Source organism: Nitrosospira sp. TNL200, from assembly GCF_055386305.1.
The window spans coordinates 55,867-517,239 of sequence record NZ_AP041003.1 but is presented as its reverse complement, the minus strand read 5'-3'; the positions used below and the strand labels follow the sequence as shown (position 1 = coordinate 517,239).

402 protein-coding genes, 9 tRNA genes, 1 other RNA gene, 6 pseudogenes, 2 CRISPR repeat arrays and 1 riboswitch (2 of these 421 cut by a window edge) are annotated in these 461,373 nt (G+C 55.0%); of the genes and pseudogenes, 163 read left to right on the top strand and 255 right to left on the bottom strand.

What is annotated here, in order from left to right; translation table 11 throughout:
- On the top strand, nt 1–545 hold the 3' portion of the coding sequence (locus ACZ5CE_RS02380; protein WP_464576159.1) for an autoinducer binding domain-containing protein. Its footprint begins 205 nt before the window's first position; only the last 545 of its 750 coding nucleotides appear in the window; its start codon lies off the left edge, out of view; its stop codon occupies nt 543–545.
- Between the two features lie 64 nt (nt 546–609).
- On the opposite strand, the gene xth is transcribed toward ACZ5CE_RS02380, so the two are convergent.
- Nucleotides 610–1,431 carry an exodeoxyribonuclease III gene (xth, locus tag ACZ5CE_RS02375; protein ID WP_464576158.1) on the bottom strand — a complete coding sequence of 274 codons (822 nt, stop codon included), beginning with the start codon at nt 1,429–1,431 and terminating at the stop codon, nt 610–612.
- 260 nt (nt 1,432–1,691) lie between these two features.
- Here xth and folE point away from each other — a divergent pair, with 260 nt between their 5' ends.
- Nucleotides 1,692–2,261, top strand: coding sequence for a GTP cyclohydrolase I FolE (gene folE, locus ACZ5CE_RS02370; RefSeq protein ID WP_464576157.1), 570 nt, complete (start codon nt 1,692–1,694; stop codon nt 2,259–2,261).
- 59 nt (nt 2,262–2,320) lie between these two features.
- Here the strand turns inward: folE and recN are convergent, their stop codons facing one another.
- Together recN and ACZ5CE_RS02360 are read right to left on the bottom strand one after the other, a co-directional pair.
- Entirely contained in the window at nt 2,321–3,997 is a 1,677-nt protein-coding gene (gene recN / locus ACZ5CE_RS02365; RefSeq protein WP_464576156.1) for a DNA repair protein RecN, read from the bottom strand.
- Nucleotides 3,991–4,878, bottom strand: a complete 888-nt coding sequence (locus ACZ5CE_RS02360) for an NAD kinase (protein ID WP_464576155.1) — start codon at nt 4,876–4,878, stop codon at nt 3,991–3,993. Before ACZ5CE_RS02360 ends, recN begins: the two co-directional genes overlap by 7 nt.
- Before the next feature lie 303 nt (nt 4,879–5,181).
- On the opposite strand from ACZ5CE_RS02360, the gene hrcA reads away from it, so the two are divergent.
- Together hrcA and hemH are read left to right on the top strand one after the other, a co-directional pair.
- A complete protein-coding gene (hrcA, locus tag ACZ5CE_RS02355) occupies nt 5,182–6,201 on the top strand; it encodes a heat-inducible transcriptional repressor HrcA (RefSeq protein WP_464576154.1) in 1,020 nt (339 codons plus the stop codon).
- 195 nt (nt 6,202–6,396) lie between these two features.
- On the top strand, nt 6,397–7,503 hold the full coding sequence (gene hemH, locus ACZ5CE_RS02350) for a ferrochelatase (RefSeq protein ID WP_464576153.1): 1,107 nt from the start codon (nt 6,397–6,399) through the stop codon (nt 7,501–7,503).
- 160 nt (nt 7,504–7,663) lie between these two features.
- Here hemH and ACZ5CE_RS02345 read toward each other — a convergent pair whose 3' ends face one another.
- The 6 genes from ACZ5CE_RS02345 to queA all read right to left on the bottom strand — a co-directional run bounded on the left by ACZ5CE_RS02345 (nt 7,664) and on the right by queA (nt 13,936).
- Nucleotides 7,664–8,344: a DedA family protein gene (locus tag ACZ5CE_RS02345; protein ID WP_464576152.1), complete on the bottom strand. Its 681-nt coding sequence runs from the start codon at nt 8,342–8,344 to the stop codon at nt 7,664–7,666.
- 104 nt (nt 8,345–8,448) lie between these two features.
- Nucleotides 8,449–9,381, bottom strand: a complete 933-nt coding sequence (gene secF / locus ACZ5CE_RS02340; RefSeq protein WP_464576151.1) for a protein translocase subunit SecF — start codon at nt 9,379–9,381, stop codon at nt 8,449–8,451.
- Between the two features lie 107 nt (nt 9,382–9,488).
- A complete protein-coding gene (gene secD, locus ACZ5CE_RS02335; protein WP_464576150.1) occupies nt 9,489–11,333 on the bottom strand; it encodes a protein translocase subunit SecD in 1,845 nt (614 codons plus the stop codon).
- 75 nt (nt 11,334–11,408) lie between these two features.
- Nucleotides 11,409–11,744: a preprotein translocase subunit YajC gene (gene yajC, locus ACZ5CE_RS02330; protein ID WP_464576149.1), complete on the bottom strand. Its 336-nt coding sequence runs from the start codon at nt 11,742–11,744 to the stop codon at nt 11,409–11,411.
- Nucleotides 11,745–11,777: 33 nt separating this feature from the next.
- Entirely contained in the window at nt 11,778–12,884 is a 1,107-nt protein-coding gene (gene tgt / locus ACZ5CE_RS02325) for a tRNA guanosine(34) transglycosylase Tgt (protein WP_464576148.1), read from the bottom strand.
- 8 nt (nt 12,885–12,892) lie between these two features.
- On the bottom strand, nt 12,893–13,936 hold the full coding sequence (gene queA / locus ACZ5CE_RS02320) for a tRNA preQ1(34) S-adenosylmethionine ribosyltransferase-isomerase QueA (protein WP_464576147.1): 1,044 nt from the start codon (nt 13,934–13,936) through the stop codon (nt 12,893–12,895).
- Nucleotides 13,937–14,026: 90 nt separating this feature from the next.
- Here queA and ACZ5CE_RS02315 point away from each other — a divergent pair.
- Nucleotides 14,027–14,113: transfer RNA gene (locus tag ACZ5CE_RS02315), tRNA-Leu, on the top strand.
- A gap of 336 nt (nt 14,114–14,449) precedes the next feature.
- On the opposite strand, the pseudogene ACZ5CE_RS02310 reads toward ACZ5CE_RS02315, so the two are convergent.
- Nucleotides 14,450–15,181, bottom strand: a pseudogene (locus ACZ5CE_RS02310) (IS110 family RNA-guided transposase); the annotation flags it as partial.
- A gap of 87 nt (nt 15,182–15,268) precedes the next feature.
- Here ACZ5CE_RS02310 and ACZ5CE_RS02305 point away from each other — a divergent pair.
- Complete coding sequence (locus tag ACZ5CE_RS02305; RefSeq protein ID WP_464574943.1) at nt 15,269–16,252, top strand: IS5 family transposase; 984 nt, start codon at nt 15,269–15,271, stop codon at nt 16,250–16,252.
- 146 nt (nt 16,253–16,398) lie between these two features.
- Here the strand turns inward: ACZ5CE_RS02305 and ACZ5CE_RS02300 are convergent.
- Nucleotides 16,399–16,719, bottom strand: a pseudogene (locus ACZ5CE_RS02300) (IS110 family transposase); the annotation flags it as partial.
- Nucleotides 16,720–17,431: 712 nt separating this feature from the next.
- Between ACZ5CE_RS02300 and ACZ5CE_RS02295 the strand changes: the two are divergent.
- The 11 genes and pseudogenes from ACZ5CE_RS02295 to ACZ5CE_RS02245 all read left to right on the top strand — a co-directional run bounded on the left by ACZ5CE_RS02295 (nt 17,432) and on the right by ACZ5CE_RS02245 (nt 29,441).
- Entirely contained in the window at nt 17,432–17,797 is a 366-nt protein-coding gene (locus ACZ5CE_RS02295) for an ArsR/SmtB family transcription factor (RefSeq protein ID WP_464577389.1), read from the top strand.
- A 10-nt stretch (nt 17,798–17,807) separates the two neighbouring features.
- Entirely contained in the window at nt 17,808–18,251 is a 444-nt protein-coding gene (locus ACZ5CE_RS02290) for an ArsI/CadI family heavy metal resistance metalloenzyme (RefSeq protein WP_464576146.1), read from the top strand.
- Nucleotides 18,242–18,754, top strand: coding sequence for an arsenate reductase ArsC (locus tag ACZ5CE_RS02285; RefSeq protein ID WP_464576145.1), 513 nt, complete (start codon nt 18,242–18,244; stop codon nt 18,752–18,754). The genes ACZ5CE_RS02290 and ACZ5CE_RS02285 overlap by 10 nt, the downstream gene beginning before the upstream one ends.
- Before the next feature lie 119 nt (nt 18,755–18,873).
- Complete coding sequence (locus ACZ5CE_RS02280) at nt 18,874–20,160, top strand: arsenic transporter (RefSeq protein ID WP_464576144.1); 1,287 nt, start codon at nt 18,874–18,876, stop codon at nt 20,158–20,160.
- A 951-nt stretch (nt 20,161–21,111) separates the two neighbouring features.
- Complete coding sequence (locus ACZ5CE_RS02275; protein WP_464576143.1) at nt 21,112–22,248, top strand: ABC transporter permease; 1,137 nt, start codon at nt 21,112–21,114, stop codon at nt 22,246–22,248.
- Nucleotides 22,245–23,027 carry an ABC transporter ATP-binding protein gene (locus tag ACZ5CE_RS02270; RefSeq protein WP_464576142.1) on the top strand — a complete coding sequence of 261 codons (783 nt, stop codon included), beginning with the start codon at nt 22,245–22,247 and terminating at the stop codon, nt 23,025–23,027. The genes ACZ5CE_RS02275 and ACZ5CE_RS02270 overlap by 4 nt, the downstream gene beginning before the upstream one ends.
- Nucleotides 23,020–23,946 (top strand): MlaD family protein, encoded by a 927-nt coding sequence (locus tag ACZ5CE_RS02265; RefSeq protein WP_464576141.1) that lies wholly within the window; start codon nt 23,020–23,022, stop codon nt 23,944–23,946. Before ACZ5CE_RS02270 ends, ACZ5CE_RS02265 begins: the two co-directional genes overlap by 8 nt.
- Complete coding sequence (locus ACZ5CE_RS02260; RefSeq protein WP_464576140.1) at nt 23,943–24,509, top strand: hypothetical protein; 567 nt, start codon at nt 23,943–23,945, stop codon at nt 24,507–24,509. The genes ACZ5CE_RS02265 and ACZ5CE_RS02260 overlap by 4 nt, the downstream gene beginning before the upstream one ends.
- Before the next feature lie 174 nt (nt 24,510–24,683).
- Complete coding sequence (gene nhaA, locus ACZ5CE_RS02255; protein WP_464576139.1) at nt 24,684–26,525, top strand: Na+/H+ antiporter NhaA; 1,842 nt, start codon at nt 24,684–24,686, stop codon at nt 26,523–26,525.
- 342 nt (nt 26,526–26,867) lie between these two features.
- Nucleotides 26,868–28,180: pseudogene (locus ACZ5CE_RS02250) on the top strand (IS1380 family transposase).
- A gap of 286 nt (nt 28,181–28,466) precedes the next feature.
- Entirely contained in the window at nt 28,467–29,441 is a 975-nt protein-coding gene (locus ACZ5CE_RS02245) for a DVUA0089 family protein (protein WP_464576138.1), read from the top strand.
- A 41-nt stretch (nt 29,442–29,482) separates the two neighbouring features.
- Here the strand turns inward: ACZ5CE_RS02245 and ACZ5CE_RS02240 are convergent, their stop codons facing one another.
- Complete coding sequence (locus ACZ5CE_RS02240; RefSeq protein ID WP_464576137.1) at nt 29,483–32,065, bottom strand: TonB-dependent receptor; 2,583 nt, start codon at nt 32,063–32,065, stop codon at nt 29,483–29,485.
- Nucleotides 32,066–32,480: 415 nt separating this feature from the next.
- Here ACZ5CE_RS02240 and ACZ5CE_RS02235 point away from each other — a divergent pair, with 415 nt between their 5' ends.
- Entirely contained in the window at nt 32,481–33,794 is a 1,314-nt protein-coding gene (locus tag ACZ5CE_RS02235) for an IS1380 family transposase (RefSeq protein WP_464574401.1), read from the top strand.
- Between the two features lie 294 nt (nt 33,795–34,088).
- Here the strand turns inward: ACZ5CE_RS02235 and ACZ5CE_RS02230 are convergent, their stop codons facing one another.
- The 3 genes from ACZ5CE_RS02230 to ACZ5CE_RS02220 all read right to left on the bottom strand — a co-directional run bounded on the left by ACZ5CE_RS02230 (nt 34,089) and on the right by ACZ5CE_RS02220 (nt 39,534).
- Nucleotides 34,089–34,895 carry a Crp/Fnr family transcriptional regulator gene (locus tag ACZ5CE_RS02230; protein WP_464576136.1) on the bottom strand — a complete coding sequence of 269 codons (807 nt, stop codon included), beginning with the start codon at nt 34,893–34,895 and terminating at the stop codon, nt 34,089–34,091.
- A 351-nt stretch (nt 34,896–35,246) separates the two neighbouring features.
- Nucleotides 35,247–36,134, bottom strand: coding sequence for a GGDEF domain-containing response regulator (locus ACZ5CE_RS02225; RefSeq protein ID WP_464576135.1), 888 nt, complete (start codon nt 36,132–36,134; stop codon nt 35,247–35,249).
- Nucleotides 36,112–39,534, bottom strand: coding sequence for a response regulator (locus ACZ5CE_RS02220; protein WP_464576134.1), 3,423 nt, complete (start codon nt 39,532–39,534; stop codon nt 36,112–36,114). The genes ACZ5CE_RS02225 and ACZ5CE_RS02220 overlap by 23 nt, the downstream gene beginning before the upstream one ends.
- Before the next feature lie 239 nt (nt 39,535–39,773).
- Between ACZ5CE_RS02220 and ACZ5CE_RS02215 the strand changes: the two genes are divergently transcribed.
- The gene (locus ACZ5CE_RS02215) at nt 39,774–40,211 is read left to right on the top strand and encodes a hypothetical protein (protein WP_464576133.1); all 438 of its coding nucleotides are present in this window, start codon (nt 39,774–39,776) and stop codon (nt 40,209–40,211) included.
- Between the two features lie 274 nt (nt 40,212–40,485).
- Complete coding sequence (locus tag ACZ5CE_RS02210) at nt 40,486–41,190, top strand: hypothetical protein (protein ID WP_464576132.1); 705 nt, start codon at nt 40,486–40,488, stop codon at nt 41,188–41,190.
- A 191-nt stretch (nt 41,191–41,381) separates the two neighbouring features.
- Here the strand turns inward: ACZ5CE_RS02210 and ACZ5CE_RS02205 are convergent, their stop codons facing one another.
- The 16 genes from ACZ5CE_RS02205 to ACZ5CE_RS02130 all read right to left on the bottom strand — a co-directional run bounded on the left by ACZ5CE_RS02205 (nt 41,382) and on the right by ACZ5CE_RS02130 (nt 53,738).
- On the bottom strand, nt 41,382–42,365 hold the full coding sequence (locus tag ACZ5CE_RS02205) for an IS5 family transposase (protein WP_464574943.1): 984 nt from the start codon (nt 42,363–42,365) through the stop codon (nt 41,382–41,384).
- A 538-nt stretch (nt 42,366–42,903) separates the two neighbouring features.
- Nucleotides 42,904–43,344: a retropepsin-like aspartic protease gene (locus ACZ5CE_RS02200; protein ID WP_464576131.1), complete on the bottom strand. Its 441-nt coding sequence runs from the start codon at nt 43,342–43,344 to the stop codon at nt 42,904–42,906.
- Nucleotides 43,344–44,402, bottom strand: a complete 1,059-nt coding sequence (locus ACZ5CE_RS02195) for a hypothetical protein (protein ID WP_464576130.1) — start codon at nt 44,400–44,402, stop codon at nt 43,344–43,346. The genes ACZ5CE_RS02200 and ACZ5CE_RS02195 overlap by 1 nt, the downstream gene beginning before the upstream one ends.
- A complete protein-coding gene (locus ACZ5CE_RS02190; protein ID WP_464576129.1) occupies nt 44,378–44,755 on the bottom strand; it encodes a DUF6950 family protein in 378 nt (125 codons plus the stop codon). Before ACZ5CE_RS02190 ends, ACZ5CE_RS02195 begins: the two co-directional genes overlap by 25 nt.
- Nucleotides 44,756–45,139: 384 nt before the next feature.
- Nucleotides 45,140–46,300, bottom strand: a complete 1,161-nt coding sequence (locus ACZ5CE_RS02185) for a phage portal protein (RefSeq protein WP_464576128.1) — start codon at nt 46,298–46,300, stop codon at nt 45,140–45,142.
- Complete coding sequence (locus ACZ5CE_RS02180; protein WP_464576127.1) at nt 46,282–46,863, bottom strand: HK97 family phage prohead protease; 582 nt, start codon at nt 46,861–46,863, stop codon at nt 46,282–46,284. Before ACZ5CE_RS02180 ends, ACZ5CE_RS02185 begins: the two co-directional genes overlap by 19 nt.
- Nucleotides 46,863–48,089 carry a phage major capsid protein gene (locus ACZ5CE_RS02175; protein WP_464576126.1) on the bottom strand — a complete coding sequence of 409 codons (1,227 nt, stop codon included), beginning with the start codon at nt 48,087–48,089 and terminating at the stop codon, nt 46,863–46,865. Before ACZ5CE_RS02175 ends, ACZ5CE_RS02180 begins: the two co-directional genes overlap by 1 nt.
- A 132-nt stretch (nt 48,090–48,221) precedes the next feature.
- The gene (locus tag ACZ5CE_RS02170; protein ID WP_464576125.1) at nt 48,222–48,623 is read right to left on the bottom strand and encodes a hypothetical protein; all 402 of its coding nucleotides are present in this window, start codon (nt 48,621–48,623) and stop codon (nt 48,222–48,224) included.
- A complete protein-coding gene (locus ACZ5CE_RS02165) occupies nt 48,620–50,161 on the bottom strand; it encodes a YfjI family protein (RefSeq protein ID WP_464576124.1) in 1,542 nt (513 codons plus the stop codon). The genes ACZ5CE_RS02170 and ACZ5CE_RS02165 overlap by 4 nt, the downstream gene beginning before the upstream one ends.
- A gap of 16 nt (nt 50,162–50,177) precedes the next feature.
- On the bottom strand, nt 50,178–50,600 hold the full coding sequence (locus tag ACZ5CE_RS02160; protein ID WP_464576123.1) for a DNA primase: 423 nt from the start codon (nt 50,598–50,600) through the stop codon (nt 50,178–50,180).
- Nucleotides 50,597–50,959 carry a hypothetical protein gene (locus ACZ5CE_RS02155; RefSeq protein WP_464576122.1) on the bottom strand — a complete coding sequence of 121 codons (363 nt, stop codon included), beginning with the start codon at nt 50,957–50,959 and terminating at the stop codon, nt 50,597–50,599. The genes ACZ5CE_RS02160 and ACZ5CE_RS02155 overlap by 4 nt, the downstream gene beginning before the upstream one ends.
- Nucleotides 50,956–51,258 carry a hypothetical protein gene (locus ACZ5CE_RS02150; protein WP_464576121.1) on the bottom strand — a complete coding sequence of 101 codons (303 nt, stop codon included), beginning with the start codon at nt 51,256–51,258 and terminating at the stop codon, nt 50,956–50,958. The genes ACZ5CE_RS02155 and ACZ5CE_RS02150 overlap by 4 nt, the downstream gene beginning before the upstream one ends.
- A gap of 272 nt (nt 51,259–51,530) precedes the next feature.
- Entirely contained in the window at nt 51,531–51,734 is a 204-nt protein-coding gene (locus ACZ5CE_RS02145; RefSeq protein ID WP_464576120.1) for a helix-turn-helix transcriptional regulator, read from the bottom strand.
- Nucleotides 51,735–51,827: 93 nt separating this feature from the next.
- Nucleotides 51,828–52,277: a hypothetical protein gene (locus ACZ5CE_RS02140; RefSeq protein ID WP_464576119.1), complete on the bottom strand. Its 450-nt coding sequence runs from the start codon at nt 52,275–52,277 to the stop codon at nt 51,828–51,830.
- 9 nt (nt 52,278–52,286) lie between these two features.
- On the bottom strand, nt 52,287–53,483 hold the full coding sequence (locus tag ACZ5CE_RS02135; RefSeq protein WP_464576118.1) for a tyrosine-type recombinase/integrase: 1,197 nt from the start codon (nt 53,481–53,483) through the stop codon (nt 52,287–52,289).
- A gap of 179 nt (nt 53,484–53,662) precedes the next feature.
- A tRNA-Met gene (locus tag ACZ5CE_RS02130) sits at nt 53,663–53,738 on the bottom strand.
- 234 nt (nt 53,739–53,972) lie between these two features.
- Between ACZ5CE_RS02130 and ACZ5CE_RS02125 the strand changes: the two genes are divergently transcribed.
- Both ACZ5CE_RS02125 and ACZ5CE_RS02120 read left to right on the top strand, forming a co-directional pair.
- A complete protein-coding gene (locus tag ACZ5CE_RS02125; RefSeq protein ID WP_464576117.1) occupies nt 53,973–55,142 on the top strand; it encodes a UbiH/UbiF family hydroxylase in 1,170 nt (389 codons plus the stop codon).
- A 56-nt stretch (nt 55,143–55,198) separates the two neighbouring features.
- Nucleotides 55,199–55,912: a DsbC family protein gene (locus ACZ5CE_RS02120; RefSeq protein ID WP_464577387.1), complete on the top strand. Its 714-nt coding sequence runs from the start codon at nt 55,199–55,201 to the stop codon at nt 55,910–55,912.
- A 126-nt stretch (nt 55,913–56,038) separates the two neighbouring features.
- Here the strand turns inward: ACZ5CE_RS02120 and mltA are convergent, their stop codons facing one another.
- On the bottom strand, nt 56,039–57,247 hold the full coding sequence (gene mltA, locus ACZ5CE_RS02115) for a murein transglycosylase A (RefSeq protein WP_464576116.1): 1,209 nt from the start codon (nt 57,245–57,247) through the stop codon (nt 56,039–56,041).
- Between the two features lie 41 nt (nt 57,248–57,288).
- On the opposite strand from mltA, the gene ACZ5CE_RS02110 reads away from it, so the two are divergent.
- A complete protein-coding gene (locus ACZ5CE_RS02110) occupies nt 57,289–57,420 on the top strand; it encodes a hypothetical protein (RefSeq protein ID WP_464576115.1) in 132 nt (43 codons plus the stop codon).
- Nucleotides 57,421–57,585: 165 nt separating this feature from the next.
- On the top strand, nt 57,586–58,929 hold the full coding sequence (gdhA, locus tag ACZ5CE_RS02105; protein WP_464576114.1) for an NADP-specific glutamate dehydrogenase: 1,344 nt from the start codon (nt 57,586–57,588) through the stop codon (nt 58,927–58,929).
- Between the two features lie 12 nt (nt 58,930–58,941).
- Here the strand turns inward: gdhA and ACZ5CE_RS02100 are convergent, their stop codons facing one another.
- A complete protein-coding gene (locus ACZ5CE_RS02100; RefSeq protein ID WP_464576113.1) occupies nt 58,942–60,306 on the bottom strand; it encodes an NAD-dependent succinate-semialdehyde dehydrogenase in 1,365 nt (454 codons plus the stop codon).
- Between the two features lie 149 nt (nt 60,307–60,455).
- Between ACZ5CE_RS02100 and ACZ5CE_RS02095 the strand changes: the two genes are divergently transcribed.
- Genes ACZ5CE_RS02095 through ACZ5CE_RS02085 form a run of 3 tightly spaced genes read left to right on the top strand, consistent with a single transcriptional unit; the run spans nt 60,456 to nt 64,612 of the window.
- Nucleotides 60,456–62,393 carry a lytic transglycosylase domain-containing protein gene (locus ACZ5CE_RS02095; protein WP_464576112.1) on the top strand — a complete coding sequence of 646 codons (1,938 nt, stop codon included), beginning with the start codon at nt 60,456–60,458 and terminating at the stop codon, nt 62,391–62,393.
- Nucleotides 62,390–63,331, top strand: coding sequence for a complex I NDUFA9 subunit family protein (locus ACZ5CE_RS02090; RefSeq protein ID WP_464576111.1), 942 nt, complete (start codon nt 62,390–62,392; stop codon nt 63,329–63,331). The genes ACZ5CE_RS02095 and ACZ5CE_RS02090 overlap by 4 nt, the downstream gene beginning before the upstream one ends.
- A gap of 21 nt (nt 63,332–63,352) precedes the next feature.
- Nucleotides 63,353–64,612: a multifunctional CCA addition/repair protein gene (locus ACZ5CE_RS02085; RefSeq protein ID WP_464576110.1), complete on the top strand. Its 1,260-nt coding sequence runs from the start codon at nt 63,353–63,355 to the stop codon at nt 64,610–64,612.
- A 22-nt stretch (nt 64,613–64,634) separates the two neighbouring features.
- On the opposite strand, the gene ACZ5CE_RS02080 is transcribed toward ACZ5CE_RS02085, so the two are convergent.
- From ACZ5CE_RS02080 to ACZ5CE_RS02065, 4 genes are all read right to left on the bottom strand, one after another.
- Nucleotides 64,635–65,282 (bottom strand): thiol:disulfide interchange protein DsbA/DsbL, encoded by a 648-nt coding sequence (locus tag ACZ5CE_RS02080; protein ID WP_464576109.1) that lies wholly within the window; start codon nt 65,280–65,282, stop codon nt 64,635–64,637.
- Between the two features lie 65 nt (nt 65,283–65,347).
- A complete protein-coding gene (locus ACZ5CE_RS02075; protein ID WP_464576108.1) occupies nt 65,348–65,953 on the bottom strand; it encodes an SPOR domain-containing protein in 606 nt (201 codons plus the stop codon).
- Between the two features lie 17 nt (nt 65,954–65,970).
- Complete coding sequence (argS, locus tag ACZ5CE_RS02070) at nt 65,971–67,743, bottom strand: arginine--tRNA ligase (protein ID WP_464576107.1); 1,773 nt, start codon at nt 67,741–67,743, stop codon at nt 65,971–65,973.
- Nucleotides 67,744–67,897: 154 nt separating this feature from the next.
- The gene (locus tag ACZ5CE_RS02065) at nt 67,898–69,130 is read right to left on the bottom strand and encodes a TIGR03790 family protein (RefSeq protein WP_464576106.1); all 1,233 of its coding nucleotides are present in this window, start codon (nt 69,128–69,130) and stop codon (nt 67,898–67,900) included.
- Nucleotides 69,131–69,355: 225 nt separating this feature from the next.
- On the opposite strand from ACZ5CE_RS02065, the gene ACZ5CE_RS02060 reads away from it, so the two are divergent.
- The 11 genes from ACZ5CE_RS02060 (at nt 69,356) to ACZ5CE_RS02010 (ending at nt 82,429) form a co-directional block, all read left to right on the top strand.
- Nucleotides 69,356–70,486, top strand: coding sequence for a rhomboid family intramembrane serine protease (locus tag ACZ5CE_RS02060; protein ID WP_464576105.1), 1,131 nt, complete (start codon nt 69,356–69,358; stop codon nt 70,484–70,486).
- Nucleotides 70,487–70,756: 270 nt separating this feature from the next.
- Nucleotides 70,757–73,606, top strand: coding sequence for a ribonucleoside-diphosphate reductase subunit alpha (locus ACZ5CE_RS02055; RefSeq protein ID WP_464576104.1), 2,850 nt, complete (start codon nt 70,757–70,759; stop codon nt 73,604–73,606).
- A 134-nt stretch (nt 73,607–73,740) separates the two neighbouring features.
- A complete protein-coding gene (locus ACZ5CE_RS02050; RefSeq protein ID WP_464577386.1) occupies nt 73,741–74,817 on the top strand; it encodes a ribonucleotide-diphosphate reductase subunit beta in 1,077 nt (358 codons plus the stop codon).
- Between the two features lie 191 nt (nt 74,818–75,008).
- Complete coding sequence (locus ACZ5CE_RS02045) at nt 75,009–75,641, top strand: hypothetical protein (protein ID WP_464576103.1); 633 nt, start codon at nt 75,009–75,011, stop codon at nt 75,639–75,641.
- 294 nt (nt 75,642–75,935) lie between these two features.
- Nucleotides 75,936–76,211: a hypothetical protein gene (locus tag ACZ5CE_RS02040; RefSeq protein WP_464576102.1), complete on the top strand. Its 276-nt coding sequence runs from the start codon at nt 75,936–75,938 to the stop codon at nt 76,209–76,211.
- 258 nt (nt 76,212–76,469) lie between these two features.
- Nucleotides 76,470–77,879 (top strand): class II fumarate hydratase, encoded by a 1,410-nt coding sequence (gene fumC / locus ACZ5CE_RS02035; protein ID WP_464576101.1) that lies wholly within the window; start codon nt 76,470–76,472, stop codon nt 77,877–77,879.
- Between the two features lie 660 nt (nt 77,880–78,539).
- Nucleotides 78,540–79,748 carry a patatin-like phospholipase family protein gene (locus tag ACZ5CE_RS02030; protein ID WP_464576100.1) on the top strand — a complete coding sequence of 403 codons (1,209 nt, stop codon included), beginning with the start codon at nt 78,540–78,542 and terminating at the stop codon, nt 79,746–79,748.
- Between the two features lie 184 nt (nt 79,749–79,932).
- Nucleotides 79,933–80,658 (top strand): TerC family protein, encoded by a 726-nt coding sequence (locus ACZ5CE_RS02025; RefSeq protein WP_464576099.1) that lies wholly within the window; start codon nt 79,933–79,935, stop codon nt 80,656–80,658.
- 48 nt (nt 80,659–80,706) lie between these two features.
- Nucleotides 80,707–81,132: a universal stress protein gene (locus ACZ5CE_RS02020; RefSeq protein WP_464576098.1), complete on the top strand. Its 426-nt coding sequence runs from the start codon at nt 80,707–80,709 to the stop codon at nt 81,130–81,132.
- Nucleotides 81,133–81,182: 50 nt separating this feature from the next.
- Nucleotides 81,183–81,671 (top strand): pilin, encoded by a 489-nt coding sequence (locus ACZ5CE_RS02015; protein ID WP_464576097.1) that lies wholly within the window; start codon nt 81,183–81,185, stop codon nt 81,669–81,671.
- A 257-nt stretch (nt 81,672–81,928) separates the two neighbouring features.
- Nucleotides 81,929–82,429 (top strand): hypothetical protein, encoded by a 501-nt coding sequence (locus ACZ5CE_RS02010; RefSeq protein WP_464576096.1) that lies wholly within the window; start codon nt 81,929–81,931, stop codon nt 82,427–82,429.
- A gap of 71 nt (nt 82,430–82,500) precedes the next feature.
- Here the strand turns inward: ACZ5CE_RS02010 and ACZ5CE_RS02005 are convergent, their stop codons facing one another.
- On the bottom strand, nt 82,501–83,028 hold the full coding sequence (locus ACZ5CE_RS02005; RefSeq protein WP_464576095.1) for a sodium:proline symporter: 528 nt from the start codon (nt 83,026–83,028) through the stop codon (nt 82,501–82,503).
- 519 nt (nt 83,029–83,547) lie between these two features.
- Here ACZ5CE_RS02005 and ACZ5CE_RS02000 point away from each other — a divergent pair.
- From ACZ5CE_RS02000 to ACZ5CE_RS01970, 7 genes are all read left to right on the top strand, one after another.
- On the top strand, nt 83,548–84,108 hold the full coding sequence (locus ACZ5CE_RS02000; protein ID WP_464576094.1) for a YqgE/AlgH family protein: 561 nt from the start codon (nt 83,548–83,550) through the stop codon (nt 84,106–84,108).
- Between the two features lie 57 nt (nt 84,109–84,165).
- Nucleotides 84,166–84,624 (top strand): Holliday junction resolvase RuvX, encoded by a 459-nt coding sequence (gene ruvX / locus ACZ5CE_RS01995; protein WP_464577384.1) that lies wholly within the window; start codon nt 84,166–84,168, stop codon nt 84,622–84,624.
- Nucleotides 84,611–85,126 (top strand): bifunctional pyr operon transcriptional regulator/uracil phosphoribosyltransferase PyrR, encoded by a 516-nt coding sequence (gene pyrR / locus ACZ5CE_RS01990; RefSeq protein WP_464577382.1) that lies wholly within the window; start codon nt 84,611–84,613, stop codon nt 85,124–85,126. The genes ruvX and pyrR overlap by 14 nt, the downstream gene beginning before the upstream one ends.
- Nucleotides 85,116–86,066 carry an aspartate carbamoyltransferase catalytic subunit gene (locus ACZ5CE_RS01985; protein ID WP_464577380.1) on the top strand — a complete coding sequence of 317 codons (951 nt, stop codon included), beginning with the start codon at nt 85,116–85,118 and terminating at the stop codon, nt 86,064–86,066. The genes pyrR and ACZ5CE_RS01985 overlap by 11 nt, the downstream gene beginning before the upstream one ends.
- A gap of 7 nt (nt 86,067–86,073) precedes the next feature.
- Nucleotides 86,074–87,348, top strand: coding sequence for a dihydroorotase (locus ACZ5CE_RS01980; protein WP_464576093.1), 1,275 nt, complete (start codon nt 86,074–86,076; stop codon nt 87,346–87,348).
- Nucleotides 87,349–87,445: 97 nt separating this feature from the next.
- A complete protein-coding gene (locus ACZ5CE_RS01975; protein WP_464576092.1) occupies nt 87,446–89,551 on the top strand; it encodes a M3 family metallopeptidase in 2,106 nt (701 codons plus the stop codon).
- A 289-nt stretch (nt 89,552–89,840) separates the two neighbouring features.
- Nucleotides 89,841–90,392: a cytochrome P460 family protein gene (locus ACZ5CE_RS01970; RefSeq protein WP_464576091.1), complete on the top strand. Its 552-nt coding sequence runs from the start codon at nt 89,841–89,843 to the stop codon at nt 90,390–90,392.
- Between the two features lie 161 nt (nt 90,393–90,553).
- Here the strand turns inward: ACZ5CE_RS01970 and secA are convergent, their stop codons facing one another.
- Both secA and ACZ5CE_RS01960 read right to left on the bottom strand, forming a co-directional pair.
- Nucleotides 90,554–93,289, bottom strand: coding sequence for a preprotein translocase subunit SecA (gene secA / locus ACZ5CE_RS01965; protein WP_464576090.1), 2,736 nt, complete (start codon nt 93,287–93,289; stop codon nt 90,554–90,556).
- Between the two features lie 95 nt (nt 93,290–93,384).
- The gene (locus tag ACZ5CE_RS01960; protein WP_464576089.1) at nt 93,385–94,302 is read right to left on the bottom strand and encodes a peptidoglycan DD-metalloendopeptidase family protein; all 918 of its coding nucleotides are present in this window, start codon (nt 94,300–94,302) and stop codon (nt 93,385–93,387) included.
- A 26-nt stretch (nt 94,303–94,328) separates the two neighbouring features.
- On the opposite strand from ACZ5CE_RS01960, the gene ACZ5CE_RS01955 reads away from it, so the two are divergent.
- A complete protein-coding gene (locus ACZ5CE_RS01955; protein ID WP_464576088.1) occupies nt 94,329–94,835 on the top strand; it encodes a DciA family protein in 507 nt (168 codons plus the stop codon).
- 169 nt (nt 94,836–95,004) lie between these two features.
- Here the strand turns inward: ACZ5CE_RS01955 and ftsZ are convergent, their stop codons facing one another.
- From ftsZ to ACZ5CE_RS01865, 18 genes are all read right to left on the bottom strand, one after another.
- On the bottom strand, nt 95,005–96,168 hold the full coding sequence (gene ftsZ, locus ACZ5CE_RS01950) for a cell division protein FtsZ (RefSeq protein WP_464576087.1): 1,164 nt from the start codon (nt 96,166–96,168) through the stop codon (nt 95,005–95,007).
- 137 nt (nt 96,169–96,305) lie between these two features.
- Nucleotides 96,306–97,541, bottom strand: coding sequence for a cell division protein FtsA (gene ftsA, locus ACZ5CE_RS01945; protein WP_464576086.1), 1,236 nt, complete (start codon nt 97,539–97,541; stop codon nt 96,306–96,308).
- A 64-nt stretch (nt 97,542–97,605) separates the two neighbouring features.
- Nucleotides 97,606–98,319 (bottom strand): cell division protein FtsQ/DivIB, encoded by a 714-nt coding sequence (locus tag ACZ5CE_RS01940; protein ID WP_464576085.1) that lies wholly within the window; start codon nt 98,317–98,319, stop codon nt 97,606–97,608.
- Nucleotides 98,309–99,226 carry a D-alanine--D-alanine ligase gene (locus ACZ5CE_RS01935; protein WP_464576084.1) on the bottom strand — a complete coding sequence of 306 codons (918 nt, stop codon included), beginning with the start codon at nt 99,224–99,226 and terminating at the stop codon, nt 98,309–98,311. Before ACZ5CE_RS01935 ends, ACZ5CE_RS01940 begins: the two co-directional genes overlap by 11 nt.
- Nucleotides 99,223–100,248 carry a UDP-N-acetylmuramate dehydrogenase gene (gene murB, locus ACZ5CE_RS01930; protein ID WP_464576083.1) on the bottom strand — a complete coding sequence of 342 codons (1,026 nt, stop codon included), beginning with the start codon at nt 100,246–100,248 and terminating at the stop codon, nt 99,223–99,225. The genes ACZ5CE_RS01935 and murB overlap by 4 nt, the downstream gene beginning before the upstream one ends.
- A 34-nt stretch (nt 100,249–100,282) precedes the next feature.
- On the bottom strand, nt 100,283–101,698 hold the full coding sequence (murC, locus tag ACZ5CE_RS01925) for a UDP-N-acetylmuramate--L-alanine ligase (protein ID WP_464576082.1): 1,416 nt from the start codon (nt 101,696–101,698) through the stop codon (nt 100,283–100,285).
- Between the two features lie 101 nt (nt 101,699–101,799).
- On the bottom strand, nt 101,800–102,870 hold the full coding sequence (murG, locus tag ACZ5CE_RS01920; protein WP_464576081.1) for an undecaprenyldiphospho-muramoylpentapeptide beta-N-acetylglucosaminyltransferase: 1,071 nt from the start codon (nt 102,868–102,870) through the stop codon (nt 101,800–101,802).
- A gap of 37 nt (nt 102,871–102,907) precedes the next feature.
- Nucleotides 102,908–104,071, bottom strand: coding sequence for a putative lipid II flippase FtsW (gene ftsW / locus ACZ5CE_RS01915; RefSeq protein ID WP_464577378.1), 1,164 nt, complete (start codon nt 104,069–104,071; stop codon nt 102,908–102,910).
- A 20-nt stretch (nt 104,072–104,091) separates the two neighbouring features.
- Nucleotides 104,092–105,504, bottom strand: a complete 1,413-nt coding sequence (gene murD, locus ACZ5CE_RS01910) for a UDP-N-acetylmuramoyl-L-alanine--D-glutamate ligase (RefSeq protein WP_464576080.1) — start codon at nt 105,502–105,504, stop codon at nt 104,092–104,094.
- A gap of 9 nt (nt 105,505–105,513) precedes the next feature.
- Nucleotides 105,514–106,599 carry a phospho-N-acetylmuramoyl-pentapeptide-transferase gene (mraY, locus tag ACZ5CE_RS01905; RefSeq protein WP_464576079.1) on the bottom strand — a complete coding sequence of 362 codons (1,086 nt, stop codon included), beginning with the start codon at nt 106,597–106,599 and terminating at the stop codon, nt 105,514–105,516.
- Nucleotides 106,600–106,726: 127 nt separating this feature from the next.
- Nucleotides 106,727–108,187, bottom strand: a complete 1,461-nt coding sequence (locus ACZ5CE_RS01900) for a UDP-N-acetylmuramoyl-tripeptide--D-alanyl-D-alanine ligase (protein ID WP_464576078.1) — start codon at nt 108,185–108,187, stop codon at nt 106,727–106,729.
- Entirely contained in the window at nt 108,184–109,785 is a 1,602-nt protein-coding gene (locus ACZ5CE_RS01895) for a UDP-N-acetylmuramoyl-L-alanyl-D-glutamate--2,6-diaminopimelate ligase (protein WP_464576077.1), read from the bottom strand. Before ACZ5CE_RS01895 ends, ACZ5CE_RS01900 begins: the two co-directional genes overlap by 4 nt.
- Nucleotides 109,782–111,518, bottom strand: a complete 1,737-nt coding sequence (locus ACZ5CE_RS01890; protein WP_464576076.1) for a peptidoglycan D,D-transpeptidase FtsI family protein — start codon at nt 111,516–111,518, stop codon at nt 109,782–109,784. Before ACZ5CE_RS01890 ends, ACZ5CE_RS01895 begins: the two co-directional genes overlap by 4 nt.
- Nucleotides 111,515–111,826 (bottom strand): cell division protein FtsL, encoded by a 312-nt coding sequence (gene ftsL / locus ACZ5CE_RS01885; protein ID WP_464576075.1) that lies wholly within the window; start codon nt 111,824–111,826, stop codon nt 111,515–111,517. The genes ACZ5CE_RS01890 and ftsL overlap by 4 nt, the downstream gene beginning before the upstream one ends.
- Before the next feature lie 39 nt (nt 111,827–111,865).
- Nucleotides 111,866–112,816: a 16S rRNA (cytosine(1402)-N(4))-methyltransferase RsmH gene (gene rsmH, locus ACZ5CE_RS01880; protein ID WP_464576074.1), complete on the bottom strand. Its 951-nt coding sequence runs from the start codon at nt 112,814–112,816 to the stop codon at nt 111,866–111,868.
- Nucleotides 112,817–112,820: 4 nt separating this feature from the next.
- The gene (mraZ, locus tag ACZ5CE_RS01875; RefSeq protein ID WP_464576073.1) at nt 112,821–113,264 is read right to left on the bottom strand and encodes a division/cell wall cluster transcriptional repressor MraZ; all 444 of its coding nucleotides are present in this window, start codon (nt 113,262–113,264) and stop codon (nt 112,821–112,823) included.
- Between the two features lie 348 nt (nt 113,265–113,612).
- Nucleotides 113,613–115,739, bottom strand: coding sequence for a RelA/SpoT family protein (locus ACZ5CE_RS01870; protein WP_464576072.1), 2,127 nt, complete (start codon nt 115,737–115,739; stop codon nt 113,613–113,615).
- A 346-nt stretch (nt 115,740–116,085) separates the two neighbouring features.
- Complete coding sequence (locus ACZ5CE_RS01865; RefSeq protein WP_464576071.1) at nt 116,086–118,482, bottom strand: DNA internalization-related competence protein ComEC/Rec2; 2,397 nt, start codon at nt 118,480–118,482, stop codon at nt 116,086–116,088.
- Nucleotides 118,483–118,680: 198 nt separating this feature from the next.
- Here ACZ5CE_RS01865 and ACZ5CE_RS01860 point away from each other — a divergent pair, with 198 nt between their 5' ends.
- Entirely contained in the window at nt 118,681–119,241 is a 561-nt protein-coding gene (locus tag ACZ5CE_RS01860; protein ID WP_464576070.1) for a DUF2062 domain-containing protein, read from the top strand.
- A 165-nt stretch (nt 119,242–119,406) separates the two neighbouring features.
- Here the strand turns inward: ACZ5CE_RS01860 and lolD are convergent, their stop codons facing one another.
- The 5 genes from lolD to ACZ5CE_RS01835 form a co-directional block, all read right to left on the bottom strand.
- Entirely contained in the window at nt 119,407–120,084 is a 678-nt protein-coding gene (gene lolD, locus ACZ5CE_RS01855) for a lipoprotein-releasing ABC transporter ATP-binding protein LolD (protein ID WP_464576069.1), read from the bottom strand.
- Nucleotides 120,077–121,324 carry a lipoprotein-releasing ABC transporter permease subunit gene (locus tag ACZ5CE_RS01850; RefSeq protein WP_464576067.1) on the bottom strand — a complete coding sequence of 416 codons (1,248 nt, stop codon included), beginning with the start codon at nt 121,322–121,324 and terminating at the stop codon, nt 120,077–120,079. Before ACZ5CE_RS01850 ends, lolD begins: the two co-directional genes overlap by 8 nt.
- 83 nt (nt 121,325–121,407) lie before the next feature.
- A complete protein-coding gene (locus ACZ5CE_RS01845; RefSeq protein ID WP_464576066.1) occupies nt 121,408–123,393 on the bottom strand; it encodes a TonB-dependent receptor in 1,986 nt (661 codons plus the stop codon).
- A gap of 240 nt (nt 123,394–123,633) precedes the next feature.
- The gene (locus ACZ5CE_RS01840; RefSeq protein ID WP_464576065.1) at nt 123,634–124,047 is read right to left on the bottom strand and encodes a hypothetical protein; all 414 of its coding nucleotides are present in this window, start codon (nt 124,045–124,047) and stop codon (nt 123,634–123,636) included.
- The gene (locus ACZ5CE_RS01835; protein ID WP_464576064.1) at nt 124,044–124,466 is read right to left on the bottom strand and encodes a Fur family transcriptional regulator; all 423 of its coding nucleotides are present in this window, start codon (nt 124,464–124,466) and stop codon (nt 124,044–124,046) included. Before ACZ5CE_RS01835 ends, ACZ5CE_RS01840 begins: the two co-directional genes overlap by 4 nt.
- A 104-nt stretch (nt 124,467–124,570) precedes the next feature.
- Here ACZ5CE_RS01835 and ACZ5CE_RS01830 point away from each other — a divergent pair, with 104 nt between their 5' ends.
- Both ACZ5CE_RS01830 and ACZ5CE_RS01825 read left to right on the top strand, forming a co-directional pair.
- Nucleotides 124,571–125,983, top strand: a complete 1,413-nt coding sequence (locus ACZ5CE_RS01830; RefSeq protein ID WP_464576063.1) for a hypothetical protein — start codon at nt 124,571–124,573, stop codon at nt 125,981–125,983.
- A 5-nt stretch (nt 125,984–125,988) separates the two neighbouring features.
- Nucleotides 125,989–129,387: a VanZ family protein gene (locus ACZ5CE_RS01825; RefSeq protein ID WP_464576062.1), complete on the top strand. Its 3,399-nt coding sequence runs from the start codon at nt 125,989–125,991 to the stop codon at nt 129,385–129,387.
- Nucleotides 129,388–129,471: 84 nt separating this feature from the next.
- Here ACZ5CE_RS01825 and ACZ5CE_RS01820 read toward each other — a convergent pair whose 3' ends face one another.
- The 15 genes from ACZ5CE_RS01820 to ACZ5CE_RS01750 form a co-directional block, all read right to left on the bottom strand.
- A complete protein-coding gene (locus tag ACZ5CE_RS01820) occupies nt 129,472–130,053 on the bottom strand; it encodes a GNAT family N-acetyltransferase (RefSeq protein WP_464576061.1) in 582 nt (193 codons plus the stop codon).
- A 68-nt stretch (nt 130,054–130,121) separates the two neighbouring features.
- Complete coding sequence (locus tag ACZ5CE_RS01815) at nt 130,122–131,222, bottom strand: GNAT family N-acetyltransferase (RefSeq protein ID WP_464576059.1); 1,101 nt, start codon at nt 131,220–131,222, stop codon at nt 130,122–130,124.
- A gap of 195 nt (nt 131,223–131,417) precedes the next feature.
- Nucleotides 131,418–132,359: a GNAT family N-acetyltransferase gene (locus ACZ5CE_RS01810; RefSeq protein WP_464576058.1), complete on the bottom strand. Its 942-nt coding sequence runs from the start codon at nt 132,357–132,359 to the stop codon at nt 131,418–131,420.
- Complete coding sequence (locus ACZ5CE_RS01805; protein WP_464576057.1) at nt 132,356–133,318, bottom strand: polysaccharide deacetylase family protein; 963 nt, start codon at nt 133,316–133,318, stop codon at nt 132,356–132,358. Before ACZ5CE_RS01805 ends, ACZ5CE_RS01810 begins: the two co-directional genes overlap by 4 nt.
- 127 nt (nt 133,319–133,445) lie before the next feature.
- Nucleotides 133,446–135,389, bottom strand: a complete 1,944-nt coding sequence (locus ACZ5CE_RS01800; RefSeq protein WP_464576056.1) for an XrtA/PEP-CTERM system amidotransferase — start codon at nt 135,387–135,389, stop codon at nt 133,446–133,448.
- Nucleotides 135,390–135,422: 33 nt separating this feature from the next.
- On the bottom strand, nt 135,423–136,613 hold the full coding sequence (locus tag ACZ5CE_RS01795) for a TIGR03088 family PEP-CTERM/XrtA system glycosyltransferase (RefSeq protein WP_464576055.1): 1,191 nt from the start codon (nt 136,611–136,613) through the stop codon (nt 135,423–135,425).
- Nucleotides 136,597–138,180, bottom strand: a complete 1,584-nt coding sequence (gene xrtA / locus ACZ5CE_RS01790) for an exosortase A (RefSeq protein ID WP_464576054.1) — start codon at nt 138,178–138,180, stop codon at nt 136,597–136,599. The genes ACZ5CE_RS01795 and xrtA overlap by 17 nt, the downstream gene beginning before the upstream one ends.
- Before the next feature lie 3 nt (nt 138,181–138,183).
- On the bottom strand, nt 138,184–139,446 hold the full coding sequence (locus ACZ5CE_RS01785; RefSeq protein ID WP_464576053.1) for a TIGR03087 family PEP-CTERM/XrtA system glycosyltransferase: 1,263 nt from the start codon (nt 139,444–139,446) through the stop codon (nt 138,184–138,186).
- Nucleotides 139,447–139,450: 4 nt separating this feature from the next.
- Nucleotides 139,451–140,476, bottom strand: a complete 1,026-nt coding sequence (locus ACZ5CE_RS01780) for a FemAB family XrtA/PEP-CTERM system-associated protein (RefSeq protein ID WP_464577376.1) — start codon at nt 140,474–140,476, stop codon at nt 139,451–139,453.
- 62 nt (nt 140,477–140,538) lie between these two features.
- Complete coding sequence (locus ACZ5CE_RS01775; RefSeq protein ID WP_464576052.1) at nt 140,539–141,381, bottom strand: XrtA system polysaccharide deacetylase; 843 nt, start codon at nt 141,379–141,381, stop codon at nt 140,539–140,541.
- Nucleotides 141,382–141,432: 51 nt separating this feature from the next.
- On the bottom strand, nt 141,433–142,446 hold the full coding sequence (locus ACZ5CE_RS01770; protein WP_464576051.1) for an XrtA/PEP-CTERM system-associated ATPase: 1,014 nt from the start codon (nt 142,444–142,446) through the stop codon (nt 141,433–141,435).
- A gap of 11 nt (nt 142,447–142,457) precedes the next feature.
- Nucleotides 142,458–144,116: a TIGR03016 family PEP-CTERM system-associated outer membrane protein gene (locus ACZ5CE_RS01765; protein WP_464576050.1), complete on the bottom strand. Its 1,659-nt coding sequence runs from the start codon at nt 144,114–144,116 to the stop codon at nt 142,458–142,460.
- Nucleotides 144,103–145,035 carry an XrtA-associated tyrosine autokinase gene (locus tag ACZ5CE_RS01760; protein ID WP_464576049.1) on the bottom strand — a complete coding sequence of 311 codons (933 nt, stop codon included), beginning with the start codon at nt 145,033–145,035 and terminating at the stop codon, nt 144,103–144,105. The genes ACZ5CE_RS01765 and ACZ5CE_RS01760 overlap by 14 nt, the downstream gene beginning before the upstream one ends.
- A gap of 333 nt (nt 145,036–145,368) precedes the next feature.
- Nucleotides 145,369–146,895, bottom strand: coding sequence for an XrtA system polysaccharide chain length determinant (locus ACZ5CE_RS01755; RefSeq protein ID WP_464576047.1), 1,527 nt, complete (start codon nt 146,893–146,895; stop codon nt 145,369–145,371).
- Nucleotides 146,896–147,262: 367 nt separating this feature from the next.
- The gene (locus tag ACZ5CE_RS01750; protein ID WP_464577375.1) at nt 147,263–147,874 is read right to left on the bottom strand and encodes an XrtA/PEP-CTERM system exopolysaccharide export protein; all 612 of its coding nucleotides are present in this window, start codon (nt 147,872–147,874) and stop codon (nt 147,263–147,265) included.
- Between the two features lie 556 nt (nt 147,875–148,430).
- Here ACZ5CE_RS01750 and tsaE point away from each other — a divergent pair.
- From tsaE to ACZ5CE_RS01720, 6 genes are all read left to right on the top strand, one after another.
- On the top strand, nt 148,431–148,937 hold the full coding sequence (gene tsaE / locus ACZ5CE_RS01745; protein ID WP_464576046.1) for a tRNA (adenosine(37)-N6)-threonylcarbamoyltransferase complex ATPase subunit type 1 TsaE: 507 nt from the start codon (nt 148,431–148,433) through the stop codon (nt 148,935–148,937).
- Between the two features lie 92 nt (nt 148,938–149,029).
- Nucleotides 149,030–150,286, top strand: a complete 1,257-nt coding sequence (locus ACZ5CE_RS01740; protein ID WP_464577373.1) for an N-acetylmuramoyl-L-alanine amidase — start codon at nt 149,030–149,032, stop codon at nt 150,284–150,286.
- 506 nt (nt 150,287–150,792) lie between these two features.
- Nucleotides 150,793–151,956, top strand: coding sequence for an efflux RND transporter periplasmic adaptor subunit (locus ACZ5CE_RS01735; RefSeq protein WP_464576045.1), 1,164 nt, complete (start codon nt 150,793–150,795; stop codon nt 151,954–151,956).
- 84 nt (nt 151,957–152,040) lie between these two features.
- Nucleotides 152,041–152,766: an ABC transporter ATP-binding protein gene (locus ACZ5CE_RS01730; RefSeq protein ID WP_464576044.1), complete on the top strand. Its 726-nt coding sequence runs from the start codon at nt 152,041–152,043 to the stop codon at nt 152,764–152,766.
- 33 nt (nt 152,767–152,799) lie between these two features.
- Nucleotides 152,800–153,957 (top strand): ABC transporter permease, encoded by a 1,158-nt coding sequence (locus ACZ5CE_RS01725; RefSeq protein WP_464576043.1) that lies wholly within the window; start codon nt 152,800–152,802, stop codon nt 153,955–153,957.
- Between the two features lie 2 nt (nt 153,958–153,959).
- Entirely contained in the window at nt 153,960–155,126 is a 1,167-nt protein-coding gene (locus ACZ5CE_RS01720; RefSeq protein ID WP_464576042.1) for an ABC transporter permease, read from the top strand.
- A gap of 35 nt (nt 155,127–155,161) precedes the next feature.
- Here ACZ5CE_RS01720 and ACZ5CE_RS01715 read toward each other — a convergent pair whose 3' ends face one another.
- Nucleotides 155,162–155,701, bottom strand: a complete 540-nt coding sequence (locus ACZ5CE_RS01715; protein ID WP_464576041.1) for an NUDIX hydrolase — start codon at nt 155,699–155,701, stop codon at nt 155,162–155,164.
- 115 nt (nt 155,702–155,816) lie between these two features.
- Nucleotides 155,817–156,986: a GNAT family N-acetyltransferase gene (locus tag ACZ5CE_RS01710; protein WP_464576040.1), complete on the bottom strand. Its 1,170-nt coding sequence runs from the start codon at nt 156,984–156,986 to the stop codon at nt 155,817–155,819.
- Nucleotides 156,987–157,218: 232 nt separating this feature from the next.
- On the opposite strand from ACZ5CE_RS01710, the gene ACZ5CE_RS01705 reads away from it, so the two are divergent.
- The 6 genes from ACZ5CE_RS01705 to ACZ5CE_RS01680 all read left to right on the top strand — a co-directional run bounded on the left by ACZ5CE_RS01705 (nt 157,219) and on the right by ACZ5CE_RS01680 (nt 164,494).
- Complete coding sequence (locus tag ACZ5CE_RS01705) at nt 157,219–158,826, top strand: NAD+ synthase (protein ID WP_464577372.1); 1,608 nt, start codon at nt 157,219–157,221, stop codon at nt 158,824–158,826.
- A gap of 208 nt (nt 158,827–159,034) precedes the next feature.
- Nucleotides 159,035–159,373 carry a P-II family nitrogen regulator gene (locus tag ACZ5CE_RS01700; protein WP_464576039.1) on the top strand — a complete coding sequence of 113 codons (339 nt, stop codon included), beginning with the start codon at nt 159,035–159,037 and terminating at the stop codon, nt 159,371–159,373.
- A gap of 306 nt (nt 159,374–159,679) precedes the next feature.
- Nucleotides 159,680–161,158 (top strand): M48 family metalloprotease, encoded by a 1,479-nt coding sequence (locus tag ACZ5CE_RS01695; protein WP_464576038.1) that lies wholly within the window; start codon nt 159,680–159,682, stop codon nt 161,156–161,158.
- A 208-nt stretch (nt 161,159–161,366) separates the two neighbouring features.
- Nucleotides 161,367–162,515 (top strand): efflux RND transporter periplasmic adaptor subunit, encoded by a 1,149-nt coding sequence (locus ACZ5CE_RS01690; RefSeq protein WP_464576037.1) that lies wholly within the window; start codon nt 161,367–161,369, stop codon nt 162,513–162,515.
- A gap of 21 nt (nt 162,516–162,536) precedes the next feature.
- The gene (locus tag ACZ5CE_RS01685; RefSeq protein ID WP_464577370.1) at nt 162,537–163,274 is read left to right on the top strand and encodes an ABC transporter ATP-binding protein; all 738 of its coding nucleotides are present in this window, start codon (nt 162,537–162,539) and stop codon (nt 163,272–163,274) included.
- A complete protein-coding gene (locus tag ACZ5CE_RS01680) occupies nt 163,271–164,494 on the top strand; it encodes an ABC transporter permease (protein WP_464576036.1) in 1,224 nt (407 codons plus the stop codon). Before ACZ5CE_RS01685 ends, ACZ5CE_RS01680 begins: the two co-directional genes overlap by 4 nt.
- Before the next feature lie 138 nt (nt 164,495–164,632).
- Here the strand turns inward: ACZ5CE_RS01680 and ACZ5CE_RS01675 are convergent, their stop codons facing one another.
- From ACZ5CE_RS01675 to ACZ5CE_RS01620, 12 genes are all read right to left on the bottom strand, one after another.
- Nucleotides 164,633–164,791 (bottom strand): hypothetical protein, encoded by a 159-nt coding sequence (locus ACZ5CE_RS01675; RefSeq protein ID WP_464576035.1) that lies wholly within the window; start codon nt 164,789–164,791, stop codon nt 164,633–164,635.
- A gap of 215 nt (nt 164,792–165,006) precedes the next feature.
- Nucleotides 165,007–166,851: a glutamine--fructose-6-phosphate transaminase (isomerizing) gene (gene glmS / locus ACZ5CE_RS01670; protein ID WP_464576034.1), complete on the bottom strand. Its 1,845-nt coding sequence runs from the start codon at nt 166,849–166,851 to the stop codon at nt 165,007–165,009.
- A gap of 59 nt (nt 166,852–166,910) precedes the next feature.
- The gene (glmU, locus tag ACZ5CE_RS01665; RefSeq protein ID WP_464576033.1) at nt 166,911–168,314 is read right to left on the bottom strand and encodes a bifunctional UDP-N-acetylglucosamine diphosphorylase/glucosamine-1-phosphate N-acetyltransferase GlmU; all 1,404 of its coding nucleotides are present in this window, start codon (nt 168,312–168,314) and stop codon (nt 166,911–166,913) included.
- Nucleotides 168,315–168,683: 369 nt separating this feature from the next.
- Entirely contained in the window at nt 168,684–169,103 is a 420-nt protein-coding gene (locus ACZ5CE_RS01660; RefSeq protein ID WP_464576032.1) for a F0F1 ATP synthase subunit epsilon, read from the bottom strand.
- 64 nt (nt 169,104–169,167) lie between these two features.
- The gene (atpD, locus tag ACZ5CE_RS01655; protein ID WP_464576031.1) at nt 169,168–170,547 is read right to left on the bottom strand and encodes a F0F1 ATP synthase subunit beta; all 1,380 of its coding nucleotides are present in this window, start codon (nt 170,545–170,547) and stop codon (nt 169,168–169,170) included.
- A gap of 27 nt (nt 170,548–170,574) precedes the next feature.
- Nucleotides 170,575–171,456, bottom strand: a complete 882-nt coding sequence (gene atpG / locus ACZ5CE_RS01650; RefSeq protein ID WP_464576030.1) for a F0F1 ATP synthase subunit gamma — start codon at nt 171,454–171,456, stop codon at nt 170,575–170,577.
- 3 nt (nt 171,457–171,459) lie between these two features.
- Nucleotides 171,460–173,001 (bottom strand): F0F1 ATP synthase subunit alpha, encoded by a 1,542-nt coding sequence (gene atpA / locus ACZ5CE_RS01645; protein ID WP_464576029.1) that lies wholly within the window; start codon nt 172,999–173,001, stop codon nt 171,460–171,462.
- A 14-nt stretch (nt 173,002–173,015) separates the two neighbouring features.
- Complete coding sequence (locus ACZ5CE_RS01640) at nt 173,016–173,552, bottom strand: F0F1 ATP synthase subunit delta (RefSeq protein WP_464576028.1); 537 nt, start codon at nt 173,550–173,552, stop codon at nt 173,016–173,018.
- Between the two features lie 3 nt (nt 173,553–173,555).
- Nucleotides 173,556–174,026: a F0F1 ATP synthase subunit B gene (locus ACZ5CE_RS01635; protein WP_464576027.1), complete on the bottom strand. Its 471-nt coding sequence runs from the start codon at nt 174,024–174,026 to the stop codon at nt 173,556–173,558.
- Between the two features lie 35 nt (nt 174,027–174,061).
- On the bottom strand, nt 174,062–174,334 hold the full coding sequence (atpE, locus tag ACZ5CE_RS01630) for a F0F1 ATP synthase subunit C (RefSeq protein WP_464576025.1): 273 nt from the start codon (nt 174,332–174,334) through the stop codon (nt 174,062–174,064).
- A gap of 58 nt (nt 174,335–174,392) precedes the next feature.
- A complete protein-coding gene (gene atpB, locus ACZ5CE_RS01625) occupies nt 174,393–175,199 on the bottom strand; it encodes a F0F1 ATP synthase subunit A (protein WP_464576024.1) in 807 nt (268 codons plus the stop codon).
- Between the two features lie 37 nt (nt 175,200–175,236).
- The gene (locus ACZ5CE_RS01620; protein ID WP_464576023.1) at nt 175,237–175,602 is read right to left on the bottom strand and encodes an ATP synthase subunit I; all 366 of its coding nucleotides are present in this window, start codon (nt 175,600–175,602) and stop codon (nt 175,237–175,239) included.
- 156 nt (nt 175,603–175,758) lie between these two features.
- Here ACZ5CE_RS01620 and ACZ5CE_RS01615 point away from each other — a divergent pair, with 156 nt between their 5' ends.
- On the top strand, nt 175,759–175,956 hold the full coding sequence (locus ACZ5CE_RS01615) for a hypothetical protein (protein ID WP_464576022.1): 198 nt from the start codon (nt 175,759–175,761) through the stop codon (nt 175,954–175,956).
- Nucleotides 175,957–176,120: 164 nt separating this feature from the next.
- On the opposite strand, the gene ACZ5CE_RS01610 is transcribed toward ACZ5CE_RS01615, so the two are convergent.
- The 4 genes from ACZ5CE_RS01610 to cysC form a co-directional block, all read right to left on the bottom strand.
- Nucleotides 176,121–176,582: a DUF3565 domain-containing protein gene (locus ACZ5CE_RS01610; protein ID WP_464576021.1), complete on the bottom strand. Its 462-nt coding sequence runs from the start codon at nt 176,580–176,582 to the stop codon at nt 176,121–176,123.
- Nucleotides 176,583–176,713: 131 nt separating this feature from the next.
- Nucleotides 176,714–177,730 (bottom strand): polysaccharide deacetylase family protein, encoded by a 1,017-nt coding sequence (locus tag ACZ5CE_RS01605; RefSeq protein ID WP_464576020.1) that lies wholly within the window; start codon nt 177,728–177,730, stop codon nt 176,714–176,716.
- Nucleotides 177,731–177,876: 146 nt separating this feature from the next.
- On the bottom strand, nt 177,877–179,208 hold the full coding sequence (locus ACZ5CE_RS01600; RefSeq protein ID WP_464576018.1) for a putative O-glycosylation ligase, exosortase A system-associated: 1,332 nt from the start codon (nt 179,206–179,208) through the stop codon (nt 177,877–177,879).
- Between the two features lie 119 nt (nt 179,209–179,327).
- Nucleotides 179,328–180,011 carry an adenylyl-sulfate kinase gene (cysC, locus tag ACZ5CE_RS01595; protein ID WP_464576017.1) on the bottom strand — a complete coding sequence of 228 codons (684 nt, stop codon included), beginning with the start codon at nt 180,009–180,011 and terminating at the stop codon, nt 179,328–179,330.
- Nucleotides 180,012–180,053: 42 nt separating this feature from the next.
- On the opposite strand from cysC, the gene ACZ5CE_RS01590 reads away from it, so the two are divergent.
- Both ACZ5CE_RS01590 and ACZ5CE_RS01585 read left to right on the top strand, forming a co-directional pair.
- On the top strand, nt 180,054–180,281 hold the full coding sequence (locus ACZ5CE_RS01590; protein ID WP_464576016.1) for a hypothetical protein: 228 nt from the start codon (nt 180,054–180,056) through the stop codon (nt 180,279–180,281).
- On the top strand, nt 180,281–181,255 hold the full coding sequence (locus tag ACZ5CE_RS01585; RefSeq protein ID WP_464576015.1) for a sulfotransferase family protein: 975 nt from the start codon (nt 180,281–180,283) through the stop codon (nt 181,253–181,255). The genes ACZ5CE_RS01590 and ACZ5CE_RS01585 overlap by 1 nt, the downstream gene beginning before the upstream one ends.
- Before the next feature lie 184 nt (nt 181,256–181,439).
- On the opposite strand, the gene ACZ5CE_RS01580 is transcribed toward ACZ5CE_RS01585, so the two are convergent.
- The 3 genes from ACZ5CE_RS01580 to ACZ5CE_RS01570 are packed head-to-tail and all read right to left on the bottom strand — an operon-like array spanning nt 181,440 to nt 183,503.
- Nucleotides 181,440–182,342 carry an acetyltransferase gene (locus tag ACZ5CE_RS01580; RefSeq protein WP_464576014.1) on the bottom strand — a complete coding sequence of 301 codons (903 nt, stop codon included), beginning with the start codon at nt 182,340–182,342 and terminating at the stop codon, nt 181,440–181,442.
- Between the two features lie 49 nt (nt 182,343–182,391).
- Nucleotides 182,392–182,568, bottom strand: coding sequence for a hypothetical protein (locus ACZ5CE_RS01575; RefSeq protein WP_464576013.1), 177 nt, complete (start codon nt 182,566–182,568; stop codon nt 182,392–182,394).
- The gene (locus ACZ5CE_RS01570) at nt 182,562–183,503 is read right to left on the bottom strand and encodes a glycosyltransferase family 2 protein (RefSeq protein WP_464576011.1); all 942 of its coding nucleotides are present in this window, start codon (nt 183,501–183,503) and stop codon (nt 182,562–182,564) included. Before ACZ5CE_RS01570 ends, ACZ5CE_RS01575 begins: the two co-directional genes overlap by 7 nt.
- Before the next feature lie 373 nt (nt 183,504–183,876).
- On the opposite strand from ACZ5CE_RS01570, the gene ACZ5CE_RS01565 reads away from it, so the two are divergent.
- From ACZ5CE_RS01565 to ACZ5CE_RS01550, 4 genes are all read left to right on the top strand, one after another.
- Nucleotides 183,877–184,887: a glycosyltransferase family 2 protein gene (locus ACZ5CE_RS01565; RefSeq protein WP_464576010.1), complete on the top strand. Its 1,011-nt coding sequence runs from the start codon at nt 183,877–183,879 to the stop codon at nt 184,885–184,887.
- A complete protein-coding gene (locus tag ACZ5CE_RS01560; protein WP_464576009.1) occupies nt 184,884–185,573 on the top strand; it encodes a class I SAM-dependent methyltransferase in 690 nt (229 codons plus the stop codon). The genes ACZ5CE_RS01565 and ACZ5CE_RS01560 overlap by 4 nt, the downstream gene beginning before the upstream one ends.
- 17 nt (nt 185,574–185,590) lie before the next feature.
- The gene (locus ACZ5CE_RS01555) at nt 185,591–185,944 is read left to right on the top strand and encodes an EamA family transporter (protein WP_464576008.1); all 354 of its coding nucleotides are present in this window, start codon (nt 185,591–185,593) and stop codon (nt 185,942–185,944) included.
- A 217-nt stretch (nt 185,945–186,161) separates the two neighbouring features.
- Entirely contained in the window at nt 186,162–188,120 is a 1,959-nt protein-coding gene (locus tag ACZ5CE_RS01550; protein ID WP_464576006.1) for a DUF6077 domain-containing protein, read from the top strand.
- Between the two features lie 22 nt (nt 188,121–188,142).
- Here the strand turns inward: ACZ5CE_RS01550 and ACZ5CE_RS01545 are convergent, their stop codons facing one another.
- The 12 genes from ACZ5CE_RS01545 to ACZ5CE_RS01490 form a co-directional block, all read right to left on the bottom strand.
- Nucleotides 188,143–188,802 (bottom strand): IS630 family transposase, encoded by a 660-nt coding sequence (locus tag ACZ5CE_RS01545; RefSeq protein WP_464576005.1) that lies wholly within the window; start codon nt 188,800–188,802, stop codon nt 188,143–188,145.
- On the bottom strand, nt 188,802–189,245 hold the full coding sequence (locus ACZ5CE_RS01540) for a helix-turn-helix domain-containing protein (RefSeq protein WP_464576004.1): 444 nt from the start codon (nt 189,243–189,245) through the stop codon (nt 188,802–188,804). The genes ACZ5CE_RS01545 and ACZ5CE_RS01540 overlap by 1 nt, the downstream gene beginning before the upstream one ends.
- A gap of 70 nt (nt 189,246–189,315) precedes the next feature.
- A complete protein-coding gene (locus tag ACZ5CE_RS01535) occupies nt 189,316–190,779 on the bottom strand; it encodes a lipopolysaccharide biosynthesis protein (RefSeq protein WP_464576003.1) in 1,464 nt (487 codons plus the stop codon).
- A gap of 172 nt (nt 190,780–190,951) precedes the next feature.
- Nucleotides 190,952–192,328, bottom strand: coding sequence for a phenylacetate--CoA ligase family protein (locus ACZ5CE_RS01530; RefSeq protein WP_464576002.1), 1,377 nt, complete (start codon nt 192,326–192,328; stop codon nt 190,952–190,954).
- Nucleotides 192,325–193,443 (bottom strand): glycosyltransferase family 4 protein, encoded by a 1,119-nt coding sequence (locus ACZ5CE_RS01525; RefSeq protein ID WP_464576001.1) that lies wholly within the window; start codon nt 193,441–193,443, stop codon nt 192,325–192,327. The genes ACZ5CE_RS01530 and ACZ5CE_RS01525 overlap by 4 nt, the downstream gene beginning before the upstream one ends.
- The gene (locus ACZ5CE_RS01520; protein WP_464576000.1) at nt 193,440–194,660 is read right to left on the bottom strand and encodes a TIGR04063 family PEP-CTERM/XrtA system glycosyltransferase; all 1,221 of its coding nucleotides are present in this window, start codon (nt 194,658–194,660) and stop codon (nt 193,440–193,442) included. The genes ACZ5CE_RS01525 and ACZ5CE_RS01520 overlap by 4 nt, the downstream gene beginning before the upstream one ends.
- A 6-nt stretch (nt 194,661–194,666) precedes the next feature.
- On the bottom strand, nt 194,667–194,981 hold the full coding sequence (locus ACZ5CE_RS01515; RefSeq protein ID WP_464575999.1) for a hypothetical protein: 315 nt from the start codon (nt 194,979–194,981) through the stop codon (nt 194,667–194,669).
- A 363-nt stretch (nt 194,982–195,344) separates the two neighbouring features.
- Complete coding sequence (locus ACZ5CE_RS01510) at nt 195,345–196,478, bottom strand: SGNH/GDSL hydrolase family protein (RefSeq protein WP_464575998.1); 1,134 nt, start codon at nt 196,476–196,478, stop codon at nt 195,345–195,347.
- Between the two features lie 99 nt (nt 196,479–196,577).
- Nucleotides 196,578–198,416, bottom strand: a complete 1,839-nt coding sequence (locus tag ACZ5CE_RS01505; protein ID WP_464575997.1) for a carbamoyltransferase family protein — start codon at nt 198,414–198,416, stop codon at nt 196,578–196,580.
- 17 nt (nt 198,417–198,433) lie between these two features.
- A complete protein-coding gene (locus ACZ5CE_RS01500) occupies nt 198,434–198,583 on the bottom strand; it encodes a DUF5989 family protein (protein ID WP_464575995.1) in 150 nt (49 codons plus the stop codon).
- A gap of 11 nt (nt 198,584–198,594) precedes the next feature.
- Entirely contained in the window at nt 198,595–199,014 is a 420-nt protein-coding gene (locus ACZ5CE_RS01495) for an SxtJ family membrane protein (RefSeq protein WP_464575993.1), read from the bottom strand.
- Nucleotides 199,015–199,188: 174 nt separating this feature from the next.
- Nucleotides 199,189–200,601 carry a PEP-CTERM sorting domain-containing protein gene (locus ACZ5CE_RS01490; protein WP_464575991.1) on the bottom strand — a complete coding sequence of 471 codons (1,413 nt, stop codon included), beginning with the start codon at nt 200,599–200,601 and terminating at the stop codon, nt 199,189–199,191.
- A gap of 939 nt (nt 200,602–201,540) precedes the next feature.
- Between ACZ5CE_RS01490 and ACZ5CE_RS01485 the strand changes: the two genes are divergently transcribed.
- The 5 genes from ACZ5CE_RS01485 to ACZ5CE_RS01465 all read left to right on the top strand — a co-directional run bounded on the left by ACZ5CE_RS01485 (nt 201,541) and on the right by ACZ5CE_RS01465 (nt 205,030).
- A complete protein-coding gene (locus ACZ5CE_RS01485) occupies nt 201,541–202,260 on the top strand; it encodes an N-acetyltransferase family protein (RefSeq protein WP_464575990.1) in 720 nt (239 codons plus the stop codon).
- 35 nt (nt 202,261–202,295) lie between these two features.
- Nucleotides 202,296–202,547, top strand: a complete 252-nt coding sequence (locus tag ACZ5CE_RS01480) for an acyl carrier protein (protein WP_464575989.1) — start codon at nt 202,296–202,298, stop codon at nt 202,545–202,547.
- Complete coding sequence (locus ACZ5CE_RS01475) at nt 202,544–203,389, top strand: hydrolase 2, exosortase A system-associated (RefSeq protein ID WP_464575988.1); 846 nt, start codon at nt 202,544–202,546, stop codon at nt 203,387–203,389. The genes ACZ5CE_RS01480 and ACZ5CE_RS01475 overlap by 4 nt, the downstream gene beginning before the upstream one ends.
- Nucleotides 203,386–204,264 carry a hydrolase 1, exosortase A system-associated gene (locus tag ACZ5CE_RS01470; RefSeq protein WP_464575987.1) on the top strand — a complete coding sequence of 293 codons (879 nt, stop codon included), beginning with the start codon at nt 203,386–203,388 and terminating at the stop codon, nt 204,262–204,264. The genes ACZ5CE_RS01475 and ACZ5CE_RS01470 overlap by 4 nt, the downstream gene beginning before the upstream one ends.
- A gap of 148 nt (nt 204,265–204,412) precedes the next feature.
- On the top strand, nt 204,413–205,030 hold the full coding sequence (locus ACZ5CE_RS01465; RefSeq protein WP_464575986.1) for a tetratricopeptide repeat protein: 618 nt from the start codon (nt 204,413–204,415) through the stop codon (nt 205,028–205,030).
- A 62-nt stretch (nt 205,031–205,092) separates the two neighbouring features.
- Here the strand turns inward: ACZ5CE_RS01465 and ACZ5CE_RS01460 are convergent, their stop codons facing one another.
- Both ACZ5CE_RS01460 and ACZ5CE_RS01455 read right to left on the bottom strand, forming a co-directional pair.
- Nucleotides 205,093–206,127 carry an SDR family oxidoreductase gene (locus ACZ5CE_RS01460; protein WP_464575985.1) on the bottom strand — a complete coding sequence of 345 codons (1,035 nt, stop codon included), beginning with the start codon at nt 206,125–206,127 and terminating at the stop codon, nt 205,093–205,095.
- 16 nt (nt 206,128–206,143) lie between these two features.
- Nucleotides 206,144–207,424 (bottom strand): nucleotide sugar dehydrogenase, encoded by a 1,281-nt coding sequence (locus tag ACZ5CE_RS01455; protein ID WP_464575984.1) that lies wholly within the window; start codon nt 207,422–207,424, stop codon nt 206,144–206,146.
- Between the two features lie 323 nt (nt 207,425–207,747).
- On the opposite strand from ACZ5CE_RS01455, the gene prsT reads away from it, so the two are divergent.
- A complete protein-coding gene (gene prsT, locus ACZ5CE_RS01450; protein WP_464575983.1) occupies nt 207,748–210,507 on the top strand; it encodes an XrtA/PEP-CTERM system TPR-repeat protein PrsT in 2,760 nt (919 codons plus the stop codon).
- Between the two features lie 180 nt (nt 210,508–210,687).
- On the opposite strand, the gene ACZ5CE_RS01445 is transcribed toward prsT, so the two are convergent.
- From ACZ5CE_RS01445 to ACZ5CE_RS01415, 7 genes are all read right to left on the bottom strand, one after another.
- On the bottom strand, nt 210,688–211,785 hold the full coding sequence (locus tag ACZ5CE_RS01445) for a fatty acid desaturase family protein (RefSeq protein ID WP_464575982.1): 1,098 nt from the start codon (nt 211,783–211,785) through the stop codon (nt 210,688–210,690).
- Nucleotides 211,786–212,142: 357 nt separating this feature from the next.
- Nucleotides 212,143–212,691, bottom strand: coding sequence for a dTDP-4-dehydrorhamnose 3,5-epimerase (rfbC, locus tag ACZ5CE_RS01440; protein WP_464575981.1), 549 nt, complete (start codon nt 212,689–212,691; stop codon nt 212,143–212,145).
- On the bottom strand, nt 212,688–213,578 hold the full coding sequence (rfbA, locus tag ACZ5CE_RS01435; protein ID WP_464575980.1) for a glucose-1-phosphate thymidylyltransferase RfbA: 891 nt from the start codon (nt 213,576–213,578) through the stop codon (nt 212,688–212,690). Before rfbA ends, rfbC begins: the two co-directional genes overlap by 4 nt.
- A complete protein-coding gene (gene rfbD, locus ACZ5CE_RS01430; protein ID WP_464575979.1) occupies nt 213,575–214,477 on the bottom strand; it encodes a dTDP-4-dehydrorhamnose reductase in 903 nt (300 codons plus the stop codon). Before rfbD ends, rfbA begins: the two co-directional genes overlap by 4 nt.
- Nucleotides 214,474–215,538, bottom strand: a complete 1,065-nt coding sequence (gene rfbB / locus ACZ5CE_RS01425; protein ID WP_464575978.1) for a dTDP-glucose 4,6-dehydratase — start codon at nt 215,536–215,538, stop codon at nt 214,474–214,476. The genes rfbD and rfbB overlap by 4 nt, the downstream gene beginning before the upstream one ends.
- A gap of 89 nt (nt 215,539–215,627) precedes the next feature.
- Nucleotides 215,628–215,807 (bottom strand): hypothetical protein, encoded by a 180-nt coding sequence (locus tag ACZ5CE_RS01420; RefSeq protein ID WP_464575977.1) that lies wholly within the window; start codon nt 215,805–215,807, stop codon nt 215,628–215,630.
- The gene (locus tag ACZ5CE_RS01415) at nt 215,804–216,535 is read right to left on the bottom strand and encodes a pseudouridine synthase (RefSeq protein ID WP_464577368.1); all 732 of its coding nucleotides are present in this window, start codon (nt 216,533–216,535) and stop codon (nt 215,804–215,806) included. The genes ACZ5CE_RS01420 and ACZ5CE_RS01415 overlap by 4 nt, the downstream gene beginning before the upstream one ends.
- 122 nt (nt 216,536–216,657) lie before the next feature.
- On the opposite strand from ACZ5CE_RS01415, the gene ACZ5CE_RS01410 reads away from it, so the two are divergent.
- Nucleotides 216,658–216,734, top strand: a tRNA-Val gene (locus tag ACZ5CE_RS01410).
- 1,149 nt (nt 216,735–217,883) lie between these two features.
- A complete protein-coding gene (locus ACZ5CE_RS01405; RefSeq protein ID WP_464575976.1) occupies nt 217,884–218,423 on the top strand; it encodes an FxDxF family PEP-CTERM protein in 540 nt (179 codons plus the stop codon).
- A 55-nt stretch (nt 218,424–218,478) separates the two neighbouring features.
- Here the strand turns inward: ACZ5CE_RS01405 and ACZ5CE_RS01400 are convergent, their stop codons facing one another.
- The 27 genes from ACZ5CE_RS01400 to epsA (ACZ5CE_RS01270) form a co-directional block, all read right to left on the bottom strand.
- Complete coding sequence (locus ACZ5CE_RS01400; RefSeq protein ID WP_464575975.1) at nt 218,479–219,048, bottom strand: FxDxF family PEP-CTERM protein; 570 nt, start codon at nt 219,046–219,048, stop codon at nt 218,479–218,481.
- A 671-nt stretch (nt 219,049–219,719) separates the two neighbouring features.
- Nucleotides 219,720–221,192, bottom strand: a complete 1,473-nt coding sequence (locus ACZ5CE_RS01395; protein ID WP_464575974.1) for a mannose-1-phosphate guanylyltransferase/mannose-6-phosphate isomerase — start codon at nt 221,190–221,192, stop codon at nt 219,720–219,722.
- Nucleotides 221,193–221,259: 67 nt separating this feature from the next.
- Nucleotides 221,260–222,336 (bottom strand): UDP-glucose 4-epimerase GalE, encoded by a 1,077-nt coding sequence (galE, locus tag ACZ5CE_RS01390; protein WP_464575973.1) that lies wholly within the window; start codon nt 222,334–222,336, stop codon nt 221,260–221,262.
- 450 nt (nt 222,337–222,786) lie between these two features.
- Complete coding sequence (gene wecB, locus ACZ5CE_RS01385; RefSeq protein WP_464575972.1) at nt 222,787–223,899, bottom strand: non-hydrolyzing UDP-N-acetylglucosamine 2-epimerase; 1,113 nt, start codon at nt 223,897–223,899, stop codon at nt 222,787–222,789.
- Nucleotides 223,896–224,765, bottom strand: a complete 870-nt coding sequence (locus ACZ5CE_RS01380; RefSeq protein WP_464577367.1) for a polysaccharide lyase — start codon at nt 224,763–224,765, stop codon at nt 223,896–223,898. The genes wecB and ACZ5CE_RS01380 overlap by 4 nt, the downstream gene beginning before the upstream one ends.
- A gap of 752 nt (nt 224,766–225,517) precedes the next feature.
- Entirely contained in the window at nt 225,518–226,408 is an 891-nt protein-coding gene (locus tag ACZ5CE_RS01375) for a hypothetical protein (protein ID WP_464575971.1), read from the bottom strand.
- A gap of 31 nt (nt 226,409–226,439) precedes the next feature.
- Nucleotides 226,440–227,231, bottom strand: coding sequence for a Gfo/Idh/MocA family protein (locus ACZ5CE_RS01370; protein ID WP_464575970.1), 792 nt, complete (start codon nt 227,229–227,231; stop codon nt 226,440–226,442).
- A 39-nt stretch (nt 227,232–227,270) separates the two neighbouring features.
- Nucleotides 227,271–227,543: a Gfo/Idh/MocA family protein gene (locus ACZ5CE_RS01365; protein ID WP_464575969.1), complete on the bottom strand. Its 273-nt coding sequence runs from the start codon at nt 227,541–227,543 to the stop codon at nt 227,271–227,273.
- A 21-nt stretch (nt 227,544–227,564) separates the two neighbouring features.
- Nucleotides 227,565–228,587 (bottom strand): DUF354 domain-containing protein, encoded by a 1,023-nt coding sequence (locus tag ACZ5CE_RS01360; protein ID WP_464575968.1) that lies wholly within the window; start codon nt 228,585–228,587, stop codon nt 227,565–227,567.
- Between the two features lie 27 nt (nt 228,588–228,614).
- Entirely contained in the window at nt 228,615–229,991 is a 1,377-nt protein-coding gene (locus tag ACZ5CE_RS01355) for an endo-1,4-beta-xylanase (protein WP_464575967.1), read from the bottom strand.
- Entirely contained in the window at nt 229,988–230,854 is an 867-nt protein-coding gene (locus tag ACZ5CE_RS01350) for a glycosyltransferase family 2 protein (protein WP_464575966.1), read from the bottom strand. The genes ACZ5CE_RS01355 and ACZ5CE_RS01350 overlap by 4 nt, the downstream gene beginning before the upstream one ends.
- Complete coding sequence (locus tag ACZ5CE_RS01345; protein WP_464575965.1) at nt 230,842–232,182, bottom strand: O-antigen ligase family protein; 1,341 nt, start codon at nt 232,180–232,182, stop codon at nt 230,842–230,844. Before ACZ5CE_RS01345 ends, ACZ5CE_RS01350 begins: the two co-directional genes overlap by 13 nt.
- Before the next feature lie 207 nt (nt 232,183–232,389).
- Entirely contained in the window at nt 232,390–233,616 is a 1,227-nt protein-coding gene (locus tag ACZ5CE_RS01340) for a glycosyltransferase family 4 protein (protein WP_464575964.1), read from the bottom strand.
- The gene (locus ACZ5CE_RS01335; RefSeq protein WP_464577365.1) at nt 233,613–235,208 is read right to left on the bottom strand and encodes an oligosaccharide flippase family protein; all 1,596 of its coding nucleotides are present in this window, start codon (nt 235,206–235,208) and stop codon (nt 233,613–233,615) included. Before ACZ5CE_RS01335 ends, ACZ5CE_RS01340 begins: the two co-directional genes overlap by 4 nt.
- Nucleotides 235,171–236,175 carry a GDP-L-fucose synthase family protein gene (locus ACZ5CE_RS01330; protein WP_464575963.1) on the bottom strand — a complete coding sequence of 335 codons (1,005 nt, stop codon included), beginning with the start codon at nt 236,173–236,175 and terminating at the stop codon, nt 235,171–235,173. The genes ACZ5CE_RS01335 and ACZ5CE_RS01330 overlap by 38 nt, the downstream gene beginning before the upstream one ends.
- A gap of 225 nt (nt 236,176–236,400) precedes the next feature.
- Nucleotides 236,401–237,126 (bottom strand): FkbM family methyltransferase, encoded by a 726-nt coding sequence (locus ACZ5CE_RS01325; protein WP_464575962.1) that lies wholly within the window; start codon nt 237,124–237,126, stop codon nt 236,401–236,403.
- Nucleotides 237,127–237,231: 105 nt separating this feature from the next.
- Complete coding sequence (gene gmd / locus ACZ5CE_RS01320) at nt 237,232–238,317, bottom strand: GDP-mannose 4,6-dehydratase (protein WP_464575961.1); 1,086 nt, start codon at nt 238,315–238,317, stop codon at nt 237,232–237,234.
- A gap of 4 nt (nt 238,318–238,321) precedes the next feature.
- Complete coding sequence (epsI, locus tag ACZ5CE_RS01315) at nt 238,322–239,008, bottom strand: exosortase-associated protein EpsI, B-type (protein ID WP_464575960.1); 687 nt, start codon at nt 239,006–239,008, stop codon at nt 238,322–238,324.
- Nucleotides 239,009–239,022: 14 nt separating this feature from the next.
- Complete coding sequence (gene xrtB, locus ACZ5CE_RS01310; RefSeq protein WP_464575959.1) at nt 239,023–239,928, bottom strand: exosortase B; 906 nt, start codon at nt 239,926–239,928, stop codon at nt 239,023–239,025.
- Nucleotides 239,929–240,471: 543 nt separating this feature from the next.
- Entirely contained in the window at nt 240,472–241,416 is a 945-nt protein-coding gene (gene epsG, locus ACZ5CE_RS01305; protein WP_464575958.1) for a chain length determinant protein tyrosine kinase EpsG, read from the bottom strand.
- Between the two features lie 16 nt (nt 241,417–241,432).
- A complete protein-coding gene (gene epsF / locus ACZ5CE_RS01300) occupies nt 241,433–242,854 on the bottom strand; it encodes a chain length determinant protein EpsF (protein WP_464575957.1) in 1,422 nt (473 codons plus the stop codon).
- Between the two features lie 13 nt (nt 242,855–242,867).
- Nucleotides 242,868–243,677, bottom strand: coding sequence for a polysaccharide export protein EpsE (gene epsE, locus ACZ5CE_RS01295; RefSeq protein ID WP_464575956.1), 810 nt, complete (start codon nt 243,675–243,677; stop codon nt 242,868–242,870).
- A gap of 42 nt (nt 243,678–243,719) precedes the next feature.
- Nucleotides 243,720–244,712 carry an EpsD family peptidyl-prolyl cis-trans isomerase gene (locus ACZ5CE_RS01290; RefSeq protein ID WP_464575955.1) on the bottom strand — a complete coding sequence of 331 codons (993 nt, stop codon included), beginning with the start codon at nt 244,710–244,712 and terminating at the stop codon, nt 243,720–243,722.
- Nucleotides 244,713–245,089: 377 nt separating this feature from the next.
- Nucleotides 245,090–246,583: a hypothetical protein gene (locus tag ACZ5CE_RS01285; RefSeq protein ID WP_464575954.1), complete on the bottom strand. Its 1,494-nt coding sequence runs from the start codon at nt 246,581–246,583 to the stop codon at nt 245,090–245,092.
- A 94-nt stretch (nt 246,584–246,677) separates the two neighbouring features.
- On the bottom strand, nt 246,678–247,961 hold the full coding sequence (gene epsL, locus ACZ5CE_RS01280; RefSeq protein ID WP_464575953.1) for an XrtB/PEP-CTERM-associated polysaccharide biosynthesis outer membrane protein EpsL: 1,284 nt from the start codon (nt 247,959–247,961) through the stop codon (nt 246,678–246,680).
- A 306-nt stretch (nt 247,962–248,267) separates the two neighbouring features.
- Nucleotides 248,268–249,683 (bottom strand): undecaprenyl-phosphate glucose phosphotransferase, encoded by a 1,416-nt coding sequence (locus ACZ5CE_RS01275; protein ID WP_464575952.1) that lies wholly within the window; start codon nt 249,681–249,683, stop codon nt 248,268–248,270.
- Complete coding sequence (gene epsA, locus ACZ5CE_RS01270; RefSeq protein WP_464575950.1) at nt 249,676–250,485, bottom strand: XrtB/PEP-CTERM-associated transcriptional regulator EpsA; 810 nt, start codon at nt 250,483–250,485, stop codon at nt 249,676–249,678. Before epsA (ACZ5CE_RS01270) ends, ACZ5CE_RS01275 begins: the two co-directional genes overlap by 8 nt.
- Nucleotides 250,486–251,432: 947 nt before the next feature.
- Between epsA (ACZ5CE_RS01270) and ACZ5CE_RS01265 the strand changes: the two genes are divergently transcribed.
- From ACZ5CE_RS01265 to ACZ5CE_RS01210, 12 genes are all read left to right on the top strand, one after another.
- A complete protein-coding gene (locus ACZ5CE_RS01265; RefSeq protein WP_464575949.1) occupies nt 251,433–252,761 on the top strand; it encodes a tyrosine-type recombinase/integrase in 1,329 nt (442 codons plus the stop codon).
- Between the two features lie 98 nt (nt 252,762–252,859).
- Nucleotides 252,860–253,624 (top strand): hypothetical protein, encoded by a 765-nt coding sequence (locus ACZ5CE_RS01260; RefSeq protein ID WP_464575948.1) that lies wholly within the window; start codon nt 252,860–252,862, stop codon nt 253,622–253,624.
- A gap of 168 nt (nt 253,625–253,792) precedes the next feature.
- Nucleotides 253,793–254,011 carry a DNA-binding protein gene (locus ACZ5CE_RS01255; RefSeq protein WP_464575947.1) on the top strand — a complete coding sequence of 73 codons (219 nt, stop codon included), beginning with the start codon at nt 253,793–253,795 and terminating at the stop codon, nt 254,009–254,011.
- Nucleotides 254,008–254,424 carry a hypothetical protein gene (locus ACZ5CE_RS01250; RefSeq protein WP_464575946.1) on the top strand — a complete coding sequence of 139 codons (417 nt, stop codon included), beginning with the start codon at nt 254,008–254,010 and terminating at the stop codon, nt 254,422–254,424. The genes ACZ5CE_RS01255 and ACZ5CE_RS01250 overlap by 4 nt, the downstream gene beginning before the upstream one ends.
- Before the next feature lie 276 nt (nt 254,425–254,700).
- The gene (locus ACZ5CE_RS01245; RefSeq protein ID WP_464575944.1) at nt 254,701–254,949 is read left to right on the top strand and encodes a hypothetical protein; all 249 of its coding nucleotides are present in this window, start codon (nt 254,701–254,703) and stop codon (nt 254,947–254,949) included.
- Nucleotides 254,942–255,391: a hypothetical protein gene (locus ACZ5CE_RS01240; protein WP_464575943.1), complete on the top strand. Its 450-nt coding sequence runs from the start codon at nt 254,942–254,944 to the stop codon at nt 255,389–255,391. Before ACZ5CE_RS01245 ends, ACZ5CE_RS01240 begins: the two co-directional genes overlap by 8 nt.
- Nucleotides 255,388–255,807 carry a DNA primase gene (locus ACZ5CE_RS01235; RefSeq protein WP_464575942.1) on the top strand — a complete coding sequence of 140 codons (420 nt, stop codon included), beginning with the start codon at nt 255,388–255,390 and terminating at the stop codon, nt 255,805–255,807. The genes ACZ5CE_RS01240 and ACZ5CE_RS01235 overlap by 4 nt, the downstream gene beginning before the upstream one ends.
- Nucleotides 255,800–256,999, top strand: coding sequence for an AAA family ATPase (locus ACZ5CE_RS01230; protein ID WP_464575941.1), 1,200 nt, complete (start codon nt 255,800–255,802; stop codon nt 256,997–256,999). Before ACZ5CE_RS01235 ends, ACZ5CE_RS01230 begins: the two co-directional genes overlap by 8 nt.
- A 389-nt stretch (nt 257,000–257,388) precedes the next feature.
- On the top strand, nt 257,389–257,619 hold the full coding sequence (locus ACZ5CE_RS01225) for a hypothetical protein (RefSeq protein ID WP_464575940.1): 231 nt from the start codon (nt 257,389–257,391) through the stop codon (nt 257,617–257,619).
- Nucleotides 257,619–257,849 carry a helix-turn-helix transcriptional regulator gene (locus ACZ5CE_RS01220; RefSeq protein WP_464575939.1) on the top strand — a complete coding sequence of 77 codons (231 nt, stop codon included), beginning with the start codon at nt 257,619–257,621 and terminating at the stop codon, nt 257,847–257,849. Before ACZ5CE_RS01225 ends, ACZ5CE_RS01220 begins: the two co-directional genes overlap by 1 nt.
- Entirely contained in the window at nt 257,846–259,201 is a 1,356-nt protein-coding gene (locus tag ACZ5CE_RS01215; RefSeq protein WP_464575938.1) for a phage major capsid protein, read from the top strand. Before ACZ5CE_RS01220 ends, ACZ5CE_RS01215 begins: the two co-directional genes overlap by 4 nt.
- 273 nt (nt 259,202–259,474) lie before the next feature.
- Nucleotides 259,475–259,849 carry a hypothetical protein gene (locus tag ACZ5CE_RS01210; protein WP_464575937.1) on the top strand — a complete coding sequence of 125 codons (375 nt, stop codon included), beginning with the start codon at nt 259,475–259,477 and terminating at the stop codon, nt 259,847–259,849.
- A gap of 533 nt (nt 259,850–260,382) precedes the next feature.
- Here ACZ5CE_RS01210 and ACZ5CE_RS01205 read toward each other — a convergent pair.
- The 7 genes from ACZ5CE_RS01205 to ACZ5CE_RS01175 form a co-directional block, all read right to left on the bottom strand.
- Nucleotides 260,383–260,457 (bottom strand) — tRNA-His (locus tag ACZ5CE_RS01205).
- Between the two features lie 58 nt (nt 260,458–260,515).
- Nucleotides 260,516–260,592, bottom strand: a tRNA-Arg gene (locus ACZ5CE_RS01200).
- 34 nt (nt 260,593–260,626) lie between these two features.
- Nucleotides 260,627–260,703, bottom strand: a tRNA-Pro gene (locus tag ACZ5CE_RS01195).
- 110 nt (nt 260,704–260,813) lie between these two features.
- Complete coding sequence (gene folE2 / locus ACZ5CE_RS01190; protein WP_464575936.1) at nt 260,814–261,629, bottom strand: GTP cyclohydrolase FolE2; 816 nt, start codon at nt 261,627–261,629, stop codon at nt 260,814–260,816.
- A gap of 61 nt (nt 261,630–261,690) precedes the next feature.
- The gene (gene dxs / locus ACZ5CE_RS01185; protein ID WP_464575935.1) at nt 261,691–263,535 is read right to left on the bottom strand and encodes a 1-deoxy-D-xylulose-5-phosphate synthase; all 1,845 of its coding nucleotides are present in this window, start codon (nt 263,533–263,535) and stop codon (nt 261,691–261,693) included.
- Nucleotides 263,536–263,578: 43 nt separating this feature from the next.
- Nucleotides 263,579–264,472 (bottom strand): polyprenyl synthetase family protein, encoded by an 894-nt coding sequence (locus ACZ5CE_RS01180; protein ID WP_464575934.1) that lies wholly within the window; start codon nt 264,470–264,472, stop codon nt 263,579–263,581.
- Nucleotides 264,462–264,716: an exodeoxyribonuclease VII small subunit gene (locus ACZ5CE_RS01175; protein WP_464575933.1), complete on the bottom strand. Its 255-nt coding sequence runs from the start codon at nt 264,714–264,716 to the stop codon at nt 264,462–264,464. Before ACZ5CE_RS01175 ends, ACZ5CE_RS01180 begins: the two co-directional genes overlap by 11 nt.
- 225 nt (nt 264,717–264,941) lie before the next feature.
- Between ACZ5CE_RS01175 and ACZ5CE_RS01170 the strand changes: the two genes are divergently transcribed.
- The 6 genes from ACZ5CE_RS01170 to spt all read left to right on the top strand — a co-directional run bounded on the left by ACZ5CE_RS01170 (nt 264,942) and on the right by spt (nt 271,199).
- The gene (locus ACZ5CE_RS01170) at nt 264,942–266,066 is read left to right on the top strand and encodes an aromatic ring-hydroxylating oxygenase subunit alpha (RefSeq protein WP_464575932.1); all 1,125 of its coding nucleotides are present in this window, start codon (nt 264,942–264,944) and stop codon (nt 266,064–266,066) included.
- A 106-nt stretch (nt 266,067–266,172) separates the two neighbouring features.
- Nucleotides 266,173–266,517 (top strand): SpoIIAA family protein, encoded by a 345-nt coding sequence (locus tag ACZ5CE_RS01165; protein WP_464575931.1) that lies wholly within the window; start codon nt 266,173–266,175, stop codon nt 266,515–266,517.
- A gap of 538 nt (nt 266,518–267,055) precedes the next feature.
- Nucleotides 267,056–268,810 (top strand): fatty acyl-AMP ligase, encoded by a 1,755-nt coding sequence (locus ACZ5CE_RS01160; protein ID WP_464575930.1) that lies wholly within the window; start codon nt 267,056–267,058, stop codon nt 268,808–268,810.
- A 7-nt stretch (nt 268,811–268,817) separates the two neighbouring features.
- The gene (locus tag ACZ5CE_RS01155) at nt 268,818–269,729 is read left to right on the top strand and encodes an NAD-dependent epimerase/dehydratase family protein (RefSeq protein WP_464575929.1); all 912 of its coding nucleotides are present in this window, start codon (nt 268,818–268,820) and stop codon (nt 269,727–269,729) included.
- A gap of 31 nt (nt 269,730–269,760) precedes the next feature.
- A complete protein-coding gene (locus ACZ5CE_RS01150; protein ID WP_464575928.1) occupies nt 269,761–270,015 on the top strand; it encodes an acyl carrier protein in 255 nt (84 codons plus the stop codon).
- Complete coding sequence (spt, locus tag ACZ5CE_RS01145) at nt 270,012–271,199, top strand: serine palmitoyltransferase (RefSeq protein ID WP_464575927.1); 1,188 nt, start codon at nt 270,012–270,014, stop codon at nt 271,197–271,199. Before ACZ5CE_RS01150 ends, spt begins: the two co-directional genes overlap by 4 nt.
- 220 nt (nt 271,200–271,419) lie before the next feature.
- On the opposite strand, the gene ACZ5CE_RS01140 is transcribed toward spt, so the two are convergent.
- Entirely contained in the window at nt 271,420–272,016 is a 597-nt protein-coding gene (locus ACZ5CE_RS01140) for a hypothetical protein (protein WP_464575926.1), read from the bottom strand.
- 728 nt (nt 272,017–272,744) lie between these two features.
- On the opposite strand from ACZ5CE_RS01140, the gene nirK reads away from it, so the two are divergent.
- Entirely contained in the window at nt 272,745–273,845 is a 1,101-nt protein-coding gene (nirK, locus tag ACZ5CE_RS01135) for a copper-containing nitrite reductase (protein WP_464575576.1), read from the top strand.
- A gap of 81 nt (nt 273,846–273,926) precedes the next feature.
- Here the strand turns inward: nirK and rnpB are convergent.
- An RNA gene (gene rnpB, locus ACZ5CE_RS01130) (RNase P RNA component class A) lies at nt 273,927–274,220 on the bottom strand.
- A gap of 270 nt (nt 274,221–274,490) precedes the next feature.
- Between rnpB and ACZ5CE_RS01125 the strand changes: the two genes are divergently transcribed.
- Nucleotides 274,491–274,841, top strand: a complete 351-nt coding sequence (locus tag ACZ5CE_RS01125) for an LEA/WHy family protein (RefSeq protein ID WP_464575925.1) — start codon at nt 274,491–274,493, stop codon at nt 274,839–274,841.
- Between the two features lie 204 nt (nt 274,842–275,045).
- Here ACZ5CE_RS01125 and pyrE read toward each other — a convergent pair whose 3' ends face one another.
- Nucleotides 275,046–275,687 carry an orotate phosphoribosyltransferase gene (gene pyrE, locus ACZ5CE_RS01120; RefSeq protein WP_464575924.1) on the bottom strand — a complete coding sequence of 214 codons (642 nt, stop codon included), beginning with the start codon at nt 275,685–275,687 and terminating at the stop codon, nt 275,046–275,048.
- Nucleotides 275,688–275,713: 26 nt separating this feature from the next.
- On the opposite strand from pyrE, the gene ACZ5CE_RS01115 reads away from it, so the two are divergent.
- Both ACZ5CE_RS01115 and ACZ5CE_RS01110 read left to right on the top strand, forming a co-directional pair.
- Nucleotides 275,714–276,559 carry an exodeoxyribonuclease III gene (locus ACZ5CE_RS01115; RefSeq protein WP_464575923.1) on the top strand — a complete coding sequence of 282 codons (846 nt, stop codon included), beginning with the start codon at nt 275,714–275,716 and terminating at the stop codon, nt 276,557–276,559.
- Nucleotides 276,560–276,562: 3 nt separating this feature from the next.
- Entirely contained in the window at nt 276,563–277,951 is a 1,389-nt protein-coding gene (locus tag ACZ5CE_RS01110; RefSeq protein WP_464575922.1) for an AmpG family muropeptide MFS transporter, read from the top strand.
- Between the two features lie 2 nt (nt 277,952–277,953).
- Here ACZ5CE_RS01110 and metW read toward each other — a convergent pair whose 3' ends face one another.
- Nucleotides 277,954–278,565 (bottom strand): methionine biosynthesis protein MetW, encoded by a 612-nt coding sequence (gene metW / locus ACZ5CE_RS01105; protein WP_464575921.1) that lies wholly within the window; start codon nt 278,563–278,565, stop codon nt 277,954–277,956.
- Between the two features lie 174 nt (nt 278,566–278,739).
- On the opposite strand from metW, the gene cas3 reads away from it, so the two are divergent.
- From cas3 to istB, 10 genes are all read left to right on the top strand, one after another.
- Nucleotides 278,740–281,508: a CRISPR-associated helicase Cas3' gene (gene cas3 / locus ACZ5CE_RS01100; protein ID WP_464575920.1), complete on the top strand. Its 2,769-nt coding sequence runs from the start codon at nt 278,740–278,742 to the stop codon at nt 281,506–281,508.
- A gap of 254 nt (nt 281,509–281,762) precedes the next feature.
- The gene (gene casA, locus ACZ5CE_RS01095; protein WP_464575919.1) at nt 281,763–283,445 is read left to right on the top strand and encodes a type I-E CRISPR-associated protein Cse1/CasA; all 1,683 of its coding nucleotides are present in this window, start codon (nt 281,763–281,765) and stop codon (nt 283,443–283,445) included.
- Nucleotides 283,446–283,455: 10 nt separating this feature from the next.
- A complete protein-coding gene (gene casB, locus ACZ5CE_RS01090) occupies nt 283,456–283,968 on the top strand; it encodes a type I-E CRISPR-associated protein Cse2/CasB (RefSeq protein WP_464575917.1) in 513 nt (170 codons plus the stop codon).
- Between the two features lie 43 nt (nt 283,969–284,011).
- Nucleotides 284,012–285,082 carry a type I-E CRISPR-associated protein Cas7/Cse4/CasC gene (gene cas7e / locus ACZ5CE_RS01085; protein ID WP_464575916.1) on the top strand — a complete coding sequence of 357 codons (1,071 nt, stop codon included), beginning with the start codon at nt 284,012–284,014 and terminating at the stop codon, nt 285,080–285,082.
- Between the two features lie 5 nt (nt 285,083–285,087).
- Nucleotides 285,088–285,852: a type I-E CRISPR-associated protein Cas5/CasD gene (gene cas5e, locus ACZ5CE_RS01080; RefSeq protein ID WP_464575915.1), complete on the top strand. Its 765-nt coding sequence runs from the start codon at nt 285,088–285,090 to the stop codon at nt 285,850–285,852.
- 5 nt (nt 285,853–285,857) lie between these two features.
- Nucleotides 285,858–286,580 (top strand): type I-E CRISPR-associated protein Cas6/Cse3/CasE, encoded by a 723-nt coding sequence (gene cas6e / locus ACZ5CE_RS01075; protein ID WP_464575914.1) that lies wholly within the window; start codon nt 285,858–285,860, stop codon nt 286,578–286,580.
- Between the two features lie 122 nt (nt 286,581–286,702).
- The gene (cas1e, locus tag ACZ5CE_RS01070; RefSeq protein WP_464575913.1) at nt 286,703–287,623 is read left to right on the top strand and encodes a type I-E CRISPR-associated endonuclease Cas1e; all 921 of its coding nucleotides are present in this window, start codon (nt 286,703–286,705) and stop codon (nt 287,621–287,623) included.
- Nucleotides 287,604–287,897: a type I-E CRISPR-associated endoribonuclease Cas2e gene (gene cas2e, locus ACZ5CE_RS01065; protein ID WP_464575912.1), complete on the top strand. Its 294-nt coding sequence runs from the start codon at nt 287,604–287,606 to the stop codon at nt 287,895–287,897. Before cas1e ends, cas2e begins: the two co-directional genes overlap by 20 nt.
- A 61-nt stretch (nt 287,898–287,958) precedes the next feature.
- Nucleotides 287,959–288,536: a CRISPR direct-repeat array (repeat unit 29 nt; unit sequence GTGTTCCCCACGTGCGTGGGGATGAACCG).
- A 104-nt stretch (nt 288,537–288,640) separates the two neighbouring features.
- Nucleotides 288,641–289,948, top strand: a complete 1,308-nt coding sequence (gene istA, locus ACZ5CE_RS01060) for an IS21 family transposase (RefSeq protein ID WP_464575911.1) — start codon at nt 288,641–288,643, stop codon at nt 289,946–289,948.
- Nucleotides 289,945–290,727 (top strand): IS21-like element helper ATPase IstB, encoded by a 783-nt coding sequence (istB, locus tag ACZ5CE_RS01055; protein ID WP_464575910.1) that lies wholly within the window; start codon nt 289,945–289,947, stop codon nt 290,725–290,727. Before istA ends, istB begins: the two co-directional genes overlap by 4 nt.
- An 89-nt stretch (nt 290,728–290,816) precedes the next feature.
- A CRISPR array of direct repeats spans nt 290,817–292,065; the repeat unit is 29 nt; unit sequence GTGTTCCCCACGTGCGTGGGGATGAACCG.
- 43 nt (nt 292,066–292,108) lie between these two features.
- Here the strand turns inward: istB and metX are convergent.
- The 5 genes from metX to ACZ5CE_RS01030 form a co-directional block, all read right to left on the bottom strand.
- The gene (gene metX / locus ACZ5CE_RS01050) at nt 292,109–293,236 is read right to left on the bottom strand and encodes a homoserine O-succinyltransferase MetX (RefSeq protein WP_464575909.1); all 1,128 of its coding nucleotides are present in this window, start codon (nt 293,234–293,236) and stop codon (nt 292,109–292,111) included.
- A gap of 262 nt (nt 293,237–293,498) precedes the next feature.
- On the bottom strand, nt 293,499–295,235 hold the full coding sequence (gene ptsP / locus ACZ5CE_RS01045; protein WP_464575908.1) for a phosphoenolpyruvate--protein phosphotransferase: 1,737 nt from the start codon (nt 295,233–295,235) through the stop codon (nt 293,499–293,501).
- Complete coding sequence (locus ACZ5CE_RS01040; RefSeq protein ID WP_464575907.1) at nt 295,232–295,501, bottom strand: HPr family phosphocarrier protein; 270 nt, start codon at nt 295,499–295,501, stop codon at nt 295,232–295,234. The genes ptsP and ACZ5CE_RS01040 overlap by 4 nt, the downstream gene beginning before the upstream one ends.
- On the bottom strand, nt 295,482–295,895 hold the full coding sequence (locus tag ACZ5CE_RS01035) for a PTS sugar transporter subunit IIA (RefSeq protein WP_464575906.1): 414 nt from the start codon (nt 295,893–295,895) through the stop codon (nt 295,482–295,484). The genes ACZ5CE_RS01040 and ACZ5CE_RS01035 overlap by 20 nt, the downstream gene beginning before the upstream one ends.
- Nucleotides 295,896–296,114: 219 nt before the next feature.
- Nucleotides 296,115–297,731, bottom strand: coding sequence for an ExeA family protein (locus ACZ5CE_RS01030; protein ID WP_464575905.1), 1,617 nt, complete (start codon nt 297,729–297,731; stop codon nt 296,115–296,117).
- Nucleotides 297,732–298,188: 457 nt separating this feature from the next.
- Nucleotides 298,189–298,287: riboswitch (glycine riboswitch) on the top strand.
- Between the two features lie 40 nt (nt 298,288–298,327).
- Between ACZ5CE_RS01030 and gcvT the strand changes: the two genes are divergently transcribed.
- The 7 genes from gcvT to ACZ5CE_RS00995 all read left to right on the top strand — a co-directional run bounded on the left by gcvT (nt 298,328) and on the right by ACZ5CE_RS00995 (nt 305,407).
- Nucleotides 298,328–299,416: a glycine cleavage system aminomethyltransferase GcvT gene (gene gcvT / locus ACZ5CE_RS01025; RefSeq protein WP_464575904.1), complete on the top strand. Its 1,089-nt coding sequence runs from the start codon at nt 298,328–298,330 to the stop codon at nt 299,414–299,416.
- Nucleotides 299,417–299,457: 41 nt separating this feature from the next.
- A complete protein-coding gene (gcvH, locus tag ACZ5CE_RS01020; RefSeq protein WP_464575903.1) occupies nt 299,458–299,844 on the top strand; it encodes a glycine cleavage system protein GcvH in 387 nt (128 codons plus the stop codon).
- A gap of 79 nt (nt 299,845–299,923) precedes the next feature.
- Complete coding sequence (gcvPA, locus tag ACZ5CE_RS01015) at nt 299,924–301,285, top strand: aminomethyl-transferring glycine dehydrogenase subunit GcvPA (RefSeq protein ID WP_464575902.1); 1,362 nt, start codon at nt 299,924–299,926, stop codon at nt 301,283–301,285.
- 62 nt (nt 301,286–301,347) lie between these two features.
- Nucleotides 301,348–301,848: a thiol peroxidase gene (gene tpx / locus ACZ5CE_RS01010; RefSeq protein ID WP_464575900.1), complete on the top strand. Its 501-nt coding sequence runs from the start codon at nt 301,348–301,350 to the stop codon at nt 301,846–301,848.
- A gap of 180 nt (nt 301,849–302,028) precedes the next feature.
- Nucleotides 302,029–303,477, top strand: a complete 1,449-nt coding sequence (gene gcvPB, locus ACZ5CE_RS01005; RefSeq protein WP_464575898.1) for an aminomethyl-transferring glycine dehydrogenase subunit GcvPB — start codon at nt 302,029–302,031, stop codon at nt 303,475–303,477.
- Between the two features lie 63 nt (nt 303,478–303,540).
- Nucleotides 303,541–304,479, top strand: coding sequence for a carbohydrate kinase family protein (locus ACZ5CE_RS01000; RefSeq protein ID WP_464575896.1), 939 nt, complete (start codon nt 303,541–303,543; stop codon nt 304,477–304,479).
- Nucleotides 304,480–304,597: 118 nt separating this feature from the next.
- Nucleotides 304,598–305,407: a lysophospholipid acyltransferase family protein gene (locus ACZ5CE_RS00995; protein ID WP_464575894.1), complete on the top strand. Its 810-nt coding sequence runs from the start codon at nt 304,598–304,600 to the stop codon at nt 305,405–305,407.
- Here the strand turns inward: ACZ5CE_RS00995 and ACZ5CE_RS00990 are convergent.
- Entirely contained in the window at nt 305,334–306,161 is an 828-nt protein-coding gene (locus ACZ5CE_RS00990) for a symmetrical bis(5'-nucleosyl)-tetraphosphatase (RefSeq protein WP_464575892.1), read from the bottom strand. The two genes, ACZ5CE_RS00995 and ACZ5CE_RS00990, sit on opposite strands and share 74 nt — an antisense overlap.
- 196 nt (nt 306,162–306,357) lie before the next feature.
- Nucleotides 306,358–306,903, bottom strand: a complete 546-nt coding sequence (locus ACZ5CE_RS00985; protein ID WP_464575891.1) for a c-type cytochrome — start codon at nt 306,901–306,903, stop codon at nt 306,358–306,360.
- A gap of 143 nt (nt 306,904–307,046) precedes the next feature.
- Between ACZ5CE_RS00985 and ACZ5CE_RS00980 the strand changes: the two genes are divergently transcribed.
- A tRNA-Arg gene (locus tag ACZ5CE_RS00980) sits at nt 307,047–307,123 on the top strand.
- Between the two features lie 130 nt (nt 307,124–307,253).
- Nucleotides 307,254–307,733, top strand: a complete 480-nt coding sequence (locus ACZ5CE_RS00975) for a VOC family protein (RefSeq protein WP_464575890.1) — start codon at nt 307,254–307,256, stop codon at nt 307,731–307,733.
- A 302-nt stretch (nt 307,734–308,035) separates the two neighbouring features.
- Here ACZ5CE_RS00975 and ACZ5CE_RS00970 read toward each other — a convergent pair whose 3' ends face one another.
- Nucleotides 308,036–309,097: an ISNCY family transposase gene (locus ACZ5CE_RS00970; protein ID WP_464575888.1), complete on the bottom strand. Its 1,062-nt coding sequence runs from the start codon at nt 309,095–309,097 to the stop codon at nt 308,036–308,038.
- Nucleotides 309,098–309,462: 365 nt separating this feature from the next.
- On the opposite strand from ACZ5CE_RS00970, the gene ACZ5CE_RS00965 reads away from it, so the two are divergent.
- Nucleotides 309,463–311,886 carry an EAL domain-containing protein gene (locus ACZ5CE_RS00965; protein ID WP_464575887.1) on the top strand — a complete coding sequence of 808 codons (2,424 nt, stop codon included), beginning with the start codon at nt 309,463–309,465 and terminating at the stop codon, nt 311,884–311,886.
- A 62-nt stretch (nt 311,887–311,948) separates the two neighbouring features.
- Here the strand turns inward: ACZ5CE_RS00965 and ACZ5CE_RS00960 are convergent, their stop codons facing one another.
- The 4 genes from ACZ5CE_RS00960 to rsmI form a co-directional block, all read right to left on the bottom strand.
- Entirely contained in the window at nt 311,949–313,847 is a 1,899-nt protein-coding gene (locus tag ACZ5CE_RS00960; protein WP_464575886.1) for a potassium transporter Kup, read from the bottom strand.
- A 167-nt stretch (nt 313,848–314,014) separates the two neighbouring features.
- Nucleotides 314,015–314,473, bottom strand: coding sequence for a phosphohistidine phosphatase SixA (gene sixA, locus ACZ5CE_RS00955; protein ID WP_464575885.1), 459 nt, complete (start codon nt 314,471–314,473; stop codon nt 314,015–314,017).
- Nucleotides 314,474–314,705: 232 nt separating this feature from the next.
- Nucleotides 314,706–314,945, bottom strand: coding sequence for a thioredoxin family protein (locus ACZ5CE_RS00950; RefSeq protein WP_464575884.1), 240 nt, complete (start codon nt 314,943–314,945; stop codon nt 314,706–314,708).
- Between the two features lie 184 nt (nt 314,946–315,129).
- A complete protein-coding gene (gene rsmI, locus ACZ5CE_RS00945) occupies nt 315,130–315,984 on the bottom strand; it encodes a 16S rRNA (cytidine(1402)-2'-O)-methyltransferase (protein ID WP_464575883.1) in 855 nt (284 codons plus the stop codon).
- A 363-nt stretch (nt 315,985–316,347) separates the two neighbouring features.
- Between rsmI and ACZ5CE_RS00940 the strand changes: the two genes are divergently transcribed.
- From ACZ5CE_RS00940 to ACZ5CE_RS00930, 3 genes are read left to right on the top strand one after another with little or no spacing between them, the layout of a single operon-like run.
- The gene (locus ACZ5CE_RS00940) at nt 316,348–316,713 is read left to right on the top strand and encodes a YraN family protein (protein ID WP_464575882.1); all 366 of its coding nucleotides are present in this window, start codon (nt 316,348–316,350) and stop codon (nt 316,711–316,713) included.
- A gap of 52 nt (nt 316,714–316,765) precedes the next feature.
- Entirely contained in the window at nt 316,766–317,353 is a 588-nt protein-coding gene (locus ACZ5CE_RS00935) for a BON domain-containing protein (RefSeq protein ID WP_464575881.1), read from the top strand.
- Nucleotides 317,354–317,365: 12 nt separating this feature from the next.
- Nucleotides 317,366–318,733, top strand: a complete 1,368-nt coding sequence (locus ACZ5CE_RS00930) for an FAD-binding oxidoreductase (RefSeq protein WP_464575880.1) — start codon at nt 317,366–317,368, stop codon at nt 318,731–318,733.
- Nucleotides 318,734–318,806: 73 nt separating this feature from the next.
- On the opposite strand, the gene ACZ5CE_RS00925 is transcribed toward ACZ5CE_RS00930, so the two are convergent.
- Nucleotides 318,807–319,733, bottom strand: coding sequence for a thermonuclease family protein (locus ACZ5CE_RS00925; RefSeq protein WP_464575879.1), 927 nt, complete (start codon nt 319,731–319,733; stop codon nt 318,807–318,809).
- Nucleotides 319,734–320,110: 377 nt separating this feature from the next.
- On the opposite strand from ACZ5CE_RS00925, the gene ACZ5CE_RS00920 reads away from it, so the two are divergent.
- Entirely contained in the window at nt 320,111–321,748 is a 1,638-nt protein-coding gene (locus tag ACZ5CE_RS00920; protein ID WP_464575878.1) for an alkaline phosphatase PhoX, read from the top strand.
- A 181-nt stretch (nt 321,749–321,929) separates the two neighbouring features.
- Here ACZ5CE_RS00920 and ACZ5CE_RS00915 read toward each other — a convergent pair whose 3' ends face one another.
- The 15 genes from ACZ5CE_RS00915 to ACZ5CE_RS00845 all read right to left on the bottom strand — a co-directional run bounded on the left by ACZ5CE_RS00915 (nt 321,930) and on the right by ACZ5CE_RS00845 (nt 340,339).
- Nucleotides 321,930–322,628 (bottom strand): phosphorylase family protein, encoded by a 699-nt coding sequence (locus tag ACZ5CE_RS00915; protein ID WP_464575877.1) that lies wholly within the window; start codon nt 322,626–322,628, stop codon nt 321,930–321,932.
- Entirely contained in the window at nt 322,625–324,559 is a 1,935-nt protein-coding gene (shc, locus tag ACZ5CE_RS00910; RefSeq protein ID WP_464575875.1) for a squalene--hopene cyclase, read from the bottom strand. Before shc ends, ACZ5CE_RS00915 begins: the two co-directional genes overlap by 4 nt.
- A 114-nt stretch (nt 324,560–324,673) precedes the next feature.
- Entirely contained in the window at nt 324,674–325,468 is a 795-nt protein-coding gene (locus tag ACZ5CE_RS00905) for an MlaA family lipoprotein (RefSeq protein WP_464577565.1), read from the bottom strand.
- 281 nt (nt 325,469–325,749) lie between these two features.
- Complete coding sequence (locus ACZ5CE_RS00900) at nt 325,750–328,416, bottom strand: MMPL family transporter (RefSeq protein WP_464575874.1); 2,667 nt, start codon at nt 328,414–328,416, stop codon at nt 325,750–325,752.
- A gap of 50 nt (nt 328,417–328,466) precedes the next feature.
- On the bottom strand, nt 328,467–329,105 hold the full coding sequence (locus ACZ5CE_RS00895; RefSeq protein ID WP_464575872.1) for an HpnM family protein: 639 nt from the start codon (nt 329,103–329,105) through the stop codon (nt 328,467–328,469).
- 214 nt (nt 329,106–329,319) lie between these two features.
- Nucleotides 329,320–330,429 carry an adenosyl-hopene transferase HpnH gene (hpnH, locus tag ACZ5CE_RS00890; RefSeq protein ID WP_464575871.1) on the bottom strand — a complete coding sequence of 370 codons (1,110 nt, stop codon included), beginning with the start codon at nt 330,427–330,429 and terminating at the stop codon, nt 329,320–329,322.
- Between the two features lie 344 nt (nt 330,430–330,773).
- Nucleotides 330,774–332,018 carry a porin gene (locus ACZ5CE_RS00885; RefSeq protein ID WP_464575870.1) on the bottom strand — a complete coding sequence of 415 codons (1,245 nt, stop codon included), beginning with the start codon at nt 332,016–332,018 and terminating at the stop codon, nt 330,774–330,776.
- Nucleotides 332,019–332,239: 221 nt separating this feature from the next.
- Nucleotides 332,240–333,073, bottom strand: a complete 834-nt coding sequence (gene trpC, locus ACZ5CE_RS00880; protein ID WP_464575869.1) for an indole-3-glycerol phosphate synthase TrpC — start codon at nt 333,071–333,073, stop codon at nt 332,240–332,242.
- On the bottom strand, nt 333,073–334,146 hold the full coding sequence (trpD, locus tag ACZ5CE_RS00875; RefSeq protein ID WP_464575868.1) for an anthranilate phosphoribosyltransferase: 1,074 nt from the start codon (nt 334,144–334,146) through the stop codon (nt 333,073–333,075). The genes trpC and trpD overlap by 1 nt, the downstream gene beginning before the upstream one ends.
- Before the next feature lie 78 nt (nt 334,147–334,224).
- Nucleotides 334,225–334,788, bottom strand: a complete 564-nt coding sequence (locus tag ACZ5CE_RS00870) for an anthranilate synthase component II (protein ID WP_464577564.1) — start codon at nt 334,786–334,788, stop codon at nt 334,225–334,227.
- Between the two features lie 282 nt (nt 334,789–335,070).
- On the bottom strand, nt 335,071–335,721 hold the full coding sequence (locus ACZ5CE_RS00865) for a DNA repair protein (RefSeq protein ID WP_464575867.1): 651 nt from the start codon (nt 335,719–335,721) through the stop codon (nt 335,071–335,073).
- 34 nt (nt 335,722–335,755) lie between these two features.
- A complete protein-coding gene (locus ACZ5CE_RS00860) occupies nt 335,756–337,501 on the bottom strand; it encodes a putative porin (protein WP_464575866.1) in 1,746 nt (581 codons plus the stop codon).
- A 23-nt stretch (nt 337,502–337,524) separates the two neighbouring features.
- Nucleotides 337,525–338,193, bottom strand: a complete 669-nt coding sequence (locus tag ACZ5CE_RS00855) for a TonB C-terminal domain-containing protein (RefSeq protein ID WP_464575865.1) — start codon at nt 338,191–338,193, stop codon at nt 337,525–337,527.
- Between the two features lie 4 nt (nt 338,194–338,197).
- On the bottom strand, nt 338,198–338,602 hold the full coding sequence (locus ACZ5CE_RS00850; RefSeq protein WP_464575864.1) for an ExbD/TolR family protein: 405 nt from the start codon (nt 338,600–338,602) through the stop codon (nt 338,198–338,200).
- 9 nt (nt 338,603–338,611) lie between these two features.
- A complete protein-coding gene (locus tag ACZ5CE_RS00845; RefSeq protein WP_464575863.1) occupies nt 338,612–340,339 on the bottom strand; it encodes a DUF2341 domain-containing protein in 1,728 nt (575 codons plus the stop codon).
- Between the two features lie 341 nt (nt 340,340–340,680).
- Between ACZ5CE_RS00845 and ACZ5CE_RS00840 the strand changes: the two genes are divergently transcribed.
- Nucleotides 340,681–341,997: a glycerophosphodiester phosphodiesterase family protein gene (locus tag ACZ5CE_RS00840; protein ID WP_464575862.1), complete on the top strand. Its 1,317-nt coding sequence runs from the start codon at nt 340,681–340,683 to the stop codon at nt 341,995–341,997.
- Between the two features lie 361 nt (nt 341,998–342,358).
- Here ACZ5CE_RS00840 and ACZ5CE_RS00835 read toward each other — a convergent pair whose 3' ends face one another.
- The 4 genes from ACZ5CE_RS00835 to ACZ5CE_RS00820 form a co-directional block, all read right to left on the bottom strand.
- Nucleotides 342,359–352,624, bottom strand: coding sequence for a filamentous haemagglutinin family protein (locus ACZ5CE_RS00835; RefSeq protein ID WP_464575861.1), 10,266 nt, complete (start codon nt 352,622–352,624; stop codon nt 342,359–342,361).
- A gap of 98 nt (nt 352,625–352,722) precedes the next feature.
- Nucleotides 352,723–354,318: a ShlB/FhaC/HecB family hemolysin secretion/activation protein gene (locus tag ACZ5CE_RS00830; protein WP_464575860.1), complete on the bottom strand. Its 1,596-nt coding sequence runs from the start codon at nt 354,316–354,318 to the stop codon at nt 352,723–352,725.
- 152 nt (nt 354,319–354,470) lie between these two features.
- Nucleotides 354,471–355,958, bottom strand: a complete 1,488-nt coding sequence (locus ACZ5CE_RS00825) for a hypothetical protein (protein ID WP_464575859.1) — start codon at nt 355,956–355,958, stop codon at nt 354,471–354,473.
- A gap of 105 nt (nt 355,959–356,063) precedes the next feature.
- Nucleotides 356,064–356,939 carry a PEP-CTERM sorting domain-containing protein gene (locus tag ACZ5CE_RS00820; protein ID WP_464575858.1) on the bottom strand — a complete coding sequence of 292 codons (876 nt, stop codon included), beginning with the start codon at nt 356,937–356,939 and terminating at the stop codon, nt 356,064–356,066.
- Between ACZ5CE_RS00820 and ACZ5CE_RS00815 the strand changes: the two genes are divergently transcribed.
- Nucleotides 356,929–357,210, top strand: a complete 282-nt coding sequence (locus ACZ5CE_RS00815; RefSeq protein ID WP_464575857.1) for a hypothetical protein — start codon at nt 356,929–356,931, stop codon at nt 357,208–357,210. The two genes, ACZ5CE_RS00820 and ACZ5CE_RS00815, sit on opposite strands and share 11 nt — an antisense overlap.
- Before the next feature lie 437 nt (nt 357,211–357,647).
- Here the strand turns inward: ACZ5CE_RS00815 and ACZ5CE_RS00810 are convergent.
- The 13 genes and pseudogenes from ACZ5CE_RS00810 to gspG all read right to left on the bottom strand — a co-directional run.
- Nucleotides 357,648–357,878 (bottom strand): annotated as a pseudogene (locus tag ACZ5CE_RS00810) (transposase); the annotation flags it as partial.
- Between the two features lie 102 nt (nt 357,879–357,980).
- Nucleotides 357,981–358,751, bottom strand: a complete 771-nt coding sequence (gene epsA, locus ACZ5CE_RS00805; RefSeq protein ID WP_464575856.1) for an XrtB/PEP-CTERM-associated transcriptional regulator EpsA — start codon at nt 358,749–358,751, stop codon at nt 357,981–357,983.
- A gap of 317 nt (nt 358,752–359,068) precedes the next feature.
- Nucleotides 359,069–359,794, bottom strand: coding sequence for a type II secretion system protein (locus ACZ5CE_RS00800; protein WP_464575855.1), 726 nt, complete (start codon nt 359,792–359,794; stop codon nt 359,069–359,071).
- Complete coding sequence (locus tag ACZ5CE_RS00795; protein ID WP_464575853.1) at nt 359,769–360,215, bottom strand: type II secretion system protein; 447 nt, start codon at nt 360,213–360,215, stop codon at nt 359,769–359,771. The genes ACZ5CE_RS00800 and ACZ5CE_RS00795 overlap by 26 nt, the downstream gene beginning before the upstream one ends.
- Before the next feature lie 25 nt (nt 360,216–360,240).
- Nucleotides 360,241–360,732: a type II secretion system protein gene (locus tag ACZ5CE_RS00790; RefSeq protein WP_464575852.1), complete on the bottom strand. Its 492-nt coding sequence runs from the start codon at nt 360,730–360,732 to the stop codon at nt 360,241–360,243.
- Between the two features lie 12 nt (nt 360,733–360,744).
- Nucleotides 360,745–363,006 (bottom strand): secretin N-terminal domain-containing protein, encoded by a 2,262-nt coding sequence (locus tag ACZ5CE_RS00785; RefSeq protein WP_464575851.1) that lies wholly within the window; start codon nt 363,004–363,006, stop codon nt 360,745–360,747.
- Nucleotides 363,003–363,557 carry a secretion system X translation initiation factor gene (locus tag ACZ5CE_RS00780; RefSeq protein ID WP_464575850.1) on the bottom strand — a complete coding sequence of 185 codons (555 nt, stop codon included), beginning with the start codon at nt 363,555–363,557 and terminating at the stop codon, nt 363,003–363,005. Before ACZ5CE_RS00780 ends, ACZ5CE_RS00785 begins: the two co-directional genes overlap by 4 nt.
- Nucleotides 363,554–364,123 (bottom strand): hypothetical protein, encoded by a 570-nt coding sequence (locus tag ACZ5CE_RS00775; RefSeq protein ID WP_464575849.1) that lies wholly within the window; start codon nt 364,121–364,123, stop codon nt 363,554–363,556. The genes ACZ5CE_RS00780 and ACZ5CE_RS00775 overlap by 4 nt, the downstream gene beginning before the upstream one ends.
- Nucleotides 364,105–364,641, bottom strand: coding sequence for a fimbrial assembly protein (locus ACZ5CE_RS00770; RefSeq protein ID WP_464575847.1), 537 nt, complete (start codon nt 364,639–364,641; stop codon nt 364,105–364,107). Before ACZ5CE_RS00770 ends, ACZ5CE_RS00775 begins: the two co-directional genes overlap by 19 nt.
- 6 nt (nt 364,642–364,647) lie before the next feature.
- Complete coding sequence (locus tag ACZ5CE_RS00765) at nt 364,648–365,457, bottom strand: hypothetical protein (RefSeq protein ID WP_464575846.1); 810 nt, start codon at nt 365,455–365,457, stop codon at nt 364,648–364,650.
- A complete protein-coding gene (locus ACZ5CE_RS00760; RefSeq protein ID WP_464577563.1) occupies nt 365,438–367,111 on the bottom strand; it encodes a GspE/PulE family protein in 1,674 nt (557 codons plus the stop codon). Before ACZ5CE_RS00760 ends, ACZ5CE_RS00765 begins: the two co-directional genes overlap by 20 nt.
- A 169-nt stretch (nt 367,112–367,280) precedes the next feature.
- On the bottom strand, nt 367,281–368,465 hold the full coding sequence (locus tag ACZ5CE_RS00755; protein WP_464575845.1) for a type II secretion system F family protein: 1,185 nt from the start codon (nt 368,463–368,465) through the stop codon (nt 367,281–367,283).
- Between the two features lie 6 nt (nt 368,466–368,471).
- Nucleotides 368,472–368,930 (bottom strand): type II secretion system major pseudopilin GspG, encoded by a 459-nt coding sequence (gene gspG, locus ACZ5CE_RS00750; RefSeq protein ID WP_464575844.1) that lies wholly within the window; start codon nt 368,928–368,930, stop codon nt 368,472–368,474.
- Between the two features lie 402 nt (nt 368,931–369,332).
- Here gspG and ACZ5CE_RS00745 point away from each other — a divergent pair, with 402 nt between their 5' ends.
- The 9 genes from ACZ5CE_RS00745 (at nt 369,333) to ACZ5CE_RS00705 (ending at nt 382,611) form a co-directional block, all read left to right on the top strand.
- Nucleotides 369,333–370,037 carry a response regulator gene (locus tag ACZ5CE_RS00745; RefSeq protein WP_464575843.1) on the top strand — a complete coding sequence of 235 codons (705 nt, stop codon included), beginning with the start codon at nt 369,333–369,335 and terminating at the stop codon, nt 370,035–370,037.
- 529 nt (nt 370,038–370,566) lie between these two features.
- A complete protein-coding gene (locus tag ACZ5CE_RS00740; protein WP_464575842.1) occupies nt 370,567–371,514 on the top strand; it encodes a multicopper oxidase domain-containing protein in 948 nt (315 codons plus the stop codon).
- Between the two features lie 34 nt (nt 371,515–371,548).
- Complete coding sequence (locus ACZ5CE_RS00735; RefSeq protein WP_464575841.1) at nt 371,549–374,341, top strand: multicopper oxidase domain-containing protein; 2,793 nt, start codon at nt 371,549–371,551, stop codon at nt 374,339–374,341.
- Nucleotides 374,342–374,575: 234 nt separating this feature from the next.
- The gene (locus ACZ5CE_RS00730; RefSeq protein WP_464575840.1) at nt 374,576–375,199 is read left to right on the top strand and encodes a LexA family protein; all 624 of its coding nucleotides are present in this window, start codon (nt 374,576–374,578) and stop codon (nt 375,197–375,199) included.
- An 18-nt stretch (nt 375,200–375,217) separates the two neighbouring features.
- Nucleotides 375,218–375,967: a translesion DNA synthesis-associated protein ImuA gene (imuA, locus tag ACZ5CE_RS00725; protein WP_464575839.1), complete on the top strand. Its 750-nt coding sequence runs from the start codon at nt 375,218–375,220 to the stop codon at nt 375,965–375,967.
- Between the two features lie 4 nt (nt 375,968–375,971).
- Nucleotides 375,972–377,513, top strand: coding sequence for a Y-family DNA polymerase (locus ACZ5CE_RS00720; protein WP_464575838.1), 1,542 nt, complete (start codon nt 375,972–375,974; stop codon nt 377,511–377,513).
- 2 nt (nt 377,514–377,515) lie between these two features.
- Nucleotides 377,516–380,665, top strand: a complete 3,150-nt coding sequence (locus ACZ5CE_RS00715) for an error-prone DNA polymerase (RefSeq protein ID WP_464575837.1) — start codon at nt 377,516–377,518, stop codon at nt 380,663–380,665.
- A gap of 111 nt (nt 380,666–380,776) precedes the next feature.
- Nucleotides 380,777–380,941 (top strand): hypothetical protein, encoded by a 165-nt coding sequence (locus ACZ5CE_RS00710; RefSeq protein WP_464575836.1) that lies wholly within the window; start codon nt 380,777–380,779, stop codon nt 380,939–380,941.
- A complete protein-coding gene (locus ACZ5CE_RS00705) occupies nt 380,938–382,611 on the top strand; it encodes an HAD-IA family hydrolase (RefSeq protein WP_464575835.1) in 1,674 nt (557 codons plus the stop codon). Before ACZ5CE_RS00710 ends, ACZ5CE_RS00705 begins: the two co-directional genes overlap by 4 nt.
- A gap of 108 nt (nt 382,612–382,719) precedes the next feature.
- Here the strand turns inward: ACZ5CE_RS00705 and ACZ5CE_RS00700 are convergent, their stop codons facing one another.
- The 9 genes from ACZ5CE_RS00700 to ACZ5CE_RS00660 all read right to left on the bottom strand — a co-directional run bounded on the left by ACZ5CE_RS00700 (nt 382,720) and on the right by ACZ5CE_RS00660 (nt 389,845).
- Nucleotides 382,720–383,250, bottom strand: a complete 531-nt coding sequence (locus ACZ5CE_RS00700) for an REP-associated tyrosine transposase (protein WP_464575834.1) — start codon at nt 383,248–383,250, stop codon at nt 382,720–382,722.
- Between the two features lie 325 nt (nt 383,251–383,575).
- A complete protein-coding gene (locus ACZ5CE_RS00695; RefSeq protein WP_464575833.1) occupies nt 383,576–384,217 on the bottom strand; it encodes a hypothetical protein in 642 nt (213 codons plus the stop codon).
- A gap of 113 nt (nt 384,218–384,330) precedes the next feature.
- Nucleotides 384,331–385,794 carry a 4-hydroxy-3-polyprenylbenzoate decarboxylase gene (gene ubiD, locus ACZ5CE_RS00690; protein WP_464575832.1) on the bottom strand — a complete coding sequence of 488 codons (1,464 nt, stop codon included), beginning with the start codon at nt 385,792–385,794 and terminating at the stop codon, nt 384,331–384,333.
- A gap of 16 nt (nt 385,795–385,810) precedes the next feature.
- Nucleotides 385,811–386,644: a 4-hydroxybenzoate octaprenyltransferase gene (gene ubiA / locus ACZ5CE_RS00685; RefSeq protein WP_464577561.1), complete on the bottom strand. Its 834-nt coding sequence runs from the start codon at nt 386,642–386,644 to the stop codon at nt 385,811–385,813.
- A gap of 44 nt (nt 386,645–386,688) precedes the next feature.
- Entirely contained in the window at nt 386,689–387,234 is a 546-nt protein-coding gene (locus ACZ5CE_RS00680) for a chorismate--pyruvate lyase family protein (protein WP_464575831.1), read from the bottom strand.
- Between the two features lie 107 nt (nt 387,235–387,341).
- The gene (locus tag ACZ5CE_RS00675) at nt 387,342–388,124 is read right to left on the bottom strand and encodes an HvfC family RiPP maturation protein (protein ID WP_464575830.1); all 783 of its coding nucleotides are present in this window, start codon (nt 388,122–388,124) and stop codon (nt 387,342–387,344) included.
- Nucleotides 388,081–388,941 carry an HvfB family MNIO-type RiPP peptide maturase gene (locus tag ACZ5CE_RS00670; RefSeq protein WP_464575829.1) on the bottom strand — a complete coding sequence of 287 codons (861 nt, stop codon included), beginning with the start codon at nt 388,939–388,941 and terminating at the stop codon, nt 388,081–388,083. The genes ACZ5CE_RS00675 and ACZ5CE_RS00670 overlap by 44 nt, the downstream gene beginning before the upstream one ends.
- A gap of 8 nt (nt 388,942–388,949) precedes the next feature.
- Nucleotides 388,950–389,357 (bottom strand): hypothetical protein, encoded by a 408-nt coding sequence (locus ACZ5CE_RS00665; RefSeq protein ID WP_464575828.1) that lies wholly within the window; start codon nt 389,355–389,357, stop codon nt 388,950–388,952.
- A 116-nt stretch (nt 389,358–389,473) separates the two neighbouring features.
- Nucleotides 389,474–389,845 carry an HvfA family oxazolone/thioamide-modified RiPP metallophore gene (locus ACZ5CE_RS00660; RefSeq protein WP_464575827.1) on the bottom strand — a complete coding sequence of 124 codons (372 nt, stop codon included), beginning with the start codon at nt 389,843–389,845 and terminating at the stop codon, nt 389,474–389,476.
- 496 nt (nt 389,846–390,341) lie between these two features.
- On the opposite strand from ACZ5CE_RS00660, the gene dksA reads away from it, so the two are divergent.
- The gene (dksA, locus tag ACZ5CE_RS00655) at nt 390,342–390,764 is read left to right on the top strand and encodes an RNA polymerase-binding protein DksA (RefSeq protein WP_464575826.1); all 423 of its coding nucleotides are present in this window, start codon (nt 390,342–390,344) and stop codon (nt 390,762–390,764) included.
- A gap of 251 nt (nt 390,765–391,015) precedes the next feature.
- On the opposite strand, the gene pnp is transcribed toward dksA, so the two are convergent.
- The 6 genes from pnp to ACZ5CE_RS00625 all read right to left on the bottom strand — a co-directional run bounded on the left by pnp (nt 391,016) and on the right by ACZ5CE_RS00625 (nt 396,603).
- Nucleotides 391,016–393,124: a polyribonucleotide nucleotidyltransferase gene (gene pnp, locus ACZ5CE_RS00650; RefSeq protein WP_464575825.1), complete on the bottom strand. Its 2,109-nt coding sequence runs from the start codon at nt 393,122–393,124 to the stop codon at nt 391,016–391,018.
- 126 nt (nt 393,125–393,250) lie between these two features.
- A complete protein-coding gene (rpsO, locus tag ACZ5CE_RS00645) occupies nt 393,251–393,520 on the bottom strand; it encodes a 30S ribosomal protein S15 (protein WP_464575824.1) in 270 nt (89 codons plus the stop codon).
- 150 nt (nt 393,521–393,670) lie between these two features.
- Nucleotides 393,671–394,228, bottom strand: coding sequence for an SCO family protein (locus ACZ5CE_RS00640; protein ID WP_464575823.1), 558 nt, complete (start codon nt 394,226–394,228; stop codon nt 393,671–393,673).
- A 48-nt stretch (nt 394,229–394,276) separates the two neighbouring features.
- Complete coding sequence (gene cyoE / locus ACZ5CE_RS00635; protein WP_464575822.1) at nt 394,277–395,170, bottom strand: heme o synthase; 894 nt, start codon at nt 395,168–395,170, stop codon at nt 394,277–394,279.
- A gap of 130 nt (nt 395,171–395,300) precedes the next feature.
- Nucleotides 395,301–395,843: an SCO family protein gene (locus ACZ5CE_RS00630; RefSeq protein ID WP_464575821.1), complete on the bottom strand. Its 543-nt coding sequence runs from the start codon at nt 395,841–395,843 to the stop codon at nt 395,301–395,303.
- Nucleotides 395,844–395,880: 37 nt separating this feature from the next.
- On the bottom strand, nt 395,881–396,603 hold the full coding sequence (locus tag ACZ5CE_RS00625; RefSeq protein WP_464575820.1) for an SURF1 family protein: 723 nt from the start codon (nt 396,601–396,603) through the stop codon (nt 395,881–395,883).
- A gap of 60 nt (nt 396,604–396,663) precedes the next feature.
- On the opposite strand from ACZ5CE_RS00625, the gene ACZ5CE_RS00620 reads away from it, so the two are divergent.
- Nucleotides 396,664–396,855, top strand: a complete 192-nt coding sequence (locus tag ACZ5CE_RS00620; protein ID WP_464575819.1) for a twin transmembrane helix small protein — start codon at nt 396,664–396,666, stop codon at nt 396,853–396,855.
- A 26-nt stretch (nt 396,856–396,881) separates the two neighbouring features.
- On the opposite strand, the gene ACZ5CE_RS00615 is transcribed toward ACZ5CE_RS00620, so the two are convergent.
- The 5 genes from ACZ5CE_RS00615 to coxB form a co-directional block, all read right to left on the bottom strand.
- Entirely contained in the window at nt 396,882–397,748 is an 867-nt protein-coding gene (locus ACZ5CE_RS00615) for a cytochrome c oxidase subunit 3 (protein WP_464575818.1), read from the bottom strand.
- Between the two features lie 30 nt (nt 397,749–397,778).
- A complete protein-coding gene (locus ACZ5CE_RS00610) occupies nt 397,779–397,988 on the bottom strand; it encodes a DUF2970 domain-containing protein (RefSeq protein ID WP_464575817.1) in 210 nt (69 codons plus the stop codon).
- A 50-nt stretch (nt 397,989–398,038) separates the two neighbouring features.
- Nucleotides 398,039–398,560, bottom strand: coding sequence for a cytochrome c oxidase assembly protein (locus tag ACZ5CE_RS00605; RefSeq protein ID WP_464575816.1), 522 nt, complete (start codon nt 398,558–398,560; stop codon nt 398,039–398,041).
- 124 nt (nt 398,561–398,684) lie between these two features.
- Nucleotides 398,685–400,265, bottom strand: coding sequence for a cytochrome c oxidase subunit I (ctaD, locus tag ACZ5CE_RS00600; RefSeq protein WP_464575815.1), 1,581 nt, complete (start codon nt 400,263–400,265; stop codon nt 398,685–398,687).
- Nucleotides 400,266–400,281: 16 nt separating this feature from the next.
- Nucleotides 400,282–401,391 carry a cytochrome c oxidase subunit II gene (gene coxB / locus ACZ5CE_RS00595; protein ID WP_464575814.1) on the bottom strand — a complete coding sequence of 370 codons (1,110 nt, stop codon included), beginning with the start codon at nt 401,389–401,391 and terminating at the stop codon, nt 400,282–400,284.
- Nucleotides 401,392–402,936: 1,545 nt separating this feature from the next.
- Between coxB and ACZ5CE_RS00590 the strand changes: the two genes are divergently transcribed.
- The gene (locus tag ACZ5CE_RS00590) at nt 402,937–403,506 is read left to right on the top strand and encodes a redoxin domain-containing protein (RefSeq protein ID WP_464575813.1); all 570 of its coding nucleotides are present in this window, start codon (nt 402,937–402,939) and stop codon (nt 403,504–403,506) included.
- 95 nt (nt 403,507–403,601) lie between these two features.
- On the opposite strand, the gene ACZ5CE_RS00585 is transcribed toward ACZ5CE_RS00590, so the two are convergent.
- From ACZ5CE_RS00585 to lolA, 4 genes and pseudogenes are all read right to left on the bottom strand, one after another.
- Complete coding sequence (locus tag ACZ5CE_RS00585) at nt 403,602–404,306, bottom strand: DUF6781 family protein (protein WP_464577560.1); 705 nt, start codon at nt 404,304–404,306, stop codon at nt 403,602–403,604.
- A gap of 60 nt (nt 404,307–404,366) precedes the next feature.
- Nucleotides 404,367–405,719, bottom strand: a pseudogene (gene serS / locus ACZ5CE_RS00580) (serine--tRNA ligase); the annotation flags it as partial.
- Nucleotides 405,720–405,791: 72 nt separating this feature from the next.
- A complete protein-coding gene (locus ACZ5CE_RS00575; RefSeq protein WP_464575812.1) occupies nt 405,792–407,105 on the bottom strand; it encodes a replication-associated recombination protein A in 1,314 nt (437 codons plus the stop codon).
- Nucleotides 407,098–407,721, bottom strand: coding sequence for an outer membrane lipoprotein periplasmic chaperone LolA (gene lolA / locus ACZ5CE_RS00570; protein WP_464575811.1), 624 nt, complete (start codon nt 407,719–407,721; stop codon nt 407,098–407,100). Before lolA ends, ACZ5CE_RS00575 begins: the two co-directional genes overlap by 8 nt.
- A 341-nt stretch (nt 407,722–408,062) precedes the next feature.
- On the opposite strand from lolA, the gene ACZ5CE_RS00565 reads away from it, so the two are divergent.
- Nucleotides 408,063–408,878: a methane monooxygenase/ammonia monooxygenase subunit C gene (locus ACZ5CE_RS00565; protein WP_464575058.1), complete on the top strand. Its 816-nt coding sequence runs from the start codon at nt 408,063–408,065 to the stop codon at nt 408,876–408,878.
- Nucleotides 408,879–409,059: 181 nt separating this feature from the next.
- Here the strand turns inward: ACZ5CE_RS00565 and ACZ5CE_RS00560 are convergent, their stop codons facing one another.
- The 5 genes from ACZ5CE_RS00560 to ACZ5CE_RS00540 all read right to left on the bottom strand — a co-directional run bounded on the left by ACZ5CE_RS00560 (nt 409,060) and on the right by ACZ5CE_RS00540 (nt 416,626).
- Nucleotides 409,060–411,366, bottom strand: a complete 2,307-nt coding sequence (locus ACZ5CE_RS00560) for a DNA translocase FtsK (RefSeq protein ID WP_464575810.1) — start codon at nt 411,364–411,366, stop codon at nt 409,060–409,062.
- 388 nt (nt 411,367–411,754) lie between these two features.
- Nucleotides 411,755–413,143: a glycolate oxidase subunit GlcF gene (gene glcF / locus ACZ5CE_RS00555; RefSeq protein WP_464575809.1), complete on the bottom strand. Its 1,389-nt coding sequence runs from the start codon at nt 413,141–413,143 to the stop codon at nt 411,755–411,757.
- 9 nt (nt 413,144–413,152) lie between these two features.
- The gene (gene glcE, locus ACZ5CE_RS00550; protein ID WP_464575807.1) at nt 413,153–414,235 is read right to left on the bottom strand and encodes a glycolate oxidase subunit GlcE; all 1,083 of its coding nucleotides are present in this window, start codon (nt 414,233–414,235) and stop codon (nt 413,153–413,155) included.
- 37 nt (nt 414,236–414,272) lie between these two features.
- Nucleotides 414,273–415,727, bottom strand: a complete 1,455-nt coding sequence (locus ACZ5CE_RS00545; protein WP_464575806.1) for an FAD-linked oxidase C-terminal domain-containing protein — start codon at nt 415,725–415,727, stop codon at nt 414,273–414,275.
- Entirely contained in the window at nt 415,724–416,626 is a 903-nt protein-coding gene (locus ACZ5CE_RS00540) for a 2-hydroxy-3-oxopropionate reductase (RefSeq protein ID WP_464575805.1), read from the bottom strand. The genes ACZ5CE_RS00545 and ACZ5CE_RS00540 overlap by 4 nt, the downstream gene beginning before the upstream one ends.
- Before the next feature lie 92 nt (nt 416,627–416,718).
- Here ACZ5CE_RS00540 and ACZ5CE_RS00535 point away from each other — a divergent pair, with 92 nt between their 5' ends.
- Together ACZ5CE_RS00535 and ACZ5CE_RS00530 are read left to right on the top strand one after the other, a co-directional pair.
- A complete protein-coding gene (locus ACZ5CE_RS00535; RefSeq protein WP_464575804.1) occupies nt 416,719–417,000 on the top strand; it encodes a hypothetical protein in 282 nt (93 codons plus the stop codon).
- On the top strand, nt 416,997–418,151 hold the full coding sequence (locus tag ACZ5CE_RS00530) for an NAD(P)/FAD-dependent oxidoreductase (protein WP_464575803.1): 1,155 nt from the start codon (nt 416,997–416,999) through the stop codon (nt 418,149–418,151). Before ACZ5CE_RS00535 ends, ACZ5CE_RS00530 begins: the two co-directional genes overlap by 4 nt.
- Nucleotides 418,152–418,224: 73 nt before the next feature.
- Here the strand turns inward: ACZ5CE_RS00530 and ACZ5CE_RS00525 are convergent, their stop codons facing one another.
- The 3 genes from ACZ5CE_RS00525 to ACZ5CE_RS00515 all read right to left on the bottom strand — a co-directional run bounded on the left by ACZ5CE_RS00525 (nt 418,225) and on the right by ACZ5CE_RS00515 (nt 419,420).
- The gene (locus tag ACZ5CE_RS00525; RefSeq protein WP_464575802.1) at nt 418,225–418,359 is read right to left on the bottom strand and encodes a hypothetical protein; all 135 of its coding nucleotides are present in this window, start codon (nt 418,357–418,359) and stop codon (nt 418,225–418,227) included.
- Between the two features lie 15 nt (nt 418,360–418,374).
- Entirely contained in the window at nt 418,375–419,025 is a 651-nt protein-coding gene (locus tag ACZ5CE_RS00520) for a hypothetical protein (RefSeq protein ID WP_464575801.1), read from the bottom strand.
- Between the two features lie 80 nt (nt 419,026–419,105).
- Nucleotides 419,106–419,420: a hypothetical protein gene (locus ACZ5CE_RS00515; RefSeq protein WP_464575800.1), complete on the bottom strand. Its 315-nt coding sequence runs from the start codon at nt 419,418–419,420 to the stop codon at nt 419,106–419,108.
- A gap of 458 nt (nt 419,421–419,878) precedes the next feature.
- Here ACZ5CE_RS00515 and ACZ5CE_RS00510 point away from each other — a divergent pair, with 458 nt between their 5' ends.
- From ACZ5CE_RS00510 to ACZ5CE_RS00500, 3 genes are all read left to right on the top strand, one after another.
- A complete protein-coding gene (locus ACZ5CE_RS00510; RefSeq protein ID WP_464575799.1) occupies nt 419,879–420,202 on the top strand; it encodes a hypothetical protein in 324 nt (107 codons plus the stop codon).
- Between the two features lie 98 nt (nt 420,203–420,300).
- Nucleotides 420,301–420,840 carry a hypothetical protein gene (locus ACZ5CE_RS00505; RefSeq protein ID WP_464575798.1) on the top strand — a complete coding sequence of 180 codons (540 nt, stop codon included), beginning with the start codon at nt 420,301–420,303 and terminating at the stop codon, nt 420,838–420,840.
- 9 nt (nt 420,841–420,849) lie between these two features.
- Nucleotides 420,850–421,455 carry a hypothetical protein gene (locus ACZ5CE_RS00500; RefSeq protein ID WP_464575797.1) on the top strand — a complete coding sequence of 202 codons (606 nt, stop codon included), beginning with the start codon at nt 420,850–420,852 and terminating at the stop codon, nt 421,453–421,455.
- A 49-nt stretch (nt 421,456–421,504) separates the two neighbouring features.
- Here ACZ5CE_RS00500 and ACZ5CE_RS00495 read toward each other — a convergent pair whose 3' ends face one another.
- The 5 genes from ACZ5CE_RS00495 to ACZ5CE_RS00475 all read right to left on the bottom strand — a co-directional run bounded on the left by ACZ5CE_RS00495 (nt 421,505) and on the right by ACZ5CE_RS00475 (nt 426,110).
- Nucleotides 421,505–423,271 carry an FAD-dependent oxidoreductase gene (locus tag ACZ5CE_RS00495; RefSeq protein WP_464575796.1) on the bottom strand — a complete coding sequence of 589 codons (1,767 nt, stop codon included), beginning with the start codon at nt 423,269–423,271 and terminating at the stop codon, nt 421,505–421,507.
- A gap of 159 nt (nt 423,272–423,430) precedes the next feature.
- A complete protein-coding gene (locus tag ACZ5CE_RS00490; RefSeq protein ID WP_464575795.1) occupies nt 423,431–424,525 on the bottom strand; it encodes a hypothetical protein in 1,095 nt (364 codons plus the stop codon).
- Nucleotides 424,526–424,835: 310 nt separating this feature from the next.
- Nucleotides 424,836–425,207, bottom strand: coding sequence for a hypothetical protein (locus ACZ5CE_RS00485; RefSeq protein WP_464575794.1), 372 nt, complete (start codon nt 425,205–425,207; stop codon nt 424,836–424,838).
- A 281-nt stretch (nt 425,208–425,488) separates the two neighbouring features.
- Nucleotides 425,489–425,695, bottom strand: coding sequence for a carboxymuconolactone decarboxylase family protein (locus tag ACZ5CE_RS00480; RefSeq protein WP_464575793.1), 207 nt, complete (start codon nt 425,693–425,695; stop codon nt 425,489–425,491).
- 178 nt (nt 425,696–425,873) lie between these two features.
- On the bottom strand, nt 425,874–426,110 hold the full coding sequence (locus ACZ5CE_RS00475; RefSeq protein ID WP_464575792.1) for a hypothetical protein: 237 nt from the start codon (nt 426,108–426,110) through the stop codon (nt 425,874–425,876).
- Nucleotides 426,111–427,026: 916 nt separating this feature from the next.
- On the opposite strand from ACZ5CE_RS00475, the gene ACZ5CE_RS00470 reads away from it, so the two are divergent.
- A complete protein-coding gene (locus ACZ5CE_RS00470) occupies nt 427,027–427,992 on the top strand; it encodes a Clp protease/crotonase-like domain-containing protein (protein WP_464575790.1) in 966 nt (321 codons plus the stop codon).
- A gap of 162 nt (nt 427,993–428,154) precedes the next feature.
- Here ACZ5CE_RS00470 and ACZ5CE_RS00465 read toward each other — a convergent pair whose 3' ends face one another.
- Nucleotides 428,155–429,159, bottom strand: coding sequence for a PEP-CTERM sorting domain-containing protein (locus ACZ5CE_RS00465; RefSeq protein WP_464575789.1), 1,005 nt, complete (start codon nt 429,157–429,159; stop codon nt 428,155–428,157).
- Nucleotides 429,160–429,781: 622 nt separating this feature from the next.
- Between ACZ5CE_RS00465 and ACZ5CE_RS00460 the strand changes: the two genes are divergently transcribed.
- From ACZ5CE_RS00460 to ACZ5CE_RS00450, 3 genes are all read left to right on the top strand, one after another.
- Nucleotides 429,782–430,303 (top strand): Lcl domain-containing protein, encoded by a 522-nt coding sequence (locus tag ACZ5CE_RS00460; protein ID WP_464575788.1) that lies wholly within the window; start codon nt 429,782–429,784, stop codon nt 430,301–430,303.
- Nucleotides 430,304–430,757: 454 nt separating this feature from the next.
- A protein-coding gene (locus tag ACZ5CE_RS00455) for an IS3 family transposase (RefSeq protein WP_464574421.1) occupies nt 430,758–431,986 on the top strand; the annotation gives its coding sequence in 2 pieces (ribosomal slippage) (nt 430,758–431,034 and nt 431,034–431,986; 1,230 coding nt in all).
- Nucleotides 431,987–432,059: 73 nt separating this feature from the next.
- The gene (locus ACZ5CE_RS00450) at nt 432,060–432,161 is read left to right on the top strand and encodes a PEP-CTERM sorting domain-containing protein (protein ID WP_464575787.1); all 102 of its coding nucleotides are present in this window, start codon (nt 432,060–432,062) and stop codon (nt 432,159–432,161) included.
- A 73-nt stretch (nt 432,162–432,234) separates the two neighbouring features.
- Here the strand turns inward: ACZ5CE_RS00450 and ACZ5CE_RS00445 are convergent, their stop codons facing one another.
- The 3 genes from ACZ5CE_RS00445 to ACZ5CE_RS00435 form a co-directional block, all read right to left on the bottom strand.
- Nucleotides 432,235–432,483 (bottom strand): hypothetical protein, encoded by a 249-nt coding sequence (locus ACZ5CE_RS00445; protein WP_464575786.1) that lies wholly within the window; start codon nt 432,481–432,483, stop codon nt 432,235–432,237.
- Between the two features lie 245 nt (nt 432,484–432,728).
- A tRNA-Lys gene (locus ACZ5CE_RS00440) sits at nt 432,729–432,804 on the bottom strand.
- A gap of 180 nt (nt 432,805–432,984) precedes the next feature.
- A complete protein-coding gene (locus tag ACZ5CE_RS00435) occupies nt 432,985–433,728 on the bottom strand; it encodes a Mut7-C RNAse domain-containing protein (RefSeq protein WP_464575785.1) in 744 nt (247 codons plus the stop codon).
- 470 nt (nt 433,729–434,198) lie between these two features.
- Between ACZ5CE_RS00435 and ACZ5CE_RS00430 the strand changes: the two genes are divergently transcribed.
- From ACZ5CE_RS00430 to metH, 9 genes and pseudogenes are all read left to right on the top strand, one after another.
- A complete protein-coding gene (locus ACZ5CE_RS00430) occupies nt 434,199–435,254 on the top strand; it encodes a YheT family hydrolase (RefSeq protein ID WP_464575784.1) in 1,056 nt (351 codons plus the stop codon).
- A gap of 305 nt (nt 435,255–435,559) precedes the next feature.
- On the top strand, nt 435,560–436,246 hold the full coding sequence (locus ACZ5CE_RS00425; RefSeq protein WP_464575783.1) for a hypothetical protein: 687 nt from the start codon (nt 435,560–435,562) through the stop codon (nt 436,244–436,246).
- A 12-nt stretch (nt 436,247–436,258) separates the two neighbouring features.
- Entirely contained in the window at nt 436,259–437,404 is a 1,146-nt protein-coding gene (locus ACZ5CE_RS00420; RefSeq protein WP_464575782.1) for a hypothetical protein, read from the top strand.
- Nucleotides 437,401–438,984 carry a radical SAM protein gene (locus ACZ5CE_RS00415; RefSeq protein ID WP_464575781.1) on the top strand — a complete coding sequence of 528 codons (1,584 nt, stop codon included), beginning with the start codon at nt 437,401–437,403 and terminating at the stop codon, nt 438,982–438,984. Before ACZ5CE_RS00420 ends, ACZ5CE_RS00415 begins: the two co-directional genes overlap by 4 nt.
- Nucleotides 438,981–440,234 (top strand): aKG-HExxH-type peptide beta-hydroxylase, encoded by a 1,254-nt coding sequence (locus ACZ5CE_RS00410; protein ID WP_464575780.1) that lies wholly within the window; start codon nt 438,981–438,983, stop codon nt 440,232–440,234. The genes ACZ5CE_RS00415 and ACZ5CE_RS00410 overlap by 4 nt, the downstream gene beginning before the upstream one ends.
- Entirely contained in the window at nt 440,231–440,920 is a 690-nt protein-coding gene (locus tag ACZ5CE_RS00405; RefSeq protein WP_464575779.1) for a hypothetical protein, read from the top strand. Before ACZ5CE_RS00410 ends, ACZ5CE_RS00405 begins: the two co-directional genes overlap by 4 nt.
- Nucleotides 440,921–440,933: 13 nt before the next feature.
- Nucleotides 440,934–441,527, top strand: coding sequence for a tetratricopeptide repeat protein (locus tag ACZ5CE_RS00400; protein ID WP_464575778.1), 594 nt, complete (start codon nt 440,934–440,936; stop codon nt 441,525–441,527).
- 69 nt (nt 441,528–441,596) lie between these two features.
- Nucleotides 441,597–442,943 (top strand): annotated as a pseudogene (locus ACZ5CE_RS00395) (FAD-dependent oxidoreductase); the annotation flags it as partial.
- A 728-nt stretch (nt 442,944–443,671) separates the two neighbouring features.
- Nucleotides 443,672–447,397, top strand: a complete 3,726-nt coding sequence (gene metH / locus ACZ5CE_RS00390) for a methionine synthase (protein ID WP_464577558.1) — start codon at nt 443,672–443,674, stop codon at nt 447,395–447,397.
- A gap of 63 nt (nt 447,398–447,460) precedes the next feature.
- On the opposite strand, the gene ACZ5CE_RS00385 is transcribed toward metH, so the two are convergent.
- The 7 genes from ACZ5CE_RS00385 to ACZ5CE_RS00355 form a co-directional block, all read right to left on the bottom strand.
- Nucleotides 447,461–449,623, bottom strand: coding sequence for a RelA/SpoT family protein (locus ACZ5CE_RS00385; RefSeq protein WP_464575777.1), 2,163 nt, complete (start codon nt 449,621–449,623; stop codon nt 447,461–447,463).
- A gap of 136 nt (nt 449,624–449,759) precedes the next feature.
- Nucleotides 449,760–449,966, bottom strand: coding sequence for a DNA-directed RNA polymerase subunit omega (gene rpoZ / locus ACZ5CE_RS00380; protein WP_464575776.1), 207 nt, complete (start codon nt 449,964–449,966; stop codon nt 449,760–449,762).
- A 130-nt stretch (nt 449,967–450,096) separates the two neighbouring features.
- Nucleotides 450,097–450,735, bottom strand: coding sequence for a guanylate kinase (gene gmk / locus ACZ5CE_RS00375; RefSeq protein WP_464575775.1), 639 nt, complete (start codon nt 450,733–450,735; stop codon nt 450,097–450,099).
- A gap of 243 nt (nt 450,736–450,978) precedes the next feature.
- Nucleotides 450,979–451,410 (bottom strand): thioredoxin TrxC, encoded by a 432-nt coding sequence (gene trxC / locus ACZ5CE_RS00370; protein ID WP_464575774.1) that lies wholly within the window; start codon nt 451,408–451,410, stop codon nt 450,979–450,981.
- Nucleotides 451,411–451,529: 119 nt separating this feature from the next.
- Nucleotides 451,530–451,976, bottom strand: coding sequence for a thermonuclease family protein (locus tag ACZ5CE_RS00365; protein ID WP_464575772.1), 447 nt, complete (start codon nt 451,974–451,976; stop codon nt 451,530–451,532).
- A 334-nt stretch (nt 451,977–452,310) separates the two neighbouring features.
- Nucleotides 452,311–452,433 (bottom strand): hypothetical protein, encoded by a 123-nt coding sequence (locus ACZ5CE_RS00360; protein ID WP_464577569.1) that lies wholly within the window; start codon nt 452,431–452,433, stop codon nt 452,311–452,313.
- 523 nt (nt 452,434–452,956) lie between these two features.
- Complete coding sequence (locus ACZ5CE_RS00355; protein WP_464575771.1) at nt 452,957–453,832, bottom strand: YicC/YloC family endoribonuclease; 876 nt, start codon at nt 453,830–453,832, stop codon at nt 452,957–452,959.
- A gap of 177 nt (nt 453,833–454,009) precedes the next feature.
- Between ACZ5CE_RS00355 and rph the strand changes: the two genes are divergently transcribed.
- The 3 genes from rph (at nt 454,010) to hemW (ending at nt 456,758) form a co-directional block, all read left to right on the top strand.
- Entirely contained in the window at nt 454,010–454,729 is a 720-nt protein-coding gene (gene rph / locus ACZ5CE_RS00350; RefSeq protein WP_464577557.1) for a ribonuclease PH, read from the top strand.
- Nucleotides 454,730–454,776: 47 nt separating this feature from the next.
- The gene (gene rdgB / locus ACZ5CE_RS00345) at nt 454,777–455,370 is read left to right on the top strand and encodes an RdgB/HAM1 family non-canonical purine NTP pyrophosphatase (protein ID WP_464575770.1); all 594 of its coding nucleotides are present in this window, start codon (nt 454,777–454,779) and stop codon (nt 455,368–455,370) included.
- A 149-nt stretch (nt 455,371–455,519) separates the two neighbouring features.
- A complete protein-coding gene (gene hemW / locus ACZ5CE_RS00340; RefSeq protein WP_464575769.1) occupies nt 455,520–456,758 on the top strand; it encodes a radical SAM family heme chaperone HemW in 1,239 nt (412 codons plus the stop codon).
- A gap of 4 nt (nt 456,759–456,762) precedes the next feature.
- On the opposite strand, the gene trmB is transcribed toward hemW, so the two are convergent.
- Complete coding sequence (gene trmB, locus ACZ5CE_RS00335) at nt 456,763–457,434, bottom strand: tRNA (guanosine(46)-N7)-methyltransferase TrmB (RefSeq protein WP_464575768.1); 672 nt, start codon at nt 457,432–457,434, stop codon at nt 456,763–456,765.
- Between trmB and ACZ5CE_RS00330 the strand changes: the two genes are divergently transcribed.
- Nucleotides 457,360–457,518, top strand: a complete 159-nt coding sequence (locus ACZ5CE_RS00330) for a hypothetical protein (RefSeq protein ID WP_464577568.1) — start codon at nt 457,360–457,362, stop codon at nt 457,516–457,518. The genes trmB and ACZ5CE_RS00330 overlap by 75 nt on opposite strands.
- Here the strand turns inward: ACZ5CE_RS00330 and ACZ5CE_RS00325 are convergent.
- Both ACZ5CE_RS00325 and thiS read right to left on the bottom strand, forming a co-directional pair.
- The gene (locus ACZ5CE_RS00325; RefSeq protein ID WP_464575767.1) at nt 457,515–458,315 is read right to left on the bottom strand and encodes a thiazole synthase; all 801 of its coding nucleotides are present in this window, start codon (nt 458,313–458,315) and stop codon (nt 457,515–457,517) included. The genes ACZ5CE_RS00330 and ACZ5CE_RS00325 overlap by 4 nt on opposite strands.
- A 49-nt stretch (nt 458,316–458,364) precedes the next feature.
- Nucleotides 458,365–458,547, bottom strand: a complete 183-nt coding sequence (gene thiS, locus ACZ5CE_RS00320; RefSeq protein WP_464575766.1) for a sulfur carrier protein ThiS — start codon at nt 458,545–458,547, stop codon at nt 458,365–458,367.
- A gap of 348 nt (nt 458,548–458,895) precedes the next feature.
- Between thiS and ACZ5CE_RS00315 the strand changes: the two genes are divergently transcribed.
- The 4 genes from ACZ5CE_RS00315 to ACZ5CE_RS00300 all read left to right on the top strand — a co-directional run bounded on the left by ACZ5CE_RS00315 (nt 458,896) and on the right by ACZ5CE_RS00300 (nt 461,155).
- Nucleotides 458,896–458,969: transfer RNA gene (locus tag ACZ5CE_RS00315), tRNA-Gly, on the top strand.
- 155 nt (nt 458,970–459,124) lie between these two features.
- On the top strand, nt 459,125–459,244 hold the full coding sequence (locus ACZ5CE_RS00310; RefSeq protein ID WP_464575765.1) for a ribbon-helix-helix domain-containing protein: 120 nt from the start codon (nt 459,125–459,127) through the stop codon (nt 459,242–459,244).
- A gap of 110 nt (nt 459,245–459,354) precedes the next feature.
- The gene (gene mutY / locus ACZ5CE_RS00305; RefSeq protein WP_464575764.1) at nt 459,355–460,482 is read left to right on the top strand and encodes an A/G-specific adenine glycosylase; all 1,128 of its coding nucleotides are present in this window, start codon (nt 459,355–459,357) and stop codon (nt 460,480–460,482) included.
- Complete coding sequence (locus ACZ5CE_RS00300; protein ID WP_464575763.1) at nt 460,472–461,155, top strand: 5-formyltetrahydrofolate cyclo-ligase; 684 nt, start codon at nt 460,472–460,474, stop codon at nt 461,153–461,155. Before mutY ends, ACZ5CE_RS00300 begins: the two co-directional genes overlap by 11 nt.
- Nucleotides 461,156–461,183: 28 nt before the next feature.
- Here ACZ5CE_RS00300 and ACZ5CE_RS00295 read toward each other — a convergent pair whose 3' ends face one another.
- Nucleotides 461,184–461,373 carry the final stretch of a flavin prenyltransferase UbiX gene (locus ACZ5CE_RS00295; RefSeq protein ID WP_464575762.1) on the bottom strand. It continues 449 nt past the right edge of the window, so only the last 190 of its 639 coding nucleotides appear in the window; the start codon falls outside the window, past its right edge; its stop codon occupies nt 461,184–461,186.

The window sequence follows — 461,373 nt, the reverse complement described above, 5'->3', positions numbered from 1 at the left end:
ACGACCAGGAAGGATATGCGAGCGTCGATCCTACCGTTGTACACTGCGCCACGGCGGCGACTCCAGTAATCTGGAAGAACGAGCTTTTCAAGGGGCGAAAAGAGACACGCATCCGCAGCGAAGCCAGGGATTCCGGCCTCGTGAGCGGTGCAAGCTTCCCTGTGCATGGGAGACGCGGCGAAGCAGCAATGCTGAGTCTTGCCACATCGCGTGAATCCCGGGAGACTCAGAACGACATTTTAGCCATGATGGGCCAATCCCAACTCTTGACGTGCTTCCTGCACGAGGCGATACAGCGCGTCGTGCTCAGTAAAGGACCTCTTCCCTTGAAAAAAATCAATCTGACGGAACGCGAAAAAGAATGCCTGCTCTGGGCAGCAGAAGGAAAAACGGGGTGGGAAATCGCTACGATCGTCAACATATCGGAAAGAACAGTGACTTTCCATTTACAAAACGCGGCACAGAAAATGGGTGTGGTGAATCGCCAGCAAGCTATTTCCCGCGCGCTTTCCATGGGATTGATCGAGCCCCGTACCATTACCTGACATGATCCAGGCACAGGAAGGAAGGGTTCGAAGCCAGCATTCTTTCTGCGCACGTTGGAGTTTTTCAGGGGTCGTCCCGGGCACCCGCTATCAGGGATAAATTTTCAGACTCTTCAGACTCCATAGTCACCTCCACCGTCACCGGAGCATGGTCGGAAGGTCGCTCAAGCTTACGTGTTGCCCTGTCTATGGTGCACGCGGTGCAAATCTTCGCCAGTTCCGGACTCAGCAATATGTGATCGATCCGCAATCCCATGTTCCGGCGAAAGGCCATCATCCGATAATCCCACCAGGTATAAGATTTCTCCGGCTGGTCGAATAGCCGGAAGCTATCCGCGAATCCCAGGCCGAGCACCTCCCGGAACGCTTCTCTCTCTGGCTGGCTGAAAAGGACCTGACCCTCCCACAAAGTCACATCATGCACATCGCACTCTTCAGGAGCGATGTTGAAATCGCCTAGAAGCACCAGTTTCTGGTGTTTGATCAACAACTCGCGCAGCCAGGCATTGAGCGCACCCAGCCATTTCAGCTTGTATTGATATTTTTCCGACAGCAGACTTTGCCCGTTCGGAACGTACACGCAAATGACGCGTACATCATCGTATATTGCCGAGAGAATGCGTTTCTGGTCATCGATAAACCCGGGTATTGCCGTGACAACTTCGCGGCCAGCGCGCTTGCTGAGCAATGCGACGCCGTTATAGGTTTTTTGGCCGGCATAGATCGCGTGATATCCCGCGGCAGAAATTTCGGCCACGGGAAAATTTTCATCCTGCAGCTTGGTTTCCTGCAAACACAATATATCCGGCTGGTTGGCGGCCAGCCAGTCCAGGACGTGGGGAAGGCGGATTTTGAGGGAATTGACATTCCAGGTAGCGATTTTCATACGTTTATTTTATCAAATTCGCCTTTCTGGATGAGATCGGCGACACAAATACTGAATGATAGGCTTCTTGCGGTGTAATATCACGACTTGGGATATCGACATGGCAATCTTGCCTTTCCCTGGAACAAGCGGATTCTCGCACGCTGTGGCCGGCGGCATTTACTCTCGTCAGGTGGCCAGTCCGGCCGGTGTTGCATCGGTCGGCAGCAGTGTTGCCGGAAAATCCTATATCTCCGAACAAAGGCGAAGGACGACCGAATATGAAAACTTCACATGACTCAGAATTTGGCCTGGCCGACTGGCAACGATTGTTGCGCTCCGTCGGGGAAGATCCTCAACGCCAGGGACTGGTCGAGACTCCCCATCGCGTTTCGCGCGCCTGGGCTCATTGGACTCGAGGTTATCAGCAAGATCCTGCCACGATACTCAAGACATTTGCGGATGGGGGCGAGTGCTACGACGAGTTGATTGTTGTCAGGCAGATACCGGTTTACTCGCATTGCGAACATCATCTCGCTCCTTTTTTCGGGCATGCGGCCATTGGCTATCTCCCGGCCGGACATATTGTCGGATTGTCGAAACTGACGAGATTGGTCAACTGTTTTGCGGCACGGTTACAGGTGCAGGAACGGCTCACCCAGCAAATTGCCCAATCCCTGCTTGAGCACCTCCAACCCAAAGCGGTCGGCGTGGTTATCCGATGCCGCCACATGTGCATGGAATCCCGTGGCATCGCTGTTGCAGGCGAGGAGACCGTAACCTCCGCGATGCTTGGCGATCTCAAGACCAACGCCGCGCAGCGCGCCGAATTTCTAGCACTGTCTCAATAGGATAAGATAGAACCAGGAGAAAGCCGGGCAGGCTAATCCTCTCTATTTCTACGTTGCTGTCACGCATTTCCCCTCAACATTTCGGCCGCATGCTGGCGCGTCGTTTCAGTGATCTTTTGTCCTCCAAGCATTCGCGCGATCTCTTCGATTCGCTCCTGATCCGCAAGCACGGCGATCTGGCTGGTGACCTGACCCCGAGCGGGATCGAGCGACTTGCTCACTTGCCATTGATGGTCGCCAGCAGATGCCACCTGCGGCAGATGAGTGATGCACATAACCTGCCGTTCCCTCCCCAGTTTTTTCAGCAACCCTCCCACGATCTCCGCCACCCGCCCGCCGATACCCACATCTACCTCGTCGAATATGAGAGTCGGCGTGGTACCGAGCTTACTGGTAATAACCTGTATAGCCAGGCTGATGCGTGACAGCTCTCCCCCGGAGGCGACTTTTGCCAAGGGACGCAACGGCGAGCCGCCATGCGCAGACACCTGGAACTCGATATGTTCCATGCCGGATGCAGAGGGTTGTGGATGCGCGATCAGCGCCACCGAAAATTCCCCACCGGCCATCGCCAGTGTCTGCATGGCTGCAGTTACCCGCTGACCAAGCTGGTCTGCTGCTTTTTTCCGCTCCGCGCTCAACTGCTCGGCGGACTGGAGATATTTTTCCCGGGCTGCAGCCTCTTCGCGCGCCAGCATCTCGCCGTCACCGCTATGGTCGAGTTCCTCCAGGCGGCGGGAGGCTATGCCCAGCAGCTCCGGTAATTCGGGGGGAGTGGTTCGATATTTCCGGGCCATGGCATGAATCGTGGATAGGCGCTCCTCCAGTCCGGACAGCTGCTCGGAATCGAGATCGAGACTCTGCCGGTAGCGCGATAATTCATACACCGCTTCCTGCAACTGAATCTGCGCCGATTCCAGCAAATCGAACACTGCCTGGAGATTGGCATCGCAGCGAAGCAAATCACGCAGGCGCGAGATTACCGAATTGATCTGTGAAAGCGCAGCGGATTCTCCCTCGGACAGCACCTCTAGTCCGGTTTGCGCTGCTTCGAGCAGGCTTGCGGCGTGAGACAGCCGGCTGTGATCGGCTTGCAACGTCTGCCACTCGTCAGGCATGAAGTTCAATGCGGAAAGTTCGCTTACCTGGCGTTCCGCCTGTTCGCGTTCCTGCATCAGCGAGGCCGCGTTCTTCTCCCATGCCGATCGCTGCCGGACTAAATCCTGCCAGTGATCATAAGCTTCCTTTACCGTCCGCGCCAATTCGAGGCTTCCGGCGAATTCATCCAGCAAAGCGCGCTGGGCCTCGCTGCGCAGCATCGACTGATGCGCATGCTGGCCATGAATATCCACCAGCCTTTCCCCTGCCGCGCGCAATTGCTGCATAGTGGCAACACGCCCATTGATAAAGCCGCGCGATCGCCCCTGGATATCCACGGTGCGACGCATCAGGCAACCGCTGCTATCATTCCCGTCGCTTTCAAACCCGTTTTCATGCAACCAGTCTTCCATCTGCGGCAACCCGGCAGTATCGAACTCCGCGCTGATATCGGCTCGCTCGCAACCGTTGCGTATCTGGGATGGGTCGCTGCGCTCGCCCAGAACCAGCGAAAGCGCATCGATGAGGATGGATTTGCCCGCGCCGGTTTCGCCAGTGAGCACGGTAAAACCGGGAACGAACTCCAGCTCCATCTGATCGACAATGACAAAATCACGAATGCCGAGAAATTTCAACATGCCGGATTCCTGGGCAGGCCGCTCCATCCCAGCTTCTCCCGAAGCATGCGGTAATAGCTGTGATCGGCTGCATGCAGCAACGTTACCTCGTGCGGGGAACGCCGCACGATGATTCTGTCATTTTCCTGCAAATCGAGGTGTGAATGGCTGTCGGAATGCACGCGGGCTACCGAAGTCCGATGCATCAGAATTTCAACCGCAGCGTCAGGCCCGACCACGATAGGACGATTACTCAGCGTATGCGGACTCACCGGCACCAGGGCGATCAAATCGAGGCTGGGATGAAGGATCGGGCCGCCTGCGGACAAGGCATAAGCAGTGGAACCGGTAGGCGTGGCGATGATAAGCCCATCGGAACGCAACGAGTAGACATATTCACCATTGATCCGCACTTCGAACTCGATCATGTTACCCCCTACCCCGCGGCTCACCGCGACATCGTTCAGCGCCAGGGCACTGAAGGCAATGGCTTCATCGCGTAGCACTTCCACATACAGCAGCATGCGCCGCTCCTCCACGTATTTGCCATCGAGCATGGAGTCGAGCGTTTTCAGCATGGTTTCGATCGAAAGATCGGTAAGGAATCCGAGACGGCCCTGATTGACGCCGACCAGTGGAACATCGAACGGGGCAAGCTTGCGTGCGATATTGAGCATGGTTCCGTCGCCGCCCAACACGATGGCCAGATCCGCCTGCCTGCCGATATCCTCCATCGTCATGGCGGTATATTTTTTCTCCGGCATGTTTTCTGCGGTAAGACAGTCCACTACCACCTCCAGCTTGCGGGCTCCCAGGTACAGCCCCAGGCGCAACAAAGGGGCGATAATTTCCGGGTTTTTATGCTTGCCGATCAGGGCTACGGTTTGAAAAGGAAAACTCATCGCTGGAAATAATCTGAATGCTTCCGGGCTAAAAGCAGGGCTGCTTGTCGTCAGTAACGCTTTTCCGATTAAACCATATCGGACTTCCGCTGACAAAGAATTCAGCGTTAATCGACAACCACGCCGGGTGATTGGCGCGCGGTGGCGGCAACTCGAAGGAGAGCAGGACATTATCCCGGTTTATGGCGTCATCTTATGAATTTTTGTCACGACCAAGTGCCTAACAAAGCCTTTACATGGCTCTTACACAGCTCCTAAACCCGAGCCCAGCCATCGAAATGAATCCTGGTGTAAAATAATTGAATGCTTAATCAACGCGCGAAAATTTTGCTCAAGACCCTGGTGGAGCGATATATCAGGGAAGGCCAGCCGGTAGGTTCGCGCTCGCTTTCAAAATTTTCGGGCCTTGATCTGAGCGCCGCGACCATCAGGAATGTAATGGCTGACCTTGAGGAAATGGGTTTCGTCGCCAGCCCCCACGCCTCTGCCGGACGCGTTCCCACTCATCGCGGCTACCGTTTCTTCGTGGATGCGCTACTGGTGGTGAAACCGCTCGACATGATTGAAATTCATCAGCTCGAAGGGCAGTTGCATCCGGAGAATCCTTCGCGGTTGATCAGCTCCGCCTCGCAATTGCTGTCGGAGCTGACCCGCTTCGCGGGGGTGGTAGTCACACCAAAGCGGAGCAGCGCGATATTTCGCTACATCGAATTCATGTCCTTGTCGGACAAACGCATCCTGCTTATCATCGTGACCCCTGAGGGCGACGTCCAGAACCGGGTTCTTTTCACCGATCGGTCTTACAGCCAGACGGAACTGATAGAAGCAGGAAATTTCATCAACCAAAATTATGCCGGCTGTGCGATAGACGAGATCCGAAGCCGGCTGCAAAGCGAATTGAAACAGCTTCGGCATGACATGACGACGCTCATGACCGCGGCGATAGAAGCTGGCGGTGAGGCCATCCGGGAAAACAGTGAAGTGGTGGTGGTGGCGGGCGAACGCAAGCTGCTCGATGTGCAGGATTTATCCAGCAACATGAACAGCCTGAAGAAATTGTTCGATCTATTCGAGCGCAAGACTGCTTTGCTGCAACTGCTGGAGTTGAGCCGAACGGCGGAGGGCGTCCAGATTTTCATTGGAGGAGAGTCGGGCATGGTGACGCTGGACGAATGCAGCGTCGTGACCGCGCCTTACGAAGTGGATGGCCGGATAGTCGGTACTGTCGCGGTCGTCGGGCCGACACGCATGGCTTATGAAAGAGTCATTCCAGTCGTGGATGTAACCGCCCGGCTGCTGTCGAGCGCACTGTCGCATCAATAACCATCCTGGCTTTGGTCAACGAGTGCCCCCATATCGCGAAATCGCTGGCCTGCCCATCCCACATCCCTTATCACCCAAATTGCCCACATTGCCCACACTTGAAAATCCCGATATCAGCCCTGCAACGTGGGTCAGGGCGAGCCCAGGAGTGAAGCCAGCAGAAAAACCTGCCATTTCCAAGAAAAAAGGAATAGCGTGAGTTCTTCCGAACCTGCCTACCATCATGGTACGCCAGATCGAACAGGAGTTTTACTGATCAATCTCGGCACGCCCGACGCTCCCACTGTGCAAGCGCTGCGGCCTTACCTCAAGCAGTTCCTGAGTAATCCGCGCGTAGTGGAATTCCCCCGGTTGCTCTGGTGGCCCATTCTCAATGGCATCATTCTTCCGACCCGGCCGAAAAAATCGGCGGAAAAATATGCGCAGATCTGGCTGCCGGAGGGTTCGCCTCTGAAAATCCACACCATCCGCCAGACCCAGCTTTTGCGCGATATCCTCGCGGAGCGCATCGGCCCCGCGCTCATGGTGGAATACGCCATGAGCATTGGAAGCCCTTCCATCGCCAACATATTGCGGCGGATGAGGCGAAATGGCTGCGAGCGCATCCTGGTGCTGCCGCTTTATCCCCAGTATGCCGCCAGCAGTACTGCCTCCGCGTTTGACGAAGTGTTCGCACAACTGGCAAAGATGCGCAACGTTCCCGCCATACGGACAGTGAAGCATTATCACGACGATAGAGGCTACCTGGGTGCACTGGCGCAGAATGTGCGAGATTACTGGAACAAGACGGGCAGGCCGGATAAGCTCGTCATCAGCTTTCATGGCATCCCTCGTTCCGCTCTCGAAAAAGGTGATCCGTACCACTGCGAGTGCCAAAAAACCGGCCGGCTATTGGCCGAGTCGCTGCAACTGAGTCAGGATCAGTATCGGATCTGCTTTCAATCCCGTTTCGGCCGGGAGGAATGGCTGAGTCCCTATACCGCGGCCACTCTCCAGGAGCTTGGCAGGCAGCAGATAAGGCGGATCGATGTGGTCTGTCCGGGCTTTGTTTCGGATTGCCTGGAAACCCTGGAGGAAATTGCCATGGAGGGCAGGAACATGTTCCTGCAGGCTGGAGGACGGGAATTTCATTATATTCCGTGCCTCAACGAGCGTGCGGACTGGATACGCGCACTCTCGGATATTGCTATCGCCAACCTGCAAGGCTGGGTGCGAATGGAACCGGAACCAGCAGAAGATCAGGGTGAAGAAGAAGCAACCGAGTCACGGCGCCGGGCGCTGCAGATGGGTGCACGCATCTGATATCCGTCCCTAAAAGGCTGTTGGCGCCCTGCGCAACCCGCCCTATAGCGAACTCACCACGCAGGTGAACGTCGAGTACCGCGAAAGTCTTTGCGGATCATGGTTCCAAACTAAAAAAGAACGGTCAACTACCGGAGTCAGGTCCATTCCAGCATGCGATTTATTCAGAAGTTTCCCGATTGTCGAGAGGCCCGGAGGATGCGCGCCTGGCAAACCAGGCGCGCACAAACTGGATAAAACCTGGAAGAACCGAAATGAGGATGATGCCGAATATAAATAAAGTCAGGTTATTCTTTACCACCGGCACATTCCCGAAAAAAAACCCGCCGAATACGAAGAAACTGATCCAGAACACGCTGCCAAACGCGCTGTAAGCCATGAAATGGGGATAGACCATGCGGCCGACACCGGCGACAAAGGGCGCGAAAGTGCGAATGATGGGCAGAAAGCGCGCGAATATGATGGTCTTGCCGCCATGCTTCGCGTAAAAATTGCGTGTTTTCTCCAGATGAGCGCGGTTCAACAGACGCGAGTCGGTGCTCGCGAAGATTCTCGGGCCGAAATAACGGCCGATCCAGTAATTCGTATTATCGCCGCAAAATGCCGCCAGCATAAGCAGCCCGGCCAGCCATTGGACATCCATCACGCCGCTCGCCGCGATCGCGCCCGCAACGAATAGCAGTGAGTCTCCGGGGAGAAAAGGCATCACCACCAGCCCGGTCTCGCAAAAAATGATGAGGAAAAGAATAAGATAAACCCAACTGCCATAGTTCTGCACCAGCCATATGAGGTGCCGATCCAGGTGCAGGATAATATCGATAAACGTCGCAAATAATTCCAAAGCAGCTTTAACCTAAATCCAGCAGTTGGACAGGATGGAGTGCGCGGTTTCTGGAGTCCGGAAAAACCGCATGCAGCGCGCCCGGCGAGGACTCCAGCGTCTTCTCAGGGCAATGCCTCGGGCTCTTCCTTCTTTTCAGGCTTGACGATATCCTCGCGCGAAACGCCCAGCAGCATGAGCAGAGGGCTCGCCACCAGCACCGAGGAATAAATTCCAAACAGAATTCCGATAGTCAATGCCAGCGCGAAGTAGTGCAGCGCCTCGCCGCCAAAAACAAGCATCGAAATCACGACCATCTGCGTGCTGCCATGTGTAATGATCGTGCGCGACATGGTGCGAGTAATCGCGTTGTCGATGACTTGAGACACCGAAGCTTTGCGCATCTTGCGGAAGTTCTCGCGTATCCTGTCGAATACCACCACCGATTCATTGACCGAATAGCCAAGGATCGCGAGTATGGCAGCCAATACGGTAAGAGAGAATTCCCACTGGAAAAATGCGAAGAATCCCAGAATGATGACGACATCATGAAGATTGGCGATGATGCCGGATACGCCGAACTTCCACTCGAAACGCATGGCCAGGTAGGCGATGATGCCCAGGGAAACGATCAGCAGCGCCAGCGCGCCGTTCTCCACGAGCTCCTTGCCTACCTGCGGTCCCACGAATTCGACCCGGCGCACTTCCGCAGTCTCATCGGCCTGGCGCAATGCGGTAATCACCGTTTCCGAAAGCATGGCGCTGGTAATATCGGACCGGGCGGGCAAGCGTATCAGTACATCGCGCGAGGTGCCGAAATTCTGCACGCTGACATCGGGCATCCCCAGCTTCACCAGCGTGCCTCGAACCCGGTTGATATCGGCGGGGTGTGCGTAGCCGACCTCCATCACGGTCCCGCCGGTAAAATCCACCCCCAGGTTCAATCCCTTGGTAAAGAGAAAAAAAACTGAAAGCAGGAATGTGAGCAGTGAAATCGTGGTCGTGTATTTCCCCCAGCTCATAAAGGGAATATCACGTTTTATTCTGAAAAATTCCATGCTGGTCCCTGGTCGCTGCTCAGTCCTTCCTGCCCGGTCCGCTCATTCTCCTGCAGGGCTTGTCGTCCTTCGTTCCCCGCCTTCCCTCTTACCCTGATACCCTGATATCAACGCTTGCTGCTCACGGGTTTCCAGATTTGCCCAATGGGGACCCGCTCGAGCTTGCGGCGGCTCCCGTACATCAGGTTCACCATGCCGCGCGAGACCACGACCGCGCTGAATACGGACGTCAGAATACCCAGGCAAAGCACTACGGCAAATCCCTTCACGGGACCCGTCCCAAAAGCGAATAACGCTATGCCCGCGATCAGCGTGGTGATATTGGAATCGACGATGGTGCCGAATGCACGCTCATATCCCGCGCTTATCGCCGCCTGAGGCGGCAGGCCGTTGCGCAATTCGTCACGTATTCTCTCGTTGATCAGCACGTTTGCATCGATCGCCATGCCGATGGTCAGCGCGATTGCCGCCATGCCGGGCAACGTCAGCGTGGCTTGCAGGATCGAAAGCAGGCCTATCAGCAGCAACAGGTTCACGCCCAGCGCGACGACGGAGATGAAGCCGAACATCAGATAATAAATCGTCATGAAAATGCCGACGGCAATAAAACCGAACAACGTGGAGTTGAACCCGCGCGCGATGTTGTCGGCGCCGAGGCTGGGGCCGACAGTGCGCTCCTCGATGATATCCATCGGCGCCGCCAGTGCCCCAGCGCGCAATAGCAATGCCACGTCCCGCGCCTCCTCGGTGGTCATGCGCCCGCTGATCTGCACTCTTCCGCCGCCGATTTCTTCGCGTATTACCGGCGCCGTGACAACCTCTGCCTGGTTCTTCTCGATCAGCAGTATCGCCATGCGCTTGCCGACATTATCGTGGGTCAGCTGACGGAATATGCGCGCGCCGCTGTTGTCCAGGTTGAGATGCACCGCGGGCTGGTTGTTGTTGTCGAAACCGGCCTGGGCATCATTGATGCGGTCGCCGGTGAGCACCACCTGTTTCTTCACCAGTATGGGACCGCCGCCGCGCTCCGTGTACAACTCGGAACCGAAGGGAACCTGTCCGCGCAAGGCTGCTTCCACGTCGCGCTCCTCGTCCACCATGCGCACCTCCAGAGTGGCTGTGCGTCCGAGTATATCCTTGGCTTTTGCCGTATCCTGAACCCCGGGCAACTGCACCACCACGCGATCGGCGCCGGCCTGCTGGATGATGGGTTCGGCCACGCCGAGTTCATTGACGCGGTTGCGCAATGTCGTGATATTCTGCTGCACCGCCGAGTCCTGAATACGCTTTTGCGCTTCAGGCTTGAGAGCGACCGTCAAATGGAACTCATCCCCCACGTTTTGCTCCCGCAAGCTCAAATCCTCGTAAACCTTGCTGATTTCGGCTTCCGCCCGGCTCCGTGAGGCGGCATCCCGGAATTTGACGACGACCTGGGCGCCTTGCTTGTCGAGTCCCGCATAGGGGATTTTCTTCTCGCGCAAGCTGCCGCGTATGTCGGTGCTGAAGCGGTCCAGTGCCTTGGAGAGCGCTCCCTTCATATCCACCTGCAACATGAAATGCACGCCCCCGCGTAAATCGAGCCCGAGGTACATCGGCAGCGCCCCGATGCTCGTGAGCCACCGGGGAGAATTGGAAAGTAGGTTCAGCGCCACCATGTACCCGTTGCCGAGCGCGGACTGGAGCGTATCCCTGGCCCTGATCTGCATATCGGTATCGGCGAAGCGCGCCTTGACTCCCGAGGCATCGAGGAATACGCCGTCAGGAACGATGTTCGCCTTCTTCAGCGTGTCTTCGACCCGCTGAAGAAGCGCGGTATCCGCCTTCGCGGCGGTACGCAGCGGCGAAACCTGCACCGCGGGCGACTCGCCGTAGAAGTTCGGCAAGGTATAGATCAGCCCCAGCAGTATCGCAACCGCGATGATGAGGTATTTCCAGGCGGGGTAGCGGTTCATGTATATGCGGATGCAAGAGAAAAGGAAGAAGGAACTATCGTGCGGTGCGGCCTCACGTTGCCGTGGCGGAGCCGATCATTCCTTTTCGATGCTGTTGAGCGTCCCCTTGGGCAACAGGGTCTGAACGGCCGATTTTTGCAGGGTCACCTGGACATTTTCGGCTATCTGCAGAGTGACATAATTCGCAGTGACCTTGCTTACGCGCCCCAGGATACCGGCTGAAGTCGCCACCTCGTCGCCTTTTTGCAGCGCTTCTATCATCAATTTCTGCTCTTTGGCGCGCTTTGTCTGGGGCCGGATCAGGAGAAGGTAAAACACGATGAATATGGCAATCAGCGGAAGCAGGCTCATCAGGTCCGCATTCTGTTGAGCGGGCGCCGCAGCCTGGGCGAAAGCTTCATTAATCAACATGTCATCTCCGGACGAATTCAAAAAGCAGGGATTTTAGCATGATGCGGTGCAGGCTAGAAATTCTTGCGCATATTCCTCGAATCGGCCGCCCTCGATTGCGGCGCGGATTTCGCCCATCAATTGCTGATAGTAATGAAGATTGTGCACGGTATTCAGACGCGCCCCCAAAATCTCATTGATTCGTTGCAAATGGTGCAGGTATGCCCGGCTGAAATGCGTGCAGGTATAACATCCGCATTGATCATCCGGGGGCGCGGTATCGAGCCGGTATCGGCTGTTGCGCAGCTTGATCACGCCATTTCTTGTATAGAGCCAGCCATTGCGGGCGTTGCGCGTGGGCAATACGCAGTCGAACATATCGACGCCTTGTGCCACCGCGTTGACGATATCCGCCGGTGTTCCGACGCCCATGAGGTAGCGCGGTTTTGCCGCGGGCAATTGTGGCGCGACGTGCCTGAGAATGCGCGCCATGTCGGCCTTTGGCTCGCCCACCGACAGCCCGCCGATCGCATAGCCGTCGAAGCCGATATTCTGCAGCCCAGCCAGCGACCGGTCGCGGAGAGGTTCATGCATGCCTCCCTGGACGATGCCAAATAAGGCGTTGGTATTGCCTTCATCATCATGCGCGCGTCTGGAGCGCTCCGCCCAGCGCAAGCTCAGTTCCATGGATTTTCGCGCCATGGGCTCATCCGCCGGATAAGGCGTGCATTCGTCGAATATCATCGCAATGTCGGGATTGAGCATGCGCTGGACGCGCATCGACTCCTCGGGCGAAAGAAAACACGTATCCCCGTTCACCGGGGATTTGAACGTCACACCCTCCTCGGCGATCTTTCGCAGCATTCCCAGGCTAAATACCTGGAAACCGCCGGAATCGGTAAGGATAGGCCGATCCCAGCCCATGAAGCGATGCAATCCCCCGTGCGCCTCGATTACTTGCAGGCCGGGGCGCAGCCACAGATGGAACGTGTTGCCGAGCACGATATGTGCGCCGATTTCCCGCAATTCGGCTGGAGATACTGTCTTCACAGCGCCGTAGGTGCCTACCGGCATGAATGTGGGCGTTTCCACCACCCCATGTGCCAGGGTGAGGGTCGCGCGGCGCGCGGCGCCGTCCGTGCAATGCAATTGAAATTTCATGAAGGGGATTATGGCTGCCTTTCGATCAGCATGGCGTCGCCATAGCTGAAAAAGCGATAGCGCTCATTTATCGCGTGCCGATAGGCGCAGCGGATATTTTCGAGTCCGCCGAACGCGGACACCAGCATCATCAGGGTCGAGCGGGGAAGATGGAAATTGGTCAGCAGACGCTGCACTATGCGCAGCCGATATCCCGGAGTGATAAAAATATCCGTGTCGCCATATCCGGCTTTCAATCCGCCATCACGCCCGCCCGCTCCCGCTGCCGCTGCCTCCAGCGCACGCAGCGAGGTGGTGCCCACGGCCAGCACCCTCCCCCCCGCGGCGGTCGCACGCTGGATGGACTCGACCGTTTCTTCGGGCACGTGAAACCTTTCCTTATGCATCTTGTGATCCGCAAGATTTGCGACGCGAACCGGCTGGAACGTGCCCAAGCCTACGTGCAGGGTAACAAAAGCGATGGTCACGCCCATTCCCTGCAATCTCGCCAGCATGCTCCCGTCGAAATGCAGGCCCGCGGTCGGGGCTGCCACCGCGCCAGGTTCCCGGGCGTAAGTCGTCTGGTAGCGCGACTCATCCATTTCCGTGGTGGAACGGGAAATATAGGGCGGCAGCGGCAGGTTGCCATGGCGCTCCAGCAATTCCATGGCGGAATCGGAGTGGTCGAAACGCAGGATATGGAAATCCCCCTCCCTCGCCACTACCGACGCCTCTATCGCCTCCTCCAGAAAAAGCCGGGAGCCGGGCTTGGGCGAGTGGCTGGCACGCACCAGCGCCAGAACAGAGTGTGAGTCGATAATCCGCTCGACCATCACCTCCACCCTGCCCCCGCTGTCCTTGACCCCATGCAGGCGCGCCTTGATGACGGCTGTATCGTTCAGCACCACTATGTCGCCAGCCCGAATATAGCGCGGCAAATCGCTGAACAATGCATCCCGCAACACCCCGGTCGAGCCTTCCAGGTGGAGCATGCGGCTGCCGCAGCGTTCCCCGGCCGGGAACTGCGCAATCAGGTCGGGCGGAAGCGCGAAATCGAAATCCTGAACTTTCATGCGCATATTATACCGGCAGGCTCAGGTTCCTTGTCTGTTGCCGCCATTCCGGTTTTCAGTGATAATTTCCGGTTCGCAACATGTCCCCTTGCCGGGATGGCGGAATTGGTAGACGCACGGGACTCAAAATCCCGCGATCGCGAGGTCATGGGGGTTCGATTCCCCCTCCCGGCACCAGTGGAATAGTATTTATCTCTTCCAGTTCAGCAACCTATCTCGATAACTGTGTTTGATTTCTTCATGGCTCCATTTATATGGACGCCTCCCGTTTTGCAAGGGACTTCGAATTGGTCTGACTTGACAGGAACGGTTCGCAGCTTTATATCCGGCCTTGTTGCAGCCGATCCTTCCGCTGCGGGCCACTATGGATTCCGCTGATCCGCACCTCATTTCTCTCACGAACTCGAAGTTCTTGGAGCCATTCAGGTTTGGCGGATCACGGTCCGACCTGTGTTGCCATCGCTATCGATTCCCAACGCAACCTAGACGTTCCATCTTTACAGAGTCAACCTCTCATCTGGTGATTACCGCTAACGCCGGCTTTACGCTTACGTATCCTTTCTGGTATGGTCGGTCATGGGCAAGCACCGCCCAGATCGTTCGCGCTATTCTGTTTGCCAGGGCGACAGTCACCACATTCGGATGCCGCCGCTGCTTCATCTGTTTGATCCACGGACCGGGGTCCTTCGCGTTTATCAACACGCTGCGCGCACCGTGGATCAGCAGCGTGCGCAGATATGTGTCGCCGCGCTTACTGATGCCATGAAGATTCACCTTGCCGCCCGATCCGGTCTGCTTCGGCACGAGTCCTGCCCACGCGGCAAACTCCCGCCCTGATCGGAACACCTTCGCGTCGCCCATCATCGCGACCGCCGCGGTTGCGGTCAGCAACCCCACGCCGGGAATCTCGCTGATCGCCTTCACGGCGCCATCGTCCTTCTTCCATTCGCGCATCCGGCGCTCGATCGCTGCGATCTGCCCGTCCAGATTTGTCAGTCCGTTCCACTGCTCACGCAGCGTGTCGATCAGCACCGCTGGCAAACGCTCCGCGACCCGCGCAAAGATTTCCGGTATCGCCTTGTCAAGCGACGCCCGTCCTTTAGCCGTCACCTCGCCGTACTCGGTCAGCAGCCCACGCAAGCCGTTGATCTGCATCGTCCGGAACTTCACCAGTTGTTCGCGCATCCGGTGCAGCGCCAGCATTGCCTGCTGAATTTCGGTTTTAACCGCGACCGCCTTGCTAGGGAAACGCTGATTTAATGCATTTTGACGAACGGAGGCAGTGGATGACATGCGAGAATTGGTGCATTGAAAACAGATAGGCACTTGGCGATGCAAGGGAGTTTTTCTGACCTGGAATACGCGGCGAAGAAGAAGGTGACGCGACGCGACCGATTTCTCGGCCAGATCAATGCTGTGACACCGTGGTTGGCACTGGTGGCCGAGATTGAGCCATTCTACCCCAAGGGCACAGGCCGTGGTCGTCCACCGATTGGCGTGGAACGCATGCTGCGCATGTACATCGCCCAGCAATGCTTTGGTCTTTCGGATGAAGGCATTGAAGATGCCATTTACGACAGTCAGGCTCTCCGGTCCTTTGTCGGGATTGACCTGTTGCGTGAGTCGGCACCGGATGCCACCACCCTGCTCAAGTTCCGTCGCCTGCTTGAAGACAACAAGCTGACCGAGCGCATCTTTGCCGCCATCAATACCTTGCTGGCCGTGAAGGGGTTGATTCTCAAGGAGGGCACCGTCGTCGATGCGACGATCATCGCAGCCCCGTCCTCGACCAAAAACCAGAGTGGCGGGCGTGATCCAGAGATGCACCAAGCCAGGAAAGGCAACCAGTGGCACTTTGGCATGAAGGCCCACATTGGCGTCGATGTCGAGTCTGGCATTACCCATACGCTGGTTACCACGCCAGCCAATACCCATGACGTTACCCAAGCCCATGCGCTGTTGCATGGGAATGAGAAGGTTGTCTTTGGCGACGCTGGCTATCAGGGTGTCGAGAAACGGGAAGAGAACCTGAATACCGAAGTTCAATGGGAAGTAGCGATGCGCCCCGGCAAGCGCAAGACGTTGCCGGATACTCCAATTGGCCGCCTGAAGGAGCAGATCGAGCAGATCAAGGCGAGTGTGCGGGCCAAGGTCGAGCATCCCTTCCACATCGTCAAGAACCTCTTCGGCATGAAGAAGGTGCGCTATCGCGGACTGGCCAAAAACACGGCACAGCTTTATACCCTCTTCGGATTGGCGAATCTGCTGATCGCCAAGCGGCGACGGTTTGCACTCGACGCCCAAGGTGCGTCCTGAAATAGGCGAAACGATGAAATTCGCGGGAAAACAGGGCAAATGCCGCCCAAAAACAGGAGCAGAGCAGGCATTTCCTGCCCGCGTCGATGTAAATGATGAATGAGTGCCGCCTGCTCGTGCCATCTTCGATCAAATGATGATTTGTTCAGCGCTTCCCTAGGTTGCTGCACCGCCAGCCAGATCGCCCGAGCATCCGCCACGTCGTTCTTGTTGCGGATGTTGAATGCCTTCACGAATTCTCCCGGCATCAACTTGACCTGATGACCCATCTTCATCAGTTTCCGCGCCCAGTGGTGCGCACCGCCGCACGCCTCCATTCCGATGAGGCACGACGATCGGTTCGCGAAATGTTCTAGAAACGCTGCACGTTTGACGGGCTTGTTCACGATCTCACCCGTTTCCTCGTCCACGTAGTGCACTTGGAAGACCATCTTTGCAATATCGATTCCAACTGGCGTCAGCTTCATCTCGGCTCCTCCGGTTTGCAATGTGAAGATTTATGCGATCTTCCACCGTGATCATGCCGATGCCAAGCCCGGGAGAGTCCCATCCTTCCCTACCATTCCTCACGGGCGGGCGGCGTCCATACCATTTCTCTCAGATATCAGAGCCTCCTCAAAACCCGGGGCGATTCACCCCGGCACGTGCGCCAACCTGTACCAGGCAATTGCTCAAGAGGCTCAGTAATCAGTATCCCCAGCATTTAACAGGGTCGAAGCTCCTTTCAGCCCCTGTCCATCCCCTACCAGTCGGGGGAATGACCCTTATGCTTGGTCAGGCTTCCTGGTAGCTCTTTGCCCACTCTATCACTTCCTTTGCTATCCAAAGCGGCCATCCTTTTCCATCAGTATCAGTACTGGGACGGGAGCCAAATTGCTTTCGGGAAGTCGGGCAAGCGGATCAGCTTTTCCATTTTTCCATAACTGTGCGCCTATCACACTGTAGGTACACAGCAATATCGTCGCCGGACCATACCATAACGCGATATCAAGCGGGATTGTCGCAGCGGGTTTGTTGAGAATTCGCTCCAGGGTTTACCTAAACTCATCATTACGGATGAGAAAAGCAATCCCTCCGCACGCTCCATCTGCTTGGACAAAAACGGGTAATATCAGCAATAAGAAAATTGCTCTCCCGCTTCGTTTGACCTTTACCCATTATTTTAATATTATTGGAAATATGGAAATAAGAGAGGCTGTCAGTGCGCTTGCTGCGCTTGCGCAGGAAACGCGACTTTCAATATACCGCATCCTGGTTCAAGCAGGCCCGGAAGGGGTTTCTGCGGGCCGTATCGGCGAAGAGCTGGAAGTAGCTCCTGCAACCCTTTCGTTTCACCTGAAAGAGCTCTCTCACGCCGGACTGGTTTCATCACGTCAGGAAAGCCGGTTCATCTATTACAGCGCCAACTTTGAACGGATGGCGGCGATCATGACTTTTCTAACACACAATTGCTGTCAAGGCATGCCTCAGGAGTGCCTGACCGTAAATGACACCCAGCTTGCAAGCTGCTGCGTCCCAAATTCCCCAGTCAAACCTAAATCATAAGGATTCAATTATGAAACGCTTTCACGTTCACGTGGCTGTTGATGATCTGGAGACCAATATACGTTTTTATTCCGCAGTGTTTGGTAGTCCGCCCACGGTTGAAAAACCAGATTACGCGAAATGGATGGTCGAGGAGCCCCGCCTTAATTTTGCAATTTCCAATCGTGGCGCAAAAACCGGGCTGGATCACCTGGGATTCCAGGTTGACTCGGATGAGGAGCTCAGAGAGTTACGACAGAAGGTGGCCGATGCAGAGATCTCTGCACTCGATCAGCCGCAAGCGGAATGCTGTTATGCCCGTTCGGATAAATACTGGGTTACTGATCCGCAGGGTATTGCCTGGGAGACTTACCATACTTTGGGCGGGGTCGAAATTTATGGGGTAGACCTCCCTAAAGTCTCCCAAACGGCTGCATGTTGTGACCCCACCCCTCGCCGTACAAATTGCTGCTAAAGATCATGGGCGAGCGCACTTTCAATATCTTGTTTCTTTGCACCGGAAATTCCGCACGAAGCATTCTTGCTGAAACTTATTTGAATGCTTCTGGAAAAGGGCAATTTCGCGCGTATAGCGCCGGAAGCTTTCCAACAGGAAAAGTAAATCCCTACGCGCTTGAGCTTTTGGAGAAGAATCATTTTCCCACCGATGGGCTCAGGAGCAAAGCCTGGGATGAATTTTACGCACCTGACGCGCCGAAGATGGACATCATCATTACGGTTTGCGACCAGGCCGCCGGTGAGATGTGCCCGGTATGGCCCGGACAACCCGTTACGGCACACTGGGGCGTGGAAGATCCGGCTGCGGCCAGGGGCGATGATGACGCCAAACGGGCGGCTTTTCGCCACGCCTTTTCCGTGCTGCAGCGGCGCGTCGATCTTCTTGTGAACCTCAACTCTAAAACCCTGGGCTCCCCGGATATGAAGCGGAAACTGCAGGTAATCGGCAAAACGCAGTGATGGCTTCGACCTCCCGACCTTTCCTCTACAGACTTAAGCAAGTTCTAAATTTTCAGGCTGTTTCGGCCTGGAGCCGGACGTAGTAAAGAGCGGTTAATGCGCTTAGAAGGAGAACTGACGTGCTAGCCGCCTTACTGATTTTTCTTGTCACCATTATCTTGGTGATCTGGCAGCCGCGTGGGCTGGGTATCGGCTGGAGCGCAATGCTCGGTGCCGTCCTGGCGCTGCTCTCGGGCGTGGTTCATCCAGGCGATATCCTGACGGTCTGGCAGATCGTCTGGAATGCGACGGCCACCTTCATTGCCGTCATCATCATCAGCCTGTTGCTGGACGAAGCCGGTTTTTTCGAGTGGGCGGCCCTGCACGTTGCGCGATGGGGAGGCGGAAATGGACGACTTCTATTTGCCCTCATCGTTCTACTCGGCGCGGCGGTCTCTGCCTTGTTTGCCAATGATGGCGCAGCGCTGATTCTGACGCCCATCGTCATGGCAATGCTCGTCGCGTTGGGATTCAGTCCTGGAACCACTCTCGCCTTCGTGATGGCGGCAGGCTTCATTGCCGATGTCGCCAGCCTTCCCTTCGTTGTTTCTAACCTGGTCAATATCGTATCGGCCGATTTTTTTAGGATCGGTTTCAAGGCATACGCTGCGATCATGATCCCGGTAAACATCGCCGCTATTGGCGCGGCTCTCGCCGTGTTACTGTTCTATTTTCGCCACAGCATTCCAGCCCGCTATGATGTGAATCAGCTCAGGCGACCAGTCGAGGCTATTCGTGACAGAAACACGTTTCACATCGGCTGGGCCGTGCTCGTACTGCTGTTGATCGGATTTTTTGGCCTCGAACCTTTAGGAGTGCCGATTAGCGCCGTCGCCGCCATGGGTGCGCTGCTCTTGCTGGCTGTCGCCGCGCGGGGTCATGTCATCAGCACCCGTAAAGTCCTTCGGGAAGCTCCCTGGAAGATCGTGATTTTCTCTCTCGGGATGTATCTTGTCGTTTACGGGCTGCGCAATGAGGGGTTGACCGGCTATATCGCCAGGGCGCTTGATTACTTCGCCCAAGGGGGCATATGGGGAGCCGCGTTCGGAACCGGAATTCTTTCCGCCCTGCTCTCCTCGATCATGAATAATATGCCGGCGGTCTTGGTGGGGGCGCTTTCCATCGATGCCACAAACGCCACAGGCGGGGTCAGGGAGGCGATGATCTACGCCAACGTGATCGGCTGCGACCTGGGACCCAAAATCACGCCTATCGGCTCATTGGCGACGCTGCTATGGCTCCATGTTTTGGCGCTCAAGGGCATGAAAATCACCTGGGGCTATTACTTCAGGGTGGGCACTGTGCTGACTATGCCGGTATTGCTTGTAACATTGGCCGCGCTCACATTACGTCTAGATGATCTTTAGCCCTGACGATTCCATTCCTTGAGAACAGGCAAGCTCTCCGCTATTTGCCGTCATAAAACTTGTTGCCGGGAAGGTCTATTCGAGTCTCTAGGCGATCCATCCCCAGAGTACCGGCGCGGTGATTTATTTGCACTGACGTTCAGGAAAACACTTTTCAGAGGAGCAAGAAAAATCTGGGTGGCAGCCCCCGGTCAAACCGATGAATTCCAGCTTGCCCCCGCGCAGCATGATCATCTAGGATCATAAGCTTGGGTACGCCGTTGTGTATGCCTGCGAACCTTCCGCTAAATGTTTCTTTCATCCCGGCGCTTGCGGGTCAGTGATGTTGAGAGCAACAAGAACCTCAGCCAGATAATGGAAGTCGGCAATGCTCATCCCCTTGAACCTAGGGAAGCGCTGAACAAATCCTCGCTGAGCGCGTTGCTGGTAAAATCGGGATGATCATAAGACGCGCGACGCAGGTCGTAGCCGGGACTACGATGCCAAGGAGCGCAACGCCATGAGAGCCCGATTTTACCGCAACTCTTATGGGGCGGGGTTTTGCGGGTGGTCTGCCTTGTCAGGCTCCTAGCGAAGGGGATCAACCATTCGCGTCGTCGCCTTTCGCGCATCCCATCCCGCAAAGCCGCCGTCGCGCCAGCGGAGATTTGTTCAGCGCTTCCCTAAATCCCCGTGGAGACATCAGATAAACGCATACGCATTGGATTGTTGATAACTATCAACAATCCAAAATCGCGACTTGTTGCTCCATTTTCATCATGCCTTCTAATCTTGTAATTTTTTGTATCTGCCCTACAAATAGAAAAAAGACCGGGCTTCGCCCATGAAACTGCGTATGAAGGTACGGCGGGACCATCCATCCAGAGATAACCGGTCGATACTTCGATCTGCATCGAAGAAGAGACCCTAAGCAACCTTGCCGTAATCAAAGGGAAAGGGAAGGCATTCTTAATGATCGATGAGGCGATAATCCACGCTGAAAAGCCCGCGGTGATGCTCCCAAAGGAATCCGGTGGCAAGCTGATCGTGCTGGCTGGGCCATGGAGCCTGCGCACGCTGGTGGCAGATCCGGCACTTCGTCAGTCCATCAAGAAACTCGCTGCTGATAGGGAAAAACAATGGGATATCAGCCGAATCGAGCGGCTGGACAGTGCGGCTGCTTTTCTGCTCTGGCAGGCCTGGGGTGAAAAACTGCCGGTGGATCTGATCATGCGGCCTGAACACCGGCGTTTGTTCGAATATTGCCATTACCGCAACATTCCACCGCCTCGGCCCATGCTTTCCAGATTTGCCGAGATGTTACGCCATGGGCAGGCGCCGCTTCAGAGATTTTATCAACACCTGCGCGCCTGGTTGACGTTGTTCGGCAGGTTGATCGTTGATTCCACTTACCTGTTTCGGCATCCCCGCGCCACGCCCTATAAGGAAATCTCGTTAACGATTTATAAGGCCGGTGTCAGCGCCCTGGGCGTCACGGCGCTGGTCGGTTTCCTGGTCGGCATCTCGTTAAGTTATCTGTCTTCACTGCAACTGCAACGGTTCGGCGCGGAAATTTACATCATTGATCTGCTCGGGCTCAGCATCATACGGGAGCTGGGGCCGATGCTTACAGCTATCCTGGTCGCTGGCCGCTCCGGTTCGGCCATGACTGCCGAAATCGGCATCATGCGCGTTACCCAGGAACTCGACGCCTTGGCAGCGCTGGGCATATCTCATTCATTGCGGCTGGTTTTGCCAAAAGTGATCGCGTTGTCCATAGCCTTGCCGTTGCTGATCGTCTGGACCGATGCGGTGGCCTTGATAGGCGGCATGGTCTCGGCGCAACTGACGCTGGATATCGGTTATCGGCAATTTCTCGATCAGCTGCCCAAGGCGGTGCCCATCGTTAATTTTTATATCGGTCTGGGCAAGGGAGTGACGTTTGGCATGATGATCGCCATGATTGCCTGCTATTACGGCTTTTTGATCAAGCCCAACACCGAGAGCCTGGGAAATGAAACCACGCATTCCGTCGTAGCGACAATCACCGTGGTGATTTTGATGGATGCCATGTTTTCCATTCTGTTCAAAAATGTGGGGTTTCCGTGAAAAAATCCTGTGTCGTGGAGCTTGAGCACATCTGGACTTATTTCGGCGAACAATTGATTCATCGGGACATTAGTTTCTGTCTGGAAAATGGCGAAATACTCGGGCTGGTGGGTGCATCCGGCAGCGGCAAGACCACTTTGCTGCGCGAGATAATTGGCCTGGAAACGCCCAGGCACGGCAGCTTGAAGGTATTGGGCGAGCCGGTCCAGGAAGCCTGCGCCATCGAATGCAGGCAGCGGCGCAATGATATTGGCGTATTATTTCAGAACGGGGCGTTGTTCAGCGCTTTGAATATTTTCGACAATATCGCGTTTCCGCTGCGGGAGCTGGATATCCACGACGAGGAACTGGTCTCGCAAATGGTATTCATGAAGCTGGCGATGGTGGGACTGAAAGCCCGGGACGCCATGCTCAAGCCGTCCGAATTGTCTGGCGGCATGGTCAAACGCGCGGCCCTGGCCCGAGCCCTGATTCTGGAACCGCAATTGTTATTATTGGATGAGCCGACTTCAGGACTCGATCCCATATCTAGCGAGGCTTTCGTCGCCCTGCTGCAGCAACTGCATAAAGAGCTTGATTTCACAGTGATCATGATCACGCACGATTTGCATATTTTGCGGGATTTATGCATGAAAATAGCGGTGCTGGCGGAACACCGGCTGGTCGTGCTCGACACGCTGGACAAGGTGCTCGCCTGCGATCATCCTTTTGTTCAGGAATTTTTTCATGGCAACCGCGCGCAACTGATATTCAGCTCATTGGAGGCAGGCCATGGGTAAAGACAGCTTTGCTTTAATGACCGGATTGTTCACGACAACACTGGTCATTGCCATTGTCGCCATTATTAACTGGCTCAGTAACGACCAGCGTCAAACGCACACCTATGTGGCCGCAACCCGCGATTCGGTAACCGGGCTCAAGGCTGGCTCCACCGTTTTTTACCGCGGCATCGACGTCGGGAAGGTCAGCGCCGTGCATTTCGACACAGATGATCCCGGCTTGATCGTCGTGCCGATGGAAGTGGATAGCGCAGTGCGATTCACTCGCGGCGTTTTTGCGACATTGGAGCTCCAGGGCGTGACCGGCTTGACGCGAATAGCCCTCAAGGATAGCGGCGATGATCCTGAAACGCTGCCGAGCGGCGACGATCCCGATACCCACATTCCGATCAGGCCCTCGCTTATCGACCGGTTATCGGATACTGGTGAAGATACGGTCAAAGAAACCCGTGAACTCGTACTCAGGCTGAACCAGCTCCTGGATAAAAACAATATCCATCAGATGAAACAGATCTTGATCAATATCGAATCCGCTACGGGTAGGTTCACCACATTGCAGAACAGCGCCGACAGAGCCCTGACCCAGGTGCCAGCGCTCACGGCAGATGCGCGCCGCACGCTATCCGACGTAAAAGAGCTGACTGATGAATTCAAGCAATTGAGCCGGCAAATGCGGCAGGAACTGACAGCGCTTTCCCAGCAATCAGGTGAACTGATGCAAACCGGCACTTCCGTAGGCCAGCAGCTATTGCAAACAACCATGCCGAGAGCCAACGCTCTCATGCAGCAGATGCAGGTGACCATACATCGTTTCGATCGGGTGGTGACCATGCTTGAAACCGACCCGCAGGCCTTTTTACTGGGGGCCGAACCCCTGCCGCGCGGACCCGGCGAACCGGGTTTCAAGGCAGCGCAATGAGACGATCGCCTGGCTTGATGACGATGGCATTGATGGCAATGGTTTCCGCTTGCAGCATCGGTCCCAACCGCGGCTCGCCGGTAAGGCACGATCTGGGCCCGATGGCCATATCCGCGGCGCAACACATCGCAGTGACACTCGATGCGCCGGTCTGGCTATGGGACGAGCGAATACGCTACCGCTTGCTTTACAAAGACCCAACCGTCATCCGCTATTACAATCTGGATCGCTGGGAAGCGCCGCTCCCAACATTATTGGAACGTCGCCTGACTCTGCACGGCAAACAGCCGTTCGCCATGCAGATAAAGCTGACGCAGTTCGAACAACAATTTGAAACGTCGAATCAGGCACGCGTTGTCATGAGCCTGATGGTTAGCGCCTTCGCGGCGAGAGACTATCGGCTGATTGCCAGCCGTTCATTTGATCTGTCGCAAAACACTGTTTCACCGGATGCGGCGGGAGCGGTCGCGGGCTTCGTCGCATTGAGCGAGCAGGCTAAAGCCGGCATCCAAGCCTGGCTGGAAACTCTGCCCAGTACAGAAAATACCGTACGGCAACCTTGACCCGGCTTGTTTGCAATAGGGAACAGGGCTCTGTTGCAAAAAAAGCCAAGCCAGAACATATCCGGCAGTACCGGTGGACGATCCCGCGGCGCTGCCGGGTAACGGCCATGCCCGGCTGACCGATTAGCGTGCATCAACCAGGATTTGGATGCATAATGAAGATGGAGTCATTTGGTGTCGCAACTGAAATCTGGCAACAAGCTCGATCGTCCGGTCGATAGCGGCTACGACCATACGCTTGGTCCGGCGAACGCTCAAATCACCCTGGTAGAGTACGGCAGCTACGCCTGTCCATACTGCCGCGCGGCGAACGAGCGGATCGCTCAGGTTCGCGACCGGCTGGGCGATCGCCTTCGCTATGTATTCCGGCACTACCCGCTGACCGGCAGCGATATTGCTCTGAGAGCGGCCGAGCTGGTGGAGCATGCGAAAGACGCCAAAAGCTTCTGGGATGCCCACATCACGTTGATGACGCGTTCCGGGACGTTGACAGAAGAGGATTTGATCGCGGTTGGCCGCGATCTCGGGGTGCCCCTGCCAGATGCCGGCAAGGCCAGAGAGGCCGACGAGCGCGCCAGAGCGCGCGTCCAGGCCGACGTAAAGAGCGCCAAAGCCAGCCACGCCCTGGTCACGCCGACGTTCTTTATCAACAACCGTCGCTATGATGACCCTTGGGACGAAAGTTCTTTTACCGATGCGATGCTCGGCGCCCCGGGACACAGGCTGCGGGAAGTAGCGCTCGATTTTGCCGGCTGGGCGCCTTCCGCAGGGGTCCTGCTCCTGCTGGCCACACTCCTGGCCGTGGGTCTGACAAACTCCAGTGTCGGCGCCAGCTTCGTGATGCTCTGGGAGCAATACCTGAGCATTTCGCTGGGTGGCACCGGGTTCAGCATGTCCTTGCTCCATTGGGTCAACGACGGGCTGCTCACGATCTTCTTTCTGGTCGTGGGGCTGGAAATCAAGCGCGAATTTACCGTTGGCCACCTTGCCAGTGCGCGATCAAGAGCCCTGCCGGTTGCCGCGGCAATCGGCGGCATGGTGGTGCCGGCAATACTCTATTCGCTGCTGATTCCTGCGGGAGCCTGGTCACATGGATGGGGCGTGCCAATGGCGACCGACACGGCGTTTGCCGTGGCGCTGATCGTGATGATGGGAAACCGCGTGCCGGCCGAGCTGCGCGTGTTCCTGACGGCCGCAGCTATCGTCGACGACATCGGCGCGATTGTCGTCGTGGCGATCTTCTACTCCGGCACGATGAACTTCGGCTATCTCGCTGGCGCCACGGCCATCGTTGCCGTGCTGGCCACCCTCAACCGCTCCCATATTTACAGTGTCACGCCTTACATCCTTCTGGGCGTCCTGCTCTGGGCCTGCGTGCTCGCAAGCGGACTTCATGCCACCATGGCCGGCGTGATCCTGGCGCTATTCATTCCGACGAGACCGCCTCCGAATCTGAAGGCTTTGATGGTTCAGGCGGATGTAATCCTGGCCTCCGAAGCCCGGCGCAGCGGGGAAGTCTTGCGGCATGGCCCCTCTCTCCCGGCAATGCGAGCGCTCGATGCCATCCACGATCGCCTCGAGTCGCCGGCCGATCGTCTGCTGCGAAACGCGGGAGGCCGCTCGAGCTACGTCGTGCTGCCGCTCTTCGCTCTGGCAAATGCAGGAGTCGCAATTACCACGGATGCGCTCGCCGGCCATGAACCGCTTATGCTTGCGATTATCGCCGGATTGATGATCGGCAAGCCCTTGGGCCTGGTATCGGCATCGGCGATTGCGGTGCGGCTTGGAATCGCCACCAAGCCTGATGGATATTCGTGGCGGCAGTTGGCCGGGGTTGGTGCATTGGCCGGCATCGGCTTCACCATGTCGCTGTTCATTGCCAGCCAGGCATTTCCTGTCGAAACCGATTTTGCCGCAGCGAAAATCGCGGTGTTCGCCGGCTCTATAGCGTCAGCAGTCCTCGGCGTAGCCATCCTGTGGAACGCGGACTCGCACCGGGTACGGAATGACGATTAGCATGTAGGCTCTTATACACAAGACCATGCACGTGCTATGCGCTTGTTGTCCCATGGACGGGACTCTGAGGAAAATGGAGGCAATCAGCTTATATGTTGAATTCCAGCTTCCAGCTAAGTGCACAGTTAATCGGATCTGCAAGGCAAAAGCCCAGCCAGGAGTGAAGTTTGCCAGAAAAATGAGACTCTTGGCTGTCGACCTCTATTACATCTTTTTCTCATCCAACGACCCCTGACGCTTCCATAGTAATCTAGCCCGGATATTTCACCAAAAAGAAATCGGCTCAGTGTAATTCCCGCTTAAAATCAAGTTTCCACACAAGAAATAGCGAGCACTGAGCCGATGCCAAAGTGTACCAGTAATGAAATACGTTTGGGGCGCCTCGGGCGGCGCGAAATCATCGCCAATTTCGATGGTGGGGATATCAGCACTGAGGGTGGGGTTCTTCTGCTGCGGCAGGTCGACCGCAAGATCGGGTTGACCATGGCGGTGGCCAGGATCTTGTCGGACGGCCGCTACCCGGCGCGCATCAAGCACGACCTGCGCGCTCTGGTGGCGCAACGGGTGTACGCGCAGTGCCAAGGCTGGGAAGACTTGAGCGACCACGCCATGCTACGCCACGACCTGGCCATGCAAACGGCGATCGGCACGACCGCACCGCTAGCGTCGGCACCGACCCTGTGCCGTTTGGAGAACCGCGCCACGCGAGCGCAGGCCTGGGCGCTGCACGGGGTGCTGGTCGACCAGTTCGTGGCCAGTCATAAAACAGCCCCGCAGGAGCTGGTGCTCGACATCGATGCTTCCGACATTCCCCTGCACGGCGATCAGGAGCGCAGCCAGTTCCACGGTTACTACGACCACTACTGCTACCTTCCCCTGTATGTGTTCTGCGGCCAGTCGATGCTGGCCTGCTATCTGCGCAACAGCAGGATCGATGGCGCCAGGCACGCGGCAGCCGTGATCAAACTGCTGGTGACGCGGCTGCGCCAGAGCTGGCCCGAGGTACGCATCGTCGTGCGTGCCGACTCCGGCTTTTGCCGCCAGCGCCTGCTGCGCTGGTGCGAACGCCACAACGTCGGTTACACGATCGGCGTGGCGCGCAACAGGCGCCTCGAAAAACTGATGGCCGGCCAGGAGGCAGCGCTGCATCGCGCCTGGGAACAGACCCAGGTCAAGCAGCGCTCGGTCGGCGAGCTGCGCTACGCGGCCGACAGTTGGAACCGCGAGCGGCGCATCATCACGCGCCTTGAATACGGCGCCCAAGGCAATAATCCGCGCTTTGTCGTCACCAACCTCGGCTGGGATGCGGCACGGCTCTATGACGAATTCTACTGCGTGCGCGGCGAAGCCGAAAACCGCATCAAGGAAGCCCAGCTCGACTTGTTCGGCACGCGTGCCTCCTGCCACCGGTTTGCCGCCAACCAGTTGCGGCTGTTGTTCGCGGCCCTGGCCTATACGTTGATGGAGCGCTTGCGCGCGCTGTCCCTGGCCGGCACCGAACTGGAGCGCGCCTGCGCGGCGACGATCCGCGTGAAGCTGCTCAAGATCGGGGCCGTCATCGTACGCAACACGCGCCGCGTGCGCCTGCTACTCACCTCCACCACCCGCTACGCCACGTCTTTCTTATCGCCGCCCAAGCGCTGGCGCCGCCATAACCCGTTCCGAGTGCTGCCCCGGCATGTTGAAAAACCATGGGGGAAAGGGGGAGCTATCGCCGCAGGCCAGACAAATCGCCTTGAGCGCGGCGCGTGGACATCGCTATGACCAAAATGCACATCCCAACGGGCGCTTCACGGCCTCATTTGGCCCTTGGTGAAATATGCGGGCTAGTCATCTGATTCTCCTGTATTTTAATGAGTGGCACGAATTCTGCTTTCATATGCGATGGAAGATCGTTGCAATACGGAAGCAATCAAATGACGCAAGCCACAGGAGAAAATAATGACACAAAATCCGACCGCAGTATCCCAACCTGAGATTAAGGGAACCGGTAAACGTCCCTCTCATGATTTTTCACCCCTATCGGTCTTGCAGTTCGTGCCCGCAGCTTTGACGCCTTCCGCCACCGATTCCGTTTTGGATAGCGCGGCCCAGGTGGCCAGAATGGGGAAAACTCTTTCGGTAAAACGGTATATATCAACGGTTGGCCGCGCCAGCCTGTGCGGCTTTTGCCTGCTGTCTCTTCTCTTGATGGGAAGACCATCTCATGCAGCAACGTTTACGGAAATTTCGGATGCAGGAAGCCTTCCAGCTACCGCCCAGATAACGGCTGGCTCCGGATTTCTCACGGAGATCGACGGAAAATTGAGCCCCGCTGACGGGGACGGTCAAGATATGTACCTGATACATATCGATGGCGGCGGAACGTTCTCAGCCACTACCGTGGACGGGGCAAGTTTCGATACCGAACTATTTCTCTTCGATGCAAATGGAAAGGGCGTGTACGCAAATGATGATGCGTCTGGCGACTTTGCTCCATCGATGCTTCGTGCCTACACTTCACTCACGCCCATTACCCCCGGCGATTATTATCTGGCAATCACGCAATGCTGTTCCGCGCCGGTTAGCAACGATGGTCAAATCTTTACTATCGCAGGGCCCAACCATCGTGCCTTGAGTGGCCCGACTGGTGCCGGAGGCGCATTACCGGTCACGGGATACGCGGGCGGGTTTGTTCAGACGCCGGGGGGCGGCGCTTATCAGATATTTCTTACCGGCGCCTATGCGTCAATCGTCACAGGTGCTCAAGTCTCGGCAGTCCCGGAACCCAACGTATTCGCGTTAATGCTCGCGGGACTGGGCATGATGGCCTTATTGGCGCGCCCTCGCCGTAAAACCGCCTCAACGAAGCGAGCTTGCACTATCCGGAACCTGGACCGAACTTCGACGTTGCATTGTGAAGTTCAGTCCGCTTGAACAAGGATTTTTAGAAATCGAGAGTGCTCATCGGGGCACTTTTAATAGTTGAATCGCATCTGAGCGAAATAAGTCCGCTGCGGAAACGGATGAAAAATCCAGTATTTTTCATTGTTCACGTTATTGATTCCGGCAATAGCGGTCAATTGCTTCGTGATACGGTACTTTGCGATCACATCGGCGACAAGATAACTGGTCAACCCGGTGTAGGCGAAACCGTTGGTATCCGTATTATTCAACTGGCCGAACTGGCCGCTGCTGTAGCGAACATTTACTGAAGCGCTCAATTTATCGTTAGCGCGATACGTCACCACCGCATTGGCGCGCCACGTAGGAAGCCTCGGTTGATGTTTTCCGGTCGTGGGAACCCCCGCGTTGGGATTGGCTGCCGTGGCTCCGATTGCCGCCAATACCGAGTCCGCGTCACGATTATCCGTGATTCTGGAGTCCACCCAAGTAAGGTTTCCGAGAACATCCAGACCCTTTATGACGGCATCACTCTTCTCTCCGGAAATTTCGATGCCGTAGGTATCGATTTTGTCTACATTCGATATGAAAGTCGCTTGTGAAGTGTTACCACCGGCGGTGAACAATCCTGTTTGGGAAAAAATGGCGTTTTTTATGCTTTCCTGAAAGAAGCTCAGGCGCACTCTTCCCTTTTCCATAGCATATTCACCCGAAAGTTCAGAGGAAAGCGCCTCTTCCGGCCTGAGACTAGGATTTCCATTAAAAGATATCGCATTGGAACCTACTCCCACTGTTGTCGTTTGAAATAACTCCGACGCGGTTGCGTACCGGTATGCCCTCCCGATGGCGGCGCCGATTTTCAATCCTTCTATGGGACTCCAGGTCAACTTTCCTTTAGGCGAGAAGTTGAGCGCACTTTTGTCAGCCTGATTGACTGTTCTAAGTTCAGTGTGAGCAGGGATGTTTCCAGTAGCCGGGATATTTACCGTTGTCGCATTAAAGCCGTCATAGGCATGCCAGTTTTCCAGGCGCCCGCCGAACGTAAAGTTCCAGTTGTGGTGAAAATCCCAGGCGTCCTGTATCCAGTAGCCTTCGGTCTGGGTTTTTCCCAATGAATTTGAAAAGATGCTCTGACCACGGCCACTTTGCCAATTGTTTGTATTGAATACCGGATTCTTCAATGTATAAAGGTCATGGTGGAAGCCGAAACTGATCTCATGGTAGCCCAGCAGATCGACGCGCGGCCTCCAGATGCCTTTGGCATCGACCGTATGCCAGCCGGAACCTGTCAAGCTGGTGATCCTGCCGGGCTGATTGCCCGCGAATGCAAGGGTAGGGTCAACCGTGGGCGCGCGAACCGTGTCCTTCCCCAAATCGATCAGGCTGCCCACCAGTTCCCAATCGAATTGTCCGCCGGTATTGGAACGGAGATTGATGCCATGGGACCAGGTTGTCTGGTCGGTCTGGCTCCCCGCGAAAACTGGACCGCTCCCGGGTGACAAGTTGTATTGCCGGCCGTCAATATTGACAAGACCTTTTTGTACTACATTTCCCGCAGCATCTCTCAAATAACTTTGCACGTTCGCATGCGCATTGTTTTGCCACATCCCGAGGGTATACGCGAGCTTTATGGTCGAAGTAATATCGTAGGCCGCCTTCCACTTGAAGTTATCTTGGATGGTATGGTTGATATTCCCTGCACCGAGCGTCTGGATAGCGGCATTGGTAGGGTTTGCTCCGGCGAAAGCGCCGGTTACATTTGTACCCCCACTGGCCCCCAATGCACCACTCGAAACAAGCGCAGTCGCAAAGGTGATAGGCTGGCTGTGGGAATCGAGATGGTTATAATCAAAACGGAACGACAGATCGTTATAGCGATGGCCGAGGTATCCCGAATACCTCTGGCTCTGGTAGGTATCCTTTGTGCCATAAAGATTGAAAGTCTGCCAGGAGGCTTGCGCATCCGCGCCCGCCTCGAATTTTTCCGGCATTTTTGTGGTGATATTGATCACTCCCCCAATGGAATTGCCGGCATAGGCGGCCGAAAAGGGGCCGTACATGATATCGATCCGTTCGATTTCCCCCGGCGACACGGTATTCCAGCGCGGCGAACCGGTGTTTGTGTTGTTATTGCCCAGCAAGGACGACAGCAAAATACCGTCTGCATAAATCAGGTTGCGTGCGCTGGCGGAAGTGCCTGAGGTGCGCATGCCAACCGGCGCATTGGTATCCCCGATATAACGGCTGCGCACCTGGATGGACGGCATGTATTTGATGGCATCCTCGGTAACCATGAGGTTGATGGCATTGTCCATCCTTTCCCGGGTAATGCTTTCGGTAGTCTGGGGTAACCGGTATCTTTCCTTATCGGTCTGCTTGCTGATCGGTTTCACTTTTCCGCCTATCGTCATTTCCGGCATCTGGATCACGGGTTCGTGAGCAGCCAGCTTCATGATGGAGGTTCCGGCAGGAATGAGAGCGGTATCGCTCGCTGCCGGGAGTTCGGGCACGGGGGGAACGCCTGCCGGTTTCTTGATCAGCGGCGCAGATTCAGTTTCTTTTTTTGCAGGCGGGTCCGCCTGGCCTGCTGCATAGACGGGCGATATGAAGAGCAGACTTCCAAACGCAAGGAAAACCAAATTTAATCTGGCATCCATTTCCACGCACCTCCCTCTTTTTATTATGGGGAAAAAACACTTCTAGGCAAATCAGGGGAATTCAGTTCTTCGAGCGCGAGGATAATCTATTTCCTCCAAAGCAGGGATGCGACAAATTGTCGCACCATCAGGAACTGGCGAATTTACAGGGTCCGCTTCCAGATAAAGGAAGGAAATTTAAAGGTGGCAGGATCAGAAGCCGGATGGCGACTGATAATGGAAACAGGTACGTTGATGGCAGGGAATCCGGGCAGATGAGTGGAGAAATTGCCGGTTTTCCTGCTCCTGCAGGTAAAAACCCGTGTGGATGATCTGTCGGATGGCTAACCCGGATATTTCACCAAAAAGAAATCGGCTCAGTGTAATTCCCGCTTAAAATCAAGTTTCCACACAAGAAATAGCGAGCACTGAGCCGATGCCAAAGTGTACCAGTAATGAAATACGTTTGGGGCGCCTCGGGCGGCGCGAAATCATCGCCAATTTCGATGGTGGGGATATCAGCACTGAGGGTGGGGTTCTTCTGCTGCGGCAGGTCGACCGCAAGATCGGGTTGACCATGGCGGTGGCCAGGATCTTGTCGGACGGCCGCTACCCGGCGCGCATCAAGCACGACCTGCGCGCTCTGGTGGCGCAACGGGTGTACGCGCAGTGCCAAGGCTGGGAAGACTTGAGCGACCACGCCATGCTACGCCACGACCTGGCCATGCAAACGGCGATCGGCACGACCGCACCGCTAGCGTCGGCACCGACCCTGTGCCGTTTGGAGAACCGCGCCACGCGAGCGCAGGCCTGGGCGCTGCACGGGGTGCTGGTCGACCAGTTCGTGGCCAGTCATAAAACAGCCCCGCAGGAGCTGGTGCTCGACATCGATGCTTCCGACATTCCCCTGCACGGCGATCAGGAGCGCAGCCAGTTCCACGGTTACTACGACCACTACTGCTACCTTCCCCTGTATGTGTTCTGCGGCCAGTCGATGCTGGCCTGCTATCTGCGCAACAGCAGGATCGATGGCGCCAGGCACGCGGCAGCCGTGATCAAACTGCTGGTGACGCGGCTGCGCCAGAGCTGGCCCGAGGTACGCATCGTCGTGCGTGCCGACTCCGGCTTTTGCCGCCAGCGCCTGCTGCGCTGGTGCGAACGCCACAACGTCGGTTACACGATCGGCGTGGCGCGCAACAGGCGCCTCGAAAAACTGATGGCCGGCCAGGAGGCAGCGCTGCATCGCGCCTGGGAACAGACCCAGGTCAAGCAGCGCTCGGTCGGCGAGCTGCGCTACGCGGCCGACAGTTGGAACCGCGAGCGGCGCATCATCACGCGCCTTGAATACGGCGCCCAAGGCAATAATCCGCGCTTTGTCGTCACCAACCTCGGCTGGGATGCGGCACGGCTCTATGACGAATTCTACTGCGTGCGCGGCGAAGCCGAAAACCGCATCAAGGAAGCCCAGCTCGACTTGTTCGGCACGCGTGCCTCCTGCCACCGGTTTGCCGCCAACCAGTTGCGGCTGTTGTTCGCGGCCCTGGCCTATACGTTGATGGAGCGCTTGCGCGCGCTGTCCCTGGCCGGCACCGAACTGGAGCGCGCCTGCGCGGCGACGATCCGCGTGAAGCTGCTCAAGATCGGGGCCGTCATCGTACGCAACACGCGCCGCGTGCGCCTGCTACTCGCCTCCCACCACCCGCTACGCCACGTCTTTCTTATCGCCGCCCAAGCGCTGGCGCCGCCATAACCCGTTCCGAGTGCTGCCCCGGCATGTTGAAAAACCATGGGGGAAAGGGGGAGCTATCGCCGCAGGCCAGACAAATCGCCTTGAGCGCGGCGCGTGGACATCGCTATGACCAAAATGCACATCCCAACGGGCGCTTCACGGCCTCATTTGGCTCTTGGTGAAATATGCGGGCTAAAGCCCTGTCCGGGGCAGACGCCGGTTGCAGCGGCGTCTGAGAAAACTCTCCGGGCAACAGCGAGCCTATGCCGGAATAACAAAAATCAAATGATGAAGACGCGTTGCAGGCATCCTGGCTCAGGTAAATTGCGTGATTATGGTTCTATTCCTGCCTGAGCCAGCCCTTGATGGCATCATCGTCCCGCTCGTCCCGCGAAAATTGGGGATCTGGCTTGCAGGCGCCTTTGGCAACAACCGGGTATATTCCCTTTTAAGCACTTCATAACCATCGCTTACGCGGTCTTCCAGCAACTTGCGGTTCACCACCGTGATATGGCCGCGCCGGTACTGAATCGCCCCCGCCGCCTGAAGTGTCTGCGCGGCCTGAGTCACGCTTTCGCGGCGCACGCCAAGCATGCTGGCAACCATTTCATGCGTCATCGGCAAAGAACCCCCGGATAACCGGTCCAGGCTCATCAACAGGAAACGGCATAATTGCTGTTCAATGGTTTGGCGATGTTCGACTGCGCACTGCTCTGTCTGCAGAAGCAGCGCCTGGCTGAAACGCAGCAGCAATTGCTGCAAGGCTCCGCCGGATTCAAACTCCTTTTTAAGAATGTTCGACTTGATACGGTAGCTGTAGCCAGGGCTTTGTACCAGCACAGTGGCAGGAGTACGGTCGCAGCCTAGAAGCAAAAACATCCCGGTTACCCCTTCATTACCGATCATCGACACCTGCCGGGATATCCCGGACTCCAATTCGTACATTCGCGCAATAATGCAGGTGGTGGGGAAATACAGGTGGCTGATACGGGAATTGGGTTCATAAATGACATGACCCAGCGGTAATTCGACCAATTCTAGGAAAGGAAGCAGATTGGTGTACTCCTGTATAGGCAGGGCCGCAAGAATCTGATTCTGTTTGGGGCTATGCAATATAGACATGGAAGTTTCCTCTGGAATAACGATAGGGTTAAGGCTACCGGACTTCGTATCAACCTCAGGCAGTATCCTTTTGCTTATCTATCCAGCAATAATCATGCCAAAATTATTTATCTTTTAATTTCATAAGGATAGCTATAAATTTAAAAGGGCATCCAGTTACCGAATTGAGGCACAAACTCGAACTCTTCCGCTAATAACTTGAAAAATAAAGAAAATATACTGTCTCCATCTGGAGACAGCAATCCAACCTGGACTTTGACACAATGCGAGCAGATGTTCTATCTGAGCTCTATCTGACTTTATAGGGTTTTGAAAAAACTGACTGCAACCCGTAAAAGTGGCGGGCAGAGCTCAACATGAGATTCTGACGCAATTGCGTCCACTGCTCTTGGCCTGGTACATTGCCTTGTCCGCAGACTGGATGAGATCGGTAAAATTCAGGCCGGATCCTGGAGCTGCGGTTGCAACTCCAACGCTAATGGTTGCCTGCAGTTCACCTGATTCCGTTTGTATCAGGCCGTCGGCTATCACGGCCCTTATTCGTTCCGCTACGACGGTCGCCCCGCCGCAGTCGCATTCCGGCAGAACAATCATCAACTCTTCTCCACCAAACCGTCCGCAGCCATCATAGGGTCTCACCGCATGGGTTATACGCTCGGCCACGTCCCGCAGGACTGCATCCCCTACCAGGTGCCCGAAGCTGTCATTTATCTTCTTGAAATTGTCTATATCGGCAAAAATAAGGGAAATGCAATAATTTCCCCGTTCCTTGCGGGCCATTTCATTTTGCAGGATATCAATTATCGTACCTCTGTTATATAAACCGGTAAGCGCATCCCGCGTGGCTTTTGCCCGCAATTCCTGCTCGAGGTTACTAATACGCCGCCCCGTCCGGAGCCTTGCCTGCAGTTCTTCGATGCTGTAAGGCTTGCTGATAAAGTCGTCCGCCCCGGCATCCATGGCCTCCACGGCAGATTCCGGTCCTTGCCGCGAAGTAAGAAGGATCAGATAAATATATCGATCTCTCACGCTATCGCGAAGCTGTCTGCATACCGTTACTCCATCCATTTCCGGCATCATCCAGTCCAGGGTCGCCAGCTGGGGCCCTGTGGCCTGTTTAAGCTTATTGAAAGCTGCGGTTCCATCCGTCACCGTCTCCACTTCATATCCGCTGTCTTTCAATGTCTCCTGCAGAAATAGCAGGGATACAGGGTCGTCATCCGCGATCAGTACTTTCAATTGAGTCTCCATTGATGAAAGCTTCCAGTTCGGCCGTCAATCCCTCTGCAAGTGCCCGGAGCCCGTCAAAGCAGGCGTACACACCATCGATTTCGCCCGTTTTAGCGATCTGCTCCAGTTTTGCGGCGGCATCAGCCACCGGCTGGGCGCTAATAGTGCTGGCTGCACCTTTAAGGCGATGGGCGGAATGGGCCACCAGATTCAGGTCACCGGTACCGGCGGCTTCCCGGATATCAGCCAGCGTAAGGGGAATTTCCTGCAAAAAAACGTGAACGAGCCGGATCAGCAATGGCTGTTTGCCGTTAACCCGTTTTTTTAAAGCAGCTTCCGGATTGAATCCCTGGATTGCAAGCGATGTTTCTTCCGAGCTGTCTGCACCCCCAGGTTGAATACCGGACGTTTCTTCCGATTCCAGAAGGCGCAGCAATAACTCCGGGTCGATGGGTTTCGGAATATAGTCGTCCATTCCCGCGGCAAGGCAACGTTCCCGATCGTCCTTCATCGCAGCGGCAGTAAGCGCGATGATGCGGACATGCTTTCCCCCCGCATTTTTCTCGCGTTTACGAATCTCGACCGTGGCCTGATAACCATCCATGCGAGGCATTTGTCCATCCATCAGGATGACGTCGAACTGCTGCTCATCCAGCATCCTCATGGCTTCGATTCCATCGCCTGCAGTAGCGAAGGAATGGCCTCGGTTTCGCAAGATTTCTTCCACCACTTTCTGATTGATTAAATTGTCCTCCGCTATCAACACGTTCAGGGTGCGCGAGGGCTGAAGCCTGCTCGCGTATCCACTTGAAACGATATGGGCACCATCATCTGTCCTGCTCATGGCAACCATGATCGCGTTAAACAGTTCCGATGGCTTGACAGGTTTTCTCAGGTAACCCGCTATGCCTATTGCCTTATAACGTTTGATTTCATCGTAAGCGTCGTTCGAAGAAAGCATCATGATCGTGGTTCCGGCCAACACCTGAATATGGCTGATAAGCTCAATCAACTGAAAACCGTCGCATTGCGGCATCCGCGTGTCCAGCAATACCAGCGGGTATGGCTTCCCAAGTGCTGCGGCGTTCAATAACTCCGCCAACGCTTCCGTGCTATTCGTCGCAAGCACCGGCCGCATGGACCAGCTGGAAAGAATCTCATGAAGAATCAATCGGTTTGTGCTGTTGTCCTCGACAACCAGAACCGGTACATTTTTCAGATCCTGATGGAGGACGATTTCCGGCTGACGATCCGGAACCGCAAACTTTGCCGTGAAGTAAAACGTCGTTCCTTTTCCTAACTCACTTTCAACCCCGACCGATCCATGCATTAACTTGACAAGCTGGGATACGATCGTCAGTCCCAGGCCGGTCCCTCCATATTTTCGGGTGGTCGAACTGTCACCCTGCGCAAAGGCATCGAAGATATAGACTTGCTGCTCGGCGGTCATTCCAATCCCGGTGTCGGTGATATTGAAACGAAGCAGGGCATATTTTATCCCCGCCTCTTCCAGAGACTCCTGCATAACCCGTAATACCACCTCTCCTTGTTTCGTGAACTTCAGTGCGTTGCCCGTCAAATTAACAATAATTTGTGCAAGGCGGCCGGGATCGCCTTGCAAAAGAAGCGGCACTTCCGGGGCAACCCGATAAGCCAGCTCTATCCCCTTCTCATTGGCGGTTGCGGAAAATGCTTTTAACGTGTTTCCAATCAACTCTTGCAAATCGAACTCGATATCATCGAGCTCGAGTTTGTTTGCTTCCATCTTGGAAAAATCGAGAATGTCATTCAAAAGCCGTAGCAATGAATCTGCGGAGGATTTTATCAAGATCATGAACTCCTGCTGCTGGGAGGACAACGGGGTTTTAAGCATGAGATCGGTAAGACCGATGACACCGTTCATGGGTGTACGAATTTCATGGCTCATGTTTGCCAGAAACGAGCTTTTCGCGGTGGTGGCAGCCTCGGCAGCCTCCTTGGCCCGGTGCAATTCCCTCTCCCGTTGTTTTCGCTCCGTGATATCGCGCAGGAATGCGCCGAACTCATGAGTCTCTCCGCCACTTATCAGCGAGACGCTGAATTCGATCGGAAGCTCGTGGCCGACGCGGTTACGAGCCGTTAGTTCGATTCTGCGTATTGTAGTGGGAATATCTCCGCCAGTTCCGAGGCGGTTAACCGTGTCAAGATACAAGGCCTGGCTGGAAGGAGCAATAATCAATTCTTCAAATGACTGTCCCCGGGTTTCTTCGAAAGACCAGCCAAAGGTTGCTTGCGCCTGCCGATTCCAATCGATGATATTGCCGGTACCATCCATACCAACGAATGCGTCATGCGCTGTCGCTACAATTTGTCTCGTTCGCTCTTCGCTGGCTCGAAGAGCTTCGTTGGCCCGTTTTGTCTCCGATACATCGTGCGCTACGCAAAATATCTGCCGCCGGTCCTTTGCCCATCTGGCCGACCACAGGAGATGCACAACCGAACCATCTTTGTGAATGTAGCGATTACCGAAATCCCGCGTGGAATATCCACTCATGACCTCCGCTGCGAAGTGCCGACTTCGGTCGACATCGTCTGGATGCACCAGCTCAAGATAGAGCCGTCCGGCAAGCTCATCTGCAGTGTAGCCCCAGGTGGCCTCACAAGCGCGGCTTACATGGACAAAACATCCGGATTCGTCAATTGAGCAGATAACATCCAGCGAATTATCCATCATGTCTTTATTCTCCCGGGCTGCTTTTCCAGTCTGAATAATGGATCTGGTCAACCCTTGTCCGATATAAGCAGCTACGCCAAGCCCAAGGCAGCCAAACAGAACAATCGTGAGACGGGAAATAGTCTGCGCCTGCGCAGTTGCTTCATCGGCTTGCTTGCTGAAGTCGCTCACTTCGCGAGATGAAAGAATGACTGCTTCCTTAATGATTGCCATGTTTTCGGCTTGAGCGGGCAGATATTTTTGCCAATAAGTTTTTTGCGCCGCGCGTAGATTCCGTGTTGCCAGGTGTAGGACCTGATCTTTTAAGGGCAGGATTACTTGTCGATCATTCTCCACCAATTGCCTCAGCATCGCATTCAACTCTTTGTTTGTGGTGCCTGCAATTGCCGCGTCCAGGTTTACGATCGCATGCTCATGAAGCTTTTCCTCCTGCCGCTTTTTCTCGTTGAATGTATCCTTGTCCGCGGGATCGAGCAAAAGATCGGTAAGCTGGTTTGCCGCCTCCATGAAGGCAACCTGGGCTTCCCGTATAAGAACGCGTGTCCGGTTCAGCAGCAATGTCTCTGCTGCTGCGGCATCCACTCTCTGCTGCAGATTTTGGTGAAGAAACAGATTTGTTCCCAGTCCGAGCGCGAGCAGCAAAACAAAGCCACTCGCAGCGACCACAGTGAAACGCTTATATACAATGGGTTTCAAGAAATCGACGGACATATGGCAATTAAGCTGGCCGTGAATCGCGACCCCGCGGGCTGACCGTGAAATGCGTTTTATTTCTTGCGGGCGCGCTTAGCGCTTGAACAGGTCTTTAAACCTAAATCCGGTAGTTGATCGCTCTTGGTTTAGAACCATGATCCACAAAGATTTTCACGATACTCGACGTTCACCTGCGTGGTGAGTTCGCTACAAGGCCTGACGTGCAAGAGTGAGCGAAGCCAATGGAAAACCAAACCAAGGGCATTGACAGTTCGTCAATGCCCTTGATGACGGGGCGCAATTATGATGAATCGACAATTCATTGCATAAAAACCTCCGTCATTCCGGACGCCGCGCCAGCGGAGAGCCGGAATCCAGAGCTTTTCAAGCTACTGGATTTCCGCCTTCGCGGAAATGACCCAGGTATTTATTCAACGCATTTCCGGCTCAGGATACGAGTCGGACAAATAAATCAGTCGCTGGGAGAACAGCTCTCATTAAACATCAAAAGAGATAAGGAAAGTACCTGTAAGAAATTACAGGTGGCGACTGCACTCGTCCATAAAACATCAATAATTGTTTTTATTCTCTTGGCCGCCACCCCTTCTGGCACGTATTGTGTGATCGTTGCGTCTGGTCGAGCTAAAAAAATTGGGGTGACTACTTTCCATCGTGCTTAGCAAAGCACCCTTTCTATACTTTCGTCCTCGTATAACTTCTGCCGAACATTACAAAAACGTCAGGAATCTGACATCGTTATGTCTGGTTCATCTCCCTATACTCTCTGTAAGAACATTGAAGTAACGGCAAAACAACCTACTCGGAATGAAGCATCGCTTTTTATTTGGGATGTTCGCGTTTGCTTTGATCTCTATAGGTGGATGCTCTATTCTTCCCTGGTATAAGACCCCTCCCCCTGGTGCACCACTAAAATTGCTAGTGGCACAGATCACAATGAAAGCACCTCTTAGCTCGCCTACCAACCTAAAGTCTTTCGATAAGCCACCGCCCGAGGAAGAGGAGCCGATACTGCTGGCCCGCTTAATTGAAGAAGTCGAGCAGAAGGCTCAGCAACTTTTCATAGAGCGGCTTGCGCAACAACCCGAATTCGTTGTCATATCCCTGGATAAGACACGTCAGATACATGCTGACATGAAGTTCAGTAATGGACCACTCGATAACACACAGCTCCGTGCCTTTGGTGCCCAGGCAGGTGCGGATGTCGTGCTATCCGGTCGTATTCTCGATTATGGCAAGGTTCAATGGCAATACTGGGCGATGGGCCTAGCTATTTCCATGTTGACCGAGACATTAATCGTAGGAGCATCAACCGGATTTAATCCCGGTATCATGGCGATAACAGCGGCCAGCGAACTGCTAACTGACCTGCCATTTTGGTGGGGTGGGGCTTATATTGCAGGTTGGGCTTTCAGGCCCGTCCGGATCAAGGTAAAGGCATTGCAGATTACAGAGTGTGAGAAAGTCATTTGGAAAGAGGAGGAGCTGGTGGTGCACATCTTCGGTAAATCCCTCGACAAATATTCTCCAGAAGAACGGAAACTCAAGGAAGTCCAACTGGGTATCAATCTGGAAGAATCATTAACGGAGTTGGCTAAGAGCGCAGGCAATAAGATGAGGCTTGAGCCGTGCCAATTGTAGTAGTCGCGACTTTATCTGATATCTGTTTAGCCTAAGGAAGCGCTGAACAAATCATCATTTGATCGAAGATGGCACGAGCAGGCGGCACTCATTCATCATTTACATCGACGCGGGCAAGAAATGCCTGCTCTGCTCCTGTTTTTGGGCGGCATTTGCCCTGTTTTCCCGCGAATTTCATCGTTTCGCCTATTTCAGGACGCACCTTGGGCGTCGAGTGCAAACCGTCGCCGCTTGGCGATCAGCAGATTCGCCAATCCGAAGAGGGTATAAAGCTGTGCCGTGTTTTTGGCCAGTCCGCGATAGCGCACCTTCTTCATGCCGAAGAGGTTCTTGACGATGTGGAAGGGATGCTCGACCTTGGCCCGCACACTCGCCTTGATCTGCTCGATCTGCTCCTTCAGGCGGCCAATTGGAGTATCCGGCAACGTCTTGCGCTTGCCGGGGCGCATCGCTACTTCCCATTGAACTTCGGTATTCAGGTTCTCTTCCCGTTTCTCGACACCCTGATAGCCAGCGTCGCCAAAGACAACCTTCTCATTCCCATGCAACAGCGCATGGGCTTGGGTAACGTCATGGGTATTGGCTGGCGTGGTAACCAGCGTATGGGTAATGCCAGACTCGACATCGACGCCAATGTGGGCCTTCATGCCAAAGTGCCACTGGTTGCCTTTCCTGGCTTGGTGCATCTCTGGATCACGCCCGCCACTCTGGTTTTTGGTCGAGGACGGGGCTGCGATGATCGTCGCATCGACGACGGTGCCCTCCTTGAGAATCAACCCCTTCACGGCCAGCAAGGTATTGATGGCGGCAAAGATGCGCTCGGTCAGCTTGTTGTCTTCAAGCAGGCGACGGAACTTGAGCAGGGTGGTGGCATCCGGTGCCGACTCACGCAACAGGTCAATCCCGACAAAGGACCGGAGAGCCTGACTGTCGTAAATGGCATCTTCAATGCCTTCATCCGAAAGACCAAAGCATTGCTGGGCGATGTACATGCGCAGCATGCGTTCCACGCCAATCGGTGGACGACCACGGCCTGTGCCCTTGGGGTAGAATGGCTCAATCTCGGCCACCAGTGCCAACCACGGTGTCACAGCATTGATCTGGCCGAGAAATCGGTCGCGTCGCGTCACCTTCTTCTTCGCCGCGTATTCCAGGTCAGAAAAACTCCCTTGCATCGCCAAGTGCCTATCTGTTTTCAATGCACCAATTCTCGCATGTCATCCACTGCCTCCGTTCGTCAAAATGCATTAAATCAGCGTTTCCCTAACTGTTGCGCGCAAAGTGGCTCAAATTTCAATTGCGCTCGACATAGCTTATGCAGTGCTGCAAGGATAGAAATGCTCTTTGGGATGTTTTCTGGGCATAAGAGCTATTCGTCTTCATGCCTCGATCCGAGAGAAACCTGAGTAACTGACTGTTACATTAAGGGAAGATTTGGTAGCGAATCCCGCTATCGAATAAACCTGTAACAGCTTATGGATAAAGGATTACAAAACAATACCCTAAAAATATGCCCCCGATTATGCCCCCAAAGAGAAAAACCCCGAGGGCTGGCCCAGGGGGTTTGATCTCTGCCAACCGCGTAGTTAGGATGACTACCGCTGGCCGTCACGGTTTTTAGGCACTCATGACTTATCCCATGAATATTCGCATTTTGAAATGCTTGCAACATCTTCGCTGGCCGAAGATTCTTTACTACCGTGAGATCTAGTCTCACGATGGAACGCTGAAAGACCATTCTGTCTTGCCGTTCCTGTTCGTTACCGAGAAGTCGCCTTGGGAGATCACGTCCATGCCGACGATTACGTCCCACCAGACCATATCTCCGGGATTCTTGGAAACAACAGTCAATTCATGAATGGTGATTTTGGAAGGCAGGGACAGATTGATCTCATACGCCGCGCTTTGTTCAACCCTGTCCACTCCTTGTAGAAGTATGGGTCCTACGCGTCTGAGAGACTGCAGCCCTAGCGCTTCGATCACTTTAGGGGTAATGACCGTCTTCATTGCTCCAGTATCCCACAGCGCGTTAAATTCGATCCTGGGGCATTTTGGAAGGCTCTTTCCCGGATGAAAGGCTGGGGTGATGTGGCAGGGCGTTGCCAGCGATGTCAGCAACCCTTTTTCAGACTCAACGGTGAAGCTTCTACTCATTAGCACAATCCTTGTACTTGTTCATCGCAGACATTGGCCGCTGTGATCATGGGGCCAAGCGGTATATCCTCCGGGGGAACCCCGCACATCGGCGAGGTCAGGTAATCGTAAATACACAAGGCAGGATTGTTGCTCCACTTCCTCGATCCGTCCCGCGGGTCGTATAGCTTCTTTCCTTTCATTAAAACGGCAATGTCTGGCATGCCGCCCTGGAATTCAGCTTGTCTCAAGTCAAGACGGATCACGGTATAGGTGAAATCGCGCAGTACCGCAGTGTCCTTCCACTTATCTCCGCACTCGGCCAGCAGGGAAGCGTCTGCCGGATCTGTAGGCGTCCCGAGATGCTTCTTTACCCGCACCTGGCTGGTATTGTTCGTGTACTGGTATGTGATGCTGTAGCGTTCGAGATTGAACGTCCATGCAACGGGCAAGCCGGACGGCACGGTGCCGGTTACGGTTATCGTGTTGCCAGATCTAGTAAACGGCACTTCCCCGTTGATCGGGATTATTCCCGATACGGTGCCTATCCCTCCCCTGCCATAGGCAATCACTTTGATCGCGCTCGAAGGCGTATGCTGGAGCGTGAACGGCGAGGTCGGAAAGGTTTCGGTTATCGTCTCCGTTGTCGCCGAGTAGTAATCACCCTGAGTAACAAAGCCGTCTTCATCCAGGGGACCGAGAGGCTTGTTGTTGATGTAAACCTCGTCTATTGATTCTGATTCATGCGCGGCATGGACTGCCACGATATGCTTGTATTCGTCGTTATTCCCACTCGCCAGAACCGCCACCACATCGGCACCTACCTTAGCTTTGCCGTAAACGTAACGATGGGGGGCATCAGTGGCAATACGGGTGATGGTCCGGTCTTGCAAGGAGTTTAAAAAGTCTTCCCTGGCCTTTGCCGCTTGCCTCTTCGCCTTTTTTGCAGCTGCCTTTTGAGCAACCACGCCAAAAACGGTTGTGCCGACTGTCAGGCCAATAGACGCAACAGTAACAGCTATTTCAAAGGCGGTAGCCGTTGCAAACCATACTCCTACTGCACCGAATACTGGCGGCATGTCCAGGCCTCCTTCACAACCATGCGATCGGTGAAGACCAGGCCGTTTTTTCCAACAGAAACGATATGCCTGCCGCTGAACAGGTGTGCTGCATCCTGATAGATAGCCAGATCGCCATCCCAGGCAAAGTTGGCGTTTATCTGTTTCAGGTTATTGGAGAGCAGCAAGGGGAGACCGCCCAGGTTCTTTACCTTCCTGCTTGCCTCCAGGGCTGAACTCCAGGGCCTGTGTGCACTTAAAAAGTCCTCGCCCATTACCAGTTCCAGCCATCCGATAGCGAAAGTGCAGCAGTCGTTTTCTCCCCACTTGAAGGGCTTGTTGTGATGGAGCGTAATGTATTCGTGGAGCTTCATATATCAAGAATTTTTGCCATATTCTTTGTAATTGTTACGATTTATGAAATAAACATTACCAGCGCGGTCTTGCCTGTGAGGTTGTGGTGATTTTTTCAGTTGCTCTTTCATTTGTTGATTCATTTGATTAAAACTTGATTATTTGCAAATAATCAAGATGTGCGTTTTATCAGGTAAATCAAAGTCTTTCTTTACCTTTTACTCCTGCCATTTGCTGAAACTTTTTGATTTAGTGCGCGAAATCAGGATGTTCTTTTTTACAATGAAATCATGATCTTGTTTTACTGTTGCGACTGTCATTTGCTGAAACTTTTCAAATAGGGAATTTTTTGTCTGCGTGAGACCCAGCGCGGTGTCCAAGGGTAGAGAACTCAGTGATTTCTTTCATAGCACCGGCTCAGTCTGGTTTAGCTTGGGCAGGTTCTCAAACTTCCTCACCTCATCAACAGTCAGCCATCCATCGGCTATCCCTTTGCTGTAGAAGTCAGCTCGATTGTTGCTATCGCCTCTCAGCAGTCCTTCAACGCTGTGCTCTGCGAAGTAGACTTGACGCGAGGCAGGGGTAAGCAGGGATGCGGATATCGCTTGTTCCCACATGGCAAGGTGCCGGCGCAGCGTATTCGTTATGAAAAACTTATTCATCTCCACGCTGTTGGAGTAGTTGGCCTCCTTCAGATCGCCTATGATGGTGGGCGGCACCCTGAATAGCCGGGCTATCTCTTCAACAGAAAACCTGCGCGCCTCGATCCATTGCGCATCTTCCATAGTCATGGTCACCGGGGTATACGTCCACCTCTTTCCATCCAGAATTACTATGCTGCCCGCGTTATCGATACCAGCATGCTTCTCGTTCCATCTATTACGTATATAGTCGAGCTTTTCCTCGGTCAGCGAGCTCTCAACATTAAGAATCCCTGTTAAGTAAGCGCCATTCTTGAAAACCGAATTTCCATGGTCACGCTCCGACAATCCAAGCTGGACTGTCTCCCTACTTTCTGCAATGGGAGATACCCCGGTCAGGCCATTGCTTGAACGGTGGCGCAAGTGGAATACTTCATGACGCAAGAGCCGCCTTACGCCTCCCTTTGCGTCTGACACGTCATAAGCAATATTGCCGTTATCAAGCTGTAAGGTGGATACCGATCCAGGCAGCAACGGCCTCAACTCGATCACCTGGCCATCGCTCCCGCGGATGATTTCGGCATGAGCATTACCACGTAGCAGTACCATGGCCATCAGCATTTCCCGAAACTCTAATGCGGTCTGAATCTCATTCGGCTGATCGTGCAATACACGATACAGGGGATGTTCAGGGGCGCGTTCCCTGCCATCGTCAGCCGTGCGCTTGTATAGAATCAGGGGAAGCGATGCGATGGTTTCAGAGATTGCAGAGACGCAGGCATAGACGGCAGACAGGCTTTCGGCCCTTGCTGGAGAAGTCCCGCCTGCAAGCAGAGGATGATTCCATGATGGGTCTTTTGCGTTATAGGCTCTACGCTCCAGGCCGATGATGTTGAGTGCTCGATCTACCAGATTCGGACGCATCGAGAACCCCACTCATTTTCATCATCCACGGTATCCAGCCAGAGGATGCTGGGTGACAATTGGCTTTTCTGCCACTCTTCCATGCTGCGCTTGGCTACCGAGGTATCGAGATAGGCGGGATTGCTGGTTATCGTGATCTCTTGCAGATCGACCACCAGAAGATCGCGTGTTAATTGTCCCGATCTCATATCCCAATGATCTCCATCCTTCGGCACCCGAAAGCCGAAGGAACAGCCGGAGATATCGCCTCTTTCTACAAGCGCCCCCAGGTCACGCGCATAGCTGGTGTCAGGCAGGGAGAGTTCAAAGTAAAGCCCCTTGGTATCCTCTGCCAGTGTCAGCGTACGCGAGCCGACACGCCCTAGAAGACGCTGTGGATCGTGTTCCAGGAGAGCGCGGATATTGTCGGGACTAGCAAGGGATTGGCGAAAGGCGCCGGGCAGGATGCGTTCAACGAATCCGCCCAGGTCCTGACTGTGGGAATTGTAAACTGCAGCGTAACCCGCAAGCTTGCCGGGAGAGGCTTGCAGCGCCCCTCCCGATCTTATTTCAAGCCCGTTCATCAGCTTACGACGATATCGTTTGCCAGTACGAAGGCTTCAGGATGCCGGATCAGGATATCGCAAGTAGCCATCGCACGAACCATCACGCCGCCGCGCGCATAAGCCGTGCTTTCGTATGGATTCACGAGGATATCAAGCTCGCTCCAGATGCCCAGCAATACCTGACTGAAATCACCCAGGATAAGCTGGCCCTTGGCAGTGGCAAGAGGTACCTGCTTGGTACTGTAAACCGGCAGATTCGCCATGCGCCCATTCTCCAGCAGATAGGCCGCGCCCGCGGTCGCGGATTTCAGCGTGGTCCGCAGCTTATCCGTAACCCCAGGAGAGGTCAGCCATGCGGTAGCCGTGCTGTTTGCCAGTTCGCTCTTGGCAATCATTCCGGATATGCCTGCCCAGCTCAGGGTAGCTAGTGATGCAGTCTGTATACCGACAGTCGGGATAATGCCGGTCGGCTCATTCGTGCCGCCGCCTTTGATAAGGGCGCTATCGATAGCGGCAGCCAGGGCAAAGGACATGTCGTCACGCAAAAGCTGCTCGATATCAGGAGAGGATTGCTGGATCAGCTGCCGGGACATTTCCGACAATGCCCCTACGTGCTTAGGACTGAGAGACTTGGCATCGTGTGTCAGGTCCGAAGCAGTGAGCGCACCATTCTCTGCAACCCATCCGCTTGTAACGCCGGTGCCGTAAGCAGGGATGGAAACGTCGCCATGCAAGCCGCTCAGTACGCGAACCCCGAGGGATCGGGCCAGCAGTTTGTTACGGAACGGCTCTATGAATTGATCAGGCCGGTAATCGGTAGGGACGATTTCAGGAGAGCTCGAGGTGGTATTGACCCGCTTTTCCAGTGCCGCCAACGGGACAAACACGCCGCCTGCTTTGCGCCCTGTGCGACGCTCGATTTCTTTCGAGTATTCGGCTTCAGCACCTGTGAGTTGACGTTGCTCCATGCCGGCGCGAATCACGCTCAGCAGGGAAACATTCTTTTCCAGATCGGCAAAGGATTTATCGCCGCTCACTGGCGTGCCTTTCATATTTCTCTCAGCTTCCACCAGAAACGATGCCCTGGCTTCCTGTCCTTCAAGATCGACTATCTTGGCTTTCAATGCGTCAAAACGGCTTGTTTCGTCAGCCGTCATGTTTCGTTTCTGAGCTTGAGCCGTCTCAACTAAAGCCCTCATTTCTGTCACAGCCAGCGCACGTTGCTCACGAAATTCATGTATCAATTGACACTCCTATAAAGTATATAAGTTAATGATAATAAATCACTAATATAACTTATACTCTTGTCTATTAAATATGTCAATATGCTTTTTCTATTTAAACGTCATGGGACTTCTTGGTACTCTGTGGGATAATCATGCTGCTGATGTTTGGGTATTCCCTCCCATTTCCTCGGCGTATTGCTCGATCACTTGCAAAAGTGCCATGCCGTCATAGTTTTTCCGAGGTATCTCCAGGTCGAAGACGGCAATCTTTCGAATCCCTACTGTCACAGTCACCGGGTCCGTAGTTGTATCGTCCACCACCACCGCATACTTGAGTTCCGGATTGCTTTCCAGCATGTCCTCTACTCGCTGCTGCCTGGTGTCGTTCGCCGCTTCCTCGATTTCGCCTTCCCAAGGGTTTGCTACTGCTACCGTTGCTACTTTTGCTACTTCTTCCGTCCATTCCTCTTGTTGAGTAGCAGGAGTAGCATGAGTAGCGGTAGCAACTCTTTTTTTCGAGTACTTTTTCTTCATCTCCGAAAGGATGCTCATGGAAGGTCTCCACTCAGTAGCGCGGGATTGATCTTGATAATGAGCCGCTTTTCCTCCTTTGATAGCTGTATCCGGTTGAGCTCCACGAGTTCTTTGATGCCAGCATCCAGTAGCGCTTTATCGCGGAGTGGCCCATGCCGGCGAACATGATTCTTTCCAATCAGGGTGACGCGTTCCCGCTTGCAGTATTCCAGCAGCCAGGTATCGAGCCGCACTGCATTGGCAATCTCTAGTGGCAAAGCCAGCTCTCCAAAGAAACGGCGGGATTCGTTCAGGTGCCATGCAACGATCAGGCTGGCAGATTCGAAAGACTCCAGACTAACCGCACCAATGCCATGCTCGAACATCTGAAACAGCGTTGCGAGCCGTGCCGCGTTGTCTGCGGCCTTGCTTGCCACATCGCGCACGTCGTACAGTTCCCCGCCACAGCGCAATTCGGATTCGATCCGGTTATGAAACTCAACCCATGCAGCCTTGGCTTCAGGTGTCAGAGTCAAAAGCGTCGGCTGCAAAACACCATCCTCATCGATTGGAACGTCACGATTAAGGATCGCGGCAATGCGCTGGTCGAATGCTGCGACATGCGGCCAGTTGTCCGGAGCTTCGGTAAAGAAGCGGGAGCCTTGTGTCGATTCCGGCCAAGCCACCAGGAATCGCGCAAGGAAACCCGTGCCTCTTGCCAGTACTCCGGATCGGTTGAAGAATTCGCGCAAGGTGGGATCTTGCACTTGCAGTCCCATGGTCAAGCGGGCGCCTCTCACGGTAAAGGATTCAGTGGATCTGCGATCAATGGTCAGGCTTGCACCATCCCACAGCAGATTGAGCAGCCCGAGGTTGCGCATGACGCTATCCTTGCCCATGCCATGCGAGCCGAAGACGATGCCGGCCTCAGCAGATATCACGCCACCGGATGGCCATTGCTGCGCGAGTCCATGGGCCAATGCTTCGGGTGTCGCATCGTTGTAACCCAGCCGCGGGACTCTCGGAGGCTCGGGCCTGTCGCGTTCCAGATCGCGCAAAGCAATTTTCATGGAGTCGGTCGGCTGTCCCGCTTTGGCAAGCTGGCGAATCTTTTCCTTGACGCCGCCGCATTCCGCTTCCCACGACCCCATTGCCGCTTTATGGTCCTTCAGTGGCTGTTTCGCGGCGTCTGCTTGTTGCTTCTCGTAATCCCGGATCGCTTTTGTGAAAAAGCCGTCGCAGGTGGTTTTTCTTTCGCCGCTGTCGGCAATGGTCAACAGGAATAATCCTATCGGTCCGGTCAGCTTTTCCGCCCGCTTAATATCTGCGTGAGCCTGCAGAGCGAGGGAGAGTGCCGATAGCGCGGAAGAGGCTACCAAGGGCAAGGGCGCCTTGACGAATCCGGCTACCTCTTCCACCGCCATGCGCACGGTGTCAGGAAGCGCCTCCACCGGGTAGGGCTCGGGCTGTACCTTGGATGATAGGGGCTGCGGATCGGGCCATTTCGGGACTTCGGGAATGCGCTTTATTACTTTCGTTAAAGGGCGGCTTGGAGCCTTTGCAATAATCTGATCCAAGAACGCGGCTCCTGCTTCAGCGGTAGCCATGGGTGACCTCCATTGCAGCGTTGATCCTGCCAGCGGCCACCATCAGCCGTTGCTTTTCTTCATCGGTTAATTGGATACCCTTTGCCATGTTGCTGGCCGATATCGCGACCAGCAGCGCTTCGAAGCTGATGCAGCGTAATACGTCAGTAGCAGGGAAGGCAGGGCGGACGGGCTTGCCGCGATCCGTCACCTTTTCGGGAAACAGGTCGGCAAAGGTTAATCCCAATGCATCCAGGATCTCTTGCGGGGAATCCCCGCCGAAGTCATGAATGAGAACGCGGCCATCATCCAGTTCCTTGATGGTCATGGAAGGGTGTTTATCGTCTCGGGTGGGACAGGATGCTATCCAGTGCCCCGCCCTGGTGCGTTTGACGTTACGGAGAAGGGATAGAAGCTTGTCGGCGGTCATGGTGCGGTCTCTTCAATTTCCCCAGCATGAAGCAGCGCTTGTCGTCGCTCCTCTTTTACCTCACTTTCATCCATGAGCGCTTCGGGCCTCCAGTTAAATTCATCTGGGGCCCCGCTTGCCATGGAGATATGGATATATTCCGCGATGACGGAAATGAATCCAATTTGAAATGAGGAAATAGCACCAAGGCTTTTGATGAACGTTGCCTTGATTTCATCCCGATCCCGAAAATAGCGCTCAACGGTGTTGTCGTTCGTCTCGGGATTATCGAAGCCACGGCGCTCTATCTTTGCTGCGGCCTGGAGCGCTTTAATGCAGGCGGCAGCGCCTTTACGAGATTCCAGCGTGGGCTTGTTCATCGACACACCTCTTCGCTGAGATATTCGTCTAATGCTCTGACCATTCCCCGCGCGAATGTGGGGCTCCTGTGGGCCTCTCCGAACGCATCCACGGCGTAATCCCTTCCCGAGTACATAGCCGCAATAGCGAATCCGATCAGCTCGCCGGCTTCTGCCTCGCGCAGCATCTCGCGGAGTTGATCAACGACGTCCTGATATACAGGGTTTGGAACAGTGGTAAGTTTGCGGATTGGAGTTACAGATGCCGAGCGCTGCGGTTTTGCGATAGGCGCGGACGCGCCTTTTGGTGTGCGTTTCATGGTGATGCTCCTATCTAAGCGGTTAATGTTTTCCGCTCTCCCGACGCCAATCGGGCGGGCGGACTCGTGCAGGTTGGCGTACCGGGATAGGACCGGCAGGGATTTCTCCCTCCCACACGAGCCACCCAAAAAGGGTGATCCATGAATGACGGACGTAAAAAAACCGCTCTGAGGCGGTTGTCCGCCTATCTTCCGAGACGCCAATCTCGACCGATGAATTACACCGGAAGGGAAAGCATAATCCCGATGAAATGCGGATGTCAAGGAATATGTCATGCCGCCGCCTTTTGAGTTGCGCGCGGGCGGCTATCTATCCAAGCCTGGATTTCGTCACTACGCCAACCGCAAGCGGCTTCACCTAGCTTTACTCTCGCGGGAAATTGGCCTAACGCTTCTAGGCGGTAAATCGATGAACGGGAAAGGCCGGTAATGCGGGATGCTTCCGGCTGCTTGAATATGCGAATTGAGTCTTGCACACTTGCCTCCTATAGAACTCCAACGCGCTCAAGGTGGCGTTGAAGGAGGCAGTTTTGCAAATGTGGGAGAGTTAAACAAAGCGGAAAAGCTGACTATTCCCGCCTTGACATTTTCTTTTTTTTCCGTTTCGGATAGATAATATCTCTCACAGCCGATTCAGATAATCCAATAGCTTCTGCTGTGTATTCAAGGGCCGCTTGGCTAGGAGAAAAGTCGCGCTTACCGCGTTTGGTCTCAAAAAATTTATCTATCTTAATAGAGTCTAATTTGCTGTTAAACATCTGCTTTACTGCTGTTTCTGAATAAATATTCTCCCAGGTTTTTTTGGGCAGCTTAATCCTGTTGAATAAAATATCTAATAAAAATTGCTTGGCATGATCTGGCAGCGGTTTACCATTCGAATCATGCAATCCCGCAATCTGTTCTTCCATAAATTTGGTGACGGCGCCTTTAAGCCAAAGGTCGCGAGAAACACTCCAAAGATGGTCTTCCCCATCTATAGGATCCTCTTTCATTTTGATTGTAATGTTGATTTTTTCCAAAGTAATTCCTTAAGAAATGATCTTAGGAACAACCTTGAGGCTATCCAGATAATCCGCCCATATCTGCATCATGGACCGCCGCTCCTTCAAGAATTTGGTTCGGTTATAGGCTGCTCCAAGAACATCCGGGACTTTGTGCGCCAACTGATGCTCGATCACTTCCGGTTTCTGGTGCAACTCTTCCGCGAGAATGGTTCGTGCCATTGCCCTGAATCCATGCCCGGTTATTTCGGTCTTGGTGTCGTATCCCATCCGGCGCAGGGCAGCATTCACGGCAGCATCACTCATCGGTCTTTTAGGATCACGCCCGGGGAAGACATATTGCCGATCTCCGGTCAATGCCCGAAGCTCACGCAGGACCGCCAGCGCTTGCGTCGCTAGAGGAACAGTCTGCTCTGTTTTGGTTTTGGAGACGAAATATCTCCATTCCGCTTTATCGAAGTCGATATCCTTCCACTCGGCGCGTCGTAGCTCGCCAGGACGCACGAACAGCAGCGGGGCAAGGGTAAGGGCACACTGAACAACGAAAGTGCCTCTAAAGCCCTGTATTGCGCGTAGAAGCTCTCCTACCTGTTCTGGGTCGGTAATCGAGGCAAAATGATTTGTTACGGTGTACGGAATGGCATCCTTCAGGTCTTGCGAAGGGTCTCGCTCTGCTCTTCCAGTTGCCACGGCATAGCGGAATACCTGCCCGCAATTCTGCTTGACGCGGTGCGCGGTATCCAACGCCCCCCGGCTTTCCGTTCGACGTATTACTGCCAGCAGTTGAGGTGGAGTGATGGTTGATACAGGTTCACCGCCAATCCAGGGGAAGACATTGTTTTCGAGACGCCTGATTGTCTTATCGGAATGGGAAGGGGCCCACTGAGGAGAAAACTTTGCAAACCATTCACGAGCGATAGCCTCAAAGCTGTTTGCTGCGCTTTCCTTGTGCGCCCGCTTGGATTGTTGCTTCACTACTCCAGGGTCAACCTGGTTCGCCAGCAGCTTGCGGGCATCATCCCGCCGGCTGCGTGCCAGACTGAGAGAGACATCCGGATAAACCCCGAAAGCAAGGCGCTTCTCCTTGCCACCAAACCGGTATTTGAACCGCCAGTATTTTGAACCAGTGGGCATTACTTCAAGGTACATGCCCCCACCGTCCGCCATCTTGTACGGTTTGGCTTCAGGCTTGGCTTTGCGCACCGCCATATCGTTTAATTTCATGGGGAATATCTATTTTGGGGGCATCAAAATCTGATTGGGGGCACATATGGGCAAATTATGCCCCCTTTTGAAGCTGGATTCAATGAAACAAGGTGGGGCGCAATAGGAGTAAAAACCAATGAAAAAGCCCGCTGTATGCGGGCTTCAGGGACTTCTTGGAACTTGGTGGGATGGGTACTTGGTAGCGAATCCCAGATTCGAACTGGGGACCAACGGATTATGATTCCGCTGCTCTAACCACTGAGCTAATTCGCCACACTGACACTACTTAGAAGCAGAATTTTGCCTCCAGGGAACGCCACTGTCAATATTGGCAAAAAATAATATTGTATTTCAAAGTGTTATTTGCATACCGGATTACCGGGAATTTATTCCATGGAGCGTTCCATCGAATATCCAGAAAGACCTCATTGTGTCGCTCACAGTCCCGTTTTGTAAACAGAATGCGCTCATACATTGAAAAGCATCCGTAATCTGTATAATGGCCTTATGAAATTCGACGTGGTTATCATTGGAGGCGGACTGGTGGGGGCAAGCCTGGCGCTTGCGCTTAAAGAAAGCGACCTCAAGATTGCATTGGTGGAACCGCGTTTGCCTTCCCCTCCTCCTGACGATGATAGCTGGGATGCCAGAATTTACGCCATCAGTCCTGGCAGCGCGCATTTCCTTCGGGACTGTGGCGCCTGGCAGGAGCTCGACAAGGCACGACTGGCCCCAGTCTATGAAATGGCGGTATTTGGCGATGATCCCGCTGCCCGTCTCGACTTTAGCGCATACGATATCGGATCGGCCGAACTGGCTTTCATCGCGGAAAATCGCCAGCTTCAAAATGCTGTCTGGAATACGCTGAAGCGGCAAGAAAAACATATCAGGATTTATTGCCCGTTGCAGTGCGCGGCAATCACGTGGACTGACACCCTCGCGGAAATTCAGCTCACCGATGGCAGTAGCGTGCAGGCTGCGCTGGTCGTGGGGGCGGACGGACTGAACTCGTGGGTGCGGGAGCAAGCGTCGATCAAAATTACCCGGCATTCCTACCAGCAGACAGGTGTCGTAGCCAATTTCAGAGTGGAGCATCTCCATCGGAATATTGCCTACCAATGGTTTCGCAGGGATGGCGTGCTGGCTTTATTGCCTTTGCCGGATGAGATGGTATCCATGGTTTGGTCTGCAAATGAGGAAAGAGCAAAAACATTGCTGGACTTGTCCGAAACGAAGTTATGCCAGGAAGTTGCGGACGCATCCTTCCGTACCCTGGGCGACCTGCAACTTGTCACGCAGGCGGCTGCCTTTCCACTTAATTTCCTGCATGTGAAAAGCCTGGTGCAGCCTCGCCTGGCGCTCATCGGTGACGCAGCGCATGGCATCCACCCCTTGGCGGGACAAGGCGTCAACCTGGGGCTGCGCGATGTGCGCGAACTTGCAGCTATTCTTGCCGATCGCGGAATGCAAACAGATTGCGGCGACTTCTTCCTGCTTCGCCGCTACGAACGTGCCCGGAAGGAAGATATTCTTGCAATGGAAACGGCCACGGACGGGCTGCACAGGTTATTCCAGAACGCCAATCCTACGCTCGTCCGCTGGCGTAATATGGGACTGGGAATCACCAATCGGCTGCCGTTTGTCAAAAACATGCTGATGCAGCACGCGCTGCACTGAATATCAAGGCAGGCAATAGCGCGACAATATTTTTTTCAATTTAGGTCAATCGAGTGATGCGCTTGAATTCCGTTTTTTTTCCGCTGCTGCTGGGCATGATGTCCGGCGCCGCCCATGCCGATGAAGCATCCCTGAGAAAGGCCTTGCTGGCCGATTTTCCCGGGGAAAAAATTGAAAGTGTAAAAAAAACACCCTATCTCGGACTTTACGAGGTGGTAGTGGGCGATGAACTGTTTTATACCGATGAAAACGCCAGTTTTCTCTTTTTGGGGCACGTAATCGATCCCAAAACCAAGCAAAGCCTGACCAGCGAACGCCTGCAGGAAATCAAGGACGCGAGGCGCATCAGCATGGACGAGCTGCCATTGGACCTCTCCATCAAGGCTGTCAAGGGCAACGGCAAGCGCAAACTCGTGGTTTTCTCCGACCCGAAGTGCCCGTATTGCAAGCGCCTGGAAAAGGAACTGGTAAAAGTCACCGACGTAACCATCTATACGCTGCTCTATCCTGTGCTGAACGGTTCGCTGCCAACCGCCACGTCGATATGGTGCTCGCGCGACCGTCTCAAGGCGTGGGACGACTTCATGCTGAGAGGTATTGCTCCGCCGGGGAAAGATTGCGAAACCCCGATCAACACGCTGGTTCAAACTGGACAGAAATACAGGGTGAACGGCACGCCCACGCTGATCTTCGCGGATGGCTCGGTTGTGCCTGGGATGATTACCGCTGAAGTGATAGAAAAAAAGCTGAACGCAGCGGCGCCAAAATAAACCAACAGCGCTTACGGGACGGCATGAGAGCAGGAAGCGGGGAGCGAAGGGCCTGCCGCCGCCCCTGATCCGTTGCGATTTTTCTTGAACGTATCCGGCTCCCCTGTTTGCTTGGTTGTCTGGCGTCTATTGAGCTTGCTGCATCTGAGGCGCCTGAGACGCCGGAGGTTCGGGTACGTAACCCATGGGCATCAGCACCCACAGTTTGCCTTGCTGCCTCATTTTCCCGGCCTGGTCCCCGGCTTCCGCACCGAACCCCCAGAAGAAGTCTGCGCGCACATTTCCCTTGATGGCGCCGCCCGTATCCTGCGCAACCATCAAGCGGGAAAGCTGCTTGTCCGTAGCAGGCCAGGTAGTGGCAAGAAAAACCGGCGCTCCTTTTGGGATCACGCGCGTGTCAACCGCCAGACTTCTGCCCGCAGTCAGGGGAACACCGAGCGACCCCAGGGGGCCGGACGCCCCGGTGGGGAGCTCTCGAAAAAAGACGAAACTGGCATTCTCGTTCAACAGCCCGGCCAGCTTGGCCGGGTTTCTCTGACCCCACGCCCTGATGCCCTGCATGGACGCCTCCTCCACGGATAGCTCGCCGCGTTCGACCAATAGTCTTCCGATCGACCTGTACGGATGACCGTTCTGCTCGGCATAACCCACTCTCGCCATCTCCCCATCCTCTAGTTTTAGGCGGCCCGACCCCTGAACCTGCAAGAAAAACAGATCCACGACGTCATCCACCCAAAAAAGCTCTTTGCCCTTGAGCCGCGCCGGCTCGCTTTCTATTTCCTTTCGGCTGTAATAGGGAACGACTTTGCGTCCTTCCAGGCGTCCGCGCAGCCTCATGTTTTTCAGCGCCGGATAGACGCCACCCAAATCGATTACAAGAAGCTCATCGGGCGTGGTATAAAGCGGGTATGGGTATTTGCCGGACGGCTTGCGGCTGCCTCTTAAAAGCGGTTCGTAATAGCCGGTGATGAGTCCTTCTCCGCTACCGTCCGGGTTCAGTACCTGATGCGGGACGAAATGGCTCTCGAAAAATTGTCGCAAGGCAGCGATATCTTCTCCCCGCATGGCATCCGCCTGCGCGCAGGTTTCCTGCCACAGCGCCTTATTTTTCAAGACATCGCAACTTTTCAGGAAGGCATCCCACGCTGGCACGATATCATCGTCGGCCCAGCCCGTGAGTGCGCTCCAGTCGGATGGCTTGAGCGCGATTCCAGACAGCGCAGCCTGCGGCGTGGCCGGGGCAACAGCCGCTCCGGTGGAAACGGAAGGAACAGTGGTGCAGGCGTGGAGCCATAATGAGGACACAACCACAAGAAAACTTAATTGGTTTTTCATCGAATATTGATTAAAGTTACATGAATTAAACTACACGAATCATGATCGACCCTATGTGGATACTACTGCTGGAAGCGGGGGTAGCGCTATCGCTACTGATTCTCATCGTCTGGTGGACCCGGCCGCGCAAAAAAAACGATGAGAACAAACCGGATGATGAAAAACAGGAATAAGCTCCGCAAAGACAGGACAACATGATAAATTAATAGTTCAAGCAGAATGCCTACCCGCCAAAACTTTGCGGCTACTGAATCATGCGTGCTGGAGAACAGGCCCGACTAAATACTGGCGATTCCTTGAGGAAGCGCTGATAAAATGTTTTGTTACGGGAGATAACAATGAGATACCAAAGCTTTCAAGAGCTCTGCAGTTATATAGCCGAGCGCAACCCGGGTCAACCCGAATATCTTCAGGCAGTGGCCGAGGTCATAGAAAGCCTGTGGCCTTTCATCACGGAAAACCCCCGTTACGCAGAACATGGCATTCTTGACCGGCTGATAGAACCAGAACGAATAATCATCTTCAGGGTGGCCTGGGTTGACGACCAGGGAGAGGTCAATGTCAATCGGGGTTATCGGATCCAGCACAGTTCGTCCATTGGTCCGTACAAGGGAGGCACCCGGTTTCACCCCTCCGTAAATCTTTCGATCCTCAAGTTCCTCGCGTTTGAGCAGACCTTCAAGAATGCGCTTACCACGCTTCCCATGGGAGGTGGAAAAGGGGGGGCGAATTTCGATCCGAAGGGGCGCAGCCAGGGGGAGGTGATGCGCTTCTGCCAGGCTTATATGAGCGAACTGTTCCGGCATCTCGGTTCCGACGTCGACGTTCCGGCAGGCGATATTGGCGTGGGAGGACGGGAAGTCGGATTCATGGCCGGAATGATGAAAAAGCTTTCCAACCGCTCCGATTGCGTTTTCACCGGCAAGGGCCTGAGCTTTGGCGGCTCCCTGATTCGCCCCGAAGCGACGGGTTATGGCACCGTATATTTCGCTGAAGAAATGCTGAAACGTACAGGACGTTCGCTCCAGGGGTTGCGTGTTTCCGTCTCGGGCTCGGGCAATGTCGCTCAATATGCAGTGGAAAAAGCAATGGCCCTCGGTGCCAAAGTCGTCACGGTATCGGACTCCAGCGGCACGATAGTCGATGAGGACGGTTTTACCAGAGAAAAATTGACCGAATTGATGAACGTGAAGAATAACCTTTACGCCCGCATCAGCGAGTATGCGGAGCGGGTGAAAGCGACATTCGTTCCGGGAAAGCGCCCCTGGCACGTGCCGGTGGACGTGGCGCTGCCCTGCGCAACCCAGAACGAGCTGAATGAAGAAGATGCGGCGACGCTGGTCAAGAACGGCGTAATCTGCGTCGCGGAAGGCGCCAACATGCCCTCTACGGCGGAAGCAGTGAAGCTTTTCGAGCACCATCGGATTCTGTTCGCGCCGGGCAAAGCCAGCAACGCCGGCGGAGTGGCAACTTCAGGCCTCGAAATGAGCCAGAATGCCATGCGCCTCTCCTGGCCAAGAGAGGAAGTGGATGCCAGGCTGCTCGAAATCATGCAGGCCATTCATCAGGCTTGCCTGCGATATGGCGAGCGCAAGGATGGAAGCATCAGCTACGTGGACGGCGCGAATGTAGCAGGATTTGTGAAAGTCGCGGATGCGATGCTGGGCCAGGGCGTGATCTAGCAGTTTTGCAAGCTATCTTATCCACATCGTCTTGATATTCGAAAATTCCCGAATGCCGTGATAAGACAGCTCCCTGCCAAAACCGGACGCTTTGGTGCCGCCGAATGGCAGGCGTGGATCGGACCGCACCATCCCGTTTATAAAGGTACACCCCGCCTCGATCTCGCGTGCGATTTTCTCGGCGTGCATGGAATCCCGGCTCCAGATGCTGGAGCCGAGGCCAAAACGCGTATCGTTGGCGATTCGAATTGCTTCTTCTTCATCGGCAGCACGGATCACGGCGGCAACCGGTCCGAATAATTCCTCGTGATAAGCGCGTGTCTTTGCTGTTACCCGATCGAGTATCGATGGCGGATAAAACGCCCCTTCGCCCGAAACCGGCTTGCAACCAAGAACCACCTCCGCTCCTTGCTCTATTGAGTCCGTTACCTGCCGGTGAAGATGCTCGCGTAGATCGAGGCGAGCCATCGGACCCATTTGCGTTGCCTCGCTGGCGGGGTCGCCCACTTTCAACTCGGCCGCTTTCCTGGAAAACAGGGACAGGAACTCATCAGCAATTTCGGCAACCGGAATGATACGCTTGGCGGCTATGCAGGATTGACCGCAGTTCTGGAAGCGCGACCTCACCGCAAAGCTCGCGGCCTGTTCAAGATCGGCATCCTTCAGTACGATGAACGCGTCCGATCCTCCCAGCTCCAGCACACATTTTTTTAAATGCTGCCCTGCATGGGAAGCAACCTCGCGCCCGGCGTTTTCCGACCCGGTCAGCGTTACCGCATGCACATGGCGGCTTGCAATGGCTCCAGCCACATCCGCCGCCTCTATCATGAGCGTGGTGAAAACATGCTCGGGAAATCCCGCGTCGCGGAACAGCTGTTCCAGCGCCAGGGCGCACTGCGGGACATTGGAAGCATGCTTGAGAACGCAGGCATTGCCTGCCATGAGAGCGGGTGCGGCGAAGCGGATGACTTGAAAAAACGGAAAGTTCCACGGCATCACCCCCAGCACGACGCCGAGCGGATCATACAAGACATAACTCCTGCCTGCGTCCGTCTGCACCATTTCAGTCTGTATGAAATGTTCTGCATGCACCGCATAAAAATCGCAGGCGAGCGCGCATTTTTCCACCTCGGCGCGCCCCTCACGCAAGGACTTGCCCATTTCGAGAGCCATCAGGCGGGCATATTCATCGACGCGTTCATGGAAAAGCACAGCGGCGCGATTCATTCGTTCAACGCGCGCGCCAAACGCCATTCGTGACCACGCATGCTGAGCCCGGGAAGCATCCTGCAACGCTTCGGCCAGACGATGGCTATCCCAGCTGGGGTAGGTTTTCAGGGTGGTGCTGGTAGCGGGGTTGAGGCTGATATAGGGCATGATATGCTATTCTTCCCAGTTAGGTGTCCAATGTCGTGTATCGAAGTCCGAGGGTAGTTCTCTGCTGAAAGTAAAATGGGTGACGTGAGAGATTGCCTTCGCGCTTCCCCGCCAGGCTATTTACGTAAATTAATTAGGTGTGGCAAGTTATGAGAAAGTTTCTTGTGGGGTTGTTTTTGGTGATTCACGCCGGAACCTCGACGGCTGGCCAGGAAGCTAACTTCGTGGCGATGCGGAAAGCGTTCCTGTCGGGCAATGCCGGTCACGTGATCGTATACGGCCAACGCTTGCAGGGGCATGCACTGGAGCCCTATGCAGCCTACTATCGGCTCCGCGGCGCCGTTATCAATCTCGATGCCATCAGGAAGTTTATCAGTCGCTATCCGGACAGTCCACTCAGCGACCGTCTTAGGAGCGATTGGCTGAAGGCCCTGGGAAAGGCGCAGCAATGGGAGCTATTCGCAGAAGAATACCCCAATTTGATCAGCGGGGATATGGAGCTCACCTGCTATTCGCTGCAACAGCGCCTGGCCGCCCAGGACCGCAAAGGGTATGAGGAAGCCCGCCCATTGTGGTTCAGCGCGCGCGATCTCCCGGAAAGTTGCACCCCGCTATTCAAGACGCTGATGAGCGCAGATGTTCTGACGACGGAGGACATCTGGGCGCGACTGCGGTTGACGCTGGAAGCGGGCAATGTAGGCGTAGCCAGATGGATCAACGAATACCTGCCGGAAGGCCAGGGTCTCAGTGGCCGCAAGCTGGCCGCCGCGACAGATAATCCACTACGCTACCTGGAATCACAGCGGCATTCCATAAAGACCCGGGGCGACCGTGAAATCGCCCTTTTTGCCATGCTGCGCCTTGTTCGGAACGGTCCCGACCAGGCATACGCTTATTGGCCACGCCTGCGCGGGAACTTCAGTGAGAAAGATCATGCTTACTTCATGGCGCAACTTGCCGATCAGGCGGCACGCAGGCTTCACCCGAATGCACTGAGCTGGTTCGCGGAAGCCGCGAAAACCCGCAGTCCGGCTGTACTGACAGACGATCAGCTCGGATGGAAAGCGCGAACCATGCTGCGCGCCGGAGACTGGGATACCGTATTGAATACCATCGATGCCATGTCTCCCCGGGAACAGCGCGCGGGAGTATGGCGTTACTGGAAAGCCCGCGCTTTGAAAGCCGCAGGCAAAACCACCGACGCCAATGCCATCCTTGCCCCACTAAGCAATGAGCATAATTTTTACGGGCAACTGGCGGAGGAAGAACTGGGCGTGGCCATCGGTCCCTCATCCGCGCCCCACAAAGTCACACCGGCCGAAATTGCCGCAATCGAACGCTTGCCGAGTATTCAGCGGTCGCTCATCCTGTATCGGTTGAATCTCCGCCCCGAGGCGGCGCTTGAATGGGCGTGGGCAATAAAGGATCTGGACGACCGCCGGCTGCTCGCTGCAGCTGAAGTCGCCCGGCGCAAGGGCATTTATGACCGGGCCATCCACACCGCCGAGAAAACCGTGCAACATCACGACTTCAACCTGCGTTTTCTTACTCCTCACCGCGATACGCTACGCGGCATCCTGAAACAGCAGGAACTGGACGAAGCATGGGTATATGGACTCATTCGGCAGGAAAGCCGCTTCATGTCGGATGCACGGTCCAGCGCCGGCGCGATGGGTCTCATGCAATTGATGCCGGGAACCGCGAAATGGGTGGCAAAAAGACTTGGCATGAAGAAATACCGCAATGCCCTTGCCACCGAAGTGAATACCAATCTCAAGCTGGGCACCTACTACCTCAAACATGTCCTGACCATGTTCGACAACCAGCCGATGCTTGCTTCCGCCGCCTATAATGCCGGCCCCAGCAGAGTGGGGCAGTGGCGCGACGAAAAGGCGATGGAGGGTGCCATTTACGCGGAAACCATTCCCTTCAACGAGACGCGCGACTATGTAAAAAAAGTAATGAGCAATTCCATGTACTATGCCAGCACGCTCGGCCATCGAGTAAAACCGCTGAAGCAGCGCCTCGGAATTGTGGCATCGAACCAGAACGTGGAAAAAATGGCGAAAGAAGATGTTGGGCCATGAGTATCGACAAGATCTGCATTTTCGGTGGCAGTGGATTTGTGGGAAGGCATCTCGCCAACCTGCTCGCTTCCAGAAAAATTCATCTGCGCATTCCCACGAGGCATCGGGAACGTGCCAGGGCGCTTCTCGTGCTTCCCACGGCCGACGTAGTGCAAGCCGATGTATACGATGACAGCCAGCTCGAGCGCCTGGTCAGCGGCATGGACGCGGTCATCAACCTGATTGGCGTCCTGCACGGCGACTTTCACGCGGCCCATGTTGAACTGCCCCGAAAAATTGCGGCCGCGTGCGCTCGCAATGGCGTAACCCGCCTATTGCATATGAGCGCGCTGCATGCCGGTCCCGATCGCCCAAGCCGGTATCTGCGCTCGAAGGGGGAAGGTGAAAAGGCGGTGGCAGAGTCCGGCCTTGTCGCCACCGTTTTCAGGCCATCCGTCATTTTCGGTCCTGGTGATGCTTCGATCAGCTTGTTCGCACGGCTGGCGGGTTTCCTGCCGGTAATGCCGCTGGGATCGCCCGGCGCGCGCTTCCAGCCCGTTTTCGTGGAAGACGTGGCGCGAGCATTTGCCGACAGCCTCGATGCATCCCATACTTTTGGCCAAAGCTATGCTTTATGCGGTCCCCGCTCCTACACCCTGCGGCGGCTGGTGAAATACGCGGGACACATAACGGGGCATGATCCCGCCATCATCGGGCTGAATGACTCTCTGTCCTATCTGCAGGCGCTGGTGCTGGAATGGCTGCCTGGCAGGCTCATGACAAGGGACAATTATTACTCGATGAAAGTCGACAACGTCTGTTCCCCCGGCAATGGCAATAACCTCGAGGCGATATGGAATATCAGGCCCACGGCGCTGGAGGAAGTGGCGCCGCTTTACCTGGCGCAGCGTACGCCGCGCAACCGGTACCAGCGCTTGCGCGACCGGGCCCGGCGATAGTGCTCGTCGAATTCATCCGCGATGAAGACTTATCTGGTTGGCGGCTCGGTACGGGATGAAATTCTAGGTCTGCCGGTAACGGACCATGACCATGTCGTGGTGGGATCGACGCCGGAAGAAATGGTGCGGCTGGGCTACCGGGCGGTGGGTAAGGACTTTCCCGTTTTCCTTCATCCCGAAACCCATGAGCAATACGCCCTGGCTCGCACCGAGCGCAAGATATCGCGCGGGTACAAGGGTTTCGAGGTCTATGCCTCGCCGGAAGTTTCGTTGCAGGAGGACCTTGCGCGGCGCGATCTCACCATCAATTCCATCGCCAGGGATGAGAATGGCAACATCATCGATCCATTCGGGGGAGTAGCCGATCTTGAAGCCGGATTGCTGCGGCATATAGGCCCGGCCTTCACGGAAGATCCGGTTCGGGTGCTGCGCACCGCCCGTTTCGCCGCTCGTTTCGGTTTCCGCATTGCGCCAGAAACGCTGACGCTCATGAGCGAAATGGTGCATAACGGCGAAGTCGACGCGCTGGTTCCCGAACGCGTCTGGCAGGAGTTTGCCCGCGGCCTCATGGAGCACAAACCTTCCCGCATGTTTTATGCTCTGCGGGAGTGTGGCGCGCTCACCCGCCTGATGCCGGAAGTGGATGCTTTGTTCGGCGTGCCCCAACCACCGCAACACCACCCGGAAATCGATACCGGCGTGCACGTGATGATGGTCATCGATCACGCCGCGTGGAAAAATTATTCCCTCCCGGTGCGGTTCGCCGCCCTTACCCATGACCTTGGCAAAGGCACCACGCCACCGGAAGAATGGCCGCGCCATATCGGCCATGAAGCGCGCAGCGTCAAACTGGTAAGGGAGCTATGCGAGCGCATCAGAAGCACAAACGAAGCCCGGGATCTGGCATTGCTGGTTGCACGCTACCATGGAGACGTCCACCACTCGCTCGAGCTGAGGCCATCGACCATCGCCGCCATGCTTCAGGCGGTGGATGCTTATCGCAAGCCGCAGCGGTTCGAAGAATTTCTACAGGCTTGTGCATGCGATTTTCATGGAAGGCCGGGTTATGCCGAAAAACCCTATCCGCAAGCTGAACGCCTGCGAATGGCGTTCAGCGCGGCGAGAAGCGTGGACGCGGGCGCAATTGCCGCCGTGCTGGCCAGAACCGTCCAAGATCCCACACGCCTGCCCGCGGCCATCAATGCCAGAGTGAGCAAGGCGCGCATTGCCGAAATAAAGGCGCAGCGGCCCTGTAGCGAACTTACCACGCACCGGATTTAGGTTCAAATACCATGACGCCTTGCTACTTCGATCCGCGCTCCTTGCGTACTTTTTCTATCAAGGCAGTTGCCGTATTGATGGTATCCTGAGGAGTGCCGCCCATCCTTCCGCTGGTAAGGTATTTACCATCCACCACCACCGATGGAACACCAGAAAGCCCATAATCCTTAGACAGGTGCGTTGCGCGGGATACCTGGTTCTGCACGGAAAAAGAATTGTAGGCGTCGATGAATTTCTGGCGGTCCAGTCCCTGCTTTGCTATCCAGTTGAACAACACGTCATCCTTGGTCAGGTCGATCCCGTCCCGATGAATTGCGTCATAAACCTTGTCATGCAGTTTCTCCCGTTCGCCAAGCGCATCCAGTGCGTAGAAGATTTTTGCCCCAGGGATCCAGTTGGGGCGAAAAACAGCAGGAATATAACGGAAACTGACATCCTTCGGCTTATCCTTCAGCCATGCCTTGATATAAGGATGCAGGTCATAACAGTGCGGGCAGCCATACCAGAAGAACTCGATAACCTCTATATTATTACCGCTATCCGTGGTTTTCGGATGTTTCAGAACCGTGTAATCCCGCCCCTCGACAATTTCGGCCGAGGCTCCGGAAATACCAGCAATGCCCGTGCCGAGAAACAAAAGAACTACCGCAAGCAAACGCATGGGGATCATGTTTTCTCCTTGAATGGGTGAACCGATGCTGATGAGGCATACTGCGCCAGCCAGGGGTTATCTTCTTACTGTCTGCCTTCGTGGACCTTGATGAGACTGCTCTGCACACCGTTTTGCTGCAATGAAGCCTGAGCCTGCTTCATATCCTCGGTACCTGTGAAAGGACCCACCCGCACGCGATGCCAGATGCCTCTCCCCGGCAAATCCGCAGCCTGGACGAATGCCTCCACTCCCAGCATGGCAAGCCTTGCTTTCAGATTGTCGGCATCCTCCGCTTTCTGGAATGATCCCGTCTGGAGAAAATACCTGTCGCCGGATGAAGCATGCTGCTCCGCTTGCTTGAACTGCTGTTCCGTTACGGCTTCTTCACTGTTCGGCAGGATTTTGTAGAATTCGAAACGGGGTTTGCCATCGGTTGCTTTGCCGTTTTTCTCGCTCCCGCCGGAATTCTGCGCACTCTTTTCGATTTGATTGGCGGTCCCCTTACCCGGCGCGCTCTCCACGACCTTTTCATTCCCAATGAATGGGCTGGGCGACTTGTCTATATACATCCATATGGCAATGGCACTCAGAAGTCCGAGCGCGTAGCCAGTAAACAATCCAAACAGAAAAGCACCCCTGCTTTTGTCGGATACTTGAGAATTCGTCGAAGTCTTATAATCGCGGCTCATGTACATGTGATACTCCGCTACATTTTTTCAGGCGCGCTTACGCCAAGAAGATCCAGTCCGTTGCTCAACACCTGGCGGATCGCTGCTATCAGCGCCAGGCGGGCAAGCCGCAAGGGAACGTCCGGCACGAGAAAACGGGTAGCATTATAGTAGCTGTGGAACTCCCCCGCCAATTCCCGCAAATAAAACGCGATCAGATGAGGAGACAACTCCCTGGCTGCCGCCTCCACTGTGTCGGGGTAATCTATCAGTTTTTGCAACAGCGACAGCTCTGCGGCACCGCTGAGCAAGGACAGATCCGCGGTGACCAGAATCGCGCTGTCCTCCCCCCATTGGTCGAGCACGCTGCAGACCCGGGCGTGCGCGTATTGTATGTAATATACGGGATTTTCGTTACTTTGCGACTTGGCCAGATCCAGATCGAAGTCCAGATGCTGGTCGCTTTTACGCAGGACATAAAAGAATCGAGCCGCGTCATTTCCCACGTCCTGGCGCAAAGCGCGCAAGGTAACAAACTCTCCGGAACGCGTGGACATGGAGGCTTTTTTCCCGTCGCGATAAAGGACAGCGAACTGCACCAGGGCGATCTCGAGCTTCGACGGATCGAGCGCCAGAGCCTGCATCGCTCCTTTCACGCGGGGAATATACCCATGGTGATCAGCGCCCCAAACATCGATGACGCGGTCGAAGCCGCGCTCGAACTTGTTGAGGTGATACGCGATATCGGATGCAAAATAGGTATATTGCCGGTTTTCGCGTTGCAGCACGCGATCCTTTTCGTCACCGAAAGCGCTGGAACGGAACCATCTGGCGCCGTCCTGCTGATATAAATAGCCGCCTTTCTCGAGCAGGTGAACCGCATCCGCCACCTGCCCGCTGTTGAATAGCGATTGCTCGGAAAACCAGGCGTCGAAAACCACCCCAAACTCCATCAGATCATTGCGGCAGTCTCCCAGTTGCTCCGCAAGAACAAAATCGTGAATATAAGCGTAATCCTCCCCAAGCAGTTTTTTCGCATTGACGATGAGGCTGTCGAGCTGCGCCTCGGCATCAGGCTCGGCATCCTCGCCACCGCTCTTTTCATGGGAAAGGGCTTCGAGCAGCAGCGCGGGTTCATGCACGTAACGCCCTCCGTGCGCCTTGTGGATCAGCCGTGCCATGTCTCGAACGTATTCTCCCTGGTAGGCATTCCCGGGAAAAAACGTGGCAACGCCATTCAGTTCAAGGTAACGCAGCCAGGTGGAAAGCGCGAGGATATCCATCTGCCGCCCTGCATCGTTGACATAATACTCGCGCCAGACAGCGTAACCGGCTGCGTCCAGCACGTTCGCCAGGCTGGCGCCATATGCTGCGCCACGCCCATGCCCCACATGCAAAGGGCCCGTGGGATTGGCGGAAACAAACTCGACCTGAACCTTTGCGCCCTTCCCAAAAGTGCCGTGGCCGAATTTTTTTCCGCTCTCCAATATATGGCGCGGGTACTGCTGCTTGACCGAGGTCTTGAGAAACAGATTGATGAATCCGGCGCCCGCCATTTCGACCTTTTCCAGATAAGGCGAAACGGAAAGCGCATCGATAAGCAGCCCGGCGATATCGCGCGGATTCTGGCGCTGCAGCTTGCCTAGCTGCATTGCGAGATTGCAGGAATAATCACCGTGGCTGGATAGCTTTGGGCGCGCAAACTCTATCGGCAGGTCCAAACCAGAACTCAACATCGACCTTGCACTCAGGACGTCCTGCAGAATTTCGGTAAAGTGGGATTTGAGGTGGAGCTGGGTTTTCGAAAGCATGCTGCGCAGCAGAAGACAGTTTGAAGACAACTATTATATAAGATACTGTCGCGAGTTTGATCGTCCCTGTGATCAAACGGGAGATTGAAGAAAAATGGCACTGGCGAGGCACGCCAATCGCTCACGACGCATCGTTGAGCGATCCCGCGCATGCTTACCACCGCAATCTCAGATACCCATCCGCTTCAGTGAAACGGAATCGCACGATGTTGACGCCCCGATGGAGAAGGGTCTGCCGCGCAAGAGGCTTGAATGGCCCGGCCGCTGAGCGCGATCGCTCCATCCGCAGCCTCGTTTCACGCGGAGAAAAAATTTGCAATTCATATCGCCCGGTCTCGATTTCACGCAGCCGCGGAGCAAATGGCTGGGCCAGCGGCTCGCCCACGAACACACCCTCTCCAGGCCAGGCCACACTCTTCCAGTAGGCCTCGATGGCGCTTGCGCCAAGCGCGTAATGAAACATGGCTATGCCCGGAACAGGAAACTTCTGAACATGGTTGCAGGGCTCCACTACGGTGCCGTAGCTGGCTGTGGCCCCGGCCTCCAGCCAGCGCAGGCTGCTCATCTGGTTTGAATCGGTCAACTGGCCGCCGGATGAAGTCAAATGATCTGCCAGCGCGCCGGGCAGGAAATCGAGCGTATCGAGCAGAGGAACGCTCTCTGCTCCCGTGAAATAGAAAAGCACGTCGTGGCGATCGCTGAGCGCGTCAACTTCGAGAATCTCCACAGGAAAAACACCCGCAAATAGTTTTGCGGTCTGCTCGAACTGGGCGGATCTCACACTGCGCATTTTGTCCGGTGTTATCACCAGGTAGGCGCGTCCCTGGGGAAAGCTGCGATCCGAGGAAATACCGCGGTCTATCAGCTCCCTGATCTGCTCGAAATTGATTCCCGCGAGCATCATTGCCGGACGCAACCCTTGGTCCCGCGCCGGATAAAGCGTGGTGGAACTGTAGTAGGCACTGGGGGCGGTCGGTCCGCATCGGATCGAACAGTAGCGTTCATCGAAACCAAAAGCCAGTGCCGAAGTCAGCGACATGCAATCCACGCGGTAGGGGGCGGTCCAGGCGACCGCATAGGCTTGCACATGCGCCGGTGTGTTGCGGTCTATCCTCTCCTTGATCTCAAGAAAATCTTCCTTCGAAATACTGCTCCGGCCGGGTTCAAAGCGAACATGGATCATGTTCGCCTGCGGGATGTGCCGCATTTTCTGGTAATAATCACCGACACGGCGAGAGAGCGGGTCGGAATCATTAATGACAACCGCAACATCATCGGGCGTGAGGCTCGTGCGCGGCAATTCTATCCGCTTCTGGGTCTGCGCCTGGGCGGTTGCGGGCCATGCAACCGACAGTGCGACGGTCAGAATGGCAATCAAGGCTTGCATGCGGCCTTCATGATAGGAATGGTAACGAAATGGGATAGAGATGGTCAGGAACTCCCTGGCTTTGGAAGGCGGCGCTTCGCCAGGGACTTGTTAATCAAAAGCCTCCGACCGGCGGCAGCAGCAATTTCAGATCCTCACGAAGTAATCCCAAAGGGAGTAATCCCGAAGAGGCTGGTATCCATCTCGTGCATAATAACGGCTCGGGAAAAACCAGTCCACCGGCCAATGCAGCCTCTCCACGAACTCCTTCATCGGCGTGTACCGCAAATACCGGTCACTAGGCTTCTGATAGCGAGCAATTTGATCATCTTCGGCGCAATGCTCGCCGGGGGGGCGAGCTTGTGGCATTCCTCCAACACCGTGCAACTGGCGTGGGGAGCGAATTTCGGACCGGCCACGCAGGACGGGGAATGGTGGCGTCTTGGCAGCGCCATGTTCCTCCATTTCGGCGTTATTCATCTCACGCTCAATCTCTGGGCGCTCTTGGACGCAGGGGAACTGGTGGAGCGCATGTATGGGCATGCCCGGTTTGCCGCCATTTATTTCGCAGGGGGACTTGCCGGCAATCTGTTGTCGCTGGTTGCGCATAAAGGCCTGGCGGTGTCCGGAGGGGCCTCGGGAGCCATTTTTGGCATGTATGGCGCGCTGCTGGTTTTTCTGTGGCATGAACGCGCGAATCTTCATCCCGAAGAATTTCGCTGGTTCTTTTGGGGGGCTTCGGGTTTCGCGGTCGTCACCTTAATTCTGGGGCACTTCATCGCGGGTATCGATAATGCCGCGCACATTGGCGGATTTTTGACCGGGATGCTCGCCGGCATAGTGTTCGCGCAGCCCGGCGCAACAAAGGAAGCGAAGGAAACGTCCCTTCGCAGCCGGTTGTTGGCGGCAGCAGCCGTTGCGCTTTCGATCGCCGTCCTTATCAGCCAGATACCGAAACCCGCCTACCGATGGAGCGAAGAACTGCAGGCGCGCAAGGAGATCGGGGAATTCCTGCAGGACGATATCGCGATAACAAGGGACTGGCAAAGCATCCTCGATGAGGGAGCGCACGGCAACATCTCGTTCGAAGAAATGGCGGGGCGGATAGATACGGCAGTGGGCGATCGCTACGAGGAAAGTTTTGAGCAACTTACGCACTCGCCGCACGATCCGGATCTTCCTTCCGCCTCGAAAGTGGATAGGCTGCGCCAATATGCCGAACGCCGCAGGGATGCTTCCCGCGCGCTTGCCGAAGGATTGCGCGCCCACAAGCCCGAACAGATTCGCGATGCCATGGAAATGGCAAAGCAGGCGCCCCGGCTGATCGAATCCGGCCGCCCCGATGCCCGAAAGCCGGAAAAAGGAAATCGGGATTAATCAGGGCGAACAGATGCCAGCCATCGTCTTTCGGTATGCGAGCCTGGCCACCGCCCGCGGCGTCCCGCTCAGGATCCGGTCTTCATCCATTCACCCGGATAATTTTAAAAAGTTTTGACATGCTGAAAGAAATATTGCAACATTGTCGGCACTAGCAATAGTCAAACTTATCCCAAGCAAACACTAGATATAGTGTTTTTCTCAGCATCATGACTTCCAGCACCAGCTAATGGAAGAAATAGTTTTCTGTCTAGGAGAGGAGAATCGGACATGCAGCTTGCAACTGACAATACCCATCGCCCGGTAGTATCCGCGCATGGTTTTTCTTCAGCCCTTTCCTCCAGGGAATCACAGTATTCCCAGTACAAGATTATCCGCCGCAATGGTTCCGTCGCCGGTTTTGAGCCAGACAAGATTTCCATCGCCATGACGAAAGCCTTTATCGCCGTCAATGGCGGTCCTGGCGTGGCGTCAGCCCGGGTGAGGGAAGTCGTTGCACGGCTGACCGATGATGTGGTGAACGCGCTGATGCGCCGCCAGCCGGCAGGCGGGACTTTTCATATCGAGGATATTCAGGACCAGGTAGAGCTCGCCTTGATGCGCTCCGGTGAACACGATGTGGCGCGATCCTATGTGCTTTACCGTGAGGATCGCGCGCGCAAGCGGGCGCAGCAAAAAGAAATGGCGGGATCGGAGACTCCGGCAAGTATTCTGAACGTGCTGGAAAATGGCCGCCTGACTCCGCTCGACACCGCACGATTGCTGGCGCTGATCGAATCTTCCTGCATCGGTCTGGGCGAAGCGGTAAACCCGGTGGTGATACTTGAGGCCACGCTGAAGGACCTGTACGACGAAGTCCCCATGGAGGAAGTGAGGAAATCGCTTATCCTATCGGCACGGGCACTGATCGAAAAAGAGTCTGCCTATAGTTACGTCACCGCACGGTTGCTGCTGCATACCATGCGGCTTGAAGTGCTGGGTGAAGAAATCTTCCACGAGGATATGGCGCATCGTTATGCCGGTTATTTTCCTGATTTCATCAAACGCGGCATCGATGCGGAATTACTGGATGAACGGCTGGCGCAATTCGACCTGCCGCGGCTGGCCCGGGCCCTGGACGCCAGCCGCGACTTCAAATTCGGCTATCTCGGATTGCAGACCTTGTATGACCGCTATTTCCTGCATGTGCGGGACCGGCGTATCGAACTGCCCCAGGCATTCTTCATGCGTGTTGCGATGGGGCTTGCGCTCGATGAGATCGACCGTGAAGCGCGCGCCATCGAGTTCTATCAGGTATTGTCCAATTTCGATTTCATGAGTTCCACCCCGACGCTGTTTAATTCCGGCACCCGCCGCTCGCAGTTGTCTTCGTGCTATCTCACCACGGTGGCGGACAATCTGGATGGCATTTACGAGGCCATAAAGGAAAACGCCCTGCTCGCCAAGTATGCCGGCGGACTTGGCAATGACTGGACTCCGGTGCGGGCATTGGGCTCGCGCATCAAAGGCACCAATGGAAAGTCGCAAGGAGTGGTGCCATTTCTCAAGGTGGTATCCGATACCGCGGTTGCCGTAAACCAGGGAGGCAAGAGGAAAGGCGCTGTGTGCTCCTATCTGGAATCATGGCATCTGGATATCGAGGAATTTCTGGAACTGCGCAAAAATACCGGAGACGACCGGCGCCGTACCCACGACATGAATACGGCCAACTGGATTCCCGACCTATTCATGAAGCGCGTGATGGAGGGCGGCGAATGGACGCTATTTTCTCCTTCCGATGTGCCTGACCTCCATGAAAAATATGGAAGACAGTTTGAACAGGCTTATCTTGCCTACGAGGAAAAAGTTGCGCGCGGCGAACTTGGCCTGTACAAGAAGATTCCGGCACAGCAGTTATGGCGCAAGATGCTCAGCATGCTGTTCGAAACCGGCCACCCATGGATCACCTTCAAGGATCCGTGCAACATCCGCTCGCCCCAGAATCATGCTGGCATAGTGCATAGCTCCAATCTCTGCACCGAGATCACGCTCAATACCAATGACCATGAAATCGCCGTGTGCAACCTGGGATCGGTCAATCTTGCTGCCCATCTGAAGGATGGGCAGCTCGACGACGCAAAACTCAAGCGCACTATCGGCACCGCAATGCGCATGCTGGATAACGTGATCGATATCAATTTCTATGCCGTACCCAAAGCGCGTAATTCGAATCTGAGGCATCGGCCGGTAGGTCTGGGTATCATGGGTTTCCAGGATTGTCTGCACAAGCTGCGCATCCCCTACGCCTCGAATGAGGCAGTGGAATTTGCGGATCGCGCAATGGAAGCGGTTGCCTATCACGCGTATTGGTCTTCCACCGAGATGGCCGAAGAACGGGGCCGCTATGCTTCTTATCGAGGCAGCTTGTGGGATCGGGGGATTCTGCCCCAGGACACGCTGGATCTTTTGCGCGAGGAGCGTGGCGGTTATGTCGATATCGACATGACTGCCACGCTGAACTGGAATGCGTTGCGTGAGCGCATCAAAAGGCATGGCATGCGCAATTCCAATTGCCTGGCAATTGCGCCAACCGCAACCATCTCCAATATCATCGGGGTATCCGCCAGCATCGAGCCGACGTACCAGAATCTTTATGCCAAATCGAACCTGTCGGGAGAGTTCACCATGGCTAACGAATATCTGGTAAATGACTTGAAGAAACTCGGGCTTTGGGACGAGGTCATGATTTCGGATATCAAATACTTCGATGGAGCGTTGAGCAAGATAGACAGAGTTCCGGCCGATATTCGCAGGCTTTACGCCACTGCCTTCGAGATCGATCCGCAATGGCTGATCGAGGCGGCCGCACGGCGGCAGAAATGGATAGACCAAGCGCAATCGCTCAACATTTACATTGCTGGCGTTTCCGGCAAGAAACTGGATGAAACCTACAAGCTTGCCTGGGTACGTGGACTTAAAACCACTTACTACCTGCGCTCGCTTGGAGCAACTTCTGCGGAAAAATCCACGGTCAAGGCAGGCTCATTGAATGCCGTGCCCTCGGAAAGCGACCAGGCAACGGGGGTAGCGGACCTGAAATATTGCGCCATCGATAATGCGGAATGCGAATCCTGCCAGTAATCGACGATTTTTACGGATCAAACAGATAAGGAAAAAAGGCTATGCTGACATTTGAAGACGAGGCAGCGCCCTCACCCATGCCCCGGGTGAACGGCATATTGAACAACGTGCACAGGCTCCAGGCCGCCGGCCGCATGAGTACCGGTATGGAACCCGGCGAAAACGATGTAGCCGGTTTCGCGGAGAATGACAATCGCCGCATCTCGGTTGAAGACAAGCGCATCATCAACTGCAAGGCCGACGTTAATCAACTGGTGCCTTTCAAGTACAAATGGGCCTGGGAAAAATATCTTGCCGCCTGCGCCAACCACTGGATGCCGCAGGAAATCAACATGAGCCGCGATATCTCGCTGTGGAAGGATCCCGATGGCTTGACCGAGGATGAGCGCCGCCTGGTCAAGCGCAATCTGGGTTTCTTCGTTACTGCGGACTCATTGGCGGCCAATAACATTGTACTGGGCACCTACAGGCATATTACCAATCCCGAATGCCGGCAATACCTGTTGCGCCAGGCATTCGAAGAGGCAATCCATACCCATGCCTATCAGTACATCGTGGAGTCGCTGGGGCTTGACGAGGGGGAAATTTTCAACGCCTATCATGAAGTGGCGTCCATCCGGGAAAAGGACGAATTCCTCATCCCTTTCATTGACACGCTCACGAATCCGCAATTCAAAACCGGCACACTGGAAACTGATCAGGCACTGTTGAAAAGCCTGATCGTATTTGCCTGCATCATGGAGGGATTGTTCTTTTATGTGGGCTTTACGCAAATTCTGGCGCTTGGAAGACAAAATAAAATGAGCGGCGCAGCCGAACAATATCAATATATCCTGCGGGATGAATCCATGCACTGCAACTTTGGCATAGATGTCATCAACCAGATCAAAATGGAGAACCCGCATCTATGGACCAGGGCATTTCGCGAGGAGATCAATGCATTGATGCGCGAAGCCATGGAATTGGAATACCGGTATGCGGAGGATACCTTGCCGCGGGGGGTTCTGGGGCTGAATGCGCCCATGTTCAAGGAATATTTGCGCTATATCGCCAATCGGCGTTGCCAGCAGATCGGCTTGGATATACTCTATCCGGGAGCAAGCAATCCTTTTCCGTGGATGTCGGAAATGATCGACCTGAAAAAAGAGAAAAACTTTTTTGAAACCCGTGTCACCGAGTACCAAACGGGAGGCGCGCTAAGCTGGGACTAAATACTTTGAGGTGAACTCCGGTAGAATCACGTTGTCATATCGTCGAAAAGACTGGATGCGACGATGATTCATTCCGGAGTTATCCAAACGGGATTGCCGTTATCCGGTATTTTCATGGCTGCGGCATAAGAGCGGTGTATGCGCTACATAGAAAGGGTTTATTCCGTATAACCTTAAATCTGGAGGTTGAAATGGCAACTACCAAAAAATCTGCGGCACAAGAACCTGCTGTCAAGAAATCCCCCGCTACCAAAAAGCCTGTGGCACAGAAAGAGGCTCCATCCAAAAAATCTGCAGCCAAGGAACCAGCTAAGGAATTAGCCGAAAAAAAAACGGCCACCACGACAATAGCAAAAGCGAAGACTACCGAAACAAAAGCAAAAGCGCCTTCCAAAAAGGAAGCGCCGGTAACAAAGGCTGTCAAGGAATCAACCGAGAAAAAAGTGGAAAAAAAGAAAGAAAAAAAACCCGAGAAGAAAACAGGCGAAAAGAAAGCGGAAAAGAAAACAGGCGAGAAGAAAACGGAGAAGAAGACAGCCGAAAAGAAAATAGCTGAAAAGAAAACGGAAAGGAAGGCTGAGAAAAAGGCATCCCCTTCCATCACGAAATCACCGGCGTCAAAGGCTTCTGCATTCGAGAAAACCAGTCCGGTCAAGAAATCGGCGGCCAAGGAACCTGAAAAGAAGGCCGGCTCCACTGGAAAAGCCAAGACGGAAAAAAAGATTTCCACAAAAAAAGGAGCTAAAAAAAAGCCGGACACATCGGGCCCGGCTAATACCCCCGCTTCCAGTTGGCCATTTCCCCTGTCGGGATCCCGTTCTTGAATCCTTAGGGCCTGTTAAGGGAGGCGGCCGCGTCGGCTACCCAAGCCGCCTTTTTTCAACAGCACGGTATCGGCTTGTGCATCAGAGGCTGGCTCATTGACCCGCTTTCGAGCGGGTATCCATGCGAGTCCTCATTTCCCTCATTTGTGATTATTCTCCTGGATGCTCGCTGGCGCGATCAGCAGGAAAAGGCGTTATTTTTACGCCCCGGCTCGAATATTTACGCTGGTAAAATTTCAGGGACAAGGTTAATATTAACGACGTTTCAACTCAGAAAACCTTAGTGGGGGTACTATGGAACAGCCGGTTCCACAAGAATCAGACGATTACGATAGCACGCGTATCGTCGAGCGTCCCGATGGTTTTTATTGGCACGATGAAAAGGAAAGCGACAAGATTTTCGGTCCTTTCCCAACCTTGCTCGACGCTATTCAGGATATGGAATACAACGCCGAGTCGGACTATGAGCCGGGGGAAACCCTGGAGGAAGCTGAAGACGAGATTGGCATTTCCGACTGGATAGACCGCGAAACCGGACATCCGGGCGAAGAATCGTTTCTTGAAAATTGATCTGCAAGCCACGAGATATTCGTAGGTAGACAAATCGGCAGCACCGGGTTTCCGATCCGCTCCGTTACAGTAAAACCTCTCGCTGAAGAACGGCCCGGATAGAATGCGTGAACTGTAGCTGTCCGCATTCTGTTTCTTTCACCTCCAGGGCTGGGCGGTCCTTGAACATTCATCTTCGCACAAGTTATAACCCGCATTCACAGGCATTATTGTCCCGCGCGCTTCGCTCCACTTTCCCTGACAGAACAGAAGGTCTGTATGAATTACCGTGAGGAACATGACACGATGGGCATGATGCAAGTGCCCACCGAAGCCTTGTGGGGCGCCCAGACCCAGCGTTCGCTGCAGAATTTCAGGATTTCGGGCGAACGCATGCCACTGGCGTTAATTCATGCCCTTGCAATGCTCAAGCGCGCCGCCGCCAGCGTAAACCGCGACCTTGGCCTGCTGGATGGAGATAAGGCAACAGCCATTATCCGGGCAGCGGACGAGGTGATTTCCGGACAACATGACGCGGAATTTCCCCTCGTCGTCTGGCAGACGGGGTCGGGAACGCAAACCAATATGAACATGAATGAAGTACTCGCGAATAGGGCGTCGGAACTGCTCGGACAGGGCCGCGAAATCAGAATCCGAATTCACCCCAATGACGATGTAAACAAGGGGCAATCATCCAACGATATTTTTCCTTCCGCAATGCACGTGGCTGCGGCCCGCTCCATTACTGGTCAATTGAAGCCCGCCATGCTTGCGTTACGTCAGACTCTGGCCGCGAAAATGGAAGAATTCGCGGACATTGTCAAGATTGGCCGAACCCATTTGCAGGATGCCACACCGTTGACATTAGGACAGGAATTCTCTGGATATGTCTCGCAACTGGATCATGATCTGAATCACATCGATGCAACACTTCCGCATCTATACGAATTGGCGGCAGGGGGAACGGCCGTGGGAACCGGCTTGAATACACATCCTGAATTCGCTGCAAGAGTGGCGTCACAGCTATCGCGAGCGAGCGGCCTGCCCTTTGTCGGCGCGCCGAATAAGTTTCAGGCCCTGGCATCCCACGATGCGCTGGTTTATGCGCACGGCGCGCTGAAAACCGTCGCCGCATCCCTGATTAAAATCGCGAATGATATTCGCTGGCTCGCATCGGGGCCGCGCTGCGGTATCGGGGAGCTGCAAATTCCGGAAAATGAGCCAGGCAGTTCCATCATGCCCGGTAAAGTCAACCCGACCCAGTGCGAAGCAGTCATCATGTCTTGCTGCCAGGTGATGGGCAATGATGTCGCCATTAACTTTGGCGGTGCGATGGGTAATCTCGAACTGAATGTAATGAAACCCCTCATCATCCACAACTTTCTGCAAAGCGTGCGCCTCCTTTCGGATGGCATGACAAGCTTCGACAAGCATTGCGCGACCGGAATTACCGCCAACAGGGAACGTATCGATGAGTTGATGCGCAATTCGCTGATGCTGGCTACCGCGCTCACTCCTTATATTGGCTATGACAGCGCGGCAAAAATTGCAAAAAAAGCGCACCATGAAAAGCTAACCCTAAGGGAAGCCGGAATCGCATCCGGCCTTGTAACAGCCGAACAGTTCGACTCGTGGGTAAAACCGGAGAATATGATTGGCAGCCGTGCAAATCAAGGAAGTCCCGAATAATCGCTATCACGCAATGATTTTCCCGAGCCCTGATACCTAGGGAAGCGCTGAACAAATCCTCGCTGAGCGCGTTGTTGGTAAAATCGGGATGATCATAAGGCGCGCGACGCAGGTCGTAGCTTGGACTACGATGCCAAGGAGCGCAACGCTATGGTTCCCCAGAGCGTGGCCCGAGGGGCCCCGCGAGCGGGGATCGGGCAGCGGCGGGGATGCCAGAGCGCGCCAAAGTATACATGGGGCGCCAGCAGCCCGCTACGGGGTCGCATCTTCCTTCGGAAGACACTGCTCCGCCCTGCGCGGTCTCGCCCGATTTTACCGCAACCCTTATGGGGCGGGGTTTTGCGAGCGGTCTGCCTTGTCAGGCTCCTAGCGAAGGGGGTCAACCATTCGCGTCGTCGCCTTTCGCGCATCCCATCCCGCAAAGCCACCGCCGCGCCAGCGGAGATTTATTCAGCGCTTCCCTAGAATACGCTTTCCCTGCCTCACCCCCGCTTCTGAAGCAACTTCCCTGTCCCGAATCTGGTATATTTCGGCTTCATGCACACGTTTCATACTCTCTGAAATCTTGAGGAACCTCTGAAGGCGCTCCACCTCGGATCAAGCCTTCTCGCCGAAACCTGCGCAGGCACGTCACGCACGAAGCAAACTGGTTGCTTGCGAATGTATTCGAGTCCAAATCCACTGCAGCCTAAAGTCGGCCTCGTCCTGACGGGAGGAGGTGCCCGCGCCGCCTATCAGGTTGGCGTACTGTGCGCCATTGCCTCCATGCTGCCCAAGGTAAGAAAGAATCCCTTCCCCATTATCTGCGGCACGTCCGCAGGTGCCTTCAACGCGGTCAGCCTGGCGATTTCGGCCCGCAATTATCATAAAGGACTGGAAGAACTGTCTGCGGTGTGGGAGAACGCACATGTCGGCCAGGCATACCGATCCGATCCCGCCGGCGTATTCGGAAATGCTTTTCGATGGCTTTCTTCCCTGCTCTGGGGAGGATGGATCAAACAACGTAGCGCCATCTCCCTGCTCGATAATGCGCCGCTTGCTGAAATGCTGGAACGTCACCTGCCATTTCAAGGCATTCAGAGAAGCATCCAGACGGGAGCCCTATCCGCGCTGGGCATAACTGCCTGGGGCTATACCTCAGGGCAGTCAGTCACGTTTTATCAGGGAGCAGACAACATCGTGCCGTGGAAGAGAGAACGGCGTATTGGCGTAGCAACCTGCATTGGGGTCGAGCATCTCATGGCATCTTCCGCAATTCCTCTTCTTTTTCCCGCCGTGCGAATCAACCGCGAATATTTCGGCGATGGATCCATGCGCCAACTCGCGCCCATCAGCCCTGCACTGCACCTTGGAGCAGAACGGGTACTGGTGATTGGCGTACGCAAATCTGTCGAATCCCCGCCAGATCGGGTTAAGGTGGACAGCTACCCCACGCTTGCCCAGATAGGGGGTCACATCATGGGGAGCATTTTTCTCGATAGTCTGGATGTGGACCTGGAACGCCTGCAACGCATCAATACCACGCTCCGGATGATTCCTGAAGAAAGGCTGCAAACCAATGAGATGGGGTTACGTCCGGTGGAATGCATGGTGATCTCCCCCAGCCTGGAAATCAACACGCTTGCGGAACAGCATGCACTCGCGCTTCCCCGCACCTTGCGTCTTTTTTTTCGCGCCATTGGCGCCATGAGGCGCGACGGCTCATCGCTTCTGAGCTACGTTTTATTTGAAGAACCGTTCTGCCGGGCATTGATCGATCTGGGTTATCGCGACACTCTGCCCCGCAAGCGCCAGATCCTCCAATTCCTTGGCATGGAAACGGTCTGTGAGGACGACGACAATCCTTCCACTAAACTGGTGGTGGAATAGAAACCGGGATCGGATTAGCACGGGTTGTGGCCGCGTCGATTACCAGGAACGAAATCACCCGGCACTAAGGGTTTTCAAGAGGGACACTGGTATAATCTCCATAGCAATTCAGCGAGCCACCCGCAAACACTCCCTTTCCAGGGCTCCAAAGACATTACCAAGCCACGCCACCTAAAGTTCAGTTATGGATATAGCCAGTCCGCAATTCTGGGTAGCGGTACTGCAAATCATCGCTATCGATATTGTGCTGGGGGGAGACAATGCGGTAGTCATTGCGCTTGCCTGTCGCAAACTTCCCGAAAAGCAACGCAACATAGGTATTTTCTGGGGTGTATTCGGCGCCATTGCCTTGCGCATGGTGCTAATCTTTTTCGCCCTTTCCCTGCTTGGCATTCCATTCCTGAAGATAATCGCCGCAGTGCTGCTGCTCTGGATCGGAATCAAACTGCTTCAGCCAGAACCGGAAACTTCAGGGCACGCTGTCACCGCCAGCACTACGCTGCCGGGTGCAATCAAGACGATTATCATTGCCGATGCCGTAATGAGCCTCGACAACGTCGTCGCCATCGCAGGCGCTGCGCGCGACAGCCTCATTCTGGTCCTCTTTGGCCTCCTGGTGAGCGTCCCCGTCATCGTGTGGGGAAGCAAATTGGTGATAAGAATCATGGACCGTTTTCCAGCAACCATTATTATCGGTGCTGGCTTGCTCGGCTGGATCTCGGGCGACATGAGCGTCAAGGATGCTGTTATCAGCGAATGGGTCAGCACCCATGCCGCTTTTCTCCACTGGCTCGCTCCAGCTTGCGGCGCGCTCCTGGTGGTCGCTGCCGGAAAATGGCTGGGGGGGAAAGCGGGGGCAAAAACCACGCATATTGCGGACCTGGCGGATGATGGAAATAAGCAACCTTAGCTCGTCTCTGGGAACAAATGCCACTGTTCCGGTTATGGAGAAAGAACGATGTTGAAATTTTTGGTGCCGGTGGATGGTTCGGATAATTCCGACAACGCCACCGAAAAGTTCATCAAGCTGCTGGACTGGTACACGGAGTTGCCTCAGATACACCTGTTGAACGTGCAGCCCCCGCGGCGCGGCAATGTGCCCCTTTTCATCGACAAGGAAAGCATCGACTGGTATCACCGGGAAGAAGGCACGAAGGCCTTGAAAGCTGCACGCGCATTGCTGGATCATAACGGCATTGCCTATCAATATCACATTGCGGTAGGAAATCCTGCCGAAACAATCGCGCGATATGCGAGGGAGACAGATTGCGATCAGATAGTGATCGGACCGCGGGGACTGGGAATAGTGAAAGGTATATTGCTGGGTTCGGTCGCTGCCCAGGTCATGTACCTCTCGACCATACCTGTGCTTCTGATCAAGTAGCGTCGCATGGTTTCGAATGTAATGGTTCATCCAAAAGGAGTCTGGTTAGCATGAGGCAGGACCAAAAAGGCTTGACGTTGATCAATTCAATGATGGTGATTGCGATGATTGGCATTCTGACCACAATCGCCATTCCTCCGGCATATCAGATGTATGAGGATGCACAGGCCCGGGAACAGGTGGTCGAAGCGATGAATCTGCTGGACGGCGTGAAAGCCCCCATATCCGAGTTCCACGCAAGCAACGGAAGATGGCCGACCAACGCGGAATTTGACGCTCTCATACCTCACGGGAACGGAAAATATGTTGCCAGCCTGACACCTCTCATTCTTCCTTCAGGGTTTCAGGTAACTGCAAAATTCAGGAACAATGGCGTCAGCCCCGGCTTGGTGGAGGAGGGAATGGGCAGAACCCTGGTATTGGCGACAGCGACGGGCCAAAAATGGATCTGCAATGACAGCAACGATCCTGAAAATGGGTTGCCGGAAATCGTGAAAGGAACCGTGCCGCCAGAGTACCGCCCAGCCGCTTGCAGGTAGCAGGCGAGGCAAAGCTCAGGAGGAAGTGTGGCGCATCCAGTTGCTGCATGAATGGGGAAATCGCGCTGCCTCAAAAATTCCGGAGAATGAATTGGCCGCACCGCGGCGATTGACCAGCATTCTCCAAAGCTTATAATCCTCCTTGAGAGCCCTTTCCTTCCCCCTCACCCCCTGGTACGCCAGCTTGGGAACGCCGAGTATAACATGCGCCAGTACATGGGAAGGAAACATAATGGCCCTGTAATGGATACCCTGTCATGGCGACCAGGGTGCTATCCGCTTTCCCGGAGCATGAAAAGAATATGAACGAATATACCGACCAGATATCCGGATATTTCAATCAGGTGCCCATGTGGCCTTTGGTCCTGCTTGCAGCAGCACTTGTTTTTTCCGGCATTTATGAACTGTTTCAGCGCAGACTGCATGCTCAGGCTGTCCGCGACTATCGTGCCCGCATGCTGTCCACCCTGGCCGGCCTGTACCCCGAACCTGCCAATTGGCCCAAGAGCATCGACACCTACCTTCGCGCCAGGCTGCCGGTCATGGAGGAAATCATCCTGGACTTCAAGCCTTACGTTCCTCAGAAGGATCTACCTGCATACAACAGGGACTGGGACGAATACATTCATTTTTGCCGTGCGGAAGTGACGGATGACCAATGCGCCGCCGCAGAGCTGGACCCGGGCAGTGTATCCAATCCCAAGAAAAAATTTCACCATCTTGTATCCAATCTTTTGAGCTACGCAAGGAATGGCTGAGCACGCCCATGCTGCCGCCATATCCAGGGTCCAGGCGCCAGGGTCCATGGCGAAACGGCAAGGCCAATCCATTATGTCCCATGCCTTGCAAGCTGTCTGTACACACCCGCCAGACACATTCCAAATGCAATATGAGTGAAGAAGGTGATCCAGTCGCGCGCAATCGAGAACCACGGGAAAATCAATGTAAATCCGTACATGTTTATCACGTAGACAGCCATGCCGAAAACGGCCCCGATAAACAGGGAAAACAACCTGTGGAAGCGAAGAGCAAGATAAGCCAGGATGATGCCGTAACCAATGGAAATAAGGAAGTGAATGAGGGTTGCGACTATCATTACCATCCAATCGAATGAAGCCGGCGGAGGCAGTACTTCCGGCCCCATGAGAATCGCGGCGGTCAGGCGCGCATCCCGATATAGTATTTCCGGCAAGGGCTCCTGGAACAGCCACCATAATGCCGCCTGCACCACGGTGGCGATGATTCCTGAAATGATTCCAGCGCCAACTGCCGCACGCAGACTGAATGACATGAGATTGCAAAATATCAGGATATGAAAAAAAGATCGTCCTGGCTCGATGCCGGCAGGCCCGGCCACGATCGCGATTTCCTTAACGTGAGCCTGTTAACACTTGTTTCTCACCCACGTTGTGCACTGTTATGCCGAGACGCGAAGCGGACGTTTGCATCCCGCAAAGCCGCCGTCGCGCCAGCGGAGATTTGCTCAGCGCTTCCTTAAACCTAAATCCGGCAGTTGACCGCTCATTTCCAGTTTAGAAAACCATGATCCACAAAGCCTTTTGGCGGCACTCGACATCCACCTGTATGGTGGGTTCGCCACAGGACGGATTGCGCGATTTTTGCGGCACATGGCTGCGTTGCAACTCCCTGGAATGGAATGGTCATTCCGCGTCATTGCACCTTGCCCTGCACTCCAAAAATCGCACACTTCACCCTGTCCAACTGCCGGATTTTAGATTAAAAGGTATTGCAAAAAACCGTTTCGTTTTACAATGATAGTCAAACATCTGCCGTGCTGGCAGAATATGGCGGAACACCGGGACTCCAGGCAGGTTGATCTATTTCTATATGGAGTGCGCATGCAGACCACCCACCCATGCAAAGTATCGACTTGACTCACCATTTTCTGATCGCCATGCCCGCCATGGCTGACCCGTTCTTTGCGCGAACACTTACTTACATTTGTGATCACAACGAACAGGGTGCACTGGGACTGGTAGTAAACAGGCCCATCGATCTGACGCTGAAAGACCTGTTCGAGCAGCTTGACATTTCATCGGAAGGATATCCGCTGGAAGGCCTGCCGGTGATGTTTGGAGGGCCGGTGCAACTGGATCGCGGTTTTGTATTGCATCAGCCGATAGGCGAATGGCAATCGACTATGGTGGTGAATCATCAGGTGGGGCTGACCACATCACTCGATATTCTGCGCGCCATAGCAAACGGGGACAGCCCAAAACAGCTGCTGGTCGCGCTGGGCTATTCCGGGTGGGCGCCAGGCCAGATAGAGCATGAGCTATCCCAGAACGCCTGGCTCACAGTCCCTGCCTCGCCCAGCGTGATGTTCGACCTGCCGTGCGAGGAACGTCTGGCGGCGGCAACCCGTCTGCTCGGAATAGATTTTTCCAGCCTGTCCAACGACGCAGGCCATTGCTGACAGCTATCCCCGCGGAGGGACGCGAGGCCTGCGCACATGAACAAATGAGAGGATACTCTGGCGCGCGATGATGAACATGCTGGAATTGACCATGGCGGGACCGTGCTTGCCTTCGATTTCGGGCGCAAACGCATCGGTGTCGCGGTGGGCAGCCATGAGCTGGGACTGGCGCATCCTCTTGCCACAGTTGATGCCGAGAAAACGGCGAATCGCTTCAGCGGTATCGAAGAACTGATCAAAGAATGGCGGCCGGTACTATTGGTTGTCGGCTTACCGGTTCATGCCGACGGAGTTGAGCATGAACTTACCCGGCTGAGCCGCCGGTTCGCGCAGCGGCTGGGAGGGCGCTTCGGTGTTCCTGTCGTGCTCGTGGATGAGCGTTACACCTCCATTTCTGCCAGCTCGGCATTGCGGGAAGCTGGTGTAAAAGGAAAAAAACAAAAACCCATGCTGGATCAAGTAGCAGCCCAGGTGATATTGCAAGCTTATTTCGATGGAAATGATGGAACTGCCTGACGCAGAGCAGCTACTTGCCAATCTGGCAGATCAGTTGCGCCCCGATATCAACGAGGCCACGGCATTGGTGGGTATTTATACGGGGGGGGTATGGCTAGCGGAACGGTTGCATGAAAGCCTGAACGTTTTGCTTCCTGTCGGATCCCTGGATGTATCCTTCTATCGTGACGACTTTAGCCAGATCGGTTTGCATTCTCAGGTAAAGCCTTCCGATATCCAGTTCGGGGTGGAGGGCAGCCACATCATCCTGGTGGATGATGTGCTTTTCACGGGCCGCACTATCCGGGCCGCCATCAATGAATTGTTCGACTACGGGCGCCCAGCGAGCATTCGCCTTGCCACGCTGGTGGATCGCGGAGGCAGGGAGCTTCCTGTCGCCGCGCAATATATCGCGGCCACACTTACCTTGCCGCCGGACAAAATGCTGGCCTTGAATAAAAGCACCGAAGGAAAATTGAGCCTAAGCCTGTATGACAGGGCTCCTCGGGACAATGACGCATAACCCTCAGCTGAACAGGAACGGCAGATTGCAGCACCTTCTTACCACCGAAGGGCTGCCTGCGCCCGTCTTGTTGAATATACTCGATACCGCCGAGTCCTTCATGGGGGTAACCGAGCGCGACGTTAAAAAAGTCCCGTTGCTGCGGGGCAAATCCGTATTCAATCTTTTTTTCGAACCCAGTACCCGGACCCGGACAACTTTCGAGATCGCCGCGAAGCGGCTCTCCGCGGACGTTGTAAATTTGAATATCGCCGCTTCGTCGCAGTCGAAAGGGGAAACGCTACTGGACACGGTGGATAACCTCTCTGCGATGCATGCCGACATGTTCGTGGTACGCCACTCCCAAAGCGGCGCCCCGCACCTGATAGCGCGTCACGTAAGGCCGGAGATTCATGTCATCAATGCGGGAGACGGCCGGCACGCGCATCCCACCCAGGCATTGCTCGACATGTTCACGATCCGCCGCTACAAGCGCGACTTTCATACCCTGCGCGTTGCCATAGTCGGCGATATTCTCCATTCGCGCGTAGCGCGTTCCCAGATTCACGCATTGACTACGCTCGGGGTACCCGAAGTCCGCGTTATCGCCCCAAAAACCCTGCTCCCAGCCAAAGTGGAGCGTCTGGGAGTGCGTGTTTTTCACGAGATGGCGCAAGGCCTGAAAGATATCGATGTCCTGATGATGCTGCGCCTGCAACAGGAACGCATGCTGAACGCGAGGCTTCCCAGCACCGAAGAGTATTTCAAATACTATGGATTGACACCGGAAAAACTGGCGCTTGCAAAGAGCGGTGCGATCGTATTGCACCCCGGTCCGATGAATCGAGGAGTCGAAATCGATTCCGCCGTTGCGGATGGCAGCCAGTCCGTCATTCTGCCACAGGTTACCTTCGGCATCGCCGTACGTATGGCGGTCATGTCGATTCTGACCGGAACCTGAAAGCGCAATGAAGCTGCATATTCAGAACGGACGGGTAATAGACCCAGGAAGTGGCCTCGACGGCGTCATGGATGTGTTTATCGCCGCTGGCAAGATCATTGCTATCGGTGATGCTCCGCCGGACTTCCATCCTAATCGGGAAATAAACGCGCAGAATCTAGTGGTTTGCCCTGGACTCGTCGATCTGTCCGCGCGATTGCGCGAGCCCGGCTTCGAGTATAAAGCCACGCTCGAATCCGAGATGGTAGCGGCGGTGGCGGGTGGCGTCACTAGCCTCTCCTGCTCTCCCGATACCGACCCGGTACTGGATGAGCCGGGGCTGGTGGAAATGCTGAAACATCGCGCCCGCAGCCTCAACCAAGCGCATGTTTATCCGGTGGGAGCCCTGACCCAGGGATTGAGGGGAGAGCGGCTTACGGAAATGGCCGAATTGTACGACGCCGGCTGTGTCGCATTCGGACAGGCGGATATGTCGCTGCCAAACGCGCGTATCATGATGCATGCGATGCAGTATGCCGCGACGTTCGGCTTCCCGGTATGGCTGCGCCCTCAGGATGCGGCACTGGCCGATGGCGGAGTGGCGCACGATGGCGAGGTGGCGACACGATTGGGCTTGCCCGCGATTCCTGTATGCGCGGAAACCATCGCGCTGTCAAATATCATACTGATGGCAAGGGAGACCGGCGCAACCATACACTTGTGCCGGATCTCCAGCGCGGAAGGAGTCGCCATGGTAAGGGTGGCAAAGTCCCAGGGCCTGCCGATTTCGTGCGATGTGGCGGCAAATCATATTCACCTGTCGGAAATGGATATTGGTTTCTTCGATTCCAATTGCCATCTGGTTCCACCGCTGCGGGGGCTGGGTGATCGCGATTCGCTGCGAGCCGGACTGCTGGATGGTACGATAGATGCAATCTGTTCTGATCATGCGCCCGTCGATGAAGACGCAAAATTGCTTCCTTTTGCTGAAGCGGAGCCCGGAGCGATTGGCCTGGAGCTATTGTTGCCGCTTACTTTGAAGTGGGCAGCGGAAATGCGAATTCCCCTGCCAGCAGCTTTATCCAGAATCACGGTCAACCCCGCCCGCATACTGGGCGTGGATGCCGGGTATCTCTCTCTCGGCGGAGCGGCGGATCTATGTATCTTCGATCCCGACGAATACTGGAGAGTGGAGCCTGCCATGCTCCAAAGCCAGGGCATCAATACGCCATTTCTCGGCATGGAGCTGGAAGGAAGGGTAAAATACACTTTGGTCAACGGCAATATCGTCCACCACGATTGAGCAGCGGTCCGGCTTCCCCTGCTTTTGCGATGATTAGTCCGTGCATTGTTCAACCGTCAACCATCAACCGTTAACTGGACCTGTTCTCTGAAATAAAATGACCAACCCCCTGCTTGATTTCTCCGGACTGCCGCGCTTTGCGGAAATCAGAACCGAACATATCAGCCCGGCTGTCAGCGAACTGCTGGCCGAAGGCCGCTCCGTCATCTCAACGATACGCGCCGATACGGCGATACCGAAGTGGCAGAATTTCGTGCAGCCGATGGAAGACGCTAATGAGCGTCTTTCCCGCGCATGGGGGCAGATCTCGCACTTGAACGCGGTAGTAAACACTCCGGAACTGCGGGAAGTGTATAACGCCAATCTCCCCCTGGTAACGCAATATTATGCTGAACTTTCCCAGGATCAGGTGATGTTCGAAAAGTTCAAGCAGCTTGGGCAGGGCACGGAATTCGAGAACCTGAGCCCCGCCCGGAAAAAAATTATCAATGATGCATTGCGTGATTTCCGTTTGGGAGGAGCCGAACTGCCCCCGGAAAAGAAAGAACGCTTTCTCCGTATCCAGGAAGAATTGTCGGTGCTGTCTTCCAAATTCAATGACAATTTGCTGGATGCAACCAATAACTTCATGCTGCATGTCGAAGACGCCGGGGAAATTTCAGGGATTCCGGACGATGTGCTGCAAACCGCCAGCGAATTGGCCAAAAAAGACCAGGCATCGGGCTGGAAATTCACCTTGCATGCTCCATCATATATACCGCTAATGCAGTATGCGGACAGTCGGCATCTACGGGAGAAAATGTATCGCGCCTATGTCACCCGGGCCAGCGAGCTCGGTCCTTCCGGCCAGACATCGGACAGCACACCCGATCTCGACAACACCCCGCTTATCGCAAGGATACTGGAACTACGCAAGGAAGAGGCCCAGCTTCTGGGATTCGATTGCTACGCGGAAGTATCGCTTGCGACAAAAATGGCATCGACTCCCCGGCAGGTGCTGGATTTTCTCGGCGAACTTGCCACGAAGGCGCGACCTTATGCGGAGCTGGACCTGAAGGAGCTACGCCAGTTTGCATCCGACAGACTGCAAATCCAAAAGCTCGAAGCCTGGGACCTTGCCTATGTGAGCGAAAAACTTCGGCTGGACCGCTATACCTTCTCCGAACAGGATGTGAAGCAATATTTCCCCGAGACCAGCGTATTACGGGGCATGTTCGGGCTCGTGGAAAATCTGTACGACATTGTAATTGCATCGGTGAAAGCAGCCGACGCGCAACTCTGGCACCCCGACGTCAAGCTTTTCACTATCCGGAGCAGGAAGGAAGAATTGATCGGCCTGTTTTATCTTGATCTCTATGCGCGAGCCGGGAAACGCGGCGGAGGATGGATGGACGATGCCATCAGTCGTCGGCGCATTGAGCCGAAACAGGCTGGAGAGCCGTCGATACAGGCGCCGGTGGCGTACCTGAACTGCAATTTCTCCGCCCCGGTTCATAATAATGGCGAGGCTCGCCCGGCTCTGTTCACCCATGATGAAGTCATCACCTTATTCCATGAATTCGGTCATGGGCTGCACCATCTGCTTACTCGCATGGAGGACCTGGGCATCTCCGGAATCCACGGTGTGGAGTGGGACGCAGTCGAACTGCCAAGCCAGTTCATGGAGAATTTCTGTTGGGAATGGGAAGTATTAAGCAATATGGCCAGGCATGTGGAGAGCGGTCAACCGATTTCGCATGTGCTATTTGATCGCATGCTGGCTGCAAAGAATTTTCAAAGCGGCCTGCAAATGCTCCGGCAGATCGAATTTGCCTTGTTCGATATGCGCATCCATTCCAATTTCGATCCGGGCACGGGCAAGACGCCGCTGCAGTTGCTGGACGAGATCCGCGGTCAGATTGCCGTTGTCATGCCACCCGCATGGAATCGCTTTCCTAACAGCTTCTCCCACATTTTTGGCGGCGGCTATGCGGCTGGCTATTACAGTTACAAATGGGCCGAGGTGCTGTCTGCGGATGCCTACAGCGTGTTTGAAGAAAGTGCTACCGGCGATGTCATCGATCCCGGCAGCGGAGCACGCTTCCGTGACGAAATTCTCGCGGTGGGCGGAAGCCGCCCCGCACTGGAATCGTTTATCGCGTTTCGCGGACGCGAACCGAAGATAGACGCACTCCTGCGCCATAATGGAATGGCTACCCCCTGATTGCCGTATAGGCTCTTGCGGGGTTTGAAGCTAAGCAGCCGGCGGGGCTGCGCTGTGTCCATCGCTTTGCCGCCGATAATCCTAAATCCGGCAGTTGGACAGGTCGGATTCAGGATTATTGTTGCAACACCCCTCTTCGGCCGCTAGTATAGCGAACGGTAATCAGATGATCCTGCGAGGCTTCCAGCACGCCCTGCGGAATCAAGGCTCCAGGCTCGCCCAAGGCATCAAGGAGTAAAACAAATGGGAGAGATATCGCATCGCGCCATTCAATGACAGGAGAATAGAGATGAATCGTATTACCTTGACTGTTGCCATGTTGTGTGGAGCAATAGTAATTGGCTGCGCACAGACGCCATCAACCCCTCAAGCGACAAAATATGGCGATGGGGAACTGCCTATTCCGCCGGAATACAAGAGCTGGCCAAAATTTCTTTCTGACGTGCAGCGCACTGACACCAAGCAGGTGCGTGAGATCTATATCAATCCCATTGGAAATAGCGCGAAAATGGGCGAAGCTTTCCCAAATGGCACCGTTTCGGTAATGGAAATATACAAGGCGCGTGAAGCCTCTGACGGCACCCCATTAAAAGGGGCTGACGGTAAATTGATAAAAGGGGAGTTGCTCAAGATCGGTGTCATGGGCAAAGGCGCTGGCTGGGGAGAAACCGTCAACCCTCCCGAACTCAGGAATGGCGACTGGGTTTATGCCATGTACCTGTCCGATGCAAAAACCAAAGCACCTGACGATCTGGCTACCTGCAGGTCGTGCCACCTGCCGCTGACGGACAAGGACTATGTTTTCCGCTATGACGAGTATTTCCAGAAAAGGGCGAATTAATCACGACTGGAGTGGGGCCGCTCATCGCGTCAAAACACCGCCCGTCAGGATTGAGGGGCGGTTCAAATATCACTCATAAGGCGGCAATATGGGGAAGCGCTGAACAAATCGCATCCCATCCCGCAAAGCCGTCGCGCCAACGGAGATTTGTTCAGGACTCCCTAGCTGAGCTTGCCGTGGCACTGCTTGTATTTTTTGCCTGATCCGCAAGGACAAGGATCGTTGCGGCCCACCTTTCCACCCTGCCGGACGAATGGCTGAGGTTTTTCCGCCAGATCCGGTGCTGTTTCTGCCGTATCCTCATTGGCAAGCGCTTCCTCGTAGGGCGCATGCTGATACTGCACATTGGCCGGCTGACGCGGAGCTTCGGTTACGGCCTCCATCTGTTGCTCGTCTCTTATCTGCACCGTCAGCAATATGCGGGTGACTTCGGTCTTGATCTCTTCGAGCATGGCGGTGAACAACTCGAAAGCCTCGCGCTTGTATTCCTGCTTGGGATTTTTTTGAGCATATCCGCGCAGATGGATTCCCTGCCTTAAATGATCGAGTGCCGCCAGATGCTCGCGCCAATGTATATCCAGGCTTTGCAGCATTACCGCTCGCTCGTAGTGATGCATGGCCGCAGCCCCTACCTGCCCCACCTTGCCTGCGTAATGCTCACCCGCTATCGCCGCAACGCGCTCGTCAAGATTATCCGCGTGCAGGTCTCCCTCATTCTCCAGCCATTCCTGCAGCGGCAACTGCAATAGATATTCGCCGGCCAGCGCCTTTTCCAGTGCGGGAATATCCCACTGCTCCTCGACACTTTGAGGAGGAACATACAGCGCGACGATGCTTTTCAGCACGTCCTGGCGCATTGCGGCGATGGTCTCCGAGATATCCTGCGACTCGAGCAGCTCATTGCGCTGCTGATAAATCACCTTACGCTGGTCATTGGCGACATCATCGTATTCCAGCAACTGCTTGCGCATATCGAAATTACGCGCCTCCACCTTGCGCTGCGCATTCTCGATTGCCCGCGTAACCCATGGGTGTTCGATCGCCTCGCCTTCCGGCATGTTGAGCTTCTGCATGATGCTGGCGACGCGGTCGGATGCAAAGATGCGCAGCAGCGGATCTTCCAGCGAAAGATAGAAACGGCTTGAGCCCGGGTCGCCCTGGCGGCCGGAACGGCCGCGGAGCTGGTTATCCACCCGCCGCGATTCATGGCGTTCGGTACCGATGATGTGCAGTCCTCCTTGTTTCAGCACTTCATCGTGGAGAGCCCTCCATTGGGTTTGCAGCTTTTCCATGCGTTCGAGTCTGGCTGTCTCGTCGAGACTCTCATCCGATCGGACGCGCTCAAGTTCAGGTTCCGGGTTGCCCCCCAGAACAATGTCCGTGCCTCGGCCGGCCATATTGGTCGCGATGGTAATCATTTTTGGACGGCCCGCCTGAGCAACAATCTCCGCTTCTCTTGCATGCTGCTTTGCATTCAATACCTGATGCGGCAGTTTCTCGCCAGCAAGCAAGCCGGACAGCAATTCATTGTTCTCGATGGAAGTCGTTCCCACCAGGACAGGCTGCCCCCTTTCATAGCAGTCCTTGATGTCGGCAATGATGGCACGATTTTTTTCGCCCATGGTGCGGAATACCTGATCCATGCGGTCCACGCGCACCATCGGTCGATGAGTAGGAATGATCACGGTTTCAAGCCCGTAAATCTGCTGAAACTCATAGGCTTCCGTATCGGCCGTACCCGTCATGCCGGCGAGCTTCTGATACATGCGGAAGTAGTTTTGAAAAGTGATGGAGGCAAGCGTCTGATTCTCCTTCTGGATGGGTACGTTTTCCTTTGCCTCGACCGCCTGGTGCAGCCCTTCCGACCAGCGCCTACCCGACATAAGCCGGCCGGTGAATTCATCCACGATGACCACTTCGCCATTCTGCACCACGTAGTGCTGGTCACGATGAAATAGCGCATGGGCCCGGAGAGCGGCGTAAAGATGATGTACCAGATTGATATTTGCCGGATCGTAAAGGTTGGTTCCAGCCGAAAGCAACCCGCTTTGCGACAGCAGCTTCTCGGCATGCTCGAAACCCGCTTCGCTCAGCAACACCTGCTGGGCCTTTTCGTCCACGCTGAAATCACCCGGGCTCTTCTCCGTTTCCTGTCTGACAAGCTTTGGAATCAGGACATTCATGCGGACGTAAATGTCGGTATTGCCTTCCGCCTGCCCCGAAATGATCAGGGGGGTGCGCGCCTCATCGATCAGGATGGAATCCACTTCGTCAACGATGGCGAAATGCAGCGCGCGCTGCACGCGCTCGAGCGGGTGATTGACCATATTGTCGCGAAGGTAATCAAATCCGTATTCGTTATTGGTGCCGTAAGTGATATCGGCCGCATAGGCCGCCTGCTTGTCGCCGTGATCCATCTGCGAAAGGATGACCCCGACGCTGACCCCGAGAAACTGGTAAATACGCCCCATCCACTCCGCGTCACGTCTGGCAAGATAATCATTGACGGTTACCAAGTGTACGCCTTTTCCAGCCAGGGAATTGAGATAGGCTGGCAGGGTCGCCATGAGTGTCTTGCCCTCCCCGGTTCTCATTTCGGCGATTTTACCGCTATGCAGAACCATGCCGCCGATCAGCTGCACGTCAAAATGGCGCATCTCCAACACGCGCTTGCTGGCTTCCCGCACGACGGCGAAGGTTTCCGGGATTAGCGCGTCGATTGCCACGCCATCAGCTAGGCGCTTCTTGAACTCTTCCGTCTTGGCGCGTAGCTCGGCATCAGTCAGCGCCGCAAACTTTGATTCAATCGAATTGATTGTCCCGACTGTCTGGAAATATTGCTTGATCAGCCGGTCGTTCCGGCTTCCGAAAACTTTCTTGAGCAAATTGTTCAGCATGAAATTTCGAAATATTCCTGTTCAGCAGCCGTCCAAAAAATTAGGGGGTGAGGTTTTTGGCCTCACCCCCCGCACGAGAGTATTAGCAATCCGACTCAACTGGGCATCTTCAAGAACCGGGATGGGTTTTGTGGCAAGCCCTTGTGCCTGACCTCAAAATGCAGATGCGGGCCGGTAGAACGGCCAGTGCTGCCCACTTCGGCAATCTTTTGTCCTCTTACCACAATCTGGCCTACTTTGACCATGCGCTTGGAGGCGTGGGCATAGCGGCTGACCAGATCGTTGCCGTGGTCAACATCTATCATATTACCATACTCAGCATGATAACCGGAATACACCACTACCCCATTCGCCGCTGCTACAATGGGAGTGCCCTTGGAGGCGATGAAATCAACCCCCTCGTGAAAAGCAGTCCTTCCCGTAAAAGGATCGATACGCGAGCCAAACCCCGAGGAATACCATTTCACATTTACGGGCATGACGGACGGAAGCATTTTTTTCTTCAACCTGTCCTGCATCAGCAATGAGTCCAGGGCGCCGAGCTTGTCAGCACGGTCATCGACCATGCGTGACAACTCCTGAATCCTGTTGTTCAACTCAATGAACGACATTTCCTGCGACGGCAGACTGGGCACCATCCCGCCCTGCGCGGGGGTTTGATTAAACAGGAACTCCTGCGGCTTGATACCCGCCAGTTCCGCAAGACGTACGCCTACGGAGTCCAGCCGTAACAGTTGCGCCTGCATCTGCCCCATTCTGACTGCCATGGCATTAAGGCTGTCACGCAAGTAGGACTGGCTTTTTTCCTGCTCTTCCTGCTGCATGCTCAAAACCAGAGAACGCAGCATCGGACTGTCGATCTTGTCCGCGTAGCGCAAAGAGAGGTAGTTGAGGCACATCGCTATCAGCACCGCCGCCGCCAGAAATGCGCCTGCAAAAACTACGAGATGCCTGTGGGTCAGAGTGACCGTCCTCGGCTTTGCCAAATTATTGGAAATCAGAATAATATTCATCTTATTCCCCCGGTTAAAGTCCAGCCATGAGCGTTCGGAAAATCAATTTCTATCTCGATGCCCTCAGCCTGATCCCTGATCATCGAAAGCTATTTGCCAACATGCAAAAGCTCACTGAGCTGCAACAAGTATTTTTTGAAATTGCTCCGCGCCAACTGGGCCAATTCTGCACTTTGGGTGCATTCTCTGAATCTGAAGGAAACCTGGTTATACACGCCTCAAACGGCGCGATCGCTGCCAAAATCAGGCAGATGGTTCCCTCGTTGTTACGAAAATTCAAGGTAAGGGGTTACGAGGTTACTTCAATTCGGATTGCTGTGCAAGCGGATTGCAATTCTGCTACCGGTTACGATCCGCTGGCTGCCAGCCGGACCACAAAGCGCCGGATAGCCCGGGCCGGGCTGGAAAGCCTGGCTCAGCTTGCCAAGAATTTGCCGGAACCATCGTCAATGTCACCGTCTGTATCTCCATTAAAAAACGCCATCGTTGCCCTGATTAAGACACAAGCGAAGCCGAATGAACCCTCTGAATAGGATTCGCAAGAGGACAGCAATATAAGATCGAATTACAGCGAGACACGGGTCATATCCCCTTTCCATTGATCCCACAAACACCTCCGAAGGCTGGGTTATCGAAATACCTAAGCCGGAAGCTGGCATTCCGGGTTGATTCCCGGAGCCCTTCGCAGGAGGAGGACGAAGATCAATCTGCCTGCTTTCGAAGGAATGCCGGAATATCGAGCGTATCCACACCCGATTGCTTCAGGGCTTCCACAGTTGCGTCGCGCCTTCTGTTTGTGCGGATTGCAGCGGGAGCATCCAGCTCCTTCCAGCTTATCGAGTCCGCCTGCATATTATCCGTCCCGGTGCGAGAATGGATGACACTCAGTGATTTGGGCTGGGACCGGCTTGTCACCCCCCCCAGTCCCGTCGCCACCATGGTGACCCGCAGATTATCCTGCATGTTTTCATCGATCACTGTGCCGACGATTACGGTGACATCGTCCGCGGTAAAATCCTTGATGGTGCTCATGACTTCATGAACCTCCCGCATCTTCATCGCCGCGCTTGCGGTAATGTTGACCAGCACGCCTCTTGCGCCCGAAAGATTGACATCTTCCAGCAGAGGACTGGCGACGGCCTGCTCGGCGGCGATGCGTGCCCTGTCGATGCCCGAAGAAAACGCCGAACCCATCATCGCCATCCCCATTTCCGACATGACGGTCTTTACGTCGGCGAAGTCCACATTGACCAAGCCCGGGCAATTGATGACTTCCGCGATGCCCGCAACCGCGCCGTACAGAACGTCATTGGCGGCCTTGAATGCGTCGAGCATGCTGACATCTTCCCCGAGAACCATCATCAGCTTATCGTTGGGAATGACGATCAGGGAATCCACATATTGGGACAGCGCTTCCATTCCCGCCTGCGCAGCCCTGATTCGCCTTCCTTCAAAAGCAAAGGGCTTGGTAACCACCGCAACGGTGAGAATACCTAACTCGCGGGCGACCTGGGCGACGACCGGCGCTGCACCGGTACCGGTGCCACCGCCCATTCCAGCAGTAATGAACAGCATGTCGGCACCCTCGATCAGTTCGGCGATCCGGTCGCGATCCTCCATCGCCGCATTGCGCCCGACTTCCGGATCAGCTCCCGCGCCCAATCCCTTCGTAATGCCGGAGCCAAGCTGCAACAAGGTACGCGCCTGGTTGCGCTTGAGCGCCTGTGCATCGGTGTTTGCGCAGATAAACTCGACGCCCTGCACCCCGTTCTCGATCATATGATCCACGGCATTGCCGCCGCAACCGCCGATACCGATGACCTTGATGATGGCTTCCTGTGTTTGTGTATCCATGATTTCAAACATAATGCTTCTCCTGTTAATGCTGTTAATGGACTGAACCAAATGTTGCTGCAAATTCCCGCCTGTGCCTGCTATGCCCGTATACCCGCAGGGGCTCACGTTTTTTATTAGAACGACCTTGTTGCCATATCCTCCAGCTGTTAGAAATTGACCTGGAACCAGCTCTTCATCCTTTCGAGAATGCGAGTGAAGGAATTGCCCTGCAGCCGGACGTGCTGGTTCAGCCGAAATTGCTCCATGCCCGCCTGGATCAGGCCGATGCCGGTGGAGCATCTCGGATTCAGGACCACTTCTTCCAGACTGCCGCGATAATGGGGAAGTCCGAGCCGCACCGGCATGTGAAATATCTCTTCGCCGAGCTCTACCATGCCTTGAAGAGAACTACAGCCACCGGTGATGACGATGCCGGATGAAAGCAATTGCTCGAAACCGCTATGGCGCAGTTCGGCCTGCACCATCGAATAAAGCTCTTCCACGCGCGGCTCGATGACTTCCGACAGGGTTTGCCTGGAAAGCTGGCGTACGCCCCGGTCCCCAACGCCCGCCACTTCCACCAATTCATGCGGATCAGCCATGCCCCGCAGGGCACAGCCATAACGGCATTTGATGTCTTCGGCATCCTTGGTCGGGGTGCGCAAGGCCATTGCAATGTCATTGGTGATCTGATCTCCAGCTATGGGGATCACCGCGGTATGTCTTATCGCGCCGTGGGTAAAAACTGCGATATCGGTGGTGCCTCCGCCTATATCCATCAGGCATACGCCCAGATCTTTTTCATCTTCCGACAGCACCGCCATGGCCGAAGCCAATGGCTGCAATACGAGGTCACGCACTTCCAGGCCGCATCGCCGCACGCACTTCATGATGTTCTGGGCGGCAGATACTGCCCCGGTGACGATATGGACCTTTACTTCCAGCCGTACCCCGCTCATTCCGATGGGTTCTCGCACATCTTCCTGGCCATCTATGATGAATTCCTGATTGAGAACGTGGAGGACCTGCTGATCATTGAGGATATTCACCGCCTTGGCTGTCTCCACCACCCGTTCCACATCCATCCTGGATACTTCCTTGTCCTTGATCGCCACCATTCCATGAGAATTGAAGCTCTTGATATGACCACCGGCAATGCCGGTATACACCTCCCTGATCTTGCAATCCGCCATCAGCTCCGCTTCCTCCAGCGCACGCTGAATCGCGCTCACCGTGGTTTCGATATTGACCACCACGCCTTTCTTGAGCCCACGTGATGGATGGCTGCCTATGCCAATTACCTCGAACCCACCCTCGGGTTTCATCTCCGCGACAATAGCCATGATCTTGGAAGTGCCGATATCCAGCCCGACAATGAAGTTCTTGCTTTCGCTGCTTCTCATCTAATCCCGTTAATCCTGTAACCTTCGATCACCTGCTCACCTTTTTGAGTCGCTTGCGCCCAGCTCATTGCACTGCAAAGCCATTGGGATACCTCAGATCGACACGGATCAATCGCCTGTTCAGCAACGTCGCGGCGCTGCCCTCCAGTCTGGCGTATCGTCTCAGTCTCGCTTCCATCTGCTCTCGTCCCAGTTCCAGCACGGTTCCCTGCTGCAGGCTTATCTGCCATGCCCTACGGGGTGAGAGCGTCAGCTTTTGGATCCTTTGCCGCAGAGGATGAAGCAATCTGGCAAAGACGTCATAGTGACGGACCATATCGCGGGAACTCTCCGAAGGCCCATCGAAAACAGGCAGATGCGAATCGCATGGCGCATCGAAGACCTCGCCCTGCAAATTCACCAGACCAGCGCTGCCCCAGCATGCCAGTGGTATTTGCTCTTCCAGAATCACTTCCAGGCCAGGGGGCCAGACCCGGCGAACGACAGCATCTCGCACCCAGGGAAGTTTCATGAAGGCTATGCGCGCTGCAACCAGATCCACAGTAATGAAGCCTTCCTTTATTTCCTTTCGCACCACGTCCGCCAGTTCCTCCCGCGTCACATGCTCGAGGGGCTTGAGGTCGCCGCTATCCAGGTTCGCCCCCTGGAACGCCACCGCCTTCAACGGAAGGACAGGCAGGTTCAACGCCCATCGGCCGATGTGATACAAGGCTACTGCCAGCGCCAGGGCCAGCAATGAATTCGTCAGCCCATTGAGCGATTGAGGATTACCCCACATGCGCCAGCTCCAGTATTCGCAATACCAGGTCCTCGAAAGATATTCCCGCGGCTTTTGCCGCCATTGGCACCAGGCTGTGAGTAGTCATGCCGGGCGAAGTATTCGTTTCCAGGAAGTAGGGCTGGTTCGATTTGTCCAGTATCAAATCCACCCTTCCCCATCCTTCGCATCCCAGCACCCTGTGGGCTTGCAGCGCCAACATCTGGATGGCGCGCTCCTGCTCGGCGGGCAAGCCGCTTGGGCAGAAGTACTGCGTCCTTTCCGAAAGATACTTGGCGTGGTAGTCATACAAACCGCTGGAGGCTTCGATTCGCACCAGAGGCAAGGGAACATCTCCAAGAATGGAGACGGTAAGTTCCGCCCCTTCGATAAATTCCTCCGCCAGTACGAGCGAGTCGTGCTCAGCGGCAAGCCGCCAGGCTCCCGCCAATTCGCTTGCGGCTGTCACCTTGGTAAGCCCAATCGTCGATCCTTCGCGTGATGGCTTGACAATCAGAGGTAGGCCAAGCTCTCTCGCGATCTCGCGAAAATCACTTTGCTCATCGAGCAGAACATGGCGTGGCGTCCTGATGCCCACGGCCTGCCATAACAACTTGGTCCGCCATTTATCCATTGCCAGCGCGCTCGCCAACACGCCACTGCCAGTGTAAGGCAGTCCCATGAGTTCCAGGGCGCCCTGGACGGTGCCGTCCTCCCCATAGCGTCCATGGAGGCAGATATGAGCCCGATCGAAACCCTGGTGCAAAAGGGCTTGAATGGGAAGTTCGGAAGGATCGAATGGATGGGCGTCGACGTTCCTCCGGCGTAGCGCATCGAGTACCGCTGTCCCACTTTGCAGGGATATCTCGCGCTCGGCCGAACGCCCGCCCAGCAGAACCGCAACTTTCCCAAATTCCTTGTTATTCAAACGTCATTCTCCTGATGCCAGGTGATGTTGCTTGATGAGGCATGAAACGGCGCTCCAGCGATTCGCACTTCCTGGATCAACTCCATTCCCGTTTGCTTTCTCACGGTTTCACGCACAGCGATAATTACGGCTTCGATATCCTCCGCAGTGGCTTCTCCGGTGTTTACGATAAAATTGGCATGCTTGGGCGAAACCATGGCCCCGCCGATTCGAAACCCCTTCAATCCACATGACTCGATCAGTCTTGCCGCATGATCTCCCGGGGGATTGCGAAATACCGAGCCCGCGTTAGGAAGATTCAATGGCTGGCTGGCGGCTCGCCGGGCAAGCAGTTCCTTGATCTTTCTGCGCGACTCCGCATGACCGCCTGGCTGCAACCGGAACCAGGCTCCTGCGAACCATTCCTCGGGAACAGCCACGCCGGCGCTATCGGCCGCGCTCCCGGACCTCGGCCGGGACGCAGCTCCCGGCTTTAAAGCGACATGCCGGTAGCCGATCTGATAATCGGCGGGAAACCGTGAACAAACCTGGCCTGCGCGCGTGAACGTCTGCACCTGCTCGACGATTTCCCACGTTTCGCTGCCGTAACACCCCGCGTTCATGGCAAGCGCGCCGCCGACCGTTCCTGGAATACCGGCCAGAAATTCGGCGCCCCCCAGGTCATGCCGGGCCGCGAACCGGGCAATTTTTGCGCAGGTTACTCCCGCTTCGGCATAAATCAATCGCTTTTCTCCCTTTTCCCGTTCCACGAAAAGGTTATTCAATCGCGCATGCAACACCAGAACAGTACCGCCCCATCCTCCATCGCGAATCAGGAGGTTGCTGCCCAGGCCCATTACATATAAAGAGTCGCCCCCCGGAAGCTCGCGTAAAAACCGCCGGAGATCGTCAAGATCCGCCGGCAGATACAAACGCTCTGCCCTTCCGCCCGCGCGCCAGGAAGTGTACTTCTTCATCGGCTCATCCAGGTGCAGTTCACCTCGAAGGGCGCGCAAATCATGGCCCGATTCAATGTCCGGCATATCCAATAAACTTCCAGAAATCATCACCTGGTTCTCATGGTCTTTTCGCCAGATGGGGCGCCACCGCGCCTACCGATCCCGCTCCCATCACCAGAACCACGTCCCCGTCCTGGGCTGCGCTCTGGATAGCGGCAGGCAGTTCATCGATGCTCTCCACGTAGATGGGCTCGATCTTCCCCAACACCCTCAGCGCACGCGCAAGCGACTTGCTGTCGGCGGCGACGATGGGCGTTTCGCCCGCCGGATAAACATCGGCCAGGAGTAAAACGTCCGCGGTTGAAAGCACCTTGACGAAATCCTCGAACAGGTCTCGCGTACGGGTATAGCGATGCGGCTGGAACGCCAATACCAGCCGTCGACCGGGAAAGGCGCCGCGTGCCGCCGCAATCGTGGCTGCCATTTCCACTGGATGATGGCCGTAATCATCAACCAGCGTGAAATGCCCTCTGCCAATTGTTTCCGTCCCGTGGCCCATGAGATCGATTTCGCCATAACGCTGAAAACGGCGATCGACGCCCTCGAAGTTGGCGAGCGCCCTGATGATTGCTGCGTCTTTTACCCCGATCTCGTTGCAGACTGCGATGGCTGCCAGCGCATTCTGCACATTGTGCAAACCTGGCAGGTTAAGCATGATCTTGAGCTTGCGCGCTTTGCCATTCACCCCTATCACTGCGGTGAAATGCATCCGGCCTTCGTTATGGCTGATATCGATGGCGCGGACTTGCGCGGCATCGGACAAACCATAGGTAGTGATAGGTTTCGTGACCGCTGGCAGAATTTCGCGAACGTTTCCGTCATCCAGGCACAACACCGCCATTCCGTAAAATGGCAGATGCTGCAAAAAATCGATGAAAGCCTGCCTGAGCTTGCTGATATCGTGCCCGTAGGTTTCCATATGGTCGGCATCGATATTCGTTACCGCCGCGAGTACGGGCTGCAAATGCAGAAAAGAGGCATCCGATTCGTCCGCCTCCACGACGATGAACTCTCCGCGTCCCAGCTTTGCGTGCGACCCAGCGGCTTCCAGCCTGCCACCGATAACAAATGTCGGGTCCATTCCCGCTTCCGCCAGGATACTGGTCACTAGGCTCGTCGTGGTAGTCTTTCCATGTGTTCCCGCGATGGCGATTCCCTGGCGCAATCTCAACAGTTCCGCCAGCATGATGGCGCGCGGCACAACGGGAATATTCCGCTCACGCGCCGCCATGACTTCCGGGTTATCCGGGCTGATCGCTGTGGACGTCACTACTGCATCCGCGGGTTCCACATGGGCGCGCACATGCTCGGTATGGATAATGGCGCCCAGCTTTTTCAGCCGCCGAGTGATGGCGGTACTGCTCAAATCCGAGCCGCTGACCTGGTAGCCCAGGTTCAGCAGCACCTCGGCAATTCCGCTCATGCCTGAGCCTCCGATACCCACGAAATGCACGTGCTTGACCTTGTGCTTCATGCCGGCGAATCCGATAACCGCCAGCAACCGCCGGTGAAACAATGGGAAGCATGCGTCATCGATGCGCTCATGCGCCTATTTTTTTCTTTCATGACCAGATCTCATTTCACGATTTCCATGCATGCGTCCGCTACGAACCTGGTCGAATCCGGCTTGGCCAGTTGCCGCGCACGTATCGCCATTTCCATAAGCTGCTTCCGGGTGAACGCGCTGAGCAACTCCGCAAGATATTGCGGGGTAAGCTCATGCTGCGGCACCAGCACAGCCGCGTTCCTGTCGCTCAGAAACCTCGCGTTGAACGTCTGGTGATCGTCCACGGCATAAGGAAAGGGCACCAGGACGCTCGCGACCCCGGCGGCAGTCAACTCTGCTATGGTCAACGCGCCCGCGCGGCAAACCACCAGGTCGCACTCCGCGTAGCGTGCCGCCATGTTTTCGATAAATGGAAACAGATCTCCTTCCACCTCCATCTCCGCATAGCTTTTACGTACGGCCTCAAGATGCCGCAGCCCGGTCTGATGCGTTATTGACGGCCTCCCCCGTTCGGGAATCAATCTCAATGCCTGCGGCACGACGGTATTGAGCGCCTGAGCCCCCAGGCTGCCACCGATCACCAGCAGCCTGAGCTGTCCCTGGCGGATTCCATATCTTTTTTCAGGGGCCTCCACCTCGGTTATCTCCTGCCGAACAGGATTTCCCGAAAAAACCACTTTCCTTCCATCCCGGATCGCTCCCGGAAAACCCAGCAACACCTTATCGGCAACCCTTGCCAGAATCTTGTTGACAAGCCCGGGTATCGAATTCTGTTCATGTATGAGTAGCGGTTTCCCGAGCAGCGAAGCCATCATCCCGCCTGGGAAGGCGGGATAGCCACCCATGCCGAGCACAACGTCGGGGCGGGCGTTCAGGATCACGCGAGCGCTTTGCCAGAACGCAATCAGGAGACGCAGCGGCAAGGTAAGCCAGGTAACGAAGCCCTTTCCGCGCAAACCGGAAAAACGGATGATTTCAAGGTCATGTCCCCGCCCAGGTACGAGCCTCGTCTCCATCCCGCCTTCCGTGCCCAGCCATACCACACGCCACCCGGCTTGCTTCAAATATTCCGCCACGGCCAGGCCCGGAAACACATGACCGCCGGTTCCTCCCGCCATGATTAGAATGGTGTGGATCAAATCTGCTCACCCCACCCAATAAAAGATGAGTGCGGACTCATGCCGCATAACCATTCATCAATTGCCGATTTTCCCAGTCGATGCGCAACAGAACCGCGAGCGCAATGCAGCTGACCAGAATACTGCTGCCACCGAAACTCATCAGTGGCAAGGTCAGCCCCTTTGTCGGCAGCACTCCCATGTTCACTCCCATATTGATGAGAGCCTGAAAACCTATCCATACACCGATACCATGCGCCACCAGCGCGGAAAACGCGCGCTCCCGGATAGCGGCCTGCCTACCGATAACGAATGCGCGCAACACTACCCAGCCAAACAACGCGATGACCGTGAGAACCCCGGCGAAACCAAGCTCTTCCGCGATGACCGCCAACAGAAAATCGGTATGCGCCTCCGGCAGGTAGAAAAGCTTTTCCACGCTGCCCCCCAGACCCACTCCCAGCCATTCACCACGTCCGAAGGCGATCAATGCATGGCTCAACTGATATCCTTTTCCGTAGGGATCGTCCCATGGATCCATAAAGCCAAAAAAGCGCTGCATGCGGTAAGGCTCCATCCAGATCAATGCCAGCAGGCTGGCCACCACAAAGCCGGCCAAGCCCGCGAACAGCTTCAAGCCGATGCCTCCCAGAAACAATATGGCCATCACGACAGCCGTAATGACAACGAACGCGCCGAAATCCGGTTCGAGAAGCAACAGCGAACCCAGACCCAGCATGACGACCAGCATGGGAAGAAAACCCTTGCGAAAACTGTTCAGATAAGCTGCTCTGCGAACCGTGTAGCGGGCGGCATAGAGAATGACAAATAATTTCATGAATTCCGAAGGCTGAAAATTCACTACAAGCAGCGATATCCAGCGGCGGCTGCCATTAACCTCGCGGCCTATGCTGGGGACAAGCACCAGGACGAGCAGGATTGCCCCCACGAAAAACAGATGAAACGAGTACTTCTCCCAGTACCCCGTAGGTACCTGAAATGCAAGCAGGCCTGCGAACAGGCTCACAGCCAGATAGATGCCATGCCGGATGAGAAAATGCGCCGGATCGCCGTTGCCGTCCTGGCCCGCTTCCGCAATGGCAATGGAAGCGGAATAAACCATCACGAGCCCGAGGCCAAGCAATAGGACCGACGACCAGATCAGGGAGTGGTCGAAATGAGACACGGCTTTTTTCTGACCGATGCCTGTCTGGTATATCATTGCCTTGCGCGCAGTTTGCATCATCGCGCTCCCTTTGGGAGCGCCCGCACAGCCGCGACGAATACTTCGGACCGATGCACGTAATTCCTGAACATGTCCAGGCTTGCGCATGCCGGCGATAAGAGCACCGCGTCCCCCTGTTTCGACAGCACAAACCCTTGCTGCACCGCCTCTTCCATGTTCGAGGCAAAATATAGCGGCACGCCGCCACGCTCCAGCGCAGCGGCCATATTTTTCGCGTCCCGCCCTATCAGCACCACGGCACGAGCATGTCGGGCAACAGGCCCGGCCAGCGGCGAAAAATCCTGGCCTTTGCCGTCTCCACCCGCTATCAGCACGACCGTTTGGGACAAACCATTCAGGGCGGCCACCGTCGCGCCTACATTCGTTCCCTTGGAGTCGTCGTAAAATGTCACATCCTCCATCACCGCCACTTTCTCCATCCGGTGCGGCAATCCCCTGAATTCGCGCAGCGCTTCGAGCAAAGGTTCCAGAGGCAACGCCAGCGCGCGGCATAATGCCAGTGCGGCGAGCGCATTGGTCGCGTTATGCCGGCCTGTTACCGCAAGCTCGCTGGCTTTCATCAGCCGCTTCTTTCCCTGCACCAGCCAGATGTCATTTCCTTCGGATAGTAGGCCATAATCCTCCTCTCTCGCAGGCATACCGCATCCGAATGTCACTTGCTTCCTTCCGCTCAACCCCATGGCGCGGACCAGAGGATCATCCCGGTTGATCACCTGCACGCCTTCCCTTTCGCCACTCGGGCCGCTCTTCAGAAATATCCCGGCTTTGGCCGCTGCGTAATCCTCCATGCTCGCGTAACGGTCGAGATGATCTTCAGTCACGTTCAGCACGGTTGCCGCGTCCAGGAACAGGCTTCGTGTGGTTTCCAGCTGAAAACTCGACATCTCCAATACCCACGCCCGTGGAAATCGCCCCATATCCTGCCGGCGCATCCATGCATCCAGCACGGCCGGTCCTATGTTTCCCGCAACCTCCACGTCCCAGCCGGCCTTCCTGGCCATTGCACCCACCATGGCGGTTACGGTAGTCTTGCCGTTGGATCCGGTAATGCCGATAATTCCGGGTCTTGCGGCATCCTCCTGTTGCATGGTCTGCAAGGCCAATGCAAAAAGCTCCATGTCGCCCACGACTGGAACGCCATTCGCAACAGCCCGCCTGACCAGCGGTTCGGACAGAGGCACTCCGGGGCTGATGCCGATAAGATCGACGCCCGAAAATGCCTCGGCATCGAATCCGCCTTCATATATCCTGGCCTCAGGCAAACTCTGCCTGAACTCCGCAAGGCGCGGCGGAGCCAGACGGGTGTCGGCTGCACGTACCGTCGCTTTGCAGCGTGATAGCCACTTGGCCATCGACAAGCCGGTTTCCCCGATTCCGAGCACCAGCACGATTTTTCCGCGCAGATCCATTACCTGGCGTTACCTCAACTTCAACGACGACAAGCCGAACAGCACCAGCATCATGGTGATGATCCAGAAACGCACCACCACTTGGTTTTCTTTCCAGCCCTTCAGTTCATAGTGATGATGGAGGGGAGCCATTCGAAAGATGCGTTTGCCGACAAGCTTGAACGATGCCACCTGCAGCATGACCGAAAGAGTTTCGACCACGAACACGCCACCCATGATGAGTAGCACGATCTCCTGGCGTATGATGACCGTCACGATGCCGAGCGCGGCACCGAGCGCGAGTGCGCCGACATCTCCCATGAAAACTTCCGCGGGATAAGCGTTGAACCAGAGAAAGGCAAGTCCCGCACCTGCCAGTGCGCCGCAGAATACCGCCAGCTCTCCAGCTTGAGGTATATGCGGAATGCCGAGGTATTTGGCGAAAACCGCATGGCCGGCAACATACGCGAATATCGCGAGGGCACTGCTGATCATGACGGTAGGCATGATGGCGAGGCCATCCAGGCCATCGGTGAGGTTTACGGCATTACTGGTTCCCACGATGACAAAGTAGGCGAGTGCCACAAACCCGACCAGCCCCAGGGGTATGGCGACCTGCTTGAAAAATGGCACGATCATGGTGGTCTGCGCGGGCAACTCGGCGGTCAGGACGAGGTACAGTGCAGCGAACAGGGCTATCAACGATTGCCAGAAGAGCTTCGCCCTGGCGGAAAGTCCCTTGGGGTTGCGATAGACTACCTTGCGGTAGTCATCCGTCCAGCCGATCACGCCGAACCCCATTGTCGTTATCAGCACTACCCATATGTACCGATTGCTCAGGTCCGCCCACAGAAGCGTGGTAATGGCGATCGATACCAGTATCAGCGCGCCGCCCATGGTAGGCGTGCCCGCTTTGATGAGATGCGTCTGAGGGCCGTCGTCCCGTACCGACTGTCCGATCTTGTATGCGGTAAGCTTCCTTATCATCGCGGGCCCGACGATGAAAGAAATCGCCAGAGACGTCAGCGCCGCCAGAACAGTCCGCAACGTGATATAGTTGAACACATTGAAAACACGTATGTCTTTGCTAAGCCACTGGGCAAGTTCTAGCAGCATGTCAGCCCCGCCTGGAGAAGATTCTGGTTCCTGCCGAGCTGCAGGAGCAGGGAGGTAAGGCGGTACCGCTCGCCCACGAAATTCATAATCGATAAATCCACAATTTACAAAATTTGCAATCCGCCGATCACTGTTCAAAACGGGCTGCGACCCGTTCCATCCGCATGAACCGTGATCCCTTTATCAGCACGGTCGTATCGGGCGTCAACTCGCTTTCCACCTCCGCCAGCAACCCCTCGATTTCATCGAAGTGTTTCGCCCCCGGTCCGAACTGGTCCACGGCATATGCGCTGAACTCGCCCAGGGCGAACAACTTGTCGATACCCGAGAACCGTGCCTCGGCACCAATGCGGGCATGCGCATCTCTCGCGCTGTCGCCCAGCTCCCCCATGTCCCCAAGCACCATGATCTTTTTTCCGTCAGCCTTTGCCAGAACGGCCAATCCCGCCTTCACCGATTCCGGGTTCGCGTTGTAGCTGTCATCTATCAGGATCGATCCATGCAAGCCGTGCTTTCTCTGCATGCGTCCCTTCACCCCGCGGAACTGGCTCAATCCCGCAGCTATGGCTTTCCCTTCGATACCCATCGCTACCGCTGCTGCCGCCGCCGCCAGCGCATTGCATATGTTGTGCACTCCCGGCACCTGCAACTCAACCTCCTCCGTGCATGCCGGCAGCAGCAGACTCATTCTGCTGCCTGGAGAATCAAGCGGGGAGTGGTGCGGATCAAGCGGATCGAGCTGGTAGCGGGCGCTTACCGCTGGCTTTCCACCCAACCCGAATTCGAGTATCTTTCTGCTCTTTCCGTCCCTTTCACCCCCTTCGGCTCTGCCGCCCCTGGCGCCCTCATCCACCCCTGCGGCCAATTTGCGCCACAGCGGCGCATAGGAGTCGTCCGCGTTGATGACAGCGATACCCTGCTCGTCAAGTCCTTCAAAAATTTCACCTTTGGCATAAGCAACCGCTTCCACTGAACCGAGGTCGCGAGTATGCGCCATGCCCGCATTGGTAATCACCGCCACGCTCGGCCTTGTCAGCCGGCTCAAGTAGGCAATTTCTCCAAAATGATTCATACCCATTTCGATTACGGCGTACACATGCTGCTCGCGCATCCGCAAAAGCGTCAGGGGGACACCGATGTCATTATTGAGGTTGCCCTCGGTAAACAGCACTCGCTCGGGACCAGGTGTGCGTTGTCCGCGCTGCGCCGCCTGTTGCAGAATGGACGCAAGCATTTCCTTGACCGTCGTCTTGCCATTGCTGCCGGTAATCGCTACCACCGGAATGGCAAAGCGGTCACGCCAGTACTTCGCCAACTGCCCCAGCGCAAGGCGAGGATCCTTCACCAGGATCAGGGGAATGCCGGCGCCCTTGCTGGCCGCGCAATCCTGTCGAACCAGGGCGGCGGAGGCGCCCTTTTGCTGTACTTCCGGCAGATAATCATGGCCATCGAATTTTTCGCCTGTCAGGGCCACGAACAGATTACCCCGGCCGATCGTCCGGCTATCGGTACTCACGGCGGTGAAGGAAACATCCTGGCCGCTCGATTCCGCATGCAGGGCATGGGCCGCTTGCCGCACCGTCATCATATTTTTGACGGCCCCCCGGCGCGTGGCTCCGCCAAGGCTCGCTGCGCAACCTCGGCATCGCTGAACGGGTATTTCTTCCCGTTAATCTCCTGATATGATTCATGGCCCTTCCCGGCAATGAGCACCACATCACCCTTTTTTGCGCCTCGAATCGCGCGCGAGATGGCTAGCGCCCGGTCCTCCTCGACATGATGGTTTGAACCGGCACCCGCCAGGATCTGGTCGATAATGGTTCGCGCGTTTTCGCTTCGCGGATTATCGTTCGTAACGATGACCTCGTCGGCCAGCTTCGTTGCCAGCGCGCCCAGCAAAGGACGCTTGCCTTGGTCACGTTCTCCCCCACATCCAAATACACAAATCAATTTTTCATCGCGAAATTCTGCCGCCGGATATAGCCTTATAGTCGTTCCAGCATTCCCCTGAGTGCCGGGATGAAGAATTTTCCGTAGCGCCAGCAACACTTTTTCCAGGGCATCAGGAGTATGGGCATAGTCCACAACCACGAGGGGCTGTTCCCCGCCGCCCATCCACTGCATTCTTCCCGCCACGGGCGAAACATGCTGCAATGCGCAAGCCGCATCCTCCAGTTCGAAACCGCCTGCAAGCATTACAGCCAGGACCCCAAGCAAATTCGAAGCGTTGAAGTCTCCTACCAGATCAGTCTTGAAGGCAAAATGCGCTCCTTCAAACTCGATGCCGAATTCCAGCCCCCGAGGAGTGGACTTGAGATTCCGTCCGAGAAGAACCGGGAATTCAGCGGTATTACGAAGCTGAACCAGCGATTCACCGAATCCATAGCCAAGTATCCGTGCAGCCGACCCCGTGAGCTGCTGTGCAAGGCCGATGCCGAATGGGTCATCGAGATTGAGGATGGCCCACTTCAGCCCGGGCCAGCGGAACAGGCGTGCTTTAGCGGCAGCATAGCGCTCCATGTCGCCGTGATAATCCAGATGGTCCCGCGACAGATTGGTAAGCAGCGCGACCGCGAAGGCGACGCCGCCGACACGCTGCTGGATGAGCCCATGGGATGAAACCTCCATGGCAACGCATTGTGCGCCATGGTCCAAAAGCTCCGCCATCTTGCGTTGCAGGAGCACCGCATCCGGAGTGGTATTGGGGATCTGTTCAAGCTTATCCAGGAATCCGGTTCCCAGCGTGCCTATGATGCCAGTCTTTTTTCCCAGTTCAGTCAGAGCCTGGGCAATCCAGTGGCTGCACGAAGTCTTGCCATTCGTTCCTGTGATACCGATCAGCCACAACTTCGCGGAGGGATGGCCATATACATGGTCTGCGATGATGCCGGCATTGGATCGCAAGCCGGCGACGGGTAAATTTGGGACATTCCATGACGGATTCCATGTAAAGCCCTCGCGCTCCCATAGCACCGCGTTCGCCCCTCCAGCGATAGCCTGGGGTATGAAATCCCGTCCATCGGATCTGCATCCGGGGTAGGCTACAAACGTGTCTCCGGTCCCTACCGTGCGGCTGTCCGTAACAAGGCTTGCAATTTCAACTTCCAGCCTGTCCAGAACACGCGGATCGAACCTTTCCGGCACCGCCGCATCTCTCTTTTCGTCCACTGCCGTTCTGTAACTCACACATCACCCTTCGGCTGGAGCAATGGCGTGGATGACATAACGTTATTCGGTGGAGCGTCGTGCGGTATGTTCGCCATGCGCAAAGCTTCCGCCATGACCCGGCTGAACACTGGCGCGGCTACCGCGCCGCCGTAATATTGGCCGCCAGATGGCTCGTCCAGCATCACCGCAACGACATATTGTGGATTGGAAACCGGAGCGTAGCCGACAAAGGTGGAAAGATAGCGTTTTTTTGCATAACCCCTGCCATCGGGTTTATGAGCAGTGCCAGTCTTGCCAGCCACGCGATAGCCACTGACCTGGGCTCGCGGCGCGGTACCTCCCGGTTTAGCCACTGTTTCGAGCATCCTACTCACGGCAAGTGCGGTATCCCTGGATAAAACCTGCTTGCCCGCGACAGGCTCATCGCGGCGCAGGAGCGAAACCGGCTTTAGCTCGCCCGCGGCGGAAAATAACGTATAGGCTCTCGCAAGTTGCAGCAGGCTCACCGCAATGCCATGACCATATGACATCGTCGCCTGCTCGATCGGCCTCCAGCTGCGATATGGACGAAGTTTTCCGCTCACCTCGCCAGGAAAACCAGAACCGGTAGGCTCACCAAATCCCGCATCGCTCAGCATCCCCCATAACGTCTGGGGCGACAATGACAGCGCGATTTTTGCGGAACCGACATTGCTGGATTTCTGTATGACTTGCGCCACGGTCAGCGCATCTTCCTTATGCGCGTCGCGGATTACCCATCTGCCGACTGAAAATGGCTCCGGACCTGTCCGAAACACCGTCTCGGGCTTCACTTCGCCCGCTTCCAGCGCCGCGGCGACGGTAAACGGCTTCAATGTCGAACCGGGCTCGAACATATCCGTTACCGCTTTGTTGCGCGCGCTCCCTCCGCCCGTCCTGGTCCGGTTATTCGGGTTGTAGGTCGGAAGATTGACGAGCGCCACGACCTCGCTCGTTTTCGCGTTCAGGACGACGATTCCGCCTGCCTTGGCCTTATGCGTCTCGATGGCCCGCTTCAATTCGCGATAAGCCAGGTACTGCACTTTGCTGTCGATGGACAACGCAATATTCTTGCCGGATCTGGGTGCGCGAACGCCTCCCATATCTTCGATGATGCGGCCTTTGCGATCCTTGATGACGCGGCGGCTGCCGGGACTGCCAGCAAGCTCATCCTGGAACGCCAGTTCGATACCTTCCTGCCCCTTATCGTCGATATCGGTAAAACCCACTATATGTGCCGTCAATTCCCCCGCCGGGTAAAATCTGCGGTATTCCCGCTTCAGAAACACACCCGTAATATTGAGCTCGACTACCTTTGCCGCGACTTCCGGCGACAAGTGACGCTTCAAATAGACGAAATCGCGCCGCGATCCATCCGGCCGCGAATCCAGGCGCTTTCGCAGATCCTCGATATCCAGGCCGATGAGGCTCGCCAGTTTCTTTAATTGCTCTGGAGTCGCATTCAAGTCCTGGGGACTCGAACATACGGATTCCACAGGTGTGCTGATTGCGAGCGGCTCACCGTGCCGGTCAGTGATCATCCCTCTGTACGCGCTCATTTCGAGTACGCGGCTGTACCGCGACTCTCCTTTTTCCTGCAAAAAATCCTTGTGCATCCCCTGCAGATAAGCCGCGCGCGCGGTAAGCCCGACCATTCCCAGCATCAACAGCGCAGCCAGCAGGCGCGAGCGCACGGTTGGCAGCATGAACCGCGGTTGATGGCCTCGTTTCATGGTTCTGATCGCTCCACCGGTCTGACCACATCTGAAGCACCCGACCCGGTTGGTACGAGCACCCGCAAGTGGGAGGCGTCCGGCACTTGCATCAGAAGTTGCTCGATCGCGATTTTTTCAATTCGCGCATGTGTTGCCCACGTGCTCTGCTCCAGTCGTAATTGATCCCACTCCACCGCAAGCTGTCGCGCCAAGTCCTGCTCCTTCTCGAACTCCACAAAAAGTTTGCGCGCCTCATGCTGTGAAGTAACAACACTCAGCGCGCAGGCGACGAGAATCAATGTCAGCAGAATATTTATCCTGGTCACGTCATTCTCCAAGAAACAGCGGCACTTGCCCATGCCCCTTCAAAACAGGTCAATTCGTTCCGCTACGCGCATCACCGCACTTCGAGCCCTGGGATTGGCCGCTATTTCGGCCTCGTCCGGGCGGATTGCTCTGCCTATCAAATGCAATGTGGGGCGACTCAAAAGCCGCACTTCCTGCGAACGTAATGGCAACTTCCTCGGAAGGACATCGCACTTGGCCGATGCGCGCATGAAACGCTTCACTATCCGGTCTTCCAGGGAATGAAAGCTGATAGTCACTAACCGCCCCCCCGCATTCAATATTTCCACGCATTGCGGCAGTGCCAGTGAGAGCTTCTCGAGTTCCTGGTTGAGATAAAGCCGTATAGCCTGAAAAGTCCGCGTTGCTGGATTCTGCTTTTTCTCCCGCTTGTGCGCCGGTATGACGGCAGCCACAATCGATGCGAGCTGATGTGTTGTGACGAGTGGCTGCCTCGCCCTAGCCTCAGCAATCGCTCTTGCAATCTGTTTAGCAAACCGTTCTTCGCCATAATTTTTTATCACCTCCTCCAACTGTGTTTCCGGAACCGCTTTCAGCCACTCTGACGCCGGAACCCCTTCATCGGGATTCATTCGCATGTCGAGCGGCCCGTCAACCTGAAAACTGAAACCCCGGCACGCTTCTTCAAGCTGCGGCGAGGACACTCCCAGATCCAGCAAGACCCCGTCCACTCGATCCACACCTAACTGGCACAACATCTCCTTTATTCGGGAAAAACTGGCATGGACGATATGAAACCGCCTGTCTTCGATCGCTTTCCCCGTTGCTACCGCAGCCGGATCCCTGTCAAACGCCACCAGTCTTCCGTTATTTCCCAGTTGGCTCAATATCAAGCGGCTGTGGCCGCCACGGCCAAAAGTACCATCCACATAGACTCCACCCGGCTTTATCGCCAGGGCTTCCACTGCCTGATCGAGTAAAACCGTCGTGTGCGTAGACACGTGAGGCACCGGATCACAAGGAAAACCCGTGGAGTTCCGGCGGTATCCCGTCCTTGAAAACCAAAGCGCTTTCTATTTGCAAACCCCACTTGCCGCTGTCCCACAATTCAAATTTCGTACCCTGCCCCACCAGCATCACGTCTTTAACCAGACCGGCAAACTGGCGTAGCGTTGGCGGCACCAGAATGCGGCCGGCCCCATCCATTTCGACATCATTGGCATTCCCGACGAGAAGACGCTGCAAACTGCGGGTTTGAGGATTAAAACTCGAAAGACTGTTGAGCCTTTGCTCGATTGGCTCCCAGGCAGTCTGGGGGTAGATCAGCAAACATCCGGAAGGATCTGCGGTAATGACCAGTTGGCCCGCGCAGGAAGATAACAGTTCATCGCGGTATTTCGCTGGCACGGCGAGTCTACCTTTATTGTCGAGACTGATTGATGTGCCACCGCGAAACATTGCATCCCCTTCTTAGTAAGCCACGCAAACTTCCTCCATTTTTTCCCACTTTTATCCACTGTAATTAAAAAAACCCCCAAAGTCAAGAAAGAATAAGGTTTTTGGATTATGCTACAAAGACTTAAACGGGACCAAAATCGGGGAACGGTCAGCAAAAAAAAGGTGGTAAAAAAAGAAGAAGCGAGAGGCACAGATCTCCATTTGCTGCCGTCGGACATCTGCATCGCTGCTTGGAGAGTCAGGGGACAAACAAGGAGTGGGCGGAACGCATGGAACGTATTGTGATTAGGGATGCGGGGCGTTATTACGAAGCGCAGGAATGAGGATATGTTCTGCCGCGTGGAGCGGCTACCGCCGCTCAGCTGATACGACATCGGGCACGCCCTTGATCAATCCCAGAATGCGGCGCAATTGCGGGATATCGGAAATGGCGACGGTAAACTGCAGTATCGCCGTAGCATCCCGGCTCTGGGTTCGCGTGGCGATTACGTTAACTTTTTCGCGAGACAAAACCTGAGCGATGTCACCAAGCAGCGCGTGGCGATCCAGCGCCTTGACGCTGATATCGACCGGATAGGACGCGCCCTTTTTTGCATTCCATTGCGCCGCCACGAGCCGATCCCCACTTTTCTCGACCAACCGTGCCAGACTGGCACACTCTCGCCGATGTATGGTGATGCCGCGCCCTCGGGTGACGAAACCAGCGATTGGATCAGGCGGCACCGGCTTGCAGCACTTTGCCAGCAAGGTGAGCAACTTGTCCACCCCGACAATGAGCACGCCACCAGATGGCTGACGAATGCTTCCCGCAGTTACGGGTTTCGGAACTTCGACAGTTGGCACAACCGTTTCCGGTGCTGTCCTTAATGCCTCTTCCAGTTGCCTGCTATTGATCTCCCCTCGGGCCAACGCGGCAAAAAAAGTCTCGATCTTGGTGAACTTGAACCGTGCCGCCAATTTATCCAGTGCCAGCGACATCATTCCATGCCGCTGCAATTCCTTCTCGGCTATTGCTCGCCCTTGTGCCACGAAATCGCGTTCGCGGGAACTGAACCACTGCCTGACCTTCTGGCGGGCTCGCTGAGTTCTCAGATATCCCAGCAAGGGATTGAGCCAGTCCCGGCTCGGGCCACCTTGTTTCGCCGCGATTATTTCCACCCGCTGCGCGTTCTGGAGGGAGTAATCGAGCGGCACCATGGCACCATCAACCTTTGCGCCTCGGCAGCGATGACCGAGATCCGTATGCAGTTGATAGGCAAGATCCACCGGTGTGGCGCCCTTGGGCAACGCGATGATCTTTCCTTTGGGGGTCAGCACATAAATCGTGTCCTGGAATAATGCTGTCCTGAAGTGCTCCGCGAGTTCACCGGCATCATCGACGTCATTTTTCCATTCCAGTATCTGCCTCAGCCAGGCGATCTTTTCTTCATAAGGCGCATCGCGCTTGGCCCCTTCCTTGTATCGCCAGTGCGCCGCCACACCCATCTCTGAATGCCGGTGCATTTCATGGGTACGAATCTGCACCTCAACCACCTTGTCTTCCGGACCGGTTACCGCCGTGTGCAACGAGCGATAGTCGTTTCCTTTCGGCTTGGCGATATAGTCGTCAAACTCCCTGGGAACAGGAATCCACAGGTTATGAACCACTCCCAAGGCGGCATAACAGTCCTTTACATCGTTCACAAGAATCCGGACCGCACGCGCGTCATGAATCTCGCCGAAATCCACTCCCTTGCGCTTCATTTTTTTGTGAATGCTGTATATATGTTTGGGACGTCCTGTTACTTCGGCCGAAATACCAGCCTGCCGCAATTCGTGCCGCAACTTTTCCACCAGCAGAGCAATATAGCGTTCGCGATTGACCCGGGTATCCTCAAGCAGACCGGCTATTTGCCTGTACTTTTCGGGCTCGAGCACGCGGAACGACAGATCTTCCAGTTCCCACTTTATTTGCCACAACCCCAGGCGACTCGCCAGCGGAGCAAAAATATCCAGTGTTTCGTGCGCGACCATCGAACGCCCGGAGATATCATGCGTTGCGACATACCGGATTGTCTGCAACCGATCCGCCAATGCGAGGATGACCACGCGGATATCTTCCGCCATTGCCAGCAGCATCTTGCGTAGAGCCTCGACTTGCCCGCTCTGATCCGCTGCATTGACGGCATTTCCTTTTCCAGGGGATCGAATGCGGCTCATGCGGAACACCCCTTCCACCAAGTGAGCCACGACCGCCCCAAATGCGGCAAGCAACTCGTTCTCGTACCGGTCGAGGGTGCGTGGAACATCATGAAGCACGCCGGCTACCAGAGTATCGGAATCCACCCGCAACCGTGCAAGAATGCCTACTGTTCCTGTTATATGCTCGCCGAGTGGTTCACCGGTGGGGAGAAATTTGCCTGCGTAAAGCGGCTGTGAAAACGCCAATGCAGGCCGCACGGCTTCAAATTCGCCCGGGGAAAGGATTGATGCCATGTTATCCGGCCAGGAAGAATCATTTGGCTCGCCAGCGTCAATGGGCAATATTCTGGAAGATGAAATCATCCTAAATCCGGTAGTTGGACAGGGTGGAGTGTGCGGTTTTTGGAGTCCAGGGCAAGGCGCAACGGCCATTCCATTCCAAGGAACTGCAACGCAACCATGTGCCGCAAATATCGCACAATCCACCCTGTAGCGAACTCTCCACGCAGGTGAACGTCGAATACCACGGAAAGTCTTTGTGGATCATGGCTCTAAACTGGAAATGAGCGGTTAACTGCCGATTCAGGATCAAGAAAACATAGCGCGCAAATTTGTTAACCTGCCGTCCATTGCCACAAGTTTACATCGTACTCGCCTCGTGCCAGTAGCGGCGTTGAAGGATGCGCGAGGTTTCGACCATCATGCCACTGTCCCCGAAACGCAGCATCACGGCGCCATCCATATCGCTGCGCAACAGCATGCTGCCCAGCGTGCGATAACGTTCCAATACCCCGGCCTCGGGATGGCCGAAACGGTTCCGGTAACCTACGCTGAAAATCACGAGCCGGGGATCGACCTGGCGCACAAACTCTTCAGTCGAGGAGGTCCTGCTGCCATGGTGAGGCGCCAGCAGTACAGTGGAGCCGAGAAGAGCAGAATAATGCTTGAGCAGTTCATATTCCGTTTTTCTTTCGATGTCGGCCGGCAGTAGAACACTGCCGTAAGCCGTCGTGATTTTCAGCACGCAGCTCAACCCGTTCGGTTTGATTCCAGGCCTGCCATAGCTCGGTCCGAACGGATGCAGGACGTCGAAGCGGATGCCGTCCCAGGACCATGATTGCCCCTCCATACATCTTTCCTTCCCTTCCACCGCGAGTTGTATCGGATGTTCGTTATCGAGGGAGGAGATCAATCGCTTTACCGGCACCGCTTCCAGCACCGACAGAGCCCCGCCGCTGTGATCGCTATCCGAATGCGTGACGATCATGGTGTCGAGCTGCTGAATACCTTCGGCACGCAGAAAAGGGACAATTATGCGGCTCCCGCTATCCGCCTCGGAATTGAAACCGGGACCGGTATCATAAAGCAGCGTATGATTTTTGGTGCGCGCGACAACTGCCAATCCCTGGCCGACATCCAGCACGGTAAGCCATAGTTCTCCGGATTTCGGCCTCGCGGGAAGCACGAAAAAGATCGGCAGCAACGCGACTATGCCCAACCAGCGTGACGGAAAACCCGCGACCAGTCCCAAGCCCCATCCGAACCGGCCAGGCAGCAGCATCCAGGCGACGCCCGCCAGGCCGGCCACCACCGCCCACGCTGGTGGCGCGTGCTGGGTCCAGACTGCCTGCGGCAGATCTCCCAGCCATGCGAGTATCTGCATGCAGCCGTTCAGCACAGCATGAGCGGGCAGTAAAAGAAACTCGAACGGAGGCAGCGCTCCCAGCAGGGTTAGTGGCACCACCACCAGGCTTACGAGAGGAATGGCGATTGCATTGGCAAGAGGGGAAACCAGGGACACCTGCTGAAACATTGCCAATAATAGAGGTATCAGGCCGAGGGTTATCGCCCATTGCACCCGGATCCATTCTGTCAGCCAGTTGGTTTTACCGATTCGCCCTGTCGATATCAGCAGAATGAGCCCGATGGCGCCGAATGACAGCCAGAAGCCGGGCGCAAGCACAGCCCATGGATCAAGCATCACGACCGCCAGCAGGGCCCAGGCCAATACGGAAGTCGCGGAGGCAAGCCACCCCCGCCACAAAGCGAGGGCAACCACTGCCAGCATATAGACAGTGCGCTGGGCCGGAATCGCGAATCCTGCCAATAGCGCATAGCCTAATGCTGCAGCCAGTCCCGCCAGCACCGCGGCTTTGCGGGCGGGCAGCCACATGACGAGCCTTTGGCTCCTGCGCCATGACGCATACATCAGCGTGAAAAGCAGTCCCGAGACCATGGTGACATGCAATCCGGAAATACTCATGAGGTGATTCACGCCGGTACGAGTGAATATTTTCCACTGTTCGCGAGGAATTGCGCGCTGATCCCCTACCGCGAGCGCGACAAGTATTCCCCGATATTCGTTCTGGGACAATGCCTGTAGAAAATTCTCGCGAATCGTCTGGCGCAAGCGTTCGATACGGTACCGAACCTGCCCGGCCATTTCAGCCAGGAGCAGGTTGCCTTCGCTTTCCCGCACGTAGCCGACAGCGCGGATATCGCGCTCCAGGGCCCATTGCTCGAAGTCGAAGCCATGAGGGTTGATGCTGCCGTGAGGCCGCTTGAGACGTACCGCCAGCCGCCAGCGCTCACCCGCGCCCAGGCTGCGGTCAACAGGCTGGGCGCCAGACCCTTTCCTGTTATCGTACCAGGTGAGGAAAATGTGTGCCGGAACCATGGCGCCAGGGGTCAGCACTTGCTCCACGTCAAAGGTGAATCGCAAACCACGTTCGCCAGCCTGGGGAAGTTCCGCGATCACGCCAATCAACTGGATATCGCGACCCTCCCATTCATGGGGGAGCGCGTCGGCCAGACGCCAATGGGCAAGCGCGGCCGCCCAGAAAAATCCCGCGACTGCAAATGAGACAATGAGCAGTATTTTCGAGGCAGCGGCAAGGATGGAAGTATGGGACCGGCATAATAAAAATGCCGGGGCCGCGCACAGCAGAAGCACCCACACCCAGCCGAGGTAAGGGAGGATCGGCTGTTGCTGCAACAGCCATATCCCGAAGGTGAACGCAACGATGCTTTTTTGCATTACCGCCTTCCTCCTGGAAGCATCGCCCGGCGGTTTTGTTTATGGTCGTTCGCCAGGAATGGCTTCAGCCCCGCCAGCATGGCTTGTTCCTGTGCGGCCGAGAGGTTCGCAAGCTTGGCATACCCCCGGATTTCATATGCCTGCGAACCGGCCGATTTATGTTTACACGCATTGGCGGTATTTCCGTAAACTCATTCCATGTTTCGAAAATTCTTCAAAAAATATCTCCCCTCGCATGAGAGTATTCGGCAAAACCGGTTTATCGGCTTATTCGGCACGCGCCTGCATCATCACAATCTGTGGCATCTGCATCGCCGATCGGTGGCGGGTGGGGTGGCGGCCGGCTTGTTTGCCGGATTGATTCCGGGCAGCAACCCGGTGCAGTTTTTTTTCGCTGCCTTATTTGCTGTCGCTTTCAAGGTGAATCTGCCAGTGGCCGTGGTGACGACGCTTTATTCCAACCCCTTGACTATCGTGCCCATTTATATCGCAGCCTATACTATCGGCGCCCTGGTCACCGGCAATGGCGGCAGCAGCATGCCCCAAGCCGAACTGCATCTGATGGATAAACCTATTCTGGAATGGATTCCTGCAGTGATCGACTGGGTGGTTTCCCTAGGAAAGCCATTGCTGGCGGGACTATTCCTGTTGGGAATAGTGCTCTCAATGGGAGGCTATTTTCTGGTGCGAGGCGCATGGCGGCTATATGCCATTCATGAATGGCGCAAGCGACCAAGGCGGCGCAGAGTAAATCCCTGAAAAGTCACAATGCTGGAGAAACCTGTCTGATACGGAAATCAAGCACCCCGCAAGCAGCGGGGATTAACTGCGCTCTTATAATCCGCTGGCTTCAGCCAGCCTTCGCCCCAAGGGGCGGGGAATTAAACCCGCGGAGATTGAAAGCGAATGCTTTCAGGCATGGCTTCACTCTACCAGGACGCCATCTTCCAGCCTCAATGTCCGGCCAGCCCTTTTGGCCAGGTCCGGATCGTGGGTGACGATGATAAGGCTTGCACCCGCACCGCGGTTAAGCTCGAGCATCAAATCAAACACCGCGCCGGCAGTTCGGCGATCCAGGTTGCCGGTGGGCTCGTCCGCGAGAACGCACTCCGGCTGAGTGACCAGGCCCCGCGCTACCGCGGCACGCTGACGCTCTCCCCCTGAGAGTTCGCCCGGCGTATGTGAAAGGCGATGGCCAAGGCCCACCTGCCTCAATATTTCCGCGGAAGCCTCATATGCCTTCTGGCTGTCCATGCGGCGGATCAGAAGTGGCATGGCGACATTTTCCAGGGCGCTGAATTCCGGAAGCAGATGATGAAACTGATAAATGAAACCCAGCGACCGGTTGCGCAACCGGCATCTTTCCTCTTCCTCCATGACCGCGATTTCTTGCCCCATGACTTTGATCGCTCCGCTGGAAAGCGCATCGAGCCCCCCCAGCAGGTGCAGCAATGTGCTTTTTCCAGAACCCGATGCGCCCACGATGGCTATTGTCTCGCCGGCCATGACATCCAGATCTATACCCGTCAAGACCGGCACCTCGAGCTTGCCCTGGAAATAGCTCTTGCAGAGAGCGCGGCACGAGATGATGGCGCTATTCATAGCGCAACGCCTCCGCGGGGTTGACTCGGGAGGCCCGGTAGCTGGGATAAAGCGTTGCCAGCAGCGTCAATACGAAAGACACTGTTGCGACAGCCACGATGTCGGGCAATTGCGGATCGGAAGGAATTTCGCTGATGTAATAGACCTCCGGCGAGAGGAAGCGGACGCTGAATATTCGCTCGATGAACGCTATCACCGAGTCCACGTTGTAGGCAAGCAAGACGCCTCCTATGACGCCCAAAGTCGTGCCGATGATGCCGATAAGCGTTCCCTGGACGATAAAAATCTTCATGATGCTTCGCGGACTCGCTCCCAGGGTGCGCAGAATAGCGATATCGGGCTGCTTGTCCGTGACGGCCATTACCAGGGTGGATACGATATTGAATGCGGCAACCGCGATGATGAGCGCAAGAATGAGCGACAGCATGCGCTTTTCGATCTGTATCGCACGAAAATAATTGGCATGCTGGCGCGTCCAGTCGGTAATATAGACACCTTCTGAAATCAGCGGAACGAGCTCTCTTGCCACCTCGGGGGCCTCGAATAAATCGTGTAGCTTCAGCCGCACGCCCGAAACCTCGTCGCCTTCCATGCGGTAGAGTTTCTGCGCGTCGGCAAGATGGATAAGCACCAGCCCGGAATCGTATTCTGAATGCCCCGCTTCGAAGATGCCGGTGACAGTGAATTGCTTGAGGCGCGGCAATATCCCTGCGGGAGTAACCTGTCCCTGGGGTGAGATCAGTACGATTTTGTCTCCGGTAAATGCGCCTAACGCCCGGGCCAATCCCGTGCCGATTACAATGCCAAATTCTCCGGGCTTCAGATTATCGAGGCTTCCGTCCACCATCATGTTCGCCAAATCCGCCACGTTATCTTCCATCCGTGGCAGTATGCCCCTTACCACCACCCCACTGACAATCTGGTCGAACGATACCATGCCCTGTGCGCTGACATAGGGTGCGGCAGCTTCCACCTGAGAATGCTTCAGCGCCTCTTCCGCCACGTGCCGCCAGTCTTTCAGGCTTCCATCCAGCCCGCTCACCTGGATGTGCGAGGCCACGCCGAGAATGCGTGTACGCACTTCTTTCTGAAAGCCATTCATGACCGACATGACGGTAATGAGAGCCGTCATGCCCAGGGTAATGCCCAGCAGGGAAATCAGCGAGATGAAAGAAATAAAGTGATTCCGGCGCTTGGCGCGAGTGTAGCGGAGACCGATGAATAGCTCGTAGGAAGACACAGATGAATGGGCCCAGATAAACGGAAGGTAAGTGGAATGCCGAAGTTTGCCATATTCCGGCTGGGCCGGGGGCGATTACTCCGTCAGAAGTTGCCCCTCAGGCCCGCTACCAGCGCTCTTCCCGCCAATGGAGAAAAATCCTTCAGGAAGGAGGTATGTACCCGCATCTCTTCGTTGAGTAAATTTTTACCTTGCAGAAACAAATTCAGCGCTCCTGATTTCGTCTTCCAGATGCGATAGCTCGCATCGATATTGACCAGTGTATAGCCTGGCGTCGCTGTTTCGAATTCCGCTACACGGCTTTGACGCATCACATGGATAGCGCTGATATTCGTGGTCCACGGGCCCATGCGATGATCAAGCTCCAGCCCAACCCGCGGGGGGGTGATGCGAGGCACGTTTCCGCCTTTGTCGAGCCTGCCGCGCACGTAGTCGGCGAAAAGACGCAAATCTATCATGTCCGGCTTCAAGGTAAATATCGCTTCCGCTTCCGCGCCAAAAAACCTCACGCCGGTTTGTACGAAATTCTGCACCTGGAAATCGCCGTTCGGATCCAGAATACCGTGGTCATCCGATCGATCGGCGATTCCGTCGCCATTGGCATCCTGTCCCTGCATGAATATATAGTTGTCTATCCAGCTGTGGAATACATTGATTTTCCATCTTACTGCGCCCGCATGCTTGTTCAGTGAAATATCGATGTTATTGGTCGTCTCGCTGGATAGGTTGCTGTTACCCTTCTGAAATGTTCCCGTACCGCGATGAGCGCCATGGGTATAAAGTTCTTCCGTTGCCGGTGCGCGCTGTCCTCGGGTGGCCGACAAGCCCAACCCGTAGCCCTCCGTGAATTTCCACACCGTGCCTGCGGAGACATTATAGAGATTGAATGCGCGCGAAGGGTTCATGCCGCCCTGAGGATCCTGACTGGCACGCTCAATGCGCCCCCCCAGTTCCACTCGCCATCGATTCCAGTTGCGTTCCTCGACGATAAACAATCCTGCGGAATTGGATTTTGTCACGGGCACCACCGCTTCCTCTCCTAATGCGGAAAAATCCCGGTTCTGGAATTGAAAACCGAACACCCCCTGCCACTTCTTTACCGGCGCATGCAAAAGTTCGACACGACTTTCCAGGCTCCTGTTTTTGAAGCGTGTGGCGATCTCTCCGGTACTCTCCATCTCATTATGCTTATAGTCGTTATACCCCAGGCGCACCTTGAGCCTTTCAAAACCCCGGAGCGGATCATTCAATTCGCCGGCCATATCGTAGCGTGTCTGCTTGAGATCTATTTTGGAGCCCTCGGGACTTGGCACGCCATATTTATTCTCCAGATGCGAAACCGATATGCCGGCAAAGCCTCTTTCTCCTACGAAAGATCCGCCCACGGAAGCGCCATCCGAATCGATTGCACTGTTCCTGACTACGCCTTTCGGGCTGCTGGGATCGTTTTCGTTGGCTCGCCCTGGAATATGGTAATCACCGGTTTTACGCTTGAAAGCATCTACAGTCCAGGATGTGCGGCCTACGCTGCCGGAGGCGTTGAACGCACCACTGCGTTCCGCCGTCGCGGTGTTGCCCCGCACCTCGAAATTACCCTTCGGCGAGACGAATAATTGATCGGGTATGCGCCTGTTTACGACATTGACCACGCCACCCGACGCTCCGCTGCCATAAAGGAGTGTGGCGGGACCTCGCAGGATTTCGATCTGGGAAGCGTTGAGAGACTCCGCCGTTACTGCATGGTCGGGGCTGACGCTCGAAAGATCAAGCGTGCCGATGCCATTTTGCAGAACCCGGATACGGGGACCATCAAGGCCCCGGATGATCGGGCGCCCGGCGGCCGGGCCAAAGGAACTGGATGCCACGCCCAGTTCGTGCGACAGGGTGTCGCCAAGGCTTGCCTCCCGTTTGCGCCGAAGATCCTCGCCTCGCAACACGGAAACAGGCTGAGCCATGTCAAGCTCGGACCGGTTCTCGAATGGCGTAGCCGTGACGATGACCGCAGGCAATACGCTGTTTTCTGCGGAATCCTGCGCTTGTGCGGGTAGAGTTGAGAGAGCGCAAAGCATGAGTGCGCTCGTGTGCCGGGATGACCGACCCGTGCATCGGATTGTTGGTCGCATGAGATGATGAATTCGGTTGTTCTCACCGATTCTTCCGGGTCAGCACAGCTTTTATTGCAACTCAGTTGCGTTAAGAAGGCCAAATAGCGGAAATTTCAGTGGATGAATAGATCCCGAAGGACCGATACCCCAAAACGGCAAATTCCTCGAAAGGGAGGCGCTTGGTAGTTTATATAGACGGAAGCATCATCCGCGGGGAGGAGCTCGGGTGGGATAAAGTGATGCGGAGCCCGAGAGGCGCTGCTCAGCCTCGTCCTGGCGCGGACTGCGCTGGCGGGTTTGATTACGGAAGAAAATGGCCAGCGTGGAGAAAATGATGCTGAGCCCCGTCAAAGCGAGGCAGTCGAGGCAAGCGCGATCAATGTCGATATCGACTTCGCCGTCGACTTCGCCGCTGTTGACTCCCCTTAAGACAGACCCGTCATCGAGGTGAGTTTCGTGAACTGAATCCACGTGCGTGAGCACGTGTGCTTCCTGGAACACGGGGACGTACGACAAAGCCAGAATAAGAATAAGAAGCAGACTCTTAAGGTACAGGCCCGGACGTTTCTCCCTGGGGATCCATCCCATTGCCCGCATTGAAAAACCGGGAATTCTCATACGCACTCCGCGCACAGCCCCTTGACCGTCAATTCGACTTCCAGTGGCCTGTAGCCCGCGGGCAATGGGCGATCATACTCGGCTTTCATATCATCCAGGCACATTACCCGAGTACAGCGAGTGCATTTGAAATGTGCGTGTCGATGCGTGCGTAAATCATTGTTCGCCCTGAAACACCATACCCGATCATCACTCACTATCCTGTGCACCAGGCATTTGTCATTCAACCAATCAAGTATGCGATACAGCGTTACCCGATTCAGCCTGCTTTTACCACGCAGGCGCTCTTCGATCTCCTGATGAGAAACAGGCCGCTGCTCCGCAAGCAGCATTGCCAGAACCCGGATTCTGCCTGACGTGGCTCGCTCACCCGTTTGCCGGATGAGATTGTCTGCTCGTTCCTGAAAATCAATAGGCATATCTGCTATCATTGCAACCAAGTTGCATTTACTATAACCGCAATATCCGATACAAGCAATCCCAATTTCAGCGATATGAACGGCCACTGCATTTTGTCGAATATATGAAACGGGAAATCAGCGCTCTTTTTTTTCTGGCGATATCGCTATCGGCTGGAATGGCTGCCATTCCGGGCGTTGCTTGCGGTGCAGCCTACAACGTCGGTCCCGACACCTACCGGGACATATTGAAAGATCTGGCGCCAGGCGATCACGTGCATCTGATGCCGGGAGTATACAAGGATGGCCTCCCGCTCCATCATCTCAATGGCACGCCACAGGCGCCGATCATGCTCTCTGGGCCCAGGGAAGAGCCGCGCGCGATATTTGTGGCGCGCCCCAGGCACAACACGATCAGCATCGTCAATTCCAGCTATATTACTGTCAGCAATCTGGATATCGATGGCAGGAACCTGCCTGTGAGCGGAGTGAAGTGCGAAGGCCACGCAAACTGGGCGCATCACATCACGCTCGACGGCTTGCGCATACGGGGACACGGGAGGCATCAACAAACAGTTGCCATTTCAACCAAGTGTCCGGCTTGGGGCTGGGTAATCCGCAACAATAAAATTCTGGGATCCGGAACCGGTCTGTATCTTGGAGATTCGGATGGCAGTGCGCCCTTCATCGCGGGTTTGATCGAACGCAATTTGATCGTCGATACGCTCGGCTACAACCTGCAGATCAAGCATCAGCAACCCCGAAAGATGCTGCCGGGGATGCCGGCAGCACCGAGCACGACGATCATCCGCCATAATGTTTTCAGCAAGAGACAACACGGGTCCAGGGAAATGGCGCGGCCCAACGTGCTCGTGGGACACTGGCCGGTCAGCGGCTCCGGAGCCGATGACCGGTATGCTGTTTACGGCAACTTTTTCTATGAAAACCCGGACGAATCCCTATTCCAGGGAGAAGGCAATATTGCCCTTTACAACAACCTGTTCGTGAATCACTTCGGCGATGCGATCCGGATTCAGCCGCATAATGACATACCGCGTGAGGTGAGCGTATTCTGCAACACCATCATCGCCAGCAACACAGGCATCGTGCTTGCTCGCGGCCTGGGCTCCCTGGCATATCACCAATGGGTCATTGCGAATATCGTATTTGCCCGGTCGCCGATTCGTGGAGCCCCTCAGGAAAAAAATCTCACCGGTATGCCCGACGAGGCGGGTAACTACCTTGTCAATCCGTTCGTTTCTCCGGGTCAGATGAATCTGGTCCCGCGCGACCTCAAGGTACGTGAGGAGGCACAGGAGCAAAAGTTTTTTGACGATTATCCCGACGCCGGACTGGATTTTGACGGTGATCCGCACGAGCGGGTTAGAATGGGCGCCTATAGCGTCGGCAAGGGCAGGCCGCGATGGCTGCCCAAACTCGAAATAAAACCTTTCTCTCCTGCACTGGAGGAGGACGTTCGTGCAATACATCAGGAAACAATCACTTCCAAAACGAATCCCAAGGGAGTAATCAAATAGTTTTTTTGTCCCCTCAAAACCACGTCTCGAGCGAGGCCACCGACTTTTCACCGGGCAGGACGACGGTCAACAGGTCGCTGCTTTTCCGGTTGGCGCTAGGCTATCTGCTGTTTATCGTTTATGGGAGCCTGCTCCCGTTCCAATTCCATAGTCTTCCATTTTCTGTTGCGTGGGCGAATTTCCAGCATATCCCTTTGCTGGAACTGGGGGTGGAAAATAGAGCCGATCTGGTCGCGAACTTGTTATTGTATATTCCTTTCGGTTTATTACTTTGCGCGGCGATTGCGGGAACACGCCGCGATCCCCTGCTGGTGTTCACGGGTGCGCTTGTGTCGCTGTTGTCGTCGGCAGCAGTCGCTCTGAGCATCGAATTTACCCAACAGTTTTTTGCACCGCGGACAGTCTCGCTGAACGATATCTTTGCGGAACTCGCAGGCTCCTTGTTAGGTATCACGCTTTGGTTCGCCATTGGCGCCCGCCTCGCGCATCTGATCCGAAGCATAACCGGCAGCGGCCCAAACGCTCGCTCCGCTATCCTGGTCTCCTATGGCCTGGCGTACATCGTGCTAGGCATGTTTCCCTACGATTTTCTGCTATCGATCGACGAGTGGCGTCAGAAACTGTCTTCTGCAAACGTGGGTTGGCTGATTGCACCCGTCTGCGAGGGCGGTTGTCTGTTAAGGCTGGTTCCGGAGGCACTCTTGGTGGCGCCGCTGGCTGCGCTGTTTTTTCCAGTGCGCCAACAGCATATCCTCGTGCTTGCAGCGATAACCGGAGCTCTGCTGGGCGTACTGATAGAAGGTCTGCAGCTCATGATTGCGTCCGGTATCAGCCAAGGCGCATCGATCCTTTCCCGTTCACTCGGCATGATGCTGGGTGCCGGAATGGTGCAGTCAGCCCCGGACATGGATTGGCGCATGGCGCGTCATTACGCGCGGCCCGTGCTCGCGAGCTGTCTGATTCCCTACCTTGGCGCCCTGGCCTGGGCCAATGGCTTGTTTTCCAGCCCCTGGTCGAATTTATCCGAGGCAGGGCTGAAGCTGGGAGACACTCATTTCCTGCCGTTTTATTATCATTACTTCACCACGGAAACAATAGCGCTGCTAAGCTTGTTGTCCCAAGCCGCACTCTATTTTCCTGTTGGGGCGGGAATATGGCTTTGGCACTGGGGGAGCAAAGAAAACTCGCCAGCCGCTCGGGAAGATTCTGGTAGAGTTGATAATCCGATCCATCGCAACGCATGGCCAGCGCTCGCTGCCGGAATGCTGGCGAGCATTATGGAGACGGGCAAGCTTTTCGTTCCCGCCCAGCATCCTGATCCGACCAATATCCTGATTGCAGCGGTGGCTGCAGCCTCGGCATGCTGGCTGCTGAACTTGCTGCTCGGCGTCAGGCAAGCTGCGCCCATACCATCTCATCGGCCTGCCCCTCCCCCGCCTTCCCTATCTGCTCCATCTGCCCCACCTGCATCCTACGCGGCGGATAATGAGAATGCGCATTCCACCGCCGCGACAGTTATTGGAGCCACTGCGATATGTCTCTCCATCGGCGCGGCGGCCACCAGTCCGCTGGGTCCAGCCTGGGTTTCGACCGCTCTTATTGCCTACATATTATTACTCTGGTGGCAACCAGGACTATGGTTGATTTGCGCGCTCGCAATGCTGCCCCTGCTGGATTTATCGGCGTGGAGCGGGCGCCTGTTCTGGACAGAATATGACACCGTGCTTCTGGCGACAATTGGCGCGAGTTATCTACGCCTGCGTCCCGGTTTATTCATCCAGCCGGCGCTGACGCGTCCCGCCCTATTATTGCTATTGCTGTTTGGGCTATCGATGGCAGCGAGTTTGGCCATAGGCTTGCTTCCCCTGGCCCCCTTCGATCATAACGCATTCGCGAACTATAACAGCTCCTATAATGCGCTGCGTGGGGCGAAGGGACCGTTGTTCGCGATAGCCTTGATTCCCCTGCTGAGTCTGGAGCGGGCGGCGCCAGCACGGACAGCGCGCAAACTGGCTATCGGAGTAACGTTAGGTCTGGCGGGAACCGTAGCATATATTCTCTGGGAACGCGCCACCTTCCCCGGGCTCTTCAATTTCGAGACCGACTATCGCATCACTGGGCCTTTCCCGGGAATGCATATCGGTGGCGCTTATATTGAGGCTTTTCTGACGGCAGCTCTGCCGTTTGTTGCATTATTTGCGTGGCATCAGCAGCGATTATGGCCGGTGATCTTTGCAATCGGCCTCTATGGTCTGGGCGCGTATAGCATCATGGTGACATTTTCGCGGGGTGGACAAGTGGCCTTTGCATTATCCACCTTTGTCTTGCTGGCTGGATTTGCAAGACTTTCGCTTCGCGGACAGGCAGGCAATGTTTTGAAGGCCAGCGCGGCGATGGCTCTCGCGGGGGTGGCCATTGCGATTACCTGGCCGGTGATCAGCGGGAAATACAGCCAGTCCCGATGGGCAGCCATGGAGCAGGACTTCGGCTCTCGAACCGCGCACTGGGAAGATGCAGTGAACATCGTTCGATCGCACAATGCATCGTTCTTTGGCCTGGGATTGGGAACGTTTCCATCGGCATACTACTGGAATTCAAACGCACTGTCGCGCACCGCCACCTATGGTTTTGTCACTGAACAGGGAAACAGCATATTGAGACTGGGTAGCGGCGATCCGTTATATCTGGAGCAAACGGTAAAGGTCGTGCCCGGGCAGCAATATACTCTCTCGATGGATCTACGCCCGAACTCCCGAAACGTCGATCTGACCGTAACTCTCTGCGAGAAGGCGATACTGTACTCTTATACTTGTACTGTAGCCCCATTGCAAAGCAACGAGGCCGAAAACAAGTGGATGCATCATGAAATGCAAATGGACACCAGAGGCTTTGGACCACTGGGCAGCCGATTTCAGCGGCCGGTGAAGCTATCTCTCTACAATAGTCTTCCCGGTACCGTGGTGGATGTGGACAATGTAACGCTGAAAGACATGCAGGGCAACAATCTCGTTCACAACAGCGATTTTTCCAGCGGAATGCATCATTGGTTTTTTTCAACCGACAATTATCTTCCATGGCATGTGGAAAACCTGTTTTTGAGCGTGTACTTTGAACAAGGCTGGCTTGGACTGCTCTTATTCCTCGCGCTCATCGGCTATGCGATCGCGACATGGCTTCCCCGGGCCTGGAAAAACGATTCCCTGAGCTTGACGCTGGTCGCGTCGTTCATGGCTTTTATCGCCGTAGGGACGCTGAACAGCTGGGCCGATGAGCCACGCCTCAGTTTCCTTTTCTACCTGTTGCTGATAGCGGGCCTGATGGCGAATGGACCTTCTGCAAGGACGTGCCGTAATGAATTCACACAGCCCTTCCCTACCCCAGACAACAACCATATCACGATATGACACTTGCTTTACCTGCCCTGGCCGGCAAATTGCCAGGAAAATACGGCTACGATCCTCACCCATAGTCAAAATAGGTGGTGCAGGTCACGCAAGGCTACGAAAGCCCAGCCCGGACCTCTCCGCTCCCGGCGCCATCAATAAGCGCCCCCCAAGGGTACATAGAAGACTTGCTTCAGATTTCCAGCCGGCATGCTCAAATGCCGCCAGAGACGGAACGTTGGTGGCACGAATGTGCGCAAAGACCCGGTGGATGTCATGCGCGGCTATATCGTTTACGGTGGAGGAGATCAATCGCTTGGCGACACCAAGCCTGCGATAGTCAGGCCATGTGTACAGGTAGCTCAAAAAAGCATCGGTTGTCGCCATGCTCAAGCTCAAGGGGGGAGAATCCAATCGCGTTTTAGGTCCGCGGGAAATGGTAAGCTGCGCTGCAAGCACATCCCCGATCATCAAAAGGTGCAGGCTGCCTTTGTCTCCAATAATTTCCCTGGGAGGGGGGCCACATTGCTCGGCCGCCTGCGCGAGGATGCCGGCCGATATGGCGGAGAGTGTCTCATCATCATGCAGGCTCAAGTAGCGCCATCCCGAAGGTAGCGCCGGTGCGCCGTCCGGCTGCGTGTACTGGTATACGACGCGAAACACTTCGACACGTGCAAGCAATTTCAAGCCGAAAAAACCTGCTGCGCGAAGTCCTCCGGGTCCTCTTAAAAACTCCAGCCTCTCCCGCAGCATATTTAATGGTCGTGCCCCGAATGCTTGATGGCGGTAGCACGAACGAATCGTTTGATTCTTTCTTTCAAGCCGCTGCGATGCAGCCACTCGCCAATCCTTTCTGAAAGAAAATTGGTGGCAAGCAGCATGCGGGCATAGCCCGTACCGGGCCAGCCCCGTGGTATCAGATAGTAATGCCGTTCTTCCCGCAACCGGTTCGACATTCTCTGCTTGTATAAACTATCCCCAGGCAAAAAATCGAATCGGCAGATGCCGTCCGCTAGCAGATCTTTCATGACTTCGGTATGCAGATAAATTCCCGGCTGCAATTTTGAAATAGCCGGATCGTAGCCAACGTGGTGTCCATAGTAGGTCGTGCGATCGCGGTATCCGAGGCCGAATGCCACTGGCTTATTGTCGATTCGGAGAACATACGCCCGCAGCCATCCCTCCTCAGCGGTGATGCGCAACTGTTGAACCTGTTCCGGCGTATTCTCCAACCCCAAGCCGAGCAAATGGTACTGGTAGGTTTTGCGGGAAATATGAGCTATGGCGGAAGCGAGTTCTGCAGTCGGGACGGGTTCCGTATAGCGAACCATCGTTACCGCCCCCCCCGCTTTCACCGCAAAATTCTTGCGCGTGCGGCGCACGTCCTCGCGGGTTTTGCTTCCCAGCGTTCGAAGATAACCTTCAAAATCTGAGCCTGATGGCAGTTCGATAAGACGTCTTGGGTATATGGGGCCATACGGCACCACGTGAAATAGATCTTGCACCGGGCCGCGGGATGCATTCAGCAGATTCGCCAGACGAGATTCCTGCTGCACCCCCTCGAAAAATACCACGCCGCGGCTGCCTATCGCATCGAAAAGCGGCTGGAACAAATCAGGCAGCAATGCCTCATCTTCACATAAAGGCATACTTTGCATTGCATACCTCAGCACCGGAATACGAAATAAAGTCGCCTCTCCCAGGCAATAGGCGAGCGTGCCCGGATGGACAAAAAAAGGCGCATAACCGTGAGGACGCTGCCGATCACCTAGAAGAAAATAGTGAATGTGCTTGTCCGAGGCATTGACGCGGCTGCTTAGCCAGCGGGGATCCTGTTCCAGTGGTACTGATGGCAATAAGCTGAAATCGACACCACTTTCCAAAGCATTAACGGGATACCACGGGTTTTGGGTCATAAAAGGATTGGATAGCCGTGCACTGTTTTGCGGAAAATTTACAGCAGGATCAGCAAATCTTCTGTACCGGCGGCACGCCGGCTGAATCCATGATAATGCCAACACGGAACGCATTGACGCAAAGCATGTAAATGATCAGATGCCGAACCTTATCATTTTTTTTATCTTCGACTTGAGCCCAAGCTGATCGAGCGTATCACCGACAAGCTTGCTGAAATTATCAACAGCCCTCTGGCTGCCCAGCAACAATAGATTACGCATACTGCTGCGCAGAAAGAATACATTTGCGCACTGCACGTGATGGGTCGCAAACAGTTTCTTGTGCTCTGATTGTCCTTCAGTAAAGTCGAAGAAATGGAATGCGCGCTCCTCGAACAAGTACTCGAGAGCAAGCCACTGCAGAACCGTTCCTACGGAATGATCCATATAGGCAGGATCGTATCCAAGGTAGGCATAAATGACGACCTTGTTGATGATGGGGCAATGAAGATAGGAGACTGGCTGATCGTTGTGAAAAAGGATAAAACCCCTGACACATCCTTTTCGGGCAAGCTGCTCCATCTCCTGAAAAAACTCTTCCGAGTCCGGCAGCCCGGCATCGAGCAATTTCTCCTGGTATGTGGTCTTCGAAACCGCGCGGGCAAGCCTGAAGAAGTCCGGCATTTCAGGTGGGTGGCGGTATACTTTCCACGAAAGCTCTCCACCCGAATGCTCCGCAAATTTCCGGATCTTGCGGTTGAGAGTGGAACGCGTCTTGGATGAAAACTTGTTCCTGTACTCCTCGAAGGTCAGCCGCATGTCGATATAGTAGCGGCGATGCTGGGAAGGCACATAGCAAAGATACCCTCTGCGCCGCGCAAGTACCGGCTGCTCTCCGGCAACACGCAGCGAGCGTATCAGAAATCCCTGGTTTCCGGGTGGGAGGGCGTCTTCCGGCGGCATGGGTTCCGCCACGGGCAAAGTTTCGTCATCCAGTCCTATCTCGCAAACCTGCAGCCGTAATTCAGGTGCGAACAGAGTCTTTTCCCCGAGCTGGAGCTTTATCGGCACTTTGCTGGCGTGCCATGGCTGATTCACCTCAACCCCCGTCGCATGCCTTGCTCCAGCACTCTCAGGCCAGTTTTCCACGCGGCGGATTTGAGCGGCAGCGGCTGCACTTCTGCCAAGGCAGGAGTCAAACCGCAAAATCCCCTTACGTGGAAACAATCCCGATGACGATCCAGGAAAGCGCACAGCTTGCGAAAGCGATTTACCACGATTTCATCCGGCCGATTCATGCTTTCATTGAGCAATTCGAAATTGTGGGACAAAATGACAAATGCCTTGCGCCCGGACTCCAGCGCCTGCCAGAGCAAACCCTCCATCTCGAGAAATGAACAGGCGGTCAGCTGAACATGGCGCAAGGTGCGGGTGCCACCGGAAAAAACTGCCATCGGATATTCGTAAACGCCTTCACATTCGACAGGCTCGACCAGTAGCCTGTCCGGGCTGATTCCGCTCTCGGGACCAAAAATGCTGGCGTTATAGCTGGCATCAAAAGGTATATGGTTGGCAGCAAGCGCACGCAAAGTGTTTCTGTCGCAGCCGAAGCCGCCTGCCCGAAAGGCGGTAACACGCTGCCCTCCCGCCGAGCCGATCAATTGCGCCCCAGCTCCGATCAGCGTGATTTGTTCCTGCAACGAGAAGTAATGCAGGAATTGTCGTTTGGCGGTAATGTCGTCCAGAAGCGGCTCACGCGACTCATCCACCCATTCCGTATGCAAGTGAAGTTGTGTTTCCTGCCCGCCATCCCGCACCAGACCAACGATCTCCGCCAGCGGATCCAGACCGAAACGGGTGGAAAACAGGGGTTCGATGAAAAACACGCCCATCAGGCCATATTCCTGCAACTGGCGCAGTTGGTAGGGCAGGCCATAATCGCCACGCGGCGTCGGACCATAAATATATCGCTGGAAAGCGCTGCCAAACTTGGCGTCGATATCATCCCAACCGTCGCACCATACCTCTACATCCACGGTGATGAATACATCTATCATCGGGATGAAAGCCAATAAAAATTAGAATCACTGAACCCGGGGTGAGCCTTGCCTGTCTGCGGAAGCACGCAGACAGTTCGATCGATCCGGAAATCGCAACAGCGGCTCCTGCATGCCCGCACGCCGTTCATGCGACCCTGAAGTTTTTCAAGTCATTCGAAACCGCAACCGGCTGCTGTGCGTGAAGCACGTTGCGCAGAAAAGCTTCGAACATCAGTAAGGTCCATAACGGCGCGCTATGGTCACGCCGCCCCGATTGGTGCTGATCGAACAATTCCTGCAGGAATGATCTATTGAAAATCCCGGTATCCGCTAAAACGGGACCCATCAGGGCATCATACAGCCTCTGGCGCAGCGGGCCGCGAAACCAGCTCGACAATGGCACCGAAAACCCCATCTTGCTCCGGTACAGAATCTCGTCGGGAAGATAGGGCTCCAGCGCCTTCTTGAAGACATACTTGCCTTCATGGCCATGCAGCTTGTAGGACACAGGCAGTCCTGATATCCATTCCACGAGCTTATGATCCAGCAGCGGGACGCGAACCTCCAGCGAATGCGCCATGCTGGCACGGTCAACCTTGGTCAGGATATCCCCCACCAAGTAGGTCTTCATGTCCAGGTACTGGACACGGGATAGCGGATCGTCGGTGGGACATTTGCCGGCATGCATGCGCAACACTTCGGCAGCGTTATATCCCTGGAGATCGCGGTTGAACGATGCACTGAACAGGCGCCGCCGCATTTCATCCCGGACAATGGAAACACTGTGAAAATAGCCTTCCACGGAGTCGCGCGCCAGAGCCTCGAAAGTGGATTTCGCCCGTAAAACCTTGGGGGCCCAATCCGCCTTGGGATAGAGGGTTCCAAGCACGCCAAACAAAGGCTTGCGAATGCCAAGGGGCAGCACTGTCCTCATGCGCTCCTCATACATATGCCAGCGGTACCGGCGATACCCGGCCAGATTTTCATCGCCGCCATCTCCGGACAGGGCAACCGTTACGCGCTGCCTGGCCAGTTGGCAGACGCGGTAAGTAGGCATAGCCGAACTGTCGGCAAACGGCTCATCGTATAAAGTCGAGAGCTTGTCTATCAGATCGAAGTCGTCCGCATCGACCTGGTTGACGTTATGGCGGGTGTGATAGCGATTGGCTACTGCTTGTGCATACTGTGATTCATTAAAAGCCGGATCACCGAATGAAATGGAGCAGGTATTGACGGGCTCATCCATGAGATTCGCCATCATCGCCACCACTGCGCTGGAATCCACACCACCTGAGAGAAAGGCACCCAGTGGCACTTCCGTCATGAGATGAATCTTTACTGATTCCCGCAACCGCGCAATCAGTTCTTCCTGCGCCTCCTGCATACTGATGGAACCATGAGGCGCAAAGGGGACATCCCAGTAACACCGCACCCTGGGAATATTCTGCCCGGTTTGAAGTTTCAATGAATGGCCCGGAGAAAGCTTGAACGCGCGCCTGAATATGGTCTTTGGCTCGGGAACGTACCCATAGGCAAAATATTCCTCGATGGCATGGGAGTCCATCTGCCGGTCAAAATCGGGATGAGCGACAAGCGCCTTCAACTCTGAGGCAAAAACGAATGCGCCATCATCGAGAAGAGTATAGTAAAGTGGCTTGATACCGAGCCTGTCACGCGCGAGAAACAGGATTTCGCGGTTGCGATCCCATATGGCAAACGCGAACATGCCACGAAAGCGCTCAACGCACTGCTCTCCCCATTCTTCCCATCCATGCACGATGACTTCCGTATCGCAATGAGTTCGGAAGGTATGACCGGCCGCGACAAGCTCCTCGGCCAGTTCGTGAAAGTTATAGATTTCCCCATTGAAAATCACCACCACACTGCCATCTTCGTTGAAAAGAGGCTGTTGCCCGCTGGAAACGTCCATGATGGAAAGCCGCCGATGTCCCAGGCCTATACCGGGTTCGGTATATAGTTCCCCCTCATCCGGACCGCGGTGAGTCTGGACCTGGTTCATGCGGTCGAGCAATTTCCGGTCGATTTCCCCTTTGCCGCGAGTATCAAACAAACCTACAATTCCACACATGCTTCCGTTTCCTCTGATTTCCTGTTCCTGCAGTCAGTGCCGCAAGGCTTTGTCATATACCCGCAGATAGCTCGCGGTCATCGCTTCCATGCTGAAATTCGATTCGATATGGCGGCGCGCGGCTTGACCGTGACGAACCAGCAAATCGGGATTTTCATAGTATTTGAGGATGGCATCGCTGATCGCAGTTGGCTCGGCTGGCGGGATGAGCAAACCTGTGAGCCCTTCCTGGATCAGCTCCACATTTCCGCCAACCTGCGTTGCTATTACCGGCAAGCCCGTCGACATGGCTTCCAGGATGGTGTTGGATATGCCCTCGCCCAGAGAAGGCAAGACGAACAGGTCCATTGCCTGCATCATTTCCGGTATATCGGAGCGCTCACCGGGAAACCAGGCGAGGGCTTGCGCACCAGCCTCGCGCAGCATCTCCATGCATCGATGCCGCGTGCTCCCCTCGCCAACGATAAGCAGACGCAATCTTTCCCGGGCAGAAGGTTCTTTTTGCAGCAGCATCAGAAAAGCCTGGACCAGGCTTGGATAGTTCTTTACTTCCGCCATCCTTCCAACACCGCCGATGACAAACGAATGCTCCGTGAAAAATCCTTCCGGGCCGCCGACGGAACTCTTGGCGCCCGAGGGCCGGAAGCGCAGGGTATCAACCCCATTATAAATCTGATCAATGCGGCCAGGTGGGGCGCCAACCGTGCTGGCGAGCCATGATTCCAGATCCCGGCTCACGGCAATGAAATGATCCACGAAGGGGCTGATTGCCTTCCGCAGCAGATTATATTTGCGATTTTTTCCATAAAGATCGAATATATCCCGGCCATGTTCTCCATGGATTCTTATCGGAGCGCCAGCCAGCGCCGCAATGACTTGTCCCTCCATCGTTCCCAGATTCCGCGTGTGGACGATATCCGGCCTCAATCGCCTGAATGTCCGGAAGAGGTTGAGATAAAGGCCAAAATCCTGACCCTCACGCTTGTTGAGCGCCACGATTTCCACATCTTTTCGATTGATGCGCCGCCGGAATTCCGAGTACCCCTTGAGACAGACGATTGCGTGCCGATAACGTTCAGGTGGAATATGGTTGATCAGATTTACCAGCCCGTTCTCCAGGCCGCCAACCCCCAGGTGATGAATCACATGGACAATCAAGGGAGGCTGCCCGGCAATCTCCCCGACCTCCACATGACCCTGCAGACTATTAACGATCCTCTGCATTCTTGAGGCTCCGCATGATCTCCGGCATCATGTCGCGGAGAAAGTCCTGAAGTACCAAGATTGCTTCATCCGGCGATTCATCGTAGGAACTGGCAACGATGATTTCTGCCGCGTCATCGTTTCGTCCGAGAAGTTTTTTCCTTGCCATCAGCATCTTTGCCATATATGGGCTGATCGTTTCCTCGTCACCCAGCCAGTACCAGCGCCAGACCACCAGATTTTTTGACGAAGACCGCAACTGACTCTCGTTGATGGTAATTTCCTCCGAACCGAAATCCACCGGGCGTGCACGCTCCCCCACATTGCGCCATATGGGATCCAGCTCGGGAACAAGGACGTTTCCCGAACTGATCAATTCCTTCCCCTGCCGCTGATTGCGGTAATAGCTGATATAAAGATCTACGGAAAATCTGCCGTTTCGGTAGGCGCGTCCCAGTTGAGCAGGTTCCCCCACATAGACAGGCGTCCACCCGGACTCGGGGGTTTCGCTTGCCTGCCATTTTTCCGATATCCCCGAAATGGTGATTTCAGGATCGGTGCTGCGGGAAAACCGGGTTTCGAGGTAACTGCCGTAGGCCGGCCAGAAGGAAGCGATGGCAATGACCGCGGCGGAGGCCATGAATGCTCCTTTCACCGCCCCCGGGCTCTCCTGAATGGGGAGACCATGATGCATGGAAGAAGGCTTGTCCCTTCCATTGATGTCTTCATCCTCGCGCCAGAGCGATCCACACCAGAATAGCAGCAACATGACAAAACCAAAAAAAATCCAGCCGTAGATCAGGTGATCCACGCCGACCGCCAGTTGCATGTCGCTCAAATGGCCAGTCATCACGATGAGATATGCACGGATGCCATTGGCTATAATGGGCACAATCACGGAAAGAGCGATAAAAACAAGACGGCGGGCGAGGCTGCGATAGGTCAGGTAGGCGTAGAGCATACCCAGCGTGAATGACGCAATTAAATAGCGCAAGCCGCTGCAGGCCTCGACTACCGACCAGTTTCCACTTGGGATGGCAAAAAAACTGCCCTCCCGATAAACCGGGATGCCGCTCAGCTGCAGTGCTTTTACGGTAAAGTCGGCGGTGAATTCGATTAGCGGCGGAATGAGCGCTTCGCCGAAAGGCACGGCCAGCAAGAGATAGGCTAATGGAAACGCGAGCGCCAGCACCATGCGGCTGCCGAGGATAGCCCACACCACAGCGGGAATCATCGCCACGAAAAGGTATTGCTCCAGCACCTGAACGCTGGCGAGCGCTGCCAGCAGCCAGCCGAATCCCAGGACAGCCAGCACCAGCAGGGCCAGGGGATTGGGTTGAGGCGGGATCGTCCTCAGCTTTTCACGCTGGGTCCAGATCAAGTATGCGCTAAAAGGAAAAATCAGAAATCCGTGGGCAAAGGTATCCGAACGTTCCCAGATTGAAACCATGGCCCAGGTGGTTGCGTGATAGGCGAAAAGGATCGCTGCGACAGTAATGGACGCAAGCACCGCGGCAGTCCGCAGACCGGATTGCCCAGCAATCCTGCCGCTGTCATGCACAAGCTCTCGCGGCGCGCGCACGCTCATCCGTCATCTCCCGTTGGGTTCGTAATAATGCTGAAGGTCATGATGCAATGGCATATCCGCACGAAGGACCTTGGGCTGGGAAAGAAGCGCATCCACCCGCTCCATGCTCCGTTTCCAGCTGTAATCGCCGAGAACCCGGATTCTGGCAGCACGCCCGATTTCACGCCCGGGCACCTCCCGCAGAAGCCCTATGATCTTATCGGCAAATTCATTTTCATCTTTAGCCACAAGAAGCTCTTTTCCAGGAAGCGCATCTATTCCCTCCAATGCTTGGGGAGAGGCAACCACCGTCTGTTCCATTGCCATGGCTTCCAGTACCTTGTTCTGTATGCCTCGAGCTATGCGTAGAGGCGCTACCGCCATAACAGCATGAGCCAGATAGGGGCGGACGTCGGGAACAGCTCCCGTCACTGTTACGCCCGGGAGCGCTTCCAGGGACATGACTGCCGCAGCAGGCCGAGCGCCAACAATATAAAACCCGACATCGGGCCGGGTTGCGCGAACCTTGGGAAAGATAACCCGCGCGAACCACTCGACAGCATCGATATTTGCCCAGTAGTCCATCGCCCCGACAAAAACCAGGATGCTTGAATCCTTCGGATAAGGGGAGGCATAGCCATGCAGGGGAGAGAAATATTCCGCGTCGACGCCGTTGTTGAAGTACGTAACCTTCTCCGCGGCTTCCGGGGAAAGTCGTTTGAACAGATCGGCTTCCGCCTCTGAAACGAAGGTCGCGCTATCGAACTCGCGGGCCACGCGCCGTTCATATTCGAGCAACAACCTTGATTCCCGCCGATAGATCCAGTTCAATGGCCATCCGCTGCTGGCGGAATATTGCATCCACTTGTCCGAATCGATATCCACGAAATCGATGATGCGTCTTGCAGCCGCTGTTTCGCTGGCATATTGCGCCATGCCTGATGAAAAAACCACTATATGCTCTATGGGCCGGTTCTGAAGAATGCTGTTTACCCAGGCCTGCAAGTCTGTGTTGCGATAATAGGGCAACGTAAGAGGCTGCCCGTAGAGCAGGCCGACGAGGCTGCGCAAACGTGCCGTCCCAGGATGGAGATCAATGATGCAGGTTTCGGCGCACAAGCTTTTCACCTTGTCCAGGTACTCGTGGTCCTTTTCGTCATCGATAAAGGTACCGAGGTGGACGCGATAATCTTTGATCAGGTGCTTGAGCAAATGATAGGAGCGTATCTTGTCCCCCTTGTTGGGGGGATACGGAAACCGGTGAACCAGATAAAGAAGTTCTTTCACCAGGCTAGCCCAGATTCCTGACAATATGGGGACCGATGAGATTGGCGAGCCATAATGGCATTTTTTGCCAGGCTTTTATGAACAGCTGATACTTCGGATTGAGGGGATTGTGGTCCGGCATTGCCTGGGCGGCATGCAACTGATATTCATAGTGGAGCGGTTGTGCCTCGAACCCCCAGTTTTTCTTGAAATCGAACGATCCGGTGCCGCGCTTGCTCCGCCCGAAATCAAAAATCATGTAGCCTCTCCCGCAGGCGCGCCGCATCAGCTCCCAATACATGAAATCGTTTCCCGCCAGGTCGCGCGCTTCACTCGTTCCGCCGCCGTAATATGGCAAAACCTCGTTACGGAAATAAAAACTCATCACACCCGCGACGGTTCTCCCTTCCTTGGTGATAATCAGTAGTTCACAATCGTCGCTGAAAACGTCTTTAAGAAGGCGGAAATATTGCCTGGAAAATACCGGCGTGCCCAATCGATGCACACTCGCCGAATACGCGGCAAAAAACCGATCGGTATCCTCATCGATCGAACTTTCGAGCCCCGCCTTGATACCCTTGCGCACCATGGCCCGCTGTTTGCGGGGTATCGCCTGCATGTTGCTCTCTACATCCGTATCCATTTCCTTGCGGAAGGTTACGTAAAGATCCTTGGCAGGCCAATCCGCGTGAAATGTCTTCAGGTTCCTGTATTCCAGGTAATCCGCCTTTAGCTGGACTGATAATGCCTGGGCGGCTTTATCCAGCGCGTCCCTGCCCGCTTCTGAAATGGCCGCGATGCCACCGTAAACACAAAAAGGAAGAGAACTCAGGGAGTGCCCAAAAAAAAGGCTATCGATCTCCGCCAAGGGCAGCACGCCCTGGATGTGGCCGCCTGATTCCGAATAAAGAAACCACGTTCTGTGCCCCAAGGCCTGCTCGATGACTCTTTTCCACCCGGAGCGGTGAAAGAAGGTTGCTTCCGGACAACGGGATACGAACTCATCCCACTTTTTTGCATCCTCGGGCTGAAGGACATGCACGGTGGGCATTTCGAACGAATACTCTGGATCATGAAACCCTTCCTGGAGTACGGCGACCGGAGAACTCATCGCTATTCCAGGAAAATCCGATCCATTCGATCCCATTTGAAATCCCGTGTCAGAGCTGCGATACGAGCCTCCATGCGATGGAGATTATAGTAGTGGCGGAAACGCGTTTTCATGCTGATACCCGTTTGCCTGGGTTGCTCGTGATCCATTTCCCATGGATGGAAATAAAAGATCGCGGACCGGCGTTCGAGCCGGTTCAACCTTTGCAAAAACCAGCGCGAAATGGGATAGGGCCAAAGCCGGAAATATCCGCCGCCCCCAGCGGGCAGGTTCCGTCTGAACAGGCGCATAGTGGTAATCGGCAATTCCAGCAACCCCTTGTCGCTGCATGGATGATAAGCAAAGCGAGGTGCATCAGGCATGCCATAATGGTCGTGCTGTATAGGATAAATGCTCGAGCTGTAACGGTACCCCGCTTCTTCAAGGACTGTCAGCGCCCATTGATTGTGCCGTCCGATGGAAAAACTCGGTGCACGGTAACCCAGCACCGCCTGTCCGCCGATATCTTCCAGAAGCGCCTTGCTGCGCGAGATATCTTCATGGAATTCATCCGGGTTCTGGTCCGTTACCCGGTAATGGGCCCAACCATGGCTTGCGAGCTCGTGACCCTGAGCGACGATGCGCCTCACCATTTCGGGATAACGCTCCGCGATCCATCCCAAAGTAAAAAACGTCGCCTTGGTTCCCTCATCATCCAATAGCGCGAGGATACGGTCGATATTGGACTCCACCCGGCAGGGGATAGTTGTCCAGGCATCCCTCGGGATATGGGATGCAAACGCCGAAACCTGGAAGTAATCCTCCACATCTATGGTCATTGCGTTACGTATCAATGTGGATTCCATTTTGAAATTCATTTAAGCCGATGGGTTGGGCGATCATGCCTTAACCAAGCTTTAAACCTTGTCCTTACGAAGATTTTTGTTGACACCGGCAAGAGAAAGGATCTGCTTGAGCAGAGTCAATAAGGACGTAAAGGAGGTTTCCAGCGTGGCGAGCCGCTCGTTGACATTTTTCAGGCTGCCGACAGTATTTTCCCCTTCTTCACTGTTCCTGGGTCCGGCGCTCCGGGATCCATCGGCCAGTTCGCCTGGCATGTCAAACTCCTGTTGAACATCCCGAATCACTTCATTGACTTCGGCGGAATTGAAATGATGCAGATTTTCTAGGCATCCCATCAACAGAAGCCGATCGCACAGCCCATTGATTCTCCTGGGTATGCCAGATGAATGCTCGAAAATACTCTCGAAGGCATCTTCGCCGAACGACGGGTCGCCGCACCAGCCGGCTGTATGGAGCCGGTGCTCAATATAAGCGCGTGTCTCGGCCAGGTCCATAGGACCAAGATGATATGTCGCGGTTACCCGCTGCCGCAACTGCTGCATGCCGCTGCTCAGGAGGGTTTTTCTGAACTCGGGCTGGCCCAGCAAAAATGTCTGAAGCAGGGGCCTGTCCTCTGTCTGGAAATTGGACAACATCCTCAATTCCTCCACGGTGCTGGGTGAAAGGTTCTGGGCTTCATCCACTACCAGCAGCGTACGCTTTCCCTGCAGCTCGCATTGCCGCAAAAATTGTTCGAGGCGAATCAATACCGACGCCTTGCTCGTATCCTCATGGGGCAAGCCAAAAGCGGCCGCCACCAGCCTCAGCATATCGTCCGAATCCAGGCCGCTGTTCACGATTTGCGCAGCGGCAATCTTTTCACCGGCCAGCTCACGAAACAGATTACGCACCAGCGTGGTCTTGCCAGCGCCCACCTCACCCGTTATGACAATAAAACCCTCTCCCTGAGAAAGGCCATATTCCAGGTATGCCATGGCCCGTTTGTGGCCTTTGCTGCCGAAGAAAAAATTGGGATCTGGCTTCAGTTGAAACGGTTTCACCTTGAAGCCGTAGAATGATTGGTACATTGATTATCTCGCTAGAAACTCATGCTCAGGGTGCCCACCACCGCATTCTCATGGTAGCTCAGACCCGGCTGGTTGGATTGACGCATGTTATGCCTGACTTCGAGCATGCCTATCATATTGGGCAGGAGTTGCGGTAATTGTCTAGTCAGGCTAACTCTGGCCAAGCCGAGATTGTCCACCCTGTCTACTGCAAGAAAAGCGAAACGCGTATAGGTAAGATCGATATTGGCGCGGGTAAGCTGAGAAAGCCTGTAGCTCCATAAGGCATTGACCCCGGTCTGTCTGGTGTTGTTGAGCAAAGCAGCGTTTCCTGCGCTGATAAGGCCGGAATCCACCCCTTCTGGCGAAAAAGCTTTGCGCCTCATGTCGAAGCCTCTTAATATAAATGTATTTCGTATGCCATTCATGGCCACGGACGCCTGCAAGCGCTTCTGCAGGAAAAGCCGGTTGCTGAAAAAATTGTTTGGATCAAAAAAGGAGCCCTGAAGGCCGAGACCAAGAAGCGCTTGGGCACTTTGCTGAATGGCTTCCGGGCTCATGCTGGGATTTTGTGCCGCCATAAGCTGGGCAAGCGAATTTCCGATATTGAACCCCCCACTCATGCCTGCCTGCTGATTAAAGGTGGTTATATTTTCATCATAATTGAGGTCCCACACGGTCATTCGGGTACGGTGAGTCGCCACTGCCGAATAGGTATCTCCGTAAAATCTTTTCCCGGCATTGAATGCGATGCTGGTCCTCTGGCTTGGTTCCCATATAAAACCAACTGTCCAGGTGGGGCTCGATGGGCTGCCGCGGATTGAGAGAAAAGTATTTCTTTCGTAGCCGCCGGTTGCAGTCAACCCGAATCGCGGGGTAACCATGTAGCGAAGATTGCCGATAGAACGCTCGAACTCTACCGTTCGGTTGGTGCGTTCATAATGGACCGCCTGATGACTGTAGTTGAAACCCCATTGCACGGTACTGAAGGCAGTGCCGCTGTTCAGGCTGGCCTGATAGGCGTCGGCCTGGCTATTGAAAAGCGCGTTGGAACTCGAGTTGACCATGTTGCGCGTATAGCGCAACTCCGTCGTGGCAATGTCCTGAAAACGGTAGCGAATATAAGGACTGATGTTATAAATGTTTACATTCTGCCGGTTGCCGGTAACGTTAATATTGTTAACACCCTGGGCGCCAAACAGGGTCGCGTTCTGCTGCGTCATTATTGCCCTACCATCCACGAAAAAGAAATCCTTGATTAGCTCCGCCGTTCCCATCGCATTCAACTGATGTCGTATCCGATTGAAATTGCTGAGGTTAGCGTAAATCAGGTTGTTCATGGTGTAGTCTATATTGACCGAATAACGCGTTCCCACACCGGTTACCACCAAGCCGGGATTGATCTGTGTGACGAAATCGCTTCTTTGCAGTGCCTCAGGCTGCAACCGCACGTTATCGGAGAATGTTTCGACCACGTTCAGCCGGGGAAGAATTCGCCATCCGCCTATCGGCTCGTTGGCCGGTGTGTTGGGGGGAGCGGCACGAAACTGCGGAAGCTGGCCCTGAGCCACCCCTAGCGGGGTCTGGAACTGGCCATGTGAATGAAGAGGCAGCAACAGCATCGGTGTGGCGGCAAGCCAAACTGCGGTAAGGGAGTAACTATGGCACCTTTTATTTCTAGGCGCTTTCATGGTAATAGTAGCCGTAATACTCGCCACCGGAGAATGATCGGGCCTTGTTATAAATCAGATTCACGACATCGCATGACTCGATTTGCCTGAGCGTTTCCTTTACAGTCTGCTGTGACGTTGTTTCGGCTTCCACTACCAGAACAATCTGCCCCATCTGGCCCGCGAGGACGCGCGCCTCGCTGGTTAACAATAAAGGCGGTGAATCAAAAATGACGACACGATCCGCATAACGTTGCGCAAGTTCGCGCAACAATGCACCCATGCTTTGGCTCGCCAGCAATTCGGTTGAATGGGAGTGCCGTCTTCCAGCGGTAAGCAAGGTCAACTTTTCGATATCGGTCTTGATGAGCACATCCGCCAAGTCGAGATTGTCGTCCAGCAGGATATCCATTAATCCCTGCTCTGTTCCCAGTCCCAGGATTTTAGGCACCGTGGGGCGAGCAACGTCCGCGTCCACGAGCAGCACGGTCCGGTCCATCTCCATCGCTATGCTCATCGCCAGGTTGACGGTACAGAAACTTTTTCCCTCCCCCGCGAGCGCGCTGGTAACCATGATCAGGTTGCCATTCTTTATCATGCCCGGACCCTTGTTGAAAGCATTGGTGAGCAATGGACGCTTGATTACCCGAAATTGCTCGGCAATCTGCGTTCTCCCCTGGTCGGGCGTCACAATGCCGTATTCGCGCATTTTGGTGTGATTGAGGGTGATCCTCTTGGGGGTCAAAACAGATGCCGAAAGAGGACGGTCGGGAGTGCCGGAAGCTGGAGAAGGCCGAAGCTCATCGTTTTTTCCAGCCGGATCATCCTTTTCCCGGATAACCGACTCGCTGAGATTTGCGGAAACTTCGGGCGCCAACTGGACAGTGCCAAGCTTTCTTTCTTTGTCAAGCTTCCCTGCGGCTTTCTCGATGATACTCACACTCTCTCCGATGCATATATGGTTGAAATTCGCAATATCATGACTACCTGTCTGGCATCTTGTGAACAGATCCGAATATTCCCCGTAACAGGATTATAACCATACCAGAGGTAAAAGAACGGCGATGCCGAATTTGGAACATCCGGCTGGAATCCTCATCTTACTAATGAAACTTGCAGACTTATAGATTTATCTACGCCCGTTGCGGCTATTTTCCTTTCCACCTGTGCCGTATTTGTACGCAGACCTCTGTGGGCGCATGACTGCGGTAAAAAGTTGGCAGCGATACCAATGAGAGAACGGCTATCGAAAAAGTAATGGCGGTTTTTATAGTTAATGAGCCATCCTGATCATCAACGCGCCGTACAATCCCAATAGCGATACCAGCGACAAGCCAAACCCATAAAGCCGTTTTCTACGCTTTATTTTTTCCTTGTCGGTCCATATCATAGGAATTGAACCCAGTATCGGCCTGCCGGTGAACTCACGAAGGCTATTCTGGCTGTGGAACGTCGGTCTTATCTGGCTGACAACGAAGGCCATCCCGATGCCTGCAAGTAGCGCCCCCAGGAATACCAGCGAAAACAGTTTGCTGCGGTTGGGTCCTACTGGTAGATCAGGGACGGTCGGTGGGTCGATGATCTTGAAAGACATCAACTCAGTTGCCGATCCCAGTTCACCCGATATTTTGGCAGACTCCCGCCGTTCAAGAAGCTTCTCGTAATTGGACTTATTCACCTGGTAATCGCGATTGAGTTGCGCAAGCTCCGCCTCCACTTGCGGAACAGCATTGCTCAGCGATTTCAGCCTATCGTAACGCGCAGTATATTCCTCTACTCGAGCCCTCATGGAAGCGACGTCGGCTTCGGCTTCCGCTAGCGCCACGTTCAACTGCTGCAACATTGGGCTATAGTTCTTCCCAGGATCGGAACTGGGCCTCACAAGCTTGGCTTCCTCTTTTTTCCGTTCCTCGAGTTGGGCAATCAATCGCTTGGCCGAAATGATATCAGGATGCAGTTCGGTAAAGTTGAGCCTGAGCGCATCGAGATTTTTATTCAATGCTTCTATCCGCGAATCAAGCTCCACATTGACTATCGAGGACGGGTCAGTCTGTTCCACCATGAGAATAGGCTCGTCCCCCGTAATCTGCCTCTTGATGGCATCGCGCGCCTGTTCCGCCTCGCGCAAATCCAATCTGGTTTTATTGAGATCTTCCGAAGCAGCCGACAGTTGCGCGTAATAATCGCTCCCTTGCTGAGGCATCAAACCGATGTTCTTTTGCTTGAATGCCTTGAGATTATTTTCACCAGCTATCAGTTTCTCCTCGTAACTCTGGATTTGCTCATCAATAAAGCGGATTGCAGAAGAAGAATCCTGTTTCTTGTCGCCGAGGCCCCCTTCCACGAAAATCGTTAACAGGGATTGCACTATATCCTTGGCTAGTCTGGGATTCTGATTATTGTAATGAATGGTAAAAAGGTTGTCGCGTCCTGTCGTCCCCAGCTTTATTTTATCCATTAGTTCCTTGACCAACCTCTCCTGGTCCTTGACGTCCTTCACCTTGATGTCCAGATCCACCATACGTACCACACGTTCCACATTCGGCCGGCTAATCAAGGTGCGGCTCATGATGGAAACCTGCTGCTGCAAATCGGGAGAGATGGTCATGCCCGCCATCAATGGCTTCAGGACATTTTGCGTATCGACGTAAATTCTGGCCGATGCCTGATAATCATCGGGAAGCTTGTAGACTATGATCCAGCCTGCTATGGCTATGACCCAGGCAGTAGCGACGGCAGCCCAGCGGTACTTCCAGACCCCCTTGAGATAAACAAGCAGTTGAGAAGTCAACTCCTCCATGAGTCAGATAGTCCTTAAAAATTCTGCTGCTGTCCCCGTCCTGCAGACGAAAAAGCGCCTGGAAACCGGTCTTTGCCAAATATCGGCGCCATCAATTCCGGGAAACCAAACACGCCCATTTTTATCATAGATCCTGACTGTTGAAATGGAACAAGCAAAGCCAGCATGAATTCCATACTCCGGCCAGCCCTGCATATCCCGGGTAAACAGGGAAACGATATTAAAGATCACCTCATCTACTTTCCAATTCTGGACCAGACGCAACTTCTCTAAAAGAGTCCATATGGCCTATACCCAATTCTATTGCGAAAGCGAGATCCCGTCCCGAACGACCCATGATCCAAAAAATCAGGCAGGGGCCGTCACATCAAAAATAGCTTTCCGGTATTACCAGCACATCACCCTGGCGCATGGGTACATTTGCAGTAATGTCTCCGTCCCTGATCAGATCATCCAGTCGAACACTGAACTGCTGCTGCTTTCCATCGACGTTGCGAATCACTCGGGACCGGTTGCCTGCCGCAAATTCCGTCACCCCACCTACTGCAATTAAAACATCCATAAGTGTCATTTGTTCGCGATACGGCAATGCCTGGGGTTTAGCCGCCTCCCCTATTACCCTGATTTGCTCGCTGTATGGACCGATAAACTCTGTCACGACAACCGTAACGACGGGTTGTTGAATGTACTTGGACAAGGCTTCCTCGATATCCCGCGCCAATTGGGTCGAGGTTTTTCCGCTGGCGGGCAGATCCTCCACAAGCGGGGTGGTAATTTTTCCATCGGGCCGAACGGGCACGCTCATGGAAACTTCCGGATTGCGCCAGACGATGATATCCACCATGTCGCCGGGGCCGACCAGATAGTCATGTCCCACATAAGCCTCTTCTGCGACGAGAGAGGGATACGTTTTACAGGCGCCGAGCGAAAGGACAGAGAGCAGGATGGCGAAACTGGCCAGCCATTTCCTTATTGTCATTGTATTGATGTACGTAGCATTCACGGAATTTCCTCTTTAAGCTAGTGGGGCGTCGCCAGTGGCAGGCTAGGATGAATTAGGGTCAACAAATAAAAGATGGTATAAACTAATACTTCTGTCAAGATAAAAGCCGATTGCGGGTTTTCAGAAATAATGCAATCATTTTTCAATCCCGCGTCACCGACATGTGTAATAATAGCACTTTACCTCTTCTCAGCAGCTATCCTGAATTAATCCCTGCCGCATCTTGAAACCCATCCTGGCTTTCTTGCCTGTTCACTAAACTGCTTGCCTGCCCCCCGCGGAAACCATGGCGCTTACGCAAATGCCTCAACTTTAAAGCAGCCGACCTGTTTTTCATGCAAGCCATAATAGAATCGTAGCAATTTCTGTTGACTGGGCAAATTGGACCTTGGTACACCTGCAGACCCGTCTCCAAACAGCCGGGGCGTCATACACCTTCCAAAGCGCGTTCTTCCCGCACTTTATTGCGTTTGGACCGGATTAAACCCATTCTCTTCCGCGTCATTTTGCGGTAGATTTCCGCATACACGTCTTGAATAATTCCAACGATACCGGTTCTGCCGCATTGCCAGAGATCGCCTGCTACCTGGCGGATGAAAGCGCGACGCTGACGCTGGGATCAGATGTCGCCGCGCTATTGCAACCGGGGCTCACTATTCTCCTTGAAGGTAATCTGGGTGCCGGAAAAACTACACTGGCAAGGGGAATATTAAGGGGGCTGGGTTATTCGGCGAAGGTGAAAAGTCCGACCTATAATTTGGTTGAACTTTATAAATTTTCTAGGTTATACTTCTATCACTTTGATTTTTATCGCTTCAATAACCAAATAGAATGGGAAGAAGCCGGCTTCCGTGAATATTTCAATTCGGAATCGGTATGCTTGGTGGAATGGCCTCAAAAGGCAGCCGGACTGCTCCCCATCGCAGATTTGATTTTTTTTCTGAATATCTCCGGTGGAGGCCGCGAGGTCAGGATTCGCGCAGCAACTGAAAAGGGGAAACAGTGTTTGAAAGAATTGCGAAATTCAAGGAATTTCTGAGCAAGTTTCGGAGGGTTCCTGATTGCCCCGCCGGCAGAGTGACTCGCGTCGATAGCGCTCCTGCCTTCCTCAAGCCGCTGCCTCACCTGTTGATGGCCGCTCCCTTATTGCTATTCATCGATTCCTCATTGGCTGACACAAGAATTGCTTCAGTCCGTGTCTGGCCGGCAACGGAATACACCCGATTCACGCTGGAATCAGCCTCGCCTATCGAATATTCGGTCAGTACGGTAAAAAATCCGGACCGCGTAGTAATTGATCTCAAAGATGTCATGCTGACTTCAGAGCTGAAGCAGGTATCGAGCAAGATCAATCCCTCTGATCCCTATATTCGAGCAGTGCGTACCGGCCGCTTCAAACCCGGTGTTGTACGCGTAGTGCTGGACCTCAAGACGGAGGCCCGGCCACAAGCCTTCGTACTCAAGCCCGTGGGAGCCTACGGATATCGTTTAGTGCTCGACATTTATCCCGCTGTACCGCCGGACCCTCTCATGGCGTTGCTGGAGAACCGGGCAGGGATACTGCAAGCTGATGCCGAGACTGGCAACGCTGCTAGCAAGATGGACAGTAAAAACGAAGAGGCTGCGAAAAATAACGAAACTTCGAGAAAAGGCAAGCCGGGAGAAATGTTAAGGCTTATCACTGTCGCCATCGACCCGGGGCATGGCGGTGAAGATCCCGGCGCAATCAGCCGCCGCGGCACGCATGAGAAAAGTATTACACTCGCCATCGCCAGAAAACTCAAAGCGAAAATCGATAAGGAACCCAACATGCGCGCAGCGCTGACGAGAGAGGGAGACTATTTCATTTCGCTACCGAAACGCCTGGAAAAAGCACGCCAGGTAAACGCCGACCTGTTCGTTTCCGTGCATGCGGATGCCTATATCAAACCTCATGCGCGAGGCTCATCCGTATTTGCGTTATCGGAGAGCGGCGCCACCTCCGCTGCTGCCGGCTGGCTGGCAAAAAAGGAAAACCAGGCCGATCTGATCGGCGGCGTCGACCTGGACATCAAGGATCCTTTTCTGAAGCAGACCCTGCTGGATCTTTCGCAAACCGCGACCATTAACGACAGCCTCAAGCTTGGAAAAGAAGTGCTCCTGGAAATAGGCGATATCAATCATCTCCACAAGAGCAATGTCGAGCAAGCGGGATTTGCCGTGCTCAAATCTCCCGATATCCCCTCCATCCTGATAGAAACCGCGTTTATCAGCAACCCGGATGAAGAAAAAAAACTGATAGACCCTGTCTACCAGGAAAAATTGGCTGACGCCATCCTTTCCGGCATCAAGCGCTACTTCACCAATAATCCACCGGCGTCGCGTTCGAGAATGGTGTTTCTGGATTAGCCTCCTCTCCTTATATTAAGCCAGTTTCCCGATCGCCTGCCGTCCTCTGATGTGAACCTCCTCAAAACCCGGGGCGGTTCAAGAAGCATTATTTGCCATCCATTGTTGATCCCGCACTTTCCCACAAGCGTAAATCCAATGATCGTTTATCACTCACCATCAATCCTCCCCTGCTGCTCTTCGATCCCAACTAACAAATTATCCCTTTTTATCCCGTTTAGAATCTAACAAGGCTAAAAAAATATCAAACAACCTGAGCAAAGCAAAAGGCCGCATCAGGATAAGGACTCCGGGACTCATCCGGGACGATCGGCACGCGCTACTGCAGCAGCCCTGCCAGATAAGTCCGCACGCTTCCTCTCGCCAGCGCAACGCCCGGCTCTCAATGGTCTTCCCTAGCCCTTGCACGGCTTCTACGCCATAATCGCAGCGTTTAATTCCGGAAACGCCTTGTGGGCAACGAAGATCTTTCCCAATTAAAAATTGATCGCGGTGCTGGCAGCAGCATGGCCAGCCATCGGAAACGCCCTGGTTTCCTCGTCGCCACCATTATCATCACCGCATTGGTGCTGGCAGGGATCTTTTATTTTCGGAACGCCAATATGGTGGAGGTAGAATCCACCACCGTCACCACCGCCTACCCATCGCAATCGTTCACCTTGCTTAATGCCACCGGGTACGTGGTGGCGCAACGCAAGGCGGCGGTGGCATCCAAAGCCACGGGACGGGTTGAATGGCTCGGCGTGACGGAGGGCAGCCGGGTCAAAGCGGGAGAGGTTATCGCACGGCTGGAAAACGCGGACGTTAGCGCGACCATGGAACAGGCATCGGCAAATATCGGGGTGGCCGCCGCGAATTTGCAACAAGCCCAAGCTGAGCTGATAGAAGCCCGGGCAGCATACAATCGCAATAGCGAGCTGATCTCCAGGGGTTTTATTTCCCCTTCCGCTTATGATATTGCGGAAGCTCGCTATCAAAAGGCCCAGGCTGTCGTTGGGAGCTTCAAAGCATCAGTCAGCGCGGCGCAAGCAAACTATCGCGCGGCGCGAATCGCTGTCGAGCACACGCTGATTCGCGCGCCTTTTGACGGCGTGGTTCTGACGAAGAGCGCAAATATCGGCGATGTCGTCACGCCTTTCTCCTCTGCGCTCGACGCCAAAGGCGCGGTAGTCACCATGGCCGACATGAATACTCTGGAAGTGGAAGCAGACGTATCCGAGTCGAACCTGGCAAAGGTTGAGCTCGACCAGCCATGCGAGATCCAGCTGGACGCACTGCCGGATGTCCGCTTGCGAGGGAGGGTGCAGCGCATCGTCCCGACGGTGGACAGGGCTAAGGCCACGGTTCTGGTAAAGATCCGGTTCGTCGACCATGATTCCCGGGTATTGCCGGAGATGAGCGCGAAGGTCGCTTTCCTGGAAAAAGAAATGCCCGACAACCAGCGCGCTGCCCGCACGGTGGTGCGGCCCGCAGCCATCGTTCAGCGCAACGGACAGAGCGTGGTTTTCGTCATCAGGGAAGGGAAGGCTGTCGAAACATCCATAGAAATCGGAGAAAGAATTGGCGACATGGTCGAGGTGGTGAAAGGCCCCAAAGCTGGCGAGAAGGTGATACTGCGGCCGGGAGACGGGCTCGACAATGGCGACAACATTAAAACAACGGCAAAATGACGGGGATTTGTGCATGCCCTTCGGTGCGACACTCGACATATTCGCCAGGGAAAAACCCTGGAATTCATGCAGCGGTCGCCTGACTTGGATAATCATTCAGAATCTCCGGTTCATACAGAACCTCCAGGTGAACCGGTTGTTCACATCAGGCAGATCTCCAAATGCTATCACCGCGGAGGACAGATCATACCCGTTCTGACCAATATCTCTTTCGATATCATGCATGGGGAATTTATCGCGCTGATGGGTCCTTCGGGCTCGGGAAAAAGCACTTTGCTCAACCTTATTGCCGGCATCGACAAGCCCGACAGCGGGTTGCTGAAAATCAATGGAACAGACATCGCAGCCCTTTCCGAATCGGAACTGGCGGATTGGCGGGCAGCGAACGTGGGATTTATATTTCAATTCTACAACCTGATGCCGGTGCTGACGGCCTTCGAAAATGTGGAACTCCCGCTGCTGCTGACACCGCTTGCACGCGACCAGCGCCGCAGGCGCGCAGAACTCGCATTATCGATGGTAGGACTTGCCGACCGAATGGAGCATTTTCCGTCCGAGTTGTCGGGAGGCCAGCAGCAACGGGTTGCCATCGCGCGCGCGATCATAACGGATCCAGCCCTGCTGGTTGCGGATGAGCCTACCGGAGATCTTGATCGATCGTCGGCGAACGACATCCTCGCCATGCTCGAGCGCCTCAACAGGGAACTGGGCAAAACCATCATCATGGTGACGCACGATCCGCACGCCGCTCAATCCGCCCATTCGATCCGGCACCTGGAAAAAGGCGAACTGGAACTGAAGAACCACTGAAAGATCTTTCGTCCAACGGATCGGCGCTCAATCGTGCATTTCCTCAAGCTCATACTGAGAAATACCTTGCGCCACAAGCTGCGCTCCGGTCTCACCGTACTTGGCTTGGTGGTAGCCATTATTGCCTTTGGTCTGCTTCGAACGGTAGTGGATGCCTGGTATGCTGGTGCGGAGGGCGCATCCTCGACCAGGCTAGTCACGCGCAACGCGATCTCGCTGGTATTTCCGCTACCCATCAACTACCAGGAACGAGTCCGCAAAATCGACGGCGTCTCCGCAATCAGTCACGCCAGCTGGTTCGGAGGAGTATACGTCAGCGAGAAGAACTTCTTCCCCCAGTTCGCGGTGGATGCGAAAACGTATTTCGACCTATACCCCGAATATGTCATCGCACCGGAGGACATGAAAGCATTCCGCGCTGACCGCAAAGGTTGCGTAATCGGCCGCAAGCTTGCGAACACCCATGGCTTCAAGGTAGGCGACACCATTCCGCTACGCGGAACCATTTATCCCGGCGCGTGGAATTTCACCGTAAGGGCGATCTATGACGGCGCGGAATCTGCAACTGATACATCACAGTTTTTTTTCCACTGGGATTATCTCAACGAAACGATGAAAAAGGCCGTTGCCCGGCGAACCGACTGGATAGGCGTATATGTTATTCAGATTTCCGATCCCGACAGGGCTGCAGAAATATCTGGCGAAGTGGATACAATGTTCCGCAACTCGCTGGCCGAAACCCTCACTGAAACGGAGAAAGCATTCCAACTGGGCTTCGTTTCCATGACGGAAGCGATAGTCATTGCAATACGTATTGTTTCCTTCGTGGTGATATTCATCATTCTGGCGGTCATGGCCAATACCATGGCAATGACTGCGCGGGAGCGGATCCGAGAGTACGCCACCCTCAAAGCCCTGGGGTTCGGACCCTGCTTCCTTGCCGGACTGATTTATGGCGAGTCCCTCATGATCGCGCTTGCCGGCGCCGCAATCGGAATCGCGTTGACGTTTCCAGTCGCCGCCCAGTTCAGCGAGCAGGTCGGGACGCTTTTTCCCGTTTTCGGGGTTTCCAGGGAAACGGTCTATATGCAGGCGGCGGCAGCGGCAGTGGTTGGGTTGGCGGCATCGGTGTTGCCCGCTCTGCGGGCGGCTCGCGTACCCATAGTGGACGGCCTGAGAAGCATTGGTTGATCATGCCGATACTGCTTTCCTATACGCTGCGCAATCTCGCGGCACGCAAACTGACGACGCTGCTTACGTCGGGCGGCATGGCGCTGGTGGTGTTCGTCTTCGCCACGGTGTTAATGCTGGAGGAAGGCCTTCGAAGAACCCTGGTGGAAACCGGATCCATGGACAACGTGGTGGTCACCCGGCGTTCCGCTGGCACCGAAGTACAGAGCGTCATCGACCGCGAGCAGGCTGCCATTGTTGAAAACCAGCCGGAAGTAGCACATGGCATCGATGGTGCGCGGCTCGCGTCAAAGGAAACCATCGTGCTGATTTCGCTGGTCAAGCGAGATTCCGATAAAGCATCCAACGTGTTAATCCGGGGCGTGGGGCAAAAAGGCATTGAGCTTCGGCCTCAGGTCGGTATTGTCGAAGGGCGCTTGTTTTCCCCCGGATCGGCAGAAATCATTGCCGGAAAAAGCATTGCGGAACGATATCATGGCGCGAGGGTTGGCGAGATATTACGTTTCGGGCAACGTGAATGGACCGTGGTGGGCATCATGGATGCGGGGAGAACAGGTTTCGATTCGGAAATCTGGGGCGATGCAGACCAACTGATGCAAGCCTTTCGCAGGCCGGTCTATTCTTCGGTGATAGTCAAGCTGAATGACGCGCGGGGATTCTCCGCATTCAAGAACCGCATCGAAGCCGATCCGCGCCTTACTCTGGAAGCCAAGCAGGAAAACGTCTTTTATGCCGAACAATCGAAAGTTCTGGCAAATTTCATTCGTTACCTGGGACTGATTCTCTCCATCATTTTTTCCATAGGTGCGATTATCGGCGCAATGATCACCATGTATGCGTCGGTCGCCCATCGTACTACCGAAATCGGCACCCTTCGAGCTCTGGGATTCCGCCGCGCCACCATTCTGCTGACTTTTTTGATAGAAGCGTTGATGCTGGGCGCAGCAGGAGGCGTAGTCGGGCTCATACTGGCTTCATTCATGCAGTTCTTCACTATCTCAACCATGAATTGGCAATCTTTCTCCGAGCTCGCATTCAGCTTCACGCTGAACGCCGCCATCATCGCAAAATCTTTGGCATTCGCCCTGATAATGGGAGTTGTCGGCGGCGTTCTTCCCGCTGCCCGTGCGGCGCGGCTGGATATCGTCGACTCGCTGCGAGCGGCATAAAACGGCAATTCAATCTGCTCGCGTTCAGCGCTACCCTATGTACCCAGCGCGCCTATCGTACCCATATGGAAACGTAGAACTCCTTCCCTCCGTTCCACGAAATAGCGCTTCAAAGGTTCACGAATCACCCGAAAAGCGAGAGTTTCCCATGGAATTTCCGGCTCGGTGAAAAGTCTTACCTCCAGGCTTTCAATCCCCGGGCTGAAGCCGAGATCCAGCAACTGTGCGCGAAACAGTACGTGCACCTGGTTGATGTGGGGCAAATTATAAATAGCGAAAAGCGGTCCTATCCGGACAGAAGCGTTGGCCTCTTCCATAGTTTCCCGCTCGGCGCCCTGGACCAGGGTTTCGGCATTTTCCATGAAACCGGAGGGAACGGTCCATAAACCCAAGCGTGGCTCGATAGCCCGGCGGCACAACAATATCTTGTCTTCCCATTCAGGGATGCAGCCGACCACGATCTTCGGATTTTGATAATGAATAACGCCGCACGCCCGGCATATGTAGCGTTGCAACGTGTCCCCCTCCGGTATGCCTAATTCGACCTGTGCGCCGCAGCTACTGCAATATTTCATTGCCGCGCAACTTGAAAGATGGTGGCTCGAATCCGGCGGAAGGTAGACTGCTTGTTGCACTTTGCCAACCGATGCAGCGTTACCCTCTCGCGTGGTCGCTTATATTCAAAAGCTTTCATTGTCCCTCATGCCCCCTTCTAAAAGGCGAATTTTCGTTCAATTCATCGAAGTAATGGTCGATCTCATCCGCCTCGCGCTTCAAGTAGTGGCCGACCGCTGCAGAGAATTCGGGATGAGCAAGCCAATGGGCCGACCAGGTATGGACAGGAAGGAAACCCCGGGCAAGTTTGTGCTCTCCCTGGGCGCCGCCTTCGAACAGCTCCATGCGATTCGCCATACAAAATTCAATGCCCTGATAGTAGCAGGTCTCGAAATGCAAACCGGGCACAAACTCCGAAGCACCCCAATAGCGGCCGTATAGCGTGTGGGAATTGCGTAAATTAAGGGCAGCGGCAACTGGCTTTTTGCCACGCATCGCCAGAATCAGCAGCAGATTTTCCGGCAAGCTCTCGCCGAGCCTCATGAAAAATTCCAGATTGAGGTACGGAGTGGAATAGTGATCCCGGTAGGTCTTGTTGTAGCAGTCGACGAAAAAACGCCAGTGGTCAGATTTTACCTCATGTCCCGATAACCACTGGAACCGGATGCCTTCGGCATGAATCCTTTTTCGTTCCTGGCGGATCTTCTTGCGTTTGTCGTGACTCATATCCCGCAGGAACATTTCAAAGTTTTCATAGAGGCATCCCTCGCGGTTCTGGTTCTTCCAGTGAAACTGGATGCCGTGCCGCAATTTCATTCCCGCTTTTTCCATCTCCCGTGCTTCCTGCTCCAGCGGAAACAGGCAGTGGAAAGATGACATGCCCGTCTTCGCATTTTTATCTCTTGCCATCGCCAGCACCGCCGAAATAAGCAGGGCGCGATGCCCCGAGGTTTCAGCAAGCAATCTGCGGCCCGATACCGGACTGAAGGGTATCGCGCTCAAGAGCTTGGGGTAGTAAGGGTATCCATGACGCTGATATGCATCGGCCCAGGCCCAGTCGAAAACATACTCTCCATGAGAGTGGTTTTTGACATAAAGAGGCAGGGCGGCTGTCAATTTACATCTCTCCCACAAGGTGATGAATTCTGGCGCCCAGCCAGTCTTTGCCGAGGCACAGCCGGTATCATGCAAGGCTGATAAAAATTCATGACGCAAAAAAGGATCGTCCCCCGCAAGGCGATTCCATGCGGTGATAGAAACCTCATCAAGGGAATCGATAATTTTCACTTTCAAATCCGCATCCATGAAAGATTTTCCCGCGTGCGCCCTTTCCGCGCAAGACCGCGCGGAAAGAAGCATTCTGGTATTATTAAAAAGATAAAATGAGGAGATTGGCCCATGGCGAAATCCCATGAGCGTTAGACGAAATCACGCCGGCCCGGAGATTTCTCCCGGCAATGCTCGAAGTAATCAGGAGCAGCGAAATTTTGCGGCAGAAAATGCGTAATTCGATATTCCGCGCATGACGCGCATCATCATGAAGCTCGCCATCGCACAAATCGATTTGACAGTCGGCAACCTCGAGGGCAATGCTGCCAAAATTCTTGATACTGTCCATCAGGCAAGAGATGCGGGGGCCCGCCTCGTCGTTACCCCGGAATTGGCGCTTTCCGGCTATCCTCCAGAGGATCTGTTATTGCGCGATGGCTTTGAACTGGCCTGCCGGGAGGCGCTGGCAAATCTCGCGATTAAAATAAAGGGAGTTACGCTAGTGATCGGGCATCCGCACCGCGTCGATCACAAGCTCTACAACGCGGCCTCCGTCGTCCATGACGGCAGAATCATTGCCACCTACCTGAAAAGCAGTCTGCCCAATGATTCCGTGTTTGACGAGCGACGCTATTTCGAACCGGGATCCGATCCATGCATATTCGAACTGAGCGGGATAAAATTTGGCATACAGATCTGCCAGGATATCTGGCAGGGCAACTCCGCCCGCAGGACAAGGGAAGCCGGAGCGAATGCACTGCTGGTACTGAACGCTTCACCCTACCATATGCGCAAACAAGCCTTGCGCTATCAGGTCGCACGCCAGCAGGCCGATGAAATCGGAATTCCTATCATCTATGCCAATCTTGTCGGCGCGCAGGACGAGTTGCTTTTCGATGGCGCTTCTTTCGCAATCGATGCGGAAGGCAAGCTCACCCATCAATTTCCTGCATTTAGAGAATCGCTAGGATTGATCGATCTTCAGAATGGCGTACCCGTACCGGTGGAAATTGCAGCCCCGCCAAGTCTGGAGGCGGAAATCTATCAGGCTCTGTGCCTGGGGCTCAAGACCTATATTGAGAAGAATCATCTCCCCGGCGCATTGCTGGGCTTGTCGGGCGGAGTGGATTCGGCGCTCGTCATGGCAATCGCGGTGGATGCGCTAGGCGCGGACAGGGTGGAGGCAATCATGATGCCTTCGAGATTTACCGCCGATATCAGTTTGTGGGACGCTCGAGCGATGGCGAAGGCGCTGAATGTCAGGTACAGCGAAATCAGTATCGAGCCGGTATTCACTCAATTCCTGGAAACACTTGGGAACAAGCTGCTAGGGCACCACGCCACTGCTACCACGCAGGAAAACCTGCAGGCGCGCATACGCGGAAATATGCTCATGGCACTTTCCAACAAATCTGGCGCCATTGTGCTGACTACCGGCAACAAATCGGAAACGGCCGTTGGCTACTGCACCTTGTATGGCGACATGGCGGGTGGTTTCGCAGTACTGAAGGATATAAGCAAGACCATGGTTTACCGCCTCTGCCGCTACCGCAACTCATTGGGAAAAGCCATTCCCGAAAGAGTCATCACACGGCCACCCTCGGCTGAGCTTCGTCCGGGCCAGACGGATCAGGATAACCTCCCGCCCTACGATGTGCTCGATGGAATTGTTGAAGCTTATATGGAGCGTGATTTATCGCTACAGGAAATTCTTGATATGGATTACGCCGAAGCAGACGTACGCCGCGTGATCAATCTTATCCGGCAGAATGAATACAAGCGCAGGCAGTCCGCCCCGGGCCCGCGGATTACAAAACGAGCCTTCGGAAAGGACTGGCGCTACCCCATTACGGCTGCATATCAAGACGAATTCTAGGGACGCGCAGAACAAATCCTCGCTGAGCGCGTTACTGGTAAAATCGCGCCTGCAGTCCGCGCTGAGGAGTCGCATCTTCCTGCGGAAGAGACTCTGTTCCATCCTTCGCGTATCCCATCCCGCAAAGCCGCCATCGCGCCAGCGGAGATTTGTTCAGCGTTTCCTTGGTTGCCAACTCGCAAAGCACGCCGCTTTTAAAGGAACAGACATGAAAAAGATCGAATCCATCATCAAACCTTTCAAGCTCGACGAAGTGTGCGAAGCCTTGAACGAGATAGGAGTAAGCGGGCTGACTGTTACCGAAGTCAAGGGTTTCGGCCGGCAAAAAGGACATACGGAACTTTATCGGGGAGCGGAGTATGTGGTGGATTTTCTGCCCAAGATAAAGATTGAAATAGTGGCCGATGAAAAAATGGTGGACAGCATCATCGATACGATAGTAACTGCGGCGCGTACGGGAAAGATCGGCGATGGCAAAATTTTTGTCACGAATATCGAGCAGGTCATAAGGATACGCACAGGCGAGACGGACGACGCAGCGATCTAGGGAAGCGCTGAATAAATCTCCGCTGGCGCGGCGGCGGCTTTGCGGGATGGGATGCGTGAAAGGCGACGACGCGAATGGTTGACCCCTTTGCCAGGAGCCCGATAAGGTAGACCGCTCGCAAAGCCCCGCCCCATGAGAGTTGCGATAAAATCGGGTGCTCAGCGAGGAATTATTCAGCGCTTCCCCAGCTTATCCCATACGCTCCTTGTCGTGGACGCTTCCTATCGTGTGTGTCCGTGAGGAACTTCGTTCGTCCCCATCCATCTTATCGACATGAAATTTTGCCTTGGCATAGCTGTTTTATCCGTGTTGATCACAAGTGGCGCCCAGGCTGCCGAGCTGCCCGACCTTGGCGATGCATCCCGGATAACTATTTCACCTCGCGAGGAACGGGAGCTGGGACTGAGAATCATGTCGGAAATCCGGGCCGACCCGAATTACCTGGATGACGCCGAAGTTGCCGGTTATCTTACCAATTTGGGAAACAGGCTGATTCTTGGCTCCCGCGAAGCCCAGCCGGATCAGGAATTCGAGTTCTTCGCGGTGAAGGATGACACCATCAACGCATTCGCATTGCCCGGCGGCTTCATGGGGTTTAACACCGGGCTCATCATTACAGCCCAAAGCGAATCGGAATTGGCGGGAGTAATGGCGCATGAAATCGCCCATGTCACGCAGAAACACCTCGCACGCATGATTTCCGGCCAGAAGTACAGCATGCTGACTTCTCTCGCCGGCGCCGCCTTGGCGATACTCGCTTCACGTACCAATCCACAAGCGGGACAGGCTGTATTGGTCGCCTCACAGGCTCGGCAGATCCAGTCCCAGCTTGATTTCACCCGCGAGCACGAAAAGGAAGCCGATCGCATCGGCTTCAATATACTGGTCAGCGCCGGCCTCAATCCGAATGGGATGTCGGCCTTCTTCGAGCGCCTGCAGCGAGCAGGAAGGTTTCATGAGAATGGCGCACCCTCGTACCTGCGTACCCATCCTATCACTTATGAGCGCATCGCAGACATCGAGAGCAGAACCCAGGGCATGTCCTATAAGCAAGTGCCTGATAGTCTCGATTTTCAGCTGATACGGGCGAAGTTGCGTGCTTCGCTGGACAACCCGGGAGACGCCGTGGAACGCTTCGACTCTGTTTTGCGGGACAAGCGCTATACCAACGAGGCCGTCGAGCGCTACGGGTTGATCAATGCATTGCTGCGGGACAGGAATTACTCGCGTGCCGAAAAGGAACTCGCGCAACTTTATGAAAATTTACTGTCCGGCTCGTCGAACGACAAAGTGAAAAATCACGATCTTGGCAAAACCATCAGGATCGCACGCAAGAACGGCCCATCCAGCCCCATGATCGACACGCTGGCTGCACGCGTCGAACTGGCAACAGGAAAAGTCGGAGAAGCGTTCGAGACATACCGGGCTGCGCTACAGATATATCCGCAACATCGGGCGCTGATCTATGACTATGCAGACGCGCTGATCCGCAATGGCGAGCCTGGAACGGCAGTCAAGTTCATCGATCGCCAGCTGCAATATACGCCCAATGATACATGGCTTTTCGGACTGCAGGCACGCGGATACGAAGCGCTGGGAGATGCGATGTCGCAACATCGCTCCCAAGCCGAGGTTTATACACGGCAGGGCAATTATTCCGCGGCGATAGAGCAATTGCAGATAGCACTGAAAGCGGGCGATGGAGACTTTTACACGATGTCCAGCATTGAAGCACGGCTCAAGGAATTGCGTGTAATGGATGCCGATAACAAGAAAGACAAATAACAGACAGAGGAAAGGAATTGAAAGATAGCACCTCTACTACAGATATGCTTTCCAGCACCCTTGTTTATGAATGAACCTCGCGAGCGGGTGTTATCCAGGACAAGCGGATTCTTTTTACCCGTCGACAGTCCCCATAATCGGAGTCCCGTACTCAGGTAATATTCTGCGGTCTTTTTTTGCCTGTTACTTATACTTCTCTTCATTTTTAATGATTCCACCCTTTCGCCGCATCTGGCTATTCATCATTTTGGCAACGTTGCTGCTGAGCGGGTGGATTTGGTACTGGCAATCCGGATCAGACTCCCAGCAGGGTCGATATAAAACTCAGACGATTGACCGTGGCGACATCCTTCAGAGCATTTCCGCCAATGGCACGCTCAATCCTGTAGTCCTGGTGAATGTGGGTACACAGGTGTCCGGCACCGTATACCGCCTTCATGCAGACTTCAACGATAGAGTGAAGGCGGGCGATATGCTGGCGGAACTTGATCCGGCACTTTTTCAGGCTCAACTGCGGCAATCGGAAGCAAATGTCGCCAATGACCATGTTGCATTGAAGCTGGCCCAGAGAAGAATGGCGCGCAACCGCGCGCTGGTGGAGAAAGGCTTTATTTCCGGGGACGCGCTGGATGCGGTCGAACAACAACTGGAGGTTGCGCGCGCCCAGTTGGCCGTGGATAACGCGCAACTTGCCCGGGATCGTACCAACCTCAATTACAGCGTTATACGTTCCCCGATTTCGGGCATAGTGATAGCGCGCAACGTGGATGTGGGCCAGACCGTGGCGGCAAGTTTCCAGACACCCACGCTATTTCAGATCGCCAATGATCTGCGTCAGATGCAGATCGATACCAGTGTCGCGGAAGCCGATATCGGCCAACTGCATCTCCACCAGGTGGTGCATTTCACTGTGGATGCGTTCCAGGAACGGGAATTTGCAGGGGTGGTAAAGCAGCTGCGGCTTAATCCCACCATTCAGCAGAATGTCGTTTCGTATAACGTCGTGGTTGCAGTAGCCAACGATGATGAAACCTTGCTGCCCGGCATGACCGCCAATGTACGATTCACGGTGGAGCAAAAACAAAACGTATTGCGTGTGCCCAACGCAGCGCTGCGCTACAAACCGGCCGAAACAGACGTCGATCCTGCTTCGGCGAGCAAGCCAATCGAAGGCAAGCGCCTGCTTTATCGGCTCGAGGGAAGCCATCGTGTTCCCGTGTATGTCAAGACAGGGATTGCCGATAATAACTTCACGGAAATTGTCGAGGGAGATATCAAGGAAGGCGATGAATTGATAATTCGTGAAATGGGCGATAAGGACAAGTCCGGCAGCAAATTCAGATTCAGAATGTTTTAGCGACTCACGGATTTCTCGGTGATGCTGCTTCAACAGGATAACCCCGGTACACCCTTGATCAAGGTGGAGAATCTTTCCAAGACTTATAGCCTGGAAACGGGAGTCAAAGGAAATGGATCAGTCAACAGCCAGGTTCTGTTCGAAGTCAACCTCACTATTTCGCGAGGGGAATTCGTTGCCATCATGGGACATTCCGGGTCGGGGAAATCGACACTGATGAATATACTCGGCTGCCTGGATACGCCGACCCATGGCCAATATTGGCTTGACGGGAGGAATGTCGCGTCCTTGTCCGATGATGAGCTCGCGCTTGTGCGCAACCGCAAGATCGGCTTCGTATTCCAGGGATTTAATTTGCTCAAGCGAATGACGGCCCTGGATAATGTTGCAGCTCCACTGCTTTATGCCGGCGTTGGCCGGTCGGAAAGCCGCAAGCGCGCATTGCAGTTGCTGAGTCAGACTGGCTTGGGCAACTTCGCGGCATACCAGCCTACCCAGCTGTCCGGAGGACAGCAGCAACGCGTTGCCATCAGCCGTGCGCTCATCAATGACCCGCCCCTGATACTCGCCGACGAGCCAACCGGTAATCTCGACACCCAGACCAGCCGTGAAATCATGGCAATCTTCGAGCAGCTCAATCGGGAACGGGGCATCACGGTCGTGATCGTTACCCATGAAGATGATATCGCCGCCTTTACCCGGCGGCTGGTGCGTTTGAAGGATGGAAGAGTAGTGCACGATGGAGAAGTGCCGGCATGAATCTCTTTGCCATCATAGGAGAGGCGCTACGCGCCTTGCGGCTTAATCGGCTGCGCACCAGCTTGACCATGCTGGGCATGATCATAGGCGTGGCTGCCGTCGTACTGATGCTCGCGGTCGGACAGGGAGCGCAGACCATGGTCAACCAGGCTATCGCTTCCATAGGCAGCAACCTGTTTATCGTGGTGCCCGGTGCCACATCTTCCGGAGCATTGCGTTCAGCTGCCGGCAGCGTGCAGACACTGACCATGGCCGATGCACAGGCTATTGCTCACCTGCCCTCGGTCAAGGCTACCGCCCCGCTCGTCACCGGAACCGCACAACTCAACTACGGAGCCAATAACTGGAGCACGTCTGTTACGGGGGTCACGCCCGACTACTTCAGCGTGCGCGAATGGCCTGCCGAGAGCGGCGCATTGTTCACCGATACGGATTTGCGTTCCGCCTCGCGCATCGTGATGCTGGGCCAGCTTACCGCGAAGAACCTGTTTGGGGACGAAGATCCCACGGGAAAAACGGTTCGCATCAAGAATAGTCCTTTTGTAGTCGCAGGCGTCCTGGCTCCCAAGGGGCAGAGCCTGGATGGCCGCGATCAGGACGATTCGGTGTTTATTCCCATCACTACGGGACAACGTCAGATCTTCGGGAACCAGTTCCCTGGAACAATACGATTTCTCATGGTCCAGGGCATCTCAGCGGAGGCCATGGATGAGGCGGAAGTCGAGATCAACCAGCTGCTGCGCCAGCGTCACCGTATAGCCGAGGGAATGGAAAACGACTTCACGGTGCGCAACATGGCCGCCATTGCCGCAGTGGCTACCGGAGCGGCCAAGGTCATGTCTCTCATGCTTGGCGCCATTGCCTCGGTATCGCTGCTGGTCGGAGGCATTGGCATCATGAATATCATGCTGGTATCCGTCACCGAACGAACCCGGGAAATCGGCATACGCATGGCTATTGGAGCAAACCGGCGCGCAATCCTTGCGCAATTCCTGCTGGAAGCCCTGGTAATCTGCATCCTGGGCGGAGTTATCGGAGTCGCGCTCGGAATCGGCGGAGCCTGGGCGGTCAGTCACGCTACCGACATGATAATTGTGATCACCTTTGGAACGATATTGCTGGCGTTCGCTTTCGCTTCCGCCGTGGGGATTTTCTTCGGGTATTACCCAGCCAGGAAAGCTGCTGCGCTTAAACCGGTGGAAGCCTTGAGGTATGAATGAGGCGAGGATCTTAAATAAAAGGGGCCGACGTCACACTGGGGAAAGTGAGAACATCGGCCTGTCTGGGATGATCAATTCAATTCCTTATTAAAGTCATAGGTTGATCCTTATCAGTAGATCTACTCGGGGTATATGGCCTTACTCTTTCCTGCCATCCTTGGACATGAAGAACCAAGCAACGACAGCACCTATACCTACCACCAAAATTGCCATTTCCATGATTTTCTCCTTAAAGAAAATGAGATGTTCAAGAATCTGACCAGCTTGATGATCATCTACCGCATAGAACGTTTTCACTTCCGGTCTGAAAACCCGGACACCTCCCATTATCAAAGAGTACAATTTGCGGAAAAATTCGTTACCTCCGCAGTTGATTAGAGGCGGTCCAAAATGAAAAGTTTCACGCTCAGGTGAAATTTTTTGAAAAAAAATGAAACTCCGATTTATATCGGCAAACTCGCTTTTATAGTCCGGCTAAAACAGCGTTATGCCTCTCGCGAGGCAGGCGCACGTTATTCGACCGTCACCGACTTTGCCAGATTCCTCGGCTTGTCGACATCGGTGCCTTTTTGCAGCGCAACGTGATAGGCAAGCAATTGCAAGGGGATGGTATGGAGGATGGGACTCAGTGTACCAGCGTGCTCCGCCAGGCGGATGATGTGAACTCCCTCGCTTTCCTGGATCCGGGAATCGGCGTCGGCAAATACATACAATTCTCCGCCCCGTGCGCGCACCTCCTGCAGGTTGGATTTGAGTTTTTCCAGCAAGGCATCGTTCGGTGCGATCGCAACCACGGGCATATCCTTGTCTACAAGGGCGAGTGGACCGTGCTTCAACTCGCCCGCCGCGTAAGCTTCCGCATGGATATATGAGATTTCCTTGAGCTTGAGCGCTCCCTCCATCGCAATGGGATAATGCACTCCGCGTCCCAGGAACAGTGCATGCCGCTTTTCCGCGAATTCCTTGGCCCACTCGCGAACCTGCGGCTCTACCTGCAGGGTATGCTGCAACGCCACCGGCAGATGGCGCAATGCAGTAATAATGTCGCGCTCGCCTTCGCTCGACAGCTTGCCGCGCAGTTTGGCGAGCGTCATCGCCAGCAGCATCAGTGAGGCGAGCTGGGTCGTAAACGCTTTGGTCGAAGCGACGCCGATTTCCGGCCCGGCGCGGGTGAGAAAGCGCAAGTTGGTCTGGCGCACCATCGCGCTTTCGGCTACATTGCAAATGGCGAGGCTATGCGCGTGCCCCAGCGAACGAGCGTAGCTGAGCGCAGCAAGCGTATCCGCGGTTTCTCCCGATTGGGATATGCCCACCACCAATGTATTGGGATGCGCCACCGGATCGCGGTAGCGGTATTCGCTCGCAATCTCGACACTGCAATTGAGCCCCGCCAGCGTCTCCAGCCAGTAGCGCGCAACAAGCCCTGCATGGTAGCTGGTGCCGCAAGCGAGTATCAGAATACTGTCGGTGTCGTTGAAAATGGTTTCCGCTTCGGTTCCGAACAAGCGTGGCGAGATGGATTGTGCATTGACCACCATTTCCAGCGTGTTTGCCACTACCCCAGGCTGCTCGAATATTTCCTTCTGCATGAAATGCGCGTAAGGGCCTAATTGCACCGCTTCGTTCGTCAATTCGCTTTCATGCACGGTACGCACCACTTCCTTACGCACTCTGTCGCGAACACTCACGATCCGGTAGCCATCGCGGCGCAATTCCGCGACATCGCCTTCTTCCAGGTAAATCATGTGCCTGGTGACCTGCAGCAACGCGGAGGCGTCGGAAGCGGCATAATTCCCGGAATCACCTAATCCCAGTAGCAGTGGCGCGCCGTTTCGGGAAACGATTATCCGTTCAGGATGCGCCTCTTCCATAACGGCGATGGCATACGCCCCCTGGAGTTCGTTCACCGAGCGGCACACTGCTTCAAACAGATCCGATGTTTCCCTCAGATTGTACGTGATGAGATGGGCGATCACTTCCGTATCCGTATCCGACGTGAACTCGAATCCTTCGCCTTGCAGATGCTCACGCAGTATTTCATGGTTTTCGATGATGCCATTGTGCACTACGGCAACCTTCGAGATTTCGCCGGAAAAATGCGGGTGGGCATTGCGTTCGGAAGGCGCGCCATGGGTAGCCCAACGGGTATGGGCTATCCCTATTTCTCCATGAAAATCCTGCTCCTCCGCCAGCCTGCTGAGTTCCGCGACCCGGCCCGTAGTGCGCAAGCGATGCAATCCGCCATTCATGAGCGCGAGGCCAGCGGAGTCATAGCCGCGATATTCCAGGCGCCGCAAACCCTCCAGCAGCGTGGGAACGATATTAGTCCGGGCGACTGCGCCCACTATTCCACACATCGATATTTTTCCTCCGCTGCCGCAGCCCCGAAAATTACTGGAATGAATGAAGTCATCGCCTAGCTGTCATGCTTGTTCTTGGTTGTCCGTGTGCCCTTGGTACCCTGGACACCCTTGACCGGACGGGTCCATCCTTCAATGCTCGTTTGCCTCACACGCGACAAAGTCAATTTCTCGGGAGGCGTATCCCTCGTTATCGTTGATCCCGCGCCGATGGTAGAGCCACGGGATATCGTCACCGGCGCCACCAGCTGCGTATCGGAGCCGACAAAAACGTCATCCTCGATAACTGTCTGGTACTTGTTGGCACCATCATAATTGCAAGTAATCGTTCCAGCGCCGATATTCACGTTCCGCCCGATAATGGAATCACCGATGTAACTCAAGTGATTCGCCTTGCTGCCGGCAGCGATAGTGCTATTCTTGATTTCCACGAAATTGCCGACGTGGACATCATCGGCGAGAGCGGTGCCCGGACGGATGCGGGCGTAAGGACCAACGCGACAGTTTTTTCCTATTTCCGCTGCTTCGATCAGGCTGAACGGCGCGATAGTCGAACCCGCCGCAATTCTGACGTTTTTCAGAATGCTGTAAGCGCCCACTTTCACCCCATCCTCCAGCCGCACGCTGCCCTCGAATATGCAGCCGATATCGATTTCCACATCGGTACCGCAATCCAGATGCCCGCGAATATCGATGCGGTCCATATCGGCCAGGGTGACGCCTTGATCCAGCAAGTTTTTTGCGTACTCATGCTGGTAGACGCGTTCAAGCGAAGTGAGCTGCGCCTTGCTATTGACTCCTACTGTTTCCCAGGCGTGGACTGGCTGCGCCGTTTTTATCCGGACTCCATCTCCGGAAGCCCTTGCGACGATATCGGTAAGATAATATTCCTTTTGCGCATTGTTATTTTCCAGCTTGTGCAGCCAGTCATGGAGATGCGAATTGGGAATTACCATGATGCCCGTATTGATTTCCCGGATCCTTCGCTGCTGTTCGCTCGCGTCCTTCTCTTCGACAATGGCGGTGACCTCGCCTTTTTCATTGCGCAAAATTCTGCCGTAGCCCGTCGGGTCGTCCAGTTCCACCGTCAGCAGTGCAAGGTTTTCCGGTTCCGCCGCTGCAAGCAGCTTGCGAAGAGCTCCCACGCTGATCAAGGGCACGTCTCCATATAAAACCAGCGTCTTGCTCTCTGAATCGAGATGGGTCAATGCCTGCATGACGGCGTGGCCCGTACCTAGCTGCGGACTCTGAAGTACCCACGTAATCGTTTCATCGGCAATCGCCTGTGGCACCGCTTCTCCACCATGTCCATAGACGACGCAAACCCGCTTCGGCGATAGGGTTCGAGCCGTCTCCAGCACGTGCATCAGCAACGGTTTACCCGCCAGTGGATGCAAAACTTTTGGCAACGCGGAGCGCATGCGCTTGCCCAGTCCTGCCGCAAGGATAACAATGTTCAATTCAGACACGTGATTGAAAAGAAAAATGAGGAAGAACAGAAAGGAACAGCCCGAACCAATTCTTTAATATCCGGGTAGCCGGCAGCATCTAATTTATCACATCAGCCGCATAAATCCAAACCCACCCTCTTCGGGAGGCACTGGCATCCTGCGCGAGATTGTACGAGGCGCCCGTTGCGTCCCTAAATCCGGCAGTTGACCGCTCATTTCCGTTTTAGAGCTGTGATCCACAAAGATTTTCGCGGCACTCGACGTTCACCTATATGGTGAGTTCGCTACAGGGGCGGATTTAGGATGGTTACAGCCTTTGAGTAAAGCGGCCAAAAAAAAGGCAGCCATAGCCGCCTGCGGAAGTAAGAGCACAACTGCCTAATGGCCGCGTTTTCGCAGCTTCTGAATTGCCGCCAGTTGCGCTATCGCTTCGCTCAGTTCCGCCTGGGCCCGAGCATAATCCATTGCGGAGGCCCTGTCTTTCATGGCTTCCTCCGCCCTTTTCTTTGCATCAATTGCCTTCATTTCGTCGAGATTAGCTCCACGCACGGCCGTATCGGCCAGAATAGTGACGACATCCGGCTGGATCTCGAGCATGCCGCCGGAAACGTATACCAGCTCTTCTTCCTGGAGGGGAGCCTTGATGCGTACTGATCCAGGTTTGATACGAGTCAGCATTGGCGTATGCTGAGGATAGACACCCACCTCTCCCGCCTCTGCCGGAGCGACCAAAAACTCGGCAGGACCGGAATAAATGGATTCCTCCGCACTTACAATATCAACGTGAAACACACCCATTTTAGCTTCCATTAATTATGCGCAAGTACCCACGCAGGTCATCGCAGGCAGATCGTTGAAATCGTTATTGCAGCGTCTTGGCTTTTTCGACCGCTTCGTCTATTCCGCCCACCATATAAAATGCCTGCTCCGGCAAATGATCGTAATCACCTGCAACGATGCCTTTGAAACCCTTGATGGTTTCCTTCAGCGAGACATATTTTCCGGGAGAACCGGTGAACACTTCCGCCACGTTGAACGGCTGAGAGAGGAAACGCTGAATCTTCCGCGCTCTTGCAACTGCCAGCTTGTCTTCGGGGGAGAGTTCATCCATTCCCAGAATGGCGATGATGTCACGCAACTCCTTGTAGCGCTGCAGCGTCTGCTGCACATCGCGTGCAGTAGTGTAGTGTTCTTCGCCAACAACCAACGGGTCAAGCTGGCGCGATGTGGAATCGAGCGGGTCCACAGCCGGGTAGATTCCGAGCGAGGCAATATCGCGGGAGAGCACTACCGTTGCATCCAGGTGGCCGAATGTGGTCGCGGGCGAGGGGTCGGTCAAGTCATCAGCAGGCACATAGACCGCCTGGATGGAGGTAATGGAGCCTGTCTTGGTGGAGGTGATGCGTTCCTGCAGGCGACCCATTTCCTCCGCGAGGGTGGGCTGGTAGCCCACAGCGGACGGCATGCGTCCCAGCAAGGCTGAAACTTCGGTGCCCGCCAGGGTAAAACGATAGATGTTATCAACGAACAGCAGGACGTCCCTTCCTTCATCGCGGAAATACTCCGCCATGGTGAGGCCGGTCAAAGCCACGCGCAAGCGGTTGCCAGGGGGCTCGTTCATCTGGCCATAGACCAGTGCCACCTTGTCCAGCACGTTGGAATCCTTCATTTCATGATAGAAGTCGTTGCCCTCCCGCGTACGTTCGCCTACGCCGGCAAATACGGAGAATCCGCTGTGCTCGATTGCGATGTTACGGATCAGCTCCATCATGTTCACGGTCTTGCCCACGCCGGCCCCACCGAACAGCCCTACCTTTCCGCCCTTGGCAAAGGGACATACCAGATCGATAACCTTGATCCCGGTTTCCAGCAACTCGGTGGATGCCGAAAGCTCGTCGAATGCGGGCGCCTTGCGGTGAATCGACATCCGCTTTTCCTCGCCGATCGGACCCATCTCGTCGATCGGCCTTCCAAGAACATCCATGATGCGACCTAACGTCTTCGTACCCACAGGCACGAGGATCTGGTCCTCGGTATTCGTTACCAGCATTCCCCGCCGCAGTCCATCAGACGATCCCAGCGCAATGGTGCGCACCACGCCGTCGCCCAGTTGCTGCTGCACTTCAAGCGTCAGTTCCGTCCCTTCCAGCACCAGCGCGTCGTAGACCCTCGGCATCTCTTCCTGTGAAAACTCGACGTCGACCACCGCGCCGATACACTGAACAATTTTTCCCTGGCTCATGTTGTACCCTAAAAGCAAATCAAAATATTAAACCGCAGCCGCGCCCCCGACGATTTCCGACAGCTCCTTGGTAATCGCAGCCTGGCGCGATTTGTTATAAATCAATGTCAATTCATTGATCACGTTGCCGGCATTATCGGAAGCCGCTTTCATCGCGACCATGCGTGCGGACTGCTCGGATGCCATGTTTTCCGTCAGCGCCTGATAAATCAGGGCCTCGACGTACCGCACCATGATATCGTCGATGACCGGCTTCGCTTCCGGCTCGTAAATATAGTCCCATACCCCCCGCTGTCCCTTGGGGCCCTCTCCTCCCTTCAGACGCTCGTCGGAAAGGGGAAGCAACTGCTCCATCACGGGTTCCTGCTTCATGGTATTAAGGAAGCGCGTGTAGAAAAGGTAAACGCGATCGAAGCGGTCCTGGGTATACCCATCCAGGATGACCTTTACCGCGCCAATCAGCTTCTCGATATCCGGCTTGTCTCCCAGACCAACCACGTGGGAAATCACGTTGGCGCCAAGCCGGTTCATGAAACCAAAGCCCTTGTTCCCGATGCAACAGGCTTCTATCTGCTCGCCTTCCGCTTCCCATGCCTTCATCCTGCCGAGCGCCATGCGCAACACGTTGGTATTGAGGCCACCGCATAACCCCTTGTCGGACGTAACCACCACAATGCCTACGCGTTTCACCGTATCCCGTTCCACCAGAAACGGATGCCGGTATTCGGTATAGGCCCGGCTCATGTGCGCGGCCACATTACGGATCTTTTCGCCATAAGGCCGCGCTTTTTTCATACGCTCCTGCGCCTTGCGCATCTTCGAAGCAGCCACCATTTCCATGGCGCGCGTGATCTTCTGCGTATTTTTTACGCTTTTGATCTTGTTGCGAATTTCTCTGCTACCGGCCATCGGTCAATAGGTTCCGTTCTTTTTAAAATCCTGGATAGCGGCATCGAGCTCCTTCTCGGTTGCGGCATCGAGGTCCTTGGTGGACTCTATCCTCTCCATGATGGAAGCGTACTTGCTGCGTATGTAGCCTTTGAGCGCGGATTCGAACGCCAGCGCACGTTTCACGTCGACATCATCGAGATATCCCTTGTTGACGGCAAACAGCGTGAGAGCCATTTCGGAAACGCTCAAGGTCGCGTACTGGGGTTGCTTCATCAACTCCGTCACCATCTTGCCGCGCTCCAACTGCTTGCGCGTCGCCTCATCGAGATCAGACGCAAACTGTGCAAACGCGGCAAGCTCCCGATACTGCGCCAGGGCGAGGCGAACACCACCGCCGAGCTTCTTGATGACCTTCGTCTGTGCGGCTCCCCCCACGCGGGACACCGAGACCCCGGCATTGATAGCCGGCCGGATGCCGGCGTTAAACAGATCGGTCTCCAGGAAGATTTGGCCATCGGTAATCGAAATGACGTTGGTGGGAACAAACGCGGTCACATCCCCCGCCTGGGTCTCAATCACGGGAAGCGCAGTGAGAGAACCTGTCTTGCCCTTCACGGCGCCATTCGTCACCTTTTCCACGTATGCAGCGCTGACTCGCGCAGCCCGTTCCAGCAAGCGAGAGTGCAGGTAGAACACGTCGCCCGGATAGGCTTCACGTCCGGGCGGGCGGCGCAGGAGCAAGGAGATCTGCCGGTAGGCCCATGCCTGCTTCGTCAAATCATCGTAAATGATGAGAGCGTCCCTGCCCGTGTCGCGGAAGTACTCGCCCATGGTGCAGCCGGAATAAGGTGCGATGAACTGCATTGCCGCCGACTCGGACGCCGTGGCCGCCACCACGATGGTATATTCCATCGCGCCGTGCTCTTCCAGCTTCCGCACCACGTTGTTGATGGACGATGCTTTCTGTCCGATGGCGACATAAATGCACGTCATGTTCTCGCCCTTCTGATTGATGATCGCATCCACTGCAACCGCGGTCTTGCCGGTCTGGCGATCACCGATGATCAGCTCGCGCTGGCCCCGCCCCACGGGAACCATGGCATCGATGGATTTGAGGCCGGTCTGCACCGGCTGATTCACCGATTGCCGCCAGATCACGCCGGGAGCAATTTTTTCGATGGGCTCGGAGCGCTGGCTGGCAATGGGGCCCTTGCCGTCTATGGGCTGGCCCAGCGCGTTGACCACTCGGCCAACCAATTCTTCGCCGACCGGAACCTCAAGAATACGGCCGGTACATTTGACGGTGTCGCCTTCCGTAATGTGCTCATAAGCGCCCATGATCACCGCACCTACCGAGTCGCGTTCCAGGTTGAGCGCCAAGCCGAAGGTGTTGCCGGGGAATTCCAGCATCTCGCCCTGCATGACATCGGAGAGGCCATGGACACGTACGATGCCGTCGGTTACGGAAACGATGGTCCCCTGGGTGCGCACTTCCGCGGTGGCCCCCAAGCCCTCTATTCTGCTTTTAATCAGCTCGCTGATTTCGGATGGATTCAAGTGCATTTTTACAATAACTCCTAGCTTTTAAGTGCAATAGCCATGGCTTCCAGTTTGCCGCGCACGGATGCGTCGAGCACTTCGTCACCGATTTCCACCTTCACGCCGCCTATCAATTCAGGATCGATGCTTACCGTCGCCTCTATCTTTCGCTTGAATCTGGTCTCCAGATCCGCGACCAGTTTCTTCAACTGCTCATCGCTTACCGGAAAGGCCGAGATAATTTTTGCTTCCAGCACGCCCTCACACTGCGTTTTCAATTGGTCGAACAACTCGCTCACCTCGGGCAATATCCCGATACGGCCATTTTCGGCAAGCAGCAATATGAAATTACGGCCCTCTTCATCGAACTTGTCGCCACCGACTTCCAGAAGCAATTCGCCCAGCCGTTTTGCGGGAACCTTGGGATTGCCGATAATCGCTCGCATGCTTTCGTCCACCGCCATTGCAGTAGCGAGTTGCAACATTGCAGACCAAGCCGGCAGCGTGCCATTGCTCCTGGCAAGCCTAAAAACAGCTTCGGCATAGGGGCGGGCGATGGTGCGGGCTTCAGCCATCGTTCAAAGCTCCGCTTTTATGGAAGCCAGCAGATCGGCGTGTGTTTTGGCATCCACTTCGCGGCGGAGGATTTTTGCCGCGCCCGCCAGGGCGAGATCCGCCACCTGCTGCCTCAAGGCCTCGCGCGCGCGGAATACCTCCTGCTCGACTTCGGCCTTCGCGCCCGTGAGAATGCGGCCACCTTCTTCCTTTGCGCTCACCTTGGCTTCATCGACAATTTCGGCTGCACGTTTTTCCGCTTGGGCAATGATGTCTGTCGCACGCTGCTTGGCTTCCCTGATCACGTCGGCGGAACGATGGCTCGCCAACTCCAGTTCCTGCCTGCCTCTTTCTCCGGCAGCAAGGCCGTCAGCAATGGTTTTTTGCCGGTTTTCGACAGCACGCATCAAGGGGGGCCAGACAAACTTGACTGTAAACCAGATAAATATGGCAAATGCCATTGCCTGGGCAAAAAGCGTGAGGTTGATATTCATGGCTGCCTCTGATTATGGTCCGGTAACGGGCATTGCTACTTGATGACAGCCAGCAGCGGATTGCCAAAGGCAAAAAGCATGGCCAGACCCACACCGATAATAAAAGATGCGTCGATCAACCCGAGGAGCAGGAAGACTTTTCCTTGCAGCGTCGGGATCATTTCCGGCTGGCGTGCGGCACCTTCAAGGAAGCTGCTGCACATGATGCCTATCCCGATACAGGCGCCGGCCGCGCCCAGACCGATCATCAGGCCAATGCCAATGCCGGTATAGGCTTGAATCATCGCCAAGAATTGCAAGTTGTCCATCTCGATTTTCCTCGTAGTAGTGATAAATTAGGTTTGCCGATCAGCAGGGGAAGCGAAATCAGTGCGACTCGTGCGCCATCGATAGATAAACTACCGTCAGCATCATGAATATGAATGCCTGCAAGGTAACGATCAGAATGTGAAAAATAGCCCATCCGGCTCCGAGCAGCGTACCGAAGAACGTCCCGGCAAGCCCGGTCGCGGCCCACATGCCAATCAGCAGAAAAATGATTTCTCCAGCATAAATATTGCCGTAGAGACGCAGGGAATGCGAAAGCGGCTTGGAAACATATTCGACGATATTGAAAAGTATGTTTACGGGCCACAAAACCGGGTTCTTGCCGAAGGGAGTGCATACCAGTTCGTGTATCCAGCCTCCCAGGCCCTTGACCTTGACATTGAAAAAAATCATCAGCAACCAGACCGAAAGAGCCAGGGCAAAAGTGGTATTGATGTCGGTGGTGGGAACACTGCGCCAGTTATGCAGGCCGAGCACGCTATATACCCCGGCCATGATATCGATTGGCAACAGATCCATCGTATTCATCATGAGCACCCAGACAAACACCGTCAGCGCCGCGGGCGCCACGAACGCATGCCGGTCTCCGTGAAAAGTGCTTTTGACCTGCTCATCGATAAATTCGATCGCGAGCTCGATGAACGCCTGGCGCTTGCCCGGCACGCCGGATGTCGCGTCCCGCACTACCCACCACAAAAATCCGAAGCTTATCAAGCCGAGCAGGACGGACATGATCAGTGTATCAACGTGCAGCGTCCAGAACGCGCTGTCACCGACCGAACTGGTAAGGTTGGTCAGGTGATGGCTCATATAAGAGGTTGGAGTAAGTTCGGTGCCCGATGCCATGATCTGCCTTGATCTGCTTTAATCTACTTTGTCTACCCTAGCCTGTTTGCCGGCGGGATTCGATCGCCTCTGCATCGTCCGTGACAAACAGCGCCATGCCAAAAATCAATACGGTGATTGCGAACGTCCCGATAAAACCGACGGCAACCACGTCTTTATATAGCGTCAATACCAGCCATAGCATGAGCACTATGAAGATTACCTTCATCGCCTCCGCCTTGAATGCAGTAATCAGCACGCCGGCCGGTGTGGAGGCGGGATAGCGCGCGATAATCACGGCGAAAACCGCGGCGGATGCGATACTGGTCACACCGCCCAGAAATGCTGAAGCCGCCCCGTGCAGCCCCCATACGAAGCCAAGCACCATTACCATTGCCGCAGTGACGATCGACTGCCAACGCATGACAATGCGTACTGGCCTGTTTCGTATCCAAGGCATAATTTTTGGTGTCTATCAGAAGCTGCTCAGCATGATGCTGGGCTGCTGAAGATCTTATCCTGGAGATTCGACTTTTCACTATCCGGACAGAGCCCCTTTTCGGGGTTCTTGTTCTTGATCATGTCAGACCAGTCAAAATCGGCGGTGGCTCGTATTTTGAAACACGCGGATTCTAATCTGCTTGAGCGCTTCAGTCAATGGAAAGTCCTGCTCGAGCCGCCGAATCCGCGCGAAATTATCGGCATTGCCATCGCATACGAACTGGTGCGTATGCGCCCGTACAGCCCGTACAAAAAGGCTTTCCGCGAATCCGCATGACTTCCCGGAATACCGATCCTGATAAAAGGGGATTTATTTGAATTTCGGGTTCCGGATCCAGGGAGCATTTCCCCGGCACGATTGTAATGAACGCGCTGCCCACAGTTTCCAGCTGCTTCCGCAGGCGGCAGGAACATGAGGGCCCGGCACCGATTCCACATCTATCAGTCGGGTGCTTTGTAAAATTCGACAAAGAAACTGGCCGCGCCAAGAGGCTCGACGTTGTGCAGAACTTCGGGCAGGACGATGCCGAGCCTATCCACCGATAATTCCGTTTCTTTTCCCAATGCCGGAACGCGATAAAGCAGCTTTCCCCGGGTTACCCTGATTTTTGCCCATACCCCGGTCTTGGTGGAATGGTCTTTTCTGAGCGCGGCCGGAATCGACTCCTCATTAAACTCCGCGGTCCTCTTGTATGGAATGAAGTGATCCGGCAATTCAAAATTATCGCACCGCACGCAATTCAGCGCTTTGCCCATCATGCCGCTGCGTCCTTCGGCGGTAGCAACCCACGGGCGGTTGATGAAAGGCGGATCATGACGAACATGTTGCGGATGGCCGCAACTGAGAATTGCGACGGGATCTCCGTCGCTCCCCACTCCAAATTCGACAATCGGTCTTTCCATATCTGAAATCTGAAGGTAAAACTGCTGGATGAATCTGCCCGTATGGATGAGAAATCAACCCAGGGATGAAGAGAGCACTGCAAGAACGCATCCCTGGTTTTCTTGAAATCCTTCCGCTCGTACTGCCATCCTCAGTGCAAAGCCACTTCGGTATTCCTGAGCATATTCTGGATCATCCTGAAAACAAAACGAACCTGGCCTCCGCGATCCCAAGGCGTAAACCGTGGCAATTGATATAAGTCATCTCCTGGCCTTGCCGCCCCATAAGCAGTGGAAACCGCCGCTTCAAAGCCCAGCTCCCGGATCATCGCGACATGCTCCGGCAGGTAATCGCGCTCCGGCTTCCCATTCGGGTATGCGAAAAAACGTACCGGGGCGCAAATTATACCCTCTAGCATTTCCTTTCCGTTTGCGATTTCAGCACGTGCCGCGCTTTTTTCCGTGCTGGCGAGAATAGGATGAAAGACCGTGTGCCCCCCAATCTCCATTCCTGCCCCATGCAGCAACCGGATCTGCTCTGAAGTCATCATGAGGTTATCGGGGAGATTCACGGAAATGACGGAACACATTTGATCGATACGGGATTGCCTGGAAGCCGGTGGCAAATGCTTGAGCGCTCCTATCAGTCTGTCAATCGCATGCCGGCGCTGCATTATTGTTTCAATCGGAAAGCTTCCCAAATTCAATCCGCCAAGGTCAAGCGTATTTCCCGGCGCACAGCGGACGAGTTCGATCACCGTGTCGTTCCACATCCGTCCGCCATCGAGAACCCCGGAAGATACAAAAAAGGTTGCGGGAATCCCGTGTTTTTGCAGTATCGGCAACGCAATCTCCGCGTTGTCCGCATAGCCGTCGTCGAACGTGATGCATGCTGCGCGTGCGGGCAAACTCCCGGAGCGCAATCCTCGAACTGCATCGGCAAGCGGAATTACCCTGAAACAATCTGTCAGCAAACCCATCTGTTGATCGAAGGATTCCATGTCCCCGCCTTCCGGAAACAGGGGGTCGGCTTGCGCCAGAACGCGATGATATATCAGTATGGACAAGCGTCCCCGGCGCCCCCCCGGAGAAAAAAACTGCAGGAGCGCGCGGGCAGGCGAAAGAAACTCTGATCGGCCGGGTTTGGCCGTTCCATAAGGATCAGACATGGGCATCACAAAACGTAGTGTCCGGATTATCGGTGAAGAGGCAAAAGTGTCATATGCTCGAATGCGCGACCAGAATCGCAGCGTGATGTCCTGTTGTGAGCCGGTGCATCAAAAATTGCTCGTGGCTGAATCGTTAAAACTTGCCGCTAGCTGGAATCGGGGGTAGTAGATTGTGATGGACTCATGCGCCCAAACTGGCCGGAAACATCCGTATTTTGAACGACTGCCGCAGCGGCTTTTCCCTTCAATTCCTTTTCCACCAGCACTCTTGTTGCGACCATCGCCGCCATGAGGTAGTAAGGCACATCGAAATAAAGCAAGCTCAGGAATGCGCCCCCTACGGCAAAACCTATCAGGCTTACCTGGACCATTGTCGCGAGATTGTAGGCCCACCGGTATTCTTCCTGCTTCCCGATATTTCGGATAATCCATGATCCCGTTCTCCAGGTTGAAAGAGCGAGCAGCAAATAGAGTCCCAGGCCCACGAATCCATGCTCTCCGAGAACCTGAAAATACACGCTGTGTGCAGCATGCAGGTCTTCCGGGTCGGGAGCATAAAGCAAGAAAAGTTCCGGCATGCTGACTTCGAAGCCACCTCCTACCAGAGGCCGCTCCTTAGCCAGGTTATACGCCATCCACCAGACATTGAACCGCCCTTTAACCGATAAATCCTCCTCGTAGGTATTAATCGTGTCCATTCTCTCGCCCCATTGCTCCGGCATGAACGCGAGCGCAGGCAAAGCCATAACGAATACGAACAGGGCAATTCGAAACTTGTGCTGACTCTTGAGCCACAGGAATCCTCCCATGGCCGCAATTGCCAGCAGAGCGCCACGCGAGTATGTCCCGAGAGCGGCCAGCGCGCAGAGAATCATCGCAACGGTCAAACTGTGGCGTACCCACATTTTCGAGGATGTCATCTGGAGATAATGCATCAAGGGTATGGTCATGATAAGCGCAAGCGCGATTTCATTATTTCCACCAATAAACGTACCCTCCGGCCCCCACACCTTGTCCTCGCCCCCCGTCGCCACCGTGAATACCCCGCCCTTGACGCCGTAATAACCGAGAGATAGCACGATTACGCCGATAAGAAGATGTATATGCCGCCGGGTTTTTATGAGCATCATTGTTACAAAAGTCATCAGCATGATTTTTATGACTTTTACCCATTGCTCAAAGGACTCCTCGGGATATAAGGCGAACATGGTGGTTACATTCATCCACATGACGAAAGCAATGAAGAACCATGTAACCGAGGTGAAGGGTAGATTTTTGGAGTGCTTCGTGAAAACCAGGCTCACGAGGGTGACGCCGCCTATCAGCGCCGCAAAAGGAAAGGTCGTGGCAAAACCCCAACCCTGTGTGTGTGGATTCATGACACTGATCCACACCCACATCAGTACCCCTATATAAGGCCTTTTGAAAACGAGGGGCAGCAATCCGAAGACAATGATGGAGACGAGAATATCTCTCATGGCCTCTCCGGAGAGGTGAAGTCCATATCAGATGTTAAAAACATAGCGAACACGTGCCCATACCCATGGATGCCTGATCGCGTTATCCTGGAGGCGCATGATCGTAAACAACAGGATGATCACTCCGGGCTATAGCCAAAAGAAATGACTGGCCGCTCTTGCGAGTCGTCAACTTCCAACACGCATGCCTGCTCTGGATTGATACTCAAAATATTACGGCATTGAAGATACTCCACCACCCGCGCTACACAATCATCGAGCGGGCACTCGCCGGTGCTCACCACAAGCTCCGGAGCAAGGGGCGCTTCGTAAGGAGATGAAATGCCGGTAAACTCCTTGACTTCTCCCGCTCGCGCTCTCCGGTACAAACCCTTCACGTCGCGCTGCTCACAAACCTCCAGACTGGCCTGGCAAAAAATCTCGATGAAATCACCGTGGGGGAAAATGCTTCGAGCCCGCTGGCGATCAGCATGGAAGGGAGAGATAAAGGCAGTCATCGCTATCACGCCGGACTCAACCAAAAGCTTTGCCGCTTCGCTTATGCGGCGAATGTTTTCGGAGCGATCGGCCACCGAGAATCCCAAGTCGGAGCACAATCCGTGTCGGATATTGTCGCCATCGAGAACATAAGTCCGGCAGTTCAACTGATGAAGCCTATCCTCCACGGCGTGCGCCAAGGTCGACTTACCCGAACCGGAGAGACCGGTAAACCATAATACCGCCGAGCGATGGGCATTCAACCGTTCACGGTGAGTCCGGGTAACTGTGGCGTTGTGCCATATCGTATTGGTACTTCTGGCCATTTTTGTCAACTCAATAACTTATCTTGGCGTCGGCGACTTTCCATGTTTAACGGCTCGCTCAATGAGCTCTTTAACTCATTTGTTTACGCGTTTGCATCAGGATTAAATGATGAAAAAGTGGCGCGTTACAAGCCTCTATCGAAAAGCCACGTAAATCAGATGCAGGGCAGACTTGGAGCGGGAGAAAGTTTATCATGCTCACTCCTTCATCCTTCGGATTTATCTGCCGTTAGTATAGATAACGCGGAGCTGACGAATAAAGGGTTTTGATGAAAGACAATCATGCGCTGATCATTCTGGGGATGCATCGAAGCGGCACTTCGCTATTGACAGGTCTGTTGAGCCAGGTGGGTGTCCAGATGGGCAAGAGCCTGTACGCTCCCCAAAAAGGGGTAAACGAAAAGGGCTTCTGGGAACATGAAGATATTGTAGATGTACACGATGAGTTGTTATTGAATCTCGACTCGCAATGGGATGACCTTCTCCCTCTGGCGGACAACTGGTGGGAAAGCGCGCGGATTAAACCCTTTGCCGAAAAATTGAACAAACTGGTAAGACGCGATTTTTCCACTGCCCGCATCTGGGCCCTCAAGGATCCGCGCATGTGCCGGCTATTGCCGTTGTGGCTCTCGATTCTTAGCGCCAGCGAAATCAAGGTTACTTTCGTCTGCATGAACAGGAATCCGTTTGAAGTAGCCGCCTCTTTGCAGAAACGGGATGATTTTTCAAGGGAAAAGGCGTTCGTCCTGTGGCTCAGCCACTCGTTGAGCGCGGAATGGTATTCCAGGGGATTGCCGCGTATTTTTATTGAATTTGATGATGTAGTCCAAAACCCTGTTCAAACTCTGTTAAAAATAGAGCAGGAATCCGCCACCCTTTTCCCTGTGCCAGTCAACGAAGCAATTGAAAAAATCAGTAGTTTTGTTTCGCCTGGATTGAGGCATCACGTTGCTGATAAACAAGACGATATTCGTGAATCTTTGCCCCTGATGGCTCGCGAGCTACATCACATTTTCGGCGAACTTGCTGGAGGAAAATGGGTCCCCCAGGAAGCAATAGACGAGGTTCATGCGAATTTTCGCGCGTACAGGGAAAAATGGAGCCCAGAGTTGATTGAGCAGATCAATTATCTTAACCGCGAACGCGCCGACTACAGAATCAAATTTTTTCAAATTTACAGATCGCTGAGTTGGCTCACGGTCAAGCCATTGTGGCTGATCGAAAAAATGTTTAGAAAATATTGAACCCAAATCCGGCAGTTGACCGCTCATTTCCAGCTTAGAGCCATGATCCACAAAAACTTTCCGCGATGCTCGACGTTCATCTGGTGAGTTCATTACAGAGCGGATTCAGACTGAATGCAGGAAGACTTGCTCTTTCATATTCGTATTGAAGAATAGGTCGTTGCATCAGGATTTCAAGTTTGAGTTAGTGCAAGCCATCAAAAGCAGCACTAAAGCGAGAAAAAAATTTTGCCAGATCGCTCTCCGGTAAATGGTTGACACCCGCTGCCCGTTTTCGCCCGCCCCCACTTTCAAACTGATTGCATAACGTGTCCGCACCGAACGGATTGGAAAGTGGAGAGCGAACGCTAACGACATAACCTCCATTCCCTCGCGCTGTCAGAATGGCATGGGCGAGCAACGGCTCGGCCTGGGCCAGATGATTGCCGAAAGAGCCGCTGACGCGGCGGCTCCATGGCTCATCGGGCAAAATATACGCTTTACCCTGGGAACACGCATATTCGGGGTTCACCTTGCTCGCAAGCGCCATGTCGGCAGCAAAACCTTCCCGTAGTGTCGCTATCACCGTTTCTTCTCTCAGAAAATCAAAAGGACTGGAAAAGGAGTGAAGACGGCAATAGAGTTCAGCCGGATGAAAGAAAAGATCCTCGACGGTATCGCCATAGGCGTTGTAGTTCAGGCACTCCCCCAGTTCACGGAGACGAACCACCTCCCGTTCCGATAGATGCAAGGCTGCCGCTAAGCGCATGGCCGGTTGCGGCAAGCCGTCGCCAAATGCGGCTACCGCTGCCCAAATACGAAAACGTCCATCTAGCATGCGGTCGACCAGAAGGCTGGTACAGACGTCCGACGAAGGATCTATCACGGCACTGAGGCCCGGATGAATCGGAATATCTCCCGCAAAGTGATGATCTACATAAGTGATGCTCACGCCTAGATCAAGCAGATCAAGCAGTGGCTCCCGGTTTTTATCCAGAGAGATATCCAGGGCAACGACATGATCTCCCCGGGTAGCCCGCACGTCTTTCAACAGGCCGATATTCCGCTTGACTCCGGTGACGAGAACGCTGCCCCTTGGTTCGGCCAATCTCAGCTGATGCAGGGCACATATACCGTCAGCATCTCCGTTGAACGCGTCAAAATAAGTCATGCGGCAAAATGGAAAGGTTTCCCCTGGCATCATTCGCAAGCATGATCGCCAGCCAGCCGTTGCCACGGGTCCATGGCAGGACCCAGGGACCGGCGCCTTGCTGGGCATAGAACTGGCTTTTCTCCCCCCCAAGAAAGAAATCTATCGAAAAATCGCTCACCATTTGGGCTTCCATCCCAATAATCCAGCTGGAATGTAAGCAAGATTTTTCACTTTGACAGGAGATGTGATCCAGGATTTGAGAAAGGAACGATTAGCAAGCTCCACGTTGCCTGCAACAAGATTTTTGAGACCAAATTCCATGTGATATCGGGCCATGTTTTTCTTGAAATGAGCTCTGGCGAGACAACGTCCGTCCGGGCTGCACAGCCCCCATTTGCTTACCGCCTTCGACAATAGCTCAGTCCGATAATCCACCGTTCTCGCCAGTCTGTTACCCTGGCCTGGATGCTGCCGGTACAACGTCAGCGGTCTTTTCAGTTTTATGAACGGATACTCGCGTGAAATACGCAACCACAGATCCCAGTCTTCGCTATACGGCAGGGATTCGTCGAATACGCCGCATTTGTCGAATACCTCGGCGCGTATCAGCGCTGCGCTGGTCAAGACCCAGCAGTCCAGCAAGAGCAGATGATATATCCAGCCGGAAAATTCCTCGTCGATACCCGTCTCGCCCATCAAATCGGAAAAGCTTTCCGGAGCGGGAAATACCCCATGATCGTCGGGAAACCACCAGAGAAAGGTACTGTACACCAGTCCCACCTCAGGACGCCGCTTCATCTCTTCAACCTGCAGCTCAAGCTTTTCAGGAAACCAGTAGTCATCATGATCCATAAGGCAAATATGCCTTCCTGCTGCTTCACGAATTCCGTGGTTACGCGCAGCACACACCCCAGCGTTGCGCTGAGCAAGCAGCCGGACAGATCCACCGTAAGAAGCAGCGATTTCCCGAGTGTTATCCGTCGAACCGTCATCGACTATAATGAGTTCCAGGTCTTTGAGAGTCTGGCCAAGGACGCTATTGATCGTTTCCGCGATATACGTCTCGCAATTGTAGGTAGGAATTATGATGGAAACGGAAGGTCTGGAGTCTGTCATGCTGGACCGCTACCTGGATGAATGGTGTTTCACAAGTTCCGCCTATAATAATACGAGGAGCGATACTCATAAGAAGCGACGCAACTGATTTCTCCGGTTCGCCGCTCTCCTGGACGCCGACAGCGAAGCTGCGGACTTACTTGAATCTTAGCCCATGAGCGTGTGATCTTGTAGTGTACCAAGGTCTAATTGTCTGCACCGGGAGGTCCGGTATGATGGACGCCAGGCTTTGCCGGACCGCTTGCGCAACATATTCCCTCATTTTTCCCTGTGCCGGAGCTGAGCGTAGAGCGTAGCAAAGCAAAAACCGCTGCACCAATGACACACGTCTGCTCGCTTTGTGGATTCTCTTGGACTACCAGCTAAATTGATCATGACTGATTTGCCGCCAAACCTGGAAAACAGGATTGCAGTAGTTATACCTTCATTTCGAGTCAAATCCCACATTATCGAAGTTTTGAATGGCATCGGGCCCGCTGTCTGGCGTATCTTCGTGGTTGATGATTGCTGCCCTGACGGCTCCGGAGATTTCGTGCGCCAGCACTGCCGGGACCCTCGAGTGGAAGTACTTCGGAATAAGCAAAATCTCGGGGTTGGCGGAGCCGTGCTTGCAGGATATCGCGCAGCGGTCGCCGCAGGTGCCGATGTTATCGTTAAAATCGACGGCGACGGACAAATGGATCCCGCCCTGCTATCGCATTTTGTCGCGCCGATCATCTCCGGAGAAGCGGATTATGCGAAAGGCAACCGCTTCTATAACCTCGAAAATGTTCGGTCGATGCCGCCTGTGCGCCTGGCGGGAAATGCTGTCCTGTCTTTCATGACCAAGTTCTCCAGCGGATACTGGAACATCTTCGATCCCACAAATGGTTATACTGCGATTCATGCCAACATTGTCCAGATACTGCCGCTGGAAAAAATAAAAAAGAGATATTTTTTTGAATCGGACATGCTTTTCCGCTTGAATACAGTCAGGGCCAAGGTCGTCGATATACCCATGCTCGCGCGTTACGCCAACGAAAAAAGCAATTTGAGCGTGCACAAGGTGATAACGGAATTTTTCTGGCACAACGTCGCGAACGGATGCAAGAGGATTTTTTACAGCTACTTTCTGAGGGATTTCTCGGTAGCAACTCTGGAACTGGTTTTTGGGTTGCTGCTGCTGACCGGAGGGGTAATTTTTGGTGCCGTGGAATGGATTATTCACGCCCGGCAGAATACCTTCGCCAGCACGGGAACAGTGATGCTTTCGGCATTGCCCGTGCTTTCGGGGTTACAGTTGCTGCTTGCATTTATCAATTATGACGTTGCTACAGTTCCAGCAAACGCCATACATGGGCAGCTTGTTGCAGAAGAACAGTCGCAAAAGGAAGGTGAATCATGAAACCGGACCCAGATTACGATGATTATGTAAGAAGGTGGTCGGAATTATATGAGAAAAATAACTACGATGAAGGTCTGGCAGGGTATTTTCTCAGCAAAAGCCACGAGTGGTCTGAAAAACCTTTCGGCGCAAACTGCCATTTTCCAAAAGTGCTGGAAGTGGGAGCCGGCTCCGGCGTCCATATACGATATATTCGGCATACCTTTGAAGAGTACTGGCTGACGGACCTGAACCCTCCCATGCTGGATGCTTTCAAACTTTCCAGCTCGATGACGACACGAGGCAAGCTTTTTCGACAACGGGAAAATGCAACAGCACTATCTTTTCCCGATGCCACGTTTGATCGTGTTATCGCCGCACATGTTCTGGAGCATCTCTATAAACCTCATGAGGTGCTCAGGGAATGGGTGCGTGTCCTGAAACCTGGCGGGCTGCTTACCTTGTTGCTTCCCTGCGATCCGGGCGTCGCCTGGCGCTTGGGCAGGTACACGTCCGCAAGGAAAAAGTTTGTCGATGCCGGCATCGAGTATGACTACTGGATGGCGAGGGAGCACGTCAATCCCATCAATTGCCTTGTTTCCTTTGTTCGCCATTATTTTCCCAATGTTACTGAGGAATGGCGGCCTCTGCTGCTGCCCTCGATAGACCTGAATCTGTTCTACATCGTCCATATCCGCGTCCAATAATCGGTTATCAAACCCTCATGTCCTTCTCGCAACTGCTGCTCACGCTGCTCTGTGTCTCCGCGATCTGCATGGGGCAAATCCTGTTCAAGCGTGCGGCCCTGGAAATAGAGCAACTGGATAACTGGCTTCACCTGCGGGTTCTTCTCGTCATGGGAATAGCATTTCTCGTTTATGGCGGGGCAACACTCATGTGGATCCATCTTCTGCGGAATATCGCACTGACGGTCGCCTATCCTTTTATGGCATTGAGCTTTGTTGCGGTTCCCATACTGAGCTGGTGGTTCTTCAATGAACAATTAAAACCAACTACCATCATTGGAGGCGTTATTATCGTGGCCGGTATCTGGGTGTCGGTAGGCTCGGAAGTTTGACCGCATCCACCGTATCCTGGCCGCATGGACAACCTGCAGTGTTCAGAAGACCCGTGCCAATGCTTCACCGCGTGATATAGCTGCTCTCAGCATATAAAACAACATATAAATACCGTTCCATAAGAGGTTGTAGTTGAATGCAGCGTCTCAGTGCAACATCGGGAAGTCACCGCCTTGATCCATTGACTGTCGTGATCGTTACTCTACAAGCCGCACCGTGCATAATCTGATTGCCGCAGTACTGGTTCTATTCGCCGGGTGGACCGTTTCCACTCAGCTCGCCGTATTGCTGGGCCTATCGCTCAGCAACCTGATCGTATTGGCGCCAATTGTCATGTGCATTGCAGGTTTCCTGTATTTTCGGCTGGCGCTTTCGAATTCCAAGAATGCCTCATCCGGAAATGAAATCAGCAGCGCTGCGGTGATTCCGGTCAGCCAGCCACCGGTCCCTGTGCTTTTTTGGCTGTGCATGGTGCCGCTCATTGCGTACGTCTCTTGGCTGGCCTTCTGGTTTAGTTCGCTTCTGGTTCTATCCTACTATGTCTCGAAACGCGGTCCTCTTGTAACTTTGCCTTCCCCCAGGGATATCCCCCTTCGCCCATACGAACGTGCCGTTGTGGCACTTGCTTGCGCCGGAGCAGTGCTGCTTACTCTTGCCGTGTCGCGCAGCGACCTGGATGATACATTTTATGTGGCGGTGACTGCTTTTGCCGCGGGGCATCCACACGAGCCGCTGCTTGCGTTTGATCCCATGCATGTCGAACGAAGCTGGCCACTCATTTTTCCCAGCTATCGTTTTGCAACATTTGAATTATTTGGTGCGGCATTGGCGCATCTTCTCAGCGTACCCGCCATGGATGCGGTTTACCGTATTGTCCCTCCCTTCGGCGCTGTACTCACGGTGCTATGTATTTTCCTTTATTCCCAGGAGCTGATGCCACGCCGATGGCTTTTACTCGGCGCAACCACTCTTGTTCTGATTCTCGTTCTGGGTGAGGCGCATCGTGCCCCCGCCAACTTTACGTTTGTGCGGATGTTTCAAGGCAAGGCGATTTACCTTTCCGCGATCCTGCCTGCCATTTTCTACCTTACCGCCCGCTACCTTTCTCCTCGGGGAACTTCCGCAGACGCGTTTCTGCTTGCTTGCGCCCAGATTACGGCGATCGGGCTTTCTAATTTCTCCATCCTGGCTGCACCGATGGCCGGCGCGGGCGCCCTGCTTTCCAACTACATCCTCCTGAACCAGCAGCCAAAAAGAAAATTCTGGTATGTTGTCGCCACGCTTTCGATCGCGCTGCCTTACCTCATCGCTGTCATGTTGAGTTCGCAGGGCGGAGCTTCGCTATCGCAATTCGAAACTGAATTGCCGGCGACTGTGTGGAAATCGGTATTGGGATGGCGCCAACACTATTTCGTCGCGGTCTTGCTCCTGGCTGGCCCCATCCTGGCTGGGGACAAGCTGCTGCGGCTAAGGCTCGCCATCCCCATGCTGCTGCTCCTTGCCATCTATCTGAATCCCTTGCTTTCTCCCCTGATTTCCCGGTTTGTGACCACGCCGCCAGTATATTGGCGAGTAATGTGGTCGTTTCCTCTTTTGGTGGCCACAGCGGCTGGATTTTGCCTGGTAATAGAGTATGTGAGGGAAAAAGCAACAAGGCGTATTTTCCCAGCGATGCTCGGTACCGTGGTTTTGTTCCTGCTTGCCGTATCCATTCCCTTTCATACCTTGCGCCAGGATAATGACATACGCTGGGATTTCGCCGCGAAAAAAATCTCTCCGGACGATTATGAAGTCGCACAAACAGCAATATCGGCAATGGAAGGCAACACAGGCCGATTGCTGGCACCGGATGAAATTTCAGGCATTGTAGCAATGTTCGAAACCCATCCGGTTCTGGTAAACGCCCGCAGCCTTTATATAGGATTCCTGGCGCCCGCAATGGGCGAGGAAGACTCTGCGGCCAGGCAATTGCTTCACGGTTTCGTCTCAGGCACCGCCGAATCCGGCCCAACCGTTCGCGCCGCCCTGAATTCGCTAAGTGTTGCCACTGTTGTGACTCATGGAAGCAATCAGCAGCCTGAACTTGAGCTATTGCTGAAGGATGAGCGCTTCAGGCGTACTCATGCCGTTCACGGTTATGATATCTGGCACAGAAACCTCCCATCTTCCCGATAATACTAGTATTTAAACATGTTAATTAAGAAACATAATGCCGCGCCATTTTCCTGTCCGCATCCTGCCGGGTAAACGACCATTCGATGCAACGGTGTTCGGCATTGCGACGCCGCTGCCAGGCATCGACTTCGGTGGCGAGCGTGGTTCGATCCGGCAGACGCCGATTCAGACACTGGCGATCCAGGATGCCGATTTCGATTTCAGCCATGTTGAGCCAACTGGCATGTTTCGGCGTGTAGTGGAATACGGCTCGACGCAGCAGCGCGCGGGCTTCCTTGACGCCGAGCACCTCCTCGAAGCCCTTGCGGAAATGGGTATTAAGGTTGTCCAGCACCAAGTGGACGCGCTGCGCCTTGGCATAGGCCTGCTGGAGCAAGTACTGGACGAAGGTCACGAAGTCGGCTTTGGTGCGGTGGCCGGTGACTTTGACGGTTCGCTGACCACCCTTGGGTTCCACGGCCACGAACAGGTTGCACGTACCGGCACGCACGTATTCATAATCCAGCCGCACGGGTGTTCCGAGGCGCATCGGCAAAGGCGCACGAGAATCCTGGAGCAACTGTTTGCTCTTCTCGTCCACACAGACGACAGGTTCGTCCGGCCGCAACGGGTGAGCATAGAGGTCGAGCAGATCGTACATGCGTTGCCGATACTCCTGCGTCAGTGTACCGATACACCACATCAGCTTGCGCCACGGCTTGATGCAGTTTTTTTTAGCAGCCGGCGGATGGTCTCGCGGCTGATGGGGCCAATCCCCGCCTGCGCTTGCGCGGCCTGCTCCAGCAATTCAAGCGTCCAGCGCTTGGCGCCGGCCGGCAGTTGCGAGCAGGCCAGGGCGGAAATCCTGGCTTCGATGTCCGTATCGTACCGTCGAGGTTTGCCGGGGCGCGGGAGGTCATGCAACGCATGCGCCGCGCCGCCTTCCAGATATGCCGCCCGTGTTCTCCAGATGGCGGTACGACCGATGCCGAGAACCGCCATGATCTGGACTTCCGGTATGCCCTTGTCCAGAGCGAACAAGACGTGTGCCCGATTGACTTCCCGGGCGTGGTGCAAACCGCTCGCGCGGTACGACTCAATCAATTCGCGATCCTCGTCGGTAAGATGCAATTCAGTCTGTCGCATGGCCAACTCCTCGTCACAGGATAAGTATGCGACAGCATAGCAAATGTTTCGTTAGTTATGTGTTTAAATACTAGCTTTTGCGCCTGCCCAGAAACAGACCTATTGCATCCTCCAGTAATTTTTCGTAGAAAACTCGCAACATCAGATAGTAAACCGCAGCGCCGACTGCGATTTCAAGAAGCAGCCAGACCAGGCCGCTTTGGTGGCCGAACGCGAATTTGACAGCCAGGACGCATAGCACCATGACGGATGAAGAAACAATAGCTGGACGAATGCTTTTTCCGATTTTCGCCAAGGTAATATCCAGCGCCGCCCTGGCCAGAAGGATCGTGGCGAATGCAACGATTAATTCGGTCGTTGCAATGGCTGCGACAAGTCCGATCACCCCCTGATTCGAGCCGATGGTGACAAGAGGCAGCAACACAAACAACGCCACGATCACCGATCGCAACGATAAATCCGGACGTCCCATGCTGTTCAGCACTGGCCTGAGGAAAGATGTCGTCATCCTGAATGGCATTGCAACGGATAGCAGCGCAAGAGGCGTGGCAACAGGCAGCCATTTCTCACCCAGCACAGTGGCAACGAATTCCTGGGCAATGCTCGCGGTGCCAAGCATGACCGGAAACAGGCCGAGCGCCACAAGGCCAAGAGATTTTTCCAGATAATGCGTTGCCAGGTGACGCTGATCCTGGAATTTGGAAAATGCCGGAAACATGATGGGGTTGATTACGGGCATGACTTTGACCAGCGGCAACAGAGCGAACTGGAACGTAACTTCGAAGATGCCCAGCAGCTCTGCCCCAAGGATGGGTCCCGCAATCAGGATAGCGAGCTTGTCAGCGATGAGAACCAGCGAAATCCACAAGAACATGACCCCGCCCAGCGTCATCATTCCGCGCACTGCCGAAAAACTCAGAGAGGGAACGATGATCCATGGTTGCAGAATCATCAAGAGCGTCGTAAGAAGGATGCGGTTGATCATTACCCCCAAGACCAGAGCCCATACCCCTGCTCCCCAGATAGCGAGCGTGAGCGTGGCGATGGATGCGCTGACATTGGCGATCAACTCGACAAACGCCCTCAACTTGAATTTCAATTCTCGATCCAGAAGCGCGTTGGGCACCGCCCTGAAAGGTGTCAACAAAAATACGAAAGCCAGAACCCTGCCCAGCAATTCGAGGCGGGGCTCGTTGAAATAAGCCGCTATGAGTGTCGCACCAAAGAAATAAACCAGAAACAGGATGCTGTTGATGACCAGCAGCCAACCGAAAACACTGCGCAGTTCTCCCTCTGTTACCGTCTTGGCGCGTACCAGCGCAAGATCGAGGCCAAGCGTGCTCAGCAGTAAAAGTAGCTCGGCAGGCGCTTCAAGCATGGCGTTGAGCCCGTAATCCTCCGGGCTGATGAAACGCACTACGATAATGGTGCTTACCCAGCTAATGGCCTGCCCGATCAACCGCAGGACGACCGCCCAGCGCGCGCCCGAAAGGATTTTCTGTATGGTTTCAGTATGGGCTTGCTGCTTATCCATGGATGTGTTTCCGAAGGAAGGTGTGCGAAACTTCCCGGAAAGCCAATAGCCGCAACCCGGACAATGGGTGGTTTGCCATGAAAATTGAAAAAGCAATGATTATGATCTAGGTGGCACCTGCCGAGTGCGATATGCATTTTGCTGCAGTACGCTCGCCGTGCGAGAGGCTAAATCAGTGTGCTGCCACCTTGCTTACCACATACCGGAATTTCCCTGATTTTTCTGGAGGGATCTCGTTTACCTGCTCAACCACGACGCAAACAGCCTGACCCAGTCGTGACCTGAACGCCACTTTGATATTCTCCGCGTCTTGCGGCTCCAGCCTGACGTTTGCAACAATGAGGACCCGGGTGAGATCCAGGTTTTCCTGGATGATCTTGAATTGGGATACCCACGGCAGGTCGCGCAGGACATAGATCAGGGCAAGGCCATGTATGACTTTGCCATCCTGAGCAACCAGGAAATCGGTGCTGCGGCCCTGAATTTCCTTGAGTATGGGAAGCCCTCTTCCGCAACTGCAAAGCTTGCCATCGAGAACGCCAATATCGCCAGTGCGATAGCGTATGAAAGGAAAATCCTTCGTGGCCAGATGCGTAACGACGATTTCTCCGGCTTCACCCTCAGGCAAGGGCAGGCCTTGCGCGTCCACGACCTCGACAATGATGTCTTCCGCAGTGATGTGCATGCTGCCGGCAGGGCATTCATGAGCGATAAAACCTGCGTCCCTGCCGCCATAGCCATTGGCGACAGGGCATCCGAATGTCTTGCTAATCTGCGCGCGCTGTTCATCGTAGAGCCGTTCCGAGGTCACAAACGCGACCCTGATCCCGAGATCGTCCATACGGCGTCTTCTTGCCACAGCGTGACGGGCGATATGGGACAACGCGGAAGGGTATCCAAAAAGCATCTTTGGACGCACGGCGCACATCTCGTCCAGGAACCCATCGAGTTTTTTCTCTGACATTTCGAAGGCCGGAAGCAGCCTGGTTCTGAGAAGCCGGTCTCGAAGAGCGCGAAGGCCATCCTGCGCGCCAAGTTCGATCGGCGAGCCCCAGACGACGATTTCCCTATCGCCGATGTCCACATCCCACCAGCGCGTAGCCCGCCATTTGGCAGCCACATCATGACTCACCCGTTCCTTGCCGATATAGAAGATCAGCGGCTCGCCGCTTGAACCGCCGGTATTGAAACGGGCAAGGCCGCGGGCCTGCTCTGACTTGAGCATGTCCGTATGGGCGCGAATGAGGGATTTGTCCAGAAGCGGCAGGCACGCAAGATCGGTAAGGGTTCCCACCTCGCCAGGCTTGAGCCCCTTGGCCTGGAACAGCTCCCGGTAATAAGGGACATGCGCTGCCGCATGCATAAGCAATTGCCTCAACCTGGATAGCTGCAATTCCTCCAAATGCGTGGGATGCCACCACTGCGTGACTTCTAGTTGCTTGCGCACCGCTACGCTATCGTGATGTTTAAGATGCTCTTGCAGGGGAAAAAGGAGGCTGGCTATGAGTGCCGTATACCAGTCGCCCTCTCTCAGCCCATGAACCTTCACTTGCTGGCAACCATGGCACGGCAGGATTTCGCCAGCACATCCTGATAAACGCCCAACAGGCGCTCACGAACGTTCGCCCATGCATACTGCCGCGCAGCTTCAAGGCCAGCCTGCCTGAGCTTGTCGGCTCTGCCGGAATCGCCGAGTAATGAAACAATGGCATCGGCCATAGCCTGTGGATTCTGCACGGGAACAAGCAGGGCAGTTTTACCATGTTCCACCAGGTAGGGTATCCCGCCCACATCGGTGCTGACAACCGGAACGCCGCTTGCCAGCGCTTCCAGGATGGAGATCGGCATATTGTCAGCAAGGCTCGGGTTGATCATGGCATCAGCACTGTGATACAGGGAAGCCATGCCCTCATTGTCCAGGCGGCCGGTAAAGGTAACCGCATCCGCGATCCCAAGCTCTGAGGCGAGTTGCTCCAGCGCCTGCCGCTCCGGACCGGACCCTGCCACGGTAAGCCTTGCCGTAGGAAAGCTGCGCCGGGCAATGGCAAATGCGTGCAATGCCGTTGCATTGTCATATATGGCTTCCAGGTTGCGGGTGACGATCAGGTGCGGGCAGTCTCTTTCTGGAAAAGCAGGAGTGCGTGGTTGTGCACTAAAGCGGCTGAGGTCGATGATATTCGGGACGATAATGGTCGAGAACCCTCGTTTTCCAAACACGGATTCAAGAAATGCGGAAGGAACGATGATAGCATCGGCACGGCTCAAACTCGGCTTTATCCATGAAAATGCCTTATTCAAAAATGCGTCGGCTTCTCCTCCGCGGTAATTGATGACGACCGGCAGTCCTTTTATCCGGCCTACCCAGATTGCCGGGGCAGCAAAAAGATGCCAGGACCATCCGGAATTGGCCATTACATGAAATAAGCGGACCTCATCTGCAGTGCGCCAAAGGTGAACCAGATAGGGCAGCAGACGAAACACGGCCCTTATCCCCTTGAGCTTGCCGGCCCACAGGGGCCAGTAAGGGCGGTTCACCTGAATCACCTCTACGACAGCATCCTCCTCCCTCAGGAGCCTCGCCAGTTGTAAGGTCTGATTCGCCATTCCTCCGGAAGGCGGGGGCAGAGGGCCGACCAACCCGATGCGCAAGCCATCGGTCTTCAACGCAATTGCCTTCCGTCGGCAAGAGATCCATAGATTTTTTCGTATCGAGCCACGCTCGCAGGCCAGCTGCGTTGTGTTTCGACGAAACTGCGGGCGGCTGTACGCAAGCCAGGCCACGACTCCTGCCGTGATATGAATTCAATGACTTTATCCGCCAGGGCGTCCGGATCGCCGGCCTTGAAAAGAATGCCGGTTTTTCCGTCCTGTATGAGCTCAAGGTGGCCGCCCACGTTCGACGCCGCTACCAGCCTGCCCTGCGCCATCGCCTCTAGCGGCTTGAGGGGGGTGACGAGATCAGTGAGTCTCATTTTTAATCTTGGATAAACGAGAATATCGATCAAATTGTAATAGCGCTGCACCTGCTCGTGAGGAACCCTGCCGGTAAAAATGACCTTGTCTTCCAACCCCAACCGCGTTGCCAGGTCTTTCAGTTCTTTTTCCTGCGGACCTCCTCCGACCAGCAGTACGCGAATATCCGGATTTTGTTTCAACATCCTGGGCAATGCGTGCAGTAAGATGACCAATCCTTCATAGGCGTAAAACGATCCGATGAATCCAAGCAGCAATTTGCCGCTCACCCCGAGATATTGGGCGAATTCCAGGTCTGCAGAGTTATTCATACCAAAATCCTCGAGATTGACCGCATTGGGAATGACAGTCACCTTTTCTACCGGGATGCCTCTTGCGAGAATATCACTTCTAAGCCCTTCGCAAATCGTGGTGATGGCATCGACCCGCCTCAGCGCGTAGCTTTCCAGGTTTCGAGTGAGGCGATAACGAACGCCCCATTCACGGTTCGTTCCGTGATCCACCGCGGCGTCTTCCCAGAATGCCCTGACCTCATATACGACTGGAATGCCGAGGCGACGCCCCACCCGCAATGCAGGCAGGGCATTCAGGACGGGAGAATGCGCATGCAGGATGTCCGGCTTGATCATTTTCGCGACATCCGTGAGACGCTCCGTTAATTGACTGATGACCGCTACCTGATTCAAGACCGGCAATCTGGACATCAACCCCGAGGAAACGGGAGTACGAAAAAAATGCCACCCCTGGACGTCCTCCTGCAGGACGTTGCAATTTTCCTGCTTGGAGCCGGTCAGATGGAATGTTTCCCATCCCCTGGCGCGCTGCTCCCGCAGGATCGCAAGAGTCCGAAATGTATAGCCACTATGAAGCGGAATGGAATGGTCAAGAATGTGCAGGATGCGCTTCATGTCGTCTCATTGGACGATCGCCATCTGGCTGAGCCATCCGTTGCAGTCAAGCGGTTTGCTGCGATCATGGTACTCTGGAAAATAGAATTCGGAAAACTCCGTTAATTTATACCAGTAGCGCCCTTGGGATAACTGTACCAAAGGGCGATTACGGGGATCATCCAGATATTTTATAATGCCAAGCTGCTCGAACCACCTCATGCCGGCGCCGGCCTGGATATGCTTTTCAATTCCTTCATCTTCATTCTCATCTGTCTGCCTATAACCGTTGCGGCATTTTTCCGGCTTCTTTCTGAAGACGGTCAGTTTTGTCAGTAACAACGATCTTCCATCAAAAATGAGAAGTGTAGATAGCCGCTGCTTTGGTTCTGCAAGATGACGTTATCGAGACGTTGATCATTACTGAGGAGGAAAGCGACGGCTGATTATGATGTTAGTTTATGACGGGAATTGTTGCCAGGGTTATTGAGCGGTCAGGATAGGTTATCGAGCTGGTGGAGGCGGTGCTCGATCAAGTGCTGGAAGCGAGATCACAGATGCGCTGGGGGGCGAATCGGCACAAACGGGACAGAAGAACGGCAGGGATACCGGAATGGCAATCGGCATGCATTTGTACACGCATGGAGGGGAGGAGGAAATTCAGGGAGCGGGCTGCAGCATTCGCCCAGCGGGGAGAACATGCTTTCACAGATCATCCTGTTTCAGCATAACAGGAGCGAGGATCTTCCGAAATGCGGGATTTGTTGCAAGAGCCCGGCTGACACGGTCAGCCATTGCTTTGCTGCCCTCATCGTTGAAGTGGACCGAATCCGTGAAGTAGGCAGGGGTACCAGGGATATCGTTCTCACCTTCGATAAGTAGCGCCCCAGTCCCCCTGGCGACCTCCCCGATAATCTGGTTGTATCTCTCATAGGAGGCAAGCAACCCTTCAAAGGTCATGAATGGCATATAAAAGATGGCTGAAGCCATGGCACGCTGCTGCTGCTCCTGCGTTTGACCTTTCCTGAGATGTGTCGAAAAAGTCGCGATTGCTACGACTTTTGCTTGTTTTTGCGCCGAATGCACAAGCTTGACAAGATTGGCGCGAAATTCAGCGCCCAGCCTGGAGGGGTCGAAAACAAGTCTGTCACGATTTTCCAAGGCAATGCGTTCTGCGGCCATGACCCGAAGGTTTTTCTCGACCAGATTCCATAGCACCGAGTAACGCCCCGGCCATGAGAACTCCTGGAACCCTCCTTCAGCAATCAGCCCCTGCGCGAGTGCCAGCTCACGCAATTCGCCCGACATATCGTTGGTGGCATGGTAAATGATGATGACATCGGGCCGGAGGGGGGCAATACGGTATTCCAGGTTCTTGAGCGAGGAATTTACCGTGTAGCCCGAGACACCTCCATTGACATAGTCGAAGCGAGCCTTTGGAAATGCCTGGGACAACGAAGCAGTGGCGAGATGCGGCCAGACAAACTCGTTGCCGGAGACCTCATGGCTTATTGTCGTCGATGCGCCAAGGAAAGCGAGGCGAACAGTCCCAGTAGGTTTTTCCGCTGCGATCTCCGGGCCCCGAAAACCAAGGCTATTGATCGAAATATGACCATCAGAAAGGCCAGCGCGCGGTATACGAAGACCACTTTGGGGGTCAAGGGTATAAAATTCTTCTACCGCCGTAACCGAACCATATTTTGCCGCCTGCCTGATCCGGATTGTCAATTCCGCGAACAGCAAAACCACCACTAGTGCAATAACGGTCAATGCAACCAAAGAAATCCACTTGGTGCGGGACGATAGTACGTCCTGGCTGGGCTGGTTTGCGTTTTGCATAGTTCTCTTTCCGATGCGCTTTGTCCGGGGCACTACTCAAATAATGCCCCTCGCAATCATTCATAGAACCGACACGGGCTCCAGCCTGGCTTTTCCAGATCAGTCGAGATCAAATGCCTGCTCATAATTCTGCTTGAGCGCCGGATTCTGATCTTCCTTCTTGAGAAAGCAATTGCCCACTGCGAGCACATCGAGTTCTGTTCCCATGAAGCAACGAAATGCGTCCTCCGGTGTACCAACGATCGGCTCGCCCCGGACATTGAAGCTCGTATTGACGATGAGGGGACAACCGGTCATCGCGTAAAAATCTGAAATCAGGTTGTAGTATTTCGGATTGGTCTCCTCATGCACCGTCTGAATCCGCGCCGAGTAATCGACGTGTGTGACCGCGGGGATGTCAGAGCGCGGGACGTTAAGTTTCGCGATTCCAAACAATTCCTGTTGCTCTGGTGTCATCGCCTTCCGGCGGCGCTCGACGACATCGGCAACCAGCAACATGTAGGGACTGTCCGATTCGAGCTCGAACCAGTCTGAAACATGTTCGCGCAATACAGAGGGCGCAAAAGGCCGGAAAGACTCACGATATTTCACCTTGAGATTCAGAACCGATTGCATTGCCGATGAGCGTGCATCGCCGAGAATCGAGCGGCCACCCAAGGCGCGAGGCCCAAACTCCATTCTACCCTGGAACCAGCCAAGAGCCTTGCCTTCAGCGAGCGCCTGCGTGCAAGCACGAATCATAGCCTCTTCGCTCAGCACCTCGAACCTGGCATCCGCTGCCCTGAGGCGCTGCTCGCACTCCTGTTGAGAGAAGCTCGGCCCCAGGTAAGAGCCTTTCATGATATCGCGCGAGTCGGCGCTGACCTGGCGCCCTTGGTTCTTGTACAGGTGATAAGCGACGAACGCCGCACCCAGCGCACCGCCTGCATCACCTGATGCAGGCTGAATCCAGATATTTTCGAACTGACGGTCCCGCAGCACCTTGCCATTGGCAACGCAGTTGAGAGCGACGCCGCCCGCCAGGCACAGGTTTTTCGCCCCGGTCTCGCTCTTGATCGCGCGGGTCAAGCGTAGCACCACCTCCTCGGTCACCGCCTGGACTGATGCAGCCAGATCCATCTCCCGCTGAGTGAGCGGCGACTCGGGCGCGCGTCGCGGTCCGCTAAATAACTGGTCAAAGCGGCTATTGGTCATGGTCAGGCCGGTGCAGTAGTCGAAGTAGTCGAGATTCAACCGGAAACTGCCGTCGGGTTTCAAGTCCACCAGGTGGTCAAGAATGAGGGCAGCATACTTCGGCTCGCCATACGGCGCGAGACCCATGACCTTATACTCGCCCGAATTCACTTTAAAGCCCGTATAGTAGGTGAACGCGGAATAAAGCAGCCCGAGCGAATGCGGAAAATGCATTTCCCGTTGTACTTCGAGGGTATTACCCTTGCCCCAACTGAGCGAAGTCGTCGCCCACTCTCCGACGCCATCCATGGTCAGCACCGCAGCTTCCTCGAACGGCGACGGAAAAAAAGCGCTCGCTGCATGGCTGAGGTGGTGCTCCGAAAAGAGCAGCCGCTCCTCGTTGAATTTTCTGCTACTGAAAGTATGGAGCGACTTGACTAGTAGATCCTTGAGAAATAGCTTCTCCCGCAACCACAGGGGCATCGCCATGCGGAAGGAACTGAATCCGCGCGGTGCAAAGGCAAGATAGGTTTCGAGCAGACGCTCGAACTTGAGCAGCGGTTTGTCGTAAAAGCAAACGTAGTCTATATTGTCGAGGGAGGCGCCTGCAGCACTCAGACAGTACTCGACCGCGTTATCCGGAAACGCTGCATCGTGCTTTTTCCTGGTGAACCGCTCTTCCTGTGCCGCAGCGACGATGCCTCCGTCCTCAATGAGAGCAGCCGCACTATCATGATAAAAGGCGGAAATTCCAAGAACGCGCATGTGAGCCGGCTTCCTGCTCAAAAAAGCGTGTAGATGAACGGTGCGATGGCCGATCCCTTGGCAAGAACAATGAGGCCACCCAAGATGAACATTGAAAACAGGATAGGCAACATCCAGAATTTCTTGCGAACACGCATGAAACGCCACAGTTCTCTGATCAGGCTCATAGATATTTCCGTCAAAACTGATTGGTAAAACTATCAGGGCGCGGCCCGGGTGGAGTTCGTTCGATCCAGTAGGTTCGACATTGATAATCCTTCGTCATCTTCAATGGACCATCTTTACGTAGGGCGCGCATGATCACACCCATGGGAGTGATCACCAGGAAAAACAAGATACCGAGAATGATCGGACTGGTTATTTTGTGCAATGCCAGCCCAAATCGCGTCCATAACCGGTTAAGCGGTGCCAACTTCTCAGGCACGGCCAATGCAGCAAGGCCAAAAGCGACTGAAAAAACAATAGCCGGCACCCAGAAGCCCCGCCCCGATAGCAGCAGAAAAAGTGCAATGAGAAGAAAGACAACCGCAAAAACCAGACCGAACGCACGGTTGGATGACCCGACAACAACATCATCCCGTGCTGAGTTCTCTAACATCCATCGTCCCCAATAAATAAGCTCGACATGCAACAAGCATATTGCCCGCGCTTTTCACCCGCCGGCTCGTGTGTCCAGGATACCGTCAACTTGCTATACTATATATGTTATATTACCCAAAGTTCCGCGTAACGTTATCATAAATCCAGCATTTGCGCGACTTCCCGGCGTGGTTCAATCCTTCGAAACAATACTGTCCGGCTGCGCGCAACGAAGATTACTATAGTTCCTTCTACGGCGAATCATTGCACCCATCAGGCCCAAACCGGCTAACAGCATGACATAGGTTTCCGGCTCGGGAACTGCTACCACGAGTTCCGGCTTATAAAGCCATACGGAAGCATCCCAGGTGCCGCCACTCACATGAGTAGCCTCATCCAGAGCGATAAATGCCCCGAGCGCGGAATCGTAGTGCCACTTGCCAAGCACACCCGTCGCGAAACTGCCGTGTGGATGATCCAGGGTTGAGCTCGTTAGCTCATGTACTGTCCACGTGGTATTGGACCCGATTTTGCCATTGGCGTCGGCAAGAACCTCGGCCTCCCAAACGGTGCCGCCGTTCCCGCTCCCATCCCACAAAAATATCGCATTCAGGCTTGGATCATAATCGATCCCGTAGAATGAATTCATGGTGAAGTCCGTACCGTCGGCTTTGACGAGATTGATCCCGATATCCAGGTTGCTCGCGGGGTTGGCAGCATTGGCTTTGTCAAGATCCCAGATAGTCAGGTCTGATGTATAAGGTCCTGTCACTGCAGCCGTCTTTATGTAAAGGCCATGCAACGTGTCAATTGTTGCCGCTGCCTGAAACCCGGCGCTATTCATCGACAAACCTACCTTCTCAAACGTATCCGTGCCGCCATTCCTTACATCCCCCACTGTATAGCGATATAGGGAGGGAAACCCGGATGCATTCTGGTCCGCGGTAAAGTACACGACGTCATGCCCATTCTCGGCGCGATAGGCTGTAGTGCCGTTGATGTAGGATTGAGGTTCGGTCCCGGTGAAGCTCCCATGCCGGTCTATCCACATATCGCCGTTTTGCGGAGGGTTGGCAGTGTTCCATCCGGAATCAGTGCTGCCTCCCAGCTTGGCCGAATCTGCCTTGAGCGGATCCCACATGAATGGTCCCACGCGTCCTTGTGGTGTCTCGAAAATACTCCCTGTTTTGATTGCTGCGCCTCCAAACGTAAGGAACATGTTGTTGATAGGGAGGTATATATTATTGTCGTAAGTGTGAGATGAAGGTGGAGCGCTGCCGCCAATGGTAAACCCTGTTGAAAGATCGACTTTGCTTGGCAACGAGCCCCGACCCCAGGCACCGGTAGCGCCATCCCATACATACATCTCGTTGCCCGCGTAGTTGGCGTGTCCGCCGCCCCAGAGCATCAGGTTTCCTTGTGACGTATCCCAGGCGAAAGAGCTCCAGGCGCGGACGACCCCGGCGGGAAAACCACTCGGCACCGCATCGGCGCCAGTTGGCCACGCATCGGAAAAATAATTAGTGCTCGCCTTGACCCACCCGCCTGCCGGCGTCGCATCGAGCAGTGCGGACAAGCGCTCGAACGAGGTTTCCGCATGCGCCATTTCTGCATATCCCGAAAAGGAAGTCAGGAAGGCAGAAACAAGTACGAGACGCTTCGATCGAATCCTGCTTCCCCGGGAGGAAGGCTTAAAAATCTGCCGCCTATTGAGCTTTATCAATTCATGAACTCCTTATCATTCAAGTCTATACCGAAAAAATTTAACAGATTTTCTTTAGTCAAAATCTCTTAAGGAAGCGCTGAACAAATCCTCACTGGCGCGACAATGACTTTGCGGGATGGGATGCGCGAAAGGCGATGACGCGAATGGTTGATCCCTTTCGCAAGGAGCCTGACAAGACCACCCGCAAAGCCCCATCCCATACGGGCTGCAATAAAATCACGCGGGACCGCGTAGGGCTGAGCAGTGCCTTCCGAAGGAAGATGCAACCACATAGCGGATGCCTGAGCCCCAGCAATAATTTGCGCGGTCTGACACCCCCGCCGCTGCCCGATTTTCGCAAAGTCCCCTCGGGCTGCGCTCCGGAGAGCCTTTACGCTGCGCTTCCTGATATCGTAGTCCAGCTGGGATCCGCGTCGCGCACTTATGATTATTTCGATTTTATACAGCAATGCGCTAAGCGAGGATTTGTTCAATGCTTCTTTAACCGCTTTTCACATAAAAACCTGGAAAAAATGAAGCAAGTTTCATTCCTGTCGGTTTGAAAACTTTAGAAACAATGTATTAAGAGAATAAAACGAAAGCGATGTATGGGTCATTGTAATATTTTTCGACAGATCAATTAGCTCATTTGCTCGGCGACTGATCGGCGACCCTCAAGCAGAATGGCATGAGTCCTTGAATAAACGCGAAAAATCACCGCTATTCTGCAGACTGTTCTCCCTACTTAGTCTGTTAAAATGTTTTCCCCATTTTTTACCATGATAACGAAAATGGCAGTTATGCTGAAAGGTTAGTCACTAAAATATATTCAGGAGTGCGATGATTGCAATAACAAAGCGAAAAAACGCGCTTTCTCAAATGCTGCAACAGTGGGGATGGTTCAATCTCGGTCTTTTTGTGCTCAACAAAATTATCGTCACCTTGTCCAGGGGTTCCTGGCGCTTATATCGATATCACTTGATTGCCCAGCCGGTGCCTTCAGGGGCCTTACTTCCATCAGGACGAGGCAAGAAAATCGAAATCAGGCTCATCGATGAACAGGACGAGGTCATCGGGCAATTTCCGAGACCGGCCGAAGCGATCAGGGAAAGATTCAGGCAAGGAGCAAAATGCCTGGTAGCGTTCAAGGAAGGTCAATTCGTAGGATTCCTGTGGATATTGCTAGGGAGCTATCAGGAAGATGAAGTGCGGGCCCGATATACGCCCTTGCCCAAGGAGCGCGCGGCATGGGATTTCGACGTGTATGTCGAACCAGCCTCGCGCCTGGGATTCACCTTTCTCCGCCTCTGGGATGAGGCAAACAGCTTCTTGATGAGTCATGGTATTTTATGGTCATGTAGCCGGATTTCAGCTTTTAACACGGGCTCGCTCAACGCCCACGCGCACCTTGGGACCCTATCCCTGGGCAGTGCCATTTTTTTTTATGCGGGGCGATGGCAAATCACGCTCGCCTCCATTTCTCCTTATTTCCATCTTTCATCATACCCGGGCTCCTTTCCTGAATTCAGGCTGGATACTCAAGAGCTCGGTAAAATGTGATCTGTTCTGCAAAATAAACCAACCATGGAGCAATTATGCAGCATCTTGAAGAAGTGAGGAATATCTTGTCCGATGTGCTGAGCCTCGGCGAGCGAAAAAACCAGCTCAAGGAGGATTCTGTTTTGCTGGGAAATATTCCCGAATTAGACTCAATGGCTGTGGTCAACGTAATCACCGCGCTCGAAGATCACTTCGGCATCGCGGTGGATGATGACGAGATCAGTGCCCAGACTTTCGAAACCCTCGGCAGCCTAACCCACTTTGTTGAGCAAAAACTGGCTGGATGAAAGAGCCTTTCGCTAGAATTCCGGCTGAACCCTTCTTTTTGAAGACAGATCATGGTACACGATTCTGCCTTTATCATCATCCTCGATCTACTGACAGATGCCGCGGTGCATTGATTTATATTCATCCTTTTGGTGATGAAATGAATAAATCCCGCCGCATGGCTGCCATGCAGGCAAGAGCATTTGCTACTGCAGGATTCGGCGTCCTGCAAATCGATCTGTTCGGTTGCGGGGACAGCAGTGGAGAATTCCGGGAGGCACGCTGGGATATCTGGAAACAGGATCTGCTAGCAGCGAAAGAGTGGATTGAGGATAGGGCCAAGGCTCCCATTAGCCTTTGGGGTCTGCGTCTCGGCGCGTTGCTTGCCCTAGATTTCGCTAAAAGCTCGCCACCTGGAATTCATGGGATCATCCTGTGGCAACCGGTTACCAGCGGAGAATCCTTTGTTACGCAGTTTTTGCGACTGCAATTGGCGAACGAAATGCTGGCGGGAGACCAGGAAAAAAAAGGCAGTACCAGTGTTCTGCGGAGTGCGCTGGCCGAGGGAAAAACATTGGAAGTAGCAGGATACGAACTCGACCCCGAGCTTGCCGCGACTATCGATGGCTTGAAAGCCGCTGATCTGGCAGTAAAGGGAACCTGCATTCACTGGTTTGAAATGGTGGCTGAGGAAGGACGCGCCCTGCCGCCTTCCACAAAGAAGACGGTAGATGCTTGGGGGGAGCAAGACATCGATGTTCATATGCATCTTGTAACCTGCCTGCCATTTTGGGCAACTCAGGAAATTTCCGAATGTTCCCAGTTGATAGCAGCCACAACGGAGGCATATAGCCGGAGATGATGAATAGCGAAGAACGCGCCCTGATCTTCGAATGCCAGGGATCACGGTTATATGGAATACTCCACCTGCCGCAGCATATTCCCTCGAAGGGGGTGGTGATTGTAGTGGGAGGGCCGCAATACCGCGTAGGGAGCCACCGCCAGTTCACCTTGCTTGCCCGTCATCTGGCTGCCAGCGGCACACCGGTCATGCGCTTTGATTGCCGCGGAATGGGAGATAGCGAAGGAGCGCCCCGAACTTTCGAGGACGTCGAGGAAGATATCCGTTGTGCAATCGATGCCTTCTTGAACGAAGTATCTGGGATCAACCAGTTGGTGATCTGGGGATTATGCGATGCAGCGTCCGCGGCGCTCTTCTATGCGCATCGGGATGAACGCGTGGCCGGCCTGGTATTGTTGAACCCCTGGATAAGAACAGATCAGGGCGCCGCCAAGGTCTATCTGAAACACTACTACCGGACGCGTATCTTTCAGCCTGAACTCTGGATCAAAATACGGCAAGGGAACTTCAGCTATAGCAAAGCCTTCCGGTCATTTGCCCGAACCGTCGGGTCGGTGCTGAAGGAAAAAAGAGAGAAAATAATGACGGGGAATGCGAATAATGGTGCACCGTCCACGACTGTTGTTTCCCTGCCCGAACGCATGCTGGCCGGACTCAGCCGTTTCAACGGAAAAACACTTCTCATCCTCAGCGGCAATGATCTTACCGCGCAGGAGTTCTCCGGTCTGGTGAAGGATTCGGCGGAATGGCAGCGGTTGCTAGCCTCCCCGAATGTATCACGCCGCGACTTACCTGAAGCCAATCATACCTTCTCCCGCCGGGAATGGAAGAATCAGGTGGTCAACTGGACCAATGGATGGCTCCAATCGTGGTAGGCTACAGGCGACGCTTTCCTCGAACAGGTGTCAACGGAAAATGAGAGCAACCGCGCGATCTGTAATGCTTGACGAAGGTTTGAGGATTGACTGGAATAACGCAGCTTCCCATTCCAACTGAAGTATTCCTCCGCGCAAAGGAGTCATCATGAAAACTGCGATTCGCGCAACCATGTTGGTATTGGCACTATCCACTACGACAGATCTACTTTCCGCTCCCCATTGCGGAGACTTTGCACTGAAGGGAGGGGATTACACGAACAGTGCGGACAAACAACTCCTGGCAACCGTCGAGCAGTTTCACTTCACTTCTGAGGTGGAGCATTTGAATAGAGGATCTTCCGGAACGGTTGGCAGTGATTTGAGCTACACGCTGATGATGTTCCCCAACCATCACCGCGCGTTGGCGGCAATGTCAAAACTTTCGCTACGAGACAAGACCTTAAAACCCACCGGTGCGAAATATTCGGTCGAATGCTTTTTCGACCGGGCTATACGATTCAAGCCCAATGATGCCGTTGTGCGAATGATATACGGGAGCCACCTGCTAAAAACCGGGAAAACTGATAAAGCTACGGAACAGTTAAAGGAAGCAGTAAACCTCGATCCCGAGAACGCCACCATTAATTACAATCTCGGGTTGCTGTACATGCAACGAAAAAACTACGAGGAAGCAAGGAGCTACGCGAAGAAAGCCTACGAGCTGGGTTTCCCGCTGCCCGGGCTCAAGAATCAGTTGATGCAGGCCGGAAAATGGGAGGAGTAGGTTTCCGACAAGGCGGCAACCGGCACTTTTCAGTCCCTTTTCATAAGGCATTACTTGCGCCTTTATCTTGAGGCAAGGTGGCTGATATACCAGCCCATCGATTGCTCCAGACCCTGACGGAGCCGGTGAGTGGGTTCGAATCCCAACATCTTTCGCGCTTTGGAAATATCAGCCTGGGAGTGCCGTACGTCTCCCTTCCGGAAATCCCCATATTCGGGCCGGTGGTCACGTGCGTGCGGAAACTTTTCCATAAGTAGCGCCTGCATCATTTGATAGAGCTGATTGAGACTGGTGCGCTCATTCAAGGCTACGTTATAGACCTGGTTAACCGCCCCCGAATCCTTCACCAGGGCAGCCAGCAAATTGGCCTGAACCACGTTCTCGACGAAGCAGAAATCCCGGCTCGTTTCTCCATCCCCATTGATGCGCAGAACCTGGTTCCGTATAAGTGCCACGATCCACTGCGGTATTACAGCCGCATAGGCTCCATTAGGGTCCTGCCTCGGCCCGAAGACATTGAAATAACGTAACCCTATGGACTGGACGCCATAGCAGCGCGCAAATACGTCAGCATAGAGTTCATTTACATACTTGGTGACAGCGTATGGGGAAAGAGGCTGGCCAATTACGGACTCGGTTTTCGGCAGGCCGGGATGATCGCCATATGTGGAACTGGAAGCGGCGTATACAAACCGCTTCACATTGGCGTCCCGAGATGCAACCAGCATGTTCAGATAACCCGATATATTGTTCTCGTTCGTACGAATGGGATCGTCTATCGATCTGGGTACGGATCCAAGCGCAGCCTCGTGGAGTATGAAATCAATGCCTTTGCAGACATCTCTGCATGTGTCCAGCACACGAATATCGCCTTCGATAAAGTAGAAGTTGGACCAAGCCTCTTCACCCGACAACGCCTTGACTTGAGCAAGATTGTGCCGATGACCGGTAGAAAAGTTGTCCAGCCCCACTACTTTCTGCCCTAGCCGTAGCAATGCTTCCAGCAGATTGCTCCCGATGAAGCCCGCGACTCCTGTAACCAGCCACCGGTACTGATGATTTTCCAGATGCTCCCGGACCTTTTGATAATGCGTCATCCTTGACTGTTCTTCCTCAAAGCCGCCAGAGGTTGAGCCCCGAGTCGCGCAGCGCCACAGGATCAAACTGGCATTTGACATCGATAAAACAACCATTGGGGGCTATTTTATTGTAAAAATCGGTCAAAGGCCTCGTAACGAATTCACGATGCGAAACCGCGACGATCAACGCGTCGGCACGGGGCAAATCATCCCATGCCTCCAGTTCGACTCCGTATTCATGGCGTGCTTCTTCGGGACTGGCTACAGGATCATGGACATGAATCTCGATTCCGTAGGATTTCAGTTCGCTTATCAAGTCGGCCACCTTGGAATTTCTCAAATCCGGGCAGTTTTCCTTGAAAGAGAGCCCGAGGACGTTGACTCGGGCACCCTTGACGCTGATATCGGCCTTGATAATCTGCTTGATGGTCTGTTCCGCTATAAATTTTGCCATGCTGTCGTTGATCCGCCGGCCCGCCAGAATAACCTGGGGGATGTAGCCGACCATCTCGGCCTTGTGCGTAAGATAATAGGGGTCCACTCCGATGCAATGCCCCCCCACCAGGCCGGGGCGAAAGGGCAGAAAATTCCACTTCGTGCCGGCAGCCTGGAGAACTTCCAGCGTATCAATCTTGAGGCGGTCAAAGATAATCGCCAGCTCGTTCATCAAGGCAATGTTCAGATCCCGCTGCGTGTTTTCTATCACCTTCGCTGCCTCTGCAACTTTGATGCTGGATGCGCGGTGCACCCCCGCGGAAATGATCTCTTCATAAAGTGCGGCAATTTTCTCCAGCGTGCCTTCGTCATCTCCCGAAACCACTTTCAGAATGGTGGTGAGGGTATGCTGCTTATCACCGGGATTGATGCGTTCAGGCGAAAACCCGACATGGAAGTCGTTTTTCCATTTCATGCCTGAAAATTTCTCCAGCACCGGAATGCAGATTTCCTCGGTTGCTCCAGGATAAACGGTGGATTCATAGATAACGATTGCGCCTCGTTTCATGTGCTTCCCGACGGATTCGCTCGCTCCGGTAAGAGCGGCAAAGTCCGGTTGATGGGCGGCATCTACCGGGGTCGGAACCGCGATCACAATAAAATCAGCCCGGTTCAGCTCGGATGGATCATTGGTCACATGCAAATGGCCGGCTGCGCGCATGTCTGAGACCGAGACTTCTCCAGTGGGGTCCACGCCACGCCGGTAACTCTCGACTTTGCTGCGGGAAAGATCATACCCGATGGTTTGCCGTTTCTTTCCAAACTCTACTGCGAGGGGTAAACCTACATAACCCAGTCCAACCACCGCTACCACAGTCATAAGTTATCTCCGTTCTATTTCGAAATTCTTTCTATATTCAAATTTTCTTAGTATAGATATAAACATTGCAAACATACCGTAGCGCGCATGATGTACCCGGATTTGTTTAAAATAAACTGTACTAAAGGCCAATTCTCCCGCAGTTTGTGCCAGCATATCATACTGAGAAATAACGACCAGAATGATAGTATCCTAACAAGCGGATTTTTCAGGCGAGTGAAAAGAACACCTCCCCGAACCCTGAGCTGTATCCATCCGTAATGACGGAAGAAAGGACTTTTATGCATTATTCGAGCAAATCGCCCGCGATAAAGACAACCTTGGTGAACCTGCTGATCCTTGCCACATTCACAAGCCTTGCCATGACGGGCTGCAATAAACCGCAGGATGCGCAAACGCTGTTGGCGGATGCAAAAAGTTATCAGCAAAAAGGAGATAACAAGGCTGCCATCATCCAGCTCAAGAATTCGCTTCAGCAAAATCCGGATGATACAGAGGCCCGATATTTGCTCGGGACCATCTATAACAATATAGGTAATCTGCAGTCCGCGGAAAAAGAGCTGCAAAAGGCCCTGAGCCTGGGAATGAACCCGGCTAAAGTATGGCCAGAGCTAGGGCAGGCCATGCTCGGCCTCGGTCAGTTTCAGCAGCTTCTCGACGATACGCAAACGCTTTCCGGCAATGATGCGTCCGCCGAAATCCTGACGCTGCGCGGCGCTGCCTTCCTGGCTCTTGACAAGGCTCAGGAGGCAAAAAAACTGTTTGAGCAAGCACTTGAGAAGCAACCACATTTTCCTGATGCGATGGTGGGAATGGCGAAGTACTCCCTCATGCAGCAGGATGTCGATACGGCCACCCGCCTTTCGAACGAAGCGGTGGAGAAAAATCCCTCCAGCTCGGATGCATGGCTTTTCAAGGGGGACCTGCTACGCGTCCTTGGCAAAAGTGACCCGGCAATCGCAGCATACAACGAAGTCATTAAAATAAGACCGAATAACACTGCGGCATACCTCAACAAGGCTTTCCTGGAAATTGGGGCGGGGAAGTTCGATTCTGCGAAAGCGGACATCGATGCGGCGCGCAAGATAACTCCCGGCAGCTTGCTGGTCTTCTATACCCAGGCGCTGCTCGACTACAGCCAGGGCAAATACCCTGCCGCGCTGGAATCCCTGCAGCAGGTATTTCGTGCCGCACCCGATCACTTGCCGAGCCTGCTGCTGGGCGGTGCAGTCCAATTGGCGCTTGGATCTCTGCCACAAGCGGAAACGCATCTGAAACAATATCTGGAGAAAGATCCTGGAAACCTCTATGCACGGAAATTGCTGGCTTCTGTTCTCCTGAAGAGCCGAGATGGGCAACGGGCTATTGGTATCCTGACTCCTGCACTGAAGAATAAAAACATCCAGCCCGATTCCCAGCTATTCGCCCTGGCGGGGGAAGCCTATATGCAAACCAGGGATTTCGAAAAAGCGACGGAGTATTTTGAAAAAGCGAGCAGCATGGCACCGGAAAATGCGACGCTTCATGCTGCTTTAAGCATGAGCAAGATGGGGCAAGGCGATAACAATCGTGCCATAGCCGAGCTGGAAGCGGCAAGAAAGCTGGACCCCCAGTCATCCCAAGCCGGCATTCTGCTTGTGATGGCCCATCTTCGTCTCAAGGAATTCGATAAGGCGCTTGCAGCGGCAAAAGCCGTCGAAAAGGAGCATCCGGACAATCCGCTCATCCAGAATCTGAAAGGCGGTATTTATCTGAGTAAAAAAGACGCAGCCAGCGCCCGAGCAAGCTTTGAAAAGGCGCTTTCCCTGCAGCCTTCCTATTTCCCTGCTGTGACCAACCTCGCGCAGCTCGATATGCAGGAAAACAAGCCCGAGGCAGCCAAACGGCGTTTCGAGGCACTTCTACAGAATGACAAGAAGAATATACAGGCGATGACCGCGTTGGCCGGTATTGCCCTCAATCGCCAGGATAACAAGGAAGCCACCATGTGGCTGGAACGGGCATATAAGGAAAACCCGAATGTACTGGAACCCGCCCTGCTTCTGGAAGCTCATTATCTTCGTTTGGGAGAAAAGCAGAAAGCGCTCTCCCTGGTGGAGAAGCTGAGGGGGGCGTATCCTGATAACGCGGATGTTCTCGATTTTCTGGCCCAGGCGCAATTTGCGAACAATGACAAGGCAGGAGCCCTAGAAAGCTACAACAAGCTGGTCGCCATGCTGCCAGGGTCTCCGCTCGCACATTTTCGAATTGCAGCAATCCATATTGCAATGGATAATCTGCCTGCCGCGTCGGACGCACTCAAAAAATCCCTGGCGCTGAAACCAGATTATCTGGATGCGGAGCTGACACAGATTCTGCTGGAAACTCGAAATAAAAACTATGCTGGGGCGCTCGCGGTCTCAAAACAGATTCAGAAGCAATATCCAAAACTGCCGGTGGGCTATGTGGCGGAAGGTGATCTGGAACTGAAGCAAAACAATCCTGCTCTTGCATCCAAGGCATATGAACATGCTCTTTCCCTTGGAAAAGATCCGCTGCTTCTGATGAAGCTGCATGCCTCGCTCAGGCAGACAGGGAAAAAGAGTGAAGCAAATTCGCGTCTGGTGCATTGGCTCAAGGAGCACCCGGGCGATGCGACTGTTCGCATGTATCTTGCCGAAACCTATATAACGGATCGGGAAATCAAGCCGGCAATCGAGCAATATCAAACTGTCCTGCGAACGCATCCACAGAATGTGGCGGCATTGAATAACCTGGCGATGGCTTTGCAGCAGAACAAAGACTCCCAGGCTCTGGAATATGCCGAAAAAGCACACCAGCTTGCCGCAGACAATCCCTCGGTATTGGACACTTTAGGATCGATATTGATAGAACAGGGAAATACCACACGCGGCCTTCCCCTCTTGCGAAAAGCGGCCACGCTCGCCCCGGATATGCCTGAAATCCGCTATCATCTCGCTTTGGGCTTGATCAAGGCAAATGACAAGGCCAGCGCCCGCAAGGAACTGGAACAACTCATCGCCACCGGGAAAAACTTTGCTGATATCGGGGAAGCCAGGGCTTTGCTGAAACAGGTGCAATAAAGCCAGGGTAGCGTCTCCAGGATCTGGAAGCTGGGCGGTAAACGGGGCGATGAAGCCTCAAACAAACGGGATCGCCCGCCAACTTACTCCGATGGTAGAAATTTTTTTGGCAATCGCGCGATCATCCCGAACAGCATGCCTTCCAGACAGCGAACGGCAGCGAACCCGGCTTTTTTCCAATCATGCATTTTTCCGCCTCTGGATCGCATCATCCAGAGCTGTGTCCGGAACAGGGATACGAGTCGACGCGGAGGCCTCACCCCATATGCGCCGAAGCGCATCCCACATGCTTTTTCGCAGAGTCCTGACATAAAGCGTGTTATCACTCAGCCCGTTTACCAGCCGACGCTGCGCTTCTCCGAGGTTATGGTAGGGCAAGCTCATGAAAAGATGGTGGGTGGCATGGTAACGCAGTCCTACCGGGGCCCATAAGCCGGTGATGAGCCAGTGGCCGGGAACATTGATGGAATCGAGATACTGTTCAGCAAATTCCATTTCCTGGTTTCCAGGATTGCGGTATGCATGAGCACTGAGCGTACGCAAGGAATTGATCAGGAATATGAACATTGCTATGACATACCAGAGCAAAAGCGCCTTGTAAGTCAGCAAGCCCGCCACCATGCAGATAACGGCAATGGCAATGAATAAAAACGTAGCGAATTCCTGGAGTTGCCAATGCCTATCGTTCCGGATAGCGTCCGCGGCACGAATGTAGCTCATGTCGATGGTAAGGGAGGAGGCACGTTCCCACAATAATTTCCGGAGTGGCGGAATCAGATAGGAAAGCGGCGTAAGCAGGAGAAAACGAACGATAAAGAAAAAGGGCAAAACAAATGACAGCAAAACGTATCCTATCATCGCGGTCGGCTTGAGAGTGGCAAAGGGAACATATTCGCCATCCCTGCTCGTACCATACACATCGCGCTTGTGGTGATCGTTATGCACGCCATCATACAAGAAGGAAGGCATCAAAAGGGGTATGCCGCATATGATGTTCCAGACAATCCGAAACGTCCCGAACGTGCCCTTTTTCAGGTGAGCCAGCTCATGAATGAAGATTGCAGCGCGGTAAAAGGCAAAAATGGCAACGATTCCTGCCGCGATCTGCCAGACCGACAGTACCGGCGCTAGCAGTGCCGTGATATAAGCGGACCATCCCAAAGTGACGTGAAAGAGAAAATCTACCCAATAAATCCAGGGGTTGGGTGTCATCAAATCGCGGACAAGATTGTGAGCCTCCCGCAGGGGAAATTCACGACCGTCTGTGGTATCTATCATTCGGAAATCCTCACCGGGATTTTTCCTTCAACCCGGATCCGGCAGTTGGACGGTAAAGTGTGCGGTTTTTGGCGTGCAGGGCAAGGCGCAACGACGCGCAATAGCCATTCCATTCCAATGAGTTGGCAACGCAGCCATGTGCCCCAAAAATCGCGCAATCCACCCTGTAGCAAACTCACCATGCAGGTGAACGTCAAGTACTGTGGAAAATCTTTGTATATCATAGCTCTAAACTGGAAATGAGGGGTCAATCACCGGGTTTAGATTCAATCAAACGCGCATGATCGGGAACGGGATTGGGCGCGACTTCGAGCCAGCATGAGGTCACGCAGATAGGGAACATGAGGCGGATGAAGCTCATCGGAAGACTTCGGCATCGGCAAGCGTCGGTGCGCTCATATCCTTCGAAGATACTACAGGCAAGGCTCCGCCTATCGGCCACGCAATGGCAAGATCCGGATCGTTCCATGCCAGACTGCGCTCGAAATGAGGAGCATAGTAATCGGTAGTCTTGTATAGAAAATCAGCACTTTCACTCAGCACGTAAAACCCATGGGCAAAACCGGGAGGTACCCAAAGCTGGCGATAATTGTCTTCAGTAAGCTCGACTCCAGTCCATCGACCAAAGGTGGCAGAGGATTTACGAATATCTACCGCAACATCGAATACGGCACCTCGCACCACTCGAACCAGCTTGCCCTGGGGTTGAACAACCTGGTAGTGCAAACCTCTCAGGACGCCTTTGGCGGATCGGCTGTGGTTATCCTGTACGAAGTTTACGTCAAGCCCTGTAGCTTGCGCGAAATTTTTCTGGTTGAAGCTTTCAAAAAAAACCCCGCGAGTATCTCCAAAAACAGCAGGCTCGATGATCAGAACTTCCGGAAAGGCCGTGGAAATGATTTTCATTCGACCACCTGCTCCGACAAAAGGCGCAAAAGATATTGGCCATATCCGTTTTTCGCCAGTGGCTGCGCCAGCTTCTCCAGTTGTGCCGGCCCGATGAAACCCTGGCGGTAAGCAATTTCTTCCGGACAGGAGATCTTCAGACCCTGGCGGTGCTCGATGGTTTCAATGAAGTTGCTGGCTTCTATCAGGCTTTCATGCGTACCCGTATCCAGCCATGCAAAACCACGACCCATTATCTCAACCTCAAGCTGATGATGTTCCAGATAGATGCGGTTCACATCCGTTATCTCAAGCTCTCCGCGCGCCGAGGGCTTAAGTGTGCCTACGATATCGATGACTTTATTATCATAGAAGTACAAACCCGTGACGGCGTAGTTACTTCTCGGTTTTGAAGGTTTCTCTTCCAGGGCAGTGGCGCGATTCCGGGAATCAAAGGCCACTACGCCATAACGCTGTGGATCCTGGACATGATAGGCGAATATGGTTGCACCGCTCGTTCTGCTCATGGCACGCTGGAGCTGCGCATGCAGGTCATGGCCGTAAAATATATTGTCGCCCAGCACCAGCGCGCTCGGATCGGATCCGATGAAGTCCTTGCCGATAGTGAATGCCTGGGCCAATCCGTCGGGGCTCGGTTGCACCGCATAGCGCAAACTGAGACCCCAATCCTCGCCATTTCCCAGTAGTTGCTCGAAGCGAGGCGTGTCTTGCGGCGTAGATATGACCAGGATGTCGCGGATTCCCGCCAGCATGAGCGTGCTCAGCGGGTAATAAATCATGGGCTTGTCGTAAATAGGCAGCAACTGCTTGGAAACAGCCTTCGTCACCGGATAGAGCCGGGTACCCGATCCGCCGGCCAGGATGATACCTTTACGCTTTGGATTCATGCTCGTTTCTCTAGAACTTCAGTCAGCATACGCACGACCCCAGTTTGCCATGGCGGCATGCGTAAATCAAAAGTTGTCTGGAGCTTAGCCGCGTTCAGCCGCGAATTTTTCGGCCGCTGGGCAGGAGAGGGAAACGCGCTGCTTGGAACGGGTACAATCTCTTCCGGATCGACTTTGAGTTTCAGGCCGGTTTCGCGTGCGAAATCCAGCACAAATCGCGCATAGCCAAACCACGAAGTCTCGCCTGCTGCAACCAGATGGTATAGTCCCGCCACCTCTTTCCTGTGCATGGCAGTGCGAATAGCATGAGCGGTCACATCGGCCAGCAGATCCGCTCCGGTAGGAGCGCCTGTCTGGTCATCGATCACGGTAAGGCGATCGCGTTCCTGGGCCAAACGTAACATCGTCCTGGCAAAATTTCCCCCACGAGCGGCAAAAACCCAACTGGTGCGGAAGATTAAATAATTACAGCCGGAGTTGCATATGGCCACTTCGCCCTCCAGCTTGGTGGAACCATAGACATTCAGCGGACGAGTGTCATCCGTTTCGACCCAGGGGCGGCTTCCTGAACCGTCGAACACGTAATCGGTCGAATAGTGCACCAACCACGCGCCAAGCCTGGAAGCCTCGCTGGCGATTGCGGCCGGGGCGAGGGCATTGACCGTGCGTGCCGCCTCTGGCTCATTTTCGGCCTTATCCACCGCCGTGTGGGCGGCGGCATTCACGATGACATCCGGAACAACTGCTCGAATGGTTTCTGCTATGCCGTCCAGATGGGTGAAGTCCCCGCAAAATTCCCGGGTATCAAAATCCACCGCGACGAGATCACCCAGGGGCGCTAGGCTGCGCTGCAGTTCCCATCCTACCTGCCCTCCTTTTCCAAACAGCAGAATTTTCATACCTGGCGTCCGGCGTAATTCTTTTCCATCCAGGTCCTGTAAGCCCCTGACTGTACATTGCCGATCCAGGCGGGATTGTCGAGATACCAACGAAGGGTTTTGGCCACCCCTGTTTCGAATGTCTCCTCCGGCTTCCAGCCCAACTCGCGTTCGATCTTGCTTGCATCGATCGCATAGCGTCGGTCATGGCCGGGACGATCCGAAACGAAGGTGATCAGGCTATGGTAGGAGCCGATAACCAAGGGCCTTAATGTATCCAATAATGTACAGATCGTCCTGACAATTTTTATATTCGGCTGTTCGTTCCAGCCGCCTACATTATAGGTTTCGCCGACAACGCCGGCTTCAAGCACGCGGCGAATAGCCGTGCAGTGATCTTTTACATACAGCCAGTCCCGAATTTGCTGGCCATCGCCATAAACGGGCAGCGGCTTTCCTGCTAGCGCGTTTACGACCATCAGTGGAATGAGTTTCTCGGGAAACTGGTAAGGACCGTAGTTATTGGAGCAATTGGTAGTGAGTACAGGCAAACCATAGGTATGGTAATAAGCTCGAACGAGATGATCGCTGGCAGCCTTGCTGGCTGAATAGGGACTGTTAGGCTGGTAAGGAAAAGTCTCGGAAAAAGCGGGCTGGCCCTGTACCAGAGACCCGTAAACCTCATCGGTGGAAACATGGAGAAAGCGAAAACAGCGTTTCATTTTGTCATTCAAGCCATTCCAGTATGCCCGGCTTGCCTCCAATAATCGAAAAGTACCGAGTATATTGGTCTGCACGAACTCTTCCGGGCCGTGAATGGATCGATCCACGTGGCTTTCCGCCGCAAAATTGAGAATGGCGCGAGGCTTGTAGCGACCGAGCACGCTGCTTACCAGCGCTGTATCGCAGACATCCCCATGCACGAAGATGTGGCGTTCGTCCGCAGCCAATGCCGCAAGGTTCTCCAGATTGCCAGCATACGTCAGTTTGTCCAGATTGATGATTGCTTCGTCAGCTTGCGCCAGCCAATCCAGAATAAAATTGGCGCCGATGAAGCCCGCCCCGCCAGTTACCAGAAGCATTTCGTCATTTCCCGAAGAATAAGATTTTCAGCCAGATGCTGAGCGGATATTGTAACGGTGCGTGGCGGCACTCCGCCAATAAATCTCGACTAATGATGCGTAGCAAAACCACCAGAAAAAGGAAGGGAAGCGGGCATGTGCTTGAGCGATGTTGACTCGGATTTTTCGTAATGGATTAATTCAGGGTCTGTTTTTTCAGTATTTTGATCTCGCCCGGATCGGTGTTTACCTGATGAACACGTCTGACCGGCATCTTTGATATCATTCAAAACCTTTCCTTCGGACCCAGATAGCGCCATTCAGCCACTGGGAGATTGCCTAAACTTATCTTTCCAATACGGATACGTTTCAGGCCGGTCACTTTTAATCCTACAAGCTCGCACATCCGTCGAATTTGCCGTTTCTTGCCCTCCCGAAGGATGAACCTCAGTTGCTCCTGATTTTGCCATGTAACCTTTGCCGGCTTTAATTCTTCGCCATCGAGACTCAAGCCATGGTTCAAAAGACCAAGCGCATGCCGGGATGCCATCCCGATAACGCGTACGAGATACTCTTTTTCCATTTCCGATTCGGGGCCCACCAGTTGCTTTGCAATACGCCCATCCTGCGTGAACACCAGCAGGCCGGACGAATCGATATCGAGTCGTCCGGCTGGCGCCATCCCATTTAAATGGCTGATACGAAAGATCTGCGGCGTCTCATCCCCATCAAACCGGGACTCCCGATTTACCAGCTGGATAGCGGGCCGATAACCAGGCTCCGGCTGGCCGGAAACATAGCCAATGGGTTTATTCAGCAGTATGGTCATCCGGCTGGTCTGTTGCGCTCGTGCCGCCTCGTCCAGCTTGATATCCTGCCCGGGATGAATCTTCGTCCCCAGTTCGGTGATACGCTTGCCATCCACCCATACCCATCCTTGTTCAATATATTTATCGGCTTCCCTGCGGGAGCATAGCCCTTGCTGGGACAGGAACTTGGATAAACGGATTTTTTCCATCATCGATGAAAGCACGTGGGAAGACATAGCAGCCCTGGATTCTCATTGTCCAGGACTTGCCTCTGCAAGGAGGCATTATAATTTGAACCCTTGCACTGTTTCAGATAAAATCCCCTTCTCCCAGGCGCGTAGCTCAGCTGGTTAGAGCACCACCTTGACATGGTGGGGGTCGTTGGTTCGAGTCCAATCGCGCCTACCAATTTCCCCGGTTTTTCGGGTTACTTAAGGAACCTGAAATAATCTCCCCCGCTTCCCCTTCCCCATTACGCCGTGACGTAAATGTGACGTAACTAGCCGTCAATCCCGGTGTGGCGGGTTATCCACCACCAGCACAAACGGAGGTTTTCCACCCAAACCCTGAGATGTTCAGTCAACAGGCGAGCATTGTTGGGGCGCATACGTCCCGCTACGGGGTCGATCGTCCTTCGGAAGAAACTGCTCCCCCCTTCGAAGTCGCACCATTCGCGCATCCCGCTCCCCAGAGTCGCCGTCGCGCCAGCGGAGATTTGTTCCGCGCTTCCCCAACGTAGTGCACGACTATCAGTATCGGGATCCACCGGGGAATATGGCTGGCAAAGTGCTGCGCCGGGCCTGCATTCTTACTGAAGTTTCAGCCTGGGAAGACGCGTGGATGTATGGGGTGGTGGGATGTACGAGCGAGACATTACGTGCGGAATGAATATTTCTTGCGAGTGCGCTGGCACGCTACGCTTTGGATGATGCCGCCAATAGGTTCCTACTGGAGGATGAGGAAAAGCCTGCCCTTCAAAACATCAGCTTAGACATTTTGGATGAAGTAATTGCACTGTTGGTTTGAACGCGGATGTCTGCGAAACCGGAAAGCTCACGGCACACCTGTGGTAATTGATCCGGAGAGGCGTCGATGAATTAGGTAATTGTCTTGCGCTACCCTGGTATGCCGCGAAATACCCTGGTTGGTACGGCACGCATAAATATGCCATCAAGTTTGCGGTTGCAGCCAGAAATCTCAGTGAGAAGGGGGGTTCAAAAGCTGTTCTCTATCGAGAACTCATATGTAGAAAACCACCCATCAAGCAGAAAAAAAATTTATATATATTAATAATAAAAATTATGACCTTACGATCGCGACAGTACTCCCCTGATGAGCTTAAGGGCTCATGTTCATCGTTTCCTGAAAGAGCTTTTCTGTCACATCATTCTGTCACAGTTCACCCCACTGAACATCCACGAGGAAAAAACGAAAAATTTATTGAAAACTCGATACAACAGGCAGACGAATATAAAGGAGCAGAGAAGCGGCAACTCGGTGTAAATCGCACCGAAACGACTCCTGTATCAATTCGCTTATCTATGCTATGAGGATAAAATGAACAAGACGAAATTATTCCTATCAGCGGCACCGTTACTAATCGGACACATGAATCCAGCGGTCGCCATCGGACCTGGCGATTTAGGAAATTTAAGCGGCCAGACCGTCTCTATCGGAAATACCTTTTCAGCTTCAAGCCTGGATTCGCATTTTAATGATGTATACATATTCGATATCTCACCCCAATCTGCTGCGATAGGAACTACGGTCACCGTGAATTTTGACCTCCCGTTCTTCCCCGGACCGGAGTTTCAATTATCAAACATGAATATCAAGTTCACTAACTCCACCGATACCATTACTTATGCCAGTGATAGCCAGGTAAATCCTCTTGATGACATTCTTTCCGTTTCCGCACTTCTACCCGCTGCGCTGGATTATAGATTCATTGTATCCGGAAACGTCACGGGTAATCTGGGGGGCAGCTACGCAGGCATTCTTCAGGCCCTCCCGATACCCGAGCCCGATACTTATGCCCTATTGCTGGCAGGTCTCGGGATGATTGGCGCCATTTCACGTCGTTGCATGTCGATTTGAAACGGCGCCGTGACATAGCCAAAAAAAACGTAGCAATGCAGGTAAGTAAAAGGGATTATTTATGGATACCGCGACGACGGATGACAGCACCCATCAAACCCAGACCAGCCAGCAGCATGGCGAAGCTTTCCGGTTCGGGAATGGGAGATACGGCGCTGATCGATCCAGTATAGATCCCGCCCAGCGAACCGTCCACGACACCGCCCACGGCGAGATAGGCGCCGCCGGTGATGGGTTGATCCCATGTCAGGCTGATATGATTCTGCGTATTGCCAGCGGATGGAAGTACAACCGACTTAAGAACCTGGTCGTCGCCCCCTCCAAAAGCATTGTCAGCTCCAAAGCTGACCAGCGAAATTGTGGACAATACCGTGTTCAAGGTACCGGCGGATCCGAGATCCAACGGGAAATTGACCACACTATAGCCCGAACCTGCATTAGGCTGCTCCAGGGTAAAGGTGAAAATGTCGCTGAAGCTTGAACTGCCTCCAAGTACCGATCCCGTAAAGGTGGTGGGCGCACTGGCACTCACCATTCCAAGATCAGTGGTTGTAGCATTTGCGCCCATGCTTGCACCTGCCAGCAGAGCGATACCTACTGCCCGCTTCAAAGTAGAATTAACCATAACTTTTGCCTCCTATTAGTATTTACAACTTGGTACGACACAATACGACTACACGACAAACTTCTCTTACTAGCACACCCACATACCGGTTTGGCACTCCGACTGCCATCGATTAGCCAAGACCAGGTCAATCAGCACTTCATACGAGTTCTGGAAGAACGCCAGACGCAAAAACTCGTAGGGAGAAGGTTACGCTTTATATCGACAGGGTCAATAGACCTATCGGACTAGCGACGATATAGTCACGTCAAAACAGAGCTTTAAGTCAAAAAATACAATTAAAAGAACTGGGAATTGCCGCTTTAATTGGGTGGGATGCGGGGAGACGGGATTGATGCCTTCGTTAGAAGGCCGGCAAGGGCAGCCCGCCCGCAAAGCCCTCTCCCATAAAGGCCGCGGCAAAGTCGGGCGGACCTTCACAGGTGAGGCGATTCTCCCGGAAGAAGTTGCCATCCTCCGCGACGGGCTGTTGGCAACCGCGCCTGGTCTTTGGCGCGGTCAAGTATCCTACTCCTGCACGACCCCGCTTCGCAAAGCCCTCGGACCCTGCTCAGAAAGCCATGGCGCTCTATGCCCACAGCGTTGCAAGTCCGCCCGGCCAGAGCCTTGTCGCGCGCCTATCATTTCGATTCGCCATCGATGCGTCCTGCGAGGACTTGTTCAGGGCTTCCTTAACGTTGATCTCGTTGATCTCTGCCGTATATATCGTCAAAACGCACAATATCGTCTTCGCCCAGATACGACCCCGATTGAACTTCGATCATCTCCAGCGGCACGCAGCCCGGATTTTCCAGACGATGCCGCGTGCCCAATGGGATAAAGGTCGATTCGTTCTCGGACACCAGAAAACTCGTATCGCCACGCGTCACCTGTGCAGTTCCTCGCACCACGATCCAGTGCTCCGCCCGATGATGATGCATTTGCAATGACAATGCGGCGCCCGGCTTTACGACAATGCGCTTCACCTGAAATCGTTCGCCGATATCGATTCCGTCATACGAGCCCCAGGGACGAAAAACTTTTCGATGCAATTGCCCTTCTGGCCGCTCCTCCCGCTTCAGATTATCGACGATCTGCTTGACATCCTGCGCTTTTTCCAACCGCGCAACCAGGACAGCGTCCGGTGTTTCTATGACCACCATATTCTCTGTTCCCACGCATGCCACCAACCGATGCTCGGACATCACCAGCATATTGCGGCAGTCATGCAGGAGCACGTCTCCCTGGGCCACATTGCCCGAATCGTTTTTCGGCAGAACCTTCCATAGGGAATCCCATGCTCCCACATCGGACCATCCGGCCGACAGGGGAATCACGATTCCACCGGGCAATGAGGACTCCCGGTCGACGGCAATACGCTCCATCACGGCATAATCGATCGAGTCGCTTGGACAACCGGCAAATTCTTCTTTTTTTACCCGTATAAAGTCTCCATCAACCGACCGATGAGTCCATGCATTTCGGGAAGCAGCCAGGATATCGTTTCGGCAAATTTCCATGGAAGAAAGCCACACCGAGGCCCGCATCATGAACAAGCCGCTATTCCAGAAATAAGAACCCGCATCAAGATAGGCCTTCGCGCTGGCCACGTCCGGTTTCTCGGCAAACCGGACAATCCGATATGCGTGGTCCTTGGAAGACTCTGGCGGTACAGGCTGCCCGGCCTGAATATAGCCGTATCCTGTTTCGGGGGATTCAGGTATGACTCCAAATGTGACGATCATTCCCTGAGCCGCAAATCCTATCCCGCTGGATACCACTTCCTGGAATTTCTGCACATCCACGATGACGTGGTCCGCAGGCATGACGAGCAGTATCGGATCGCTTTTTTCCTGTTCCGCCGCGAGTGCCGCCAGCGTCAAAGCAGGAGCAGTATTGCGTCCAACCGGCTCCAGCACGATCGTCCCCCGTTTGCCCATCAGCCGCAACTGTTCAGCTATGACAAAACGGTATTCTTCATTGCATACGATCAACGGAGCTCCAACCTCTACGTTGGCCAATCCATCCATGCGACGCACCGTGGCCTGCAATAGGGAATCTTCTCCGGTAAGCGGCAATAGCTGTTTCGGATACTTCTCGCGAGACAACGGCCATAATCGTGTTCCGGAACCGCCGGATAGCACCACAGGAATTAATGATTGCATATGAAAAATGGTCGAGAAATAACTTGAATGGCGCGAGCACGCCCCTCCGGCATAAGTTTAACTGGTACTACTCCGCATTAGTAGAATGCGCGGAAAGGAATCTACTGAGCATCTCCTGGTCCTTGACGCCATACCCATCGGGATTGCCTTCCTGCCAGCGCCAGGCATCGGCGCACATTTCATTTAAACCGCGTTGCGCCTTCCATCCGAGCAGATTGAATGCCAGCGCCGGATCAGCATAGCATGATGCGATGTCGCCCGGGCGACGTGGCGCGATTTTATAGGGAACCGGCCGGCCGCTTGCCTGCTCGAAGGCATGCACCATCTCCAGAACGCTGTAGCCTATGCCTGTGCCCAAATTGATCGTCATACAACTGCCAGCGTCGATTTCGAGGGAGCTCAAGGCCTCCAGAATTTTGATATGCCCCACGGCCAGATCCACTACATGGATATAGTCGCGCACCCCGGTTCCATCGGGAGTGGGATAATCATCTCCCCAGACATTGAGAAATTCTCTCCGCCCTATCGCCACCTGGGAGACAAAAGGCATGAGGTTATTGGGCATTCCCTGCGGATCCTCTCCTATCAAGCCGCTGGAATGTGCGCCGACGGGATTGAAATAACGCAGGATGCCGCAACGCCAGGCGTTATTGCTGCGGTGCAGATCCCGTAATATTTCTTCAATCATCAGTTTGCTGCGGCCGTAGGGATTGGTAGCGGAAAGCGGATGATCTTCGGTTAACGGCAACCGTTGCGGATCACCGTAAACCGTAGCGGATGAACTGAATACCACCGTATGCACGCCACTTTCTTCCATGGCCTCCAGCAGACGAATGCTGCCAACCACGTTGTTATCGTAATATGACAAAGGCTGTTCCACCGACTCTCCTACCGCCTTGAGCCCCGCGAAATGAATGACAGCCTCCGCCTTGCTGCTACACAACGCCGCCGTTAGTGCGGCACGATCCCGGCAATCGCCCGGGATAACTTGCAGTTTCTTGCGGGTAATGGCCTCTACTCGGGATAAAGCCTCTGGATGACTGTTGCAGAAGTTATCGAACACCGCCACCTCGAAACCTGCATTCAGCAGTTCCAGACAGGTATGCGATCCTATATAACCTGCTCCACCCGTTACAAGAATCATTTGGAGGCTCTTATTGATGTCAAGATATAAACCTAAATCCGGTAGCTGACCGCTCTTTTTTGGTTTAAAACCATAAGCCGCAAAGACTTTCGCGATACTCGACGTTCACCTGTATGGTTCGCTACATCTCTCATCGGATGATCCATATCACCGCTATTTGAAGTTAAGGAAGCGCTGAATAAATCTCCGCTGGCGCGGCGGTGGCTTTGCGGGATGGGATGCGCGAAAGGCGACGACGCGAATGGTTGATCCCCTTCGCTAGGAGCCTGACAAGGCAGACCGCCCGCAAGGCCCCGTCCCATAAAGGTTGCGGTAAAATCGGGCTCTCATGGCGTTGCGCTCCTTGGCATCGTAGTCCCGGCTACGACCTGCGTCGCGCGCCTTATGATCATCCCGATTTTACCAGCAACGCGCTCAGCGAGGATTTATTCAGCGCTTCCTTAACTATCACTATCCTGCAAGCTCCGCCGCCAGAATCGCAACGATCCGCTCCGCCGCCTTTCCATCCCACAGATGAGGTCGTTGCCCCCGCTTACCTTCGCCAAGCAGCACCTTGCGTGTTTCCGCAACGATATTCACTGGATCCGTGCCAGCCAGCACGTTGGAGCCTTGCTCCACGGTAACGGGGCGTTCAGTATTGTTGCGAACGGTAATACAAGGTACGCCCATCGCCGTGGTTTCCTCCTGTAAACCTCCACTGTCTGTCAGAACGACCGTCGCATCTTTCCATAAATTCAGGAATGGCATATACGCCTGCGGGCCAACGAGCGTGATCTTCGGTCCCAATTCGATACCGAATTTTTCCAGATTGCCTTGCGTACGAGGATGTACCGGAAAAATCAAAGGCAACTCGCACGAGATCTCCTTCAGCGCCCCGCAAATCCGCGCCATTGTGCCCGAATCATCGACGTTGCCTGGGCGATGCAAGGTCACCACTCCGTAACGCCCCTCATTCGCCAGATTCACTGCCTTGAATCTGCTTGTGTCATATGCCGAAGTATCGGTGCTCGCCAATCGCTCGACCTGATAGAGCAAATTATCCACCATGACGTGTCCGACATAATGAATCGATGAGGCATCCTTGCCTTCGCGCTTCAGGTTCTCTATCCCGCTAGGTTCTGTAACGAAAAATAAATCCGAAATACTATCGGTGACGATGCGGTTGATTTCTTCCGGCATGGTCATATCCCCGCTGCGCAATCCGGCCTCGACATGGGATACCGGGATATTCAGTTTCTTAGCAACGATGGAACACGCCAATGTCGAGTTCACATCCCCGACCACCAGGACGGCATCCGGCCGGTCAGACTGGCACAGTTCTTCAAAAGCCACCATTATTTTGGCTGTCTGCTGCGAGTGGCTGCCACCTCCCGCCGCCATAAAAATATCTGGCTCGGGTATGCCCAGTTCCTCAAAAAACACGTCGTTCATCTGGTAGTCATAATGCTGGCCCGTATGAACAATGCTGTAGGCCAAACTTCCGTTTGCCTGCAAGGCGCGAACGATGGGCGCGATCTTCATGAAGTTGGGACGAGCCCCGGCAACGAGGTATATTTTTTTCATCCTTGCCTGCTATTTTTCCCTGAAAATCTGAAACGGCGAATTTGGCAAGCAAAACTGATGCCCATCAAGCCCGCAATCATCATGAGATAGATATTTGGTTCGGGAACGGCCGACAGGGACATGGTTTGAAATGTTTCCTTGCCGTCACCGATTTTCACCCCGGTCGAATAAACACTCATGTGCGGCCATTCCACGCTCGGCGTGCCATATATGCCGCTTTTAAACCATAAACCACCTTCATCATTGAAAGTATTGATATGATTTCTTTCCTGATAAAGAAGAACGCCGTCCTTCCAGAATTCAAGAAAACCCGTATTATCACCCGCCCATTTTACATGAAGATCCAGGTGCACCCAACGATCGGTCGCAAGCGTCCATGAAGCCAGCTCACGCACCTCGTAATCCACATGTGCAACAGGAGTGATACCGGAGGGTGAAGTAATACGGTCGTAGTCAAAGGCGTTAATGAGGCTTACTTTATCGTCTTTGACTGCTACTGCAAGAGTCGGCCTTCGCAGATCGCTTTCTCCTCTATCTGGCGTGTCGTGTATCTGGGCGATAATGTTGCCGTCATGCATATCGTTCCACTTGGCGGGCAGATAATATCCCCATGAATACCAGCGCTCCGACCCCATGGGATCTTTTGGCGCGCTGACTTCGGAACGGAACCCTCCGTTTGTCCGCAGATCACCCAGGAAGCGGGTTGCCAGCATGACGGATTGACCGGAGCCCGCCGGGTCAAGCTGCTTTTCGATTCGGCCCGGGATTCCAAAAGGGGCCAAAACGCCTACCGGGGCGTATCCATCCGCCTCCACTACCCAGTAACGGGAAAAATCTCCCTTGCTGAGTCGCCCGTCAAAGACCATGTCGGCACAGGCGGAACGCATAAAGACAAGCAGCAGCATGCCGCCACAAATCAGCTGGAATTTGCTGATACGAGTCATCTCCGAAATTTTCAACATCAAGCGCACTCCATAATCTCTACCCTTTCATGCAGGAAGTTTGAAAAAACAACGACAAATCTGATAACCGGATGGAATGGGCAACCCGCTTTCACCGGTTGCTCCGAATAAAAGTAAAACAGCGGCACAGAAACGCATCACTACGATGATTCAGAATTGGAATCGAGGAAGCGCTGCTTCCCGACGAACCGGCCAACTGAACAGGTCGAGTAAAAATACCAGAACCCCAGGCGAGAGCCAGGACTGTGACTGAACCAGGGAACCCCCGAGAAGTTCAGGGAAGCGCTGAATAAATGGCGCACAAGGCAACGACGCTTCGTGGCGCAGCAAGAAGCAGCCTCTTCCTATGGAAGGCCGCCCAGTAGCAAGAGTAGATCATTAGGCTATGGCCATGCGCCGCTGCCTGATTCCCCATTTCACGGGGTCTCTCATCCAGCTGCGGGATGACTTGCCGTCCTTTCGCATCGCAGGCCCTCGCTACGTTGCTTCAGGAGTCACTCAAAGCTCTACCAGACGATCAAGATGATGAGCTAATTCGTTTTGTCAGCCAAGTGATGTGATGAACCAGAGGCCGCATCACTTCCTGGCGCTATAAATCCACTGTAGACCAGATGAACGGCCTCACTTGTTTGTCATTCAGCGGCCTGGCTTTCGAGCTACGAAAGTACCGCTTGAGAATGCGAATTATTATACCACAATTCATCCACGAGCGAGCGCGTATTCCGTATATTTGACTTGCTCGATGCTCCAAAAACTATTGCCTCGATATTGGGCTGCTCGCATACCCAAGCGATTGCCTCTCTCGCGGGAATGGCTCCCGATGCAAATACCGACATGGCAATGGCACGGAATTTTCTTTCGCGAAGCGCACGTTCGTACGCGTCGAACCCGCCGCACATGCGAAAACCAATTTTATTGATATTCGAGCAGACGATCGGATTCGTCAAACCGACTTCCTCGAGCGCGTCGAGCAATGCTGGCAGGTTCATTGTGATAAACCCTGGCTCGGCGTTATAGCGTGTCTTCACATGAGCTGAAAAGATGCGGAATGCTTCCTTGAAGCCTAAACCGAGCAGCAGGTCGACGACGACATTCTGCAGGAAAATGACTGGCGTGTTGAGACCTGAGAACATTTTCATTTCGGAATCGATCAGCAACGTGGTAATACCTTCAATATCTTTCTTCGCGAACGACATGCCGCCCCGCATCGCGGCGTTGAGAAAACCTTCCGCCGGCAAAAAACGTTTGAGCGCGCCCAGCATGCCTTCCTCGGTCACGGCGTTTGCATACTTATGCGCGTATGGCATGGAAGGCATAAACGAAAAATCGCCATAGCGATCCGGATGTGCCCGCATGTGATCGCATATCAGGGTCATGCGGTCATGAGTGGTGCACATGAAAGATCTTATTCCTTCATCATAAGCATCGTCGAGCACGTCGATGATGCTCTGAATTTCCTGAAACCTGATGGATTGATCCCGTGCCTTGTCTTCAGACATATGGTTGACGCCGAAAAACTGATTATCACCGAACAATAAACGGTCCATGAAAAACTACTCCATCTTGATCGAGGAATTATTACTGCGCTGTTTTGCGGCTGGGGAAAAAGAACCCGCGTTTCTTTGAAGGAATTTCCGGGATTACCTCACCGGGTCGGGATGTCCTTGTGGTTGCATCCGCTATTATCAGCGACATGATGTTATCGGTGATTACTGCACTCTTGAACGAGTTTACATTGTCTGCGGCGCGGTTCTCGGCGATGCACCGCACGAAATAGTCGAGCTGCGCGGAATACTCCTCTCCGCGAAGATAGAACCACACCGGTTCGGTCAGCTCCGTTGTATAGCGGACATTCCACCCCTGATGATAATTTGGAGGGAATTGCGCCGCATCGCGTAAATAGGTCCGGCATTCCTGCCTATCCGCGTAAATTCTACCCTGTGTCCCCCAAATGTTGATTTTGGTCGTCATCTTCCGGACTGATTCATCGCTCCAGTTCACCGATAACTGGGCGCTTTTGCCGTCTTCATAATACAGGGTAGTGAAAACCTCATCATCCGTATCCTTCGAGAAAACCGGGTTCAACACGGAGCCGCCCACCCCATGAGGCGACCCGAAATACCAGTTCGCCAGGTCGAGCGGATGTGCGCCATAGTCATACAGGCATCCTCCTCCGGTGTGGCGCTGAGTCCGCCAGGTCGTCCCCTTGGTCTTCAGCACGACCGGACCATACGCTTCGGCCAGGATGTGCGTTACCTTTCCAATAGCGCCCAGGTCGAGCAAACGCTTTACCTCCCCGAATGCGCCAACGAAGCGGTTGTGGTAGCCCACCTGATTGACCAGCGCCTTGCCATTCGCCAGATCCGCCAATTCGCGGCCCTCTTCGATATCGAGACAAAAGGGCTTTTCTCAAAATACATGGAGGTTTTTTTGCAATGCCGCCCTGACCATTCCTGCGTGCATGCTCGAGGGCGTGGCGATGATGACGGCATCGAGTTCGACTTCTCGCAGCATGGCATCGAAATCGCTGTAGGTGGTAACCCCGGTATATTTTTTCAGCACATCCAGCACATACCCCGTGGAGTCGCATATTGCCTGAATCTTTACCAGAGGGTGCGTGGCGATAATCGCATAATGAGACAGGCCCATCTTTCCGAGACCAACGACAGCAAGGCGAATCATGGTTCAGCTTCCTAAAGTAGATTATGAGTTGAGAATTTCATCCCTGACCATCTGGTAGGCGACCCTGCCTTTTTCAAGCAGGGCCCGGTTCGGCGGACGTTGCTGCGCCACGTCCAGATATCTTAACGCCTCGATCGATGTCAATTCGGGCTTATGCTCGAATGCGCCCACTGCAAGCAGATAGCGGTCGACATCCAGAAGCTCGTCCTGGTAAACGGAGATGGTTGGTATGCCCAGCACCGCCATCTCTCTTGTCATCGTACCCCCCGCTCCGATAAACAGGTCGCAGTCCTGCGCGATATCGGCAATGTCCAGTGCCGTGGTAACGACCCGGACACCTGAAAACCTGGGGTCCAGATAATGCACGCCTTGCTTCTCGCCTCGTGGCAAGAGAATGATATCGACATGGTCTTTCATTCCCAAAACCAGATCGTCAAGAAAGTTACGGCTTCCTTTGTAGTATTGAGCGGTCCAGGGCTCGGGGCGAATATAAACAATCCTCCCGGATTTTTTCACTGTCATTGTCGCGCGCCCAGATGACAGCCGTTCGTCGAGCTCCCACAAATAAATTCCTTCCTTGACGCCTGGATAATGGATCACTTTCTTCGGGTTTGCCCATTGCCTTCTCAGTTTTTCCATACCCAGAAATTCCGGCACCATGATGGTGTGGGCACATATGAATGCCGGCACGTTGCCAACTGCATGCTCATTGTCGTTCATATAAATGGAACGTACGCGCAGCAGGCGCGAAACCGCCGGGGAGTGAAATGAACTCTGGGAAATGGAAATATCGATCTCTCGCTCTTCGAGAAATTTCTTCAGCTGTAAAACACGTATAGGAAACCCCAGCAGCTTGGCCGAAAGGCTGCCCCCATAATGGATTCCCACGACCTCATGCTTGAATCCGTGGAGTTCCAGCAGGGAAATGGTGTTGGCCAAAGGACGCGACGTAATGATCACCTCATGTTCGCGCTCCAGTTCACGTATCATCGTGGCGAACATGTTGATGTGAGGTGAATTCGTCAATTCAAACCAGATCTTCAATTCAGAAGGCTTCCGTTCGTTACAGCGCTATTGATAGATAAGAACAGGTTCCGGGCCTATAGTCGTCCTTGAAGAATCTCCCAGGGAATCTTCCCCGTCACCCAGCAGCCTCTGAACATGTCCCGTACTCAAAAGCGAAGACAGATCTGCAACCAGTTCCTGATCCGTCGCCCATGCGAGCCATCCGCTTCGTCCGCCCTTCAACTGGATATTGCAGATGACAAGCTTGCCGCGCTGGGATTCGCAGGGACCTACAACCGAACCCAGCAGCCAGTTCCGGGTCTGCTGATATGCTCGAGTCATCGGTGTTGCGACACTTCCGCGCACTGCTGCGATTCCCATCGTCGGATGCGGAGGCTCGCCATCCCAATTGAACAGATAGAAACGTCTCAGACCGTCCGAGGCGCCGAGAATCAGCGCCCTGGAAACATAGGCTGCTCCCAGGCGATCCGGCAAAACATCTTCAAAAGAACCCTTTCTTACGCCGGGACCAATCGAAAGATCGTCTCTCGCGAAAGTAAATCCTGATTCTGTATTGAATATGGGAAGCCGATCCAGCTGATAAGTCGTCAGAATACTTCTCAGCTTCCGGGTGATGTCAGGAATTTTTTCGGGAACATCGACATAGTAGTGAAAACTCGCAATATCGATATATTTACCTCCTCCCGCCTTGAAGAAAAAGGCCAGGCGCCGCAATCCCAGATCAGCGGAAACAAATGATGGCGACACCACCCGGGCAGCGGGATCTTCCTCTGCAAGGACTTCCTTTGCTGCTTTGGCCAGTTCGACCAGGGCGGCCACCGTGCCACTGTAATAGCCGATCTTGGCATTGGGAGGAGCCTTCTCCAGTTCATAAAATCTCGGCTCGTTCCAGACCTCATAAAACTTGATTTTGCCTTTATAACGGCGCGCGACGGTACGCACGTAATTTTTCCAGTCCTCTATCGATGCCGGCTCGGCAGCACAACCTTTGCACTCTTCGTCCGGCCGGGCGGAGGCCCATTGGGGGGTGCGCCCCAGCGTAAACAACAGCTCGATATTGTTACGCCCCGCTTCATCCACATACCGGTCCAGCCGCTGGAAATTCCATTGTCCTTTTTGCGGCTCCAGGTCATTCCACTGCACATAGGCCCCAAATAACCGCCAGCTGCCAAAGGGCACGAAAGGCCAGGAGGACGCCCCCGCCTTATAAGGCACATCCATATGATGAATATGCAGTCCGAAGTATGTGGGCGGGACCCCCGCTTTCGGATCTTCTCCCGCGAGCGGAGCGAAGGATGCCGAGGTCGACGTGCCGACAGGAGCTGTCACCTTGACGGCTGATTGCGCTATGGCGGCAGAAATAGAAACACAGAAGAAAACACCCGCTAGAACAGATGATTGAATCCATTGCCGAGGCTTCATGATTCCTTCCTCCTTGAGATTGTTGCGGAGCTAACAAGCGTGTAGAGATATGGCCAGGCCCAGTACAAAAACCACAGGGGCCCGCAATGACGCCGGGTGAATACCGCCCAGGGTCCGGGAGGGCGCCCCTTCGGTCCGCAAACCAGCGACCACCTTTTTCCCAACGTCAAATTACTATCGCGAAACGTTCCTTCGTTATTATTTCGACTGCAAAACCCATGACGGCCGCTGGCCGCAAAAATCCTGAAACCCTCCTTCCTTACCCTGAAGCCATAATCGAAATCGCCCAGACCGTGAATGAAGCTGGCTTCCAGGTTTCCCACCTTCAAATAAACCTCGCGGGGCACGAGTACGATATTTCCGTTCATGGTTTCGCACTCCGCATCGCCATTCAGGGGTTCGACAACGCGTGGAGTCGTCTTCTTCCACCACACGGGGAATCGGACCCCCCCATAGGTAACCAAACCAGTCGAACCATCGTGAGTCGTCCCTGAGATGACGACAGCATCACCTGTTTTTTGTGTGCACCGGGACTCGGCATCCAGCAATTCCCGGATCGCCGATCGCGTGACGAATGTGTCATCGTTAAGCCACAACACATAGTCAACCCGGTCGGCGTATGCAGCCGCCAGGGAGGACCGCATACCCCCATTCCAGTAAAGACTGCCGCTGCCATGAAGCACCCGGACAGAAGGGAAAGCTTTGCTCAATGCCTCGGTGGTTCCATCGGAGCTGCCATCATCGGTTACATACGCGCATAATTGCACCGAGGCCGGCAAGTCCGAATCGAAAATATGAGAGAGGGCCTCCAACGTCTTGTCGCGACGGTTGAAGCATGTCATCACAACGCCTAGGGACGGCATGAGGCAAACTCCTCCGAAGAATATTTACCCCTATTCTGTACCTGAACCCTGGAAGTCGCTGCCGCCATTGCCAGGCCGAAGAGCAGGCCCTGCTCGAGCCGCGCACCATATGCCAGAAAAAACACCAGCTGCATCACCAGCGAAACCAGAAGGAACAACCGTACACCGAACTCCGGGTTCCCACTTCTTTTGATTTTTGATAATGCATGATAAAGACCCATGCCGGTCGCCGCCACCAGGGAGAGAAAAAGCCCCAGTCCTACCATCCCGGTTCGCAGCAACATCTGGACATAGAAGTTATGAGGCGTATATTCAGCCGAATACGAAGCGCCGAACTCCGCGATCTTGCGATAATAACCACTGCCAAAAGGTTGCCCCAGGGCGTATGTCAGGATGTTTCCATCGGCCCACCATTCACTGAGTAGCGCCTGCCAGCCAAGGTAACGGTCCGCAAACGAGCTATGATGTGCTGTCACCTCGGTGAAAGAGGCTTCCAGTGATTCAATAAAAGAATCCAGGAAACCCAGCAGAGCCATGGGAACCAGTACGGTGAAGCCGATGAATGCGGAAACAAGGAGAATTTGAGCCAAGCCGGCACGTTGCCTGCTATCGAACAAGGCAAGCAAGCCCATGCCGGCCGCCATGCTGACCCATACGGATCGATGCATCAACCCGAAAGCCATGACGAGGCAAATACCCGACAGGACGATCGCCCAACGCCGCCAGAAAGAGGCCAATTCACGCACTACGATTCCTGCCTTGACAGCCTTCTGTTTAACAGGCGCCATGTTTCCCCAATCCGAGGCCCCGATGATGAGCAGCAGCAAGCCAGCCTGGGCTATGAAATAGCTCTGCGCGGCATTCAGCACCCGGAATTCCCGGCCAGCGCCCACTACACGCCAGGATTCCGCAATTGCGAGACCCGCTGCGCCTGCCGCCCACCGACAAAATGCAAGAAGGATGAGTATCATCCCCCCCCAGAGCAGGTACGAAGCCAGGCGGGTAAAATTGACCTGCTCGAAGTTGAAGGAGGACGCATAGAGTGCAAGCGCCATGAAATGGAAGAAAAATCTGAAATCAGGTGCTGCCGCCATGCCGTATTGCTTGAACCCAAGGCTCAACGGCACACTCATCAGCACGAGTAACGAAATCAGCAGCCACTGCGGAACCCCTATGCTTTTCTGCCCGAAAACAAGCCGGGTCAGGCCAGCAAAAAAAAGTGTTATGGATATAGGGTCAAATACTTGAATATTTTTACCCATGTGCAGTATTGGAAGTCCAACCGCGATGGCATCCAGGCAGAATAAAAAGACAATGATCGCGAGCATCGCCTCAAAGGACTTGCACGCCCAAAAAAACGAGAGTAATAAAATAATGGCAAGGAGAATAACGACGCCCATCGCAATGGAAGAAAAAAAGAGCATTCTTTCAACCGCCCCTGGTTATCGTCCGGGCGCCAGTAACAGTGTCAATTGGCCACCGCACTGGAAACCATGTCCGGAAAGTGCTGTAGATAGTAGAATTTCGGCAACTATTCACGCCAGTACACTCCGGTAAACACCCAGATACTGCTCCGCAGTCGCGTAGGGATCAGCCAGTTGCCAAGCCCGGTTTCGAGCTGCTTCGCACTGAATGCTGATCTCTTCTGGATGCTCGAAAATCCGCTTGATCGCTCTATAAATAGCTTTTGCATCTTTGACATCGACAAGCTGACCGGCATGCCCCCGGTCCAGCAACCAGGGTACTCCCCCCGACCGTCTTCCCGCAATGATGGGAATACCTATTGCCATGGCTTCCGCAATAGCCATTGGAAACGCCTCGGTAAGGGAAGGGTGCAAAAGCAGGGAAGCCGACTGCATCTCCTGTAACAAATCGCGATGTTCGATTCGGCCTCTGAGCTTGATTCCTTCCAGCGGCAGATTCGCCGCGCGCAGCAGCCTTTCCGCCTTTCCCCCCGGTCCGAAATCGGGACCGTACAATCTCAATTCGCATGTACGGGAAAGCGTTTTTTCCAACTCCAGAAATGCGAGGATAGCGGGCAGCGGATTTTTAAAGCGATTCCAATGCCCCATCACCATGGCGATCACAAATGGGGGCAAATCCTTCTCCATGCTTGGATTTTTTGATCCTCCGCATTTTTTCAGCGTCCGCAGCCAGGCCGGCAGTGGATTAGCTACGATGGTAATAGGCCGGGAAACGAGATCCGCCATGCTTTCGGCAGCGTAGCCCGAAACTGCGGTAATAGGGATGCCACTTTTCAATACCTGCCGGGCCATCATGTAGCGCCCCACGGTATAGGGAGTGGGAGTAAAACGCATGATTTCACCGGGGATATCGTGTGCCGTTGCAATCGCCGGCAAGCCGGAGCGGATTGCCACCATCGCATATTCGTAGATCCAGTGGGCATGGAGGATATCCACTCTCTCGCTTGCAACCGCTTCAGCGAGCCTCCTTCGCTCCAGGCGAAAAAAATCCCAAACCCGGCCAATGCGGCCGTGCCTCGGTAACGTGCCATTGGGACGAGAGGGACACAGCCATAGGCGAAACCCCGGCCCATCCACGTGCCGCGGCCGGCTATCGAGGTCGAGAGTACGTTCGGAGGTAAAAGCCACCACCTCATGCCCCAATTCCAGGAATGCGGTAATCAAGGTCCCCATGAACGGCGCTCCAGGCGTTCCCAGGGGCGGAGATGCCGTGTCCGATAGATCGAGAAGATGCCGTACATCGGCGGTGGCAATGGGGCCGAGAATACCGATCCTCATATTTTCGGCCTGTCCGCGTGCCAGTCGCCGCCAGCAGCAATCGACTCTATCCTCGATGTAAAAGCCTTTGGCAGTGAACTGGAAAATCGCCATAAAACCTTTGCAAGCACCGGGGCCAGCACCCATCTGGGAACAAACCAGAACAAAACGAGAAACAGCAGGCATTCGATTCCTACAGCAAGACCCATCTTGCCTATCGGGTGATGAGCTTCCGCAAGCAGTAAAGCAGCGGCGCTACTCCCCCCGGCAATGCAACTCAGCACAAGAGGGCCGCGGAAGCAAACCATCATCTCGACGGGCCGCAGTTGCAGCAAGCGGGCAACGCTAAACGCCAGCAGACATGCTCTCGCGAGATACACCGCAAAGACAACCCATGCCAGCTGGACTGCAGAAGTCAGATCCAGCGCTAACACCGCTCCTACGAAACACAACAACACCAGCCATTGAAGCAGAGATTCGGTGCCTACACGGTTTACTCCCCACAGGAGAGGTCCGGATACCGCGGTAATCGCATGCAGAGGCATGGCCAGGGCAAGCGGCTGCATGATCGCGATAGCTTCTCTCCACTCCTCGCCATATAAAGTAAGTATCAGAGGCTCTGCGACTATTGCGGTGGTAGCAAATACTGGCAGGGTGACCGTTGCGACAAGCGACAGGCTGGCGAGGTAAGCCGTGCGCAAAGCATGCTGGTCATTTTGCACTGCCGCGCTGGTGGGAAAAAGCACGGCCTGCAGCGTCGTAACCAGATGATTGGTCGGGTAGCGGACAAGGTTGTAGCTTACAGCATAAAGGCCCAGTGAGCGGGCGCCGAAAAACCGCGCCACAAGAAGATTGTCCAGATTCTCGATCAACCAGTTGGCAATATTGGCAGCAAGAGCGCGAATGCCGAACCACGACAGGCGATTTTTGCTCGCGGGCCAGCCTAAAGTCAGCTTATGCCTGACTTTGACAAACATCAGAATCCATGAAATCAGAACCTGGACAAACCATGCCATAAGCATTGCCCAGGCTGTATGCAGCATCGCAGCAAGTGCAAAACCGACGAAAATCTGGCCGATGACCATACCTGTGACCTGTGCAAATTGAATACGCTTGAAGTCGAGTGATTTTCTCAGCAATGCCAGAGAAACGGATGCGACTGTCTGAATGAAGAGTGGAGCAGCCGCAAAACGCAGGTAGGATGCGGCTTCAGCGTTACCCAGCAGAAGCGCCAGCGGTTCAGAGAACGCTATCAGCAAGCCGGAACCAAGCAAGCCGCTAGCGAAAAGAGAGGTCCAAACCCGCTGGACATCAGAGCCATTCAGGGAGGGGTTTTGAATCAGAGCTGAACTCAACCCCATCTCCGCGACAACGTAGCCTACACCGACCACCATGAAACACAGGGCGAAATAGCCAAATTCCGCCGGGCCAAGCAATCTCGCCAGGACAATTTGCGCAATCAACTGAATTATGATACGGAGCGCTACTCCGAGGTAATTCCATTTGGCGGCATTTAACGCTAACCGGGCTATCGCGCCGCGCGATACCGCGGCCTGATGATCACCGCAGGCAGGATCAAGCGACGATTTGTTGGGCACGTAGGAAGTCTGCATATGCACGGCCTATTCCTTCATCGAGGGGGGTTCGACTGGACCAGCCAATACGTTTCAATCGGGAAACATCCATCAGCTTTCTCGGCGTTCCGTCCGGCTTGCTCGTGTCAAAAACAATCTCCCCATTGAAACCAACCACTTTCCTCACCAGCTCAGCCAGGGCCTTGATGGCAATGTCATTGCCGGCGCCGATATTTACCAGCGGTGGTTCGAATCTACCCGTTTCGGTTTCATCGCTGCCCAGAAGACTGATATATTCATCATCCGGAAGCATCATCAGGAAGACGCATGCGTCGGCCATGTCATCACTATAAAGAAATTCTCTCTTTGGACTTCCCGTGCCCCACACAACCACTTCCCTTTTACCTGCCTGTTTCGCCTCATGGAATTTACGGATCAGCGCAGGAATGACGTGGCTATTGTTCAAATCGTAATTATCTCCAGGACCATACAGGTTGGTCGGCATCGCAGCGAGAAACTGCGTTCCATACTGCCGGTTGTAGCTCCAGCACATTTCAATGCCAGCAATTTTGGCCAAAGCATAGGGTCGATTCGTAGGTTCCAATGGACCTGTCAGGAGATATTCTTCCTTCATCGGCTGCGGTGCCAGCTTGGGATAAATACAACTGGAGCCAAGAAACATGAGTCGTTTTGCCTGGTTCTTGTAGGCAGCATGAATGACATTGCTCTGGATGACGAGATTTTCATGGATAAATAATGCCGGGTAGCGGTTGTTGGCAAGAATCCCGCCAACCCGGGCAGCCGCGAGGAAGATATACTCGGGCCGTTCGCGTGCGAAAAATGCTTCCGTGGCAACCTGGTCCGTCAAGTCCAGTTGGGCATGGGTTCGTGCAAGAATATTGTCGTAACCCTTCTTCTGAAGGTTACGAACAATTGCAGAACCAACCAGTCCGCGATGACCCGCAACATAGATTTTCATACTTGAGTCGAACGTTGTGTTATTCATGATAGATGCATGGAAAACCCGTGCTTCTCCTGGTTCATCCCTTTTGGTGATTGCGGGGTCTTCAGCCGCCATTTCATCCGCCAGATCTTCAAGCCGATCTTTGGCTCACATCCCGGTTGCCCCTGGTCTTTGGTCAGAAACTTCGAAACTGTTCTATATTATGGCTGGCTTAGGAATGACATATTGATGTAAGACTATATGCCCTGAGGAATTGGGGTGCCTTTATCAAATCATACGATGATAAATGCCATCGACCTGCAGCAAATGTCCGGATCGCTGGTCCACAAACCCCTGTTCGAGAGAAACAAGCTTGAATCCTTTCCCCGTTAAAAGACCGTGCAAATCATCGAAAAGTACCTGTCCGTCATAGAGCGGTATAAGAGACATTTCAAGCTGGATCATGCGTATGCGCTCAAGCGATTTTTCCGCTCCTTCTATCACCTTATGCTCAAACCCTTGCGTATCGACCTTGAGGTAGACGTTATTCTGGACGGAGCAATAATTGTCTATTATTGAATCCAGCGTCTTGACATCAGTTGTTTCACTCCCTATATAAGATGAACTGGGCGCCGAGTCTATGTGCGACGACAGCATGCCGAGTAACGAACTGCTGTGGGAATTTCCCGCAATATTGATATTTGCTGTTCCATTCTTATCTCCCAAAGCAAAGTTATTCACCTCCCATTTGGGATCGTGCGCGGCATTTTTCTTAAGCAACTCAAATGCTGCGCTTTGCGGTTCAAAAGATATGATGTTTCCGGAAAATCTCATATCTCTTCTCAGTTCTTGTCCATATTGACCGATATTGGCTCCGATATCCAGAACGGTATCGATAGCATATTGCTCCATTAATCTTTTTCTTCTGGCAAGAGGATGAGTCAGGGGCTGAAAACGTAAGACATCATATCCTGTCCTCCTGAGTAAGCTCCGAAGTACTCGTTTTAATCTCATTGCCCGTTCCTTGACTTAGTCATTTTTTTTGAAACTTCCAAACCATCGCAGACCGTCCATTCCGCAGCGACCTGCAATGTATCTTTGCGGCCCACAAGCTGCTCTCTATTCGTGGTAATCGTATGCCGCGAACCCGTGTTTCTTTACCAGCTCATCCCTCTCGGCGCTTTTGAGATCTTCGCGCACCATCTCGACAACCAATTCATCAAATGCCGTCTTCGGCTTCCATCCGAGTTTCTCCATGGCCTTTGATGGATCGCCAAGCAGCGAATCGACCTCGGTCGGGCGGAAATAGCGTGGATCGACCCTGACGATGACCTTATGGTGTTGATCTGTTCCCGTTTCCTCTACGCCTCGGCCATTCCAGGTGATATGAATGCCAAGCTCCCGCGCGGCGGCATTGACGAAATCCCGGACCTTGCGCTGTACTCCGGTGGCGATGACAAAATCCTCGGGCTTTTCCTGCTGCAATATGAGCCACTGGGCCTCTACGTAATCCCTTGCATGACCCCAATCGCGCAATGCATCCAGATTCCCCAGGTACAGGCACTCCTGCAAACCAAGCTTGATACGGGCCAATGCTCGGGTGATCTTGCGAGTGACAAAGGTTTCCCCACGGATGGGACTCTCATGATTGAACAAAATACCATTGCATGCATATAAGCCATAGGCCTCACGGTAATTGACCGTGATCCAGTAGCCGTACAGCTTGGCCACGGCATAGGGGCTGCGTGGATAGAAAGGCGTTGTCTCCTTCTGAGGCGTCTCCTGAACATAGCCGTAAAGCTCTGAAGTGCTGGCCTGATAAAAACGGACGCTGTTTTTCAATCCCAAAATACGGATGGCTTCCAGAATGCGAAGAGTGCCGATGCCATCAGCATTGGCAGTATATTCCGGAGTTTCAAAACTGACCGCGACATGGCTCATGGCAGCAAGGTTATAGATTTCGCCGGGCTGCACCTGCTGTATGATGCGGATCAAATTGGTCGAATCGGTCAGGTCGCCATAGTGCAGAACAAAATTTCGTTCCGAAACGTGCGGATCCTGATAAAGATGATCAATCCGGTCGGTATTGAAAAGCGAGGAACGACGCTTGACGCCGTGGACTATATAACCCTTATTGAGCAGGAATTCAGCCAGATAAGCGCCATCCTGACCTGTAATGCCAGTAAGAAGTGCAATTTTTTTCATGCGTTCAATCGAGTGGAAGGTTGCCGTTCAACTTTTTTCGATATTCCGGCTTTAGGGCATGCAGCATTTGCTCTGCGAATTGAGCCTGTACTTCGTACGCATTCGCAGCTCCCGGATCGATGGACGAGATGCGGATCAGCATTCCATCAGGAATTTTTCCGCTAAGACCATAGCTCAGCTCGGCGAGCTTTTTCTGGATGCCGCCCTGAAATACCTGATCTCCGATAGTAGTCCAGTAGGTGACCGGCTCGTTGCGCGCCCCCAGACTGGTCAGGATCCGTGTAACCGGAATTGAGCCATTGCTCGTCGGAAGCGTGCCTTTCTCTTTTGCCTGCAGGGCAAATCCTTGAGCAGGATAACAAATCTCCGGATAGTGCATCTGCATGGCGTCCCTTTGATTGTCACCGTAAGCTATCGCCAGCATTATTCGATAGCCGCTGGCGTTCGAATAAGTACGATTGAGCGTCTGTGTATAGATCTTTTCTATAAGCTCCTGCTGCTGCGGGTCAACCATCTGCAATGAAGGAGTAGCGTCTTGACGCCAGTCCCCAAATTTCGCAGGAATTATTGCTTCCAGGTCTATTGCCTGGTTTTGGGCCGCCATCTTTTCAGTGGGACGAAGAGCAAGCGCCAGGCCGGAAGCGGCTAACATCAGTATCAGGAGTATGAAATTCTTGAGCCACAAACTCATGGGATCACCTCGTTTTATGCATTGCCATGGCTGTGCCGCAGCTTGACCCCAAGCTGGAGCAGCGAGTCCACTCCGATAATCAGCAGCAGCGCGCTGAGGAACAGCACCATGCCTGCAAATCCGTGCAGGAAACCTTGCCCAGCCTCATCGCCATAGTGATAGGTGATCAACGTGAGTATCATCACGCGTATGACATTGGCGGTAAAAGAGATGGGGACAATGAGGATTGCGAGCGCCACGTTGCGGAAAAGGGAATCGTGTCTGATGATGTTGAGATAAAGCAATCCCAACGCTTCAAGCGTAAATAGCGTATGCAATCCCGCACACGCATCGGCTACAAGCAATTTATACTGCCCGACCTGGAGAATGACGCCAGTACGGGCGATGGGATAACCGGCCCAGAAAAGAATATTTTCAGCGACATAGGAGACGGCCATTTTCATGGGCATGGTCAGCATATCCACGAGCGGCGCGGGCAGCGGAATCATGAACAACATGAAGAATAACGGAAACCATTGGGATTTCAGGGCCGCTCTTCCCCGGATGAGCAGGATAAAGGAAGCAAGCAGCCAGATGACAGATCCGACCTCGAAAGCAAGAATATCCTGCGAACGGCCCAATACATAGAGCAGCAAGCCCGACAGGAAAACCAGCCATCCGGCAGTGGTGGAAGGGGAGTGGCCCTCGCTCGATTGCCACATATCCGGCCATTTTCGATAAAAAAGCCAGCAGGAGATTCCCAGCACGATGGGCCCATGGGCTTGCTGATCGGTGCCCCAGACGCCCTCGAAAAGATCGACGAGCGTGGGCAGGTAGAGCACCAGCAGGCCTGCAATGATCGGTAGCCAGGTGAGCAGTCTGGACGACCAGCTCCGGTGGCTCGATGTTCCATTAATCAGGATTGGAGAATTCGTACCCATTTTTCAAGAGCATCCGTTCTTCTATATGACATGATTGGTTAGCAGGAAACCCATTGAGCCATGCTTTCATCCGCTTATCGACTCGTGCTGCTGCCGACCGTTGAGTACATGCACTTGCATCGAACTCACGCTCCCCATCTTTGCATGTTGTATGCCCGGCAAAATAAACATTCTTTTCCCCTGAATACTGGCTGCCACGCTGCATCCGCAAAAAGCTGGAAATCAATCAGGGAAAAGATGATGCCGCTCACCACTCTTAAGACCTGGCAAAATTGAGAGAAATCAACGTTCCATACTGGTATCCCGTTTAGGCAGGATGAAACAGCGTAACGGTCTGGAGACTAGTGTCCTTAACCTGAAATACGTTGAATAAATACTTGGGCCATTCCCGCGATAGCGCGAATCCAGCAGCTTGAAAAAGCTCTGGATTCCGGCTCACCGCTGGCGCGGCGTCCGGAATGGTAAATATTTTCATGCAATAATCTACGATTCACCACACTAATTATGCCGTTGATTTACCAGATGAAAACGCATCCTTGAGTTTCATTTTTGCTGGCCGGGAAGGATGTTCAATACCGCGCCTACCAGTTTGACGCCGGTGTGATCCAGATCACGGGCTAGCGAAGCAATATCTCGCACCGAACTTCTATTTTTACATGCAAGCAGAAGAGCAGAACCCGTTCCAGCAGCGATCATCTGAGCTTCGGCGTAACTGCTGGAAGCCGGCGTGTCGAAAATGATGATATCGAAGTCCCTTGCAAAGGATTGCAACAGTTCAGCAAAACCGGGGCGGCCAAGAAGTTCTTGCGGGTTAGGCGGAACCGGACCCGCGGGCAAAACATATAGTCCTGGCAGCAAGGAAATGCGGGCTATGGCCTCGGCACCTGTTCTCCCCGCCAGCAAAGTGGAGAGGCCGGCTTTATTATTAATCTTGAACAGCTTATCCTGACATGGCACTCTCAAATCTGCGTCAACCAGTAGAGTACGCTCACCCAGTTGAGAAAAAACAATGGCTAGATTCGCGGCAACGAAGCTTCTTCCCTCCCCTTTGCCGGGACTCATCACTGCCAGCATCTTCTGGCGTGCCTCAGGCTTGAACCAGCGCAGCATGAGCTGAGCACGCACGGAGCGAAGCTTTTCCACAGTATTGCTCAATGGCTGGTAAGCGGCGACAAGACGCCGGCTCAGGCTGCTATCGTCGGCCGGCAGATAGAGATTGTCGAACTGACGTGAAAGTGCAAACTGAATATCATCTTCTGTAAGCAGACCCAATTCGATGGCCGCCTCGCCAAAACGCTTACCTTCATCCAGTTGCAGGCGGGAAATACGTTCCGCATTTTCTGCGGAAAGACGTCCAGTGTGAACCAGGATCGCGCCGATCGAACTCCCGCTCCCCGGCGTTTCGGTTTTACCGTAGATTGGCGCCTCGCCCGAACCCGGCGCGGGGGGTCGTTTAATGGTCGGAAAACTGCTACTCAGAGGTTTCATGTCAATTCGCCGTGCATCAGGAAGTTTCTGTTCCCAGCAGGCGGTCGGATTTATGCCGGGAAAACCTGTTGGGTAACAGCTTGATCCCCCTGGATGGCAACGCAGATGACGACAGCGTCGCGAGTACAGGGAGATCAATGATTTCTATGAGATCTTCTTCGGAACGTACCCGGCGATTACGGAATTCACGTATCAAGGCCATGGCAACACCGAGCAGCGTGCCAACGAAAGTGGCAACAAGCAAGTTGATCAAGATCTTTGGACGAGAGGCTTCCGTCGGCATGGATGCAGGGTTCAGGATAGCAATGTTCGTTTGTGCGGCAAGACTTTCAAGCCGGGTCTGAGTCGAACGCTGACTCACGCCCTCGAACGCACGCTGCGCGGCTTCTACATCGCGCTGAAGCACACTGATCTGATCACGTTGTCCGTTGAGCTCAAGTACCCGTCTTTTTTGCAATTCCATTGCTTCACGCAGTTCCTTTTCCTTCTCCTTTCCAACCTCATAAGAAGTGCCTATGCTTTCCGAGATCTGCCGAATTTCACCCGCCAGTTTTTTTCTCAGTGACGCCAGTTCGGATTGAGCACGCTGCGTTTGGGGGTGGTTTCTGCCGAGATTGACGCTGCTTTCCTGGAGCTTTGCCTCGAGCCGGGCGATATCCGCTTTAAGGCTATTGACCAGCGGGCTTTGCATTACCTCTGGCAGGGTTTCCGAGTTGAAAGAAGATTTCCGCTTGCTGCTGCTGTCGGAAGTCTGCGCCTGGACGATCGTTAATTGGGTGGAAAGATCGTTAAGCTTGGTAACCTCATGATCCAGGCGCTCATCGATAGCGACGATGCCCGCTTCCTGCTGATGTGCGGAAAGCGCGCGCTTGGCTTGCTCCAACTCGTCGCGCAGCGTCTTGGTCTGATCCTCGAACCAGGTCGCATATAGGCGCGCCGGCTCGACCCTGAGCTCCAGATTGATTGCAATGTAGGCTTGCGCAAAGGCGTTGGCAACCGCTGTGGCGAAGGCAGGGTCATTTGCGGTGAAATCGATATTGATCACATTGCTGTCACGTGCCGGCTTCAGGTCAAGCTTCTTCTTGAGCAAATTAGCCAGCCAGGCAACCAGATCACCCTTGCCCTCGGTGTCATCCATCCATTGCTCCTTGACACTTGCGCTCTCATCCATGCGCAATAGCTTGACAACGCGCTGAGCAACGCGATCGCTGTATATGATATCCATCTGAGTGGCCATATAACTCGGCGTGGCAAGCGCCGGCAAAATACCGGCGAGGGGATCGGGCGATTTGACATCCACCACAACCGCAGTACTGGCTGTATATTGCTTGGGAAGCAGCAGGCTGATCACGAGCGTGGCGGTTACCACGAACAACAAGGTAAAAATCACCGCCTTGTAGCGAGCCCGGAGAATAAGCAATATCTGTCGAAGCGTCATGTGACAATAATCCTCAGAAAATGCTTTCGCGCACGTAGATTATGTCGTTGGGTTGAACAAGATCAGTCATCTCGGGTGAGAGCTTCACCACCTTCCCATCGTCCTGCTTTCGATGTAGACGCAATCGCCACTCGCTCCCCCGTGGGGTTGGCCCACCGCCTTGAGCCAGAGCCTGCATGACTGTCATGCCGCGTTCTATACGGTATGCTCCCGGACGCTGGGCTTCTCCATAAATATAGAAAACAGGGGCGCGATGCACATAGATCACATCCCCACCCGCCAGATAAATATCTTCGTCCGGCTTCTCGCCAAGATAAAGCGCAGGAATATCGATGACCTTGCGGAAGTGCTTTCCGTCACGCAGACCCGACACGATGGCATAATCATCGCCAACCATCGTAGCCCCTCCTGCTGAAGCCAGCATATCGCTGACACGGCTCAGGGTCTCTAGGGGAAATCGCCCCGGCCGATTGACTTGCCCCAGCACGCTTACCTGGCTGCCGCGCATCTGCAGGAGGACGATATTGACCTGCGCCTGCTTGATGTACCCACCCTTCTTGAGCGCATCCGAGATTTTTCTTTCCGCCTCGGCGATGGAGAGACCCCCGACTTCCACTGCGCCGATGAGCGGATAGGTAATGGAGCCTGTTTCCGATACGCGGGTTTCGGTAGTCAGATCAGGATTCTGGAAAACCTGAATACGCAGGATATCGCCCGGACCGAGCGGATATTCCAGGTTATCCTGCCCGCTGGCGCCGGTCGTAAAAAAAACAATAAACAATGCGAGGAACAGGGGAAATTTTTTAATAATGGACGGTATCATGGTCTCAAGTTTTTCCTTATGCTTTCGGAATTGAACGAATTGTCACTTCAATCCGGCCACGCCTTTGTCAATCGCAATATCCGTGGCAGACGTTGATGCAGCGGGACTGGCTTTTCCGGCATTGCTGGCCGTTGCAGCAGTGTCACTGGCAGTTGCAGAAGCGGGCTTCGTTTCCGTAGTGCCTGGACTGGCATCGGCAAACTCACCCATATAAGTGATTTTGGCATTCGCCTTCAGCGTCTTGAATTCTTTTTTGGCGGCTTCCGACGTTCTTTGATTTGCAAGAAACTGCTGGATACGCGGCAGCGCGACGTCTTCCGCTACGGGTACCGACTGCGCGCCGGCGAGCCTCATCACTGTAATGGACTGGGGAGCCTGCATTATCATCCCCTGCCCCACCTTGAGAGGATGGATCTTCGGCAGTATTTCGAGAGGGATCTGTTCCGCCGGACGCGTGGCGCTGCCGGCTGCGAATTTGATATTCTTGCCTTTCAGCCAATTTGCAATCTCTTCCATTGATGATCCTTTCTGCAGCATTTCGCCTAGCTGATCGGCGATGCCTTCGGAAGACGGGAGCACGATTTCCTGGATGTTGTAGATCCGGCGCTCGGCGAAGAGCTGAGGGTGAGCGGCATAGTATTCCTTTGCCTCGGCAACGGTTGGCTTAGGCAGCTCTGCCGCAATTTGTTCCACGTAGGCGCGGGCCAGTATTTCTCGCCGCGCGTTCTCGATGGTCATCAGCACATCCGGCGCCCGATCGAGCTTTTTCTCCACGGCCTGCTCGACAGCGAGTTCCTGATCGATCAGCCTGTCGAGGATTTCACGACGAAGCTTGGGCGCGGCCTCGGGTTTGCTGGCGGCCGGAGTTCGGGAGAGAACGTAATTGACCTGGTGAACGGAGATTTCTCCGGAATTTACTTTAGCCGCAATCTGGCCAGCGGGTTTCGTGGATTCCTTGTTGCCACATCCCGCGAGCCCGGCAATAAGCGGAAACGATAATACCAATGATATGGTTTTTATATGGCTGAGTTCCATGTATGCTCGTTCGAAAATTAATATATATAAAATGCCTGTCCAACCTGGTACGATTGCCTGGCTGGTTCCCTGAACCCATTCAGGCTCGATGCCTGCCTCTGCTGCTCCGGCTGCACCTGCCTGCAATTCCGATACTCCTGATACTCGATTCCATGATGGAGTAGAGGATATACACGGGGTCTGAAAGCGTCAATCAAAGTTTTCTGCAGATTTATCCCGATATTCTCCGCCGTTTCTCCATAAAGCCGACAGGATAAAAAAGCAAGCCTTTACAATAAAGTAAAGGACGCCCCATTTGAAGTCAATAGGCCGTACAGTCTATCTTTCGAGGCCGCCCAAGCTTGTCCGGCTAGCCGCTTCGCGGTTATCCTGTTTACTTACTTGTGCCTGAGCGATCGCACCAGATTTCCGGATTCTCCGGCAAGTATCGCAGCAATCTTCAATAACCTGCTTTTCAGGATGAAGTAATGCCCATCCGGGGGATTGACCGGTATCTGCGCAACCTCGGGAAGGCATAGGGCAATGATCTCACGCTGAAGAGATGCGCCATCCCTATCGGTTGTTTCGTCCAGCCCAAGCATGATGCCGTAGAAGTAGTCGCAATTAACCGGGTGTATCGAGACCGGGTCCAGTAGATCCAGCGATTGCTCGATCGAAGCTGACCAGCAGCCGAGCCTTTGGTCCCGGTAGAATAAATCCTGCCAGGGAACAGCGATGGCATGCGTGAGGCGCCACCTTGCCCATTCGCGAAGCGAATCGGCGCTTGCCTCATTTCTAAAATAACTATTGAACCGTGCCATAAGCCGCTCGGGCCGATCCACTATTTCTTCCAGCCTCAGGCCGGACAGCTTGCGATAGAAATACTTGCGCCCTATCTCCCAGCACCCCGATCTGATCAGCCAGCTTCGAGAATCAAGCTCATCGAAACTTCCGCGCGCATAGAGTTCACGGTCGGCATCCACCACACTGCCGTGGATATGAAGATCGTACTCTTCCAATCTGTCACGCAGCAGTTTATTACTGGTCACGTATCGATGGCTAATGCCATAGACAGCCGAAATCCGGGGCGGCAGAGTCATATCGGCCTTGCTTATCCGCGGATGTTCCAGTGTCAAGGTCGAGAATGGAACGCCGGATGACTGGAGCACGGAAAAAGTGGTTCGTGAATCCAGCCCACCGGTCAGCGCAAGGATTATCGAATTATGGTCTTCCTGCCGACCCATGCTTCGAAATACTTGCGCAATGCCAGCCGATATTTCGCTGGCTGCATTCCGGACGCCTGTTCCGGTAGGCACCGCGGTCAATCGATCGAAGAAGCTTACTTGACGGGTAGCAGGATTATAGATCTGGTCCGGCAATAGCTTGCGTACCCCGGAAAGCTTGCTTAAGGGACCGGGAAACCAATTGATGCCATACCAGCCAAGTATGCGCGTATCGCGGACGGACGAAGGGGCCAGCCGCGAGAGAAGCGCAAGGCTGCCCGAAATAAAAACGCTTCTGTCATCCTCCAGTATATAAACCCCCAGCAACGATGCAGCGTCGGTAATTACCGCCGAGCAGCTTAGCAGCAGCCAGCGCCCCGACCAGGTTATTACGAGTGCGGGAACATCGCTGCTGGCGGATCGGGATATAGCGATGGCTGGGTCATTGGAAGATGCGCCCGCTACCTGAAACGCATGGCCCAGCAATGCCCACTGCTGGCCTGAGGCATCCATGACGGTTGTGACGTTGAGCCAGGGGCAGTAATGGAGGCGAAAGTTGCCAAAACTTATACTGTGCCAGCCGTCCGGGATATCGATCGCAGCATCAGAGAAAACAAACTGGCGACGGTGGGTTCTCGAAGTGGAGTCAGCCTGCGGTTTCGCACTCATCAGGTTACAACCGTTTTGTTGGACTCGTATTTAAACGAAAATCCCCGAATTCAAAAACCTCGATTCGAAGGAGGAAAAGAGATAGCTTGCTGGATCAGAAATTAAGCCTCGCAGAAACGCTGGCTGCGGCACTGTCGTAATCGAATCCTCTGTGATTGGAGCTTCGGTGATCCCTTTGCAAAGTTGCGCTGACCAACAGCGCATTCATGGGACGCCAGTCGAAAGCAATAAGACCGGAGTGAACCGCATCGCTCCGGTCCTGGTTGGGAAGGACGACAACGGCACCGCGAAAATCACGCATGGTGTAATCATAGCGCAGGCGCAACGCCATCTTGTCGCTGATCTGCCACACAGGCTGGAAGGAAAAGCGATTATTGACAACAAAGCTGCTGGAAAAGATCTCAAATCCACTAAGCTGAAAATTGAGCGAGGTTTGCGAATTGAACAAATCGCGCGCCCAACTGGCAGTGATGCGCGTCTTGCCGGTAACCTCCCAGTTCAGATTGAAGTTGCCCACGATTCCCGAAAAATTACGCTGAGAGAAGTGAGCATGCGTGCGTTCCAGATGACCCACTCTCCCGTCAATCTTCGTCTTCGCGGTAATGGGCCAGATCATTTGAAAATCATGCTCCATTTCGCTGAAGCGCGTATCGAAAAGCGCGCTCGCATTCGGCTCGGCTCGATTGATGAACTGACCTGCGCCACTTCTGACTTTATAGGTGAACGAGGCACCTGAAGGAAAGGCATAGCGTATGCCTCCCTCGATGGACCGTACTCTGTTATTGAAGTCCTGCACGTTGAGCCGGCTGTTCTTTCTCGTATCCTGCGCGAACCCGCCGATCAACCTCCACGCCCCGTCGATCTCATAAACAGCGTCAAACCTGAGATTATCATCGGTACGTAAATTCCGGTTGGTCGAGTTTACAAACCCGGTAAGATCGGCAAAATTGTTCAGGGCTTCCCTGTGGCCACTGCTCATCCTTCCATGGAAATACGGAGTGATGAACCAGTTCCATGCCGCAGTATAGTTCTTCGCCACGAAATTGAGGAAGTCGAAATTATTGTAGCGATTGTCGACAAGGCTTCCGTTGAACTCGAATCGCTGCATCGAATAGGACTTGTTCAGGTTGAGCGTGGCAGTGGAAATGATGATCTGATCGGCCCTGGTAGGTTTGCCGACAAAACGCTCGGGGTCGATTGTGGATGACAGACGAAAGATATTGCTATCGTAGGTGAACGTGCTGCCAACAGTCACATTAAGCGTGTCCCCCGCATCGGCGATGGCATACCTTGGGATCAGGGATACCAATCCAGCAGCAGCGAATGCAATCCATCGGGCATAACAAGGGAAAGATTCAGCAACAAACTTTTTTTTCATCAGGTCTCTTCATCTTTCCTGGGCGCGATATACCGTATAGATAACGCGTTGGCCGCCTGAAAGGTAGCCGAAGTGTTATTTGCTGACAATAGGCTGGAAGAGCTATTGAAGCTCAGTTTAAGGAGCGGAAGGTGCCTGAAAGGTTGTGCCTGAAGCTATCCCCTGCCAGAGGCGGCAGGATTGGAACCCTCAGGAAGTTTAACCCAAACCGGTACAGGCAGCAATATTGCCTGTTTGCCACCATTTTTTCACGCTTTCGTCCGATATCATCTCATATCATCTCGTGAAGCCACTCCTGCAACGGCCTCAGTACACGCTACGGTCTTTGGACACGACCATGATAGTTTTGAGGATGATATGCAGGTCCAGTCGCAGGGACCAGTTGCGCAGGTAGTCGAGGTCGTGGTCGATGCGGGCTTGCATTTTGTCGAGGGTGCGGGTTTCCCCGCGGTAGCCGTTGACCTGGGCCCAGCCGGTGATGCCGGGCTTGACCTTGTGGCGGATCATGTAGCCCTTGATCAGGTTGCGATAGATCTCGTTGTGGGCCACTGCATGGGGGCGGGGGCCGACGATGCTCATGCGCCCCTGCAGCACATTGACGAACTGGGGCAGCTCATCGAGCGAGTTCTGGCGCAGGAAGGCGCCGATGCGGGTGATGCGGGCATCGCCCTTTTGCGCCTGGCGGATCTGCTCGCCGTCTTCGCACACGCGCATGGAGCGGAACTTGTACACCAGGATCTCCTCGCCGTCGAGGCCGTAGCGGCGCTGCTTGAATATCACCGGCCCGGGCGAGTCCAGCTTGATGGCAAGGGCGATGAGCAGCAGCAGCGGGGAGATGAGGGCGAGAATGATGAGGGACAGGAAGATGTCGCTTGCCCGCTTGATGAGGCCGGCTGATCCGGTGAAGGGCGATTCGCATACCGAGATGACGGGGGTGCCGCACACATTGCCGCTTCGCCCCTGGATCAGGTCGGTGATGAACATGTCGGGCACGAAGTAGATGGAGGCGGTGGTGTCCTTGAGCTCGTCGAGCACATGCAGGATGCGCGGCTGCGAGGCCATGGGCAGGGAGAGGTAGATGAACTGGATGCGGTTTTCCTTGACGAAGTCGGGCAGCTCGCGCAGCCTGCCCAGGAGCTGGTTCCTGGCGGCCTGGTGCAGGCGCTCCTGGTCGCGGTCGTCGAAAAAGCCGCACAGCTCGATGCGGGAGTAGCGCGCCTCTGCGATGCGCGCGGCCAGGGAAGTTCCCTGTTCGTTCATGCCCACGATGATGGCGCGCTGCGGCGGGCCTTGCAGCGCCAGCAGGAAGGGGGCGGCCGAGCGCAGCAGGAGATGGGCGCCTATCTGGCTCAAGGGGGCGATCCATAGCCAGGTGAGCAGGGCGTGGCTGGAGAATTCGGCGATGTAGCCGGTGGCAAGGCCGAGAAAGAACAGCAGCAGGGCCACCCAGAACCAGCTGTAGAGGACGTCGAAGATGAGCCGCTTGATGGAATACTGCAGGCGCGAGGTGCCGGGAAAGGTGACGGAGAAGACAATGACGGCCAGGATGAGGTAGGGCGGAAGCAATTCGCCTTCGATGCTCGCGCTCACGTACCACAGGGAGAGGGTGAGCATGGCCGGGTCGAGGATGGCCTCCAGGGCGCTGAGCATGTTGTTGCCCAGCGGCCCCTTGCTGGGGGTGGAGAGGGTGGAGGCCGAGAAGGTGGGATTGGCTTCAGCCATGGCTGGGGTGGCGCTCGATCTTGGATACGGCCTGCATGCGGTTGTAGACGTCCAGCTTCTTGAAGATGTGCTGCAGGTGGTTCTTGACGGTGAAGGAGCTGATGGAAAGAATGCTGCCGATCTCGGCGTTGGTCTTGCCCATCCTGACCCAGTCCATGATTTCGGCTTCGCGCTTGCTCAGCCCGTAGTCTTCGCCAGCCTCGGCTTCGCCCATGCCCGGCTCTTCCTGCGACAGGAAGGGCACGGCCACGGAGGGCGGGGACAGGGGAGCCACCCGGCGCAAGGCGGTATCGATGTAGGGCAGGAGGATTTCCATGGCGTTCAGGGTGGAGGCATTGAACCGGTCTTCGGAACTGAACAGGATGTACAGGCAGTCGTGGCGTCCGCGCTTGTCGCTGATGCCGTGCAGCAGGGTGGAGCGCATGCCTTGCAGGGCTTTGCCGAAGGCGCAGTGCAATCCCATGTCTTCCTGCAGCAGCCCGGGCTCGTCCGTCCCGGAGGAGCAGGGCATCCTGCCCAGTTCAACCCAGTAATTATAAAGCCGCCGCAAAAGCGGTGAAAGCCCTTCTGGCTCCAGGTGCGCCGTCCTTACTCCGGGCAGCGCCGAAATGATGTCGTGGCGTATGGCCCCGGATGCGAAATCCCCCCAGGCAACCAGCATGATCTCATGCGGAAGATAGTGCTGGATCTCGCCTTGCATCCAGCCCAGCAGATCGCAGTGCCGCCGTACCGCTATCCCTTCCTGTATTATCCTTGAATACCGCTGTAATTGATCTATCGAAAGTGAGGTGAAGAAAGCCATGCTGGATTAGCTCGTCAGTTGAATATCAGTAAAAAAGATTCTTTCAGGCTCCGACCCATCCCGCCATCCCGCACGGACGAACGGCGTGTCCGAGCGGCAATATCGGCTTTTTCCTCTGGCAATAACACTCACTTACCCATTGGATAGACCTGAATCGACTTTGAGCAGATTGGATGCTTGAGAGAACTTCACCCGCTCTAAAACCGGTCAGAACTTTTCTGGTGGACTAGAGGTGGGGGCGACTAAACATAGATACCTTAAAGAAATATGTCTGTGCGATTACTCACATTGAATCGCTCAAACACTTCCCGGCTCGCATTTGGTCCCTTATTTTTCCAGTCTATTTCCGCCAAGAAATGAAATCAGAAAATCTGGCGCATCCGTCGCACCAGTACCAGTATTTCCTAAGCATAATTCATGCCTGGAATTTAGAGTAAAAAAATCAATAACTTGAATGATATATGCGACCGGATGTTGTCGCAAAGACCGGTGATCGCCGCCAGTTCAGCTCTAAGTTATTGTAGTTATTGATTATTTGTTGTCGCTAAAAAGCGACAACTGATTAGGAACGGAGTTGTTCACGGCAGTTTTTACCGAAAGGCCAGCGACGGCATTGTGTTCGCGATATCGGGGAAGTGAAATTTTAGAATGAGATTTATTCACTGCCCATATCCGCGTACGTCTTTTAACGTATTGAGGATAAAAGAGGAATGCTCAAAAGCGTGAAAACTTGATGACGGGGGATAAGATGGGGTGGCTGATGGGGATCGAACCCACGACAACCGGAATCACAATCCGCCTAAAAGGGCATTTATCTATGTTGATTGACATTCCAAAAATTGCCATATTTCTTTGTTTTCAGCTAATTGACCGATTCCACCCTTTCGTTGTGTTGATCAATATTCCGTTATATACTGAAAATCGGGTTACAAATCGGTTACAAATTTATGGCGAAGGTAAAACTAACTGCTGGAAGGATCGAAAGCTTTCATTGTCCGAAGGATAAACAGCAGGCTTTTTTGTGGTGCGATGAAGTTCACGGTTTCGGAGTAAGAGCGACCGCCGGTTCAGATCGAAAGCGATACATTTTCCAATCCAAGGTTAAGGGGCAATCCATGCGTGTCACGATAGGCGACGTGGCCGTATGGAGCATTACCGAAGCACAGAAAGAAGCCCGCACGCTGCAAGTTACGATAGACCAGGGCGACGATCCGCGTCAGGTGCAAGCCGATGCGGAAGCGGCAAGAATAGCAGCAAGGATGGCCAAAGAGGCTCAGGCAATCGCTCAGGCTGCGCAGGAGGCCCGAAAATCCGTTACCCTGGGGATGGCATGGGATGAGTATTTGAAAGCCCGCAAGCCCTTCTGGGGCGAACGGCACTATGCTGACCATGTAGAGGCCATACAAGCCGGTGGGCAGACAAGGAAACGAAGCCATAAATTAACCGAGCCAGGCACCCTCACATCGTTGGTAACGGTACGCCTTATTGACCTGAGTCCCGAGCTGGTGACAGAGTGGGCAAAGGTTGAGAGCAAAAAACGCCCTGGTAGAGCTCGCCTTGCCAGCCGTCTGCTATCTGTTTTTCTCACCTGGTGCGCAGAGTATCCAGCCTATCGGGATCTGGTAACTGGTAATGCCGCCAGAACCAAATCTATCCGTGAAATACTCGGCAAACCACAAAAGAAAGATGACGCGCTACAGCGTGAGCAATTGCCGGCATGGTTCAACGCCGTAAAGCAAATCGGGAACCCTGTCGTTTCGGCCTATTTGCAGACCCTGCTGTTGACAGGCGCACGCACCAATGAATTGACAGCGCTTCGATGGAATGAGGTTGATTTTCAGTGGGCCAGCATGACCATAAAAGACAAGATGCAGGGATTGCGTGTTATTCCCTTGCCGCCCTACCTGGCCCACCTATTGACCGCATTACCGCGCCGAAATGAGTTTATCTTCTCAAGCCCTTCGGCTGCGTCCGGCCACCTGGAAGATCCTCACGATGCGAATTACAGGGTTTGTGCTGTTGCTGGGGTGGAAGTCACCTTGCACGGCCTACGCCGCAGCTTTGCAAGCCTTTGTGAGTGGATAGAGATGCCTGCCGGAATTGCAGCGCAGATCCAGGGGCACGCACCCCAGGGAGTGCGCGAACAGCACTATATCCGGCGACCGCTCGATCTGCTGCGCATGTGGCACGTGAAAATAGAGGCCTGGATATTGGAGCAGGCAGGAATTGAATTTATACCGGAGAAAGCCGGTTTACAGGTGGTGAAAAACACCTGACGATCAAGCTCCGGACTATCCCGACGGGGAGAAAAGCGGAAACCTTCACCGCCTGTCTGGCGCCCTTATTTTGAGGGACACCTGAAGGGGTGTTTAGATTGGATGGTTTTGTTGACCTGAAAAATATTCAGGTTCGCATGGAATTGCGTGCGTTCGTGTTACGAGACCTGGGGCAATATGTAAAAGATTGCTATGGAACGTTTCATCATTACTATGGCGATCTTCGGGAATATGATATTGAAACCGCGGTTCTTGATCAGATGCTTGGTCAAAAACTCAGGTATTCCGCCATCTATTCCGGAATGCCTGAGAGACAACGCCAGGCTAGCAATCTGCTCATTCATATCAGTTATTATCGTGTTACCACTCTGCGAGCATTTCAGAAGCAGCACGGCGCGTTTACGTTACGGGAGCTGTTCGGTTCACGCGCCGCCACCGCGGCCGGTTTAAAGCTATTCGAAGATGTGCCTGAGTTCGGTGATTGGGAAGAAATCAGCGCGAGAATAGAGCGCAATTTTCCGGAGGTTGTACGAGCGTACGCTGCTCACTTATCAGGTGAGGAGAAAAAAAAGATATTATCTTTCATTGAGGACAACAACCAGGAAGCTGATAAGGTTGAGGCTGGGCAGAACGTGGAAACACTGCCACCGATAGAAAATTGGAAAATGCGTATCCAGGCGCAAGCCGCCGCTCTTTGGCGCCAACAGATAGCATATGGTTGCAGTCCCAAAAAAAATAACATCAAGACCGATCTTGCCAGGTGGTGCAGGAAAAACGAAATTACTACAGATAAAGGAACATTTCCCAGCGAAGAATATATTTATCGCCACGTCCTGAGACATTGGAATCCACCTACTGGGTAGGCAAATTCGGCAAGCTCAGTTAGGCAAACTTTGCCTACGACGCAGAATCTTTCGAAACCCGCATAACTGCTTGCTTTGCGGGTTTTTTGTTGTCTATTGACTTTTGCTCTTTGCCCAATCGTGATTGAACCATTATCAACAATGCCGAATGGCTAAAGGTGGTTCAACATGCAAACAGGAGCAGATCAGCGCTTCACGCCGTTGGAGCAAGAAACACGCGCAGCAATCCCTACCGATGCCGCAGCGCATCATCTGAACAGAAAGCCGCAAACTCTCCGCGCCTGGGCCTGCCTTGAGAACGGCGCTATCCGTCCTATTCGCATCAATGGCCGCCTGGCGTGGCCTGTTGCCGCAATCCGCGCTTTGCTGAAGGAGGAAGCGCAATGAGCGGGCCAGACATCGATTCCGACAAGCTGCGCGAGGACGGTCTTTCGTATACCAGCGATCAGCTCCTGGATGCGGCATTGGTGGTAGCTGGGCTATTCAATCTGGATGATCCATCACATGAAATAATCCGGAAGCATCCCACGTTAGTTTTGGGTATAGCACAACTTGCACACCTGGACGAACGGGCTGAAGAGCGACGTATACTGAAGGAACAGGAAATTAAAGTCCTTCGGGACATCGAGCGTAGCCTGGCAACGCTTGCAATTGCGAATACCGAGGTACTTGTCGGAGAGCTGAAGGAAAACTGGCTCAAGGCTTTCCCGAACCATACCGAAGCCGAACTGGCGGATGCCATGGGTTACTTCGAAAAGCTGCGGTTTGCCGGTGGCGTGGTTCGCAATGATGATAAATAAATCAGTCCACGCCTTGACACCCACATGCAGACGGGATTATTCTTTCCCTACCGGTGCAAACCACCGGGCTGGTTTGACAGCCAGTGTGTCAGGCGGACAACCGCCTCTGAGCGGTTTTTTTACGTCCGTCATACATGGATCACCCTTTTTGGGTGGCTCGTGTGGGAGGGAGAGATCCCTGCCGGTCCTGACCCGGTCTGTCAACCCGCACGAGTCCGCCCACCCGTTTGACAGCGGGGGAGCGGAAAACATTAACCGCTTAGTCAGGAGTCTTACATGAAAGCCAATTCCCCTGGCGCGTCCGCGCCTGTATCACCCATAGATCCCAATACGCTGTGCGACGCCATCGACCTGCTGGATGAGGCGTTTGCCATATCCGTATTCATGGCCGGAGCAATCGGCCCGGATGTTTTGTCGGATAAAGAAAAGGCCGGCTTCCATTTAATCATGTGCGACATGGCTGACCGCATCAAGAAAGCTTCCTCCATTGTGGACGAGTACAGGGAGGGTGCGAGCCATGACTAAATACGCCCCCTGCCTTCCCGCTATTCCAAAACGTCACGACTACAAGGCGAATAGAGGAAAAATTTTGGGCCCCGTTCAGCTTCCTTTTTCACGGCTTCCCAAATGTATAAAAGAAATGGAGAGCGTGCCTTGTTGCCACTGGTATGTTCCTCGCATCGACGATTATGAATTGGCGTGCCGTATCGGAATGGAATATGCGGCGCATTTTGTTCAGTATCTTAAAGATGAACCGAACGCAGTGTCGAATAACATTCTCGGTTACATCGCACGTGATATCGACTTTGATGATGATTCTGATGCCGCAGGCTATTGGGTAGGCTTTTTTACTGAGATATCTCGATATCTCATGAAGGGCGCAAAGCGCATCGATGTATTTGCTGAACTGGATAAGCAAATTGCTAAGGAAGAGCGTGCATGTGCTGACCTGGACGATGCACCATGAGCGCCCACAAGTTGCTGTCTCTGCTTCGTGGCGTCAAGCCCACCGGTCCTAGCCGGTGGGTTTCCCTTTGCCCAGCCCATGAGGACAAGCGGCCTTCCCTGGCCATCCGCGAGCTGCCGGATGGCCGGATTTTGATCCATGATTTTTCAGGTTGCGCCGCAAGCGACATTCTCGCGGCAGTAGGGTTGACCATGGAAGACCTGTTTCCGGAGCGCCAGGACGGCTACAGCGGCGCGAAGGAGCAGCGGCCTTGGCATCCTCTGGACGTGCTGCGCTGCGTAGCCTTCGAAGCCCTGATTGTGGCGATTGCAGCGAATAACCTGGCCAAGGGAGCGGCGCTGCCGGAGGCCGATATAAAGCGGCTGCAGCTGGCAGCGGGCCGTCTTCAGGCTGCGGTGGGGGTATGCGATGGGTAACACCATTTCGAGCATAGAGCGCGGCGCTGCCGCGCTGGACAAGAAACTCAAGAATTCCGGACTCACTCCGGAGCAACAGCGCTACATCGACCGGGGTCATGGCGTGCAGACGTCTGCACGGTCCCGTTTGAAGCTGACCAGGGCGAGCGACGTCAAGCCGCAGCCTATTCGCTGGCTTTGGCCGGGAAAAATCGCGCTGGGCAAGCCCACCCTGATCGCCGGCGATCCGGGCCTGGGAAAAAGTATGCTTACCGTCAACCTGGCGGCGCACGTCTCAACCGGTAGATTCTGGCCAGCAGGCGGGGGTGCCTGCCCACTGGGTGATGTGCTGTTCGTCTCGGCCGAGGATGATCCGGCCGATACCATTCGGCCGCGCCTCGATGTTGTGGGGGCCGATCCGTCGCGGGTGCATATCGTCGGCGGGGTGGAAAGCCTGAACCAGGACGGGGACCCGGAAACGCGGCTGCTGAGTCTGCGGCGTGACCTGGAGCCCATCCGCGAAGCTGCCTTATCTCTGCCGCAATGCCGCCTGATCGTGGTGGATCCAGTATCTGCTTACCTGGATGGCGCGGACTCGCACAACAATGCCGAGGTGCGGGGCGTGATCGCACCACTATCCGAGCTGGCCAGCGACATCGGCGCGGCGATCATCTTCGTGACACACCTGAACAAGGGCACGGGCGGATCGGCACTCTATCGTGCAACGGGGAGCCTGGCATTCGTGGCGGCCGCGCGTGCCGCTTTCCTGGTAACGCGGGACAAGGGTGATCCCGCCAGGCGCTTGTTCCTGCCACTCAAGAATAACCTGGGGCCAGACGCTACCGGCATGGCCTATCGCATCGAGGAAGTGGATGGCGTGCCGCGTGTGGCATGGGAAGACGAATGCATATCCATATCAGCCGATGAGGCGCTTGGCCGGGATGATGACCAAGGTGATCACGAAAGCACGCTCGCCGGCGATGCGGCCGAATGGCTGAGTGATGTGCTATCAAGTGGACCGGTACCGAGCAACGATGTGAAGAAGCATGCGAAGGAAGCAGGGTATTCCTGGGCAACAATCCGGCGAGCACAAGCGGCACTCGCCATCAAGCCGCAGCGTATCGGTGGCGTGGCGGGCGATGGTGCATGGGTTTGGACTCTGCCGGAGGAACACAAAAGCCCACAAATGACACTGGAAGCGGACCATGAGTAAGACGCTCACGCTATCACAAAGATGCTCACATAACCTGTTCACTGAACAACTTACCCAACAACAACTATATATAAGGCTTATAGGTAAGTTGCTCAGGCTGTCCATGAGTCTGAGCACGTTTAGCAAGTTGCCTAACCTGCCTACTCCCATGAGCACCTTGAGCAACTTGGCTGAAACCCGCATGGATAAAGGGTTTCATAAAGATGCTCACTTGAACACCTTAAATGAGCAAGTTGATTGTTCGGGGGGGCGGGTTAAAAGTCTACGACTTTCCCTCTCTAGACCGTGTGCTTAATCGAATTTTTACGTGCGGGAGTTTCAGGAGGGGGGTATTCCTCTGGCATGGTGCAGACATCTGCATGGATTGACCTTAACGATGGAGTTACGAAATGACTATAGAAACAGATGATGCAATCAACCTGGTAGCGCAGCACTTCCTGCTTGATGAAGCCAAGCCTCTGGCTGATGTAACAGATGCGCTTGCGACCATAGGCGCGAGCGGACCATTTGAAGCGCTTGGGCGTGCCATCTTTACCGCGATACTCAAGACTCACATTGCCAACCTGGAAGGCGCCAAGGCTCTGCTTGTCGCCCAGGAGCCAAGAGGGAGCCTTCACTAATGGAAATCCCCGATGACAGGCTGCTGAGAAAAAAGGGGGTAGCGGATATGCTGGGATTCAGCCGCCACACGCTGGTCCGGATCATGAAGAAAGACCCGACATTCCCGCGTTTTATCGAGCTTTCGCCTGGTATAAAAATGGTGAGAGCTCGCGAAGTACGCGCCTGGTTGCTCATGAAAGAGCTGGAAGCGCGTGAAAAAAGCATCTACGCGCAAACTGATCCGAAATGATACATTTTGCGCAATTGCGGCGCGCCGCTGGCTCGTGGAAATATGGAGACTCCATAAACAACAGGAGTTTCACCATGGCCGCAGCGGGACAAGGTATTAAGGAAATGAGAGAAAAAATGCAATTTCTTGCGAGGGAAACGCGTAAATTGCTCGATGAAAATCCAGGCAGCAAAATTAATGAAGTTCAGCAAAAAATAGATAGAAACTTTGCCGAAATCGATTCCCTTGAGCGAAGGATAAATTCGGCTCAGAAAGAACTCGATGCGAGCTTTGGCGGCTTTTCCCGGGCTGAAGGTATCGAATGGCGCAATCCTGAAACTGGCGCCAAGATCCCTGTAGCGTTCGCCAATAAGGGCAACTTCCGCGATCAACTTCAAACTGCCTTCCCCACTTCAAACGAAAGCAACTTGCCTAAAGCCAGCATGGGCGAATTCATGCGCGGTGTGGCAGGAATGCGCCTCACTGAATCTGTGCGCAATTCATTGCTTGTCGGCACCGATGCGGCTGGCGGGTTTACATTGCCTTCTTATCTTCAGATGCAGATGCTGGAAGCAATGGTGCCGGTTAGTTCTCTGCTGACAGCTGGAGCGGGAGTGGCGAAGCTGGAAGAGGGAGCAAAGAATTATCGCATTGCTGCAATCAGTAGCGTTCCTACCGCAGCCTGGCGGTTGGAAGCGGGCGCATTGGCAACCAGTGAGCCAGTTTTCCGATCTGTTGACATCATCCCCCAATCCCTCAGTTTTCAGTTCAAGATAAGCCGCGAGCTATTGAATGATTCCAGCAACCTGGACCAGGCACTATTCAATGCCATCGCCCAGGCCTTCGCGAAGGAACTGGATCGTGCCGGTTTGCGCGGCAGCGGGACCGCACCAGAAATACGCGGTATCCTCAATACAACCGGCATTCAAGCCGTAACCAACGGCAATAATGGCGCCTCGCTGGCTACCACGGCATACAGCAACTTTATCAGCGGGATTCAGGCAATTCTGGCTGCCAATGGTCCGATGCCGACGGCGGCCATCATGAGCCCGAGATCGTTGACAGGTTTGGCTGGGTTACTGGATACCACCAATCAGCCACGCCAACAGCCCAAGATTCTCGACAATACCCGGTTCATCGCAACCAGTCAGATCCCGAATAACCTGACAGTCGGCACATCCACGGATTGCACAGAGATTTACCTGGGAGATTTTTCCAGCGTGATCTACTTCATGCGCGAAGGCGTATCGGTGCAACTTCTGAAAGAGCTGTATGCCGGAACCGGGGAGATCGGTTTTGCATGCCATACCCGCGTGGATGTGGCAGTAACCTACCCCGCAGCCCTAGCGGTAGTGACCGGGGTAAGACCTTAAGTGCAGGCCGGCAGGCGCAGCCGTAATGCGCCCGGTCAGTCGGTCAGTGCGATAACCCCGACAGCCAGCAGCAGCTATCCTGGTTGCGTGGCAGGCAGTGCCAAAAGAAACCCCAGCTCAAAAGGCTGGGGTTTTTGTTTATCAAAATGCTGATAGTTTTCCCCTCTGCCCTAAAACACGTAAAATTACACAAACATATTGTTTTGTCATTATACCAATGGTATATTTCGGGGGGGTGGTCTGTGCTGATACTTTAACTGCGGAGAATAAGTTATGTTATTGATTGATTGGTTTATCCTTTCTCGAATAGGGCTGCTATATGATGCCGGTGGTGCGTTTATTCTTGTATGGGGATTTATATCTCAAGGAAAACAGGCATATCGAGAGGCAATATCATTCTACGGAGCTGATGAGCCAAAGACGGTAGTTGAAACAAAAGTAGATTCGATTGTTGGCCTAAGCTTTATCGTAGTTGGGTTTCTCGGACAACTCCTTGGATCAGACAATGATATCGCAGAGGTTTTTTCGTCTGGGCCGGGCGCGACATTCGCGCTGATATTCTTAGTAATCGGTGGAGGTGGCTATCTAGTTTTCCGAAAGCTCGTGTTTAAACACTATCTTCTTTATATTAAAAAAGCTGGCTATTAGCTTATATATTGGAAACAAAAAAGTAACCACCAGCTCCACGATTCGTGACGGTCGGTTACCGCGCGAAAATTGCAGACGTCTGCAATTTCAGAGATGGAAGGAGTGGCTCGCCAGCCTAAGCTGTACGAGCCACCGAGCTGCCGCGTTACAGCTTCGCTAGAAACGCCGACACCGCGATCGCCAAAGCAAAAGCGGCAGCGGGCGGGAAGCAAGCGACAAAGATCGCAAACAATCCAGCAAACGCTCCGATACGATGATGCAACGCTGCTGAACTTGTCAAAGCTGGTTTGCCCATAAGGCCCCTTCTTCAACTGCACCAAGTCTCTTGATGAGCCAGGGTTAGGTGCATTCAGACTTTAGCGCCTATTCTAGTTTTCCGCAGTCACACGGCGGCGCCACCCGACTGCTCGGTTTATGCAAGCTGATAAAACAGCTTGCATGAGTTCTTTTCCTATATATCGGTTACAAATTGGTTACATTTTTCAAAATCGGGGCAATAAAAAAGACCGCTTCTCTGCAAGTCTTTGAATTTATGGGGTGGCTGATGGGGATCGAACCCACGACAACCGGAATCACAATCCGGGACTCTACCGCTGAGCTACAGCCACCACCGGAAAATCATTGCCTTGCTTTAATTTTTTATACCTCTTCCGCCGCAGGATCTTGTGGCGTGCCCGACAGGAATCGAACCTGTAACCCCCAGCTTAGAAGGCTGGTGCTCTATCCGGTTGAGCTACGGGCACCTCTCAAGCCGGACTTCACTCCAGACTGCGTGAATGGTCGGGGTGGAGAGATTTGAACTCCCGACATCCTGGTCCCAAACCAGGCGCGCTACCAGGCTACGCTACACCCCGGAAAACCTTGTAATATACCTGTCCCGCCAGAAAAGGTCAATTTGGCCCTTTTTATCAGTGAAGTATTCATAAGGCAGACTATGGCGCGCCACCTTTCTTCATAGCCGTTGCTATATGTCCGATATCGGGCAAGGACGCTTGTCCCGCTCGATCATTGCATAAGCGGAATGATTGTGGATGGACTCGAAATTTTCCGACTCGACCACGTAAGCGTCTATGCGCCCGTCCTGATTCAATATCGTTGCTACATCACGTACTACGTCCTCCACGAATTTTGGATTTCCATAAGCCTTCTCGGTAACGTGTTTCTCATCGGAACGTTTCAGCAGTCCGTAGAGCTCGCACGAAGCCTGGCTTTCCGCCATCTCCACGACATCCTCAATCCATACAGGCGCATTGATACGGACGGATAGGGTTATATGGGAACGCTGGTTATGCGCACCATAGGCGGAAATTTGCTTGGAGCAGGGGCACAGGCTGGTGACAGGCACGACCACCTTCAAGGTAAACGTATAGCTCCCCTCTTCGATTTTGCCGATAAAAGTCACCTGGTAGTCCATCAGGCTTTTCACCCGGGACACCGGCGCGGCTTTATTCATGAAATAAGGAAAGGTCATTTCTATGACCCCTGATTCCGTTTCCAGCCGGGATACCATTGACCGCAGCAGGCTCTGGAACGACTCCACCGAAATTTCAGAATCGTGGCCGTTGAGCACCTCTACAAAGCGGGACATGTGCACCCCCTTGAAGTGGGGCTTCAAGTTGACACGCATATTGAATAAAGCGACCGTATGCTGTTCACGGCCATGCTTGTCCGCTATCCTGACCGGGTGTCTAAGGGCCCTGATGCCCGCCTCGTTGACGGCTATAAGCCGGGTATCAGGCGCGCCCTGCACATCCGCAATAGGGCAATGCATGTCGTTCATGAGTTTGCTTCCCGGGAAGGGAGTGTATTCGTCGGAGATGAACCAGCAAAGACCGGGTAGCCTAGTCGAAGAGCCTGGCCCGGACTGATGTGACAATCCCCGTGCTGTCCAGCCCGCAATCAGCCAGCATCTGCGCTGGATCGCCCTGGTCGATGAAAGTATCCGGCAGGCCAAGCTGCAGCACGGGAACGGTAAATCCCCGGCTTGAAAGCGATTCGAGCACTGCGCTGCCTGCTCCGCCCAGGATCGTATTTTCTTCCACGGTTACCAATAATTCATATTTCTGCGCGAGGGACGCAACCAGATCACCATCCAGTGGCTTGACAAAACGCATATTGACGACGGTGGCATTCAATTCCTCCGCTGCTTCAAGACACGGTTTGAGCATGCTGCCAAAAGCCAGTAACGCTATTTTTTCGCCGGTCCGGCGAACTTCGCCCCGCCCGACAGGCAGCATATGCATCTGCTTTTCCGGGACAACACCGGTACCCGCACCGCGCGGATACCGCACGGCCGTCGGTGTATCCAGCTGGAATGCGGTATAAAGCATCTGGCGGCATTCATTTTCATCGGCAGGAACCAGAACGGTCATATTCGGTATGCATCGCAGGTAAGTCAAATCAAAGCTGCCTGCATGGGTAGGGCCGTCCGCTCCCACCAACCCCGCCCGATCGATGGCGAACACGACCGGAAGATTCTGTATTGCGACATCATGAATCAACTGATCGTAGGCCCGTTGCAGGAAAGTGGAATAAATGGCGACAACCGGCTTGATGCCGTCGCAAGCAAGGCCCGCGGCAAAAGTTACGGCATGCTGCTCGGCGATACCTACGTCGAAATATCGATCAGGGTACTCTTCGGAGAATTTCACGAGTCCCGAGCCCTCCCGCATTGCCGGGGTGATCCCGACCAAGCGCTGGTCCAATGCCGCCATGTCGCATAGCCAGTCGCCAAAAATCTGGGTATATGACGGCTTGCCGCCGCCTTTGGGCAGAATGCCGGCATCGGGGTTAAACTTGGCCACGCCGTGATAAAGAATGGGATCGTCCTCCGCGGCTTTGTAGCCAGCGCCCTTGCGCGTCACCACGTGAAGGAATTGCGGACCATCCAGGTGTTTGATATTGTTGAGTGTGCTTACCAGCACATCGAGGTCATGGCCATCGATAGGCCCGATATAATTAAATCCGAACTCCTCGAACATCGTGCTGGGCGTCACCATGCCTTTGACATGCTCTTCGGCGCGCTTGGCCAGTTCCAGCACAGGGGGCACGACTCCCAGCATCTTCTCTCCGGCACGGCGTGCGGTGGCGTAGAATTGCCCGGACATGAGTCTTGCGAGGTAATTGTTGAGAGCGCCAACGGGACGCGAGATGGACATGTCGTTGTCATTCAGGATCACCAGCAGATCGGTAGTCATCGCTCCGGCGTTGTTCAATGCCTCGAACGCCATCCCCGCACTCATCGCGCCATCGCCGATCACGGCCACCACGCGTCTGCTCTTTCCTTCCTGCTGCGAGGCGACAGCCATCCCGAGAGCGGCACTGATGGAAGTACTGGAATGCGCCGTGCCGAAAGCATCGTATTCGCTTTCATCGCGCCGCGGAAATCCAGCGATTCCGCCATGCATGCGCAATTTCTTCATGCCTTCGCGGCGCCCGGTCAGTATTTTGTGCGCATAGGTCTGATGTCCGACGTCCCATACCAGGCGATCATGGGGCGTGTTGAATACATAATGCAACGCGATCGTCAGCTCTACCGTGCCCAGGTTCGAAGACAGGTGGCCACCTGTCCTGGCAACCGATTCAACCAGGAACTGGCGCAACTCGTCGGCAAGCTGCGGCAACATCCTGCGTTCCAGCGCCCGCAATTTTGAAGGGGTGATGATGGTGTCAAGCAGTGGATACATTTAAATCCTGAAAGATAAAATATTTTTCTGATAAAAATACTGTTCAGAAATTTCGCTGAATGATGAAATCCGTTACCTGACGCAACCGTTCCGCCTTCGCACCGAAAATCTCCAGTGACTGGCAGGCATCGCGACGCAATCCTTCAGCCAGCTCACGGGCCTGCCTCGCGCCCAGGAGGCTTATATACGTCGGCTTGTTATTTTCCGCATCTTTTCCCGCGGTTTTTCCCAGGGTCGCCGTCGTGGCCTCCGCATCGAGCACATCGTCGACCACCTGGAAAGCCAGGCCAATGCATTTGGCAAAATGATCGAGATTTACCGCTTCGCTCTCGCCGAGCGATGCTCCGCAATATGCTCCTAACATAACTGCTGCACGGATGAGTGCGCCGGTTTTATGGATATGCATAAATTCCAGCTCCGGCAAACTCAATGCCTTCCCAACACTGTCGAGATCCACGGCCTGTCCGCCTGCCATGCCTCGCGAGCCGGCGGCCTGAGCCAGCCGCCTGATCATTTCGAGTTGCGTTTGCGCATCATCAGCCAGGCGATGCTCCGCGAGCAATTGAAATGCCAGGCTCTGCAGGCTGTCTCCCGTCAGCAGAGCAATGGCTTCATCATACTGGATATGACAAGTCGGCTTTCCCCGCCGCAGCACGTCATCATCCATGCAGGGCAGGTCATCATGCACCAATGAATAGACATGTATCAATTCGACTGCGGCCGCCGCGATGCCCACTCTCTCTTCGCTGGCGCCGGTCAGCTCACCCGCGGCAAAAGCCAGCAGCGGACGAACGCGCTTTCCTCCTCCCAGGACAGCATAGCGCATGGCATCATGCAGGCGCTCTGGAGCAATGTCTGCGGCGGGAAGGAGGGTTTGCAGGACAGATTCTATATTCGCCTGGCGACTTTTCGCCCAGTCCTGGAAATCAGCGATCATCGATACCGGACGGGGGGAAATTTTTCAGTGCGTCGGCCTCAAATAGACGTACCTGCTGTTGCGCATCCTGCAGCCGCGACTGACAGTACTGCAGCAGCTCTGTCCCACGTTTATGGGCCACGAGCGATGCCTCTAGCGGCAACTGTCCCGCTTCCATCTCAACCACGATGGCTTCGAGTTCAGTCAACGCGCTCTCAAAACTTTCAGGGCGGGAAAATTTGACGGGTTTAACAGGCTTTGTCATGATAAGCGCAGTGTACGCAAAGGGTGCGCAATACCGAGAATGCTATAAAAATAACGCATCAAGCAGGGTAAGGTCAATTATAAGGTCAATTAACCACGCAAAACCTGCCTTGAAAAGGATTTTTTTGCGACATCGCGACTCTTATACCTGCAGTCCGGTGTTTATTCTTGTTTTTAGTGTGTTATTTCATCTTTTCTTACTTCCTGGAGGTGTAGGGAACTAGATATGTCAAACTTTGTTGATGTCGAGCAGATAGCTTCTCCGCAATTGCCGGTCGATTGGTATTTTGATCCCCATATTCTGGAGTTGGAAAAACGCCTCATCTTCGATCAGGGAGCAGGCTATGTGGGCCATGAAGCCATGTTGCCCCATATAGGGGATTATCATGTACTGGAATGGATGCATGGGGGGGCTCAGGTTTTAGTGCGCAACAGTGAAGGGATCGAATTATTGTCCAATGTCTGCCGTCATCGTCAATCCCTGTTGCTCAAGGGCCGCGGCAATGCAAGAAATATCGTTTGCCCTATACACCGGTGGACCTACGATATGAACGGAACGCTGCTGGGTGCTCCGCATTTTTCGGAAAAGCCCTGCCTGAATCTTGGCAGTACGCCGTTACAAAACTGGAACGGACTCCTGTTTGCGGGCAAGCGGAATGTGGCTCGCGATCTGGCGCGGCTTCAGGTCATGAACCAGTTCGATTTTTCGGGCCATGTACTGGATAGGGTGCAGATAGAGGATTACGAATGCAACTGGAAAACCTTCATCGAAGTATATCTGGAAGACTATCATGTCGAAACGTATCATCCGGGCTTGAGCAATTTTGTGAATACGGGTGAGCTCACCTGGGAATTTGGTGACTGGTACAACGTACAAACCGTGGGAATCAACCGCGGTCTTACGCGTCCCGGCACACCCGTCTACGCCCGGTGGCAGGAGCAGATATTGCGGCAAGCGGGAGGTGAAATGCCGGCATATGGAGCCATCTGGATGCTCTACTATCCGAATATAATGCTTGAATGGTACCCTCATGCATTGATAATCAGTACTTTGCTCCCGCTAGGGGCAGAACGTTGCAGAAACGTAGTCGAATTTTATTATCCGGAAGAGCTGGTTTTATTCGAACGGGAATTCATCGAAGCCGAGCAGGCCGCCTATCACGAAACCGCGCTGGAAGATGACGAAATTTGCAAGCTCATGACCGCCGGACGGCGCGCCCTGTATGTGCAAGGTATCAATGAAGTCGGACCCTACCAGTCGCCTATGGAAGATGGAATGGCGCATTTTCATGGTTTTTTGCAGCGAAAACTTGAATCGCACATCAGCCGCGCCTTCAAGGCAGGCATTTAGCATTTAGGAAACCGCTGAATATAGCTATAGCTTGTTCAGCGCTTCCCTAGCACCGGCCCCATACCATTAAGGCCCCATGCCATTAAATTACATTGGGTAGCAAATCATGATTGCCATCGAAGAATCCGATAATCTTATAAACATTGCTGTTTTCGGTGAGTTTACCTTGGCGGATTACAAGCAGTTTGAAGACCAGGTAATGGCCAAATCCCGTTCTCTGCGCAAGATGAACGTACTGTTCGACTGGCGCGACATGCTGAGTTATACCATCGATGTCGCATGGGAAGACATCAAGTTCATACGGGAACACGGCAGCGAATTTAACCGCGTCGCCATCGTTACCCAGGATCAGTGGCAGACCTGGAGCGCATGGGTATCCAATCTTTTCATCACTGCGGACATACGGGTCTTCAGCAACTACGCCGATGCGAGAAAATGGGTGGAAAGCTGAAATCCTGAATCCCATTCTGCCATGTTTTTTTCGATCCTCATGTTGTTGCAAAAAAGACACACCTTCCTCTTCGATTCTCCAAAATTTCTTTATATTGGTTCGCAACTCGTACAAAATGCAACCTTCGCTCTCTTGCGAGCCCGGATGGGTTTGAAAAATTATTTCAATAGCATTGCAGGCTCGAAAAATACCTTGAAGCCCGAGTTTTTACGTGTTTGATCCATTATTGACGGCAATCGGCACACTGCAATGCGAAATGGCATAATTAATTATTTAAATTAAAGCACTACCCGCTCGACAAGCCTTTTTGATTGCAATACCGTTACAATCGGTTTATCGGGAATTGGATGTCACTTGAGCGCTTTTGCAAGCTGAAGTGCAGATTTTATAAGCAAGAGAAGCATGTCTGACCGTACCTATACATAAAAAGATGACCAGTACCATTAATTTGGAGGGGAAAGCCTTGAGTTCAACAATAGCAAAGTTGAACGCTCCGCTAACGCAAGCGTTTGATCCTCGACTATCAGGCGAGTCGCCAATGGCAACAATCCCCACGCCAACGTCCAATACCCAGCCTCAACGACTGGCTGACTTTGAGACTTTGACTGGAGCCCTGGAATACGCGGCAGCCGGAAATGCGGGATATAACTTTTACGATGCCAAGGGTAATCTGCGCTCGGTGCTGCCCTATCAAACGCTGAGGAGAAACGCCTGCGCCAGCGCTCAGAAGCTGGCGGGACTCGGATTGACATATGGCGAGCGGGTGGCAATCATCGCCGACACCACTCCCGAATTCATCGAATTATTCTTTGCGTGCCGTTATGCTGGCCTGGTCCCTTTTGCAATGCCGGTTCCTGTCAATCTGGGCAGCCACGCCATATATGTGCAGCAACTGAGGGGAATGCTTGAAAGTGGCCAGGCGAGCGCCGCGCTGGCCAACATCGACTATATAAATTTCCTTCAGGAAGCTGCCGAAGGGTCACGGCGGTTGCGTTGGGTCGGTACGCCGGATCAACTGGGAAAACTTCCTGTTTCCGATCTGGAGCTTAAACCGAATCATCCAGACGAAATTGCCTACCTTCAATTCACCTCCGGCAGCACCCGCGGACCGCGTGGTGTGATTATCACGGAGCGGTCATTGATGAGCAATCTGAGGGGGATCGTGCGTAACGGGCTCGAAATACGCCCGGGAGACCGCTGCGCCTCATGGCTGCCCTTCTACCATGACATGGGTCTGGTTGGCATGGTAATGGCGCCGATGGTAGCTCAAGTTTCGGTGGACTACCTGGCTACTCGCGATTTTGCCATCAGACCTCTGCAATGGTTGAGGCTGATCAGCCGTAATCGCGCCACGGTTGCTTTCAGCCAGCCCTTTGGCCTCAAGCTGTGCACGTTAAGGGTAAGGGATTCTGATCTGGAAGATCTCGATCTGAGCAGTTGGCGCGCCGCGGGTGTAGGCGCAGAGATGATACGTCCAGACACCTTGAGAAATTTTGCGGAAAAATTTGCTCCCGCGGGTTTTGATGCGAGAGCCTTCCTGCCATGCTATGGATTGGCTGAATCCACGCTGGCTGTCACCTTCTCCCAGATTGGACAAGGCTTTCAAAGCTTGTGTGTCGACGCTGGAACATTGGTTGACAAAAAAATTGCGGTCCGCTTGCAAGCCGAAGGCAGGAAATTCAGCGAGTTTGTGAATTGCGGCCGGCCATTGCCTGAGCATACCGTTAAAGTCATTGGCGACACGGGAGAAAGCCTGCCTGATCTGAGGGTGGGGAGTGTGCTCGTCCAGGGCAGCAGTATCATGACTGGCTATTTTAATAATCCGGAGGATACCAGCAAAACGCTCCGGCCCGGAAACTGGCTTGACACAGGCGACCTTGGATTCCTTTTCGAAGGCGATCTCTATGTCACCGGACGCCGCACCGACGTCATTATCGTTAATGGCCGCAATATCCGTGCTCAGGATATTGAAGAACTCGCGGAACAGCAGCCCGAGGTAAGAACGCGGGAAGCTTCAGCCTTCGGCATAACGGATGCTAACGATGTAACCACGATCGTTCTGGTAATAGAATGTCGTTTGACTTCGATAACGGACCGGCAGTCTCTTACCACTCGATTGCAGCGCCTCGTATATATGGCTTTTGGCGTAAACTGCCTGGTTGAATTGGTTCCACCTCACACCTTGCCCCGCACGTCATCGGGCAAGTTATCTCGCTTTGCCGCCCGTCAGGGGTTCTTGCAGCGGACGCAATTGACAGACCAGTTATCTGCTGCCGAGTCTCGAGACAAATAAGAAGTCCATGCCTGAATCAGTAGCAGTTACCGGCGCCACCGGATTCATCGGTGGCGCGCTGGTAAGGGCTCTGATCAAGGAAGGCTGGAAAGTCCGGGCATTGACCAGGCGGCCACGGCCTGACGATGAATCCACCCATTGGATCGAAGGGGATTTGGATAATCCTGAGGCGCTGCAAAACCTCGTCAAGGATGTTTCCGCCGTTGTGCATTGCGCTGGCCAGGTCCGTGGCAGATCGCTCGAGGATTTTCTTCATACTAACGTAGAAGGCACGCGCAATCTTGTACGTGCATCGATACAGCGGGATTCGCCGCCGCGCTTTCTTTTGATATCCTCCCTGGCCGCCAGACAGCCCGAACTCTCATGGTACGCAACGAGCAAGCACATTGCGGAACAGCTGCTGATTGACCACTCTCATGTCATGCCTTGCGCAGTTTTTCGTCCAACCGCAGTCTATGGACCGGGGGATAAGGAAATGAGTCCTCTTTTCAGGGCTACCCGTCGCGGAATATTACCGATGGTGGGCCAGGCGGCAATGCGATTTGGTTTGCTGCATGTCAGTGACCTGGTAGCTGCCATGCTCTGCTGGCTATCGACCGGTATCCCCATAAAAGGGATTTATGAACTCGATGACGGCAAACCCGGTGGCTACGATTGCCAGTCCGTTGCCTTTATCGCGCAGCAAGTCTGGAAGCGGCGGGTGCATTGCGTATTTTTACCAACACCCCTGATTTCAGTGATTGCAAATATCAATTTGTGGAGCGCCCGGCTGCTCGGCTATTCGCCCATGCTAACGCCTGGAAAGGTCCGGGAACTGAGGCATGAGAACTGGGTCTGCGATATCACCCCTTTAACCCAGGCACTCCCCCATTGGCAACCTCGCATACGGTTGAACGACGCGTTATCTCAAGCGATATAATTCCCGCGATAAAAAATTCATGGAACTGAGCATGGCAAGCACTTACAACGATATCCTGGAGAAACTCCGCTTCCATTTGAGGCAATTTACCGGCCCTGATGTGGAGATTACAGCGCAGACCGATCTTATCAATGAGCTTGCGATCGATTCTGTCAAATTGCTGAACCTGATAATGGAGATCGAGGATGAATTCGATATCTCCGTGCCGATCAATGCCCTTGCGGATGTGCAAACCGTGCATGAGCTCGTCAATCTGATTCAGCGGATCGAGGTGGCCAGGCAATGAGTTTGCTCGATAAGCTCGACGCCGTTGCGGCTGCGCGAAAAGCCTTGTTGCCAGAAGGCGTGGAAGTTTTTGGCATGCCCATCGACGAGATTTATTCCTCGACAGAAGCGAAAATAGGCGACCACCGCATACTGTTCCTGGGTACAAACAATTACCTGGGCCTCACCTTTGCACCGGAATGCAAGCAGGCTGCACATGAAGCCATAGAAAGCGAAGGCACGGGAACCACGGGTTCACGCATGGCAAACGGGAGTTATATCGGGCATCGCGCTCTCGAGCACGAGCTCGCGGATTTTTATCACTGCCACTCATGCATCGTCTTTACAACTGGCTATCAGGCAAACCTCGCAACAATTTCCGGTCTGGCGGGACCGGGCGATGTTGTCCTGATCGATGGCGACTCGCATGCGAGCATTTATGATGGATGCAGGCTAAGCGGCGCGGAGATCATCCGGTTTCGCCATAATGACATGGCTGATCTGGATAAACGCCTGCGACGTCTGGGAGAACGTTCACGATCCACCCTGATCATTGCGGAAGGTATTTACAGCATGCTGGGTGACAAGGCGCCCCTGGCTGAAATTGTGGAATTAAAAAATGCCCACAACAGTATTCTTTTATTAGATGAAGCCCATTCTCTGGGCGTTCTGGGCCATACCGGCCAAGGACTGGTGGAAGAGACGGGGCTTATCGATGAGGTTGATTTCATTACCGGCACTTTCAGCAAAAGCCTCGGCGGTATCGGGGGTTATTGTGTCAGCAATCACCCTCAACTTGACCAGTTGCGATATATCAGCCGACCGTATATATTCACTGCATCCCCTACCCCAGCCACCATTGCTTCAACACGGGCAGCCTTAAAGCTGTTGCGGGACGGCACCCAGCTTCGCAGCCAACTCTGGGATAACGTTCATCAGCTGTATTCCGATCTGCAGCAGCTTGGCTATTGCCTGGGACCAGAACCCAGCCCTGTTATCGCAACCATACTGGACAGCCCGCAACAAGCCCTCGCTTTATGGAAGGGCCTCCTTGAAAATGGTATTTATGTGAATCTGATCCTGCCGCCTGCCGCGCCTGAAGGCAGCTCTCTGGTACGATGCAGCGTCAGTGCAGTCCATACCAGAGAGCAGATGAATTTCGTCGGCCAAGCCTTTGCGAAGGTCCGGGAGGTTCTTTCGAAATAACCCTGAATCCGGTAGTTGGACAGGGTGGAGTGTGCGGTTTTTGAAGCGCAGGGTATAGCCGGCCTATTACCAGGCTATGCAACGCCGCACTCGCAATTTTCGTGTATTTATGGGGAAACTGCAGGGGAACCAAAGTAAGAACTTGTCCGGAAGCTTCCTCGGGACTCCCGGAATATGTCTGGAAGCCGGGAAGCCCCTGGTTAAACATTAGCGAACGTGATCAGGATGCCTTGGGGCTTGCGCGGCGCCGGAACCAGAAGAATGCGCCAATCCCGGCTGCACCCACCAGCAGCGCAATTTCTGTCGCGCCGATACCTGAACCATGCCCCCCGTGTCCTCCCCCTCCTCCGACATGTACCGGAATACGCACGGCGGTGGTCATCTTGCCGCCCTTCTCGGTTTCCAGCAGCACCGCATACTGGCCCAAGTCCTCCAGATTAGCGGTAAAAGCGATACTTCCGGAAGGATACTGCTTGGCCGGGATGGACATGATCTCGTGCCCCCCTTCTCCATGCCCTTCCATTACCAGCCGTATCGCAATGGGAATCTCACGAGATTCGAGATCCGTCAAATCCACCGAAAAGTACAATTCCCCGGTCTCGGGAACATGGTCGCAATATGCATGGGTGGGAGGAAGCTCCCCCTTTGGCTTTTCATAAGCGCTGAACGCCACGGGAAAAGCCCCGTTTTTTATTGCGCAGTCTCCGGAATGATGACCTTCGTGAGCGAGCATCAACTGCGCATGTGCCGGCAATGCGACGAGTAATACCAGCGCAACTCCCGCCAACTCTATGATCAAGTCAAGCATTCTCTTCATAATCTCTCCGGTTTACATCCGCAATTAATCTTGAGCTCATCATTTTGATGAACGATGGAATCCTGAATGATAATTCTGGCGAGTCTACTTTGCAGACGCGCCACATCCTCTTCCCTAGAGGAGAATTCCTTCAAGGTTCCAAAAAAACAAATTGTATAACAAACCACCCTGGAATAGGAAACAGAGTATACCCCAGGCCTCGGAGGGGTTTCCAATTCAGGGCCAGCCATTTTTAAAGCGATTTCCCTAATTGGGATACCCATCTGATGACCGCTGGATGTCTCGCGAGCCGCCGGGAGCGGCGTATAAATTCGCGTTATATATGGAATGAACGTATCGGAAAGATCTCTTGCGGATGGCCATTTCCGGGCTCCCGTCGCCATGGACAGCATTAAAGTAAAGCTGTATAGTTGGCGGGCCTTTGCTCTGTGGAAGCTTTGTGGAGCATTCGGTTCTGCAAGGCATTCTTTAGGGCATCTCTAAGAATTCGAAATCGAAATCGCTCATCTTTCCTATGTTTTCCTTCCTGTTTCAAGATATGGCGCTGGCATGTCATGCGGCGGTGGGGAAGCGGGTATTGAACGGGATGGAGTGGGGCTGGGTTGATGGGCCGGGGTGAATTTTTAGAGATGCTCTTCAGAAAAGGGTGAGCAGTCGGCCATCGAACGCACGGGCGGATGGAGAGGCGCAGGCTATGCGCTGATGAATAAACATATATGGAGGGAAACATGAATAAAGTTGTTCAAGGGGCGCTCGGATTCGGGTTGCTATGCATGAGCGCGGTACCGGCAGTGGCGGCGACGAACGTATCCAAGTTGCCAGTGGTGACCCAGGAGCTGGTTGCGCCGCCTTTCGTGCCCAAGCACGACCAGGTTGCCAAGGGAGGCCCCAAGATAGTCAAGGTGCGCATGGAAACCATAGAAAAGCTGGTGCAGATTGCGCCGGACGGCACCAAGATGTGGGCCCTGACCTTCAATGGCACGGTACCTGGTCCGCTGATCGTGGTGCACGAGGGTGACTATGTGGAACTGACCCTGGTCAACCCCAAGACCAGCACCATGTCGCACAACGTGGACTTTCATGCATCGACTGGGGCGCTGGGCGGAGCCGGCCTGACCCTGGTGGCCCCGGGCGAGGACGTGGTGCTGCGCTGGAAGGCGGTCAAGGCGGGAGTGTTCGTGTACCACTGCGCTCCTGGCGGGACCATGATTCCGTTCCACGTCATCTCGGGCATGAACGGCGCCGTCATGGTGCTGCCGCGCGATGGCCTGAAGGATGCCAAGGGCAAGCCGGTGCGCTATGACCGTGCCTACTACATCGGCGAGCAGGACCTGTATCTGCCCAAGGGTGCCGATGGCAAGTACAAGACCTATGGCTCCCCAGCCGAGGGCATGCATGAGATGCTTGAACTGTCCAAGGGACTGATCCCCTCCCACGTGGTCTTCAATGGCGCGGTCGGCGCCTTGACCGGAGACAATGCGCTCAAGGCCAAGGTAGGCGAGAAGGTGCTGTTCATCCATAGCCAGGCCAACCGCGATACCCGCCCCCACCTGATTGGCGGCCATGGCGACCTGGTATGGCAAGGGGGTAAATTCAGCGATCCTCCCATACAAGGACAGGAAACCTGGTTCATCCCCGGTGGCGGTTCTGGCGTGGCCCTGTATGACTTCAAGCAGCCGGGACTCTATGTATACCTGAACCACAACCTGATCGATGCAGTGTTGCTGGGTGCTGCGGCCCACATGAACGTCGAGGGCAAATGGAATGACGATCTCATGATACAGCTCAAGAAACCCAACGAAAATTCCACCCCGGCCATGGATCACTAAAATCCACAAGCCTCAATAGCTCTACAACAAAGCGGCTTCAACATGGCGTTGAAGCCGCTTTTTTTACAGCCCTACGTAAAGAACTGAAGCTGGCCTGTAAGCCGGGTTCTGTCGTGGACAATCATTCCTCTAGACGCATGGTCGCCCATGCGCTCAAGCGACCTACCCGCAGGCTCAACGAGCAGCATCATCGCCTGCCTATTTGGTCTTGCTCCGGATGGAGGTTACCGCGTTTCACCGTAACTTAATACGCTCGTCTCTGTGGCCCTGTTCCTCGCCTCGCGGCGGCCGGCCGTTAACCGGCATCCTGCTCTATGGAGCCCGGACTTTCCTCCCCCTGCTTCAAGAACAGGCGGCGATTGTCCAGCCAGCTTCAATAGTCATCATATCATTCAGCGCCGCGACAAGTGTAAAGCTTTCTCCAGCGGGCTACTTACACTACCCCACTGCCGGCATTGAAGCTCGAATATCCCCATATGCAACTATTCCAGTTATCATTCGAATTCGAATAAGGTGGATTATATGTATAGCCGCGCATCGCTCATTTTAAGTCTCATTTTTATTCTGTCCGGATGCGCATTGATAGGATTGCACGAGCCACTCCGGGTTTCCCTCGCGGGAATGGAACCCCTGGAAGGAAAGGGAATGGAAGCGCGGTTTGCCGTAGAGATCAGAATACAAAATCATGGCGGCGCTCCAATCGATTATGACGGCATCGCGCTGGATCTGGATTTGCAGGGAATGAGCTTTGCAAGCGGCGTGAGCGACCAGAGCGGCACCATACCGCGCTTTGGGGAAAGCGTCATCACGGTGCCAGTAACGGTTCCCGCCACTGCAATTGTTCGTCATGTCTATGGGTTTGCCACTGGCGACCGCGCCAGGGTCGACTACCGGCTGCAAGGCAAGCTGGGCGCACCCGGATTTTCTCTCGGAAAATACTTCGATTCAAGGGGAGAAATCACGCTGCCGCCAGCACCTCAGGATTCGCCGCCGTAAGGAACCAGTGTAGTGTTGCACACTAATTGAAACATATGAAACCCAGTATTCACGCTGTTTATAGCTTGATTATAAGTTCCATCAAGAGCGCTTCCCCCTAGACTGGGAACTGGAATTCTTTCGACGGATAGTTGCGTCTGCCGATCCGGCCTCCGGATATCCGCGCGCATCAAGCCATCCGCAGCACCAGGTTCGAAGGCGGAATCAGGCCGCGCCGTATCGCTGACGATACCGCTCTATTGCGGGTAGATAATGCGCAAGATCCTTCCTTTCGTGCAGATAGGCCACTATGTTTTCCAGGGTAATGATGCTGGCGACCGGGATCGCATAGGTTTGATGCACTTCCTGGATCGCTGAAAACTCGCCGTTGCCCCGTTCCATTCTGTCGAGCGCAATGATGACCCCACACGGCACAGCTTCCGAGGCGCGAATGGCGTTAATCGATTCGCCTACTGAAGTGCCAGCGGAAATCACGTCGTCGACGATCAGCACTCTTCCGGCAAGCGGCGCTCCAATAAGGGTTCCGCCCTCTCCGTGATCTTTTGCTTCCTTGCGATTAAAGCAGAAAGGATAGTTGTAGCCGGCCTCCGCCAGCGCAATGGCGGCAGCAGTGACAAGCGGAATACCTTTGTAAGCTGGGCCAAAGAGCATATCGATCGGAAATCGGGCAGCAAGCACTGCTTTGGCGTAAAATTGACCGAGTCTCCGGACAGTGTCTCCATCATTAAAAAGCCCCGCATTGAAGAAATATGGCGAAATTCGCCCAGCCTTGGTTTTAAATTCGCCAAAGCATAGTACGTTACGGCTTATCGCAAATTCGATAAATTCCCTGCGGAAGTCGGGCATCGGCATATGACAAAGAAAAAACAGACGTGAGAATTATAACGCTCAACCTGAACGGTGTCCGCTCCGCGGCCAATAAGGGCTTTTTCCAATGGCTGCCAGGGCAGGAAGCGGATATCGTGTGCGTTCAGGAGCTAAAGGCCCAGGCTGGCGACATGATCCCCGAAATGACCGCTCCCGGTTGCTACCAGGGCTATTTCCACTGCGCGGAAAAGAAAGGGTACAGCGGTGTCGGGATTTATACCAGAGTCAAGCCGAACAAAATAACAGAGGGCTTGGGGATTCCTGAAATCGACGCGGAGGGGCGTTATATACGTGCCGACTTTGATTCTCTCAGCGTTATTTCCATCTATTTTCCTTCAGGGTCGAGCGGAGAGCATCGGCAGGCGGCAAAAATGGCTTTTCTTGAGCGATTTCTCCCCATGCTTCAGGATCTCGCGGCTTGCGGCAGAGAGATCATATTGTGCGGTGACTGGAATATCGCGCATAAGGAAATAGATCTGAAGAACTGGCGCTCCAATCAGAAAAATTCCGGATTTTTGCCGGAAGAGCGCAGTTGGCTTAGCGGCGTTTTCGACAATCTTCAATTTGTAGACGTGTTTCGACGAATAAATGTGGAGCCTGATCAATACACATGGTGGTCCAATCGCGGGCAGGCCTGGGCCAAGAATGTGGGTTGGCGCATCGACTATCAAATTGCAACATCCGGGATCGCGAGCAAGGCAACTCACGTTTCCATCTATAAATCGGCGCGCTTCTCGGACCACTCGCCGCTGATCATTGATTATGACTACAACTTGCCGGGATCCCGGCCGGGGACGGATCAGCCGTGCGGGGATGCTCCCCTCATCGATCTGATCGGCCGCCGGGATTGAGTCATGCCAGGGACCGTGTCGAGCTGGCTGCATGCTTTTCGCATCTACACCCATCCCCGGGTTCTGGGAATGCTGTCGCTCGGCTTTTCCGCCGGCCTCCCCCTATTGCTGGTACTGGGCACGCTTTCGTTCTGGTTGCGGGAAGCGGGCATCGACCGCTCCACCATCGGCCATCTCAGCTGGATCGGATTGGCATATGGCTTTAAATGGATGTGGTCGCCTCTGGTAGACCGTCTACCCCTGCCGCTGCTCACGCAGTGGCTGGGCCGGCGGCGGGCGTGGCTTCTGTCATCCCAGATTATCATCGCCTGCGCGCTCGCTGGCATGGCTGTCACGGACCCGCTTCAGAATTTGAGCCATACGGTTTTTTTTGCGTTGGCTGTCGCTTTCGCATCCGCGACCCAGGATATCGCACTCGATGCCTACCGCATTGAAGCCGTCGCGCCGCGGCTGCAGGGAGCCATGGCCGCGACTTATCAGGCAGGTTACCGGCTGGCAATGATTCTTGCCTCCGCTGGTGTCTTGTGGATCGCCGCTGCGGCAGATACATTGGAAGCGGGCTACGATTATGGGCCCTGGCGTATCGCTTATCTCGCCATGTCCGCCTGTATGGCGGTGGGTATCGTTACCACCCTCGTCATTCGGGAGCCGGAAGTGCCTATTACACGGCTCATCTCCGAAAATGAGGATTATGCGCGAAAGGCCATTGCCCACTGGAATTTGAATGCCACAACCACTCAAGTCCTTGCCTGGCTTTATGGCGCCGTAATCGCGCCTTTCAGGGATTTTATCGTCCGCCATGGCCGCCATGCGGTGCTGATACTGGCATTGATAGCGACTTATCGCATCTCCGATGTGGTGATGGGAGTAATGAGTAATCCTTTTTACGTGGACATGGGTTACACCAAAGAGGAGGTGGCAACCGTATCGAAAGTCTACGGGGTGATCATGACCATTATTGGCGCGGCAGCGGGAGGCGTCCTGACCGCAAAAATCGGCATCAACCGAACCCTTTTTGCGGGAGCCGCATTATCGGCGGTGACCAATTTGCTGTTTGTATGGCTGGCCGGCCGTGGTCACGACATCACCGGACTCATATTCACCATTTCCGCCGATAATCTCTCGGCTGGAATAGCTTCTTCCGCGTTCATAGCCTACCTCTCCAGCCTTACCAACTCTGCTTATTCCGCCACGCAATATGCCCTGTTCAGTTCAGTAATGCTGTTGCTGCCCAAATTCATCGCCGGATTCAGCGGGGATTTCGTCGATGCTTATGGTTACGCCAGCTTTTTTACGTGCACCGCGGTATTAGGATTTCCGGTACTGATCCTGGTTTGGGCAGCCGGCCGGATAAAATTTGAGGAAAGGGAATCGTCGCATCACAATCCGTGATGCTACTTTTGCTGCTCAAACCGATAAAATGCGAGCATGCCGAAGAGATTGGGCAAAAATGTGACCTGGCGGCTTCGGCTCATTATCCTGCGCTCGAGAATGCGCGCGCCATGCTGGCAGCAGAATTGTTCGAAATCTCCCAGGGTGCAGTTGTGGATATTGGGTGTATCAAACCACTGGTAGGGCAAGGTTTCGGAGACAGGCATATGGCCCAGCATGACCTGAAAGCGATTTTTCCAATAACCAAAGTTCGGAAATGACACGATGGCCTCCTTGCTCACCCGCAACATCTCCTTGACGATGCCCTCGGTATGCTTTACCGCCTGCAAGGTCTGCGAGAGAACCACGTAGTCGAATGAATCCGACTCGAAGCTCTGAAGGCCGGATTCCAGATCGCTCTGGATGACGTTCACGCCATTGTTGAAGCACGCCAACACGTTTGAATCGTCGATTTCCACACCATAACCCCGAATATCGCGCGAATTGCGCAAAAAATACAGCAGCGAACCATCGCCGCAACCCAGGTCGAGGACTTTCGCGCCGGGTTTCACCCATTTGGCGATCGCTTCGAAATCCGGCCTGGTACCGGTGAGTAGGGTGGGAACGCTGGTCATTTCTTCAATACTTGCAGGATTTGTTCGTGGGAAAATATATTATCCTAAATTGGGTAGCACTACGAGACACTCGTCCCCGGCAAGTGGATTCCTCGCCAGCTTTCGCGCACCCGTGTCCGGTTCAATGGAGGGCTACCACCACTGGCAACCCAAAAATCAACCAAGAAGCCAATAATGCCAAAGCAATTAAGAGGCGCGATTTTCGACTACTGGGGTAAGGCTGACCCTGCCTACCCGCACGAACAAAAGTGGCATCCACTCGCCTATCACAGCCTGGATGTAGCGGCGGTAGGTGTGGCTTATCTTGAGCGGTCTTCTTTGCTTAAATTGTGCTGCAAGTTGTTGAACTGTCATGAACAGGATTTTTTATCCTGGTCGGGTTTCTTGCTGGCATTGCATGACTTGGGCAAGTTTAGCGAGGCGTTCCAGGCACAGCGGCCCGATTTGATCTCAGCATTGCAGGAACGAGAACCGAACGCGGGCAAAATATACAACGAACGCCATGACTCTCTGGGTTTCTGGTTGTGGGATGAATATCTTGTGGATGAGGCGCTGCTTGAAATCGGAATCGAGGCTTCTCGCGCCACTCAACGCAGCCTTAGGTGTTGGCTATCGGCTGTGACCGGGCATCATGGGATGCCGCCCCAACCAAGTGGAAGTGGCAATGTCGATAGTTTCTTTCGTAGGGAAGACAAGCAAATCGCTGCCGAGTTTGTGCAGGCGATGGCCGAACTGTTGCTTACAAAAGACGCCAGGCGTCTTCCTGCCAATCAGAATTTTAAGGATGTTGGCGAAATGCTGTCGTGGTGGTTTGCAGGAGCCACGGTACTGGCCGACTGGCTTGGTTCGAACACCCGGTATTTCCCATATCAAAATCCATCAATGGATCTAGAAGAATACTGGGAATACACAAAAGGTCGGGCCGCTATCCCATTGGCCCATTCAGGCGTTTTGCCCGCCGACATTCAAAAAGGACGCTCTCTCAAGGATTTATTCCAGAATATCCTGGAGGCGTCGCCATTGCAACAATGGGCGGTATCAGTGGACATTCCGCAGGCGCCGCAAATTTATTTGCTGGAAGATGTGACAGGATCTGGAAAGACCGAAGCCGCGATAATGCTGGCTTATCGTTTGATGGAGCAGGGGTTGGCGGAAGGTTTTTTTATTGGCTTGCCGACCATGGCAACAGCCAATGCCATGTACAAGCGCATGGCGGAAGTTTATCGAAAGCTTTTTGCCGGGAATGCCAATTTGGTGCTGGCCCATGGTCATAAAAAATTGGTGGAAGAGTTTGCCGCTTCTATTTTACGTGGCGGGTCATGCGAACAGGACGTTGCCCAAGTGGATGAAACCGCTTCGGCACGTTGCAGTGCATGGCTGGCTGACCATAGCAAACGTGCATTATTGGCGTCCGCCGGAATCGGAACGGTAGATCAGGCGCTGCTAGCTGTTTTGCATAGCAAGCACCAGTCTCTCCGGTTACTGGGCTTGTTCAACAAGGTTTTGATTGTTGATGAGGTGCATGCGTGTGATGCCTATATGCAGGGCGTCCTGGAAGTGTTGCTGGATTTTCATGCGCGCAGTGGCGGCCCGGTGATTCTGCTATCGGCTACATTGCCTGTCCACATGAAACAAGCCTTGCTCAACGCCTATGCCAAAGGGCGCAAATACATCTCCGTACCGGCGTTGCATTCGAATGCCTACCCGCTGGCAACTCGCTGGCATGAGGATCAACGCGTCCCGGTGGAAACTGCACTGGCTTCCCGGCACTGTGTCTCCCGTACAATGCAGGTACATTACGAAGCCGATCTCGAAAAAGTTTTTGCGCATATTGTTACCGCCTTACAACGAGGCCAATGTGTGGGATGGATTCGCAATACCATTGCAGACGCGATGGCTGCTTACGAGCGCATGTCTCAAAACATTCCCCGCGAAAAAATAACCTTATTTCATGCGCGTTTTGCCCTGCGGGACAGGCTGGAAAAAGAGACGCAGGTATTGGGCTCATTTGGCGAAGGCAGCAATCAACAAGATCGGCATGGGCGCTTGATGATTGCCACCCAGGTCGCAGAGCAATCCTTGGATCTGGATTTCGATGTGCTGATTACCGACCTTGCACCGGTAGATCGCGTCCTGCAACGGGCGGGGCGGTTGCAGCGGCATGTGCGCGATGCCGAGGGCAACCGTTTGCCTGCAACTGACGCCAAGGATCAGCGGCCGGCACCCTGCCTGTGGGTATATGCCCCGGCCTGGACAGAACAGCCGAAGGCCGACTGGTACGCCACTGTATTCAAGAAAGCTCAATATGTGTATGTACATCATGGGCAGCTTTGGCTTACGGCAAAAGTATTGCAGAAAGGCAGCTTCACTATGCCAGCGGATGCCAGGGAAATGATTGAAACCGTATTTTCTGAAGAAGAAATTCTGCCTGAATCGCTCGCCAGAAACGCCATCAAAGCAGAAGGGCAAGAAATGGCGGAAGCGAGCATGGCGCAGCTCAACACCCTGAAAATAGACGGTGGTTACAGGCGCGGCGAGATCGATGACTGGTGGGGCGATGCTAAAACGCCTTCCCGCCTGGGCGAAGAGACAGTGGAACTCATGCTGGCAAAGTGGGTTGATGGCCGTCTGGAGCGATGGGCGGAGGGGGTGTGGACTTATAGCATGGTAAAAGTGTCAGCCCGATGGCTGGCAAGCGTCGAGGCACCGTCCGACCCGATGCAGAAATCGGCTTACGTCCATTTGCAACAGACCTTGCCCAGCCAGGGCAAATGGTGCGCGTTGTTGCCGTTATCGCAGCGTTCGGATGGCACGTGGGAAGGCTTGGCCTGGACTGCTGGTAACGAAAAATCAGGGAAGAGGCCGGAACTTCTGACCTGGATTTACGATGTGGATTTTGGCTTGCGAGTAAAGGAGTCCGATGCAATGATTGCATCGGACTAAGCCCCGCAGATGTGGGGAACATACAAATAAACATGCCCTAACCAATTAAGCTAATGGTTCATCCCTCTGCAAGGGAACAAAGATTCATAGATCAGTTTTTTGGAGGAACTGAAGAAGGCAATGAATGCCAGATTTGGAGGCCTGTTTTCATTAAAAGCTTTCTTAAATCTGGAAATCAAAGTATATTCTACAACATGGATCATAAGTTAGCATAATTTGTTTCACATGAAGCTATAAGAAAAGTGAGATCGCAATTGAATTTACTCGAAGAAAAATGGCTGCCCGTCCGCCGCAGCACCGGGCAAATCGACTGGATTGTCCCCCGCCAGATTGCCGAGGCGGATATTGTTGCGTTTGCAGCCAACCGCGCCGATTTCAACGGCGCATTGGCGCAACTGATGATTGGATTACTGCAAACCAGCACGCCGATCGATGACGAAGACGGCTGGGAGCATTTGCTGGAGAAGCCGCCCGCTGCTGAAATTCTGGACAAATGGTTTGGCGTCAATGCTGATGCATTCATTCTGGATGGGGATGGCGCGCGGTTTATGCAGGATTTCAGCTTAACCCTTGACGAAGGGGCGGAATGCGCAATTGACGCGTTATTGATCGAGGCTCCCGGGAGTTCGTCGGTTGATAAAAATACCGACCATTTCGTCAAGCGCGGCACCATTAACGCAATGTGTTTGCATTGTGTGGCGACAGCCTTATTCACCTTGCAAACAAATGCTCCCGCAGGTGGCGCGGGACATCGCACCAGTCTGCGCGGCGGCGGCCCGCTCACTACGCTGTTGGTAGCCACCCCATCGCAGAGCTTGTGGCAAGACTTATGGCTCAACGTCAAACCGCAACGCGCTTTCCTGTATCAGGGTGGGGATGCACAAAAAACGGCAAAGCACTTTACCTTTCCTTGGCTGGCAGACATCAGCCGGATTCAGCATACCGGCGGGGAGACACAGCCGTTGCAAGTGCATCCCCATCATGTATTCTGGGCCATGCCGCGTCGGATTCGCGTTGATTTTGCTGATGTGAAAAAGGGATCGTGCGATGTCTGCAAACGCGATTCGGGCCAACTGGTACATCGATATGCCACCAAACCGCAGGGCCTGAATTACAACGGCGTGTGGCGGCACCCGTTTTCGCCTTATTACAAAACCAAAGAAGGCTGGCTGCCTGTGCATCCTCAACCCGGTGGCTTTAGTTATAAGCACTGGCTGGCGTGGGTGCTGGGCGTTAATCAAGGGAAGAAATCCGTTCAAGCCGCCGGGATCATTAATTATTTTTTTCAGGAGCGCAAGAAATATCAGAAATCAGGCCAGTTCAGGCTGTGGGTGTCTGGCTATGACATGGACAACATGAAACCCCGCTGCTGGTACGAAACGACTTTCCCTTTATACAGCTTGCCGGACGCTACGCGGCATGCCCAAAGTCAGATTGAAAATCTGGTCGCTCTTGTCGCCAATAGAATCGAGGCCGCGGAACAAGCCGTCTTTTATTTGCGCAAAGCGGTCAAGCACGCGTGGTTTGGCGAGAGTGAATTACGCGGCGATTTGAGTTTTATCGATAAGGCATTCTGGGACAGCACAGAGGCAGGTTTTTATCGGCAGTTGCAGGATTTAATGCAACAGGCGCGCACCGGCTCGGGCATCGACATGGACGACGCCAGGTTCATTATCGACCTGGGCGAAGCATGGCGCAACGTTTTGATCAAATGTACGACGAAGCTGTTCGATGAGGATATGGTTGGTGCCGGCGCCATCGGCCAGCAGGATCCGCGCCGAATTGCAGAAGCCTATAACACCCTGCAAAGAAATTTGTGGGGTGACGCGATGAAAACCATCTTGCGTTTGCCAGTGGACCCGAAGAAAAGCAAGTCTGCTAAAGAAAGCAGGAAAGCGGGATCATCCGCCGATGGGCAAAACCAATTGACACTGTAGGGGAAAAATAATGGAAGAAGAAAAATCAACGTCCGTCAAATCCCTTTTTGCCAAACCGTTATTCGATTGGTGGCAAGGGTTGGAAGACAATGACCGCGCCAGCCGCGCCGTGTTGCGGCGATGCGCAACGCTCGATGCCGTGACATTAAGCGACGCTTACCAGCGTTTTTATCGCTATATGCTGGCTCGTGGCTGGCCGGAAAATGCCAGCGAATGGCAAAGAGACAAACTCGCCGCGATTGCCGGATTGGTGGCCCACGTCAAAAAAGAGGACACGCAACGCTTGCCTATCAGAATGTCTGAATTAAAGGGCGACAGGCCCCTGGTATCGGAAATGCGTTTCCGGGACCTGCTCAAGGTTGAAACCACCGATGATTTGTTTACCAGCCTGCGTCGCATCCTACCCTTGGTAGATCATCAAGCCGATATTAAACGGCTGGCGGACGATGTCTATGGGTGGAATGACAATATAAAAAAGCAGTGGGCCTATAGCTATCGATGGCCGGTCAAAAAGTCTGCCTAATAACGCCAAAAAAACATTTACGGAAATTACCAGAGGAAAAACCATGTCCCGTTTTATCCAGTTGCACGTCCTGACCAGCTACCCTCCTTCAAACCTCAACCGCGATGATACCGGCCGTCCAAAAACCGCCGTGATTGGCGATTGCACCCGTTTGCGTATTTCTTCACAAAGCCTTAAACGGGCCTGGCGCACTTCCGATATTTTCGAGAGCGCACTGAAAGGGCATATCGGTACGCGTACCAAGGAAATGGGCATTAGCATTTATCAATCGCTGACCCGGCAAGGTGTCAGCGAAAAAAATGCGCGTGAATGGGCAAAAACAATTGCCAGTCAGTTCGGCAAATTGAAGTCCGACAAAAAAACTGAAAACAACGAAGATCTGCATGTCGAGCAACTGGTGCATTTCAGTCCCGAAGAAGAAAAGGCGATTGCCGATTTGGTGACTCAACTGGTATCGACGGCGGCTGCGCCAACCGAGGAAGATTTGAACCTGCTGCGCAAGCAGCACACCGCTGTGGATATTGCGATGTTTGGCCGAATGCTGGCTTCATCACCGGCTTTTAATACCGAAGCCGCTATACAGGTCGCGCATGCCATTACCGTGCATAAAGCCGCGGTAGAAGATGATTATTTTATTGCCGTCGATGATCTCAATACCGGCGAAGAAGATCGGGGCGCGGCGCATATCGGCGAGCTGGGTTTTGGTGCGGGCGTGTTCTATTTGTATATCTGCATTAACCGTGAATTGTTGCAGGAAAACCTGGGAGGCGATGCGGCGTTGACACGAAATGCCTTGAACGCCTTCATGCAGGCGGTCGCAAAGGTATCGCCCATCGGCAAACAAAACAGTTTTGCTTCGCGCGCCTATGCAGGTTTTGTGCTGGCGGAGAAAGGTGATCAACAGCCGCGCAGTTTGTCGCAGGCGTTTCTCAAACCCGTAAAACCCAATCAGAAAGAAGGCGAAGATACCTTGAGCCGTGCCATCAAGGAATTAACCAGGCGCCGCGACAACTTCAATGCAGTGTATGGCGATTGCGCCGACGCCTGCGCGCAATTCAACGTTGAAACGGGTGAGGGGAGCCTGGGTGAATTAGCCGAATTTGTTGCGAACTGATTTCCATGGAGACCCTGGTTTTTCAACTTCATGCTCCGCTATCCTCGTGGGGCGAAGCGGCGGTAGGCGAATATCGCCCGAGCGCGGAATACCCCAGCCAGTCCGCCATACACGGTCTGGTGGGTGCGGCATTGGGCATCGATCGCGGCAATGATGCAGCACAGGCAGCCTTGCGCACCGGCTATCGCCTGGCAGTGGGGGTACTGAGCCAGGGGCGACTGCTGCGCGATTACCAGACTGCGCAAGTGCCCGGCCGTGCTGATCTGAAAAAGTGGCCGCACGCCACGCGACGGGATGAATTGTCATTGCCCAAAACGGATCTTAATACCATTTTGTCCAGCCGTGATTACCGGCAGGATGCCGCCGCCTTAGTGGCGGCGCAAAGCATGGCGAATGCGCCTTATTCATTAACGCAATTGGCCGGGGCATTAAAAATACCGAGGTTTATGCTGTATCTGGGACGCAAGTCCTGCCCTGTTGCGGCGCCTTTGCATCCCTGCGTCCTGGATGCTGAAACCATTAACATGGCGTTCACGGATTATCAGCGACGATTGGCTGATCTGTGGCAAAAGGAATCGCCGAAACATACTGAGCCACACAATTTATCAGTCCATAAAATCGCTTGGGGTGACGATTTCGGCACTGACGACTTGTCGGTTGTGGGGGTGGAACGCGACTTGAGCATCACCCGCAAGGACCAGGTGATTACGCGCCAAGGCTGGCAATTTGCAGGCCGCACCGAACATATCGCTTTATTGGTGAAAGGATAAACGTCATGTATTTTAGCGTTATTACGCCAGAGGAACATTTGTTACGCCGCGCCGCGCATGAACTGGCGAAGTCGTCCTATGACGTCCATCAATGGATATGGAAATTTTTCCCCAGCAGTGCGGATCAACGGCGCGATTTTATTTTTCGGCGCCATGAGCATGAACAGATGCCGCGTTTTTACGTGGTTTCACAACGGCCACCCACGGCATTCAGCGAAGCGTGGCAGGTGAGAAGCCGCCTCTATGCTCCACAATTGGAGGAAGGCCGGCGTTTGTCTTTCCAGCTCCGCGCTAATCCGGTGATTACCAAAAAGTGTGCAGATGGAAAATCCCGGCGCCATGATGTGGTGATGGAGGCCAAGAAGCAGTTGCTGACGAAACACGGATTCGGCACTGGAGCAAAATGGGGGCATTGGAATGACGAAAGCAAAAAGCCGCTGCTGTATGAAGTAGCACAAAAACATTGTGCTGAATGGCTCGACAGAGTAGCGAAAAGAAATGGATTTGAGGTTGCGCTGACGGACGAAGAGGCGCCGCAACGTAAGCTGCAAGTGGATGCCTATGAGCAAAGTGTAGCGGTTAAGCGCCCTCATGACATCCGTTTTAGCACGGTGGATTTGTCAGGTGAGCTACTTGTGACGAATCCTCCGTTATTTAATTTGGCTTTATATAACGGACTCGGCCACGCGAAGGCCTTTGGTTGCGGGCTGTTGCTGGTGCGGAACTGAGCGGTTTGGCATTTTTGAGCATAGGGAGAATGGAGGCAAAAATGAGTTTGAATAATCAGGACATCAAGTTTTATTGCGGACATCTCTTGCTGTGCCCCTTCTTGGGTTAATTTCATAGATATATGCCCGATCTCCTGCCGCCCCTGAAACCGATTGCCATAAAGGAACGGCTTTCCATCCTGTTTATCGAAAAGGGCCAACTGGACGTGTTGGATGGTGCCTTCGTTGTGTTGGATAAGAGTGGTGTCCGCACGCACATTCCTGTCGGTGGTGTGGCCTGTCTCATGTTGGAACCTGGTACAAGGACTTCTCATGCCGCTGTAGCGTTGGCCGCGCGGGTGGGTACACTACTGGTGTGGGTGGGCGAGGCGGGTGTGCGTTTGTATTCTTCAGGCCAGCCAGGCGGGGCGAGGGCTGATCGCTTGCTCTATCAAGCCAGGCTGGCGTTGGATGATGCCTTGCGCCTCAAGGTGGTACGTAAAATGTATGCCATCCGCTTCGGCGAGGAGCCTCCGGCGAGGCGCAGCGTGGAGCAATTGCGCGGCGTCGAAGGGGCGCGGGTGCGCGAGACATATAAGCTGATCGCAAAAAAATATGGTGTGGAATGGAGGTCGCGTAATTACGATACCAGTGAATGGGACAGGGGCGATTTGCCCAATCGTTGCCTCTCATCCGCGACATCATGTTTGTATGGAGTGGCTGAGGCTGCAGTGCTGGCAGCAGGGTATGCACCTGCAGTGGGCTTTATCCACACAGGCAAGCCTCTATCCTTCGTTTACGATGTGGCGGATATTTATAAATTTGAAACGGTGGTGCCGGTGGCATTCAAGATTGCTGCCAAAGGCACACAAAATCCGGAACAGCAGGTTCGCCTCGCTTGCCGCGATGTGTTCAGGGAAAGCAGATTGCTTGAGCGCATCATTCCAGGAATAGAGGAAATGCTATCGGCTGGCGAAATTTCTCCGCCGGCATCTCATGAAGAGGCTGTGCTGCCCGCTATTCCCAATAAAGAAGGTCTAGGCGATGTTGGTCATCGTACTTGAAAATTCTCCACCGCGTCTGCGCGGACGGCTCGCCATTTGGTTACTGGAGGTCCGCGCGGGCGTTTATGTCGGCAACTATTCCGCAAAAGTTCGCGATAATATCTGGAATCAAGTAGAAAAAGGTATTGAGGATGGGAATGCCGTGATGGCGTGGCGCACCAATTCAGAGGCTGGTTTTGATTTTGTGACGGTGGGGGATAATCGGCGGATTCCCGTAGAGTTGGATGGGGCGAAACTCGTATCATTTCTTCCCGAACAAGATAAAACGCAGTAAAAAAGTTGGTGGAATGCTGAGGTATAGATCTTTGATGTAAATTCAAAGAGATGGAAGAAGTGTGTTCCCCACGTGCGTGGGGATGAACCGAGGACGCGGCAAGCATTTGGGATCTAGCCGATGTGTTCCCCACGTGCGTGGGGATGAACCGGCGGCGATGTACTTTATCTCTGATGTGCTGAGGTGTTCCCCACGTGCGTGGGGATGAACCGGACGCGAAACGCTGTCGCTCTCGTTCCAAGCCGTGTTCCCCACGTGCGTGGGGATGAACCGCAGTCGTTTCCAATCTTCCTTATCAAGCTTCTGTGTTCCCCACGTGCGTGGGGATGAACCGAAATCTGAAAGCGGGTTTTCCAGTGAGCATACGTGTTCCCCACGTGCGTGGGGATGAACCGCCTGCGGGCTGGTTTACGGTCGACGCGCAATCGTGTTCCCCACGTGCGTGGGGATGAACCGGGATTCGAGGAAACAGGACGTGACGTTTATATGTGTTCCCCACGTGCGTGGGGATGAACCGCAATCCCAAATGTCGGCGCACCATTCATCGAGGTGTTCCCCACGTGCGTGGGGATGAACCGGAAACATCTCTCCGGCTCGATCAATAACTCTTGTGTTCCCCACGTGCGTGGGGATGAACCGTATACATTCTTTACGTTCGCAATGAAAGGTTTGTCATCGGTCATCCAATAATCCCCCGTTACGGTCATTGAAAAATCCCCACCTGTTTTTGTAGGAGAGAACAGATGGATACGTTATTGGAGAAAGCCGAGCGCATCATAGTCAGCATCACGGATACAGGAGAGGCCGTCATGCTGAGCAAAGAGCGCTGTGAACAGGTACGGCAGTTGCATGCCGGGAAGGTCTCGATTGCGGAGATTGGCAGGCGGCTTGATATCGACCGCAAGACTGTGCGCAAGATGGTGCGCGAGGCGGCGTGGCGGCCCTATGAGCGCGAAGCGCGGGCTGACACCTTATTGGCCCCGCACGATGCCTTTCTTCGGCGCCGGGCCAGTCAGGTGAATTATTCCGCACGGATTCTTTATCAGGAACTGCAGCGTGATTGCGGTTATAAGGGCAGTTACGAGACCGTCAAGCGGTTCGTGATGCCGCTGCGCGTGCAGGCGGATCCGGCGCAGATTTGCCAGCGGCGCTTCGAGACCGAACCCGGCCAACAAAGCCAGATCGATTGGGGGCAGATGCGTATTTATTTGCGCACCCAACCGGTGGTACTGCACGTCTTTGTCCTGACATTAGGCTACAGCCGGCGCGGCTATTATCGGGTATGCGCCAATGAGCAACTGGGCTTGTTTCTGGAAAGCCATGAAGCGGCCTTTGAGCATTTTGGCGGGCTCACCCGCGAGCACCTCTACGATCGAGCTCGCACCGTCTGCGAGCCGGTCAAGGGCGAAGGCTGGCGCTGGAATGAAACCTTCCGCTCCTTTGCCCGGCACTGGGGATTCGAGCCACGAGTGTGCGCACCCTACCGCGCCCAGACCAAAGGCAAAGTTGAATCGGGCGTGAAATATGTCAAGCGCAATTTCCTGCCTGGACGCACGTTTATCGATGTGGTGGACGTCCAGACTCAGCTTGACGAATGGACCGCCACCATTGCCGATCTGCGTGTGCACGGCACCACGCACCAGCGCCCTATCGATCGGTTCGCCGAGGAAGCCACGGTACTCTTGCCCAGTGCGGGCCACGGCTCGTTTGGCGAGCAGCGGCGTGTTGCGCGTATCGTGGCCGAGGACTACCTGGTGAGCTTCCAGAGCAATCGCTATTCGGTGCCCTTCGGCCTGATCGGCAAAACCGTCGAGGTCATTCCGGCAGGCGGCGCGTTACGCGTCGAGCATGCTGGAGTGGTGGTGGCCGAGCATCCCTTGTTGTCTGACAAACATCAGATGCGCGTCCTGCCCGAGCATGGCCCCGGGGCCGTGGCGCGCAATGGCCGCAAGCGGTTCGGCCTGGCCGGATCTGCAGAGCAAAGCCGCTGGTGGGGGCCGGCAGAGGTCGAGGTGCGCGACCCGAGCGTGTATGAAGAGGTGATGCAATGATGGCCGGACAACTTGAACGTTTGCATGAGCATATGGCGCAACTACGCTTGTTTAAAAGCCGGGACCGGCTGGAGGCTTTGTTACAGCAGGCCAGCGAGCAGGAACTGCCCTATGCCGACTTCCTTGACCAGCTCCTGGGCGAGGAAGTCGCCTCCAAGGCCGTCAGGAACATCACCATGCGCACTTCGCTGGCCAAATTCCCGTTCGTCAAGGGTCTGGACAGTTTCGACTTTACCTATCAGCCCTCGATCGACAAAAAACAGATCACGACCCTGGCCTCGTGCCACTTCATCGAGCACGGGGAGAATATCGTGATTCTGGGGCCTCCCGGCGTGGGCAAGACGCACCTGAGCGTGGGCCTGGGGATCAAGGCGATCGAGGCGGGTTACCGGGTGTTGTTTACGACAGCCGCCGCCATGATCGCCGTATTGACCAGGGCCGCCGCCGAGGGTCGTCTGGAGGACAAATTAAAGTTCTACACGGCACCGCGCTTGCTGATCGTTGACGAAATCGGCTATTTGCCCATTGAGCGCCACGGCGCCAATCTGTTCTTCCAATTGATCAGCAGGCGTTATGAAAAAGGACCGATGATCCTGACCAGCAATCAAAGCTTCGGCTCCTGGGCGGAGGTGTTCGGCGATCGCGTGATTGCGACCGCCGTGCTGGATCGAATCTTGCATCATGCCATTACCATGAATATACGAGGCAATTCCTACCGGCTTAAAGACAAACTCAAGGCGGGCCTGGTCCGGCCCGCCGAAAACCCATCCGTCGAGTGACGGCAACCCCAGGGTGGGGAAATTTAGATGACCACAACTGGGGAAATTTGTGTGACCCTTGACACGCGAGGTCCATGTACTTCTTGAGAGTGTTCCCCACGTGCGTGGGGATGAACCGATAGAGGGATAGCCTACGGATTGCGGGACGTAGTGTTCCCCACGTGCGTGGGGATGAACCGACTATGAGCGCGACCCGATAGTCAAGCGATTCGTGTTCCCCACGTGCGTGGGGATGAACCGTTTCAGCCTGGAACGAGAGCGACAGCGTAGGCGTGTTCCCCACGTGCGTGGGGATGAACCGACTTGGAGCATTTCCGCAAGCTGAAATGCCGCGTGTTCCCCACGTGCGTGGGGATGAACCGTCATACCGGGAGGGTACACCGACGAAAGGGAAGTGTTCCCCACGTGCGTGGGGATGAACCGTCTGCAATGGGAAGATCAAGTAGGCGCAAAGGGTGTTCCCCACGTGCGTGGGGATGAACCGCGATAGCCAATGATTCGTTCGGCCAGGAGGTTGTGTTCCCCACGTGCGTGGGGATGAACCGATTATGAAAACAATTCACCATGTAACAGTTCGGTGTTCCCCACGTGCGTGGGGATGAACCGCTTTTAAGATTGCCGTTGAGCAAGTCTCCGCTGTGTTCCCCACGTGCGTGGGGATGAACCGGGTGACCAATAGGGAATCTATGACCGTTGCCAGTGTTCCCCACGTGCGTGGGGATGAACCGCCATATCAGGATCGGGTATCGCTACGGCACAAGTGTTCCCCACGTGCGTGGGGATGAACCGGCTTTGATGGGGCTTGGTTCGAGGAGGCGCACGTGTTCCCCACGTGCGTGGGGATGAACCCAAAGCAACTATATGATCGCTCTGGCGGAACTCGTGTTCCCCACGTGCGTGGGGATGAACCGCACCACGCTGGCCAGTCCGGTATAGCTGTGCCGTGTTCCCCACGTGCGTGGGGATGAACCGATGGGAGCCTTCACCTCAAACGTAAATGTTACGTGTTCCCCACGTGCGTGGGGATGAACCGCTCCTTGTAGGCGCTTGGTACCAGTACAATTAGTGTTCCCCACGTGCGTGGGGATGAACCGCCGCCGTAGTTCATCGGGTCTGTTCCAAATCTGTGTTCCCCACGTGCGTGGGGATGAACCGATCGGTGAGAACATTCGCCGCGCAGTGTGGAGGTGTTCCCCACGTGCGTGGGGATGAACCGGCGAATCAAGGAATTGATTGTTGTTGATGAATGTGTTCCCCACGTGCGTGGGGATGAACCGAAATCTGCTTCGACCTGGTGGGTGGCATGACCGTGTTCCCCACGTGCGTGGGGATGAGCCAAAAATTGAAAGTGGATAATTTCAGATTCTGGCGACGATCTTCTTTATATGACAATATTGTCCATATAAGCACGCACCAGCTTATGATAATGGCGATCTTCCATCAAAAACGAATCGTGTCCATGACTGGAAGTAATTTCCGCATAACTCACGTTCAATTCGTTATCGAGCAGGGCTTTAACAATGGCGCGTGAACGTTCGGGGGAAAAACGCCAATCAGTGGTGAAAGACAGCACCAGGTAACTGGCAGTGGCGGCACGGAAGGCCGCGCTCAGATCGTTGTTGTGCTGGTGCGCCGGATCGAAATAATCCAGCGCCTTCGTCATGAGCAGATAGGTATTGGCGTCGAATTGATCCGCGAATTTGTCTCCCTGATATCGCAGGTAGGATTCGATTTCGAATTCCACGTCGAAACCAAATGCGAGCGCACCGTTGCGCAGTTCCCGTCCAAACTTTGCAGCCATCGCATCATCCGAAAGATAAGTGATATGACCCAGCATGCGGGCAAGCCGCAAACCACGGCGAGGTACAACTGCATGCGTGTAATAATCTCCGCCATGATAGTCGGGGTCGGTAATGATGGCCTGCCGTGCAACATCGTTAAATGCAATATTTTGCGCAGTCAGCTTCGCAGCGGCAGCAATAACGAGCGCATGCCGCACCCTTTCGGGAAAATCGAGCGTCCACTGCATGGCCTGCATTCCGCCGAGGCTGCCACCCGCTATTGCGGCGAACTGATCGATGCCCAGATGATCCGCAAGCCTTGCCTGTGTCTTTACCCAGTCTTCCACAGTTACTACCGGAAAATCCGGGCCATAAGATTTACCGGTCCTGGGATTAATGCTGGCCGGGCCGGTGGAGCCGTGACAACCCCCGAGGTTATTGACGCCGATTACAAAGAATTTCTCTGTATCGATCGACTTGCCCGCGCCGATCATATTGTTCCACCAACCGCCACTCTTTGGATTTTCGTCGTAAAAACCAGCTACATGATGATTACCCGAAAGAGCATGGCAAATCAGGACAGCGTTGGACCTGGCGGCGTTAAGTTCGCCATAGGTTTCATACACCAACTCGTAACTATCGATTACAGCGCCACTTTTAAGATGCAGGGGCGCGTCGAAATGCGTGCTCTGGGGCGATACTATGCCAATGGAATTGGAATCCTGCATTAACGTTTATGGGTTGCTGAAAACACTCTTATGACCGGAGCTGGCGCCAAACAATTCCCGGACGCGCCTGAAGACCGCATGGTTGACGAAGATTGCACGTCAAGCCGCCATATAGTCGAATAATCCGCCTGAATCGAAACCTGCGATTATAGTCAAATGTTTTCCATTAAACCGAGGAAAACCAGTAAATACGTGCCAGGCAGCTCCGCCCGCGACATAGCTCGGCGATTTTTCGGCAAGAGACGCGTTTTTATTGCAACCTTCATGCGGCATGGCCATTCAGCTTCGACAGGAACGTATGGATTTTCGCCGGATCGTCAGCTTTAAGCATCTTTTGAGTAAACGGTATGATGTCCGGCAAATTGCTTCTCAATATCTCGCGCTTCACGGTCAGCAGTTGTGCCGGATGCATGGAAAACTGGCGCAGGCCAAAGCCCAGCAGCAATCGGGTGAATAATATGTCCCCCGCAATTTCTCCGCAGACCGAAATGGGAGTTCCACCGCGGTTGGCGCTGCGAATGATGTGAGCCACCAGGCGCAGCACCGCGGGATGCAACGAATCGTAGAGGTGGGCGACGGAATCATCGGCACGGTCGATGGCAAGCGTGTATTGAATCAGATCGTTGGTGCCAACCGACAAAAAATCGAGCTTGCGCATGAAAATATCCAGGCACAGAGCCGCCGCTGGAATCTCTATCATGCCGCCTACCGGTATCTTCTCCTCGAAGGGTATTTTTTCCTGGCGCAAGCTGTCTTTGGCATTTTCGATCGAGTGCAGCGTCTGGGTGATTTCATGCACGCTAGAGAGCATGGGCACCAGAATACGAATCTGGCCGTAGCGTGACGCACGTAAAATCGCGCGCAACTGCGTATTGAACATTTGCGGCTCGGCAAGGCAAAAACGTATGGCGCGCAAGCCTAGCGCAGGGTTGGCAGCCACCCGCTTGGCACTGTCGAGATTCTTGTCCCCTCCGAGATCGAACGTGCGTATGGTTACTGGAAGTCCCCGCATCTTTCGCGCCACCATCCGGTAAGCTTCGAATTGCTCATCCTCGCTGGGCAGGCAGTCTCGATTGAGAAAAAGAAATTCGCTGCGAAACAGTCCGATGCCCGTCGCGCCGCTCTCCTTCACCTGCTCCACATCCTGGGGCAGTTCAATGTTGGCATGCAGTTCCACGGTTGTACCATCGAGCGTAGCGGAGACAGTGGTCCTGATGCGTTTAAGTTTCTGCTTTTCGAGTTCGAGCTGGCTCTGGCGCAGGCGGTACTCCGACAGCACGTGCTCGTCGGGATCAACGATGACCACACCCTGAACTCCATCCACGATCAGCAGATCATTGTCGCGGATCAGCCGGCGCGCATGATGCAGCGCCAGGACGGAAGGAATGTTGAGGCTGCGGGCGACGATGGCGGTATGAGAAGTCAATCCGCCCAGATCGGTCAGGAATGCGGTGAACCAATGCTGCTTGTATTGAATGACATCCGCGGGACTCAAATCGTGCGCCACGAGAATGCTGTCCCCATCTCGCTTCAACGGCGGCGGAACGTAGCCCGGGTGCCCGAGCAGGGCCTTCAGCACACGCTCAACCACCTGTATGACATCGGTTTTTCGCTCTCGCAGGTAAGGATCTTCAATTTCCTCGAACTGCGCCATCAGCACATCCATCTGTTGGGTAACCGCCCATTCGGCGTTACACTGATTCTGCGCAATATAGCTTTTGGCCGCTGTTGAAAGAGTGGGATCGTCCAGAATCATCCGGTGCAGGTCGAGAAAGGCGCCATATTCGGCCGCTGCCGGCCCATCGATAACGGAAGCGTGCAAGGATTCGAGTTCCTCGCGAACCGCGTTGAAAGCAGTATCGAGCCGCATTATCTCGTTGGCGACCTGCTCTTCGGGCACAACATGATGAGCCACTTCGATTGCCGCATGAGATGCTAAATAGGCGTGTCCTATAGCGATCCCGCCAGAAACGCCGACGCCGTGCAATGCAAAACTCATTCGCTTTCTCCAAAGCGCTTCTCGATAAGATTCACAAGGGCTTCCATAGCCTCGACTTCGTCCGTGCCCGTGGTTTCTATATCGAGCACAACCCCCTTGCTTGCTGCCAGCATCATCACGCCCATGATGCTTTTCGCATTGACTTTGCGATCATTTCTGGCCAGCCATACCTCGCAGTGGTACTGGCTGGCCAATTGGGTAAGTCTCGCGGATGCTCGCGCATGCAATCCCAATTTGTTCATTATTTCAATTTTCCGGTTTTGCATCGCCACCCTCTGGTAGTATTCTCAGGACGCCTTTTTTACCTCCCGCCAGTGCTTTTTCGCTTGCCATGGCCAACGGTTCGTGACGATAGGTAAGCGCCCGCACCAGCATCGGCAGATTGACGCCCGCCAGGCATTCTACTTTACCTTTCCTGACCAGGCGGCTGCCAATGTTACAAGGCGTGGCGCCGCAAATATCGCTCAGGACGAGCACACCGCTTCCACTATCGAGTTCGCGGATCAACTTCAATGCGCCGGACAGAATGACATCCGGATCGTCGCCCGCATTGATGCGCAAATGCGTCAATTGTGGGGGCTGATTGCCCATGATATGGCTTGCGCACTGGACAAAGCTGTTTCCCAGATCCTCATGGGCAATAATCAATATCCCTATCACGCCTCCAATCGCCCCCTTTCAGTGGATAATTTCAAAAAAGCCATGGATACAGTCCTATTCCGCAGCCCGCAGCCCGTGTGCTGCAAAAATTGCGCAATCCACCTTGCAGCGAACTCACCATGAAGATGAACGTCGAGTGCCGCGAAAATCTTTGTGGATCATGGACAAGCGAAGACTCAATTCGATCTATGACGTGCGAAGCTTCAAAAGGCTCGCCATCTACTGCATTTCTTCCAGGGTATATATCTCAAGGTGGAAAGCTTCCTGATATTTCTGGGGAAGATCGGACGCTGCAGTATCCGCCTGCCGGCGAGTCAAATAGACGCCATATGCCACCCTGAACTTGGCCTGTCCCGCTGTAGTGACGGAGTAGACATAGAGATTCGACAGATCGACCAGGTTCTGCGCTCTATTGAGGAAGCGTTCCATGCGATCGGCCTGAATGTTGTCGGTGGAATATAATTGAATGGTGTAGTGCTGCTTGTCTGTTGTCTTCAGCACTTTTGCCGTGGCGTCCAGGCGCTCATGCAGTAATGGATGTTCAGCCAGCTTAACCCCGGCCATCGCTGATTTTGTTCCGCGCTTTTGTCCCGTTGCTGCCGCCAAATTCTCTCCTTCGAGGGTATCCGCTGCTCGCGGTCGATCAGATGCGCCGCTGGGAGCCGTATCGCCGGAAGCTGCGTTCCTGGGGGAACGGTTTGGTTGAGGCGCAGGAGGCGGACTGGATGGAGCAGGCGGAGCAGAGAGCGCCGGTCTGGCGGAAGTTGGGGCGGGAACGGTTTTATAAGTAGGCGTGGCCGCAATAAGCGGCGGCGAAAGGGGTGCCGGCAAAGGTGTTTCGGAATATGCCGCGACGTTCCCGAAAATGTCAGGGCCGGGAGCAGGACGGGTTGGCTGCCGGTTAAATTCACTAATCGCGAAACCTGCTATCACCACGGCGGCCAGGCTTCCGCCGGCTATATACTTCGTGGAGGCTGGCCAATCCCGATTGAGCGTAAAACCGGCATCCTGCATGGCGCTTCTGATATGATGCGGCCTCACATTTTTAATATTCTCTCGATATGCCGCCAGCAGGGATTTATCGGCAAGAATATTTATGCGCTCGATAAGCCCGCTGGACGCCGAGGCAATCAAGCGCAAGGCAGAGGGCGTAAAAATATTCGGGCCACGATAGCCTGCAGCGTACAGGCGATGCAGCAGATAATCCTTGAGCGATGCCGCAATGATGGGCTGAAGGAATAAATGATGCGTTATCCTGCTCTTGAGGGTGCGCAATTGGGGCAAGGCAAGCAGCTTATCCAGTGAAACCTCGCTAAATAGAACAATCTGCAGCAATTTGTGATGGGACGATGCGAGATCGTAAAGCAATCTCACCTCTTCCAGGATCTCGGGCGACACACTGTGGGCGTCATCTATCAAAAGCAAGAATTGAACCCCGGCGGCACATTTCTCGATCAGGGCCTCCGATAGCCGTTCCAGGTGGGAAGCGGGCGGCTCGGTGCCTTCGGAGTCATCAGCGAGTTCCAGATTCCAGGTTTCGACAAGGGAGCGAGCAAACTCCTCCTTCGAAATATTCGGATTGTCGATGTAAATTGCCCGGATGTGCTTGGGCAACCGGTTGATTGTCAACTGGCATATGCGGGTTTTACCGCTGCCCACCGGGCCCGTCACCTCGATGATGCCTTCTTTCCCTTCTCCATGAGTCAGCGTGTAAATCAGGATATCCAGCGTGGCACCGCGGCTGGCTCCCTCAAAAAAAAGGCAGGAAATGGAAGGAGGGGGAAAAGGCTCCCCGGTCAATCCAAAGTGGTCTAGGTATGTTGGGGACGTTGTCATGTCAAGCAGTGTCCTCCGAAGGAAGATGCGCCCTGTAGCGGAGTGGGCATCCCGCGGTGCCGCGCCGCGGTCTCAGTGAACCCTGGCCCGATGGCGCCGAAGTACCGTTCTGCCGGCTCGATATCCGTGCCTCGATGTGCGGCATCATGCTCGTATCACGCCAATCCCATACTCATAGAAAAAACGAGTCTGCCCGCATTTCCATCGAATGCAGGTCATCCCGATACGGTATCATGCGGATAAAGATACCACGATCAGGTGAAAATTCCTTGCCTGCGATGCCGCAGCCCTGGCCTCTGAGGCAATATCGCTTGTCTTAATCCTTCCTGCTGGAGTATAGTTCGAATTCTGCCACTATATCAAAGCGGAAGAGCGCGCCGATTCGATCGGCGCGGCCGAAGGCGCAACCCCCCGGAATCGCTCAGGCGCGGTCAATCGATCGTTAGGAACCGCTTTCGACAGGCAATCTGGAGAGTGCCGACATGGAGTCGGCCACCGAAGGGGCACGCGGACAAAAATCCGTAATCTCTCAGGTAAAAGGGACAGAGGGGTGAAGTCATGGATATGACTTCACCTTTTTTTTTAAGCATAGGGCTATGAAAACGACTCCTCTCAATCAGACTCATCGCGAAATGAAGGCCAAAATGGTCGACTTTGGAGGCTGGGATATGCCTCTGCATTATGGCTCGCAGCTCGAGGAGCATCATAAGGTGCGGACCGATGCCGGCATGTTCGACGTATCCCACATGCTGGCGGTGGATATAAATGGCGAGGCAGCACGCAGTTTTTTGCGCCATCTGGTGGCAAACAACATAGACAAGCTTACCCAGCCGGGCAAGGCGCTTTATACCTGCATGCTCAATCCGGAGGGAGGGGTAATAGACGATCTCATCATCTATTTCCTCGATGAAACCCATTTCCGCATGGTTGTGAACGCGGGAACCGCGGAAGGCGACATGGAATGGATTCTTGCCCAGCGCGATGCGATGGCGCGGGGGCTGGAAATCGTTCCGCGCCGCGATCTCGCGATGATTGCGGTCCAGGGACCGGATGCGCGCGCAAAAGTCTGGCGGGTGATCGAGGGTTCCCAGGCAGTGACCGAGAATCTGAAGCTGTTTCAGGCCGTGTTGTTCGATAAATACTTCATCGCCCGCACCGGCTATACCGGGGAGGATGGCTTCGAAATCATGCTGCCTTCCGTTGACGCGGCGGATTTCTGGAATGCGCTGCATGCGGCCGGGGTAGCGCCCGCGGGACTGGGAGCCCGTGACACCTTGCGTCTCGAAGCGGGGATGAATCTCTACGGCCAAGATATGGATCAAAGCACTTCTCCCCTGGAATCAGGGCTTGGCTGGACAGTAGACATGAAAACCGATCGTGACTTTATTGGCAGGAAGGCACTGATGGAGGCGCCAGTGAAACGCCAGCTCATGGGATTGATTCTGCTCGACCGGGGCGTATTGCGCAGCCATCAGAAGGTTGCCATGTCTCCCGAAAAAGGGGGCGAGGAAGGCGAAATTACCAGCGGAGGTTTTTCTCCCACATTGGATAAGTCCATCGCGCTGGCGCGCTTGCCGCTGGAGACTGCCGCCGGAGATGAAGTTCACGTAATAGTGAGGGATAAAATGCTGCGGGCGAAAGTGGTCAAATATCCTTTCGTGCGAAATGGAAAGGTTCTGGTTTAGCCCATTAACCGGGCAATATCATTTAATCGTGGAGCAAAAATATGAGTATTCCAAACAACCTGAAATACACCAAATCTCATGAATGGGTGAGACTGGAAGATGACGGCACAGCGACGATAGGAATTACGCAGCATGCGCAGGAATTGCTGGGCGACATGGTATTCGTGGAAACCCCGGATACGGGGCGCAAGCTGCAGCAGGGTGAAGAGTGCGCGGTAGTGGAATCGGTAAAAGCCGCTGCCGACGTATATGCCCCCATTGCTGGAGAAGTGATTGGAGCCAACCCGGATCTGGAGGCCGCTCCTGAAAAAATCAATCAGGATGCCTATGCTGCCTGGCTCTTCAAATTGAAACCGGTAAATATCGCGGACCTGAATAATCTGCTTGATGCCGTGGCGTATCAGAAATTACTGGAAAGCGAACATTAAACCCTTAGCGTAAAAAGCCAGCCGGATATGGCACTGCGCCATATCCCGCCATACTCACCATCCTGATTCCCGGAACAATATGCCGTTCATTCCCCATACTGAAGAAGACATACAGGCAATGCTCGCGAGCATTGGCGCTCAATCCATCGATGATCTGTTCGACGAAATCCCACCTGCTCTTAAAACGGGCCGATTGAACCGGGTGCCTCCAGGCCTGAGCGAAATGGAAATATCCCGCCTGATGCTGGAGCGGGCAGAAAGCGATGGGCGCTATTTCAACTTCATTGGGGCGGGCGCATATGAACATCATATTCCCGCAGCAGTATGGCAAATAACCACTCGTGGCGAATTTTATTCTTCCTATACCCCCTATCAGGCGGAAGCAAGCCAAGGCACGCTGCAGCTTCTGTATGAATATCAGACGATGATGGCCTCGCTCACCGGCATGGACGTGTCGAATGCAAGCATGTATGACGGCGCATCGGCACTGGCTGAAGCCGCGCTGATGGCGGTTCGCTCGCATAAGTCCTCGCGCCGTATCCTCATGCCGGCAACCGTGCATCCTATCTATCGGAAAGTGGTGCAGTCCATCGTCAGGAATCAAGGCATCGATGTGGTCGAACTCCCTTATTGCAAACAGTCTGGCCAGATCTTGCCCGATACCCTGGATGAGTTCGGCAAGGACGAATTCGCGGCGCTGGTCATTCCCCAACCCAATTTCTTCGGCGTACTGGAGCAGGTGGATGCTCTCACCGACTGGGCGCATGCAAGGAATGCATTAGCGGTCGGCGTGGTCAATCCTGTCGCCCTGGCGCTGCTCACTCCTCCTGGCGAATGGGGCAGTAACGGTGCGGATATCGCAGTGGGCGAGGGCCAGCCTTTGGGCATTCCACTTTCCAGCGGCGGACCCTACTTTGGTTTCATGGCATGCAAACAATCACTGGTCCGGCAAATGCCGGGGCGCATTATCGGCCGTACGAGCGATCAGTCGGGCAATACCGGTTTCGTTCTTACGCTTCAGGCACGCGAACAGCATATTCGCAGGTCGAAAGCCACGTCCAATATCTGTACCAACCAAGGATTGATGGTTACTGCAGCAACTATCTATATGGCTTTGGTCGGACCTGAGGGATTGCGGCGGATTGCGGGCAAATGCCATGAAAATACACTGGCCCTGCTGGAAAAGCTGGAGACGCTGAAGGGCGTAAAGAGACTCTTTACCGGCCCGCTATTTCATGAGGCGGCAATTTCGCTACCGTCTCCGGCGTCCGATACGCTGGCCTCGCTCAAAGCCCGGCGAATCCTGGGCGGCCTGAATCTGCAGGAATACTTCCCCGGATTCACCAACTCCATCCTGGTCTGTGCTACAGAAACCAAAACGCCAGCCGATCTCGAGCATTATGTAGGCGAACTCAGCGAAATCCTCTCTTCCGGTTCATGAAAGGGCTCTCTTAATAAGCAGCGATCCGTAGTTTCCCATTATTTCAACTCAAGGAGAACAGCATGGTAACTCTTGCAGGAAATCCCATAACCGTTGAAGGCACTTTTCCTAAAACAGGCGGCAAGGCGCCGTCGTTCTCGCTTGTCAATCGGGACTTGAAGGATGTCACGCTCGCCGATTTCGCTGGCAAGAAAAAGGTGTTGAACATCGTTCCCAGCCTCGATACCCCGGTTTGCGCCCTTTCCACCCGCAAATTCAACGAGAAGGCCAGCAACATGGACAACACGGTGGTTTTGATCATCGCTGCCGACCTGCCTTTTGCAATGAGCCGCTTCTGCGATACCGAAGGCCTGGATAAGGTCGTACCGCTTTCGACGATGCGTGGTTCGGAGTTCATGAAAAATTACGGCGTCGCCATCACCGACAGCCCTCTGGCCGGCATCACCGCCCGCGCGGTCATCGTCCTCGATGAACAGGACAATGTGATTCACGCGGAATTGGTCCCGGAAATAAAAGATGAACCCAATTACGATGCAGCTTTAGCGGCTCTGAACAAGCATTAGCCTCCCGTTGCAGTTTTCCTGCCCGGCGCAAGCGGGGCAGGAATGGAGAAGCCGTCTGGTAGATCTTGTAACAAATACGTGCCCCGGAATGAACAGATGGTTCGCAAAAACCCGGCGCGAATAACGCATCAAAAAACCTTTTACCCGCGACCTTAAACGCTAGATAAACTCGGATTTCACATGTTGATATTTGAACACGCCCGTCCGGGCCGCCGTAACTACTCTCAATCCCCAGCAAAGCCCGCCGATACGGGAAGCATCCCTTCCAGCCTGGTGCGCAAAACGCCGCTTCTGCTGCCCGAAGTTTCCGAAATGGATGCGGTGCGCCACTACACGCGGCTGTCGCAAAAGAATTTTTCCATAGATACCCAGTTTTATCCGCTGGGCTCCTGCACCATGAAATACAACCCGCGGGCGTGCAATTCGCTTGCCATGCTGCCGCAATTCCTCGCCCGGCATCCGCGCGCGCCCGAGAGTACCGGACAAGGTTTTCTGGCATGCATGTATGAACTGCAGGAGATACTGAAGGATGTGACAGGCATGGCGGGAGTCAGCCTCACGCCCATGGCTGGCGCGCAGGGCGAGCTGATTGGCATTGCAATGATAAAGGCATACCATGAGTCGCGCGGAGACACTGCCCGCACTGAAATCATCGTACCGGACGCAGCCCACGGCACCAACCCCGCCACCGCGGTAATGTGCGGCTATAAAGTGGTCGAAATCGCCACCGATAAGGAGGGGGACGTTGACATGGCCGCGCTGAAAGCGGCTGTGGGACCACGAACGGCGGGACTGATGCTCACCAATCCGTCAACACTCGGCGTCTTCGAAAAGAATGTCGCGGAAATGAGCAAGATCGTTCACCAGGCTGGAGGATTGCTGTACTACGACGGCGCCAACCTGAATGCGATACTGGGCAAGGTAAAGCCAGGAGATATGGGCTTCGACGTGATTCACATCAATCTGCACAAGACTTTCTCTACTCCCCACGGCGGCGGAGGTCCGGGTTCGGCACCAGTCGGAGTCGCGGAGCGCCTGTTGCCATTCATACCAGTACCGGTGGTGGCCTTTGAAAGCGGCCAATATCGCTGGCTCACGGAAACAGATCTCCCGAAATCGATTGGCAGGCTTTCCGCGCATATGGGGAATGCCGGGGTGCTGCTTCGCGCCTATGTGTATGTACGCCTGCTGGGCTCGGAAGGCATGCACCGCGTAGCCGAGTTCGCCGCCCTGAACGCCAATTACCTGATGGCGGAGCTGAGCAAGGCGGGATTCGAAATCGCGTATCCCACACGTCGCGCAAGCCACGAGTTTATCGTGACCCTTAAAAGCCTGAAGGAAAAAACAGGCGTTACTGCGATGAATGTGGCAAAGCGGCTCCTGGACAAAGGCTATCACGCGCCTACGACCTACTTTCCGCTGCTCGTGCCGGAATGCCTGCTGATTGAACCCGCGGAAACTGAGTCCAAGGAGACGCTCGACGCGTTTGTCACGGCCATGAAGGAGATTCTGGACGAGGCCCACAGCCAGCCGGACTTGGTGAAAAATGCGCCCCACACCATGCCGGTGCGCCGCCTGGACGATGTAAAGGCCGCCAAGGAACTGGATCTGGTCTGGACAGGTTCCTGATAATCAACAGCCAGCAAAACCGGTTGTGAAACCCAAGACGCACTTTGCTTTACGGCCATCCACATGCATACACTGATCTGCGGTTCCATCGCCTATGACACCATTATGGTGTTCCAGGACGTTTTCAAAAACCATATCCTGCCGGAAAAGATACATATTCTGAACGTCGCTTTTCTGGTACCGGATATGCGCCGGGAATTAGGGGGCTGTGCCGGTAATATAGCCTATAACCTGCAGATGCTTGGAGGCCATCCACTTATCATGGCGACCGTCGGCGACGATTATCAGCCGTACGCCAGCCGGCTGGAGAGCCTGGGCCTGAATCAAAGCCACGTGCGTCATGTGGCCGGAACCTATACCGCCCAGGCATTCATCACCACCGATCTCGCAGATAACCAGATAACCGCTTTTCATCCCGGCGCGATGAATTTTTCGCACGAAAATCACGTAGCGGATGCGAATGAGGTCAAGCTGGGCATCGTCGCTCCGGACGGGCGGGATGGGATGCTGCAGCATGCTCGCGAATTCCACGAAGCAGGCATTCCCTTCATGTTCGATCCAGGCCAGGGGCTTCCGATGTTCAATAGCGAGGAACTCATGGATTTCATCCAGAAGGCCGATTATGTGGCGGTCAATGATTATGAGTGCCAGTTACTGCTGGAACGGACCAGCTTATCCCTGGAAGCATTGGCGAAGCTTGTCGATGCCCTGATTGTCACCCTGGGCTCGGATGGTTCGATAATTCATGCAGGAGGCCGGGAGATCCGCATACCGGGCGTCAACGCCGAACAGGTGATCGATCCTACGGGCTGCGGCGACGCATATCGTGCAGGGCTGCTTTATGGCCTGGCAAATGGGATGGATCTGGAAAGCACCGGAAGACTGGGTTCCCTGATGGGAGCGCTAAAAGTCGCGCAACGAGGAGGACAGAATCATGCTTGTAGCCGCGACGAAATCGATCAACGCTATTTTGAAACTTTCGGACATCGGATTCTTCCGTAGCGTCGCCCGGCAGCAAACTTCTTGTGGAGTGAAAATACCGGCTTGCTGCGATCTCGTTGCGGCCTGAATGATCACGGATTCTGGCGGCCACTTATTGCATTGGTGCGATAATGACGGTATGGAAAATTTCGCCGCCAGTGCCAGAACGAACCGGCTGACAAGAATTGTCCGCGCTATCCGCCTGTTGTTGCATGTCATTTCCGGACTGGCGCAATCTGCGATTTATCCCCATCTCGATCAGCCAGCGCAAAGGCGCATGGCTCAGAACTGGTCAGCACGCCTCCTTTCCATTTTATGCATCCGCATGCGGTACCGCGGAACTCCTCCTCCACCCGAGGCGCAGCGTGTAATGCTGGCAGCCAATCATATTTCATGGCTGGATGTTTATGCCCTGATCGCGGTATGCCCAGCCCGTTTTGTCGCTAAAGCCGAGATCAGAAGCTGGCCGCTATTGGGATGGCTTAGCCGCAATGCAGGAACGTTATTCATCGAGCGCACCAAGCGTAGCGACACCGCCAGAATAAATGAGCACATCGGCAATGCGTTGACGACCGGGGATCGGGTTGCAATATTTCCCGAAGGCACCACCAGTGACGGGACCATCCTGCGGCACTTTCACGCTTCGTTATTGCAACCCGCCATGACGGTCGCGGCCACGCTATATCCGGTAGCGATAAGTTATACCGACACTGGGGGAAAAACGAGTAAAAACGCGCCTTATGCAGGTATTTCCATGCTGGAATCGGTGCTGCAAATATTGACCGAGCCATGGATCGACGTGGAGCTGATCTTTACCGATCCTATAAGCAGCAGCGGGAAAAACCGGCGCGAACTGGCGCGCGAGGCCGAGCATGCTATTGCCATTGCCTTGTCCCTTCCCCTGCCGCACACGGCACCTGGAAAATCTTCCGATCATCGAGGCGAATAGCTGTAAGACTTCCGCCCCATAAGCACCCGGTATCAAGCGCCAGAACGTTATCGGTGATTTTGAGCCCCAGCGCCGACCAGTGCCCGCATAGGATGGTCGCTTCCCGGCTTGCGCGGCCCGGCACTTCAAACCACGCTACATATCCCTGGGGAATATCTTTTTCCAGTCCCTTATGAGCGAAATTCATTTTTCCGTCAGGCGTGCATACGCGCATGCGCGTCATGGCATTGATCACGACCCGCAAGCGCTCATAGCCCTCCAGGTTTTCATCCCAATGGTCAGGCTGATTGCCATACATATGAGCACAAAGCTCGTGGAAGCCATTGCCGCGCAGGGCATTCTCGACCGATTTCGCAAGCTGCGAGGCTTGCCCGATACTCCAGGAAGGCAGCAGTCCCGCGTGGACCATGACATAATTCCCGTTGATATGCAGTAGCGGTCGCCGGCGCAGCCAGCAAAGCAACTCATCCCGATCGGGCGCTGCGAGTATATCTCCCAATGTGTCGTTCCGATTCATCTTCCCGCAGCCTTCAGCCACCATCAACAGATGCAAGTCATGGTTGCCCAGCACCATTACCGCTGTTTCATCCAGCGCTTTCACATAGCGCAATACCGACAACGAATCCGGGCCACGATTGACAATGTCGCCAACCAGCCATAGCTTGTCTTTCGTACGGTCGAACCGGATCAAGTCAAGGAGCTGCCTGAACTCGGCGTAACAGCCTTGCACATCGCCGATTGCAAAAGTAGTCATGTATGGAAACGTATGGAACTGGCGGAAGCAGCCACAGAAGCCCGCGTTGCATAAAAAATGAGGCGATATGCGCTGCCTATCGCCCCGTTATACTGATTCCTCGATTCTCGAGGAATCAGCAAATCATCATCGCCACCTTATGATCACCGACTTATCAATAAGCCGATCCACGGAGGTTTGCTGAAGGTTGCCTGAATCATTGCGCCTGAGTCACCATGTAATCCACCACCTGCTTGACGTTTTCATCAGACAGGCTGGCGTTGCCACCCTTCGGCGGCATGGCATTCTTGCCCTTCAATGCACTGTTGTAGAGGGAATCCTTGCCAGTCTTTATACGTTCCCCCCAGGCCGCTTTATCGCCAAGCTTGGGCGCACCCGCCGCACCAGAATCGTGGCATGCGGCACAACTGCTTGCGTAAGTTGTTTTGGCTGCGTCGGCGCCGCCTGCTGCCGCTACCGGAGCCGCACCGGGCGCTTGGCCAGCAGCATCGCTCACGGTTTCCTCCGCCTGTGGCGAGCCAGACGCAATGACCAGGGTACCCTCGGGTTTCAGACGGTTTGCTATCGCCTTGTCTGAAAAAGCGGGGTTATTCTCGTCTATAGGGACATCACCGGTCGCCAGTTTCGCCAACAGCAGGATAATCGCAATGGGAAACGCGAAGGCGGAGATGAGAACTGTAATCAGCTGTTCCGGCGTCTTGATGGCCGTGGAATGACCTTCCTCTTCTTCAGCGTCGCTCACAATAACTCCCTTAAGAAAAAATGGTCATTGTATTGCATAGAGACATGCTTGTTGAAGCAAAGCGCAAAATTATCTGCAATGGACGGCAGAGAGGAAAAAAGCTATCCTATTCGTTTTCCCCAGCCCCGCATACTGGATCTTACGCGCCCATAGCTCAGATGGATAGAGTACCGCCCTCCGAAGGCGGGGGTCACACGTTCGAATCGTGTTGGGCGCGCCACTTTGGTATAAAACTGCGAACGCCAGCAACTACGGCATATCCTCGACGGTTCGGTTTTCGATCCCATGATGTGATCCCGGCCAGATCGCGGCGCAAACTTTCCCTGGTCAGCAAATGGAGGAGGGTAACGATGAGCAAGAATACAATCTGTCTGTGGTACGACCATGACGCAGAAGAGGCTGCGCATTTTTACGCCCGGACCTTTCCCGACAGCACGGTCGGCGCGGTGCACCGGGCGCCATCCGACTTTCCCGGCGGCAAGGCGGGTGACGTCCTGACGGTCGAATTCACGGTGTGCGGCCTGCCGTGCCTCGGCCTCAACGGCGGGAATGCATTCAGGCACAGCGAGGCATTCTCCTTTCAGATCGCCACCGACGACCAGGCGGAGACCGATCGTTATTGGAACGCAGTCGTCGGCAATGGGGGCACGGAGAGTGCATGCGGCTGGTGCAGGGATAAATGGGGTCTATCGTGGCAGATCACTCCGCGCGTCCTGACCGAGGCAATGGCCAGGGGCGGCGATGCGGCGAAGCGCGCGTTCGGGGCGATGATGGAGATGCGGAAGATAGACGTCGCCAGGATCGAGGCGGCGGTGCGCGGCGAAGCATGAGCCTTCCACTCTTCGCACATCCGTTCCCATCCTGCTCGACAGGAACGGCGAGTCGCGAAGATCAAAGCTGCCGCGCCAGCGAAGATTTGTTCAGCGCTTCCTTAACCCTTCCCGTGGATGTTCCTATGATATGCGTATAATTTCACACGTATAGGCTCATATTTGCCGATCTGGCTAATGCGCCATTTAATCATTCCCTTACAATTTCCCTTCCCCATCATTTCAGCTCCACTACCAGTCCTGATCGGTCTGGAAAACAGGCCACCACCCCGCATTGCCTCATAACAAAAGGATACCGAAGGTCAGGAACGTTGCCTCATAATTGAGGTAACTTTGACGATAGAAAAGATGTGACGCAATTTAGCATCGATCTGCTGTTTCAGATCGAATGGATTCAATGTTTCATGCAGTGCCTGCAGTCTTGACTTGATATCGTCTGTCACGCTGTCACAGTCCATGACGCGCTGATATGGCGTTTTGGGTGGATGATACTCTTTGCGATAGCGCGCACCGCTGCGCTCCTTGTGTTTGAGTTTCAGTGTCGGGTAGAAATGATTCTGGAGTTGGCTCCACTCTTTGGCGTATAAGGCGTTCATCAGCGTTGTCAGTCCAGGATTATCGAAACGCTCATAACCGAACAACTGCCGCACATGCGGCCAGTTCTTTTGCTCGACATGCGCATTGTCGTTCTTTTTATAGGGACGCGAACGGGTGAAGGCGGGCTTGGCTGGATGCTCGGAAAAATAATGCAGCAAGTGATGATTGAGAAACTTGCTCCCGTTATCGCAATCAAATCCACGCAAGTCAAAAGGCAATGCCTGCTCAATGGTTTTGATCTGCTCCAGCACACCGATTGAACCCTTGTTCCAGGTGGCACGGCACGCTGTCCAGCCGGTGAGGATACCAGGCAAGGTGAGGCTCCAGACAAAATCACCGGCCAGACTGTTGCCGCAATGGGCCACGGTATCGGCTTCCATGAAACTAGGCAGCGTGATATCCCAATGCGTCGTGCGTATCGGAATCTGATTCTTCAGCAACGTGCCTGGCTTGGTGCCGGATAACCCCTTGGGGTGCTGGACCCGGATTGGTTTAAGCAGACGATCGATGCTGGCGGCCGAAATCCCTGCAAGCTTCGCTCGGGCAGGATCGTCCAGGGCGCCAAAGCGCGTCTCATAGTGGGGCAGCCACAGCGGCATGGCAACCACCAGACGCTTGCTGCACATCTGATCGGTTGCAAGCCATAGCTTGCGCAGTACCGCCAGCAGTACCGGCTGATTGATTGCGAAGGGCGTCCAGGACGCCCCGCCGGTTTGACAGGCCTGTGACTCAAAAGCCTGATGGCGTACTTGCGCTGATAACCGCATACCGAGCGGAATTCATCCAGAATCCTGCCTTTGTCAGCACGTCTGGCTTGACGATAACGCTTGCGTATTGCCTCAAGATAAACCCGTTTCTCATGCTTGCCCATGTCGATAACCCCTATTCGTCCGGTTACCGGCAATTTGAGGCAACGTATCCTCTTGATCCACTCCTTCGGTTACTTTTTTATTGAGGCAATTCGCACCCGCCCCAAGCGAAAATGGAAGGTTGACGGTAATCTATACTGAATATGGATGTGTTTCGCACCCGTATCGATTGCCTGGTTGCATAATACATACGATCCCGGAAACCCTGCTCTTGGGGGCGTCTCATCCCGCATTCGGCAGGCACAATTTCATAAGGAATCGGTATGTTACAGCTTGAGCTCCAAGATCCTTCCAACGATAGGCGAGCGAATGTGCTGGCGGTGGAAGAAGCGCGGCTGCTCTGCGCCAGCCTACCGCTGGCGCTCGCCAGCAGTCTCGCGCTCGCGATCATTCTGGTATATATCCAACGAACAGTAATCGCCCCTGCCATACTATACGGGTGGCTCGCATCCATGGTTGTCCTTACCTTATGCCGGGCACTTCTTATCCCGCTCTGGAATGAAAAGAATGAAACCGGGATGACATTCGTCTTGAGCTGGAGATTGAAGTTTCGGGCAGGCGCGATTGCCGGCGGATTGATATGGGGTGCGAGCAGTATTCTGCTATTCCCGGCAGGCAACATGCCACATCAGGTGTTTCTCTCCTTCGTTCTGGCCGGAGTCTGCGCCGGAGCCGTCACCTCGCTATCCATAGACAAAATATCGGTACTGGGCTTCTTATCGCTGACCCTGGCGCCCCTGATAGGTCGCTTCATGCTGGAGAATACCGAAGCCTCCCTGTCCATGGGAATAATGACGGGGCTTTTTTTGATCGTCATTTCGCAAAATGCATCGAGAATGGGCCGTACTGTCAATGAAAACATAAGACTGAGCGTTGAAGCCTCGGCGCGTGAAACTGCCTTGCAGAAGAGTAAATTGAGCTTGCAACAACTGAACCAGAATCTCGAACAACTGGTGGCCGAGCGCACCAGTGATCTCAGGGAAAGTGAAACCCGCTTCCGGTTTCTGTTCGAACAGGCCGCAGTGGGCGTGGCGCAGGTTGACACCGCATCGGGACGTTTTATGCGTGTAAACCAGAAGTATGCGGATATAGTAGGTTACACACGGGAGGAAATGCTCGCACTCGATTTTCAATTCCTTACCCACCCCGATGACCTCGAAGCCGAGTTGATCAATCTGGAGCGGCTCAAAGCGGGGGATATACGTGAATTCGAAATGGAGAAGCGCTTCTTTTTCAAGAACAAGGATGCGATCTGGGTAATGCTTACGGTTTCGCCCATGTGGCTGCCGGGAGGAAAACCTGATTATTACATCGCTGTCATACAGGATATTACCGGGCACAAGCAGGCGGAAGAGCAGATACACCAGCTCGCGTTTTATGACCCGCTCACCAGCCTCCCTAATCGGCGCCTGTTCCTTGACCGCTTGCAGCAGGCACAGGCCAATAGCGACCGGCACAAAACGAACTGCGCGATCCTGTTTATCGATCTCGACAATTTCAAGACGCTGAACGACACTAAAGGTCATGATATCGGTGATCTGCTCCTTGCCGAGGTGGCTCGCCGGCTCAAGGACAGCGTGCGCACCAGTGATACGGTAGCAAGGCTGGGAGGAGATGAATTTGTGATCATTGTGGAAAAGCTGAGCGACCAGCCAGGGCGAGCGGCTATCCAGGCTAAAAGAATCGGTGAAAAGATATTGGCGGGGCTCTCGCGGCCCTTTTCACTCCATGAGCTTGAATATCACGGCTCATCCAGCGTCGGGATTCGCCTGTTCAATGACAGTAAATCAAGCACCGATGATCTGCTCAAACATGCCGACACGGCGTTATACCAGGCGAAAGCCGCGGGACGGAATACCTTGTGCTTTTTCGATCCTTCCATGCAGATTGCGCTGGAAGCGCAAACCATGATGGCGAACGAGCTGCGCCTCGCAATAGCTCATCAGCAATTCGTGCCCTACTACCAGAAACAGGTGAATGCCGATGGTGGAGTCATTGGGGCCGAGATACTTCTGCGCTGGCAACATCCCGAGAAGGGAATGATTTCCCCCATGATATTCATTCCGATTGCCGAGGAGACAGGGCTTATTTGTCCAATCGGAAAATGGGTACTGCAAGTGGCTTGCGCACAGCTCAAACACTGGGAGAACGATCCACTCTGCTGCAATTTCCGGCTCGCGATCAATATCAGCGCGCGCCAGTTCCGGCAGCTGAATTTTGTGGATGAAGTGCTCGAGATATTGGAAGAAACCCGGGTGAACCCTCACAAACTCAAACTCGAACTCACCGAGAGTTCAGTGTTGCAGGATATAACGCTGGGTATTCAAAAAATGCAGGCCTTGTGTAATGCCGGAATACGCTTTTCGCTGGATGATTTCGGTACCGGGCAATCCTCCCTTGCCTATCTCAAGCGTCTGCCGCTGGAGCAGATCAAAATAGATCAAAGTTTCGTGAGCGACATCACCACTGATCCCAGCAATGAGGCTATCGTTCGCACCATCATCTCGATGAGCAAAAGCCTTGGCATGGAGGTGATTGCCGAAGGTGTCGAAACTGAAGAGCAGCGTAAGCTTCTTGCCCGGAGCGGGTGTTACGCATACCAGGGATATTTATTCGGGAAACCAATGCCTATAGACGATTTTCAACGGCTGGCCGCCTCAAGGAAGGATATTCCGCACCACTGCTGACCTGCATACGGCAACGGTTCAGGGCTTTCGTGGGCAAGGCTTCCGATAAAACATTCGTCTTCTTATATCTGGATACGGGCACCGAGTTCGAGGACGCGGCTGGCCGGAAGTTTGAAATATTCAGCAGCGCTGCTGGCGTTGCGCGCCATCGTGGCAAAGAGGCGCTCACGCCACAATGCCATGCCGCGGCCAGGGCTCGGCACCACAATGTCCCGGCTCAAAAAGTACGAGGTTTTGAGCGGCTCGAACACAAGCCCGTATGATTCGCACATCTCCAGCGCGTACGGCAGGTCGGGCACATCTTTGAATCCGTACCGTACTGTCATCTGATAGAAGTTGGTGTTGAGGGGAGTTACCGTTATTCGCTCAGCCCCAGGTACGCGGGGGATCTCGATGTAAACCACGGTCAAAAATATCACACGTTCATGCAAAACCTGGTTATGAGCGATGTTATGCAGTAGCGCGTGGGGCACGCCATCGGGATCGGCAGTAAGAAAAATGGAGGTGCCGGAGACGCGTGCAGGCGGATGGGCCATTATTGATTCGAGAAATGGCCGAAGTGGTATCGCGACTGAATGCAGATGCTGGAACAGGATTTGACGACCTCTATACCAAGTCGCCATGAGTGAAAAAATCACCATTCCAATCACAAGAGGAAACCAGCCGCCCTGGGAAAGTTTCAGGGTAGTTGCAGCAAAAAAGGTGACATCAACAGTGAAAAAAACGGCAGTGACACATATCGCTAAAATTCCCGAGTATTTCCAGGCATAGCGCAGGACAAAAAATGTAAGAATGGTTTCTATCATCATGGTAGCAGTAACTGCAAAACCATAGGCGGAGGCCAGGTCAGAGGACTTCCCGAACCCCAGTACGGCCATGATGACCACGGCGAGTAAAGTCCAGTTTACGAACGGTATGTAGATCTGACCGATTTTTCGATCGGAAGTATATTTGATCTGCATTCGAGGCAGAAATCCCAGCTGTATCGCCTGTTTCGTCATGGAGAATACGCCCGATATGACGGCTTGTGACGCAATTACGGTCGCGATGGTCGCCAGCCCTACCGCGGGATAAAGCGCCCATGCGGGAAACAACAGATAAAAAGGATTGGAAATGGCTTGAGGATTTGCGAGCAGCAATGCCCCCTGTCCGAGATAGTTCAGTGTCAACGCGGGCAGGACGCAGCCATACCAGGCAAGACGGATGGGTTTTGCACCGAAATGTCCCATATCAGCGTAAAGTGCTTCCCCTCCAGTGACGGCGAGAACGACAGCCCCAAATGCAACAAATGCAAGCCAGCCATTGCCGATGCAGAAGGTCAGCGCATTTACCGGGTTGAATGCCCCCAGTATCTCCGGAGCGGCGCTGATATTCGCCATGCCGGTCACGCCCAAAGTCGCAAACCATACTAACGTTATCGGCCCGAACAACGCGCCGATGCCGCCTGTTCCATGCTGCTGGAGCAAAAACAGCACGATCAGGACCGCCAGGGTAATGGGCACTACGTAAGGCGTAAGCACCGGCGTCGCTACTTCCAGTCCTTCCACCGCGCTCAGTACGGATATGGCTGGAGTAATGACGCCATCGCCATAAAATAGCGCAGCACCAAAGGCGCCGACGAGAAACAGGCTGTTGCGCAGTTTGGGTCGATCCCGGACTGACGCGCTGGCAAGGGAAAGCAATGCCATGATTCCGCCTTCCCCGTTATTGTCCGCGCGCAATATCAGCGTGACATACTTGAGCGATATCACGACCATGAGCGCCCAGAAAATAAGAGAGATGATGCCGATTACATTATTTGGAGTAAGCGCCAGCCCATGGGCAGGATCAAAAACAGTCTTCATGACGTATAAAGGACTGGTACCGATATCGCCGTAGACCACTCCCAGGGCAGCCAGGCTGAGTAATGCGAGAGGCTGCTGTCCAAGCGCCCGCCCGGGCCTTTCAGTTTCGCTTGTCATGATAGGTGCATGAGAACGACGGAAACGTTGCCAATGCGTTCTTGAAAAGAACGGCGTCCGGGTAACGGACCATGCCAGCCAGCGGAAACTCGATCAAAACGCTTCTCCTGCATCAGATACAGCCAATCGATATGGAATCCCGCAAACGCCGGCGTGAGGAGAAAGGATTATTGAAGCAGCATGTCTGGTGAAATACTCGCACGCAGGTTCACCACCGCACCCCCTTCCTTCTCCTTATGACTGAACCACCAGATAGCGCCTTTTTTCATATTCCATTCCGCTGGCCCACCACTCAGTATGAGAGCCGCGGTTTCTCCCAGAGTGGGCTGATGACCTACTACGACGACAGTACCTTTCGCATCCGGCCATTTGGCAAGGGCAAGAATAGTCTTTGCCGAGGCACCAGGCCCCAACTCATCGACAATTTCAAACCTGGCTGCCAGCGCTTCGGCAGTCTGACGGGTTCGACTCGTAGGGCTTACAATGATTCGCGCAGCTTTTGGCAGCCTGGGCGTGAGCCATTCGGCTACCGCCTGGGCCTGTTTCAATCCATGAGAAGTGAGCTTGCGTGCGCTATCGGGCATGCCATCCTCAGCTTCTGCATGCCGCCAAAGTATGAGTTCCATTATTTGCTCCCAAGGTAGTGCGAATACCGCATTCGCCGAAAGCGTTCCTGTCATATCTGACTTGCCCCGGCGTTCGAGACATGCCGACACAGGCTATTGTCAACCGCTGAGCACTAGGGAATGTGGTTATGGCAGGATAGCTGTTGCCAGCTTGACTTGATTGATGGGGAGGCGAAACCTGATGAAGTCTTGTGAAACACAAACGGCGGGCACCGGCCCGCCTTTCTTCCGATCAGGACTTCAATGCCGACATGGGGGCGCCAAAATTGATATGGAAAGGCGCTCCATCTATCACCAGCGCCGGAACCGATTTCACGCCGGCCTCTTCAGCGGCTGCGATACGGTCCGCGTGCTCCCCAAGATGCACGATTTCAACATCATAACGCTGCGGATCCAGCGCATCAGCTACCTGACGCTCAGCCTCGACACATACAGGGCAGCCAGCGTGATAAAAGGTGGCAGTTTTTTTCATAGTCTAATATCTCCGTAAGTTTAAATGTCCGTGGGATTCCCAGGTTCGCATGAGTTGGCTATCAGCATGCGACTCGGCAATTATACCCAAGACCTTCAGCGTATGAAAGGCGGCCAGCCGGGAGGGACTTGTGTCCCGCCTTTCGTGCAAATCTGCCGGAAGAGCTGCATGGCAGTGTATCGCATTACGGCCCATCTGGCCGCTTGAGCGTCAGGGCATGGGAATAGATCATGTTCCTGCTTTCGCCCGTTATCTCTGCGGCAAGCCTGACTGCCTGCGCGAGCGACAACTCCTTCATCAGCAATATCAGAATATGCTGGGCTTTTTCGCTGAGTCCGCCTTCATTTTTCGCCTCGGCGCCGGAAACCAGCAACACGAACTCTCCCTTCTGGCGATTTGCATCAGCATGAAGCCAGGCGCGAGCCTCTCCGAGGCAACAGCTATGCATGGTCTCGAATAATTTGGTCAACTCCCTTGCAATGATCAACTCGCGATGTCCGCCCAGAATTGCAGCCAGGTCTTCGACGCATTCCAGAATCCGGTGCGGCGCTTCATAAAATATCAATGTATAGGGTTGCGTTTTCAATCGCGCTATTTCTCGTCTGCGAGATCCGCCGCCGGCCGGAAGAAAACCATAAAAGATAAAAGGCGAAGCGGCAATCCCGGAGGCGGATAACGCGCAGATTGCCGCGTTGGCGCCGGGAACGGGCACCACTTTATGGCCTTGTTCCCTCACCAGCTTCACCAGACTGGCGCCCGGATCGGAAATTCCCGGGGTGCCAGCATCGGTGACGAAAGCGGCGGTCTTTCCCGCAGCAAGCAAACTAATCAACTTTTCCGCACCACGCCGCTCATTATGCTGGTGCAGGGCCATTACCTGGCCTGGGATCGAGTAAACCTTTAAAAGATGACGGGTTATGCGCGTGTCTTCCGCGGCAATCATGTCAACCGCTGCAAGTATATCCAGCGCACGCAAGCTGATATCCCGAAGGTTTCCTATTGGTGTCGCGACAATATAGAGCGCGCCCGGTGTTATCATATTCCGATGGAAATTTGTCGAAGCATTTGAATCAATCCTGATTGAACCCAAATCCGGTGGTTGACCGCTCATTTCCAGTTCAGGGCCATGATCCACAAAGACTTTCCGCGGTATTTGACGTTCACCTGTATGGTGAGTTCGCTACAGGGCGGATTGCGCGATTTTTGCGGCACATGGCTGCGTTGCAACTCCCTGGAATGGAATGGCCATTCCAAGGAGTTGCGCCTTGCCCTGCACCCTAAAAACCGCATACTCCACCCTGTCCAACTGCCGGATTTCGGTTGAAATGCCATTGCATTGTAAGCCATTTGGCCAGTTGCTTATTTTTGCGTTTTTCCGTGCCGTGATGCCAGAAATGCCGACATGGGCCATAACGGGTATGCGGACATGACGGGTATCGATGCGGAGCGATTTGCGGAGGCATTTCTGAGACAGCATGGTCTGGCGTTGCTCCAGAGAAACTATCGCTGCCGCTTCGGAGAAATCGATCTCATTATGCGGGATGACATTGTAATGGTGTTTGTCGAAGTCCGAATGCGCAAGAGTCTCATTTTTGGCGGTGCCGCTGCGAGCATCACTCCCAGCAAGCAGCAAAAACTGGTACTTACCGCCCGCCACTATCTCTCGTCCTTGAAGGCAACGCCTCCATGCCGGTTTGATGCGGTGTTGCTGTCGGGTGAGGACGGCAGGAAAATCGAGTGGATCAAGGACATTATCTGCACAGGATGATGAGGCCAGATATCCAGCAGAGTTTTTAAAAAAATCATACGAGAGGGAACTGATGGTAAATTCAACCAGAAAACTGTTGCTGCTGCTCTTATTGACGCTTCCTTTTTTTTCCGGCTGCGCCCTGCTGATTGCCACCGGCGTGGTATCCGGGGTTGGCACGGGCGTAGCGATGTCCCAGGACCGCCGCACGAGTGGCATGTTTATAGAAGACGAGGGCATCGAGTCGAGAAGCACCGGGCGTATCAGTGAAAAATTCGGAACGAACACCCACATCAACGTCACCAGTTTCAATCGAAATGTGCTGCTGACCGGCGAGACGCCGACCGAGGCTGCCAGGCAGGAGGTGGAACGCCTCGCCGCGAATGTGGAGCATGTGCGGAACGTCACCAATGAAATCACCGTATCCGATATCAGCTCATTTGCGTCCCGCAGTAACGATGCGTTGCTTACATCGAAAGTAAAAAGCCGCTTCATGGACGGTGGAAAATTCCAGATTAACCACGTCAAGGTAGTCACGGAGAATGGTGTCGTTTATCTGCTGGGCCTGGTGAAACGCACGGAAGCGGAGAGCGCGGTGGGGATAGCGCGATCCACCAGCGGAGTAAAAAAAGTGGTAAAGGTATTTGAGTATATGGACTAGGAAAGCGACACCATGCTTGCGCAGGACATCGTTAAGCAACTTGACCATTTGTTGCCGCCTGACCGGTTTTATACGGATCCGGTCGATTGCCTCGTGTATGGCTACGACAATAGCCGCAAGCTTTTTCCGCCCGATGCCGTGGTTTTTCCCATCGACGCAAATGAGGTGTGTGCGGTGGTAGGTCTGTGCAATGAATATGAAATCCCTCTCGTTCCAAGGGGACGCGGGACGGGAACCGCGGGAGGAAGCCTTCCGGAGAAAGGAGGCATTGCCCTGTCACTGGAACGGATGCTCAGGATAATAAGCGTGGACCCTGGTAACCGGGTAATTGTAGCTGAACCCGGTGTGCTGAATCAGACCATACAGGAGGCCGCGAAACCCCATGGTTTCTTTTGGCCGCCAGACCCCTCCAGCGCAGCTTTCTCCAGCATAGGAGGAAATCTTGCCACTTCCGCGGGCGGCCCACATGCTGTCAAATATGGCACCACGCGGGATCACGTGCTGGGCTTGAAGGCGGTTACTGGCGGAGGCGCCATGATCAGCACCGGCTGCTACACCACGAAGGGGGTGGTGGGCTACGATCTCACCCGCCTGCTGGTAGGATCGGAGGGAACGCTTGCGGTCATTACCGAAGCCACGCTCAAACTTACCCCTCTTCCCCAGGCCAGAGGGGGTCTCACAGCTTATTATCATGCCGCTGCGAGCTGTGCCGAAGCCATACTTCGCATCATGGCGCTTTCAGAGACCCCTAGCGCCGTGGAATTTCTGGATGAAGGATCGCTCAATCTGATACGCAGCCGTTTCCCCGAGATGCTGCCTTCCGGTGCGCGCGCAATGCTGATGATAGAAGTGGATGGAGCGAACAGTTCCATCCCGGAGTCAACCGCCGCAGTACTGGCCGCATGCGCGGGAGATGGGCTGATTCATGCGGAGGAGGCACCGGATCCCGCTGCTTTATGGGCAGCCCGGAAAACCTTGTCTCCGTTGCTGCGCGACATCGCACCGAAGAAAATCAATGAAGACGTCGTCGTGCCCATTTCGGCCCTGCCAGAGTTTCTGGAAGAACTGGCACGGTTAAGCGCCAGGTACGGCATTGCCAACGTCAATTTTGGGCATGCCGGCAATGGAAATATCCATGTAAACCTCCTGGTCAATCCGGATAACGTGGAGGAAATGCAGCGCGCGGGAGACTGCCTGAATGACGTGTTCGATCTGGTGATAAGGCTGAACGGGACCCTGTCGGGAGAACATGGAATCGGTAGCGAAAAACGTCCCTTTGTCGGCAAGGAAATCGATGCGCCGACGCTGGATCTGATGAAACAGATCAAACGGGTGTTCGACCCCCGAAATATCCTGAATCCGGGGAAGCTGTTTCCATAGCCGGGTTGGATATCCGGCGTGAGCGGATGCAGCATCCCGCCAAACCTCGATCCCAGGTACGCTCAGCAACCTGCTAAAACAGGGGCTTCGGATCGGGTGTAATGATGAGTTGCTCGGGATTGAAGCGCAACCTCAATGAGTCGCCGTTTATCGAGTAGGTGTCATGGATGTTTCCTTTCTCGCCATCCGGCAACTGCAGACTGTCGTCCCGATGGACCGGGTCCTGGCGAATCCACTCATCAAACTGCTCCAGACCCGCATGGCCCTCAAAAAAATAGGCGACAAGGCGTCGGAACAGCTTGGGCCAAATGATGAGCGTCTCCAGTTGAGCAAGATCGGCAATGACCACCTCGTTGCCGATGTTCACATCCTCATACGGCCAAAGCCCAGCCCCCGGCTCTTTCCGCGCCTGGGCGATCAGGCGCCTCAAGTGGACAATCAGTGACATCGGCATGGTATCATAGGGTTCCACGTAACATAACCCCGCCCTGACAAGCTTTGCATTGACGCTTTGATCCAGCAAAGCATCTTCCACAAAGACGTTTTCTCCATCTTCCCTGTCAGATGCATCAGCGTAAACAAGGCCGAGCAGCCTTCCGTTGGCCTCGATACCACTCGCAATAACGTAACCTGGCAGCGGGTTATTATCCACCGACTGTACTTTGTTCGGCGAGTCACTGGAATAAACAACGTTCTCGAACCCCAGCAAGCGCAGGTTTTCGTCACGGGCAGCATTGGCGAAACCGAGTTCCTGATGCGTTTCCCTGAAATGGGTTTCCAGCGCATCGATTCCCTCATACCGGACGGCAATATTTTTGCGCTTGTTGAACTCGGCCCGCTTGCCCGAAAACCTTGGTAAATCGAGGACCAGGTCGATATTGTCAGGCTCGAACCTGACGGTGTCGCCGTCGGGCTCCGGTCCCTGCCTTGGCATATCGGGGTAGTAGATCCAGTATTTTCCCTTGATCAACGTATAGCGTGATTTCGTTGGCCTTGCCATTTTTTATCCCCGGATGAATTTTTTGCCTTTCCACCTTCGCAAAAATCGACTGGCATCAACTGGCGACTAGCTTCAGTATAGTCTCTCTCATGTATGTTGCAATCTGTATACGGTGTATGGCAGAGATGGATCAAGTGCGGGTCTGTCCGTAGCGGAATTCGCGCTCAATCTGATAATCATCCGGGCCAGGGCCGCCGCATCTACCGAAGCAATAGACACCCGGCACGATGCATATGCCGCCAATGTGCTGCTGGCTTGTCACAAATCAGTCAACTCCGTGAAATTACGTTGCCATGATTTGCGCGTAGGGTAAGTGCTTGTGTCCAACATGCCAGTTCGGGGGTCTTCCTATGCACACTATCGCAGGAAAAATGCTTATGGCGTCCACTATCGTGATGGGTTTAAGCGCTGATTATACCCAGGCCCAGGATCAGCTATCCGGTGTCCCCGCAGCCAATCCCAAGACTGCGGGCATGGTTGCGCCGAATATCCTTACTCCGGAACTGGAACAGATCGTCTGGGCCAGCGGCGCCACGAAACTCGAGAATCCAACCGACCTGATCGGTTTTTATGGTTACAACAACGACGGACCGCACATGCCCGCCCCGGGCGCGGTCCAGACTGCTGGCAGCACGATCGAAGCCAGCAAAACCGAGCCGGACAAGAACACCTATCTCGTGCTGCACGGACAGACGGGTCCCGACAGCCATTACGACTATGGTTCACGCTTTCTGTTTCAAGGCCACGAAGGCGGCAAGCAAGGCTACATCACGCGCATCAACCTGGAAGCGGATGGCCTGCATCGCACGACACTCATGGCGGATAAGGATGTCGAGGGAAAACCCCTGCCGCTCTTCGATGGCTCCACCTGGTACCCCTGGGCACAGCGACTTTTATTTACCGCAGAAGCAGGTAAAAATGGGGGGGTATGGCAGGCGACCGTAAATTATCCATCGGCGGTGGAGGATATTTCCGGCATCATGGGGCGCGGGGGCTACGAGGGTATCCAGGCCGATGCCCAGGGCAATCTCTGGATCGTCGAGGATGCAGGCGGCAGATCCGGTGCGGTAAACAAAAACGCCAAGCAGCCCAATAGCTTCATTTACCGTTTTGTGCCAAAAAACAAGCACGACTTGAAAGCAGGTGGCAAGCTTCAGGCCCTGCAAGTAGCCTCAAAACGCCATGCCGGCCCCATTGTTTTCAACCTGGACGATCCGGACGGCGATATTCTCTCTCTGGATGTAAAAGACCTTCATTCTTATGGCGTCACATTCGATACCAAATGGATCGTTATCCATGATACCGATGTGGATGGCTTTGTTCCCTTCGACGCCAATGCGGCTGCCAAAATAAAACAGGCAACCCCATTCAAGCGTCCCGAAAACGGGGCCTTTCGTCCAGGCACCGGGTTTCGCGAATTTTATTTTACCGAAACCGGCGATACGAATAAAGATACTGAAGCAGGAGCTGACTTCGGCGGATTCGGCGGCATATTCAGGCTTGCCCAGAAGAATGGCTCATCCGATTCCTGGCGCCTGTCGATATTCTACAAAGGCGGTGTTGCGCGTACGGGGTTCGACAATATTGCGTTCTGGAGCAAAAACAAATTGGTGGTGGTCGAGGATGCGGGCGATACGCTCCACACGCAGCGTAACGCGCTGGATTCGGCCTACCTGTTTGACGTAAACACCGATTATACCAACCCTGCTATCCAGCCAATCCGCATACTGGCACAGGGGCGCGATGCGTCGGCGACCTTCGATTCCCCCTTGACCGATGAGCGTCCAGCCAATGGTTTCCAGAATGATGGCGATAACGAAATCACCGGAATTCATATTTCCGATGGCGATGACAGCGTTCATGGCCTTCTGGGAGCCAGGAACCCACGTCCGTTCCGCGATGGCTGGCGGGTATTTTATACGCAGCAGCATGGGGACAACGTGACCTACGAGATTATCCCCGCAAAGCAGATGCATCTCCATGACCACCATCAATGGCGTGACAATGACGATTAAGGCTCTGCGAGCCCTGGCTTAACCGCTGCAAACCCGGTGAGCGGCGGGCCTGCTGAATGAGAACGTTCACACTCGGTATTGCAGCAAATGAATCCACCAGTCCAGCGATGGGCTGGTGGATTCACGCTATCGATATGCCCATTGCGCCCATTGCCGAACCGCAGGGCGTACTATGGAAACCTCATGCTATTTCTGTCTTGCCGAACCGCACTACCGTCGCCAATGTCGAACAGGCTGCCCGCGATTCAACCGCCAGCCGCAACAATGTGCGGGGACTGATTCTCCCGCGCAGCAACAGGCCCAGGAAGCGTCCCAACTCCACGCTCCCATCGGGCCGTATTGCATCGAGCAGAGCGGAGGGAGGTGAAAATTCGATGGGATCGGAAATCGCACGCACTGCAAGAAACGGCAGGCCGGCGTGTTCCGCCACTTCTGCAATCGCACCGCTTTCCATGTCCACGGCGCAAGCACCTGTGGTTTGTGCCAATGTCCGTTTTGCGGTGGCGGAAGTCAGGACGTGCCTGCTTGCGGCAAGGGTTCCACTCACTACGCTGATATGGTTGGGGAGCAGCGTGCGCAATCGATCGCGCCAGAGCAAATCGACAGGAAATAGGCGATCTGCCTGGATATATTCAGGCAGAATCAGACTTCCCGGCCGCAGGGTTGAATCCAGCGCACCTGCAAGCCCAAAGCTCATCAGCGCGTTGGCGCCGGCAGCGTGCAACCCTTCCGCCGCTCTCGCAGCCGCCTGCCCGCCCATGCCGCAAAGCCAGATCGAGGCGCCTTCCCCCAGTCTTACGGGCTCGTTAAAGGGTAATCTGCGCGGCGTGATGCAGCGCGCTTCCACCCGCATCGCCGCTACGATACCTATGCTCTTCACGCAAGATTCTTTGCGGCGCCGCCACGAAATCTTGCCAAAGCCCACAATGGAAAATAGCTGGTATACCCGTGATACTTCAGATAGAAAACACGGGGAAAACCCGGAGCGTTAAACCAGGGGTCATACCACAGGCCATCGCTGGCTTGTTTCCGCAGGAGATATTCGATACCCCGGTATACCTCCTTGCTCCGGCCTTCCCCGGCTGCCATCAGGCCAAGCAAAGCCCATGCCGTCTGGGAGAGGGTGCTCGTATGAAAACGTCCTGCCTGCTGGGGGTCGAAGTAACTGTCATTGCTTTCTCCCCAGCCTCCATCCTCCTGCTGAATCGACTTGAGCCATTGCACCGCGCGCCGGATGGCAAGGTGGCCGGTATCGACACGAGCAAGCCGAAATGCTTCCAGCACCGCCCAGGTGCCATAAATGTAATTGCTCCCCCAGCGCCCGAACCAGGCTCCGCTTGGTTCCTGTTCCCGGAACAGGTAGGTCAGGCCGCGCTCCACGACCTCCTTGTGCCTGGCCTGACCATACAAAGCCAGGAAACCCGTGCATCTGGCCGTGACGTCGCTGGTTGGAGGATCAAGCAAAGCGCCATGATCGGCAAACGGAATTTCGTTGAGATAATAGTAGGTGTTATCGCTGTCAAAAGCGGCGAAACCACCGTTGGCGGATTGCATTCCCGCAAGCCAGTCAGCCGCCCGTGCAATGCTTTCACTATAGGCTTTCGGGTCCGCCAGATGAAGTGCCCAGGCGACTGCCGCAGTATCGTCGAGGTCCGGGTAATGCGGATTGGCGTACTGAAAGGCCCAGCCCCCTCCTGCCAGACCGGGGTGGTCTTCCTGCCAGTCAGCCGGCGCGTCCAGTATCTGGTTTGGAATAAGCCAGTCAAGGGCTTTGCGGACAGACTTTTCGTCCATGCCGCCTTCCTGTAGCGCCAGGCTGGCAAGAACGGTGTCCCATACCGGAGAAACGCATGGCTGGCACCACGTGTTCTCCCCCTGTTCCACCAGTAACCCCTGCAAGGCATCCCGGCACTGCTTCCGGTAGGGATGCTCATAAGGATAGCCAAGCGCGGCAAGCGCTTCGTACGCATTCACTATTGCCGGAAATATTCCGCCCAGGCCGCTGTCGCCGTTCAGACGCTCTATCATCCAGCTTTCAGCCCGGCGTATCGCCATGCGGCGGAAAAATGGCGGAATGTAGGGCTCGAATATCGAGGTGGTTCGCTCAAGCACTAAAAAAAACCGGTTCAGGTGCGTCCGTATCGGAAAATAATTCCGCTCTTCGTTCGGAGGAACAGTAAATAATTCCTGGATATGGATATCGCGCGGATTCGCAGCCCGCTTCTTCAGGCTGCATAATATGGACAGGGGTATCGTTACCGTGCGGGACCAGTAGGCAATCTTGCTGAGGTGAAACGGAAACCAGCGTGGCAGGAATATGATCTCCACCGGTACGAAAGGCACTCCCCGCCAGGGAATCTGGCCGAACATGGCAAGCATTATGCGCGTAAATACGTTGGCGCGCGCTGCTCCCCCATGCGCCAATATGGCGGCACGCGCACGCGCCATATGCGGCGCTTCAGGCGAGTCACCCGCGAGCTTCAAGGCATAATAGGCCTTGACAGTGCAACTGAGATCAAAATCGCCGCCATAATATAACGACCAGCCGTCATGCCGGGAGTCCTGCTTTCCTCGAACGAATCTGGCCAGCCTGGCCTGCAGGCCTGTATCCACCTCGTCCATGAAATGCATCATCAGCACGTACTCGGCGGGAATAGTGCAGTCCGCCTCCAGCGGAAAACACCAATGCCCATCCTCCTTCTGAAGACGCAGCAATCCCTCGCGGGCAGCGTTTAGCCCGGCCTCCAGGGAGGCTGGATTAAGGTATCGATCTTCCTTGTAGATTCTCGCCGTACTCTCAAAACTCTTCATTTGCATATTGCCGAAACTGCTGGTTTGCATGAATCATCTTTTTGATTTTCACGGATTTAACCTGATGCTGTTCGCTCTTTCGGGAATTATATCGTACTATCCCCAAATCGCCACTCAGTGCGCGCTTCCGGTCGATGACTTGGTTATTGGCTCGCTCTGCTCCAATTCCTCATACATTGGATCGTCGAAGCTCTCCGGAGGCGGATCGCCATCGTAGATTAGATGCTTGCGCTGCTGTAAGAACCCCTCTCGCACAAACAAATACGGATCCAGCGCCGCCTGGTCGCGAACACGCATGGGGCCGGATAATCTGGCCCGCTTGTCGATGATGCCCAATACCGTCACCGGGCCGACAACCGCCGCACTAGCGAACGAACCGGCATAGAACAAAAGGTTGCTGACCGCGCTGACGCCAATTCCGGGCGCATCGCGATAGGTGCTCGGACCAATAAGCGGCACAAATAAATAAGAACCCGTATTGACCCCCCATACGCCAAGGGTCTGTCCGAAATCTTCGTCATGCTGCAGCAAACCCATCGGCGCGGCCATGTCGAAAAGCCCGCCCAGGCCGATAGTGGTATTGACGACGAACCGCAGGCTATCCTCGAACCCCTGCCGCACCTTCCCTTGCAGAAAGTCATTGAGAATTACGTTGGGATAGGCCAGGTTGTCATAAAAATTTCCAATCGAGCGCTGCATGGGATTGGGGATATATTTGATGTAGGCATCCGCTACCGGCGCAAGGACATTCCGGTCTACCATATCCGTAAAGTCATAAAATTTACGGTTGGTTTTCTCGTTTGGGTCGATCGGATCCACGCTGGCATCGGTGGGACGCGTGGTGGCGCAACCGCCAGACAGCAGCGCGCACATCAATAGCAAAATCGTTGCCGTGCGTTTATGTGTCATGATAGGCAAGGTATGAGCTTTTCCTGACCTTCTACACCCAGACCGTACTTTGCGAATCCGCTACAGTACCATCGCCTTTCGCGCATCTCATCCCACAACCCCCGTCGCGCCAGCAGAGACTTGTCAAGGATTCCCAAGGTGCGAAGTATAAACAAAAATTACCGAATCGGCGCATACTTTCGGTGCCAGCATCCTCTGACCGTTAACGGGTAAAAATGGTTTCAGGAATAACGATCCGTTTTCTCGATCAACCGTAGTTCTGGATGAGATGGACACTCATTTTATGTTTTCACGCTTTGCCCCGGGCCACGCAGCAGTACCGGCAATATTACCAAGGTACAGATGAGAGTCAAAGCGAGCCCGACGGTAAGAAGCACACCCATGCTGGCCGTGCCCTGATGCGATGAAAACATGAGGCTGGCGAAGTCCACCAGCGCCGTGAGCGCGCTATAAAAGATGGCGCGGGCGGTGCTGGTATGAATCAGGATTTCGCTGACCAGTTCGTTGTTAATGCTTCGATGCACCATATGCAGACTGCTATCGATACCGATGCCCAGCAGTAACGGCAGCGCAATGACATTGGCAAAGTTGAACGGGATGCCGAGAAGCACTGTGAAGGCAGCGGTGAAGAGGCTGGACAACAGCAGGGGAGCCAGCACCAGCAGGGTATATTTCACGCTGCGCAACAGAATCAGCAAGGCTATGGTAATTCCGAGCAGGGCAAGCGAGAAAGCCTGAATGAACGCCCGCACGACGGCGTCACCGGCTTCCAGGGTAACCATGGGAGCCCCCGTGGCCTGGGGCGCTACTTTCTGGACCGTCTCGACAAACCGCCTTAATGCCCCGTTGTCATTGATATCCTCCGCAGGATAGACAGCCAGGCGGTATTCGCCGCCCTGGCTGCGCCAGTGGCTGACCAGCGATACCGGCAAATCCTTTTCCTCAAACGGAATGGCTTCAGTGGCCATCCTCAATCTTTCCAAAGCCTGAGGCAGCGTCGCAAGCAGATCGTTTTCCACCGAACGCAACAGATCCTTTTTTCCGTGTAAGTCGATGGTGTCCAGACGGGCGAAAAGCGCGGCAAGAGACGATTTCAGCGAACGTGCGGAAGCCGATGCTGAGTGATTGGGATGCGTGGCGATAAAACCATCCAGTGCAGCAGCCAGCCGATTCAACTCTGCGCGCCGCCGGCTTAACGCTTCTTCGCCGCTGTCCCCGCTGTCATCGGGTGGCGCTGAAAATGCGATCGGCCCCATGGTAAGCGCCATTTCCTCTATAAGAAAAAGCTTCTGCTGCTGATCCTCGGGAACAAAATCCAGCATCGTGACGACCTTGTTCACCTCCGGGAGCGCAGCCAGCCTCTGCGCCAGACGTTGGGCATCCGCCGGACTATTGGCCAGCGCGACCGCTTGCCATGGCGAATGGTCGGCGTCTGCGAGAAGTTCGCGGAAGGTTTGCAGCGCCTTGCCTTTCGGGTCCTGCAGGTTAAGGAGGTTGTAGTCGAATCTCACCTGCGGCAAGGCAGCCAGTGCCGCAACCGCCAATATCAAGGTGAGGGCATAGGTTAGCTTGTGCCATTTCAATGATAATTCGAGCACCCTCCCGACTGAGACCGTTTTTATGGGGACGCTCGAAGGATGCTTGGGAAAATAACGCAACAGGGCGGGCCCGATGGTGAGGGTAACGAAAAGACTGATGACCATGCCAGTACCCGAGATGATGCCCAGTTCCGCCACGCCGCTGTAATCGGTGGGAATGAATGCGTAGAAACCGATCGCGTTGGTTATGGTGCAGGCTGCAAGCGCTGCCCCCGCATCGCCTCCCGAGTCGTAGATGGCCTCTGCCGCTGGCTCGCCCTTATCCGTCAACTCTTGATGCCTGAGCAGAAAATGAATGGCAAAGTCGGCGCCCAGGCCGATGTACAGCACGGCAAAAGCAATGGATATCAAATTGAGATGGCCGACCGTTGCGGTGGCAAATGCGGCTGTCAGAAGAAGACCCATGGAAAGGCATATCAGCACTGCAAGTATCAGCCCGGGCGTTCGCATGGCAAAATAAAGCACAATCCCCACGAGCACAAATGTAACGACACCCGCGACCTCCATGCCCTGGAGAGAGCTGGTAAGCTCGTCATGGGACAATGCCACTTCGCCGGTGATGCGCAGCTTCACGGGGCTATTTTCGGTAATGCCAGTCTCTCTTGCCGCCGCATGCAGCGCGGCAATGGATTGCTCGGCCGGAAATAGCTGGTCGTAATGAAGTCTGGGCTTGACTACGATCAATTCCTGGTATGTCTTTTTTTGCGGCTTGGCGTCAAACAGGGATTGCCATGACAATTGCCTGGGAGAACCGTCCATCCGCGCATCCAGCGTGGCGCTGACCGCGTTCAGCACGGGCTGTAACTCCATGGCACGCCCGTTTCGCAACTCATCCACCGCTTTGGTCAATACCGACGCGAAGGTCGCCAGCGTGGGCTCTTTCGCGATAAGCGCAATCAATGGCTGGGCCGCCGCCAGACGGTCCGTTATGAGCTCCAGCTCTGGAATGCTTTCGTAAAGCAGACCGTTGCGGGAAAAAAAATCATCGACGTTCGGCGAGTAGACGCTATAGTAATTTTCGTGGTCCTTGCTCAGGCGGGCGGCAAGCCGTGCGGTAAGCGTATACGCCTGCTCAGGGGTGGGTGCGTCCAGCACCAGTAGCAGCGTGTCGATATCCTGAGGAAACGTTTTGCTGTAGTGCGTCATATTGATGCGGAATGGCAGGTCCTCCGAGAGCATATCCGTGGTATCCGTATTCATGCCCAGATTTCGGGACACATACAAACCGCAGGCAGCAGTCACGAGCACCGCGATGAGGATGATCCAGGCACTGTGACGATAGGAGATGTAGGACCAGCGGGCGAAGAGATTGTAGAGGCGGCTGGAGGATGCTTTGTTGGGTATGGTCATCCTTGAAGAGGCAAACTGAAGCGATCGAACCCGACGCAGGGAGAAATTGCCTAGCTTTGCTCGGTGAGAACGATCTTTTTCCTGAGCATGTCGACGAGCGTAGCAAAGCCGTCACGCTGCAGGATGGCGCGGTATTCCACCCGCTTTAATGCGAGATCACTGACCCCGTCGGCGAGGATATTGACGATACGCCATCCTGCTTTCTCATGGCGCAGGATATAGTCGAACCGCACAGGCTCCCCCTTCGGGGGAACCAGCTTGCTGCGCACCATGACCTGCTCTCGCGGCATCTGCTGCTGCTCCACGAACTCAAATTGTTCACCACCATATTCCTTGAACCATCCCGCATAGGTGCCGATGCTGAGCTTCCGGAAGACATCTATGAAAGTGTGCTGCTGCTCGGAGCTGAGCCGGGTCCAATTGGCGCCGAGACTGGTGCGTGCGATAAAATCGATATCGTGGGTCTGGTCGATTACCGGAGCCAGCAATTCGTAGCGGCCTTTGTAGCCCAGGCTGCCACTTTCCCGCATAGCCTTGATAAGCGCATCGTGCAGACGCGCCACCACTTGTTGCGCATCCGAAACTTCCGCAGGAACCGGGCTCTCGGCCCAGGATGCGGGCGCGATCAAAAACATGGCCGACACCAGCTGGAAGTAGAACAGGAACTTGATCGCGCGCAGGATTTTCATTTTTACAAATCTCATAAGCGGCAACGCCCACTGCACCACGGCGGCGCAATGAAGATCACTGCAGGGATTGGACAAATGCCGGGCAACGCGGGGATGGCTACGCTGCAATAGCTCAAGAACACGGGCTTAGGAACCGGTCCACCGCTGTCCCATGACCATGGGACAGCTCCTGATGAAGACGATACAGAGCGACAAGACCGATGGCACGCTGCCGTTATCGCTCTATTTTAACAGGAATTCCACCGATGGTCTTTCGAGGCTTCAATGCCTCCTTGGCCCACTTCGGAGTCGGCTCGGCAACCATGGGCCCTGTCGTTTTCGGGCCTCGCAGCGAGGTTATGAATGCCTTGAATGGATGCTGGAGCATATCTTCAACGGCAGTCGCCTCATAACCGCAATGCGCCATGCACTGAGCGCATTTAGGATTGCTGCTGTTGCCGTATTTATCCCAGGGCGTATCATCCAGCAACTCCTGGAAGGTTGCCGCATAGCCCTCGTCGGGCAGCAGGTAGCAAGGTTTTTGCCAGCCAAATACGTTCCGCGTGGGATTACCCCAGGGGGTGCACTCGTAGTTTTGATTGCCGGCCAGGAAATCGAGATAGAGCGTGGAATGATTCAACTTCCAGTTGCGGGTTTTGCCCAGCTTGAAAATACCCCGGAATAAATTCTTGGTATCCTTCCCTTTGATAAAAATATCCTGCCGCGGAGCGCGCTCATAGCTGAATCCAGGCGCAATAGTGGCGCCTTCGACACCGAGGTCCATGACAAAATCCAGAAACTCAGCCACATCGTCGGGCGTTTCTCCCTGGAACAGGGTGCAGTTTACGGTTACGCGGAAGCCTTTCGCCACCGCTATCTTTATTGCTTCGACCGCCCGGTCAAAAACACCATCCTGGCAAACGGAAGCATCGTGCCGTTCCTTCAAGCCATCCAGGTGGATGGAAAACGTCAGATAGGGAGAAGGGGTATAGTCGTCGATCTTTTTCTTCAATAAAAGAGCGTTTGTGCACAAATAAACATATTTCTTGCGGGCAACGATACCCGCGACGATTTGCGGCATTTCCTTATGTATGAGCGGCTCTCCCCCTGGTATCGACACCATGGGAGCGCCACACTCATCAACCGCCTCCATGCACTGCTCAACCGACAGGCGCTGGTCAAGAACGTCATCCGGATAATCTATTTTCCCGCAGCCTGCACAAGCCAGATTGCAGCGAAACAAGGGCTCCAGCATCAGGACCATTGGATATTTTTTTACTCCCTTCAACTTTTGCTTGAGCAGATAAGTACCCACCGCAATCTGTTGACGTAAAGGAACTCCCATGAGCAAATCCTCCAAAGAACTTCAATAATGATTATGCCGCAAATGACTCTACGTTTCTTTTACCTGACCACTCACAAGGTTCCTCACGCTTCGCTGGCGCGGCAACGAACATGACTGGAAGCGAGGTTATAACGCCCATCATTCCGCGTTTTTCGGCACTTTATCGCGCGGGTATATTAGCATGTCTACATCGCAAACTAAACTCACGGCGCCTTCATGGTTAAAGCCCGGGACACCTTTGATGTTCCCGAGAATAATCAGTTACTTCCAGCACCTGAGTCAGGCACTTCGGAAAGCAAAAAAATGGGGCGCCGCGGCGCCCCATTTCCTTCTACACAACCCGATCAGAAGTTGTGGCGAACACCAATCGTGTAGGTGGCACGATTGCCAGTCGCATAAATCGGGGCGAGGCTGTCAAGGTTGGTACCGCCATTCGGGTTGGTGACATACACGTGCTGATAACCACCGAACAGGCTGGTGCGCTTGCTCAGATTGTGGATCGCGCCCACGGTGAAGCTGTCGGCTTTGCGAGCTCCTGCCGCGGGGTTAAGGCCGCCTGCGTGAGCTTTCGTCATACCACCCTGGGCCACCAGCGTGGTGTTGCCCAATCTGTATTGCGCGCCCGCAAACCAGATATTGCCGTCACCGCCAGCATTCATCGCCGAATTACATTGTCCTGTGGAGCTTCCCGGTGCATCCATCGGATTCGCTACCAGGGCGGCAGCGCTGCTACAGGTTGCCGAGCCGATCGCGTTGTTGATGTCTTCATACTGTCCGCTGAGCTTGAAGTTTTCGAAAGCCCAGGAAGCACCCACGCGCCACACTTCTTCGGTCTTCAGGCCGATGGCTTTCTGTGCCTGATTGGCGTTATCCCGGGAATAGCCGCCAAAAATGTCCATTCCCATGCCCATGAAATCCATATGATACTTGGCAGCGGCCTGGCCGTCGAACTCACCGTTCCTACCGCCAGTATTGCCATTGCTGCCCAGGCCGCCCGGCAAGAAACCGGATAGCATGCCAGATTGGAGGGGGCTAAGCGTATTGGCATCGCCCGGCATCAATATTGCCGCGAAGGAGAAACCTTCTATCGTTGCCGAATCGAAGCGGATGGCGCTGTTGACGAAGGTATTGGCGCCCGAACCCAGGCCATTCGCGCCTGCCGACATCGTGCCGCCGGAACCGCCGGCTTGCAATGTGGTATAGGCAAACGGGTCGATGGTCATGCCGCCGGCAAAATCCTTGAATGGAGATTGCACCCGGCCGAATTTGACGTCACCCCATTGGGCGCTGGAAAGTCCAACCCATTGTTCGCGAGGCGTCGTAGCCGAACCCGAGCCCGCGTTGAGGCCCATTTCCAGACGAGCGTTTGCCCTCAGTCCATTACCCAGATCTTCCGTGATATGCAGACCCCAGCGTGACGACCGGGAGTTGTCCTGCAGCGTTGACTGGCTGGGGGAACCTGAAAAGTCGACCAGACTGTACTCAGCTTGCACCCGACCAAAAATTGTTACATTCGTCCCTTGTGCGGATGCAACCACCGGGGCCGCGAGTGCACCGGCGACAGCCAGGGCAATCAGTTTCTTTTTCATGTGGAAAATCTCCTTTAAAGTTGAAACGGTGGGCCCTCGCACCGACCCTATTTTCGGTGGAGTATGTCCCGCTGCTTGGACCTCTCTAAATGAGAGGGTTGAGAGATTGTGCCTAACGTGACAAGACGTAGCAAGGAAATAAGCACAGTTTTGGAATATGGGAGAAAACCCTGTTGCTTTTTTGCAACAAACCTGCCGGGAATCCACTGGGAATGGGGGATTCAGCGGAATAATCGCCCCAGCTCGGCGCCGGGATCTTCCGCGCGCATGAAAGCTTCACCGACGAGAAATGCGTGCACTTGGTGATTCCGCATCAGTGCGACATCTGCGGGCGAGCTTATTCCGCTTTCGGAAATGACGATACGCGCCGCTGGAACACGGTCAAGCAACTGCAATGTGGTGTCGAGGCGTGTCTCGAAAGTGCCGAGGTTACGGTTGTTGATACCTATCAGCGGCGAATCCAGTTGCAACGCAAGCTCCAGTTCCCCGGCATCGTGCACTTCGATCAGCACTGCCATGCCAAGCGAGTGGGCCAGCGCTTCCAGCTTCGCCATCCGATCGACCGCCTCCTCCTTCTGGAGACCTTTTTCACCTTCCGGCAACGGCATGCAAAATGCCGCCACGATCAGCAAAATGCAATCCGCCCCCATGACCCTGGCTTCGATTACCTGATACTCGTCCAGGATGAAATCCTTGCGCAACACCGGCAACTGGCAAGCGGCACGAGCTTCCCGGAGGTATTCCGGGCTTCCCTTGAAAAACTGCCTGTCGGTTAAAACGGACAGGCAGGCTGCCCCATGAAGAGCGTAGCTGGCAGCGATTGCGGCGGGATTGAAGTTTTCGCGCAGCATGCCCTTGCTGGGACTGGCTTTCTTTATTTCCGCAATGATCGCCGCCGAGCCGGCAGCGATGCGCTCCCTGATTGCCCCGGTAAAATTCCTCGGAGACGAAGCGGCCTCTGCCTCCCGTTGCAAGACCGATAACGGCCGGGCAATTCTGGCGAGGGCGACTTCGCGTACTTTCGAAAGCAGGATCTCCTGCAGGATATTGGGCATCAAGTCAGAAAAGCCTTATCCTGCGAAGTTTTGTCCCGATTGGAGAACTCGATCAGATCGCGCAGCCTGGCCCTGGCCGCGCCGCTTTCTATCGCGATACGCGCTTTTTCGAGACCCTGCTCCAGCGACTTGGCCACCCCTGCCACGTAGATGGCTGCGCCTGCGTTGAGCAATACTACATCCAGCGCCGGACCAGGCTGATTATCCAGCACCGAAACCAGCATATTCCTGGACTGGATGCTGTCCTTCACCTGTATCTCCTCGATGGGGGCGCTACGCATGCCGAAATCTTCCGGCCTGATGGCATATTCGGTTATTTCACCCTGCTTGAGTTCGCCCACCCAGGTTTCTCCCGCGATGGTAATCTCATCCAGCCCGTCTTTCCCCTGCTCGCAATGGGTATTCCTTCCATGGACCACCATCACATGATGGCTGCCCAGGCGTTGCAGCACGCGCGCCAGTATACCGACGAGATCAGGGTGAAACACTCCCAGCAACTGGTTTCTCGCCCCCGCAGGATTCGTTAACGGACCCAGTATATTGAACAGGGTGCGCACACCCAGCTCACGCCGCACGGGAGCGGCATGCTTCATGGCACCGTGAAAGTTGGGAGCGAACATGAAACCGACGCCGATTTCTTCTATGTCGGCCGCTATCTGTTCCGGAACCTGATTCAGGTTGATCCCCAGGGCCTCGAGCACATCCGCGCTGCCGGACTTGCTGGATATGGAGCGTCCTCCATGCTTGGCGACACGGGCGCCAGCCGCCGCAGCGACAAAGGCTGCGGTGGTGGAAATATTGAATGTCTGGGCGGCATCCCCTCCCGTTCCGCAGGTATCGACGAGATAGCGATGGTCCGCCACCTCGACCGGCGTGGCGAATTCGCGCATCACCTGCGCGGCGGCGGCAATTTCGCCTATGGTTTCCTTCTTGACCCGAAGCCCGGTGACAATCGCCGCTATCAGCGCCGGCGACAACTCGCCACGCATGATCTGGCGCATGAGCGAAAGCATTTCGTCATGGAAGATTTCGCGGTGTTCGATAATTCGGGTGAGTGCTTCCTGGGGTTTCATCCGGATCCTTTGGGCGCCTTTGGGTCCATCTAATTCTTATACGGTTCCTTTCGGCTGCATTCCAGCAAACGAGACAGCTTACTGATTCAGGAAATTTTGCAGCAGCCTGTGCCCATGTTCCGTCAGAATGGACTCAGGGTGGAACTGCAAACCCTCCACCGCAAGGGCCTTGTGCCGGACGCCCATGATTTCTCCATCTTCTGTCCATGCGGTAATTTCCAGGCAATCGGGAAGGGTTTCACGCTCGATAGCGAGAGAATGATAGCGAATCGCCGTGAACGGGTTGGGCAGATCTTTGAACAAGCCGGCGTTATCGTGATAAATAAGCGAGGTCTTGCCATGCATCAATTGTTTCGCATGGATAATTTTCCCGCCAAAGGCCTGCCCGATGCTCTGATGGCCCAGGCATACCCCCAGTATGGGAATTTGTCCATGGCAGCGCTTGATCAAGGGTATGGATACGCCCGCGTCGCCAGGCGTGCAGGGACCGGGGGAAATGACGATGCGCGCGGGTTTTAACCGCGCAATTTCCTCGGGAGTAATCTCGTCGTTGCGAAATACCGCTACTTCTTCACCCAGTTCGCCAAAATATTGCACGAGATTGTAGGTAAAGGAATCGTAATTGTCGATCATCAGCAGCATGGCAGTGCGTATCAAGAATGGAAACCGATGCCGACCGTTGCGCGCCGGTATTTCCCAGACTCCCGGACGCGGCCGCATATGAAAAGCCCCTTATTATCCTCCCTCGGGAGAACAAGAACAATAAGGAAATCCGGTAAAGTTCAGCGCTTCCTAAGGTTACTGCAACGACATGATGGGTTAGGGGAATATCCCGAAAAAAACATAGGTTGCAATGATGCGCCTTTCCAGGCGCCCGCCAGCACGAGCTTGGAATCTGGATCATCAACTATCAGCGACTTGCCGTCAGCGAGGTGTAGGCTGGAGATGCTTTGCTTCGAGGTCATCGCGGTATTTTTCGAGCAGGTTCTCCATCTCGACGCTTTTTATCCGCGTGAAGGGCTCCGCTTCCAGAATGGCATTCAGAGGTCCCTTCTTGGTGTACCACCCGACCAGCTCCTGCCCTATTCGATACAGATCACCGTTGTTTCCCTCGCACAGCTTCCTTAACTCATTTTGCCTTTCAAGGGCAGCTTCCTTGTTCTTGAAGTCCTGCTCCAGTTGCTTATGCTGGGTCGACAACTCCTGATTCTGCTTGGTGGCTTCATCAAGCTTGGCTCGCAACTCGGCTTTTTCCCTGATTGCTGTCTCGATATCCCCCTCCAGCCGGGAAACTTTGGCGGCGGCGCTCGCCGCGAGGCGCTTCTGGGCTTCAGTTTCACCATGGGTTTTTTTCAGTGTTTCCTCCAGCGCTGTTTTTTCCTGATCCAGCGCCGATTTCTGCTGCTGAATTTCGGTTAATTGCTGCTGCATGCGGCGCAACGCCTGCCGCTCTTTTTTTTGATCCTTGTTGGCCGCCGCATTTGCAGCCACGGCTTCAGGCAGGCACCAGCCCGCCAAAAACACCATGACTATTCCCTGGCATGCCCATCGCGGAATTTTCTTGTAGTTGCTCATACGAAAATCTTAGTCCTCGCTCAGCGTGGCGCAGCTAGAAGCGGGCGTTCAGATCCAGATTGACCGAATCGACAGCCAGCGGCAAACCGCTGATCTGGCTATATGAATTGTAGCGGAGGCCCAGCCACGTGTTATGCGCGATGCCGTAAAGGCCATGTAGCGTGTAACCTTTATGGTTGGTTCCGCCCATGAGATAGTTGGAATCGGTAAAGGCATCCAGCATCGAATCCCGCTCCGAATAGCGATAAAAGCCGAAAACCTGCCATTGGTGCGCTTCGGATACGATCGGATAACCCACGGTGAGACGGAATTGGTAGGCGTTGATCTGGGGCTTGATGTTCTGTCCGGTACGGGCCAGTATGGCATTCTGGTCATAGCCAACATTGCGCACGTAATCCACGGTGCCGATGACATGGATGGGCTTGAACCTGGAGTAGTCGGCCACCATGGTCAGGTTCGCGAGGCGGTAATCGGCGGCGAGCGCCCAGAGATTGGTCGTAGGGTCGCCATCGTTATCGATGTTGAAAAGACTGTTGCCTTTCTGGCGGAACAACGTCGCAGTCTGGTTGAACAGCGTGTCGCCGAAGTTCGGATTGCGCACCCCCGCGATATTGCGGAAGTCATACCAGGCCGCGGCTATTCTGACCTTGGTATCGGTATCGGCAGGGCTCCACTCCAACCCGGCCTGGGTTCCGTAGAACCATTTATCCTTGGCTTTTACGGTTTCGCTCTGATTTATCTTCTGCAAGGGGAAGACTCCGACATTGAAGAATGGCTTGATGGTCCGGTTTTCGTTTTGCCAGGGGTGAAGATTGATCGCCAGCCCTTCGAAATTCAAGTCCGCATCCCAGATCAGGTCGGTATGCTGCACGCCGGCGGTAGGAATAGTGGTGCCCCGCTTGAGAATACTCGTGTACACATTCCCCACGGTGCCGATGAAGAAGGGATTGGGGAAACGGCCGCCGCTGACGGTGAGCCAATCCCAGGGAGTCAGCTGAAGGTAGGCCTGATCCAGCACCAGCCCGAATTTGCTGTTGAAAGTTCCCAATGTCTGCAGAGTGGATACCGGGGACCCTATGGATATGGGAGGAGGGCCCAATATCTGGCTGGTGAGCACCGGATCATTGATGTTTCCCGTCGTCAGGCGCAGCCCCAGATCCACCCCACGGGTGATATTGGCGTTGATGCCAAGGCGCATGCGTATCTGTTCCCGGTGCAGGCTGTCGTCGGTGGTATTGTCGATCTGCTGGCCGAGCGCCCGGAAATTGGCCGCGGGGGCATTGTTGCTGCCGTAAAGGTCGGCCCGTTCGCGCAGACGCATGTCTCCTTGCAGCTTGAAGCGGCTTGTCCATTCGGGAACGGCATTCACGTCTCCCCAGCGCTCCTCCTTCGCCTGGTTCACTATTTCTCCGCGTAACTGGTCCCGAATTTCCCGCTTGATGTGTTCCGGCACGTATGTCACGCGTACCTCGCCTTTTTTCGAGCTGTCGGTTGCGGATGCGGATGCAGAGGAGGGAGCGGGGGGACCGTAGGGGACGCCATTCTGGGCCTGCCGGGAAGCCGCCGCTTTTTCCTCGGCTTTTTTGATCATTTCATCGGCGACTTCCTGCTTGATCACGCCTTGCTCGACCAGAAGCCGGATCAGGTTCAAAGTGGTCTCGTACAGGACTTCGACCTTTTCGCGCTCATCGGTTTTTCCGCTGGGCTCGCTGGCCGCACTGGCATTTCCTGAAAGCATGGCGGCCACGAGAACAGCCGGGATCATGGAATGGATATTCATTTTATTTTTCTTCTTCAAGTCCATCAGGCGCGCGAGGTCACGCGTATCTTCAACGGCTGCGGCATATCCGCAGGGGGACCTTCCCGCAACGCTCGCAGATTCTGAAGCACGTTCTTGATCAACTCATCCACCTTGGCGTCACCCGTGTTTTCGACCAAGGCAATGCGCGATACCTTGCCGCCAGGGTCGATCCACACCTTCACTATGATTTTGTAGGTTTTGTCCTTGAGCGCGTTTTCGCGCGCAAGGGCATCCTGCAAGGCGGAATTGATGGCGTCATTCACTATGGCGTCATACCAGGCCCACGGATTGCCCCGGGAACCGCCAATCAAGTCCGCGCCTCCCTTTTTCCCTACCAGTCCGAACCCATCCCCGCTTCCCGTTCCTTCGGCATCGATGCCCAGATCGGGACCGGGTGGCGGCTCATCGGCCTGGTCCATCGGCTCGGGCTCGGGTTCGGACAGCTTTATCTCCTCCTTCACCACCGGCTCCGGCGGCTTCTCCGGCGGGGGTGGCGGTGGCGGAGGGGGCTTGATCAATGTGATCTGCTGGAGCGTGGGCTTGTGCTGGGGCGTGTCGCTACCCAGAAAATCCTTCAGCCACAATCCCAGCGCAATCGCAACGCCCAGGAAAAGCGCAACGCCGCCCCAGCGCACCCAAACCGGCCTTGGGCTTTCTTCGGGATCTTTCATGGCGCTACTTGACCAGACGCTGAGTCACCAGGCCCAACTGTGTGATATCCAGCTGACCCAGCAATTCGAGCACCTCCATCACCTTGCCGTACTGCACTACCGTGTCCCCCTTGACCACGACCGGCAGTTCGGGATTTGCAGCTTTCAATTGACCCAGCCGGGTGCGCAACTCCTCCAGCGTCATCGGATAGGCGTCCAGAAAAATCTGGCCGGATTCGTTGATGGTGATTGCCTTCGTCTGGGGCTTGGCGAGACTGGGAGTGTTGCTGGCCTTGGGCAGGTTGACCTTTATCCCCTGCACCGATGCGGTTGTCATGATGATGAATATCACCAGCAGCACATAGGCAAGATCCAGCATGGGCACGACGTTGATTTCGTCGTATAGCTCGTTTTCTTCCTGTAACTTCATGCCTTTTTGTCAGCGGCTGTAGTTTTCCGCAACCTTGGTCACAAACTCGTCGACGAAAATATGCATTCTTGATACGATGGCCTTGATGCGCGAAGCCAGGTAGTTGTAGCCAAACAGGGAAGGGATGGCGACTCCCATGCCCGCCACGGTTGCAGCCAGGGCGGCGGCAATGCCGGGCGCGATCGCATTGACATTGACATCCCCCGCCGCCGCGATCGCGGCAAACGTGATCATGACCCCCATCACTGTACCGAGCAGGCCGATGAAGGGGCCGCCGGAAATCGCGATGGTGAGCAGCACCATGAATTTGTTCATGCGCTGGACTTCTTCCATGAGACCGGCATCCAGGCTTGCACGGATCGCATCCAGCGATTGCGGCGATAGCGATTTGTCGATATGGGTCGCCTCGGTATCAGCGAAACGGTGCGCCAATTCCCGCGCGCCGATGTGATAAATGCGGTAGAGCGACGAATGCGCGAATTCTTTCTCCAGTCCGCTGACCTTGTCTATCATCGCCAGATCGGTTGACAGCTCGCGGAATTTATTCATGAAACGCCTGTTGGAACTGTCCACCCGGTTGATGTAGACCGCTTTGCTGTACATCACCCATATCGCGATCATCAGCATGATGGTCAGAAAGCAAATCGCGACCCATCCGTCCACCGTCAGCGATTTGAGGATGATGCCGAGGTGAGAGGCGCCTTCTCCTCCCTCCGACGCTTCGTCCTCCCCCATGGCGACCAGTTTGCCGTCCGGCCCCAGCGCTGCCTGGACCGCCATCCACTCCGCTCCGCGCCCCAGTCCGGATACCTGCACCTCGTCCATCTCGCCCTTGAATCCGGTACCCAGAACCAGGCTGTCAGCGGATAGCGCGGCAGGCGGCGCATCGCCCGCGGGTTTGCCGTCCACATAGAGATACATCCTGTCCGCCATCACGAACCCGACGTGATGCCACTCATTCGCGCTGAGCGCCGCGCTGGACGCCAGATTCGACGCGCCCGACTTCGCCTTCACCAGGCCGCCCTCCAGCCAGACGCGCAGGCTATCGGATTGAACGAGCGTGCCGTCCAGTGCCGATGACTTCACCCATGCCGAGAAGCTGAATCCGCCGCCTGCGCTTACAGCAGGAAGCGTGACACTCTGCGAACCGTTGAATCCGGCTCCCCCGTTGGAGAACGAAGCGGCGATGTGCTGGGCGGATGACTGCACCGCGTTCAATCCATTCGAGCCGCTGTCCTGGGGAACGCCGCTCTGCTCCGCAAAATGGTATATGACGCTGGCGGCGTCGTAAGTCGACTTGGGATTTGCCGCGGGGGCCGCATTCTCGTTGCCGAAGTAGAGGAATATTTCTGTCTGGGAGGCCAGCTTGGGGATTTTCACCCATACGAACGCCAGTTCATTCACGACATCCCATTTCTCAAAATGGAATTTGAGCTCGGTTTTATCGTCCCCCGCGACCACGCGCAGGTCGCTGCCGTTGTCATTCGCGGAAAAGAAATCGAAATTGCCAGTATGCAGGCGAATCAGCACCGGCGCATCCGCCACCTCGCCCGCCGGGCTGTTCAATGTGACCTTCTTCCGGTTGCCCCAGTCGTCGTTCCACCAGGCATGGCTGGACAGGGAAAACGTGCATAACGCAAAGGTGAGCAGGGACGCAAGGATTCGCACGGTACTGTCTGGCTTGGAGGCGGGCTGGCTTGAACAAGCGGGATTATGCGTGTCCCAGGTTACAGACATTAGTCATGCCCATGATCCAAACGAATTACTCTGTTGGTGTGAACGAACGCTTGCTTCGGCATGTAAAACACGCTTTCCAAGCCGTTACAAGGCCGAAACAGGAGAATGCAAATCCCGGCTCCGGCGGATGCCGGGAACACCGGAATAATTCCGGCAGGTATCCCCTTTTGCGCAACAGAGCAAGGGAAGCAGCAGGAAAAATATTCTGGCGCCAGACTGGCTTCCCTAGTCTATTTGGATCAACAACACGCTCCTCAAGATGCAAAGGAAAAAGGGTAGCGTCAGAGGTGCATTAAAGAGCACAGACAGTTCAACCGTCCTCCCAACCCCGGAGCCTCCCTATGTCACGCAAAAATTTCATTTCCACGCTTGGCGCTGTTGCGCTGATGAGCGCGCTTTTCCTGCTGTCCTCCGTTTCCGACGCAAGCCGGCATGACGATGAGGGCGATGACGGCCACTACAGCGGGTCGGGAAACAGCATGAGCATCCAGCTCGGCCCGCGGCCTTACTTTCTCGTCAATGACATGGCGGAGGGATCTCTCAAGAACAGGCTCAGCCACTGCGGCAACGGCCCGTTCCGCAGAACCCAGTTCTCCATCGGACACCGCGGCGCGGCTCTGCAGTTCCCGGAACATACCCAGGAATCTTACGAGGCAGCCGCCCTCATGGGAGCGGGCATCGTGGAATGCGACGTAACCTTTACCAGGGACAAGGAACTGGTTTGCCGCCATTCGCAATGCGACCTGCACACCACCACCAATATCCTCGAGACGCCGCTGGCTGCGAAGTGCACCAGGCCTTTCACTCCGGCGCAGCTCGATGCCGCGGGAAACGTCGTTCAGGAAGCTTCCGCGCAGTGTTGCACCAGCGACATCACGCTGGAAGAGTTCAAGAGCCTCAGAGGCAAGATGGATGGTTCCAACCCCGCTGCCACGAACGTGGCGGAGTACCAGCGCGGCACGCCTAGCTGGCGTACGGACCTGTATTCCGGCCCCACCAGCGGCACGCTGCTCACCCATAAGGAAAGCATCCAGTTGTTCAAGAGGCTGGGCGTGAAGATGACGCCCGAGCTCAAGAGCGCCAGCGTGGCCATGCCTTATGACAGCGATGGCGATGGCGTGGGCGACTACACACAGGCGGACTATGCCCAGCAGATGATAGACGAATACAAGGCGGAGAACGTCAAGCCCCGGGACGTATATGCCCAGTCGTTCGATATCCGCGACATCCGCTATTGGATCGCCAACGAGCCGCAATTCGGCAAGCAGTCGGTTTACCTCGACGACGCCAATATCGTTGCCGAACTGCCCTCCGCCGCCCAACTGGCGGCCTACAAGGCCGAGGGCATCAATATCGTCGCTCCGCCCCTGTTCGCGCTACTGGATGTCGATGGCAGCGGCAATATCGTGCCCTCCCGGTATGCCCGCCAAGCCAGGGCCGCGGGGCTCGACATCATCACCTGGACGCTGGAGCGCTCCGGCATCCTGGCCGAGGGCCGGAACGATTTTTATCTCCAGACCTTCCGCCCCGCCATCCGGCGCGAAGGCGACATGATGAAAGTGCTGGATGTTCTGGCCAAGGATGTCGGCATTCGCGGCATATTCAGCGACTGGGCCGCGACCGTGACCTACTATGCAAACTGCATGAATATCAGGTAGTTCCCGATTTCCGGTGCCCCCGGATACCGAGTCGGGCGCGGCGGCGTGAAATGGCGCCGTCGCGCGGGGGGTGTGCGATGCGGGACGAAGACACCACCTGCCTCCCCCAGCGGTCATTCCATCGCTCCCACTCATTTCCATCCCAAGGTTAAAACTGCCGGCTTTAGCCGGTCAGTTTTAGCTTTCGTGGCTTTCGTGGCTTTCGTAGCTTTCGTAGCTTTCGTAGCTTTCGTAGCTTTCGTAGCTTTCGTAGGATGGGTGGAGCAAAGCGTAACCCATCATTTTACTGGTGCTGGGTAGATGTTTTTTGATGGGTTGCGTTCCACTCCACCCATCCTACCGTTGCTTCCCTTCCTTTTTTCTATTCTCCGTGCCCGATCACCTCGGATGAAATAAACGTGGGCCTGATCTTTCTCATCTCATCGGCAGCGCGCGCCGCATCCGACAGGTTCTGCGACAAGGCCGCAGTGGTCTTGGCCACATCGTCTCCCTGGGAAGTGGCCCCGGAAGTGGTGGCGGTCACCGCGCTGGCGTCCGCCACCGGCGTGCCGGTGGAGGTGCCGGTGACGCTGATATTGCCCGCCCCCAGCACGGCCTGGGCGGCGATGTTGAGGTTGTTCGCCCGGATGCCGGCATCGCCCGCGTTCACCGTGCCGGTGGGAGCGATCAGATCGATGTCGCCCGCCTTTCTGCCCCCGGTGGAAAGCGCCCCGATCCCGCTGCCGGATGCGGCGCCCTGCAGTTCCTGGATCACCTGGCCACTCGCGGTCACCTTGACGAGCGGCGGCGGCACCGCAGTCGCCGATTTCTTTCCTTTGCCCGCATCGATGTCGCCTTCGCTCGACCACAGCAGCACGTTGCCACCCCCCAGGGTCAGAATGCGCGACTGGTTGACCAGGATATTGCCGCGGGCAAATCCGCGCACGCTGCCGTCCGCCACCGCCACCATGCCCAGGACATCGTTGCCGGTATTCACCAGCACCGCCGGCGTATTGGCGAGGCCCACGATCACGTCGCCCCCCGGCGCCATGAATTCGATATGGCCGCCGCGCTCGGTCTTGATGCGGCTGGCGAACAGGTTGATCTCCCCCTGGTAATTTATGGAGTGTCCCTCGGCATCCTTTTCGCTTATCCCCGGGAACACCAGCTCCAGCGCCGCATAGCCGCGCTCATAGCCCTTGAAGAACGGACTGTCGGGGTTGTTGAAATCGCGGCCGGTCACCAGCAAGGCGGTATAAAGCATCTCGCGCACCCGGGCGCGCTGGCCGTCGGCATCCAGCGCCGCCACCGCCCTGACCGCCGCCAGCGCGTCGGCGCCCTTCAAATCGTTGTTTCCCGCCAGCCAGCGCGCCTGCCACAGCAGGGCGTCATCCGGGCTGCCGCCCGCTTTTTCCAGCGCCGCGGCCAGCCGGGTAATCGCCCCGGCGTAATCGATCCCCTGCGCGCCCACTCCCGCCGCCACGTCGATATCGGCTCCGCCTGCGGGCAGTTGCGCATTGTCGAGGTCGCCGCGGCTGACGATGCCCGCCGAGGTGCCCAGGTCCAGATTGCGCCCCGCCGTCACTTCCAGCCGCCCCGGGCCGCCCACCCAGATCCTGGCGTTATCGGAGCGGTCGTTTCCGGAGGTGAACACCACATCCCGGCCCGCCATCACCTGGCTGAGATCGCCGGCATTGGCGTGCTGCACCAGTATGCCCAGGTCGCTCACGTCCTGCCCGGCGCGCACCCGCACTGCCTTGGACAGGTTCAGGGAAAGCTCGTTGAAATTGCCCCGGACGTCCCCGGTGACAGCATAGATGCGTGCCGGCTGGGTATCGCCTGTATGCACGGGAACCGGGCCGTGAAGAAATGCTCTGAACGCGGCTGTTACCGTGGAACGCGGGAAGTCGTCGGTATTTGTGCCGGGATGCACCCCATCCGGCACCAGGGCCGGGTCCTTGTCGCTCATCACCAGGGGAGCGTGCACGCTGACGGTTCCCGCCGCCAGCAGCGCGAGATCCCCGCGGGCGGCCGGGCTCATGACGGCCGGAGTGCTGGAGGCGAGCATGTCGATATCCCCCTGGAACGCGGTTATCGCCAGGCTGGGCGGCAATAAGGACAATAGTTCCTTGTCGTAAGAGGTTGGCGACAGATTGAAGTTGAGCGGCGCCCTGTTGTAGGAATTGACCAGCATGGTGGCGTCGTTGGAGAGAGCCACCGTCCCATTCAGGCTTTGCAACTGCGCGCCGCTATCCGGGCCATAGGTGGAAAACAGGCTCCAGCGGGAATCCCTGATCCCGCCGTTGAGACCGGTACCAAGATTGAAGGAGCCCCCTGAACCACCGGATTGCACCACCAGGTGGGGATTGAGCACCGCCTGGATGGTGACATCCCCTCGCGCCTGCACCCTGGCCTGCGCATCCCCCAGCGCCAGGATGGTGGAGAGCGGACCGCCGCTTGCATTCTGCCCGCTGTCCACTTTGCCGCCCGCCGTCAGCGCCAGTTCGCCGCGGTCGGCGTAATATTGGCCGCCCAGCAGATCGCCGCCGGCTTCCACGCGTACATCTCCACCGCCGGTCTTCATCAGCTTGGCGGCATCGGGGGCCGCGGCCGCCATGCGCGCCTGGGTGGGAGTGCTGGCGGAAATATTTTCCACGTTGCCGCGGGCAGCGAGCGTCACATTGCCGCCGCCCAGCGCGCCTATCCCCTGCTGGAACTGGTCGAAACGCACCCACCAGGCAGGCTGGGTGGTGTAAACACCGGTGGAAGCGTTCAGCTTACCCTGGCGGAACAGCCAGTTGGAATAAAGCTGCGCCGAAGGCGACCCGACGATATCGCCTGCCGCGGCGAGGCTGACATTGCCCCCCCCCTGGCTGAACTGGGCATTGGCCGGCACGGTAAAGTCCGCCACGGCGTCGGCCGCCCGTCCGGCGGTGTAGATCGCCGCCTTGCCGTCGGCCAGGGTGATGTTACCGCCCGCCGCGATGCGGATGTCGCCCGTGCCGGTGCGCACCAGCCTGCCCGCCGCCAGCGTGACATCGCCCGCGCCCGGCTTCACCGCCAGCGGATCGGCCGCATCGATGTCCGCCACGGCCACCAGCCGGTAGCCCCAGGAATCCCCCGGCAGCAGCGTGGCCGGCGTGGTTCCGCTGCTGAACGGCGTGGCGACGTTGAAGCCGTCGGACAGATTGCCATTGAGGTTAAGGTTGCCTGTAGCCCGCAGGGTCAGCATGCCCGGTTCGCCCCCCGCGCGGCTGGCGCCCAGGTTCCAGTCATTGCCGAGCGCGAGATCGCCGCCATTCACCGCGGCATCCGAGCGTACCTCCACCCCTGCGCGCACGTGGAAGACGGGGTCGCCGGTCTTGCCCAGGCGCGCGGCAATGGCACCGGCATGGGCGGCAAAGCTGCTGTTGTCGGCATTGACCGTATCCAGGCTCAACGTGGTGCCGCTGCTCGCGCCGCTGCCGGTGAGCGTGGCGATGTGATCATAAACCTTGACCGCTTCCACCACGACAGATCTGGCCCCGCCGATGCTGCCGCCGGCGCTGTCCACCGCCACGTCATCGCCGGCCCCGGCGCCGGTGCGGGGCGCGCGCAACACTATTTCGCCGCCCTCTCCCGGCTGGGTGCCGCTGCCCCCATCGCCACCGTGCACGTCCAGCGCGCTGCCCGAGGCAAGGTTCAGCCTGCCCGATGCAGTGCCGATTTCCACCTCGCCGCCGTTTTTGCCGGCACCCGTGGCATAGGCGTCGAGCCGCGCGCCCGGCAACAGCGTCATGTCGTTGCCGGCATGGAGATCGATGCTGCCGCCAGCGCTGCCCGAGGCGTCGATATGCCCGGCCACGTCCAGCTTGCCGCTGTCCACCGCGATGCGGACCTCCTTGGCCTTGACCGTATCGGCCGCAGCCACGACGACATCGCCGCCGCGCACCCGCAGCGCCATTGCGCCATCGAACCCACCCTGGTTGAGTGTGGTGTTCAGTGCGGAGAAATTCGCCAGCGTGCCCACGTCCAGATCGGCGCGCCCACCCTCTCCGCGGGCGCCGCCGGCATCCGCCGCGGCCGCGCCCTGCAGGCTGCCGGGGGCGATGACCACGCCGCCATGGGGGGCATGTATCGCCACTTTGCCCGCGTCGCCCCCCGGCGCCGCGGACACATCCACGCGCGCGCCGGGTTGCAATGCCACGTTGCCGTTGCCGCTCGCCAGTTCGACGGCGCCGCCCGGCGCGGTGCGGCTCACGTCGAAAAAGGCCACGGACCGGCCCGCCACATCGGCTACCGCATGCGTGCCCAGCGTGAGATTGCCCGAAGCCGCGGTGAGCGCGATCTGGCCCGAAGGCAGCGTGGCCTCGGTGTCGAACAGCATTTCGGTGCCCGACAGCGCCCACTTCGCCCCCAGCGCGGCAACCGCGGCAAGGGCGCGATCCGGCGCCATGGCGGCGACCTGCAATGGACCGGAAACGGACAAGGTCTGGTCGCTTCCCCCTTCGCCGCTGATACGGGCGACATTCAGGTTCGCCGCTCCGGCGGCGATATCGATAGCGCCGGCGCCGCGCCCGACCAACTCGTTCGCGCTCGCATCGACCCGGGAAAACCCCTGGATGACCTTGGCGCCTTCGCCCAGCACCAGCGTATCCGCCTGGATCGCCAGCACGCCGCTGCCAGGAGTGCCGCCTGCGGCGGAAGCGGCCGCCGCCGGGTTGGAAAGCACGATATTGGTCGCGCGCAGCGTCGCGGTCCTGCCGCTGTTGTCCAGGCCGGCCAGCCCCGCTCCCTGGAGATTCAGGGCCTGGAGCGTGGGTTTGCCGCTGGCGCCGGCGCCGCCCACGCTGACATCGCCATACAGGTCGAAGGTGGAATAACTGCTCAGCGTCAATGAATTCAGGCTGTTCAATCCGTCCAGTTCGTTCTGGCTGAACGTCAGGCCATCGGCCCCCGCCGGCGCATTGCCAAAATTGACGCGGGCGGCGCCGATGGCCAGGTTTCCGGCGACCGGGCTGCTCTTGTCGCCGGCAAACAGGGGCGTGCCCGCGAAGGCATTCTGCTTGGTCGCATCCAGGATGATGGTATTCCCCGAGCGAATGGTGCTGCCGGTTTCACCTGCCAGGGTTCCCAGGCTGCGGTCCGGGCCGCCGGTGCGCGCAAAACTGGCGGAAGCGGATCCGGCCAGGACCAGGGCACCGTTGCCCGCGGTTTCATAGCGATTGGCGCTCTGCGCACCCGCTCCGCTCGCACCACCTGCGCTGCCCTGGGCCTCGATGGCGCTGCCGGCTTTGAGCGTCAGGGTGTCCTTGGCGGCCAGGATGATTTCCCCGCTCTTCAGGGCATGCGCGGCGTCGTTGGCCAGCGTCACTTCATCCGCTTCCACCGTCAACAGGGTCGCGTCGCCGCGGTTACTGCCGGGGCTGCGGGTACCGCCCAGGAACAGGCTCGCCGCGCCCATGGCGTCGAGCTTGGCGACGTCGATGCGCGTGGCCAGGGGATCGATGCCCTGCATTCCGGATGGCGAGCCGCTGGTAATGGCGATGCGCGGCGCGCTGATATCCACCAGCGCGCCACGGCCGCCTTCGGCCGCGGCGAGCTGGAAAATGGCATCCAGGCTCAACCCGCCAGTGGTGGCGATGGAAAGCAAGCCTGCGTCCTGCGGCCGGCTCTCGCTCGCGGCAAAGAAATCCGAGGCGCGGGTAAGAGTCATTTCGGAACGCAGCAACACCTGGTCGCGGGTCAATACCTCGAACCCGCTCCATAGCGCATCACGCGGACCGCCCGCCGCGGCGCGGCTGTCGGTGACATAGCCGGGCACCACCTGGATGCCATCCTGCCTGCTGAAGGCCATTCCCGGGAGCAGATTGGGCGTGCTGGTGTCCAGCCTCACGGCATAGGCGCCGGGCAGCAGCGCATAATGCGCCGGCAGCAGCGTATAGGTTCCCGCGGCAAGCCCGGGTATGCCGGAGAGATAGACGGCTTCCCCCGCCGCACGGCCGAAGCCGGTGTTCTCCTGCCCGTCCCCCGGCGCGAAGGCGCTGGCGTAGCCGGGGAGGATGGCGTAGGTGTCGGGATCGCCCAGGATATCGCGCGATCCGCCAGGACCCACGCTGAACTCGTAGGCCTGCAAATCGCCGCCGCCGGCGAGATCGAAGGTCGCGCCCGCCTGCATGTCGATGCTGGCCGCCTGGGTGCGGATGGATTTCCCGGGCAGCGCCAGCAGCGGGATGACGAATGTATCGGGATTGTAGGTCCAGCTGCGGCCATTCACCGTGGTCCCGAACGGGATCAGGCTGCCGGGAGCGGCGGCGATGGAAGTCAGGCTGCCATCCTGGAACACCAGGGCATCGGTGGCGTTGAAAGCCAGTTGCCCGAACGGCGCCCATATGTTCCCGCCCTGCACGATGTTGGCAGCATTCACGGCGAGGCTGCCGAGAGCAGACAGCGGCTGCGAGGGCGGCAGGGCATGGCGGGCGAACGCGACCGTCTGCCCCGGCGCCTGGATGGTGAACTGGCTGTAGGTGGTGGGGGCGACCACCGCGCCGCCGAAAAATAGATCGCCCGTACTCGTGAGCGTGCCCGCTGGACGCGGCGAATCGCCGCTGCTCACTCCTGCCAGCCTCACCTCCTCGGCCCCGCTCAGTTCCGCGCGCGCCATGCCGCTCAGGGCCAGGTTGCCCGCCAGCTCCAGCAGCCGCGCCTGCGCCATGAGCGTGCCGCTGCCCACAACCGGAATATTGGCCACATTCACGCGTTCGATATCGTAATTGCCCAACCGCAAGGTTTCCGCCTCCAGGGCGGCATTGCCCCCGGCCCCACCACCCATTTCGATGCGCGGCGCATCCAGCGTCACCTCCTGCAAGGGCAGCGCACGGCCGGCCCCCAGGTTCAGGCCATCTTCCAGCTTGATGGCATCCCAGCTCTTGAGCGCGATGCGGTCGAAACCCGCCGCTTCCAGCGCTGTGGCGCCCAGCCTGGCCTGGCCATTCAGCCCGCCGGGTATGGCGCTGCCGGGAACCAGGCCGCCGGCTTGCGGTGCCACGCTGGGCGCGAGGCTCAGTATCCGCTCCCCGGTGGGGTAACCTAGAGTCGAATCCCCGATGTTATTGCCCAGCGTCAGATTGAATACTCCGCCGCGATTCGATGCCCCCCCGGCCTGCGCCTGCAAAACCCCATCCAGCATGACTCCTTCGCGCGCGCTGATACTGATCGAGCCGGCGTCGCTGCCCACCCACTGCCCCAGGCCGCCGGCCTGGTTCAGGATATCCAGCCGCACTGGCGCGGCCCCCGCCGTCCGGATGCTGGAGCCCGCTTCGGCCACGACATAACCGAGCTTCGCATCCAGCGTGATGGCGCCGCCAGCCAGCACCGCGCCCTGGGTCAGGCGCTGGCTGTCGAGATAGGTGAGCGCCGCGCCGGACACGTCGAGCACCGCCTGCCTGCCCAGCCACAGGCTGTTGGTCGGCATAAAGTTGAATTGCTGATGATCGTGATCCAGCGTGGCGGTGATGCCGCCGCCGGGCGCGGTGATGCTGCCCTGTATATTCAACAGGTTGCCGGCCAACAGGGTAATGCTCGCCCTGGGATCGGCCTCGATGCGCGCGCCCGCGCCGATCGACAGATCTCCCGTTCCATCGGTGTTCACCGCCGTGAAGCTCAGGTTCACCGGCGGGCGCACCAGGTCATCCAGTTTTACCGGATGGGTGAAATCCGCCACCCTGCTTCCGCTGGGCCGCACCAGATAGTCCGGCTGCAATTCCAGGCTGAGCACGGCCGGCCGGATGCGCACTCCCGGGGACAAGGCCAGGCTCTCCAGCCCGGCAAGATGGATGTCTGCAAAACCGGCGCCCTCGAACAGGGCCGCATCCAGGTTGGCGGTACCGGCGGTATTGTCCGGCGTACCGCCGATCTGGATGCGGTTGCTGGAAACCGTGAGAGTGCCCCCGCCGTCTATGCCATAGCCGCGCACGTTCCCGTCGAGGCCGGATACCGCTTTGCTGATCAGGCTGATTTCGCCGCCATTGCCGGCAATGACCTTGCCGCGGCCATCGACCCTGAGCCGGCCGCCGCCGGTGACATCCAGCAGTGTGTTTTTCCCCAGGGCAAGATTATCCGGCGCCGACAGCGCGATCCGGCCGCCATCCACCCGCGCGACGTCGTCCGAGCCCGCCGGCACGCCGCGCAAATCGTTCACCCAGGCCCCTCTTGCCGACAGCGTCACGCCGTCGGCCACCACCAGATTCAACGGATCGGATAGGATATTGAAGTTTTGCTGCGCGTCGAGCACGATCGAGCCGGCGGGCGCGTCGATATCGGCGCCTATGGTCAGGCCCTGCGCGGTGATGTGCACGCTGCCGCCCTGCGGCGCGCGCAGCGCCTCGCGCACTGCGGCCGCCTGATTGCTGAAGATTTCCAGGTTGGCGACCTTGTCCTTGCCCAGCAGCGCGGGATCGAGGCGCAGGGTGCTGACAAGACCGGACGGGAGCGCATCGCCGAACTTGAACCCGGCCGGCAAAACATTGCCACTTTCCAGTTCGACCACCTGGTTCAGCTTGTAATCGATGCCATTAAGGGAATTAGCCACGGGATCCATGCCCACCGTCAGGCGGGCGCCGGCGGGCATGATCCCCAGGTCGCGCTGCACTTCGCCCACCGTGGTGCGTCCCTGGACGTCGCCCTGCATCACCGCCGCGCGCAGCGCGACCACCTCCAGCACGCCCGCGTTCTTGCCCTCGGTATAGCCGGGGTCGTAATTGAAGCTCTGGCCGAGATCGATCACTTCCTGCACGTTCCAGCGTCCGAAATCCTGCACGTAGCGGGTGACGATGCCGTCGTAGCGCACGTCGGCGCGCGCATTGGCGATATCGGTCACCACGCCGCGGGACATGACCAGGGTGGTGGGCACGCTGGCAGGCGTATAGTGGAGGCTGCCGCCGGACAGGTCGATGACCGCGCCGGATTCGATGATGGCTTCGCCCTGGGAACTCAGGCTCACGGTGCCGCCCTGGGTGGAGCGCTCGGCCACGGCACGCTCCAGGCGTGCCTGATAGGATTGCAGGCTGTCCCTGGCAATGAGGGTGGGCTTGCCGGCATCGGCGTTAGCGAGGGCGCGGTTGATATCGACGAAGACCTTCTGGCCGCGCAGCGGCCCGTCGCGATTGACCGGGGAGTCCTTCAGCTCGTCCCCGCGCAGTTCCACTTCCACGCCGTTGCGCGCGGCGGAAACCGCCACGTTTTCCAGGCCGGCCACGCTGATGCGCGCACCGCTGGCGATGTGGATGCGGGCGGTCTGGGAGATGGGCGCACCGACGGCCTGCAAAACCGGATCCAGGCCCAGGGTATCCTGGTTAAATAGCACGCTGGGATCGTCCCTGGCGAAAAAATTTACTTCGCCCGCGGGCGCGTCGATCACCGCCCCGCCCTCCATGCGCACATCCTGCCCCACCACTCTCACCTGGGAGGGAAGCACCAGGCCGGGACCGGTCAGCCCGTCCGGCACGCCGGTGGAATCGGACACGTCCGGTAGCACCTGCGTGAGGCTGCCGGCGCCGAGCAGCGCGCGGCCGCCGCGCGTCGAATGGTCTTGCGCATCGGCGCCGTCCTTCGCCAGCAGGTATACCGAACCGTTGGCGATCACCGAGGTGGTGGCGCGCGCGATGCCCTGCTGGTTGACCGCATAGCCCACCATGGTGACATTGCCGCGCGGGGTGCTCAACTCGCCCAGGTTGGTGACGTGGCCCAGCTTGTCCAGGGCGGCATTCTTCAAGGCCACCGTCTGGCCATCCAGCTTGCCATCCCTGACATCGCCATTGGCGGTGTCGAAATCGGCGAGGCCGGCGGGACTGTCCACCTCCACCAGCAGGCCGCGCACGTTGGCGTCGGCCGTCTGGGCCGAAGCCGAGCGCAGGAATACCTTGGTGCCCGCCGCCGCGATCACCTGCCCGTCGGGCGCCGTCACCGTACCCTGGTTGATCACCGTGGGCGCGATCAGCATCACCCGGCCCTGGCTCTCCGCCGTGATGCGCGCGCCCTCGAACACCTTGATGAAGCCGCCCGAGCCTTCGAACTGGGGGATGGTCTTCTGAGGGGTCAGGAACGCATTGAGGATGAAGCTGTCGGCAATATCCAGGCTGCTGGCGGTAAAGCTGCCAAGGTTGACCTGGGAGGAGCCCATGAAGGCGATGCCGTTGGTATTTACCAGAATGACATTAGCATTCTGCCCCGCCGCCTGGGTGATGATGCCGGCGATCACGCTGGGATCCTGGTCCCAGACGCGGTTGAGCGTGGTGAAATGCGCCCCCTGTACCAGGTTTTCCGTAGCCAGGCTTTCCACCTGCTGGAACTGCACCGAGTGGCCGGGGCTGACATTGAAGCTCTGCCAGTTGAGAATGGCCTTGTCGCCCACCTGGTTGACGATGGCCTGATGGTCGTGGGCATGGTAATTCGCCTGCCCGGCGGAGACGAAATCCGGTACCCCGCCGCCGCAACTGCCGCCCGCGCAGGGTACCGGCAATTCCGCCCGAGCGGGCGTGATCAGCATTACTGTCGTCAATAGCAGTGCGGCGCCGCCCGCCGCCTTGCCACGGCTGCGCGCGGTCTCCCCCGCGGGGATGCGCATGCCCAGGGTCGGGCTGAAAATCAATCGATATAGTTTGCGATTCATATTGCTTTTCCCTTTTTCCCTTACCTCTCATGCATTCCCTTCAGCCCGGCGCCACGCGCGCGGCGACAAGCTTTCCGAGGGGATCTGCCCGAAAATTCCTACCACGCCTGCCGCACCAGGAAGTGCACCCGCTTGTCGCCGGCCTTGGTCCTTCCGGCATCTTCCAGCGCCACTGCTCCGGCGAAATCGGCGGTGAAACCGCTCCAGCCCTTGAGATGAAAACCCATGCCGGTTCCTGCCAGGTTGAAGCGGTCGATCTGGCCGGGCAAGGGCTGCTGTATATGCGCTATGCCGCCATCGATGAAAGCCAGCAGGCGGAATTCCTGTATCTGCTTGAGACTGAGGAGATAATTGGCATAATTGGGGGTGAAGACTTCCAGTTGCCCGGATACGCTGTCGTCGCCCAGGGCATTGACTTCATAGTAGCCGCGCACGGTGTTGATGCCGCCGACAATGGACTGCTCGTTATTGATGAGCGGCTGCGACGCGATCTGCCAGCTCGCCCGGCCAGTTGCGCCCCAACCCTGGGGCAGGCTGTGGGTATGCGAAAAATTGCCTCTTAAATAAATATAATTGGAGTGGGCTTTGAAACGCTTGTTGGCGAATTCCGCTTCGCCCCCGACCAGCCCGCGCACATGAAAATTCACCGACAGGCCGAGCTTGGTGGTGCGCCGCTCCCCCAGCCAGGTGCCGTCCCAGCCGGCGGTGAAAGGCATGTAGGTGACCGGCGTATTGAAGCTGCCGCCCTCCCGCAGGTTGATCGCCTGCCCGAAATCCTTGTAATCCACCCCCAGGGTCGCGGTATGGAAGAACGTATCGCCCCCAGGCAACGGCAGGATGTAGCGGGCGCCCATTATGAAACCGTTTCCCAGCACGTTGAGAGCGCCGATGGACGCCACGTCCGACCTGGAATAGACGCTATATAGCGCGAGGAAGCCTCCGGGCGCCGGAAGGGTGTAATTAGCCGAGAATACCTTGCTTTGGTCCGGGTTTTCCGGCGCAACGAGCCCGGTCAATCCCAGGCTGTGCTGCCGGTGCCACAGGTTGTCCCAGCTCACATTGGCGCTCAGCCGGGTCAGCGTGGTGTTCGGGATCTGGCGGCTGTTCAGCTCGACGCTGCCATGCAACGGGAGCTGGTCCTTTACTTTCAGATCGACCTCCACCGTGCCGGGCGTCTTGCCCGCCCTGAGTATCGGCGTGACACGGCGGTCGGCCGTGCGATTGAGGCTGGCCAGCTGCTTTTGCATTTCGGTGAAATTGGGAACATTGCCCTCGGCCAGCTCCGGCACCGCGGCCTTGATGTCCGCCGGGCTGAAATAGCGCGAATCGACCACGCGCAACCGGTTCACCGGCGCCTCGGTCACAACGAGCGTCACCACGCCGTCATCGACCTTCTGCTGGGGAATGCTGACCAATACCGTCAGATAGCCCGCGCCATGGTAGGCGCGCTCCAGCGCATCGCGCGCGCGCTCCACTTCCTCCAGGTTTTTTTGTTCCCCGAGATAGGGATAGACTGCCTCTTCCACCGTGGAGATGGGCAGCAGGGTCGCGCCCTGGACGCGGTATTCAAATACGTCGAATCTCGCTTCCTGCTTTGCTTCCTGCGCGTGAGAGATCTGCACCAGGCCCATCGATCCGCCAGCCAGCCAACCCGCCAGCCACAGCACGCGCCACATCTGTACCGCTTTTTTCATTATTCTTCGCATTCAGACGCTTCAACCACTTCAGCCACTTCTGCCATCCGATCCGCCTCTCATTTCTCCATGTGCAAACGGGACAACCCTGAAAGGGTTGTCCCGACGATGTCACAATATCGGCGGCATTGCACCGCCGTCAAACAGGAAGACTACTGGATCTGGGGCTGGCAGGAATTGCCGAGGCGCGCGCCCGTGGAAACGACAAACTGGCTGGGATCCAGACCAGACGCCGGAGTGGCGAAGATGCCCTTCAGATCGTGACTGCCCAGGCTGGTCGTAACGGCCGCGATCAGCGCGGCGCCCGCCGCGCTGGCGGGGCTCTTCGCACCACCGGCGGTGAATGCCGTCATTTCGTACCAGAAGTCGTAAGAACCATCCATTGCCTCGGCGCGTTGCTGCGCGTCGGTATTGGGGGAAACGCGATTCAGCTTGACGAAGGCCCAGCGGTCATTCGCAGCCGCACCACCCGGGGTGTTCTCCATGGAAACCACGCCCAGGCCGAACTGCCCCGCCACCGAGGCCGCATTCAACCCGGTTTTCACGCCGCCAGTGCTGGACTGCTCGGTAACCTTTGCGGTTCCCGTGCTATCAGCCACACGAGCCGGTTCCAGGAAACCTCCGGATTGCCCGGTGGCACAGGGCTTGGCAAGAAAGCGGGCATTGGATGCCGACTGGGTACCGGAAGTGGGAACGCGGCGCACCAGGTTGACAACGGATCCTCCGGCACCGCCGAACAGACTGCCGTCCACGCTGACGATCGTATCCCGACCGGCGATGGCGGTATAACGCTGTGCCGGCATGTTAGGCTGGCAAGCCGGGGCAAGGTTGGGAGAAGCGGCGGAAAAACCCGTGGTGCAGCTCGCGGCGGTCAATACGCCCAGGGCGACATCATTCTGCTGCAACCGGAAATACAGCGGATAGCTCACCGCCACGCCGAACGCCTGGCCGACGTTGGTGGCCACCTCGCTGCCGATCGCGGCCAAAGGCGTACCAATTTCCAGGTTCTGCCTGTTGATCAGATATTCGGTATCGGAAAAACCGCCATCGGGATAGCTCTGCCCGGGCTGACCGGCGGCATCGCCCTTGAGAGCGGGGGTGAAGGTCTTGGTGACCAGGTCGCAGTTGTTGTAGCGCCCAACGGTACCGATGCCGGTGATGGCGGTGGGAGTGCCTGCACCGCTGCCGCACTTGCTGCCCTGCCCCGCCAGATCATTGACGCGCTTGAGATTGCCCTGCAGGTAGCCATTGGGATTGGGCTCGCCGGCGATGCTCAGGTGCGGGGCGAAAGCATTGAAGGAGCCGTTTTCAACCGTGTGATACACCACCACCTTCTTGCCCGCGAGCGAACCCGCGGCCGAGCTCATGGTGCAGGCGTAGGCGACGCGGTCGCCGCTGCTCTTGCCGGGCTCGAGACCGGTGCTCTCCAGGTACATGTGCGCATCGGCGGTGCCCGCATTGCCGGCCAGGCCGTTGCACAGCGACATCACGCTGCGGAATACGCCGTTACTGGGGGCGGAATTACCGGACAGCCACACGTAGGTGGTAGGGCCAGCGGCGATCTGCGCAGGGGTCAGGGCAAAGGCAGCCGGTGTCGTACCAATCGCGGCCACGGCCAGGGCAATTTTGCTCAGTTTCATTTTCATCTTGATATCCTCTCAATGGATTGTGTAGGGTATGCAGTCCCCCACGCCGCCTCCCTAAGAAGGAAGGCGGCAGCAGATGGACAAGCAAGCAGGAACGGCTCAGGCGCCGGCGCGGCGGCGCACCATCGCGCCCAGCACGCCCAGGCCGGCCAGCAACATGGCCCAGGTATCCGCCTCCGGAATGGCGCTTACGACAGGGTTGGCAAAGTTGAGGGAACCGTCGGCATTCAGGGTGAATTTGCTGAATTCATTGCCGGCGATGCTGCCGTCGTGATTCAGGTCGACTCCAAAGGGGGTTTTGACGACCTGGCCGAAGTTGGAGAGCGAATTTGTGCTCAGTATCCAGAAATTCTGTGCCGTGCCCAGCGGCTGAGTGGTATTGGCGGCGGTCTTCTGCATCCACTGATCACCCGCTAGAGAGCCGATTACCGCACCGAAGTAGCTACCGGGCGCATCCGTTGGCGTGGCGGTAGCGGCGCCGTCGGCGGCAGTACCAAGCGTGCCGCGATTGGCATTGGCGTCGACGTACGCCTGCATATTCTGAAAGCCTCTCAGATTGGCGTTTTGCAACCCTGGAAAGGCGTCCCCAGCAAATGTCGTCAGATAGGTAGGCGTGTTCGGGGTCAGGAAGTTCAGCGCGATCACGTTGAACTGGATATCATTCAATGAGCCGCCATGGCTGGTGACGAAACTCGTGACCGTGTTCCAGGCATCGGCATAAGCCCCTTGTGTCAGATTCCAGTTTTTGCTGATGCCGCCCTGGCCATTCAATGCGATGAAATCGTTCATTTTGATGCCGAGGTCGAACAAACCGGAAATGTCGTCGCCGCCGGCGGTGGCGGAAGTGCCGCCGTAATAGCGCACGTTGAGCAGCAGTTCGCCGTTGCCGGTAGGACCACCTTCAATGGCGGCCAGGGCCGGCGCCGAAGCCGTCATGATTGTGGCAAGCGCCAACGCCTTGAGCTTGAAATTCATTTTCATCTGGTATTTCCCCTATAGAAAGTTAAATGTGCTGCGCCTGATACTGATGCTGATACTGCGGGACTGGAGATTTCTATCGGCTGGATCAGCCATTCCCGGCCTGCCAATCATCCAGTTCGCCTGCCCCAACAACTCGTTGTCCAACCTGTTCAACCCGTCGCTATCGCTGCGCTCGAATCTCGGGGATTCGCTACCGCCGCGCAAAAAACAGGCTTGTTCGACCGACTTGAAATCCCTGATTTCGATCGGACACCTGCCACTATAGACACCCATGGTTAAGCGGTCGTGAAACGCTACCGCGTCTTCCGTAGTCCTTTCTTATCCATTTTCTGCGTCGGCAGCGAGATTGAGTCAATATCGATTTCCTTTTCGCGCCTCATGAGACTAGCGCCCTTATGTGACCGGAAATCGATAGCCTGGAAGGGATTATGTAGGTAGTTTGGATCACGACAGAGGGAAGGAACTTGGTGATTTGGATGGCATCTCCCCTCACCCCAACCCTCTCCCCGGAGGGGAGAGGGGCGTTTACACCCATGCTCTCAAAGCTAGCGCAAGCCCAACCTTCTCCCCAAAGGGAGAGGGAACGAAACAGCACGTTGACGAAACTGGCTCGCACCTCGCCCCCTCTCCCCTCCGGGGAGAGGGCTGGGGTGAGGGGCCGGATGAAAAAAAAGATTCAACCGACTTTTCTGTGGGTTAGGGCTACCGGATATAAGTTGAGTCCGCCGCAGTGGAAATAGACGGCGATCTTAGAATTATTGGGTTGCGATAACCGCACGCCCTTTTCTGGATGGTGGCAATCTTGGAGTTCAACCCTTCAGCCACAGCATTGGTGATGCGATGCTTGAAGTAAGTCAGCACGTTCGACAGATGCCGGGCGATCAGCTTTGCCGCCTCGATCATTGGAGCCAGGCGGCTATGGGTAGCCCAGAAGTACCAGCGCTTCCTTCAACGCCCACGCCCGAGTCATGTGTCGGATTACGCTGCGCCAACCCGACCTACCCGACTATTTGTCCAGCGCTCCCTTATGAATCCCTATAGCGTCAGCTTCAATGCAATGGCCTTGGCGACCGCATGGGCCCGGTTGTTGACATTCAGTTTGCGCAATATTTTTTGAACATGATTTTTTACGGTGAGCGGGCTGATGTTGAGCAGGGATCCGATTTCGTCATTGCTTTTCCCCGTCTGGACATGGCGCAAAATCTCCGCTTCCCGGTCGGTGATAAGCTTCCTGCTTTTCCACGCCGTTGCCCCTTGCTGGGCTTTTCGTTCATGGAACAGCATGCGCACCAACGCCATATGCATATGCGGCATCAGCAGTTCGAGAAAATAGGCATGACGTTCGGTCAATACGCTGGAAACCTGCGTGAAGACGAAGAGGCTTTTCGTCCTGCCGCCGGCATCGAAGACCCCATGGACTGCCACACGGTCCAGTTTTCCCTGCTGGAGATCGCTCGCGAACTGCCTGTATGCGGCGCGGTGCGGGTTTTGAGGACAAAGGAGGATGGGCTGATTCCTGCCGGCGCTCCATGCCGACAGGATACGGAAAACGATACCGGCGTCCGGCCGGCAAAGCTCGGCGAACTGCGCTTCGTCTACATGTTCGCGGCTGAACTTTTCTATGGAGATCGACTGCTCCGAGCCATCGTCGAATACGCAGATGAGCATGGCATGCGGGATGAGGCTTTGCACCTCGCCCTGAGCCCAGAGAAAGAATTGATGGCGCCGCAAAATGGAGGTCGAAGACTCGATGATGCGCAGCAGATACTCGGTCTCTCTCTCCGTCAGAGTAATGGTTCTCCCCATACCGTGTTTTATGCCTTGATATTATTAGCGCCGCGAACTCGGCCGTGGTATTGGGCACGGCGACTTTTATTCCTTTATCTTGTTTACCCCGCCGGTGACGCCCGTCATTGTCGGGCAACATCATGACAAAACAATTAAGGTTACATGTCGGATTCATTACTCCTATGAGAACCTTATGTAGGTAAAAAAGATTACTTCGGACAGCCTTGACGAAAACGCGTCCAGGCTGGAAAACAGAGGCAGCACCGGCGATACGGTATCGGAACGAGAAAACAGGGTGGATTCAGGATGATCCATGGTCCAGCCGGGACCGGGGATTAACGCGATTCTCCCGCACTGAGAGAAAAGGGCGATGGTCCGGGCTGGGGTTGAGCAGAACCGTCTGGCTGGGGTGGAGAGGAACCGTCGGACTGGGGTTGAGGGGAGCCGTCTGGCTGGGCCTGGGATGGCGGCGTGGGTTGGGATTGAGGAGGAGTCGGCGCCGGGGACTGAGGATCGGATTGGGCATTTGGGGGCGAACCCGGCTGCGCTGGAGCACCGCCCGTTTCTCCTGGCAGATAGACGAACTCCCAATCCTGGTAACTCAGTGCATCCGCGAAGGACCCGTAGCGCTCCGGAAAATTGGCGCGTTTGAACGGTTTCTGCGAAGAAAGACTGTGAACGCCAACAATCCCGAGTCCAGGTTTCCTGACCAACCCCCAGCCGCTCTTGCCGGTCATCGGGTCGAAAAAGATCTTTCGCAGGTGCCGCCTGATTGTCGGAAAGCGCTCATCCGCAAGCAGTTTTTCAAGGGTATCGGGATAGCGCTTGGGCATGCCAGGAGAATTTTCGTAGTATGAGCCTATGGCCTGCCGGAACTGTTCACCAATAAACATCAACTCCACTTCTTTTTCCCGCCGCGCTTCGGTTTGCCATACCAAGCCCGCCACAGCCAGGACGATGCCCGCCAGGGCGACGGCGAAGAGCATCCAGATATAGGTGAACCCGCGTTCCGCCCCCATGTCCCGGGCTCTTTTTTTACCACGCCTCGTAAAATGTGCCATCTTTTGCCTGTTCCGGCGACCCGCTGCGCACATCGTAAATTCCACCCTCTTCATGCGTCGAAGGCACTGCGATCCATGTTTCCGCGCTTTCCGTCAGCGGATCGACCGGGATGGCGCGCAGGTACCGCTTCTCCACCAGTTCCGGCAATTCGCTCGGATATTTTCCGGTATCGCTATAAAATTTATCGATGGCATCGCGCATGATGGTGAGGTCCTGCCGCAGCACGACTTCCCTGGATCTGTCGAGCGAATTGAAGTACCTGGGAACGACGATGCTGAGCAAGGTGGCAATGATGGCCATTACAACCAGCAGTTCGATCAGGGTGAAGCCTGGACATCCTCCATCTTCGGCCGGAAACCCGATGTTTTTTCCGGCGCGTTGCCTGATCCTCGATGCAAGGGTGGAACAAGCCTTGCGCATCACTACCCCCTGTCTACCACCGTTTCTACCACCTATCGTAAGGAATACCGTTCAAGCCAGTCTGCTGCGAACGGGAGTACACGTCGAAAACATCCTTGCCTTCCTGCGGATTGTCGGGCGGGCTTTCATAGGAACGCTTGCCCCAGGTTTCCGCATCGGTCAGTTCGGAATTGGGGGACATGGGATCGCGGGGCAGCCGCCGCAAAAAGTAGATCTTGCGTTTTTCCGGGTCCTTGGCATCCGGCACACCGGTAACCAGGTCTTCCAGCCTGGGCGGGTAGTCCGATTCATCCGCCTTTTTAGCGATCCGTCCTTCGATCATCGCCCGCTTATAGGCGTCGAGCGCTTCCCGGATCTGCCTCAACGCGATCCGCAGCTCCTTTTCTTTTTCACGCTGCGCGGCAAGCTCATATACGGGTATGGCGGCGGAAACCAGAACCGCCATGATGGCCATGACAATAGTCAGCTCGACCAGGGAAAAGCCACGGTTTGCCGCCAAACTCGCGTTCGGATTCATTTTGCTGCGGGCTCAGCGGATCTCGATATTCGCCGCAGGCGGCAATGCGACCTCGGGCGGCGGGTTTCCATTGTCTTCCTGGAATGCAATGCCCTTGACGCTGACCTGGGCCATGCCGGGCTTTTGCGCAACGATCCTGAACGTCACATCCGCCGTTCCTCCCCCCTTGCTCAGTTTCAACTGGCGCGTCCCGGATTTGTCCCCATCCGCTGTTTCGAGCTGGGCCGCGTCGTAATTCAATTCCAGGTCGGCGGCAGGCAGTTTTTCCCCACCGCTCAGGCTCACGCTGACGGTGAAATCCTTGCCGGCAGGGACTTGCTCCGGTGCGTTCAGGGATAGCATCGGCGGCATCGCTCTTGGGGCGGCATCAGGCTCAGGCTGGGCTTCATCGGGAGAAGGCCGCGGGATGCCAGTCCCTCTCGGAGGCGCAGCCCCCCCCGCGCCGGATGCGGATGACATCGCCAGCGAGCGCGGCGCCACCTTGCCGATTTTTACCGGCACCACGCCAGCCGCGTTTTCCGTGCCGTAATGGAATTCGCTGTCCATTTTTGACGGACGCGAGATATTGCGCACGATGCGCGGCGTGATGAGCAAGGCAATCTCGGTCTTGTTATGGGTGAGGTTCTGGCTGGTGAACAATTTGCCAACCCAGGGCAAATCCCCTAATCCCGGAACCTTGGACAAGGTGTTGCGTTCCTCGTCATTGATCAGTCCCGCCAGGATCTGGGTCTCGCCATCCCGCAGAACCAGCGTGGTCGCCGCGGTACGGGTGCCAACCTGGTAGGCCAGCCCGCCGTTTGCTATCGGCACTTCCTTGACGATGGTGCTGACTTCCAGCGCCACTTTCATCGACACCTCATCCTGAAGCGAAACCGTGGATTCGACATCCAGCTTGAGCCCCACGTCGAGATAGCTTACCGACGAGGCGACGCCCACGTTGGCGGTGGCGGTCGTGGTCACCACCGGAACCTTGTCGCCGATGAGCACCTTCGCTTTCTCGCGATTCTTGACGCGAATGCGCGGATTGGCAAGCACGTTGATGATACCGTCCTGCTGCTTGAGATTGATCAGCAGCGCCGGATTAAGAATGGATGCGGTCAACTGGTCCAGATTGGATCCGTTGCCATTGACCCCGGAGCTATTGATCTGGAAGGCGGCGGGAACGCCGCCAGCAGCGGCGCCGGCGGTAAGCATATTCACGTTGACCGCGGTAGGGTACTGTATGCCAAGGTTGAGCAGCTTGTTGCGCCCGATCTCCAGGACTTCGACTTCCAGCATGACTTCGGGATCGGCCAGGTCATTCAATGTGACCAGCCGCTCGACCAGGCGAACCGCGTCCGGGGTATCTTTCATGACGAAGAAATTCAGCGACTCATCCACATGGACATCCTTGGTTTTGACCAGCCCCTTGACCATGGCGACCATCTGCTTCACATCCACGTGGGTGACATAGAAAGTGCGCACCATCAGGTCCTGGTATTCCTTCTGCTTGGCGGGCGTATTCGGATAAATCAGCACCGAGTTCTCGTTCAGGACCTTGTGCGTGAGCTGGTTGGTCATGAGCAGCAGCTTGAACACATCTTCGATCTGGGTATTGCGCAGGAAAATGGTGGTCTTCGTATCCTGCTTGACGTCCTTGTCGAATACAAAATTGAGTCCCGCGGTGCGCGCCATGATCTCGAATATCGATTTCAGGCCGGTATCGCGAAACTCGAGGGTAATCGGTTGCTTGAAACCTGTTTTCAGTACAGGCAGCTCCGGGCTGGTCCCTTCCTGCAACTCCAGTTCGCCGATCCGCTTTATCAACTGGCGGGCATCGCGCTGCAGCGGATTTTCCTGCAATATCATTCGCAGATCGGCTGCCGCCCCCATGTAGTCCTTACTCTGCATCAACTCCTCCGCGTGTTTCAGCAGCGTGATGTGACGGCGATCCATTACGATGGTATCCAGCCCCGCCTCTGCGCGTTCATTGCGCGGATTCAGATCGAGTACATGGCGATATGCCCGCTCGGCTCCAACGAAATCGCCCGCAGCCCGGGCATTATCTCCTTCGACAAGCAGGCGCGCCACCACCGCGTCGCGCTGACGCACGAGCACGGTGCGAATTTCAAGATTCTGCGGATCTTCGCGCGCCGCCTTTTCCAGGCTTGCCAGGCCGGTGTCCAGCTTGCCGTCGGCAATCAAGCGTTTGCCCTCTTCGAAATCCTTATTTGTCGCGCATCCGCTGAACGCGGCCGCGATCAGGACCAGCACGAAACCCTTTCCAATTCTCATCGAGCCTCACCCAGCCCCGCGATAACAAGCGTCTGCTTTGCATTGAGTGGAAGGTAGGTGAGGATGACGGCATGATCGTTCACTTCATCCACCCGGTATTGGCTATCGATGTTTTCCCCCGGCTTGACAATGTAATTCCGTTCGGCCAGGGAAAGGAATATCTGCGTTTCATCCCCCTCCGTTACCTTGCCGATATACTTGAAGGGCAGCGGCGGGGCCGAAGGCGGGGGAGGTTTCGCACTTGGCGGAGGGGGCGGCACCCAGGATTTGCGGCTGAAGATATCGCCGGCCTGCGCACTGAATTTCCTGCTCTCCAGCCGATTGAAACGCTCGACATCCAATCGGCCCGCCTCTTCAGACTGCGCTTCCCGCGGCTGGTCCTGAGCCATTCTTCCACGTGGAGCCGGGGGACTTTTCTCTTCGGCCTGTTCCTGCTGGCTGTCCGTGCCGACATCTTCGCCGCTTACCCACTGGGCAGCGAGAAGCGTCACCAGGAGCGCTGCTCCCAGCCATGCAGTACGTCCTCCGCCTTTCGTTGCCCCCGGTTTCATGGCTTGCCTGCATTCAGATAGAGATTAAATTTGAGGCTCGCTTCGAGCAGATCGGATTCCACCCCCTGGCGTTTTATCACTACGTCAACGAGCGCCATTGCGGGGATGGTGCGCAAGGTATCCGCTATGAACGCGCGCACCTGCGGATATCCGGCACGAATCGGCATTGCCATTTCATAGCGTGCGAGCACCCATTCCTTTTCCCGCACCATGCGGTAATCGCTGCCGCTGATTTCAATGCCATGTTGCGTTGCGACCTGCACCAGTTCCTTGATCCAGAACGGCGACGAATCGATAGCCGGGAAAAAAGCGTAAAAATCGTGCAGTCCGGGATTTCTCCGTACTTTTCCTTCCGTTGCCGCCTCCGGCGCCGACCGTAGCTGTGCTTTCATTACCCTGGCTTTATCCAGGAGCGTTTCCGACGCGGCGCGTTGCGGCAATACCGCGGCGAGGAAAAACACCAGGGAAAAAACCATCAATCCGCAACCAACCTTGCCGGCCGTGCCGAGCCTGGCCGCCTGCCAACCGGCTTGGGAGATAGCGCTTTTCAGGAAGCCTCTATCCATGACGAAGTAATGGAAAAGACCAGGGGCCGCTGGGAGTCATCCCGCTTTATTTCATATTTGATGAGATGCGCGTCCTTGAGAACCGGCTCGCGCTCCAGCGCCCCGATAAAACCCAGCAGGGCCGGCAAATCCTTCGCCTCGCCCCCGATCAGCACCTTGCGGCCCGCGGCATCCGGCTGAAAGGTCAGCAAGGCTACATCATGCCCTGCAGCATACTCGAGGGAATCGAACAAGGCTTCCCATGGCAGATCGATTTCGCGCAATATCGCATTGGCTCTTTGTATTTCTTTCTTCGTATGCCCGCCTTCGCGCCCGGACAGGACAATCGGCCCCCCCTTGCGCTCCACCCGGCGATCCATGGCGGCAATGCGCAAATCCCAGTAGGCTGCCTCGTCCATTGCTTCCTTGAATTGATACAGCACGCCAAGCAGGGAAAGTATGCCCAGCAGCAACACCGCATAACCCCCGCTTCGCATGTCCTGCCCGCGATCGGGAAACCTGAGCTTCAAGGCGCGCACGAAATTTCACCCGTCAAGGACAATGGGGTAGTGCGCAGGAGCGGGTTTGTTTCCTGTCGGCGGCGAGACTGCACGCCACCCGCAATCGCCCGGCAAGGCCAGCCGCGGATGCTCGGGCGCAAACAGATATACCTGCTCGACCGGCTCCCTTCCTCCGGAAAAAAGCATGGCTTCCTGCTCCAGCGTGGCGAGCAACTCATCTTCCGCGCTGTGCAATATTCTCCGGCTGCTTATCCGTTGCCACGCGCCATCCCGCAGCGATGCAACGCAAAGCCGCCCTGCCTCAACCAGGGCAAACCAGGTCTTTTTCCGATTGAAACGGGCGCACCACTGGTCGATGGCATCCGCAAGATAAGGTTGCGCGCCTTTCAGTTCCATTTCTCGATCCACGGCAAGCGCCTGAAGCCGTTCGAGAAATTCACGCTCCATGGCAGCACAGATCCCGCCGCTGGAAGGGTCCCACTTGCTCACGCCGAGCTCCCAGGTGGCAACCTTGTCGCCGAATATCTCGCGCATGCGAAATGCGGCGTAAGCATATAACTCAGCGGGGTTTTCAATTTTTGTTTCCGCCGATATCACCGCATACCGCACAAAATGGTTGGAGAGCGTGACCGTCAGATCCGTCCCGGCGGCACCTGCAAGCATCTTCCGCAACTGCTCCAGCGGGGCCTCCCAGGAAGGCAAACCTGGATTTTGCCCGCAGGCCGCCATATGCCGGGCAGGCGGGCGCCGTTTTATGCCGCGAAAGTGGCGCACCAGATCGACCCTGCCCGGCGCAAGGAAGGCATGGATCCGGTCATGCCACAATGGTGACACGATTGGCCTCCTGCAAACTCGTTTTCCCTGCCTTCACCATATCCAGCGCTGCCTCGCGCAGAAAACGCGTTCCGCTGCGCTTGGCTGCATCTTTTATCCGGCGTATGGGCTCGCGCGCGACGATGAGCTCCCGGATCTCGTCGTTCAGCATCAGCATTTCCGCAATGGCATTGCGTCCGCGGTAGCCGCTTCCCCTGCATTGGCCGCACCCTTTGCCAATGCGAAAGCGAAATCGGGCGGCCTGCTCGGGCAGGATGCCCGATTGCGCCAGCAACTCTTCCGTCGGCCATTCCTCCACCGCGCAGTGAACACAGAGCAAACGTACCAGCCTCTGCGCCGCAATGCCATTCAAGGCGGATACGAAGCTATAGGGATCCACTCCCATATGCGAAAAACGGCCAATGACGTCGAATACGCTATTGGCATGCACCGTCGTGAATACCAGATGTCCCGTCAGCGCTGCCTGGATAGCGATTTGCGCGGTTTCCGGATCGCGAATTTCCCCCACCATGATCTTGTCCGGATCGTGGCGCAAGATGGACCGCAAACCGCGCACAAAAGTCAGTCCTTTTTTTTCGTTGACCGGGATTTGCAGCACGCCCGGCAGTTGATATTCAATGGGATCCTCGATCGTGATAATCTTGTCCTGCCCGTCATTCACCTCCGAAATGGCGGCGTAAAGCGTCGTCGTCTTGCCACTGCCCGTAGGACCCGTGACCAGCAGCATGCCGTACGGCTCGGCGCTCAGTCGCCGGAAACTGGCCATCGTCGCCTGGTCAAACCCGAGATAATTAAGTGTCAGTCCCTCGACATGATCAGCAAGTGCCTGCCGGTCCAGGATACGCAGCACCGCGTCTTCACCAAAACTGCTGGGCATGATGGAAACGCGGAAATCAATCTCCCGTCCTTGAATGGAAACCTTGAACCGGCCGTCCTGGGGAACCCGCCGTTCCGCAATATCCAGATCGGACATGACCTTTATACGTGAAATAACCTGCTCGGCCATGTCCGCGCCCTGCACTGCACCGACAGTGGTCAACACGCCGTCTATGCGGTACTTGATCGACAAGGCGCCAGGCGCCGTTTCGAGATGAATGTCGCTTGCCTGCGATTTATGGGCATCGTACAGGGTGGAGTGAACCAGGCGCACGACCGGGCTGGTGCCCTTGCTGATCGTTTTTAACGAAAGATCCTCGCTTGCATCCGCGGCGCCATGCTCGGCCACGGTCGGCAAACTGTCCATGGCCCGCATTGTCTTTTCCTGCTGCGCAAAAAAAGCGCTCAAATTGGCGGGATGCACCAGATGCCAGGCTGCAGCGGCCTCGATATGCTCATCCGCCCAGGCGTGCAGATACGGCAAAAACGGGTTGCCCACGGCGAGTATGTATTCTCCTTCCCTGATAAAAAGCGCGCATTCCTGCGTCATCGCCTCGGTAAAGGAAAGCTTCTCGAAAACAGGCGTAAGCGCATGAAGATCCTCCATCCTCAATACTGGCATGCGAAGCAGCCGCCCAAGCTCCGTAACGAGCTGGTCCTGGGTATATCCACCCTTTTCTTCCAGCGCCTTCATCACCGGAATACCCTGGTTCGCCGCGTCGCGCCGCGCTTCTTCAAGCTGCTGGGCATTGATTCCTTGCAGGGGAAGGGGAACCACCTGCGGCTCCCTCCCCGGCAACTCCTCCGTCCCGGCTGGCAGAACCGCTTCGGCTCTTTCCCAGCTATTTTCGCTCACTATTGATTCGGCAAAGCTCGCACTCATTTTGAACGGATCTGTCGTTGATTATTGACTTGCGCCGGGAATGCCGCTTTTCCAGCATTCCCACTCAATTGATGCTTCCTGCCAACTGGAATATCGGCATATACATGAGGATGATGATGCCTCCGATCACTCCCCCGATCACCGCCATCAATATCGGCTCGATCAATTTGGTCATCCACTCCACCCATCGCGCAATTTCTTCGTCATGAAAATTGCCGATGCGTTCCATCATTTCTCCCATGAGGCCGGTTCTTTCCCCGACCCGCAGCATGCGGCTGCCCACGGCTGTGGTCAATCCTTCCGATTCCATGGCGCTGGAAATCGTCTTGCCCTCGCGCAGCCGGATGGCGGCACCCTGGACTCCTGGCCGCAAGTGCGGCGGCAGCAGGTCGCTCACCATTTCCAGCGCTCTCACGACCGGAATTCCACCGCGCAGCAGCATGCCCAACGTCCTGTAGAAACGCGCAAGCTGATAAACGCGCAAATGTTTTCCTATGGCGGGGATGCGCCATAGCTGCCGCGCCAGATACGCCCGGAACGCCGGACGGGTTATGCCGTAGCCGATAAGCGTCAGCGTTCCCGCGGCTGTAGCTGCGAATTGCCAGCCCTGCTCATGAACGAAATGCCCCCACTGGATCAAAAGCTGGGAAAGCCAGGGCAGATCGCCTCCCACGTCCTCATAAATGCTGCTGAACTTCGGCACCACGAAAACCAGCAGGAACAGGGCCACCAGCAAGCCAATCACCAGCAGGAGAACAGGATAGATTGAAGCGCCGATCAGCTTCTTCCTGACCAGATCCATCTGCGCGTGGTAGGCTAAATAGCGCGTCAGGGCCTCGGGCAGATCACCGGTGCGCTCGCTTGCTTTGGCGGTTGCCGTATAAAGTGGCGGGAATGCCTGGGGATAGGCTTCCAGCGCCCGGGAGAAAGTGCTCCCCTCGTAGAGCCTGGAAAGCAACCCAGCGATGATTTTGCGCACTCCCGCATCCTGCTCCTTTTCCAGGAGTGTTTCGATGCTCTCCACCAGGCTCAGGCCCGCTTCCAGCAGGGAAAGGAGCTCCTGGCTGAAATGCGCCAGAGGAAAGCGCGGCGCGGACCTGAGGGTCCATCCGGTAAAGCGCCGGCGCACATTCAGCACCATCCCGCCCTGGGAGGTCACCTGAAGACGTGCGTCGTCCTCGCTCTCCGCGTCCAGTTTCAGCAATACCGTACCTTGTCCGGCAAGCACAGCTTTTACCTCGTAGCGCATGCCGGCCTACCAGTTCGTGATATCGACCGATTCGCCTGTACCGCCGGGCTGGCCATCCTTCCCATAGGATAGCAAGTCGAACTCGGCATGCTCCCCAGGGTATTTATATATGTAGGGTCGCCCCCAGGGATCGGGCGGCGCCATTTTTTTGAGATAAGGCCCCTGCCATTTCACCTCGTTGGTCGGCCGCATTGTCAATGCGGCCAGTCCCTGTTCGGTGACGGGATAGCTTCCCACGTCCAGGCGGTATTGATCCAGAGCCTTTTCTATCGCATCGATCTGGGCTTGAGCCGCCTTGACTTCGGATTTCCCCACCTGAGAAAAATACTTGGGCGCGACATAGCCGACCAGCAATCCGATGATGACCATCACGACCAGCAATTCGAGCAGGGTAAAGCCCCTTTCCGGCTGCGCGTGTCGCCGAATGGTCCAATAGTCCGTTTTGATGTTTCCTGATCCACTCATAGTCAGTACGAAGTGTAGAGCCTTCAAATGACAGAATGATTACCAGGCTGCGGGGAGACCGATGAAATGATCGAATCCGAATCCGGTATTGCTAATTAATTTTTATTTCGTTACAGTTACTTAAAACAAATACAAGCTGAGATTCGCCTTCACCTTTCAAGATTCGCATGGGATCAGATTGATCCATGGATAAAATTTTTGCGAATCATATCTGTCTTCCCATGATGCCGCAAGCGATATTAGAATGAAATAATGCGTTTGGCGTGCTTAGGCAGAATGGACTAACTGCAGAGTTGAAAGTTGCGTAATCGATAAAATCATACTACGCTTTCCATAGGCTCTCCCCGAGCATACGCCTCCCCCGAGGTCGATAAAAACTAATCCCTATACCCTACCTCTCACATGTCCATACGCGTCCTGCTGGTAGATAGCCATGAGATTGTTCTATGGGGATTGGAAAAACTCATCAACAGCGCGTCGCCACGCATGGAAATCGTTGGCAAGACGAGCAATGGGGTAGATGCAAGAAGGCTCGCTGCGCAGTGCCAGCCCGACGTTGCTTTACTCGACCTTGACCTCGCGGGCGAAAAATGCACGGAGCTTATCCCCGATTTATTGCGGGGGACGCAGCTCCATATCATTATCTTTACCGAAGTTCGCGATCAAATCGGCATCGACACGGCGTTGTTCAATGGCGCGCGGGGGGTCGTGTACAAGGAGGAGCCTGCCCAGACGATCATCAAAGCCATCCAGAAGGTTCACGCGGGCGAACTGTGGCTCGACCGATTGACTACCGGACGTGTTTTTATGAATTTTCTACGTGCCGGCCCGAAGGCGCCTGTAGACAAGATCACCGCGAAAATTGCCGCGCTGACCCGCAAAGAGCGCGCCATCGTCTATGCCTTCGCCAATGAAGCGGGCGCTTCCAACAAAAAAATCGCGTGCAGGCTGGGTATTAGTGAACAGACCCTTCGAAACCATCTGACATCCATATTCAGCAAACTGGCGATCAAGAACCGTTTTGATCTTTTCATGTTCGCCAAACTCCACCACCATCTCTTCAGTGCGGCGTCCGCCCAAGCCGAGTTCCCGTCAAGCCAGCTGTAATTGATTTCGGCATCCCATTTCTCCGGAGCAGCATTTTTCTCTGGAACAGCACCTTTTCTCCGGTGAAGTTCCTTTGCCGTCGCCCGGTGCAAATGTACCGGCCCCAGGCAAAAACAGGGAGTACATATTCCTCGCCCAAACAAGGACAACAATCCCATGTACAAAAATAGGGCTTAACCCATAATCCACCACGTGAAGCGGTCACGTTAGCGCGAAAGGCAACAGTCCTTTTCCACTTCAGCCTGCCCGGCCGCGGGAAATACTCAAGTGTTGAATCCAGCCATCAGAGCCATGAGCCTTAAAAATAAATCTGGCTAAATCTGGCCGGACGACTCGGCATCATATGCCTAAAGCCACACAATCCATTTCCGCTTTGCCAAAACCAAGCCATAGCCAAGCCATAACCTAGAGGAGCGTAGTGATAATGAATCAACAACATAGCCATGCTGCGGCGTTTTTTCCAACCTCGGATCCAATTCAGCATTCTTCTATCCTTCAGCGATCGGATACCAGCTTTATCAAACCGGGATTGGGCCTCATTCTGTCTCTTGGATTATTCTTTCTGCCCTTTCCCGAAAGCATCGGAGCCGAGCCCTCCTCCAATAAAAAAGGAGGCAACAACCATCGCATCGAGATGATTGCGGAAGAAATGGAAACGGGGCTGCTCGCTTACCGAATGGTCGAGCATCAGGTCAACGGGGTCAACATTACGTCCCGGTACAGCGCGCAGGCGACTGTTCCCGGGCCAACGATAGTTCTTACGGAAGGCGACAAGGTCAGGCTGACCATACGCAACGGTGTTACCGTTAGCCCTGATCAGCAAATCAGCGTCCATGTGCATGGCGTTCATTACACGATCCTGAGCGATGGCACGCTCAAGATCATCAACCGGATCGAAGATGAAGGCGCCTATCCCGATCACGGTGGACGCTTCTACACCTATCTCTGGGATGTGGCCCCAGGCACAGCAGGAACCTGGCCGTACCATGATCATAATTTTGAAACCCACAACGGCTCCGAAGACAGGGGACTCTTTGGCGCCGTCATAGTCAACCCGGCATCGGGCTCGGTTGCCGCAAGCAACGGCGACAGCATTTCCAACGTAACCGTTGACAGTATTAAAAAAGATTATGTTCTTTACCTGGCCGATGACGCTTTCTGGGGAATGCAGATCGATGGCGCCAACAAGCAGCAGACTCCGCTGGGACCCAACCCCATGCTAACGGCCACTGGGGGCGAAAACGTGAGGTTTCATCTCATCGCGATGGGCACTTATTTGAATCGTTTTCAACTCGACGGCTATCGATGGATAGATCCGGGAACGACAAAATTGATCAACGCGAAGGATATCGGCCCTCTCGAAAATCATGCCTTTACCATCAAGGCTTTGGCAAGCGCCAATTATATGAATGCAAATTTTTCACGAAGATTGATGGGCATGAGGGGCAGCTTCAACGTTACGAGCGGCACTCCTTGATAAATTGGCGGATAGATCAAAAGGACAGAACTAAATGAGCAAAAATATCGTTGGACTAAAAATATCCGTGGCTATCGGGACAGCATTTTCGCTGCTCGCTGCAATGCTATTGGCTTCCGCGGCACAGGCGGCAAACCATAACCTTGATCTATCGGCGGAAATATTGCCCAACGGGCAATATGCCTACAGAAGGGGAAATGGCCAGGCAGTTATTCCGGGACCCACTCTCTTTGTCAACCAAGGCGATACTATCAGTGTCACGGTCACCAACAACACGGATAAACCAGCAGGCTTCAAGGTACCCGGCCTTTCCAGCAGCAGCGCCGCGAAGGCGGCTCCAAATGGGGGAACACTGAACTACACGTTCACTGCCACCAAAACCGGCGCTTATCCATACTATGGCGAGGGACAGGAGTTGCTGGGTCTTTTTGGCGCCATCGTGGTGGATAGAACCGATGGCAAGGTGGAACGCTATGTCGATGACGATGGCGCCTTCCAAACGGTGAACGCCACACGATTGGACAAGCAATATGTGCTCTTTATGGTCGGTTCGACCTTTTGGGCAACGGAAATATCCAAAACCGGAATACAAACGCCGCTGTGGACGAATCCCATTCTGGGGGCTGTCGAGGGCGACCTTGTCAGATTTCATATCCTGGCGGTAGGACCGGGCCATACTTTTCACCTGCACGCCCACCGCTGGCTGCAACCCGGGACGAACAGCGTTATCGATACCAAATTGATGAACGACGTTTCTGATAGCCATACCTTCACGGTGAAGGCAGGCACGGGCGTCGGCCCCGGTAACTGGCAATACCATTGCCATCTGTTTTCCCACATGGAAGCGGGCATGCATGGCAGTTTTAGAGTTGACGCCGCCAAGGGCCACAATAAGGGGATGGGCAACAGTATCGTCGGCGCTTCCCCCTATGGCGCCATTTATGGCAGTACAAACACCGAGCCCGGCCTCGTCACCTTCGTGATTTCGGATGAACCGGGAAGCTGGTACAGGAGTGCCCGGAGCGATACCATCTTCAGCATAACGGGCGGCACCCGCTCTCTGGAGGTGATTCCTCCCGGCAGCAGCGTTAATTTCATCATGGCGGAAACCAACACGGTCCATACCATGACCAGCCTGCTGTGGCCCAGCGAAGCGGATGACCCGGCCAAGGAGAACGGCCATCGCCATCATGATCACCACCACCATGGCAAAGGCGAAAGAACGCGCGGCCATGTCGCCTCAATGCCATTTGACCAGAGCAGAGCTTACAAAGGAGGGGGCCTCGTCAAATTGACCGTCCCGGGCCTGTATGTATTTACATGCAAAGTGCATCCATACATGTTTGCCGCGGTGATTGTCGATAATCCCGAAACCGACGGTCTCGACCTGGGTGAAACCATAGATTTGGCTACCGGTATAAGAAATCTCCCCACCAGCAGCGATCTGGCCACCCGGCTGTTACGAACCTTCTTTATCGCCACTGCCCCCAACAACTGGCAAAACCTTACTCCCCCGACTCCCTGGAAATTGACCTATCCCAGCGTTCCGGTCCGAATCACTGGCGGCGCAGTGGTCAATCTATCCGACGTGTTGATTGCCAGGTACGGGAATAACCAAGTCCTGACTGCGCCTGTTCCTCCAGTCAATCCCGGCGTTGGGGAAGTATGGGTTGATACCCAATTTGAAAAAACCGCCGGTAAAACCAAGCCTGGAACCATTACAGCGATCGATACCACTACCTGGAAGATTGTCCGGAAAATATCGCTTCCACAGATCAACATGAATAACCCGCACAACATGTGGACCAACAAGGATCAGTCGATCGTATTCCAGACCCAGTGGTTCGACAACAAGCTTACGATGATCAACAAAAATACGGGGGCGCTGATCAAGAACATCCAGGTGGGCGAGGCTCCCGCGCATGTGATGACCCGTCCCGACAACGACGATATCACCGTAACCAATAATGGTGAAGACGGCATGTCGATCATCCTTGCAGGAACCACTGAGGTTACCAAGATGATCCCAACGCAAAAATCAGGCCAGCCCGCTACAAATCCTCATGGGCACTGGATCAGCACGGATGGAAGCCACGCGGTCACGCCCAATATCTTTACCAGCGACGTGGGATTCTACGACATCAACAGTGGAACAGTTCTTGAAAGGACACCGACGGGAAATAATGCTCCGGGAGCTCATCCTATCGCTGTCGCGATGATGCCCGATTCGAGTAAATTCTATGCCGCCAACCTGTTACATCATAGCGTCAGCGTCCTTAACAAGGATGGCAGTCTGATGAAAACCATAAATCTTATTGCAGACTACAATCCCATCGATGGAACCATAGTGGATCGTGATGGCGATGGCCAAGCCACTGTCGGTATTCTTCCGATCCAGTTGCCGGTTTCTCCGGATGGTCGCGCGGTGGTAGTCGCGAATATGGGTGAATCAATTATTGTCATCGACCCGAAGACCGATACCGTGGCGAAGATGCTGCCCTGCGATCCTGGTTGTCATGGAGCGAATTTTGGGGCCAAGAAAGGAGGGGGATACTATGCTTATGTAACAAGCAAATTCTCCAATGAGCTTATCGTGGTCGATGCCGATCCCAACAATGATGGCAATCTGTCCGATGCCATGATAGCAGGCAGGGTCTCCCTGGTTGGCGATGGCAGCACTCCCATTGATGATCGCGTCAGCAGCCTGCCAGGTTACGGTGGTCAAGGGGTTCTTGCTATCCCTAATGTATACAATAGCTGGGTAAAAAACCTGCCCGATGAATGGAAAGCGCAGTTGACGTCCGCGCAGCAAAATCCCGGTCCATAATTCCTGGATTTCAATGACGGATAATGACGGCCATCAATATCGATTGATGGCCGTTTTTTATGCCAGCAGCGTTTTAACCTAAATCCGATTGATCGACGGATTCCGGCCCAAACCCGGAATGTTCAAATTTACGGCATTTTTCGGGAGACCAAAAGCCAACGCTTGCTTGAATCCAGAACGATTGTTCTCTATAATTGAGAACAATCGTTCTTTATCTTTATTACTCATTTCCTGATGCAACCGCTCGATATCCTCCCCTATCTAGGCAAGTTGCAGGACTACTATGCCCGGGAAAGAATCGTTCCGTCCACAACCCGATTGTCCCTGCTATGGAATGTCAAGGCACGCTCCTGGACGCATCGGATCGTCCAGCGTTTGAAGGAAGAGCGCTTTCTTGAAAATGCGCCCGGCGGCCGGGTGCGTCCCGGTTCCCGTTTTTTCGAGCGGACGGTTGGACCCATGGTCAGGGCAGGCTTGCCCCAGCAGGCTGCCGACGTGCAACCCGAGTTGCTGCGCATAGATGATTATCTTATCGAAAATCCCTCTCGAACCATTCTGTTTCCCGTCAAAGGCGATTCGATGATCGACCTGGGAATACTCGAGGGCGACATGGTGATAATCGAACGTGCCAATACCGCTTCAATCGGGCAAGTGATACTGGCAATCGTGGACAATGAATTCACTCTCAAGGTCCTGGCACAGGATAAGGGCGGCTATTACCTGGAAGCCCGCAACGAAAGAAGAAACCAGGACTATCCGCCTATCCGGCCGGAACAGAAACTGGAGATATATGGACTTTATGTTGGCCTCATTCGCAAAACCCATGTTCCCGGCCACCGCCTCAGCGCCAACCGGTAATGATGAGAGGTCTCTGGCATGCCTATTCCCGTTTCCCAGCCTTCGGCACCCCTATCGCTCCCGCAAATCGAGGCCCGGTTCAGGAACAGAATATGGAGAGGAAGTGCAATGGGGGTCTCGCCCGATCAGGTTGTTTCCAGCGGCTTCGAAGAACTGGATAAGGCGCTGCCTGGCGGAGGATGGCCGATCGGCAATCTGATCGAATTGCTATTGCCAACGGAGGGATTGGGAGAAATAGGACTATTGAGCCGAATGCTCGGGCAGGTCACCCAGACTGGCCGTCATGTCCTGCTGGTTTCCCCGCCCCACACGCCTTACATGCCTGCCTGGGAAAACCTGGGCATGGATAGCCGGCGCATTATGGTAGTAAAGGTTCACACTTCGGCTGAGCGTTTATGGACACTGGAGCAAGGCGTCAAAAGCGCCGCTTTCGGCGCCATTCTCGGCTGGTTGTCCGGAATAAGCCAGCAAGCGACGCGCAAGCTGCAGATTCTCGCACGGAGCGCCGCTACCCTGGTCTTCCTGTTCAGGCCGGCGAGCGCACGGCTCGAACCCTCCGCCGCTCCGCTGAGAATACTGCTCCATGCGGCACGTCGCCATGCCCTTTCCCGTACTCTTCGCCTGCATTTGCTGAAACGCCGGGGGATGCCGGCGGGACTGTCCCTTTACCTTACCTTGCCCCCTGGTCCGCCTTCCATGTTGCCAGAAGGATCGCCAGGCGAACCCTTCATTCAACTGCTTTCTGCATCCCGGCTGGCACACGCTTGAAAAAATGCTCTGGGTCGCCCTTCATTGCCCGACGCTGTCACTCGACTGGATCGAGCGGCGTTTTCCTGCTCCACTGGCTCCCGCGATGGCCGTCACTGTCCGCAGGGGAAATCAGATCTACATTCTCCAGGCCAATAAGGCGGCGCAACAGCGGGGGGTAGCCGTTTGCCAGTCCCTGGCCAGCGCCCTGGCTCTTTTCCCCGACCTGGCAGTGGTGGAGCATGATCCCGATGAGGAAAGGAGAGCGCTGCATGAAGCTGCCTATGCCGCTTTGCGGTTTACGCCTCGTATCGTCATACAGGATAGCGGGCTGATCGCGGAGATTTCCAGCAACCTGAAACTGTTTGGCGGCCTGAAGCCACTATGCCAATCGCTCAATCGGGCTGTGGCGGCGCAAGGCCTACAGCTCTGCGCGGGAGCCGCCCCTACCGCCCGGGGAGCATGGCTACTCGCGCAATCCGCGCCCCTGAGAACAGTCATCAATGGCACGGGAAACAGGTTCGCCCCCCTGCTCGACGCCTTGCCGGTTGATCTACTGGGTTCGGCCCAGCTTCATCTCGAAGTGATCCGGGGAATAGGCTGCAAAACACTGGCTGATTTGCGGCAATTGCCGCGCGGCGGCCTGGCGCAACGCTTTGGACCGGAGCTTCTGGCGGAGCTGGATCAGGCCTACGGGAACTCTCCGGATCCGCAAAAGTGGTTCGAGCCCGCGCCAGCATTCAGGCAGAAGATGGAGTTGATGGCGCAAGTCGAAGGAGTCGAGTTGCTGCTGATGAGCGTCCGGCGAATGATCGAACAGATGTGCGGCTGGCTGGCTTCCCGTCATGCGGCCGTCCTGGAATTCTCGTTCTTCCTGCATCATGAACATTCCCTCCGGCAGCCGCAAGCATCCACGCTCATAAACATCCGGCTTTCCGAGCGAAGCAGCGACCCGGCACATCTGATGGTCCTGCTGCGGGAGCGGCTGGGGCGAACAGCGATAGCGGCTCCGATCTGCGCGCTGGAGCTTGAGGCAAATGAAATAACGGCAGGGGAAAACGGCAATCTGAAGCTATTTCCGGCTGCGCAACCGGAAGCCACTTCACTGAATCGCTTTATCGAGAAGCTCTCCTCCCGCCTGGGGCGCCAGACCGCTACCGGCCTGACCGTCATACCCGATCACCGGCCGGAATGCAGCCAGAGACAGCAACCCTTTCAATTATCTGGAACAAGCAGTGAAACAGGCAGGAAAAATAAGGCCGCAAGCCGCAAGCCCGTGCCACGAAAATCAACTGGCTGTTCCACGAATTTCCCAAACCGCCCTGCCTGGTTGATGGAAAAGCCCCTGGAACTCACGCTGCAGCGCCAGAAACCGGTGTATGGCTCGCCACTGCAACTGCTTGCGGGACCGGAACGGATCGAAACAGGCTGGTGGGATGATGCGCCGATAGCCCGCGATTACTTCATGGCAGAAAACGAGCTTGGCCAGTTGCTATGGATTTATCGCGAACCTGACGCAGCAATGGAAAATCGTGCCCGGTGGTATCTGCAGGGATTTTTTGGATAGTCATGTCTCCCCCGGCTCCTGCCTATGCTGAATTACATTGCTGCTCCAGCTTCAGCTTCCTGAAAGGAGCATCCTTTCCGGAAGAGCTGGTGAAGCAGGCGGTAGACCTGAAATACAGCGCACTGGCCATCACGGATGAATGCTCCATGGCCGGGGTCGTTAGAGCTCATGCAGAGGCAAAAAAAACCGGCCTGCATCTTGTGATAGGCAGCGAATTTACTCTGGACGATGGATTGCGGCTGGTCTGCCTCGCCATGAACCGGAACGGCTACGGCAACCTGTGCGAATTGATCACGCTGGCAAGGCAGCCCGCTGAAAAAGGCACTTATCGGCTATCCCGCCCGGATTTCGAAACCTGTGCTGAAGCTCCCCATCTGGCTTCGCTTCCGGATTGCCTGGTCTTGCTGATTCCCCGCCCGCGCCAGGAAGGCGGCTCCCTCATGGATGACATGCGCTGGGTGCTGCGGCTTTTCCCCGGACGCTGCTGGACTGCTGTCGAGTTGCTGCTGCATGCGGACGAAAGCCTGCTATTCGAGAAAATCCGGCAAGCTGCGAAGGCTGCGAGCATGCCGCTCGTGGCAGCGGGAGACATCCATATGCATATCCCTTCCTGCAAGCCCCTGCAGGATACGATGACTGCGATCCGCCTCGGCAAGCCATTATGCGAATGCGGTCATGCATTGCAGCCCAATGCCCAGCAGCATCTGCGCGCTAGAAAGCAACTGGGCCAACTCTATCCGCCGGAACTCCTGCAGGAAACCATCACGGTGGCAAATCGCTGCACTTTTTCATTGGATGAGCTGCGCTATGAATATCCGGACGAATTGATTGGGACGGATGCCCGCGCGGATGAAACCTATGCGGGTTATCTGCGGCGCATGGTCGAGAAGGGCATGGTGGAGCGCTTCCCAGACGGGGCTTCGGTCAAGGTCAGGGAACAGATCGAGCAGGAATTGCGGCTGATCGCCGAGCTTGAGTATGAACCCTATTTCCTCACGGTGTTCGATATCGTGAGGTTTGCCCGGTCGCAAGGCATTCTTTGCCAGGGACGCGGCTCCGCAGCCAATTCGGCTGTCTGCTATTGCCTGGGCATCACGGAGATCGACCCGGAACGCAATGAATTGTTGTTCGAGCGATTCATTTCCCGGGAACGCAACGAGCCGCCGGATATCGATGTCGATTTCGAGCACCAGCGCCGGGAAGAAGTCATCCAGTATATCTACCGCAGATACGGCCACGAACGCGCCGCCATCGCGGCGACGGTCATCACTTACCGCACCCGTTCGGCGATCCAGGATATCGGCAAGGCGCTGGGACTCGACATCAAGCGCATCCGGCGGCTATCCGCTTCCCTGGCCTGGTGGGACAAGGCTTCGGACATGCGTAATCGGCTGGCCGAAAACGGCTTCGATCCCGACAGCCCGGTCATCCAGAAGCTGATCCAGCTGTTTCCTGTGTTATACGGATTTCCACGCCATTTGTCCCAGCATGTAGGCGGCTTCGTCATATCCCGCGGCAAGCTGTGCCGCATCGTCCCCATCGAGAACGCCGCCATGCCGGACCGGCGCATCATCCAGTGGGACAAGGACGACCTTGCGGCGGTAGGCCTGATGAAAATCGATGTGCTGGCGCTAGGCATGCTGTCGGCCATACGCCGTGCGCTCGACCTGGTCTCCGCCCGGCGTGGCATCCCATTCCAGATGCAGGATATTCCCCCAAAGGACGAGAAAACCTTTGACATGATCTGCAAGGCCGACACCATCGGCGTCTTCCAGATCGAATCGCGCGCGCAGATGACCATGCTGCCGCGCCTGAAACCGCGGACCTTCTACGATCTGGTCATAGAAGTGGCCATCGTTCGCCCCGGCCCGATCCAGGGAGACATGGTGCATCCTTACCTGCGCCGCCGCCAAGGCCTGGAAGAGGTGGCCTATCCGGGCGACGGAGTCAAAACGGCTTTGAAACGGACGCTTGGCGTACCCATCTTCCAGGAACAGGTCATGCAATTGGCGATACATGCCGCGGGATTCAGCCCGGACGAAGCGGACAGGCTGCGGCGCTCGATGGCCGCATGGAAAAGAAAGGGAGGACTGGACTCCTTCCACGCCAGATTGATCGGGGGAATGGTCAGCCGCGAATATGAGCATGAATTTGCCGAGCGCATTTTCCGGCAGATCGAGGGCTTCGGCGAATACGGGTTCCCAGAATCCCATGCCGCCAGCTTTGCGCTGCTGGTTTACGTATCAGCCTGGATCAAATGCCATGAGCCTGCCATATTTCTGTGCGCGATGTTGAACAGCATGCCAATGGGTTTTTATGGCGCCTCGCAATTGATCCAGGACGCCCGGCGGCACGGCGTTGAAGTGAGGCCGGTGGATGTGGCATTCAGCGAATGGGATTGCACCTTGGAGGAACAGACAGGCGCATCTTATTCCGCAAAAATCCCACCTGCCGTTCGCCTGGGCCTGAACCGGGTGAAGGGGATTGGCCTGAAAGCAGCCACACGCATCGTCAATGCAAGAAAAATGACTGCTTTTGAAAGTACGACGGATCTGGCGAAACGCGCCTCGTTGAATACCCTGGAGATGCGCGCCCTCGCCCATGCCGACGCGTTGCGTACCTTGACGGGCCACCGGCGCGAAGCCTTATGGATGGCTGCTTCTCACATCAGGCAATCCGACCTGATGCGAAATGCTCCTGTCAGGGAAACAGTGCCCGTCATTGCCGCCGCACCGGAAGGAGAGGAAATCAGGGCTGACTATGCCAGCGTGGAATTCACTTTGCGCCGGCATCCGCTGGCGCTATTGCGGCCCAAACTGGCTGCAATGCGGCTAAGCTCGGCAAGGGAGCTGGATGGCTATCCCGCCGGCCGGCTGGTGCGCACCATCGGTATAGTAACCTGCCGCCAACGCCCCGGCACCGCGAGCGGCGTCGTGTTCGTGACGCTGGAGGACGAAACCGGAACCATCAATGTGGTGCTGTGGAACCAGCTCGTCCGGAGGCAGCGCCGCGAGCTATTGAGTTCAAGGCTTCTGACGGTATATGGAGTCTGGCAGCGCGAAGGCGAAGTTAGGCATGTGATCGCCAAGCGGCTGGTGGATCATAGCCATCTGCTGGGAGATCTTCGGGTGGAGAGCCGGGATTTTCATTAGCCGGATGGCTCATGCCGGTACTTTCCGAAACCATTTCTTGAAAGACATTCTTCCGAAAGCTATAGTCAATTGAAACGATCGAAATTCCCGGTAACTGCAGATAAACAGGTCATGAAAATGCTGACAGGAGAAGATGTGCTGAAGTCCTTCGCTATCGGAAATACAGGCCAACTGAACATCCTGAATCTTTCCTCGGCCATCTGGCAGGCACAGCCAGAAGTCTCCGCCACCCATCCTGAAATTTCCAACGCTGCTTATCCCGAAGCAACGGCATGAGACCAGCCAGTGTCCTTGTCACCGGTGGAGGGTTTCAAGGATTGGGCCTGATCAAGGCTATCCGGGCTGTGGCGGAGGTACGCGTACTGGTCGCGGACTGCCATGCGGAAAACGTCGCGCGCTATTTCGCCGATGCTTTCTTTCCGGCACCTCCATTAAAAGAGAAGCAGGAACTGCTGGATTTCTTACTTGACTTGTGCGAGCAGGAGAGCGTAAGTGCGGTCTTTGCATCCACAGAACATGAGCTGGGACTGCTGGCGCACCACCGGGAAGCTTTTGCGGCGCGTGGCGCCACGGCCTATGTTTCGGATATGCCGTTGCTGGAACTGGCTGGCGACAAGCTTCTCTTTTACCGCTGGCTGCTGAACGAGAGGTTACCCTGTCTGCCCATCTACACCACGCCCCTGGATACGGATGCGGCTTTCCCCTTGATCGGCAAGCCGCGGAGTGGCTGGGGAGGCCGGAATCTGCATATCCTTGCCGACCGCAAAGCTTTTTTTACACTTTCAATCGATCAAAACGAATTCGTGTGGCAGCCATGCCTGGGGAGATTTGACGAGTATTCCGTTGATTTCTCGATTGGTATCGCAGGTACTATTTCTCCACTCGCATTTCGCCGCAGAATCCGCTCGATGAATGGGTTTGCCATTCTCTGCGAGCCGGGCGCGCCGCGCCATGTGCGAGAAACCACCCGGGCGGTCCTCGAGCACATGGTCCCTTTAGGTGCGCGAGGGCCGATGAACTTGCAAATCCTGCGAATCGGCGACGACTGCTGGGTGTCTGATTTCAATTCCCGGGCGGGCACCTCCATGCCTTTGAGCCTGGCTGCCGGAATCAATCCTGTTGCCTTTTTATTGACGGGCAAAGCCGGCGACGCCGGCGAAGATAACGACTTGCCAACACCAGGTTCTCGCGCAAGGACGCTGCGATACCTCAAGGAGCGCAGCATCCCCGACCTCCAGCTGGACGCTGTGCGGGGGATAGTATTTGACCTGGACGATACGCTGCTGGACCAGAAAGCCTGGATGATGAGCAAGCTGGAACAGACCTGGCAGGAGGAAAGGGAAAGAGTCATCCTGCCAGGCCGAACAGAATTTCTTTCCATGGCCTTGCAGATTATCGAGGAAGGCAATCGTGACCATCTCTTCGATGCGCTATATTTGCAGCTGGATTTGGATGACGCAACCCGCTTGCGGCTTATTGAAACCTATTGCCATGTCCTGCCGGAAGATCACCCCCTCTACAGCGATGTGATGGTCACCCTGTATCAGCTTTGCCGACTGGGGTACCGCATTGGAGTTCTGACGGACAATCCGCCGGATTTACAACGGCAAAAGCTGGAGGTTTGCGGCTTGCTGCCGCTGATCGATGCGCTGGTGCTGACCGGTGAACTGGGAACGCAGAAGCCCGATCCCAAAGTTTTCGAGGAATGCGCTCGTTTGCTCGACCTGCCACCTGGGCAGCTTGTGATGGTAGGCAGCAACCTGTTCAGGGACGTGCAAGGCTCCCGCAATGCGGGTTACCGGCACGCCTTCCATGTACAAAGAGCGGGGGCGTCCTCCAACTTCAATCCGGAGTTGATGCGACGGGTTGGGAATGTTATGTCCGCATGCACGTCGATCAGCAACTTGAACGAGCTATTCTGGTATTTGACTGGTGCGGAGCAGTAACGCAATAACACGCTGCACGGGACCCGATGCGAAATATCCATCAAGGAAAGCCAGGATATTATTGGCGCCGCGTCAAAATGAAATGGATGTAGCGCCGCACGCCCAGGCTCAGTCTTCATATTCAAGCCTGTCTTCACACCCTCCCGCCCAATCCACCGGGTAAATCCCCTTTTCAACCAGTTGATGGAAGGTCGAATAGGGCCAATCACCCACCCGTTTGACCAGACCATGCCTGAGCGGATTGATATGAACGTAATCCATATGCGCACGAAAATCGGCGTCATCGCGAATCAAGTGTTCCCAGTAGCGGCGCTGCCATATGCCCCGCTCACCGCGCGACATTCGAACCCGAGAGCGCTGCTCGGTAAGAGGTATGGCCTTGGAAAAGGCGATCTTGATCAGCCGCCAACGCGTCGCAAAGTCGGCATCATCGGATGGAAGCTCGACGACGCAATGAAGATGCTCCGGCAATACCACCCAACCATGGATGATGAAGGGATGGCGTTGCCGTACCATCCTCACCGCCTCGCGCAGCAGGTATATATTCCGCGTCAATAGATCATTGCCCTGCCGCCGCAGCAGATTTACGGTAAAGAAATAAGTACCGCCAGGTTGCCAGACGCGTCGATAATCAGGCATGGGAACAGTATCAAAGAATTTTCTATTGAATGAGCATACAACCGTAGGGCGTCAATAAGCGAAGCGCATTGCGCCGCAATGTGATCATTGAACGTAAGCATTTTTCAGCATTGATTGTCGTTTCTTGCCCTCCGAGGTGATATCCTGTTTATCCTGAAAAAGATTTCGCGGCGAGTTTTTCTTTCATTTCTGCGAAAACACCTTTCAAGGGATAGAAAATCATACGGCGCAATGCGCTTCGCTTATTACGCCCTACACCTTACTGAATGAATGCCAGCCTTACGCCTTACTCACGCTCGAAATCAGCTTATCTCAATTGTTAGCTTCAGAATTGCACCGAATGTTTCACTCGTTCTAGGATTGGCCGCCACATAATAGCGTCTGACTGCCTATGCGAAAGAGTTATTTCAATAAGTCGAGTAGAAACGGGAAATTTATATTGTGTCACTTGCCAAGGAGATGATCCATTTATACCAGCACGAACATATGGTATAACTAACCCATGACGTTTGTTATGTTCCTCAATACGAACAGGCTGCATCTCAATGATCTTTGGACCGCCGGATACCTCAAGCTTTGTAAACATATTTTTCATTTCAATACCTATTTCTTTTAGATCCGCTTGTGTTGCAGCTGCAAGATCAGCCTGTGTGTAATCAGGTGGCGAGCTAACACTTACACGAATCATTGCCCCGGCCGGATTAGGTGTAGCGTTCACCGCAAGCAAACGCTCTTTTCGACCACTCGAACCTTCAATACCAGCGTTGCTCGTCATTGCTTCACCAGCAGCACCGATATTTTTGCGTGTGTCTTGAGGAAATATTGTCCAATGAGATGGGATTTCGAGTGAGATGCCGTAAGCCAATTCGACTCGAAGAAATAAGGTGTCTTGCGCGAAAGCCGAATGACCAAATAATGTGAATGTAAATACCAACCACAGCCATTGTTTTAAATGCGACTTCATCACTTGTCAATCGAGGTTGCTATATACAGTAGATAAATTTATCTGAGAATGTGTTACATAATTAACATGATACAAAAATGATAGGCCAGATGTGATTAAAAACTTTCTATGACCAATTACAACCTCAATCTCCCCCAAATTTCATCCACCCTCTCCTTCACCACCTCATCCATCGCAATCGGCTTGCCCCATTCCCGATTGGTCTCGCCCGGCCACTTGTTGGTGGCGTCCAGCCCCATCTTGCCGCCCAGGCCGGATACAGGGCTGGCAAAATCGAGGTAATCGATCGGGGTATTTTCCACAATGAGAGTATCCCGCGCCGGATCGACCCGAGTGGTAATGGCCCAGATGACTTCCTTCCAGTCGCGGATATTCACGTCGTCGTCGGTGACGATGATGAACTTGGTGTACATGAACTGCCGCAGGAAGCTCCACACGCCGAACATGACCCGCTTGGCGTGGCCCGCATACTGCTTTTTCATGCTGACCACGGCCATGCGATAAGAACAGCCTTCCGGCGGGAGATAGAAATCGACGATTTCGGTGAATTGCTTTTGCAGCAGCGGCACGAATACTTCGTTGAGCGCCACGCCAAGGATGGCGGGCTCGTCCGGCGGCTTGCCGGTATAGGTGGAATGGTAGATCGGATCGGGCCGCATGGTGATGCGCTCGACCGTGAATACCGGGAAGGTCTCCTGCTCGTTGTAGTAGCCGGTGTGGTCGCCGAAAGGGCCTTCCAGCGCGGTTTCGTTGGGAAGGATATGCCCTTCCAGCACGATCTCGGCGCTGGCGGGGACCTGGAGATCGTGGCTCAGGCATTTGACGATTTCGGTTTTCGCCCCGCGCAGCAGCCCGGCGAACTGGTATTCGCTCAAAGTATCGGGCACTGGGGTCACCGCGCCGAGTATGGTCGCCGGGTCCGCCCCCAGGGCAACTGCAATGGGATAGGGCTGGCCAGGGTTGGCCATGCAGAAGTCGCGGAAGTCCAGCGCGCCGCCGCGATGGGCCAGCCAGCGCATGATGAGCTTGTTGCGCCCGATCACCTGCTGGCGGTAGATACCGAGGTTCTGCCGGGTCTTGTGCGGGCCGCGGGTGACGGTCAATCCCCAGGTGATCAACGGGCCGGCGTCGCCCGGCCAGCAAGTCTGGATTGGCAGCCTCCCCAGGTCCACTTCATCCGCTTCCCATACGATATCCTGGCAGGGCGCTGTTGCGAGCACCTTGGGCGCCATGTTGAGCACCTGCTTCAGCACGGGAAATTTCTCCCAGGCGTCTCTCAGGCCCTTGGGCGGATCGGGCTCTTTCAGGTAGGCGAGGAGTTTTCCCACCTCCCGCAGTGCCGCCACCGAATCCTGCCCCATCCCCATGGCGACGCGCCGCGGCGTGCCGAACAGATTTCCCAGTACGGGAATAACATGTCCTTTGGGTTTTTCGAACAGGATGGCCGGGCCGCCCGCTTTCAGCACCCGGTCGCAGATTTCGGTCATCTCCAGATGGGGGTCGATCTCGGCCGTGATGCGCTTCAGCTCGCCCCGGTTTTCGAGCTGGGCGATGAAATCACGCAGGTCCCTGTATTTCATCGCAAGAGGAGGACGCTCATGAGCCCGCCCGAACCAGATAATCCAGCGCAATGCCGCCAAATACCGCTGCACCCACCCAATTGTTGTGCAGAAAAGCCTTGAAACAGCGGCCGCGATCACGGTCGTGAATCAGGCGATACTGGTAGATGATCAATCCGAGGGCAACCGCCAGCCCCGCGTAATATACGGCTCCTAGTTCCTGGATCAATCCCACGGCGATCATGATGCCGAGAAAACCCGCATGGCACAGCATCACTCCCGATACATCGAAATTGCCGAAGGTGATGGCGGAAGTCCTGATACCGATCCTGAGGTCGTCAACCTTGTCCACCATCGCGTATTCGGTGTCATATGCGATGACCCAGAACAGATTGGCTGCCATCAATACCCAGGCGATGAATGGCACCCCGCCGGTCTGCGCGGCAAAGGCCATGGGAATGCCAAAGCTGAAGGCGACGCCGAGATAGGCTTGAGGCATGGCGAAAAAACGCTTGGTGAAGGGATAGCTTGCCGCCAGGAACAGCGCCAGCACCGAAAGCTCCAATGTCAGGCGATTCAAGGGCAATATCAGCAGGAACGCTATCAGGCTCAGTCCGGCGGCCAACAGCAGCGCTTCCTTCGATCTCACCTTGCCGGTTGCCATTGGGCGGTTTTTGGTGCGCTCGACATGCGGATCGAAATCGCGGTCGGCATAATCATTGACGACACATCCGGCGGAGCGCATCAGTATGGTGCCGAGCAGGAATATCACCAGAATGTTTATTTCCGGGAAACCGCGAGCTGCCAGCCACAAGCCCCACAGGGTGGGCCACAGCAGCAGCAGGATGCCGATCGGCTTGTCCAGCCGCATCAGCTTCTCGTAGAGGGAGAGGCGCCGCGTTAGTGATACGAGCGTCACCGCCCCAGTTCCAGAATGGGTGGAAGAAACACTTCCGTGACGAGTATGGATTGCTCGTGCAGGCTGAATAGTGAGCGGCGGGCCCAGAGATCCAGCGGCTTTCTCTGCAATTTCTGGCAGGCGCGCCGAAAAAGCGGATGAGCGGAAGTCAGTTTTTTGAATCGCAACGGCGTGCGCTTCACTACCGGATTCGTAAACAGCACCGTGCCGAGCGATCTGCTGCCGAGGCCGCTCAATCCTCTCCAGGCACCCTGAAGGTTTTTTTCCGCCACCACGGAATGGGCAAATACCACCGGGGTTTCGCCACAGTACAGATACACTTCCCGCACCATGGCAAGTTCATTCTGGCGCAGATTCATTACATCGAGCTCATCCATGCAGGCTTTTGCAAGTGACTGGAACACCGGTTTGACGCGAAACTCGCTGCAGCAGCGCTGCTGAATAAGCTGGGTGAGCGAACCGCGATTCTGCAGCCAGCCGCGTGCGTGCGGCGACAACAGGGATGGCCGGGGATGCCACGTAGATTGCCGGACGACATTCATTACAGCTCGAATGAAAAGGGTAGATTATGCCGGATAATCCGGCGCGGCTGAATTCATTATTCTTCAGGGATAAGCAGAAAATACTGTTCTGGAATGCCTGTAGGGAGTCACTGGCGATAGACGCCCAGCAGGGCGCCGCGAGCCTGCAAATCGCGCATGATTTCCATCCCTCCCCGGATCACGGCTTCCGGCGCGGGGTGCCGGCTTTCCCTCGCTATCATTTCAAGCGCTGACTGACCGGTATGCTCGGCCGCATCGAGCAGGTTGATGAGCCGGGCGGTAAATGCGTTTACCTCGATGAAGCGGACCTGATCTTCGGAATCCCGGAATACGAGCAGGTAGGTATCCGCGCGCTCCGCGGGGACGCGAGGCGCCAGATGATGCACCGGCCAATGGTAGTAAAGATTTGCCAGGACGGGATTGAGGACAGGGCGCCCTTCGAGCAGGCTGCCCGTTGTGTCTACAGCGCCCCAGTCGGGAGCTTCGGTCGAAACGGATAGCACCAGCTCTATCCATTCATAGTGGGCGAGCTCGAGCACGAATTCGGGATAACCGGTGGGGATGGACCCCTCTTTCTGGAGGAACTGGACGAATTCCCCTGGTATCTCACGAAAGAAGGGTGAATGGCTGCGATGGGTATCCAGAAAACGACGCACCAGGCGCTCCCACCGCCGTGTCCCCAGTATCTTTTTGAGCACGGGGAAGCAGCTCTGCAGAAAATTCTGGATGTTATTGTAGACGAGCGACCGATATATGCGCATGCGCTGCGCTTCGACCCCTTGCGGAAGCGGGTTGGCCTTGGGATTGCGGATATGCGCGGTGAACGCATACTGGAAGCGCTGGAATTCAGGAAGCGCGCCGGGCATAGGGTTCGTGGCCTTTATCGGCATGCTGTTGCTGGATGGCGGCAATGCGCTCGACTTCATGCACGAGCTGCGCAAGAGGCGGAATATTGAAATCGCGTTCCAGCAGCGTGGGCGCTACGCCATGAATATGATATGCCTCATCCAGCAATGACCAGACGGGATCGATCACGTCAGCGCCATGTGTGTCTATTATGAGGTTCTCGGATTCATTGTAGTGTCCGGCCATGTGCATATAGACGATGCGCTCGGACGGCATGGAGCGAATGAATTCGATCGCATCATAACCATGGTTGATGCTGTTGACATACACGTTGTTGACGTCGAGATGGAGGCTGCAATCTGCTTCGGCCAGCACCGCGCGGATGAAATCCGCTTCGCTCATCTCCGCGATCGGGGACTGCAGGTAGAAAGAAGCATTTTCCATGGCGATGCGGCGCTCGAGAATATCCTGGGCGCGCCGGATGCGCGCTGCCACATACCTTACCGCCTCTCCGGTGAAGGGTATTGGAAGCAGATCGTATAGATGGCCGTCATCGGAGCAGTATGAGAGGTGCTCCGTATAAAGGGAAATCCGGTGCTGGTCCAGGAAATGCCGGATTTTATGGAGAAGCTTCTCATCCAGTGGAGCCGGGCCTCCAATGGAAAGGGAAAGCCCGTGGCATACGAACGGGTAGCGCTCGGTGAAGTTGCACAGATCGCGCCCTGCCGCGCCGCCGAGGTCGATCCAGTTTTCTGGAGCAACCTCAAGGAAATCGACTGCTAGGGGAACGCCGTTTTTCAGGGCGGGGATCAACTCACGCCTCAAGCCCAGCCCGGCTCCGGCCACTCCGGCAAAATTCAAGGGTGGAACTACTTCTTCATTGCCCCATGGGGGGCTGCACTTGCTCCGCTGGACTTGGTGCCTCCATATGCGTCGGCCTCAGGCTGATCGACTGCTCCGTCCTTGTTCGTATCCATCCTGTCGAATATGGCTTCGTGGTGCTTGAGAAATTCCTGCTTGGTCACTTTCCCATCCTTGTTGGCATCCACCATCGACATGCCGCATCTCCCTTCCGAGGTTTTGGGAGCTCCTCCGCCGCCGTACTTGTTGGGGTCCACGCGATCGGCATAAGCCAGAACGTACCCCTTGTCCAGCGTCCGTGCGGCAAAAAGATTTTCAGGAGTGTTCTCAGCCGCGGAAACGACTGGTGCGATGCCAAGCGTGGCGGCGAATGCCGAGCCTACTGCCAGGGAAATGGCTGTTCTTTTGTTGCACATAATTTTTCTCCTCTATTTCGGATGAAAATATTATGTCACATTTTTCGGGATCAGGCCGGCTTCCCGGCTCGTTGAGCGCAGAAAGCCGGTTTAATGGCGGGAAGCAGCGATACGGCCTATTTGCCGCTGCCGCACTTTCCGTCTGTCATTTTGCCCTTCAATTCGTCCTTGCTGATCGTGCCATCCTTGTTAGCATCCATATGCTCGAACATGGCGTTGTGGTGCGCTGTCCATTCTTCCTTCGTGATCTTGCCATCCTTGTTGGCATCCGCCATGGAGGCGCCACATCGCCCTTCGCCGCAAGCGCCTTCTCCCCCGCATTTGCCTTCGCCGCTTTTCTGGTGCTTATGTGCATCGGCCACCATGTAACCCTTGGAAAGAGATTGGGATGCAAAGGGGTTGTCTGTTGCGGAAACTATCGGCACCGTACTAACAGCGGCAAAAGCTGAACCGATTGCAATTGAGATCATTCTTTTCTTGTTAGCCATTATGTTCGTCCTCCTCTATAAGATGTTTGAAATGTTCGCAGCATGCGACATTGATGAAGATGACCGATGCCGCAGGTCCCAGTACCAGCTGTTTGATCAGCGGCGCGATCTGCCATATGGGCCTTGAGCGTTGATGGATAAACTCTGCCTGACTTTCGGGCGTAGTATGGCCTATGGAACATAGCATATATTGATGAGCCATGGGACGTTTATCAACGCTGCCGCTTTTCCCATCGGGAATTCCAGCGCGTTTACGTCCCCAGATTCACCGATAAAATTCAGGCCCGGCGACTTTTCACTGTTTTTGGTAATCTAACGGCGCCAGCTGGGATATCTGAGGGATGTTGGGAGGATCTGGCAATAGCCTTTCCGTGGCGTAACCGCGGAAGCTATTCGGGTTTCGGCCAATGCCCAGACTCAAACGTATGCAAGAAGACTTGCTGTATAATGCTTTTTTGCAACGCGTGTAACTGTCATCAGGAAAAGGACAAATAAAATGCCGCCAGAATTGCATAAACAATCCGTACCCTACAAGCCCAAGAAAGGTGAGAGCTACATGAACTCCAAGCAGCTTATGCACTTCCGCAATATTCTGGAAGGCATCAAGATTGAGCTTGGCCATGATATCGATCGTACGGTACACACCATGCAGGACGAGGCTACCATATTCGCTGATCCCAATGATCGTGCAAGCCAGGAATCAGATATGGCGCTCGAATTACGCAACCGGGATCGGGAACGCAAGCTGATCAAAAAAATCGAGGAAACGATTGCCAAGATCGATACAGGGGATTATGGATATTGCGAAAGCTGCGGCGTGGAAATCGGACTGAAGCGCCTGGAAGCGCGACCGACTGCTACTCTTTGTATCGATTGCAAGACCCTGGACGAGATAAGAGAAAAACAGGTAGCAAAATAGCGGCGGGCGAGGCACGCCAAGCCGGTCGAAGCAGGCGATCGTAAGGACCGTTTTCAGCGATTGGTTTGAATTGCGCCACCAGCCAAATCAAAAGCCCCTTTCTTGCGAAAGGGGCTTTTTTGGCAACTGGCGGTATCATCCTAAATCCGCCCTGTATCAAATTCACCATGTAGGTGAACGTCGAGTACCGCGAAAATCTTTGTGGATCGTGGTTCCAAATTAAAAAGAGTGGTCGACTGCCGGATTGAGGACTATGCGGTACCGTCACCCTGGACGTCGGCAGCCGCTGCTTTCATGCTTAGGCGCAGCCGTCCCTTGTCGTCTGCTTCCAGGACCTTGACACGAACCACCTGGCCTTCCTTGAGATGATCCGACACATTATTGACACGTTCATTTGCGATCTGGGAAATATGCAGCAGACCGTCCTTCCCGGGCAACACGCTGACAATGGCGCCAAAATCGAGTAGCTTCAATACGGTCCCATCATATACTCTGCCCACTTCGACTTCGGCGGTAATATCCTCGATGCGTTTTCGGGCCAGTTCACCACCTTCGGCATTCACGCACGCTATCATCACTGTGCCGTCGTCCGTGATGTCGATAGTCGTGCCGGTTTCTTCGGTCAACGCCCGTATTACTGCTCCTCCCTTGCCGATTACATCCCGGATCTTCTCAGGGTTGATTTTCATCTTGATGATGCGAGGCGCATGTTCCGAGATATCCTCGCGGGTTGCGGGAAGGGCCTGCTTCATGATGCCAAGGATGTGCATTCTTCCTTCTCGCGCCTGTATCAGGGCGACATGCAGGATGTCCCTGGTGATTCCTTGTATCTTGATGTCCATTTGCAGCGCGGTAATGCCACTCTCGGTACCGGCCACCTTGAAATCCATGTCACCCAGATGATCCTCGTCGCCGAGAATATCGGTTAGCACCGCGAAGCGATTACCTTCCTTGATCAATCCCATGGCGATTCCCGCCACGTGCGCCTTTAACGGAACCCCTGCATCCATCAATGCAAGGCAACCGCCACAGACTGATGCCATGGAGCTGGAACCGTTGGATTCGGTGATCTCCGATACCACCCGCAGAGAATAGCCGAATTCTTCTGCCGAGGGCAATACCGCTACCAGCGCCCGCTTGGCAAGGCGCCCGTGGCCAATTTCTCGACGCTTGGGCGTGCCGACACGCCCGGTTTCTCCGGTCGCATACGGAGGCATATTGTAATGAAGCATGAAGCGCTCGGAATAATCTCCCTGTAGCGCATCGATCTTTTGCTCGTCGCGTCCGGTTCCCAGCGTTGCCACTACAAGCGCCTGGGTTTCCCCGCGAGTGAACAAAGCGGAGCCATGGGTACGAGGCAACAGGCCGTTACGAATAGTGATGGGGCGAACCGTGCGGGTATCCCGGCCATCTATGCGCGGTTCTCCGTCGAGAATCTGCGAGCGCACGATTCTTGATTCAAGGGCAAAACTAGCCTCTTTGACAGCCTGCGCATCCGGTCCATCTTCGGCCCCGACTCCCACTTCGGTGAAAATCCGTTGCCAGATGCTGTCTATCGCTTCAGACCTGGCCTGCTTCTGCTTCAATTTGAATGCCGTACGCAGGTCAGCCTCCGCCAGCTTGGCAATTTTCTCTCCCAGACTTTCGTCCTTCGGCTCCGGAACCCAGTCCCACGCGGTAACGCCGGCCTCATCCGCCAACTCGTTTATTGCGTCGATTACCGGCTGCATTTGCTGATGACCATAGAGGATGGCACCCAGCATGATATCTTCCGATAACTCCAGGGCCTCCGATTCGACCATCAGCACTGCCTGCTGCGTTCCCGCCACTACCAGATTCAACTGCGTGTGCTTCAATTCCGTCGTGGTTGGATTAAGCAGGTATTCTCCATTGATATACCCGACTCGCGCGGCTCCCATTGGACCATCGAATGGAATGCCGGAAAGAACCAGCGCAGCTGACGCCCCCAGCATGGAAGGAATATCCGCATCCACTTCATTGTCGGAGGACATGACAGTGGCGACGATCTGGACTTCGTTGTAAAAATTATCGGGGAATAGAGGGCGGATGGGGCGGTCGATCAGGCGGGAGGTAAGAATTTCTTTTTCGGATGGACGACCTTCCCGCTTGAAAAAACTGCCAGGTATTCTGCCTGCCGCGTAACTTCTCTCCTGATAATCCACTGTCAACGGAAAAAAATCCTGCCCTTGCCTTGCATTCCTGGCCCCCACTACGGTTACCAGAACGACAGTGTCATCCATGGTCACCATCACCGCTCCGTGCGCCTGTCTCGCTATCTCACCGGTTTCCAGCGTTAGTTTGTGATTGCCGTAGGTAATGCTTTTTTTAATTGATTTCAATTAGCTGCCCTTTTGATAAATTCTTCTGGCGCGGCTTCGTCAACGCTGCCACACGAAGTTCACCGCTCATACGGAAGATGAGCGGTTCGCAAACTGATTGCTGTTATCCCAACGAGAGATCGAATTCTACTTGCGCAGACCGAGGCGATCTATCAACGTCCGATAGCTATCCGCATGCCTGTGTTTGAGATAGTCGAGCAGCTTGCGGCGGCGACTCACCATGCGCAGCAATCCCCGGCGCGAATGATGATCCTTGACATGCGCCTTGAAGTGATTAGCCAAGCCGTTGATACGGGCAGTCAACAATGCCACTTGCACTTCAGGAGAACCGGTGTCCCCTGCCGCTCGTTGATAGTCGCGCACGACCTGTGCTTTTTGATCGGTTGTGACTGGCATGCCTACTTCTCCATTAAATGCCTGATATGAAAGGGCGACATTTTACTCTTTAACGGGGTTAATTCTCAAGTAATCCGTTACTTTATTTTAACCCCTGCTTACCCAGGGAACTTAGCGGCAAACAATGCAAGTGCAAAATTTGCCTCGCGCCTATCCCGCGGCTTTAAGCAATCGGGCGATATCATGAGCGAAAACATCTTCTCCCTTTTCGCCACTGACATACAACCTGAGTCTTCCCTGAGGATCAAACAAATAGGTGCCAGCCGAGTGTTCCATGATTTCGTGGCCCGGCGAATCCCCAACTACCTTCTGATAAACGATTTTGAACTCGTTCGCAACCTCCTGCGTAGCCTCTGTATCGCCGGACAGACCAATGAATGCAGGGTTGAAAGCTGAAAGGTATTCCCGCAGGACGGAGGGGGTATCATGCTCGGGATCGAGAGTGACGAATAACACCTGAACCCTTGCCGCATCGACTCCCAGTTTTTGCACGGCGCCTGCGAGCTTGCTCATTGTCGCGGGGCAGATATCCGGACATTGGGTATAGCCAAAAAACACGGCTACGACTTTGCCTTTGAAATCCGCAAGTGTCCGGGCCTCACCAGTCGGTCCCGGAAGCTTCAATTCCCGGCCAAAGCTGGCATTGGTAATATCGGTAGATAAAAATGTGGGGTTCGCGATGTTTCCGCAACTTGTCAGAAAGAACACCGCGAACCAGGCAAGGACTGCCCTGAGACCAAAGGTCACGTGAAAAGATTAAAACCGGATGTAATGATCCACCAGCAGAACAACAAACAAAGCCGCCAGATAGAATATGGAATATCTGAAGGTCTTTTTCGCGAGCTGATCGCTATAGTCCACATAAATCTTTACGGCGTAATATAAGAATACGGCATCCAGAATGCCTGCGCCCGCAAGATAGATGAGGCCGCTCATTTTGGTAGCGTATGGCATCAGCGTCACGGCAATGAGAATCAGCGTGTACAGCAAAACATGCAAGCGCGTGAATTTGTCACCATGCGTTACCGGCAGCATGGGCATTCCGATCTTGGCATATTCCAGCTTGCGATACAGCGCCAGCGCCCAGAAATGCGGAGGAGTCCAAGCGAAGATTATAAGAAACAATAAAAGGGCGTCAGCGGAAACCTCACCCGTCACCGCAGCCCATCCCAGGACGGGCGGCATGGCGCCGGAAGCACCGCCTATCACTATATTTTGCGGAGTCATGGGTTTGAGGATGACCGTGTAGATGATGGCGTAGCCGACAAAAGTACCCAGGGTCAACCACATGGTGAGCGGGTTCACCAATTGATGAAGGATCAGCAAACCCGTGCCGCCTATCAGGGCCAGGAAGAACAGCGTTTCAGGCGAAGTCACGGTTCCGCGGGGAAGCGGCCGACCCCGGGTGCGCGCCATGACTGCATCGAGCTTCTGCTCCACCAGACAATTCACTGCTGCTGCGGCCCCCGCCACCAACGCTATCCCCAGCGTACCGAATATCAGGGCGTTTAGGGGCACAGCGCCGGGAACAGAAAGAAACATGCCGATGAAAGCGGTAAAAACGATAAGCGATACCACTCGCGGCTTGGTCAAACGATAAAACTGCTGCATGCGGGAAGTAGTTTGCTGCCAAGCCAGACTAGTAGCCATGATTAATCTCCTGATTCATGCAGGCTCGGCGCCTGCTTTTAAACGATCGAACATCCTTTATAGTACCGAGCAGCTTCTCGTTTATGCGAAGTCTCTGCTCATGGACGATTTCGCTTCAATTCGAAAACCTCTAATGCCTTTGATCGGTTCCCATTGCATGCTCCAGCTGGGAAACCTTAAGTAACCGCTTAATGTCCTTTGCCATTTTTGTAGGGTCCGAATCTTTTGGAAAACGCATCATCAAATTGGCTATCGGATCTATCACGTATATGTAATCATGCAGGCCTTCCGCGGGAAATTGCTTGAGCAACTCACTGTCTTTGGCGCCAAGCAGCCAGGTTCCCTTGAACTCGTCCACGATTTCCGATGCCGGCTTCACATCATCATCTATCAGCCATACACGTTCTATTCGATCCTTTTCGGCGTTCTGTACAGTTCGAACCTGCCGCATGTAATAGAGCTTCTTCCGGCACGCCTCATCGCACTTCCCCGAGTCCACCGATAATAGCGCCCATTTACCACGCAGATCGCGCATCCGGAATATGGTGTCGTTCGATTGGTTCAAGGCGCTCCCCGATAAAGGCTTCACCTTGAGCAATTCGCCATAATTAACGGGGTTGGGCCTCACATCCATGAAAAACAGCGTATAGGATGCGATAAATGGTGCACACATGATTACCAACAATAAAATCAGCGTGCGCCTGTTTGTTTTACGTGCTTTTGGAGCGCTCTCGTTTGACACTTAACACCAAATAAATAATCAGCACAGCCAATGCCATGGAGAACCATTGAATCGCGTATCCCCAGTTTTTTGCGGAACCCGAGTCCGGCCGTGTCCATTTCCGCACCAGACCGTCGTTCACATTATCCTGCTGCAATATCATCACGGGCTGCACTCTCAGCCCCGTAGCGCTGGCGTAGCGCTCTGGATCAAGATTTCCCCAGACTGGACCGAAAACCACCTCTTTCGAAAGTTCCAGGGTCTTCTGTGATGCCGCTGTTGCCGTTCCCGAGATCGTCACCGTCCCCTCGGGCGTAGTAACCGAAGGCAGCTTGGTGCGATCAGGATCTGCGACGACCCAACCTCGATTGACTAAAACATGCATGGAACCCGTGCCTATCCTCATGGGCGTGATGACGTGGTATCCCACCGCGCCCTGGTTTATCTTGTTGTCGAGAAATATCGTGTGGGCCGGCACATACACACCTCGAACCTCTACCCGGCGATATTGAAAATCCTCCAGTTTTACCGGGGCCTCAGGTAATGCCACTGCTGGTTCGCGGGAAAGCATGTCAAGCTGTTTCTGTCTTGACTCTTTTTCCCGAGCCCGCGAAAGCTGCCAGTTGCCGAGTTGCACCATGGTGATTATCACGAGCGCGGCGAGTACCGTTGACCATAATTTCGGGGTGTATCGCCATCCTGAAATAGTCATTGGATAGTTGGCTGAACTCGGCTAAACTTGTTTCCAGACCTAACTTATTGCAGGAATGAGATGTTAAAGATCGTCGCGCTACTATTTTTTTTCTTCATATTAGCCAGCCTGGCATCGGCCATGTATTACATGATCAAGGACAAGGGGCAGGGCACTCGCGCGGTCAAATCTCTCACTCTTCGCATTAGCCTATCTTTGCTTTTGTTCACTCTGCTGATGCTGGGAACCTATTGGGGATATATCCCCCTCTAGCTTCCCAGCGCTGATGCTTAAACGAGCTATATCAGCCAGTAGACGAAGATGAACAATCCCAGCCACACCACGTCCACGAAGTGCCAGTACCAGGCGACGCCTTCAAAGCCGAAATGATTCTCGGGCGTGAAGTGCCCCGCCAGCACCCGGCAATAGATGACCACCAGCATGATCGAGCCCAGGGTCACGTGGAAGCCGTGAAATCCGGTCAGCATGAAGAATGACGCGCCATATGCCCCGGTGGTGAGCTTGAGGTTGAGATCCGAGTAGGCATGGCCGTATTCATACGCCTGCAGGCCCACGAACAGGAATCCCAAGGCAAAGGTCAGGAACAGGCCCAGCTTGAGCTGGCCACGCTTGTTCAGCTTGAGCGCCCAGTGCGCCCAGGTCACGGTCACGCCCGATGTCAGCAGGATCAGGGTGTTGATCGCGGGCAGCCCCCAGGGCCCCATGGGCATGAACTTCTCCTTGATGCCCGGACCCGCCGTGGGCCATTCCCCGGTGAAGTCCGGCCACAACAGCTTGTGCTCCATGTCGGAGAGCCAGGGAATGGAAAATGCGCGCATGTAGTAGAGCGCGCCGAAGAAGGCCGCAAAAAACATGACTTCGGAGAAGATGAACCAGCTCATCCCCCAGCGGAACGATTTGTCCACCTGCTTGTTGAACTTGCCGCTCTCGCTCTCGCGCGCCACGGTGCGGAACCAGACGAATATCATGTAGAAGAGAATGGCAAAGCCGATCGTCAGCAGGCCGTAGCCCAGCGGAAGCCGGTTGACTGAAAACGCGGCGCCAAAACCCATGAACAGCAGCGCTATCGACCCGGTAATGGGATATGTCGATGGGGCTGGAACGTAATAGTGATCGTGACCATGATCTGCTGCGTGTTGACTCATGCTCTTTCTCCTGCGTATATTTGATTGATTTTAACTTGTCACCAACTTAACCACCAATACCACACCCAATACAAACAAGGCTGCTCCCACGATACCGGCGATTATCACCTGTCCCATTGTCAGTGTTGCCGCGTCATGATCGTGATCGGTGTTTTTACGAATCCCGAAAAATGCCCACGACACTGCCTTCATTGCCTGTAAAAAAGTACCTTTCTCCGGTTTTTCACTGCCGTCTTTCAATTCCTGCCGTCCACCCCCGACTCATTTCCGCAACGGATAGTCTGATAGGGCTAGTCGCCTCCAAGCTCAAAAAATGTATATGAAATAGTTACGGTGTCATAATCAGTCGGCAGGCCCGGCTCAATCAGAAACTGAACCGGCATTTGCCGGACTTCATTCGGTTTCAGAACCTGCTTGCTGAAACAGAAACACTCCAGCTTCTTCAAGTGCTTTCCCAGCAATTGCGGCGCGTAGCTAGGTATCGCCTGCCCGGTAATCTCACGATCCGAATTATTTCGGACCTCATACACTACCTGCACCAGTTCACCCGGGTGGATCCGCACATTCGACTGCAGTGGCTTGAATTCCCAGGGCAATCCTCGGGTGTTCGAGTCCAATTGCACCGTCACCCATCGACCGGTATCCACCTGGGTATTTTCGGCGATGGTATCAGCCTGGAGCAGGTTGTTGATTCCCGTAACTTCGCAGATTTTTTCATAAAAGGGAACGAGCCCAAAGCCGAAACCAAACATGACCACTGTAAAAACCAGTAGTTTTCTCATTACTATGGAGTTGGCCCGAAGTACGCTCATTTCCAGTTTTTCACCAGGACTGTAACAAAAATTGCCACGACCATTGCCAGCAGAATCAGCCCGGTTCTTATAGCTCCGCGACGCCTTCGTGCTTCCTCTGCTGGCAAATCTTTCTGCATGCCGCTTATCTGACTACCGGAGGTGTTTCAAAGCTATGGTAGGGTGCTGGCGACGGCAGCGTCCACTCCAGTGTATTCGCCCCTTCCCACGGTTTCGCTTCGGCTTTTTCTCCTCCACGGATGCACTTCAGCACGATGTAAAGGAACAGCAACTGGGAAAATCCGAAACCAAATGCGCCGATGCTCGAGATCATGTTGAAGTCCGCGAACTGCAGCGCATAATCCGGAATACGGCGCGGCATGCCCGCCAGTCCCAGGAAGTGCTGCACGAAGAAGGCCAGGTTGAAGAAGAACATCGACAGCCAGAAGTGCGTCTTGCCCAGGGTCTCGTCATACATGTGCCCGGTCCACTTGGGTATCCAGTAATAGACTCCGCCGAATATGCCAAACAGGGCTCCAGATACTAGGACGTAGTGGAAGTGCGCGATCACGTAGTAGGTGTCCTGCACCTGGATGTCGATCGGCACGATGGCGCAGACCACGCCGCTGAAGCCGCCGAGCGTAAACAGGAAGATAAAACCGATGGCAAACAACATCGGCGTCTCGAAGGTCATGGAGCCGCGCCACATGGTGGCGGTCCAGTTGAACACCTTCACTCCCGTGGGCACGGCGATCAGCATGGTCGCATACATGAAAAACAGCTGACCGGTGACCGGCATGCCGGCGGTGAACATGTGATGCGCCCATACGATGCATGACAGGATGGCAATCGACGCGGTCGCGTACACCATCGAGGAATACCCGAAGAGCGGCTTGCGCGCGAAGGTCGGGATGATCTCGGAGACGATGCCGAACGCGGGCAGGATCATGATATAGACTTCCGGATGGCCGAAGAACCAGAAGATGTGCTGGAACATGACCGGATCGCCGCCGCCCGCCGCATTGAAGAAGTTGGTGCCGAAATTACGGTCGGTCAGCAGCATGGTGACCGCACCCGCCAGCACCGGCATCACCATGACCAGCAAGTAGGCGGTGATGAGCCAGGTCCAGACGAACAGCGGCATCTTCATCAGCGTCATGCCCGGCGCGCGCATGTTCAGTATCGTGGTGATGATGTTGATCGACCCCATGATGGATGAAGCGCCCATTATGTGGAGCGCAAATATCGCCATGTCCATGCCCATGCCCATCTGCACTGAAAGCGGCGGATAAATCGTCCAGCCGCCCGCGGGCGCGCCACCCGGCACGAAAAATGAGCCGATCAGCAGCAGCGCCGCCGGGGGCAGCAGCCAGAAGCTCCAGTTGTTCATGCGCGCGAACGCCATGTCCGGCGCACCGATCATCATCGGGATCTGCCAGTTCGCAAAGCCGACGAAGGCCGGCATGATGGCGCCAAACACCATCACCAGTCCATGCATCGTGGTCAACTGGTTGAAGAACTCGGGATTGACGATCTGTATGCCCGGCTGGAACAGCTCGGCACGGATCGTCAGCGCCATCACGCCCCCGGTCAGGAACATCATGAAACTGAACCACAGGTACATGGTGCCGATGTCCTTGTGGTTGGTGGTGGTCATCCAGCGCATCATCCCGGTGGGATGATGATCGTGCGCATGTCCTATGTCGTGATCATGTACTGCTGCCATTTTTTCCTCCTTGATGCTATTTTCTGAGTCCGTTGATTTCTGATGGCTGCACTACGTCTCCTGTCGTGTTGCCCCAGGAGTTGCGCTCGTAGGTGACCACCGCCGCGATTTGTACGTCCGACAAGTGCTTGAATGCAGCCATTGCTGTGCCAGTCTTTCCGTTCATTACAATGTTGAGGTGATCCGCCTTCGGCCCGGTGGCTACCTTCGATCCATCCAGGGCGGCAAACGTGCCAGGGATGCCCTTGCCGTTGGCCTGGTGGCAGGCCACGCAGTTGGCGCCATAGACTTTCTCGCCCTCGGCCTTCAATTCATCCAGGGTGAATACCTTGTTGGGGTCTACCGTGGCCGCAGCGCTCTTCTTCTTCTGCTGGTCCACCCACTGGGCGTACTTGTCCTGTTCCACCACTTCCACAACAATGGGCATGAAGCCGTGTTCCTTGCCGCACAGTTCGGCGCACTGCCCGCGGTAGGTCCCAGGCTTGTCGGCCGTGAACCAGGTGTCGCGAACGTAGCCAGGTATGGCGTCCTGCTTGGAGCCCAGGGCGGGTACCCACCAGGCGTGGATGACGTCGTTGGCGGTCAGGAGTATGCGAACCTTCTTGCCTACGGGCACCACCAGGGGATTGTCCACTTCCAGAAGATAGTTCTCTCCCTTGGGCGCGGCATTCCGGATCTGTTCCTGGGGCGTGGCCAGCGCGCTCAGGAAACTGATGCCTTCGCCTTCGCCCGTGATGTAGTCATATCCCCATTTCCATTGATACCCCGTGGTCTTGATGGTGATGTCCGCGCCCGAGGCGTCCTTCATGGCGATCACGGTCTTGGTGGCGGGGTAGGCCATCCCGATCAGAATCAAAAACGGGATCGTGGTCCAGATGATCTCTACCGTGGTGCTGTGATGAAAGTTCGCAGCCTTGTACCCCGCGTCTTTCCGATGCTTGAGCACCGAATAAAACATGGCCCCAAACACAACGATGAATATCGCCAGGCATACCCATAATGCCAATGTATGCTGGTCGTATATCTGCCTGGCTATGATCGTCTGCGGCTCGGGCAGGTTTAACTGGTGCGGATCAGCCGCCGCCATCCCCATCCCGGAATAAAGCGCGACCAACAATGTAGCCATGATCCTCGATACTGCTCTACTGCTCATATATCCCCCCACTTGATTACTGATTACAGTACGACCCCATGATTATTACAAGATCCCGTCCTTGACCTGGCCGTTTCACGATAACTTCCAGGCGACCTCTGGATTGTTTTCGCTCAGATCGGCAATCAAGCATCTTGACTGCGATTTTTCCCCACTGACAAAGGATTTAATTTATGCCAAATAACCCTATTGTGAATGTCGGTAATTGTGTTATCCTATGAGCTTATTCTCAAAAAAACGGCTGAATTCCACACACTAAGAATAACGGCATGTCTATAAGTTCCATGTTTTGTCTAAAAAAGACTGATTCTGATTTACATTTCGCTCAAGGTGAACCATTAAAACCGTTACTACTGTGGACTTCCCGTTGATTTCCCGTTTTTCGACCGGCTATCCTTATTGTGGCGGAAAGTGACGGCTACGAAGAAAACCCTGTTCCTGCCACCACCTGCATTGCCCTCAATTACTTTGATCAGCCATGCACCTCTTCCTGACCAGGAGGCGCTGGCGTCATCCTGAAATACAAGGCATGCGTGAAATTTAATCCTGCCTTTCACGCTGCCCCATCCTTTTCCCGCCAGGGCCCTTCCTTTCCACTTCAATCACTGATCCGGCGTAAGCCGCTCGGACCGAAATGGAGCGAAATTCTACCACAGCAAAATTTAGCGTACAAGAAAGAAAACGCGATCATCCTAATCAAAAACAATAATGACCCTATTCTAAAAATTGGTATTTTCCCTTCTTCAAAACAGGGTAATTTTACCCCATTGGCATTGTGGGAATCCGCTCGGGGAACGCCTGGAGAAAAGGGCCGGCAGCCGGTTGGAAAACGATGCATAATCTGATGAATATATTTTAAGATCAATGGTATAATTAAAAATACGTCGTGTTCCATCAAACCGCCGATCCGCGTGGATCGAGGTGTATTTTGAAAGCGCTCCATTCACACGCCTCACATTTTCCTCATAAAGCCTCTTTCGCTTCAACACCATTCTTCCGGTTAATGACGTCGTCAATATTTGACGGGGAATATATGTCGATTTCATATAGAAAACGTGCCCTGGCGACGAACTTTTTGCCCCCGCTTTTTACTATCTCGACCCCCTTGCATTGCCTTCATGGCGATATCTGGATAGCCCTGCGTCATCACCTTAAAAAACCGGAAACATTCTTGACGGAATACCAGGATTCCGCCTATTATTGCGGTGGAAAAAGGAAATTTATGTCCAGTTTTCTCCGATTATTTAACAGGTTAAATAATCAAATAATTCCGGATAAAATCGCGCGTAGCCATCTGCCATGAATCGGATGCAGCGCGTACCTTATTTTGCGCAAAAGCAAAAGTATCCTCGGCGCAGAGGTGGACTCCGATGAGTTGCAGACGGGAAGATGCCACTGCTGCCCAGACGGGTTTTTACTCTACCGTTGGAGCGCGCCAGGCCGGGATAAGGGGAGCCGCCATGGATATTCCCAAGCCGATTTTATCGGGTGGATAATCCTGTTTACGAGGAGGAGCGGATGACGGAAAACGATAGCATCAGCACCAGAATGGCCCCTGAACTGCAAGCTTCCGGATGGCTCAATACACCCTGCCCGCTTTCATTGGCGGAATTGCGTGGCAAGGTGGTCGTTCTGCATACCTTTCAAATTTTTTGCCCCGGCTGCGTACAAGTCGGCATTCCCCAGGCGCAAAGGATTTATCAGGAATTCGACCCCGAACGGGTGGCGGTCATCGGCATGCACACGGTCTTTGAACACCACTCGGTGATGGGCCGCGACGCGCTGGAAGTATTCGTGCACGAGTACCGGCTTCGCTTCCCTATAGGCATAGACAAATATGACGGAGAGCCGCATGGCGTTCCGCTTACCATGCGTGTGTACCAGATGCAAGGCACGCCCACCCTCATTCTCATCGATAAAAGCGGGCACATCCGCTTGCACAAGTTCGGCCATGTGAGCGATCTGGCCGTCGGTTTTTCCATTGGCGCATTGCTGTCCGAAGAACCCGATGAATCCACAACGGTACAGGGAACGCCTCAAATCCCCGAGGGAGAAGGTAGTTGTGGCGCGGAAGGTTGCAGCGTTTAGCGATATGCAAACGATACAGGCGCCTTGCCTCCGGTTCGGGCTTTGCTCAAAGGTTTCTTAAGGTATTCCGGGTATTCTGAAAAAGCAGTGGCTATTCATGAGCGACGATCGGAAGGCTTACGTCCGGATTTGACGCGTTCGGCCACGCCGCTTAGCATTCCGGTCGCGACCTGGCGCATGAGTTCGGTAATCGCATGCGTCAACCTTACGCCGGTTTCCAGTCCCACGCGCCCGGTCGAGCTTATCTCACGGTTGAAAGCCGCCAGCGTATCCTCCAGCTGAGACCCGACCGCGGTACCGTTGCGCTTTGCATGTGTCACGAAGTCGCGCAAAGTTTCCGACACGGCTTGCTGAGCGCTGGAAGCGGAAGCCTGCACCACTTCAAAGAAAAGATGCTCGATGCTTTCCAGTTCGGAACGCAGATGCGCAAGTTCCTCGCTGGAAAACTTCTGGGCCCGGCCGGCAGCCTCCTCCAGAGCCAGCTTCGATGCTTCTGCAAACTGCGCCAGCGCCGTATCCAGGCCGGCAACCGCGTCGCGAATGGATTCCAGCACTGCGTGGGTCTCCCCGGAATTATTCTGCATCTTTTGCTGGGCGCCTTCGCGCACTCCCTGCATCACTGCAGTAAGGATATGGCGAAGAGATTCGAAATCGGGCCGGGTACTGAGCGCCTTGACCGTTAAATCCCGTACCGCCTGCTGGACATTATTCCCATGGGCGATAGCCTCCCGCACCTCAGATTCGAGCGCCGATGCTTTCCCGCTCTTGTGGATGGGTTTGCTGCCAGATTTGCCTTGCATGATAAAACTCTCCCTGGAATGAGAAATTGGCCGGTTTGAATTAGTTTTCTGCCCCCGGGCAAGCCGATCCATTCCGCCCATGTATGGTTGCAGCACGCGAGGAATGGATATGCTGCCATCGGCATTCTGAAAGTTCTCCAGAATCGCCACCAGCGTGCGCCCTACCGCCAGTCCCGATCCGTTCAGCGTATGCAGCAGCTCCGTTTTACCTTTTTCGTTACGGAAGCGCGCCTGCATGCGCCGCGCCTGGAAAGCCTCGCAGTTGCTGCACGAGGAAATCTCGCGGTAGGCGTTTTGCGCTGGCAGCCACACTTCGATGTCGTAGGTCTTGGCTGCCGAAAAACCCATATCGGCGGTACATAACAGCATTACCCGATAAGGCAGTTCCAGTTTCTGCAAAATTTTTTCAGCATGGCCGGCAAGCTCCTCCAAAACGTCATACGAGCTTTGCGGATGTACGATCTGCACCAACTCCACTTTATCGAACTGATGCTGGCGGATCATTCCGCGCGTGTCCCTGCCATAACTGCCCGCCTCGGAGCGGAAGCACGGCGTATGCGCGGTGAGCTTGACGGGCAAGGCCTCCAGGGCAATGATCTGATTGCGCACGGTGTTGGTCAGCGGAACTTCCGAGGTCGGGATCAAGTACCAGTCTTCTTCCCGAGCCGAAGAGCCGCCTCCGGCGTGCAACTCTCCCTGCGCGGCCTTTGCGGATTCCGGCACGCCTTCGCCCGGCTCATCTTTCTGGTGGTAAATTTTAAATGAATCATTTTCGAATTTCGGCAGTTGCCCGGTACCCCGCAGGCTTTCCGCATTGACCAGATAAGGCACATACGCTTCCGTGTACCCGTGCTCCTGCGTCTGGACGTCCAGCATGAACTGCGCCAGGGCCCGGTGAAGACGTGCAAGGCCCCCGGTCATCAGGCTGAAACGCGAGCCGGTCAGTTTGGCAGCGGTCGCGAAGTCCAGCAACCCGAGATTCTCGCCTATGCTTACATGATCATTTACCGGAAAATCGAATGAAGGCAGTGTTCCCCAGCGCCGCACCTCCCGGTTATCGGTTTCGCTATTTCCCTCGGGAACGCTGTGGTGCGGCAGGTTTGGCATTTGCAGCAATATCTGCTGCAACTCGCTTTGAATTCCTTCCAGCTCGACCGCATTCCGAGCCAGCTCATCCCCGAGGCCGGAGACTTCCGCCATGAAAGAATTTGCATCCTCTCCTCTGGACTTGGCATTGCCGATCTGCCGGGAGAGGGCATTGCGCCGCGCCTGCAATTCCTGGGTCCGGGTCTGCAAGTCCTTGCGCTTCGTTTCCAGAATTTCGAATCCGGCAATATCCAGGAGGAAGCCACGCCTGGCGAGGCGTTCCGCGGTTCCCCCCGGGTCGGTGCGCAACAATTGAATATCCAGCATGCAAACTCCAAAAAATGGGGTGCGCCAGCACCGATGGGCCTGCTGCCCGCCTGGGCTCTCTTCCAGGACTCCCTATGATTGCTTCTTTGCCTGTTCGTCCAGTTCGCGCAGATGGTCCAGTCTTTCCGCGATTTTTTTCTCAAGACCGTACGGAGTAGGTCGATAAAACCGGACCTGTGGCATTCCTTCAGGCAAATAATCCTCTCCGGCGGCGTATGCTTCAGGTTCGTCATGCGCATACCGGTAGCCATGCCCGAAACCCAGCTCCTTCATCAGCCGGGTGGGTGCGTTTCGCAAATGTTCCGGGACAGGCCGCGACTTGTCGCCAGCTATGAAAGCTCTCGCTTCATTATACGCAAGATAGGCGGCATTGCTCTTGGGAGCGCAAGCAAGATACAGGGCTGCCTGCGCCAGCGCCAGTTCCCCTTCGGGACTGCCGAGGCGCTCATAAGTTTCGCTTGCGTTCAATGCGATCTGCAGTGCGCGGGGATCAGCCAGGCCGATGTCTTCCGCCGCGACGCGAATGAGACGGCGTGCGATGTAACGCGGATCGGCTCCTGTGTCGAGCATCCGGCATGTCCAGTAAAGCGCGGCATCTGGATTGGAGCCGCGAACCGATTTGTGCAAGACGGAAATCTGGTCATAGAAGTTGTCACCTCCCTTGTCGAAGCGGCGCCCGCCGGGAGAGAGCGCAGCTTGCGCATACTCCCTGTCTATTGCGGCAATGCCTTCGGTTGCCGCCGCCGTTTTTATCTGCTCGAGAAAATTGAGCAGGCGACGAGCATCGCCGTCAGCGTACCCGATCAATAGGCGTTTCGCATCCCCCGTGAAATCCAGGTCCGGCAGCGCGAGATTGCGCGCACGCTCGAACACGATCCCGATCTCATCGTCCGACAGCGGGTTGAGCACATACACTTGCGCACGCGACAACAATGCGCCGTTCACTTCAAACGAAGGGTTTTCGGTAGTAGCGCCGACAAATGTCACCAACCCCTGTTCGACAAAGGGTAGGAACGCATCCTGCTGGGATTTATTGAAGCGGTGCACCTCGTCGACAAACAGGATGGTGTGCCGCCCGGATTGCTGCAGGATAGCCTGGGCGCGTTCCACTGCTTCACGGATATCCTTCACGCCGGACAAGACTGCGGACAGCGCGATAAATTCCGCATCGAATACCGCTGCCATGAGGCGGGCCAGTGTCGTCTTGCCTGTCCCCGGCGGCCCCCAGAGAATCATGGAATGCGGCTTGCCGGATTCGAAAGCAAGCCGCAGCGGCTTGCCGGCTTCAAGCAAATGAGATTGGCCTACTACGTCTTTCAGTGCTTGAGGACGCAATTTTTTCGCGAGCGGCGCGGAAGGCTTGCGCATCCCAAACAGGTCAGTCACTGATGACGTCCGAGCCAGCGGGAGGAGTGAACTTGAATAGATCCGGGGCAAGTCGGGGGTTTCGCTCCAGTCGCGAAAATGTAAGCACCGTGGTCTGGCCGAAATTATCGTGCAATTCCATGGATTTCAGTACCCCGTCCAGCGTAAAGCCCAGTCGCACCCACTCGAAAGTACTATCCCTGGTTTTGGGTTTTGCTTCGAGCCATTCCGTGCCTGCGAGAGAACCGGTATCGCGAAGCTCGAAATTCTGTTCAATATCGGAATCGCCGGCGAGCAATGCGGCGGGACTGCTTCCGATGGCAAGATCGAGGCGGCGCACCGTCACCTGATTGAGATCGCGATCATAAAACCATATGCGGTCGCCATCGCCTACGATCAGTTGTTCGTAAGGCTTTTCGTATATCCAGCGGAACTTGCCCGGACGCTGGAACTGCATGGTTCCCTGCCCTGTTTGTACGGTACGCCCGTTCTTGTCGAGAACGCTTTGGGTGAAAGTTGCGCGAACCGTGCGCGCATCGTGGATGAAATTCTTGAGGCTGCTTGTTGCGCTTGCCTGGGCAATGGAAGCCAGCGGGTAGAACAGAAGAAACAAACAAAAATGCTTTAAAACGTCCATATGTGACTGGATCTTGCTCAATCGTTGTAATTATTCAGACAATCAGGACGCTGATGCACGCGTAGCGAAGAATGAATCGATAACCCGAGACCACTGCTCCGATTTTACCGGTTCTGCCGCCGCCGGGGGAATAAAAAAGTGCATCGCAGCCTGTGGCCGCCTTGGTGGATGGACGAAGCTTCGGGTGATCGCATGGGCTTAATGATATCCCTGCTTGCCATCCGTGTTTTCACCAGGGAGAAAAGGGAACTAAACTGTATTCCCCTGAATCCAATTACATGCACGCGGCGTTATTCCGCCGCGAAGGGTTGAGGTTCAATTATTGGTTTAGGAGGTGAAATATGGCAACAACACTAGGGACGTCAAGCCACGCGGCGTCGAGCGGACGCGACTACGACATGTCGCTGTGGTACGACTCGAAGTGGTACAAATTTGGGTTATTGACCATGCTGGGCGTAGCGATTTTCTGGATTTGGTTCCAGAGGACGTTTGCCTACTCGCACGGGATGGACTCGATGGAACCCGAATTCGAGAAGGTATGGATGGGTCTGTGGCGGGTTCACATGATCGTCATGCCGATATTTGCACTGGTGACCTGGGGCTGGATATGGAAGACCCGCGACACCAAGGAACAGCTGGACAACCTGGACCCCAAGCTGGAAGTCAAGCGTTACTTCTACTGGATGATGTGGCTGGGCGTGTACCTGTTTGGCGTATACTGGGGCGGCAGCTTCTTCACCGAGCAGGACGCCTCCTGGCACCAGGTCATCATACGCGACACCAGCTTCACCCCGAGCCACGTGGTGGTGTTCTACGGCTCCTTTCCCATGTACATCGTCTGCGGCGTGGCGAGCTACCTGTATGCCATGACGCGCCTGCCGCTGTACTCGCGCGGGACCTCGTTTCCGCTGGTCATGGCCATTGCCGGTCCGCTCATGATTCTGCCGAACGTGGGATTGAACGAATGGGGCCATGCCTTCTGGTTCATGGAAGAACTGTTTAGCGCGCCGCTGCACTGGGGCTTCGTCATCCTGGGCTGGTCCGGGCTGTTTTCTGGCGGCATTGCTGCCCAGATCATCACCCGCTACTCCAACCTGACCGACGTCGTCTGGAACAACCAGAGCAAAGTCATCCTCAACAACAGGATAGTGCCGTAATTACCAGCCATCCTGGCTAGTACCTGTTGGAATGCCCCCCGTTTCCTTTGCGGAAACGGGGGGGCATTTTATTTGCTCCTACCCTTATATTCCGTTATCTGCGCTGCCAGATCCATCACGATTCAAAGAACAGGGCTGCGGGCGAGACGAGGGCCTTGTTCTCAATACTGACCAAGCCAGGTTACTTATTTCCCGCTGGAACCAGCACTTCCCTGTTACCGTTGCTCTGCATTGCGGAAACAAGTCCGGCACGCTCCATATCTTCGATCAACCGCGCCGCGCGGTTGTAGCCGATACGCAAATGGCGCTGCACCAGGGAAATGGAAGCACGGCGAGACCGGAGCACCACCGCGACCGCCTCGTCGTAAAGCGGATCGGCCTCCCCGCCTTCCTGACCGATAAAACTGCTACCGTCACCCGTGCCATTTTCTTCCTCTATTGAATCAAGCACGCCTTCGACATAGCGCGGCTCACCCCGCTCCTTCAGATAATCCACCACCCGATGTACTTCCTGGTCGGCGACAAATGCTCCATGCACCCGTTGCGGATAGCCGCTGCCAGGCGGCAGATAAAGCATATCGCCCTGCCCTAGCAGGGCCTCCGCTCCCATCTGGTCGAGGATGGTGCGGGAATCCACCTTGCTCGATACCTGGAACGCGACGCGCGTCGGAATGTTGGCCTTGATAAGCCCGGTAATCACATCCACAGAAGGCCTCTGCGTGGCGAGGAGTAAATGAACTCCGGCGGCGCGCGCCTTCTGGGCCAGCCGCGCAATCAATTCCTCGACCTTTTTCCCGACTACCATCATTAAATCCGCCAGCTCGTCTATTACAACCACGATAAGCGGCATTTCCTCCAGCGGCTCCGGTGCTTCGGGAGTGAGGCTGAACGGATTAAGCAACGGCTTGTCGCCCTTGATCGCATCCCGTATTTTTTGGTTGTAACCCCCGAGGTTTCGCACTCCCAGGGACGACATCAGCTTGTAGCGCCGCTCCATTTCCGCGACACACCAGCGCAATGCGCCAGCTGCCTGGCGCATGTCCGTGACCACGGGAGCGAGCAGATGTGGAATGCCCTCATATACCGACAATTCCAGCATTTTCGGATCCACGAGGATGAGCCGCACCTGTTCCGGCGTGGCCTTGTAAATCAGGCTGAGAATCATGGCGTTGATTGCCACCGATTTTCCCGAGCCTGTGGTGCCGGCGACGAGCGCATGAGGCATCCTTGCCAGATCCGCCACTACCGGGTGCCCACCGATATCCTTGCCCAATGCGATAGTCAAGGGCGAAGCCGTCTCCGCATAAGCCTGGGAGCTCAGGATCTCTGACAGGCGCACGACCTGCCGCCGGGGGTTGGGAATCTCCAGGCCCATGCTGGTCTTGCCGGGAATGGTCTCGACAACCCGTATGCTCACTACCGAGAGCGATCGCGCCAGATCTTTTACCAGATTGAGTATCTGATTGCCTTTGACGCCTACCGCCGGCTCGATTTCATAACGGGTAATGACCGGGCCGGGATAGGCCGCTACTACTTTCACTTCGACTCCAAAATCGATCAGCTTCCGCTCGATCAGGCGAGAGGTGAATTCAAGCGTATCCGCCGACAATATTTCCACGTCCTTCTTCGTCGGCTCGTCCAGCAGATGCAATGGCGGCAACGGGGAATCTGGCAAATCGAAGAACAGCGGCGCCTGCTTTTCCTTGATGACCCGGGTGGATTTGGCAATGGTGCTGGCAGGTTGCTCGATATGCAAAGGCGGTTGTTCGAGAAATCGTTTTTTTCCTACTTCGACCACCTCATTCCTCTTCGTCGCGGAGACCGCTCCCGCGCGCCGGTCCAGCCAGTTATTCCAGCTACGGCCGATAAACCGCCAACCGTTCTCTATCAGCATACCGAGCTTTTCAGTAAGCCTCAGCCATGACAAGCCCGTAAAAAGGCTGAAACCGATCGCAATCGTGATCAGCAAGCCCAACGTCGCGCCCGTGAAGCCCAGCGTTTGCGACAGCCTGTTGCTGATCAACTGGCCCAGCATGCCGCCGGGACTCTGCGGCAGCGTCATTTCAAGCGTATAAAACCGCAACGCTTCCAATCCGGCGCTGGAGACCAGCAAAACCAGAAAACCGATAATCGAAACGATCAAAGGGCGGCGATCCAGGATTTCCGCGAATTCGATGTCGATGCGATGATAGGCCAGCGATACGAGATAAAGAACGAACAACACGCTCCACCAGGCCGAAACGCCAAACAAATAGAACAGCAAGTCAGCCAGCCATGCACCGGCTGTGCCCCCCGGGTTATGCACCCGTTCGCTGCCGCTGTGCGACCAGCCGGGATCGGCGCGCTCATAGCCATGAAATATCAGGACCAGGTAAAGCGCCACCCCGAGCAGGGCAAGCCCCACGGATTCCCTGATAAGCCTGGCGAGCTTCGGCGGCAACGGACTGGAATTCGGTTTTTTTGCCATTGGCTTGTTGGCAAAGCTCATGCGATGCTTCATATTCGAAAAGGACGACGTTGATTATATAGGGAATCTCTGGACAAATCCTCGCCGAGCACGTTGACGGGAAAATCGGATAGGCTCGAGGAGCCAGGCCAGCTCAGACATTCCCCCAGGTTAAACCAGGGTTAAAAAGCGACACCTCCCGAGCCTTCCGTCTCAGGAGATGAACATGCGCCGGGAATCACCTGACCATAAAGCGAAACCCGGAAGCAGCACCAGTATCAAGAACCGGAAATACGTTGAATAAATACTCCGGCCATTTCCATGAAGGCTGGAATTCAGTAGATTGAAAAAACTCTGGATTCCGGCTCACCGCTAGCGCAGCGCCCGGAATAACAGTATTTCTTATGCAGTGAATTTACGATTCATCACATTAGCGTGGAACCGCTCGGGCAGGTACGAGGCCGGTCAGTGCCTCGTCCAGAATTTCGATCCAGTGATCGACCTGCAGGGACGTGCCGCTTTGCACATGCATGAGGCAGCCGATATTGGCGGTAGCGATACGATCCGGATCTCCGGATTCCAGCGCCCAGACCTTGTTTTCCAGCAGTTGCCTGGATAGCTCAGGCTGGAGAATGGAATAGGTCCCTGCTGATCCGCAACAAAGATGGGAATCGGGTACCACGGTCAATCGAAAACCTGCTGCCAGAAGGATTTTTTCCACCACTCCACGGATCTTCATCCCATGCTGGAGAGTGCAGGGAGAATGAAAGGCAAGCTTCGGCTTCTTCTCATTCGGTATGGATGTGCCCAGAAGCCGCAGCAGGGATGGGCTTTCCGCCTCCACGATTTCACTGATGTCTTTGGTCAATTCCGAAATTCGCGCGGCCTTGCTTGCATAGGCCGGATCGTGACGCAGCAAATGGCCATATTCCTTCACCGTCACCCCACACCCGCTCGCGGTCATCACGATGGCTTCCACCCCCGCGCCTCCTGCGCTATCTTCGCCCGCTCCTTCTTCGGCCAATCCTGATCTTGCTCGGTCTTGCGCATTCCGGGCACCTTTTACATCTCTTGTATCTTTCATATCCCTTACGTAGGGCCACCATGCGTCCACATTGCGACGCATATAGTCCAGCCCCTCCTGCTGGGCATTCAGGTGATAGGATAGCGCACCGCAACAACCCGCATCCGGGGCACTGATGAGCGATATTCCCAGCTTGTCCAGAACCCGTCTCGTGGCGGCATTGATATTGGGCACGAGCGCGGGCTGCACGCACCCCTCCAGCACCAGCATCCTGCGCCCATGGCGAAGCGCGGGCATAGTGAGCTGCCGCCTGCCAGGCACGGGTTTCTGCGCGGGCCGCGGAATTTCGTCCTGCAAGCTGGCCGGCAACAGCGGGCGCATGGCCCTTCCTGCCTTCAGCAGGGCGGCAAACAGGCCCGGGTTGGGCAGAATCCGGCGTAATGCATACCGCATGCTACTGGCGGCCGCTCCGCGCCCGACCTTCTTTTCAACGAGTCCGCGGCCGATATCGACCAGACGGCCGTATTTTACTCCCGATGGGCAAACAGTCTCGCAGGCGCGGCAAGTCAGGCAGCGGTCGAGGTGCAATTGCGTTTTCCGCGTGACCGGCGCACCTTCCAGCATCTGCTTCATCAGGTAAATGCGTCCGCGCGGGCTATCCAGCTCGTCACCCAGCAATTGATACGTCGGGCAGGTCGCAAGGCAGAAACCGCAATGAACGCAGGTGCGCACTATCGCTTCCGCTTCCTGGCCTTCCGGCGTGTCCTTGATAAAATCAGCGAGATGGGTTTGCATTGATTATGCTCATATTTCCGCGTACATCCGGCCCGGATTGAATATGTGGTACGGGTCGAACTGCTCCTTGAGACGCCTGTGAATCTTCAGCATTGCCGGTGGCAAAGGATGAAACGCGTCAGCCTGGTGACTGGGCCCGTTTCTGCGAAAAAGCGTGGCATGGCCGCCCGCCTTCTCCGCCGCAACGCGGATAGCAGGAGCATCTGCTTCGCTGGCGAACCAGCGCAGCGCTCCTCCCCATTCCATGAACTGCTTTCCTGGCAAGAATAGCGGCCAAGTGGTCGGTTTGACCGACAGGCGCCAGAGAGGCATGCCGGACTGGAAAAATGGATGTGTCTGTTCGCGCACCGATTCCCAGAACGCAGTCCCATCCATAACTTCTTCTCCGCCCAGCCTCTCGCGCGCCGCGCGCACCGCCGGCTCGGCACCAGAAAGCCTGAAAGTGAGCTCCCCGCCATGAAAACAGGTTGCTGAAACGGGCAGGGGTTTTGCAGCCCAGGAATTCATTTTTTCGATTGCCTCCGCCTCATCCATCTCCATGCGCAGCGTAAGCTCCCGCGCAGGCATAGGCATTACCTTGAGGGAAATTTCGAGCAGCAGGCCCAGTGTTCCCATCGAGCCCGCCAGCAACCGCGAGATATCATATCCTGCCACGTTTTTCATTACCTGCCCGCCAAAACTCAGATCCTTGCCTTTGCCATCCAGCATGCGCACGCCTAATACAAAATCCCGAACGGCTCCGGCGGATGCCCGGCGCGGGCCGGACAGCCCGGCAGCCACACAGCCGCCTATGGTCGCATTGGAACTGAAGTGCGGAGGCTCGAAAGACAGCATTTGATGGCAGCCGTTCAATTCCCTTTCGAGATCGGCAAGACGGGTGCCCGCGCGAATCGTGACGACCAGCTCCGTAGGCTCATAATCCACGGTGCCGCTATAAACGCCGGTTTCCAGGACGCTTTCTCCTGTTCTGCCTGTTGTGCCGCCGAGGTTGCCGTAAAAATCCTTGCTTCCTCCGCCACGTATGAGCAAGGGAGTCCTGTTTTCCGCAGACAGGCGAATAGCATGAGTAAACTCGTCGATGACAGGCTGCATGAATTAACGGGGCTGCAGGATGGGAAGCATGGCGATGTCAGAACCTTGGCAATTCGGGAAATTTTTCTTCGCCCCGGTGCACATGCATGGCGCCGTGTTCCGCGCAGCGGCGCAGGGTGGGAACGGCTTTTCCGGGATTCAGCAGCCCTTCCGGATCGAATGCCGCTTTTACTCCATGGAACATTTCCAGTTCGCCCGGCCTGAACTGGGCGCACATCTGATTGATTTTTTCCACGCCAACTCCGTGCTCGCCGGTAATGGTCCCCCCGGCCTGCACGCACATGTGAAGTATTTTTCCCCCGAATTCCTCAGTCAGTTCGAGCTCGCCAGGCTTGCTCGCATCATACAGTATCAGCGGATGCAAATTTCCATCGCCGGCGTGAAAGACATTCATGCAACGCAAGCCGTATTTTTGGGAAAGGGCTTCGATCCCGCTCAATACCTGTGATAGCTTGCTGCGGGGTATGGTGCCATCCATGCAGTAGTAGTCGGGGGAAACCCGGCCAGCCGCCGGAAATGCAGCCTTGCGGCCGGCCCAGAATCTCAGCCGTTCCACCTCGCTGGAAGAAGCCCTGATCTCCATGGCCCCGCTGCTTTCCATGATCTCGTCGATACGGCGGATTTCCTCCGACACTTCCTCCGCCGTCCCGTCGGATTCACATAGCAGAATCGCTGCCGCTTCCAGGTTGTATCCCGCGTGGACAAACTCCTCCACGGCATGCGTAGTGATTCGGTCCATCATCTCCATCCCGGCGGGAATAATACCCGCAGCGATGACGTTCGCCACCGCATCCCCCGCCTTGCGTATGTCGTCGAATGCGGCCATGACTACCTCCGCTTTTTCCGGCCTGGGGATGAGCTTGACGGTTACCTCGGTCACGATGCCCAGCATGCCTTCGCTCCCTGTCATCAACGCCAGGAGGTCATAGCCGGGGGCATCCAGCCCATCGCTGCCGATCTGGAGAATCTCGCCCTCAATGGTGATCACCCTCAGCTTGAGAATATTGTGCACGGTAAGCCCATACTTCAGGCAATGCACGCCACCCGAATTTTCGGCAACATTGCCCCCGATGGAACAGGCAATTTGCGAGGATGGATCGGGCGCATAGTACAAGCCATAGGGCATTGCGGCCTCGCTGATGGCCAGATTGCGCACACCGGGCTGCACACGGGCGGTTCGGGCCGCCGGATCGATTTCAAGTATGCTTTTCAGCCTGGCCAGGGATAGCAGGACCCCGTGCGCATGGGGCAGCGCGCCGCCGGACAAGCCCGTTCCTGCGCCCCGGGCTACCACGGGCGTTTTTGCCGCGTGGCATACCTTGAGAATCCGGAGCACTTCTTCTTCGGTTCTCGGCAGCACAACGATCAACGGCGTCTGGCGGTATGCGGACAGGCCGTCGCATTCGTAGGGTCTCAAATCTTCCGCTTCGTAAAGCACCGCCTCCGCAGGCAGGAAAGCACGCAGGCTGGCAACGAGGGCAGTTGAACTCATTGCTTGTCCTTACGGCCCTGGCCGATTTCGTGATTCGCCAGTTTTTCCAGGACCCGCACCAGCGCGGAACTATCCCAATTGGCTCCACCATCCGCAATGCAGGCATTGAATAATTCCTGTGTGGACGCCGTATTCGGCAAATACACGCCCAGTGCGCGAGAACCGGAAAGGGCAAGGCCGAGATCCTTTTGATGCAGCTCAATACGAAAACCGGGGTCGAACAGACGCTGAATCATGCGCTCCCCGTGCACCTCCAGAACGCGCGATGAGGCGAACCCGCCCATCAGGGCGCTGCGCACTTTTGCGGGATCCACTCCCGACCGGGATGCGAACAGCAACGCCTCGCCCACGGCTTCGATAGTAAGGGCAACCGTGATCTGGTTGGCAATCTTGCAAACCTGGCCAGCGCCGTTGGCTCCGATCAGCGTCACGCTTTTACCCAATAGCTCCAGTATAGGTCTCACTCTCTGGAAGACGGTTTCGGTAGCACCCACCATGATGGTAAGGGTTGCATTGCGCGCGCCGATATCGCCGCCAGACACCGGTGCATCGACATAATCGCAACCGAGATGGTTGATCCGCGACGCGAATACCCTGGTCTCCGTGGGAGAAATCGAACTCATGTCCATCACGGCTTTCCCGCCGGTGAGCCCCTGCGCCACTCCATTCTGGCCGAAAAGAACCTGCTCCACGTCAGGCGTATCGGGCAGCATGGTTATGGTGATTTCGGCGTTTTGAGCGACATTGCCTGGAGAAGGGCAGGCGATGCCTCCCTGCTCAAGCAATTCTTCCGGCACTCCGCTGCGCGTATGCAGAAACAGCTTATGTCCGCCCCGGATAAGGTTCCGGGCCATGGGCCTGCCCATGATGCCGAGCCCGATGAAGCCGATATTTGCCATGGCTACGCGGCTACGGATTCCATTGCCCTATAGAAATGCAATTGCCTGCTCGCGCCTTGAATGGCGGCTTTCGGCAACTTTTTGCATGCTGCATGGACAAATATCGATACCGCATTTTTCATAGGAATTCCGGAATATCAAAACCTGTTGGAATAATTTACCATTCGACATTTTCGCAACAAAATCGAAGTCGAATCGATATCACCGATTATTGTAACGATAACCCTGCCGAAACAAAGGCGCGCCACTCGGCAGCATTGATTGCTGGCGAAGGCAACATTATAAACCTCGGGGAAGGCATTCCGGCGGTAGGTTGCATCAATTGGGAACGAATGAAAATTTATCGAGCTGAAACAGGGAAAGCGCAGGCATGAGTGAAAAACCGGTAGTGATTATTGGTAGCGGGCTGGCGGGCTATACCGTGGCGCGTGAATTTCGAAAACTTGACCAGAACACGCCTGTGATAATGATTTCGGCGGATCACGGCGGGTTTTATTCCAAGCCGATGCTATCCAACGCGCTGGCTTCCGGCAAGACCCCGTCCGTCATACTCAATGCTAGCGCCGAGAAGATGGCCGAGCAGTTGAAGCTGATAATTCGTCCCTATACCCGGGTAAAAACCATAGACCCTGCCAGCAAGACGCTCACGCTGGAAGGCGGCAAGGAGATCCCCTACCGTCAGCTCGTCCTGGCCCTCGGCGCCGACCCGATCCGGCTGCAACTCGAGGGCGGGGCGCGGGAAGAGGTTTTATCCGTAAATGACCTGGACGACTATCAGCGCCTGCGTGATGCCCTTGAAGGAAAAAAGACAGTGACTATCCTGGGCGCGGGTCTGATCGGTTGCGAATTCGCCAACGATCTCGCGGCGGCTGGCTATCAGGTCCGGGTCATCGATATCAGCACACAACCGCTAGGCCGGCTTCTCCCTCCTTCAGGCGGGTTTTTTTTGCAGCGCAAGCTCGAGGCTGCCGGTGTCACTTTTCATCTGGGAACAGCAGCCCGGCATGTGGAGCGGATACACGAAAGCTTGCGCCTGACGCTGGCAAGCGGCGAGGTCATACAGACGGATCTCCTGCTTTCCGCTGTCGGGCTGCGGCCACGCATCGCGCTGGCGGAGGCAGCCGGGATCGCGGTGAATCGCGGCATCACCGTAACTCGTTCGCTGCAAGTCAGTTGCGCCGATATTTATGCCCTGGGCGACTGCGCCGAAGTGGAAGGCAGGGTGCTGCCCTTCGTCATGCCGATCATGCACGCTGCTCGTGGCCTCGCCGCAACGCTTGCCCAAGCCCCGACGCCGGTGCGGTATCCTGCGATGCCCGTCCTGGTCAAAACTCCCGCTTGTCCGGCGATCGTATCTCCGCCTGACTCCGGCAAGCCCGGTGATTGGTCGGTCGAGGAAGACGAGCACGGAGTGAAAGCCTTGTTTCAGGGCGAAAAAGGCGAACTGCTGGGCTATGCCCTGTTAGGCATGGGAACCAAGGAAAAGAACGCGCTAGCTGCGCAGTTGCCGGCAGTGATGGAATAAGTCTGAATCCGGCAGTTGACCGCTCTTTTTTAGCTTGGAACCATGATGCAAGGATTTTGGCGATACTCGACGTTCACCTGCGTGGTAAGTTCGCGATCGCTTCGAAAGGAGCCTGGCGAATGCTCTTCAGATCCTTTGGAGCCTCGCCGCCGGGTCGGGATAGTTCCTCATAGAAGGCTTCGCGCAGCTTGCGCAGTTCCTGTTTCAACTTCTCCAATAAAGCCTAATAGCCTTTGGAGCGCATGCAGGAAGCATAAGCAGCCTGATATTGCGCATCGTGCGATTTATTCTCGTTGAGTCCATAGAGCGTGCCTCCCGCCACACCGGTGACGCCACCTATGGCTGCCCCTTTACCAGCCCCACTGCCTCCGCCCGCAATCGCACCGCCCGCCGCGCCGACTGCTGCGCCGATGGCAGCTCCAAGTGCTGCGTTTTTGAGAACTTCTTCGGTTTTGCTGTTTACCTTTTCATTCGCATATCTGTTACACGCCTCCATCACCGACTGCGGCGGATATGCCGGACCAGCAGGATAGACGGCACCTTGCGGCGGATATGGCGGCGGGGGTGGCGGCGCAGCGGCGGCATGCTGTCTGCTCGGCCGGGGTGCACTGCGCTGGACGGCATGCCTTTCTTCCGGCACAGCGCTTGTCGGGCCTGCAGAGCCTGTGGAGTCTGCTGGGCCTGTCGAGGAAGTGGGCGGATTCTCGGCGGGAGCCGTGGTTACGGATTGTGCGCTCGCCTGTGGCGGAGGAGAATCGGTTTGTCCGTTTTTGGAGTCGCGCCCCACTATCAATAGCGTAGCCGCGGCAGTAGCGCCTACCAGCAATATTCCAATCGTGGCAAACTTCCAGTAATTAACCGCATCGTTAGACATTTTTCATCTCTTTCTTTATCTGTTTCTGTTGCTTGTTTCTCTTGGAAAAGCACTGAACGGCAATTTCCGATCCGCAGCCGTTAGTCGGAACCGTGCTTGCCCTGTCCCTTTCCGTGGCCCTTTCCATGCCCTTTGCCGTGATCTCCGCCCTTGCCATGTGATTGATGGCCGTTGTTGTCCTGATTCCTTTCGCCGGAACGCTGTTGTCCTTTTACCGAGTCCGAAGACCACTGCGCATTGGTATTCTGACTCCCCTGCTGGCTCATGTGTTCAGAAGCCGAGCCTCCGGAATGATTGGTGTGACCGGCATGGCCGCCCTTTCCGCCTTGTGCAAGCACCGTGCTGCCATATCCAAGAATAATACCTGCCAACAATACCGCCAAGCTTTTATACATGACTTTTTTCCTTTCAGTTGTCAAATTTTTTACCTGAGGTCTACCTGTTTTTCGCTTGCACCACTCTTGCACGATGCAGGCAAAAAGCCATGGCTTGGAAGAGTACAACCCGGATTCACGTTTTGGTATTGGACTTAGGTACACCTTCCCGCAGGTCCAGGCCAAATCTTCCCGCCTTGCTCACCGCACATAACGCGCATCGGTTTCATCCGTTTACCTATTGTCTGCCATCGCCGGTGATTCTGCGCGGCCCGCCATGCAGATTTCTGTTTATGCAATATCCTCGCACCCATGAGACCCGCACAATAAAATTATTAATTTTTTGTGAATTTTTTGTCAACTCAAGACAACCGAAATTCTATTGATGCGTTATATCAGCATGGCCGCGGCGAACAGCATCGAGTGGTCCCCGGCCGTTTCCGCGGGAAACCGCAACCATACTCTGGAATGGAGACAAAATGAGAACAATCAAACTGATGTGCGTAGCGCTCATGCTGCTTGGGTCGATCCCTGCAACCCAGGCATGGGCTGGAAGAGGGCACGGTCACCATGGCCACCATCATGGGCATCACCGTCACGGCGGTTATGGCGGTTACGGCCTAGCATTGGGAATGGGCTTGCTGGGCTATGGCCTCGGCGTTTACGCCAACCGGGCGCCTGCTTATCCGCCTGCCTATAGCTATCCGCCAGTTGTCTATGCGCCGGCGCCGGTATACGCATACCCGCCGGCTGTTGCCGTGCCCCCCGCGCCGGTTTATATTCAACAGGGAGGCTGGCGTTAAGGCGTCTGGCTGATCGTTGGTGTTGGGCCTGTTAATGTCCCGCGCGGCTGCATTGGCATCTTATCAGCCGTGGCCCGGCCTTTTTAATGAGGGTTCGAATGATTAAAACCAGACTTACCAGACTTATTTGCGCAACGCTGGTCCTGTTCGCGATCGCGGTTCCTGCCTCGACATGGGCAAGAGGCGGACATGGTGGACATGGCGGTGGCCACCACGGAGGACATCATGGGGGCCAGCATGGAGGACATCATCACCATGGTCATCATCATGGCGGATATGGAGGGTGGGGAACAGGTCTGGGACTGGGTTTGCTGGGCGGCTTAGGCCTGGGTTACTACGGGAGCCGTGCCGCCTATTATCGTCCCCCTGTCTATGGATACGGGGGATATGGATATGGAGGATATGGGTATGGGGGATATGGATACGGAGGGTACGGCTATCCCGTAGCACCTTATCCAGCGGTAGTCGCGGTTCCCGCGGCGCCCCCGGTTTATATACAGCAGGAGGTGGCGCAGGCCCAGCCGCAAGCCCAGGCATCCAACTACTGGCATTACTGCCGCAACCCGGAAGGTTACTATCCCTACGTGAAAAGCTGTCCCGAAGGCTGGATACAAGTTGCTCCCCAGCCCGCTCAATAGGCCTTTGCCATGGGAAAAGTAACCCGGTTATCGGCTCTGGTTGCAATGTGCTTCATTGCCGGCTGTGCGAGCATCCCGACCGGCCCGAGCATGATGGCGTTGCCAGGGACCGGCAGGAGCTTCGAACAGTTTCGCTACGATGATTATTACTGCCGTCAATTCGCCTATGACACTTCCGGCGCGGTTACGCCAAACAATGCGGCCATAGCCAGCGGAGCCGGAACTGCCGCCGTGGGAGCGGGGATCGGCGCGGCGGCGGGCGCGCTGTTGGGCGGCGGACATGGCGCAGCCGTTGGCGCCGGAACCGGCCTGATCGCCGGCAGCCTCGCCGGCATCAATACTGCCTCGGCTTCCGGAAATATCAGCCAGCAGCGCTATGATGCCAGCTATATCCAGTGCATGTATGGCAAAGGTCATCGCGTTCCCGTGTATGGGCAGGTTCCTGCACAAACTCCCGGTGGCGCTTATGCCAACAGCTACAGCCCTTATGCCAATGATGCCAATGGCTACAACCGCTATCCGCCCTATCCGCCCTATCCGCCAGGTCAGCAGCGTTCGCTGCCACCGCCGCCACCCCCTCCTCCGGGAATTCCGCCACCGCCACCTCCACGTTGAGCCTGGAAAGGATCGTTATTTCCCCCGCCAGAGCTGCCACGGATGAGGTTCAGGCAGGAATGCTCTGATACTCGGCAAGCCGCGCATGCACCTGCGCGACCACAGCGGCGCCTTCGCCCACAGCGGCAGCAACACGCTTGGTTGAACTGGCACGCACATCGCCGATCGCGAATACTCCCGGTACCGAAGTCTCGAGCAGCAAGGGACGATAGTCGTTTTTCGAATGCGCTGGCTGGTAATCGATCCAAGACAGATCGATACCGGTACAGACAAACCCCTTGTCATTGACTTTTACACCGCAATTCCCCAACCATCCGGTATTCGGATCAGCACCCACGAACAGAAAAATACGGCGGACAGATTTAGTGTGCTTGCTGCCGTCTCTGCGATGGCGCCAATGAACCGCGCTCACTCCCTCTTCGCCGCCTTCGATTGCCACGATTTCTGATTCTGCATACAGCGTCACATTCGGCAGCGACCCGATACGGTCGATGAGATATTTCGACATGCTTTTTACCAGATCGGGGCCGCGAATCAAGTGGTGCACATGCGACGCGTGGGTCGCCAGGTATACGACAGCCTGCCCGGCCGAATTTCCGCCACCAACCAATATGATTTCTTCCTTCCGGCATAGCGCGGCCTCGATTGGCGATGCCCAGTAATAGACCCCCCGGCCTTCGTATTTCTCCAGTTCGGGTATGGCGGGATGCCGGTATTTTGCGCCCGTGGCGATAACCACCGTTTTTGCCGATACCCGCATACCGCAATCCAAATGGATCGTGCGAGGAAAGCCGGAGCAGTCGAGTGACGTCGCTGCGACGGGCACCACCATTTCGGCGCCGAATTTCTGCGCCTGGATATATGCGCGTGCGGCGAGCGCCTGCCCGGAGATACCGGTCGGAAAACCCAGGTAATTTTCGATTCTCGCACTCGCGCCCGCCTGCCCGCCGAATGCATGGGTGTCGAGCACCAGGACCGAAAGACCTTCTGATGCGGCATATACCGCAGCAGCAAGGCCCGCAGGGCCGGCGCCAACGATCGCAACATCGTAGACGCGGTCTGGACTCAATTCGATGTACAAGCCCAGATGATGCGCGAGCTCCCTTTCGCCCGGACATTTAAGAACGGTTCCATCCGGGCAGACAACCAGCGGCAATTCGTCTGGGCGAGGCTGGTGAAGTTTCATCACATCTTCCGCAACGCTATCGAGCGCGGGATCCAGTACCACATGGGGATGGCCATTCCTCGAAAGAAATCCCTGCAGCCGCACCATGTCTGCTCCACCAGGGGGACCGACCAGCGCCGGGCCGCCACCGCCGGTTTCGATCAATCCCATGCGTCGCAGGATCAGGGCTCTCATGATGCGTTCCCCGAGCTCGGCCTCGGCCACGACCGCTGCACGCAAGGAGGGCGGGTCTATCACCAGTGCTTCGACGACTTCGAGGGCGCGCCCATAGGCGAGCACAGGCCGTCCCGAAAGCTGGCCGACCTCACCCGAGAAGTCGCCCGGCTCGCCTCGAATTATCGGAATCTCGACGCCGAGGCTATTTTTGCGCGTAACCATGATGTGTCCGCGCAGCAAAACAAATGTGCCGATCCCGCGCCTGCCGGGCTCGAATAATAATTCACCCGGCTGCCAGGTACGCGTTGTGCCAAAACGCCGTAGCCGATCTACTTCCGAGGGATCGAGCTTGGGGAACATCTGCCCGCGGCGCGGCTCCAGGCTTGGCGGCAATGGAAAATCCGCCGTACCGGGTGGCGCTTCATCCACTTGAGCAGACTCCAGCGAATGTGCGTTGTCGAAAATTTCATTCATCGTGGCTTGCGGTCCTCATTGGAGGTAAACGGCCTGGCCGCGGCTGAAATCGAGACCTCTCTTTATCAATATAGCACCCCATTCCAGGAGTCGAGAGAAAGCCAGGGTATCAAAGCTCGTCATTCAGCGCTTCCTTAATACTTGTTTCGCTCACCTGATTTAAAACGCTTTACCTCCATGGGGGCTATTTATTTGCCGGGATCGTGCCAACGAACTCAGAATCCAGAGAAGGATCAAGGATGCCGAAAAGGTAAAAAAACGATAATGATCCGAAGGGAACAGGAGCAAATGTGCTGTAGTAAAAATAAAAGGTATCGCAAACAGACCATAAAATTCTGCCTGATTCTCCATTTGCCCTCTCTTCAGCCAAAACAGGTAAAGCGCCACGACGTATATGACCGAATGAGAATGAAAGATCAGATTGTTGAATAATATCCAGTAAGGCGCCAAGTAATCTCCCAGCTGGGTGGAAATCACGATATCGGCAGGATAGGGAGCAGGTGGACCCATGAAAGCGAAGTTAAAAAGCGTCAGGTATCCGTAGCCTTCGTTCTGCTTTGTGACGAGGATATAAAAACCGACGGCGGCCAGCAGAAACAGCGATGCCAAAAGTCTCTTCCCCCGGAGGATGTAATAGCCCATCAGAAACCCGGACAGCAAAATAAGATCGGTCCTGATCAAGGGCAGGATCGCCGCCACCGGGAACACCATTCTCCCCTTTGCCATCAAGCTGTATATTCCCAGAAGCGAGAAAAAACACGCCATGGCATCCGGCGTGGACAGGCGCGCAAGATCCGTATACCCTGTAACGGCGGCCACGATTGGCAGCATGCCTATCGGCACGGAGGTCTTCAAAATAAGCAGTCCCAAAGCCAGAACCGATAAAGCGGCAAAGCATGCGCTGATCACAAAAGTGGATCTCGTATAGCTCAAGCCGGTTTTCTTGAGCAACCGGATGAGTTCGATGTATGCGACACGTATGGAGTAAAAGGGAATTTGCTGTTCGAGGGAAACAGGATCCCTGAATACCGTCTTGCGATATTCTCCGGTGGTAAGCACTGCAAATCTTGCGCGGCTTACCGTCTTCCTGATGTCGCCATAGGTTTCCCTGGCCAGATCCGCTCCGCGATAGCCATCCTTGTGATAGGCGGTGGCCACATACGCAACCATGTCCCAGTTGCGAAGGGGCTTCAACACCCCGTACATCAAAATGGCGATAGCGGTGGCAATAAGAATTCCATACCTGAAAATCATCAAGAATTCCTGGATCGTAAATTCATTGCATAAAAAACCCCCGTCATTCCGGACGCCGCGCCAGCGGTGAACCGGAATCCAGTGGTTTTTCAAGCTGCTAAATTTCCGCCTTCACGGAAATGGCCCAAGTATTTATTCAACGTATTTCCGGTTCAGGATACCAGGAATAAATCTCTTCTCTGCCGACTCCGCGAAGCGCAGTATCGGCACGCCGCATGAGTAGCAGCGGACTTGGAACATATCCGTAAAAGATTATCTGTTCAGTCTGAACGATCCCCGCTTGCCGTGCCAATTTCTCCGGATAATGGCTTTACACGATCTTGCATGGAATTACAGCATCTTCGTCATAAGAATAGACGGCGCATAACCGATGATATCCGTCCGCAACGATAGTCTTTCCTTGATCCAGATCTCTTACCAAAAGAAGCGGAGACAATGGCTGCCCTGACTGAATTTTTTGCTGATCTTTTTTAACATGAGCGTTGCTTATTCCAAGCAATGATAATTGGGATGCCCTGAAGATATCTTTCGCCTTGTATCGCGAGACCGATGCGCGTTTCAGTTTATCCGCATGCGCGGAAGCCGTTTTCTCATTCTTGAGAAGGCTCAGGTATGATAGGGCGGCTAAATAATCGTGCTCCTCTGGTTCGCTCAACCATTTGATTTCCAATGTCTTGGGCATTTCCAGTCTCGTTGGATTCAACCGATTGGTTCCAATGCGGGAATTCGTGACGCGAATTCTGAAAGTGCTTACGCTTCAGTTTCCGGAAGCACCTTCTCACCAAAAGCGAGATTGAGTATACGCTTGGTATCGATATATGGCGTGCATATTGCATACGAAGAAATAGAGCGCGCACTCGTCGACATGCCCGACGGGCAAATCGAGGAATTGATCCGAATCAGCAAGGCTGAGAAGGTATGGTGCGCGCCTGTTCGTCCTGAGGAGAGGTTGAAGCCAGGTGATCAAGGCCGTCTTCCTTCGGTGAAGGACGCAACCCGTAGGCCGGCAAAGAGGGCTTGCAATTGCGGTTCGGCGCCCGGCAATGCGGAGAGCATGCCGACGGCGGCCAGCTCGCTGGCTTTTTGCCAGTCGAGGTTGTCGCGCTCGAAAATGTCGCCGAACAGGTGAGTTCTGAGATATTCGTTGGCGATAGAGGCGAACTCGAACAACGGCCTTTCGACCGGCCCGCCTGTAGTTTAAAACTGTCCAGTTTCGGGGGAAACATCACTGTCCAGCTTCTGGGGAAACGTCAAGTGTCCACGAAAAAGAGTCAACTCCATTCTTGGGTTTTCCGCGTTTATGGTTCATAACCGTTTCTGCCTTGAAACCCGCCTAACCAGCGGATTTTTATTGAACGTCGGGTTTCGCGATATTGCTCAGGGGGTGTAGATCGCCGGTGTAAGGGGCGATTCCTGCGGATGGTCCGAATCGCTTTGCCCAATAAACCTTGGGCTCTGGCCAACCGGTCAGCTGTTCTTCGAACTGATAAGGATACAGTTCGTCACTTGATGATTGGTAGATGCCGGTCTCGATGCGAATGATAGATCCATCTACATTGCGGATATACGGAACTAATTGGCTCATGACGAATGTCTCCATAAGTGGGAAGGTGCATCTTCTGGAAGAAGGGAGTCGATAGTATAGGAGAGGCAATTGATAGGTTTTGTCAAGGCAGTGTAAATAGAGTGTAAAGCTTATCGATGCCCGCTTTTGAGCGGGTTTTTTATTGAGCCACTATCCAAAGCCATACCACTCTTCCCGCCAGCACCAGGTCGCAATAACACAGCGCCGCTCCGCCAATCCATAGAAATATTTTATAAGAGCCTCCGTTTCGCAAGAAAGGTGAGCTGGGGCATGGGATTACTCTCAGCCTTGTACAGCTTCGCCTTCCGTTTCTCTTCCATATTTCCTCCATCTCGACCACCACTCAAGGTTGACGGTCAATCAGCCTTGTAATCCAACAATGACGACAGTAATGACCTGCCTTTGCTTGCCGATACCCACACTGATTCTCGGGTGTACCTCGGTCCAATGGGAATCTCATTAATGTCCAGCGACAATTTCAGAACGTACACGGCAGCGTTTGATGCCACAGTTCTGGAATTGAAAAATGAGGAAGGAATACCGCAACCATGGCACCCCTTGGACGGAGGAACAGATTAGATTATTGATCAACCTGCTCAGCCAAGAAATTCCCTTCAGACAGATTTCCCAAATATTGGGAAGAACGTCGTCTGCTGTCGAAACAAAGGCATAACAGATCAAAAGTCCTCATAAGAAGGCTGGGTGATAATCCCATACTCGCCGGCTGCTAGAAAGGGATAAAGGGAGTGAAGCGGGGGTGAAGTAAGGGCAAATTATGCCGTTATTCGCTCAATGCTAAATCAAATTCTGGTACTACTATATATGAGTGCGGCGGGTCTTTTAATTTCCTACTTGAGGAACTATTATTAAATTCGGTAAATTCCGGGCCGTAGCCAAGAATGTTTGCTAAAACAAAATGGATGTCGAGAAAATAAATAAAACGGTTCTGTCTCTAGCGACAGAAAATAACGCTGATGTAATTATCTATAGCGGGCCAATCTCTAGGCCATTCGTAGATAAAGTTATAGAAAGCCGGAGCAAGAATCAGCGACGCGAGAATGTGATTCTGATTTTATGCACATTTGGCGGAGACCCGGCTGCTGGTTACAGAATCGCAAGATTTCTTCAGCAGAACTATAAGAAATTTATAGTTTGGATTGACGGCCCATGCAAAAGCGCTGGAACATTAATAACCATGGGAGCGCAAGAGATCGTTATGAGCGATCATGGTGAAATGGGGCCGCTTGATATACAAGTAGGAAAAAAAGATGAATTATGGGAAACAGATTCAGGCTTAACCGTATTAAGCGCAATTAAAGCTTTGGAAGAAAAGTCCTTCGAATTATTTGAATCATGTTTTTTAAGTCTTAAGGGCAGAAGTGGCGGGCGGATCACATTGAGAACTGCTACAAAATTAGCTACGAGATTAGCTATAGGTACAGTTTCTCCGATCGTTGCACAAATCGATCCTATGCACGTAGGCGAGGTAACCAGGGCTATGGATATAGGGCTCGAATATGGTAAGCGCTTAACGAAGCATGCAAACAATTCAAAACCCGATACGCTGCAAAAGCTTATTAATTCCTACCCATCTCATGATTTTGTAATTGATAGACATGAAACCAAAGAGATGTTCGCTAATGTTAGAGAGCCAACAGACAAGGAGGCAGAGCTTATCGCAATATTATTTCCGCTGGCGCGTTCTCCATTACAAGAAACAACCGTTTTTTATCTATCTGAACCATTGAAAGAGGACGAATCACATGAAAGTTATAACGAAGGAGACAATCCAGGAGGATCAGTGGCTAGCAACCAAGCAATTGCAGCAACTCCTGAGCCTGATGCAGAAGAAGGAGTGCGAGCAGAAGGCGGTTCAATCTAGCGTAGCTTTTCATGAGAGCAGTGTGCCGGCACTGAAAACCAAGGAAACACACGGCGCCCTCATTATCAATTTTTTGAAGCAACAAAACAGCAAGATCAGTTCTGTAAATATCGACTAATTAAAAAGCCCGCACTGAGCGGGCTTTTTCGTTGTCCGCTGCCCTTACATAAACCGTTTGCGACGAATAAATCCCAATCCAATTAAAGAGCCCAAACTGAGAAGCGCGAGCATATCTGGCTCAGGCACGGAGCTCTCTGCGGTGAGCGGTGTCATACTCATATTGATCGCACCCATATCGACAAAAGTTAATCCAGTAACAAATGCCTGCGGATTGCTCGGATCTAGCCCTGCACTCGTTTCAATACCTTCGATACGGAATCTATCCACACCCGAACCACCGAAGAAATGTTCGACCCCAGTGTGGAGTATGGAGTCGAAAATCCATCCAGTATTATTCCAGAGATATAGAGCAAACTCGTCATCACCGACCGAAGGTAGCAACACTGAAGCAAAATTTGGCCCCGTATCCACAGAATAATCGTAACCGGTAGTGATCAGAGGATCGACAAAGGTTTGCTGACCCGGAAGTGAGCCAAAAGAAAAATTCCAGCCAACGCTGGTTTCCGTTGGCATAAGTGGGTCATCCGAATTTAACCCGTGCCAAGGTGTTGGTCGCACTAAAAAAGAACCTACGTCGGAATAACTCCGGTCTGGATCAGGACTCCAACCGAGAAAATCAACACTGGGATCAAAATTCGGGTCATGAGACGTAAATAGCCCCTGACGATCAGGCGTTAGCACATCAGATGATATTGTCGTCATTCCAAAGGACCCGTTAATTTGAGGGTTCGTCGAGGTATATGTAGCACCCAATAATGAAATTAACTCATTGGACATATCGTAGCGCTGTGCTGGAGGAGCCGAGTTAATAGGAGCTAGTAAACTTTGAAATTCAGACGTTGTGGCAAACCTTAAACCATCCATCTGTACGTTGGCTATCCAATGATTGACGCTATTGAATGATTGATTAAGCGTATTACTTGGTTTCAACCAATCCAAGCCTGAACTCACATCAGTAAAGTATGTGCCATGGTCTATAAGAACTGCAAAGGCAGGAACACTAATACTGAGCGTAAAAAGACCTAATACTAGCTGCTTGATATTCATAATCTTCCTTATTATTTGAATAATTTTCTTTTCCCATCAACCAGTTAACACAACCACAATTTCACTCATCTGGCTCATCTGTATTGTATTGGATTTGGTTCTGAGATACTCATCAATTCTGTATTTGGTCCCACCGCGTTAGCGGGTTTTTATCGAATGCCCCGCCCTCGCCCGAGGGAATTTTGTCTTGCCAGGTTGTTTGGTTTCTATACCATAGACCTCATGCATCGTTCTCCTATAATTCACTTACTATGGTGCGCGCTGGGTGCCGCAGTAGGCATTGGTCTAGCGCTGCTTCTCTCCTCCCCACCGGCTTCACCGTTTTTCTTTGCCTCGCTCCCGGCCTCTCGCATTATCCTGTTGCTTGGCTCGACCGATCCCCTCCCTCCTTGTTTTGGGGTGGATGGGATAAGTAAACACCAAGCCCCGCTTCGGCGGGTTTTTTATTGTATGCGGGCTGAAGTTTGTTCCTACCTCAGCATTTTCGTTGGTTTTTGTAAAAAAAACGCCTAAACTTAAACCGGTTATTGATGAGATTAAGCGATTGAGATACAAACCATTTCTTCAGATCTTATTACATATAAAACGTCATTAATAAATCCTCTAATTATAGGAGCAAGCAGTGAAAGATAAATTAATTATCTTCGTGTGTATCGGCTTATTTGGAAATAGTCTTTCCTCGCATGCGGAGCTTTTCGATCGTGGAAATGGGTTGATTTACGATAGTGATAGCAATATCACCTGGCTGACTGATGCGAACTATGCGAAAACTTCGGGTTTTGATGCTGATGGCAAGATGACCTGGTCCCAGGCGAATGCATGGGCCGCCAATCTGACCTATGGGGGCTATAGCGATTGGCGATTACCCAGTACCTCGTTACATGAATTATTATGCTCGTCCTGTGTACCGTATTACAGTGAGATGGACAACCTATTTAAAAAAGAATTGGGCGGAATCTCTGGAGGAGATATAGCTGCTTATCATAACTCTCAGTACAGCCTGTTTCACAATATTCAATCCTCATCCTTTATCACTTCTTACTACTGGACCAATCAGGAACTGTTAGATGATAAAAGTTACGCGGAAACTTACACTTTTCGGCTCGGCTCTGAAGTGGGGTGGGGCAAGGACGACAATTACTAAGCTTGGCCAGTACGTCCGGGCGATTCCGCCGCACCAGGTTTTACTCCTCAGAACCCTATATTGCCAACAGCCAATTCGGCGAATGGATGGCAGTTCGATTTAACGATACCCAGTGAGCTACTGTATATCGATCCCCAGGTAGCGGTGGGCTATGACTACTTGCTGGATTCCGGGCCAAACTTCACTTCAGTGTTACTCCCTGGCGTCGGTGATAACCAGTTCAGCCTGTATTTATGGAACGGCACCGAATGGACCTTTGATTCGACCTTGAATGCGGGTATAGAACATATGTTCGGGGGAGCGGGAGTAGATAGGTTTCGAATCACAGGCATTGAAACCAGCGCGGGACTGGATCCGAACTCCCCCACCGCATTCGTTACAGGGCTAACTATAGTGGACCCCAGATACTGGACAGTGATTTAAGATGGTAGCCTGCTATAAAAAGGAGTAGGCAGTGAGTGAGAAGAAACGCAAGAATTTCAGTGGTGAGTTCAAGGCCAAGGTGGCGCTTGAAGCGATCCGGGGAGTCAAGACGGTAAACGAGATTGCCCGGGAGTTTGGGGTGCATCCGACCCAGGTGGGGTTGTGGAAGAAGGAGTTGCAGGGGCAGGCATCCGGGATATTCGACATTAGGCGCGGCCCCAAGCCGGTTGACCCATCCGCCAGCCCGGAGCGACTCTACTCTGAGATCGGGCGGCTGAAGATGGAACTGGACTGGCTTAAAAAAAAGTCCGGGATCAGTCTATAGGAGAGCGCAAGCGCTGGGTCAGTCCCAATGATCAGTTGGCACTGACCCGGCAATGCGAGCTGGCGGGGGTCGCTCGTTCCGCCACCTATGCACCGCACCGGGCTGTTGAACCGGACGAACAGGAATTGATCCTGTTGGTGCAGATCGATGCCGAATACACAAGGCATCCTTTTTACGGTAGCCGCAAGATGACGGTGTACTTGCGCGGCATGGGGCATCGCATCAACCGCAAGCGAGTGCAGCGGCTCATGGGCAAGCTGGGACTGGCGGGCATGGCGCCGGGGCCGAATACCAGTCGCGCCACCCAGCAGCACAAGGTCTATCCGTACCTGCTGCGCGGGGTAGAGGTGACACGGCCCAACCAGGTGTGGAGCAGCGATATTACTTATCTTCGCCTGGCGCGGGGATTTGTGTACCTGGTAGTGGTGATCGACTGGTACAGCCGCAAAGTTCTGACGTGGCGCGTGTCGAACACGTTGGATAGCGGGTTCTGTGTAGACTGCCTGGAGCAGGCATTGCAGACCTGTGGCCCCCCCGAGATATTCAATACCGATCAGGGCTGCCAGTTTACCTCAGAGGCATTCATCAGAGTGCTCAAGGCGCATGGTATTGCCATCAGCATGGACGGACGCGGACGGGCATTGGATAACATCTTCGTGGAACGGCTCTGGCGCAGCGTCAAGCACGAGGACGTGTATTTGAAAGGGTATGCCACCGTGCCTGAACTGCTGCTGGGATTGACAGAATACTTTGTGTTTTACAACACGGAAAGATCACACCAGTCGCTGGACTATCGCACGCCCAACGAGGTCTACCAGACAGCAAGGGGCGGCGGGGCAAGAATTGTGGATAAATTCAGTGAGCGAGAAACATCTCACTCAGAAACCGAATCGGAGCAGCGCCGTTCCGCTGCATGTGATCAGCTACCCTCTTAAACTCAACCTGATATTGTCTTGACTGAGGGGTCCACTTTAAACCTTTGCCGATACTGGTCACGCCAGCCTGCACATGACTGCTTTGATTGTACCTGAACCCGAAACCTATGCCATGTTTCTGGCCGGGCTTGGTGTGATTGGACTTATTGCGCGTCGGAGGAAGCAAGCCTCGTAATGTAGGCTCTGCCCCACGATTGGAATAGACCCCCCAGAGGGCAGTCCTCGGGTTTTTTCTCTTTATGGAGAGCCTATTTTGTGCCTAGCTCGGCCTGCCCGAAACGGTCGAGGCACTCGGAAAAAGCTTTACGCTCACGAGATAAGTTAATCAAAGCCGCAGTCGAGCTTTCATAAAGCTCAACACGACCATTGTCAAAAACATCAGCGCTGAGCAGAATTGATGAGTGAGTTAATACTTCCACGCGATAGCGTTCGGTGCGGCGCTGCTGCCTAACAGAAACATTTGTTAGCATAAAACTACTGGCGTCGAACCCATCCATTAAACAATCCGTGAAGGGTTGGGTTCTGGAAGCTGGTATCTCACCAGCTTGCGTAAGCGAGAAAGCGCGACTATCAAAGCGAGTGGGGGCTGAGACACAGGCTGCCAAAACGCAAGTAAGGAACGCGAGACATACAAACCTTAGCATGGCAGTCCTTTATTGAACAAAGCACGGTTACAATCTGGTTACATTTTCCGGATGAGAAAAAAGAGTTACGGGTTTTATCCTGTAACTCCTTGTTTTATTGGTGGGTCGTGAGCGGCTCGAACGCTCGACCTACGGATTAAGAGTCCGCTGCTCTACCAACTGAGCTAACGACCCGGATGATTTACCGGTATTGGGCTTGCGGAAGCTCGGTTTCCATCCTTCCTCCGCAGCCTACAGCCAATTCTTTATCCTATCACATCTTGCCGCAAATCCGTAAGGCCACGATGCCGTCCATAAGAAGCTTTGCCTCTCAATCCGCGCAAATCTGCTTTATCGCCATGTGAATTTAAAAAATCAGCTCGATGATATGACGTGATCCAGCAACTCCCGCATCCGTCGCCAGTGAGATCCCTCCCAGAACACGCCTTGGCAGATATCGCAGGTGCAGAAGCGCTCGAAGCGTTCCCGCACCGATGGCGGCAGCTGCGTCAGCACTTCGGCCTTGGGAATCGGATGCAAGGGCGCGTTGCAACCCAGGCACAAGGTGAAAGGCTTGACCTGCGGTGCGAGATTCAGCCGTGTGAATATCTCATGCAACTGGTGTGCCGGCCTGGTTTCGCGCACATAACAGCCGTGAACGACCGCGCGCCGCTTCAGCAATTCCCGGTCGCGGGTCAGCACGATACGCCTCCCCAGCCCGGCGATTTCCTCGATTTCGCCATCCTGAAAGTGGTTGTCATAAAGCGTATCGAAACCGGCCATGCGCAACAGGCGCGCAAGCCCGCCAAGATGGGCATCTGCCACAAAGCGGAAATGATCCGCGAAAGAGGGGGAAATGGGCGATAAGGGCCGGACATCCATTCTTCTGAAATGAGGATAAACGGCGACCCGATCGTTGTTTTCCAGAAGATGGTCAAAGCCTGCCGGCTTACCGTTGACCAGCACCAGCTCGACCTCGGTATGCGGCACTCCCAATGCCTCGATCATGTGCTTGGCGGTGGCGTCCCGGGCGCAAGGCGATGAAAATTCGCGCTCTCGCCGCTCGGGCGCGAGGAAATCATTCAGCTCCGCATAGAAGCGAAATGCCGCTATGATCATGATAAAAGTTGAATCACGAAATACATCTCTTCCATCTGCTGACCAGATGAATAGATAACAGTCCGATACTCCGAGCCGGGCCGAATTTCAAGCACTCTTCAGACAATGAGACAAGGTTTTTGCGCACGCTGGATACCTGCTTTCGCAGGTATGACGAGCATGAGAATTGTACTGTTTTCTTTTTTCTCGCCGTGCTTGCAATGAAAGCGGATCTGGTGGAGCTGAGGCACCCGCTCCCATTCGTATCTGCTTCCGTCCGGCTGATCCTCCGTTGAGGCAAACAGGGAACTGATGATTGGAACCTGTTCCTGGAATGGAAAACCGCAGGGCGAAAAACAACACTTCACGAAGACCTTTTTTTTTCAGGCAAAGCGGTGCTAGAATCGTCGGCGTGATCACATACGCATCCATTGCCTTGTATCCGTTAGTGACCCCCTGCGATGCTCGCGGCTTGCCAAAGCCGTGCTAGCATGAAAATCTCGTCGCCGCCGTTGTACTCCAGGCCCTATACCGCTCCAGGATGGCTGCGCGGCGGCCATGCACAAACCATTTATCCCTACTGGCTTTCCCGGCCGTCGATCGCCTACCGGCGGGAGCGGTACGAACTGGAAGATGGCGACTTCATCGACATAGACTGGCTCGATAACGAGCCCACTGCGCCATTGGTAGTGGTGTTTCATGGGCTCGAGGGAAGTTCTTACAGCCACTATGTGCTGAGCCTCATGGTGATGCTGCGCGAACTGGGCTGGCGCGGCGCTGTCGTCCATTTTCGCGGTTGCTCCGGCGTGCCCAACCGCCTGCCGCGCGCATACCACGCAGGCGATTCGGAAGAAATCGACTGGGTGCTGCAACGGATAAGCAGCGAAACCCGGGGCTCCGGCGCCGCCTTTCCAATATATGTGGTCGGCGTATCGCTTGGTGGCAACGCTTTTCTCAAATGGCTGGGCCAGCAAGGGCAGCAAGCATGCGGGGTAATCGAGGGAGCAGTGGCGGTTTCGGTACCGCTGGATCTGGCTACCGCCGGGAAAGTGCTGGCGTCGGGTTTCAACCTCATGTATACCCGCCACTTTCTCGATACACTCAAACGCAAGGCGCTTGGCAAACTTGATCAATTTCCACGGCTGTTCGATGCGAACAAGGTGTCTGCCTGCACCACTCTTTACGAATTCGATAACATTGTAACCGCTCCGCTGCATGGATTCCGTGATACGGAAGACTACTGGGCGCGATCCAGCAGCAAACCGTGGCTCAAATACGTCGAGGTGCCCACTCTCGTCATCAATGCCCGAAATGACCCATTCATGCCGCCTTCAGCGCTGCCGGCACATGCCGAGGTTTCGCCTTCGGTCGTCCTGGAATTTCCGAAGGAGGGAGGGCATGCGGGATTTCTCGACTCGCCGTTTCCCGGCCGACTGACCTGGTTGCCGGAAAGAATCGTCAGGTTTTTTGGAGAACAACGGGGAGGATTGCGCCACGGCCTGCCCATGGACCTGCCCGAAGGCCTGCCCGAGCTTCGGATTTCCTGATCCTTTCGCTCTCGTCCTTTCTCAATACGAGCAACCTCGGCGGCCTGCCGCCATGACGCTATTTGCGGCATGGTATTCTTCGATCGCCTTGCCATATACTTCCTGCATAAACCCACGTAATAAAAATTTAATCATCCTGCAGCTTGACAGCGGCATTTACCCATACTAGTTTTAAGGTTGGGCCGAAACATGTTCCGGGGGGAAGCATGCTCTTATTCTTGAGCCAATAGTTTCGGTCCGCCAGCGCGTTCCTTCTCCCAACCCCGCGAGTTATCCGACCCAATACCACAATAAAGGAGTCAGCCATGTCCGATGAACAAAACCCAGATGATTCCCCGCAAGCACCTCAACCCGATGCACCTGCCGCCCCACAACCGCGCGCTCTGGCCTTGAATGCCAAGCTGGCAGATTTGACCGTCGCCGATCTGAATTCCATCATTGCGGCGGAAACCAACCGGGCGATTGCCTCCCGCTTCGGCAATTTCGGAGGAGCAGTCGCTCATGTGAATTCCGGTCCTCCCGGATTCGTGAATGGGGGCGGTCATGCCAACTTCGATCCATCATCCCACGTCAATTCGGGACCTCCGGGATTTGTCAATGGCGGTGGCCACGCGAATTTCGATCCAGCGCGCAATCTTGGAGCACGGGTCAATGTTGCCAACGTCGGCAATCTCGCCAATGTGGGTAGAGCGGGAGTGCATGTCAATTCCGGTCCTCCCGGATTCGTCAATGGTGGCGGTCATGCCAATTTCGATCCTGCCAGGGGTGTGGCCGGCAATCGCATCAATGTCGCCAATCTGGCCCAGGCCGGGTCTCATGTGAATTCAGGCCCTCCAGGATTCGTCAATGGTGGTGGCCATGCCAATTTCGATCCCCGGACCAATTTGGGAGCAGCCTTGGTCAACGTGACCCTGCCGGATGGGGGCCAGGTGGCCATTCCGGGCTCCGGACCGGTGGATCTGCAGGTGCGCGGTTTTCGTATCACGCGCTGACACAGGCAGTTGATGAACTCCAAGCCGGTTTTCGGCGTGGCCTGGCCCGGCCGCGCCGAGGGGCTGCTTCACACGTTCGTCGCGGCTGCCTGCCAGTCCCAGGAATTCAGGCGAGCGCTCCAAGGCGAGCCAGTTGCGGCACTGCGCCAGTGGCAGTGGGAATGCACCGATGTTCCCGAATCTCTCCGTCCCCCTTCAGAGGCATTGTCGGTCACGATCGATGATGCGAATCTGTGGGGGCCGCCGGAGTGGCGAACCGAGCCGGACAGGACGATGCTGCGTCAATCGCAGTTACGCCTGCTGCTCGCTGGCGCCAAGCCCCTGGTGCTGATGCACGGTGACGAGCGCAACCTGACGGCTTTGGCGAACTGGGCCCGACAGCGGAGTTATTTCACGCTGCTGGGACCGCACCAATTCCTGCCGCGGCATGATTCCTGCAAGGGCGGCTACAGCAATCGCATGACCAGTGTATCGAGCGCCCATGCGGGATCAGGGGCGTGGCGGGGATTGCTGATCAGCCCGGACGAACAAACTGTGCTCATGGCCTGGTTGTGCCTGCTGTTTGGATGGGAAAAATTCCTCGGCAGATTGCTGGGCTATCCGCGCTGTTGCTGCGAGGCGTTCGAGGACCGCTGGCCTGCGGCCTCTTCTCATCATGAAGGTGACATGGGCCTCATGCTCTTGTCGCAATCAGGCCCGGGAACCGGCAAAGGAATCCGCAAGCTGGACTGGACCGCGAATATTTTCGCGCGCTACTTCGGCTGGGAAATCATCCAGCATTTTCCCTGCAGTTGGGATTGCGCCGCAACAGCGAGCCTGGCCCACCGCTATTTTTCCATTCTTTCGCATTACTGGCCCGAGGACATGGGGCAAATCCGACGATACCTGTCTTCGCCCCTGCTGGTGACTGCTTCGCACGGCTACGGCTTGTTTCCTGGCGGAAAACTGGTTTCGGAGAAGGCTGGTCCTTGCCTGATCTATGATCCCGGACTGGTGCAAATCATCGGCATGGAAGATGCGCTTGTGAAGGAAATCATGTCTTCGTCATTCATGGCCACGGGTAGGAATGGCAGTTGGAGAATCGCCGGCAACGACGTTCCCGGTTGGCTGCTGGGATTCGGCATTGATCAGCCCGCTATCGAGGAGGCATACGGATGAAATATTTCAGCAGGCCCAGCAGGGAAAGCGCGGAAGGCGAGTACCTGGCGGGAGCTTTCGGCAAACATTATGAACCGTTCGGAACAATCGGCCTGAGCGATGCGACCATGCTGGGCACGGAGGGGGTGGTTCTGGAAGACATTTCCGGAGACACCCTCGCGATCCACCCGGAAAACGCGTCATGGGCATTTCTCAGCCCAGGCGAAGCCAGGTGGTTTCCCCATCTGCACAACAAGCCGTTCGGCTGGTTGCGGCACGGCATGCTGCAGCACGGCCCGGATGCCGCGCTCGACTTTGCCGCCCATCTCTACCGCAGGGGGTTATTGACCCTCAACAATCATGCCGCGGTAGACCAGCGGATGTTCGCGGATGGCCCAAATTATGACGAGGGCAATTTGATCGAACTGCTCATTACGGAAAAGTGCAATCTCGCCTGCCCGTATTGCCTCGCGGGCGCCAACTCGTCCATGCCTGCCATGAATAGCGAGATCGCCCGGAAAACCGTGGATCTCGCGTTCAACATGGCGGAGAGTAATATCCTGGCTTTCGAATTCGCCGGGGGGGAGCCGTTTCTCAAGTACGACCTCATGAAAGAAACGGTGGCATACATTCGCAATCACCCTTTGAAAGGCAACCGCAGGCTGTTTCTCAGCACACAGACCAATGCCACGTTGCTGAACGAGGAGCGGGTCCGCTGGCTGAAGGAACAGGATATACGGGTGGGAATCTCCATAGATGGGGGTGCCCAGGCGCAGAATAAAAGCCGGCCGCAGGTTAACGGCAAGGAATCGTTCAGCAAGCTGGCCAGGGGAATCGATCTGCTCCATCGTTTCGAAGTGCCTTTTGGCGGTCTGGTAGTCCTGAACCGGTCCAATGCAGATGATCCGGCGGAACTGGCTGCCACCCTGCTGGATCTGGGCATACATGGGTTCCGGTTGAATCCCATCGCGTATCTGGGCGATGCGCGGAAAAACTGGAACCAGGTGGGCTTGAGCCAGGAACATATCATCGGGTTCATGAAAGGCCTGATGGCGCATATCGTGGACCGGAAATTACCGCTGCTCGAAGACAACGTTCGCAGCATGTGCGATTTTCTAACCAGCAAGCAGCGCAGGACACGCTGCATGCGGACGCATTGCGGAGCGGGAGATACCTTTCAGGCGGTTGCTGCCAATGGCGACATCTACCCGTGCGGACGGGCCACGCAGTCGCCCGGACTGAAGCTGGGGAATATCTTCGATCCCGGTCTGGAAAGCCTTTCCCAGCCGTCGAGGAGCAACGACGTCATGGCACAGATTCGCGAACGCAGGCCGGCCGATCTCGAAGGATGCAGCAACTGCTCTTACAGGCAATTATGCCAGTCCGGATGTTCGGCCCAGGCTTGGGAGCGCTATGGCACAGTACGGCATCGCACCCCGGAATGCACCTTTTACAAAACGCTGTATCCCTATCTGATGCACTGGCTGTCTTTCGATGAAATGGCATTCGACCACCTGAATGCGTACAGCTATTTCAATAACGAGGGCAGGCATTTCTCACGCGACTTCGCTCCCGTCGCCGGCGTGCCGGTAACAGCGTGAACGCTCCCGATATTTCCCTTCCCGGCTTCAAGGAACAGCTCCCGGCGGAAGTGCTGACGGACTGCGCCGGCCTGTGTTATCCCGCGGGACCCGGCAACACCGTCGATATGCTGTTCGGGCTGGCTGCGCTGACCCGGTCGGAGCAATTCCGCCATCGCCTCTCCACAGCGCTGGAAGCCATGTATTTCGTGGATGCAAGCGAGCTCCAGCTTGCGCGACACATCGTCGCGGCGCTCGATCGCCTGTCCAGGGACAGCCGCATGCGCCTGTTCAGCACGCCGCTGGCGGAAACGGATACCGTGCGGCATGATCCGGACAGGACGAGTGGCGGCGATAAATCGAAGCTTCTGCTCTCAGGTATACGCCATCTTGTTCATCACCCCGACGTCCACGATATCGCTTTTATCCTTCCGCCATGCCTGTTTTATCAGGGAGTTTTTTATCTGCCGCATATTCACGCCCTTCTCCTCAGCGGTACGGAGGGCACGACCATCGCCGTCGTCGAAAAACATGGCAAAACGCATTTCGTCTGGAGCGACGGTCCAAGCATCACACTGGCCAATGACGGCAGCGGGTTGCCGCCAGGGTTCAAGCATCCCCGCCTTGCGGCGCTGCCCCGCATCGGAAGATTTGCCATACTCAATGGCGCACCCGAGGCCGCGCCGCTGCTTTCGCCGTTCGACCCGGCAACGGATGAAGAGATCAAGGAAGGAGCAGACCGGATATCTCTTGCGCTGGAGCTTCTTGAGCAGATCTGGCCGTATGCTTTCCACGCGATCCACCGGCATGTGAAAGCATTCTGCATCCTGAAGCAGCGCGGTTATTCGCGCAGCCATAGCCCTCCGGAGCTGCCAGGAACCATATTGATGAGCGCCGATGAGGTGGTGCGGATAGGCGACCTGCTGTGCCATGAATCGAGCCATGTGCGGATGAATGTTTTCCGGCTCTACGATCCGATCGCCCAGGCCCACGATCCCAAGGCGGAAGCAGCAGGCTTCATCTCGCCCTGGCGGCCGGATCTGCGCCCGCTAAAAGGACTGATCGACGGCGTGCACGCGTTCCTCAACGTATGCCGATATCATCGCAAGCTGGGGGAATGGTGCGATGGCGCATGGATCCCGGGTGCGATCTATGAACGGCAAAAACAGAATGTCATCCAGGCCAATGCGTTGCTGCTGCAGCATGCAGCCCCTACCCGGATTGGAGCCATGCTGATGGAGGAATTCATCCGCGAGGAGGCATTGCTGTGAGCAATATTTCTCCCGGCGCAGCCACCAGCCCAGCGATCGGGGATGCGGCGACCGGTCCCGCCCGTCCCGCAAGAGATTTGCGGATCGACCCGCAATCGCTTGCACGCCTTCGCACCGAATTTCGCAGCCGAGGGGCGGCAGTCCATGGCCCCCCTGCCATTCAGGCTGACATCCACGCACAGCTTTTGAACGAAGCCCTGGCGCAACGGGAGAGTGCAAGCTGGAGCCTGATAGCCAATGGATGTCCGGGCGAGATTTCGCAACACAATCTGCGCGCCTATCTCGGCCCGCATGCAAGAAATTTTCTCGCCGCGCCCGAGGTGCTGGAAAATCTGCGGCAGGTGACTGGATACCGGCTCGTTCCCTCATGGAGCGCCAGTTGCTATACCTATTATGATGGCCCCGGCCAGCACATGGGCGAGCACTGCGACAAAGAAGAAGCATGCCGGATAGCCCTGCTGGTTTATTTGCAGACTATCTGGGCACCGGGCACGCAGCCTTCCACGGGGCTTCAGCTGCATGTGTTCCGGAGCGACAATGCGGCAAGCGGGCTGGTGCTTCGAATTACCGGGTTGTCCAACCGCATCGTCTTTCTGAATGGCGCGGAGCAGGCGCACCTGCGGCCCGCGCTTGCTCCGGGGGAACATATGACCCTGCTGGCCGGTTGCTATCAGTTGTCACCCTAACGAAAATCCAACCATGCAGTGGAACGACTGGCCACCCTCCGATCCGAACCTCATGCCAGGCTACGAAGCCTGGCGTGAAGGAAGACTGAACGACGCCCAATCGTTTTTCGAGGGGCAGGCGGGCATGCGTCCCGATTGCGACGATGTCTGGCGCGGACTTGGAAACGTCGCCTGGACTCGTCACGATTTCAGGAGTGCCCTCGCCCATTTCAGCACGGCATTGCGCCTGGCCCCCTGGAATCCCATGCACTGGGGAAACATGGGACTGGTCCGCCGCGACCTTGGCGAACCGGAAGCCGCAATCGCCGCATTTTGCGTTTCGCTGAGCCTGGACGCCAACTATGCACCCGCCCTCAACGAATGGGCCAACGTGCTGTTCGACACGGGCAAGCATGAGCAGGCGCTGCCGCTATATGACGCGGCTCTCGCCATTGATGATACCCGAGCGGTGGTTTACCATAACAAAGGCGTGTGTTTGCGGTATCTGGGCAGGCTGCCGGAAGCAGTGGAATATTTTGAAGCCGCGCTGGCACGGGACCCTCATTATCATTACTCGGTGGAAGAACTCCGACGGTTGTCCGGCTGCGTGGCTATAGCCGGAAGATAGCCATCAACCTGAATCCGGCTCTTCCCGTACAAAGATATCCGCCTCTCTCCAGTCCCAGGAAGGAAAGCGATGCCAGACAATAATGGTCAACAGAAATCCCCTACCTATGATGTCGTAATCGTGGGGGGAGGCATTGCCGGTTTGTATTGCTGCCACGAGCTGATCAAGCAAAGCGAACGACTCAAAATCAACCGTATTCTTCTACTCGAGGCCTCCGACCGGTTCGGCGGGCGGATAGAAACCTGGTCGCTGCTGCGAACCGGCGAAAAAAACGGAGAAGCAATCGGATTCGACGATACCTGGGACCCTTGCAACTGGGATTTTACAAGCGGAAAACCTGATCCGCTTGCGCCGCAAGGCGACAGGCAATCGCCCTATAAAGGGCCTACTGAAAAACAGCCGGCAAAGATAAATGGCGAGGCGGAAAGGCAATCGGAGATCGAATACCTGCGCGCGGAATTCGGTCCGATGAGAATCGAGCCGCGTGATCAGCCATTATTGCAGGCGCTGCTTGATGAACTGGGCATCCGGGAACAGATTCCGGGAGAGGAAGAGAGTCTTGACGACCTCGTCCCGTTTTCTTCCTATGCGTCGGAAGATCCGATGGAGCCAAGATTTACGCTGCGGGAGGAAGAAGCCAAGCAAAAAACCCCTTTCGATTTGATGATATTGGCCCTTCGGCGCATTTTCGAGATGGTCGAGCTCGCGGGGCCGAAACCCTGGCAGACCGATGCGGCCAACGAACAGTGGAAAAACCTGAAAGACGAGGCCTTTTTCTATCGCCACTACTGGAAAGGGGAGTTGCTGGAGTGGATACACAACATTACCGACGAAGACCTGGATGTCATCAGGAAGCAGGCGAGCTTCAGAGGGCAGCCGCTATGGAACCTGGGATTCTGGAATGTGCTCAGCGATGTGTTGAGCCATTTTGCCGTGGTCAAGATAAGGGACTGGGGAAGCTACTACCATTTTGTCCATGAGAACCTGAATGCCGCGGAATGGATTATTTTCTGGCTCAGGGCGATACGCGGGACAGGATCGCTTCGCGGCATCCGCGGGGGCATGAGCCGGATAATCTGGAAGCTGCTGGAAAAGCTGCACGATGAAAGAGGTCCCTTGCTATGCATCCAGAAAGGCAGAAAGGTTGTCGATCTCCGGTCCAGCGGGAATGAGATAGATATCACCGTGGAAAACGAGAGCGGGGTCGTCAGAGCGAAAAGAGTGATACTCGCGCTGCCCAAGCGCCCGCTGGAAAAGTTGTCGTGGAACGAAAAGGGGCCGCAAAAGCAGCTCAAGGCGGCCCTGGATGCGGTTGCCGGCCTTTCGCTGCTGAAGTGCTTTTTCGTGATCGAGCAGCCCTGGTGGGAAGATAACCGGCCCCTGAACCGCTACGCAGCAGACCTCCCCACCCGGGAACTGCTCTACGTAAAAAGCCATGATCGGACAAAAGGCTTGATCATGGTCTATACCGATCGCCCCGCCATCACATTCTGGTCAGATTACCTGAGAACGATCGAATGCGCGCCTGATGATCAGGCGTGCCAGGAGCCGTCGGAAAACCCCCAGCTCGAAAACCAGGAAACAGCCAGGACCTGGTTCCTGAAGCTGCGGAGGATATCCTGGCAAGGGAGTGCTCCCCCTTCCAGCCATGGGTTGTATTCTGGAAACGGGGGCGTGGCTATCGAGAGAGAACCGGGAAATCCGCGACTATGGCAGCGTTTCGTGCAGTTTGCGAGAGACTACGAACACCATGATTTTACCCAGGACCGCCTGCTCGCCTGCGGCATGCGCGACTGGGGCAAGAATCCTTTCGGCGCGGCGGCTCACGGCTGGCTGCCGGGCGTGATGTCCTGGAAACACATGGAGTTTCTGGAGGCATTTTCACTGGAAGGGGGTGCTTCTTCGCGGAAGAATATTCACGTGTGCGGGGAAGCGTTTTCCGACTACCAGGGCTTTATCGAAGGCTCGCTAAGGTCCGCGCGCCGCGTTTTGCGCCATATCGAAAAACAGGCAAAAGCGGAAAATTGAGGAACCTCCGCAAAGGTTCTTCAATCCAGGCCCCCCTCTCGCCCCATCCGGGTGCCAAGGGAAAATACCGGCAGGTACATGGTAGAATCCAGCTTCCGTCAAAATGCAGTCCTGCCATGAAAGAACACCCCCGCGCCCAACTGCTGAAGGATCTACTTTCGCGCCGCATCGTGCTGCTGGACGGCGCCATGGGCACGATGATCCAGAGCCACAAGCTGCAGGAGGCAGACTACCGTGGCGCTCGTTTTGCGGATTTCCCGCATGACCTCAAGGGCAACAACGATCTTCTGACGCTCACCCAGCCGCAGATAATCCGGTCGATCCATACAGCCTACCTAGAAGCGGGCGCCGACATCGTCGAGACCAACACCTTTAACTCCACCGCGGCCTCGATGTCCGATTATCACATGCAGGACCTCGTATACGAACTGAACTTTGCGGGCGCCCAACTGGCACGGGAAGCGGCGCAAGCCATGGAAGCGCAGACGCCGGACAAGCCGCGCTTCGTGGCCGGGGTGCTGGGGCCAACGACCAAAACGGCATCGATTTCCCCGGATGTCAACGATCCCGGCTTTCGAGGGATTACCTATGATGACCTTGTCCAGGATTATTCCGAATCCATTCGCGGGTTGGTCGATGGGGGCGCCGATATCCTCCTGGTCGAAACCATATTCGATTCGCTCAATGCCAAGGCCGCGCTATTCGCCATAGACCAATACTTCGAGACCCATGGGATTCGCGTCCCCGTCATGATTTCCGCGACCATTACCGATGCCTCCGGCCGCACGCTTTCCGGACAGACGCCTGAAGCATTCTGGAATTCGGTACGGCACGCGCGCCCATTATCGGTCGGACTGAATTGCGCCCTGGGTGCGGAATTGATGCGTCCTTACATCGAGGAGCTTTCGCGCACGGCTGAAGTATATGTGAGCTCCCACCCCAACGCCGGCCTGCCCAACCCGCTGGCGGAAACCGGCTACGACGAGACGCCCGAATATACCGCCAGCCTGATCAAGGAGTTCGCGCAGGCGGGCTTTGTCAATATCGTCGGCGGCTGCTGCGGCACGACTCCCGCACACATCAAGGCCATCGCCGATGCCGTGAGCAGCATTCCACCGCGCAGCATCCCGGATATTCCGAAGAAGCTGCGGCTTTCCGGACTGGAACCGCTCAGCATTGGCGATGATTCGCTGTTCGTGAATGTGGGCGAGCGAACCAACGTCACCGGCTCGAAGGCGTTTGCCCGCCTCATCCTGGGGAACAATTATGCCGAGGCGCTGAGCGTCGCCCGCAACCAGGTGGAGAATGGCGCGCAAATCATCGATATCAACATGGATGAGGCGATGCTCGACTCGCAGAAAGCGATGGTCACCTTCCTCAACCTTATCGCCGCCGAACCGGATATCAGTCGTGTGCCGGTGATGATCGATTCGAGCAAATGGTCGGTTATCGAAGCGGGCCTCAAATGCGTGCAGGGCAAGGCCATAATCAACTCCATCAGCCTCAAGGAAGGCGAGGCTGAGTTTATCGAACATGCGAAGCTGGCTCGCCGCTATGGTGCAGCGGTGATCGTCATGGCGTTCGACGAGTCGGGCCAGGCGGACACCAAAGAGCGCAAGGTTGAAATCTGCACCCGCTGCTATCGGATTCTCGTCGATCAGGTGGGTTTCCCGCCCGAAGACATCATATTCGATCCCAACATATTCGCTATCGCCACGGGTATCGAAGAACACAACAGCTATGGCGTGGACTTCATCGAGGCAACTCGGATCATCAAGCAGACGCTGCCCTATGCCAAGGTGAGTGGCGGCGTATCCAATGTATCGTTTTCTTTCCGTGGAAACGAACCGGTGCGGGAAGCGATTCATACGGCCTTCCTTTATCACGCGGTCCAGGCGGGCATGACCATGGGCATCGTGAACGCCGGGCAGCTTGGGGTTTATTCCGATATTCCTCCGGATCTCCTGGAAAGGGTCGAGGATGTGCTGCTCAATCGCCCGGTCGGCGGCGAAGCCACCGCCGCCACCGAGCGGCTGGTCGAGTTTGCGGAAAGCTTCAAGGGACAAAGCAAGGAAAGCACGGAAGACCTTTCCTGGCGCGATGCGCCGATACAGGAGCGGCTGACCCATGCGCTGGTCAAGGGCATTACCACCTACATCGTGGAAGATACGGAGGCGGCGCGGGTTGAAATATCCCAACAGGGCGGACGGCCCATCCAGGTGATCGAAGGGCCGCTCATGACAGGCATGAACGTGGTAGGCGACCTGTTCGGATCGGGAAAGATGTTTTTGCCCCAGGTGGTGAAGTCCGCTCGCGTAATGAAGCAGGCGGTGGCTCATCTGCTGCCATTCATCGAGGCGGAAAAGAAGCTGCTGGGCGATTCGCGGCCCAAGGGCAAGATCGTCGTCGCCACAGTCAAGGGCGATGTGCACGACATAGGCAAGAACATCGTCACCGTGGTGCTCCAGTGCAACAATTACGAAGTGGTGAACATGGGCGTGATGGTGCCCAGCGCCCAGATACTGGAAATGGCGCGGCGCGAAGAGGCTGACATGATCGGCCTGTCGGGTCTCATCACGCCATCACTGGAAGAAATGGCTCATGTGGCGAAAGAGATGGAGCGGGAAGGCTTTACCATTCCCTTGCTGATCGGCGGCGCGACAACCTCTCGCGTCCACACCGCCGTCAAGGTCGCGCCACACTACAGCGGTGTCACCGTGTGGGTACCCGACGCCAGCCGCGCGGTGGGCGTATGCAGCAACCTGCTGTCGGACGAATTGCGGGCAAATTATGTCGAGGAAATACGGACCGAGTATGAAAGGGTCCGCACCCAGCATAAGAACAAGAAGGGGCCAGCGCCTATGCTCTCGATTTCGCAAGCCCGGCAAAATGCCCTGAAAACCGATTGGGCAAACTACGCTCCCCCCGAGCCCGGTTTCATCGGCGTGAGGTCATTGAGAAACTATCCGCTGGAAAAAATAATTCCATACATCGACTGGACCCCGTTTTTCCAGGCATGGGAGCTGTCGGGGCGTTATCCCGCGATACTCGAGGATGAGATCGTGGGGGAAGCCGCCAGCACGCTTTTTCGCGATGCCCAGGCCATGCTGAAGAAAGTGGTCGAACAGAAGTGGCTAGGCGCCAATGCAGTGGTGGGACTATTCCCCGCGAATACGGTCAACGACGACATCGAAATTTATGCGGACAAGGGCCGCACGCAGGTAGCGATGACCTTCCATAACCTGCGCCAGCAAACCACCAAGCCGGCAGGACGGCCCAACCTCTGCCTCGCCGACTTCATCGCTCCCAAGGAAACGGGAATTCGGGACACCATCGGCGCATTTGCCGTGACAGCCGGGCTTGGCATAGATGCGCGGGTGCGGGCTTTCGAGGAGGCGCACGACGATTACAGCGCCATCATGCTGAAAGCGCTAGCCGACCGCCTGGCGGAAGCTTTTGCCGAGCACATGCACTGGCGTGTCCGGCGCGAATTCTGGGGTTTCGCCAAGGAAGAAAGCCTGAACAACGAGCAACTGGTCAACGAGGAATACCGCGGCATACGTCCGGCGCCGGGCTACCCGGCCTGCCCCGACCATACCGAGAAGGGTCCTTTGTTTGAACTGCTCAAGGCGCCGGAAAATGCCGGCATCATCGTTACCGAATCCTACGCCATGGTGCCCACCGCGGCGGTATCCGGCTTCTATTTCTCTCATCCGGAAGCCGATTATTTTGCCGTGGGTAAAATAAACAGGGATCAGGTGGAAGATTATTCGAAGCGAAAAGGCTGGACGCTGGAAGAAACGGAGAAATGGCTGGCGCCGGCGCTGTCTTATGAGCGGTAGGAACGATGGCGAGGATGCGGGCCATTGCTCGCATCGATCGCATCCTGTTCCGATATCGCGGATTCAGCCTTTCATCCGGCTGATCCTGGCTACTTCAGGAATACGCCTCAATCCCCGCATGACCTGGGCAAGATGGTGGCGGTCCCGTACTTCGAGCATGAAAGTCATGGTTGTATAGGCACCCTCGCCGTCCATGACGACATTGTCGATGTTCGAACCGGCATCGGCTATCGCCGCGGCCACCCTTGCCAGTACGCCCCGCTGGTTGGCCACAAGAATTTTGATGCTGACCTCGAATTGCCTGGTAATGCCTTTTCCCCACGCAACATCCAGCCAGTTATCCGCTCCCCCGCGGTTTTTGGCGATCGTGGGACAGTCCTGGATATGGATCACCAAGCCCTGATCCTTCTTGATGAAGCCGACAATCGAATCTCCGGGTATGGGGCGGCAGCACTTGGCAAACTGCACAGCCATGCCCTCGGTGCCCAGTATGGTAATGACGTCGCTGGCGCCATTTGTGGCGGCCAGGGATTCGCCAGGATGGGCCGTCAACCTCCGCGCCATCACGGCAGGCAAATGCTTTCCCAGGCCAATGTCCGCCAAAAGGTCTTTTTTTGACTTGGCCCCGCTTTCGCGGGCTATTTTTTCCCACTGCGTCTCACTTACGGTCTGGAGATCGACCTTGAGCGAAGAAAAAGCCTGGTTCAGCATGCGTTCTCCGAGCTTGGCGGACTCTTCATATTGCATCGTCTTGAGAAAGCGCCGGATATGCGATCGCGCCTTGCCGGTAGCGACATAATTGAGCCAGGCGGGATTGGGTTTCGCATGCGATGCGGTAATGATTTCCACCCGGTCACCGCTCCTGAGCTTGGTGCGCAATGGCGCATTCTCGCCATTTATCTTCGCCGCCACGCAACAGTCGCCGATGTCAGTATGCACCGCGTAGGCGAAATCCACGGGAGTGGATTCCTTGGGTAGCGCGAGGATCTTGCCATGAGGGGTAAACACATAAACCTCTCCGGGAAACAGGTCGACCTTGAGGTGTTCCAAGAATTCCAGGGAGTCGGTGGAATCGCTGAGCGTCTCCAGGAGGCTCTGGAGCCACTGATGCGTTTTCATGTGGAGATCATTGAGATCCGCGTCGCTGCTCTTGTAAAGCCAATGCGAAGCCACCCCGGCCTCAGCGATCCGGTGCATCTCGGGAGTGCGGATCTGGACTTCGATCGGGGTGCCGAAAGGACCCCACAAGGTATTATGCAGCGATTGATACCCGTTCGCCTTGGGTATGGCGATATAGTCCTTGAACTTTCCCGGAATGGGATTGTACAGGCTGTGCAGTGCGCCCAACGCGATGTAGCAGGAGGGAACGTCCTTGACGATGACGCGAAAACCGTAAATATCCAGGACTTCGGAGAATGTGAGATGCTTATCCGCCATCTTCTTGTAGATGCTGAAAAGCTGCTTTTCGCGGCCGGTAACCTCCGCATCCAGTCCTGAAAGCTTCAGGCGCTGCTTGATAGCATCGAGGATTTTGGTGACCACTTCCCGCCGGTTTCCCCGAGCTGCCTTTGTAGCCTTGGAAAGAACCCGGTAACGGGTCGGATAAAGATAGCGAAAGCTCAGCTCTTCGAGCTCATGATAGATATTATTGAGCCCGAGGCGATTCGCGATGGGCGCGTAGATTTCCATGGTTTCTCGCGCGATGCGGCGCCTTTTGTCCAGGCGCATCACTTCCAGTGTACGCATGTTATGCAGCCGATCCGCCAGTTTGATAAGTATGACTCGCACGTCGCGCGCCATCGCCAGCAGCATCTTGCGGAAATTTTCCGCCTGGGCGTCCGCATGGGTCTGAAATTCGATTTTGTCCAGCTTGGAAACGCCATCCACCAGTTCGGCGACTGGATTACCAAATCTGTCACTGATCTCGGCCTTGGAAACATGCGTGTCTTCCATCACGTCATGCAACAAGGCAGCGGTAAGCGTCTGGGTGTCCAGGCGCAGCTTGCCGAGTATGCCAGTTACGGCAAGCGGGTGGGAAATGTAAGGCTCTCCGGACTGCCGGAACTGCCCGGAATGGGCGCTTTGACTGAAGAGATAAGCGTTCTGGAGCTCAGAAACATCCTCCCGTTTAAGATAGCTGGATAGCTCGCTAAACAGGAAGTTCGCCTCGGGCGAGATAACAGAGGGATTCGGCAAGCCTCTAGCTCGCGCTGCTGTTTCCTTCATTTGCTGTGATTAGCCCGTATACGGGTTTCTCAGAACGGCATTCACCTCGCGATACAAAAACTGAAACTCGTCACCTCGATTAGGCGATGAGGACTTTGAACAGAACTGCTGTACAACAACAATACGGCGGCCTCGATCACAGATGCCCCATCGTGAGAATATCGATCCCCACCTTTCCTTGGGCAAGCTCGCGCAGTGCGATCACGGTCGGCTTGTCCCTCGCGGACTCCACCATCGGTGTGCCACCAATCGAGAGCTGCCTTGCCCGGATGGTTGCGACCAGTGTCATATCGAAACGATTGGGAATTTTTTTCAAGCAATCATCAACGGTGATGCGTGCCATAACCTGCTCCCACTATAAATATGTGAATGTACTTAACTTATAAAATATCCGGTGAAACAAAATATTGCCGCTGAGCCCAATGTGCAGGGTGCCGCTGAATCGAACCGGCGATATCGCCAACCCGTCAACGCTATGATTCAGGAGCAGGCGCATGGCCGAGCTGGGCTACCAGATCATGATGGCGGGAAAGCTGCCTCGCCACTTTCAGGCGCTCGGCCTGCACGATGCATTTCAAATCCTGCAAGGCCTTCTCTAGCTTTTCATTGATAATAGCATAGTCATAATCAGCCACATGGCTGATTTCTTCCCGTGCTGCGGCTGAGCGGCGACGAATTGCCTCTGCGCTATCCTGGGCACGATTCCTCAGGCGCATTTCCAGCACCTCCAGCGAGGGAGGCAGAACAAAAATTCCCACCGATTGCGGAAAAATATTGCGCACCTGTCTTGCGCCCTGGCTATCAATCTCCAGCAGAATATCCCGCCCGACGAGCAAGGTTTCGTTTATCCATTTTTTTGAAGTGCCATAAAAATTTCCGTAGACTAATGCGCTCTCCAGAAATTCTCCCTGCTCCAGACGCTGTTCAAACGCCTGCCTGCTTATAAAATGGTAGTCCCGGCCATCGACCTCTTCGGGCCGTGGCGAGCGGGAAGTATATGACACGGAAAGGCTCAGATCCATGCCGGCCTGAAGCAGCGCCTTGACGAGACTGGTTTTTCCAGCGCCGGAAGGGGCACTGATAATGAAAAGACTACCTGGCGTTGCCATCATATTTGATTCGCCCGCTATCCCGATGCTGCTCCGTTCACCGACGCATGCGAAAGTGTAGCAGCTTCCGCCGGACAAGGAACGCCGAATCCCAACCTTCATCGACCATGGGTAACTTCTTCGGCAGCCTCCGGCCAGCGAGTCCCGCCTCTGGAAGACTGCGTTCAAGCTGGATGTAACGGGTTTGAGCGTTGATTACGGCATGCAAGATGCCGGTGGATCCGGCAATTCGCTCTTAACCTAATGCTAATGTGATTTGGCCCAGTGGACTATATCCTGGGTATTCAAGGCCCCAGATTGTCGCGCCACTTCGCGCCCGCCCTTGAACAAGGCAAGCGTGGGTATGCTGCGGATATGGTATCTGGTACCCAACGCCTGCTCGGCATCGGTATTCACCTTGGCAAGGCGGATATGCGGTTCCAATATTGCGGCAGCCTGCGCGAAAGCAGGCGCCATCATTTTACAAGGACCGCACCAGGGAGCCCAGAAATCCACCAGCAGCGGTATATCGGTGCGGTCGATATGGTTTCCGAACGTGGCCGAGGTGAGTTCTACCGGTTGACCCTTGAATAAAGGTTCATGACAGCGTCCACAGTTAGGCTTCTGGTCGAGCCGAACCCTGGGCAGCTTGTTGATCGCCTGGCAATTGGGGCAGATCAGGTGCAGGAATTCGCTCATGAGAATGTCAATCCGTCGTGCTGTAAGCCTGTGAAATGAGGAGGACCCCGCCGATTTTCAAGACGATGCCGGTTTCTTCATCCGGCATTATCCATAATGAAAGTTGGCAATGGAACATACTAAAAAAAATCGTTCCATTCCCAGGGTGGAATCGGGGAAAGGGGAAATTGCGCTCCCCACAGGCCCCGCCCCGCAGCCCGCGCTTTGGCTTGCAACTCCCTCAGCGCGTCATTTTTCGTGTCATCGTAAACCCAGGCCAGGCCACGTTTCACCTGCTCTGAATTGGCATCGATCCCGTTGCACGTCACACGCGCCAGCATGCGCCCATATTCGTCTTTCGTTATGCCCGTCAGCTCCGCCTCTACCCAGAAACATAGATCAAAAAGAGATTTCCTCGATCGATCCGAAAAAGGCTGCTGACCTTCAGGCGCATCGATCTCGGCCAGCCGTACCCTTGACATGTGTCCGTCGATGACTATGGTGAGGGAATCGCCATCGGGAACCTGCACTACCTGGGCATGGATGACCTCGTCGACTGGATCCGCAACCGACGGGCAGGGCAGCATGCAAATGACAAGGGTAAGAAAAAACGCAAGTTGTCGGCAAGGTGATTGAATAATTTTCAGTCTCTGGCTTGAATGAATCATTCGCCGAACAGGATGGCGAACTGACTCATGGCTGATTTTTAGTCGAAAGTAGCACGTACGGAGCAGCACGCTGCACAGCATCAGCCGCAGTAGTTTAATGGCCGTTTCGTCATGGGGGAAATGGCCTTGGGTCATACGCGACCCAGCCTCATGTTGATGGACCACGTCACCGGTCGTTTGTGCTCATCCGGCCCCCAAAGCCGGGAGAGATCGGCAAAGAAGGTTTCAAGTATGTCTTCGCGGCCGGCTTCGATCAAGCGCTGCGCCGCCGACCATGTGGAGATGTATCCGAGAAAATCACCGAGTTTCCAGGCATGCCCGCATCGGCTTCCTTCAGAAATCCAATAATCTGCTCTTCGCTGAATCGCTTCTTCATAGTCCACTCCTTTTTAAGAATCGGACTCTACTACGTCATGAAGCTAATGGGAGGGGCAGGTCATCGCAACTGTCAGTTTTTTCAGAATGTCAGGTCTGTCGAAGCGAGCCGATTGCAGATTCGTTAGTGGAAAAATTTCGGTCATCTCTTTACAGATGAACATAACATGTGTAGAAATATGTAATTAATATATACATATATAAGAATATGTAAAGACAAACGTGTTTTTGTATACAGGTCTCCCCCGCACTCTACCCAAACTCAACCTATGGATTTCTATCCGACGCTTAAACCCAGCCGCCGTAAACTGATCTGCCGGCTCAATCCAGCTTTCCCAGCACTACTTTCAACCGTTCAGCAGCATTCATCACTTCGTTTGTTTTAAGACGGGTGATTGCCACTTGGGCCTTGGCGCCGGCTCTTTCTTTCCTCAAGAATTGAGCGCAGCACCACCAGCCGGCCTATAGCATTTACGTAGAACGGGATGCCCGTGGTACCCAGTTGCTCAATCTTGAGACTTTATTCAATGTTGCACCTGCTCCCGCATCTGCTCTATCAATACTTTAAGTTCCATGGAGATTTTCGATACTCCCGCGTCCATCGATTTGGAACCTATGGTGTTGGCTTCGCGATTGAGCTCCTGCATCAGGAAATCCAGGCGCTTGCCGATAACGCCACCCTTGACCAGTACGCGCTCCACCTCCCCCAGATGGGTGGTGAGACGGCATAATTCTTCATCTATATCCACTTTGCTGGCAAACAACCACAATTCCTGCCGGATGCGATCATCATCGAGGTTTACCAGGGCCTCGCGCAAGCGCGACTTGAGCCTCTCCTCGAAAGCCAGAAGCAGTCCGGGGATGCGAGGCACTATTTCCGATGCCAAGGCGTGCATCCTGCTGACGCGATGAAGCAGAATGCCTTTCAGCTTTTCCCCCTCCCGTGCACGGGATGCTGCAAACTCATCCACAGCTTGCCGCATCAAGTCCATGCAGGGGCCGGACAGATTTTCCGCGGGCGAGGTTTCCGGCCTGAGTATCCCCGGCCAGCGCAGGATGTCCGCAACCTCCAGCCCGCGCGCGTCAGGCAGGGTCACCCTTATAGCGCGATCCAGTTCGAGCAGGTTTTGTAATAAATTGGTGTTAATCTGCTGCAATCCGCCCGTGTCCGCGATTCTTGAAAAGCTGAGGCGGCATTCGACCTTTCCGCGATTCAACCGGGTGCAAAGAAATTCACGCATCCCTGCCTCCAGCAGACGCAATTCGTCAGGCAGGCGAAACTGGAGATCGAGATAGCGATTGTTGACGGAACGAAGTTCCAGATTCAAGGAACCGTAAGGCAGCTCTTTCGTGACCGCCGCATATCCGGTCATACTATATATGGCAACCGAGTTGTCCACTGGCAAGTCCTTAATACGTTAGAATAGGAAACTGCTATCGAGCTGCTTTCAGGGGATTATGCCATAACGAATTTGTCCTCCGGCGCCAATCCCGCTTAATGCCGGCGCCGCCAGCCATTATTGCCGTTTTGTCCGCGATGCTCTTCCGAATGTTATCTCCCTGAAATTTCCATGCCCATACGCCCCAGCAACCGCCAACCAGCTCAGCTTCGTCCTGTCAGGATCACCCGTCATTACACCAGACATGCCGAGGGTTCGGTACTGATCGAATGCGGAGACACCCGAATACTATGCACCGCCAGCCTGGATGAGAAAGTGCCTGCGTTTCTTCGCGGGAGGGGCCAGGGCTGGCTAACTGCCGAATATGGAATGCTGCCGCGCTCAACCAATGAGCGGATGCAGCGCGAAGCCGCCAAAGGCAGGCAGTCCGGCCGAACCATGGAAATCCAGCGGCTGATCGGACGCTCGTTGCGTTCGGTGATGGATCTGGCAAAACTGGGGGAGCGCACCGTCCAGATCGATTGTGACGTGATCCAGGCTGATGGGGGTACCCGCACCGCGAGCATAACCGGCGCATTTGTCGCGCTTCACGACGCGGTGGAAAAACTGCTGAAACAGCAACTGATACGGGAAACACCCATACTCTCCCATGTTGCAGCCGTTTCAGTAGGAATATATGAAGGCGTGCCGGTGCTTGACCTCGACTACCAGGAAGACTCCCGCTGCGATACGGACATGAATGTCGTGATGACCGGCGATTCTGGCCTGGTTGAAATGCAGGGGACGGCGGAGGGAACTCCATTCAGGCGGAAAGAATTGAATGAGATGCTGGATCTGGCGCATGCCGGGATAGAAGAGTTGATCCGGATTCAAAAATCGGCGTTGCATGCGGAATGAGATTTGGATGAGAAAGCCGGCAGGGACAGGCATATTCTGATACGCAGATGCGGAAACTGGTCATAGCAAGTAATAACGCGGGCAAGCTGGGAGAGATCCGGCATTTGCTGGAACCCCTGGGATTCGAGATATTTCCCCAGAGCGCGCTCGGGGTTAGCGAGCCGGAGGAACCTCATGTCACATTCGTCGAAAATGCGCTATTGAAGGCGCGGCACGCCAGCCTTTGCACCGGCTTGCCGGCCCTGGCTGACGATTCCGGTATTTGCGTGCCCCGGCTGAATGGCAAGCCGGGTATCCATTCCGCCCGCTACGCCGGCGAGCCAAAATCGGATGAATGCAACAACCGGAAGCTGGTGGAAACCCTTCTTGGTGAACCTGATCGGCGGGCTTATTATTACTGCGTAATGGTGCTGTTGCGGCATGCCGAGGACCCTCAGCCTATCATTGCCGATGGGACCTGGCATGGCGAGATCGTGCTGGAGCCGCGGGGCGAGAGAGGGTTCGGCTATGATCCCTATTTTTTTCTGTCCCAATTGAGCAGGACTGCTGCGGAGCTTTCCATGGAGCAAAAAAATCGGATAAGCCATCGTGGCCAGGCGCTGGCCCGATTGGTGGATAAAATCAGGGAAGAAGAAATTTAAGTGGGTTGCCGGTTATTGAATACGCTATCGCGCCGCAGGCAGGATGCGGCATTTCTTTCCCATCTTTCCCAGTCACCAGCAGCCTCTTCGACTCGCGGTCACGGACGAGCAGGCCTTGCCCGGCGGACGGCGAGTCATTTCGAATAATCATGCAACCAAGCACCTCCCCTGTGCTCATGCCAGGGTCGCGCGCGCCGCGGCTTATGTCGCTGCCGCCTCTCAGCCTTTATATCCATATCCCCTGGTGCCTGAAAAAATGCCCTTATTGCGATTTCAATTCGCATGAGCTTCGCGATTCCAATTCTTTGCCGGAATCGGAGTATGTCGCTGCCCTCATCCGAGATCTTGAAACGATGGTGCCTCAGGTCTGGGGCCGCAAGGTGATAAGCATCTTTTTCGGGGGAGGCACTCCCAGCCTGTTCAGTGCCCAATCCCTGGACACCATCCTCACTGCCGTTCGCGCCCTGCTGCCCCTGGAGCACTTCGCAGAGGTGACGCTGGAAGCCAACCCGGGAACGTTCGAGGCAAAAAAATTTGCGGACTTCCATGCCGCCGGAATCAATCGCCTGTCGGTGGGCATTCAAAGTTTCAATCCGAAGCACCTGCGATCGCTGGGTCGCGTACATGATGACTCGGAGGCTCGCCGCGCGGTCGAGATCGCCCGGGAGAATTTTTCCAATGTGAATCTCGATCTGATGTATGCGCTGCCGCATCAGACCCTGCAGGACGCGCGTCAGGATATCGAAACCGCTATCGCGTACGAAGTCTCGCATATTTCGGCGTACCACCTGACCGTGGAACCCCACACGCTGTTTCATCGCCACCCTCCGCCGCTGCCAGACGACGATCTATCCGCCCAGATGCAGATAATGGCCGAGCAAGCGCTTGGCGATGCCGGGTATGTAAATTATGAAACGTCAGCGTTCGCCAAGCCTGGCTTTGAATCGCGCCATAACATGAACTATTGGGAGTTCGGCGACTATCTGGGTATCGGCGCGGGAGCACATAGCAAAATCAGCTTCGCCGACAGAATAATTCGCCAGATCCGTTATAAACAGCCGCGCGAGTACCTCGTCAGGATGGCGCCAGATGTATCCGACGCTGATGCCGTCATGGAGCAGCACGAAGTCGGGCGAGAAGACCGGGTATTCGAATTCATGATGAATGCCCTTCGCCTGACGGAAGGCTTCAGTACTCGAATGTTCCTGGAACGTACCGGCATTCCCGTAATGCGCATTCAGCATCAGCTCGATGAAGCTGAGCAGCGCGGGTTCATAACGCGTGGCCGCATGCGGATCGCGCCCACGCTCGCCGGCCGGCGGTTTTTGAATGATTTATTGCAGATTTTCCTGCCCGATCCGGAAAAGGCGGCAGACCGCAGTTCTTGATCTGCTATCGTTTGCGAAACACGACATCCCATACCCCGTGCCCCAACCGCAGGCCCCGCAACTCGAATTTGGTCATGGGCCGATGTGCCGGGCGTGGCGCATAGTCTGCTGCGATATTGACGAGCTGCGGCTCGTCGCCAAAGACCTGTAGCATCTGGACCGCGTAATCTTCCCAGTCGGTGGCGGCATGAATATAGCCGCCACTTTGCACCCTCGTGGATAAAAGCCTGGCGAATTCCGGCTGTATCAGCCGGCGCTTGTGATGTCGCGCCTTGGGCCAGGGATCCGGAAAAAAAATATGTACCCCGCTCAGGCAACCGGATGGGAGGGATTTCTGCAGCACCTCTACGGCATCATGCTGAATGATGCGTATATTTGCCAGCCCGAACTCGTCGATCAACTTCAGCAAACCACCCACGCCCGGTGTGTGGACTTCGACGGCAAGATAGTCGTGTTGCGGATGCGCCTGGGCAATAAGGGCGGTGGTTTCGCCCATTCCAAATCCGATCTCCAGGAATCTGGGTGCCCGCCGGCGAAAAAGATCGTCGAGATCCAGTATACCGCCGGTAAATGGAATGCCATATTTAGGCATCAGGGAATCATGTGCGCGACGCTGGGCGCTGGAGATATGCCCCTGCCGGAGAACGAAGCTGCGAATCGGACGATGCTCTGCCATTATTCGGGCGAAGTGATCAATGTATCGGGAAAACCGGAAAGGCTGCGAAAAGGCCGGTGGGCTGGAAGGCGGGAAGTGAACTAGACTGATTTACCCTTGCTGGACGCTATTACCCCGCTCACGGGTGAGCTGGGGCTTGCGCTGTAGATTTTCTTTGGCATTCTTCCCGCCAGGTAAGCTTCGCGGCCCGCTTCGACCGCCTTTTTCATGGCGGACGCCATGAGCACCGGATTCCGCGCGGCAGCGATAGCAGTGTTCATCAGGACGCCGTCGCAACCCAGCTCCATGGCGATGGCGGCATCTGAAGCAGTGCCGACACCTGCATCCACAATTACCGGAACAGCGGCGTTTTCTATAATGATCTGAAGATTCCACGGATTGAGTATGCCCATGCCGGAGCCGATAAGGGAAGCCAGCGGCATAATCGCCACACAGCCGATCTCTTCCAGTTGCCTGGCCGCAATAGGATCGTCCGATGTGTATACCATGACCTGAAAATCCTCCCTTACCAGGATCTCCGCTGCTCTCAGCGTTTCAGTCATGTTGGGATAGAGCGTTTTTGGATCACCCAGAACCTCCAGCTTTACGAGGCTATGGCCATCCAGCAACTCGCGCGCAAGGCGCAGGGTACGAACCGCCTCTTCCAGCGTATAGCATCCGGCGGTGTTGGGCAGGAAGGTGTAGCTCGACAAAGGCAGCACATCGAGCAGGTTGGGCTCATCGGGATTCTGTCCGAGATTAGTGCGGCGTATCGCTACAGTAATGATTTCCGCGCCGCTGGCATCGACGGCTGCGCGCGTTTCGTCGAAATCCTTGTACTTTCCCGTGCCGACGAGAAGATGCGAGGTATACGTTTTTCCCGCGATGATCAGATTATCCATGAACTCCTGTTGGCGTTTATCGCACTTGTTAGGAGGGAAGCGAGGAACGTCATCCCCCGCCCACCGCAACCACAATTTCCAGCCGATCCCCATCCGCCAGCATTGGCTGATCGAATTTGCTGCGAGGGACAATTTCGCCGTTGCGTTCCACGGCGATACGCTTGCCGTGCAGGCCCATATGCTCCAGCAATTGAGTGATATTCAAAATCTGGTGATCCGGCTTTGATGCCATGCCCGTTTCTTGCGGCAGGGGGATGCGCTGAGGTTGACCGTTGACGATAAGTTGTATCATTTCAAAATGAGAAAATGGATATTGCCATGCGTCATGGCATAGCTTCCCGTGCAATTATACGGGGCGGCGTCCGCATAGTCGATCATCCGGGGTTCATACATCAAACACGCGACAGCGAGCCTTCGCCAGCATGGCACATAATCATATTTGTACTGTTTCCCCTCCCATGGCCGCCAGCCTCGCTCCAGTGGGATCTCTATACCGGGAACCAGATGAAAGGAGGTCCCGTAAGGATATGATTGCCGGGAAGTAGGTTCACGCGTTCCGTTGTATAATCTTCCCCGCCTTGCGGGTGTAGCTCAATGGCAGAGCAGAAGCTTCCCAAGCTTACGACGAGGGTTCGATTCCCTTCACCCGCTCCAGTCATCAGTCCATCGAGTTCTTTACCAGTTTCTTCTGGTAACCAGTCCGCTTTACCGGGCCGTAATTAACACCGGCACCATGCCTTCATCAAACATTTCCTTAACCCTTGCTATTGGAAGTAAACTTTACTACTGCTCTTGTCAAGGAGAGTTCCATGGCAAATGTCGAGAAAGTAAGTATCGCGCTGACTGCGGAAATGGCGATGATGATGCGCCAAGCAGTGGAAAGCGCGGAGTATGCCTCGGCGAGCGAGGTGGTGCGGGAAGCTGCGTGACTGGAAGGTTTGCAGGGCGATCAAATCATCATTAAACTGAGACGACAATGGGATGCGGGTGTTGCCAGCGATCCCGCGACAGACTGCAATGAAGCCTTCTCCCGCGCGATATGAGCATACCTGAGTTCGCCACCAAACTGATAGATTGGCACGGACTCCACGGCCGTAAGAACCTTCCATGGCAGAACACGCGCGACCCCTATGCTATCTGGATTTCGGAAATCATGCTGCAGCAGACGCAGGTGTCGACGGTCATTCCCTATTACGCGCGGTTCCTGCAACGCTATCCGGATATCGGCGCACTGGCGGCCGCGTCTCTCGACGATGTGCTGGCGCAGTGGAGCGGTCTTGGTTATTACTCCCGTGGAAGAAATCTGCACAAGGCTGCGTGCCGGATCGTCGAAGGTCACGGAGGGAAGTTTCCAGATAAAGCCGATGCCATACAGGGGCTTCCGGGCGTGGGACGTTCCACCGCCGCGGCCATTGCCGTATTTGCTTACGGAAAACGCCATGCGATACTCGATGGGAACGTCAAACGCATCCTGGCGCGATACTTCGGGATGGATGGTTACCCCGGGGTGAAAACGAACGAGCGGCGCCTGTGGCAAAAGGCAGAGGAACTTCTGCCGGACTCGGTAGGCGCGGGAATGGGCAGTCATATCGAGGTTTATACGCAGGCGTTGATGGATCTGGGCGCCACCGTCTGCACGCGTGCCCGGCCGAAGTGCGCGGTATGCCCCCTGCGGGAGGATTGCCTGGCTTTCCGCGAATCCCGTGTACGGGAACTCCCCATGCGCAGACCGGGAAAGAAGCTTCCGGAAAGGGAAACTTCCTTGCTGATATTGATCAGGCAAGGAAAAATCCTGCTTGAAAAGCGCTTGCCTGCCGGAGTCTGGGCGAGTTTATGGTGCTTCCCGGAAATGCCGGGTGACGAAGATACGCATGCGTATTGCAGGCGCCGTTTCAGCATGAAAGTCAGACTTCTACCACCCATGGACGAATTTCATCATACCTTCACTCACTTCAGGCTGAAAATCCGGCCCTTGCCGCTTCAGGTCGTCTCCCTCTCGCCAGAAATCGCGGAAGGGGATGCGGGAGTAAAATGGTTCACGCCGGATGAGGCACTCGGCGCCGCAATTCCTGCGCCGGTAAGAAAGCTGTTTGCAAGAATCGACGACTCCAGGACGGGATCCCGCATGTTGTGGCACTCTTCGTACTCTTTGGAACATGCGAAATAGCGGTCAGTCGTTCTATATTGGAACGGATGGACGGTTCGGCAAGGTAATGGATAACTGGCGGGAGTGGAGAAAGCAGCGCCGCGCCGAGTTGATGGCGCTGAGAGAAGCCGTGTCGGAGGATGACTATTATCGCTGGAACACTGCCATCACAGAATCGCTGAGATGCGGCTTTCCATGGTTACGAAGCGTTGCGGTAGGATTTTGCTGGCCCCATCGCGGAGAATATGATCCCCGTCCGATGATGGATTTTATCCTTCGGCATGGTGCTATCGTTGCGTTGCCGGAAGTAACTAGGAAGAATGAGCCATTGAAATTTCGCCAGTGGTGGCACGAAGCCCCAATGAAAACGGGTGCTTATGGCATCCCTGTTCCCGATAATACTCCCCTGGTTTCCGTGGGAGCAATGGTCATACCGATGGTCGGGTTCGATCAAAGGGGCTTCCGCCTGGGCTATGGGAGCGGTTATTTTGACCGTACGCTGGCTTCCAGCGTACCGCGGCCGGTGGCGATCGGCGTAGCATTCGAAATAGCACGGCTGGCGGACTTGCATGCACAGCCGCACGATATTCCAATGGACTTTGTCGTGACTGAAGCCGGCATATATCGGACCGCAGGAAACAGCCTTGCTCCAGTTTCCGCCGAGGAATGCGCCGCGGCGAATTACCGGAATTAGAAGCAGCCACCATCCCACCGGTACGGAATCAATCCTTTCCGGTTCGGCTTGCCTGATTGTCCTCGCCCCACCGAGGTGCAAGGGAATGGCTTACCCCGAGATGATCCAGTATCCGCGCCACTATAAAATCGACTATATCCTGCACGGTTGCCGGCTGGTTATAAAATCCCGGGTTTGCCGGCAGGATCACCGCCCCATTACGCGCAAGCCGCAACATG

What these genes read in the sequence shown, in the direction of transcription:
- xth (WP_464576158.1), bottom strand. Translation starts at nt 1,431, where the DNA reads ATGAAAATCGCTACCTGGAATGTCAATTCCCTCAAAATCCGCCTTCCC.
- folE (WP_464576157.1), top strand. Translation starts at nt 1,692, where the DNA reads ATGAAAACTTCACATGACTCAGAATTTGGCCTGGCCGACTGGCAACGA.
- recN (WP_464576156.1), bottom strand. Translation starts at nt 3,997, where the DNA reads ATGTTGAAATTTCTCGGCATTCGTGATTTTGTCATTGTCGATCAGATG.
- ACZ5CE_RS02360 (WP_464576155.1), bottom strand. Translation starts at nt 4,878, where the DNA reads ATGAGTTTTCCTTTTCAAACCGTAGCCCTGATCGGCAAGCATAAAAAC.
- hrcA (WP_464576154.1), top strand. Translation starts at nt 5,182, where the DNA reads ATGCTTAATCAACGCGCGAAAATTTTGCTCAAGACCCTGGTGGAGCGA.
- secF (WP_464576151.1), bottom strand. Translation starts at nt 9,381, where the DNA reads ATGGAATTTTTCAGAATAAAACGTGATATTCCCTTTATGAGCTGGGGG.
- secD (WP_464576150.1), bottom strand. Translation starts at nt 11,333, where the DNA reads ATGAACCGCTACCCCGCCTGGAAATACCTCATCATCGCGGTTGCGATA.
- yajC (WP_464576149.1), bottom strand. Translation starts at nt 11,744, where the DNA reads ATGTTGATTAATGAAGCTTTCGCCCAGGCTGCGGCGCCCGCTCAACAG.
- tgt (WP_464576148.1), bottom strand. Translation starts at nt 12,884, where the DNA reads ATGAAATTTCAATTGCATTGCACGGACGGCGCCGCGCGCCGCGCGACC.
- queA (WP_464576147.1), bottom strand. Translation starts at nt 13,936, where the DNA reads ATGAAAGTTCAGGATTTCGATTTCGCGCTTCCGCCCGACCTGATTGCG.
- ACZ5CE_RS02305 (WP_464574943.1), top strand. Translation starts at nt 15,269, where the DNA reads ATGCAAGGGAGTTTTTCTGACCTGGAATACGCGGCGAAGAAGAAGGTG.
- ACZ5CE_RS02295 (WP_464577389.1), top strand. Translation starts at nt 17,432, where the DNA reads ATGGAAATAAGAGAGGCTGTCAGTGCGCTTGCTGCGCTTGCGCAGGAA.
- ACZ5CE_RS02290 (WP_464576146.1), top strand. Translation starts at nt 17,808, where the DNA reads ATGAAACGCTTTCACGTTCACGTGGCTGTTGATGATCTGGAGACCAAT.
- ACZ5CE_RS02275 (WP_464576143.1), top strand. Translation starts at nt 21,112, where the DNA reads ATGATCGATGAGGCGATAATCCACGCTGAAAAGCCCGCGGTGATGCTC.
- ACZ5CE_RS02265 (WP_464576141.1), top strand. Translation starts at nt 23,020, where the DNA reads ATGGGTAAAGACAGCTTTGCTTTAATGACCGGATTGTTCACGACAACA.
- ACZ5CE_RS02260 (WP_464576140.1), top strand. Translation starts at nt 23,943, where the DNA reads ATGAGACGATCGCCTGGCTTGATGACGATGGCATTGATGGCAATGGTT.
- ACZ5CE_RS02245 (WP_464576138.1), top strand. Translation starts at nt 28,467, where the DNA reads ATGACACAAAATCCGACCGCAGTATCCCAACCTGAGATTAAGGGAACC.
- ACZ5CE_RS02240 (WP_464576137.1), bottom strand. Translation starts at nt 32,065, where the DNA reads ATGGATGCCAGATTAAATTTGGTTTTCCTTGCGTTTGGAAGTCTGCTC.
- ACZ5CE_RS02235 (WP_464574401.1), top strand. Translation starts at nt 32,481, where the DNA reads ATGCCAAAGTGTACCAGTAATGAAATACGTTTGGGGCGCCTCGGGCGG.
- ACZ5CE_RS02230 (WP_464576136.1), bottom strand. Translation starts at nt 34,895, where the DNA reads ATGTCTATATTGCATAGCCCCAAACAGAATCAGATTCTTGCGGCCCTG.
- ACZ5CE_RS02215 (WP_464576133.1), top strand. Translation starts at nt 39,774, where the DNA reads ATGGAAAACCAAACCAAGGGCATTGACAGTTCGTCAATGCCCTTGATG.
- ACZ5CE_RS02210 (WP_464576132.1), top strand. Translation starts at nt 40,486, where the DNA reads ATGAAAGCACCTCTTAGCTCGCCTACCAACCTAAAGTCTTTCGATAAG.
- ACZ5CE_RS02205 (WP_464574943.1), bottom strand. Translation starts at nt 42,365, where the DNA reads ATGCAAGGGAGTTTTTCTGACCTGGAATACGCGGCGAAGAAGAAGGTG.
- ACZ5CE_RS02200 (WP_464576131.1), bottom strand. Translation starts at nt 43,344, where the DNA reads ATGAGTAGAAGCTTCACCGTTGAGTCTGAAAAAGGGTTGCTGACATCG.
- ACZ5CE_RS02195 (WP_464576130.1), bottom strand. Translation starts at nt 44,402, where the DNA reads ATGCCGCCAGTATTCGGTGCAGTAGGAGTATGGTTTGCAACGGCTACC.
- ACZ5CE_RS02190 (WP_464576129.1), bottom strand. Translation starts at nt 44,755, where the DNA reads ATGAAGCTCCACGAATACATTACGCTCCATCACAACAAGCCCTTCAAG.
- ACZ5CE_RS02185 (WP_464576128.1), bottom strand. Translation starts at nt 46,300, where the DNA reads ATGCGTCCGAATCTGGTAGATCGAGCACTCAACATCATCGGCCTGGAG.
- ACZ5CE_RS02180 (WP_464576127.1), bottom strand. Translation starts at nt 46,863, where the DNA reads ATGAACGGGCTTGAAATAAGATCGGGAGGGGCGCTGCAAGCCTCTCCC.
- ACZ5CE_RS02170 (WP_464576125.1), bottom strand. Translation starts at nt 48,623, where the DNA reads ATGAGCATCCTTTCGGAGATGAAGAAAAAGTACTCGAAAAAAAGAGTT.
- ACZ5CE_RS02160 (WP_464576123.1), bottom strand. Translation starts at nt 50,600, where the DNA reads ATGACCGCCGACAAGCTTCTATCCCTTCTCCGTAACGTCAAACGCACC.
- ACZ5CE_RS02155 (WP_464576122.1), bottom strand. Translation starts at nt 50,959, where the DNA reads ATGAACAAGCCCACGCTGGAATCTCGTAAAGGCGCTGCCGCCTGCATT.
- ACZ5CE_RS02150 (WP_464576121.1), bottom strand. Translation starts at nt 51,258, where the DNA reads ATGAAACGCACACCAAAAGGCGCGTCCGCGCCTATCGCAAAACCGCAG.
- ACZ5CE_RS02135 (WP_464576118.1), bottom strand. Translation starts at nt 53,483, where the DNA reads ATGAAATTAAACGATATGGCGGTGCGCAAAGCCAAGCCTGAAGCCAAA.
- ACZ5CE_RS02125 (WP_464576117.1), top strand. Translation starts at nt 53,973, where the DNA reads ATGAAATTCGACGTGGTTATCATTGGAGGCGGACTGGTGGGGGCAAGC.
- ACZ5CE_RS02120 (WP_464577387.1), top strand. Translation starts at nt 55,199, where the DNA reads ATGCGCTTGAATTCCGTTTTTTTTCCGCTGCTGCTGGGCATGATGTCC.
- mltA (WP_464576116.1), bottom strand. Translation starts at nt 57,247, where the DNA reads ATGAAAAACCAATTAAGTTTTCTTGTGGTTGTGTCCTCATTATGGCTC.
- ACZ5CE_RS02110 (WP_464576115.1), top strand. Translation starts at nt 57,289, where the DNA reads ATGATCGACCCTATGTGGATACTACTGCTGGAAGCGGGGGTAGCGCTA.
- gdhA (WP_464576114.1), top strand. Translation starts at nt 57,586, where the DNA reads ATGAGATACCAAAGCTTTCAAGAGCTCTGCAGTTATATAGCCGAGCGC.
- ACZ5CE_RS02100 (WP_464576113.1), bottom strand. Translation starts at nt 60,306, where the DNA reads ATGCCCTATATCAGCCTCAACCCCGCTACCAGCACCACCCTGAAAACC.
- ACZ5CE_RS02095 (WP_464576112.1), top strand. Translation starts at nt 60,456, where the DNA reads ATGAGAAAGTTTCTTGTGGGGTTGTTTTTGGTGATTCACGCCGGAACC.
- ACZ5CE_RS02090 (WP_464576111.1), top strand. Translation starts at nt 62,390, where the DNA reads ATGAGTATCGACAAGATCTGCATTTTCGGTGGCAGTGGATTTGTGGGA.
- ACZ5CE_RS02085 (WP_464576110.1), top strand. Translation starts at nt 63,353, where the DNA reads ATGAAGACTTATCTGGTTGGCGGCTCGGTACGGGATGAAATTCTAGGT.
- ACZ5CE_RS02080 (WP_464576109.1), bottom strand. Translation starts at nt 65,282, where the DNA reads ATGATCCCCATGCGTTTGCTTGCGGTAGTTCTTTTGTTTCTCGGCACG.
- ACZ5CE_RS02075 (WP_464576108.1), bottom strand. Translation starts at nt 65,953, where the DNA reads ATGAGCCGCGATTATAAGACTTCGACGAATTCTCAAGTATCCGACAAA.
- argS (WP_464576107.1), bottom strand. Translation starts at nt 67,743, where the DNA reads ATGCTTTCGAAAACCCAGCTCCACCTCAAATCCCACTTTACCGAAATT.
- ACZ5CE_RS02065 (WP_464576106.1), bottom strand. Translation starts at nt 69,130, where the DNA reads ATGCAAGCCTTGATTGCCATTCTGACCGTCGCACTGTCGGTTGCATGG.
- ACZ5CE_RS02060 (WP_464576105.1), top strand. Translation starts at nt 69,356, where the DNA reads ATGCAGCCTCTCCACGAACTCCTTCATCGGCGTGTACCGCAAATACCG.
- ACZ5CE_RS02055 (WP_464576104.1), top strand. Translation starts at nt 70,757, where the DNA reads ATGCAGCTTGCAACTGACAATACCCATCGCCCGGTAGTATCCGCGCAT.
- ACZ5CE_RS02050 (WP_464577386.1), top strand. Translation starts at nt 73,741, where the DNA reads ATGAGTACCGGTATGGAACCCGGCGAAAACGATGTAGCCGGTTTCGCG.
- ACZ5CE_RS02045 (WP_464576103.1), top strand. Translation starts at nt 75,009, where the DNA reads ATGGCAACTACCAAAAAATCTGCGGCACAAGAACCTGCTGTCAAGAAA.
- ACZ5CE_RS02040 (WP_464576102.1), top strand. Translation starts at nt 75,936, where the DNA reads ATGGAACAGCCGGTTCCACAAGAATCAGACGATTACGATAGCACGCGT.
- fumC (WP_464576101.1), top strand. Translation starts at nt 76,470, where the DNA reads ATGAATTACCGTGAGGAACATGACACGATGGGCATGATGCAAGTGCCC.
- ACZ5CE_RS02030 (WP_464576100.1), top strand. Translation starts at nt 78,540, where the DNA reads ATGTATTCGAGTCCAAATCCACTGCAGCCTAAAGTCGGCCTCGTCCTG.
- ACZ5CE_RS02025 (WP_464576099.1), top strand. Translation starts at nt 79,933, where the DNA reads ATGGATATAGCCAGTCCGCAATTCTGGGTAGCGGTACTGCAAATCATC.
- ACZ5CE_RS02020 (WP_464576098.1), top strand. Translation starts at nt 80,707, where the DNA reads ATGTTGAAATTTTTGGTGCCGGTGGATGGTTCGGATAATTCCGACAAC.
- ACZ5CE_RS02015 (WP_464576097.1), top strand. Translation starts at nt 81,183, where the DNA reads ATGAGGCAGGACCAAAAAGGCTTGACGTTGATCAATTCAATGATGGTG.
- ACZ5CE_RS02010 (WP_464576096.1), top strand. Translation starts at nt 81,929, where the DNA reads ATGGCGACCAGGGTGCTATCCGCTTTCCCGGAGCATGAAAAGAATATG.
- ACZ5CE_RS02000 (WP_464576094.1), top strand. Translation starts at nt 83,548, where the DNA reads ATGCAAAGTATCGACTTGACTCACCATTTTCTGATCGCCATGCCCGCC.
- pyrR (WP_464577382.1), top strand. Translation starts at nt 84,611, where the DNA reads ATGGAACTGCCTGACGCAGAGCAGCTACTTGCCAATCTGGCAGATCAG.
- ACZ5CE_RS01985 (WP_464577380.1), top strand. Translation starts at nt 85,116, where the DNA reads ATGACGCATAACCCTCAGCTGAACAGGAACGGCAGATTGCAGCACCTT.
- ACZ5CE_RS01980 (WP_464576093.1), top strand. Translation starts at nt 86,074, where the DNA reads ATGAAGCTGCATATTCAGAACGGACGGGTAATAGACCCAGGAAGTGGC.
- ACZ5CE_RS01975 (WP_464576092.1), top strand. Translation starts at nt 87,446, where the DNA reads ATGACCAACCCCCTGCTTGATTTCTCCGGACTGCCGCGCTTTGCGGAA.
- ACZ5CE_RS01970 (WP_464576091.1), top strand. Translation starts at nt 89,841, where the DNA reads ATGAATCGTATTACCTTGACTGTTGCCATGTTGTGTGGAGCAATAGTA.
- secA (WP_464576090.1), bottom strand. Translation starts at nt 93,289, where the DNA reads ATGCTGAACAATTTGCTCAAGAAAGTTTTCGGAAGCCGGAACGACCGG.
- ACZ5CE_RS01960 (WP_464576089.1), bottom strand. Translation starts at nt 94,302, where the DNA reads ATGAATATTATTCTGATTTCCAATAATTTGGCAAAGCCGAGGACGGTC.
- ACZ5CE_RS01955 (WP_464576088.1), top strand. Translation starts at nt 94,329, where the DNA reads ATGAGCGTTCGGAAAATCAATTTCTATCTCGATGCCCTCAGCCTGATC.
- ftsZ (WP_464576087.1), bottom strand. Translation starts at nt 96,168, where the DNA reads ATGTTTGAAATCATGGATACACAAACACAGGAAGCCATCATCAAGGTC.
- ftsA (WP_464576086.1), bottom strand. Translation starts at nt 97,541, where the DNA reads ATGAGAAGCAGCGAAAGCAAGAACTTCATTGTCGGGCTGGATATCGGC.
- ACZ5CE_RS01940 (WP_464576085.1), bottom strand. Translation starts at nt 98,319, where the DNA reads ATGTGGGGTAATCCTCAATCGCTCAATGGGCTGACGAATTCATTGCTG.
- murB (WP_464576083.1), bottom strand. Translation starts at nt 100,248, where the DNA reads ATGCCGGACATTGAATCGGGCCATGATTTGCGCGCCCTTCGAGGTGAA.
- murC (WP_464576082.1), bottom strand. Translation starts at nt 101,698, where the DNA reads ATGAAGCACAAGGTCAAGCACGTGCATTTCGTGGGTATCGGAGGCTCA.
- ftsW (WP_464577378.1), bottom strand. Translation starts at nt 104,071, where the DNA reads ATGATATACCAGACAGGCATCGGTCAGAAAAAAGCCGTGTCTCATTTC.
- murD (WP_464576080.1), bottom strand. Translation starts at nt 105,504, where the DNA reads ATGGATCTGCGCGGAAAAATCGTGCTGGTGCTCGGAATCGGGGAAACC.
- mraY (WP_464576079.1), bottom strand. Translation starts at nt 106,599, where the DNA reads ATGCTGCTAGAACTTGCCCAGTGGCTTAGCAAAGACATACGTGTTTTC.
- ACZ5CE_RS01900 (WP_464576078.1), bottom strand. Translation starts at nt 108,187, where the DNA reads ATGATGACGGTGCGGCAAGCGGCCCATGCCCTGCATGCGGAATCGAGC.
- ACZ5CE_RS01890 (WP_464576076.1), bottom strand. Translation starts at nt 111,518, where the DNA reads ATGAAACGAGGCCATCAACCGCGGTTCATGCTGCCAACCGTGCGCTCG.
- mraZ (WP_464576073.1), bottom strand. Translation starts at nt 113,264, where the DNA reads ATGTTTCGCGGTGGCACATCAATCAGTCTCGACAATAAAGGTAGACTC.
- ACZ5CE_RS01870 (WP_464576072.1), bottom strand. Translation starts at nt 115,739, where the DNA reads ATGGCATCAATCCTTTCCCCGGGCGAATTTGAAGCCGTGCGGCCTGCA.
- ACZ5CE_RS01865 (WP_464576071.1), bottom strand. Translation starts at nt 118,482, where the DNA reads ATGCAAAAAAGCATCGTTGCGTTCACCTTCGGGATATGGCTGTTGCAG.
- ACZ5CE_RS01860 (WP_464576070.1), top strand. Translation starts at nt 118,681, where the DNA reads ATGTTTCGAAAATTCTTCAAAAAATATCTCCCCTCGCATGAGAGTATT.
- lolD (WP_464576069.1), bottom strand. Translation starts at nt 120,084, where the DNA reads ATGAATAGCGCCATCATCTCGTGCCGCGCTCTCTGCAAGAGCTATTTC.
- ACZ5CE_RS01845 (WP_464576066.1), bottom strand. Translation starts at nt 123,393, where the DNA reads ATGCTTTGCGCTCTCTCAACTCTACCCGCACAAGCGCAGGATTCCGCA.
- ACZ5CE_RS01840 (WP_464576065.1), bottom strand. Translation starts at nt 124,047, where the DNA reads ATGAGAATTCCCGGTTTTTCAATGCGGGCAATGGGATGGATCCCCAGG.
- ACZ5CE_RS01835 (WP_464576064.1), bottom strand. Translation starts at nt 124,466, where the DNA reads ATGCCTATTGATTTTCAGGAACGAGCAGACAATCTCATCCGGCAAACG.
- ACZ5CE_RS01830 (WP_464576063.1), top strand. Translation starts at nt 124,571, where the DNA reads ATGAAACGGGAAATCAGCGCTCTTTTTTTTCTGGCGATATCGCTATCG.
- ACZ5CE_RS01805 (WP_464576057.1), bottom strand. Translation starts at nt 133,318, where the DNA reads ATGATAGATGTATTCATCACCGTGGATGTAGAGGTATGGTGCGACGGT.
- ACZ5CE_RS01800 (WP_464576056.1), bottom strand. Translation starts at nt 135,389, where the DNA reads ATGTGTGGAATTGTAGGTTTGTTTGATACTCGCGGCAAAGGGGAAATC.
- ACZ5CE_RS01795 (WP_464576055.1), bottom strand. Translation starts at nt 136,613, where the DNA reads ATGCAGAGGATCGTTAATAGTCTGCAGGGTCATGTGGAGGTCGGGGAG.
- xrtA (WP_464576054.1), bottom strand. Translation starts at nt 138,180, where the DNA reads ATGAGCGTGCGCGCGCCGCGAGAGCTTGTGCATGACAGCGGCAGGATT.
- ACZ5CE_RS01780 (WP_464577376.1), bottom strand. Translation starts at nt 140,476, where the DNA reads ATGCCCACCGTGCATGTCCTTCAGCCCGAGGATGCAAAAAAGTGGGAT.
- ACZ5CE_RS01775 (WP_464576052.1), bottom strand. Translation starts at nt 141,381, where the DNA reads ATGGAATCCACATTGATACGTAACGCAATGACCATAGATGTGGAGGAT.
- ACZ5CE_RS01770 (WP_464576051.1), bottom strand. Translation starts at nt 142,446, where the DNA reads ATGTACCAATCATTCTACGGCTTCAAGGTGAAACCGTTTCAACTGAAG.
- ACZ5CE_RS01765 (WP_464576050.1), bottom strand. Translation starts at nt 144,116, where the DNA reads ATGAAAGCGCCTAGAAATAAAAGGTGCCATAGTTACTCCCTTACCGCA.
- ACZ5CE_RS01755 (WP_464576047.1), bottom strand. Translation starts at nt 146,895, where the DNA reads ATGGAGGAGTTGACTTCTCAACTGCTTGTTTATCTCAAGGGGGTCTGG.
- ACZ5CE_RS01750 (WP_464577375.1), bottom strand. Translation starts at nt 147,874, where the DNA reads ATGACAATAAGGAAATGGCTGGCCAGTTTCGCCATCCTGCTCTCTGTC.
- ACZ5CE_RS01740 (WP_464577373.1), top strand. Translation starts at nt 149,030, where the DNA reads ATGGCCGCTCCCTTATTGCTATTCATCGATTCCTCATTGGCTGACACA.
- ACZ5CE_RS01735 (WP_464576045.1), top strand. Translation starts at nt 150,793, where the DNA reads ATGGCCAGCCATCGGAAACGCCCTGGTTTCCTCGTCGCCACCATTATC.
- ACZ5CE_RS01720 (WP_464576042.1), top strand. Translation starts at nt 153,960, where the DNA reads ATGCCGATACTGCTTTCCTATACGCTGCGCAATCTCGCGGCACGCAAA.
- ACZ5CE_RS01715 (WP_464576041.1), bottom strand. Translation starts at nt 155,701, where the DNA reads ATGAAATATTGCAGTAGCTGCGGCGCACAGGTCGAATTAGGCATACCG.
- ACZ5CE_RS01710 (WP_464576040.1), bottom strand. Translation starts at nt 156,986, where the DNA reads ATGGATGCGGATTTGAAAGTGAAAATTATCGATTCCCTTGATGAGGTT.
- ACZ5CE_RS01705 (WP_464577372.1), top strand. Translation starts at nt 157,219, where the DNA reads ATGAAGCTCGCCATCGCACAAATCGATTTGACAGTCGGCAACCTCGAG.
- ACZ5CE_RS01700 (WP_464576039.1), top strand. Translation starts at nt 159,035, where the DNA reads ATGAAAAAGATCGAATCCATCATCAAACCTTTCAAGCTCGACGAAGTG.
- ACZ5CE_RS01690 (WP_464576037.1), top strand. Translation starts at nt 161,367, where the DNA reads ATGATTCCACCCTTTCGCCGCATCTGGCTATTCATCATTTTGGCAACG.
- ACZ5CE_RS01685 (WP_464577370.1), top strand. Translation starts at nt 162,537, where the DNA reads ATGCTGCTTCAACAGGATAACCCCGGTACACCCTTGATCAAGGTGGAG.
- ACZ5CE_RS01680 (WP_464576036.1), top strand. Translation starts at nt 163,271, where the DNA reads ATGAATCTCTTTGCCATCATAGGAGAGGCGCTACGCGCCTTGCGGCTT.
- glmS (WP_464576034.1), bottom strand. Translation starts at nt 166,851, where the DNA reads ATGTGTGGAATAGTGGGCGCAGTCGCCCGGACTAATATCGTTCCCACG.
- ACZ5CE_RS01660 (WP_464576032.1), bottom strand. Translation starts at nt 169,103, where the DNA reads ATGGGTGTGTTTCACGTTGATATTGTAAGTGCGGAGGAATCCATTTAT.
- atpD (WP_464576031.1), bottom strand. Translation starts at nt 170,547, where the DNA reads ATGAGCCAGGGAAAAATTGTTCAGTGTATCGGCGCGGTGGTCGACGTC.
- atpG (WP_464576030.1), bottom strand. Translation starts at nt 171,456, where the DNA reads ATGGCCGGTAGCAGAGAAATTCGCAACAAGATCAAAAGCGTAAAAAAT.
- atpA (WP_464576029.1), bottom strand. Translation starts at nt 173,001, where the DNA reads ATGCACTTGAATCCATCCGAAATCAGCGAGCTGATTAAAAGCAGAATA.
- ACZ5CE_RS01640 (WP_464576028.1), bottom strand. Translation starts at nt 173,552, where the DNA reads ATGGCTGAAGCCCGCACCATCGCCCGCCCCTATGCCGAAGCTGTTTTT.
- ACZ5CE_RS01635 (WP_464576027.1), bottom strand. Translation starts at nt 174,026, where the DNA reads ATGAATATCAACCTCACGCTTTTTGCCCAGGCAATGGCATTTGCCATA.
- atpE (WP_464576025.1), bottom strand. Translation starts at nt 174,334, where the DNA reads ATGGACAACTTGCAATTCTTGGCGATGATTCAAGCCTATACCGGCATT.
- atpB (WP_464576024.1), bottom strand. Translation starts at nt 175,199, where the DNA reads ATGGCATCGGGCACCGAACTTACTCCAACCTCTTATATGAGCCATCAC.
- ACZ5CE_RS01620 (WP_464576023.1), bottom strand. Translation starts at nt 175,602, where the DNA reads ATGCGTTGGCAGTCGATCGTCACTGCGGCAATGGTAATGGTGCTTGGC.
- ACZ5CE_RS01615 (WP_464576022.1), top strand. Translation starts at nt 175,759, where the DNA reads ATGTCAGACCAGTCAAAATCGGCGGTGGCTCGTATTTTGAAACACGCG.
- ACZ5CE_RS01610 (WP_464576021.1), bottom strand. Translation starts at nt 176,582, where the DNA reads ATGGAAAGACCGATTGTCGAATTTGGAGTGGGGAGCGACGGAGATCCC.
- ACZ5CE_RS01605 (WP_464576020.1), bottom strand. Translation starts at nt 177,730, where the DNA reads ATGTCTGATCCTTATGGAACGGCCAAACCCGGCCGATCAGAGTTTCTT.
- ACZ5CE_RS01600 (WP_464576018.1), bottom strand. Translation starts at nt 179,208, where the DNA reads ATGAGAGATATTCTCGTCTCCATCATTGTCTTCGGATTGCTGCCCCTC.
- cysC (WP_464576017.1), bottom strand. Translation starts at nt 180,011, where the DNA reads ATGGCCAGAAGTACCAATACGATATGGCACAACGCCACAGTTACCCGG.
- ACZ5CE_RS01590 (WP_464576016.1), top strand. Translation starts at nt 180,054, where the DNA reads ATGTTTAACGGCTCGCTCAATGAGCTCTTTAACTCATTTGTTTACGCG.
- ACZ5CE_RS01585 (WP_464576015.1), top strand. Translation starts at nt 180,281, where the DNA reads ATGAAAGACAATCATGCGCTGATCATTCTGGGGATGCATCGAAGCGGC.
- ACZ5CE_RS01575 (WP_464576013.1), bottom strand. Translation starts at nt 182,568, where the DNA reads ATGGTGAGCGATTTTTCGATAGATTTCTTTCTTGGGGGGGAGAAAAGC.
- ACZ5CE_RS01570 (WP_464576011.1), bottom strand. Translation starts at nt 183,503, where the DNA reads ATGACAGACTCCAGACCTTCCGTTTCCATCATAATTCCTACCTACAAT.
- ACZ5CE_RS01565 (WP_464576010.1), top strand. Translation starts at nt 183,877, where the DNA reads ATGACTGATTTGCCGCCAAACCTGGAAAACAGGATTGCAGTAGTTATA.
- ACZ5CE_RS01560 (WP_464576009.1), top strand. Translation starts at nt 184,884, where the DNA reads ATGAAACCGGACCCAGATTACGATGATTATGTAAGAAGGTGGTCGGAA.
- ACZ5CE_RS01555 (WP_464576008.1), top strand. Translation starts at nt 185,591, where the DNA reads ATGTCCTTCTCGCAACTGCTGCTCACGCTGCTCTGTGTCTCCGCGATC.
- ACZ5CE_RS01545 (WP_464576005.1), bottom strand. Translation starts at nt 188,802, where the DNA reads ATGTGGTGTATCGGTACACTGACGCAGGAGTATCGGCAACGCATGTAC.
- ACZ5CE_RS01540 (WP_464576004.1), bottom strand. Translation starts at nt 189,245, where the DNA reads ATGCGACAGACTGAATTGCATCTTACCGACGAGGATCGCGAATTGATT.
- ACZ5CE_RS01535 (WP_464576003.1), bottom strand. Translation starts at nt 190,779, where the DNA reads ATGGATAAGCAGCAAGCCCATACTGAAACCATACAGAAAATCCTTTCG.
- ACZ5CE_RS01520 (WP_464576000.1), bottom strand. Translation starts at nt 194,660, where the DNA reads ATGAAGCGCATCCTGCACATTCTTGACCATTCCATTCCGCTTCATAGT.
- ACZ5CE_RS01510 (WP_464575998.1), bottom strand. Translation starts at nt 196,478, where the DNA reads ATGCAAAACGCAAACCAGCCCAGCCAGGACGTACTATCGTCCCGCACC.
- ACZ5CE_RS01505 (WP_464575997.1), bottom strand. Translation starts at nt 198,416, where the DNA reads ATGCGCGTTCTTGGAATTTCCGCCTTTTATCATGATAGTGCGGCTGCT.
- ACZ5CE_RS01500 (WP_464575995.1), bottom strand. Translation starts at nt 198,583, where the DNA reads ATGAGCCTGATCAGAGAACTGTGGCGTTTCATGCGTGTTCGCAAGAAA.
- ACZ5CE_RS01495 (WP_464575993.1), bottom strand. Translation starts at nt 199,014, where the DNA reads ATGTTAGAGAACTCAGCACGGGATGATGTTGTTGTCGGGTCATCCAAC.
- ACZ5CE_RS01490 (WP_464575991.1), bottom strand. Translation starts at nt 200,601, where the DNA reads ATGGCGCATGCGGAAACCTCGTTCGAGCGCTTGTCCGCACTGCTCGAT.
- ACZ5CE_RS01485 (WP_464575990.1), top strand. Translation starts at nt 201,541, where the DNA reads ATGATTGCAATAACAAAGCGAAAAAACGCGCTTTCTCAAATGCTGCAA.
- ACZ5CE_RS01480 (WP_464575989.1), top strand. Translation starts at nt 202,296, where the DNA reads ATGCAGCATCTTGAAGAAGTGAGGAATATCTTGTCCGATGTGCTGAGC.
- ACZ5CE_RS01475 (WP_464575988.1), top strand. Translation starts at nt 202,544, where the DNA reads ATGAAAGAGCCTTTCGCTAGAATTCCGGCTGAACCCTTCTTTTTGAAG.
- ACZ5CE_RS01470 (WP_464575987.1), top strand. Translation starts at nt 203,386, where the DNA reads ATGATGAATAGCGAAGAACGCGCCCTGATCTTCGAATGCCAGGGATCA.
- ACZ5CE_RS01465 (WP_464575986.1), top strand. Translation starts at nt 204,413, where the DNA reads ATGAAAACTGCGATTCGCGCAACCATGTTGGTATTGGCACTATCCACT.
- ACZ5CE_RS01460 (WP_464575985.1), bottom strand. Translation starts at nt 206,127, where the DNA reads ATGACGCATTATCAAAAGGTCCGGGAGCATCTGGAAAATCATCAGTAC.
- ACZ5CE_RS01455 (WP_464575984.1), bottom strand. Translation starts at nt 207,424, where the DNA reads ATGACTGTGGTAGCGGTGGTTGGACTGGGTTATGTAGGTTTACCCCTC.
- ACZ5CE_RS01445 (WP_464575982.1), bottom strand. Translation starts at nt 211,785, where the DNA reads ATGATAGATACCACAGACGGTCGTGAATTTCCCCTGCGGGAGGCTCAC.
- rfbC (WP_464575981.1), bottom strand. Translation starts at nt 212,691, where the DNA reads ATGAAAATCATTTCCACGGCCTTTCCGGAAGTTCTGATCATCGAGCCT.
- rfbA (WP_464575980.1), bottom strand. Translation starts at nt 213,578, where the DNA reads ATGAATCCAAAGCGTAAAGGTATCATCCTGGCCGGCGGATCGGGTACC.
- rfbD (WP_464575979.1), bottom strand. Translation starts at nt 214,477, where the DNA reads ATGAAAATTCTGCTGTTTGGAAAAGGAGGGCAGGTAGGATGGGAACTG.
- rfbB (WP_464575978.1), bottom strand. Translation starts at nt 215,538, where the DNA reads ATGCTTCTGGTAACTGGCGGGGCGGGCTTCATCGGCGCCAATTTTATT.
- ACZ5CE_RS01415 (WP_464577368.1), bottom strand. Translation starts at nt 216,535, where the DNA reads ATGGAAAAAATCCGTTTATCCAAGTTCCTGTCCCAGCAAGGGCTATGC.
- ACZ5CE_RS01405 (WP_464575976.1), top strand. Translation starts at nt 217,884, where the DNA reads ATGAACAAGACGAAATTATTCCTATCAGCGGCACCGTTACTAATCGGA.
- ACZ5CE_RS01400 (WP_464575975.1), bottom strand. Translation starts at nt 219,048, where the DNA reads ATGGTTAATTCTACTTTGAAGCGGGCAGTAGGTATCGCTCTGCTGGCA.
- ACZ5CE_RS01395 (WP_464575974.1), bottom strand. Translation starts at nt 221,192, where the DNA reads ATGCAATCATTAATTCCTGTGGTGCTATCCGGCGGTTCCGGAACACGA.
- galE (WP_464575973.1), bottom strand. Translation starts at nt 222,336, where the DNA reads ATGATTCTTGTAACGGGTGGAGCAGGTTATATAGGATCGCATACCTGT.
- wecB (WP_464575972.1), bottom strand. Translation starts at nt 223,899, where the DNA reads ATGAAAAAAATATACCTCGTTGCCGGGGCTCGTCCCAACTTCATGAAG.
- ACZ5CE_RS01380 (WP_464577367.1), bottom strand. Translation starts at nt 224,765, where the DNA reads ATGGTCTTTGACGGGCGACTCAGCAAGGGAGATTTTTCCCGTTACTGG.
- ACZ5CE_RS01375 (WP_464575971.1), bottom strand. Translation starts at nt 226,408, where the DNA reads ATGGACCGTTTATTGTTCGGTGATAATCAGTTTTTCGGCGTCAACCAT.
- ACZ5CE_RS01365 (WP_464575969.1), bottom strand. Translation starts at nt 227,543, where the DNA reads ATGATTCGCCTTGCTGTCGTTGGTCTCGGAAAGATGGGCCTGTCTCAT.
- ACZ5CE_RS01355 (WP_464575967.1), bottom strand. Translation starts at nt 229,991, where the DNA reads ATGAAGCCTCGGCAATGGATTCAATCATCTGTTCTAGCGGGTGTTTTC.
- ACZ5CE_RS01350 (WP_464575966.1), bottom strand. Translation starts at nt 230,854, where the DNA reads ATGCCGTCCCTAGGCGTTGTGATGACATGCTTCAACCGTCGCGACAAG.
- ACZ5CE_RS01345 (WP_464575965.1), bottom strand. Translation starts at nt 232,182, where the DNA reads ATGCTCGCGATCATTGTCTTTTTATTCTGCCTGGATGCCATCGCGGTT.
- ACZ5CE_RS01340 (WP_464575964.1), bottom strand. Translation starts at nt 233,616, where the DNA reads ATGAGGATCGGTATTCTCGGCCCCATTGCCACCGCCGATGTACGGCAT.
- ACZ5CE_RS01335 (WP_464577365.1), bottom strand. Translation starts at nt 235,208, where the DNA reads ATGCAGACTTCCTACGTGCCCAACAAATCGTCGCTTGATCCTGCCTGC.
- ACZ5CE_RS01330 (WP_464575963.1), bottom strand. Translation starts at nt 236,175, where the DNA reads ATGAATAACACAACGTTCGACTCAAGTATGAAAATCTATGTTGCGGGT.
- ACZ5CE_RS01325 (WP_464575962.1), bottom strand. Translation starts at nt 237,126, where the DNA reads ATGAGATTAAAACGAGTACTTCGGAGCTTACTCAGGAGGACAGGATAT.
- gmd (WP_464575961.1), bottom strand. Translation starts at nt 238,317, where the DNA reads ATGAAAAAAATTGCACTTCTTACTGGCATTACAGGTCAGGATGGCGCT.
- epsI (WP_464575960.1), bottom strand. Translation starts at nt 239,008, where the DNA reads ATGAGTTTGTGGCTCAAGAATTTCATACTCCTGATACTGATGTTAGCC.
- xrtB (WP_464575959.1), bottom strand. Translation starts at nt 239,928, where the DNA reads ATGGGTACGAATTCTCCAATCCTGATTAATGGAACATCGAGCCACCGG.
- epsG (WP_464575958.1), bottom strand. Translation starts at nt 241,416, where the DNA reads ATGAAACCTCTGAGTAGCAGTTTTCCGACCATTAAACGACCCCCCGCG.
- epsF (WP_464575957.1), bottom strand. Translation starts at nt 242,854, where the DNA reads ATGACGCTTCGACAGATATTGCTTATTCTCCGGGCTCGCTACAAGGCG.
- epsE (WP_464575956.1), bottom strand. Translation starts at nt 243,677, where the DNA reads ATGATACCGTCCATTATTAAAAAATTTCCCCTGTTCCTCGCATTGTTT.
- ACZ5CE_RS01290 (WP_464575955.1), bottom strand. Translation starts at nt 244,712, where the DNA reads ATGGAACTCAGCCATATAAAAACCATATCATTGGTATTATCGTTTCCG.
- ACZ5CE_RS01285 (WP_464575954.1), bottom strand. Translation starts at nt 246,583, where the DNA reads ATGAGTGCGAAACCGCAGGCTGACTCCACTTCGAGAACCCACCGTCGC.
- epsL (WP_464575953.1), bottom strand. Translation starts at nt 247,961, where the DNA reads ATGAAAAAAAAGTTTGTTGCTGAATCTTTCCCTTGTTATGCCCGATGG.
- ACZ5CE_RS01275 (WP_464575952.1), bottom strand. Translation starts at nt 249,683, where the DNA reads ATGGCTGAAGCCAATCCCACCTTCTCGGCCTCCACCCTCTCCACCCCC.
- epsA (WP_464575950.1), bottom strand. Translation starts at nt 250,485, where the DNA reads ATGGCTTTCTTCACCTCACTTTCGATAGATCAATTACAGCGGTATTCA.
- ACZ5CE_RS01265 (WP_464575949.1), top strand. Translation starts at nt 251,433, where the DNA reads ATGGCGAAGGTAAAACTAACTGCTGGAAGGATCGAAAGCTTTCATTGT.
- ACZ5CE_RS01255 (WP_464575947.1), top strand. Translation starts at nt 253,793, where the DNA reads ATGCAAACAGGAGCAGATCAGCGCTTCACGCCGTTGGAGCAAGAAACA.
- ACZ5CE_RS01250 (WP_464575946.1), top strand. Translation starts at nt 254,008, where the DNA reads ATGAGCGGGCCAGACATCGATTCCGACAAGCTGCGCGAGGACGGTCTT.
- ACZ5CE_RS01245 (WP_464575944.1), top strand. Translation starts at nt 254,701, where the DNA reads ATGAAAGCCAATTCCCCTGGCGCGTCCGCGCCTGTATCACCCATAGAT.
- ACZ5CE_RS01240 (WP_464575943.1), top strand. Translation starts at nt 254,942, where the DNA reads ATGACTAAATACGCCCCCTGCCTTCCCGCTATTCCAAAACGTCACGAC.
- ACZ5CE_RS01235 (WP_464575942.1), top strand. Translation starts at nt 255,388, where the DNA reads ATGAGCGCCCACAAGTTGCTGTCTCTGCTTCGTGGCGTCAAGCCCACC.
- ACZ5CE_RS01230 (WP_464575941.1), top strand. Translation starts at nt 255,800, where the DNA reads ATGGGTAACACCATTTCGAGCATAGAGCGCGGCGCTGCCGCGCTGGAC.
- ACZ5CE_RS01225 (WP_464575940.1), top strand. Translation starts at nt 257,389, where the DNA reads ATGACTATAGAAACAGATGATGCAATCAACCTGGTAGCGCAGCACTTC.
- ACZ5CE_RS01220 (WP_464575939.1), top strand. Translation starts at nt 257,619, where the DNA reads ATGGAAATCCCCGATGACAGGCTGCTGAGAAAAAAGGGGGTAGCGGAT.
- ACZ5CE_RS01215 (WP_464575938.1), top strand. Translation starts at nt 257,846, where the DNA reads ATGATACATTTTGCGCAATTGCGGCGCGCCGCTGGCTCGTGGAAATAT.
- ACZ5CE_RS01210 (WP_464575937.1), top strand. Translation starts at nt 259,475, where the DNA reads ATGTTATTGATTGATTGGTTTATCCTTTCTCGAATAGGGCTGCTATAT.
- folE2 (WP_464575936.1), bottom strand. Translation starts at nt 261,629, where the DNA reads ATGAACGACATGCATTGCCCTATTGCGGATGTGCAGGGCGCGCCTGAT.
- dxs (WP_464575935.1), bottom strand. Translation starts at nt 263,535, where the DNA reads ATGTATCCACTGCTTGACACCATCATCACCCCTTCAAAATTGCGGGCG.
- ACZ5CE_RS01180 (WP_464575934.1), bottom strand. Translation starts at nt 264,472, where the DNA reads ATGATCGCTGATTTCCAGGACTGGGCGAAAAGTCGCCAGGCGAATATA.
- ACZ5CE_RS01175 (WP_464575933.1), bottom strand. Translation starts at nt 264,716, where the DNA reads ATGACAAAGCCTGTTAAACCCGTCAAATTTTCCCGCCCTGAAAGTTTT.
- ACZ5CE_RS01170 (WP_464575932.1), top strand. Translation starts at nt 264,942, where the DNA reads ATGTCAAACTTTGTTGATGTCGAGCAGATAGCTTCTCCGCAATTGCCG.
- ACZ5CE_RS01165 (WP_464575931.1), top strand. Translation starts at nt 266,173, where the DNA reads ATGATTGCCATCGAAGAATCCGATAATCTTATAAACATTGCTGTTTTC.
- ACZ5CE_RS01160 (WP_464575930.1), top strand. Translation starts at nt 267,056, where the DNA reads ATGGCAACAATCCCCACGCCAACGTCCAATACCCAGCCTCAACGACTG.
- ACZ5CE_RS01155 (WP_464575929.1), top strand. Translation starts at nt 268,818, where the DNA reads ATGCCTGAATCAGTAGCAGTTACCGGCGCCACCGGATTCATCGGTGGC.
- ACZ5CE_RS01150 (WP_464575928.1), top strand. Translation starts at nt 269,761, where the DNA reads ATGGCAAGCACTTACAACGATATCCTGGAGAAACTCCGCTTCCATTTG.
- spt (WP_464575927.1), top strand. Translation starts at nt 270,012, where the DNA reads ATGAGTTTGCTCGATAAGCTCGACGCCGTTGCGGCTGCGCGAAAAGCC.
- ACZ5CE_RS01140 (WP_464575926.1), bottom strand. Translation starts at nt 272,016, where the DNA reads ATGAAGAGAATGCTTGACTTGATCATAGAGTTGGCGGGAGTTGCGCTG.
- nirK (WP_464575576.1), top strand. Translation starts at nt 272,745, where the DNA reads ATGAATAAAGTTGTTCAAGGGGCGCTCGGATTCGGGTTGCTATGCATG.
- ACZ5CE_RS01125 (WP_464575925.1), top strand. Translation starts at nt 274,491, where the DNA reads ATGGAAGCGCGGTTTGCCGTAGAGATCAGAATACAAAATCATGGCGGC.
- pyrE (WP_464575924.1), bottom strand. Translation starts at nt 275,687, where the DNA reads ATGCCCGACTTCCGCAGGGAATTTATCGAATTTGCGATAAGCCGTAAC.
- ACZ5CE_RS01110 (WP_464575922.1), top strand. Translation starts at nt 276,563, where the DNA reads ATGCCAGGGACCGTGTCGAGCTGGCTGCATGCTTTTCGCATCTACACC.
- metW (WP_464575921.1), bottom strand. Translation starts at nt 278,565, where the DNA reads ATGACCAGCGTTCCCACCCTACTCACCGGTACCAGGCCGGATTTCGAA.
- cas3 (WP_464575920.1), top strand. Translation starts at nt 278,740, where the DNA reads ATGCCAAAGCAATTAAGAGGCGCGATTTTCGACTACTGGGGTAAGGCT.
- casB (WP_464575917.1), top strand. Translation starts at nt 283,456, where the DNA reads ATGGAAGAAGAAAAATCAACGTCCGTCAAATCCCTTTTTGCCAAACCG.
- cas7e (WP_464575916.1), top strand. Translation starts at nt 284,012, where the DNA reads ATGTCCCGTTTTATCCAGTTGCACGTCCTGACCAGCTACCCTCCTTCA.
- cas5e (WP_464575915.1), top strand. Translation starts at nt 285,088, where the DNA reads ATGGAGACCCTGGTTTTTCAACTTCATGCTCCGCTATCCTCGTGGGGC.
- cas6e (WP_464575914.1), top strand. Translation starts at nt 285,858, where the DNA reads ATGTATTTTAGCGTTATTACGCCAGAGGAACATTTGTTACGCCGCGCC.
- cas1e (WP_464575913.1), top strand. Translation starts at nt 286,703, where the DNA reads ATGCCCGATCTCCTGCCGCCCCTGAAACCGATTGCCATAAAGGAACGG.
- cas2e (WP_464575912.1), top strand. Translation starts at nt 287,604, where the DNA reads ATGTTGGTCATCGTACTTGAAAATTCTCCACCGCGTCTGCGCGGACGG.
- istA (WP_464575911.1), top strand. Translation starts at nt 288,641, where the DNA reads ATGGATACGTTATTGGAGAAAGCCGAGCGCATCATAGTCAGCATCACG.
- istB (WP_464575910.1), top strand. Translation starts at nt 289,945, where the DNA reads ATGATGGCCGGACAACTTGAACGTTTGCATGAGCATATGGCGCAACTA.
- metX (WP_464575909.1), bottom strand. Translation starts at nt 293,236, where the DNA reads ATGCAGGATTCCAATTCCATTGGCATAGTATCGCCCCAGAGCACGCAT.
- ptsP (WP_464575908.1), bottom strand. Translation starts at nt 295,235, where the DNA reads ATGAGTTTTGCATTGCACGGCGTCGGCGTTTCTGGCGGGATCGCTATA.
- ACZ5CE_RS01040 (WP_464575907.1), bottom strand. Translation starts at nt 295,501, where the DNA reads ATGCAAAACCGGAAAATTGAAATAATGAACAAATTGGGATTGCATGCG.
- ACZ5CE_RS01030 (WP_464575905.1), bottom strand. Translation starts at nt 297,731, where the DNA reads ATGACAACGTCCCCAACATACCTAGACCACTTTGGATTGACCGGGGAG.
- gcvT (WP_464575904.1), top strand. Translation starts at nt 298,328, where the DNA reads ATGAAAACGACTCCTCTCAATCAGACTCATCGCGAAATGAAGGCCAAA.
- gcvH (WP_464575903.1), top strand. Translation starts at nt 299,458, where the DNA reads ATGAGTATTCCAAACAACCTGAAATACACCAAATCTCATGAATGGGTG.
- gcvPA (WP_464575902.1), top strand. Translation starts at nt 299,924, where the DNA reads ATGCCGTTCATTCCCCATACTGAAGAAGACATACAGGCAATGCTCGCG.
- tpx (WP_464575900.1), top strand. Translation starts at nt 301,348, where the DNA reads ATGGTAACTCTTGCAGGAAATCCCATAACCGTTGAAGGCACTTTTCCT.
- gcvPB (WP_464575898.1), top strand. Translation starts at nt 302,029, where the DNA reads ATGTTGATATTTGAACACGCCCGTCCGGGCCGCCGTAACTACTCTCAA.
- ACZ5CE_RS01000 (WP_464575896.1), top strand. Translation starts at nt 303,541, where the DNA reads ATGCATACACTGATCTGCGGTTCCATCGCCTATGACACCATTATGGTG.
- ACZ5CE_RS00995 (WP_464575894.1), top strand. Translation starts at nt 304,598, where the DNA reads ATGGAAAATTTCGCCGCCAGTGCCAGAACGAACCGGCTGACAAGAATT.
- ACZ5CE_RS00990 (WP_464575892.1), bottom strand. Translation starts at nt 306,161, where the DNA reads ATGACTACTTTTGCAATCGGCGATGTGCAAGGCTGTTACGCCGAGTTC.
- ACZ5CE_RS00975 (WP_464575890.1), top strand. Translation starts at nt 307,254, where the DNA reads ATGAGCAAGAATACAATCTGTCTGTGGTACGACCATGACGCAGAAGAG.
- ACZ5CE_RS00970 (WP_464575888.1), bottom strand. Translation starts at nt 309,097, where the DNA reads ATGCGGTTATCAGCGCAAGTACGCCATCAGGCTTTTGAGTCACAGGCC.
- ACZ5CE_RS00965 (WP_464575887.1), top strand. Translation starts at nt 309,463, where the DNA reads ATGTTACAGCTTGAGCTCCAAGATCCTTCCAACGATAGGCGAGCGAAT.
- ACZ5CE_RS00960 (WP_464575886.1), bottom strand. Translation starts at nt 313,847, where the DNA reads ATGACAAGCGAAACTGAAAGGCCCGGGCGGGCGCTTGGACAGCAGCCT.
- sixA (WP_464575885.1), bottom strand. Translation starts at nt 314,473, where the DNA reads ATGGAACTCATACTTTGGCGGCATGCAGAAGCTGAGGATGGCATGCCC.
- ACZ5CE_RS00950 (WP_464575884.1), bottom strand. Translation starts at nt 314,945, where the DNA reads ATGAAAAAAACTGCCACCTTTTATCACGCTGGCTGCCCTGTATGTGTC.
- rsmI (WP_464575883.1), bottom strand. Translation starts at nt 315,984, where the DNA reads ATGATAACACCGGGCGCGCTCTATATTGTCGCGACACCAATAGGAAAC.
- ACZ5CE_RS00940 (WP_464575882.1), top strand. Translation starts at nt 316,348, where the DNA reads ATGGGCCATAACGGGTATGCGGACATGACGGGTATCGATGCGGAGCGA.
- ACZ5CE_RS00935 (WP_464575881.1), top strand. Translation starts at nt 316,766, where the DNA reads ATGGTAAATTCAACCAGAAAACTGTTGCTGCTGCTCTTATTGACGCTT.
- ACZ5CE_RS00930 (WP_464575880.1), top strand. Translation starts at nt 317,366, where the DNA reads ATGCTTGCGCAGGACATCGTTAAGCAACTTGACCATTTGTTGCCGCCT.
- ACZ5CE_RS00925 (WP_464575879.1), bottom strand. Translation starts at nt 319,733, where the DNA reads ATGGCAAGGCCAACGAAATCACGCTATACGTTGATCAAGGGAAAATAC.
- ACZ5CE_RS00920 (WP_464575878.1), top strand. Translation starts at nt 320,111, where the DNA reads ATGGCGTCCACTATCGTGATGGGTTTAAGCGCTGATTATACCCAGGCC.
- shc (WP_464575875.1), bottom strand. Translation starts at nt 324,559, where the DNA reads ATGAAGAGTTTTGAGAGTACGGCGAGAATCTACAAGGAAGATCGATAC.
- ACZ5CE_RS00905 (WP_464577565.1), bottom strand. Translation starts at nt 325,468, where the DNA reads ATGACACATAAACGCACGGCAACGATTTTGCTATTGATGTGCGCGCTG.
- ACZ5CE_RS00900 (WP_464575874.1), bottom strand. Translation starts at nt 328,416, where the DNA reads ATGACCATACCCAACAAAGCATCCTCCAGCCGCCTCTACAATCTCTTC.
- ACZ5CE_RS00895 (WP_464575872.1), bottom strand. Translation starts at nt 329,105, where the DNA reads ATGAAAATCCTGCGCGCGATCAAGTTCCTGTTCTACTTCCAGCTGGTG.
- hpnH (WP_464575871.1), bottom strand. Translation starts at nt 330,429, where the DNA reads ATGGGAGTTCCTTTACGTCAACAGATTGCGGTGGGTACTTATCTGCTC.
- ACZ5CE_RS00885 (WP_464575870.1), bottom strand. Translation starts at nt 332,018, where the DNA reads ATGAAAAAGAAACTGATTGCCCTGGCTGTCGCCGGTGCACTCGCGGCC.
- trpC (WP_464575869.1), bottom strand. Translation starts at nt 333,073, where the DNA reads ATGCCCAATATCCTGCAGGAGATCCTGCTTTCGAAAGTACGCGAAGTC.
- trpD (WP_464575868.1), bottom strand. Translation starts at nt 334,146, where the DNA reads ATGAAACCCCAGGAAGCACTCACCCGAATTATCGAACACCGCGAAATC.
- ACZ5CE_RS00870 (WP_464577564.1), bottom strand. Translation starts at nt 334,788, where the DNA reads ATGCTGCTGATGATCGACAATTACGATTCCTTTACCTACAATCTCGTG.
- ACZ5CE_RS00865 (WP_464575867.1), bottom strand. Translation starts at nt 335,721, where the DNA reads ATGAGCAACTACAAGAAAATTCCGCGATGGGCATGCCAGGGAATAGTC.
- ACZ5CE_RS00860 (WP_464575866.1), bottom strand. Translation starts at nt 337,501, where the DNA reads ATGAATATCCATTCCATGATCCCGGCTGTTCTCGTGGCCGCCATGCTT.
- ACZ5CE_RS00855 (WP_464575865.1), bottom strand. Translation starts at nt 338,193, where the DNA reads ATGAAAGATCCCGAAGAAAGCCCAAGGCCGGTTTGGGTGCGCTGGGGC.
- ACZ5CE_RS00850 (WP_464575864.1), bottom strand. Translation starts at nt 338,602, where the DNA reads ATGAAGTTACAGGAAGAAAACGAGCTATACGACGAAATCAACGTCGTG.
- ACZ5CE_RS00845 (WP_464575863.1), bottom strand. Translation starts at nt 340,339, where the DNA reads ATGTCTGTAACCTGGGACACGCATAATCCCGCTTGTTCAAGCCAGCCC.
- ACZ5CE_RS00840 (WP_464575862.1), top strand. Translation starts at nt 340,681, where the DNA reads ATGTCACGCAAAAATTTCATTTCCACGCTTGGCGCTGTTGCGCTGATG.
- ACZ5CE_RS00835 (WP_464575861.1), bottom strand. Translation starts at nt 352,624, where the DNA reads ATGAATCGCAAACTATATCGATTGATTTTCAGCCCGACCCTGGGCATG.
- ACZ5CE_RS00830 (WP_464575860.1), bottom strand. Translation starts at nt 354,318, where the DNA reads ATGAAAAAAGCGGTACAGATGTGGCGCGTGCTGTGGCTGGCGGGTTGG.
- ACZ5CE_RS00825 (WP_464575859.1), bottom strand. Translation starts at nt 355,958, where the DNA reads ATGAAACTGAGCAAAATTGCCCTGGCCGTGGCCGCGATTGGTACGACA.
- ACZ5CE_RS00820 (WP_464575858.1), bottom strand. Translation starts at nt 356,939, where the DNA reads ATGAATTTCAAGCTCAAGGCGTTGGCGCTTGCCACAATCATGACGGCT.
- epsA (WP_464575856.1), bottom strand. Translation starts at nt 358,751, where the DNA reads ATGGGGAGAACCATTACTCTGACGGAGAGAGAGACCGAGTATCTGCTG.
- ACZ5CE_RS00800 (WP_464575855.1), bottom strand. Translation starts at nt 359,794, where the DNA reads ATGGCACATTTTACGAGGCGTGGTAAAAAAAGAGCCCGGGACATGGGG.
- ACZ5CE_RS00795 (WP_464575853.1), bottom strand. Translation starts at nt 360,215, where the DNA reads ATGCGCAAGGCTTGTTCCACCCTTGCATCGAGGATCAGGCAACGCGCC.
- ACZ5CE_RS00790 (WP_464575852.1), bottom strand. Translation starts at nt 360,732, where the DNA reads ATGAATCCGAACGCGAGTTTGGCGGCAAACCGTGGCTTTTCCCTGGTC.
- ACZ5CE_RS00785 (WP_464575851.1), bottom strand. Translation starts at nt 363,006, where the DNA reads ATGAGAATTGGAAAGGGTTTCGTGCTGGTCCTGATCGCGGCCGCGTTC.
- ACZ5CE_RS00780 (WP_464575850.1), bottom strand. Translation starts at nt 363,557, where the DNA reads ATGAAACCGGGGGCAACGAAAGGCGGAGGACGTACTGCATGGCTGGGA.
- ACZ5CE_RS00775 (WP_464575849.1), bottom strand. Translation starts at nt 364,123, where the DNA reads ATGGATAGAGGCTTCCTGAAAAGCGCTATCTCCCAAGCCGGTTGGCAG.
- ACZ5CE_RS00755 (WP_464575845.1), bottom strand. Translation starts at nt 368,465, where the DNA reads ATGCGCTACGAGGTAAAAGCTGTGCTTGCCGGACAAGGTACGGTATTG.
- gspG (WP_464575844.1), bottom strand. Translation starts at nt 368,930, where the DNA reads ATGAGTGGATCAGGAAACATCAAAACGGACTATTGGACCATTCGGCGA.
- ACZ5CE_RS00745 (WP_464575843.1), top strand. Translation starts at nt 369,333, where the DNA reads ATGTCCATACGCGTCCTGCTGGTAGATAGCCATGAGATTGTTCTATGG.
- ACZ5CE_RS00735 (WP_464575841.1), top strand. Translation starts at nt 371,549, where the DNA reads ATGAGCAAAAATATCGTTGGACTAAAAATATCCGTGGCTATCGGGACA.
- ACZ5CE_RS00730 (WP_464575840.1), top strand. Translation starts at nt 374,576, where the DNA reads ATGCAACCGCTCGATATCCTCCCCTATCTAGGCAAGTTGCAGGACTAC.
- imuA (WP_464575839.1), top strand. Translation starts at nt 375,218, where the DNA reads ATGCCTATTCCCGTTTCCCAGCCTTCGGCACCCCTATCGCTCCCGCAA.
- ACZ5CE_RS00720 (WP_464575838.1), top strand. Translation starts at nt 375,972, where the DNA reads ATGCTCTGGGTCGCCCTTCATTGCCCGACGCTGTCACTCGACTGGATC.
- ACZ5CE_RS00715 (WP_464575837.1), top strand. Translation starts at nt 377,516, where the DNA reads ATGTCTCCCCCGGCTCCTGCCTATGCTGAATTACATTGCTGCTCCAGC.
- ACZ5CE_RS00710 (WP_464575836.1), top strand. Translation starts at nt 380,777, where the DNA reads ATGAAAATGCTGACAGGAGAAGATGTGCTGAAGTCCTTCGCTATCGGA.
- ACZ5CE_RS00705 (WP_464575835.1), top strand. Translation starts at nt 380,938, where the DNA reads ATGAGACCAGCCAGTGTCCTTGTCACCGGTGGAGGGTTTCAAGGATTG.
- ACZ5CE_RS00700 (WP_464575834.1), bottom strand. Translation starts at nt 383,250, where the DNA reads ATGCCTGATTATCGACGCGTCTGGCAACCTGGCGGTACTTATTTCTTT.
- ubiD (WP_464575832.1), bottom strand. Translation starts at nt 385,794, where the DNA reads ATGAAATACAGGGACCTGCGTGATTTCATCGCCCAGCTCGAAAACCGG.
- ubiA (WP_464577561.1), bottom strand. Translation starts at nt 386,644, where the DNA reads ATGCGGCTGGACAAGCCGATCGGCATCCTGCTGCTGCTGTGGCCCACC.
- ACZ5CE_RS00680 (WP_464575831.1), bottom strand. Translation starts at nt 387,234, where the DNA reads ATGAATGTCGTCCGGCAATCTACGTGGCATCCCCGGCCATCCCTGTTG.
- ACZ5CE_RS00675 (WP_464575830.1), bottom strand. Translation starts at nt 388,124, where the DNA reads ATGCCGATAAAGGCCACGAACCCTATGCCCGGCGCGCTTCCTGAATTC.
- ACZ5CE_RS00665 (WP_464575828.1), bottom strand. Translation starts at nt 389,357, where the DNA reads ATGTGCAACAAAAGAACAGCCATTTCCCTGGCAGTAGGCTCGGCATTC.
- ACZ5CE_RS00660 (WP_464575827.1), bottom strand. Translation starts at nt 389,845, where the DNA reads ATGGCTAACAAGAAAAGAATGATCTCAATTGCAATCGGTTCAGCTTTT.
- dksA (WP_464575826.1), top strand. Translation starts at nt 390,342, where the DNA reads ATGCCGCCAGAATTGCATAAACAATCCGTACCCTACAAGCCCAAGAAA.
- rpsO (WP_464575824.1), bottom strand. Translation starts at nt 393,520, where the DNA reads ATGCCAGTCACAACCGATCAAAAAGCACAGGTCGTGCGCGACTATCAA.
- cyoE (WP_464575822.1), bottom strand. Translation starts at nt 395,170, where the DNA reads ATGGCTACTAGTCTGGCTTGGCAGCAAACTACTTCCCGCATGCAGCAG.
- ACZ5CE_RS00630 (WP_464575821.1), bottom strand. Translation starts at nt 395,843, where the DNA reads ATGTGTGCACCATTTATCGCATCCTATACGCTGTTTTTCATGGATGTG.
- ACZ5CE_RS00625 (WP_464575820.1), bottom strand. Translation starts at nt 396,603, where the DNA reads ATGACTATTTCAGGATGGCGATACACCCCGAAATTATGGTCAACGGTA.
- ACZ5CE_RS00620 (WP_464575819.1), top strand. Translation starts at nt 396,664, where the DNA reads ATGTTAAAGATCGTCGCGCTACTATTTTTTTTCTTCATATTAGCCAGC.
- ACZ5CE_RS00615 (WP_464575818.1), bottom strand. Translation starts at nt 397,748, where the DNA reads ATGAGTCAACACGCAGCAGATCATGGTCACGATCACTATTACGTTCCA.
- ACZ5CE_RS00605 (WP_464575816.1), bottom strand. Translation starts at nt 398,560, where the DNA reads ATGAGCGTACTTCGGGCCAACTCCATAGTAATGAGAAAACTACTGGTT.
- ctaD (WP_464575815.1), bottom strand. Translation starts at nt 400,265, where the DNA reads ATGGCAGCAGTACATGATCACGACATAGGACATGCGCACGATCATCAT.
- coxB (WP_464575814.1), bottom strand. Translation starts at nt 401,391, where the DNA reads ATGGCTACATTGTTGGTCGCGCTTTATTCCGGGATGGGGATGGCGGCG.
- ACZ5CE_RS00590 (WP_464575813.1), top strand. Translation starts at nt 402,937, where the DNA reads ATGACGGAAAACGATAGCATCAGCACCAGAATGGCCCCTGAACTGCAA.
- ACZ5CE_RS00585 (WP_464577560.1), bottom strand. Translation starts at nt 404,306, where the DNA reads ATGCAAGGCAAATCTGGCAGCAAACCCATCCACAAGAGCGGGAAAGCA.
- lolA (WP_464575811.1), bottom strand. Translation starts at nt 407,721, where the DNA reads ATGGACGTTTTAAAGCATTTTTGTTTGTTTCTTCTGTTCTACCCGCTG.
- ACZ5CE_RS00565 (WP_464575058.1), top strand. Translation starts at nt 408,063, where the DNA reads ATGGCAACAACACTAGGGACGTCAAGCCACGCGGCGTCGAGCGGACGC.
- ACZ5CE_RS00560 (WP_464575810.1), bottom strand. Translation starts at nt 411,366, where the DNA reads ATGAGCTTTGCCAACAAGCCAATGGCAAAAAAACCGAATTCCAGTCCG.
- glcF (WP_464575809.1), bottom strand. Translation starts at nt 413,143, where the DNA reads ATGCAAACCCATCTCGCTGATTTTATCAAGGACACGCCGGAAGGCCAG.
- glcE (WP_464575807.1), bottom strand. Translation starts at nt 414,235, where the DNA reads ATGCAGCCTGTCATCGACGAGTTTACTCATGCTATTCGCCTGTCTGCG.
- ACZ5CE_RS00545 (WP_464575806.1), bottom strand. Translation starts at nt 415,727, where the DNA reads ATGAGTTCAACTGCCCTCGTTGCCAGCCTGCGTGCTTTCCTGCCTGCG.
- ACZ5CE_RS00540 (WP_464575805.1), bottom strand. Translation starts at nt 416,626, where the DNA reads ATGGCAAATATCGGCTTCATCGGGCTCGGCATCATGGGCAGGCCCATG.
- ACZ5CE_RS00535 (WP_464575804.1), top strand. Translation starts at nt 416,719, where the DNA reads ATGGACAAATATCGATACCGCATTTTTCATAGGAATTCCGGAATATCA.
- ACZ5CE_RS00530 (WP_464575803.1), top strand. Translation starts at nt 416,997, where the DNA reads ATGAGTGAAAAACCGGTAGTGATTATTGGTAGCGGGCTGGCGGGCTAT.
- ACZ5CE_RS00520 (WP_464575801.1), bottom strand. Translation starts at nt 419,025, where the DNA reads ATGTCTAACGATGCGGTTAATTACTGGAAGTTTGCCACGATTGGAATA.
- ACZ5CE_RS00515 (WP_464575800.1), bottom strand. Translation starts at nt 419,420, where the DNA reads ATGTATAAAAGCTTGGCGGTATTGTTGGCAGGTATTATTCTTGGATAT.
- ACZ5CE_RS00510 (WP_464575799.1), top strand. Translation starts at nt 419,879, where the DNA reads ATGAGAACAATCAAACTGATGTGCGTAGCGCTCATGCTGCTTGGGTCG.
- ACZ5CE_RS00505 (WP_464575798.1), top strand. Translation starts at nt 420,301, where the DNA reads ATGATTAAAACCAGACTTACCAGACTTATTTGCGCAACGCTGGTCCTG.
- ACZ5CE_RS00500 (WP_464575797.1), top strand. Translation starts at nt 420,850, where the DNA reads ATGGGAAAAGTAACCCGGTTATCGGCTCTGGTTGCAATGTGCTTCATT.
- ACZ5CE_RS00495 (WP_464575796.1), bottom strand. Translation starts at nt 423,271, where the DNA reads ATGAATGAAATTTTCGACAACGCACATTCGCTGGAGTCTGCTCAAGTG.
- ACZ5CE_RS00490 (WP_464575795.1), bottom strand. Translation starts at nt 424,525, where the DNA reads ATGATTTTCAGGTATGGAATTCTTATTGCCACCGCTATCGCCATTTTG.
- ACZ5CE_RS00485 (WP_464575794.1), bottom strand. Translation starts at nt 425,207, where the DNA reads ATGCCCAAGACATTGGAAATCAAATGGTTGAGCGAACCAGAGGAGCAC.
- ACZ5CE_RS00475 (WP_464575792.1), bottom strand. Translation starts at nt 426,110, where the DNA reads ATGAGCCAATTAGTTCCGTATATCCGCAATGTAGATGGATCTATCATT.
- ACZ5CE_RS00470 (WP_464575790.1), top strand. Translation starts at nt 427,027, where the DNA reads ATGGATGTCGAGAAAATAAATAAAACGGTTCTGTCTCTAGCGACAGAA.
- ACZ5CE_RS00465 (WP_464575789.1), bottom strand. Translation starts at nt 429,159, where the DNA reads ATGAATATCAAGCAGCTAGTATTAGGTCTTTTTACGCTCAGTATTAGT.
- ACZ5CE_RS00450 (WP_464575787.1), top strand. Translation starts at nt 432,060, where the DNA reads ATGACTGCTTTGATTGTACCTGAACCCGAAACCTATGCCATGTTTCTG.
- ACZ5CE_RS00445 (WP_464575786.1), bottom strand. Translation starts at nt 432,483, where the DNA reads ATGGATGGGTTCGACGCCAGTAGTTTTATGCTAACAAATGTTTCTGTT.
- ACZ5CE_RS00435 (WP_464575785.1), bottom strand. Translation starts at nt 433,728, where the DNA reads ATGATCATAGCGGCATTTCGCTTCTATGCGGAGCTGAATGATTTCCTC.
- ACZ5CE_RS00430 (WP_464575784.1), top strand. Translation starts at nt 434,199, where the DNA reads ATGAAAATCTCGTCGCCGCCGTTGTACTCCAGGCCCTATACCGCTCCA.
- ACZ5CE_RS00425 (WP_464575783.1), top strand. Translation starts at nt 435,560, where the DNA reads ATGTCCGATGAACAAAACCCAGATGATTCCCCGCAAGCACCTCAACCC.
- ACZ5CE_RS00420 (WP_464575782.1), top strand. Translation starts at nt 436,259, where the DNA reads ATGAACTCCAAGCCGGTTTTCGGCGTGGCCTGGCCCGGCCGCGCCGAG.
- ACZ5CE_RS00415 (WP_464575781.1), top strand. Translation starts at nt 437,401, where the DNA reads ATGAAATATTTCAGCAGGCCCAGCAGGGAAAGCGCGGAAGGCGAGTAC.
- ACZ5CE_RS00400 (WP_464575778.1), top strand. Translation starts at nt 440,934, where the DNA reads ATGCAGTGGAACGACTGGCCACCCTCCGATCCGAACCTCATGCCAGGC.
- metH (WP_464577558.1), top strand. Translation starts at nt 443,672, where the DNA reads ATGAAAGAACACCCCCGCGCCCAACTGCTGAAGGATCTACTTTCGCGC.
- ACZ5CE_RS00385 (WP_464575777.1), bottom strand. Translation starts at nt 449,623, where the DNA reads ATGAAGGAAACAGCAGCGCGAGCTAGAGGCTTGCCGAATCCCTCTGTT.
- rpoZ (WP_464575776.1), bottom strand. Translation starts at nt 449,966, where the DNA reads ATGGCACGCATCACCGTTGATGATTGCTTGAAAAAAATTCCCAATCGT.
- gmk (WP_464575775.1), bottom strand. Translation starts at nt 450,735, where the DNA reads ATGATGGCAACGCCAGGTAGTCTTTTCATTATCAGTGCCCCTTCCGGC.
- trxC (WP_464575774.1), bottom strand. Translation starts at nt 451,410, where the DNA reads ATGAGCGAATTCCTGCACCTGATCTGCCCCAATTGCCAGGCGATCAAC.
- ACZ5CE_RS00365 (WP_464575772.1), bottom strand. Translation starts at nt 451,976, where the DNA reads ATGCTGCCCTGCCCGTCGGTTGCGGATCCAGTCGACGAGGTCATCCAT.
- ACZ5CE_RS00360 (WP_464577569.1), bottom strand. Translation starts at nt 452,433, where the DNA reads ATGAAGAAGCGATTCAGCGAAGAGCAGATTATTGGATTTCTGAAGGAA.
- rdgB (WP_464575770.1), top strand. Translation starts at nt 454,777, where the DNA reads ATGCGGAAACTGGTCATAGCAAGTAATAACGCGGGCAAGCTGGGAGAG.
- hemW (WP_464575769.1), top strand. Translation starts at nt 455,520, where the DNA reads ATGCAACCAAGCACCTCCCCTGTGCTCATGCCAGGGTCGCGCGCGCCG.
- ACZ5CE_RS00330 (WP_464577568.1), top strand. Translation starts at nt 457,360, where the DNA reads ATGTGCGCGACGCTGGGCGCTGGAGATATGCCCCTGCCGGAGAACGAA.
- trmB (WP_464575768.1), bottom strand. Translation starts at nt 457,434, where the DNA reads ATGGCAGAGCATCGTCCGATTCGCAGCTTCGTTCTCCGGCAGGGGCAT.
- ACZ5CE_RS00325 (WP_464575767.1), bottom strand. Translation starts at nt 458,315, where the DNA reads ATGGATAATCTGATCATCGCGGGAAAAACGTATACCTCGCATCTTCTC.
- thiS (WP_464575766.1), bottom strand. Translation starts at nt 458,547, where the DNA reads ATGGCATCAAAGCCGGATCACCAGATTTTGAATATCACTCAATTGCTG.
- ACZ5CE_RS00310 (WP_464575765.1), top strand. Translation starts at nt 459,125, where the DNA reads ATGGCAAATGTCGAGAAAGTAAGTATCGCGCTGACTGCGGAAATGGCG.
- mutY (WP_464575764.1), top strand. Translation starts at nt 459,355, where the DNA reads ATGAGCATACCTGAGTTCGCCACCAAACTGATAGATTGGCACGGACTC.
- ACZ5CE_RS00300 (WP_464575763.1), top strand. Translation starts at nt 460,472, where the DNA reads ATGCGAAATAGCGGTCAGTCGTTCTATATTGGAACGGATGGACGGTTC.